The organism is Shewanella sp. ISTPL2, from assembly GCF_013283205.1.
Taxonomy (GTDB): domain Bacteria; phylum Pseudomonadota; class Gammaproteobacteria; order Enterobacterales; family Shewanellaceae; genus Shewanella; species Shewanella oncorhynchi.
On the sequence record NZ_JAAPAV010000001.1, the window covers coordinates 980417 to 1441789 of the forward strand.

The following is a 461373-nucleotide window of genomic DNA, read 5'->3' on the forward strand; positions in this document are numbered from 1 at the left end:
TATTCGTCGGTCTTTTTCATCATCTTGATGGTGATGATTTGCGCAGTATGGCCCACAGAGGCAAACACCTTTTTTAGATCAATGCAGTCATGGATAGAAATGAAAGCCGGTTGGCTTTACATTCTAAGTGTGGCGTTTTTCCTGATTTTTATCATATTTGTCATGGTCAGTCGCTTCGGCGATATCAAACTAGGACCAGATCATTCAGTGCCTGACTACAGCTATAAAAGCTGGATCGCCATGTTGTTTTCGGCGGGTATGGGCATAGGTTTGATGTTTTTTGGGGTAGCCGAACCTGTGATGCACTATCTGGCGCCGCCGGATGCAACTCCAGAGAGTCTTATTGCCGCAAAAGAGGCAATGAAGATCACTTTCTTCCATTGGGGACTGCATGCTTGGGCGATTTACGCTGTGGTGGCATTGAGTCTGGCCTATTTCTCTTATCGACATAAGTTACCGTTATTGCCGCGAAGTGCGCTTTATCCCTTAATTGGTGAACGCATCTATGGTCCTATTGGCCATACAGTGGATACCTTTGCTGTGCTTGGCACTATGTTTGGGGTGGCGACATCACTGGGCTTTGGGGTGTTGCAGGTTAACTCGGGTCTGAGTTATCTATTTGAAGATTTACCCAATAATGCTGTGGTGCAGGTGTGTTTGATTATCGGCATTACTTTATTGGCGACATTATCGGTATTTTCTGGTCTCGATAAAGGCGTGAAACGCTTAAGCGAACTCAATCTGGGTCTCGCGATTATTTTATTGCTTATCGTCTTGATCCTTGGCCCTACGGTTATGCTGTTGCAGGCTTTTGTGCAGAATACCGGTAGTTACTTAAGTGATTTAGTGGGCAAAACCTTTAACTTGTACGCTTATGAACATAAGGAAGATTGGCTCGGAGGCTGGACCTTGCTCTATTGGGGCTGGTGGATTTCCTGGTCTCCTTTTGTCGGTACTTTTATTGCGCGTGTGAGTCGCGGCCGTACCATCCGTGAGTTTTTGATTGGTGTGTTATTTGTGCCATCGGCGCTGACCTTTCTGTGGATGACGGTATTTGGTAATACGGCGATTGATTCGATTATGAATCACGGCGCGACCTATCTTGCCGAGGCGGTGAATACCGATGTGTCAGTGGCCTTGTTTGTGTTTTTCGAGCACATGCCGTTTCCTACGTTACTTTCTGGGATTGCGATTTGTTTAGTCGTCACTTTCTTTGTGACCTCGTCGGATTCGGGATCCTTAGTGATTGATAATCTAACCTCGGGCGGCGATAACAATGCCCCCGTATGGCAGAGGATCTTTTGGGCACTGTTGCAAGGGGTCGTTGCTTCGGTATTGTTGTTAGCGGGTGGGTTACAGGCGCTGCAAACGGCGGCAATCGCCAGTGCTATGCCGTTCTTAGTGGTGATGCTATTCATGTGTCTGGGCCTATTTAAAGCCCTGAAAAATGATTGGCTGAAGATTAATAGCGTGCAGTTACACAATACTAGTGTGCAATACGCCAAAACTAATATGAGCTGGGAAGAGCGTATTGGGGTTTTAGTCTCGCATCCTACCCATGAAGAAGCGCAAGTGTTCTTGAATAATGTGGCTACGCCCGCTTTGTCTAAAGTGTGCCAACACTTTATGGCTAAAGGCATAGTGGCCGATCTTGAATACTTAGATGGCCGCGTGCGACTAGTGATCAGCAATGAGGTGAATTTGCCCTTTGTTTACGGTGTACGAACGCGTTGTTTTGATATCACTAACCCAATAGGGACTGAAATCGAGCAGGGCAATACCTTGTATTACCGCGCCGAAGTGTACCTTGAACAAGGTGGTCAGCATTACGATGTGATGGGTTATACCGAAGAGCAAATTCTCGCGGATGTGGTGACTCAGTATGAAAAATACTTACACTATTTGCATCTGTCGAATGCCGATCATGCCCACGTAAGTTAAGTAACGTAAGCCCGTAACGTAAGTTAAGTAAGCTAAGCCAGTAACGTAAGTCAGCTTAGCCATTTACGTCTACAAATCGCGCACGATTAACCCGCAAAGTGCGGGAGATATTGCCCCAAGTGATAACTCGGATTATCCTTGGGGCAATTTTTTTAGGGTTTGTTTTAGGGATTACACTATGTCATCAGTGCCAGGCCAGAGTAAGTTAGATAAAGTATTAGCCGATGCGCGGGAGTACAAAGCTAAGCGTGAGAGCGGTTACCGTGAGCAAGCGTTAAAACTCTATCCTTGGGTGTGTGGCCGCTGTACCCGCGAATTTACCCCAAAAAACTTAAGTGAACTGACTGTGCATCATAGGGATCATAACCACGATAACAACCCGTCAGACGGTTCAAACTGGGAATTATTATGTCTTTATTGCCATGACAACGAACATTCTCGCTTTGAAGAATTGATCCGCTACGGTAGCACCACAGAAACCAAGCAAGCGGCGGCGACCTACAATCCCTTTGCTGACTTGAAATCAATGCTGAAAAAATAGTCTTGTAGGCTGTTAGCAGGATGAGCTTGCGCAGAGAGTGGCGTTAGCAGGCGGCGTTTAGTCTTTGTCGGTTAAACGCGCTTCGGCAGCTAACCATTTATCACGACTTAAAATATGCTGGTTTTCACTGCCTTCAAATAAAGCTTTACGGGCGGGAAGTTGCTGACAAATGGCTGCTTGTTGTGCTTCGCTGCTCGTACGCCAACTGACGATTTCATCGATATGTCGAAAGCAGCCCATGCAGTAGTCTTCGTCATTTAAACCGCAGCGTGCGACGCAAGGTGAAAGCATAGGTGTCCTTTGGAGCCTTATGGCTAGTTAACCGAGTCTTCTCAGTTAACGATATGGATGAGTGTTTAAAGGCCGCGATACTAACATTTTTTCGCATAAAGTCATCTTTAGGGCGCATTCCCTTGGCCTAAGGTGAGACAAGTATTTTTTACACTGGGCATGACGTGAACCAAGATAACCTGCAGCAACAATTCACTTACTCACAGCGATTTAGCGAACTTAATCAACTGCTTGAGCAGAGTACTGCCCTGTGGCAAGTGCGTGCATTCGAAGTGAACGCTTTACCTTGGGCACAGGATTTTCCGCGGTTGGCCGAAGCTGCGTGGGCGCTAGGTGATGATGAGCTGGATGGACTCGATGCCGAGCAATCTTTGCTGGTCAAGGCACTGTCACCGGCATTAAGCCAAGATCTTAGGGCATTAGGCCAAGATTGGGACTTGTCATTGCTCACCACTGCTATTGCTGATATTGCGATTACCGATGCCACAAAGGTAGATACAGCGCAGGACCGCGGTTTGTCTTTTGATGATGAGGCGCACTTTAGTGCTCACATTAAAGGCCGAAAATGGCAGCAAATTACCGCCTTTGTACAGCATTTACCCCAGCTTAATTTACCCGTATTGGAATGGTGTGCTGGTAAAGGGCATTTGGGCCGCTTGATTGCTAAAGCTCGCGGCGCTTATGTGGTGAGCTTAGAGTGGCAGGCGCCGCTGTGTGAAGCAGGGCAGGCCTTTGCCGATAAGTGGCAGTTATCGCAGACTTTTATTTGCGCCGATGCCTTTGCTATTGGTGCAGAACATGCTGTGACAAACACACCTATAACCACATCTACAACTACAGTTGAAGCACAAGCTGAACATGCCTCAAATGCCAATCCCTTAACTGCTCAGCAGCAAGCGGTTGCTTTGCATGCCTGCGGAGATTTGCATGTTCGGCTGTTAACGCTGGCGGCCGAGGCGGGCACGCAGGCATTGGCGATTTCTCCCTGTTGCTATCATTTAATTCAAGCGAGCCATTATCAGCCGTTATCGACTCTTGCTCAGCAGGGCAGCCTAAAGCTCAGTCGCCATGATTTACAGTTACCGTTGCAGCAGAGTGTGATCGCTAATCCCAAACAGCAGGCGCTACGCCATCAAGAAATCGCGTGGCGCTTAGGCTTTGATGCACTGCAACGTGAATGTCGACAAATCGACGAATATTTGCCTTTACCCTCGTTAAAACAGAGCCAGTTGAGCGGCAGTTTTACGGATTTTTGCCTGTGGGCGGCCGAGACGAAGGCAGTTAATTTAGCGAAAAACAGGGATTTTGAAGCTTGGCTTGACGTTGGGCGACAAAGACAACAATTAACTCGCCGTATTGATTTAGTCGCGCATTTATTCCGCAGCGCACTGGAGCAGTGGTTAATCTTAGATCGCGCTTGTTTTTTGCAGGAACAAGGATATGGTGTTTGCGTGGGTGAATTTTGTGCAAACAGCGTCACACCAAGAAATACGCTGATTTTAGCGCAAAAAATGGCGGTATAATTTTGCGCGTCTAAAAACATACTGTACTGTGATGTTTTTTATGAATTATTTCTATATTAGCGCATTTAAGTTTAGTGATAGTGAATTCAGGGCCGTCGTGTTTGGAACCTGCGCTGTGAGACAAGTCTTACACTCAAGATGGTTTTTTATTGAATCATCGGGCTTTTCTTGTTCAAATGTCGCATTAATGACGAATAACAACTGAAAGCTGACCTGCTGGTCAGTCATTCTAGTGAGCGAATAAAACAGTTTCATGAAATATTCCCGCGTATTTATTAATAGCCTGGCCTATGAACTGGCGCCTGTTGTGGTTTCCAGTAGTGAGCTAGAGTCTCGTCTTGCTCCTTTGTATCAAAAGTTCCGTATTCCTATGGGACAGCTTGCCGCATTGACTGGGATTACCGAACGCCGCTGGTGGCCCAAAGGACATCAATTGTCCGACGGTGCGATTAAAGCTGCCCGTAAAGCCATGGTTGAAACTGGGATTGATGTCGCCGATTTAGGTGCTGTTGTCTATACCGGCGTGTGCCGCGATCAACATGAGCCCGCGACCGCGTGTCGTATTGCTGCCGAATTGGGGGTGTCAAAAGACACTGCGATTTACGATATCAGCAACGCTTGCCTTGGGGTGTTATCGGGTATTTTAGATATCGCGAACCGTATTGAGTTGGGTCAAATCAAGGCGGGTATGGTGGTGTCCTGTGAGTCGGCGCGGGATATTGTCGATGTCACTATCGATAACATGTTGGCCGATCCGACCATGCAGAATTTTGCCCAGTCACTGGCGACCTTAACCGGTGGTTCTGGTGCCGTGGCGGTGATTCTTACCGACGGCAGCTTGCCGCTGACAAATGTGCGTCAGCATCAATTGCTGGGTGCATCGCACTTATCGGCGCCTGAGCATCATCAGTTGTGTCAATGGGGTCTGCAGGAAGTGGGGCATAACCTGTATCGCGAGTTTATGCGTACCGATGCCGTTACCTTGCTTAAAGAAGGCGTTGAATTGGCGAAGCACACTTGGGAGCATTTCCTTGAGCAGCGTAATTGGCTGGTTGAGCAAGTGGACAAAGTGATTTGCCATCAAGTAGGCGCTTCAAATCGTAAGCAAGTACTGAGTGCGCTCAATATCCCCCCCGAAAAAGAATTTCCAACGTATCAGCTACTGGGCAATATGGGCACAGTGTCGTTACCTGTGACCGCTGCGATGGCGCACGATCAAGGCTTTTTACAAGCGGGCGATCAAGTGAGCTTTTTAGGCATAGGCAGTGGATTGAATTGCATGATGTTAGGCATTAAGTGGTAGGGTGCATTGCACCTTTTCACGCCTTTGCTTGATGGCTGGCATACATTCGAGTCAACCCAGTAAGTCCATGATTCAGTTGATAGCTTAGTCTTTAGCTCAGTCGATAAGCTAAGCCAGCTGTACATAACCCGTTATTCGCTCTCATAAAGAATCAAGATAGGAAGCGTCATGTTAGACACTCTGTTGCCTTTTAAACGTCATTTTCTTAGCCGTAATGGCAACAAGCTACATTATATCAACGAGGGCCAAGGCGAGCCTGTGGTGATGGTTCACGGTAATCCTAGCTGGTCGTTTTACTACCGCAATCTTGTTAGCGCCTTAAAAGACACTTATCAATGCATAGTGCCGGATCATATCGGCTGTGGCCTGTCGGATAAGCCCGATGATAGCGGCTATGACTATACCCTTAAGAATCGTATCGACGATCTCGAAGCCCTGCTCGATAGCCTGAATGTGAAAGAAAACATTACCTTAGTCGTACACGACTGGGGCGGCATGATAGGTATGGGTTATGCGGCGCGTTATCCTGAGCGCATTAAACGCCTAGTTATATTGAACACGGGCGCTTTCCATTTGCCCGAGACTAAACCATTCCCTTGGCCGCTGTGGATTTGTCGTAATACCCTGTTAGGCACAGTGTTGGTACGCGGTTTCAATGCCTTTTCGTCTATTGCTTCCTATGTGGGTGTTAAGCGCCAGCCGATGTCGAAATACATTCGCGAGGCGTATGTCGCGCCGTTTAACTCTTGGGCCAATCGCATTTCGACGCTGCGTTTTGTGCAGGATATTCCGCTGCGTGAAGGCGATAGAAATTATCAATTAGTCTCTGATATTGCTGTTAGTTTACCTAAATTCGCTAAAGTGCCGACCCTGATTTGCTGGGGTCTCAAGGACTTTGTATTCGATAAGCACTTTTTAGCAAAATGGCGTCAGCACATGCCCCATGCGACAGTGCATGAATTTGCCGATTGTGGTCACTACATTTTGGAAGATGCCAGCGATGAAGTGATTGCTCATATCAAAGAATTTATGGCCGACAACCAAGCAGCGGCGCCGTCCGAACAGGTCGCAGGTTAATGTCGACCTTGCTTGAGACTGAAGTTGCTCCTTTAGTGACGCCGTTGGAAAAGTCACTTTTAAGTGGCACTTCTGCGTCAGCAACGGTCAATGATGCCAATATTTGTCGTCATCTCAAGCAAGCCGCCCATGCCATTCCCCATCATCTTGCGGTAGCAGTACAAAGCGCTCAGGGCGCTTCTGTGGGGAGTTTGCGTTACAGCGAGCTGGACTTTCTTAATCTAGACAGACAAAGCGATGCAATCGCCTTTGCGCTGAACGCCCATGGTATTGAGCGCGGCATGAAGGCTGTGCTTATGGTCACGCCGAGTCTGGATTTTTTTGCACTCACCTTTGCGCTGTTTAAAGCGGGGGTTATTCCTATCCTAGTTGATCCCGGCATGGGGATCCGCAATCTTAAACAGTGTTTTGCTGAAGCTGCGCCCGATGCCTTTATCGGTATTCCCAAGGCTCATATTGCTAGACGTCTATTTGGTTGGGGAAAGGGCAGTATTAAGTCATTACTCAATGTTGATGACGGCAAAACAGGCTTAGCGGCAAAGTTAATCCGTATCGGTACTGGTGCGATAAGTTTATCGACTCTGCTGCAAAGCACCTCAGTGCAATCTTCTGCTTCAAAGTCTGAATATCCCATGGTGATGCTTAAATCTGATGAGATAGCGGCGATTTTATTTACCAGTGGCAGCACTGGCACGCCTAAGGGGGTGGTGTATAGCCATGGTATGTTTGAGGCACAAATCCAAGCATTAAAAAACGATTATGGCATTTGCCATGGCGAGCGCGATTTAGCCACTTTTCCGCTGTTTTCACTCTTTGGTCCCGCACTTGGCATGGCGTCTATCGTTCCAGAAATGGATGCCAGCAAACCTATTACTGCTAATCCTGAATTCCTGTTTGCCGCGATTGAGAAATATCAATGCAGTAATATTTTTGTTAATCCCGCCTTACTTGAACGTTTAGGCCGCGCAGGGGAACAAAAACAGCATAAACTGCCCTGCGTACAGCGGGTGATTTCCGCGGGTGCGCCAGCCACCATTGCTTCCATCGCCCGTTTTAGTAAGATGCTGAGCCAAGGTGTGCCGATTTTAAATTCCTACGGTGCGACCGAATCTTTGCCTATTAGTATGATTGCCAGCGATGCGTTATTTGCCACGACTGACATCACAGATAACGGCGGTGGTATCTGTGTCGGTCGCGCTATCGATGGCGTGACGATTCGCATTATTGCTATCAGCGAAGAGGTTATTCCCGAGTGGGATGATGCCTTACAGCTGAATAACGGTGAAATCGGCGAGATAGTCGTGCAGGGGCCTATGGTGAGTCAGTCCTATTATCTAAACAATAGTCAGCACGCTAGCCAAAACGAAAGCCAAGGCAAACGCGCGACTGCGGCGGCCAAGATTTGGGACTCGGCAACCAATACCGTTAGACACCGCATGGGCGATTTGGGGTATCTTGATGATCAAGGTCTTCTGTGGATGTGTGGTCGTAAGGCCCACAGAGTCGACGCTACTCTTAACGGATTGTTTGTTAAACGTTATTATTCCATTCCCTGCGAGCGCATTTTTAATACGCATCCCAATGTGAAGCGCTCCGCTTTAGTGGGAGTGAAAGTGGCGAACGAGATAGAGCCGTTAATTTGTATCGAACTCGACCAGTCATTGGTGTGCAATAAGAGTCAGCAGTTGTACCAAGATTTGATCGCCATTGCCGAGCAATTTACGCAGACTCAGGGCATAAGGCGGTTTCTTATCCATCCTGATTTCCCTGTGGATGTGCGGCATAATGCCAAGATTTTTAGAGAAAAATTAGCCGTTTGGGCACAATCACAAACGAAAGGTTGATTTAAAACTCCACGGCTTTTTCCTGCATTTTTTACGTTATATTCTGTGTTCATTTGAACAAACTCGCTTATTTTTAAGCCCTTGTGCTTATTTTAAACTTATTACACCGACTTTAAGTTCATGTAAATGTGCTGAAATGGATACCCTTAATGACGAAAGACCCAATCAAGAGCACGACGCTTGCCCAATTTGATGCGGCTGAACAAATGGCACTCGCGCAGCTCGCGCTTAAGGTGCGACACGCCTTTGTCACGGGGGCGGGGGGATTTTTAGGTAAAGCGATTTGCCTGAGATTGTTAGCTGCGGGCATTAAAGTCACAGGTTTTGCGCGTGGGCATTATCCCGAACTTGAAGCACTGGGCGTAGTCATGCTGCAAGGGGATTTAGTCAATAAAGATCTGCTGCAACAGGCGATGCAAGGCTGCGATATTGTATTTCATGTGGCGTCTAAAGCGGGTGTTTGGGGGGACAGAGACAGCTATTTTTGTCCGAATGTGAAAGGCGCTGCCAATGTGATTGCCGCTTGTAAGGCATTAAAAATAGATAAGTTAGTTTACACCAGTACCCCGAGTGTGACCTTTGCAGGGCAGGATGAATCGGGTATTGATGAGTCAACTCCTTATGCCACCAGATTCTTGAATCATTATGCCCACTCTAAAGCCATCGCTGAAAAGATGATGCTCGACGCCAATCAAGTAGGTGACATGCCACTTGAAAATCCTGATGTGACTCAAGTATTTAGCCAAGTGACGACTCAAGCCAGTGCACCCTATGCGTTAAAAACCGTCGCACTCAGGCCGCATTTGATATGGGGGCCTGGCGATCCCCATCTAGTGCCTCGGGTATTGTCGCGCGGGCGTTTAGGTAAGCTTAAACTGGTTGGCCGCGAAGATAAGCTAGTCGATACCATCTACATAGACAATGCTGCCTATGCCCATGTGCTGGCGGCACTGGAACTTTGCCAAGCAAAGCCTAAGTGTCAAGGGAAAGCTTATTTTCTGAGTAATGATGAACCCATCACTATGGCCGAGATGATCAATTTGATTTTGGCCTGCGATGCTTTACCGCCAGTGACTAAGCGTGTGCCTCAATCTGTGGCCTATGTAGTAGGCGCAGTATTGGAGAGTGTACATTACCTCCTAAAGAAGCAAGAAGAGCCCATGATGACGCGTTTTGTCGCACGGCAGTTATCCTGCAGCCATTATTTTGATATCAGCGCAGCTAAACGAGATTTAGGTTATCGTGCGCTCGTCTCTATTAATCAAGGGATGGCAAGGCTTAAAGTGTCGCTTTAGTTTTAGATATACTGCCATCATGCTATTGGGGATTTATGAGTTGCGGTGATTGTAAAACGTCAATTTTCAGGCAAAAGATTGGTCGCTGCAAACGCTGTATGTGGCAGCTTACGGCTTTATCGGCCATTGGCTGGCCGCTGTGGTGGTGGCTTTATCGTGATGCGCCTAGGGATGTAAACTCGATTGCATTACTGTTTTTCTGCGCGGCTTTTACGGGGTTACTTGCTTTGCACCTCATCGTCTTGGCTTACCGTCGCCTCAGAGGGCGAAAGTAAGCCAACTGACTTTTTGTTTGTATGCTTAAACTGAGTTAGTTGCCATTTTCTCGTGCATCATTTTTTTCATTAATGGCGCAAGGGCAAAGAAGACTAATGCCATCACCACGCCAATTTGCGCCGAGAAGATAAACAGTTGCTCGTATAGCGCCATTGCACTCGGCACGTCACTTATCACGCCGCCTTGGGTATCAATCGCGGCGAGCTTGTTTAATTCGGCGGCTAAGATTTCAGAGTATGAAGTACCGAGGAACCAAGCACCCATCATCAGGCTGACTACGCGTTTTACCGAAAGCTGAGTCACGGCTGATAAGCCTATGGGCGACAGCAATAACTCCCCGATTTCTAATACAAAATAAGCCGCGACTAAGAACCAAATACTCACTAAGCCACTGCTTAGCGGCATCTGGATCCCGAGCACAAGCACCATAAAGGATAAACCCGCGAACAAAATACCGAGTGCGGTTTTAACCGGTTTACTCGGGTCACAATTTTTACGGGCGAGGGCAGGCCACAGCCAAGCGAAGATAGGCGACAAACTGATCACAAAGAAAGCGCCGAGGAAGGTCAATTGTCCGGCACTCCATTCGAGACCGAGCATGTTACGGTCCATCACACGGTCCGAAAATGCTACCCAAGAGCCATAGGTCTGCTCATATAAACCAAAGAAGACCAAACCCGCAACGATGAAAAGCAGCAAAGCCGACATCTGTTGACGTTCAATCGGATTACAATGTTTCACCATGAACCAGCCAATACCAAGGGCAAGCACTAGTGATACTGAGTGCAAGAACCAAATCACTGGGCTCACAGCGGGTAATAAACTGCTAATCGAAAGTACGAGGGAGTGGGTTTGAATCAACCCCCAGACTATGATTACGCTGCCAATTGCGCTTAAGTAAATCCATTGTTCTGTCGTTATGCCAGCGGTTTTCTTTAAAATCCGCGCAGGATCTCTGGGTTCGGCGAAGCCTTGCAGATGTTTTTTGCCACGAATAAACACCAACAAACCTGCTAACATCCCTAAACCTGCCAAACCAAAACCGTACTTCCAGCCATAGGTTTCACCTAAATAAGCGCAAATTAGCGGGGCTAAGGTGGCGCCTAAGTTGATGCCCGCGTAGAAAATGGTAAAACCAGAATCTCGCTTAGCGGATGATTTAGGATAAAGCTGACCGACTATGGTGGAAATATTGGGTTTTAAAAAGCCCACACCGACAATGATTAAGGCGAGGGATAAATAGAATACTTGCAGCGCTTGTTCATCCCGTTGAACTTCACCCGCAACGATAACCGCTTGATGGCCTTCAAAGGCCATACCTAAGTGGCCGAGCACCAATAATACACCGCCAAAGATCACCGCTTTGCGCATGCCGATATAGCGGTCGGCCAATAAGCCACCCACTACGGGCATGGCATACACTAAGGCACCGTAAGCACCAATCACGTTGTAACCAAATTCATCAGTAAATAGATGATATTTAATCAGGTAAAGAAACAGTAATGCTTTCATACCGTAGAAAGAGAAGCGTTCCCACATTTCGGTAAAAAAGCAGACAAATAAGCCCTTAGGATGCCCAAATAGCATTTCAGCTGGGGGCGAGCCTTGTTGGCCCTGCATTGCGTGCGGCGGGTTTTGTTCTATTGACACTTAAGACTCCCAATGCTGGCACTTTATGCGCCGAGCAGCTAATGATTCATTTTATCGTAATGAATTTTATTAATTATTTTTCATTATTTGTGATTATCGCGGCGCTTTTGATCGCTAAAAGACAGCGCTGTTGCAGCAGTTAATCACACTCGGATGATATGGAACAGCCAAGGGTCTTGAAAGTGATGAATATTTTGTATAACTAACATTTTTAGCCGTTCTTTAAGGCTCGCTATAGCAATACTAAGCGGTTAAATTAATTCATTTTCAGTTAAGAAATGAGTGCTAAATAGTGGCCATAATTCAACTGTGGCTGTTTTATCTTAGCGGCTTTAGCCTTGATTTAGCTGTATTTCGTCGTTTAATGGATAGTGTAAGTTTTATGATTGATAGCAATTTTGCATTATTGGTAGAGCATCTACGCGCTTGTTCGAGGCTGCTATCTAAATGAATGTCACAAATGGGTGGGTTAGATGATTTTCTTAGGGAAGCGCTGTGACTGGGAAGTACACTTATTCGAAGTGTAAGTATAAATAAGCACCATAATCATATTGATTATAAAAGAATTTTAATCTTGATAGTTGCATTTTTCATATAAGATTTCACAGTTTATATTTCTACAATGAGTTAATGTCTATCTGCTCAACTTTACTGATTTAGATCAGTCGTTATGTGTTACTAAGGAGACTTATGGAGTTTTTTACCACCCTATTTGTGGGTTACCCGCTTTGGGTTTGGTTAATGTTTTTCGGTTTTGTGCTGGCGTTATTAGCTTTTGACCTTGGCGTATTGCACAAGGAGCAGCATGAAATTACCGTGGCTGAAAGTTTAAAGCTTTCAGCCTTTTATATCTGTATGGGCTTATTGTTTGGGGCCTGGCTCTGGTGGTACAAGGGTTCAACCGCCGGTATGGAATACCTAACGGGCTATCTGATTGAAAAATCACTGTCTATGGATAACGTATTTGTTATCGCGTTAATCTTCAGTAGCTTAGGTATCCCACGTTTATACCAACATAGAGTGCTCTTCTGGGGCATTATGGGCGTAATAGTGTTGCGCGCCATTATGATCGGTCTTGGTGCTGTGCTTGTTGCCCAGTATCAAGGTGTACTTGTGTTATTTGGACTCTTCTTGATTTTCACTGGCGTGAAAATGCTCTTCTCAAACGATGAGCACGGTGATATCCAAGATAATAAGTTTTATAAATGGTTACGCACTAAGATGCGTTTTACGCCAACGCTGCATAAAGAAAAATTCTGGGTTCGTGGCGAAGATCATCAGTTAACAAAAGGATGGTGGGCGACGCCGTTATTTTTAGCGTTGATCTTAGTGGAAACTGCAGATTTAGTATTTGCAGTCGACAGTATTCCAGCTATTTTTGCAATTACCCAAGATCCTTTCATCGTCTATACCTCGAATATCTTCGCGATTCTGGGGCTACGTGCTTTGTATTTTGCGTTGGCTGCTATGGTGCATCGTTTTGAATACCTTAAATATGCGCTGTCAGTGGTATTAGTATTTATTGGGGTGAAAGTGGGTTTAGTGTATTTCAACCACGAGGGAATAGTGGACTTTACTATCCCAACTGCCGTGTCCCTTGGTGTGACTTTTGGTCTGTTAGTCTTAGGTGTCTTGTATTCGCTGTGGAAGACGCGCGGGCAAGAAGTTGAGAAATAGCTTGGACGGCTAGTCCAATAAGCAATATGTTTCGGCCGTTTAGTCATGCTGAACGGCCTTTTTTATATCCTTAATATGTGAATCGTTAAGCTTTACAGAAGATGTTAAAAATTAGTCTATGCTTAATTCGAGCCGTTGTTAGTTTTGGGCTCACAAAGGGAGTTTTTAGGACTAATACTCTTCAAGGACGATATTATGAAACTCAACATTACCGCCATACTTCTGCTCACCGTTTGTTCATTGACCACCGTCAACGCAAAAGCTGCAGATAAGCAATCGCCCAACACTAGATCTAACGCAAATTCAACCTGTACTGGAGCCTATCCAAGTTACTTCCAAGATCCTGCTTTTGCAAAAACAGGCATGTGGGACAATCAAGTCATTATCAACCAAGCTTATTCTGGCTGGAAGGGGCCTATTTTTAGCCTCAGTGATGCTTATTCGAGTGCTAAACCAGATAGCGCTGCACCTTGGCTTAAATTCAATCCCTTCGATAAAAATCTGAGTGAAAGTGATAAAAATACCCAAGCTGAGCAATACCTCTGGGCTGTGATGAAGTACATCCAAGAGGGAAACATCGACAAAGGCGATGTCAGTAAAGACTGGGATCTGTGTAACAACAAGGTGCGCTCTTGGTACCATATTCCCTATCAGACCTATGATCCCATGAGTGGGCGGGAATTTATCCATGGCTTGACCCGAGAAGCCCCCGTCACTATGGAGATAAAAGGCCAAGGCTCCCTTAAAACCACTATGTGGGCGGTGGGTTTTTATAATCCTCAGGCGGCAAACAGCATTGGCAAGGTATGGACGGGGGCACCATCACCTGTGATGCCCCAGCAAAATTTTGCATTTAATGAAGGCAGTGTGATTGGCAAGTTATTGTTTACTACTGCAACGCCTAATAACTATCCTTTCCTTGAAAATGTACCTGTTTGGCAAGCCAATATCAGTGCCAGTGATTTCTGTGTATGTAAAAACGCCGATGGCAGTGCCTGTAGTTTCCAACAGGAAACAGAGCAATGCCCGCGCTCTGTCGCCGATGTGTACTTATTGCAGTTTGATATTGCAGTGCGCGACAGCCGTTCACCCGTGGGCTGGGCCTATGGCACTTTTGTCGCCGATGGTCAGTTTAAAGCGAAAGAGAAAAATCCTTGGGATCGTATTTCACCTCTGGGATTAATGTGGGGGAATGACACGCCGCCAGCAACAGTGGGAGCGGCAGCATTCCCGCAAAACCCAATCACAGGGCTTAAGGATAGCGCCGTATTTCAAGAGGTCGTTGGCCGTTTGAATGAGCACACCAATGCGGGACACTTAGGGTGTAATGGGCGCCTAAATGGCCCTGCGGATAATGCATTAAGTAGCTGTTTATCTTGCCATCAAACTGCTTCAGTTCCTGATAGTACCAATAATACACCGGCAATCCTGTACCAATTTGCCTCGTATCAAGAGCCGGGCAGTGGCCAATGTTTAACATCGCCCAGCGCCCTCGATTTATCGATTGACCAAGTGTATTTCAAAACCTTTATGTGTTCTGCATCCTTCGTTGGACCCAGTAACATAGTCCCTGCACCTAAATATACTCAAGGGCAAAAACAGTGGATTTCTACTGATTTTTCATTGCAGCTTAGTATTAGTCTGACCCAGTGGCAAGAATGGCAACAAGACCAAGATAACCTGAAAAAGAATATCAAAGTACGTGTATTTGATGGCACTTTACCCTCGCGCTAATATTGGCGTTTATGTAACTAATTGTATTTAGTACACCATATTTTAATTCGTGGCATATTTTTACTTTTATATTGTATTTCAATAGCAAGGGACTCAAATAGAGTCCCTTGCTATTTTAGGGATTAAGAATATGTAGTTTTTTTGCTGGCTAGCATTCTGTAAGTACATGAATATCTTGATAACTACTGTAAAGGTTAATTTTATGTGATAGTTTGTCGGTATTTTGAACTCACAGACGCAAGAGGGAAGCATGCTGACTATTTCTAATCTCACTAAAACCTATGATAACGGTGTTAAAGCACTCGATGGTGTTGATTTAACGATTTCCAAAGGGATGTTTGGTTTACTCGGACCCAATGGCGCGGGCAAGTCATCACTCATGCGTACCATTGCCGCCCTGCAAAGCGCCGATAGTGGCAGCATAGTGTTTGACGGTATTGATGTATTAGCCGATCCTCAAGCGCTGCGTAAAACCTTGGGATATTTGCCCCAGGACTTTAATGTTTATCCGCGTATTAGTGCCTATGACCTGTTAGATCATTTAGCCATTCTTAAGGGTATTAATCAGAGCAAGCTGCGTAAAGAAGCAGTTGAAGGATTATTGGCGCACACCAATCTTTATCAGCATAAAAATAAAGCCGTGAGTGGTTTCTCTGGCGGTATGCGTCAGCGCTTTGGTATTGCTCAGGCCTTACTTGGGGATCCTAAGTTATTGATTGTGGATGAGCCTACCGCGGGTCTCGATCCTGAAGAACGTAACCGTTTCCATAACTTGCTGGTGAGTTTAGGCGAGGAAAAAGTGGTAATCCTCTCGACTCACATTGTCGAAGATGTGTCTGAGCTCTGCGCTAATATGGCGGTTTTGGCATCGGGTAAAATTCTGCTTCAAGGCAATCCACATCAATTGGTGGGTGAATTAACGGAAAAAATTTGGACTAAGACTGTGAGTCAAGCACAGGCACAGGAGCTTGAAGCGCAATTACCTGTGATTTCTAAGCGTTTATTAGCGGGACGCACAGTCCTTAATGTGATGGCTGAAACTTGTCCTGAAGGATTTACCCCTGCGATTGCAGGGCTTGAAGATCTGTATTTTTCTACTTTACTCAGTCACCGCCGTCAGGCTGCCTAAGGAGATATCAATATGTTGTTATCAATGCTTAGGTTTGAGTGGCGTTATTATTTGCGTCAGCCATCCTTTTATGTTGTTTCTTTTCTATTGTTTTTAATGAGTTTTCTATCAGTCGTCTCTAACAATATTCAAATTGGTAGCGGCGGTGAGGTGATGAAAAACAGCCCATTTGGGATTACTCAAACCATGTTGATCATGGGACTCATTTCCATGTTTGCCGTGGTGAATTTTGTGGGTAGCACGGCTATCCGCAATCATCAGCATTTAATGGAAGAGCTGATTTATAGCAAACCCCTATCACCATTTGCATACCAATTTGGTCGATTTCTCGGCAGTTTTTTTGTGGTGATGATGGTATTTGCTTTTATCCCCATAGGGTTAATGCTCGGCTCTTTTATGCCATGGGTCGATGCTAGCCGTTTTGGGCCTTTTGCGTTATCGAATTATCTTGTGCCGTATTTTTTACTCGCCATGCCGACTTTGCTGCTGATCTCGACGCTATTCTATGCGATGGCAAGTCATTTTCGTTCCTTAATGGCGCTCTATCTGACCGCTGTAGCCATGTTGGTGCTTTATACCTTGACGGGCGAAATGGCGAGTCAGCCACAATATCGTACTATTGCTGCTTTGCTTGATCCCTTTGCGCTGCGCACCTTTGCCGAAGTGACCCGTTACTGGACCATTAGCGAGAAGAATAGCCAGTTAATTGAATTCTCAGGACTCGTGCTGCAAAACCGGGCGATATGGTTTGGAATTGCCTGCGTGTTACTGGCCGTTTCAGGGATTTTCCGTCAGCCGAGTTTGACTAAGAAACGTGAGAAAAAATCCGATAAAGCAGGAAAAGTTCCCAGCTTAGTGCCTTTGGCACAATTGGCTATGGCAACTGAGCCTAATGGTCGCCAGCAATTTTGGACGCGGGTTAAATTTGAAGTACGGCAAGTACTATTTACCGCACCATTTGTGGTGTTAGGCGTGCTGACTATTTTCAATTTAGTCGGCCCCATGTTCGATGATTTTGGTTGGTATGGCACATCTAATTGGCCATTAACCCAAGATATGGTGAATAACATTGCCGGCGCGACGGGGTTATTGATGGTGATAGTGCTGATTTATTACAGCGCAGAAATCGTCTGGCGTGAACGCAGTTCAGGAATGGGAGATATCGTCGATAGCGTTCCTGTATCAAACTTAAGCTTTTGGGGCTCAAAGTTAGTGTCTGTGGTCATAGTGATGACCTTGCTCTATGTGCTCGCAATGTGTACCACAATTGTATTTCAATTGATAAAAGGTCAAGCCAATCTTGAGATTGCTCAGTACCTTATTCGACTGGGATTTTATTACCTCCTGCCGCTGTTGATGACCGCTGTGCTGGCGTTTTTCCTGCAAGTGCTTAGCCCAAATAAGTACGCAGGTATGGGACTATTTGTTGCTTATTATCTAACGACATTTGTTATGGCAAGCTGGGGATTTGGCCATAGCTTATATAACTTTGGTCAATCACCGACCTTAATTTACTCGGATATGAACGGTTACGGTTGGGGCTTATTAAGTCATGCACTCTATATGATTTACTGGGGGGCTTTTAGCCTTATCCTGTTTGTTTTAGGTTATGGCTTGTACCATCGCGGGCCGCAGCAAAGCCTTAAAACCCGTATGGGATTACTGAGTTATCAGCTTGGTTTTAGCGGCAAAGTCATTGTAAGCGTTGCTTTGGTGGTGTTTTTGGGTATGGGCAGTTATTTGTTCTACCAAACAAAAGTGTTGAATCATTATTTAACCCAAGATGAAACCACAGATCTGCAAGCCGATTATGAGAAAGCCTTCAAACAATACCAAAACATGCCGATTTTAGTGGCCACTAAGGTCAATGCGAATATTGATATTTTCCCTGAAGAGCGAAAAATTGTTGCTAAGGTGATATTCGAATGGCAAAACAAGTCAGATAAACCAATCGAAAGGATGTTAGTGCAGTGGCCTGAGCATACTAAGGCAGAAACGGTAAAAATCAATATCCCGAATACAAACTTAGGTGAGTTAGATAGCCGCTATCGCAATGCTTGGTTGACCTTTTCGACACCTGTGCAGCCTGGGCAGGTGGTGCAAGGGGACATTCAATTAGTACGTCAGTCTGTAGGTATTGCCGAAGCTGGCTTTGATATGTCTGTGGTTGAAAATGGCACCTTCATCAACAACTTCGAACTATTGCCCCTCTTTGGTTATCAAGACGGCTATGAGCTGATGGATCGCCACGAGCGCGAAAAGCGCGATTTAGCCGAAAAAGCTCGAGCGAACAAGCTTGAAGACAGCCGTTACTACACGCAAAACTTCTTTGGTGTCGATGGTGATTTCATTCAGTTTGAAGCTACTATTTCGACAAGTGCAGATCAAATTGCATTAGCGCCAGGGTATTTGCAAAAACAGTGGCAGCAGGATGGGCGTGAGTATTTCCATTATTCAATGGATAGCCCTATGGTGAATTTCTACGCGATTATTTCGGGCCGTTATCAGGTGGAAAAAACTGAGCACAATGGTGTTGCGGTTGAGGTTTACTACCATGCGGAGCATCCTTGGAACGTTGCGCGCATGATAGAGTCGGTTAAAGATTCTATCGATTACTACACACAAGCATTTGGGCCTTATCAACATAAGCAAATGCGAATTATGGAGTTTCCGGGTTACCGTAGTTTTGCACAAAGTTTTGCTAATACAGTGCCTTACTCAGAGCGTATTGGTTTTATTACTGATTTACGCAATGAGGATAATATCGATCCTGTGTATTACGTCACAGCCCATGAAGTGGCGCATCAATGGTGGGGACATCAAGTGGGCGCTGCGGATGTGCAGGGCAGTGCTGTGATATCCGAAAGCTTGTCACAGTATTCGGCGCTGATGGTGCTGGAGAAAAAGTACGGCGATAAAATGATCCGTAAATTCTTGAAATACGAATTAGATAGATATTTACGTGGCCGTTCATCCGAATCCATCAAAGAAATGCCTTTGCTGCGTAGTGAAAATCAGCAGTACATTCATTATCAGAAAGGCTCAGTGGTGATGATGGCCATTAAAGATGTGTTGGGTGAAGCGAAACTTAACGCTAATTTGAAGGCATTCTTAGCACGTTATCAGTATCGTAACGATCCTTTCCCAACCACATTGGATTTAGTGAGTTACCTTGAGCAAGGCACAGATGAAGCGCAAGCTCGCTTTATCGATGAGTCTTTTAATGACATCACACTCTACGATCTTAGGTTAACCAATGCGGTCATGACCACTCTGCCTGATGGTAAGACGCAAGTTGACTTGAGCATTTATGCCAGTCGCAAAGTCGCGAGTGGTAAAGGTGAAGAAACTGAACAACCTTTAGATGCCATCATCGATATAGGTGCCTTTAGTGCCGATCCCGATAAGCTAAAGAATGACAAACAGGTGTTATTGATTGAGAAGCACAGGCTGGTCAGTGGTGAAAACAAGCTGACGATCACTTTGGCTGAAAAACCCAGTTATGTGGGGGTCGATCCCTTTGTGAAGCTCATCGACAGAGATACGAAGGATAATATCTTTAAACTCTAAATCCGTTTTGAAACCAGTTTGTTAAAACCAACGCACTATCTGGCATGACCTGTTAGATAGTGCGTTTTTATGGCAATACCCTTGGCTCATTTTGAAATTAATGCAAATTAGCTTGTTCTTCTACGTGCTTTTTCCTAAGGTGATTGCAAATGATTTTCAATGAGGCGTGATATGAATACCCATCTGCAGTTACAGGTAAACCATTGGCTTGAAAATGATCCAGACCCTCGCACTCAAGCCCAGTTACAAACCCTAATTGATAGCGGCAATGATGCCGAACTCGCGGCGCGGTTTGCGGGTCGCTTGGAGTTTGGCACCGCAGGATTACGTGGTGTCGTCGGCGCTGGACCTATGGGGATGAACCGTTTGGTGATCCGCCAAACCTCTGCTGGTCTTGGTGCTTATCTACTTGATCAGATTAAAGATGCAGCCGAGCGTGGCGTGGTGATTGGTTATGATGGCCGCCACGATTCATTTAATTTTGCCCATGATGCGGCGAGTGTGCTCACCGCTATGGGGATTAAGGTGCGCTTAACGTCCAAAGTAGCGCCAACGCCGTTGGTGGCCTTTGGGGTAAAACATTTTAATGCGGCAGCAGGCATTGTGGTGACCGCGAGTCATAACCCGCCGCAATACAATGGCTATAAAGTCTATTGGGAGAATGGCGCGCAGATTATTCCGCCCCACGACTCTGGCATTGCCGCGCAAATTGAGCGCGCCGCGAATCAAGCGATTCCGTTTTTAGAGCATGATGGCGCGGTAAACCAAGGTAAGTTAATTATCCTGCAGGACGATTTTTACCAAAGTTATCGTCATGGCGTGCAGCAAGCTGAGGTGCTGCAAAACCATACCGCTCCTGAAAAGGTCAGTTTAGCCTATACCGCCATGCACGGCGTGGGTGCCGAAATGGCCGAAACGGTATTGAAAGATGCAGGTTTCACCCAAGTGTATTCGGTTGCCTCCCAGCGTGAACCCGATGGCGATTTCCCGACGGTTAACTTCCCAAACCCTGAAGAAAAAGGGGCGATGGATTTAGTGATTGCCGAGGCGAAAAAACACGGCGCTATGCTCGCCTGTGCTAACGATCCCGATGCCGACCGTTTTGCGGTCGCAGTGCGTAAAGAGGATGGCGAGTATCAGATGTTGACGGGCGATCAAGTCGGTGTGCTCTTTGGGCATTACTTGTTATCTCACGCCAAAGATAATCAACGACTTACGGGCACAACGATAGTGTCATCGAGCCTGTTATCTAAGATTGCTCAAGGGTTTGGCACGCAAAGCTTTACCACGCTCACTGGCTTTAAGTGGCTGATGAATGTAGGGATTGCGAAAACTTCGCCTGAGGATCAATTCCTGTTTGCCTATGAAGAAGCCCTTGGCTATACGGTGGGCAGTATGGTGTGGGATAAAGATGGCTTGTCGGCGCTGGTGGCATTTGCCCAATTAACTGCCGAGCTGGTGGCGAAGGGGCAAACGATTTGGGACAGGCTCGAGCAAATTTACCGTGAGCATGGCTTCCATCTCAATGCGCAGGTGAGCATTGCGCTAAAACCTGACACGCCCAATATTGGCGCCTATTTGCGCGAGCATCCACCGGTGAAGATTGGTGAGTTAGATGTGCTCTCAACCGATGATTTAAAGGCACTTGAGCGTCGTTTTGCCGATGGTCGGGTTGAGAAAATCGACTTGCCACCGAGCGATGTATTAACCTACTGCTTAGCGGGTGGCGCTCGGGTGATCGTTAGGCCTTCTGGCACTGAACCCAAAATCAAGTGCTACTACGAAGTGGTCGAAACTATGGTTGATACAGATACCTTAGCCAGCGCTCAGGCGAGGGCGAGCAAAGCCATGGATGATTTTATTCAGGCCCATCAAGCCAGTTTGCCAAAGTAACGTTTTAACTAGGCCAAAACCCTCAACATTCACTTTTATTAAAAGGCTACTGACATCATGCTGTCAGTAGCCTTGTTTTATTCTTGTTGTCGCCCGTTAATGATTCAGTCCTGAATTTTATAAATAAGGTTTTGAATCATTGATATTTTTCAACAAGGAGAAAGTGAAAATGTTATCTATTGCACCGTTAGTTTGGGGTGAAATTCCTGTCAGTGACATGAACCGTGCCGTTGCTTTTTATCAGCAGCATTTTGGGGTTGAGTTTAAACGTGACGATATGGAAGACATGGAATATGCGACCATAGTCACTGAGGATGCGAGTGCGGCGAGCATAGGGCTAGTCAAATGCAGCATGAGCCAGCCATCGGTGCATGGCAGCACAGTGTATTTGCATTTCAGCACCCACTTACAACCGCTAGTGGATAAACTCGCTGCCGCCAATGTGAATATTTTGCTGCCAGTGACGCCGATTAATGGTGGAGAGTGTGGTTACATCGCGTTATTTGCCGATAGTGAAGGCAATAAAGTCGGTCTGTGGTCTAAGGATAAGTAGTCTCGAGTGTTAAATTTTTAGCGTCGTGCCCTTAAGGCACGACGCTAACATTAACCTATTGGTTTAGATATCTATGGAAGAAACAAAGATGGATGTGGTTTATATTGATGCTCGACCGTTACTTGGACTAAGCACCCGCACGAATAATCGGGCAGAAATGTCTATCGATAGCGCTAAAATTGGCAGTTTATGGCAAGCCTTTTTTGAATCATCCCAGCTGACCGCTATGCTCAATTCGCCCATGTATGGCGTGTATTATGACTATGAGTCAGACATGAATGGCGAGTTTTCTGTGCTGGTGGGTAAGGCAATTGATGCCCCTGTTGATGCAAGTCATTTTACGCCATTGGAGCTTAACGCGGGCAAGTACCTAAAATTCACCGCTCAGGGTGATATGCCCCAGTGTGTTATCGATCTTTGGGGACAAGTTTGGGGCTATTTTAGCGCGGCTGATTGCTCTCATCAGCGACGTTATCAAACTGATTTTGAAGTCTATCTCAGCGCCACAGAGGTTGAGATCTATATCGGGATTTTATGATTTAAATCGTACTATCACTCAAGTGAGTATCAGGACATGTCAGTGATTTATGTAAACTCACAATGCTTAATCAACTGATAGGCAACTAAAGGATTGAATCAGAGTCAATGCGCCGCGCCGACCGCCTATTTCAAATAGTGCAAATTCTTAAACATAAACGCCTGACCACAGCCCAAGAGTTGGCTGAACGGTTAGAGGTTTCTACACGCACGATTTACCGTGATGTGCAGGATTTGTGTTTAAGTGGCATTCCCATTGAAGGGGAGGCGGGTGTCGGCTATTTGTTGCGCCACGAGGTCAATGTTCCGCCCTTGATGTTTAACGAAGCCGAACTGGAAGCGATTCAAGTTGGCATGCGTATGGTGCAAACTTGGGGTGGTAAGGAGCTTGGTAGCGCAGCGAGGCAGGCGATGATCAAAGTCGAAGCCGTACTACCAAAACGACTACAAGCCTATCAATCCTTGATGTTTTCACCGGACTTTTACCTCGACTCCAATGAGTTTCAATTCCTCGATCCCCTCCGTAATGCGGCTCAGCGCCGCGAATACGTCAAACTCTTCTATCAAGACGTCAAACTGGATGTCACCGAGCGGGAAGTTAGGCCGCTCGCCATCTATTTTTGGCGTGGTACTTGGACCTTACTGACATGGTGTGAGCTACGTGCTGATTTTCGTAATTTCAGGGTCGATCGCATCACAGGTCTTGTGCGGTTAAACCGTCATTTTGATCTCACTCTCGGGCAAGAGCTTGAAGATTATATTTGCCTGATGGATGAGCAATCGAAGGCGCGAGCAGAAGCGAAAGAAAAGCCACTCGAATGAGTGGCTTTGTATTACATTTCTAATTTTCTAGTAATTCGCTAGTTGTATCGAGATCTCTCTGATACTGGTGTCATAGTAGTTATTGAGAGCCTAAGCTCACCGTTTTTAATTGTTTAACATGACTTCACTTGATTGCGAAATATTCAGTTTTTTGATTAAACCATCTTCATCATTGTTTTGGAGCTCGCCGACGGCAACCTGAATATTGCGACTCAGTCCTAATTTTTGAGCGCTTTTAGGACGATTAGCAATGTCTTCATCCGTTAGTGGATAGGATTCACTGGCATCGATATTAAATTGACTCGAATCTATTGCTGTAAATTTACCGTTGATAGGTGCGCCATGTTGTCTAACAATATTCGCCAATTGCCACTCAAACCCACTTTTTGACTGTGCCGAATTAATCGCTGCAGGCCAATCCCATACACCATAACCGTTTATATCTTGATGAAGATATTGATCGACTAAGGCTTCTGGTCCATTCAGATTATTCGCATTCGCTCCGCCAAAGGTGTAAGGGAAGTTAGGTCTATTTGTCGGATGATTAATATGCGCATTACCTCCCCATTTTAAGAAGTTCTCATATTTTATATCGTACATCATATATAAACTTGAGGTGTATGGGACATCCGCCTTTTGTTTAAATAGGGTGATTGAGATATAACGTTTGCTGCGAGGCGGCATAATTGCGCGGTACTGCGCCTGACTCGAAATCGTTGTACTTTTGCCGTCGGTTTCACTCCAACCTTGGCTGGCAGAAAATTCGGCGCTGATTTCAGAACTTGCTCCACCTATTCCTGGAATACCCACTTCATATTTATTGGTTACGCCAATTTTCTCGGAGAAGGAGAAATTATCGGTTTTGGCCCAGCTAGTGGTGTAATCATAGTTTAGGGTGGCCACACCGGTATCTTCGGTATCGCCCCAGTTATAGATAACCACAGGAGCAGTATAAATAGCCTCACGATCATAAACTTGAGGTGAACCTAACTTTAGACTTTGAGGATTAGTGACGAAATGAATATTTTGTAAATTTACCTTCAAACGTTCATTCGCTCTGTAGCCGCTTGCATAAGGATCATTGCCGTTATAGCGGGCTTTAAGACTGTATTCGTTGCTCGATTCCCTTCTGACTTCGATGTCTTCACCAACATACTGGGATGCCGTACCGCCAGCCCATGCATATCCAAGATGGTGTCCTAAGGAGAATAACGAGCTGATAAACGAGGGATCGTTAATCGCATCATTTTTAAGCGAATCAAGATCAGGGGCAGCGTGTTCTACCATTGACAGTTTTGGAATAGTATTCGGAATAGCAGCTTCGGCCAACAAAGAAACAGTTCCAAGTGCGGTTAAACAGGATAAAGTTAATATACTCAGGCTAGATTTTGTTCTCATGATTGTTCCTTTATTTTAATAAAATACGTCCTTTCATTGAGAGCGCCGATGGCAATTATATGTAGTCCTGAATCATATAAATAATCATTACTGCTAGGCACATCTAAAAACTAGCACTTTTATTTTTATTAAACAAAATAAAAATTAATTAATTTAAGGCGTGTTTGAATTTGGTTAAAAGTGTTAATTAATTTATTTTTAAACGGTATTTAGAACTTTATAATATAGTGTATTTACTTTAAATTTTAGTGGGTTGGTTTTTGAATGTGGATTAATATTTATGCGGCATTTTATTATGTAAAACTTTTTAAATGGACTCTTCATTCCGAGAACTATACCGAGAAAAATACTAAGATGAGTGCCGTAATAGATATAGTAAATAACATTTTTGAATGGACGTTTTTAGAGACTAAATAGTTTGAATATGGTTAGGTTAAGTATTTTGTTTGAGTCTTTGTTATTGCTGATAAATATCATCACTCTTCCATTATCGTCGATGTGTGAAATGCTGTTAAAGCCGATACTGTTAGTTGCACAGACATAAGAGCCTAAATACATGAAGATTGTGGAAGATCAAGATAACGTGGAAGTGATTTTCTAGGGGGCGATGTCTCAGAGGGGGGTAGGCTGTGTAAAAGAGTGGTAGGAACGGTGTCAGTGATTGATGCAAGAGTCAGTGCCGTTGCTGAGCACTGACTCTTTGTTGACTTAGTGGATAAAGAAAAACAGTCCCATACTCAGTACTGTGGTCAGCAAGGTATTACGGGTGATGAGCGCCAACACAGTAGCGACTACGGCGCAGATGAGATAGCTGTTGTCTAGGCTCAGATCGAGCAGACCTTCTTGCACAAACACTATAGGCGCAAAGATCGCAGTGAGTACCGCAGGGGCTGAGTAACTTAAAAAGGTTTGGGTGCCCTTACTTAATCGCAGCGGTAGTTTAGGCTCAAGTAGTAAATGACGACTGATAAACACAACCGCCGCCATTGAAAAGATCATTAACCAAATCATGCTTTTTCTCCTGACAATGTTTTTGTCTTAATGTCAGTCCCAACTCCTGTACCCACTTCTGTTTTGGTCTGTGCGCTTGCTAACTGACTGGCGGATTGTTCCGCGCGTTCAGCTTCCTTGGTCACTTTGGCGTAAAGTACACCTGCCGTCATTCCCGCAATGGCGGCAATGAGCAGTCCCGCTTGAATTTTAAAAACGGCGCATATCACTGCTAGGATGAGCGAGACTAATACACAGACGAGAATCGATGGCTTTTTTATGGTAGGAACGACCAGAGCGATAAAGGTGGCTGCGATGGCAAAATCTAATCCCATCTCATCTAAATTCTCGATCGCATTGCCCGCCACTATGCCAAGTAGTGTGGCTATGTTCCAACCGATATAGAAACTCAAACCGCCGCCAAGGGCGTACCAAGGGTCGAACTTATGCAACTTGCCTTGATTGGCTATAGCAAACAGTTCATCTGTGAGCAAAAAGCCCAATGTTAGGCGCCACTTTAACGGCAAAGGACTGATTTGACTGCGCATCGCCATTGCATATAACAGATGGCGTGAGGTGATGAGTAACGTCGTAATTAAGATACTCCACAGACCAATACCGGCTTTCACCATGCCGAGTGCCACTAATTGAGCCGCGCCCGCAAAGATAATCGCCGACATGGCTTGGCTCTCAATGGGCGTTAGCCCAACCTCAATGGCGAAGGAGCCCGCTAAAACTCCCCAAGGTACAACAGCTATCGTCAACGGCATCATGGCTAATGTACCTTTTAAAAATGCCTTGGATTTCGATGGATGCACAGGATAAACATCAGGTTCTATAAGCTTGTCGGTGGTCACTTTGGCTCCTAAAAATAGCGGCGACGGGGTTGCTGTTAAACAATAAATGCTTGGATAAGCTTGCTTGCTTAGTCAATAGAGGAGAAAGCAAGAATGAGCATGGCAGATTAACTTAAAGTAGTTGTTTAGGCTTGGATAATATTGCGGCCTATTTCTTTGGCAAATTGCCCCGGCGTAACACCGACTGTCTTCTTAAAATGTCGATTCAAGTGACTTTGATCGTGAAAACCACAATCGAGGGCGACATCGAGCAGCCGTGTGCCTTGTTTGATTTTTCCTTTGGCGAGTCTTACTCTGGCCTGAATTTGGTAAGCATGGGGTGGTAAGCCGTAATAACGCTGAAATTGCTTCAGCAAATAATAGGGGCTTAATCCCGCGAGTGTTGCCAGATCTTCAAGGGAGATGTCAGCAGCAGGATGATCGTCGATAAAGGATTTCACCAGTGCTAACGCAGGCTTCGCGATTACAGCGAGGTCATTGCTTGGGCGATTCTTGCCGTGGCGTGTTATCAACTGCGTCAAGCTGGAATAGACCAAGCTTTCGCGCAGTAATCGATTGTCCGATGAATCTAAAGTCGTAAAGGTGAAACGCAGTAATTCGGCTAATTCAGGATCGTACACCACGGGCTCTGGGAAATAGGGCGCACCGCGGTTTGATGCTAGCTCACTGTTAATATTGGCAAACTGTGCGGGTACTGGATACATGGCACGATAGGACCAACCGCCCTCTGTGGCGCTACAGCCATTATGGACTTCGTCAGCGTTAACGAGAATGATGCTGTGCTTTGGCGCCACATGGTTGCCACCTGTGCGATAAAAACGCTGCGCCCCCGTTTCAATCACGCCGACTGTATAACCTTCATGGGTGTGCCGACTAAAGTTTTGTTTATGGTAGTGGGCATTGAGTAACTCGAGGCCACCTAATTCATCGGCAATCTGGTAGGCCGCATGTTCTGTGTTCACACTAGGCCTCCGTGTTTAGTGTATGAATGGGCGGGTTGTGCCTGATAGTAACCCAGAAACCCTCAGTGCTTTTGTACAAAATTGCGCATATTGGATTTTGTTTGCGTTTAATGACTGTTTATTAATCACTATTGCTAATATTGGTCAGTTGATATTAGCCAGTTGATATATTTGTCTCTTGATATATTAGCCGCTCGAGATATTAGTCACTTGAGATATTAGTTACATGATATTTGAGGGCTCAGTCTTGCTTTCGACTGCTTTGCTTAGGCCGCCTGCTGTAATTGAGTCAGATCCGCGCCCGCTATGGCGTGTAGATGCTGAGTGATTTTCTCTATCGGCCAATCCCACCAAGCGATGGTCACGAGCTCATCTATCACATTTTGCTCGAATCTGAGCTTGATGACAGTGGCAGGATTACCGCCAACCACAGCGTAGGGCGGCACATCTTTCGTCACCACGGATTGACTGGCAACAATTGCGCCGTGGCCAATCTTCACCCCAGGCATGATAGTGGCGTTATAACCAATCCACACATCGTTACCGATACAGGTGTCGCCTTTATGGGGTAAATCGGTGGGATCTGGCATTACCTTTTCCCAGCCATTGCCAAAGATATAAAAGGGATAAGTCGAAAAGACAGACACTTGATGATTGGCGCCATTCATAATGAATTTCACGTCTTTCGCAATAGCGCAGAATTTACCAATAATCAGTTTATCGCCAATAAAGTCAAAGTGATAAAGCACATTCGACTCAAATCTTTCAGGCCCTGCAGGATCGTCATAGTAGGTATAATCGCCGACGATAATGTTCTCGCGAGTAATAAAGTTTTTAAGAAAACCAACCTGAGGGAAGCCTTTCATTGGTTCTCTATCGTTAGGGTTTGGGCCTAATTGGGAATGGGTTGTTGTGTCAGGCATAACTGTCTCCATCGTTAAAGTACGTCTTAACACGTGCATTCTTTTATGCGAACTGATGTGCGAATTTGTGGTGCCTATTGCGGTGTTGATTGTGGTGCCTATTGCAGTGGTGCCTGTGGTGGTGTTGATAGCGGGATGAGCCGGACTAGTACTCGCCCGTCACCACAAGTGTATTTTCAATAGGTTCAACCACTAAGGCAAGCGTAGTTTTGTCTCGCATAAAGCCGACAGAGCAAATTGCCATCGCGCCACTACCACAGGTTATTTCAGGGTAATCTTCTGTCATTGGCGTTTCATCTTCTGCTACGGGCGCTAATACCCAGCCAGCAGCCAATAAACTTGATTTCACCTCAGCATACTTTTTACCCCATAACGCGCTGGTGTCTTGTGCTGGAGCATATAGAGGCAATGCGCCAAGACTTAGCATGAGCAGTGGTAGAATGATTTTTTGCATATAAAGCTTTCTGTTCCTATGTGGTTTCGGTTGGTCGCTTAGCGCTTGTGAGCGTGTTAACAGCATATATTATTCATAGTCCCTCTGCGCATTATCCCTATGTGCATTAGTTGGGGGAATTATGGCTGTTCTTGTTTATTCGTTTTTCCCAATATTTTTCATACAGTATCTGTGTTGATATAAAAATAACAACGAACACCCCCGTATCAATAATAAATTTCAATGGATCCAAAGGGTCGCTAAAAATATCGTAGTGAAAATCGAAGTATTTGAATAATAATTTTGAGCCAATAAAAGCAAAGATAAAAGAGATAAAGAACTTCAATGGTTTTTCCCTAAAACATGTTGATAAATTAACCATTCTCTTTGGCGCATTTGTACTCTTGTTGGGATTGATAAATTCCCAGAATGATCAGGCCAAATACGAAATAGAACATTTTTTGCGCTGAAAACTCGATTGTCAGCGTAGGATATTCTAGGTGGCGGTATAGAATACTGTGAGAAATTACCTCTGTTATCGTCAGAATAAATGGATAGCTAATTAATGCGATAGACGATATTTTTGCGAATTTGTACGTTTGAGGTTGTTTAATGAATTTTGCAATAAATAGTAACCCAAATGATAGCGTCAGATTGCTTATCCATAAAATAGCCGCCGTAATTCGTACTTGAGTATGACTGGCTTGTTCCGCATCGGGATAAACCTCTAATATCTCCTGCAAGTAGCTTGCTGGGCTCACTAATCCCCAAACAGGGTAAAGGCATAGCAGCACGGCAGTGAGCATTAAAATATATCTGATAAACATCCTTTTTCTCCTGCAGATTTTGCTTAGAAAGCTATACTTGTTATACGAATCATTACCTTAGCATTGTTTTTTACAAGTGGCGATGCTTTAGCTAAAACTAAATTATTGTGACAAAATCCTTGTTGTTGGATTGCATACTATTTTTTAGGCGCCAACAGCAGAATAGATAAGTAACAAAGATAACGGGATGGAAAATAGACCAATTAAACGGAATTTATTGTTGAAGTATTGAGCAGACAATAGCGCAAACTTCCTATGTAACCTTGGAGGCGTTAACGCCAAGCCCATTCCAACACTGAACAATACAATACCTATCGCAAAAATGGTCTGTGGAAACTGAGTATCGGTTGAGTAATGGGTAAAAATGAGACCCGCAATAACTCGGCTAAACACTTCAGCAATATGGAAGTAGGGCTGCTCGCTAAATGAAATAATACCCTTCGAGAAAGACGCAGGTTTTACAACCATCACTAGGCTTAATAACAACATCAATAGACCAAAAGCTGCAATAAAGTACATAGTCGTTCCTTGATATAGTGATGTGTTGATGTTGAAACTATAAATTCAGCGACACAATTAAGCACTCTCATTCCAGTGACACGCTCTGCTTAAATAATAAAAGTCATCCCAGAGGGGTCGACGGCGGCATCTACTGCATATGGATGCGCGAATGCCACGGTCACATGGTCAATTATGTTCCCGACATAATAGTGATATTCCCCCTACTCCTATGGGTCAGATATGAATGAGCGGCCATGCCGCCAACGGCCACTTCCATAAGAGTGCTTAATTTCGTTAATTCCTGGGTACCTTTTTAGCCAGTTCCCGCACTATCAGTTTCCCTTTTCAAGTCGGTACATCAGGGCATATATTCATTTTTAATCTTAAAAACATGTGGGTGTCCTCACTCTTTTCTGTCGTGGCATAAAAAACAAAACAAGGTCGTGGGGCTTCACCCCACACCTGACCAAGGAGGACTGCTCGTCCTATCCTCCTTGGATGCTCCAAGACGCCCCAACGGAGTTGAAAGCCCCTTGTGCTCATTGCCAAATTTGCTATCGCTTCCGAAGGATGCATTCCTGCACCTGCGAAAGCTAGCTTGCCATCCATGGCAAGACTCACGCAATTTGTCTATTCGCCCTGCGGCAACTCCGAGGGGAAGGTGAACTCCTTCTGCTATTGTGTTGTTTGCAAGTCATGCAAAGTAAACCGAGTAATGCTTACAACCACTTTTAGACATTTAACAATGGGTGTCTCTTTAAATTATCGCCAAATCCGCATTAGGTAATGCGACCATTATTCGCTGTGGTCGCCAAAGCCGCGCCGCCGACCGCCGTATGATGGCCGCAGAAATGGATATCAGCCCCAATGTGCTGGCGAAGCTGGTTCCATTGGATAATGTGATGAAGGATATGAATACCAATCAGGTAGTAAAGGAAATATTCAAGGAGGCAAAATAGAAATAGTTAAATTGTGCACATAAACTAAGAAAAATAGTTCATTGATTAAGTTTGTTCATATGATTAACATTAGTAAAACCAACCTACTATTATACATTTATGAGCACAGTAAAACTAAAAGACTACAGGCCTTTTCAAATTATTTTTATTATTGGTTTGATTATATTTACCATGTCATCAATCTCGATAATAATTAATGATGTTTTGGAATATGACTCTAAGCTGTGTGCCTCAAACATCTGCTTTTCTACCAGTCTATTCAGTTTTCCAATTGATGTGGCGAAGGCTACAGTTGCATTACTTGCACTAGCAGCTCTCTTGCATAAAAGTGAGGAAACTCAGTATCAAATTAAAATATCAATATCACAAAATACTTATAGCAATTATTTTCATCATCGAAAAATAATTAATGAAGAGTTGGATAGTAAACTATTGGATAGTGATGTAAAGATTGTTAGCTTTAACTCTTTTTACAATCTTTTATTCCCAAAAAACAAACCAAATAAATTTGAATTTACATCAGACATAAATGATGTTGAAGTTCTATATAGGGATTTTTTTGACAATTTATTTAGTCAAAGTTCCTTTGCCAGAATTTATGGTCGTGGAGGTAGCTTAGGAACTGGTGTTGTTCGGCTTGGAAGTGTAAGCATTAAAGATAAATTTGATATTATTCGCGAGTTTGATGATGCGATTTTTGAACTGCTTGAGTCTCTTGGTTTAAGGGGTGCTACTGAACATTACACATTGAATAAAAGCTATGCAGTTTATAAAAGTAGAGCCCTTTCATTAGAGGAGTTTAGTACCGTAGAATATGAAAGTATATCAAGTTATGATATATCAAAAATGTTAATTCTTATACGGAACATTGGAGAGGTAATCAATAAATTATCTTACTCTAATAGAGAGTTAAGTTTTTTAACTGTCGGGGATGACATATTTAGACAAAATTTTAGCACTAAAGACACATTTTTTATGGTTGTGGGTAATATAGACGCTCAAAAGAAAAAAATAATTAAAGATATAATTCAACCATAATCACTCACGTACCCGTTAACGGGTACGCTTTTCTCCTGCCTAAAATCTTCGTGTACCTATAAGCGTATTTAGCCAACGCTGTGAAGCGTTGGCACGTTAGCCCGCCGTGAGGCAGCGTATCCCAAGGGGAAAACCATGCTTAACTTTTGTGGCGATTGCTGTCGGCGTGTTTGTGGCGTTAATCGCGTCCCGTCTGTTCGTCGTTTAATTGATTAAGGGGTAGAACAAGCGCAATAGCTAAACTTCCATCTTTTTAAAACGTTGCCGCAAATTACACCGAGATTTGCTAAGCCGAATTCGATTGCGGACGTGACCTTCGATGATATGGATATCATCGCAGAGCCGCCATGGATGGCTTTACGGCGTGTCACGGAAGCAATGGAATTCGGCGTATCTACGACTGTACATAAACCTTTAATCTTTGTTATTTCATCAAGCTTTCCGCAAATTTAGCTCAACAAACAAAAACAGCCGCAAATATTTGCGGCTGTTTTTGATTAACACTCTGGATTTAAATAAGATTTAAAGCTTATGCCAACTCGCTCGCTATTCATTGACCATAGCTAATAGCGCAGGTAAGAACTCTTTATCTAATGTGGCAATTTCACCTTGCTCGATAAGCACTTGATTAAGGATCTCATGGCTAGTCAAAGGATTAGCTAATACCACTCGAAAAACCACTGTGGGTTGTCTAAAGTAGCGCGCGGGTTGAATGCGGGTGCGGGAGACGAAGGATTTACCCTGTTCGCGTTGGTGCTTTTGAATAAACTGAGTGAGGCCATCGAGCAGCTCGTTAAAGTGCGCAAGTTTTACTGTGTCAGCTTGCTCAATAGCAAACTGCATGGCGGCTTGGACGCTGGCAGGGACATAACGATAAGTCAGCAGACACAGTTCTGGTTCAGTAACCAGTTCAAAATCCTTATGGGCTTTGATTTGCTCTGCAAAATAACGCGCTTTTTCAAGGCTGTTGTTGATTAAGATTTCATACCCATCGCGGCCGATGATTTGCAAGCAAGCGTGCACTAACATCGCCATGCCGGGGCGTGAGCCTTCCAGCGTTTGGCTGCCGAGATCCTTTGAACCACGGCGCAGAATATATTCGGCGTGATGGGCGATGGCGTGGGCGAACTCTGGGTCTTTAAATAACACCATGCCCGCGCCCATGGGCACGTACATTTGTTTGTGGGCATCAATGGTCACTGAATCGGCAAGTTCGATACCTGCGAGTAAGTGGCGGTATTTATTGGATAATAAACTTGCTCCGCCCCACGCCGCATCTACATGGAAATGACAATTTAACTCTTTTGCCAGCGCCGCTAACTCTGTCAGTGGGTCAACATTACCGGTTTCAGTGGTGCCAGCCACACCAACAATCGCCAACACTTTGATGTTTTTACTGGCAAGTTCAAGGGCGGCTTGGCGCATTTTCGCGACATCGACCTTGTTATCGATGCCCGTGGGAATGCTGATGATATTGTCACGACCGATACCAAGCAGATCGACGGCTTTGCCTAGCGAATAGTGACCGCGCTCCGAGACTAAAATCGCTAAATCGTCATAGCCATAGTGGCGCAGTGCCTTGAGTAAACCTTCGCGGCTGACGCCTTTAAACTCGCCATCGGCCTTCAATAATTGGTTACGGGCAATCCACAGGGCCGTGATGTTGGCAACCGTGCCGCCGGAGCAAAATGCGCCGAGGGAATGATTGGCGCTGTGCATCCAGCTTTGATAAAAATCCGTATCTTGGTCGTAAATCAAATGGTGCATCATGCCGAGCACTTGACGCTCAAGCGGCGTAAATGCCTTTGAGGTTTCAATTTTGACCAGATTTTGATTCAGTCCCACCATCATTTTCGACAGCGGCAACACAAAGTAGGGCAGTGCCGACGTCATGTGGCCGATAAAACTCGGTGCTGCTGTGTGTACAGAATGCGCCACCAGATTCTGCATAATTTCGTCGGTGTAATCGGAGACAAAACGCGGCTGAGTTGGGATCTCAAAGGCTTGAAAATCGGTTTCAATTTCCGACAAGGGTTTTTCGAGCGCGGCGATACTGTCACCCAAAAAGCCTGCTAAGTCCTCGGAGAGCTTCTGCTCGATAATACTCAGCGTTGATCCTGCATCTTCCGGTGCAGTAAAAATGCGGAGCAGACTTTCTTCGGATGCTGTGGCTTGGCGAGGGAGTTTCTGGGTCATGGGGCTTGCCGTCTATTAATTTTTATAGTGAAACCGCAAATTTGCTCGAAGAGTATAACGGACCAGTGACTTTCGACCAGTGATGCGCGATCAGTGACTCTCAAATTTTCAATCAGCGGAATACTAAAAAGGGAGCTCACTTTACTGCAAGGCCTTTTAGGCATCAAGCACTAAAATTTGGTATTACCAAAGCGTTGCGGCCTAAATAAGCAAAGGCGCCGTTATGGCGCCTTTCTTCAAATCATTAAACAGAGGGAATTACTTAAGTATTAGTTCCAGTATTAGCGTTGGCCTAACATGAGTACCGCGCCGATATTTCGGGCGGTATTGCAAAGGTTTAGCTTGGCATTGGCCAGTACATCATCAAGTGGACTTAAGTGCGGGATGATAGGGAAGATAGCCGCCATACCGTGATCCAATATGGCATTGGCGTTTTCACCGAGGCAGCCCGCGATACCGATAGTGGGAATGCCCTGCAGTTTGGCTTGCTTTAACACGCCCATTGGGGTTTTACCAAACACGGTTTGACCATCGATGCGGCCTTCACCTGTGATCACTAAATCGGCACCACGGATTTTGTCCGCAAGGCCAACGGTTTGCATTACAATCTCAACCCCAGGTTTAAGCTCGGCATTTAAAAAAGCCATCACGCCAAGACCCATACCGCCAGCAGCACCAGCTCCGGCATGATCGCGGTGATCGCTAATGCCATTGCGAGCAATCACATTGGCATAATGGGCAAGCGCGGCATCTAGCTGCTTAACCATCTCGGGCGTCGCACCTTTTTGCGGACCAAAAATTGCCGATGCGCCGCGTTCGCCACACAGTGGATTGTCAACATCGCAGGCAACTTCGAAGCTGCACTCACGTAAGAGTGGATGAGCGTTTGATATATCGATTTGGGTGAGTTTCGCCAGCGCTGCGCCGCCAGAAGGTAGCGTTTTACCTTGGCCATCAAGCAATAAAATATCCAGCGCTTGGGCCATACCCGCGCCGCCATCGTTGGTGGCACTGCCGCCTAGCCCCAAAATGATGTGCTTTATCCCCCGATTAAGCGCATCACAAATTAGCTCGCCCGTGCCATAACTTGTGGTAAGCAGCGGGTTACGTTGCTCCCTCGGCACATGGTGTAGCCCAGACGCTGAGGCCATTTCAATCACGGCAATCGCGCCTCGATGTGGCGATTTGTTCGTTGGATCTGCACGTGAAACTGAAGCAGAACTTGTATTGATCGCAGCGCTGAGAATACCTTCACCAAGAATGCCATAGTGTGCTTGCACTCTATGTCCCAGTGGCCCCATGACTTCTAAGCTGACAATACTGCCGCCCGTGGCGTCCACCATAGATTGCACTGTGCCTTCGCCACCATCGGCAACGGGTATTTTGACTATGTCGCAGTCGGGGATCACTTGTTTTAAGCCTTGTTCTATGGCGTTGGCCACTTCGAGCGCGCTTAAGCTTTCTTTAAATGAGTCGGGGGCGATAACTATTTTCATTAAAAATCCTACAGCTAAATGGGATAAAACAGGGCTAAATGTTGAACACTAAACCCAAGGCCACTTACGTTGGGCGCAGCAACATCCCTGTGCTAAAACTGAGGTGATATAAAGGAATTTATATCCATCACTGGCACATTAATCTGTTGCAATTATTAGGGCGTATAACAGAACTATATCTTGGGCACAGTATGTGCCCAAGGGACAATATTGAATCAAGAACTCATTAATATTAGAGCAACACTAGGCTTAGCACATACACAGTTACCATGGACGTTACACCTTGGATTAGGGTCGCCATAGTTTGGGCTTTATAGGCTTGTTTGACGCTCATGCGGCTAAATTGGGTGACGACCCAAAAGAAGCTGTCATTGGCGTGGGAAACGGTCATCGCACCTGCGCCAATCGCCATTACTGTTAACACTCGGCCCATATCGCTACCAAGACCAATATCGCCAAGCATAGGCGCAACCAGTGCAGAGGTTGCGACTAACGCTACCGTCGATGAACCCTGCGCTGACTTAAGCGCGGCAGCGACGATAAATGGCATGAAGATACCGATACCCAGTGCCGACAGTGATGTGCCCAAAAAGTCACCGATAGGCGTGGCTTTTAATACCGCACCAAAGGCACCGCCTGCACCTGTGATTAAAATAATCGGCGCGGCAGTGACGAGCCCTTGGCTGATGCGTTCGCTAAATTCGCTGATCTTATTCTCACCCTTTAACAGCAGCAGGGATAAAAACAGGCCAATCATCAGGGCATTAACAGGCTGACCAAGGAACACGAGCGCATCAAACACAGCTTCTTTACCCAAAGGCGCTGAAGGGAAGTTAGCGATAGAACCTAAACAAATTAATACGATAGGCACAAAAATCGGTGCGAAAGCTTTTAATGGACTTGGTAACGTGCCATAGCTTTTTTTCAGCGTTTCATAGTCACTGGCCTGCGCTTTAAGTTCTTCTGCGCCTTCACCATCGGGCTCAACATCGGCAAAGCGGTTTGCCCATAACATACCCGCGAGTGCCGCAACGGCGGCCACAAAGAGACCCACACCGATCACTAAGCCTAAGTTGGACTCTAAACCTAAGTTGCCTGCGGCGGCGATAGGGCCTGGCGTTGGCGGTACAAAGGTGTGAGTGGCGTACAGACCTGTGGCTAAGGCAACGCTCATGGAGACACTAGAGACCTTCATGCGGTTCGCCATCGATTGTTTCAGTGAGTTTAAGATCACAAAACCCGAGTCACAAAAGACTGGAATAGACACGAGATAACCGATAATTGACATAGTGAGTGTCGGGAAGCGTTTACCTAATATCTTGATCACCACATCGGCCATGGTGATGGCGGCGCCGCTTTTTTCCAGAATAATCCCTATGATAGTGCCTAAGACGATTACTAAGCCGATATAGCCTAAAATATTGCCAAACCCTGTGGTAATGGTTTTAGCGATTTCCCCGCTCGGCAAGCCATAGGCGAAGGCCGCGATAAAGGCGGCCAGAATTAAGGTTAAAAAGGGGTGGAGTTTAAATTTGGAGGTCGCGATAACAATAAATGCAATCACGCCGATGAGAATAAGCACTAAGTTCATAGTTTGTCCCGTTCAGTTCTTGGCTGAAGTTTTTGAGTAAGTTTTTTGACTTATATTGTAGGGCGCAGTGCTTATTTGGGCCTGAGTCCAAATGAGGGCTGCTTTAAGGTCATCCTATTATTGTGCAGGTATGTTTGAATAGCTTTGGCTAAATCCACGGAATTACCGCGTTATGTTTCGCCATTTTTGTGCTCATGCACAAAAATGCTTAGGTGAATTCGAATGCAGGAGGAGGCGTTTTGTCGGTAAGGGAGGCGCTTGTCGATAAGGATTGGCAAATAGGGCTATTTGCCAATCCTAAACAGGAGGGACTTAACTCGACTCTTTATTGACGACGAATAAAGGATTCTACATAGGCTGCGGTGCGGGCATTGAGTATCGGATCAGCAGATGCAGTAATGCCCTTAGGCAATAACAGTGGGTTAAATATGCCTTTATCACACTGTTGCACTTGGGGATCGCTATCTCGCTCACCGTTAATCATCACTTGGCCTACCAGTAAACGCTGGCGAGTTTCAGGCCAGATCACAGTTGGGTCATTAATCTCATCCCCCATTTCGGCGAGTTGAATATAAAGGTTCCATTGTGCTGGCTGGGTTTTAATGCGCTCGAGTAATTCCGCCTTTAAAAAATCATCACTGAGATTGGCAAGTTCACTGGCTGACAGCGCGGCAGTACCTGCGACAGGTTCAAAAATCCATTTACCCGCGACCGTTTCACCTTGAAGAACACTGTTTTTTGGCGTGCTGAACAGGAAACTATTTACACCAAAGTAGCGGCTGTTGGCAAAACTTGGGCTGGGAGGCAACTGTTTAACGTAGTCGAAAAAAGCTTTGGCGCTGGGTTGATTATCAATAAGCCACTGTTTACCTTCAGGACCTTGTTTCACTTTGGTCTGAAAGTTAAAAAACTCTTCGAGATTTTTGGCAAAGAAAACGGGAACGTTAGTGGTGACAAAGTTAAGATTTTCTTTATCGCCGTCAATTTTGAGTGACATAAAGCGCCCAGCGGTTTTATCTGAGATCTGCGGATTTGTACCGCCGAGGGAAAAGCGGGCTGTGACCTTGATACTATCTTGATTAAAAAATGGAATTGCCAACGTTTGTTGTAATTGTGGATTCGGTTTAAAACTGCCTGAGGTACAAAATCCCTTAGTGTGATTACGCAGTTTGACATTTTTACCCGCCTCGCGACTTGCCGCATCGGGTGTGCCGTTGACGGCATCGACCAGTTCGGGAATGGTTTTCTCGGCCGCGATTAACGAAGGTGAAGTCAGCGCAATGCCGCTAATGAGACAAGCTTTGGCGAGTAAAGTCAGTTTGATTGAGGTCATTATCATTCCTTTCAATGGACTAAGTCGAGAGCGCTAGCATATCGACGCGATACTATATGAAAGGATAGGAAAGGGGATACGGTATAAATCTTTCAATTAATTTTTTAGTACAGGCCAAGTTTTACTCAATTGATCTGGCCATCAGGCTTGCGCCGTCATCTGCGGGCTTTTTTCTGGCTAATCTGTTGAGTTGCTAAGTCATTTGAGCATTAAGTTAAGCGAGTCGAAGTATCAATTAATTGCCCAAGATACAGGCTCAATAATCCATGCAGGGATTGAATGTCGGCTTGGGTGATTTGCTGAATTTTATCAAGGCGATATCTCAGTGTATTGCGATGAATAAACAGGGCATTAGCGCATTGCTGTGCATCGCCAAAGTGGGTGATGTAAGCCGCTAAGGTTTTTCGTAATTGGCCGTTTTTATCCGCCTTGGCGAGTTGCTGATAGGGCGTTGCCAGCGCCTGACCGCGCCAGTCATGTTTTAGCCCTGCAAGTAACACTTGTAGGGAATAATCTTCAAATAGGTATTTATTCCCTTCTGCATTGAGCTGCTTACCGAGTGCTAAAGTTTCTTGAGCTGTGTGATAGGAGCGCGCTATCCCACCTTTTTCGGGGAAGAAATGGCCGAGGGCAATCTTAAAGTTTAAATCCATCTGGGCGGGTAAGCGCTGCAACAGCTTATCAATGCGCTGATTTTCAAGCTCAGGATCCCATTGTTTTCCATCTAAAAAAGCAGGCTTTAGGATCACCAACTGCGACATTGAGGTCATGGCAATCAAGTTACCACGGTCAGGATATTGCAATAGATGCAGCACTTGCTTGAGGGTTTCACTGACTCTGGGGCTGCGTTCATCGGCGGGCTGAGTGGATGCCTCAGCTAAGAACAAGGCCGATGGGGTTGTGTCGGTTTTTAAATGGTGTTTCTGGATGTTTTTCTCGCTGATCTCAATAATGGCCGCGACTCTTGGCAGGCTGATATCAATGTCGAGCTGTTTTGCCCAGCGGTGCAACTGTGCATCATCGGTTTCAGCTTTGATCAATTGCAGAATAAACTCTTCACGCTGGCGATTCTCCCATTGCAATTTATCCTGCAGGTTGGCTTGTTCAACAATCATTTCGGCGGTCATTTTAAGTAACTCACCATAATGGGTGAGCTCACACGGATCACCGGTAATGCCGACGACGCCGATAATTTGTCCTTGATAATGTAAGGGTAAATTGATGCCTGGCTTAACGCCATGCAGCCCTGAGGCGACTTCTTGACTGATCTCCACATTGCGATTTTGGGTAATCGCCAGCAGCGCGCCTTCGTGGGTTGACCCTATACGCTTAGGGTCGCCTGAGCCTAAAATCACCCCTTGGCCGTTCATCACATTGATATTGTGGCCAATGATTTTCATTGTGCGACTCACAATTTGCTTAGCGATGGCAGAATCAAGTAGATACATACAGGCGCCTAGTGGGGTTGAAGGTTTAATAGGGATGCAATACGCATTCTTAATCTGGGTAGCATATCGCGTTCAAACTCAGGATGCTGCTTAAGCCAAAGATTATTACGCGGGCTTGGGTGCGGCAAGACAAGATACTTAGGCCAATATTGCTGCCATTGCGCGCATGCTTGGGTCACTGTTATTGGTTTCAGTTTGGGGATGACAGTTACGTTAGTGCCGGTTGTTTGATGCTTAGTGATCGGCGAAGTGGGGTTTACGGCCTCGGACGATTCGCGCGGTAGATGATAGTCGATGGCATATTGGCCGAGGATCACAATTAGCTCTATTTGTGGCATTAGGGCGAGCAAGGCCTGATGCCAAGTGGCAGCGCATTCGGGGCGCGGTGGTTTATCACCCTGCTTTTTACCGTTTTTTTCGATACTGCCCGGAAAACAAAATCCCATAGGGATAATGGCAAAAAGATTGGGGTCGTAGAATTGCTCCCGCGTGACATTCAACCAAGTGCGCAGCCGTTCACCGCTGGCATCGTCAAAAGGTATGCCTTTATGGTGGGTTTTTACGCCCGGAGCTTGGCCTGCAATCAAAATCCGCGCTTGGGTACTGGCCTGCAATATCGGCTTGGGCGCTAAGGGTAAATGGGCCTGACATAAAGTACAGGCGTTGATTTTTGCCAGCTGTTTGGCCATTGATGTCGAGCATGATGGCGATACAGTTACGCAAAGTGGCGATGGTGTTTTAGTGAGATTCGTCTTAGTCAATTTAATCGCTAATTTTATCGTTGCTCATTCATTTTCAATCAGGATTGGAGCATCATCACTGTTTGATATACCCAGTAGCCAAAAAGAGAATAGCCAAGGATTAAACTGATATAACTTAATATCTTAGGAATTTTATTTGTGCTTGAAGCTAAACAGATGTGGGCCAGTACAATCGTAAAGAAGGCTAAGGGGGCAATCACATAGCTCAAAGTTAAGATAAATAATGCCCCTAGGCTGATGATCCAATCAGCATTGCGATTGGTGGGCTTATCGATTTGGCAAAGCTGTAGTGGCAATAAAATCAGTCCAATACCGACACAGATAATACCTAAGTTAAGGGCGAAATCACTCCAACCTCTATGATCATAAATGGCTAACGCAATGGCAATTAATGGCACTATTAGTGCGCTTAATACATGGCGTTTAGCAAAAGTGGCGCTGCGATACTGACCCGCAAAAAAGAATAAGCCCTGTAGAAACAGATTGATTAAGGTAAAACCACCGAGGCCTAAAATGATAAATAGGCTCGCTGCGCCACCCGATGGGTCGAACGCCATGGCGGGTAAGGGTAATAGGCTTAGCCCCACTAGTGCAGAAAGTGATAACAGCCACTGAGATTGGGAGATTGAAGAATAAATACGCATGGGCTCAGAGGATTAACTAAAAGATTGAATTAAGATCCGCTAAAGTGAGCCAAAACTCAAGGATTAAGGTTTTTATGGGCGGACTTTCGCGCCAGAGTCTGATCTTATTCAAGATTTTTACGTTTATCTGCCATGACGTTATCGCTTTAAAAGATCCTGCTGCACTTAAACAAAAGCCCGCAAAATGCGGGCTTTTCGTGTTATGAACAGTATCGATTAGAGTTTGTAACTCATGCTCAGCATGATCATTTGCGCTGTGTAGTCATGGCTATTGCTGCCAAAGCCTACGACGTTCCAGATCCCATCGACGGCGATATCATTGGCGGCATCATTGTCTTTATAATTCTCAATTTTATAATCCAAGCGCAGCGCCATTTTCTCGGTGGCTTGATATTGAGCATATAAGTTAATGTTGTGCACTTTGGCAAAATAATCGCCATAGTCGCCTGTGATACCTTGTCTGACTTGAGTGTTACTGTCGGAGTTTGAATAAGTGTAATCCAATCCCATGCGTAACTTGTTCTCAAGCAAGTTGTTGTAGCTCAGGCCTGCCCCGATCACATCTACATTGTCTTCAATGAATCCTGTCCACGTTGGGGTGCTGTAATTACTGCTTCCCGCTTGTTCAGACTCAATGATTTGGTAGTTGTAGAAGGCTGTCGCTAGTAAATCATCGGTGATCATGTAGCTGATGTTGGCATCATAACTGGTGTCTTTTGACTCAATTAAGCCAATAACTGTGTCAGAGTAGTCATCTAATGCGTAACGGGCACCGAAATCTATGGTCAAGCTGTCGATTGGCGAGTGGGTGACTCGAGCTTCAATCTGGGTTCTGTCGCGGTTAGCCAGATTGTACTTACGTAACAGGCTGTTGGTTTCAGAAGATGTCCATTCAGAAGCTTGATATTGCGAGCCATCACGCTGACTGTAACTGCCCTTAACCCACATATCCCAAGTTTCAAAGCTGTTAACGCGCAAACGTGCCCAAACAGTATTTTCATCCGTGGTTTCACGGTCTTGATAATTACGGTCGTCACGTTTGAAGTCATAGCCGCCATCAAGCTTCAGTCCATGGGTAATACGATAATCCGCCGCCACTTTGAAGCGTTGGCTAGTGTTATCGTAAGGGGTGTTATAGGCCACCTTACCATTGACATTGTTGATGCTGACTTGGGTCCACTCTTCAATTTGAGTATTGTTATCACGGTCGCTATAGTCGTAGCTACCACTTAAGCGCAGTGAGTTAGTCACTTTACTGACGACTTTTAAGTTCAACCCTGTGAGGTCAACTTTGGCATCAACGGCCTCTGTCGGCACTTGATAGCCATAGCCTGAAGTGACTAATGCTTGGTCTTGACTCATTTGTCCCGCAAGCACACGACCTGTTAACACATTGGTATTGTCGTTGTATTGGCCCATGAGCGACACTGTGTGTGACTGGTTGTCAGGGTCAAGGGCGAGAGTGCCAGAGGTTTGAGCACCAAAGGTCGGATTGAAGGCACTGTCGAAGTTTAACTGGTTGTACTCGTTCTTAAAAATTGAGCCATTGTAGTTAAGTGCAGTGAACCAACGATCGCCTTTGAGTTTAATGCCGGCTTCAATGGAGTCAGTGGTGTAATCAACTGGCTCAGCTAACATCATGGATTGGTTAAAGAATCCACCTGATGTTTTTTTCAAGCCGGTTTTTTCTTCACGCATGTAGCTCACATGCGTACTCCACAGCGATTCACCTTGATAGTCAAAACCTAACCCTGTGCGCTCACGTTTGAGCGACAGTTCTAAGGCATTTAGGTTGTCCATCAGTAACGGCATCTGGCTGCTTGAACCCGCAGTTACCCAGTTGTCTGGCAAGGTTAAATTATCGCTGCCGACACCAGAGTAGGGCGTTAAGGCGCTATTACTGTTGTAAGTGGCGATTTGGCGATAGTTTACATTAACATTATACTGGCCTTGTTTGCCCGCATTGACATCTAAACGGCCACCATCCATGCCCAGTTGATAAGCTTCAACGCTGGCTTGATAGCCTTTCTCACCACGGAAGGTGACATCGGCATCAAATTTACCCGCAACTTCGTTTGAAGTCCCAAAGGCATTCGCCGAGCGAATATCCTCTTCGCTGTTGTAACCGACGCCAACACCCACAGTGCCAGACGTACCCGTTTCAACAACGCAGCCTTTACAGCTCCAAGCGGACATTTTGACTTTTTCTGTATTGGCATTGGCTAAGCCATACCCGTCGGCCGCTATTGCAAAACCTGTGTTTGCTAGTAACGCCAGAGTGATCAAATTGAGTTTAAATTTCATTTTCTCGTCTCCTTAGCGCTGTAATAGCTTGCCAGATGGATGGTTTGAACCATGGACCTGACTGTGGCAATTTAAACAGCTTCTTCCACCCGTAAAGGCATTGTCGCCGACGTTTGAACCTAAACCAGTGTTACCTAAGTAAGCATTGCTGGCGTGGCCATCGCTGGCGTGACATTGCTGACACAGCTGCGGTGCGCGGGTTTTCAACATGGCATCATTCACACTGCCGTGAGGATTGTGGCAAGTCACACAGTTCTCAGTGACGGGTGCATGTTCCCACAGTTTTGGGCCGCGTTTCTCGGCGTGGCAGGAGTAACAGGTTTCGTTAATGCTAGGCTTGTTTAGATCGGAATCTGTCATGCTCCCATGGGGATTATGACAATCGCTACAGGTCATTTGAGCCCATTTTAGTGGGTGACTCGAGCGTTTATTCATATCTGCTTTTTGCTTAGTGTGACAGCTAGTACAGACTTCCATTTCGGTGTTTTTTGATAACACAGGATCTTTTGCGACATGCACTTGGTGGCATGAGGCACAAGCAACATCGGCATTGTCATGGTGACTACCGTTCCAAGATACGCGTTTATCATCTTGGTGACAGCTCATACAGACACTGTTTTGTTTTTCTGCACTTAAGGTCGATTGCTTACCAAAAGTGATCATCGGCTCGTTGCCGCCTTTATTGTGTTGACCCATAGGACCATGACAGGCTTCACATTGCAGGCCAGCCATTGGGCTCTTTGATGAATCAATGGCGCCATGAACACCTTTGAAGAGGTCCATCACTTTTTCAGATTTCTTATGGCACATGATGCAAGAATCGGCCCCTTTAGGGGAGTAGCTGCCTTCGGCAAACTTCTTATCTAAGGTGGCTTCGACTTGTTCTGGAGTCATTTTGTCATCCCACTTTGAGGCGTGTGCACTCGGTGTGATGCATAAAGACATCACTGCAGACATTGCCATGGAGATGACAAGTGCCGGCAGTAGGTTTTTCATTTTTAGGCTGTTCTTCATAATAGGCTTCCCAATTTGTCCCAACAAAATTCAAGAAAGGGGGAGCGAACTCCCCCTGCTTGGGCAAATTACATCTTCACCTGAGTGTGATCTGTTGGTGTGGGTTTGTGACAGTAGAAACAGGTTTCTGACTGCGCCGCTTGATTGGCTTGAACATAATCACCGTTCACAATCGCGCCCATATTTTCTAAGCCGTGGCCAATAGATTCTGGCGCGTGGCATGAAGTACAAGTGGCAGTGATTGGCGTGGTGTATTTACCCGCAGTTGTTGCCAGAGCGCCTTTGACCTTGAATGCATCTAGGTTGAAGTCGTTATGACATTGGGTACATTCTTTAATGACACCTTGTTTACCATGAACAACGTGTAATTTCATCTCCAACGCACCTTTGTTAGCACCATTTGCATAGGTACCATCTGGGGTATGACAAGCGACACACGCATCCACACCTACGATTGGCTTACCGCTGGCATCTTTTGCATGTGATAGCTGTTCTGTCATCACAAAACCCGCATGGTGGCCTTTGTGAATTTCGAAGCTATCACCGTGACAACCTTGACAGGTACCAAACTCAACTGAGTTAACATGACGCATGCTCGGTGCTTTACCAGACTTAGTGCCAAAAGCTAGTTCGGCTTTCATGCTCGTTGTTGCGCTGTCTGCGGTACATGCGGTTAAGCTTGTACCAGTGCTACACACTTCTAAACCGATAATGGTAAAGGCGGTATCAGTATCGCCTGCACCGAAAGGTAGAGCGGGTGTTGTAAAGATCAATTTACCGTCAACTAAGGTTACACCTTCTTGCAGTGCACCATCTTTGACTAAGTCTTTCGCTATTTTCGCTTTACCGCTACCTGGACTTGGGTTGTAGCCCATGATCGGGAAGTTAGGGCCAACGTTGGTAACGGACTCTAAACGTTTAATCTTATCTTGAACGGTTGCCGCATCAATTGCGTTACCATCTTTGTCTAAGATAGACACGGTTAATACTGCAGTATCATCAGCTTGACCAGCAAGTGCTGCTGACATACCTAACTGAGCGATAACGGCTTTTTTGTCTGCAGTCTTACCTGTGTGCAGTTCTGCAGTCCAATCGCTGTTATGACAGGCGATACAGTTAGAGTTATCTAGCTGTTGTGAGTGACCTTTACCGGCAGCAAAGTCCACTGCGCTATGGCAGCTTCCACATGAGGCGGCAGTTGGGATACGTGACCAATTACTCCAATCAGGCGTAGCCTCATTTGCTGCGTGACAGCTTTGACAGCTTTCTAATGAGCCTAAGGTGAGGTCTTTGTGTTTAGCGTGAACGAGAACATTAAACTCTTTACCTACGCCAACTTTTCCGGCTGTGTGGCAAGTTGCACAGTAATTAACGTCAGAATACGCGCCGCCATGTTTAACATTGGCTAAATCTTGGTGACAAGTATTACAGCTTTCTGTGGCGACAATTTTGCGACTATATGTTGGCAGTGCGCCAGTATCGGCAGTGAAGTCGACAAAGGCGTTACTGTTTGGTACTTGAGTACCATCGGGAAGCGGAGTGTTATAAGCGCGGATTAATACTCGTTGAGCTAACTGTTCGTTATAGGTGACTTTAGTGTTAGCGGTCAGGTTCATGCTAAAAGTATAACTGTAGTGACCGTTTTTCTTGTCAACGAAAGTCCCTGGGCATGTTGCAGCGACATCACAGGTTTCATCACCAAAGTATTGCCATTGTGACGCATTACCTGCACCAGTTGCACCTTGTGGGATTAATTGTGCTGCGGCAAAACGCATTTTTTGTAGGCCAACAACGGGTAAATCATTTTCGTTAGTGACGGTAAACTCAACACTCGGAATACCGTTAGTGACGACAGATTTGTCAAAGGCGAAATTAAGGGTTTGAATCGCTGGAGCAGGTTCGCCACCAGGTTCACCGGGATTACCATCATTACCATCACTGCCACCACAGCCCGCTAAGGCCATAGTGACTGCACTTGCTGCTAACAGCAGTGCGATTTTAGTTGTTTGTGCGTTCATCATTTTTTTCCCTGCATAGGTTTGGCATTGCTTAAACGCTATGTTCTAGAGCCAACAGATTCTATGTCTGTGTTTTTGGTCATTAGAAGCGACTTAAGTGGATGCTGGAAATAGAATTCCCCAAGGAAAGGCTAACCTAACATGACCTTAAAATCTCCAAGGCCTTTGCTAATGTGTGACTTGGATCTTTCTATTTCTAAAGAGGTATTTAAAGCGAGAGGTAAAAATGATTTTAGAACAAAAAAACAGCGGATTTTATCTGGGTAATGTGCGTTGACTTTATACTATAAAAGCAAGGTTTGAATGGGGTTGCTGTTATGTAAATAAAATCCCCCGCACTGCGGGGGATTTTGCTGAATTTAATGTGAGTAACGACTGATTTGCGATTCGTTACTCGGTTCCATATTAGTATTTCACTGGGTGAACTTTATCCACACCAAATGATTTACCTTCACCATGGCAGGTCGCACAGGTTTCGCTACCAGGAGTGTAAGTGCCAGCAGCAGCGTTATATACACCACCATTGGTTTCGAAGTGGCCTATCACTGCGCTGTCAGTTGCGGTCGTTGCATGGCAAGATGCACAAGCTGCAACGGTTGGTGAGTATTCACCAGTACTTGCTAAGAACGCAGGTTTATTGCCTAGTGTAGCTAAGCTAAGTTGACCTTTATCATGACAAGCCGCGCAGTTCGCTGGGTTTTCAGGGAAGGTTGCTGCATCTGTTGTTAAACGGCGAACACTGCGAGTATCAGCGTGAATTTGGTGGATCATGACTTTAAAGTCAAAACCACGTTCAAATGGCTTTTTACTGTGAGCAGGAGCGCCATTGTGACAAGCCACACAACTACCATCGGCTAAAGCTACCGCGGTATTAGGTACAGCAGAGTGACAAGTACCACAGCTGTTATCAGGCTTGTCTGCAGCATGGGTCAGCGCATGAGAGGCTGAAAAGTCAGCTTTCTCACCATGACAGTTAGCACATTTTGCTTCAGAGATGACTATGCTACGTGCGGTAACATTACTTGCATCGGCAGAGAATGAAGCTTTATTACTGCCAACAATCACTTCGTAGATTGGTGCTTCAGTGTTACTACAATCAATCGCAGCATCCATCGTTGGATCGAGTTCTGCAGAGTTTGCACAGATCAGCAATTTGCCGTCCATGAAGCCTTTACCAATACTAACAATTTGTTTGTATGGAACAGAACTTGTGCCAATAACAGCTTTAATGCCTGTTAATGTGTATGTTACTTTTGAGCCATTTGGTACCGCTGTTAAGTTAGCGTTAGTCTCAACTTTGGCCAAATTTACAGAAATACGGTTTTCGCTACGACCTAAAGTACCATTAGATGGACGTGGGCCCATGGTGTATTCAGTGCCATTGAATGCCGTTAAGCTGACCCAAAACTCTTTCACTTTAGGATCTTGATGTGGAGCAACATCACTGTGCCAATTGACTGTGAATGTTAACTCTCCTTTAGCCACATCAAATGTGCCATTTTCTAATTTATAGGCATATTCAGTTCGCAGTAACTTAGTGGCATTAGCTTTTGCTAAGTGATATTTAGCGCTGCCTTCTTCACCTTGTTCGGCGTGACAAGAAGCGCAACCTCCATTTTGGAATACATTGACTAGGTTTGCACCTGGAATACCGTCAATTTCAGGTGTTGCATAGTAATGGAAATAGTTACCAACGAAACCACGGTCTTTTTGACCTTCAGGTGGTGTTAACCATTCACTGTTATCTACTGGATTAAAACCTGACATGTGACAAGATGCGCAGGCTAAACCTTTGTGATGTTTAAAGCTTGCGGCATCAACGGGTCCTTTGTCATCTGTGCTATGGCAAGACTGGCAGTTCCCGATAGAGACTGGCAGAGTGACTCGTTCAGAAACGTCTTTACCTTCACGGTATTGTGGGTAGCCACTTTCAGCCGCAGCTTTAGCCATAGTACCGCTAAAGTCATAAGCCGTTCCGCTGTAACCCACCATAGCGTAAGTACCTTTGTGAATGGCATGAACCATGGCGCCCATATCCAAAGGTGATCCTGTTTCTGGATCTTTACTGTAGCTGGTATGACAAACTTGACAGTTTGCTATTCCGATCCGTCTTCCGCCATGTAGTGCTAATGGCTTAGCAGTAGAAGATGTATCGCTATAATTTGTGCTGTGACACTTGATACAGTTCGCTTCTAAATCGACAACCGTACGCGTTTCCGTCTCTTTAGCTACTCTAAAGTTATCGCTTGGTAAGAAGTCGATATGGCTGTTGACTAACTTGGCATCTTTACTGCCATCGGTTTGAAGTTCTAAAGTAATGCGATGTATTAATGTTGGGTCGTAGGTTAAATCGAGACCTTCAATAGCGGGCAAAGTACTTAAATTGGTTTGGAAGGTATAGCGGTAAACGCCACTATCAACCACTGTTAAACAAGTGGTTTTACAACTAGATTCGATGTTCGCTTGAATAGCATCACCAGGTGTAAATTTCACTTCTTTAGTAATAGGATTGCCAGCGCTATCTTTACCATCGGTATAGCTGTAATTTGCAAGACTGCGTGCAGGATCAGCTGCTTTCACTGAGTTGATATAGCTGACCCATTGAGGTGTTTTGTAACCTTTGCCACTTTCAGGGGTAAGTTTTGCAATACCCAATCCGATAGCATTGATTTGAGCGTATTGCTCTAGACCCGTCACAGGAACGCCATTCGCATTCGTTAGTACTATGTCTACGCTGACAGTGCCGTTGTCAATTTTTACATCTTCAAGTGTGGCTTTGAGTGTGGTGGCTTGACTTATGTCTAAGCCTACCGGACCCGGTTTTCCGTCTTCACCATCTTTACCGTCACTACCACCGCAACCGGCGAGTAGTAGAGAGAGTAAACCGGCACCCAACATCGCTTTTGTTGCGGTATTGAAATTGAACCGTTTCATCATGATATTTCCCTGCAATAGTTGTAATCATCATCAAGCGCTTGGCAAATAAGAATAAATCTCATTACCCGCATAAGATGTGTGGAATTAGTTTTCCATCTGTAAGGCTAACTAAGTCACTGGTATTTATCAGTCACTTTAGGCGGGTAATGTGACTGAGATCTGACTATTTCTTTAGGAGTAGATGACTGCATCGTATGAGTTCCTTTTATATCTGCAGTTGCTGGCCTTTTTAGGCCAGCATCATAGGGTTAGTTTATTGGATGCACTTTCAACACGTCCGCGACTCCACCCTGTCCATGACAGAAAGCACAGGTTTCAGTTCCTGCGGTTGCATCGGATTTTGTACCTGCAAAAACAGCACCTTGCTGCGCCATGTGGTTATGAGTGCTGGTATCTGAATGGCAGTTGCTACACACAGCGGCAATTGGGCTGGTAAAAGTGCCGTTATTGAGGGCAAGGGGTTGCACCGCTGAATTTAAGGGGAGGGCGACGGTAGAAATTCCCGCAGTATCGTTAACATGGCATTGGGCACAGTTACCGATTTTTCCTGGGTAGTTTAGGTTTTCAAACCCCGTGAATTGACTGGTATGAATACCGTGGATCAGCTGCTTAAAGTCAAATGACGTGATTGAAGGATTGGCTGCCGTCGCATCGGCCAGCATATTGGCGTTATGGCATAGCTGGCATTGACCATCGAGATCGTTACGTGAGCCGTGAATATTCAGTTTTTGATCACCATGGCAATTACCGCAGCTTGCATTACTCGCAACGCTACGGCGACCTTCATTGCTCAATGCTGCCATATCAAAATAACTGTGGCTGGATTTAATCACTAACACTTCCGCCAGTTCAGTCGTGCAATCAACCAGTACTTTATCTTTGGCACAGATTCTGCCTTGAATCGCAAGTCCACCATGATCCGTTTCAGTGCCTGCTGGCACGGTAAGGCCCGCTATCGTATAGGTATAAATGCCATTAGAGCCTGATATGGGTGTGGATTCCGGCAGTTTAATCGAGCGAGCTGAACGGGTCGCATAATCAAAACTGGTTCCCCAGTTGACATATACCCTTAAATCATTGATAAATTTTAGCTTATCGGCACTTTCGCTATACACAGTTCCTGTGGCTGGATTCATCAGCTTAACCGCAACAGTGACCGTACCATTGGCATCCATACTGGCGCTGGTGATACTTGGGCTAAATTGCATCAATGCCGCAGTTTTAGCTTCATCACTGTGTACGCTTGCGGTCCAGTCGGCATTATGACACGCCACGCAGTTACTGTTATCTGTTTGCACTGGGTGTCCTTCGCCTGCGGGGAAATTGATCTGTGTATGACAGGCACCACAGGCTTGCATGGTCGGGACTCTGCGCCAGTTTTGCTGTTCGGTTAACTCAGCCTTATCGACGTGACAGGTTTGGCAGTCACTGATGGGTTGCGGGAAGCTGGTTAAATGTTTGCTGTGGATCATTTGTGGGAAAATATCAGGGTTACTGACTTTTTTGCTGTTATGGCAGGTGACGCAGGTTTCGATTTGATTATATCTACTGCCATGGAAAGCAAGATTACTGTGGCAACTATTACAGGTCTCTATTGTGACTAAGTTGCGGGTGTAAGCGACATTACTACCTGAAGATTGCCAGTCATAATGCTGATTGGTTATAGGTAAGGGCGTGTTATCGGCAAGTTTATCGCCGCCAATTTTGACCACCATTCTTTGGGTCGCTTCGGGCATAAACGTCACTCCATTCATGCCATTAAATGCGGCGCTGAAGGTATAACTGTAGTGACCGTTTTTATGATCTGTGAGACTGCCAGGGCAAGTTGCCGCGCAGGTTTCAGCGGTAAAGTGCTGCCATTCACTGCTATTCCCCGCGCCTGTATAACCTTGGGGGAGAAGCTGCGCAGCAATAAATGTCGCCGATGGGATACCAATCACGGCTTCATCATCTTGATTGCTTACTTGAAAATCCACTTGAGCAATGCCATCTGTCATCGCGACTTTATCGACTATGATGTTAAGGCTAGTTATCGTTAATGCAGGCGGTTTCGCAGGCTCACCGGGATTACCATCTTGGCCGTTATCACCGCCACAGGCGCTTAATAGCGAGACTAAGGCCAGCATAAGACTGAATTGAGTGCGAATTTTTGCAAACTTGTTCATATTTCTATCCTTGGAATGCGCTGTCAGTGCCTAAGTTACATTTGGTAGCTTAAGGTCAAGCCTAAATAGTGAGCGTTGTAGTCGTGGCCCATATCACCAAAACTGAGTACGTTGGGAATCGTGTCCCAGCTTGTGCCTTGGTTTTGCCAGTTAGCATCTTGATATTTTTCGAATAACCAATCGACGCGCAGCGACATACTGTCGGCAAACTTATATTTGGCGTAGGCATTAATATTGTGTTTGCGGGCGTAAAAATCGCCATAGGGACTGGTGATGCCGTAGGTCACTTCTGTATCACTCTGTCCGTCGGAATAGCTGTAATCCAAACCAATATCGAGGTGATGATCGAACAGGTTTTGATAACTAAGCCCTGCACCAATCAAGGTCGATTTTTCCTCGGCAGTGCTGTACCAATCGGGTGTCGAGAAGGAATTACTGCCCGCTTGGTCTGAATCGCGCCAATCTTGGTTAACAAAGGCGGTTAAATTGAGGTCACTGTTCAGCACATATTGGGCTGACAAGTCGTAACCGAGATAGGACACCTTTGTTAGACCTACTAGGGTATGATGATAGTCGTCATTAATGCTGTGTAAGCTGGCACCAAGAGATAGACCAATGTCGCTCTGATGATCCGTGTGTAAGGTGACTTTCTGTCTTTTTCTATCGGCAAGGTAGGATTTACGTAGCCAAGGATTACTTGAACTTTGAGTGGTTGCGACGGGATGATATTCACTGCCATCTCGCTCTAGTGCTTCTCCTTTCAACCAAGCTGACCATGCGGGTGAATAGCGATAACTTAGTTTAGCAAACACGCCAGACTCATCGATGGATTGGCGGTCGAGTTCGGTATAATCGTTTTCATTATGGCTGTAACCCGCTTCGGCATAAGCCGCTGAGGTAAAAAGGTATTTGCTTTTGAGTTCGAGTTTTTTGGTGCGCTTATCATAAAGGCTATTTTGGGCTGTGCCTTGATTAATACTGTCGGTGACGATCTGCGGAAAGTCTAATTGAGCCGTTTTGTTATCTCTGTCTTGATAGTTGTAACTTGCCTGCATGCTTAAATCTTGGCTGATCCGTCCTGAATATTTAAGGTCCATCTCTACAATATCGACTTGGCCATTTAAGGTATCCGCAGGCAGGACGGGCGATGGGCCATTGATGGTGGCAGGAATAAAGGTGTCATCTTGGGTCATGCGGCTAAAGCCTGCGTGCATCAATACATTTTGACCATTTGCCCCCCCTGAGGCTTCTGCGGCAACTCTGTAGGCTTTATTGTCGGGGTCGACCGCATTCTGACCTAGGTATGCTGCACCAAAGGTGGGCGTGTAGGCTGATTGCCACAGCATGGCTTGGTGATCATTTTTATATTGGCTGATTTGGCTATTGATGCCTGCTTGCCAGCCTGAACCGTTAAAATAAATTCTCGCATCGACTTCATCAGTACTGTCATCAATTGGTTGGGCTAGCATAACGCTATTGGTGAGTATATTGGCACTGGTCTTTTTTGCGCCACTGCGGTCTTCATGCTGATAGTTTAGCGAGGCTTTGTAGTGACTGTTATTGTCACCTTCAGGTGATATTTTGCCCGCGTAGTAACCACCGATACTAAAGCGATCACGTTGAATACTTAAATCTTGGCTAACAAGGCTGCTCTGTAACATAGGCATAGATTGCGTTGTGCCGCCTGTTATCCAGTTATCGGGCAATAACATTTTATCTTGCACTGAGGTATAGGGGCTTTTGAGTTGATTATGGTTATAGTTTGCTAAGCCTCTATAACCTAAATTGATTTGATAGTTTCCCGGCCTTCCTGTTGTGAGCTTGGCTGAGCCCGCATCAAAACCTAACTTATCCGCGACCAGCTCGGTTTGATAACCCGTCTGCGTTTTGTACATCATATCCGCACCGACGGCGCCAACGAGACCCTCGTTATCTGTCCCACTACTGTTACCGAAACGGCTGTCCTCACTATCGTTGTAAGCGAGGCTGGCACTGACATTGCCAATATGCCCTGTCTTAGGTTGGCATTGCTTACAGCTCCATGCCTCTGTCTTTATGCTACTTCGATTCGCTTCTTGCAGCTCATAACCTTCGGCGTGTGCTTGAGTCAAAACACCGCTTATCGCCCAAGCCAGCAAAGTGAGGGAGAAATAAGCGCTAGGGTGAGACATTTTAGCTGTTCGCATGATCATTCCCTTGTTATCTCTGCAGTAATTTGCCAGAAGGATGGTTAGAGCCATGCACTTGTCCATGACAATTCATACAGGAATTACCAGAAGTGAAGGCATTGGTTTGATTGCCAAAATAGGCATTACTGCTATGGCCATCCGAAGCGTGGCACTGCTGACACAGTTGTGGCGGTTTGCTGATCAGCATGGCTTCGTTCACGCTGCCGTGGGGATTATGGCAATTAGCGCAGTTGTCGGTGACGGGGGCATGTTCCCACAGTTTAGGGCCGCGTTTTTCGGCATGACAGCTATAGCAATTTTCATTAACACTCATTTGCTTCAAGCTTGAATCGTTTAAACTGCCGTGGGGATTATGGCAGTCACTGCACACCATTTGTTGCCACTGTAATGGATGCGCCGAGCGCTTGTGCATATCGGCTTTTTGTTGGGTATGGCACTGGGTACAAATGGTGACTTCATTGGCTTTATCGCTGATAGGATCTTTTGCGGTATGCACTTGATGGCAGCTGCTACAGGCGACATCGGCGTTATCGTGGTGATTGCCTTTCCATGCGGTACGGTGACTGTCATTGTGGCAACTCATACAGACACTGTTTTGCTTTTGCGCGAGAACAGGGGAGTTTGCGCCAAAGGTGATCATCGGCTCTTTGCCACCTTTATTATGATTCCCTAACGGGCCGTGGCAGGCTTCGCACTGCAAATCGGCCATAGGCGAATCTTTCACATTGGGGTTGCCATGAACCCCCTCAAATATTGCCACCACCACGGCACTTTTTTTGTGGCACATCAGGCAAGTATCAGCGCCTTTAGCGGAATACTTACCTTCGGCGAATTTTTTGTCTAATGTCGCAACAACTTCTTCTGGTTTTTTGTTATCCCAAGGGGTCGCTGAGGCCGAAACGCTCGCGATTGATAACAAAATACATAGCATAGCCTTAGCTATGCTTCTGAACTTTAGCCCTATTTCCATGGTTATGTTTTCCCGAGTGCATTTATATTTGTTATTTTTACGCTTTCGACATTGCTAATTTAGCTTATTGAGCTTGGTTAATATTAGAACAAGTGTGTGACACGTGCTTAACATTGCGTGGTCTTTTCACTGTAAAGAAGGATGATTTTACAGGCGATATAGATTAAGTGTGATTTTGATCACGCTTGCTTCGGGTGGGATTTGTTTACAGCGTTTTGACTTCTGTGCATCGCTTGATAGTCACTAATGCTAAGGTGCGGATTTTTATTTTCGGTTGGTCGTTTATTCATTGGAATTTTTATCACATAATACCCAACACAATTGAAAACTATTATCGTTACCAATCAAAAATCTTGATCTAGGTAAAGTTATTAGTGTCATCGCTCGGTTACAATGGGCGCAGTTTTTCGAGCTGAACCTGTTGCAAGGTGGAATACGTAATGAAGTTAAGCGAACTCAGTCCCGGCGATCGCGGTCTTATTTCTGAAGTGGGGCGTTTGGCGCTGCCACAAACCGTGAAGCGCAAGTTGTTGTCCATGGGGATCACGCCAAATACGCGTTTTTTATTGATCCGATACGCACCTATGGGTTCTGGTCTCGAACTGGATATTCGTGGTAGTAAACTTTGTATGCGCAGAGATTTGGCAGACATCATTGAGGTGGAAAAGACGAATGGCTAAGCAGTTTCATTGCGTCACAGTAGGAAACCCTAACGCGGGTAAATCTACACTCTTTAACGCGCTAACAGGCGCAAATCAGCAAGTGGGTAACTGGTCTGGTGTTACGGTCGAAAAAAAGACTGGTCATTTCACCTTAAACGGTGCTGACGTCTATCTGACAGACTTACCGGGTATTTACGACCTTCTTCCTGCGGGTAATAGTTGCGATTGTTCACTTGATGAGCAAATTGCGCAGCAATACCTTGCCGAGCAACGTGTCGATGGCATTATCAATTTAGTCGATGCCACTAATATCGAACGTCACTTATATCTCACAGCCCAATTACGTGAACTCGCTATCCCTATGGTGGTGGTGCTGAATAAAATTGATTCGGCTGTCAAACGTGGGATTAAAGTCGATTTAAAGAAAATGAGCCAAGAGCTGGGTTGCCCTGTGATTGGCGTGTGTTCGCGAGATCCTGCCGATGTCGCTAAAGTGCAGGCACAGGTACTCGATTTACTTCAAGGCCGAGTCTCAGAAGCCCCATTAGTGCTTCACTATGATGAACAAATTGAAGCGGGCGTGCAGTTACTCTGCAGCAAAGATGCCCAATTAAGTCGCGGCCGCGCTTTGGCTATGCTAGGTAATGGTTCGGGTTGTGGTAGCTGTAAAAATGCTGAACTGCAGGATGAAGTGAATTCCTGTACTCAGATTATCGCTCAGCAAGGCCATGATATTGAAGTGATGGTGGCGACCACGCGCTTTAATTTCGTTGAACAAGTTTTTCAAGGTTCAGTGAAAGAGTCAGGGTTCCTCACCCTCAGTGACAAATTAGATAAACTCGTTTTACATCCTGTGCTTGGCATTCCTGTGTTTTTGTTTGTGATGTATTTGATGTTTATGTTCAGCATTAATATTGGCAGTGCTTTTATTGATTTCTTTGATGTTTTTGCTGGCGCACTGTTTGTCGATCACTTTGGTTCATTCTTGACGAGCATGGGCTCTCCGGCTTGGTTGGTCACTATCTTAGCGGGAGGTGTCGGCCAAGGCATTCAAACCGTATCAACCTTTATTCCTGTTATTGCGGCGCTTTTCCTCGGTTTGTCGATCCTCGAAAGTTCTGGCTACATGGCGCGCGCTGCATTTGTGGTTGACGGTTTAATGCGTCGTATTGGCCTGCCTGGTAAAGCATTCGTTCCTATGATTGTCGGTTTTGGTTGTTCAGTGCCTGCAATTATGGCGACGCGAACCTTAGGCAGTGAGCGTGAGCGTATTGTGACAGGGATGATGGCACCATTTATGTCCTGTGGTGCACGTCTTCCTGTTTATGCACTATTTGCGGCTGCTTTCTTCCCTGATTCAGGTCAGAATTTAGTCTTCTTGCTGTATATTATTGGTATCTTTGCCGCTATCGGTACGGGTTTATTACTCAGAAGCACTTTATTACCCGGCAGCAGTAGCGCTGTGGTGATGGAGCTGCCAAGTTATGAACTACCTAAGCTGAAAGCTGTTATGGTTCGTACAGGTAAACGCACTAAGAGTTTTATTTTAGGCGCAGGTAAAACGATTGTTCTGGTCGTGACCTTATTGAACTTTATCAATGCTATTGGTGTTGATGGCACATTTGGCCATGAAGATAGCCAAGCATCTTTGCTGAGTGTCGCGAGTCAAAAAATCACGCCTATCTTCTCGCCTATGGGCATAGAGCAGGATAACTGGCCTGCAACCGTCGGTATTATCACGGGTATTTTCGCCAAAGAAGCGGTTGTTGGTACCTTAAACAGTCTATACAGCAGCGCGGCGCCGACAGATGAAGAACTTGCACCATTGAGTGAAAGCTTTAATGCGGCTCTGGCAACGATTCCAACTAACTTGTTTGGTTTAGATCTTGAAGATCCGCTTAAACTGTCGGTCGGTGATTTAACCAATAAAGAAACCGTTGCTGAAGAACAAGGTGTTGCGACATCGACTTTCGGTGCTTTACAAGCAGGTTTTAGTGGTAAAGTTGCGGCTTTCTCCTACTTGCTGTTTATCTTACTTTATACTCCTTGTGTTGCGGCAATGGGCGCCTTAGTGCATGAGTTTGGTTCTCGGTGGGCGACGTTTGCTGCAACGTGGACTTTCTCACTGGCTTATGGTTCTGCAACGGTAGTTTATCAAGCTGCTACCTTTACGCAGCACCCAGTTCAATCAAGTCTGTGGATTGGTTTCTTCTTGTTTGCATTAGCCGCTTTTTATCTGTGGTTGAAACGTAAAGGTAAAAGAAGCCAGCAGATTATTCCTGGGATCCGCATTATCACCGAGTAAGATTTACTGAGTCGGCGTGACTGAATAATAAATGTCAGCTTAGTTAGGTCAAAGATAAAAGCAGCTTTCATGGCTGCTTTTATTGTTTTACTATCGCGGTTATAACCCCAGACAGTCAAAAACCAGAGTTTTTAACCCTAGGCATTGTAACTAGTGGTGATCTGTAGGATCATGCTGGTTTTCTTAAAATTGCCATTGTTCGCAAAGAGGAATTCCATGAGTCATGTGGACACTGAAGTACGTCCGAGTAACTTTATTCGTAATATCATAGATGAAGATTTACAAAGCGGTAAGCACACGAGTGTACAGACTCGTTTCCCGCCGGAACCGAATGGCTATCTTCATATTGGTCATGCTAAATCTATCTGCTTAAATTTTGGGATAGCGCGAGACTATAACGGTCTGTGTAATTTACGTTTTGACGATACTAATCCTGAAAAAGAAGACATTGATTATGTAAATTCTATTCAGGCGGATGTGCGTTGGCTTGGATTCCAGTGGGATGGGGATGTTCGCTATTCATCAAACTATTTTGATCAGTTACATCAATATGCGGTTGAACTGATCAATAAAGGTTTGGCTTATGTGTGTTTCTTAAATGCTGATGAAACCCGCGAATACCGTGGTACGTTAAAAGAGCCAGGTAAAAACAGTCCTTTCCGCGACACATCTGTCGAAGAAAACCTCGCCTTATTCGCTAAGATGCGCGACGGTGGTTTTAAAGAAGGCGAGTGCGCATTGCGTGCCAAAATTGATATGGCATCGCCATTCATGTGTATGCGCGATCCTATCATCTACCGTATTCGTTTTGCCCATCATCATCAAACAGGTGACAAGTGGTGCATTTACCCAATGTACGACTTCACGCACTGTATTTCTGATGCGTTAGAACATATTACCCACTCTTTATGTACATTAGAGTTCCAAGACAACCGTCGTTTATATGATTGGGTGTTGGATAATTTGAACGATTTTCAAGCGCCGAATCGTACTCGTCAATACGAGTTTTCCCGCTTAAATCTCGAATATACCTTGATGTCTAAACGTAAGCTGAACGACCTTGTGACCCGTAAACTCGTGTCAGGTTGGGATGACCCACGTATGCCAACGATTGCAGGCTTACGTCGCCGTGGTTACACACCGGCTTCAATTCGTGAGTTCTGCCAACGTATCGGCGTGACTAAGCAAGAGAATATGATTGAAGTCGGCATGTTAGATGCGTGTATTCGTGAAGAATTGAACGAACATGCACCGCGTGCGATGGCCGTATTACGTCCATTGAAAGTCATCATTGAAAACTATGCTGAAGGTGAACTTGAGTACATTCAAGCGGCCGCTCATCCAAATGATGAGAGCATGGGGACGCGTGAATTAGCCTTTGGCCGAGAAATATTGATCGATGTGGCTGACTTTAAAGAAGAAGCCAACAAACAATACAAACGCTTAGTTACAGGCAAAGAAGTGCGTTTACGTAATGCCTATGTGATTAAAGCTGAACGTTGTGACAAAGACAGCGAAGGCAATATCACGACGGTTTACTGTACTTATGATCCTGAAACTTTAGGTAAAAACCCTGCTGATGGCCGTAAAGTTAAAGGCGTGATCCATTGGGTTGAGGCATCTACAGCTAAGCCTGCTGAATTCCGTCTCTATCAGCGTTTATTTACCGATCCTAATCCTGCTGCGGCAGAGACTGTGGATGAAGTGTTAAACCCTGAATCATTGATCGTTGTACAAGGTTTTGCAGAAGCAAGCCTAGTGAATGCACCTGCGGAACAAGCCTATCAGTTTGAGCGTGAAGGCTATTTCTGCGCTGACAGCAAAGATTCATCGCCGGATAATTTAGTGTTTAACTTAACCGTAGCGCTGCGTGATTCTTTCGAGTGATTTTGCTTAAGTGGAGCTGTTTGACTGAATGAGTCAAACTGATCTGCTAACTCGCTCAAAGCGTTAATTCAACTCAAAAAAGAAGGCCTTTGCGGCCTTCTTTTTTATTTTCTGCTACAAATCAATTGCGACGTAGAGCTTGAGTTGCTGTTGATTAAATTTGTGATGAATTAAAATGGTTATTGGTACATAGGACCAAAGCCTAAGCTCCATAAAATGACACTAGTTGCCATTAGCCCCACCAAGAGTACTAAGCCTGCTGTCACCATAGAGCTAGCGTAGATAAAACCTTTCTCTTCAGGGATATTCATAATGATAGGCACCCCCGCGTACAGTAAATAGACTGAGTAGGCTAAACCAATCAACCCCACTATCATGATAAACCATAGCACTGGATATAATGCGGCTAAACCGACCATAAACAACGGGGTTGCAGTGTAGGAGGCGAGCTCTAATGCTTGGGTGTAAGTTGGGTTAGCATCGAAGGTTTTTGCCATCCAATAGGCTAAATAGGCAAGGGCGAATACGCCTGCAATTAGGCCTAAATACATGCCTGCGGACATAAACAGGGCACTTTGTGGTGTAAGGTAAATAGGATCACCAGCGCCAGGATTCCAGCCAATGTAAGCCGTAGCAATATAGCTGCACACCGCCGGAATTAAGGCGATAAGAACTACATGGCTTAAGCTACTTTTCAGTGCCTCATGGTTTTTTTCAATTGTTTGCCACTCTTGTTTTGGATGAGTGTATAGCCCCATTAAGTGATTCAGTATCATTATAATTATCCTTGTTCAGCATTGATGAATGGCTCGCCAAACGTCAGACGAGCTGATAACAGCTCTACAATCGAGGTTAAAATGGTGTCCTGTCTCTTTATCCATCGATTGGTTACACATAGAGAAGTGAGAGGCTGTGTGATCAGGATCTCAGTTCTTTAGAGTGTAGATTATTTATTGAACAAAAAGTTCAGCGCGTCAAGTTTACTTAAGCCTAATGCTATAGCTTATGAGTAAATATGCGTAAAATAGTGCGATATTCAGAATGATATTGAGTGAGTCCATGCTGCAACTTCTTGCCCCCATCCACGCATTTCTTCACTGTGAAACACCGCAAACTTGGATTGATGTTGCGATAAAATCAGATTCCTTGGATGAGTTGCTGATCGACCATTGTAACTGTGAGTTAAAAGCCGCTCAGACAGCGATTTTTTTGCTACGAAAATATGCGTTAGATAAAGACAGTGGTCGAGCTCTGTTGGCGTGGGCTAAACCCTATGAAGAGTTTATTTATTCGCAAGAACATGATGTGGAAAGTTTTTTAGCCCGTGATGTGAAAAAGAATGAGTTGGTAACTGACCTTATACCTAAGCCCAACTTTAAGTTTGCTGCGAATTTAGTTTCACCTTTAATCCGCTTGATTAAAGAAGAGTTTCATCATTTTGAACAAGTATTGGATTTAATGCACAAGCGCAGTATTGATTACCGCAATATTCGCGCGGGTCGTTATGCCAAGGGGATGATGAGTCATGTGACAACCCATGAGAAAGATATTTTGCGGGATAAGTTGATTGTAGGGGCATATATTGAGGCTCGCTCGTGCGAGCGCTTCGCTAAACTCGCGCCTTATTTAGACGGTGAGCTGAGTAAGTTTTATGTGTCACTGCTGCGCTCTGAAGCGCGACATTATCAAGATTATCTTGCGTTAGCTCAGTTGGTTTCACCTGAGGATATTAGTGAGCGAGTGAAGTACTTTGGCGAGTTAGAAGCGGAGTTGATTTTGGCGCAGGATGATGAGTTTCGTTTCCACAGTGGGTCGCCTCTATTAAATTAATTTGAACGGTTTTGCTTCCCCAAACGAGTAGAGTTAAGTCCATATAGCTGAAACGATTAACGGTTCTAAAAAACCGTTAATCACAGTATTTTCAAGCTATTAAAGCTAAAAATTTAAGCTATTTAAGCTTAAGTAACACTAAATGAGGCCTACTTAAGCCAATGCCTTTAGGTCATCATAGGGTCGAAGGGTAAGGACTGTAAATTAATCCCTTCAGCGCTCACACTGAGCACACTGCCTTGTTCATACCAATCGCCAACCACTATACGCTTACAGCCATTAGCAAGTTGATGAATGGCTGGTCTGTGGGTATGACCGTGGATCATATGCTTAGTGTGTGTCTTGGCAAATAACACATCGACCGCATTGGGCTCTACATCCATGATAGTGTAGCTTTTTTGCTTATTGCTGTTCTTGCTCTTGCTGCGAATTTTATCAGCAATGCCCTGACGGGTTTTCTTGGATAAACAACCATACAGCCAACGAGACAGCGATAAACTGCGCAGTTTTCGAAAGCGTTGGTAGGCCTTATCTAAAGTACATAAGCTGTCGCCGTGCAAAATTACAGTGTCGACACCGTATAAATTGAGGCGAGTGACTTCGGGTAAAATTTGCATGCCTGCGGCGCGCGCAAATTGTTTGCCTAGCATGAAGTCACGGTTGCCATGGATAAAATACACGGGTAACTTTTGTGATACTTGCTTGAGTTTTTCGGCGATGTCTAGGGCAAAAGGCAAGGCAATATCATCACCAACCCAGACTTCAAACAAATCGCCTAGGATATAAAGGGCGTCAGCATCATCGAGTTCAGTGTCGAGAAAGCGAGTGAACGCTTGGGTGATATCAAGGCGATCTGCACTCAGGTGTAGATCACCTATAAATAGAGTTCGCATTCGCCGTATTATGCCGCGACGCTGACTTTTTCAATCACAATGGCTTCTAATGGCACATCTTGATGCATACCACGGTTACCAGTGCTAACGGCTTTGATTTTTTCGATAACATCCATGCCTTCAACGATTTCGCCGAATACGCAGTAGCCCCAGCCCTGTGAGGTTTCTGATTTAAAATCGAGGAAAGTGTTATCGTTCACGTTAATGAAGAACTGTGCAGTGGCTGAATGTGGATCAGAAGTACGGGCCATAGCAACAGTACCAGTGCGGTTTGATAAACCGTTATTGGCTTCATTTTTCACGGGCTCGTTACAACGCTTTTGGCTCATGTCTTCGTTGAAGCCACCACCTTGGATCATAAAACCGTCAATCACACGGTGGAAGATAGTGCCGTCGAAGAAACCTTCGTCAACATATTTCATGAAGTTTGCTACTGTTAACGGTGCTTTTTCAGCGTTCAGTTGCAGTTTAATGTCGCCAAAATTAGTGTGTAATGTGATCATGTTTTCATACTCTGTGTAAATAGTGGCGCGATTCTAACTTATCTCGGATTGCGCGCAAAGTGCAGTATTCAAAACCTGTCAGGCCGTGATAGACTGACTCCTTGATTTTACACCTGAATGTATCATTGAAGAGAATATCGATGTTGAAGATTTACAACAGTATTACCCGCCAAAAACAGGAATTTAAGCCAATTAATCCCGGGAAAATTGGGATGTACGTGTGTGGTGTGACCATATACGATCTCTGTCATATTGGTCATGGCCGTACTTTTGTTTCTTTCGACATGATAGTGCGCTACCTGCGTTACGCGGGTTATGAAGTGAATTTTCAGCGCAATATTACTGATGTTGATGACAAAATCATCAAGCGCGCTAACGAGAATAACGAAAGCTGTGAAGCCTTAACCGAGCGTCTTATTGGTGAAATGCACCAAGACTTCGATGCCCTAAATATGTTGCGCCCCGATTTTGAACCGCGCGCGACCCTTCATATTGCCGAAATCATCGACATGGTTGAGTTATTACTCGCCCGTGGCCATGCCTATGTGGCGAGCGATGGTGATGTGCTTTTCAGCGTGGCCTCATATCCTGATTATGGCCGTTTATCGGGCCAGAATTTAGATCAACTGCAAGCCGGTGCTCGGGTTGAAGTGGACGAAACCAAGCAAAATCCAATGGATTTTGTGTTGTGGAAAATGTCGAAACCTGGCGAACCAACGTGGGAATCCCCATGGGGACCGGGTCGTCCTGGCTGGCATATCGAATGTTCGGCCATGAACAGCAAACATTTAGGTCTGCATTTTGATATTCATGGCGGCGGCTCTGACTTACAGTTCCCACATCATGAGAATGAAATCGCCCAGTCTTGCTGTGCCCATGACACGCCATACGTCAACTATTGGATGCACACTGGCATGGTGATGGTTGACCGTGAAAAGATGTCTAAGTCCTTAGGCAACTTCTTCACCATTCGCGATGTACTTGGTCACTATGATGCTGAAACTGTGCGTTATTTCTTATTATCTGGTCATTATCGTAGCCAACTGAACTATTCAGAAGATAACTTGAAACAAGCGCGTTCAGCCTTAGAGCGTTTGTATACGGCGATTAAAGATGTCGACTTAACTGTCGTTGCGGCGCCTGCAGAAGAGTTTATTGCTAAGTTTAAAGCGGCGATGGATGATGACTTTAATACACCTGAAGCCTACTCAGTGCTATTTGATATGGTGCGTGAGATCAATCGTTTAAAACTGACCGATATGGCACAGGCATCTGCGTTAGCAGTCACCTTGAAGCAATTAGCGGATGTGTTAGGTCTATTAAGCCAAGAGCCAGAGGCCTTCTTTCAAGGTGGCGGTAGTGACGATGAAGTGGCTGAAATCGAAGCCTTAATCGTTGAGCGTAACCGTGCTCGTACCGAAAAGGATTGGGCTGCTGCGGATGTGGCGCGTAATCGTTTAGATATTTTGGGCGTTGTGCTTGAAGATGGTCCAAGTGGCACCACTTGGCGTAAGAAATAAGCTTATTCGCTATATTTTTAATTCAAGAAAATCTTCAGTAAATAAAAAAACCTGCATTATGCAGGTTTTTTTATGCTTGCTAGAACCTAGAACCTAGAACCTAGAACCTAGAACCTAGAACCTAGAACCTAGAACCTAGAACCTAGAACCTAGAACCTAGAACTTAGAACCTAGTCATGATACTGCTCGGCGGCATATAAGGTGTTTTCTAATAGGCTTGCAATCGTCATCGGGCCAACACCGCCGGGGACTGGAGTGATAAAGCTGGCATTTTGCGCAGCAATGTCATATTGCACATCGCCGACTAAGGTGCCGTTATCTAAACGGTTAATACCCACATCTATTACAATCGCGCCAGACTTGATCCACTCGCCAGGAATAAAGCCGGGTTTACCCACTGCAACGACCACGAGATCTGCCTGACGGATTTTTTGTTCGAGATTCTTAGTGAAGCGGTGGCAAGTAGTGGTGGTGCAGCCAGCGAGCAGCAACTCTAAGGTCATTGGGCGGCCGACAATATTGGATGCGCCAACCACAACAGCATCTAAACCATAGGTATCAACGCCGGTGGATTTGATGAGTGTCATTATGCCCATTGGGGTGCAAGAGCGCAGCACCGGAATACGCTGGGCTAAACGGCCGACGTTGTACGGGTGAAATCCATCGACGTCTTTATCTGGGCGGATACGCTCGATGACTTTTGAGTCTTCGATATGTGCGGGTAATGGCAGTTGCACTAAGATGCCATCAATTGTCGGATCATCATTAAGACTATCAATCAGGTTGAGTAATTCATCTTCAGTGCAGTTTGTTTCTAAATCGTATGAACGAGAAATAAATCCAACTTCTTCACAAGCCTTACGTTTACTGCCAACATAAACTTGTGATGCCGGATCGGCTCCCACTAATATTACGGCTAAACCCGGTACGCGTTGTCCAGCCTCTTTGCGGGCGGTGACTTTTTCGCTGAGCTTAGTGCGGATGGATTGAGCAATCGCCTTGCCGTCGATTATTTGGGCTGTCATGGGTGTAGGATATCCTTTATATGGGCGATGGTGAAAACAGTAGTTAACACAGAGATTGGCAATCGTGGCTATTTTAACAGGGCACAGCTACTGTGTCATGGTTAAAGCCGTTGCCAAGTGGATAAAAAAAAACAGATTAGCCTGATAATTCAGCACCTAGAGTCGAACGATAAAAAAATCGTTGACGGGTGTAAAGTGAGGGGATAAGATGCGCTCCGTTCTCAGGCAGATGTGTTAATCTTGCGCTGGGAATGTAATGTAAGACCTTCGGTGATTAGCGCAGTCCGGTAGCGCATCTGGTTTGGGACCAGAGGGTCAGAGGTTCGAATCCTCTATCACCGACCACTTTGTTATCGTTTGCTTCAATGAATTCAAAGATAATTTGGACTCAAATAGGCGAGTGATAGGGTTAGCATAAATGCTTTCCAAATCGGTTAGGATACAGAAAATTCTGTAAACCATGCGCCCGTAGCTCAGTTGGATAGAGCACCCGCCTTCTAAGCGGGTGGTCGCAGGTTCGAATCCTGCCGGGCGTACCAGTTTCAGTGGTGATTGTAGCTCAGTTGGTAGAGTCCCGGATTGTGATTCCGGTTGTCGTGGGTTCGAGCCCCATCAGTCACCCCATTTTTAGTACTTTGAGTACAAATTAAAAAAAGCGACCTTGTGTCGCTTTTTTTATACCCCAGATTCGGCTGTTGAGGCTCGACTCTGCAGAAAACGGTGGCTATAATGTCGCGTCTTGATAGATATCAACTATGAGCGACCTGTGCCTAAAGCCAGTTGTGGTGGGCATTGTAGTCAAATTTAATGATCAAGAAACGAATACCTGAATAGTTGATGAATCGGCTATTACAAAGGACGTTAGACAAATTTCGAGGTAAAACAATGCAAGTTTCTGTTGAAGCAACCCAAGGCCTAGAGCGTCGCCTGACCATTTCTGTTCCTGCTGAACAAATTGAAAAGCTGGTTAAAGACAGTTTACAACGTGAAGCTAAGCGTGCTCGTATCCCAGGTTTCCGTCCTGGTAAAGTGCCTGTTACTGTTATAAACAAACGTTACGGCGCAGCGATTCGTCAAGACATCATGGGTGAAGTGATGCAACGTAACTTCATCGAAGCAATTATTGCTGAGAAGTTAAACCCAGCGGGTGCACCGACTTTTGTTCCTGGTTCTACTGATGGCGAAAAATTCGAATTTATCGCTACCTTTGAAATCTATCCAGAAGTTGAGCTGAAAGGCTTAGATGCAATCGAAGTAGAACAACCAAAAGCTGAAGTGACTGACGCTGATGTTGACACTATGATTGAAACCTTACGTAAACAACACGCGACTTTCGCTGCTGTTGAGCGTGAAGCTGCTGATGGCGACAAAGTGAAAATGAACTTTGTTGGCTCAGTTGACGGTGAAGAATTTGAAGGCGGCAAAGCTGATGATTTCGAACTGCAATTAGGTAGCGGCCGTATGATCCCTGGTTTTGAAGCAGGTATCTTAGGTCACAAAGCGGGCGAAGAATTTGTTATCGACGTGAACTTCCCTGAAGAATATCACGCTGAAAACCTGAAAGGTAAAGCGGCTAAGTTTGCGATTACGCTGACAGAAGTGCAAGCGGCTAACCTGCCAGAAGTAAACGATGAGTTTGCTGCTCTGTTTGGTATCAGCGAAGGTGGCTTAGAAGCCCTTAAAACTGAAATCCGTAAAAACATGAACCGTGAACTTGAGCAAGCGTTAAAAGCTAACGTGAAAGAGCAAGTGATCAATGGTCTGTTAGCTAACAACGATATCACTTTGCCAAAAGCATTGATCGATGGCGAAGTTAACGTTTTGCGTCAACAAGCCATGCAACGTTTTGGCGGCCAATCGGCTAACATGCCAGAACTGCCAGCTGAATTGTTCACTGAACAAGCTGCACGTCGTGTTAAAATCGGTCTGCTATTAGGCGAAGTCATCAAGACTAACGAACTGAAAGCGGAAGATGAACGCGTACAAGGCTTGATCGCTTCTATGGCTTCAGCCTACGAAGATCCAAGTGAAGTAGTTGCTTATTACAACAGCAACAAAGAGCTGATGCAAAACATGCGCAACGTTGCTTTAGAAGAGCAAGCGGTTGAAGCACTGTTGAAATCTGCCAAAGTGACCGAAAAACAAGTCGCTTTTGAAGAATTTATGAACAAGGCTACCGGTCGCGCATAAGCTAAGCTTGACTTGATTAGCTGTTCGCCATTTATAATGGCTCGTATGAGGCTCCTCATGCGAGCCATTTTTATTTAGGGAAGTGAATAATGCATAATGCGTCAGACATACAAAGTGCTTTAGTGCCTATGGTGATCGAACAGACTGCTAAGGGTGAACGCTCATACGATATTTATTCTCGTTTGTTGAAAGAGCGGATTATCTTTTTGGTAGGTCAAGTTGAAGAACACATGGCAAACCTTATCGTGGCGCAATTATTATTCTTAGAATCAGAAAGCCCAGATAAAGATATCTTTTTATACATTAACTCCCCAGGTGGCTCTGTCACCGCAGGCATGGCGATTTATGATACCATGCAGTTTATCAAACCGAATGTTAGCACTGTCTGTATCGGCCAAGCCGCTAGTATGGGCGCTTTCTTGTTAGCCGGTGGTGAGAAGGGTAAGCGTCACTGTTTACCAAACTCTCGCGTGATGATCCATCAACCGCTGGGTGGTTTTCAAGGTCAAGCATCAGATATTGCTATTCATGCCAAAGAAATCTTAGGCATTAAAAATAAGCTTAACCTAATGCTCGCTGAACACACAGGTCAACCGCTCGAAGTGATTGAACGCGATACCGATCGTGACAACTTCATGAGTGCAACTCAAGCCGTCGAATATGGTTTAGTTGACTCTGTGATGACGAAACGCGGCTGATTTTTGCTTTTGACTGAGCTATGCTTTGTAAAAGTTAAGCAAATTTAAGACAGGCAGTAGAGCAGACTGCAAATGAGGTAATTAATGGGCGACAACAAAAATAATGGTGACAGCGGTAAATTGCTGTACTGCTCTTTTTGCGGAAAGAGCCAGCATGAAGTCAGAAAACTCATTGCTGGCCCATCAGTGTATGTATGCGACGAATGTGTTGAGTTATGTAACGACATCATTCGTGAAGAGATTAAAGAAATCTCTCCAAAGCGTGATAGCGATAAATTACCGACACCACATGAGTTGCGTGCACATTTAGACGATTATGTTATTGGCCAAGACAGAGCAAAAAAAGTGCTTTCTGTGGCAGTGTATAACCACTATAAGCGTTTAAAAAATGCATCGCCTAAAGATGGTATAGAGCTGGGCAAGAGTAATATTTTGCTTATCGGTCCAACGGGTAGCGGTAAAACCCTACTGGCTGAAACCCTTGCGCGCTCACTCAATGTGCCTTTCACTATGGCAGATGCTACTACGCTGACTGAAGCGGGTTATGTGGGTGAAGACGTTGAAAACATCATTCAAAAGTTGCTGCAAAAGTGCGACTACGATGTTGAGAAGGCGCAGCGTGGTATCGTTTATATCGATGAAATCGATAAAATTAGCCGTAAGTCAGACAATCCATCAATCACCCGTGACGTATCGGGTGAGGGTGTACAGCAAGCGCTGCTTAAGTTGATTGAAGGCACTGTTGCCGCGGTTCCACCACAAGGTGGCCGTAAGCATCCACAGCAAGAATTCTTACAAGTCGATACTTCTAAGATCCTGTTTATCTGTGGTGGTGCGTTTGCAGGGCTTGAGAAAGTGATTGAGCAACGTGCGCACGTTGGCTCGGGTATTGGTTTTGGTGCACAGGTAAAAGGCGAGAAAGAGAAGGCGACGATCTCTGAAACCTTATCGCAAGTAGAACCTGGCGATTTAGTCAAATACGGTTTAATCCCTGAGTTTATTGGTCGTCTGCCAGTGGTTGCGACTCTGACTGAGCTGGATGAAGAAGCTTTAGTACAAATTCTATCTCAACCTAAAAATGCCCTAACTAAGCAATACAGTGCGTTATTTGAGATGGAAGGGGTTGAGCTTGAGTTCCGCGAAGATGCGCTTAAAGCGATTGCTCACAAAGCCATGTCTCGCAAGACTGGTGCCCGTGGCCTACGCTCCATCGTTGAAAGTATTCTGCTGGATACTATGTACGATATCCCATCCGTTGACGGTGTGGTGAAGGCCGTTGTGGATGAATCAGTAGTGAAAGGGGAATCTGCCCCAATCTTGATTTACGAGCACAATGAGGCCCAAGTGGCATCAGGCGAACAATAATTGTACTGATCGCTAATAAACTGAAAAACAAGGAGTCCAATGGACTCCTTTTTTCGTATTAGCCATTGAAACTCCATAAAGCGTCCCAATATACTCCAGTATTAATCCATTTCACCAAAACGGAATCGAACTATGACCCAAGAGCGTGAAGCGCATATCGAACTCCCCGTGCTGCCACTGCGAGATGTGGTGGTCTATCCCCATATGGTAATTCCGTTATTTGTCGGACGAGAAAAATCTATTCGATGTCTCGAAACGGCAATGGCGCAGGATAAGCAAATTATTTTAGTGGCGCAGCGTGATGCCGAACTCGATGAACCATCAAAAGATGACATCTTCGAAGTGGGTACGGTTGCCTCTATTTTACAGTTACTTAAGCTGCCAGACGGTACAGTCAAAGTGCTGGTTGAAGGCGGTCGTCGCGCCCGTATTACCCGTTATACCCAAGAAACAGAATTTTTTGTGGCTAAGGCTGAGTATCTGGAATCAGAACCGCTGGAAGACAAAGAAGAAGAAGTGTTAGTGCGCAGTGCTATTGGTCAGTTTGAAGGTTATATCAAGCTGAACAAAAAGATCCCGCCAGAAGTCTTGACCTCTTTATCGGGTATCGATGAAGCGGCGCGTCTGGCCGATACTATGGCCGCACACATGCCACTTAAGCTTGAAGATAAGCAATCTGTGCTTGAGATGGTCAACGTCGGCGAACGTCTGGAATATCTAATGGCGATGATGGAATCGGAGATCGACCTATTACAGGTTGAGAAACGTATCCGGACTCGCGTTAAAAAACAGATGGAAAAGAGTCAGCGTGAGTACTATCTGAACGAACAGATGAAAGCCATCCAGAAAGAACTGGGTGACCTAGATGAAGGCCATGACGAATTTGAAGCCTTAAATCGTAAGATTGAAGAGGCTAACATGCCCGCTGAGGCGAAAGAGAAAGCCCTCGCCGAGCTTAACAAGTTACGCATGATGTCACCAATGTCGGCTGAAGCGACGGTTGTTCGCAGTTATGTCGATTGGATGACAGCGGTGCCTTGGAGCCAGCGCTCTAAAATCAAACGTGATTTAGCCAAAGCCCAAGAAGTACTCGACACCGATCATTTTGGTCTTGAAAAAGTCAAAGAACGTATCTTGGAATATTTGGCAGTCCAAAGCCGAGTGCGTCAGCTTAAAGGGCCAATCCTGTGTTTAGTGGGGCCACCAGGTGTGGGTAAAACCTCGCTAGGTCAATCGATCGCTAAGGCGACCGGTCGTAAGTATGTGCGTGTAGCCCTCGGTGGCGTGCGTGATGAAGCGGAAATCCGTGGTCATCGCCGTACTTACATTGGGTCTATGCCAGGTAAAGTCATTCAAAAGATGGCTAAAGTCGGCGTGAAAAACCCGTTATTCTTGCTCGATGAAATCGACAAGATGAGTTCTGATATGCGCGGAGATCCGGCTTCTGCTTTATTAGAAGTGTTAGATCCTGAGCAAAATGCGACCTTTAACGATCATTACCTCGAAGTCGATTACGACCTATCCGATGTGATGTTTGTTGCAACGTCAAACTCTATGGATATTCCTGGGCCACTACTGGACCGTATGGAAGTCATTCGTTTATCGGGTTACACCGAAGACGAGAAACTGAATATTGCTAAGCAACATTTGCTGAATAAGCAAATCGAGCGCAATGGTTTAAAAGCCACTGAAATTAAAGTAGATGATAGTGCTATCGTTGGCATTATCCGTTATTACACCCGTGAAGCGGGTGTGCGTTCACTCGAGCGTGAATTGTCTAAGATTTGCCGTAAAGTCGTGAAAATGATTTTGCTCGATAAGTCAGTCAAGTCTGTGACTGTCAACCAAGAGAATCTTAAGTCTTTCCTTGGCGTGCAGCGCTTTGATTACGGCAAAGCCGAGTCTAAGAACCAAATCGGTCAAGTGACTGGCTTAGCTTGGACTCAAGTGGGCGGTGACTTACTGACGATTGAAGCAACTTCAGTGCCTGGTAAAGGGAAGTTAACCTATACCGGTTCCCTTGGCGACGTGATGCAAGAGTCGATTCAAGCAGCGATGACAGTTGTTCGCGCCCGTGCGGAACAATTAGGTATCAATGCTGATTTCTACGAGAAGCGTGATATCCACGTGCATGTGCCAGAAGGTGCGACACCCAAAGATGGTCCATCTGCAGGTGCGGCAATGTGTACCGCGTTAGTATCAAGCTTAACGGGTAACCCCGTGCGTGCTGATGTGGCCATGACAGGTGAAATAACCTTACGTGGTGAAGTGTTACCTATCGGTGGTTTGAAAGAAAAACTGCTAGCAGCTCACCGCGGCGGCATAAAATTGGTGCTTATTCCAAAAGAAAATGAGCGCGATTTGGAAGAAATTCCTGCCAATGTGATTGCCGATTTAGAAATTCGTCCCGTGCGTTGGGTCGATGAAGTGTTAAAACTGGCACTAGAAAGGCCGGTGGAAGGCTTCGAAGTGGTTAAAAACTTGGCATAACGCAAGAAATTGCGCTATCACGTTAAAAAAAATGAAAAAAGGGGCTTAACAAAGCGCAGACCTGTGGTAGCCTAGGTCTGTGGAGAGCCAGCTGCTCCAAGCCCTTGGCGCAACTGGCTTTGAGCTGTATCCAGTTTTAATTCTTTGGTTTTCGAACTCAGCTTGAACTTTGAATTCAAGCTTGTTATAAAAGCCTCCGCAGACCGCTCTAGAGACGGATTTGGTTGCGGCGCAAAAAAATTACATTCAAGGGGATGACATGAACAAATCTGAACTAATCGAGAAAATCGCATCTGGTGCTGACATTTCTAAAGCCGCTGCTGGCCGAGCACTGGATTCTTTTATCGCTGCTGTGACCGAAGGTCTGAAAGAAGGTGATAAAATTTCTCTTGTTGGTTTTGGTACTTTTGAAGTGCGTGAACGCGCTGAGCGTACTGGTCGCAACCCACAAACGGGTGAAGAAATCAAAATCGCAGCAGCTAAAATTCCTGCATTCAAAGCTGGTAAAGCACTGAAAGACGCTGTTAATTAATCATTAATATCGTAGCCTTTGTAAGGCGTTCGTAATGACAAGCACTGTTTATCAGTGCTTTTTACGAATTGAAAGTAATGGAATATGAAGCTTAATTTCTACCATTACTCGGGGTTTTAGAATTTACCAGTGGTAGCGTCTGAATATTCCCCATAAATTACAGAAAGGCGCATCTCAACCTGATGCGCCTTTTTATTTTGTTAATCGCAACAAGCGAGAAATCTGATGTTAGAAAAGATCCGCGATGGTTCGCAAGGCGTGATTGCTAAAGGCATTCTCGTACTTGTGATTTTATCTTTTGCATTTGCAGGAGTCAGTAGTTACTTAGGTTCAACAACTGATGTGCCTGCGGCAGAAGTGAACGGTGACAAGATCACTAAAGCCGAGCTAGAGCAGGCGTACCAGAGCGAGCGCTCTCGCATGGAGCAACAGCTAGGTGAAATGTTTGCTGCGTTATCCGCTGACGAAAAATACTTACAAAGCATTAAGCAGAGCGTATTAGAACGCTTAGTGGCTGACAAGTTGATAGATCAAGCTGCTAAGGCTATGGGTCTACGTGTATCTGACGAGCAAATTATTGCTGCAATGAGAGCTGAACCGGCATTTCAAACTGATGGCAAATTTGATAACGATCGTTATCAGGCGATTCTGCGTCAGTTAGGTTATCAGCCACAGACTTTCAGAGACATGATGCGTGTCGATATGACCCGTCGTCAGTTAACTGCGGCCCTTGTGGGTACTGAATTCGTGTTACCTGGTGAAGCTAAGCAATTGGCTGAGTTACAAGGCCAAACCCGTGATGTGCGCTATGTTATTGTCGATTCTGCACCATTCTTAGCGACAGCGGTTGTGACTGACGAGCAAGTGAAAAACTATTACGACGCAAACCAAGGGCAGTTTATGAGCCCTGAGATGGTGAGCTTAGAATATGTTGAACTGAATGCTGCTGATTTTGCTAAAAATAATCCAGTTTCTGATGATGAAGCACAAACGTATTACGAAGAACATAAAGCACAATATGTTTCTAACGAGAAGCGTCTTGCCGCGCATATTTTGGTTATGCCAGGTAACGATGAAGCGGCAGCAAAAGCCAAGGCTGAAGATCTCGCTAAGCAATTAGATAGCGGTGCCGATTTTGCTGATCTGGCTAAAGCTAACTCTGATGATACTTTGAGTGCAGAGCAGGGCGGTAAACTGGATTGGTTTGAACCTGGTGTAATGGACCCCGCATTTGATGCCGCTTTATTTGCATTAAATAAAGGCCAACATTCTGCGGTGGTTAAAACAGACTTTGGTTTCCACATTATCAAGCTATTAGATGTGCAATCTGGCGCGACTGTACCGTTTGCTGATGTGAAAGCTAAGATAGTGGCTCAATTGCAAGATAAGAAAGCGGTTGACCAGTTCTATAGCTTACAAAGTAAATTAGCGGATACCAGCTATGAAGTGCCAGATACACTATCTGAAACCGCAAAAGCTGTTGGCGTTGATGTTAAGACTACAGCACTGTTTTCTCGCGATAACGCACCTGCTGAGCTAAACAAGCCTGACTTAGTTAAAGCTGCCTTCTCTGAAACTGTGATGCTGAAAGGTTTAAACAGTGAAGTGATTGAGCTTGAACCTAACCATGTGGTTGTTATCCGAGTGAAAGAACATCATGATGCGGGTACTTTGGCCTTAGCTGAAGTGAAAGCCAACATCACTGAGCGCTTGAAGCAAGACCAAGCAAACGAAGCCGCCCGTGCAAAAGCACAGGAACTGATGGCACAAGTTAAAGCGGGTGCAACTGATCTTGGTTTAGTGTCTAAAGCGAAACTAGGCCGTGGCGCGCAAGATGTTGATGCTGCGATTGTAGGCAAAGCGTTTCAAATGCCAACACCAAGTACAACTCCTGTTGTCGATACCGTTGGTTTAGCAAACGGTTATGCTGTGGTTGCACTGGATAAAGTCAACGCTGCAGAAGGTGTGAGTGATGAGCTAGTTAATGCACTTAAACAACGTCTGAACGCACAATACAGTGAAGCAGACTACCGTGGCTTGATCGATTCGCTTAAAGCCAATGCCAAGGTGCTTTACCCTGTAGAAGAATAATTTCAGTGATGATAGCGAGTTATTAAATTTACTATCCGACTGATTAAATAGAAAAGGCCAAGTGAGTTCACTTGGCCTTTTTGTTTTTTTAATTCGATAAAGTTTACCTATGAAGTTCGAAGGATATCTGCTATAGCAACACTGTCAGACTCCATATTCCATTACTTCAATCGCCACGTTACTGAATTGAATGGTTAATCATCAACGCCAATCATTACGCTGCTGGCTTTGATGAGGGCATAAGCCGAATCACCCACTTTGAGCCCTAGGCGCTCACAGGAAGCTTTAGTCACCACAGAGGTCAGTACGACACCGGGTGCAAGTTCGATTGTCACTTCATTGTTTACAGCGCCCATTTCTATGGATTTGATTGTACCGCTGAGGGTGTTTCTTGCGCTAATTTTCATTGATTTTCCTTATTGAGGGATTATTAGGGGTCAACTGCAGCTAGTGTAGCGCATCTTAATTTGGGAGTTATAAATAAAAACGCCACTAAAAAGTGGCGTTTAACGTTTGTGATAAGCAGTGATTCGCTATCGAGTTGATTAGAGTTCGATAACGTCAAATTCAACGTATGGGTTAACGTCGGCATCGTAATCAATGCCTTCGATACCAAAACCAAATAACTTAATAAATTCAGCTTTGTATTCACGGTAATCAGTCAATTCTGATAAGTTTTCTGTGGTCACTTGTGGCCACAAATTACGACAGTGTTGCTGAATATCTTCACGCAGTTCCCAGTCATCTAAACGTAAGCGATTATCACTGTCGGTCTCAGGTTTTGCACCATCGGCACGGAATAGACGCTCACTGAATAAGCGATAGATTTGCTCCATACAACCTTCATGGAGACCTTCCTGACGCATTTTCTTAAATACCATAGCGATATATAAAGGCATGACAGGAATGGCCGAACTCGCTTGAGTCACAACGCTCTTTAGCACTGCAACATTTGCGCTGCCGCCAGTGGCTGACAGTTGTTCATTTAACGCTTTTGCTGCGCGGTCCAGATCCATCTTGGCCTTGCCAAGGGCGCCGTGCCAGTAAATTGGCCACGTCAGTTCTGTACCTATATAGCTATAGGCTACGGTTTTGCAGTTATCGGCTAATACACCGGCTTCAGATAAGGCTTTGATCCACAGTTCCCAATCTTCGCCGCCCATAACAGTGACAGTATCGGCAATTTCTTGCTCAGTTGCTGGCTCAACGGTGGCTTCAATGATGCAGTCTTTATTGGTATCAACGGCAGTTGCTGTGTAAGTTTCGCCAATGGGTTTTAAAGCTGATCGGATAAGCTCACCTGAATCAGGGAGTTTGCGCACTGGTGATGCCAGTGAGTAAACAACCATGTCAATTTCACCAAGATCTTGCTTGATAAGCTCGATGACTTTTTGTTTAGCTTCATGGCTAAAGGCATCGCCGTTAATGCTTTTAGAATATAAACCTTCCGCTTTAGCAAATTTGTCGAAAGCGGCAGAGTTGTACCAACCTGCAGTACCCGGTTTCGCTTCAGTACCTGGCTTTTCGAAGAACACGCCAATCGTTGCGGCATCGCTACCAAAAGCGGCTGCGATACGTGAAGACAGACCATAGCCACTTGATGAACCGACTACTAATACCTTTTTCGGGCCGTTAGCGATCTTGCCTTTTGCTTTAGTTAAGGTGATTTGTTCTTGAACGTTTACTTCACAACCGACAGGGTGTGTAGTGGTACAAATGAATCCACGAATTTTTGGTTTGATAATCATATTTAAGCTTCTTCTATCAAAATGACCAATAGGATAAATATTTCGGCGGGTAAATGGCACCTATTTTTAGCCAATTCACCTGATTATTTAAGTGGTTGGAGCAGTTTAGCGTTTGTGAACAAACAGACTCTGCTCTTGGACCAACCTCTGGGTGTATTCATGTTTTGGTGAATTAAATATTTGTTCTGTATCAGCTTTTTCAACCATTACACCTTTGTGCAGTACCATAATTTTATCGCTGACATGGCGAATAATATTGAGATTATGGGACACGAAGATATAAGACAAGCCGAGATCTTTTTGCAGTTTTAACAGCAAATTAAGAATTTGCGAACGCACCGAAAGGTCCAGAGCGGTTAAGGCTTCATCGGCAATGATAATTTTAGGATTGAGCATTAAGGCTCGTGCTACTGCGACTCGTTGTTTTTGCCCTTCGGAAATCATGTGCGGATAAAACTCCGCATGCTCAGGTAATAAACCTACTTTTCGTAAGGTATCGACCACTTGGGTGTGCCGCGATTGCGCTGACATTTGGGTGTTGAAACGCAGCGGCTCATCGAGTAATTGACCAATCGTTAGGCGCGGGTTCAGTGAAGTATTCGGATCTTGGAAAATCATCCGAATTAAGCGGCATCTTTGCTTCACATTGCGGCTGTCTAAGGCTTCACCTTCGAAAAATATCTCACCACCGCTGCGGGGCTCTGCACCGACTAAAATGCGGGCGAGGGTACTTTTACCTGAACCCGCCTCACCTACGATCGCTAAGGTTTCACCGCGTTCGAGTTCAAAGGATACGGGCGCTAATGCATCGTTATATTGGCGGGAAAAGCCCTTATAACCAGTATCATATCTTTTATAAAGGTCATTAACTTTAAGCAGTGGGGTCGTCATTATGGGTTTCGCCGTGATAAGGGAAATGACAGGCAAAATAGCGGTCTTTGATATGACTCAAATTTGGCTGATTAACGCATTTTTTTTGTGCTTCAGGGCAGCGTGGCCCTAAACGACAACCAATAGGCAAATGCTGTAAGGCGGGCGCAGAACCCGGTAGGGTAGGCATAATCGCCTTGTGACCACCTGAGCCTGAATAGTCGGGCATATTTTCGAGTAACGCCTTAGTGTAAGGATGATAAGGCTGCTTAATCACTTCGTCCGTCGGCCCAGATTCCATGACTTGACCGCAATAGAGCACGGATAAGTGATCGCACCATTGGGCTAAGGTTTCCAGCTCGTGGCTGATCAATAGAATCGATACGTTTTGTAATTGATTTAATTGGGATAATAATCTGAAAATTTGCGCCTGAGTGCTGAGCTCCATCGAGCTTGTGGGTTCGTCTGCAATCAAGAGGCGAGGCTGGTTAGCAACCGCCATCGCAATCATCACCTTTTGGCATTCGCCTTCGGATAATTCCCATGCGTAGCTAGACATCACCTGCCGCGGATTCTTGATCCCGACTTTATGCAGCCATTTCTGTGCTGTAAGTCTTGCATGCCTGCGCCGTTGCCAAAAATAGGCGTTGGGATTTTTAGGCATAGCTTGCATTAACTGACTGCCAACGGTTTGTGCTGGATCTAAGCTGCCAGACGGATCTTGGAAGATCATTGCCATGTCTGAACCCATCAGATTACGGCGCTCTTTTGAGCTCATGGCCATCAAGTTATTGCCATCCCACATCATGCGGTCTGCTGTGATAGTCCAGTTAGGGCCGGGGATGCCTAAAATCGCTCTGGCTAACAAACTTCGCCCAGAGCCTGATTCACCCACTAGCCCATGAATTTCGCCGGCATTGAGCGTTAAGCTGACTTTTTCTAGCGCCCGCACTCTACCGTGGGGCGTATCGAGTTCAATCGTTAGATTTCGTACGTCGAGTAAGGGCATAAGTTAGTTTCTGATGGGCGCAAGCGCCGACCGTAGGCCATCGCCAACCAAGTTAATGGAAAGCACACTGAAAAGAATCGCTAAGCCTGGGATAGTTACGGCCCAAGGTGCAGTTAGTAAATTATCCATCCCTTGGGCGACCATAGCGCCCCATTCTGGACTCGGCGCCTGTGCGCCCAAGCTTAAAAAACCCAGTGCAGCGATATCTAAAATAGCAGCTGAAATGGCAAGTGTGGTTTGAATAATCACCACTTCCCACACGTTTGGCATAATGACATACCAAAAAATTTGCATCGAGTTAGCGCCGTCTAAACGCGCGGCTGTGACATATTCTTTTTGTAATTCTTCATGCACTGACTGGTGTATGGAGCGCACAAATTGTGGGGTTAAGGCAATCCCGACCGCCCAGAACACGTTTTCAAGCCCTGGTCCCATTACAGCGACCACTAAAATGGCCATTAATAATGAAGGAATCGATAACAGCGCATCGAGCAAATGACCGAGAATACTGGATTTTAAGCCCCGCATCATGCCCGACAACGACCCTATGATAAAGCCTGTGAATAATGCGGTAACGACGATCAGCAGCGCCATGCCAAAGGTCAAGTGCGCGCCGTGTAATAATCGGCTGAAAATATCGCGGCCGAGATCGTCAGTCCCTAAAAAGTGCGCCACTGTGCCTGAAGGGTCCCAAGAGGGTGGCAATAGCAAGGCTCTTGGATCTTGTGCCTCTGGTGGGAAGGGCGCAATCATAGGGCCAAACAGGGTTAGCAAGAGCAGAAATGCAATCGTCCATAGACCCGCTAAGGCGAAAGGATTAGCCGAAAAGTTAATCCAAACCCGCATAGTCGGAGAGGCTATTTGATCTTCTTGATAAATTTTAACTGGTGGCATAAAGGTCTTTTCTGCTCAGTGGATTAAAGGCTGTGTGCAGCACTTCAATCAAGATACTTAGGAAGATAATCAATAGGGCCACGGCCAAAATCCCACCTTGGATAACAGTATAGTCCCGTTGGTAAATCCCTGAAACTAGCCAAGATCCTACACCAGGCCAAGAGAAAATCATTTCAACCACTATGGCATAACTGGCAAATGAGCCAAGCATTAGCCCTAAATGTTTAAGTACGGGGATCAGCGCATTGGGCAGGGCGTGGCGCAGTATAATCGTGCCAGTATGCATGCCTCTGGCTTCGGCGGCGCGAATGAAGGTTTGATTCATCACATTCACCATTGCCGAACGGGTGCTACGAACCACTACAGTAAAAGGTAACACGGCCAGTGTTGTGGCAGGCAAAATGATATGCAGCAGGGCATCTTTAAATGCCGACATGCCGTATTCAGACTCTGACAACAAGGTATCCACTAGCATAAAGCCAGTGACGGGCTTGATTTCATAGAGCAAATTGATTTGTCCCGAAATTGGTAACCAACCAAGATCGACGCCAAACCAAAGCGAAAGATAAAGGCCTAACCAGAATACGGGTACAGAGTAGCCCGTTAGGGTAATCGCCATAATGGTATTTTGGGTGAGCTTATGTTGACTCTGGGAGGCGAGCACGCCCAAGGGCACGCCCAAGCAAATTGCGATAATGCCCGCCATCACAGCAAGTTCGAAGGAGGCGGGTAGGACGGCACTGAGTTCTTCGGCGACTTCTTGATGTGACGTGACTGAAATCCCTAAATTACCGCTAAGCCTTTGTTGTAGGTAAGCGATAAATTGCCACGCTTGGTTTTTATCTAATTTGTAGTCCTGTTCTATTTGAACCAGTTGGCTTGCCGTCGGTGTATGTATGCCAGTGAGTGCATAGGTGCGCTCAACCGGAAACAAGCCTGTAGCGTAAAATAATACACCAATCATCACTAAAGAGGTGGCGAGGAACAGATTGAGGCGACGCAGTAGGTATGTAAACATTAATTCGCCTCCTTTGGTGCTTGGCTAGTATGGGTGAAGGAAATCCCACCAAAAGGCGTAAGCTGCATATCCTTGATATCACTGCGAGTTAACGCTACACGTTTGGCATGGGCCAGACTCAGCATAGGTACTTGTTCAGCTAAAAAGGCTTCTGCTTGTTGATAAATCACTTTACGTTCAGCTTGATCTGATACTTCCCTTGCGCTGTTTAAGATGGCATCAAACTCAGGGTTACACCAGCGAGAACGATTGTTGTTTGATTGCATTGCTGCGCAGCTCAGCAGCGGATTAAAAAAGTTATCGGGATCGCTGTTATCAGCATTCCAGCCAATCAGCACAGAATCATAGTCGTCGCGGCTCAGTCTCTGATTAAATACGCTCCAATCGTAACTGACGATATTCACTTTTACGCCGATGTTTGCTAGATCGGATTGAATTAATTCGGCCGTTTTCAACGAATTGGGGTTATAAGCGCGGGCAACCGGTATGGCCCAAATATTGATGCTGAGATTTTTTATACCAGCTTCTTTTAATAAGTCGCGTGCTTTTTGCGGATTGTAATCGACAAGTCCTTTGTTATTTTCGTAGGCCCATGATGCCGGAGGTAGAACGCCGGTGGCTTCAATGGCAGTATTTTGATAAACCGCTCGCAGGATATTTTGTTTATCAACAGCATAGGCAAGTGCGCGACGTACGCGAACATCATCTAACGGTGGCTTTTGCGTATTAAAGGCCCAAAATGCTACGTTAAGCCCTGGTTGTGATTCGATGTTTAATTCTTGATGCTGTTTGATAACAGGCAGTTCACCTGCTTTGGGCAGCGCAGAAACGCTGCAATCCCCTGCGATAAGCTTAGCGAGCCTAACTGTACTTTTGGGCGTGATATCAAATACCAACATATCAATTTTTGCTGGCTCTCCCCAAAAATCGGGATTACGGCGATAGCGGATATATTCGTTTTTAGCGTATTGCACTAAGGTGAACGGTCCTGTACCAATGGCAAAGTGGTCGACGTTTTCAGGATGACCTAAAGCTAACTGCTGCTGCGCGTATTCATTGGATAAGATCACCGCAAAGTCGGTGGCTAAATTTGACAAAAAAGAAGCGTCTTTGCGGGTTAAGTAAAAGACCACTTCATGATCGTTTATCTTCTCTATCCCTTTAACTTGCTGAGAAAAGCCAATACTTTGGAAGAAGGGATAACCCGTGCGGGAGACAAAATGATAAGGATGCTGGGTATCGATAATACGATTAAAGGAGAACAACACATCGTCGGCATTAAAGGGGCGAGTTGGGTAAAAACGCTTTGAATGCTGGAACTGCACGTTTTCCCTGAGAGTGAAGCGATAGCTTAAGCCATCATCGGACATGGCCCAACTCGTCGCCAAGGCAGGGACAAGCTTGCCTGACTGGGTGTCATAATCCACTAGGCGACTATAAATTTGATGCGAGGTGGCATCGATTGTCGTGCCAGATGTCACCAATTGTGGATTGAAAGACTCAGGGTTCCCTTCGGAGCAATACACCAAACCAGAAGGGAGTCGTTGGGGGCCACACGCGACCAACAACCAACTCATGCAAGAAACTGCAGTTGTTAGGCACAGGCGTCTAATTAGCACACTCATTTATAAATCATTATTTTATCGACTATGAACGGCTATTTTAGCAGTGCATCTCCCCCGTGAGCAATCTGCTTATGCTTTATCAAGTAAATTGTACTTTTTAAGGATGCCACGCAGTTGGTGGTAGCTTAATCCGAGCATGTCGGCGGTTTTCTTTTGGTTATATTGGCTGTTTGAGAGTGCCTGCTGGATCAGATCCATTTCGTACTTCTCAGTTTGCTCTTTAAAATCCAGCGGAAAATTAAAGCAATTCGTTGAACACTCAGTATTGACTTGCACTTCAGCCTCAAATGTCGGCGCAGATTGTGGCGTACTGGCAACAGTTGTTGGCGCGACTGAGGTGATTTGACGTTCGCGGGTCTTGATCCGAGTTTTAGGCCGATACGGTGAAGCAAAGGGATCGAGGGTAATATGATCGATGGGTCTATTTTCACCACCATTACGGTAAACGCTGCGCTCGACCACGTTTTTAAGTTCACGGATATTACCCGGCCAGTCATGGGTCATTAATTGCTCGACCGCATGGGCGCTGAAACCGCTGAACAGCTGCAGCTTTAATTGGCGCGCCATGCCAACGGCGAAATATTCCGCCAGCGTCATGATGTCTTCTGGGCGGCAACGCAGTGGTGGCAGAGTAATTACATCGAAGGCGAGTCTATCGAGCAAGTCGGCACGAAATTCGCCTGCGTCAGCAAGTGATGGTAAATCTTCGTTGGCGGCGCAGATTAAACGAACATCAGCCTGCACGGTTTTACTGCCGCCGACCCGCTCAAATTCGCCATATTCAATGACGCGCAGGAGCTTTTCTTGGATAAGTCCTGAGGTGTTGGCTAATTCGTCGAGGAATAAGGTGCCGCCGTCGGCGCGCTCAAAGCGGCCTTCGTGTTTGCCTTTGGCGCCAGTAAAGGCTCCTGACTCATGGCCAAATAATTCACTCTCGAGTAAATTTTCACTCAAAGATGAACAGTTTAGCTTAATAAAACTTTGATCCCAGCGCTTAGACAGATAATGTAAGCGTTCGGCAATAAGCTCTTTACCTGTACCACGTTCACCAATAATCAGTACGGGTTTAGACAGAGGCGCTATTTGCGACACATGTTCTAACACTTCGAGTAGGGCGTTGGATTGACCGATGAGGTTGTCTTGCTGAAATTTATTATCCACGATATTTTTTAGTCTTTCGCGCTAAAATTTGGTGAAAATGATAATAAGTGGCTTGAAGCGTAAAAGGAAGTAAAAGTTAATATTTTGTTTAAGTTGCTGTATTTAAATAAGAAGTAAAAGTTGGCACGGTTAGTGTATTACCTTGTACGAGACCAACATCAATTTGAGGATAGGATTATGGGAATTTTCTCTCGTTTCGCCGATATCATTAACTCTAATATCAGCGCATTGCTGGATAAAGCCGAAGACCCAGAAAAAATGGTTCGACTGATTATCCAAGAAATGGAAGACACACTCGTTGAAGTGCGTTCTACCTCAGCTAAAGTGTTAGCTGAAAAGAAAGAGCTGCAACGTCGTATCAACCGCGTGTTAGAGCAAGTGCAAGATTGGCAAGATAAGGCTGAACTGGCACTGTCCAAAGACCGTGAAGACTTAGCGAAAGCCGCTTTAGTTGAAAAACAAAAAGCGACCGGTTTAGCAGATACGCTGAATCAAGAGTTAGCCGTCATCGATGAACATATCGCACGCTTGAAAGATGAAGTGGGCATGTTGCAAGAAAAGCTGCTCGATGCAAAAGCGCGTCAAAAGACCATTATTTTGCGCACTCAAACAGCGTCATCACGCTTAGAAGTGAAAAAGCAGCTAGATTCAAGCAAGATCGACAATGCTATGCTCAAGTTTGAGCAATATGAGCGCCGTGTCGAAGGCTTAGAAGCCCAAGTTGAATCTTACGATCTTGGCAGCAAGAAGACCTTAGCCGATGAGTTTGCGGCGCTAGAAGCGGAAGATTCTGTGAATGCAGAACTGGCAGCGCTCAAAGCCAAGGTAAAAGGTAAAGCGCCAATTAAGTCAAAAGAATAACAATTCAGAGGTGAGTTATGGATATGGACGTGCTAATGGCGCCGATTATTATTTTCATGGTGATAGTCGCGCCAATATGGTTAGTTCTTCATTATCGCAGTAAGCGACAAGTGAGCCAGGGACTCACTGAGGAAGAGTTTTCACAACTCAATGATTTGATATCCAAGGCCGATAAAATGGCGGCGCGTATCGAGACCTTAGAGGCCATTCTGGATACAGAATCGCCCGAATGGAGGGGGAAACATGAGAGGATCTAATGGCCGTACTTTGTACCGCATTCCCCAGTCAGGCAAAATAGCGGGTGTATGTGCAGGGATTGCCGAGTACTTTGCGATTGAAACTTGGTTAGTGCGAGTGCTGACTGTGTCTATCTTCTTACTCGGCGGCTCAGGTGTGGTATTTATCATCTATGTCGCTTTGTGGGTGATTTTAGACATCAAGCCGCAAAAGCATTACGATAGAGACGATATCGAGGTGAAGAAGAAGCCGTGGCAGTCGGGAGAACCCGCAAAGCAAGCGCTAAGCGACGTGAGTCGTCAATTTCGAAGTCTGGAAGTCAGGCTACAAAATTTAGAACGCCATGTCACCTCTGACAACTTTGATTTAAAAAGACAAATCAATAGTTTGTAACCCTTCTAAAGGGCGGCCATGTCCGCCCTTGTTGCTTAATCTCTGCTCCATTCCAGTGTATAGTCAACATCACTTGACATAAGTTAACATCATTCGACATAAGGGAAGTCTCTATGGGAATGCTTGATGCCTCGCTCCATAAATTAACCCAAAAGGGCCAATCCCTGTTACATCGCACCGCGGACCGGCATTTACGTTTGGCCGTGACGGGGCTTTCTGGTGCGGGAAAAACGGCGTTTATCACGGGGTTAGTCAATCAGTTACTCAATTCTGGACCTGTCTCAACCTTACCCCACGCCCGCAACAACAGTGCTTTGCCACTGTGGCAGGTGAGCCGCGATCAGCGTTTACTCGGTGTTAAGCGTGCCATGCAGCCGGATCTTGAAATCGCCAGTTTTGATTATCAAGGCGCCATGTTAGCGCTCACTTCCGAACCTGCGACCTGGCCAGCCTCTACCCGTACTATTTCTGAGTTACGATTGGCGATTAAATACCAACCTAAGAAGGGCTTACTGGCCAAGTTTTCTGATACCGCCACCTTGTATTTGGACATAGTCGATTATCCTGGCGAATGGTTACTCGATTTACCTATGTTGCGCCAAGACTTTGTTACTTGGTGCCGTGCTCAACAAGTTCGCATCGAGAATCTTAAAAGCTCTCCATTGTATGCCGAGTTTGAGCAATCTTTGACATCATTGGATTTAGCCGCGAGCGCCGATGAACAGCAATTAAAGCAAATTGCCGATCAATATCAGCTATTACTCAATGATTTAGTGCACGTGCAAGGTTATTACCAAGCGCAACCTGGGCGCATGTTATTGCCGGGTGAATGGCAGGGTGCTCCCTTATTGGCTTTTTTCCCCCTGTTATTGGTTAATGATGAAAAGTTTGCTGAGCTTTCGCAAAGCGATAAACACAGTGGATTCCATGTACTGGAAAAACGCTATCAAGAATACGTGGCTAAAGTGGTTAAGCCTTTCTATAAAAACCACTTTGCCGGTTTTGATCGGCAGTTAGTGCTCGTCGATTGTTTCAGTGCGTTGAATCGCGGTAAAAAGCAATTTGAGGATATGGGCGCGGCGCTCAATGCCATTATGGAAAGCTTTCAGTTTGGCCAATCGAGTTATTTACGACGTTTATTTGCCCCCCGCATCGACCGTTTGTTGTTTGCCGCGAGCAAGGTTGACCATGTGACTCGCGATCAGCAGAGCCATGTTTTGTCCCTGCTGACCGATATGTTGAAACACAGCCAGCATTTTGCCAGTTTCGATGGTTGTAAAGTGGAGACGATGGCGATTAGCGCCATCAAGGCGACTCGCCATGGCATGGTGACAACTCAAGAGGGTGAGGTCGAAGTCGTGCAGGGGATGGGACTCAACGGTAAAGCCCTGACCTTGTTTCCCGGCGAAGTGCCCACTCGCTTACCTGAAGCGCATTTTTGGCGTGAACAAGGGTTTAATTTTGTTGGGTTCGCGCCGCCGAGCAATGCCAATGTTGACCCTTCTCAAGTGCATTTTGACCATATTCGTCTCGATCATTTGCTGCAGTACTTACTGGGAGATAAGTTGGAATGACGCTAAAGCTATCGGATAACGCTAACAAGCAGGCTTCTAATTCTTCTGCGAACTCATTTGCACACTCAGTTGAACATAAGCCGCTGAAAAAGCAGCAGCTGTTTGACCCAGAAGTCGTGGAGCTCAAACCCAGCAAAGAGGAGCTCAAAGGGGCGAAAGCCTTTGATCCGCATACGCCAGTGCAAGAAGTGGCTGCTGATATTGAGGAATTGATGGATGAAACGCTGTCATCCCATCCAAAAATGATCGATGCTAAATCGGTATCGCCTCAACTTGTAAAATCACGCCGTTGGTCTTGGCTCGCTCGTCTGGCAGTAGCGAGTTTATTGCTGCTCGTAGTCGTTCAAACAGGATTAGGACTGAGGGATGCTTGGCTTGAGAGCCCTTGGTTGTTCAGTTTTTATGGTGTGGTGCTTGGGGTTGTCAGTGCGTGGGCATTGGCGGGCGCAGTCAGTGAATACCGTAAGCTCAAGCGACTCAAACAGGTCGCCGATACTCAAGAAACAGGTGCAAGGCTAGCGCAGAGCATGCAAATGGGTGAAGCAGACAGCTTTATCGATAATATCGTTTGCCACTATGGCGACAGCAAAGGGTTGCAGCAACTTCGCCGTTCATTAAAAGATGAGCATAATGATGCCGAGAAAGTATTGTTATTCGAGGACTTAGTGCTGACTGAGCGGGATGAACTGGCCAAAAAAGTCGTGCGAAGATATGCTGCCGAGTCGGCAGTGCTACTGGCGGCCAGTCCGTTAGCAGTGCTCGATATGGCGATTATCCTCTGGCGTAATCAACGTATGCTGCGCGATGTGGCCCGTTGTTATGGCATTGAGTTAGGTTATTGGAGCCGGATTAAACTTATCCGCAGTATCATCATTAATATTATTTATGCGGGCACTAGTGAGTTAGTCACTGATTTAGGGACACAGCTGTTATCGGTTGAAATGACAGGTAAATTATCTGCTCGCTTGGCCCAAGGTTTAGGGGGCGGCATGTTAACGGCGCGCCTTGGATATCAAGCCATGGCGCTGTGTCGGCCGATTGTGTTTAGGGAGGAGCAAAGGCCTAAATTGTCTAAAGTGCATCAGGAATTGTTGATCGAACTTAAGCAGTTTTCAGGCAAGCTGTTTACCAAGGAAGGCCGCGACGCATTAAAAGGCCAGTTCGCCGATGTTGATGATAGGGTATCGCGGTCATCTAAAGATAAGTCTAAAGAGTAGATGCTATTGAATATCATATGATTAAACGATTCAAATAGCCGAAAGTAGATGCGCTAATGGACTTGTTCCTTGGCGCATTTTTTATGATTCTTGCAGATAAAGAGAATGACGAAGTGCGACGTAAAAGTGCTATGTAACAAGTTAATTACACCTTTGATCGCTGCTATTTTTGTCATGCTACTGGCTTAAGTGCTTGGCCGCGTTATGGTAGGGCTTATTCGATAGGGCTAATGTTTCATTAACTTATCTATTAGATTATCCATAATGCGGGCATTGAGCGCTCCACACCAACAATCAATCAAGAACGGGAACTGCTCAATGCCAATGACAAGGAGCTAGGTATGCAAGATGAGTCAGGCAAGATGTGGAAGGCGGCAACACAGGTTATTCATGGCGGCCATGAGCGAGAGGCCTTTGGTGCCTTAGTGACGCCGCTTTACCAAAGTGCGACTTTTGTGTTTGAGTCTGCACAGCAAGGTGGTGAGCGATTTGCGGGTAATGAGTCGGGGTATATTTACACGCGTTTAGGTAATCCGACAACTGCCGAGCTTGAACGTAAAATGGCGATTTTAGAAGGGGCAGAGGCCGCAGCCGCAACTGCTTCTGGTATGGGCGCAGTATCCGCCGCATTGCTGGCTAATTTGCAGATGGGCGATCACTTAGTGGCGTCGAATGCCGTATACGGTTGTACTTATGCGCTAATGACGACTCAGTTTGCTCGCTTTGGTATTGAAGTGTCCCTAGTGGACTTTTCATCGGTAACAGAAATAGAAGCGGCGATCAAATCCAATACTAAGGTCATTTTCTGTGAAACCCCTGTCAATCCGCATTTGCAGGTATTTGATTTAGCTGCAATTGCGAATATTGCCAAACGTCATCAGTTGGTCAGTATTGTCGACAATACCTTCATGACGCCATTACTGCAGAGACCGCTGGATTTTGGCATTGATTTGGTGGTCCACAGTGCGACTAAATATCTGAATGGCCATGGCGATGTGATTGCGGGGATAGTGTGTGGCAGTGAAGAACAGCTCCATAAAGTGAAGTATGAAATTTTAAAGGATATTGGCGCTGTGATATCGCCACATGATGCTTGGCTGATCTTACGCGGCCTTAAAACCTTAGATGTGCGTTTGCAGCGCCATTGCGATAGTGCCCAGCGCGTGGCAGAGTTTTTGGCGGAACATCCAAGCATTACACGTGTGTATTACCCCGGGCTTAAATCTCATCAAGGGCATAAATTCATTGGCCAGCAGATGAAACGTGCTGGTGGTGTTATCGCGTTTGAACTGGCGGCAAATTTAGAAGAAGCCATGGCCTTTGTCGGATATCTAAAGTTGTTCTCAATTGCGGTGAGTCTAGGTGATGCTGAATCCCTGATTCAACATCCTGCATCGATGACGCATTCACCTTATACGCCAGAGGCAAGGGCTGCCGCTGGGATTGGTGATAATTTGCTGCGGATCTCTATTGGTTTAGAAGATTGTGACGACATCATCGCCGACTTGAACCAAGCGCTAGCTCGATTAGCTTAATGAATGTTGTTATTTTAAAGACCGTTAGCTATTTGAATGATAAAAGGATGCTTTTTGCATCTTTTTATCATAGTCAAGCACTGGCTCATTGAGCTGAAGACAGAAGTTTAGCGATAGTGAATATTTATGACGCCGATTTGGTATTTCGGGACAGCTTAGACTATTTTTGATTTGAGGCCACGGAAGTAGGACGAAAGGCCGCAAATCATGGAATAGAGGAATTGTTATGAAAACCACAAATCGTATACCTGCTTTTATGAGTGCCATAGCATTAACGGCTTTTTTGGCAAGCCCAGCAATCGCAACAGAAACCCCAACCAAGGCCGCCGTGAAAGTACAGGCTAAAACTGAAGCGGGTGAAATGGCATCGGATGTGAAGAAAGCTATGCCAGATGCCGCTCAAGTCAACATCAATACCGCTTCAGCCGAGCAGTTACTCGTACTCAAAGGGATTGGTGCCGCAAAGGCTCAAGCGATTGTCGACTATCGCACTAAAAATGGTAAGTTCAATGCTATAGATGACTTAGCGAATGTCTCTGGTGTTGGGGCTAAGATAATTGAGCAAAATCGCCATTTGATCAAGTTGTAACCACCTTTGGCGATGATTGCGCTGTAGCCTGCTGATTTTTATGATAAGAGATTCAGTAAAACATATATAAAAGTCTGCATTTGCAGGCTTTTATCATTTCAATCACTCCATTTGCTTATAGATTGTGCAGTTAGGTGGGATATTAAGAGATCTTATCGATTAGCGCTTGATCCCTTAGGGTCCATGGGGGATAATCCTTCGCGTTCAAGCAATGCTTTGGTTTATGTCATTCAAAGTAATGTTCGAAGTTATGGTGACCCTAGGGTCCCCCCGCAATGATAACTTGTGAACTCGGCCAGGCCCGGAAGGGAGCAACCGCAGCAAGCGACTCGTGTGCCGGGGTGTCGGCTCTAGGGGAACCTCCAATTCAACAGTCCCTCTGTTTATTTCCGTTGTACTTCTCTATATCTACTCAATTTATATTATTTAATATTTTAGCTTACAGGCTATTTCCGTTTTCTGCCGTTAATCATTTATAGCATTAATATTTCTGCACAATGAGATAATCTATTACCTGCCTCTGTTCTTGCCACTGCAACGGCTAAAAATGCTCTCAATAGTAACTCTTAGCAAGATTAGCGATTTGCTTCGGCTTCTTCCTGTAATCTTTTTTGCAGATTTTGTTTAAGAAAGGCGCGGGACTTTTCGAGTGCGGTTTGGATCTCACGCTTTAATTCCTGCAGCTCGTTATAGTCTTCAAAGAAGTAAGTATCGACGAGGTGGCGTATGTAGCGCACAGGCAGTTGATTTAAGGTCACGCAACATAAGTCGGCGAGATAGTCCTCAGGAAGTTCGTCCATAAGTCCTTCATCTGACAATATTTCCATTAAAAGAACTTCGTAGTAATTACGGATTTCGAGTTGCATTGTTATGCTCCATGACGGTTTTCATTGAGTTTGCTACCACAAATGATTTGCCGCAATAAAAAGTTGGCTGTGTCTTTGGCTTAATTGTAGTGCGTCTCTGCTGTAGCCGCCGCCTATCACGGCTGCAATTGGAATATTTTCCGATTTTGCCATTGATAACACAGTTAAATCCCGTCTGAACAGTCCTTCTTGGCTGATATTGAGCAAGCCAAGATCATCATTTTGATGAATATCGACCCCAGCATCATAAAGAATCAGATCTGGTTGATGGATTCGGATAAGGAGGGCGAGTGTCTGCTCCACAGTTTCGAGATACAGATTGTCGTCGCTGCCTTTGGTTAGCTCAATATCATGGTGGGAATGCTGCTTACGACTCGGGAAATTCTCTTTGCAGTGAATCGAGCAACTGATGATCCCTTGATATTGGTGGCTAAGGGTTGCACTGCCGTCACCTTGATGCACATCGCAATCAAAAATCAGTACCTTGTGTACTTGATGGCTTGCGATGGCATTTCTGGCCGCGAGGATAAGGTCGTTGAAAATACAATAGCCGCTGCCAAAATTGTAATGGGCGTGATGGTAGCCCCCCGTGAGGTGCAGGGCAATACCCTGATTTATGGCTAATGAAGCTGTGAGTGTGGTGCCTGCTACTGAATGCAAGGTACGCTCAACTAAGGCTTCACTCCACGGGAAACCAATCCGTCTTAGCGCCGCTGTTGGCAAGGTACCCGCGATAAATTGCTCTACATATTCGCGTTGATGCACTTGTATTACATCTTCTGCATTCATGGCCGTTGGTGCGTGGAACTGTGCAGTCGTGGCAATGTGGTTATCGAGTAAGTACTGCCGTAAATGTGCGTATTTAGTGGTGGGAAATCTGTGATGGGGAGGAAGCGCCAGCTTGGAATAGCTGGCGTGATAAACCAGTGGGATCAGAGTCAATATTGACTAAACCTCGTTATCGCAAGTTGTTATAGCTGTGAAATTGCCCAGCTCATAAATTCTTTACGGGTTTTTTCATCCGCTTGTAGCCACCAGTATTGCAACATTTGTTGTGGGTTGGCTCCTGCTGCTTTAGAGGTGTCTACGGGGGCGGTGAGTGATGTTGCGTTAACGGTCGCCGATGTTGTCACGGGGGCAGGTGCAACAGCTACTACTGCTCCAGCGGCACCGGTTGCTGCTGCGGCAGTACCGGATACGTCAACGGCTTGATTACCACTGAAAAGGCGAGAGACGAAGCTTTCTTCTTCTAAATTGGTATTCACCACTTGGTAATTGACGCTGCCTTTGTCACTACGGGTTAATTTGACTTGTGGGTTTTGCGCGTAAACTTTAGGCTTTTTAACGACTTCACCTTCGGCCGCTTGCAGGTAATATTGATGGTCGCCATCAACATCTAAAGTAACGATGAAAGGTGCTGACTTAACAAAGGTTTGGCTGTCACTAAAATCATCCTCTACCATTTCATGATAACGAATGGCGATTTTGTGAGTGCCGGGGGCCAATTCTAAGCTGCTTTTATGGTTAAATACGCTCGACTCGACTTTTTTACCATCAAGAGCAAGGTACTCAAATGACATAGGAATGTTCAGATCTGCAGCGAAGGCTGAGGCAGATCCGAGTAATACTAGCAGGCTGCTAATTGGCAAAAGTGATTTCATTGTTACTCCTTAACGGTTATTACTCTGATACGGGCGTTCGAATATTTGAATGCGATCTTCTATATAACTAATAGCTTGCCTGCATTTTCCTAGACGACGATGCATCAAAAGGATGTCATTTTGCAATTTTATTTTGTCAGCACTATGACAGTTTTCAAGTTTTGATTCCATTTCTTCAATTTTTTGTTCAAATTTTTTCGCCCAATTAAGATGTTTGTTCAATTCTTCGTAGATCTCATGACTATTTTGCATCACGTTATTGGCGATCCAATCGAAACCACTGGCTTGGTGAGACTGATTCTGGCGCTGTGTAAAACGGGCACGGCTACTGGCACGCTGCTGAGTTTTAGACTTAATGTCGATAGAAGTGGTCAGCAAGGCTCGTTTGACTGCGGTGAATCTATCTTGGATCCGCTCACAGCTCAGGGCAATAGTCTGGGGGGCGAGTTTAAGCTTAATTTGTTTTTCGAGCTGCATAATACTGCTACGAATTTGTTCAATACAGGGGCCGAGTTGGGCGCCGTGTTGGACAAACAGCGAGTGATTAAAACGCTCTGTTTCTTGCAGGAGTTTGCGCTGTGGCGGCGCGAGTCGATTATCGTGTTGCAGTACTTCTTGTTCTAAGGCTTTAAGCTGATTCTTCAGCATCACCATTAATTGTTGGGTGTTCACAACCATGCGCTCCATGCCAAATTCGCTGCAATCATTAGCACGATCAAAATAAACAGTGGGCGGATAAAGGGCATGCCAAATTTAATCGCACAGCGGGCACCGATAAATGAGCCTAACATCATGCACAATCCCATCCACAGACCTATTTGCCACTGTACCTGTCCAAGCCAACCAAAGATAGTCAGTGCGGTCAAGTTGCTGGTAAAAGTCATTGCACGGGCAAGGCCACAACTGTGCAGTAAAGGCAGTTTATACAAAGAGCCAGATGTGACGGTCCAAAATGCGCCAATGCCTGGGCCTGCAAAACCATCATAAGTGCCTAAAGCCAGTCCCTGTAGCCATTGTTGCTTGGCTGGCGGCTTGCTGGTTGGTACTTGGCAGTTAACGTCTGACATCGCATTGGGGCTGACTAAACTGTAAATGGCGATGCCAATGATCAGCAGCGGCAGGACTTTTTCGAGCCATTGAGTATCGACTAAATAGACTAAGAAACTGCCCAATACTGCGCCGATAAAGGTGGCGATAAAAGCCATGTACCAAAACGAGGGTTTAAAGAGGTGCTTGCGATAATAGGTCCAAGCCGCCATAAAAGAGCCAAAGCTTGCGGCTAACTTATTGGTGCCTAATACGGTATGCGGCGCAATGCCTAAGGTTAACAGTGCGGGGATCGACAATAGGCCACCGCCACCCACGACGGCATCAATGAATCCAGCGATAAGACCTATAACTGCCAACAGGGCCCAATGACTGGGCTCGAGTAACAACTCCAAATTTTAATCCTACTCTATAACACGTCTAAAGGGCGGTAAGGCGTCCAGTAAGGACTTGCCATAGCGTTTAGTAACTAACCGCCTATCTAAAATGGTCACTCGGCCATAATCTTGCTCTTTACGCAGTAATCTACCACAACTTTGAATAAGCTTACGTGAAGCATCTGGGATTGTCAGTTGTAAGAAGGGATTACCGCCTTTGACTTTGACATATTCTGCATGCGCTTGCTCAACGGGCGAAGTTGGCACGGCAAAGGGCAGTTTAGTGACGATCAAGTTAGTCAGATAATCGCCGGGTAAGTCGAGACCTTCAGAGAAACTGCCTGTGCCGAACAAGATACTTGGTTCGCCCTTATCGCATTTAGCTTTATGATTCTCTAACAATTGTTGCCGTGGCGCATTGCCTTGGATAAGTAGCTCAGTGGTGAGTTTACCTTCAAGTAATTCAACCACTTTTTCCATCTGCCAGTAGGAGGCGAATAGCACTAAGGTTGCCATTTCGCCTTCAATAAGGGTGATGATTTGTTCGGCAAGTTCAGCCGTATAGGCATCATCCGTCGGCTCAGTGCGCATTTTGGGTAAATAAAGTGTCGCATTATTGGGGTAATCGAAGGGCGATTGTAAGGCTAAATAACGACTGCCATCGTTGAGTGACAAACCTACTTGATGCACGAAATGGTCAAAGTTATTGAGTGCGCGCAGCGTGGCGCTACATAAGACTACGCCTGCGGCCTTTTGCCACAGCATGGATTCCAGCATAAAGCCGACTTCGATAGGTGAGGCGCTAAACAGATAATCCACTTGTTTACCTGTGATGAGCTCAACCCAGCGCGCCATAGGTGCACCTTTATGTTTATCTTCCTTGGCCATCATCTTCCACAATTTTTGTAGATTCTCGAGCCTTTGCAGCATAAATCCAGTTTCGGCCAATAGCGCTTCGGATTGATGTTTAGGAATGTCGCCATCTTTAATCGCTTCGGCCAGCAGTGACAGCATTTTATTAAACTGTTTGAGGGCTAGATTAGAGGTAACAGCGAGGTTTTCGGCGAGAATGAGTAATGAGTCCGGCAGTTTGCCGTGCTCAAAACGCAGACGGTTTTCAGGATTGGCAAAGTGCTTTGTCTGGGTATCGCAGTAGTGGGCCACTTGATTGAGCTGGGCGATAAGATCGCCTAAATGATCTTGCATCGCCTGCGCGGGGGCAATGATATTGTTGCTCTTTATTTGGTTTTGTAACTTTGCGCAGGTTTTACCAATTTTTTCGAGCCAGTCGCAGGCACCCCTCAGCGTGGCCTGCGCACTGGAGAAATCCCTCGCCACAATCGGTAAGTGATGTGCCTCGTCGATAACATAAAACACGTCTTCGGGATCGGGCAAAATCACGCCGCCACCTAATTCTAAATCGGCAAATAACAAGCTGTGGTTGGCGATGAGCACGTCCCAGGTATCAACATCTTCGCGGGCTTTATGGAACGGGCAATTTCTGTGGCTGGCGACTTGACGATGACAGCTGTGTTTGTCGCAGGCGATTTGTTGCCACAGGTGATCGGGCAGCGGCACGGCTAAGGTATCGATTTCGCCGTTCCAGCGACCTTCGTTATAGTCTTTTAACAGGCCATGCATCATAGCCACTTGGCTATTGTCAGGTTTAGTTTGCCACATGGCCATTTGTGTACTGTTGTCGTCACCGATGAGCATCGCCAGTTTCGATAGACATACATAACGTTGTCGACCTTTAACTAAGCCAAAACGGAAATTTAAGCCGGATTGCTCAAGAAAAAAGGGTAAATCTTTATGCAGTAATTGTTCTTGCAAGGCGACGGTTGCGGTAGCGATGCAGACCTTTTTCTTGCTCGCTAATGCCAGTGGAATGGTACCGAGGATGTAAGACAATGATTTACCGATCCCAGTGCCTGCTTCGACCACAATGATGCGCCTATCTTTATCATAGTCGCCGGCGAGGGTCTTAGAGATTTCCGCCACCATATAGTTTTGTTCGCGGCGCGGCCTAAAATTAGGCAAGGCGGTAGCGATATCCTTATAGATGGCGCGGATCTGGGTTTTTACATTGTCAGGTAACATGCGTCACTACTTTATCGAATTAATGCTGTACATAATAACAGTGATTGCATAGCCTAAGAAACTTTTCTGCCATTTGGCGGCATTTAAATTGAGGAACCATCTAAATTGACTAGCTATGCGATTTGGGAACCCATGTGATGAAGTCAGAGGCTACCGCGGCCGTTAGTGTACAAGGTCGAGTCTTAACACGCCATGCGATTCATCGTCATGGGAGTTTAGTGTTGCAGTATTATCTGGCTACCGCCCAAGGCCCTGTGCTGGTGGAAGTGCAAGGCACTGAACACATTTGTTTTTGTCATCAAACTGATGTCACGGCTTTGCAGTTGCAAACGCCGGGTCAAGCATTGCGGTTTGTACCGTTAGCACTCAAAAGCTTTAAAGGCGGCGCGGTTAGTGGTGTTTATGCTAAATCTAGCAATAGTTTACGTACCTTACAGCGCATCGCTAAAGATGCCGACATCCCTTTATTTGAAGCCGACATTCGCCCTGAACAGCGTTATTTAATCGAGCGGTTTGTGGCACTTGATGTGGCGTTTTTAGGGCATTTCTCTGCGCCGACTAGCGACAGTCTTGAGGCTAACTCGCTGCCCGTGTTTATCGCCGAGCGGGCTAAGAGTATTGCCCCTTTAACGGCTGTACATTTGCGCTGTATTTCACTGGATTTTGAATGTAGTTTTGAAGGTTTACTCTATTCAGTTGCACTATATGGTCAATACAGTGGCCGAGACGAAGAGCAAGACAGTCTCAAGCAGACTTATGAAAAAGTGATTATGGTGGGTGAGGCTGAATCAAACTCTCCCGAATATATTGAATGGGTGGCCGATGAGGCTGCACTCATTCATCGATTAATCGCGTGGTTCCATGAGTTTGATCCTGACTTTATTATCGGTTGGTCAGTGGTGAGTTTCGATCTCGCGCTATTGTCACGCCGTGCATTATTACATCGTATTCCGCTCACCATTGGCCGCGGCGGGGCAAAGCTTGAGTGGAAAGTCGATAATAAATTTCGGCCAGAAACCTTAGTTTTACCGGGCCGTGTGGTACTCGATGGTATCGATTGGCTTAAAGCCGCTTTCTATCATTTTGAGCGGTTTTCGTTGGAATTTGTTTCGCGGAAATTATTAGGTGAAGGCAAGGCCATTCATAACGTGGATAATCGCGTTGAAGAAATTGATCAGCTGTTTAAGGCCCACAAACAAGCATTAGCGCATTACAATCTTACTGACAGCCGTCTGGTGTGGGATATTTTTAGTCATACTCAATTATGGGAGTTCGCCCTCGCGCGAGCTGAACTAACAGGTTTAGAGTTGGGGCGGGTTGGGGCTTCGGTGGCGGCATTTAATCATTTGTATTTACCGCATCTACATCGAGCAGGTTACGTCGCTCCCGATGCTCCTGCGAGTGATGGGATCGAAAGCCCCGGTGGCTATGTGATGGATTCTGTACCGGGACTTTATAAGCATATTTTAGTGTTCGATTTTAAAAGTCTATATCCCTCCATTATTCGTACTTTTTTGATTGACCCTAAGGGATTAATTGAAGGTTTGCAATTGCCCGAGTCTGACTGTGTTGCGGGGTTTCTCGGTGGCCGTTTCAGTCGGCAACAGCCCATTTTACCTAAGCTTATCCAAACATTATCTGAGCAGCGCGAAAAGGCCAAAAGTGAGCACAATGCGCCTTTATCCCAAGCGATAAAAATTATCATGAACTCGTTGTATGGGGTTTTAGGTTCTCAAGGTTGTGTTTTCCACGATGCAAAGTTAGCAAGTTCGATCACTATGCGTGGCCATCAAATCATGAAACAAACCCGCGCATGGATAGAAGAGATGGGCTATCAAGTGATTTACGGCGATACGGATTCGACCTTTGTCTGGCTTGGCAGCGAGCCTGATCTCTCAGACATTAACGCCTTAGGTAACACTCTGGCGCGGGAAATTAATGCTAAGTGGCAGGCTAAGATCGCTGAAGATCATCAAGTTGAGAGTTTTCTCGAGTTACAGTTTGAACGCCACTATGAGCAGTTTTTTATGCCGACCTTAAGAAGGTCGTTAGAAGGCAGTAAAAAACGTTATGTTGGCGCGTGGCGTAATGCGAGCGATGAACTTGAGCTTACTTTTAAAGGTATGGAGCAAGTGCGCAGTGATTGGAGCCCTTTAGCGCGCAAAGTTCAAGAGTCACTCTATGAACGGATGTTTAACCAAAGGGATATCAGTGTTTATTTGGCCAGTGTGTTTGAAAAGCTGCTTGATGGTGAGTTGGATGATGATTTGGTATTTCGCAAACGTATGCGACGCAATATTGAAGATTACACGGCTAAATCTTCTCCCCATGTTAAAGTCGCTCAACAATTATGCGACTTAACAGGAGATGCCTCTTTTGGCAAGCGTGGGGCGCAGATTGATTATCTGATTACTGTAAATGGACCGGAATCCTTACTGTACAGAACGTCACCAATTGATTACCAATACTACATTGATAAGCAAATTGGCCCTATTGCCGAGCCTGTTTTTTCGATAATGAAACTAAACTACATGGATATTGCGTCAAAGCAGTTGCTGTTAATATAGTGTTTTTAATGTTCTTTATGTGTTGCGCAGGGTGGCGAATGTAGCGTTTTAACCTGTTTTGTAGAGGTTAACTGGTTTGTTTTTGTGATGTTAATCGACATATTCTTTAGGTTTAGCTTTGAGGGAATATTGAAAGTTTGCTACCCTTTAAGAGGAAATTGTAAGGAAATATAACAACGGAATGACGTTGACAGAACATAAACAAAAAAGGTTAAGCACCAAATGAACAAGACGTTAGTAGCAACTGCGCTTGCAGCAATTTTTTTAGTTCCATCAGTCTCAGCTATCGAGATCTATAAAGATAATAAAAATGCCGTAGAAATCGGTGGTTTTATTGATGCACGCGTGATCAACACTCAAGGGGAAACAGAGGTTGTTAACGGCGCATCTCGCATTAATTTTGGTTTTAATCGTGAGTTGACTGACGGTTGGAAAGCATTTGCTAAATTGGAATGGGGTGTGAACCCTGTTGGTAGTAGCGACATCGTCTATAACAATCGCTTCGAATCTGTTCAAGAAGAGTTCTTTTATAACCGTTTAGGTTACGCTGGTCTGTCCCATGACACTTATGGAACACTGACTATTGGTAAGCAGTGGGGCGCTTGGTACGATGTCGTTTACAACACTAACTACGGTTTTGTGTGGGACGGTAACACTGCAGGTGTTTACACTTATAATAAAGATGATGGCGCGGTAAACGGTGTTGGTCGTGGTGATAAAACAGTTCAATATCGCAATGCATTTGGCGATGTAAGCTTTGCAGTTCAAGCACAATTGAAAAACAGCAGCTTCTATACCTGTGATACAACGGATGATATTTCACAAGCTCAGTGTCAAGCGAACTGGGAAAGCGGTGATAAAGCGGCTCAACAAGTAGAATACAATTATACTTATGGTGGCGCGCTGACTTATAAAGCCACTGATATGCTGACCTTAACTGCGGGTGTTAACCGCGGTGAGTTTGATGTGAGTTTTGGTAACGGCGAACAAACCACAGCGGTTGATCTTATCTACGGTGCAGGTATCACTTGGGGTAACTTCGATAGCAATGGCTTATACGCTGCTGCAAACGTTAACAGACAAGAAAATCATGACACAGACAATATTGGTCGTTTGATTAAAGACGCCTATGGTATTGAAAGTTTAGTTTCATACAAGTTTGACAATGGGTTACGTCCATTCATTTCTTACAACGTGCTTGATGCCGGTAAAGACTACGTCATTCAACCTAACTTTAATGCCGATCCTAACGATGAGTTCAAACGTCAGTTTGTCGTGGTTGGTTTGCATTTTGTATGGGACCCAAACACAGTGCTTTACGTAGAAGCACGTAAAGATTACAGCGATTTTACCAGTGCAGATAAAGAACAAGAAGCTAGAATGGCGCTTTCAGAATCTGACGGTGTTGCCATTGGTATCCGTTACACACTTTAAGTTTCCAGTTTCTATATAGTAGAAACCACTGTTTTAACAAAAAGCCAGTCAGTAATGACTGGCTTTTTTTGTTTTTAACGGTAAGTTAATTTGTAATAAAAAGACATTGTGTATTATTTGTTTGTATTTGGTTGTCTTTTTGTTGATTAAATGTCTCTCATATGATTTTATGCTCCCGCAGCACTTCGGAATGTTTAAGGTGCCCTTGTTTAAAACTGCTTATTAAATAAGCAAATTATAATAAAAACATGATTTTCCCGGGAGATTGACAATGCATAAAAAAAACTTGATAGCAAAATCTGTGCGCTTTGCACTGATTAGCGGTGTGACTGCTACGGTATTAAATGTACCTTTTACATTTGCAGATGATAAAGATGGAGCAAAAGTTGAGCGTATAGCTGTAACTGGTTCGCGAATTAAACGCGCAGATATGGAAACGGCTAGCCCTGTTAGCGTGATTGATGCTTCAGCCATTATTTCCTCTGGTGCAATATCGATTGATGATGTTTTGCAGAAAATGACTTCGGCTGGCGGTGCAATGACTAACGCTGGCATAAATAATGGTTCTGGTGGTAATTCTCGCATAAACCTCAGAGGATTAGGCACTAACCGTACTCTAGTTTTGGTTAATGGTCGTCGAATGATTGCTTCTGGTACAGGAGCTGCTTCTACTGTTGACCTTAATACGATTCCAGTTTCTATGATCCAAAGAGTTGAAGTACTTAAAGATGGTGCTTCTGCGGTTTATGGTACAGATGCTATTGCTGGTGTGGTTAACGTAATTTTGAAAAGAGACTTTGAAGGTTTTGAAGTCAACGCCCAAACCGGCATTTCTGGAGAAGGTGATGCTGACGAGTCTACGATTGATATGACTTTGGGTAACACCTTTGATAAAGGCAATGTCGTTATAGGCGCACAGTATACAAAGCGTGGCGAGGCAAGCCAAGCTGATCGTGATTTTTCTGATTGCCCTGTAACAGAAACTAAGCCTGATGCAAGTGGTAAAATTAGCTTGTTTTGCGGTGGTAGTGGTTATTCTCAAGGTGGTCATATTTGGGGCGATACTGCAGATCTAAGTGGTAGAGGTGGTACTTACCATGATTATGTTACTGCAAATGATGCATATAACTATGCGAAAGATAGTTATCTATCGACGCCAATGGAACGCTTGAATCTCACGGCTGCTGGAACCTATGAGCTGACAGATACAACTCGTTTCTTTACTGAGGCTATGTATTCAAAGCGTTGGTCAAATCAACAAATGGCTCCTCAACCAATTTGGAACAGCGATGCATGGGTTTATAATCCTATTTCAGCTGGTGGTTGGATGACCGATGACCTGCTGCCATGGGTTAAGCCTGGAGAGGAACTCTCTTATGGTCGTCGCATGGTTGAGTCCGGTACCCGTGACTTTAGTCAAGTTGTAGACACTATTCGTATTGTTTTAGGCGTAGAAGGTGAATTTGATAATGGCTGGAGTTGGGATGCCTCTTATAATAAAGGTCGCAACGACTCTGTCGATACTCTGGCAAATCTACATAATTTAGGTTCAATTAATGCAGCAGTTTTAAAGGGGGAGTTTGATCCTTTTTTACAGTCTTCATGGGAAGGTGAGAGCATCACTCCATTCATTTATACCGAAGTAAATAGTGGTGGAAGTGAGTTAGATATTATTGCTGCAACCTTATCGGGTGATATTGTTGAGTTACCAGCGGGTATGATGGGCTTTGCTGCTGGATACGAGAATCGTAAAGAAGCTGCAAAGTTTACACCAGATTCATTAACAGCACAGGGGTTAGCTAATGATCCTAGGGTAGAACCTACCGGTGGTGATTTTAGCGTTAATGAAATTTATGCTGAATTGGCTATCCCATTGTTAAGTGGGTTACCACTAGTGGAACAACTCGATCTAAGTGCTGCAATGCGTTATTTTGATTACAGCACGTTTGGTGATGACACTACATGGAAACTAGGCTTAACTTGGCGAGTATATGATGACCTTATGTTCCGTGGGGGGTTGTCTACTGCATTCCGTGCTCCAACTGTTGATGAGTTATATGGTGGTAAGTCACCATCCTTCGAACAAATTGTTCATCCTGCAACAGAACAAGACCAAGCTGAAGTCACTGTTGGCGGTAATGGGTTATTAACCCCAGAAGAAGCCGACATTACGACGATAGGTTTAGTTTATTCACCAAGCTTCGTAGATGGTCTGTCTATGACTGTTGATTACTACGATATTGAATTAACAAACACTATAACTTCTGTTGACAACAATTATATTGCTAACCAATGTTTAGATGCTGCAGGTAATAAGATCAATACTGATACTGTATTGTGTCAATCTTCTAATATTCAGATTGATAACAGTGGTCGTATTAAGTTTGACAATGGTCTACAAAATATCGGTGCGACGAACACTGCGGGTTATGACATTAATGTTGCTTATGCATTTTCAGCTCTGGGATTGGATTGGAAAGCAGGTTGGGATACATCAATTCTGACCGAATATGAAGAATTCGATCCTGATGGTGTTGCTGTGGATTATCGTGGTTACATTACCGGCGGTACGGGAGCATATGCTAAATTCAAGAGTAATATGAACATCACTGCTAGTGCAGATGACTGGAGCTTTACTTATGAAGCTCGTTATATTGATGGGATGGACTCATTTGCTTGTAAAGGCAAAGAATCTAGTTGTTATGCGCCAACGGTAGGGAGTGTTATATACCATGATCTATCAGGATCTTATGATTTAACTCAAAATATTCGCCTATCAGGTGGTATCAATAACCTGTTCGATAAAGAGCCTCCCTATTACACAGGTAATAATGACTCAAACACAGATCCATATACTTATGAAATGTTAGGTCGTTATTTCTTTGTTCGTGCGAGTATGAAGTTCTAAATCCTCGTTAGCGGGAGTCATTATTCTGTTCCAGCTTTAATAATAAAAACCCTGAGGCAACTTGGGGTTTTTTATCATCAGAATGAAAAAATGGAAAACTAACTGGTAATAGCGTAATGGTCATTTAGATTAAGTCATTTATTTCAATGATTTGGTCACCTTAAATAACGAGTTCTTCTCAAATGGAAGGTAATTAAATTTTTTATTGTTATCTGTTCGACACATTTTCAGAACTCGTCAGTTCTGCCCGTGCACGTTAAATATTACAGACGTCTTTGGTCATTGTTCTTATTGGCAATCAAGGACAAGTCAAATCCAGTCAAATATCGGTATTAAAATCACTTTGGTTAAAAGTGCATGTTTAAGCAGAATTGAGGTTGTTTGTTGAAAATTATTCCCATGTTGTAATGATCTCCCCATTTTTTTCTGAACAAAATTTAGCCATAAAATGTCAGGTTTTTTGAGCACTTATACTTAAAAGTGGTTTTAAGTGTTAATTTTTTGCAAGTATTTGTGTTTGAGTTGTTTTTCAATTTGATAATGGGTAACTCTCCATCACTATAAAATAAATGCTTAAATTTCAATCCATTATGATTTTTATTCAATTTGACACTAGACAAAGCTTATGGCTAATCATCAGCTTTAAACTATTCACAAACGCCGATTACTGTGTTATTTCCGTTTCAATTGTTGATTAAGTGTTTTAAATGTGATTTTATTGGTCTGATTTAGATTGTTGTGTTGCGTTTTCGTGTGGCCCGTCGTGTGATGACGATGGGAATATTATAATAAAGACATACTTATATAGGGAGATTGACAATGTATAAGAACAGCTTTTTAAGCCATTCAATAAAGTACGCATTAGTTGGTAGTGCAGCTGTTGCTGCTCTAAGCACATTTTCTGTTGCTGCAGCAGAAGGTGATGCAGTTGTTGCGGAAAAAACAATTGAGAAAATTGAAGTAACAGGATCTCGCATTCGTTCAACAGACTTGCAAGGTTTCTCACCTGTGCAGGTTATTGGCGCAGATGAGATTGACACTTCGAGTGTTGCTAACGTTCAAGAATTGCTGCTTAAAAATCCAGCATTTGGTGCCCCCGCGCTTAGCCGTACTAACTCTAACTTTTTAACCTCAGGTTCTGGTGTTTCCACTGTTGATTTACGTAATCTTGGGAGTGAGCGAACTTTAGTTCTAGTTAATGGACGTCGTTTTGTTTCAGGTGTACCAGGTGATACTGCTGTTGACTTAAATACAATTCCAACTCAATTTATTGAGCGTGTTGAGATTATGACGGGCGGCGCTTCAGCCGTTTATGGTTCAGACGCTGTGGCTGGCGTAGTTAACATCATCTATAAAAAAGAATTTGAAGGTATTGAATTTGATGTTCAAAAAGGTCAAAGCGCCGAAGGTGATAGCGAAGATGATCAAATTCAATTTACTATGGGTACATCATCTGCTAACGGTAAAGGTAACATCATGGTGCATGGTGCTTACACTAACCAAGGTGCCGTCTACTCACGCGATCGTGATCGCTCGGCAATCGATCAAATATCTTTAGGTGCTGCAGTAACGGGTCTGCCTGAAGATATGTTTACGCCGATGCAACCATTTTACTCAAGTTTTGCACCACAAGGCCGTTTTGTTGCAGGTGGTAAGCCATATACTTATGATAAGAACGGTAACTTTATCTCTGGTTTCTCAACCAATGGAACAGATACCCGTGAAGCTGATGGCTATAACCGCAACGCTATCCGTACAATTGCGGTACCGACGGAGCGCTACCTTTTTGCAGCGACAGGTAAGTATGAGTTTGCAGATGGATGGAACGCTACACTTGAAGGAACCTATGCATCAACTCAAACACAGAGCCAGTTAGAACCCTTTGCACTGTCTTCGGTTGATGTTTTTAAAGGCTCTGGTGGACAGCTTCCTGTTGAGTTTGAACAATTTATTGAAAGTGCGACTAATCCCGGTGAATATGAACGTACTTTAGTACGTAACTCTGTGATACCTGATGAGCTTTATAACTTAGCTACAGATACAAATGGTGATGGTTTAAAGGATATCTCTTTTACTCGCCGTATGTCTGATATAGCTAACCGTGGTAGCAGAGCTGACCGTGATACTTTCCGTATTATGACAGGTATTGATGGCGAATTAACTGACGGATGGTTTTTAGATACTTATTTCTCATACGGTCAAAGTAAAGAAGGACAAACTGGTACAGGCCAAGTTAACGTTCTGAATTTTAAATCAGCGCTAGAAGCTGTTACTGATGAGTTTGGTAATAAAGTATGCCGTGATGCTACAGCTCGCGCTCAAGGTTGTGTGCCGATTAATATATTTGGTGCTGGTACTGTGTCACCAGAAGCGGCTAATTATGTGAATGCACCTAGCTCATTAAACACACTTGCAACACAAACTGTTGCAGGTATGAGTGTTTCTGGTGATGTCTTTGAATTACCAGCTGGTTTCGTCGGTGTTGCGGTGGGTGCCGAGTATCGTGAGGAATATGCTCGTAGTGAATTTGATGCGTTACAACAAGCTGGCTTAAATGCGGGTAATGCTATACCAAGCACTGAGGGCGAGTTTGATGTGATGGAATATTTCACTGAGGTGAATGTGCCATTGATTGCTGATGCATTTATGGCTAAGCAGTTAAATTTACGTGGTGCAGTACGTTTCTCAGATTATTCTACCGTTGGTAATACTGAAAGCTGGAACGTTGCTCTTGACTGGGCACCTATTGATGAACTTCGTTTTAGGGCTATTCGTGCTTTATCAACGAGGGCTCCAAATATTGGTGAGTTGTATTCACCACCAAGCCAAACTTTTCCAACTGGCTTGACAGATCCATGTCAGGGTGTTACTGCAACGACAACAGGTGCGCAAGCTGAAGCATGTCGCACTGATGCTGGTGTGATGGCGAATATCGCAGCAAATGGAGCATTTACTTTAAATCAGTCAGATATTCAAGGTGTGAGTGGTTATAATCGTGGTAATCCAGATTTAGACGCTGAAAAAGGTAAGTCATGGACCTTTGGTGTAACCTATTCACCAGATGGTATTGCAGTGTTAGAGGACTTTGATTTTAATATCGATTATTTCGACATTGAAATCGAAGACGCTATAGTTAGTACTGGCCGCCAGTATATTTTGGACCAATGTTACGGAGGTAATGCTGCATTATGTAGTTTTATTACCCGTCGACAAGCACCTGAAGGCCCAAACAGTGCTGGTTCTTTAGAGTATATTGACTCTGCTGTAACCAACAGTGGTGGTTACGTTACATCTGGTATTGACTATGTCATAACTTACGCAAAAGATTTAGAAGATTATGGTTTAGTCGGCCAAACAAATGCGCGTTTAGCATATACCCATGTGATTAAAGGTTATGAAATACCGTTGCCAGGTGCTGAGCCTGATAACTTTAATGGGGAAATTGATGCCCCTCAAGATAAGTTCTACTTATCATTGGGCTATGAAATTGGTGATTTCAACATCGCTTGGAATACAACTTATATCGGTGAGTCATTCTTAGATGATGGTTTCTTATCTGGCTATGACTTAGCTCCTGAGTCTGTTGGTGTTGGTTCTGTTACTTACCATGACTTAAATGTAGCATATCGCCCATTTGATATGGCCGAGTTTTATGTTGGTATTAATAACTTATTCGACCAAGATCCCCCACCAATTATCAGTGGATTGCCAGGTAGTAGCACTGGTGTAGAAACTGCAGCGAGTACTTATGATCCAATTGGTCGTCGTTACTATGCGGGTGTAAGATTTAAGTTTTAAGTTTTAAGTTTTAAGTTTTAAGTTTTAGTTGGTATAAAGCCCTCTGGATTTTTAGAGGGCTTTTTTCATATTTACGGTATCTAATTTGGTTTTGTCTGCTAGCGGGTTAGTTAACATCAGTTATAAATGAGTATTGTCTTTTCTAGTTGATTGATTTTTATGCTCATCTTTTTAGCCTGGAAGGCATAAGCAACTGGACCTTTGATGAAACTCACTAAAACTCAGGCAACTACGTCGCCTTAGATATACTATCTGAGAAATATTTTTCTGTTAATCAAAAATTTTATTGATCATAAATCGATTACGCAGCATCAAGTCCAAGCATTCTGAGTTTAAGTTAGTTAAGTTATTAAAAACGATGCCAGTTGGTTTGAATTAGCGGTTAAACAGAGACTCATGGCGCTAAGGTTGTTCATAACAGTTTAAGAATGCCGGTATCGCTGGTGAATTAAGGAAGTGCTTTGGGCAGATAAATTCAGTTAAATAGGTTTTGAAATTGCTATATTCAGACTGATGTAAGGCCACAGCTAGGGAGTGATGACTTTATTGTAATTGGATTTTGTTCGCTTTTATCCGCAGTTCGGATGAGTCAAATTAATGAAAGCTTCCTCTAAATTATCCATTCTAAATTCTTCTACTATTAACATTCCCCGAAAAAACGGGGTCTTCGATTTCTTTAATATTGTTTCATTCCTAATCCTTAAGTAAATTTTTATTGAGAGGAGTAGGATATGAGTAAAGAACATCTACTTGAGTCGCCATTATGTTAAAAAATGTTAATTTTAATAAAGAGGGTACGCAAAGTTGGTTGTTGGCTATCTTTATGATTTTATGGGTTTTAAATTGATTTTATATTTTGTAACACAAATAATAATAACCCTAAAGATTCATTTCCGCCTAAAAAAACACCTTTCGTAAAAAATTTCATTATTAACGCTTCTTTACACTAGTTTTTAGTCGTCTGAAATGTTGACACAGGTCAACATTTTGTGAAATGATGCCAGCGGGTCTATGCCTGTAAGGGCGTAGGAAAGGGAAGAAAAAACTAAGAATCACAAGAGAAAGACGAACTTACAGAAATTTTTTCGGCAAGTATTTATTCCTTGTCGTTATGTTGCTGGTAAGTTAAACCTTTTTATTCACTTCAAATTGGTTGGGAACTATGTCCAAGGTAAGCAATAGAACAAAAATCGCTACTGCACTTGTTGGCGTGCTGGCATTAGCGAGCAGCAACTTAGTAGTTGCAGATCCTCTTACCGACGTGCAGAAAGCGGATAGTATGATCCATGCTGATGCTGCTGCGTCGCAAAAGAACGTTGATAAGTATTTCGATCAAGCACAAGACATGCTTTTTGAGTATGGTTCTGTCGCAGATGAGCGCGAATCACTGAAATCATATAACGATTACGTTGCAAGCTTAGTCGCTGATCAACAAAAGACAATGGATTCAGTGCAGGGTGACATCAATGGTGTTGATAAACTTCGCCAAGGTGTTGTGCCATTAATGTTTAAAATGGTTGAGTCATTAGAACAGTTTGTTCAATTAGATTTACCTTTTAATTCTGAAATACGCACTAATCGTGTTAATGAACTGAAAAAACTTCTTAATACTGCCGAAGTCACACTAGCAGAAAAATACCGTCTAATTCTTGATGCTTATAGTATTGAGCGTGAATACGGTAGTGCTGTTGCCGTTAACCAAGGTAAGTTAAACCTAGATGGTAAAGAAGTGTTGGTTGACTTCTTTAACTTAGGTCGTGTTGCTCTTTATGCACAGAGTTTAGATCAAAAGACTGGCTGGATGTACAACCCAGAATCTAAGGGTTGGGATAAGTTAGATGACAGCTATTTGCGTGAACTGACCAAAGGTATCCGCATTGCCCGTAAACAAGGCGCTCTAGATCTATTCGCGTTACCAATTCCTGCTGCGGAGACTGCACAATAATGAAGAAGTTAATTACTACAGCTGTGTTGGCTGCAAGTTTCTCTTTAACTGCTGGTATGGCGAGCGCTGCTGATGCGCCTAAGTCAATTGACCAATTATTGCAACAAGTTAAAGTTGAACGCGCTGCAGAAGGTAAAGTCAACAGTAAGCGTGAGCAAGAATTCCAAGCAGAACGTGGCGACAAAGCTGCATTATTAAAGCGTGAAAAAGATGCTTTAGCTGCTGAAAAGCAACGTGGTAAAGATTTAAACCAAGCGTTCTTAGATAACGAGCGTAAAATTGCTCAGTTAGAAGAGGATCTAAAAACGGCTCAAGGTGACTTGGGTGAAATGTTTGGTGTAGTTAAAGGTGAAGCCGGTGATTTCGCTGGTAAACTGGCAAGCTCAAACATCAGTGCTCAATTCCCAAATCGCGATAAATTCATCGCTGATTTAGGTGCCCGTAAGCAATTGCCAAAAATTGAAGAGTTAGAACAATTTTGGCAAGAGCAGCTATTTGAAATGGCGCAATCTGGCAAAGTGGTTAAGTTTGAAGGTTCTGTTACCGAAATTGATGGTAACGTGAAAACGACGACTATTCATCGTATTGGTGCTTATAACTTAACGGCTGACGGTAAATACGTTGTATATAACCCTGAATTAGGTTTAATTCAGCAGTTATCTCAACAACCTGAAGGCTATCAAGTTAGCGCTGTTGCAAAATGGGAAGAAACGGCTTCTGGTACAGCACCTTTCTATATCGACCCTGCACGTGGCGTACTGTTAAACATCTTTACGAACAAAGCTAGCATGGAAGATCGTATCGAGTCAGGCGGTACCATTGGTTATATTATTCTGATATTACTTGCTATTGGTTTATTAATTGCGGTTGAGCGTTTCATTGTGCTGGCAGCTATCGGTGCAAAAGTTAAACGCCAAGCTAAGAATGTTGATAACCCAGGTAACAATGCCCTTGGTCGTATCTTGAAGGTTTACCATGAAAACAAAGATGTTGATGTTGAAACATTAGAGTTGAAGCTGGATGAAGCTATTCTGAAAGAAACGCCTGCATTAGAAGCTCGAATTTCAATTTTGAAAGTCATTGCAGCTATCGGCCCAATGTTAGGTCTGCTAGGTACAGTAACTGGTATGATTGCGACCTTCCAAAGTATCCAACTGTTCGGTACTGGCGATCCTAAACTGATGGCGGGTGGTATCTCTATGGCTCTGGTTACTACAGTACAAGGTCTGGTTGCGGCTCTGCCACTGATGTTACTACATGCAATACTCGTTGCGCGTAGCAAATCAATCACCCAAATTTTGGAAGAGCAAAGTGCGGGCATTATTGCAGCACATGCTGAGAAGAGGGCTAACTAATGATGCTATACCTGATGGACATATGGGATTCCGTCAGGGGCTTCATGGCCGCTGGAGGAAACGTCCTTTGGTTGGTTGCGTTTGTATTGTTCTTCATGTGGGTATTGATGCTTGAGCGTTATTGGTATCTTAATTGGATATCACCAAAGCAACATAAAGCTATCATATCTGCGTGGGATGCTAGAGAGGAAACAACCTCTTGGTACGCACACCGTATCCGTGAAGCTTGGCTGTCCCAAGCGAAGCAAGATTTGAATGCACGTATGCTGATGATTAAAACCTTAGTAGCTATTTGTCCTATGATAGGTTTGTTAGGTACCGTAACCGGTATGATTTCAGTGTTTGATGTGATGGCAGTTCAGGGGACGAGTAATGCTCGTTTAATGGCGGCTGGTATTTCAATGGCGACTATGCCCACGATGGCGGGGATGGTTGCAGCATTATCGGGAGTATTCTTTAGTACTCGTCTGGATGTAAAAATGAAAATCAGTTTAGAAAAGCTAAAAGACAGCATGCCGCACCACTAGAGAGAGATTGAACATGGCACGTAAAAAGCATTCCAGCGTAGACGAGGAAGCGCAAATTGATATGACACCGATGCTCGACATCGTGTTTATCATGTTGATCTTCTTCATTGTAACAACGTCATTTGTGAAACCTTCTGGTTTGGATTATAACAAACCAAAAGCTTCGCAAGCGACTTCAAAGCCTTCGGCTAACATCTTTATCGGCGTCAGTAAAACAGGCGTGATCATGATGGAAAACCGTCAGGTTGATATCGAACGTGTAACGGCAAACGTTGAGCGCATGCTGGCTGAAGCTCCTGAAGCTGCGGTATTGATTCAGGCTGATAAAGACGCAATGCACGGCTTAGTTGTTAAAGTTCTAGACCAAGTCAAAGCGGCTGGTATAGATAAAATTTCGGTATCTGCGGGGAACGATTAATATGCTAAGAGCACTAGTATCGATCATTATTGGTGCTGCTGTGACTTTTGGTCTGTTCGCTTTTATGGCGTTCTTGGTCGGTGGCGGCGCACAGCGCGGCGAAACATCGGCCGAGACCCCTGTAATTGAAATCACTATGGATAGACAGGATTCAAAAGCACAGAATAAGCCAAGGGTAGTGCCTAAGCCGCCGCCACCGCCAGAACAGCCACAGAAGCCTGAGGCAACGCCGCCAGAATCTTCGAGCAATATTGACACAGCAATGTCGTTCAATATGGGTGGTGTAGAAGCTGGAGGTCCAAGTACCGGTTTTAAATTAGGCAATATGATGACTCGCGATGGTGATGCTACACCTATCGTTCGTATCGAACCTCAGTATCCAATTGCTGCGGCGCGTGATGGTAAAGAAGGTTGGGTACAACTTCGTTTTACCATTAACGAACTCGGTGGTATCGACGACGTTGAAGTTATTCAAGCAGAACCAAAACGCTTATTTGATAAAGAAGCTATTCGTGCACTGAAGAAGTGGAAGTACAAGCCAAAGATTGTTGATGGCAAGCCATTGAAACAACCTGGTATGACAGTACAACTAGACTTCACCTTAGATAAAGGAGGCAACCAATAATGCGTAATGTTAATAAAATCGCAGTTCTATTATTGCTTTCTGTTTGTGGAGGTTCATTAACTCTTTCATCTGCAGTCGCAGAAGAAAAGTGTGCTATCGACAAACGTCAATCTAAAGCCGTGGGCGAAGGTGCGGCGAAGAAAGTTCAGAAGTCATTTGAAGCTTATACCAATGGTCAGGTCGATGAAGCTATTGCTATTTTGCTAGAGGCAAATGCCAAGAACGACTTCGATAAAGCCTATGTTGCACGTATGTTGGGTAACTTTTATGCCGAGAAAGGCAAAATGGATACCGCGATCAAGTACCTAAAACAAGCTGTTGAAGCTGATATTTTAGGTGGTACAGATCATGCTGCAACTATGCGTCTTTATGCTGATTTGCTATTACAAGAGAAAAAGTTTAAGGAAGCGATTCCTTATTATTACAAGTGGATGGAATTTACTTGTAAATCCGATTCTCAAATGTATCGCCGTATTGGTATTGCGCATTCAGAACTTAAACAGTGGGATAAAGTGATTGAAGTGGCCGACAAAGGTCTTTCATTAGCTGAAGCTCCTGACAAAGGTCTGTATCAAATGAAACTGACAGCTTACTTCAATCAGAAGAAGTACAAGAAAGCTGTTGGCGTGTTAGAAGTCATGGTGCCTTTATTCCCGGATGATGGCAGATTGTGGGTTCAATTAGCACAGTTTTATTTGATGGTTGAAGACTATGACAAGTCTCTTGCAACTTACGATTTGGCTTATAGAAATGGTTTCTTAGATAGCGCGGGCAACATTACGCGTTTAGCGCAGTTAATGGCACAAAAAGGTGCTCCTTATCAAGCCGCTAAAATTTATCAGAAACATATGAAATCAGGCATGATCGCTGAGGACGCTAAGTCTTTAGAGATTTTGGCGGGTTTCTATCAAAATGCGAAAGAGTTTAAGCAAGCTGCTGAGTATTACGGTAAAGCTGCAGCCATCACCAACGATGGCAAGACTTACTTGAAACAAGGTCGCTTATTAAACTTGAATGAACAATATACAGCTGCGATCCCTGTGCTTGAAAAAGCCATATCAATGGGTATTGATCATCCTGGTGAAGCAAACTTCGAATTAGCTTTGGCTCATTTAAGTTTGAAACAGTATAAGTCGGCTTATAACCGTGCAGTGTTAGCTGCTAATGATAAGAAGACACAGAAGAGTGCAAATAGCTATATCTCTTATATTAAAGAGAAAGCACGTATGCATAATGTCACACTGTAATTACTTCGCAGTTTAGTGTTTAAATCGAAAAGCCCCGCAAGGGGCTTTTTCTTTGGTATCAATAAGCCTATTTACTGTAAGCGGATTAAGGCTTGGGATTGATCATGATTTTTTTCAAGTTGTTGTGAAAGTTGGCTGACATTACTGAAGAGTGACTCTATTTTACTTTCCTGTGTAGGTAGGCAAATACAGGCAGCCAGTTTATAGTCGATTGTCAGTTTATGATGTTTACCAAAATCTTGATTAAAGTCAGATATTTGTTGTTCTATTCGTTTTAACACTACTTCCGTCCCCACCTCATCTATATTGAACAAACCCAACGCAAAGTGATTGTGATCTAGCCTAGCAATCATATCTGTTGCTCTTAATAGCGCTTCTTGCACTTGTTTAGTAAAGAATTCGAGTAAATGGGGTTGTTTGACGGTTTCATGAATGTGAGGGCACAGATACAATAGTGCCAAGCTTTGGTGGTCTCTCATGTGACGATGCCATTCTCGGTTGAATACTTCCATGAAATAGGTTTGGTTATAGACTCCAGTTTCTGGATCCCTGAAACCTGAGTTGCGGAACGAGTAGATCATAGATTAACTCCGATAGCAGACCTTGAACTAAGTATAGAAACAGTTCTGCAATAGCGGGCCAAAAAGGAGAAATATTAAAATGAAATTGGGTTTATTGGCAGGTTCGATAGCGTTAATCTTCACCCTTCAAGGTTGTTCTAAACCTGAAGTCACTGCAGTTCAAGAAAATAGCTCGGCTAATATGACAGCAGTGCAGGGCGAAACACAAACGGCCGAGCAGCGTTATTTAGCGCTTGTGGATGCTTATTTTAAAGATTACCTAAAGCTTGAGCCCATCTACGCCACTTTTGTCGGCGTTAATGACTATAACGCCGATTTCGGCGGAGATTTAACTGAGGATTACCTTAAGGCTCGTCATGATCTTAACACTCACTATTTAGCTCAGGTGCGTGCGATAGATCCAAAGCAACTGCCTGCGGATTTACAGTTGAGTTATGACCTGTTCGTCTATGACCGTGATATGGCGTTAGTGGACGAAACTTTCCCTTCACGCTTTATGCCGATAAGCCAGTTCTATAGCACTGTCATTACTATGGTGCAGCTGGGAAGTGGCGAAAGTGCACAACCTTTTAAGACTGTCCAAGATTACCGTAATTGGGAACAGAGAGTCGATGGTTTCATCAAGTGGGTCGCACTTGCTGAAAATCGTATGAATCAAGGCATTGAAAGTAAAGTGGTACTACCTCGAGTGTTGGTAGAGCGCATTATTCCTCAGTTAGATGCTATGTTAACGACAGATGCGACTCAGAGCATTTTTTACTCGCCAATCCAGCATTTTCCCGAAAGTTTTTCAGAGCAAGATAAAGCGGAATTGACCACCCGTTATCAAGCTATGATAGCCGAGCGTATCGTGCCAGCGTTAACGAACTTACGCGATTACTTTAAGCAAACCTATTTACCTAAATCGCGGGCGACTGATGGTTGGTCAGGTTTGCCTAACGGTAAAGCTTGGTATCAGCATCTGGCGAACTCACATACGACCACCACTATGTCTGTGGATGAAATTCATCAAATTGGTTTAAGTGAAGTGGCGCGAATTTTATCTGAGATGGATAAGGTGCGTGAGCAGGTCGGTTTTAAGGGCGATTTGAAGGCGTTTTTTGCGTCTTTATCTTCAGAGCCGCAGTATTTCTATAGCGATCGCCAAGGTTTGATTGATGGTTATATGGTGTTGAAAGATAAAATCAATCATGTCTTACCTAACTACTTTAATGTGATGCCAAAGGCTGATTACGTGGTTAAGCCGGTTGAAAGTTTTAGAGAACAATCAGCAGCGGGAGCCTCTTATGAAGCGCCAGCGGTGGATGGCAGCCGTCCAGGGGTGTTTTATATCAACACTTATAACCTCAAAGCACAGCCTAAGTGGGGGATGACGACTTTATCTTTGCACGAGGCCGCTCCTGGGCATCACTTCCAAATCGCGATCAAACAAGAGCTGACCGGTGTGCCTGAGTTTCAGCGTTTTAGCGGTTATACCGCTTTCGAGGAAGGTTGGGCACTTTATGCTGAATACTTAGGTATTGAGATGGGGCTATTTACCGATCCTTACCAGTATTTTGGTAAGCTTTCCGATGAAATGCTGCGTGCAATGCGCTTAGTGGTTGATACTGGCCTTCATTCTAAAGGTTGGAGTCGTGAACAGGCGATTCAGTACATGAAAGACAACTCGCCTATGGCTGAGAGTGACATAGTCGCTGAAGTGGAGCGCTATATGGCGATCCCTGGTCAAGCTTTGTCTTACAAGGTCGGTCAGTTGAAGATTTTGGCACTGCGTGCCCGCGCAGAAAAAGCCTTGGGTGATAAATTTGATTTAAAAGCATTCCACGATCAAATCCTCACCTCAGGTTCATTACCCATGGCGGTCATGGAAAACAAGATCGATCGTTGGATTGCGTCGAAACAAGCTTAGCCGTGTAAGGTGCCGTTACTTGACTTTGTTGTCAGTGACGGCATTTTAAGACTTTTTTATTCAACAGAAAGTTTTTATACTGTTGATTCAAAACCTGTTAAAACGAATGTTTTAGTGGGAACTCAATGATATTTGGGGCAAATGTCTCATGATCCTTACAGGAGTTTTACTATGGTCCAGGCAACAGCAAGACATTTGTTAGTCAGCAGTGAAGAGCAGTGTCAAGCGCTGAAACAGCAAATAATGGAAGGCGCAGATTTTGCTCAAATTGCTCGCGCGCACTCTTCTTGCCCATCAGGTGCCCAAGGCGGCGAATTGGGGTCATTTGGTCCTGGCATGATGGTCAGAGAGTTTGATGAAGTGGTTTTTAGTGCACCATTAAATGAAGTACAAGGACCCGTGAAAACGCAATTTGGCTTTCATTTACTTGAAGTGACCAGCCGCGCGTAAGTTTTGCCGCTTATCTAATACAGCTTGTTTGATACGGCAGCGTTTGCTGCCGTTTTGTTTTATATGCTCATCACGGAGTCACTATGCTGGAACTCTACACTGATAGATTGAAACTCAGGAGCTTACAAGATAGTGATTGGGAACATTTTTATGCACTGCATAATGATCCTGAGATTAATCGTTTTGTACGCGTTCCAGAGTCGCAAGAGGTGATCCGCAGTAAGTTTCAGCAGCGTTCTGATACTTGGTTCTACGGTTCTGGCGATTGGCTGACCTTAGTGATTGAGACAGTTGATACTGGGCAGTTTATCGGTTTAACGGGCCTCTATTGTCAAAGTTTCGAGGAACAGCGTGCCGAAGTGGGTTATTTACTGGCGGTAGAGGGCCATGGTAAAGGTTATGCGACTGAGAGCTTAATGGCGGTCATTGATTGGGCTTGTTTAAGTTTTAATGTACATAAATTTGTCGGTCATTGTGCTAAAGATAATCACGCATCGGCACGAGTTCTCGAAAAGTGTGGTTTTCGGCTTGAAGGTTTACTCAGGCAGCAATTCAAAATAGGTGAAAACTGGCTCGATGAATCAGCCTTTGGCCTACTCGCCGATGAAAGACGTCTCTAGCCAAATTATCTTCAGCGAATTTTGTACTGTGCTGGTATAATGTCGCAGGTTTATTTTTAGAAGGCGTGTATTAAGTGGCGCAAATTAATCAATTGGCTTTGCATTCTGGCGAAGATTTCATTGAATTGTACAAAGTATTAAAAGTGCAAGGCATGAGCAATGCAGGTGGTGAAGCCAAACATTTTATCGACGAAGGTCAAGTCACTGTGAACGGTGAAGTTGAAACTCGTAAACGTAAAAAAATTATCGCGGGCGACATCGTCAGCTTTAATGGTGAATCAGTTCAAATCATTGCGGCAGAATAAGCCTGAAACAGTGGAGCAAGAAATGCAATTTCCAGATGATGACAATGGTAAAATGCTGGCCGCAATGGCTGAAGCGGGAATCGATTTAACTAAAGAGTTAGATGTTGATTTCTTTTTGGTTTTTGATGACCAACGTGATGCTGAAACTGCGTTAGAAGAATTAACAAATTCTGACTTGGAAGGTGAGCTTGAGCTGAATCTGAATGATGAGCTTGGTAAGTGGGAAATCATTGTTTGTCTCAATATGGTGCCTGAGTACGATACATTGGTTGAACAAGAAGTCATGCTAAATGATTTTGCTGCCGAATTCGGCGGCATGACCGACGGTTGGGGCGTAATGCAACATCAAGACGGTGACGATGAGTTTATGGACGATGATGACCATGTTCACGGTGAGCATTGCAATCACTAATTCTGATGCGCTTTAAGCCTTGAATCTAATAAACCACCTTTTGGGTGGTTTTTTATTAGTGTTTTTCTGCGCTCAGTTAGTGATCTCAATAGCCTCGTTTGGCACTTATAGCGTTATTGTGCCTCGCTTGAACTGAGATAGGTTTAATGCAGATTAATGACGATAGGGCGCAAAAATCTCTAATAACCAGTCGATAAAAGCTTGAGCTTTTAACGGCAGGCTTGGGGATTTTGGGGTGAGTAAATAATATCGATAGGGACTGGTGAAGGGGGCGTCGAAGGGGATGACTAAGCTGCCGTTTGCCAGTTGTTCTTCGATGAAGAATCGCGGAATAAGTGCTGCGCCCATGCCACTCGCAGCCGCTTGACTCAACATATAAAAATGCTCGACACCAAAGGTTTGTGCTTGGGTGAGTGTTAATCCCACCTTTTCCGCCCAATACTCCCAAAGTTCGGGTCTTGTGGTGTGTTTCAGTAACGTGACGTGATTAATGTCCTCGATATTTTGCAGTTTAGGCGCTAGTGAAGGCGCGCAAACTAAGCATAAATCCTCATCCATCAGCTTGATATAATTCGCGCCCTTAGGGATAACAGTGCTACTACGGATCGCAATATCATAACGACCTTGGCTAAAATCCACTGCAAAGTCGCCAATGGATAAGTCGACATACAAGTGTGGATGGCGGGATTTAAACTGCTCCATTCTTGGAATGAGCCAATTGATGGTTAAGCTTGGCAGCACATTGATGGCTAAGGTTTGCGGCTTAGTGGGCTGACGGCGCAAGTCACTGGTAGCACTAGATAGTGTTTGCAGAGCGGCTTGAACATGGGGTAAATAGCGTTTGGCTTCATCGGTTAAACCAACTTTTTTATGTAAGCGTACAAAGAGTGCAAAACCTAAATAATCCTCCAATACTCTGATTTGTTTACTGACTGCGCCATGGGTGACATGCAACTCCTTGCTGGCTAATGTCATGCTCTGTAAACGTGCTGCGGCTTCGAAGGCACGGAGAGAATTGAGGGGCGGTAGTTCGGCAAACATTTTATTTCCTACTGCTGGAAAATCAGAACAGGACTCGGGATTTTGTGTGAGTTTATCTCACGCTGTGGCGACAATAACTCCTTTGCGTTTATTTGGCAAACGCAGTCTAATGTTCGGCAATCACTCTCTTTTTTATCAGAAGAATAATAAATCATCATGGAATTTGAACTGACTCTACAAATCGCAGCGATACTTTTTGCCGTCGCTATGGTGGCTGGTTTTATTGACTCAATCGCCGGTGGCGGAGGCTTGCTGACCATTCCTGCACTTATGTGGGCAGGCTTGCCGCCTGCGGTTGCCTTAGGGACAAATAAGCTGCAGGCCTGTGGCGGCAGTTTTTTTGCGAGTTTGTACTTTGTCCGTAAAGGGCTGGTTGATCTTAAATCCGTTAAGTTAGCCTTGATTTGTGCATTTATCGGTGCGGCATTGGGTACGATTCTAGTTCAACTCGTCGATACTAAAGTGCTGGAGTTGATGTTACCTTTTTTGATTTTGGCTATTGGTTGTTACTTTTTATTTTCGAAAAAGATTTCAGAAGATGATAAACATCAAGTGCTGACTCCTACCGCATTTGCCTTTACTGCGGCATTGGGCGTGGGATTGTACGATGGCTTTTTTGGCCCTGGTACTGGGAGCTTTTTTGCGCTGGCCTTTGTATCGCTAGCGGGGTTTGGTTTGGCGAAAGCAACTGCCCACGCAAAACTACTTAATTTCTCCACTAACATTGCTTCGCTGATCTTCTTTGCCTTGGGCGGAAAAGTGATTTGGTTATTAGGATTAGTCATGCTGGCAGGGCAAGCGATTGGTGCAACCTTGGGTTCTCGTCTCGTGGTCACTAAAGGTACAAAGATTATTAAGCCGTTGGTGGTGACTATGTCCCTTGCTATGAGTTTTAAACTTTTGGCGAGCCAATATAATTTATTTTCGTAAACTATTTGATATTAAGCATTTTATAAAACTCACTCATCAATAGACGCTCTTTAAGCTGCGCATGAGTGTATCTTGGTGGCGTCCATCTTGGCTCAAAAGTTAAGCTGAGGTGGATATCACCCAAAAGATCCGCCAAATGACGACTTAAAACGTCTCATCCTACTTTGAGTTAGGTGTACTCTTTCAAGTTTTTTGAATAGTATTACCTGTCATTTTTAATACACTTTTTAGGCTTCTTATTGTTTTGGTGTGTATTTTAAATATTGTGTACATATTTAATCCGATTGATTTAAGTGCAGTGTCTATCTTGCCAGTCTTATTTTGCATCGACGGGCGGCATGTGCGCTCGGGTTTAGCGCCACCACTTCTTTAAAAGAGCGATTATGAAATTTATCCACACCTCGGACTGGCACATAGGTCGTCAATTACACAATCAATCACTACTGGATGATCAAGCCTTTGTGCTCGAGCAAATTATTGCTCTAGCGGATGAACACAAGGTGGATGCCGTGATTGTGGCGGGGGATATTTATGACAGATCGATTCCGCCTGCGAATGCGGTTGCGCTGTTAGATGATGTGCTTAACCGCTTAGTGCATGATTTAGGCCTGCAAGTCATTATAATTGCAGGTAACCACGATGGTCACGAGCGCTTAGGTTTTGCAGCAAAACAAATGGCGGCAAGTGGGTTACATATTATTGGCCCTTTGAGTGCTGATATTTATCCCATTACTTTGTCGAGTTCAAGCGGTGATGCGGTGTTTTATGCCTTGCCCTATGCCGAACCTGCCACAGTGCGCCAAGTTTTTGAGTGTGAGGCGGCAAGCCATGAGGCCGCAATGACGCTATTGCTTGAACAAGTACGCCAGCACGATAGCCAAGGTTTGCCGAAAGTGGTGATAAGCCATTGTTTTTTGGATGGTGGTAGCGAGTCAGAATCTGAGCGACCACTGAGCATTGGTGGCGCTGATAAAATATCGCCAACGCTATTTACTGAGTTTGATTATGTCGCCCTTGGGCATTTGCACGGACCGCAATACAAAGGTGCAGAGCATGTGCGCTACTCAGGATCGATTTTGAAGTATTCCTTTAGCGAACAACATCAACATAAGTCGGTGACCTTAGTCGAACTTAGCGCGCAAACGCCGATTAAAATTAGTTTATTGCCATTAACGTCAATACGCGATGTCCGCATCTTAGAAGGGGAGTTAGCCACATTACTCGCCCAAGGTAAAACGGATATCAAGCGTGAGGACTACCTTATGGTCAGACTTCTTGATAAACATGCCATTTTAGATGCTATGGGAAAATTGAGAGCCGTTTACCCTAATGTGCTGCATTTAGAGCGGACTGGTCTGATGGCGGGGCAGCAACAAGTCACCTTGAGCCGAGATCATATCAAAAAAGGCGAGATGGACATGTTCCGTGACTTTTTCTCTCAAGTGTCCGGCGAGTCATTAACACAAGCACAGCAAGCCGTGATGGATGAACTCCTGACTAAGCTACACAATGAGGAGCGCCAAGCATGAGACCACTTAGCCTTTCCATGTCAGCCTTTGGCCCCTTTGCATCGACTCAAGAACTTGATTTTACGGCCTTAGGGACTAATCCGTTGTTTTTGATTAATGGACCCACTGGTGCGGGTAAGACGACCTTGCTCGATGGTATTTGCTTTGCCCTCTATGGCAAAACCACTGGTAATGAGCGTGAAGGCAGCCAGATGCGCTGCGATATGGCCGATGATAGTCTGCTAACAGAAGTCACTTTTAGTTTTCAGTTGGGTAATAGCAGTTATCGTATTCGCCGTGTGCCAGAACAAGACAGGGTTAAAAAAAGCGGTGACGGCTCAACGGTGCAGAAGCCCGAAGCACAGTTATATAAGATAGACGCCGCGGGTAATGAAAGTTTGCTTGTAGCGAGCAAAGTCTCTGAGGCAACCGCTGAGATTGAAGCCTTAACTGGCCTCGATGTGGAGCAGTTTCGCCAAGTGATGGTGTTGCCGCAGGGGAAATTTCGCGAATTGTTAATGGCAGACTCCAAAGCAAGAGAACTGATATTTAGTCAGCTATTTCAAACGCATATATACCGACGTATTGAAGATTCCTTAAAAAGTAAGGCTGCAGATATCCGCGCCTTAGTGAAAGATCAACGCAGCCGCCGTGATGGCATTTTACAAAGTGCGGGTTTAGCATCCGATGACGAGCTTAGCTGTGAATTAGCCAAGCTTACGCCAGAACTTGAAACAGCCCAAAGTGCGAAAGAACAGGCATTACAGCAGCAACAATGGGTGATAAAAACCAGCGATGCCGCCCAGCATTTATTGGCCGAATTTGTGCAGTTTGATGCCTTAACTCAAACGGTTGCTGCGCTTGATGCACAGCAAGAAAACATGGCTGCGCAAACCTACAAACTGAATTTGGCTAAACAGGCGCAGCACTTGGCACCCATGCTTGAGGTGTTTGTGGCCCGTGAGCAGGAAGCCAAGGCGGCAAGTCTTTCCCTTGAACATGCGAAAACAGCATTAATCAATGCTAAACAAGCCTTCGATAACGCAGAGCTTAAGGTCGCTGATTTGCCCGTGTTGGAAGCGTCGTTACTCGAACAGGAACAGGTCAAACAGCAACTGAATGCCTTAGGGCCGCAGCTCAGGGAATTGGATAGGCTTAATAAAACCCTTGAACAAGAGCAAGCGCAGCTCATTAGCGCGAAAATACAACTTCAGAACAGCAAAAATGAGTTAACCACCGCAGTCCAAAAACGCCGTGAATTGGAATCCGCTCTGCCGCAACTACAGGCCAACAGCGAAACTCGCCTCTCATTGCAACAAGCGCATCAGCAGCAACAGCAGTTATTGTCTACCTATCAGCAATGGCAACAAGTGGCGGCAAGGGTATCGTCGACACAGGCAAAACTTGTTGAGGCTAAAGTCAAAGGGCGACAACTCAGTGCTCAGCATCAGCAAGCACAGGTTACATATAAAGCCTTATTGTTGACTTGGCATCAAGGACAGGCCGCTATTTTAGCGCGGCAATTACAGCAAGATGAACCTTGCCCTGTTTGTGGCAGCCAAACACATCCACAGCCAGCACAAAGCCAAGATCCACTCCCAAGTGATGAAGCGCTGCAATTAGCACTTGAGGCTGAAACGAATGCTCAAGAAATCCTGAGCAAAGCCAGAGCGGAATATCGTGGGCTACAAACGCAGTTAGAAACCTTGCAACAGCAAGCACAAGATCTCGCGGTCCAATTGGGCACTGCGGTTGATATTCCTTTAGACGAACATACACATACCTTGTCGCAATACGCTTTCTCACTCACTCAAGCGGAGCAAGCCCATCAGCAGTTACAGCTGTTACAGCAAGAGATTGCATTGTTGCACGCACAGGAAACGCATCTACAACAAAAGCTAGAGCAAGGACAAACACACGACAGTGCACTGCAATCTAAAGTGGATCTATTGCAGGGGCAGTTAGCGCACATGCAGCAAAGTGTTCCATCTGCGCTTGCAACGCTTGAGGCCTTAACTGCAGCAATCGCGCAAAATCAGCAAAGTATCAGCCAAATTAAGCAACAGATCACTAGTGTTAGGGATCTCCAACAACAGACTGGCCAATCTTTTGTTGCGGCTAAAGCGGCACTTAATGGTGCTGAAAATGCTGCTGAGGCGGCATTAGCCCAGCAAACGCGTGCACAGCAGCAACTCAATCAGCAATTAGTCGCAGCAGGTTTTGCCGATCAACAGGCCTTATTTGAGGCCATGCTGGATGAAGAACAACAGCGTGCATTAGCCAGCGAGATTGAGGCTTACCAACAGCGCAGTGCTTTGACCAAGGCACAGTGCGAGCAGTTAGCGCTTAAGCTTAAAGATAAAGTGCCACCTGATAGCATTAAGCTGGCTGCTGAGCTTGAGTTCGCGCAGCAAGCATTACACGCAGCAGAGCAGGCATGGCAGTTGCTTCACACGCGCACAGTATTACTGATGCAAACCCAAACCCAGCTGAGTATTGCCGATGCAAAAGCTAAGGTTTTGGAAGATGAATATGCGGTTATCGGCACCCTTGCAGATGTCGCTAATGGAAATACAGGTAATAAGATCAGTCTGCAACGTTTTGTGTTAAGCGTACTGCTTGACGATGTGTTGTTAGAGGCAAGCCACAGGCTACACCTAATGAGCAAAGGGCGTTATCGTTTACTACGTAAGGAAGATAGGGCCAAGGGCAACAAAGCTTCTGGGCTCGAATTAGAAGTAGAAGATGCTTATACCTCCAAAGTGCGTCCTGTGGCCACCTTAAGCGGTGGTGAAAGTTTTATGGCAGCATTATCTATGGCGTTAGGCCTATCTGATGTCGTGCAAGCCTATGCAGGTGGTATTAAACTCGATACTTTATTTATCGATGAAGGCTTTGGCAGTTTAGATCAAGATTCTTTAGAACTGGCCATTCGGACCCTGATGGATTTGCAATCCTCTGGCCGCATGATAGGGGTGATCTCGCACGTGTCGGAAATGAAAGAGCAGATAAATACCCGCATCGACATCAATAAAACCTCACATGGGAGCGAAATGACGATAGTTTTGCCTTAGTTGCTCATTCTCACAGAGTGCGATAAATAACAAATTGTTTTATAAGTGTTATTTATTGTATCTCCTGTGTGTTTAACATTCGGATAATACACACAAAGTGAGTTGGAAATGCCAACTAGCGCATGTTTTTCATTAATGGTACAACAAAAGAGTGAAATAGCGTTTGTCATAATCGGTTTTTTGATATAAGTTGGAAAAAATTCGGGCTTCCCTCAAAGGGACTGGTCAAAAATAGAACGCAAAGTTAACGAAAGGTGAAAAGCGTTGCAAACAGGCAAACCCAACTTTATCAACTTATCGCAAACCCGTTTGCAGAACTTATCATCGACCCAAAAGAACATTCTATTAATGGGTAGTTTGTTGATGGGTGCTGCGATGTTGATGCCGAATAATAACCATGTTACGCCAACTGCTCAGCGTATCCCTGTTGTTCTCGATATTGAAAATATTCTCCCTCAAGTTTCTGAACCTGAAGTCCTAGATCAAGCTGCACTCATTAATAATGCTCCCCAGTTTGAGCGAATTATCGTTTCCGGTGATACCTTAAGTGGGTTATTTTCCAAGGCGGGTGTTGATCAGCAGACTATGTATAAGGTTTTAGAAGCTGATTTAAACATTTTGGCACTTGATACCTTGTTACCTGGTAACAGAATGCAATTTTGGCTTGATAGTGAAGGTCAGTTACAAAAATTAGAACTTTATTTTAACGCTGCCCGCCAAGTGGTTTTTACGCGTTATGAAGACGGTAGTTTTAATGTTGAAGAAGTGAACGTTGAAGGTGTTTGGCAAAATCGAATTTTGACTGGCGATATTAAAGGTTCTTTCTACGTTTCAGCCCAAAAAATGGGCTTAGCCGCTGCAGATATTCAGCGAATTGAAGATTTACTCAAAGAAAAATTGAATTTTGCCCGTGATTTACGAGCTGGCGACAAATTCTCAGTTTTGGTAAATGATCAATATGTTGAAGGTGAACCGACGGGAAGTAGCCAAATTTTAGGCGTCAGTATTAAAAGTGGCCGTTCTGAAATTAGTGCATATCAATATTCTGATGGTAGTTATTATGATGCTAAAGGTCAGAGTTTAGTTCGGGCATTCCAACGTTATCCGTTAGCTAAACAACCGCGTATGAGTTCACGTTTTAACAGCCATCGCAAACACCCAATCACAGGGCGTATTTCTCCCCATAATGGAACAGACTTTTCTGTGCCGATCGGGACTAAAGTTGTTGCACCTGGTGATGGAATTGTCAGTTTAGTGACGGACCATCAGTTTGCTGGTAAGTATATTGTGATTGAACATGGTGGTAAGTACCGTACCCGTTACCTACATTTGTCTAAGGCGTTAGTGCGTAAAGGTCAACGTGTAACTCGCGGTCAAGTGATTGCTTTATCTGGTAATACAGGTCGTTCGACTGGCCCGCATTTGCATTATGAATTCCATATCAATGGTAAACCTGTTGATCCGTTGAAAGCCGATATTCCTATGTCGAGCAAGTTAGCGAATCAAGATTTACGCACATTCACTAATATGGTGAAGAGTCGTGAAGCTATAATGAACTTAGGTTAGCCAAACCTAAGCTAATAGAATTTATAGTATCAAAGTTTGAATAAACAATAGCACTGACTTTCTAGAAGAGTTTATCAATGCCGATGAAATGAAAATTTCATCGGCATTTTTGTTTCCACAATACTTATTATGGTAGACATTTTCCTGCTATCACGAGTACTGTTCGAGTTGTATAAAAGCTTAAAATTTGTTCGACTCGAAGTCGTGGCGATAAAACATAAGGGGATAAAATAGATAGGATCTTCAGTTAGAAGTGTTATAGCGAGTCATTCAAAAGGTTGTGAAGAGGAAAATTGTGCGGCTGAAGAGCTTATAACGTTTTTTATTAAGGACTGAACAGAGAACCCAAATGCAGTGCTAAATCGTGCCTATCAGCTTGCGTGGCGCCTTTGCATTACTTTTAATGCGCACTTGCACAATTTACCTTTTAATGCGGGACAGCCACCACAGGGTGATTTTTTAAAGGGACGTAATGCAAAGCTGTGTTCCGTGGGTAAAGGAGAAAGTCGAGTAATAATAGTCGATGAAAATGTCGCATCATTTGCGGCAATAAAATTAGCTTTCGCGAGTTTTAATTGTTTTTTGAGTGTTGACTTATTGCTATGGGCAAATTCTTGCTGAGCAATATGCTTAGAGAGTAATTGGGTGAGGTGCTTTCGTTGAGCCTTTTTATTCGTCAAAGATTTATCAGTCAGGGTGTTCAGACGAGATAAGGATGGAATCACTTTTCCTGAACTTGAAACAGATTTCGCCTGTGTTTTGAGTAACTTTTTAGCTTGTTTTTTACACCATTTGCTCAAAAGTTTATCGATATTCTGTTTCGTCATTGTCATTACTGAGTTCTCCTGCGTGAGATACTTCAGCATTCTAAATGAAAACTATTATCAGTCAAGTTTTGGGCGAAAAATATACGAAGGTTAGGTATCGACTTTATCTGTAGAATAAGGGGATATGTTAGCGTCGATGCAAGTCAATAATAAGCGCAAATCAAATTCAAACTGGTGATAATCCGGCTCCATGTGGGTACACAAATTATAGAAAGCTTTGTTGTGATCTTTTTCTTTTAAATGGGCTAATTCATGTACTACGACCATACGCAACAAAGGTTCTGGCACACGCTTTAAACGCGAAGAAATGCGAATTTCGTTCTTCGCTTTGATTTTATTGCCTTGAACTCGTGCTACGTAAGAATGCAAGCCAAGTGCATGATGGCTAATATTAATTTTGTCATCAAATATCACTTTTGAGAGCGGGGAGGACTGGCGTAAAAATTGATTTTTAATCGTCTGAGTATAGTCGTACAGCGCTTTATCGCTACGAACGCTATGTATGACAGGATGACGTTTCAGCAATAGCTTGGGTAATGTGCCAGCATCGAGATGTTGCTGTACCTGCTGTTGAATATCAAGGCTGTAACCGTTTAAGTACTTTAATGGATTCATAGAGGATTTAGCTCCGAATGACTTCGGAGCCTGAGTTCATCACATTACTTATACTTTGCCAAAAATTCGGCGATTTTGATGGGCATAAGCGGCTTCGAAAGCTAACTGCTGTACTTTTTTAAGATCTAAACTATCGAAATCAACTTGGGGTGGATTGCGCTTGTTTTGCTCTTTGATAGTGACAGGAGACAATAGACTGACAGGTAATTCCCCTAATTGAATGGCTGCTTCAAGTTTAAAGCTTGTCGCTGAACCCGCGAGTTTACCTTTTTGCTCACGTTCTATGATGACAACTTCATCAACGCGATAATCTTGCATAAGCTTATGAAAAGCGAAGTGAAACTCACGAATAGCTTCTGTGGTAGCAGATTGGGAAACGGTGAAAGACACCTTACGGCATTCTGGCACATTGAAGGTTTCACCTTCATAGCTCAATAAACTGATAATGGCTTCGCCACCTTTTAATTCAACACCACAAACTCTCATGTTACACCTTCAAAATATCGATAATAGCGCTATTGTAGCTGGAAATGACATGAGGATCAGTGTTTACCATGCGCTTTTGATTCGCTTGGCGACAGACTGATAATTTTAGTATGTCAATTTCCAGTATTAGATCATGCCTATGTGATTTGTATCAGAGATAATATCTGATGTTAAATCCACCGGCCTTTATGCATAAATTAGTTTTAAACTTCTTCAGTATCATTATCTTGCAGTAATTGTGCCGCAGCAGGTTTTCTACGCATAGGAGCATCGCCGACATCCACGCCCGTGATGAAACGCTTATCCCGCGACGGTGCTGGTGTGGTTGCTTTGGTTCTTTTGCTCTTACCTTTAGCAAGCTCCGCTTTAGCAACACGTTTTACTGGCGTTTGTTTAGCTTTGCTTTTTAGACCACTAAATTTAGCTTCTAGGCCTGGAATTGTGCTGATCTCAAAGGTTTTTCTGAGGAAGACTTGGACTTTCTTAAAGTTGTCCCAATCTTTTGGCCCGACGAGCGATATCGCATCACCTTTTGCGCCTGCACGACCAGTACGGCCGATACGATGCACGTATTCTTCGGCAAATTTAGGCATGTCGAAGTTAACGACCAAGGACACATTGAGCAAATCCAGGCCGCGAGAGGCGACATCGGTTGTCACTAGTACTTGTTGTTGGCCACGGGCAAATTGGTCCATGATTTGGTTTCGTGCGGCCTGCTTTAAATCACCGCTGAGTGCGGCGGTTGCAAAACCTTGCGTGGTTAATTTAGCGGCTAAGCGCTCAGTATCTGGACGCGTCGCGGTAAAAATAATCACTTGTTTATGGGTTTCATCTTTGAGCAAACGGGCTAATAACGCTTCTTTATGGTCTAAGTGGTCACATAAAAAGATACGTTGATGAATATCGTTATGCTCAGAGTGAGCCGCGCCAATCGCCACGTGCGCTGGATTTTTTAGTAATGTTGCTGCGATATCATTGATTTCGTCGTGATCTAACGTGGCAGAAAACATCAGAGTTTGACGGCGTTTATGATCGGCTGCATCGTTGATGGCTTTTAACTGCGGGGCAAAGCCTAAATCTAACATGCGGTCGGCTTCATCGAGGACTAATAACTCTAAGCCATTGAGAAAAAGATGCTTCTGTTCTAAATGATCGGCGATACGGCCTGGAGTCGCGACAATAAAATGCGGTTCTTTCGCTAAGGCTTTGGCTTGGTCATTAAAGTTTTCACCGCCCAGTACGCTGATGGCCTTGTATTGGGTGTTGGCGACAAGGAGGCGAAGCTGACTATAAACCTGATGTGCTAGTTCGCGAGTCGGTAATAAAATCAAGACTCTAGGATCACGTTTCGACAGTGAGCGGGTAGAAATGACTCTTTGCAATGCGGGTAACAAAAACGCTAAGGTTTTACCTGAGCCCGTTTTTGATGACGCCATTAAATCTTTACCTGCCAATGCGATAGGCAGTGCTTGTTCCTGGATGGCGGTGGGTTCTGTGATCCCCATATGTTTTATGCTTTGAAGCAGACGCTGGTCCAGAGAAAAATCGGTAAATTGCAAAGGTATATCCCCTAAATCTTAGTAAGGGCAGATTATAGCCTTAATCGCCCTTGCTCAGCTATCCACATCGGTGATTATCTCTGCTTCATGCACGGATTGATGTAGAAAGTGTGCCATTTATGCTCTGTTGATTGTATTTATTTACATTGGTATTACAACCTCTTAATTGTGTCGTTTTTACCGATTGACAGTGGATATGGCAGGATTTTACGTTATCGTGTACTGCATTGAGTTACAGGAGAAATGATTTATGGCTAACGGAACAACCCCTTCGGTAGGTATTGCCTTGGGCAGTGGGGCGGCGAAAGGTTGGGCACATATAGGTGTATTGAATGGTTTAGCTGCCATGGGTATTAAGCCCGATAAAGTGGCTGGATGTTCGGTGGGGGCTTTAGTGGGTGCCGCTTACGCCCATGATCATTTACCCGAGTTAGAAAAATGGGTGCGCGGTTTTTCTAGTTGGGACGTGCTTGGCTTGATGGATATTCGATGGCGTAAGGGCGGGCTTATCGGCGGAGACAAGGTGTTCGATGTGCTGCATGCACGTATAGGAGATGTGAATATTGAGAATCTCAATCGTCCCTTTGCAGCCGTCGCGACTGACTTATACTCTGGTCAGGAAATTTGGTTTACTGAAGGGGATTTACGGCAAGCGGTACGGGCCTCTTGCTCCATGCCGGGGATTTTAGCCCCTGTCAGACAAGGAGAACGCTGGTTAGTCGATGGCGCTGTGGTGAATCCTGTTCCTGTTTCGGTTAGCCGTGCCATGGGCGTTGATGTAGTGATTGCAGTGGATTTATATGGTTATCATTCTGGGCGTATCCAAGTGTTACCCGTGAATATGACCAGCCAAAGGACTGTCCAAGCTGAAATGGATATGCCAGCGCGACAAGAAACGGGCTTTATGGATTTATTTGCCCGTGGCCGAGATTATGTCAGTAACCTAACCGATAAGTTTTCGCTCGGCACTAAATCGAATCCGGGGATGATTGCTGTGATGTCGCAATCTATGGGTATTTTAGAGCAAAGACATAAGCGGGCGCGGTTGATGGGCGATCCACCAGATATTTGTATTGTGCCAGAGGTGGGAAATATCGGCACTATGGAGTTTCACCGTGCTGATGAGGCGATTGCCGCCGGCGAAGCTGCGGTGGAGAAAGTCGCCCACTTGATTGAAGCTGCGCTCTGGAAAGGCTGATGATGCAAAATGTAGAGTCAAAAGCTTTCATATAGATAGTGTTTGATTGCAAGATAAACAAAAGTCGGTATCACTTTCGCGATACCGACTATTTGCTATCTCATATTGAGATGTTTATACCGCTTTGTTGGTGACTTAGGCTAGTTTTACCAACATTTTACCGCGATTCTTACCTTCAAATAGACCGATAAAAGCATCAGGTGCTTGTTCAAGCCCTTGATAAATTGTTTGTTCTGCTTTGACTTTGTCTTCCGCTAACCATTGAGCCATTTTTGCGGTGAACTCAGGATAATGCGCCCAATGTTCGGATACGATAAAACCTTCTAACTTGAGTTTTCGCATTACAATTAGGGCTAAGTTGTCAGGGCCAGGTGTTGGAGTTGTGTTGTTATATTGCGAAATCATACCGCAAACAGCGATACGTCCATGATCTTTCATATTGCTCAGCGCTGCGGCTAAATGCTCGCCACCGACGTTCTCAAAATACACGTCAATTCCTTCTGGGGCGGCTTTTGTCAACGCTTGGGTGAGATTGCCACAAGTTTTGTAATTGATGACCGCATCAACACCATAACTTTTTAATAATTCAGCTTTTTCATCTGAACCGACAGAGGCTATTACACGAGCACCTATTAGTTTACCAATTTGGCAGGCTACGCTACCTACTGCGCCAGAGGCGGCGGAAACGAACAGTGTCTCACCCGCTTTTAAATCTGTAATGCGAGTCAGTCCTGTCCAAGCTGTCATGCCTGGCATTCCGAGTACGCCGAGGAAATGTGAATTATCAAGCGTAGTTAGTGGTAAAGCTGTCAGTCCTGCGGTATCTGTGACTGCGTGTTCACGCCAACCTAGCATGCTGCTGACTTTAGTACCAACCGGGAACTCGGTGTTTTTTGACGCGATAACTTCACCAATCGCACCGCCTTCTAAGACTTGATTTAAGGCGAAGGGCGGAACATAACTCTTGCGATCAACCATGCGCCCGCGCATGTAAGGGTCAACCGACATCCATAGATTTTTAATCAGCACTTGTCCATCAGCGAGCGGTGCTAACGCTTTATTTACTAAAGTAAAGTTCTGTGCTGTAGGCATGCCTTCTGGGCGACTAGCTAGATGGATTTCACGGGTTTCAGTCATACTCTTCATAAAAACTCACCTTTTGTTTGTGCGCAAACTAATGATGTTAACTCTACGTGGCTTTAAGATTGAATGCAAATAGTTTGCGCGCAAACTAGATGGGGTGGCGCAGATCGGATAAGATAGCGTTATGTTTAAATGACAGGCGCTTAAACGTGCAGAATTGCTTACCTCAACATGAGCTAGACGCTACAAAACAGACTCATAGCCAAGCTTCTAGCGATCCACTCTGTTTATCCGATAATGTTTGTTTCGCGTTATATTCTGCGAGCAATGCATTAGTGCGTGCTTATCGGCCTCTACTCGAGGCATACGAGTTAACTTTCCCTCAATATTTAGTGATGCAAACCCTGTGGCGTCAAAACAGCTGCAGCCAAACCCAACTATCAATGGCGACTAAACTCGATATGGGAACCCTAACGCCAATCGTCAAGCGGTTAGAGTTGAAGGGGTTGATTACGCGATTAGCCTGCGTTGAAGATGAGCGGAAAAAGCTGATCACTCTGACAAGTCAAGGAGAGGGTATCAGGCACGAAGCTCTTGCCTTGAAGCAAACCTTGCTTGATAAAGTGCAGATGGACGCTGAGGCACTCGATTTACTAAGGCGGCAATGTCTTGCCTTGATCGAAGACATACAGTCCTAGATATAAGTTAGTTTATGCATAGTGATGCTATTAACTCAGGGGTTGCACTGATTAATACTTGATTGGCTTAGTTTTTGCTTTAAAACCGTCATTGAGTCTTAGACGCCGAATTTTTGACGATGAATTCTATTTTAAATGCCTTTAATCTTAATCGCAGCAGTGCCAGTATCGCCGATGCCTATGGTGCCAATAGCCAAAAGACGAGCACGGCTAAAACCGATACTACGACAGAAACAAATAAAACGCAGACGGATGCTACCAAACCCGATAACGGTAAAACCGATGAGATAGCGCTGTCGCCAAGGGCGCAACGCGCACAGAAAATTCAATCGATGGCGAAGGATTTTTTTGCCGATGGTCAATTTGGCGTCGCCGATATTCCCGCATTGGTGTCGCGCTTACAAAAAGATGGCATTTTATCGGATGTGCAACTCGAGCGTTTATCGAAAAACGGTATTACAGTGCCGAGCACAACAACGCCGACTAAACAATCGTTGCAAGATTTTTTAGATGATGAAATAAAATCATTAGCTAAAAAATCACCTAATAATCCTCTTATCAATACCTTAGTTGATGCTAAGAACGTCTTAACCAATATGGATGATGCTCAGTCGCCGGTGCTAGCCCAGAAGGCCACGAAAGTCCTTAGCCAATTGACGGATTATTTGAATTCTGAACCTCCGCTTACGGATGCTCAAAAGCAGCAGTGGCAGGGGCTAAAATCTATGATGCAACTCGCTTCATCTATGGGGGCGCATCAATCTGCATCGGGCCAACTCAGTAGTTATCTTGCGCTTGCTAAACGTTAATTCACATCCATAGTGCGTGATAAACACAAATTGTCACGCATTCAACTAGCTGGGTTTAATCAGCAGGTCAAGGCGCAATTTTCAGATAATTGGGCCTAGCTGCAGTTCTTGTTTGTTCTTTTATTTCATCCTAAAAACTATGATCTGGATCATGGACTCCTTACCGTCATTGTAGCCTAATGCTCTACATATTGTGTTTTGTGCTTTTAAAATCACTAGATGTAGTGTTAATTTTTAGGCGAGATGGAGAGGAACTGAACAATGCCAGTCGTAATTAAGCGTGATGGTTGCCGCACACCTTTTGATGAAACAAGGATAAGGGATGCAGTGAATGCCGCTGCAAACTCAGTTGGAATAGAGGATGGCGACTATGCAGCGACAGTGGCAGCGTGTATCAGTCAGAGCGTCGCGCCATTAGCTGAAGTCGATATCCACCATCTACAAGATGCGGTTGAGAATTTACTGATGGAAGGGCCGTACAAGTCCCTTGCGCGGGTGTATATCGAATACCGTCACGACAGAGATGTGTGCCGTGAAGCGACCAGTAAACTCAACCTCGAAATCCGTGGTTTAGTTGAGCAAAGCAATGCGGCTTTACTCAATGAAAATGCTAATAAAGATTCAAAAGTCATTCCTACTCAGCGGGATTTACTCGCGGGCATAGTCGCGAAACATTACGCCAAGAGTCATATTTTGCCAAAGGATGTGGTCGCTGCCCATGAAGCGGGCGAGATCCATTACCACGACCTAGATTACTCGCCGTTTTTCCCGATGTTTAACTGCATGTTGATTGATTTAGCTGGCATGTTGACCCACGGCTTTAAAATGGGTAATGCCGAAATTGAAACCCCTAAGTCTATTTCAACAGCGACAGCTGTGACCGCGCAGATCATTGCCCAAGTGGCGAGTCATATCTATGGCGGCACAACTATCAACCGTATCGATGAAGTGTTAGCGCCATTTGTCGCTAAGAGCTACGACAAGCATTACCAAATTGCCCTGAATTGGAAGATCACCGATGCCAAAGCCTTTGCTACGGCACAAACTGAAAAAGAATGTCACGATGCATTCCAGTCTTTGGAATATGAGGTCAATACTTTACACACTGCCAATGGCCAAACACCGTTCGTGACCTTTGGGTTTGGTTTAGGCACGTCATGGGAATCACGCTTAATTCAGCAATCAATGCTCAAAGTGCGGATGGCGGGATTGGGTAAAAATCGCAAGACTGCAGTATTCCCTAAGCTAGTGTTTGCGATTCGCGATGGTATTAATCATAAAGCGGGCGATTGCAATTACGATGTAAAACAGATGGCGCTCAAATGCGCGACAATGCGCATGTATCCCGACATTCTCAACTACGAGCAAGTCGAGAAAGTGACCGGTTCATTTAAAACCCCAATGGGCTGCCGTAGCTTTTTAGGCACCTATGAAGAAAATGGCGAGCTTGTGCATGAAGGGCGCAATAATTTGGGAGTGGTCAGTTTAAACCTGCCGCGGATTGCCTTAGAAGCCAATGGCGATGAGACTGAATTTTATCGTATTTTAGATGACAGATTAGTATTAGCCCGTAAAGCGTTGGATACCCGTATTGAGCGACTGAATGGTGTTAAAGCCCGCGTGGCACCTATCCTTTATATGGAAGGCGCCTGTGGTGTACGCTTGCGCGCTGATGATGATGTGGCGCAAATCTTTAAAAATGGCCGCGCTTCGATTTCACTCGGTTACATTGGCCTGCATGAAACCATGAATGCACTCTATGGCACCCAAACCCATGTATTTGACGATGCACAATTAAGGGACAAAGCCGTCGCTATTGTAGCTTATCTTAAAGCGGCTACCGATGCGTGGAAGGCCGAAACAGGTTATGGCTTTAGTCTGTATAGCACGCCAAGTGAGAGTCTCTGCAGCCGTTTTTGTAAACTGGATGCGAAGCAATTTGGGCTAGTCACAGGGGTGACAGATAAGGGCTATTACACCAATAGTTTTCACCTCGATGTGGAAAAAAGTGTTAACCCTTACGATAAAATTGATTTTGAACAGCCATATCCCGCTATCGCGAACGGTGGTTTTATTTGTTACGGTGAATATCCCAATATGCAGCATAACCTCGAAGCGCTGGAAAACGTCTGGGATTATAGCTACAGCCGCGTGCCTTACTATGGCACTAACACGCCAATTGATGAATGCTACGACTGTGGCTTTACCGGCGAATTTAGTTGTACCAGTAAAGGGTTCACTTGCCCTAAGTGTGGCAATCATGAACCTAGTCGGGTTTCTGTGACGCGCCGTGTGTGCGGTTACTTAGGCAGTCCTGATGCGCGGCCTTTTAATTATGGCAAGCAAGAAGAAGTAAAACGCAGGATCAAACACTTGTAACACTATTACCTTATTCTGCCTGTTAGACTTATTCCGTGGCATCAATGGTGCTATGGGATAAGTACCAATGTTAAAAGATGAAATGCACTGTGAGTAACCATCAATGAATTACCATCAGTATTTCCCTATCGATGTGGTCAATGGCCCAGGTACGCGTGCGACCTTGTTTGTCTCTGGCTGTGAGCACCAGTGCCGCGGTTGTTACAACCAAAGCACGTGGGATCCCCGTTCTGGGCATGTGTTTGATAGGACGATGGAAGATAGGATTATTGCCGATCTCAATGATCAGCGGATTGTGCGCCGTGGTTTATCGCTTTCGGGCGGCGATCCTTTATTGCCTGTCAATCTCAGTGCCATTTTGACGCTCGTCAAACGAGTCAAGGCTGAGTGTAAGGGGAAGGATATTTGGCTGTGGACAGGTTATGTGCTCGATGAGTTGAGTGATGAACAGCGCGCCGTGTTGGCCTATATTGATGTGCTGGTGGACGGAAAATTTGAACAAAGTCTTGCCGATCCGAGTCTTGTCTTTCGCGGTAGCAGCAATCAGATCATTCGTTTGTTATAAAAGCGGTAACGAGGATCTGTAACTTGCTGCTATAATCTCAGGCCTTGACACAGACGCTAGCATAATCAGGCTAAGATTTTACTGTGGCTAACTTAGGTAATTTAAGGTAACAGAATGAATTTAAAGCAAGAACTGCAGCAGCTTAACGATAAATTAGATAAATTTCGTCGTAAACTTGCTGCGGCTGAACAAAGAGGCGATGACGTCATTATTGCCCAGTTCAAACGCGAAATCGCTGCGGTCACTAAGCAAATCGGCAGTGTGAAAGGGCAACAAACCCGCTTATTGAATAAGCAAGGGTCAGATATCAAAGGTTTGCCTTTCCATCGTGCTTTGACAAAAGCGGAACAAGCGGACATGGGCAAACTGAAAAAGTCTGTCAAAGGGCTTGTGGTAATCCACCCTATGACGGCTATCGGCCGTGAAATGGGGCTAACGGAAGTTACTGGATACGCTCCCGCAAAATTTTAATGTGGGATTGGATGTCACTGGCACGGGATCGAGTGTCGATCACGTGTTTGTGCTCCTGTATTTAATGCACTGCTTCGTTTTAATCCATTCCTTCGTGCTGCCCATCGAAAAGACATTCATGTTTGGTTTAGTTGATTAAAACACTAAAGTATTTCTGGATTGTTCGAAAACACTTTAGAATAGTGCGCTTAGTTGGCTAAGTGCCTAATCCTCGTTTTGTTTCTAGGGATCTTATTCGTCTCATGGAATGAGAGTTGTCGTTAAGGTTAAGTATGTCGATAAAATATGTCGCGACGTCAAAGTTACCCACTCCTTGGGGCGTGTTTGCCATGCATGGTTTTGAAGATACCGAATCAGGTAAAGAGCATGTTGCGCTCACATTCGGTACACTCAGTGCGGATGAACCTGTGTTGGGCCGTATTCATTCCGAGTGTTTAACCGGCGATGCTTTATTTAGCTTGCGTTGTGACTGTGGTTTTCAGTTACAAGCTGCCATGCAAAATATTGCGGAAACGGGCAGTGGCTTTATCCTCTATTTACGCCAAGAAGGCCGTGGCATTGGTTTGCTGAATAAAATTCGCGCCTATGAGCTGCAAGATAAAGGCGCCAACACGGTTGAAGCCAACGAGCAACTCGGTTTCGAAGCGGATATGCGTAAATACGACATGATCAAGCCTATGCTGGAACAGATAGGGGTGAAGCATGTGCGTTTGATGACCAATAATCCGCGTAAAGTGAAAGCGATGAAGGAGTTTGGCATCGAAGTGGTTGAGCGCGTACCGCTGCAAGTTGGTAAAAATCGTTATAACGAAGCGTACTTAAAAACTAAATCCACTGAGCTTGGACACATGATGTCTGAATATCATTTTATGGATGAAAATAAGTAATTTTGTCATCATGATGAGTCGACCGATTGAGTTAAAAATGAGGAAGGTTTAAGTCAATTGAGCCATTGTTTCAGTCGGTTGCTATTAAGCTTGTCGCTAATGTGCTTGGCATTACTGAGCGTTATTTCTACCACCTTTGCCGATAGTATTTCCGCTACAAATACATTCATATCTGCATCTCAAGCGGATGATTCCGGCTTTTCTATCAATCATGCATCTAATAGTAATGCTAATGGTAGTAATCTGATAGAAACTAGTGCTAATCCAAATTCTGTTTACGCCTTTGGTAGTTATCTTGGCACTGGCGTTTACCGCGCTGCAAACCAAAATGCGACCGTCGTTAGTATTCCGTTAACTTTTGATTTGAAGAAAGATAGCGGTAGCCAAACTTGGTTACGTTTACCTATCTCCTTTGGCTTTTTTGATTATTTAGCCAAAGATATCACTGAAGGCGAGTTACCGTCGTCGATAGGTACTATGACGGTTACCCCAGGTTTTGAGCATCATTGGCAGGCGAGCGAAAATACTCGAATGGAAGGGTATTTAGATATCGGTTTTGGCACTAACTTCGATAAAAACGATAACGTTGCTATTATCGCCTCAGGGATCAGTAGCTTGTATGACTTTACCTTAGCAGGGCAGGATGCTGTGTGGGTATCGAGATTACGCTTTGCTGGGTACAGCGAGCACTATGGTAGGTTTTCGGATCAATTTGCAGTACTACAAACAGGTGTTGATTTAGGGTTAGCACCACGCTGGCAATGGTGGGATCTGCAGGTGCAACCAAGGATCTTTGCTGTAGGCTATTGGTATTTCAATGAACTTAGATTTATTAGCGAGATAGAGCAAGATACTATTGTTTCTGGCAGCTATGAGGCAGGCTTCTCCCTTGCCTTTTCTAAGCCGTTAGGCGGTGAATTATTGAGTGTTGATCGCATCGGATTCAGTTATCGTCGTGGCGATGGGCTCAATGTTTGGCGTTTAATGTTTAGCTTTCCTATCTAGGTTATCATCCATTACGGGCTGTATTACAAAGACTATTGGTAAGTTATCTTGTCTAAGCTGACTTTTGCGCGTCGCGCATCTTCTTATCAGTTAAGGTCGCTATTTGACTACTTAGCTGCATTATTTGTTCTTGGATTAACTTACGCTGTTGCTCCGCAACCTCAGAGTCATCTCCTTTAAGTTTGGCCAGCATTTTTTGTAGTGCTTTGATCTGCTCTTTTATTTTCTGGATTTGTTGGTCGATTAACGTCATGGGCTCTTCTGACGCATCATTTTCTGTTCCATCTTTTTTGGCTGCAGCATTGTCTCTTAAAGGGGCACCTACATCTGCGGACAATGCGGCGCGGCCGGCTGAAGAAATGGAGACTGTGTCTTGAGTATCCTGCGCATCTGCTGTCGATTCATTAGTCGCCGTTTTTGTTGTGGCAGGAGTTGCTGCGATATATGCGCCCGATACCGGAGTGAAAGTTGAGCCGATTGTGGCACTGTTTATTCCATTAATGCTCATTCCATACTCCATTAGATGCAAACTGTGTTGATACTCAAATCGCTATCGGCCATTAATTGGAAAACTGAAGCTAATTTTTGGCTTATTTGGCAAAAAGCGCGATATTGCTGATGACAATACAGCCCTCAAGTGAGGACTGTTCACGTTTTATGGCTGCAGAGGGCGAAGATTAACTGTTACCCCAAATATGGCTATTTACTTTGTCATCTGTGTTAGGTTTATCGCTTTTAGCTGACTTGTCAGGGGGAGTTTGATTGGTTTTCTTCGTCGCAATTTTTGCCGCAGGCTTCTTAGCGGTTTGACTCGCTTCCGCTTTAGGTGGAGGCAAGGGTAATTTGTTGGCTCTTAAATAAAGATATTCGACTTTATCCCGCGCCCACTCTGTTTTTCTCAAAAAACGTAAACAGGATTTGATGCTGGGATCGTGGGTAAAACAGCGGATATTAATTCTTTCCCCTAATTCTTCCCAGCCGTATTTCTCGACTAAATAAGTGATGATCGTTTCCAGTTTAATGCCGTGGAGCGGGTTATTCGATTGATTCATATTATGCATGTTGCAATGTGCTATGGCGGGAGTATAGCAGTTTTGTATGCCTGATACAGTGTGGAATGGTATCGAGTCAAGCTTGAATACCTTGCTAGCTTAAACCTGTGATAGCTGTTATTGGTGGAGCAGTATGATCAAAACAGGCGCAATAAAGCGCCTGTTTTAGGTTGGTCATTTGGACTGTTTGACTAGTCTTTGACTGGCTCTTTAAGCTCAGTTTCAACCGGTAAATCAATTTCGCCTTTACCTTTGGTTTTCACAATCAAGAGTGCTGTAATCACTAAGGTTGTGACTATGCCCGCTATGGTTGATACCGTCATAGGTAAACCTGCGCCTAAGGTTGACGAGTTCAGTAGGAAGGTGATTACCACAGTGGTCATAAACATCGCTGGAATTGTCGCAATCCAATGTAGTTTGTTATGTCGTAGCAGGTAAGCCGAAGCCGTCCACAGCATTAATACTGCAGTGGCTTGGTTTGCTACACCGAAGTAGCGCCAAATCACACCAAAGTCCACTTGGGTCAATATGCCGCCGATAACAAACAGTGGGAGAGCTAACACTAAGCGCTTTGGTAGTGAGATTTGTGGCATCTTGAAAAATTCAGCCAGAATCAAACGTGCAGAGCGGAAAGCCGTATCGCCTGAGGTAATCGGCAGAATAATCACCCCTAGGATAGCCATAAAGCCACCGATAGCGCCTAACAGACCGGTAGAGGCCTCATAGACGACGTTGGCAGGGTTACCTGACATACCCGCACTCAACCCTTCTACTCCGCCAAAGTAAGACAACGCGATGGCACACCAAAGCAATGCGATTATGCCTTCGCCTATCATGGCGCCAAAGAAGACGAAGCGACCATTCGTCTCGTTTTCAACGCAGCGGGCCATTAACGGTGATTGAGTAGCATGGAAACCCGATACCGCGCCACAGGCAATAGTGATGAATAGGGCAGGCCAAAGTGGCATGTCGTTCGGATTTAAGTTTTGGAAGAAATCGCCCGCTTGTACGTTAGGCAGTAAGGTATGCTCGCTTGATAGCATAATTGCGAAAGCTAAACCAAACGACATGAAGAACAATAAAGCGCCAAAGAAGGGGTACAGACGACCGATAATTTTATCGACAGGTACCACAGTTGCAATCAGGTAATAGACGAAGATTATACCAACGAAGATACTGACATCCCAACCGGTAAGCTTGCCAAGTAAGCCAGCAGGCGCAGAGATAAAGACCACACCGACTAGCAGTAACAGCACAATAGCAAACACGTTCATGAAGTGTTTGGCGCTCTTACCTAAATACTTACCCGCAAGGTTTGGCACGGATTGACCGCCATTGCGCACTGACAACATACCGGAGAAGTAGTCATGTACTGCACCTGCAAAGATACAGCCAACCACAATCCACAACATGGCTGCAGGACCATAGAGTGCACCTAAGATAGGACCAAAGATTGGGCCTACGCCTGCAATGTTTAATAATTGAATTAGATAGACTTTGCCTTTAGACATAGGCACAAAGTCGACGCCATCAGTTTGACTGAAAGCGGGTGTTTGACGATTAGCGTTAATGCCGAAGACTTTCTCGACAAAGGCGCCGTAGATAAAGTAGCCGCCGATCAGTAGACCGACACAGAGTAGGAACCACATCATTTTTGTTATCTCCCCATTTGAGTTCTGGCGAGTGTAAACAAGTTGTTGATATAAAACTTTGTAATCTCAATGAGTGGTCGAAAATGCAGTGTGAGCGGCAATAGGCGAGCTTAAGTGGTTACCATTTTATGTTAACGGTGAGTGTTGTTGGCTATCTTATGGCTAAAAATACATCGCTAAGATGACTTTTGGATTGTGTTTATTGAAAGCCAAATAGCTGTTTAAGGCTTTTAAGATAGCGGCGTGATACGGGGACTTTATCGCCTAAATGAGTGGTGACTTCAGCCCCAGTATCTAACAGCTCAATTTCAGCAATCGCCTTAGGTGAAATTAAATACTGCCGATGGCAGCGCACCAGTGGGGTTTTTTCTTCGAACACTTTCAAGGTCAACTGGGTATGGACTTTGCCTTTCGTGCTGGCCACATGGATGCCGCTTAAGTCACTGAACACATATTCCACATCTTGGATTGCAATGACTTTGAGTTTATTGCCGCTGTAGCAGGGAATATGTTCAAGACTCTTTGGGGTAATGGAGTCCATAGCCTGAGGCGTTAGATTTTTACGCACACGAGTGAGGGTTTTACTGAGTCTGTCGGCATCTATGGGTTTGAGTAAATAATCGAAGGCATGATTGTCGAAGGCTTTGACGGCAAACTCGTCGTATGCGGTGACAAACACGATTTTCGGCATGTCATCGGGGTCGAGCATTGCAATAAGTTCCATGCCCGAAATGCGTGGCATTTGGATATCAAGAAAGATTAACTGAGGTTTTTCTTTGGTTATGCTCTGTAATGCCTCAATAGCATTGGCGCATTGACCGACGATTTGGATGTCGTGTTCTTGCCCTAAAAGGTCAGCTAATTCTTCACGAGCAAACAGCTCATCATCGACAATTAAACAAGTGATCACGTGCGGTTATCCATATTTGATGTTTCAGGGCTTTCTATGGGCAATCTTATGGTGACACGAGTCAATTGATCGGGCTCGCACTCCACTGTCACGCCGTATTGTTCGCCAAAAATATTTTGAATTCGCTTATGCACTAAGTTCATCCCTAGACCTTCTGAGCCCTCAATGGGCTGATACAACCCGGCATTGTCTGTGACTTCTAGCTCCAGCACATCATTTTCGAGCTTGCCAGTCACTTTAATCTGCCCTTGCTCAATCATGTGCGAAGTGCCGTGCTTTACGGCATTCTCAATAATTGGCTGCAGGGTAAAGGCGGGGACTTTACAGTGGTAGAGTGATTCAGGTATCGCGATACTGACTTGTAATTTATCAATAAAACGCGCTTTTTCAATGGTGAGATAGGACGCTATGTGATCTAGCTCATCCCCAAGCGTCACTAAGCCTGTCGTTCGCTTTAAATTGATCCGTAAAAATTGTGATAACTGCTGCAGTAGCTGCTTAGACATATCAGGATCACGTTTGATAATCGCGCTAATGGTATTCAGTGCATTAAATAAAAAGTGCGGATTGACCTGAGCCTGCAGCAATTTAAGTTCGGCTTGAGTTAGTAGATTTTGCTGTTGCTCAAAACGCCCATAAAGAATTTGGTTTGATAATAGGCGGGCAATACCTTCACCTAAAGTACGGTTGATATTCAAAAAAAGTTTATTCTTAGGCTCATAGAGTTTAATCGTGCCAATGACTTCAGTATCACTGCGCAGCGGGATCACTAGACTTGACCCTAGACGGCAATGAGAAGAAATAGAGCATGCATAGGGCGTTTCAACGCCATCGGCGAACATGACCTTATTTTGATTGATGGCTTCTAAGGTGATTTTGGACGAAATCGGTGTACCTGGGAGATGGTGATCGGCGCCTATGCCAATAAAGGCTAACAGTTTTTCCCTGTCCGTGATGGCCACTGCACCCACATTGGTTTCTTCGATGACGATTTGGGCGACGTGACTACTACTTTCTTCGTTAAATCCTTTGGATAGTAATCCGACACTGCGTTCGGCAATTTTTAATGCCTTAGTCGAAAAGCTCGATGAGAGTTTATCAAACATGGTTTTTTGGTCACGGATCATGCTCATAAAGAGTGCCGCTCCCACGGAATTGACTAATAACATGGGCGGCGCGATTTGACGTACTAATTCCCATGCATCATCGAAGGGGCGTGCGACCAAAAGTATGATGCTCATTTGCATCATTTCAGCATAAAAAGTCACTAGGCAAACGAGTAATGGATTGTAGATGAGCTCACTTTTATCTGCGCGTCTTAAGTAGAAGCTTATCATCCCTGCGGATAAGCCTTCTAAGGTGGTAGAGATGGCGCAGGCTATATCAGTAAAGCCGCCCATACTGTAGCGGTGTAGCCCACCAGTCAGCCCCACCAGAAAACCAGTAACCGGTCCTCCTAATAATCCGCCTAAAACTGCGCCCATAGCACGAGTGTTGGCAATCGCTCCCGAGGTTTGCTCACCAAAATAAGTGGCCATGATGCAGAAACTCGAAAAAATCAGATACATAAAAATCTTATGTGGCAGACGAGGAGACGTTTCGGCAAACAGTTTAAACAGCGGTGTTTTACTGACTAAGTAAACGATCACTAAGTACAGCGACATCTGTTGGGTCAGTAATAGGATCAAAGACATAATGGCTCACATTATCGTCACAGATGTCGGCGCAGTCGTCCCCATTTGAAAGTTTGTGCGCGAGATCAGGGTTCGAATTTAACCGTTAGGATATAAAGAACAATAATATTGCATCTTTAGGAGGACATATGTCCAATTCTGTTCACGGTCATGATGTTATGGCGCTGATGGTAGCTCAAGGGGCCGCTATTATAAAGCCTGAATTAATTTCCATGATGGAGCAAAAGTTTGGCTCGGCGGCTCGATACCATACTTGTAGTGCAACTGATTTGAGTGCCGAAGCGTTAATTGAGTTACTTATAGGTAAAGGTAAGTTTTACGAAACGTCCCAAGGTATTCAACTTGTGGCTGGGCGAAAGTGTGAACATTAATACCCATCGTATTAAATATCTGTTCATTCAGCGGGAGCTCAAGGCGCTTTAGACAAGGCGAAGGCTTGAAGGCATAGTGGTGCTCTCTGTCGAAAGTCTTAAACGCAGTATAAAGCGCGATGCCATTAACATCAGCCGCCCTTCGGGAGCCACAGGCATTCCACTCCGGTGTTGCATGACTTAAAAGGGAATGACCATTTCTGCGTCAATGCGTCTTGGATTGATATGCCAGTGAGGCTCTGAACTGACTAACTATTTAATATGATTGGTATAATACACAGTGCCATAGCGTACTCATTTTATTTTGTTGTATTTTATTGATTATTTTTCAGTCACTTAGACGTGTAATCGTTTTGTTGAAGCTCAGGTTTCATCGTGGCGCTTATTTGCAATTTGCTCCTGCTGTGCGGGAGTGAGTAGGGTAAACTCATTGATCAAAATACGCAGTAATCGAGATTTTGCAATATGGGTGGATTTCGATAGGGCGTCAAGCTGAGAAATACTGTTTTCAGTGAGGGTAAAGGTCGCGTGGCGATAAATCTTAGTCGATTTTTTATCTAAGCCCTTAACTATGGTGTGTGTGGTGGGCGCAGCTAATAAACTCGCCTTACCTAAGGCGTAGTTATTGGCATCTTCAATGAAATCATCGACAGAAACCGGCTTGATGATTTGCTTAGGTTTCTTACGTTTAAGATCAGTTAAGCTCATAGCTATTTTCTGGTGGCATTGCGAATAACTCATCTGCTATGGCGCGGATCTCATCAGCTGCTTTTCCATCGGGTTCTATTTCGACGACTGAAGAGCCTCTTTCTTCACTGTCATCATAAATATTTCGGCAAAATGTAACTGAATTTAGCACTCTTAGTCCAAAGGATTGCACCACATCTTTGGCTTCTAAAATGCGTTTAAACTGTGTGGGAAGCGCTGGGCATTGGGTGAGCACTATAGTCGCGATCATTTTAGGATTCACCATCTTACAAGTACTTAGCATGTCTTCCATGTGGGGTAATGTTTTGAGATCGCGTCTTTTGGGTCTGAGGGGGATCACAACATAAGTCGCTACCGACATAGCTGCGCGCATGGCTAAGTTATCTTGGCCACCACAATCTACAATTACGTAGTCAAAACGCTCATTGAGGCTGAGTAAATCATTACGAATTTTGCCGTAAAGTTGGATGCAATTAATACTTGGGAGGCTTGGATCATTATTTCTTGCTTGGATCCAATCTGAAGTCGTGCGCTGGGGATCACAATCGACCATGAGGACGTTTGCCTGAAATTTTTGCTTAATATAAACGGCAAGATTTTGAGCGAGACAACTTTTTCCGCTACCACCTTTTTCACCACCTACCAGCAAGATCATACAGACGCCCCTTAATGAATTGTTCAATTCATTAAGTGTAGAACAGAGCCATTAAAGCTGCGAAATTTAAGTTAAATTAAAGCAGTTGCATAGCAATATGGTAGCTTTGGTCATGGCATCTCGCGCAACGGCAGACTTGTCCTTTAACAGTATTTTGTTGGGTTGAATTGGGATTAAAGGTCACTTCGATGAGTTCGCCCAGTGCAAACGGATTTTTATAATCGAATAAAATGCCGCGTCTTGCTAAGTCGATACATACACCTTCATCAGTTTGCCTCATGCCTTGAGTGTCGATCCAATTCAAGACCACGCGCTCTGCTTCCATGTCGACTCGCAGTGATGTGCGTTTTTCTTCAAAACCAGTAGTATGGTCACCCATAACTCAATTGCCCCGTAAATTATTGATCTCAGTAAAACTAGCATAATTGCTTTTTGGCAGAATACCAATGTGAAAGCTAGGTCTTTGATAATAGTTTTAAAACGAGAACAGCAGGTGCCATTGATTTAGGTTTCAATAGCACCAACTCAGGTATTTGATTAATTGTCGTATTCTTGATTTTTTGGATAAGGCATTTTTAATTGGCCCCAACGAATCACAATCACGGTTGCCGCTAAAATTAGCGTCGATAATGATATTGCTGCGATACGCCAGTCTTCCATGCTCTTCATATCTAAGATTAGGTAACGGGCCAAGGCGACAATCGCAATATAAAGCGGCATACGTACTGGTAACTTACCGGATTCATAGTAGTTAGCCACCATGGCTAATACTTCTAAGAAAATAAATAACAAGAGTAAATCAGCCAGTGCGACCATACGTACAGAGATGATATGCACAATTTCTTGGCCTATTGCGACAACGGTGGCAATGGCAATAATAAATAGGACTAAGTGTTCAACGGCTTTAAGGCTTTTAGAACCATATTGATGATAAAAAGGCATGGATATTCCCTACTTGATGTTTTTATAAATAGTAACAGCAAAAATCTATTTTTAGGGAAAAGCTAGGCGCCGCTGTGTGATTTAATTCACAGATATGTACGATCTTAAATTCGGCGCAAAGTGGAGTTAACGTGCTTGTATGTAGAAGGTGATTCACATGATGAACAAAAGGGAAGCGAGAGCGAATGTGTTAATCCGCTTATGCTGTTATCTCGACTCAATCGTTGTACCAACATAAGCGGTTTGAATATAAGAGATTATTTATTCTTGCGTTTCTGCCACTTAAACATAATTGAATATTTCCACAGATTATTAATCAGCAAATAACCAACAGCGGAAAAAACCACTCCTAGCACGAGACACCCGAGTAAGAATGCCGGACCTATGGTCGCAAGCGATGCTTCAATCCATTGCCAACTTGCTTCGAAGGCAAAATCTTGCGGAGCATGGCCGAGTATTTTAGCACCGAGTAAATACGCACCATAAAACATCACTGGCATAGTTAAGGGATTGGTTATCCATACTAATGCAACTGAAACAGGAATATTAACGTTAAATAGAATGGCAAAAGCCGCTGCAACAACCATCTGAAATGGCATGGGGATCCAAGCGACAAATAACCCTACGGCAAATGCGCCTGGGGCGGATTTTCGATTAAGTGCCCATAGATTGGGATTATGTAACAAGCGTCCGAACATGCGTAAGTGTTTATGCTCACGCAAGGTTTCAGGCTTAGGCATAAATCTTTTAATTAATTTTTTTGGCATATGCTGAAATTGCTGTCTTAACTTAATTCACTATGAATCGATTCATGTTTGGCTTTAGTGCCATCTTATTATCAGCGATGTTATGGCCTTCGCTGCCGCCAGTCAGTTACATACCCTACCTTGTTGTTGGGGCGTTAATCTTACACCGAAAAATCCCTGTCTGTGCAGGAGGGCTCTTTGCGGTAGCATGGCTAACTGGTTTTTGCTTAGGATTATCTAGGCAGGATTTGCCAGTGTTACAACAACCTATACAGGTAAGGGGCGAAATCATATCACTAGTTAGTCGAAACAGCGACTGGCTAAGTTTGGATATATCGCTCATTAAACCAAATTTAATCTTAGGGCCAAACGCAAAATTGCGACTCACGTGGAAAGATCCGCCAGAAGTCGATGTGGGTCAGGTTTGGCTGTTTACCTTGACACCTAAGAGCATTGCTAGCGTGCTAAATCAAGGCGGCTACAACGAACAAAAACAATTAATCAGTCAACATGTGGTCGGTAAAGGGCGAGTGATTGAGGCGCAGTTACTTGCGGTTTCGCCTTCATTGCGTAATGACCTCATAAGCGCATTGACACCTGAATTAGCCTCTTTACCTCAAGGTGACATTTTACTCGCCTTGCTTTTGGGGGATAAGCATTTGATCTCACAAGCTCGTTGGCAAGCACTAAGGCAGACTGGCACTGGCCATTTAGTGGCGATTTCCGGTTTGCACCTCTCCGTTGTCGCGGCATGGGTATACGCTTGCCTTTTGTTTGGATTGAGTCGTTTGGTGTCACATCAGAGTCGACGTAATATGACTTTTGCGTTAGTCGCGGCAGGTATAGGCGCAGCATTTTATGCCTATCTTGCAGGTTTTGGTGTATCGACTCAGCGTGCACTCGTGATGATTTTACTGTTAATGCTACTGAGTTTATTAAAGCGATTTTCTACTGCGTGGGAGCGCTTGCTGTTTGCATTGTTTGTCGTATTGTTACTCGACCCGCTTGCTTGTTTAAGTGCGGGATTTTGGCTGTCGTTTTGTGCTTTAGGGGTGATTTTATATACCTTAGTCATCCAGCCCAAAGAGTTTACGGCTGTGTCGACTCGAAGGACGCGTGTAGGCGCGGGGCTTTTACAATTTTGGGCCATCCAGTGGCGCTTGAGCCTTGGGCTTGGATTACTGCAAGGAGCACTCTTTGGTGGTGTGAGTTTACACAGCTTGTGGATGAATATCCTAGCTGTGCCATGGTTTAGTTTTGTTGTTATCCCATTAGCTATGGCGGGATTTATATGCTGGTGGGTTGGTACTGCGTTTGGGTTCTCTTGGTTAGGACTGCTTCGCCTAAGTGATTGGAGTTTATCACCCTATGCACAGTTGCTAGACATAAGCCAGCAATTGCCAGCCCATTGGTTAGCGCTTTCAGATACGATATTAGCCTTGGGGTTATCTGCGTTCATCGGTGGTGTGTTATGGCGCTATGTGCCTAAAAATAAAAATTATACTGCTTGGTTAAGCCTGCTGAGTTTACTGTTTATTCCCGCTTTGCTTTTCTGTATTACGCTGTGGTCACCCGTTCAAAATAATCGATGGGCTATGCATTTACTGGATGTGGGCCAAGGTTTAGCTGTGGTTATTGAAAAGAATGGTAGAGGGCTGGTCTACGACACAGGTGCCGCCTTTGGTGATGACTTCAGTTATGCGGAGCGGGTGATATTACCTTTCCTAAAAGCCAAAGGCATTCAAGATATTGATTATATTGTTATCAGCCATAGCGATAACGATCATGCAGGTGGTGCCCCTGTTTTGATTGAGGCTTACCCTAAGGCTTTAGTGATCACAGACATGGCTGGCTTTAGTGGCCAAGATTGCCGCCCAAGGCAGATTCAATGGCAAGGGCTGAGCTTGAATTTGCTTTCTCCGCCTCAAGCGTTAGTGGGTAATAATGGTTCCTGTGTTATACGCATTGATGATGACAGGCAGAGTCTACTGCTTACGGGGGATATCGAAAAGCAAATCGAAACTTCGCTATTAAGTCGTGCCTTAAGTGGTGAGTATGAGTTACAAAGTGAAGTGCTCGTTGCGCCCCACCACGGCAGTAAAACCTCGTCAACTGAAGCCTTTATTGATGCTGTGGCCCCCAAGTTAGTCTTGTTTCCTGCTGGTTTTGCTAATCGCTGGGGGTTTCCAAAATCCACAGTGGTTGAACGGTATCAGCAACGGGAGATTATGGGCCTAACTACAGGTATAGAAGGGCAGATTAGTGTGATTTTTCAGCAGTCTGAGCGAGAGGTTAAGACCTATCGTGGTGATTTAGCGCCATTTTGGTACAACTCTCTGTTTAGATTTGGTGACTTGATTAATCCAGAGTAGAATGCCTACTTTGCCATAATTTAGTGTTATCAATGACAACATCTCCTAAAGACGAAATGTGGACAGTTTTCAAACGATTACTGGGCTATATAAAACAGATGAAAGGCATGTTTATGCTTTCAGTTGCGGGATTAATTATTTATGGTCTCGTCGATGCCGCCTTTATCGCTTTCATCGGCCCCTTTATTGATAAGGGTTTCTCCGGCGGCGCACCTGCTGCGGTGACCAACGGCATCGCATTGCCAACCAGTGAAGGTTTCCACGCGAACAACGACGTGCTAATGATGGCGCCGCTTGTGGTTATCGTCATGTTTTCCCTGCGCGGTTTTGCCAACTTTGTCTCGACCTACGGCATTTCATACATGAGTGCGCGTTTGATCATGGACATGCGTCAGCAAGTGTTTGAGCATTATCTGAGCCTGCCTGTCAGTTATATGGATAAGGAAAATACCGGTAACTTGATCTCAAAAGTGACTTTTGATACTGAGCAAATCGCTCGAGCATCGGGAAGTGCTTTGATTTCAATCGTCCGCGATAGTGTGACTGTGTTTGGTATGCTGGTGCTGATGTTCTATAACTCTTGGAAGCTATCCCTCTGTATTCTTGTGATTGGTCCTATCATGGGCATGGTCATTGCGGTGGTTAGTCGTCGTTTCCGTAAGGTCTCTAAGCAAATTCAAACAGCCATGGGCGGGGTGAGTGCGACTACGGAGCAAATGATTAAAGGCCATAAAAACGTATTGGCCTTTGGTGGACAGGAAACAGAAGCAACCCGTTTTGCTAAAGTAAACGATCAAAACCGCCATCAAAATATGAAGTTAGCTGTGGCACAAGCCATTAGTCAGCCTCTGATCATGATTATTGGTTCATTCGCCTTAGCCTTTGTACTTTATGCGGCAAGCTTAGACAGCATGAAAGCCGATCTTACCGCGGGTACCTTCGCGACGATTCTTGGCGCTATGATGGCCATGTTACAGCCAATCAAAAACTTAACCCGAGTGAATGCCGAATTTCAACGGGGTATTGCGGCTTGTACCACAGTGTTTGAATTACTGGATACGCTGCCAGAGTCCGATACGGGAACTTATACTGTCGAGCGTGCTAAGGGTCATCTACGTTTTGATAATGTGTGTTTTACCTATGACAGCCAAGATCGTCGTGCACTTGAGAATGTCGATTTTGAAGTCAAACCCGGGCAAACCTTAGCCTTAGTTGGACGTTCTGGCTCAGGTAAGTCGACTATTGCGAGTTTAGTGACCCGTTTTTATACGGGCCTTGAATCCGGCGATATTCTGCTTGATGACGTCAGCATCTACGATTACTCGCTAAAATCGCTGCGTAATCAAGTGGCACTGGTATCGCAACAGGTGACCTTGTTCAATGACACGATAGCCAATAACATCGCTTACGCCTATCCCGGTGAGGCGACTCGTGAGCAGATCATTGAAGCTGCGACCTTGGCCTATGCGATGGAGTTTATTGATCAGCTGCCCCAAGGCCTTGATACCCAAGTGGGTGAGAATGGCGTGTTATTGTCCGGTGGTCAAAGACAGCGGATTGCGATTGCACGCGCTATGTTGCGTGATGCGCCTGTGTTGATCCTCGATGAAGCGACCTCAGCACTGGATACTGAGTCAGAAAAAGCCATTCAAAAAGGGTTAGATAACCTCAGACAAAACCGCACATCTGTAGTGATCGCCCACAGGTTGTCGACCATCGAGAGTGCCGATCAGATTTTAGTAGTCGATCAGGGGCGTATCGTCGAGCGCGGGACGCACCAATCACTATTGGAATTAGATGGCATGTACGCCAAATTATACCAAATGCAATTTGGTAGTTAGATGCAGGCCTTAGTGAATAAAATCTGGTATCAGGGCCATCCACTGCGATGGCTCTTGTTACCTTTATCGGGCTTATTCGCGGTTATCACTTATGTGCGCCGCGCTTTGTTTCACCTCGGGATGAAATTACAAACTGCAATGCCTGTACCTATCATCGTCGTCGGTAATATTACCGTCGGTGGCAGCGGTAAGACGCCAACTGTGATTTATCTGATTGAATTACTGCGCCAACATGGATTTCACCCCGGTGTGATCAGTCGTGGTTACGGTGTTGATATTCAAGGCGTTAAATCGGTTTGCTTAGGTGCAAGTGCGGCAGAGGTGGGTGATGAACCTGCCATGATAGTGGCGCGTACTCAAGTGCCCATGGTGGTTGGCGCTAAACGGGTCGATGCGGCTAATGCGCTTATTGCTGAGTTTGGTGTCGATGTCATCATCTGTGACGATGGCCTACAGCATTATGCTCTGGCACGCGATATTGAGCTGGTGGTGATTGATGGTCAGCGCGGTTTAGGCAATGGCTTGCTATTGCCAGCAGGTCCATTGCGTGAAGGCGCGTGGCGTCTCGATACCGTGGATTTTATCGTCAGTAATGGCGGCCCAGCGGCAAAAGGGCAGTTCGAAATGCAACTGACACCTACGGCAGTGAAGCCTGTTAAATGTGATGCGACGTCTGGTGAATATACTTTCGATAAGTCTCAGCCGCTCGTTGCGATGGCGGGCATAGGTAATCCAGCGCGTTTCTTTGAATCGTTGCGCGCACAAGGCTATCAACTGGCCTTCTGCCATGGTTTTGATGACCATCAGGCCTACGATAAAACCCAGTTAGGTGATTTAGCCCAAGGCTTGCCACTGTTGATGACAGAAAAAGATGCGGTTAAATGTCGCGATTTTGCACAAGAAAACTGGTGGTATTTGGCGGTCGATGCCAAGCTATCCCCACAATTTGATGAACAGCTGCTCGCACGTCTTCGTGAAGTGGCTGCAGCTAAATAAGGAAACTTCCATGGCATTCGATAAAAAATTGTTAGATATAGTGGCTTGCCCTGTGTGTAAGGGAAAACTTGAGTACGATAAAACGACGCAGCAGTTGATTTGTAAGGCAGATAAACTTGCTTATCCGATCACTGAAGGTATCCCTGTGTTATTGGAAAATCGTGCTGTGCCACTGACCGAATCAGTTTAGTGTGACGTGAATGCGCGTATTGTCTCATACGCGCATGCTTGTTTTTTATTCTGCTTATTATCGTTTTAGCTATTTTTAGCCGATTTAAGTTTTTTGTATTGGTAACTGTGCACGTTTCTTCATTACTTTGAGTTTAGTTAATAGCTCATAAATTTTTGTTTATCAGCATTGGTTGCACCCTCTTGGCACTCACCGCGGATTTCTCCTCGACCAGGCTCGATAATTCGGCTTAATTCAATATAACCTTCGCGGCAATAACCCGTCATTTCAAGGGTTTTGATTAAACCCAAATCAACCTGTCTCCCCCAAATTTCTAATGAGTCCTGTAGATCTTGCATCGCGCGACGTTGCTCACGGGGATCTTGCATATTACGTATGCGTGCCTCGTGTGGAAAAGGGCGCTCTGTATCATTCATTGTCGACTTTTCATCGACCAGCCGCGCTTTGTAGCTGAAGAGTTTAAGGCCATCGCTTTTAATATCCGTCGTTAACTTATCCCGTAATTTTCCGGCGAGTTCACTCGGGTCAATTGGCGCACTGCTGCAGGCGATGAGCGAGAAACAACTTAAGATGGCAAGGCTGAGATATCGAAACGGCATAATCAAATTTAACTCTTAGTTATTAACTGACAGAAGAATACCTTAATATGGCCCTAAAGTTCATGGATTTATGGCATTCTCATTGGCTGAGTACGCGCCGATAGGTGTAATGGATTAAGGATGGGCGAGTAATGTGGGCGTTTTGGTCAAATAAATGGGCGCAAATCGAATGGGATATGAGCCTGACTCAAGGTATATGCCTTATGTTCTTGGCGTTATGGCTCTACGCCATATGGCCAAAAGAAGAGTTAGTGCAGCTCCGGCGGGATAAACATCTCCAATTACGTTTGTTGCTGACGTTGGTGGGGATCAATGCGCTGTGGTCGTTAAATGCCAGTGTTCAAACTGGGTTACATCTGCATTTTCTGGGAATTGTCACTTGTATGCTGATGTTCGGCTGGCGTCTTGCGACTCTAGTGTTGCTGTTGCCGAGCGCTTTTTTTAGTCTTTTTATATTAAAGCAGCCCGCTGATTTTGGTGCTTTTAGTTTGTTCGCTATGGCTGTGCCGCTGTTTCTGTGTTTTATCCTATACAGTCGCAGTTACCATTTATTTCCTAAACATATTTTTGTATTCATCTTCGTCGGTGGTTTTATCAATGCGGGCCTCTCAACTGTGTTTCATCAATTGAGTTGGGCGATGTGGTTGTGGTCTGCGGCGGATTACGATTGGAATGTGTTAGTGGACGACTACCTGATGCTAATCCCTTTGCTGGCATTCCCAGAGGCATTGCTTAATGGCATGGCGGTAACGCTATTGGTGGTGTATCAGCCCCAGTGGTTATTTGATTATTCTGACCGTGAATATTTGTGGCGTAAGTAAATGCGATAAAACAACGCAATAAAAGAACTGCGCCCAAAACCTTGTCATTCCAACGTAAAGCCCTTTGTAAGTGCCCATTGAACAGACGATTGAAAAGGTGACTGGGCGCACTTATTTGTATATTTACGTAGACCGTTGCGCCGTGATTTAGGCGAAGCGTTGGTCTAAGTAGTTAATGATTTCTTTTGATTCATATAACCACTGTACTTGACCGTTTTCTTCAATCCGCAGACAAGGCACTTGCTGTTTGCCGCCTTGAGCGATGAGTTCATCTTTATGCGGTGCTTTTTTAGCGTCGTGGGTCACTATGTTGAGTCCTTGGCGACGCATTGCACGGCGGACTTTTACACAAAATGGGCATGCAGGATATTGATACAGGGCTAATGCTTGAGTTTGAGCATCAATTTTTTGTTGCTCAGCCAGTGGACGTTGGCGCTTCTTAGGGCTAAATACGAAATTTAAAAACAGAATAATCCTGCCTAAAATCCAGCGAATGATAAACATGTTATTGACCTTAATGATAATTTTTGTGGAAGAACATTTGTGCGTCATGGCGCCACAGAAAGCGTGCGGCGAGTCTGAGACCCAGTCGTTTAAAAACTGTGATCTCAGTTGTATAAAGGCCGCAGAGTGTAACCTATGGCACCAAGCACGGCCAACATTTTAGAGTGAATTAACAGATAGATGATTTGATTGTAGAAGAATGGTTTTTTGATTGGTTATGACGCTTAGCCATAAGGTAAAAGCCCGCTAAAGTCGAACTTTAGCGGGCTTAGTTTTATATAAGAAGCAGTTAATTGGCTGAGTTATTGAGCATCAATAGTGAGACTCACTTGGGCTGCATTCTGGGTTAAACTCACTCGGCTTTCGAGCAAGAAGATCCGCTCTGGAGCAATTTCTTTCACGTCCACAAGGTAAGCTTTAACGGCTTTTGCTCTTTCTTGGGCCAAATTACCCAACATGCCATCGTTAACATTCTGCGCTTTTACCGACAGATTATATAAAGCGATATGCCAGCGGGTGGTGATTTCGTCATCTGAAAGCTGCGCGTCTTTGGCCTCTGCGATAACAGTGTCTTTGATTTGGGCAGGATCGGCTTTAACTTCTTGTTCATAAAGCTTTACTAGCGCATCGGCAAGCGGCCCTTGGGTCGGGAATTGACTCGGACTTAAATCATCAGGTAACGCACTAAATTCAATATTGGCTAATTTAGCCAATTTACGCTTCATGATGCGCTCAGCAATGGCTTGGCTGTCATTGATGGCATCGACTTCCCCCTCAACGCTGAGCTTGAGCATAGGTCTGTCGAGTAAGGCGCTAGCGAGTTTGTCTAAACTTTTTTGCTCATCTTCACTTAGGCTGAATTTGCCTGCGGCAAAGCTGATCTTATCTAAGGTTTCGTCAGAACCTATGAGTCCTGCTAAGAAAGTGAAGGGCGCTGTGACGGCTTTAGTGATCACATTGGTAATCGCCGTCATTATGATGCTGCCGACACTAAAGCTAGGTGAGTCTAAATCGCCAGAGACTTCCATGCCTAAATCAATCACACCGTTACGGTCCTGCAGCAGGGCAATTGCGAGCGTGATGGGTAAGCTAGTGGCAAGGTCACTGTCACTGGGTTTACCAAGTTTCAGTTGGTCTATGATCAGATGGTTACTGCCCTTGAGCTTGTTCTTATCGAGTTGATAGTTCAGCGATAGTGATAGCTGTCCTTTATCTATGTAGTAACCCGCATAGGTGCCAGAGTAAGGATTGACTGAGGTTAACTCAACGCTCTTAAAGACTAAGTCGAGATCTAAATATGGCATATCTAGCAAAGGGTTAATATCGCCTTTTAGAGTTACAGGCGCATACTTGTCTATCTTACCTTTGATATCAACCGAGGCCTTAGTCCCTGGCGTGGATGACAGGTGAGTGATATTGCCTTCAAGTAACTCAATCCCTGAGGCAAAGTTTGGTGTCAGTGAGTTATCGGCAAAGTAAGCTGAGCCTTGGCTAAAGCTAATTTTTTGAATATCGAGGCTTAACTCAGGCGTTGTCTTGCTTGCCGTTTGCAGCTCGGTTTGCTTAGCACTGGCTGTGGTTGTGTTTTTAGTTGTCTTGCTATTTTCAGCCGGAGCCTCAACGATAAGATCGCTGATATTAGTGGTTCTATCTTTGGCTATCACCACTTTGGCGTAGGGTTGATTAAAGGCTAAGTGATCAATTTTGATTTGATTTTTCTGTTGGTCAAAATCCAGTTGATTGATATTCATCTTTTGCCATTTGACCAGTGGAGCATTACGCAATTTGTCATGAATAGCTAAATCATCGAGCTCAACACTGCCACCGTAAATGGCTTTGCCTTTAGCATCGGCGGTCAGCTTGCCTGCTGAGCTTAATAGACCGCTCTTGAGCTGGATATTCACGTAGGGCGCTAAATAGGGCTGAAATTGGATTAATGCCAGCTTATCGAGTTGGATATTGGCATCTATGGTTTCGCCCGTCACATCGACTTGGCCTTGAGAGCTCAAAGTACCTTGATCATTGAGGCTGAGTTGTAGCTCATATTCAATCGGAGCGGTTAAGGTACTCGTTATGACCTTAGTTGAAAAATTAAGCGGATACACTCGCCATTGCTGCGGTGTGGCCGTTAGCTTTTGTTCCGATAGATTAAGGTCATAGTTTTCAATATTGAGCGCATCGAGTTGCACTAACCAAGTGTCAGTTGACGTCGTTACTGGTGTTTGCTTGATTGGCAGCAGAGGATCTGCCTCAGAAGCGACTTCTGCAGCGGTTTCTTTAGTGGCATCAGTGGTGACATTTGCGGTCGCTTCTGTCTTTTGTTCTGTTTTATCACTCTCGTTAGTTGCGGTTAATTCGCTTTCTGTTGCTTTGTTTGCGCTATCGCTTGCATCATTGGCAGTCTCTGCTATTTGACGTTTTTCTTCCACTTGCGCAACTTGTACGCGTTCTAGCGATTTAGCATCGGTTGGTTTAGCAACCGGCTGCGTAGTCGTTGTGGAGGCGCTTAACGATTTAGGCATGAATAAGCCAACAAGATCGAGCCCGTCTTGGTTCAAAATGGCACTCATTGTTAGGCCATCGCTGTGGAGTTTGTTGATATGCACTTTCTGCTGCTTCAAGTTGGCTGAAATGCCGTCGAGGGCAAACATGGGGAGCTTGACCACTGAGCGATCTTTGTCGTTAACGTTAAGTTTTTCAACAATAAACTGGCCATTGTTGCTGATGACTTGTAACTCGCCATTCTCGGCAAGATCCACTTGATACTGAGTTTTAATACTGAGCTCGCCATCCGTGAGGACGGGATTAAATTGATCGTCGATAAATCGCCATAGTGGTGTCAGTTTCAGTTTGGCGACTTGGATGTCACCCGCAACTTTTAGCGGGAACAATTGGAATTGCCCCTGCAAACTGATTTCACCAGCATGATCATCACTGAGTTGTATCGCATAGTGATTGTGCTTGATAGGCACAATGGGTGAGTCAGACGTTGATTGGGCGTTTGGTGTCGTATTATCAACTTTGTTTACTTTTATGGCTGGTGTTATCGATGCCGATGATGCCGCCATCAAATATTCAGTATCAAGGGAACTGAGTTTTAGATTGATATTGGGGTAGTTCACTTGAGCATGGGTAATTTTGTCATCGAAGTTAAATTGTCCCGCATCCAACACAAATTGGCTGAGCAGGACACGAATGGGTGAGCTGGCTTCTGTGGGGGCTGTTTCTGTGCTCGTGGATGAATGCCCGTTCAGGGTCTGCAGAATATCGTCGAAGTTGAATCCAGCTTTCCCTTTTTTCTCCACGCGAATGATATGTGCGTAGGGCGCTTGTATGTGTATGTTTTCGATAACGGCGGCGCGATTAAAAACAGATCGCCAAAAGTGTATTTCGAATTGGACTTGTGCAATACCAGCAAAAGGTTTGTCGTCTTTTTCTTTAATGGCCAGTTGGTCGATTTCGACTCTGAAATTAAAGGGGTTAATGCGTATATCACCGAGGGTGACGGGACGACCGAGCAGAGTTGAGAGTTTTTCTGGTGCCAGCGTGGTTATCGCATAGGGGAGGATTAAACCTAATGTGCAGACATAGCTAAGGTAGACTGCTGTTAGGTAAATAATCACTCGCAGGTATCTTGGGAGGGCAAAAAAAGAGTGTCTGAATTGCGATAACTGGGTCAGCATTAATATCAAGGCTCCAATGCATAAGACAGGGAAAAACTTCCATAAGTACGGACATTCTAGCGAATAATGCTAATGTTTCCAGAAATTATTTATATTTTTACCAATGAAATCTTGGTATTACACAGACAATAACGTCTTCTGATCTAAGACATTCCTGAGTGGTAACCTATCATCTACATTGATAACTACATGTGTTTCAGCCTATGGCTAATGTTTTGAGTCGTCAATACTCGCTATGTTGGACGCTATTTTTGATCAGCGATTTAAATAACTAATCGCTGCAATAATGGCGCCTTGTGGATCTTTTATCCAACAAAAACGGCCTACTTCGGGTATATCTTCAGGACCAAACAGAATATCCCCGCCAAGTTTTTTTGCGCTGATAGCGACTTGATCGACATCGTTAACGGTAATGTAGCCAGTCCAATGTGAGGGAAGCATTGGGAGCAAACTATCGGTGATCCCCCCAATGCTGACGCCCTGATTTTCAATAATATGATAATTGCCGTGGGGCATTTTGACGGTTTTAAAGTGCCAGCCAAAAATCTCAGCATAGAAGTGCATAGCTTCTTCGGTATTATTGGTTGTCAATTCATGCCAACTTAACGCCCCTGCAGTGTTAAAAGCCGATTCCATAAGCGCATCCTTTATTCTATTTTGGGTAAATTTTGTGTATTGAGCCGAGGTTAACTGTCAGTGTTCAGTACCGTCTGTATTTTGAGCCATATTTTTTGTACGTTATCTTGATTGAGTGTAGTTGAGGCAAGTTGATAATTCACAGACGGTAAATTAAAATTTTTGCGTTTTTTAGGTCGGCAAACATTAAATTAACTTAATGTTCTACAAGGAGATTCACTTTATTTGGTGCTGGCTAATCAGCTTCTTGTGGCTCAGTGGCGCTGCGGCTTAGTTGATGGGCTTCATCTTGCCCCTCGCGCCAAGACTTAGCACTGAAAACAGATTTTAAAACGGGTTTGTTTACTGTGGTTTGAGTGTTAGACCTGACTCCCGTTAACTTGTTAATATAGGCGAGTTTTGCATCTTATCGATGCCACCTTAGGGGATATGAGATTGAATAAGAGTTTAGTGACGAATTTATTGGCGGCTGCTTTGGTCGTTGTGGGTTACCTGATGAATTCGGCAATTGTCCTGAATGTCGGATTATTTGCTTTATCGGGTGCAATTACCAACTGGGTTGCAGTTTATATGTTGTTTGAGAAAGTCCCCGGACTCTATGGTTCGGGAGTTGTGCCTTCTCGTTTTGAAGAGTTTAAGGCGGGTATTGCTCATTTGATGATGAAACAGTTTTTTACCACTGAAAATATCGACCGATTCCTATCTGAAAAAGAAGGGCTGAGTAAAATAGACTTGGCGCCAGTGATTGAAAAGGTTGATTTAGCGCCTTCTTTTGATGCGTTAATTAGCACAGTCGCCCAATCTTCCTTTGGCGGCATGTTGTCTATGTTTGGTGGCACAGATGCCTTATTGCCGTTAAAAGAGCCGTTTATTGTGAAGATGAAAGCTTCTTTAGTTGAAATGGCACAAAGCGATGCATTTCACGAGTTGCTGAAACAAGAAATTGAACAGCCAAATGTGATGGCCGATCTGCAAACTAAAATTGCTAACATAGTGGAGCAAAGATTAAACGAGTTAACACCGCAAATGGTGAAACAAATCGTTCAGGACATGATCCAAACGCACTTAGGTTGGTTAGTGATTTGGGGCGGCGTGTTTGGCGGTCTGATTGGACTTGCCGCAGCCTTAATCCAAGGTTAACCTGAGTTAAAGCCGCGAATAGAATGGGAGCTTTGGCTCCCATTTTTAATGACGCATTTTATGTCCATCATTTTGTGTCCTGATTAAATAGCAAGGAAGTCTATGAACCGTCACCACAGTATCAATTATTTGGAAATCCCAAGTCGCGACATTGCGAGTTCTAAGGCTTTTTTTAGCCAAGTTTTTGGATGGACCTATGTCGATTATGGCCCTGAATACAGTTGCTTTATGGATGTCGGCATTACTGGGGGATTCTATCAAGCCGATGTGAATTTCACCCTCGCAAAAGGTTGCCCGCTGATTGTGATCTACAGCCAGAACTTAGAATTGACTCTGACGGCTGTCGTAACAGCTGGTGGCATTATCACAGCTGACATCTTTAGTTTTCCGGGAGGCCGTCGATTCCATTTTGTTGAACCTTGTGGCAATGAATATGCCGTCTGGTCAGAATGATCCTAATGTCACTCCTTGTATTCGAAATTGTTGTTTAGATCAGCAAGATATTTGTTTAGGTTGTTTCAGGCATCTTGATGAAATTTTAGCGTGGCGCGTTATGTCGGAAGTGGAGCGGCAAGCTTGTTTTATCAGGATGGAGGAGCGTAAGGGGGAGTATCTGGCTAAGTTCAATGACGCGGTTAGTAGAAGACCGGATGGAGTATGATTAGCCGTCAGAATTGCTTACGATAATTGATTTTTAAGCTTTAAGTGGATAATCGAACGGCGAAATACGCATTAACGTATTTCGCCGTTGGCATTTTGAAGCACCTTGGCATCTTGAAGCAGACGTTACACTGGATCTACCACTATGTGCTCAAGTTCGATGGCGGCAACGGTATGGAGCGCATCCATAGTCGCGCCAACTAAGCTGATTTTTCCTTGAGATGACTCAATTAAAACCGCACGGCTGATATCGCTAAATTCACGATTGTGGCGCGCCAGATTTGATAAGGCCATCTGCATAGGCAGCATAGAAGGATTGAATGCCGCATTTTCTGCGTAGCGACCACAATAGGTTGCGCCATCATGGGTTTCTAATACCACAGCGGCAAAACTTTGGGTGTAAGGTGCATAGCTTAAACCTGCATGATCTAAGCCTTCTATGATCATAGGATCGGCACTGTCTAGTGCAAATTCAGTTTGTTGCTTGGCCATTAAGGGCGAAGTGACATTTAAGTCTTTTGGCCCAAAAGCATAGGGTAAATAATAGGCCAGAGGATGGCTTTCCTGTGCGGGTAGATGAATGCAGATCTTGCTCCCTTCAACCAGTTCATTCATAAACTGACGACAATGACCGCAAGGACTGGCATTAACTATGATATCAACAATTTGGCTTTCACCACTGAGCCATGCGTGGCTGATAGCGCTTTGTTCTGCATGGACAGAATGAAATAACGCTTCACCGGGTAATTCTAAGTTGGCCCCCATGTAGATATCGCCACTTTTACCTTTGGCTATCGCGCCGACATAAAACTCACTGATAGGCGGTTTGGCCAATGCTGCTGCTATCGGCAGTAATGCTAATAACACTTCTGCTTCGGTCATTTTGCTTGCACTTGTTAGCGTAGCAAGTTGCTGCGCATCAATGTGTCCAGCAAAATTCTGGTGCAACATTGGGATAAGTGCATCGGCTAACGGCGTTGGCAGTTGGGTTATGCTACGAATGAATCTATCTTGCATTTCCCTATTCCTTATTTGTTAAGTTCATGGAAGAACATTCTAGTAATTTTGTTACAGCATAAATGCGAGTTAGCTCGCGTTTATACGCTGTCAATGTCAGTGCTATCGAGAGTGATAAACTTATGTTACTCACGTATAGAGTGAGTCTATTGGTGCACACAAATAAGCTTAAGACTATAAAAAAAAGACTTAAGCTTGAATTTACACAATTTAAAGTTCACGCAAATAATGACAAAGGGCAGCAAGTAGCTTTTGCTTAGTCTCATCCGCTTGTGTTTCTTGTAGCAAATTTTCTAATTTAAGTACGTAGTCTTGATCGGCTAAGCGACTTTGACAGAATTCACGCCAGCGCTGCGACTCTGCATCATCGAGTAGTTCAGGGTAATTACGGGCGCGGTAACGAAACAGCATTTCAGGAATACGTGGATCGTCAAACTGCAAATCTAACGCCGCTAGATTTTGCGGTAGGGTATGACGGATGATTTCCATTTTTGCTTTATCAGCTTGGCTAAAGAACCCACCAGAATACAGCATCAAATCGGGATCTGTGGTTACTCTGCTGTCATCATGCTCAAATAATAGCGCCAGTTTTTCGCGTAATTCTGGGTGACGTTTTAGGCGTTTATACTGCTCTCTGGCAAATTCTTTATCTATGCCTAAACGAGTGGCATGCTCATCACTGAGGATTTTTGCCGAGGTGATAAAAGGGCACTTATTAAGATGAATTTGTTTTACTGCGATAGGTAATTCATCTTCGGCAAGATCAGCCCTTGACGTATACATGCGCGTTTTAATTTGCTCGACATCTAGCTCGAATAGCGGCGTTAAATCCATGGCTAAATTAACGCAAATAACGGCATTTTTGTTAGTAGGATGGTGCGCTACGGGTGAGATCAACGTTGCACAACCATTGCGCGCACTAATTTTAGAGCTCACGTGAACCAAAGGCTGCATATTGAGCACATCGATTTGATCGCTAACCGCTTGCTTACGGCGCAGGTCAAAATAGTACTGATATAACTTAGGCTGTTTCTCGCGAATGAGTTTTGCCATAGCGATGGTCGCATACACATCAGACATAGCATCATGGGCTTTCTCATGGCTTAAACCATTCGCTTGGGTCAGATGTTCTAGCTTAAAACTCGGAGAGCCATCTTCCTTTGTCGGCCAGTTAATACCTTCGGGCCTAAATGCATAACAAGCGCGCACTAAATCAATGATATCCCAACGAGAGTTGCCATTTTGCCATTCACGGGCATAGGGATCGATAAAGTTCCGATAAAAGCCATAACGGGTCACTTCATCGTCAAAACGCAGTGAGTTATAACCTGCAACACAAGTGTTTGGTTGGCTAAATAGCGCTTGAATTCGTCCCATAAACTCAGTTTCAGGGATGCCTTTTAAATTAGCTAACTGTGGAGTGATCCCTGTGATTAGTATTGCTTCCGGAGACGGCAAATAATCAGTGGCTTGCTTACAATAGAATGTCTCAGGCTCGCCGATGATATTGAGATCTAAATCCGTGCGAATGCCTGCAAATTGCGAGGGTCTGTCTTTCGCTGGGTTCGCTCCAAATGTTTCGTAGTCGTGCCAAAAAATCGACCCTGCTTTATCGTCTTTCATCTTCATTTATTTTCGTTCTCTAAAGCATGTAACTTCATGTTATCAGTAGTTAAATTGCTTTAATTGGATTCGTTGTCATTCACATCAATTTAGTATGCAGCTCTTCGATGTGAGTACATAATCTGTATATATTGGGTTCTGCGTCAGATTAGCTAAAATCACATGTACACAGGGTAATTAAAATGTCTTTATCTGACAATTGGTTACGTGCAATAAACGGCAATCCATATTTAGAGAAACCAGAGCTTGCAGACCGCGACGGCTTAAGCGTTCGTATTACCCCTGCAGGGACTATAACATGGCAGTATCGATTTAGGATTGATAATCAACATGGACGCTTAACCCTTGGTCGTTATCCTGATTTGAAACTAGCTGACGCAAGGAAACTGATCTCTGAGTTACGGAACTCAGTGGCAAATAATATAGATCCACGTGTGTTTTGGAAACAGTGCAACACATTTGTGGGCCAGACAACACTGAGGGATTGCTGTGAACAGTTTTTATCGGCGCGAAGTGCAGCACTTAAGCCGGGCACTGTTGCTACGTACCAATCCTGCTTTAGAGCACATCTCTATGATGCCTTTGCTGATCGTAAAGTCGAAAGTATCACACTCGGCGAGTGGATAGATTTTTTCGATAAAAAGGCAATTCATAGTCGAGTCACCGCAGGCGCGATACTCAAACAGTTAAAGACGGTACTTAGCTGGTCCGTTCGCCGGCAAATGATATCGCTTGTTGATGTCCTTCAATTACGAGTCAGTGATGTGGGTTCTGCGCCCGAAGTCGGTTCGCGAGTACTCACCATTCTAGAGTGTGGCAAAATCATCCGTGAGCTTGATAAATGCCGCGCGACCAAAGCCGTAACCAATGCCATCAAGGCATGTTTACTAACAGGGGTGCGGATATCAGAAATATTAAAATCCAAACGGGCTGATTTTGATCTTGAGTCGATGGTCTGGACCTTCCCGATAAATAATAGCAAAACTAATTTGCCAATCCGAAGGCCAATCAGTCCCGCCTTACTCGAACATATTGCAAGAACAGTGGAACCTCTATAACTCACTATGGAGTTTTCCCGCAGCAAACGATCTTAAGCGCCCAGGCAACATCGCTTCAGAAAATAAGCTGATCCGCGAGATCAAACTAAGACTAGAAATCCCTGACTGACGTATTCAGGATTTTAGACGCACATTATCGACCAGAATGTTAGAAGCTGGGGTGTTGCCCCAGGTGACAGAGAAGATGTTAGGCTATCTATTAGGCGGGGTGATGGCGGTGTACAACAAACATGATTGGTTAGATGATCAAGCTGAGGCCTATGAAAAATGGACAAATAAGCTGAGATTGGAAGCTCTGGGTGATAGCAAAATAGTCGTGTTAGAAAGAAGGGGTTAGGCATGTTTGTCGCTGACAGCAGAAAATGGTGAGCTTATTCAGTATGTAAATCAGTTGCGTTGCAGTGCAGCAGAAACACCTCTTTGTAATTAGGTGCATTGGAGCTCAATTCGGCACAAGGTAAACTGTTATCTATTCAATATCAGCTTTATTTATGGTTTAGTCATTTCAACTCAATTAATCATACACTTGGCACAGTGTTCGGATTAACGTTAAGCAAGGACGTCATGGAACTAAAATTTTTAATCACGCGGGAACAATTAATCACAATCGCGGAAAGAATAGATTCAGCACGCATTGCAAACCATGCGCGATTAGCTAAGCGGATGCATGCCTTTATCGTGCGTGCATTACTCCTATGGATCCCGTTATTATCCCCGTTGCTATTGTTTTATTTTTTCGCAGAAAGTCACACCCCAGAGACATATATCGCAATCGCAATATGTGCAATTGCTTACCTTATTGTGTGGCAATTAGTATTAAAAAACATCGCCGAAAATCAAGCTAACAAATTTGCAGGCAAGATAACCACTCTGGATCGAACGATTGAAAACACAACCTTACAGAGCCTTGCGAGCCTAGAAGGGTGCCATACAGTGACCGCCACAGCCTCGACGCTAACGTTTGTGCCCCCTAGCGGTAAATCCATCACCATACCGTGGAAAAAGTTTTGTGCTTTCAAGCAAGACGATGATTTTTATTATCTAACCGTCTGTAAGCTGATGATGTTTAAAGCCACTTATTTAGTCGCCAAAAACGGTGACACAACAGAAACCGCAGGCTATCAAGCAGGTTTAGAGTACATAACGTCTCGGCTGCAGCCCGATAGAATGGGACGGTAAAACATCAAAATATCGCATGAATGATTCAATCAGTTCACTATTGCCACTAACGCGATTGTTGTTGAACATCCAGCGAAGTGAGCCTTTGTTAAAAGTCACATTTGAACTAACCTTAAAAATGATGAACTGATCGCTACAGCCTTCTTTTAGGGGCTGCTAGATGCAGTTTTTCAGCTCATTAAAACGCTATGTTATCAATGACGATGTATAGCTTTGTTAGAAACGTCAGTGGCCTAAGCTGGTTTGGAGCCATAGTCGCGGTGGTATCATTCATCGCGACAGTCGTCGCATGGATATCAACCGATGGTGTCTTGTTAATTGCCCAAATAGTACTGGTCGGCACAGGACTCGCCGCTATCATCGCTGATGCTGTAGCAGTAGGCACTAACTGCGGTAGTAAAGGCTGTAATGTCGAAGGCGATGAGTTTATGGCCTAATAGTCAATCGATAAAGGTCTAAAAATAAAGCCCCAAAAATGGGGCTTTATCTTAAGGCTTAAAAATTAATTCAAGCAGCTACTTGCTGTTTTTCATCCCACTTATCGAGCGACGCTTTTAAGTAATGGCGGCCATTATGGATAGGAGCAGGGAAACCGTCGTTTCTTCGCCACTTCCAAAGCGTTGCTGATGAGCTAATCCGGTAGCGTGTCATGACTTCCTTAGTGGTAAGAAAGAGCGGCACTTGCATTTGCTGATCCACGGTCGGTTGGGTCGAAATCATCATTTACCTTCCTTTGCCAATTCCTCGGCGAGTCGTTTTAAAAATTGTTGGCAGCTGCCGACTTGTTTGCGGGCAGGGTATAACACTGGCGTAAAGCGTCTTTGATGACTGCAGATTGCTTCATGCCGATTTCTCCTTGGTGCTGTTAAACGCCGTGAAGGTGAGAGCAGGGCGCAGTGATAACAGTCGCTGTTTAAAGGCTTCGGCCTTAGCATTGTGCTGCGCAATGTCAGCTTGCTTTTGTGAATAGCCCGCCGCGTTGCAATAAAACGCCTCGCCGATGCAGATCACCGCTTCAATGTCCGTCGTATGAGCGTTTTATTCCCTTACGATGTAGGGCCGGTGAGCATTCGCACTGCGCAATATTGGAGTGAAACGATTCGGTTTAAGGCATTTACCTCCCACACACACTTAATTACACTGGGGTTTGATGATGTGGCGCCCGAGATTATGCGCCAATCGACCACTGAGACGGACGAGCCAATGTTAGTGGGATGGTTATGACAATGACAATAACAAATAGCACAACTGGGTTATGGACTTCACGCAGGAGGATTTATGGCTAGTCGCGCCGCGGATTTACTGAAAGTAGGGCGCCGTTTACGGGGCATGACCCAAGACGAAGTGGCTGAGATTTACGGCATCAGTCGCAGCACTTATCAACGTTGGGAAAATGGCCGCACTAATGCGCCCTATGACGATGTGACATCGATATGCATTGATGTGTTTAAGCTTTCGGTTAAGAAGATAAATGAGGTGGCTAATGGCCTTTAGCGATGAACCCGAGCAGAGGATGAACATTAAGGCGTTACGGTTAGGGTTATATCGCTGGGGCTGTTATTGGGTGTACCAAGAATTGGGCAAGGGTTTTTCAAACCGCTACGCCTGCGACCGTTTAGGCGAAGCCTTGGGCGGTGGCAACTTAAAGCATGAACTCAACGTGCCTGCCCATGTCGCACACTATGACCACCTCGTTGAGCAGTTATCCATTAACTGCAAACGTGCCATCCGCGCCCATTACTTGTGTAAAGAGCAGTGGGCCTTAATGGGATTTGACAGTAAAAAGTCCTACATCTTCTGGCTAAGAAAAGCCGAAATGGCACTGCTAGATAGGATTAATTAGAAGTAGCGCCCTCTTAAGAGGGCTGGCGGGTTAGCCGGTTGTCCACCAAGACTGCTCACCCGTTGACAGGATTTTATCAAAGGTTCGGACAGATACCTATGCGAAATCATTAGCCATCAAATGATGCGCTGAGCTTAGGTGTGATCTCTATATTGACCACAATGAAACTATGCTTTTACAAATTATTGTTTTGGTATCAGTTTTCATTGGCTGAGTTCGGTACGATACCCACTGTCGCAATCCTCGAACCCACCATCTCACGAACATGCAATATTACTTCACCAAAATCTTTACTTGCACCCAAGGTCGGCTCGTCAGTCAAGCTCTGACGTAGCACTTCATCTAATGACAAATTATCATTAGCAGAGAGTTCAATACCGTAGGAGTGCTTTAAATCTGCTACTTTGGTGTAGCCTTTCAACTTCAATTCACCCGTAGGTAATTCATAATGATTGGCTTCTGCAACACCAGAGCAAACCAGATCAACAAACTCACGCACATCGGGTTTCATCACAATAAATAAATGATCGCCAGCATACAGGAAGGTTGATCCCCTAGGTGGAATTACATTGTTTCCTCTGGTTATCATCGCTACTACTGTACCGTCAGGTAAAGCCATTTGGGATAAACGGCGACCAGAAGCGCGTGAGGTATCGCCCAATTGATACTCGACAATGTCAGCATCCACATCGCCTAAAGCAGTAATTTCCAGTGTCGCTGCAGGTGTCGCAGGAGGCGGTTCCGTGAGTCCTAAAGCGCGTGCAACCCAGGGTAATGTTGACCCCTGTATTGTCGCTGAAATTAACACGACGAAAAACACCACGCTAAAAATAAGACTGGCACCAGGCAGACCATAAATCAGCGGATATATAGCCAGAATAATAGGCACCGAACCACGTAACCCAACCCAGGATACTAGGGTAATTTCACGCGCATTAAAGCCAAAAATCTTCAGTACAGGGATTACCGACAAGGGGCGTGCGATTAAGGTCAGGACGATTGCAATCATCAGTCCTTCCTGCCAGACATCCAGCAAAGACGAAGGATTAATCAGCAAGCCTAAAAACACAAACATAACAATCTGGCCTAACCATGCCAAACCATCGTGAAATAAAAAGGTACTGCGCTGAAAAACAAAACGACTATTCCCTATCACCACACCAGCGATAAAAATAGCTAAAAAGCCGCTGCCGCCAAGATTAGCTGCTACGCCAAAGGACAGTAAACCAAATGCCGCGACCATCACAGGATATAATCCAGAGGTCGTCAGATGGATACGATTAATAATACGTACTGATAACCAGCCTGCCGCTAAACCCACTGCGGAGCCGATACCCATTTGCTGGATAAACAGCATCAATAATCCAGTCCCTGGTTCAAGCCCTTTGACCATGACCTCCAATAAGCCAACTGTTAAAAAAATTGCCATAGGATCGTTAGTCGCACTTTCAATTTCTAATGTGGCTTTAAGGCGTGGGTTGATATGAATACCTGCATTACGCAGTAATGAGAAAACGGCGGCGGCATCGGTTGAACCAACAATGGCACCAATCAGTAAACCGTAAAGTAAGGAAACATCTAGAATATAAGCAGCTGCAGCACCAGTGATCATGGCAGTCACCAATACGCCTAAAGTCGCCAACACAGAAGCAGGCTTCCACACTTGCTTAATCGACGCGATGGGTGTTTGCAAACCACCATCAAACAAAATAATGGCTAAAGCTAAAGACCCAAGCGCGTGAGCAATTTGTGCATTATCAAAAACAATACCTCCAGGGCCATCCTCACCAGCTAACATGCCCACCATGAGAAAGAGCACCAGTACGGGTAAACCCAATCTCGCAGACAATTTACTGGATAAAATACCAAGAATAATCAAAATCGCGGCGAGGAGAATAATTTGATCGATCACAAACATAAATAGTTTCTCTTTAATTAATGTAGGGAAATTAAACCATTACAGAGCTTTCAATGACTGCGCCAGCTCTAAAAAGATACTTCACTAAGCCTAATTGTCAGTTAGAAATCGTCAAATGCGTGATGCATTTTGGTCTTGTAGTCAATGATTCCATTTATCCAAATGCTACGCGACCCACTTCACATTTCAATTTTGATAATTTCAAAAAATCAAAATTTACGATTGGCACTCAATAATGGTGTTTACCGTAGCAAGCTGGCCCTGCTGACTTGATTACGTCCATGCTTTTTAGCTAAGTATGATTGCTTATCTGCGGATTCAATAAGCGTTTGCCATTTCAAATGCCGATGAGGTTGAATACTCGCAACGCCAGTTAATGGTGACCGCTTGGAAACTAGAGTAAATGTAAAGCGAGCACTGCGTTGACGATGAGGTATGTTCATCGCGCCTAAATGCTGAGTATCCGGTAATAGACAAATAAATTTCTCACCACCATAGTGCGCAACCAAATCGTTCGGGCGGTGTATCGCTGTGCGTAGTGCTTTTGTGACGAGACATATACATTGATCATCACTACTGATGGTCACAAGGATCGCTGAAAAGTTTAATTCATTTAAATCAATTTTTTGCAACATTTACAAAATTTAACATTACACTCTTGGCGCGTTGGGCAAATTTAGCCAAATAGGAACGCCGTACCACACGGCGTTCTCTGACACTTTGCTCCTTAGAGAGGGAAGTAGAACGCAATCAGCAAGGCAAATACGCCGTACAATGAGCTTACTGCGACCAATGCACGCGCATCGACAACGCCTCGTCGAAATAGCTGCCACAGAAAAATAATAGCCAAAGCAGTAATGACTCCTGCCGCCATCAGTGGGCCATCAAAAAGCCATGGCGTAAAGAAGATACCCAACGCACTGGGAATCGTTGCCTGAATCATCATGGCACCAGAAATATTGGCCAATGCCAAGCGTTCCTTTCCTTGCCGTATCCATATAAGTGTGTTCATCATCTCGGGCAGCTCCGTCGCCACCGGACTCAGCAGCAATGCTACCAAGTGTGGTGACCATTGTAGCGCTGTACCAATGGCCTCAAGTTGACCTACGAATATATGGGATGCAATGCCTATGACTATCAGGGACAACACGGCTTGCAGCGCCGCCCATTTTAACGATGGCTCCGTCACGGAAGGCTGAATTTTGAGAGGTTCAATCTCTTCTTCAGGCGCTGTGTCGCTCTCCTGAATTTCGCGCCAGACATAGATTGCGTAGGCTACGAGAAACAAGACACCCAGCCACGGCTTGATGGCAAAGGCGATTAGGCCAAGTGCCACTTTCACTACAAACACTGCGAGAAAGGCGAGCTGGTCGTGACTCATACGGGCGTGATCGGCACGTACATGATACGTTTCCCGTTGAAGGCGGCGATGGTGGTAAATCAGTGCCAAGCCGACCACTGCATAGGCTAAGGTAGCGAGAACGAGCGGACCGCCCATGGCTGCGCCGACGCCAATGTCCTTTTGCTCTGGTGTTTTGCCGAAGACAACGGCAATGAAGGTCACCGCCGTTTCAGGTAGTGCTGTACCGAAGGCTGCAAGTACTGAACCCACTGCAGTCGCGCCAAGATTCAAACGGCGGCCGAACCATTCGATGCCGTTGACGAAGTATTCGCAGGCCAAATAAATGGTACCTGCCGAGAGGAAAAACAGAGTAAGAGTAAGGATCATGTGAGCAATCCGGCCGGGCGAGCAATAATCCAATGGCACGACAACACTGCTCGCCCGGCTGGGAAAGCGTATTGCGGCCAAAGGTCTCGCCTGGCTCTCCGCATTCGCAGAGGCTGACCACGCCATGAGGTGTTAGACCTCAATTTTGTTGACGTGGACTCCTTAGTGGGAGGCTAAGGATGACTACTCCCCAATGACAATGGGGCATTTTACCGTTCTTGCAGGTAAATGTCGCCATTAGGTTTTAGTGTGCTCATAATTTCAAGCTCTGTGTATTATATTGATTTTGCGTTGTTATTTTGTTTTTCTGCTCAGAAGTTGAAAATAGTAGGTATGCGGGAAACAACAACTTTGACAGATCTATTTTGTGATCCTTTGATCTTTGCTTTATGAGCCCTTTCTCTTAGCTTTGTTAGACTTATGGTAGTTGAGCTGCGAAATTATAGGCAGCATATGAAGAAATTTTCGATAATCGTATTCATACAAATTTTGGAATATTTCGTTTATCAGGAATGTTACAGGCATCAGTGGAAGAACCTAGGTGTGGCGGCTCGCAATCGAAATCCCTCGGGCTAGCTATCCATTGCTTCTGGCTCACAATAACTGCAAATGAAAAACGCCATACCTGTAACCCTGCCGCCCGTATTTAATCTCGTTGACTGGGTCTCCACTATCATTAGGTTGAAGCTGTGATTTGTTTAACAGTACTATCGCAACAACCTTTGTTAACTCAACAAACTGGACTGCAGAACATTATGAAAAATAACCAACCGGCTCAACCCTCACGCCGGACAATCCTGAAACAAACACTTGCTGTTTCGGCCCTTTCGGTAACTGGGCTGGCGGCTTTATCGGTGCCCTCTATTTCTTTTGCGGCATCCCTCAGTAAAGATGAACGTGATGGCATGACACCTGATGCTGTGATTGAACATTTTAAGCAGGGTAATCTGCGCTTCCGGGAGAATCGCACGGCGAAACATGATTATTTAGCGCAGAAACGCAACAGTATCACGGGTCAGTATCCTGCTGCAGTGATCCTTAGCTGCATTGACTCACGTGCGCCAGCGGAAATTGTGCTGGATGCGGGGATCGGCGAAACGTTCAATTCCCGTGTTGCGGGTAATATCAGTAATCGCGATATATTGGGCAGTATGGAATTCGCCTGTGCTCTTGCTGGTGCGAAATTGGTGCTGGTTATGGGGCATACCCGCTGTGGTGCGATACGTGGCGCTATTGATAATGCAGAACTAGGCAACCTGACGGGCCTGCTGAATGAAATTAAACCTGCTATTGAAAAAACAGAGTACACCGGAGAGCGTAAAGGGAGTAATTACGATTTTGTCGATGCTGTGGCAAGGAAAAATGTTGAACTGACTATCGAGAATATCCGCAAAAACAGCCCGGTACTGAAACAGCTGGAAGACCAGAATAAAATTAAAATCGTTGGTAGTATGTATCACCTTACTGGCGGTAAGATTGAGTTTTTCGAGGTATAACTGCAACAGAAGTCCGTAGCCCAAAAAGTCAGCCTCGCACTCTACTAAGAGATTATTAAATTTTATCTCTGATGCTAATGTATGTTTTGAGTATACCTAAAGCATACATCCAAATGAGACGGTTTTTCTGTCTCATTTGGATGTTATGTTTTCCTCATCTAAAGCCTAACGAGACATTTTTAATAACAATGGCCTTTTACGGTTATGCTCGGGTTTGAAGCAAAGATCAGGAGCTCGCCTTGCTGACGCAAACTCTGCGCGACAGAACACTATTGTAAACTGAACACTGCATTGAAATTAAGCACTACCAATAAAGCTGACCGTCATCTGTCTATCACTTAATGTGAGCTCAGTAAGATTTTATTGTCACTTAATCTGAGCCGAAGATTGCGCTAATTGCGAGCACAAGGAATTTCGATTGTGAGCCGTTACACCTAGGATTTGTTATCTACTGGCAGAGTTTATGAGCACTGATGGTTGGTCTGAGCTTAATTTAGAATTAGAACACTCTGCTAAAGTAATCAGAAGTATTGAGCCGGAAGTTCTTAAGCACTTGTCATACACACCACTTTTTAATAGATAAACATAATTAGACAACATTTTTTTGCAATTAAAAAATAGTATCGAATTTAGAAGTGATTTTGTTGTTTAGCAGCTGTGATATTGGAAGGTTCTTAAACGAAGTTTGTACATATATTTATTATAAATCAATGGTTAATATTACATGTTTCCGTAGTCGTGCTAAAATATTGACCCTGCTTTATCGTCTTTCATCTTTATTTATTTTCGTTCTCTAAAGCATGTAACTTCATGTTATCAATAGTTAAATTGCTTTAATTGGATTCGTTGTCATTCACATCAATTTAGTATGCAGCTCTTCGATGTGAGTACATAATCTGTATATATTGGGTTCTGCGTCAGATTAGCTAAAATCACATGTACACAGGGTAATTAAAATGTCTTTATCTGACAATTGGTTACGTGCAATAAACGGCAAACCATATTTAGAGAAACCAGAGCTTGCTGACCGCAACGGCTTAAGCGTTCGTATTACCCCTGCAGGGACTATAACATGGCAGTATCGATTTAGGATTGATAATCCATCAGGGTGTTTAACCTTTGGTCTCTACCCGGATTTAGGACTTGCTGACGCACGTAAGCTGGTCCCTGTGTGACTAAATTCATGGGTAAATATTATAGAACCCTATGCGTTTTGGAAACCGCTTAACACATTCGAAGGCCGATCAGTTCCGCTTTACTCGAGATATTATAAGAACAGTGGAACTTATATCACTCGCCATGGCGCTTTCCCACGGCAAGCGACCGGGTAATGTTGCTTTCATTAATGAGCTGGTCCGCGATATTAAACCAAGACTGGCATATCCACGATTTTAGACGGACATTATCGACCAGAATGTCGGAGGCTGGGGGATTTATAGCGTTACTGTGAGTATGGGATAAGTTCAGCAACCATGATAAATAGCGTTCCAAATTAGTTAATGTACATAACTTAACTATTATGTTGCTGCTGACATTCATGACACCATCCCGCTAATTCAAGCTGTGGGCTCGATAAGGTAAATTCTGCTTGGCTAACATTCAACTGTAACTGTTCAACAAGAGCAGTGGGCAATGCTATCTCCGTGACTTTTTGACAAGTATTACAAATTAAAAATTGATTGTGAATGTGATGATCGCATACATGATGGCAGGCAATATACTTATTCACCGTTAATAACTTATGCACTAATTGTTCCTGTACTAAGAAATCCAACATGCGATAGATAGACATTATGGGTAAACTCTCGCCCAAACTTTGTTTTAACACATCGGCAATTTCATAGGCAGACAAAGGAACATCATGTTCCTGTAATACGATAAGTACTTTTTTGCGCTTACTGGTAAGATTGATGCCTTTTTCTTCACACTTTTTCACTACTTCACGCAGTAAATCAAGATTTTTTCCCGTCATAGAACTGCCAATTTTTTTGAAATGATCATACTTGCACAGTTTACCTGATCCACCCCTTCTAATGACAATCTTTGTTAGCAATCATCAGTCACCATACCGAGTGCTGTTCTGATTGCCATTTACAATCAGTAACTTAATTTGCTTTCATTCATATTGAACTCGACTGATACATAATGATACGTTATAACGTATCATTTTTTTAGCAGTAATCATATGGAGACGACCCACAAAATGAATTCCCACAAATACCTTCTGTTATTAGGTGTTGGCACTTTAGCTGTTTCAGCAGAACCTATTGAACGTATCAATGTCACTGGGCATGCTTTAGAAAAACCATTAAGCCAAAGAATACAAGCCAGTAAAATCGAACTCAGCGGCGATGAACTAAATAATCGTAAAGCCGATACCTTAGGAGAAACTTTAAGCAAATTACCGGGAGTAGACAGTGGTTTTTTTGGTAGCTCATCGGGTAGGCCACAAATCCGTGGATTTGGTGGAAACAGGGTTAAAATGTTGCTCAATGGAACTCAAGTTGAGGATATGTCGTCGGTGAGTGAGGATCAATACATCCCCATCGAGCCCTTTCTTGCTGACAGTATCTTGGTCATTAAAGGTCCTACAGCTGTTATTGCCTATGGTGGGCAAGCGATGGCAGGTATTGTTGATCTCCAAGATGGTCGTATTCCATTGAGCCCAATCAATGGGTTTAACAGTCGCGCTGAAGTGAAAGCTGGCTTCAATAGTACAAGTACCGCACTGGCAAAACTTACCGCAGGGAATGAATCTTTTAACTTTGCGCTGAATATGATCAACAAAGACCGTGGTGACTATGATATCCCTGGATATTCTAAAGACAGCGATTGTAAAACGTGGTCAAAAGTCGTAGGTGCCGCACAGTTTGCCGATCTATGCCAAATCAAATATGCGCAACCTGTGTGGCAGATGAACAATCAATTAAAACGCTATGAAGATGCTACACCTTTAGAACAACAAATTATCACCGACTACTCAATAGACAGTAATGGCACTGTACTTAACAGCAGCCACCACACATCATCATTCTCGGCAGGCGGAAGCTACACTGGCCAACAACGTCTTTTGGGTTTGGCTTATGGTTATACGGACACTCATCGCGGTATTCCGGGATTTATGCGTCGTGGCAGCAGCGCACCAGTGGATTTTGATCAACGGGGTAATATTCGAATTTTCTCCCGTGGTGATCGCGTAGATATGAAGTATGTCGAAAACTGGGATGACAATTGGATAAACTCATTTAGCCTCGATGGCGCCTATTCGAATCAAGTCGATGATGAGCATATGGCAGAGGTATCCGTCAACCAATTCGAACTTACCTCTTGGGTCATTAGCCCTAAGCTCTATCATAGTTGGACATCAAACTTCGATGGTGTCTTAGGATTACAGTACGACACTAAAGCCTATAAAGGGGAGGGCTATGACAATTACATGCCTGATGTCGATAGTCAAAACTATGCAGCCTATACGCTACAAACCCTGCACTTTGGTCCGGTTACTTTTGAGTTTGGAGGTCGTTATGATGTGATTAAGCACCAAGTAAACGCAGAGGGTTACAAGGTAGGTCGAGGCTCAGGAGCGAATGTTAAAGATAGAAATTTTTATCTCCAAAGCTACTCAGGATCACTGCAATGGGACATATTGCAAAATTGGTCAACACGAGTCAATTACGTTCATGCCGAGCGTGCTCCTGAAATGAATGAGCTTTACGCCAGTAACCCACACTATGCTCTGTTAATTGAAGAACAGGGCAGCTCAAATCTTAAAAAGGAAATTAATCACTCCTTTGAAATAAATACCACCGCTAAAATCGCCGATTTACAGCTAATGGCAAGTTGGTATCAAAATCAATTCAATGATTTTATTTATCTTGGTAGTACAGGCCTTGAGCGTAATGGTACTTATGTTCGTGAATGGCGCCAAGCAGATACAAACAATCAAGGGTTAGAGGTACAAGCTATCTATACCTTCCCGTGGCAAAGGTGGGGAGTTTTTGAGCTCAGCGCATTTACTGACAGAGTGAGAAATACTCCTCGATATCAATACGATGGTAGTTACGATATCTTTAGTATTCGCCCACCTCTCGCTGGTGAGCGGGACGAATACTTTCGCCGCAGGTTAGAAGGCACTTCAATGCCTCGAACACCACAATCCAAAACAGGCACTGCACTAAATTGGCAGTATGATGCGCTTACAGTGTCCATCGATTATGTTCGCTATCATTCACAAGGTGACGTTAGCAGATTTGAGAGGCCCTCTGAATCTTATGCTTTGCTCGGAGCCAATATCACTTTAGATCAAGTCATTTCGAAAGTGCCGACTCAATTCTACCTAAGCTTAGATAATCTTACCGATGTAGATGCGCGCCCACATAACAGTTTCCTAAGGCATTTATCCCCTATGCCAGGTCGCTCAGCGGCTATTGGTGTCAGAGTGCAATTCTAAAAAGTTTCCTTCAAGGCTAATGGCCTTGAAGGTTTTCATTTGATTTCTTGATACCCAAGGCCAAAAATCTAACCTCCTTCAATTCAAGCCGCGACTTGCTGTTTTTTATCCCATTTTCCGAGAGATGTTTTTAAGTCATGACGGACCCAAAGCGTTTATCTGATGAAGCCTATTCAATGATATTTCTTACATAATATGGAAAAGTCATCCATTGGATTGAGTAAGAAATCTTTACCGACAATGGAAGTCATTTCTGATTCAGATATAAAAGGATTGTCAATTTTAAAAACTAATCGTTGATTCAATTTACTTTTTATCAAAAAATCGCAATGGCGTTGATAAAATAACTGGTCAAATTGACCATTATCGATAATTCTCTGGAGGCCAATTTGTATTCGCTGAGCTAAGCGAGGTTTGTTAGGCGAAACATAATAATATGTCGCTAGTGGAATATGTAGCATGATGCTTTCATCAACAACGAGATCTGGATATTGTTGATTAAACTGCTCAACCTCTTGAAATACTTCATTCACTCCGCGGCCAAATGTTATAAACCGTCCTTTTGATAGCATATTAAATAAACTGTCATATTGATTGCTTTCTATAATCTTAAATCCTGCTTGTTGCATGGCAACTTTAGTCGACCATTGGCTACCTGAACCAGTATCAAGAGCAGTTAACTGCGCTAGCGAGGTAATTTGGGCTAACCTAGGTACATTTTCCTTTTTAATAATAAAAATTCTAAATCCCTGAATGCCTTTTCTAATAGGAATTTTTATTGGAATAAGCTGTTTATTCCACTGTAGGTTAGAGGCTTCTGCAATAACATTGATGGTTTCACCCTCTTGTAATGCTCTGAAGATACGATTTCGACTCATTATTAGATCTGAGACTTGCAGTGATGCTTCACCAAAATCGGCTTTGGTTGCATCAATAACTAATTGTAAAAGGTCATAAGTATACTGATATCTGTGATCAAGCTTGGATTCAGACTGATTGATAATGAATTGATCATTAGCATAAGTGACGGGTATGTTTGCCAAGACCCACAGGGAAAGAATACAAAAAATAATGCCCAGTCGCTGTAAATTATCCATCAATAAACTCATTGCTAGAGGTTGAAATTGATTCGGTGTGCTTATTTTAGCAGTAGCCTAGATGGCTTGCGGGATAAAGAAACAGATGATAAGCGTAAATGATACATTTTTTTAGTTTGGGTTTATGTGAGTTGTAAATCAATTTAGACAGCCCAACGGTGTTGGCACTGGGTGCGAGTGGCTCGCTGAATATTTTAAAGTCCTTATGTAGTTTGGCCATAGTGTTTTTAATATGGCTTTACGTTATATATGCATAAACGTGTTTGTAGTCTGGCAACGATTTTGGGGAAGTTTGAAGGTCGTGTTTATTGCGTTAATCATTTATGAGTACGTGCTTTGAGCGTTTAACCCGCGCTGGCACATGCTCCACGTTTTTACAGTGCTATCACTTTGGCTCTACTGCTGATGTTAAACATATAAATTGACCACTCAAGACCCAGAGAGGACATCAATGAACTCGGATAAAATTTTAGAATCTGCACAAGCAACCTTGTCTGGATTAATACCATTTCCTCAAATTGTCGGCAATCTTATTGCTGAAGGTGTCGAGTATTACTATGTAGACTATGCCTTGAAGTTATTTACTTTCTATAGCGCAGCAGGTTCTACAGTGCAATCACCTTTATCATTTGAGGGACTTCCATTAATTGCTGACAATTTTAATGTGATTGAACTCAGAGCTGCCATCTTGGATAGTCAGCAGCATGGGCAAAAATTTCGGCTTTTCTGCCAGCGCGCTATGAATGCAGGAGTTCAAGGTTATTTCGTGTTTTTGCGAGGTAAACGTGTAACCTATTTTGGCCGTCAAGGTGACCAGCATACCGAATGGTTTTCTGGCGCTAAGCCGAGCGTTGTCTAACAATGCTGACTAGGCTCGCCACTTTCTGGGCAGGGTGCATCGTGAGTTTTACATTGGGTGAATGGTTACGTGAAGTTCATTGTATACGTCACTTACATCTTCCTGTGTGCTTAACGTTATAGATCACTGGAGGCATAAATATGCTACCACGCAATAGTCACTACTATTTCTCGAATGCCGATTTACGGCATCATGAAGATTAAGTCATATCTTGCGATGGTAATGGTTTACGGGGTGATTTTAATTGGTATTGGACGGTACAATTGCGGTTAAATAGGAGAATAATGTCTTATGTACCATCAATTTCTAAATGAACCTATGGTGCTTGGTGTTGCAAAGGCATCAATACTCACATTACGGCTACCCGACGATGTGAGTGATTTTATTGTGTCGCAGGCGATCAATGCCCCTTTACTAGAGATTATCGTCATCGCTGAAGCCGGAAGTCAGCAAAATATAGTCATCCGCTTCCAGCCGTTTATGGGTCTTAAGGTCGAATCGTTACCGCAAAGCCCTCAGGCTTTCAATACACCAATAACCCGCAGCCTTGGGCAAGGTTTTAGGCTTTATACACGGATGGGAACTGCTGCGAAATTTTGTGCGGCTGAATTGAGGCGAGGTGTATCTTTTACCTTAGATACGACTCGTCATTTAGGTGCAGATAATGACTTAATAGGTGCAGATAGTTACTTAACTTTTGCCTTACAAGCCAATTCAAAGTTTGAGTTAGTACCCTTAGAAGCGGATTTGCGGGTTTTGCATGAGCCCAAAGCGTTAATGGTTGCTAAAGCACTGTTAGCAAGGCACTACGACTATGCCGCATCATCTGAATCTCTTGCAATTTACATGACTGAAATCGAGCAGGTTAGATTAGAATTGCAGGCGTTTATGCGTGGGGAGCTTGGTCAATGTCATGCCAGCCTTGCTGATGAAGTATTAAGGATCGATCCCTTGCTACTGCAAAAACAACAATGGTTATTTAGAACCTATACCCATATGTTTGAGCGACCAAACTACAGCCGCGCTGCTAATGATGTCGATAACACTGATAAGCTATTAAGAAAATTAGAGTGTTATGAATTACTCGCTTCACCGGAATTGATCCTGATGGTAGACCGATTGATGGAAGACGAAACATAAACTTTTTTACCCAAATTTAGCTAAATGATAAGAGTCCATTATGCATTATTTATGTCCCCTGTGTGCCGCCCCACTGACGTTAACGGAGCGAACTTGGGGTTGTTCACAGCAACATAAGTTTGATATGGCCAAAGAAGGCTATGTCAACTTATTACCTGTACAGAAGAAAAACTCAAAAGATCCTGGTGATAATAAACAGATGATGTTTGCTCGGCGTGAATTTTTAAACGCGGGTTACTATCAAGGTTTGAGTGATAGAGTGAATGAGCTCGCGCTTGAGTTTAGTGCCGAAGCAAAACAAATCCTCGATATAGGCTGTGGGGAAGGGTACTACAGTCAACGTTTATTCCATGTGTTGAGCCAGCACCATGATTGCAATTTACAAGGTATAGATATTTCTAAGTCTGCAATTAAATATGCAGCTAAACGTTACCCTAATTTGCAATTTTGTGTCGCAAGTGCCTATGAAATGCCAATCGCATCCCAAAGTGTCGATCTTGCCATTCGTATTTATGCCCCTTCAAAAGTAGAAGAGTTACAACGAATTATGGCTGATGGAGGCTTACTGATAACGGTTTCTCCGGGACCTTTACACCATTTTGCGTTGAAACAACAAATTTATGCTGAGCCAAGATTACATCCCGTTTCCACAGCGCATATTGCTGGATTTGAGTGTCTTCATCAGGAGCGCTTAATCTCCCAGTTAGAACTGGCAAACAGTGAACATATCGCTCATTTTTTAGAAATGACGCCCTATGCTTGGAAGTTTACTCATGCCCAAAAGCAAGCATTTGCGTTGCAAGGACTGAACTGTGAATTGGATTTTCAAATTGAAGTGCATCGGATTTCAAAGTAAGTGATAAGATTAAGCTATTGAAATAAGTTATTTAAAATGCTTAACTGTACTTGCTAAACAGCATGAACCTAGTGTTCTGCTAGCCGGTTGCAAAACCGTAAAGTAGATTTAGGCAAAATAAATAATCCAAAGTGTCGCAGTGTGTTGACTTATCTTTAGAATGGTTTATAGTCTTATCAGCTTGAAGGTTGGGCTTATATTTATGTGTTCAATACGACCAGTTCGTCCTGTAAACATAAGTAATACCGGCATTTTCCAGCTCCACCCGCCGTTAAGGCTTTAATTTTTTATTTACAGGATTTATATTATGTCTCAAGTTACTGGTGTTGTTAAGTGGTTCAACTCTGACAAAGGTTTCGGATTCATTGAGCAAGAATCTGGTCCAGATGTATTCGTACACTTCCGTGCGATCAACTCTGACGGTTTCAAAACTCTTGATGAAGGCCAAAAAGTGTCTTTCACTGTGACTCAAGGTCAAAAAGGTCCACAAGCTGAAAACGTAACTATCATTGGTTAATTTTCAGTGCTGTTAGCCTGGAGCTGATAGCAATGGATTAAAGGGCTGTGGTTAATTCCGTGGCTCTTTTTATTTGTGCGAAAATAAAATTTCATTTAGTTTAGATTGTTGAATCCAGTATAAGCGACGAGATCCACTTAACATGTCGCATTAATTTAATGCTTAAATCTGAAGTTAATCCTCTAATATTTCTCTGTTAGAATCCAATTCTGATATCTCCAAGATTTTCAATAAAACCATTTGATACACTCTCCTTATTTTTACTCCTGTAACATTCAATTCCATTATATGTTAACTCTTAACTCTTAACTCTTAACTCTTAACTCTTAACTCTTAACTCTTAACGCTTACTCTTATCGAGTTTATTTTTTGCGTAATCTTATATTCAATGTCGAACGCGAATGTGTCTAATCATTCATTTGTTGTAAATCAGTGACTTCAGATATTGCCGAATATGATTGGTGCACTTGCATTTCTTGCACTTAGTTATCCTACATATACTAAGCTGCACCTAAGGCTGAAAGCCTTGTAGTAAAGAGTTAAGGCTGGCAAAGCATTTAGTGCTTGATATTAAAGAACACTAGCTTATTTATGATGTAGTTTGGAGCCGACCAAAAAACGAATATGGCTATTGAGATGCCTTGCATTTCGTACATTTAAGTATTTCCGACAGAAGCTTTAGGCTGCTAATCCAACTTAATTATCGGCTACTTTATAGCGGAATAATGCTTTCCCTCGACTAGTTTTCCTAACTTATAAAGGAGGGGTCTACAGTTAGCACTAAATGGATTAAGAGCCCTTTCTACTGGCGGGTATTGGCCTGATATTTTGTTAGCATGTTTATTGCTTCTAATGTGACGTTAGTGACAACGCAAGAATACTTAAAGTTGAGAACTATATACCGAGGATCTTTTGATGGGTTATGTTATTCAAGGGACTACGATTAAGCCGAAAAATGGATAGAGCTAAATTTAAATATTGTGGAGTATTACAGTATAAATAAAAAAGCCATGCAATTGCATGGCTTTTCTGGTTTAGCTTAAGTGATTATGGACGCGCCATATCCGACTCTGCACCATTAGCGAGTTTGATTTTGGCTGTAGACTCTTCGTTCGCAGTATTCTCATACTCTCGTCCTTTAGGGACTGCCACTTGTTCTCTCACTTCAACGACAGGCTTGGTCATATCCGAAGACACCATAGAGCCAAAGCGGCTGGCGGCTTTCGGCTTGCTGACAACAACTGCATTGATTTGCGGTGTTGTTGGAACTGTTTGTACTGTGGCTTGAGGCTTAGCGATAGTAGCCGGTCTGGCCATTGGCGCAGAGGCTGTTGCTTTCACGGCTTCTTTTACTTCAGCGCTCGGTGCAACACTTGGCTCGACAAGTGTTTCGGTTTTAGCTGCTTCAGCTTTGGGTACTGCTACTGATTTAGTCACTGAGCTTTCAACTGATGGGACTGCAACGACTACGGCTTCAGCAGTAACGCTGGTCACCTGAGTTTCAACGATTGACGCAAGGTCAACTTTTGCGTCAGCAGCCTTTGGCTCTTCCACTTTCGTTTCAGTGGTTTTAGTCACAACAGGTTTAGTTTCAACTTGCTGAGTTTCAACTGCTGCAACGTCATTTGCTTGAGGCTGAGGCTCAACTTTTGCTTCTACTTTAACAACAGCAGGAGCTTCAACAGTTGGAGTTGAAATTGTTTCAGCTATTTCGACGTCATCAGTTTTAACGGCCGGTTCAGTTACCGCTGTTGTTTGAGTTGCAACAACAGGAGTTTCCACTCGAACACTGACGATTTCGCTTGGGTACTCTTGGTCAGCACCTAATTCGTCATTAGGAACGAATTGCGCTGGCGTTGATGTACCTTGGTCATCTTCGTCGCGACGACGACGTTGACCCGCTGCACGAAGGTGGCGAGGGCTACGACGGCTACGACGTTGACCATCTCTTTGCTCGCGTTTTGATTGATCATCAGCATTAGCATTTTCGTTGTCTGCATCAACTTCGCTATCTTGCGATACAGCATCCGCTGCTACAGTATGAGCTGCTGTGTCAACCAAGGTGTTTTCAGCTACGTTAACAGCATCAACAGCAGGTGTTTCTACTACAGTAGAAATTACAGTTGTCTCTTCTAGCACAATATTTTCTTGCGCTTCTTGAGCAGGTGCAGCTTCCTTACGAGGCTGGCGACGTGTTCTTGGCGCTTTAGTTTCTACTGGCGTTTGGGCAATGACTTCAGCTTTGGCATTAACACTGATAGTACTTGCCGCTGCGGCGTTAAGGGCTGCAATTTCCGCTAACACTTCTGCTGCATCTTCAGGTGCAATTGGGATCGCATTATCTGGCGTATTATGGCCATTATCGATACGCACCTTACGACGCATGTTACGGCGCTGACGACGCTCGCGGGCGACTTCTTGCTTAGGGGCATCATCTGCTTCAATGTCGGCAACAACATCTTTTGGCGCTTGTACGCGTGGCTTCGGTTCAGCTTTAGCTGGACGTTTAGCCGCTTCTTCTTTTTCGCGTACTGGACGTTCTTGTGTGCTGACTACTGCATCAGTCGGCTTTTTTGGATTGCGGCTACGCGGCTCACGAGTGCCTTCTTTTGCTTTGTCGGCATCTTGGGCATTGCGTGGGCGGCGAGTGTCATTACGACGGTTACGGCGATTGGCGTTAGCCGCACTGGTATCAGTTGCTTTAGTTTCAACAACTTTTACGGGTTCAGCTTTTTCACTTGGCGCAAACATGGCACTGATTGCACTCACAAGCTTGCTGAAGAAGCCTGGTTGTGGCGCTTCAACTTTCACCGTTGGTGATGGGGCTTGTTCTACTTTCTGTGGCGCTGCAAAACCTTTTAATGCCGGAATAGGCGCAGCAGTACGTTCCAGTTTGCGTGGCTCATACAATTTGGCTTCAGGATGCTCTATACGCTTATAGCTTGATTCACTGATTTCATCATCACTACGGTGACGGATCACGCGGTAATCAGGCGTCATCATGTGTGCGTCAGGTATCACATACACTTCGACATCGTGACGCTGTTCTGTGATGCGAATGGCTTTGCGTTTCTCGTTTAACAAGAAAGCTGCAACATCCACAGGCACAATCGCTTCGATTTGTGAGGTGTTTTCTTTGATGGCTTCTTCTTCCATCAAACGTAAAATTGACAGTGCTAAAGACTCGGTACTGCGAATCGTGCCTTGGCCATGACAGCGAGGGCAGATATGCGCTGCAGATTCTTCTAAAGAGGGACGCAGACGTTGACGCGACATTTCCATCAAACCGAAACGAGAAATGCGACCTAACTGCACGCGAGCACGATCGTGGTGCACAGCATCACGTAAACGGTTTTCAACTTCACGCTGATGACGCACTGGCGTCATATCGATAAAGTCGATAACCACTAAGCCACCTAAGTCGCGGAGACGCAATTGACGGGCAATTTCATCGGCGGCTTCGAGGTTAGTGTTAAGTGCTGTTTCTTCAATATCGCCGCCTTTAGTGGCACGGGCAGAGTTGATATCGATTGAGGTTAAGGCTTCAGTTGGGTCGATAACAATCGAACCGCCAGATGGCAGACGTACTTCGCGTTGGAAGGCGGATTCAATTTGTGATTCGATTTGGAAGTGAGTGAATAATGGCACTTCAGCTTCGTACAGTTTTACGCGCTCAACGAAATCAGGGCGAACTAAGGCGATATGTTGCTTCGCTTCTTCAAAAATACGTGGATGATCGATGAGGATTTCGCCCACGTCACGGCGTAAATAGTCACGAATAGCGCGAACTATCACATTGCTTTCTTGGTGAATTAAGAAAGGTGCGCCTTTAACTTGTGAGGCTTCGGTGATCGCCGCCCAGTGGTGTTGTAGAACTTTTAAGTCCCACTTTAACTCGGCAGATTCTTTGCCTACACCCGCAGTACGCACGATAAGACCCATGCCAGCAGGCACTTCTAAGTCAGCCATCGCTTCTTTTAGCTCAGTGCGTTCATCACCTTCGATACGACGAGAAATCCCGCCAGCACGTGGATTGTTTGGCATTAATACTAAGTAAGAGCCTGCAAGGCTGATGAAGGTCGTTAAGGCTGCACCTTTATTGCCGCGTTCTTCTTTGTCAATTTGGACAATAACTTCCTGTCCTTCACTGACCACTTCTTTGATATTTGGGCGACCTTGGAACGAATATCCCTTCGGGAAATATTCTCTAGCGATTTCTTTCAGTGGCAAAAAGCCGTGACGATCGGCACCGTAGTCGACGAAAGCGGCTTCTAAAGACGGTTCTACTCGGGTAATTTTACCTTTGTAAATGTTTGATTTTTTTTGCTCATGACCTGGGCTTTCAATGTCTAGATCATACAGTTGTTGCCCATCAACAAGGGCAACACGCAACTCTTCTGATTGAGTTGCATTGATTAACATACGTTTCATGATGACGTCATTCTTCTTTAAATAGAGGTCATCAAACATCGCGCTTCGCTGCATTACGGGCCTAGCAGTAGGTCAACTGAGCCTCACGGCTGGTGGCTAGGCATAGAGGTGCGCATTACTGTTAGACGCAGTCGCTGCGTGTCGCATCCTATTTATGGCTTATTTTTTAATGATTACAAAAACAAGGAATTCGTTGTAAAACATCAACCAACCCCATAAATTCTTTAGTTTCGTTCCGGTAATGCCCAAGTCGAATCGGTTTGTCTGACGACAAGTTAAAATATCCTTCGAAATCGGGGAGGAAAACCTAGGGTAAACCTTATTAAAGTAAGGTGACTTTCTCGATTTAATCGTAAAAAACGCATTTGTGGTATTTTTACTCTGTATACGATTTGCAAATCAATGATTTGCTATCAAGAAAATCTTTTTTTATCCGTTAAATTTTCCGCTTGGGATCAGGGCGTTGTGAACACTTTATTCACGGCTTATCCCTAATCGCTGGTGAAATATAGCAATAATCAAAAAATTCAGCAATGGAAAGGCACAATTCTTCTCAGTTGTTGTACAATGGCGACCGTTATAATTAGATGGCGCATCATGAATATAGAATCCACCCCACAACAGGTTCAGTTGATCACGATTGATGAAGATCACTTCGAACAGCGTATTGATAATTACTTAATGACCAAGCTGAAGGGCGTGCCGAAAAGCATGATCTATCGCATTGTCCGCAAGGGCGAGGTTCGAGTGAATAAGAAACGCATCAAACCCGAGTACAAGTTGCAGATTGGCGACATAGTACGTATTCCGCCAGTCCGCGTGGCAGAGCCGGATAACCGTACCGCACCATCGGCGAACTTAAGTAAAGTCTCGCAACTCGAAGATCGTATTTTGCATGAAGACAATCATTTGATCGTGCTGAATAAACCTGCTGGCATTGCCGTACATGGTGGTAGTGGAGTCGATTACGGTGTGATTGAAGCATTGCGTTCACTGCGTCCTCAACAAAAGTTTTTAGAGCTAGTACATCGTCTCGATAAAGATACTTCGGGTGTGTTGTTGGTGGCGAAAAAGCGTAGCGCGCTTAAACATCTGCATGATCAGCTTCGGTATAAAAAGATGCAGAAAGACTATTTGGCCTTAGTTAAAGGTGAATGGTCTGCTCAAGATAAAGCCGTTAAACAGCCTTTATTGAAAATCACCCTTAAATCGGGTGAGCGCATAGTGCGCGTTAATGCGGAAGGTAAACCTTCAGAAACGCGCTTTAAAATTATGCAGCGTTACCAAGGTTGTACTTTAGTGAAGGCAAGCCCTGTCACTGGACGTACTCATCAAATTCGGGTGCATTGCCAATTTGCTGGCCATCCTATCGCCTGTGATGATAAGTACAGCGAGCAAGGGTTTGACGATAGTATGCGTTCATTAGGCTTAACTCGACTCTTTTTACATGCCGCTGAATTGATGTTCATTCATCCAGAAAATGATGAAGTGATGCGGGTTTCAGCGCCTTTAGATGAAAATTTGTCGCAATTACTCGATAAGTTAAAGCGTGCGTAATCGACGGGGATAGGTTTCAAGGATGAAGATAAAGCAATACGATTTAGTGATTTTCGATTGGGATGGCACTCTGATGGATTCCATCGGTAAAATTATCACTTGTATTGAAAATATGGCTAAGGCATTGCAGTTACCTATCCCAACTGAAAGTGACATTCGCGATATTATTGGTCTTTCTATGACAGAAGCGCTGCGAGTCCTGTTCCCACAGGGGCTTAATTGTAGTGCTTCTTCCGTATATTCTCAGCTTCTACATTCTAATAATGCATTCAGCCAAGGCGAAAATGATCAATATCAGCAGATGCGCGCTGAGTTTAAAGTACAATATTTGCATTTAGACACCACGCCAACGCCGCTCTTTGCACAAGCACCTATTTTAATCGATGAGTTACATACTCAAGGTTATCAATTAGCCGTCGCAACCGGTAAAGCCCGTGCAGGGCTTGATCGCGTCTTTGAGCAAACAGGCTTAGGTCGATACTTTGTTGCATCACGCTGCGCCGATGAAGTGCACAGTAAACCCCATCCTGAAATGATCTCAAGTTTGCTGAAAGAATTGAATATTGCCCAGAACCGAGCCTTAATGGTGGGTGATTCTCTGCTGGATTTGACCATGGCGGCCAATGCAGGGATTGATAGCGTTGGCGTGACCTATGGCGCCCACAGTGCCGACAAGTTGCTGCTGGCAAAACCCATCGCCTTGATAGATTCACCAAAGCAATTACTGCAATACCTCTAACACTGCTATTTAATGCTGGAGCGGCAATACATGCCGCTCCAGCATGAGACTTCCTTATCACTTTTATTTACGTCTCGTCTTCTTGTCGATGAAACGACTCTGTAGCCCGGTATTTTTGATGCGCGTCATCGATTCAATAAACAGAGCAAAGCCTTGGCAAACGTTTAAGCGAGAACGTCTACACCTTGGGCTAACAGCATTTCCGTCAGTAATATCAGTGGTAAGCCAACTAAGGTATTGGGATCGCGACCTTCGAGCGCTGTAAATAACGCGATACCTAAACCTTCGCTCTTAAAACTCCCCGCGCAATAATAGGGCTCTTCTTTTTCAATGTAAGCCACAATCTGCGCATGGCTAAGGTGCCTAAAATGAACCGTAAAGGGTTCAACCTCAGCGGCCATAGCGCCAGTTTTGGCATTATAGAGTGCAAGACCAGTATAAAAGGTGATGGCCTTGCCTGAGGCTTGAGTGAGCTGCGCGACGGCATTATTAAAATGATGGGGTTTACCGATAATCTTGTCATCAATGACGGCAACTTGATCGGAACCAATAATCAGACCATCGGGGAATTGTTCTGCTCCCGCGACGGCTTTTGCTTTGGCTAATCGCAGCACTAAAGCATGGGCCGATTCTTCGAGATACGCCGTTTCGTCAATATTAGGATTGCAGCATTCGAAGGGTAATCCGAGTTTTCGCAGTAAAGATTGTCGATATACAGACGTCGAAGCTAAGATTAATGGGGTTGGCATAATGAGATATCCGCAAAAGAGTGACTCATATTGTGACCAATCAATGCGGGAGAGTGCAAGAGTTTCGTCTTTTATGGTTTCTTTTCAATGAATGCGACTATTTTAGGCGGCTTGCGCTTGTATGCGGCCCCATGCTTGGGTACTATTTCGCTTCCGTCAATTTCAATGTTGGGGCAGGGGAAAGGCTTAAGTCGCAAACTGGGACTTAAGTTAGTATTTTTTCTTTGACTCTAGCGTTTTCAAACTATAATATGCGCGCCTTATGCAAACAGTAAAGATACCGGTTTCAATTGATCCATTTCGCGCCGCCTCGAGTCGCCTAGTTTATCAGGGCGTTGTTCCTGGTGTGCAACTGAAAAGATTAACTGAGTTATGTGCCGGCGACTGTTCCGATGTGGCAGTGTCGCTTGAATGTGGCGTAGATTTACAGGGGATAGTCTACCTGAAAGGGAAGGCTGTGACGGAGCTCACTCTGATATGTCAACGTTGCATGACACTATTTACCACTGAGGTTACGGTCGAGTTTTGTTTTGGTCCATGTAGGACTAAGGCAGAAATCGATGAGCTCCCGGATGCGTATGACCCAATTGAGTGCAATGAAATTGGCGAAGTGCGTCTACATCAATTGATCGAAGATGAATTGATAGTCGCTATGCCGATAATCCCAATGCATCAAGAAATTGATTGCAGTGCAGGATCTAAAGACATGGTTGTAGGCGAGATAGAACCCGCTCAAGAGGAGCGTCCAAATCCGTTTGCAGTGTTAGAAAAACTGAAGAGCAAGTAATCGAGGAGACAGGCCAATGGCTGTACAACAGAACAAAAAATCACGTTCAAAGCGCGGAATGCGCCGTTCACATGACGCACTGAGCACTGCTCAGCTGTCTGTAGACGCTACCAGCGGTGAAATCCATATGCGTCATAATGTGACTGCAGATGGCTTCTATCGCGGTAAAAAGGTAATCAACAAGTAATTTGTTGGTTTCCTAATGACGAATCTGACGCTTGCGTTAGATGCAATGGGTGGTGATCATGGCCCCCACGTCACGGTGCCTGCAGCCTTGCGGGCACTACAATTACATTCTTTTCTTAAAATCATTTTAGTCGGTGACAAGACTGAAATTGATGTCTATCTACGTCAAGCCGAAGCGAGTTTACTTTCGCGCATAGAAATCATTCATACCGATGAAGTCGTTAGTATGTCTGATAGGCCTGTGCATGCCTTGCGTACACGTAAAAACAGTTCCATGCGATTGGCTATTGAGTTAGTGCGTGACGACCGCGCACAAGCGTGTGTGAGTGCCGGTAACACAGGGGCGCTGATGGCAATGGCGAAAGTATTGCTGAAGACCTTGCCTGGTGTTGATCGACCTGCATTAGTCAGTTGTTTACCTGCGGTGACTCAAAAACCGGTTTATTTGTTGGATTTGGGCGCGAATATTTCCTGTGACTCTGAAACCTTATTTCAATTTGCCGTGATGGGCTCAGTCCTGTGCGAAGCGGTAGATAAGAAATCTCGGCCAAAAGTCGCCTTGCTCAATGTGGGCGTTGAAGAAATTAAAGGTAATGACCAAGTTCAGCAAGCCGCGCAGTTGCTGCAACACACAGAACAAATCAATTACACAGGTTTTATCGAAGGGGATGAAATCTATTCCGGTAATGTGGATGTGATTGTTTGTGATGGGTTTGTGGGTAACATCACGCTCAAGACCTCTGAAGGTATTGCCAAGTTATTAGTACATCAGTTAAAACGGGGACTAACCCAAGGTTTATTCGTTCGTTTTCTGGCTAAACTTATCGCCCCTCGTATCCAGGCGGTCCTTAGTCAGATGAACCCCGACCACTATAACGGTGCAAGTCTGATAGGATTGCGCGGAATAGTTGTAAAAAGCCATGGAAACGCGGATGAAACTGCCTATTTACAAGCAATTAGTTTGGCAGTAACGGAAGCTCAACGTCGACTCCCTGAAATGATAAAAGATCGTTTGGAGTCGATTCTTTTAGATATAAATAACTGATCCCTCCTTATGCATACAAAAATTCTCGGAACTGGTAGTTATCTACCGGTGCAGGTGCGTAGCAATCAAGATTTGGAAAAAATGGTGGAAACCACTGACCAATGGATTGTTGAACGTACAGGTATATCAGAACGTCGCATTGCGGCTTTCGATGAAACCGTTTCAACTATGGGCTACCAAGCGGCATTAAAAGCGCTAGAAATGGCTGGCATAGAAGCATCAGATTTAGACATGATCGTTTGCGGCACCACCAGTGCTCCCAATGCTTTTCCTGCTGCGGCCTGTGAAATTCAAGCCATGCTTGGCGTGCATACCATTCCAGCTTTTGATATCGCAGCGGCGTGTTCAGGCTTTGTTTATGCTTTATCTGTTGCCGATCAATTTGTAAAAACGGGCGCGGCTAAAAAAGTATTAGTGATTGGTGCCGATGTACTGTCTCGCTTATGTGAGCCAGAAGATCGTTCAACGATTATTTTATTTGGTGATGGTGCGGGCGCGGTTGTGATAGGCGCATCCGAAACGCCAGGGATCATTTCGACCCACATTTATGCCGACGGTCGCCAAGGTGACTTATTGAAATGCGCTTTCCCACCACGTAAAGGCGAAACCTCTGAAGCGGTCGGTTTTATGACCATGAAAGGCAACGATGTCTTTAAAGTGGCTGTGACTCAATTGTCCCATGTGGTGACTGAGACGTTACGCATTAACAATATCGATAAGTCAGAAATTGACTGGTTAGTGCCACATCAAGCTAACTTCCGAATTATCAATGCTACCGCTAAAAAGCTCGATATGAGTCTTGATAAAGTCGTATTGACCTTAGCTAAACACGGTAATACTTCTGCCGCGTCAGTGCCCATTGCATTGGATGAAGCCGTACGTGATGGCCGTATTCAGCGCGGACAACTACTGCTGCTTGAGGCCTTTGGTGCTGGGTTTGCGTGGGGCAGTGCGCTCATTCGTTTCTAAGTTCTACATGTGTGTTCCACATGATTTTTCAATAAATTAAGTTAGCCATAGGTAATTTGAATATGGAAAATGTTGCTTTTGTATTTCCGGGTCAAGGTTCACAAGCCCTAGGCATGTTAGCCGAGCTTGCCGAATCTCATGCTGTTGTTGGACAAACCTTTGCTGAGGCGAGTGACGTCTTAGGTTATGATCTGTGGGCATTGGTTCAGCAAGGTCCTGTTGAAAGCTTAAATGAAACCGATAAAACTCAACCAGCCCTATTAGCGGCGAGCGTGGCGATTTGGCGTACCTATGTGGCTTCAGGCAAACCTATGCCTGCTATACTCGCGGGTCACAGCTTAGGCGAGTATTCTGCTTTAGTTTGCGCTGGTGTGATGGATTTTAAAGACGCGATTAAGTTGGTGGAATTACGTGGTCAACTGATGCAGCAAGCGGTTCCAGCTGGCACGGGTGCTATGTATGCGATTATCGGTTTGGACAACGAGAGTATCGCTAATGCCTGCGCCGAAGTGGCTCAAGGTGACGTGGTGAGTCCAGTTAACTTTAACAGTCCTGGTCAAGTGGTCATTGCAGGTCAAAAAGACGCAGTTGAGCGCGCTGCAGTAGCTTGTAAAGCTGCGGGCGCTAAAATGGCGGTGGCTCTACCTGTCAGCGTGCCATCACACTGTGCATTAATGAAACCTGCGGCGGATAAACTGGCCGTGGCATTAAACGATGTACAGTTTAATACCCCAACAATTACAGTGATTAATAACGTTGATGTGGCATCACCCACCTCTGCTGATGACATTAAAGATGCGTTAGTGCGTCAGTTATATTGTCCTGTCCGCTGGAGCGAAACTGTTGAGCTAATGGCCCAAAAAGGCATTACCCAACTGGTGGAATGTGGTCCTGGTAAAGTATTGACAGGATTAGCAAAACGAATTAATAAATCACTATCAGCCCAAGCGGTTAATGATGTTGCTTCATTAGCAGCATTAACTGAGTAAGGAGTTTATATGAGTTTCAACCTGAATTTAACAGGCAAAGTGGCTTTGGTGACAGGTGCGAGCCGCGGTATTGGCCGTGCGATCGCTGAGACACTGGTCGAAGCAGGTGCAGTGGTTATTGGAACCGCAACCAGTGAGAAGGGCGCTGCGGCAATCCAAGAATATCTGGGTGACAAAGGTTTTGGTTTAGTGCTTAATGTCACAGATAGTGAATCTGTTACACATTTATTCGCCTCGATCAAAGAAAAAGCGGGTGATGTTGATATTCTAGTCAACAACGCGGGTATAACCCGTGATAATCTGCTGATGCGGATGAAAGATGATGAATGGCAGGATATTATCGACACTAACCTGACATCGTTATTTAGACTGTCAAAACCTGTGATGCGTACCATGATGAAAAAGCGCTTTGGCCGAATCATCAATATCGGTTCAGTGGTAGGCACCATGGGCAATGCAGGTCAAGTTAACTACTCGGCAGCAAAGGCGGGTTTGATTGGATTTACAAAATCTCTTGCAAGAGAGGTTGCATCTCGTCAAATTACAGTTAATGCTATCGCTCCTGGATTTATCCAGACCGATATGACAGATGAGCTGACCGAAGAGCAGCAAAAAGCTATCATGTCACAGGTTCCGATGGAACGATTAGGGCAAGCGCAAGAAATTGCCAATGCAGTGCTCTTTTTGGCCTCGGACTCAGCCGCTTACATCACAGGCGAAACTTTGCATGTGAATGGCGGCATGTACATGGTTTAAGGGCGAATGGCAGGGATTTCTGTCGCAACTGAGTAGTGATCTGTATCAATTGATAGTGAAATTTCGTGGTTAGACCACGAAAACTAAGCTTGCATTGTCAGCCAAATCTAATAAACTACTCGCAATCTTACGCAAGTGCGTAATTTGAATAGGAAAGAAAACTAATGAGCAACATCGAAGAACGTGTAAAGAAAATCATTGTAGAGCAACTGGGCGTTAAAGAAGAAGACGTTAAGCCAGCGGCATCTTTCGTTGACGATCTGGGTGCAGATTCTCTGGACACTGTTGAGTTGGTTATGGCTCTGGAAGAAGAGTTTGATACCGAGATCCCTGATGAAGAAGCTGAAAAGATCACTACTGTTCAAGCAGCGATCGACTACGTTTCTAAGAATCAGTAATTCTGAATTCTTGAAGACAGGCGGCATTTTTGCCGCCTGTTTTTGTTTTACCCCCGTCAAATTCTGCCTCCGTGCCATTCAATCGTCTCTGGATCGTGTTTTAATTGTTATCCACGAGATGCTCGCCGCAGATTGGCGAATTTTTCTAAATAAAAATTATTTAAGAAATTGTCTAATGATAGAAAACCCTGTGTCCTCTATCTGAATTAACAAATTAGCATTTAAAGGTGACTGCCGTGTCTAAACGTCGTGTAGTGGTAACCGGTTTGGGGTTAGTAACTCCAGTGGGCAATACTGTCGATACTACTTGGAAGGCTTTGCTTTCGGGTAAGAGTGGTATTGCACCGATAACCAAATTTGATGCCAGTGAATTTACCACTCGTTTCAGTGGTTCAGTAAAAGATTTCGATGTTGAGCAATACGTAACGAAAAAAGACGCCCGTAAGATGGACCTCTTTATTCAATACGGTATGGCGGCTGGCATCCAAGCTATCCAAGACTCAGGTCTGGACATGAGTAAAGAAAACCCTGGTCGTGTCGGTACTGCTATTGGTGCGGGTATGGGCGGTATGTGGTTGATTGAACAAGGTCACAGCGCATTGATGAATGGTGGCCCGCGTAAGGTTTCTCCTTTTTTCGTACCTAGTACCATCATCAATATGATTTCGGGCCACTTGTCGATCATGTTTGGCATGAAAGGGCCAAATTTCGCCGTGACGACCGCTTGTACTACGGGCGTGCATAATATCGGTTTCGCGGCGCGTACCATTGCCTATGGTGATGCAGACGTGATGGTTGCGGGCGGTGCTGAGGATGTCACTTCTCCTTTAGGCGTGGCAGGTTTTGGTGCAGCGAAAGCATTATCGACACGCAATGACGATCCGACTGCGGCGAGCCGTCCATGGGATAAAGACCGTGATGGTTTTGTGATCGGTGATGGCGCTGGTGTGATGGTGATGGAAGAGTACGAACACGCAAAAGCGCGCGGTGCGACCATTTACGGCGAATTAGTCGGTTTTGGTATGAGCGGTGATGCGTTCCACATGACATCGCCTCCAAGCGACGGAGCAGGCGCTGCGGCGGCTATGGTCAATGCTATTAATGACGCTAAGTTATCACTGGAGCAAATTGGTTATATCAATGCCCACGGTACGTCGACGCCAGCAGGTGATAAAGCGGAAGCGGCAGCGGTTAAGTCAGTATTTGGCGACCACGCTTATAAAGTACTGGTTAGCTCGACTAAATCGATGACGGGTCACCTATTAGGTGCTGCGGGTGCGGTTGAAGCGATTTTCACTTTGCTAGCACTGCGTGACCAAGCCGTACCGCCAACCATCAACTTGGATAATCCAGACGAAGGTTGTGACTTAGATTTTGTTGCCCATACAGCCCGTGACGTGAAGATGGATTACGCTCTGTGTAACTCCTTCGGTTTTGGTGGGACTAACGGTTCATTACTGTTCAAGAAAGTGTAAAACACGCATTTATGGTGTAAAACACAGTGAAAAAATGCGCCTGAGGGCGCATTTTTTATGGGTCAAATTCATTGCTCATGTGAGTTGAACTCCGTTATCTTATGGCTTTATTGTGATAGATGTCACTTTCTAACTGTATGATATCCATAGTGTTAACATTTGTTCATCAAGCTTGTTTAATTCTAGTGACCACAGATAATGACAGACATATTCAATCTTAATGGAGTGTGTCATGTTAAATCCCGCGGTGATCCCGCTTGTTCCCCTCATTGGCGCATTAACTGCCAATCTGACCGAATTGATCCGCGGTGAGTTTAAAGTGTGGCATCCAAACATGGACATTGGGATCAAGACTTTTACCTTAGCAATCGCTGCTTACGTGGTGGTTTGGTTTGCCTTATTGGTGACGGCGATTAACGTCGGTGGCGATAGCAATATGTCTTCGGGCCTCGAAGTGCTTGGTTTCTTTATGTTTGGCTTAGGCGTTTACACTTTTGCTAAGGGTACACGTTTCGTCAGTAGTGAATTTCAGCTATGGATTTATCGTTTAGCGTTGCCGAGTTTATTGCTTTGCTGCGTGCTTATTAGCCACTTTGGTTAAATCGAATTTTTTGACGAGGCCAATCGTAATTATTTTTACGCTAATGGCGCTTTCTATCGTAAACTCAGCCTATTGCACGAAACATTGAGCCACAGTGGCTGAATAAGTTGAGGTTATATGGCTGGTATAGATAGACAAAGTACCCTGAGATTTTTGTCAGAGCCTGCGGATGTGAATTTTGGTGGTAAAGTTCACGGCGGCGCTGTGATGAAGTGGATCGATCTCGCGGCTTATGCCTGTGCAGCGGGCTGGAGCGGTAAATATTGTATTACTGCTTATGCGGGCGGTATTCGTTTTGTGCAACCCATTTTGGTGGGCAATATCGTTGAAGTCAGCGCAAAAGTGATTTATACGGGTAAAACTTCTATGCATATCGGTATCGATGTGCGAGCGGGCGATCCTAAAGTTTCTGAGCGTCATCTCACCACCCATTGTATTGTGATCATGGTCGCAGTTGATGAAGATGGCCTACCTACGCCAGTGCCTGAGTGGATACCACAGACGGAACATGATATTCATTTGCGGGATTCTGCACTGCGCTTGATGGAAATGCGTAAAAAGATTGGCGCCGAAATGGAAGCCCATGTGGTGAAATAGCCCCATAAATTAAATCAACAAAGGCGCTTAAGGCGCCTTTGTTGTTTTTAGCGAAAAGTGCATTTATCACTCGCTCCGATTTCATTCTGACGTTACCGTTGATGAATGTTAAACTGCGGCCACTATTTTGAATCGATTCATTTTGTTTGTCTATTTAAGGATCAGCTCATGGCAAAAGTCGCATTTATTGGTTTAGGCGTAATGGGATATCCCATGGCGAGGCATTTACTGAACAAAGGCCATGAGGTCACTGTTTATAATCGTACTTTTACCAAGGCGCAAACTTGGGTCGACACCTATGGTGGTCGCTGCTGTCCAACACCTAAGGAAGCGGCAGAGGGTCAAGATATTGTGTTTACTTGCGTGGGCAATGACAACGACCTGCGTGAAGTGGTATTAGGCAGTGATGGCGTTATTCATGGGATGGAAAAGGGCACTGTGCTGGTTGACCATACTACGGCTTCGGCCGATGTCGCTCGTGAGCTTCATCAAGTGTTATCGGAAAAGGGCATTGATTTCCTCGATGCGCCCGTGTCTGGCGGCCAAGCGGGCGCTGAAAATGGCGCCTTGACTGTGATGGTCGGCGGCGATGAAGCGGTATTTGAGCGTGTTAAACCCGTGATTGAAGCCTTTGCCCGCTGCGCCGAGCGTTTAGGTGAGGTTGGTGCAGGTCAGTTAACTAAGATGGTGAACCAAATTTGTATCGCGGGTGTGGTGCAAGGTTTGGCGGAAGCGCTGCAATTTGCCCGTAAAGCGGGACTCGATGGCGAGAAAGTCATTGAAGTGATCAGCAAAGGCGCGGCGCAAAGCTGGCAGATGGAAAATCGCTACAAGACGATGTGGGGCCAGAGCTATGATTTTGGTTTTGCCGTCGATTGGATGCGTAAAGACTTAGGCATCGCCTTAGAAGAAGCCCGCCGCAATGGTTCACATTTGCCATTGACCGCTTTGGTGGATCAATTCTATTCAGAAGTTCAGGGCATGGGCGGTAACCGTTGGGATACGTCTAGCTTGCTGGCGCGCTTAGAGAAATCGGCGAAATAAGTTTTACCTTAAGTTTCATCGTTATAACAACTTAGGTTTTGTAGTGATAAAACTCTGGTTTCGCAGTGATAGGTTTTGCAATGATAAAAATGCCCAGTCCCGATTGCGTTGGCAAATAGGACTGGGCATTTTTGTGTGTATCGTTTTTGACTAGGACATTAAGAGCTAGGATATTTAATCGTTAGTCTTTCCAGCGAATATGGGTCACTAAACTGTGAGTTTCACCTGGGGCGAGCACTACTTTATCTTCTAATACATTGGCCGCTTCTAGGCAGACCATGGTCAGATAATCCTCTGGATTAAATCGGCCCAGGCGTTGTGACTTTTCAATCCATGGGTTCCATAATACCGCTGATTGGCTGTTTTCACGGCTGACTTCGATTGTCCCCTGCGGTGTATGCAATAACTGCACTGGGCCCAGATCGGTATAGACACGGTCTGTCTCACGATCAAACAGCACTTCATCCGTGGTTTGCGGGTAAGGCCCCTCGGCAAATTCGATGTATTTTGACCCACTAAAACCGCTGGCTTTGAGTTGGTGGATATCCTCAATCGGGAAATAGCTGTGCAGCGCTTGGGTAAGCGTGACGGTTTCATCGCTTGAATTGGTATTCACAAGGCTAATGCTTAGGGTGTCGCCTAGGGTGAATAACACGCAGACCTCAGTGTTATGCGGCCAATAGATTTTATCTTGCTCACTGATTTTTAAGCTAAAACGTAAATCCACTAACTGATTACGCATTTCTACCGATTCCAGCGCCCAAATACGGGTACGGGCGAAACCGTGTTGGGGAAAGTTCGCTTCACTACTCATGCCAAACCAAGGCCAGCATACGGGTACACCGCCACGGATCCCATTACCGGGTTGATAATCGTCAGCCGATGAAACCCACAGCAAAGGTGGTTTGCCTACGGGTTGAAAATAGTCTATTTGCGCGCCCTGCAAAAAAATTCTTGCCTGACATAACGCCGTATTCACTTCGACATAATCGAGCCCGTTGGCGTGCTTTTTAGTAGTGACAGAACCCATAGTAACAATATCCTTAACTCTGCTGACATATCAGAAAAACAGGCAGTTAGCTTACAAAGTTTTCCGCGATAACATAAGGCTTTGTTGCGATCAATTTACGGTTTCGCTGTTCGTTTGTGTAAACAAAAGTCTGTGGCGGATACTGAGGTGCTTTCTTTTTCGGCAGATTTAGCTAAAGTGGTCAGAGCACCAAAGTGGTCAGATCACTTAGTTGAGTTGCAGTCTAACAAGAAAAGGGAAGCGATTATGCCAGTCTATCAAGCGCCGCTGCGCGACTATCAATTTATCCTCGATGAAATGTTACATATTTATCAGCAAGATGCACTCAAGGGGTTCGATGAAATCGATCCAGATCTTGTCGATGCGATCCTGCAAGGTATGGCCGACTTTAGTACTGAAGTTATGTTACCGCTCAATAGTGTCGGCGATTTGCAAGGCTGTAAGTTGGTCGATGGTAAGGTGATTACACCGGAAGGATTTGATGATGCCTATCGGCAGTTTGTTGATAATGGCTGGCCGACGCTGACTTGCTCCCCTGAATATGGCGGCCAAGGTTTACCCGAAGTGGTGGGGATTTTTGCCACTGAGATACAAACGGCAACTAACATGGCTTTTGCCATGTATCCCGGTTTGACCCATGGCGCTTATGCCGCCATCTATGCCCACGGCAGTGATGCTCTCAAGCAAAAATATTTGAGTAAACTGGTTAGCGGTGAATGGACTGGGACCATGAACTTGACCGAGTCCCACGCGGGTACTGATTTAGCCTTATTACGCACCAAAGCCGTGCCAGTATCTGAAGGCGTTTTTGCTATTACCGGCGAAAAAATTTTTATCTCCTCAGGTGATCATCAACTCACCGACAACATAGTGCACCTCGTATTAGCTCGTTTGCCCGATGCACCTGAAGGTGTGAAGGGCATATCTTTGTTCGCCGTGCCTAAAGTATTAGTGAATAACGATGGTAGTTTAGGCGCGCCGAACACTTTATATGCCAGTGGCCTTGAACATAAGATGGGCATTCACGGTAACTCAACTTGTGTGATGGTATTTGAAGGTGCATTGGGTGAGCTTGTCGGCGAGCCGCACCAAGGACTGCGCGCCATGTTTACTATGATGAACCAAGCGCGTTTAGGCGTTGGCGTGCAAGGTCTGGGTGTCTCTGAGATTGCCTATCAAAATGCGCTAGCCTATGCCAAAGACAGATTACAGAGCCGTGCTTTAAGCGGTGCCAAAGCACCCGAAAAAGCCGCCGATCCGATTTTGGTTCACGGCGATGTGCGCCGCATGTTGCTGTCGCAAAAAGCCTTCAATGAAGGCGCAAGAGCCTTAGTTGGACAACAAGCTTTGTGGCTCGATGAAGCTGAGCGTCATAGTGATCCCGCCAAAGCCAAAGTTGCCTCCCAATTAGCGGCACTGTTCACGCCAGTGGTGAAAGGTTTTATCACTAACCGTGGTTTTAATGCCTGTGTCGATGCACAGCAAGTGTTTGGTGGACATGGTTATATTCATGAGTGGGGTATGGAGCAATTTGTGCGTGATAGCCGTATTGCACTGATTTATGAAGGCACTAACGGTATTCAGGCATTGGATTTAGTGGGGCGTAAGCTGCTTAGCGACCGCGGTGCGGCGATGCAGCAATGGTCAGCGTTAGTGACTGAGTATATTAAATCACATAGCACGAATGCGGCGATGCAACCTTACGTGAGTGGTTTAATGGATTGTGCTGGTGATTTGCAAAAGGCCAGTGGTTATTTAGCTTCGCAGGCAGCGACCAATCCTGACATTATCGGCGCAGCCTCTATGGCTTATCTGGAGTTATTTGGGGTGACTGCACTGGCATGGATGTGGGCCAGAAGTGCCGCGGTGGCATTAGCGGCGTTGGAGCAGGGCACCGAAGAAACCGCATTTTACCAAGCTAAATTGAAAACTGCCGATTTCTACATGGCTTACTGGGCGGTGCAAGGTCGCAGTCTGCGTAAGCAAATCGAGCAGGCGAGTGAAATGCTCACGCAATTGGATGAAGCTATCTTTTAAGCATTCACCTTATAGGCTGAGTTAAGCCCTTGCTTAAGCACCGCTCAACAATAGCCAAAAACCAGCGCACTGTCGCTGGTTTTTATTTTTGTATGGTTTAAATATTTAACTTTTTGTTTTTATTAAGCTGCACGCAAGTATTCAGCTTGATGCTGTGCGTCTCTTTCTTATTCCACATTAAAACTTTCATCGAAGGTCTGTGTTATTGGCGCTCCTTTGTTTGAGTCATAACCACACATAACAAGGACTATGTGGGTTGATGTCGATGATTTATTAAACGCCTTTCACAATTGTGTAAATTCAAATGATAATTATTGTCATTAGTAAATCATTCTTTATAATGACGGCCAATTCGTTTGAATACATTTGTAAACTCTTTGGTTTATGCCATTTTTATGCGCTCGCGCTGGGGACATTCTGTGAAGACTCGTTTCGCTTACTCATTAATCGCACTTGCACTCGCTCAACATCAGTCGGCATTTGCCGCTGAAACCGTACTCGATAAAGAGGCTCCACAGCAGACCTTGTCTACGAGCTCACCAGTTCCCAGTCCTGCATCGACTCAATCCGCAGCCGATGGGGAGGTAACACTCGCAGCACCTGAGCGTATTACAGTCCATGGCCGCGCAATGCAAATGTACGTCGATAAAGAAACGACGGTTGGCACTAAGACGGCGATTAATGTGATGGAATTGCCGCAGTCGGTGCAAGTGCTGACCGAGCAGTTAATCGTTGACCAAGCGGCGCGTAATATTACCGATTTATATCGTTCAATCGCGGGTGTGAGTGAGTTTAGTTATTCCGGCGTGACCTTTCGTGGTTTCCGCGACGATGCCAACGTTTTTTATGATGGGGTAAGGGGCGATCCCTATTCGGGATTTTCTGTGCCGCAACTCTTCAATGTGCAGCGGGTTGAAGTGTTAAAAGGTCCTGCATCGGCACTCTATGGCGGCGGTGAACCTGGCGGCATGATCAACTATGTCACTAAAAAACCAACCTTTGTCGAGAGCAAAGAGCTGACCTTAAGCACAGGCAGCGAGGATATGATGGGCGGCTCGCTGGATTTCACCGGTGGCTTAACCCAAAATCTTGCCTATCGCTTTGGCGCCTATTATCAGCAGGAAGATAGCTTTCGAAATAATGCCGATAGTCAAAATGCCGAAGTGGCGGGTGGGTTACTCTACGAAATCAGTGATGATACTAAGCTTACTACCACTTTCGATATTATTAAGCAGGATTTAGGTGGCAATCGACTGCGCGGCGTTCCTGTCGATAATGACGGTAACTTCCTTGTTGCGCCATCCTATAATGCCAATGAGAAGAGTGACTTCCAGAAGATGGATGCACTGGTGCTGCAATCGATTCTCGATCATCAATTTACCGATAATTTCTCGGTCAAGACTCAGATCCGTTATCTGAATAATGATTCGACGCAGCAATATCATGAATCGAGAGGTTGGGCGACCTTAGATGCCAATAAAAAGCCCATTATGGGTGATGGCACCATTAAGCGTGAATACCGAGTTCAAGCACGGGCTAATGATGAAATCAGTTTAACCAATGATTTTGTCTATGCATTCGATGCTTTAGGTTTTGAACATGAATTCCTGTTCGGCGGCGACTATCACTATGTCGAAACCGAATATCAGTACAAATTGGCGACTGATAAGGATGGTGTTGGTAACTTGAATATTTTTGACCTTAACTATGGTGAAACCGACCCTAATAGTTACAACTTGAAGGATAAAAATACCGATGGTACCCGCGCTAACCGTTACGGCATTTATGTACAGGAACATCTGCACTTTAATGAACAGTGGTCATTGATTGCCGGTCTGCGTTTTAGCCAGTTTGATGATTATGATAAAAATACCGGTTTCTCCTTCAGCGATAACGCGATAACGCCAAGAGCAGGGCTTAATTATCGCCCAATCGATTCCATGTCCTTTTATTTGAATTACTCAGAGAGCTTCAATCCAGCATCTTTAACCAATCAAGCGGAAGATATTGGTGACGGTTTCCTCGATCCAGAAACGGGCAATCAAATTGAACTTGGGATGAAAAATGAATGGCTTGATGGCCAGTTTATGACCACGCTTGCTGTGTATCGCATTGAAAAACAAAATGTCGCCCAAGCTAACCCTTTAGATACTGGTGATGACGATGGTATTCCCGCTTTACTTAATTTGGGTGAAGTACACAGTCAAGGCCTTGAATGGACGCTGGTGGGGGATTTAACCGATAACCTGACCGTCACGGCAAACTATGCCTATAACGAGACCGAAGTGGTTAAAGGGGTAACGAACGACAGTTTAACTAATACGTTTGATAGTAAGCACTTTGCCAATGCGCCGCGCCATCAAGCAGGGATATGGACCCGTTACGATATCAATGTACTCGATTCGGCGATTGCTTTTGGCATGGATTACGTGGGTGAACAGTTTAGCCTCGATGGCCAAACGGTGAAGCCCCATACCATTTTTGATATGAGCTGGACGACCCAGTGGGATCAAACTCAAGTTCGCTTAAATCTTAAAAATATCTTCGATAAAGAATATGCCGTCAGTGGTTTTAGCGAGCGTAATGGCCATTTCCCCGGTGAGCCGCGTAATATTACGCTTGAACTGAGTCATAAGTTTTAATGCATTGATGTAAAAATAGCTTGTTCGTTAAGGATGATGAGCAAGCTGGAGCGAATGGGTTAATCTTGCGCGAATAACCGCCGTAGCTCTCTGTCTGTATTCGTGCCTTTAGCATGGATTAACCTTGTGTAACTATCATCTTAATAGTGTTTACCTATTAAGATGATAGTTTCTATCCGTTATATTTTCTCATTCAGCTTGTTTAGACTCGCCTTATATGAATTATTCGATAAGGTTTTCCTATGCACGCCGTCAGCCACTTAGCCTCCAAAGACGCTCAATCTAACGCTAGCCCACAGGTGGCCCTGATTGCAGAAGGTGGTGGTCAGCGCGGTATATTCACCGCAGGCGTGCTTGATGCTTGGCTTGATGGCGGATTTGATCCCTTTGATTTGTTTATCGGTACCTCAGCAGGTTCACAGAATCTCAGCAGTTTTTTGGCCCGCCAAAAGGGTTATGCCAAACGCTTAATCCGCGGTTTATCGCGTCATAAACGCTTCTATCGACTCGGTCGCGGGTTAGTCGGCGGCAATGTAGTCGATTTAGATTGGTATTTTGAGCAGACTCGACAAGGGATGTTTAAATTAGATCTTAACGCAGCGACAGCCTCACTCGGTCATAGGCAGTTACTGATCACCACCACCAATGCCAGCGATCGCAAGGGATATTTTTTTAGTCCAAGCAGTAAAAGCCAGTGGCGCGAATTGCTTAAAGCCTCCAGCGCATTGCCATTTTTGTATAAACAAGGGGTGAAACTCACGCCTTGGCTGAGTGACCGCGCCTGTAATAGTGACAATGCCTGTAATAGCGACAAGGCTTCTAATAACGGTGCGGCTAATCATAACGCTTCTGATAACAGCGCCTCTGATCACGGCGCAGCATTAAGCGAAGGTATTGATAGTGATTTTTATCTCGACGGCGGTTTAGCAGCGCCTTTACCTGTGCGTGAGGCCTATCGTCGTGGTGCCCGCAAAATTGTGGTGATCCGTACTGTGAGCGAGGATTTTCAGGCGCAATCGGCTTGGGTTCACAAATTAAAATCTTGGATTTGTGTTTCTGGCTTTTGTCCGAAAACCATAGATTACTTAGTGCAGCACGAACAAGCCTATCAGGATGAATTGGATTTCATCGCTAATCCGCCAGAGGATGTGGAGATAGTGCAGATTTTTGCTGCTGAAAATTTGCAAAGTAAATTGCTGGGCAGTACCGATGCGGATTTACGCCATGATTATCATGTGGGGCTGAGTGCTGGAAAGCAGTTTTTAAGCTTAGATCCGATGGCGTTGACGCAGAGTAATGCTTATTTTCAAACTCAAGTGCAAACCAACGACAAGACTCAAATTCATACTAACGCTCAAATCCAGCCATTCAGTGCGCTGTCGGCCTAGTTTGGTATTTTAGCTAAGTCACCATTTTGTACGTGAGTAAGCAATAAAAGTAAAAAGCATTAAAATACAAGCGCCACCCTAGGGTGGCGCTTGTGGTTGGCTGTATTAACCAGTTCATCAATCTAGCTCATCAACCTAATTTATGAACCTAGTCCTTCAACGTTAGTCTATTAATAACTTGAGGTATGCACAGAGCGTACAGCTCGGCCCGATGGGTCGATAATGCCGCGTAAGCTTTCGTCCCAAGCCAATGCTTCTGGCGTTGAACAGGCGACGGATTTACCACCTGGAACCGTTTCTGCAGCGCCGCTCAGTGGATAATGTTCCTCAAAGAAGCAGCGATAGAAATAGGCTTCTTTGGTTTCTGGAGTGTTGTATGGGAAACGGAATTTCGCGTTCGCCAATTGTAAATCATCCACCCGCGCCGCAGCTTGTTCTTTCAAACCGTCAATCCATGAGTAGCCCACGCCGTCACTGAATTGTTCCTTCTGACGCCATGCCACTTCTTTTGGCAATTTGTGCTCAAAGGCTTTACGCAGAATGTGTTTCTCAATACGTCCATCCTTAGACATTTTCGCTTCAGGGTTGATGCGCATTGCCACATCCATAAACTCTTTATCGAGGAAGGGCACGCGAGCTTCTAATCCCCAAGCGGCCATGGCTTTGTTGGCTCGCAGACAATCGAACAGATGCAGTTTATCGAGTTTGCGGACTAACTCCTCGTGGAACGCCTGTGCGTTTGGCGCTTTATGGAAGTATAAATAGCCGCCAAATAGCTCGTCAGCACCTTCGCCCGATAACACCATTTTAATGCCCATCGCTTTGATTTTACGCGCCATTAAATACATTGGCGTGGCAGCACGTATGGTGGTGACATCATAGGTTTCTAAGTGATAGATCACTTCTTTAATCGCATCTAAGCCTTCTTGGAAGGTGAAATGGATCTCATGGTGAATCGTACCAATCGCTTCGGCGACCTTTTTGGCGGCGATTAAATCTGGCGCACCTTCAAGGCCGACGGCAAAGGAATGTAACTGTGGCCACCAAGCGTTGGTTTCGCCATCGTCTTCAATGCGGCGTTTAGCAAAGGTTTGTGTCACGGCGGAAATGATAGATGAATCTAAGCCGCCCGACAGCAACACACCATAGGGCACGTCTGACATTAATTGACGTTTGACCGCCGCTTCTAATGCGTCACGCAATTCTTCTTGGCTGGCTGGATTATCTTTAACCGCATCATAGCTTTGCCAATCGCGAGTGTAGTATTTCACCGCAGCGGCATCGCTTGAGTACAAATATTGGCCCGGTAAGAATTCTTCTACCGTTTTACACACTGGCATCAAGGCTTTCATTTCGGAGGCAACATAGAAGTTACCCGCAGCGTCCCGACCTGTGTATAGCGGGATGATACCCATGTGATCGCGGCCGATAAGGTATCTGTCTTGGGCTTTGTCATATAACACAAAGGCGAAGATACCGTTTAATTTATCAAGAAATTCAGTGCCGTATTCTTGATACAGCGCCAAGATTACTTCGCAGTCAGAGTTGGTTTGATAGCTGTACTTATCGCCTAGCTGGGCTTTCAATTCTTTGTGGTTATAGATTTCGCCGTTGACCGCGAGGATCAAACTGCCATCTTCGGTCAGCAGTGGCTGAGCACCGTGTTCAATGTCAACAATCGCTAAACGTTCGTGGGCAAGAATTGCCTTATCACTGGCATAAATACCTGACCAGTCAGGGCCACGGTGGCGCATGAGCTTAGACATTTCTAGCGCGACTTGGCGCAGTTCTTTGGCATCAGATTGGATATCTAAAATCGAAAAGATTGAACACATAGTACAACTCCCACACTGTCTGTCATTTGAGGATGTCTCAATTGAGGTTTAATGTGCCAGCAATTTAGGTATTTGCCAAATACTATTTTTGATGTTTTATCTGTTTATTGGTGTTTTTATTGATTTAGATGTTTGTGTTTAATGCTTTTATTTGAGAATAATTCATTTAATTTGCGTTATTTTTGATGATTTGTTTTTATTATCTGATTTGGCATGAGGGGTTTTGGGGAATTCACAATGTGTTTTAAAAAAGTATCGATGATAGAAAAACCGCTAAAAAAGACCTTAAACAATGAGTTGCCCCGTTTAAGTGTTTTATTTTTAATCAATTAATGCGCCGAGTTTGACATCAACCAATGGCATAAGACTATTCAGAATTGTGTGGCAGGATGGATATTTCGCGATAACGGCATTTTTTGTGGGCTGAAAACAAAAAAGCACGTGAATGGTTCACGTGCTTATAGGTCTTGTTTGGCGCTTTGGCTGGCGGAGGAGGCGCTTTATTTCAAGCAGACGTCAATAAGAGATGACTAACCCAACGGTCTCTCGCAAGAAGCTAAAGACTTAGCTTGTTATTTTGCGTCCGTTACCAGCGTTATTTTGGCTGGGCGCAGGCTATTGAATTCTGTGCCTTGATAATATCCCGGCCAATCTTGGCTGTTGCCCAATGTGCGTGTGACTTGGTAGTAGATTTGCAAGTCTTGCAGTGCGCCGCTTAAATCCCAATCTTCACGATATTCATCGCAGACATTGTGATAACAGCCCTTCATTGTGGCTTGCATCTGGGTTTTATAAGCAGCCGTGGCTTCGTCAACGGGGTTGCTACCGCCGCCGGCAAAGACGGCGGGCACGCCAAGTTTGGCAAAGCTGAAATGATCTGAACGGAAGAAACCGCCCGAAGCGGGATTTTTCTCACCCATGGCGATGCGGTTTTGTTGTTTAGCCGCATCGATAAGATAAGTTTCTAACTCAGATTTACCTTTGCCGACGATGGTGAAGTCTTTGGTTTTGCCATAGATATTAGTGCTGTCGAGGTTTAACACTGCCACGGTTTTGTCGATAGGATAAAGTGGATTGGCGGCGTAATAGCGTGAACCGAGTAAGCCCTGTTCTTCACCTGTGGTAGCGATAAAGGTGACCGAGCGCGCTAAACCATGGCCTTGTTTGGCATTGTCGGCTAATTGTCTGGCGATTTCGAGAATGCCGGCAGTGCCCGAGGCATTATCCATGGCGCCGTTATAAATTTGATCGCCTGCTTTCGTCTCGTCTTTACCTATGTGATCCCAATGGGCGGTGTAGAGGATTTGCTCGTTGGCTTGTGTGCTGCCGGGGAGTGTGGCGACCACATTGTAGCTATTTGCGTATTCGGCTTTATTTTTAAAGGCGATGTTGGCCGTTTGCTCAAGGGGTAAATTGATTGAGCTGTCGGCGGCGCGTGCCATTAAATTAGGCAGTGATAAACCGGCTTTATCGAACAGTTGTGTAGCTGCGTCCAGTGTAAGCCAGCCTTCGACTTGGATACGGCTATCTTGTTCTGCTTTACTGAGGACCAGATCTTGCTGTGGTCCAGTCCAACTATTTTCTATCACGGACCAAGGGTAAGAGGCGGGCTCGGTATCATGGATAATCAGTGCGCCGAGTGCACCTTGACGACTGGCCTCTTCAAATTTGTAGCTCCAACGGCCGTAATAGGTCATGGCTTTGCCGTTGAATTTACCCGAGTCAGGGCGAGCAAAGCCGGGATCGTTCACTAAGATCACCGCGATTTTGCCTTTCATGTCGAGATCTTGGTAATCATTCCAACCATATTCAGGGGCATTCACCCCATAGCCGACGAAGACTAATGGTGCGTTCTCAATACTAATACCACCGTTATCGTGGCGACTGCTGAGCACTAGATCTTTTCGGTATTTAAAGGGTAATCCTGCCAGCGTAACTTGCTGCGCTTCATCTGCTGTATAGCTCACCATAGGCACTGGTTGTAAAAAGCTGCCTTGGTACGCGCCCTTGAGTCCCATCTCTGTAAAGGCTTTGGTCAAATAGTCCAAGGTGAGTTTTTCACCGTGAGTTGTCGGCGCACGGCCTTCAAATTCATCGGATGACAGGGCTTTAATATCATTTCTAAAGCGCGCTTCATTAAACTTCACTGGTTTGAGTTCAGCCAAAGTGCTGTTGCCATCAGGCTCTGATACATTCGGACTACAGGCACTGAGCATGGCCAGCGCACAGAGGGGATACAGACGTCGCATAGGTTAATCCTACTGTTGTTTTAATTAAGGTATTTTAGATTTATGTTAATCAATCAGAAGCGAGACTTATCATGAAGCAAGCCGCTGTGAGCCACAAGGCTGAGAAGAAGGCGAATATGTTACTTAATGTTGCTTTACCCTATGCAATACGCCTTTGGGCGAGGCGTGTTGCATAGGTAATGTTTAAGCGACTGGCAAGGATGAATTGCTAGACGTAGGATTAGACAAAGGTTTAGATAATTGTTTAAACAACATCTATATCGCCCGCGCAGGCAAACACATGGTTCGGGCGGAAGGGTTCTTTGTCGATATCTTCAAGCTTACTCACGCCACTGGTGACCAGAATGGTTTCAAGCCCTGCTTGGAAGCCCGCCAAAATATCGGTACGCATATTGTCGCCTATGATGACAGTGTCTTCCGAGTGCCCATCAATATGATTAAGCGCCGAGCGAATAATCCAAGCACTCGGTTTGCCCACGTAGAAAGGTTTCTTACCGGTAATACGTTCGATGGGTGAGCAGAGTGCACCACAAGCAGGGCTGTAGGCTGGACCGTGAGTATCGGGGTTAGTGGCAATAAAGCGCGCGCCGCGTGCGATGAAGCCTGCGGCTTTATGGATCATCTCCCAGTTGTAGGAGCGGGTTTCACCGACAATCACAAAATCGGGATTAATATCGGTAATGGTAAAGCCTGCTTTGTAGAGTTCGTGGGTGAGGGCGCCTTCGCCAATGACATAGGCCTTGCTGCCTTCTTGGTGTTTTAAAAAGTCGGCGGTTGCCATGGCAGAGGTGTAAAAGCATTCTTCAGGAATATCAATACCGGCGGCACTTAAACGGTTTTGCAGATCCTTACCCGTTTGTACGGGATAGTTAGTCAATATTACTAACGGATTGCCTTGCTCTAAAATGCGCTGGATAAATTTGTCGCTGCCGGGGATCAGTTTATTGTCGTGCAGTAGTACACCATCGATATCGCAGATAATATTTTTCATCTAATAGTCTCTTGTCATGCCGATCAAAAATCACTTTTTCGTTAAGTTATCTAATGCCACATTGCCTAAGAAAACAATGCTTTTGTTGAAAATAGTTAAAAAAATAGAGACCCGAAGGTCTCTATTTTTTTGATTGGTACAACTTACGGTCAAGTGGAACTAATCGGGCGCGTAACCGCTTGGGCCGATAAGGTTGCCATCTAGATAGGCTTGGCCATTTTGCATGTTAAGACGTTGCTGACTAAACCATTTCACCACGAGTGGATAAATAGCATGTTCTTGCTCATGCACGCGGGCGGCGAGCATATCCGCCGTATCGTCTTCATAAACAGGCACTTTGGCCTGTAATATCACTGGGCCTGCATCCAGCTCAGGCGTGACAAAATGCACGCTAGCACCATGTTCGCTATCGTTCGCGTCTATGGCACGTTGATGGGTGTTTAAGCCAGTGTATTTCGGTAGCAGCGAAGGATGAATATTGATCATGCGACCTAGGTAATGATTCACGAAATCATCAGTTAAGATCCGCATAAATCCCGCCAACACTATTAAATCGGGCTGATACTTTTCAATCACTGTCATTAAACGTGCATCGTATTCAGAGCGAGATTCACCTTGGTGAGTTATCACGCAGCTGGTATCAATTTCGCCATGATGGGCGCGCACTAGGCCATAGGCATCGGGTTTATTACTGATGACTCCGACAACTTCGGCCTGCAGATTATCATCGCAACCGTCGATAACCGCTTGCAGGTTACTGCCATTTCCGGAAATTAATACAACTACACGACAGCTCTGGGGCATTACAGGATCTCCACTTGCTCTTCATTGCCTTCACGATGTGCGATAGCACCGATAAGCCATGCTTGTTCGCCTTCTGCAGCCAGTAATGCAAGTGCTGCATCCACTTTATCGGCTGGCAGCGCGACTAACATGCCGACGCCACAGTTGAAGGTGCGATACATTTCGTATTCTGCAATGTTGCCATTTTCCATTAACCAACTGAAAACAGAGGGCCATTGCCATGAATCGCCTTGGATAACCGCTTTTAAATTATCTGGCAGTACGCGCGGGATGTTTTCCCAGAAGCCGCCGCCAGTAATGTGCGCCATCGCATGGACATCAGATGCTTCAATCAGTTTGAGCAATGATTTTACGTAAATTTTGGTTGGCTCAAGTAGATGTTCAATCAGCGGTTTGCCGTTGAGATCTTGTTGAGGGTCTGCTTGGCTCACTTCTAATACTTTACGTACTAAAGAGTAACCATTTGAATGAGGGCCGCTTGAGGCTAATGCAATAAGCGCATCACCCGCTGCCACTTTGCTACCGTCAATAATGTCGGCTTTTTCAACTACACCCACGCAGAAACCCGCTAGGTCGTAATCTTCACCTTCATACATGCCTGGCATTTCAGCGGTTTCACCGCCAATTAACGCACAACCAGATTGGAAACAACCTTCGCCGATGCCGTTGACAACGGACGTTGCCGTTTCTACATCGAGCTTGCCTGTTGCGTAGTAATCGAGGAAAAACAGTGGCTCAGCGCCTTGAACGATCAGATCGTTCACACACATGGCGACTAAGTCTATGCCGACAGTGTCATGTTTTTTATAGTCGATAGCTAAACGTAATTTAGTCCCAACACCATCGGTGCCAGACACTAAAACCGGTTGTTTGTATTTAGTGGGGATTTCACACAGGGCGCCAAAACCACCTAAGTTGCCCATAACTTCTGGACGACGGGTACGTTTAACGGCTGCTTTAATGTTACTTACCAGTGCATTACCTGCATCAATATCAACGCCGGCATCTTTATAGCTCAGTGGGGTAGGTGTGCTCACGGAGGGATCCTCTCGGGTACATCGTTATTGGATTTTATGCGGCGGTATTCTACCAGCTTGTGCTAGGGGTCGAAAGTCATGATTTGGATTTATGCCCCTCGGCGGAGTTTTTTTGGTCTGAATACGAAATATTCTATTTTTAGAGGTCTTGAGTTTGGTCACAAAATAGTAAATCACAGTAGGTATCTTAGACGATTGGGGATTATTCTTGGGAGATAGCTCACGATTAGACCGAATGGCAAAACTTTCTGTTTTACCTAGTAAACAAATCAACTAGAATCTGAAAAATTTGCCTAAAATAATACGCCGAAAAATAAGCAGGAGAGAAAAATGAAAGTTGTCGAGGTTAAACATCCTTTAGTGCGTCACAAAATCGGTTTAATGCGCGAAGGTGACATTAGCACTAAACGTTTCCGTGAACTAGCCGCCGAAGTGGGTAGTTTATTAACCTATGAAGCTACCGCAGATTTCGAAACTGAAACGGTGACGATTGAAGGCTGGAATGGTCCGGTTGAAGTCGATCAAATCAAAGGTAAAAAAGTCACTGTCGTGCCAATTTTGCGTGCGGGTTTGGGCATGATGGACGGCGTACTCGAGCACATTCCAAGTGCGCGTATCTCAGTTGTCGGTATTTACCGTGATGAAGAGACCCTTGAGCCAGTGCCTTATTTTGAGAAGCTGGCCAGCGACATGAACGAGCGTATCGCTTTAGTTGTCGACCCTATGTTGGCGACAGGTGGTTCTATGATTGCGACCGTCGATTTATTGAAAAAGCGCGGTTGTACTTCAATTAAGGCCTTAGTGCTAGTGGCTGCGCCTGAAGGCATTAAAGCCTTAGAAGCGGCGCATCCGGATATCGAATTATATACTGCCGCTATCGATAGATGCTTAAATGAGAAAGGTTATATCCTGCCTGGTCTTGGTGATGCGGGCGATAAAATCTTTGGTACTAAATAGCCAAAGTTGCTAAATAATCTGAGTTGCTGATGCTCAATTGAGCGGATGTGGTCAGTAAGGGAGCCTAGGCTCCCTTTTTGTTTTTGTTCAATACAGAAATAACAACTTTATCTTAAGCTGCTAAAGTTTAGAATAAGCTAAATAATAATTATCTATTGAAGTTGTTTTTATTGGCTTATTTTGCAATGTTATTGATCGCAGTTTACGTTTTGTGCAAGGTACATTGTCGGTAGAACAGGGATTAAGAGGAATTATGGGAAATTCGGCTCTCAACTGGTTATTATTGCGTCGATCATTTGAATTTGCGACCCTCTTGTTTGTCGTACTCCTACTTATTCTATTACCGATTAAAATCGATAGAGAGCATAAATCCTTTGTGTCTTTTGTAAAAAATGAGCAACTTACACCGAGTTATATTGAACTGCTCGGTAAAAGCTTATCTCTGCACGATATTATTGATTTCAATAAATCCTCTTTAGCGCTTTTTCAACTTGACCCTTCCAGATTAATGCTGCCGCAAGGGGGAGTGCTTTCCGCAGAAGAAGAACAAGTCTTACGCTACTTTGATTATCTCTATTCCAGTAAAAAGACCAATGCCGAAGATATATTCCTGTATGTGGGACTTTATCGCAGTGATGCCATGTATTTTGCCACCCCAATTCCTGAGGACGTAAAAGCGCGGCTGATTAAAGACCGTACTTCAACGAATGAGTTTTGTCAGAGTCTGCACTATTGCGCGAAAGACGCGACCCCAGAGTCCTTAGCCGATGGAATCGTATTATCCATTCCTTATCAAGATGAAGTTAGTGGGAAAGTCATTTTATCGATGGCATCACCGATTTCATCATCTAATGATCCTAATCATTTCATCGGTGATGTTATTGCTGACACGGCCCTAATGACGTCGGTTTTTATGCGTAATAAACATGTTGAATTGCAGAAAACGGATTATGGTACTGAGTTGGTGATCACGACAGATAGCCTTTGGGCTGAACTGACGCCGGAGTTCTTGTTTTATTCGATGACAAATCATTTAGATAACATGACTTCACTGACATATAAAATCAGTATATTTCGTTTCATTGTGTGGAATTTACCCCTGTGGTTTTTGTTATCTATCGTGATCTTCTTTGTTCAAATTAATATCAATCGTTTTAGGAAACTTCATACTGAGCGCCAACGGTTTAGTGAAGCGATGTTATTGGATGCTTTTACTCGAACCTATAATAAGAAAGTCTATGAGACCACACTGTTTGATGTCGCGACTAAGGGGCATTATGCGGTGATCTGCGTGGATGGCGACAAAATCAAAACCATTAATGATACCTATGGGCATAAACTCGGGGATATGGCGATCATGCAAATTGTTGATGCGATGCGCAGTGTATTTCGAGAAAATGATTTGTTAATCAGAACCGGCGGTGATGAGTTTGTCGTCATCTTGGCTAATTGTACTTTTGAACGGGCCTTATTGTTGGCTGAACATTTACGTCAGGCGGTCGCAGAGCGGCAGTTTTTAAATGTGCTGACAGTCTCCTGCGGTGTGGCTGATTCGCAAGATTATGCTTCCTTTGAGGCAGTGCTACAAGCGGCGGATAAAGCGTTATATGAGGATAAAAAGAATAAGCAAGGAAGTCGCAAACTTGACCCGACACCTTAATTATCACGTTCATTATTACGTGAGTTATTACGTGAGTTATCGAGTGAATCAGTGAGTTAACCAGCTGCCCGCAATAAAGTGAATACCCGAGATAAAAAACAGCGCGGAGAATGCCGCGCTGTTGTTACTTTCTAATACGGTAATGTAAACATCTGCGATAACACTTACAACACCATGGCTGCAATCCAACCAAACACTAATAGTGGAATATTGTAGTGGATAAATGTTGGTATCACGCTGTCACGAATGTGATCGTGTTGACCATCGGCATTCAAACCTGCAGTGGGACCTAAGGTGGAATCTGATGCTGGCGAGCCCGCATCACCCAGCGCGGCGGCAGTGCCAACTAACGCGATTGTGGCCGCTACTGAAAAACCAAAACTTAATGCCAATGGTACATATATCGTCGCGATAATTGGAATGGTGGAGAAAGACGACCCAATTCCCATAGTGATCAGTAGACCAACCAGTAACATCAAGAAGGCTGCGAGGGCTTTATTATCCCCAATGATGTCGCTAAGCGAGGCCACAAGCGTACCCACTTCACCGGTTTCTTTCACTACAGCGGCAAAGCCAGCTGCTGAAATCATGATAAAGCCGATATTGGCCATCATTCGCACACCTTGGTTGAAGATATCTTGGTCGGCGACATGCTTCAAGGCACCCGAAAAACTGAAAATCATGAAGCCGACTAAGGCACCAAAAATCATAGAGTCAGTTTCAAGTTGTACGACGAGAGTGGCTAATATCGCCAGTGCAGCAATGATGATATTGCGTTTGTTGAGATTTTCTTCAGGTTCAGCGACTAACACTTTTGCCTCGTCGTAAGTCCGAGGTTTACGGTAACTGATGAATACTGCTGTGAGTAACCCTACGACCATACCCGCCGCTGGAATTAACATGGCTGGCGGAATTTGCTCGCGAGCAGCGGCTAAGCCATTGCTGGTTAAGTTGGAAAGCAGAATATCATTTAAGAAAATGCCACCAAAACCAATCGGTAAAATCATATAGGTGGTGACTAGGCCGAAGGTTAGAACACAAGCCACAAGGCGGCGGTCGATGTTCAGTTTGGTCATCACATGTAAGAGTGGTGGCACTAAAATCGGAATGAAGGCGATATGGATCGGTAAAATATTCTGTGAAGCCATCGACATAACGAGTAGCGATAACAGCAGTAACCAGCGTACCCAGTTAGTGTTTGTGGGATTAGGATCTTGTCCAAGGCTACTAATGATGCTTCTAGAAATCAGCGTCGTTAAGCCTGAATGCGATAGTGCGACAGCGAAAGCACCTAATAATGCATAACTGAGCGCAATTTGTGCGCCGCCACCTAAGCCTGTATTAAAGGCATCTATAGTTTGGTGCAGATCCATTCCGCCTACCAATCCCGCCACGAGGGCGCTCACGGTCAGGGCAATAACCACATTCACCCTAGCTAAACTGAGTGCTAACATTAAGCACACTGCAATTACGACTGCATTCATTATCAATTTTCTTAATTCTTTAAGCCAAAGGAGCTATTTTCGACTGCAAAGGCAGTGGATGTCCAGTTTGCCGAGGGCTTATCTGAAAAATATCTGAAAATGTGATCATGCTGGGTTTTGTCTGTTAGCTGAATGTGGATTGCTCCGCACACTGGATACGCAGATTGCTCTATCCTTAGTCAGGCAAAACGGAAATACCCTTGAAAAATGTGATATTGGTCTTAAATAGGTTGTAAGGCACAGCACACGACTTATAATGCCTAAGGATTTGATTGGTAAGAACACCTTTTAATCAGTAAGGATTTAACTTGACCTAGGTTGAGAACATACTGGCTAGAAGGCATCTTGCCTTACACTTAGTTCAACTCATAGATGGAGATATAAAATGAGCGTATTAGTAGGCCGTCAGGCTCCTGATTTTACTGCTGCAGCTGTATTAGGTTCTGGCGAAATCGTTGATAGCTTTAACTTGACTGCAGCCATCAAAGGCAAACCAGCCGTCGTATTCTTCTATCCACTTGACTTCACTTTCGTTTGCCCATCAGAGTTGATCGCTTTTGATCACCGTATGGAAGAGTTCACTAAGCGTGGCGTAGAAGTGATTGGTGTGTCTATCGATTCTCAGTTTACCCACAATGCATGGCGTAACACCCCAGTTGAAAAAGGCGGTATTGGCCAAGTTAAATACACGCTAGTGGCTGACGTTAAACATGAAATCTGTAAAGCATACGATGTTGAGCATCCAGAAGCGGGTGTGGCTTTCCGTGGTTCATTCTTGATCGACAAAGAAGGCATGGTTCGTCACCAAGTCGTTAACGATCTGCCATTAGGCCGTAACGTTGATGAAATGCTACGTATGATCGATGCACTGCAATTCCATGAAGAGCACGGTGATGTTTGTCCTGCTGGCTGGGAAAAAGGCGATAAAGGTATGAATGCAAGCACTGAAGGTGTTGCTGCTTACCTGTCTGAAAACGCAAGCTCACTGTAATTAGTACTTTTCTAATCACAGTCGCCTGTTAAATGAAAAAAGCTGCCAATGGCAGCTTTTTTGTTTTTTCATTGCTTAAGATCTATTGTTAACTGTTAAATTTATTCCACAGTACCGCTTTCTGCATCCTGTGCATCCACAGCCAGTAATGGCCAGCCACCTAATGATTTCCAACGATTCACGATATGACAAAAAAGCTCCGCGGTACGTTCGGTATCATATAGCGCCGAATGGGCTTCTTTATTATCGAAGGGAATACCCGCCATAATGCATGCCTTGGCAAGTACGGTATGACCAATGGCGAGTCCGGCGAGCGTTGCTGTGTCAAAGGTGGCAAAAGGATGAAACGGCGAGCGTTTTAAGTCGCAACGTTCTATCGCCTTACTCACAAAACCATGATCGAATGCCGCATTGTGCGCCACTATGATACTACGATGGCAGTCGGAGGCTTTTTGGGCTTTCTTCACGGCTTTAAAGATTTCCAAAAAGGCTTCTTTCTCGCTCACCGCTCCCCGTAACGGATTAGTGGGATCAATACCGTTGAATGCTAACGCTTCGGGTTCTAAATTTGCGCCTTCAAAGGGCTCAATGTGGAAGTGTAGGGTTTTATCGATTCCTATCACACCTTCATTGTCCATTTTTAGTAGGGTGACGGCAATTTCTAGCAACGCATCGGTTTGAGAGTTGAAGCCCGCAGTTTCGACATCAATGACTACGGGAAAGTAGCCTCGAAATCGGTATTTCAATTTGTTCGCGTCGCAAATGTCACTCATAAAGTACTCAAGAAAATTCACAGGGCGCTATTATGCTAAATGTGTTGGGGTGTGTCATGCTTGATTGGTGGTTTTATGAGCTAAAGGAACTAAATAGTTTGCCGATAAAGCCATGTAACCGATTAAACATGAGTAAAGGCTATGTGGCGAAAACTGATATTAGTATCAATTTTATGCGTTCCAGCAACTGCAATGGCAGAGTTGCGCCATTATGTCGCCTCTTTAAGTGATTCCCAGTGGCGAGTGAGTGAAAATACTCCCATCGTCTGTCGCCTTGAGCATGATATTCCTTCTTACGGTAAAGCGATTTTTACCAGTGAAGCGGGTAAACAGCAGAATATGACTTTTACCTTAGATATGTGGGTAAAACCTGATCAAGTGACGCAGGCGAAATTAATTAGCCGCGCGCCGCAGTGGCGTCCTGGTGTGGTATCGAAAGAGATCACGTCATTACATTATCAAAAGTACTTTAACGGGGAAGTGCCTAAGCGCGCAGCTTGGTCTATGTTGGCAGAGTTGAGTCGCGGTATGGAACCAACGTTTTACTATGCTGATTGGTATAATGAGTCGAATAAGATAGCTGTGGGTTTGTCTTCAGCTAATTTTGGCCGTAAATATACTGAGTTTAAAGCTTGTCTAGCGCATTTATTGCCCTATAGCTTTGAAGATATTGCTTTTACTGTATTAAATTACGATGAAGGCGGTACCGATTTAACTCGTTTCTCCCAGCAACAACTGTCTCGGGTGCAAGAATATTTAGCCTATGATCCCTTGGTAGAGTTAGTGCTGGTGGATGCGTATACCGACAGTTATGGTGGCCGTTCAGTAAACCAGAAAGTGTCGGATACACGAGCTGCGTCGGTAAAAGAGTTCTTTGTTGCCAGTGGTATTCCTCAAGATCGTATTGTCACATTCGGGCATGGTGAGCGTCGTCACGTGGCTTCCAATGATGATATGGATGAAAGGGCGCGTAACCGTCGTGTTGTTATACGGATCAGTAAACCTTTGTAGTGTTTGTTTTACCTAGGTTTTAAGTATTTTTCAATGCCAAGTTTATGACTTGGCATTGTCGTTTTTAAAAGAAGGAGAGTTCAGGCAGTATGCCACTTTAATCGAATGATTCGCTCAATTTGCGAGTATGGGTAAAAATAATGAGATTTTTTAATTTGTAGTGATGACATATCCACCTCAACAAGTACTGCAGAAAGCGAGAGTGGGATAAGTACGAGTAATATCGATGATGTATAAAACTTGGCCGTTGCAATAATCAGGATTGTGTTTGAAATGCTAAAAAAAAGCCCGCTTAAACTAAGCGGGCCGCAAAAATAATGCATTTGCAATCAACAAATTGAAGGAAGGAAGTCAAGCATAAGAACCAGAAAAGAAACTGAAGTGTTGGGAACACACCAGTTTAAAAGTTCTTTGTTTTCGATATCTGCAAGCAGTTATCTCCTGAAAACAAGCACATTCTATTGGGAAACCTGTTGTAAAACAAACGAGAAAAATTGCCCATAAACATTAGTAATTCTAATGGCTACAAAGGTGATTTATATCACTTAAGTCACTATTTACCTTGATTAATAACTTATAACTCACTATTAATGCATAATAATACACTTCAATAAGCTTATCCTTGCTGCTATTTTGTTAAATTCACGATACAGCTTAAAAAACTTCATATTAAGTTACGCCATTGCCATGATTTTTTTTGCTTGTATAGTACTTGCTGAAAAGGCCTTAAGCCCGAAACCATAAGAAGGACGACAACACGATGGCATTAAGATTTCGCCTTGCAAAGCAAGGTTTGTTAGTGGCCACATTGGGGATGGCACTCGGTGCCTGCCAAAGTGGCAATGCACCTGAGCAAAATTCGACTGAGCAGGCAAGCGCAACTAAACTCGTTTACCCTGTTACTGAAAAAGATGACCTCGTCGAAACCATTCATGGTGTCGCAGTGGCCGACCCTTATCGTCATCTGGAGGCCAATACGCCTGAAACTGAAGAGTGGGTAAAAGAACAACAAGACTTTGGTCAAGCCTACCTCGCTAAGATCCCCAATAAACAAGCTGTGGTCGAACGTATTACAGAACTTTGGAATTACGAAAAAGTCTCTGCTCCGTTTGAAAACGGCGACAATCAATTTTACTACCGCAATGATGGCCTACAGGCACAATCGGTTTTGTATGTTAAAGGTTTAGATGGTGTTGAAAAGCCTGTTCTTGACCCAAATAAACTGTCTGCGGATGGCACTGTTGCCTTATCCGGCGTGGCAGTGAGTAATGACGGTAAAATTTTAGCCTATGGCGTTTCAAATTCTGGCTCAGATTGGCAACAATGGCAGTTCGTTGATATTGCAACCGGTAAGAAACTGGCCGATGAACTGAAATGGATTAAATTTTCTAGCGCAGTGTGGGATAAAGAAAACCAAGGTGTGTTCTACGCCCGTTATGATGCCCCTGCAGGGGGGGATGTCTTAGCTGACGTTAATTTTAACCAAAAAGTGTATTACCACAAATTAGGCACAGACCAACATCAAGATCTATTGATTTATGAGCGTCCACAGAATAAAGATTGGGGCTTTGGTATTGATGTCTCTGAGAAAGGTGAATACTTATTACTGTCGATTTCTCAAGGTACGGATAAGCGTAATCGTTTCTTCTATAAATCGTTATTTGAGCCTAAATCCCAAGTGGTGGAATTGATCCTCAAATTAGAAGCTGAATATGAGTTTCTCGGTAATGATGGTTCAGTGTTTTATTTCAAAACCGATTTAGAGGCGCCTAATGGTAAAGTGATTGCGATTGACACCCGCAATAGTGATAAATCGCAATGGCAAACGATTATTCCTGAGTCTAAAGATCCGATTAATAATGTCGCCATTATTAATGACCATTTAGTGGTGAGTTATTTACATGATGTGTTAGGTCAATTATCGATTTACAGTATGGGTGGTCAGAAGCGTCAAGATGTGACATTGCCTGGTCTTGGCAATGTGGCAGGGCCTTTTGGTAAAGCCAGCAAAGATTATTTCTATTATGTGTTCAATAGTTATATTCAGCCTGAAACCACCTATAAGTTTGATTTTAAAACTGGCGGTTCAACCGTCATTGCTAAACCCAAAGTCTCGTTTAATCCCGATGACTATGTTTCTGAACAGGTTTTCTATAGCAGCAAAGACGGTACACGTGTGCCTATGATGCTCTCCTATAAAAAGGGCTTAGTGAAAAACGGTCAAAATCCGACATTACTTTATGCCTATGGTGGTTTTGCCATTTCGATGACACCACGTTTTAGCCCTGCCAATATCGCTTGGTTAGACATGGGTGGCATTTATGCCGTACCGAGTTTACGTGGCGGTGCTGAGTATGGGGAAAGCTGGCATCAAGCGGGGATGTTCGACAAAAAGCAAAATGTGTTTGATGACTATTTTGCTGCTGCTGAATATCTGGTAAGCGAAAAATACACCAACAGCTCTAAACTCGGTGCCTATGGCCGCAGTAATGGTGGTCTGTTGATGGGCGCTGCTGTGACTCAACGTCCTGAACTTTTTGCTGCCGTATTACCTGCGGTGGGCGTGTTGGATATGCTGCGTTTTCACAAGTTCACTATTGGTTGGGCTTGGACGAGTGAATACGGTAGTGCCGATAAAGCAGAGCAATTCCCTGCGCTATTGGCTTATTCGCCCTATCACAATGTAAAAGCGCAAGCTTATCCTGCTACTATGGTAATGACAGCGGATCATGATGATCGTGTTGTGCCATTACACAGTTTCAAGTTTGCGGCCATGCTGCAGGAGAAACAGCAGGGCAATAAACCAGTCATTATGCGTATTGAGTCAAATGCTGGTCATGGAGCGGGTAAGCCCACGGCGATGAAGATCGACGAATTTGCCGACATCTATAGTTTCTTGTGGCAGAGTTTTGGCTTAACCTTGCCACAAGCTATCGCAAAATAACTAACTATGTTAATAAAATGGGGTCGTTTGACCCCATTCTCTTTTACAATTGCCCCTATTCATCTGAAACCCGCGCTATTCCTATCTATATCTTCATCGGGTCATTCACAAGTCTTGTTTCCCTAGGTATAGTAAGCGTCAATTTTTCAACCAAAATTTGCTTATTTTCAAATGATGTTTCATTGGCCAATTTCAGTCTATTACGAAGACACCGACGCTGGTGGCGTTGTCTATCATTCGAACTACCTCAACTTTTTTGAGCGCGCGCGAACCGAGTGGTTAAAAGCCCTTGGCGTTAGTCAGACTGCGTTATTAGCCGACGACACCGCTTTTGTCGTAAAGCGTGCGGAACTCGATTTTCGCAAAGCAGCACGTTTTGAACAGAACCTTATTGTTGAAACTAAGGTCATAGAGTTGAAAAAGGCCTCGTTGATCTTTCATCAACGCTTGGTCGATAAACAGGGAGACTGTTATTGTGAAGGCACAGTGCTGGTTGTTTGTGTTGCGCTATCACGTATGCGTCCCCGAGCTATTCCCTTAAATATTGTGCAGGAGTTTGACAGTGCAAGCTGATATGTCGATTGTTGGGTTATTTTTACAAGCCAGTTTATTAGTGAAATTTGTTATGTTCACTTTACTTTGCTTGTCGGTGATGTCCTGGACGGTGATTTTACAACGCCGTAGCTTACTGACATCCGCAAAAAGTAAATCGGCGAAGTTTGAAGATAAATTTTGGTCAGGTGTTGATTTAAACCGTTTATATAAAGAATTATCATCTCGTCCAGATAATAGCGGTTTAGAGTCATTATTTGTGACTGGCTTTAAGGAATATTCACGCCTGAATAAATTAAATAGCAAAGTGCCCGATGCCGTCATGGATGGTACATCGCGTGCTATGCGTGTGACCTTGTCTCGCGAAATGGAAAAGTTAGAAGCTAACTTACCGTTATTAGCTACGATTGGTTCGACTAGCCCTTATATCGGTTTATTTGGTACTGTATGGGGGATCATGAATTCTTTTATCGCTATTGGTTCGATGGAAAACGCCACCTTAGCTATGGTTGCCCCCGGTATTGCTGAAGCTTTGATTGCAACGGCTATGGGTTTATTTGCTGCAATTCCAGCGGTAATCGCCTACAACCGTTTCTCGACTCAAGTCGATAAATTAGAAATGGCTTACGCAAACTTTATGGAAGAGTTCTCCAGCATTTTGCATCGCCAAGCATACAGTGAGAAGGAAGGGGCATAATGCAACCAGCTTATCAGCGCAAACGTCGTCGCCCCGTTGCTGAAATCAACGTGGTGCCTTATATCGACGTCATGCTCGTGTTGTTAATTATTTTTATGGTAACAGCACCCATAGTGACCCAAGGGGTCAAAGTGGAGCTGCCTCAAGGGGCGGCAGAAGTGTTACCCAATGACAGTAAGCCGCCCATTGTTGCTTCAATCGATGGTGATGGTGATTACTTCCTCAATAAAGGCGGTTCAACGAATGTGCCTATGGATTTGGAAGAATTAGCAACGGAAGTGGCTGCACTTATCGTGACTGAACCTGAGCGTCCTGTTGTGGTTAAAGCCGATAGAAATATTCCTTACGATAAAGTGATTCAGTTGATGGTGACACTGCAGCAAGCTGGCGTGCCATCAGTCGGTTTGATGACGGATTCACCCAAGGAGAAATAGGTGGCAGATAAGTCAGATGTAACATTACCTCTGTCAATTTCAGCGGGTATTCATATTGGCGTGATAATTATTCTGGCGTTAGGAATAGATTTTTCTCACAAACCTGAGCCTATGCAACAAGTTAGCGCACCAGCAATCAAAGCGGTTATGGTTGATCAGCAAAAAGTGGCTAATCAAGTTGAGAAACTTAAGCAAGAAAAGCGTGATGCCGAACGCCGTGAGCAAGAACGTCAAGCCGAGCTTGAACGCAAAGCTCAAGAAGCGAAACAGGCACGCGAGCGCGAACAAGCTCAGATTAAACAGCTAGAGCAAGAACGTAAGCAGCAGGAAATTGAGATTCAAAAAGCCAATGAAGCGACCAAATTAGCCCAGGTGAAACAGCAGCAGGAAAAGGAAAAGGCGGTCAAAGCCGAAGCCGACCGTAAGCTGAAAGAGCAGGAGCGTAAGGTTGCTGAAGACGCCGCACAAAAAGCCGCTGAAAAACGCAAGGTTGAAGAAGCTGCTGCAGTGAAAGCTGAAACTGACCGTAAGCAAAAAGCAGATGCGGAAGCTAAAGCGGAGGCAGATGCTAAAGCTAAAGCAGATGCCAAAGCTAAAGCGGATGCCAAAGCTAAAGCGGATGCTAAAGCTAAAGCGGATGCTAAAGCTAAAGCAGATGCTAAAGCCCTTGCCGATCAAGAGCAGGAAATGGCTGATGCATTAGCGGCTGAGCAAGCGGCGCTGTCGCAAACCATGAATAAGCAGATGCAGAGTGAAGTCGGTAAGTATCAGGCAATGATAAAATCAACTATTCAACGTAATTTGGTAGTGGATGAATCTATGCGTGGAAAGACTTGTACTGTCTCTGTGCGTTTAGCGAATGATGGGTTTGTGATCAGCAGCCAAACTAAAGGTGGTGATCCCAACGTTTGTCGTGCAGCAAAAGCGGCGATTTTGAAAGCGGGCAAACTGCCTGTGTCTCCGGATCCTGCGGTTTATAACTTGATGAAAGAAATTAACTTAATCGTTGAACCAACGTTTAATTAAAGGAGCACCATGAAAATATTGGCAAAATGGTTAGCACTGGCAGTTCTGCTGTGCGCCACCCCCGCGAAAGCGGCATTGGATATTGTGATCACAGAAGGTGTTGACGCAGCGCGTCCCATCGCTGTGATGCCTTTTGTATGGCAAGGTCCTGGCGCACCGCCACAAGCGATTGCTGATGTGGTGATGTCTGACTTAGCTCGTAGCGGTACCTTTAAACCTTTAGACGAGCTCGGACTACCTCAGCGCAATATTGGTGCTTTGGCTCAGTTTCAACCTAGTTCATGGTCTAGCGTTGGCGCAGAAGCTGTGGTGTTAGGTACTGTGAAACCTTACGGAACCGATCAGTATTTGGTGAGCTTTGATTTAATCGATTTAGTTAAAGCACAAAACCAAGCATTGAAAGGCTCAGTCAGCGCTACAGAATTTTTGATGGACAGTCGCCAAACTGTGATTTCAGCAGCGCAATTTCGTCAATATGGTCATAGAATTAGCGATATCGTCTATGAAAAGTTAACCGGTATTCGCGGTGCATTCTTAACGCGGATCTCCTACGTCGTGGTTAATCATACTCAAAAAGCACCTTATCAGTTGATGGTTGCTGACTATGATGGTTTTAACGAGCAAATGTTACTGCGCTCACCTGAGCCATTAATGTCACCCACTTGGTCGCCTGATGGACGTCGTTTGGCGTATGTTAGCTTTGAAAATAAAAAAGCAGAGATTTTCGTACAAGACCTTTATACCCAAGTGCGCACTAAAGTGAGCTCTTTCCCTGGTATTAACGGTGCGCCGGCTTTCTCTCCTGATGGCAAATCTTTGGCTGTGACGCTGTCTAAGGATGGTCAGCCTGAGATCTATGTTATCGATATTGCGACAAAAGCGATTAAGCGTATTACCAATCACTATGCTATCGATACTGAACCATCATGGTATCCTGATGGGAAGTCGTTGATTTTCACCTCTGAACGTGGTGGTAGGCCGCAAATTTATCGCGTAGAGTTAAGTTCAGGTAAAGTGAGTCGTGAAACATTTGAAGGTGAATGGAACCTTGGTGGTTCAATTACGCCAGATGGACGTAGTATGATTTTTGTTAACCGTACTAACGGTAAGTTTAATATTGCGCGTATGGATTTAAATACGCGTTTTATGCAGGTGCTAACCTCTACACGCTTGGATGAATCCCCAAGTGTGGCGCCTAATGGTACTATGGTCATATATGGCACTACACACCAAGGTAAGCAAGTATTAGCAGCTGTTTCTACGGATGGACGCTTTAAAGCGAGATTACCCGTGGGTCAAGGCGAGGTGAAATCACCTTCTTGGTCTCCGTTTCTCTAATGTTATACCTTGATTTAATCACATTTAATTTTATAAGGAACACGTAATGGATCTGAATAAGTTGTTAAAAGCTATGTTGGTAGCACTTCCAATTATGGCTATTAGTGCATGTAGCTCAACTTCAGAATCAGAAACTGATGCAATGGGCTCAACAAACGGTTCAGGTAGCGAACTGAATGGTGGCATTCAAACTGGTGGTGTGGGTGCTATGTTGTCATCTGAAGAGCAGCAACGTCAGCAGTTAGAAGAGTTGAGAAAAGAACACATCATTTACTTCGATTTCGACCGCAGTGAAGTTCAAACTGAATTCGCCGCTGTATTAGAAGCTCATGGTACTTACTTAGTTGAGCACCCAAGTGTGCGCGTACTGATTGAAGGTCATGCGGACGAGCGTGGCACTCCTGAGTACAACATTGCTCTGGGCGAACGTCGTGCTAAAGCCGTTGCTAAATACCTACAAGGTATGGGCGTACAGCCAAGCCAAATGAGCGTAGTCAGCTATGGCGAAGAAAAACCACTTGATTTTTCTCGCACTGATGAAGGTTTTGGCAAAAACCGTCGTGCAGTTTTAGTTTACTAAGATTGAATCTCGGAGAGTAACACAATGAAACGTGCCGTCTTAATTACGGCAATGTTCCTTGGTGCGGGCGCTGCAGTTGCAGCGCCTGCTCCTGTGGAGGATATTGCTGGTGGTTCGGGTGATGACAGACTTGCTCGTATCGAACGTATTGTAAAATCGAGACAACAAAGTGAGCTCGAGATGCAACGTCGTCTTGATACACTGCAGCAGGAAGTTCTCGATTTACGCGGTTTAACCGAACAACAGAATTATCAGATTGAGCAGATGCAAGAGCGTCAGCGTCAGTTATATGATGAGCTTGCTAATTTATCCTCAAAGGCATCTGCCGCACCTGCAGCTGCAGCGACATCAATCCCCTCTGTGGTATCGACCAATGCTGCCGCAAGTAGTTTAAGTGAAACTGCAAGTTATGAAAATGCCGTTAACTTAGTCTTAAAAGAGCGTAAGTATGACGATGCCATTCCTGCCTTCCGTGCTTTTATCAAACAATACCCAGACTCTGTGTATGCCGCGAATGCGAACTATTGGTTAGGACAGCTATTATTTAATAAGAGCGAATTTGCAGAAGCCAAACAAGCCTTCAAAACTGTGGTTGATCGTTTTAGCGATTCTAATAAACGTGGCGATAGTTTAGTGAAGCTTGGCATGATCGCCGAGAAAACCGGTGATAAAGCTGGTGCGATGCAATACTACCAACAAGTTGTCAAAGATTACGCAAACAGCGCCGCAGCACGCATTGCACAGCAGCAACTGGCTGCAATTAAAGCGTAATTAACTAAAAAACATACTCTTAGTCTGTTTTTCATGCAAACGACAAAAAATTGGGAATTTGCGCTTGCATGAGAAGATGAAAAAGGTATTATAGGCGCCCTCAGAGCGGCGAGGTCGTTCGGGGCGTGAAATACCAGTAAATGGGTCGTTAGCTCAGTCGGTAGAGCAGTTGGCTTTTAACCAATTGGTCGAAGGTTCGAATCCTTCACGACCCACCACTTACTCTAATGAATAGAATAAGTTAGTGGTATTTAGTGAGATAGTCAGTAATACAATGGGTCGTTAGCTCAGTCGCTTTTTTATAAAGCTAGGGCAGTTGGCTTTTAACCAATCAGTCTAATGGTTCTAATTCTTAATGACACACCACTTTACTGAAAGTGCATAAATCAGCGCAACACCAGATGGGTCGTTAGCTCAGTCGGTAGAGCAGTTGGCTTTTAACCAATTGGTCGAAGGTTCGAATCCTTCACGACCCACCACTTATTATTCGCATTGTTGATGCCAAAATAAGTGAACATTTTTATCGTAATGCCTAGATGGGTCGTTAGCTCAGTCGGTAGAGCAGTTGGCTTTTAACCAATTGGTCGAAGGTTCGAATCCTTCACGACCCACCACTTTACTGAAAGTGCATAAATCAGCGCAACACCAGATGGGTCGTTAGCTCAGTCGCTTTTTTATAAAGCCAGGGCAGTTGGCTTTTAACCAATCAGTCGAATGGTTCTAATCCTTAATGACACACCACTTTACTGAAAGTGCATAAATCAGCACAACACCAGATGGGTCGTTAGCTCAGTCGGTAGAGCAGTTGGCTTTTAACCAATTGGTCGAAGGTTCGAATCCTTCACGACCCACCACTTATTATCAGCATTATGAATGCCACAATAAGTGAATCGTTTTATAGCAATACTTAGATGGGTCGTTAGCTCAGTCGGTAGAGCAGTTGGCTTTTAACCAATTGGTCGAAGGTTCGAATCCTTCACGACCCACCACTTATTATCAGCATTATGAATACCACAATAAGTGAATCGTTTTATAGCAATACTTAGATGGGTCGTTAGCTCAGTCGGTAGAGCAGTTGGCTTTTAACCAATTGGTCGAAGGTTCGAATCCTTCACGACCCACCACTTATTATTCGCATTGTCGATGCCAAAATAGGTGAATATTTTTATCGTAATACCCAGATGGGTCGTTAGCTCAGTCGGTAGAGCAGTTGGCTTTTAACCAATTGGTCGAAGGTTCGAATCCTTCACGACCCACCACTTATCTCTTCAGCTGTATCTCTTTCGAATTTCCCCCTGAATGTCCCACGTTAAACTCCAATACTGAGTACCGAATTTAATACCTTCGTTTTACTTATTCCACTGCACATATTTTCTAACACAATTATTGGCATTAGCAAGTTCGACTAATGCGGCATCTTTAAAAAGAAATGTATCTTGAGTTTGGCGATTATATTAAAGCTGACATTATGTGCAGTGATGATGACAATGGTGTGCTGGATTCAAGGGGGGGGCTTTTTAGGCAGTTTTGTACCGAGCACTATTTATGGAAAGCTCTAATCCCACAGGGTTGTGATAAAGACTAAAAAGGAGACCTTCGGTCTCCTTTTGCATTAAGCGGATCACATATCTATAGCGCTTAATCTAACAGATTGTTTTCGCGAACATATTGTTCGAAATCTGTGCAGCCACCGACGTGTTTCTCATCGACAAAAATCTGTGGTACTGTTTCAACTGGCTTACCAACAGTTTTCTCTAAATCTGCTTTAGAGATACCTTCTGCGTGGATATCGACATATCTGAACTTAAAGTCATCACGTTTTTCAACGAGTTGCTCAGATAATTGCACAGCACGAACGCAATAAGGACAGCCTGGACGGCCAAAAATAACAACGAACATAATAGCTCCTTAGGATTACTTTAGTCGTTTTATACCATAGGCCTAAGTGAATTGATAATGTCAGCCGAGTTTATTTTCAGTTTGATAGCGACCTTGATAATCAAAATAGCTTTCGAGCAGATCCCAGCCTTTTTTATGTTTCTTTAGCAGCAAGAGATCGGGCATGCAGAATTTATCCGCATCGCTGATTAACTCTGTCACCTTAGTGTACTTTTTCGGTTTTAATCCCGGTGTACGGCTATGGGGAAAGATGAATAAGGCATATAGGGCTCGCCACTGGGCCGACGTTTGTAATTTAAAGCGGCGATTGAATTCATTACCGTCGATATCGAGGTACTGCACTTTCAGATTGCCGTCATCGTCGATGAGGCTCATATGCTGGCAGCGGAATAAATGATGGTGCTGCTGGCTGAGCACTTGGCGTAGGCGTTTATCGGGATCGATGAGGGTCGATTGGCAGTGCTGGCAAATGCGTGCGGCAATATCATTCTCTTCACCGCAATCAGGGCAAGATTTAGATCTAAATCGAAAGTCGCACTGCAGCTTTTTACCTTGCTGTTCGACTATGCCCTGACAGCGGCGACCAAAGTGTTCGATAATGTCGCCATCGTCGTCCGTGAGTCCCCAGAATATATTGGCAAAATCGCATACTGGGCAATGCACTTGCACGGGGACCGATTTACTGTTGGGTTTCGCTTGGCCGACCTCAGGGAAATACAAGTCATAACCATTGGCAGCATAGTCGATGATAAGACAATCTTTTTTGCCTTCAGCGATTCGCAATCCACGGCCGATCATTTGTTGAAACAGACTGACTGAAGCGGTAGGGCGCAAAATAGCAATCAAATCCACATGGGGCGCGTCGAAGCCTGTCGTCAACACAGCCACGTTGACTAAAAACTTAAGCTCTTGGGCTTTAAAGCGTTCAATCGTCGCGTCACGTTCATTGTCGTGCGTTTGTGCCGTGATAATGGCGCTCTGCGCAGCGTGAGCTTGGTTGAGTATGTTAAAAATCTCATTGGCGTGACGTACCGTTGCCGCAAAAATGATAATACCTTTTCTATGTTGGCTCAGTTCAATGAGTTGTTTCACAATCGCAGTGGTCGCGCGGCCGTAATGTCCCAGTAAATCGTTAACCTCGGCTTCGGCATATTCGCCATTCTCGTTTGCTTTAAGTTGGCTGAAGTCGTACTGGGCACTTAGGCCATCAAACAGGGTTGGCGCTGTGAGGTAACCTTGCTTAATGAGCGGCCTTATGGGCAGCTCGAACACACAATGTTCGAACACGGCATGTTCGGGAGACCCTACTTTGCCGTGATAGTGTTGCTGATAAATCCAGCCAGTGCCAAGGCGATAGGGCGTGGCGGTGAGACCGAGCAATCTTAATTGGGGATTTTTCGTGCGTAAATGGTTGAGTACTTGCTGATATTGGCTGGTTTTTTCTAGGCTGACTCTGTGGCATTCATCAATAATGACTAACGAGAACGGCTGATCGAACTGCGTTAATCCCCGCGCTGCCGATTGAATACTGGCAACGACGGTTTTTCCGTCGGTGGCTTTTTGATTGAGTCCCGCCGCATAGATACTGGCTTGTGCTGTGAGGAGGCCGACTTTCTCGGCATTTTGCGCAACTAATTCTTTCACATGGGTGAGCACTAAGACTCTGCCTTTGGCGATGCGCGCCAGTTCGGCGATCACTATGCTTTTGCCGGCGCCTGTGGGCAATACAAGTACGGCGGAAGCTTGGCTTTGCCTAAAATGGGCGATGGCGGCATTAACCGCTTGCTGTTGATAGTCTCTGAGTTTGACTGACACGCTGATAAAAAATCTATGCTGAATAAAAGTGAGGTTGCAAGCTTAACATAACAGGCAAAAAAAATGCCCCTGGTTGGAGGGGCAAGCTAGAGAAAGAAGCAATCACACACACTCTCTCAACAGGGTTCACTTTTAACCTTAGGTTTAAAAAGGGAGGTTCAGGTTACGCTTAGCCTATTGGGCATAGACTAAGCGTTGTGGACGTTATTCTTAACTCGGATATTACTCAGTACGATTCAAGCGTGATTCAATCAAGGTCTCGATCACCGCTGGATCGGCCAAGGTTGATGCATCCCCTAAGTTGGTCACTTCGTTAGCGGCAATCTTACGCAGGAAGCGGCGCATGATCTTGCCCGAACGTGTCTTAGGTAAGCCCGTCGCCCATTGGATGAGATCTGGCGTTGCCAGCGCACCAATTTCTTTACGAACCCATTGACGCAGCTCTTGACGTAGCTCTTCGGTTTCTTCAGTGCCGCGGGTTAGCGTGACATACGCATAAATACCTTGGCCTTTAATATCATGTGGGTAGCCAACTACTGCAGCCTCGGCAACCAGTTCGTGTGATACCAGCGCACTTTCAACCTCTGCTGTACCTAATCTGTGGCCGGATACGTTGATCACGTCATCAACGCGGCCAGTGATCCAGTAGTAGCCATCTTCATCACGGCGTGCGCCGTCACCGGTAAAATACATGCCACGGAAGGTTTTAAAGTAGGTCAGTACAAATCGTTCATGGTCGCCATACACAGTACGCATTTGGCCCGGCCAAGAATCGAGTAACACTAAGTTACCTTCGTTCTCACCTTCTAAAATATTCCCCATGTTATCCACTAAGGCGGGTTGAACGCCAAAGAACGGGCGGGTAGCTGAGCCGGGTTTAGTATCGGTCGCGCCTGGCAGTGGCGTGATCAAAATGCCGCCCGTTTCAGTTTGCCACCAAGTATCGACGATAGGGCAATGTTCATGACCTATGACCTCATGGTACCAACGCCACGCTTCTGGGTTGATAGGTTCACCTACCGAGCCCATGATCCTCAAGCTGCTACCATCGAACTTATCGAAGTGTTGTTTACCTTCGGCCATCAGCGCGCGAATTAAGGTTGGCGCTGTATATAGAATGTTCACTTTATGGCGGTCTATCATTTCGCCTAAACGGGCAGGGCTTGGATGATTCGGCACACCTTCATGGATAAGCACAGTCGCACCATTAGCGAGCGGGCCGTAAACCATGTAAGAGTGGCCAGTGATCCAACCCACATCCGCGGTACACCAGTACACTTCACCCGCTTTGTAGTCGAACACATATTCATGGGTCATAGATGCATAAACCATGTAGCCGCCAGTGGTGTGCAATACGCCCTTGGGATTACCGGTTGAACCTGAGGTATACAGCAGGAATAATGGCGCTTCGGCGTCCATTTCCTCTGGTTGACAGTACTCAGATGCGGTTTCAATCAGTGAGTGCCACCACACATCTCGGCCTTCTACCCAATCCACTTTGCCGCCCGTGCGTTTAAGTACGATGACTTTCTCAACGGTAGTGACATCAGGGTTTTTTAAAGCATCATCGATGTTGCGTTTCAATGGGATAGCACGGCCACCGCGCATACCTTCATCGGAGGTAATAATGACTTTTGATTTGCCATCAATCACCCGAGAGGCGATTGAATCCGGTGAGAAACCACCGAAGACCACAGAGTGCACAGCGCCGATACGGGCACAGGCAAGCATAGCGACTGCAGCTTCTGGCACCATAGGCATGTAAATTGTGACTATATCCCCGCGGCGCACGCCTTGGCTGCGCAGTGCGTTGGCAAACTTACACACATCTGCATGTAATTCACCGTAGGTGATTTTGCGTTGTTCGCTGGCGTTATCGCCTTCCCAAATAATCGCCACGCGATCACTGTGCTCGGCTAAATGACGGTCTAAACAGTTGGCTGAAGCATTCAGGGTGCCATCGTAAAACCAATTGATCGATAAATTATGGTCATCAAAAGAGGTTTTTTTAATTTTGGTATAGGGTTTTATCCAATCAATACGCTTGCCGTGTTCTCTCCAGAAACCTTCAGGATTGACAATCGACTCTTGGTACATTGTTTTATATTTATCGTTGTTTACAAGTGCATTGGCAGCGATATTGCCGGAGACTTTGTAGAGAGACTGCGAGCTCATAGGGCTTCCCTTTTGAAAAATTGCGTGGACTGAGTATGGTATGCAAGGGGGCGGCAACTCCATTAGACCTTGGTCTAGTGTTAAATTTTCCTTTATATTTAGTCTGTTGCATTAAAAATCCGGCTAGATTTTAGACAGGTTTTATCGCACAATAATCAGAAAAAAGAGCAAAGTATGAATTTAACCTTAGTCGTTGCTGTTATTGCCGTCTGTTATGTCTCGCTTTTATTCCTATTGGCTTGGGGGGCGGAGCGTTGGTTTACTCAGATCACTAAAAAGCTTCAGGTCGTTATCTATGGTCTGAGCTTAGCGGTTTATTGCTCCTCGTGGAGTTTTTTAGGCACAGTTGGGCAATCGGCTAAGGATTTTTGGTCTTTCTTACCGATTTTTATCGGCCCTATTCTGATTTTTACTTTAGGTTTTGGCATGTTACGCAAGATGGTATTAGTGTCTAAGGCGCAAAATATCACTTCCGTGGCCGACTTTATTGCCGCCCGTTATGGCAAATCTCAAACCTTAGCCGCCTTAGTCACCTTAATTGCCTTGTTTGGCATCATGCCCTATATCGCCCTGCAGCTTAAGGCGATGGTGGTCAGTCTTAATTTGTTTCAACCCGCTGACGATCCCCTCGATGGCGTGACGATTCCGTTACTGATCACTTCGCTGTTAGCCATATTTGCCATTTTATTTGGTACTCGCAAACTCGATGCGACCGAGCATAATCCCGGCATGATGCTCGCGATTGCCTTTGAGTCTCTGGTGAAACTTGCCGCATTTTTGTTGGTTGGCATCGTCATCAGTTTCGGAGTGTTCGATGGTTTTGGGGATATTTGGCAGCAGGCCAATGCGCAGTCACTAATTAATTATCCCAATCCACGTATTGAAGCTTTAATGCCTGAGTTACTCGTCGGAATGGCGGCCTTTTTATGTATGCCAAGGCAGTTCCATGTAATGGTGGTGGAATGCGCCGATGAGTCCGTGTTGTCAAAAGGGCGTTGGCTGTTTCCCATTTATTTAGCACTTTTCGGTTTATTCGTTGGACCGCTCGCCTTGGCTGGGAAGCTCATCCTCGGAGACTCCGTGTCGGCCGATACCTATGTGATTAATTTACCGCTGGCGTTAGATCAACCCTTGTTGGCTGTTATTGCTTTGCTGGGCACCTTATCTGCGGCAACGGGTATGGTCATTGTTGCTGTAGTGACTATCAGTGTGATGGTAAGTAATGAATGGCTGGTGCCAGTGATGTTACGTACAGGCCATATCCGCGAGAAAAACTTCAGTCAGTTCTCGCACCTGTTACTTAATGCCCGCCGCTTAGCCATCGTGATTATTCTGGGCTTAGGCTATGGCAGCTATTTGGCATTATCAGACAGTGATTCCTTGTCCCATTTAGGCATGTTGTCTTTTGGGGCTTTTGCCCAACTTGCGCCAGCTTTAGTCGGTGGACTCTATTGGAAACACGGCAATCGTGCTGGGGTATTTTTAGGGCTCGGCGTGGGCTTTTCGCTGTGGTTCTACATCATGTTGCAGGGCATGACCAATGTGCAAAGTTCATCGGCGTTCTTGTCTAGTGTCGCGAGCGAGAAAGGCCTGCTAGATGCGATAACGCCCAATGTGCGTGATGCGCTGACGGCTCTTTTTGCCAATATTGCCTGTTATATTTTGGGTTCTATTTGGTTTAGAGCAGGTGTGGCTGAGCGTATTCAGGCCAGTGCTTTTGTGAGTCCGGGTAAATTAAAAAACAGCGCCAATAAGAAAAATGGTCCGATTTCACAGCAAGATTTACTGATACTGGCGAGTCGCTTCGTTAGCCCAACACGCGCCTACGAGAGCTTTAGCCGTTTCTCGATTGATGCGGTAAAAAGTGATAGTTGGCATAAAGCGGCGCCGCCGGAGTTGATTTCCCACACTGAACGTTTATTGGCGGGGGTGCTTGGCGCTTCAAGCGCAGCGCTAGTGATGGATTCCGTGCTGCAAGGGCGCGACTTAGCGCTGGATGAAGTCTTTAGTCTGGTCGATGAAGCCTCATCGAAGATTATGCTCAGTCAAGACATGCTGCGCGGCGCGATTGAGCACGCCTATGAAGGCATGAGTGTTATCGATAACGATCTCAATCTCGTGGCATGGAATTACAAATATGTGGAGCTGTATCAATATCCCGATGGATTTTTGCAGCAGGGCATGCCCATCAGTGAAGTGATCCGCTTTAATGCGGCGCGGGGTTATTGTGGTGAAGGGGAAATAGAACAGCAGGTTGAGCAGCGGGTGCAGCATATGCGTAATGGCACACCGCACACTTCTGAGCGCCATCGCAGAGACGGCAAAGTGATTAAAATTCAAGGCAATCCTATGCCAGATGGCGGCTTTGTGATGACCTTTACCGACATTACTCAGTATCGCGAACAGGAGCGCGCGCTGCTCGAAGCCAATGAAACCTTAGAAAGCCGCGTTAATGAGCGAACCTATGAATTAGCCATGTTGAACAGTGAGTTACTCGAGGCTAAAGCGCAGGAAGAAATCGCCAACGCCTCTAAGAGTCGCTTCTTGGCTGCTGTTGGCCATGATTTAATGCAACCACTTAATGCTGCGCGATTGTTCACTGCGTCGTTATCTCAGTATCCCAATCTAGATCGTGAGGCCAGAACCACCTTATCCCATGTGAATAGCTCGCTAAAAATTGCCGGCGAATTGCTCACCGACCTATTGGATATTTCTAAACTCGACTCAGGTATGGTGGATGTTAATCGCCGTGACTTTGCGATTTCAGAACTGATCAATGGGTTATCGGTGGAATTTGAAGCGATGGCAGCGGACAACCAAATTCGTTTTAAGATGGTCCCATGCAGCGCAACCGTTAATTCTGATCCTTCGCTGTTACGGCGTGTCCTGCAAAACTTTTTAACCAATGCCTACCGTTATGCTCGCGGTGGCAGAGTGTTATTTGGTTGCCGTCATCGAGGTCATTACCTTGAAATCCAAGTGTTAGACACGGGTTGTGGTATTGATGAAAAAGAAACCCAAGAAATTTTCAAAGAATTTAAGCGGTTGAATAATCCTAAGAGCAACAATGTTAGCGGCTTGGGCTTAGGTCTGGCGATTGCTGATCGCATCAGTAAAGTGTTAGAACACGGTATTCAGGTTTCGTCCCATTTAGGGCGCGGCTCGGTCTTCTCCATTTGTGTTCCGCTTGGAGAAACTGTGCGTCAACCACAAGTGAAAGCGTTGCCGTCGCTGCTGCAGCCGTTATCGGGTATCAAAGTGTTGTGTATCGACAACGAAGAGGCCATTTTAGCTGGATTAGAAAGCTTATTAAGCCGCTGGCAGTGTGAGGTTATCTGTGCAAAAGATTTATCTGATGCACGCATTAAACTAGGACTGAAAGGCGTCGCGCCTGATATTGTGCTCGCGGATTACCATTTAGATGATGGCCAAAATGGCGTCGATGCGATGGATGGTATTCGTGCCCTATATGGCAAAGACTTACCCGGCATTTTGATTACCGCCAATACTCGCAAAGAACTGGTGGAAGATGTGCAACGCCGCGGCTATCACTATATGGCGAAAATGATAAAACCTGCCGCGCTACGTGCCTTGATTTCTAGCTTGGTAAAATAAGCTTGGTATACGTGTTCGGTAACATGAGTTTAGTGACGTCGGCACGTTTAACGAAATGCCAAGATAATCGCGCAGTTTTTTATGCGGCTTATCTTGGCTAAACGGTTTGGCACAGGTTTGTGGGTGTAACTAAATACATGACTAGAGTTTGAATACGGCCAGTTTATTGTTTAAATTCAGTGATAATTCGGCCAAACTTTCACTTTCTTGAGCCAAATAAGTTGCCGATTCAGAGACTTCGAGCGCTGAGTTATTAATCCCGCACACGTTTCTGTTCATGTCTTCTGCGACCACACTTTGTTCTTCTGCGGCGGTGGCGATATGGGTTGCCATGTCACTCACATGTTTTATATGAGCAACGATAAGCGATAAATCCTTACCCGCTTTTGCTGATTGACTCACACTGTTTTCTGCCAGTGCACGGCTTGCATCCATTGCCTTAGCGGCGCTCACGGCCCGTTGTTGCAATAATGAAATCGTGTTTTGAATTTCTTCGGTCGATTGCCTAGTGCGACTGGCGAGTTGCCTCACTTCATCGGCGACTACAGCGAACCCTCGCCCTTGCTCGCCTGCGCGGGCGGCTTCAATGGCGGCATTCAGTGCCAGCAAGTTGGTTTGGTCTGAAATCGCGCTGATAACAGAGGTGACCTCGCTGATCTGCATGACTTCCTCTTTAAGCATATTCACTTGATCCGTCGCTTGCTCCACTTCTTTGGCAAGAGCATGAATACCATCTACGCTGGCGTGAACATCTTGGTCGCCCAGGCCAGCTTCCCAAGTGGCTTCTTTGGTATCTTTGGCTGTGCTCTCCGCATTATTCGCGACATCGGCGATAGTGGCGCTCATTTCATTCATGGCGGTGGCAAGTTGGGCGAGTTGATCCCGCTGATTATTTACCGCTTGATTAGTTTCCTCTGCAGTTGAGGCGATACGAGCCGAGGCCTGTGCAACATTGTCAGCGCTATGACTCGCTTGAAGTAAAGTGCTACGAATGGAGTCTATGCTTTGGTTTATATTGTGGGCTAAGATGCCAAGTTCATCTTTACCATAGATTTTTAGCTGAGTCGTTAAATCACCTTTTGTGATGGCGAGCATAGCCAGATTCACATCATCCAATGGCTGCGTAATAGAGCGGCTAATGGCATATCCTAGCCAAGCCATAAGCACAATAATGACAAATGTAATGCCTCCCATGGTGAGGTATTCATTCCAAATGGTGGCTTCGATATCTTGGAGTAACATACCTGAGCCTAAGATCCAGCCCCAAGGTTTAAATCCCATGACAAGTGAGATTTTCTGCGCTGATTTGCCATTCGCCGTCGTCCAGCGGTATTCGACTAATCCTTGTTTGCCATCACGGCCGAGTTCGACCATTTCAAACCAATAATTCTCTTCGCCTCGATTACCCATTTGTTGGCCAACCAGTTCTTTTTTGATGGGATGAACGATAACGTGCCTCGATTCATCAATCACAAACAAGTAGTTATCACCATCAAAACGCATGTCGTTCAACATGTCTTTAGCGGCTTGCTGTGCTTGCTCTAGGGGGAGCGATTGCGACAACGCTTGGATACGGCTGCTGGCGAGGGACAATACGGCATTAAGTCGTGCTTCACGCTCTGCCATCAGGTTGTGCTTTAGGGCTGTGACGGAAATAGTGAGTAAAATTAAGGCACCTGCGAGGGCGATAATGAGCTGTAGTGCGAGTTTTCGATTAACGGGGATGTCAGCGAGTTTGAACATATGATCTCCTTTTCTTTGTGTAGCGATTTAAGCCATTCCCTCTGCTCAAGTTGTTGTCAGCTTTTGGCGAAAGATATGTTGTGTAAAGTGAGTGATATAAGCATCGTTGGCTTTGATAAAATTTCCAGTTGGCGGATTAAATAAATGCGCTAAATTACAGAGTTTTAATGGAAATTGTGAGCAATATTGCAATTGCAACCTTAGCGCGTTTATCTATCGAGAGGATGCGAGATTCGAACAAGGGAAGGGCTGCTGAGTCTGATATAAGCCAAGCCGTTCGAACCCTTAGCGCACAGTGCGCAGGGGTTCGTTTATTCGACGTTAAAGGCTTATTGAGTTGAAAGAGCGTTAAGCTAAAAGATGGTCAAGTGTTAAAGCATCAACCGTGGCTGATAAGTTGCGGCTCGAGATTTTTTGATACCGCGCTAATACCTGCTGCGACTTGCTTCATCGCACTGGTGAGTTGGCTTAATTGTGCTGAGCTAATGATATAGGGCGGCATGATATAGATAAGGTTGGCGAAGGGACGCACCCAGACGCCTAAATCGACAAATTGCTGCTGTAAATCAGCGGTATTGACGGGTTCGTGCATCTCTAACACGCCCACTGCGCCGAGCACTCGCACGTCTTTAACACTGGGTAAGTCAATCGCATCCTTAAGTTCAACGCGCATTTGCTGTTCGATAGCAGCCACTTGCGCTTGCCATTCATTACGGTTAATTATGTCTAAGCTTGCACACGCCGCGGCGCAGGCTAGCGGGTTACCCATAAAAGTAGGGCCATGCATAAACACGCCCGCGGGAGATTGGCTTATGCCTTGGGCAACTTTATCGGTACATAGCGTTGCCGCTAGGCTGATATAACCGCCAGTCAGCGCTTTGCCTAAACATAAGATATCAGGGGTAATATGGGCGTGTTCATAGGCAAAAAGCTTGCCTGTTCGACCAAAGCCAGTGGCTATTTCATCTAAGATCAGCAGGACATCAAATTCATCACATAGGGCACGAAGACCCGTTAAATAATCTGCGCTGTAGAAACGCATACCGCCAGCGCCTTGCATTATCGGCTCTATAATCACTGCGGCAATATCATGGTGATTAATGCTTAATATGTCACGCATTGCGGTTAAATCATCGGCTTGTAAGGCTTCGCAAAAGGCGGTTTGTGGCGCGGGCACAAATGATTGCTTGGTTACTGCATCGCCAAACATAGTGTGCATGCCGCCTTCTGGATCGCATACGCTCATCGCGGCAAAGGTATCGCCGTGGTAACCCTTCTTAACGGTAAGAATGCGTTGTTTTAGCGGTCGCTCTTCTCCATGTACACTTCGCCCTTGCCAACTCTGACCTTGCCAATATTGCAGCGCCATTTTAATTGCCACTTCGACTGAGATAGATCCAGAGTCGCACAAAAAGACCTTTGTTAGCGGTTTGCAGGTCATAGCGATAAGTTTTTTACACAGTTCAATGGCGGGTTCATGGGTGATACCGCCAAACATCACATGGCTCAGTTGATGCAACTGTTTTTCCATCGCGGTTAATATCTTGGGATGTGCATAGCCGTGCACACAGGCCCACCACGAGCTAGTCCCATCGACCAGCTTGCGGCCATCGACGAGTTCAAGCTCGCAGCCTTTGGCACTGTGTACACCAAAAACAGGAAGAGATCGGGTCATTGAGGTGTAAGGATGCCAAATATGGGCGCTATCAAAGTCAAAATCGAGTAAATTGCGCATAAATGCTCACTTTTTTGGTGATAAAGTAGCCATTAGTAAACTGGGTTCACTGGTTGGCGTTGACAGTTTAAGGGCTGAGGTTATCCTAGCCAAGATAAAAAACAGAATAAAAAGGGTGTTCAATGTCGCAGTTGCAAGTTCGTCATGATTGGAAGCGGGAAGAAATCGAAGCCTTATTTGCGCTGCCGATGAATGACTTATTATTTAAAGCACACAGTATTCACCGTGAGGTATACGATCCTAATGAAGTGCAAATTAGCCGTTTATTATCGATTAAAACCGGTGCTTGCCCTGAGGATTGTAAATATTGCCCGCAGAGTGCTCGCTATGACACAGGTCTAGAGAAAGAGCGTTTGCTGGCAATGGAAACTGTGCTGACCGAGGCGCGCAGTGCTAAAGCCGCGGGTGCTTCTCGTTTCTGCATGGGCGCTGCTTGGCGTAATCCAAAAGAAAAAGACATGCCGTACCTTAAACAAATGGTGCAAGAAGTTAAAGCCTTAGGTATGGAAACCTGTATGACGCTTGGCATGCTTTCTGAAGATCAAGCGAACGATTTAGCCAGTGCTGGCTTAGATTATTACAACCATAATTTAGATACTTCGCCTGAATATTACGGCGATGTGATCACGACACGTACCTATCAAAATCGTTTAGATACACTGACACATGTGCGTGCTTCTGGCATGAAAGTGTGCTCGGGCGGGATTGTCGGCATGGGTGAAAAGGCGACGGATCGCGCAGGCTTACTACAACAGCTGGCTAATTTACCGCAGCATCCTGATTCAGTACCAATCAATATGTTAGTCAAAGTGGCCGGTACGCCGTTTGAGAAGCTTGACGACCTCGACCCACTCGAATTTGTGCGTACTATCGCCGTGGCGCGTATCTTAATGCCGCTTTCCCGCGTGCGGTTATCAGCAGGCCGCGAAAATATGAGTGATGAGCTGCAGGCCATGTGTTTCTTTGCTGGCGCTAACTCGATTTTCTATGGTTGTAAATTGCTGACCACACCAAACCCAGAAGAAAGCGATGATATGGGGCTATTTCGACGTTTAGGCTTACGTCCCGAGCAGGGCGCAGCGGCAAAACTGGAAGAAGAAAGTGCTGTTTTAGCCAAAGCGGCGGCCTATCAAGATAAGTCATCGGCACAATTCTATGACGCGGGTGCTTTGTAATACTGCTGAGCGCATGTTGTCCGACAAACAGGTCGAATAGCCTGTAAACCTTGTTGGCTGCAGCCTATTTTGATTGCGGCCGATAGCTTTATTGGCCGCACTCCATTTTTTAAGCAAGCATTTTTAAGACAATCATTCTTGAGGCTAAATCGATGAGTTCTCTGCTCGAGATGAAAATTGCCGCCCGTCAGCAAGCCTTACGTGAGCAAGGTTTATTACGGCAACGTAAAATGCTGAGTGTTGATCACAGCTTTGATGTTAATGCACCCACTTCGAGCCCGCGCTTTGTGTTCGAAGGGCGATCCTATGTTAATTTTAGCAGTAATGATTATTTAGGCTTATCCCGCGTTCCTGAGTTGGTTGAAGCGCTGCACCTTGGCGCGCAGACCTACGGTGTGGGTAGTGGCGCATCGCCCTTAGTGACAGGGTACAGTGATGCGCATGTTACACTTGAACGTGAACTCTGCGCCTTAACGGGGCATGAAGCGGGATTATTATTCTGCTCGGGCTTTAGTGCCAATACGGCGTTAATGAAAACCTTGTTTGATCAGCAAGATACTGTGATTGCCGATAAACTTGTGCATGCCTCAATTATCGATGGTTTACAAGATAGTGGCACGCAGCTTAAACGTTTTTTACACAATTCGCTTGAGAGTGCTGAGCGGCTTCTAACTCGAAATCACGCATCGGCGTTAATCACAGAAAGCGTGTTTAGCATGGACGGGGATTGTGCGCCGATCACGCAGTTATCGGCGCTTTGTCGTAAACAGAATACTTGGTTGATTGTTGATGATGCCCATGGTTTTGCGGTGCTCGATGGCTATCAAAATAGTGATGTAAGAGATAAAGCCGCCAAGCTTATCGATGTGCAAGTGGTGACCTTTGGTAAGGCATTAGGTTGCCAAGGCGCAGCGGTTTTGGGGAGTCAGGCGCTGATCGACTTTTTGGTCAGTAATGCCCGCGAATATATTTATTCGACCGCCTTATCGCCCGCTAATGCCGCATTAGCGTTAGCCGCGACTCGGTACTGCACTGCACATCCTGAGTTACAGCTGAAACTGCTTGAGAATATTTCGCTATTCAAACAGTTATGCCTCGATGCTGCCGTGCCCCTTTTAGGTTCGGATACCGCAATTCAGCCGTTGATCATTGGCGATGCGCAGCAAACCCTGCAAGTCGCCGAAGCGTTAAGAGCCGCGGGCATTTGGGTTGGGGCGATTCGCCCGCCGACGGTGCCTGTAGGGTCGGCGCGATTACGCATTACCTTAACGGCGACCCATACCGCTGAAGATATTGCTGCTTGTGTTGAGCAATTAGCCCAAGTGCTCAGTCGTGTTGGTATCCCGCTTGTCAGTGAACGAGAATCTGCCGATGAGTACAGATAAATGTACCCTATAGATCGCGTTATTTTATTGAATGTTAAGTTTTTATGGTTGAGTTTTAGTTAAAATGCCAAGCCTGATAAAGTCTAGTGATCCAAGCTGTAGTGAGTTTGCTCATGAGTCAAACAAGTTTATAGCTTGCGATCTTAAGCTGAGTGAGCTTAATGCGGGCGTTTCTTATGAGGGCGTTCTCGCGGGGACTGTGCCCAATGTGCACGGGACTCAAATTGCTGAACGTTTTTCCGCAGCGGCCCATAGTTACCAAGATCATAATCAATTACAACGCCTGAGCGCTGCCAGTTTACTTAGTGAGTTTTCGGCAGCAGGTTATCTGTTAGACATAGGGGCAGGCCCTGGCACGGATTTTTCTGGGTACCACAGTGTCTCTCAACCAGCGGATCTCTCTACGCAAAATCCATCCACAACTGTATTTGCCGTGGATATTGCCCTTGGCATGCTACAAAAGCTAAAACAGTCTTATCCCGATTATCTCGGCGTATGTGCCGATGCGCAGTGTTTACCTTTTACCAATGGCTGCATGGATGTTATTTACTCTAATCTAGCCCTGCAATGGTGTGCTGATTTTCCTGCTGCGGTAGCCGAAATGGCGCGGGTACTTAAGCCGAACGGTGAGTGTCATTTGAGCCTCGTAGCGCAGGGGAGTTTGAATCAATTAGCTGAATTAGGGTTAAGAGTGAATGACTTTTCGACGATGCAAGCACTCAAGGCTGCATTTAAACTCGATACATGGCAATTACTTGAAGTGCACCTCGTCCCTATGACAGTGTATTTTGACACTCTTAAGGCACTACTCTATTCAATTAAAGGTGTGGGGGCTTCTGTACATGTCGCCAGTTCAACAACTCGGGTTTCAGGTTCAACAGTGAGTGCTTCAGAATTCACTCCACGGCTGCGTGGTCGTCAAGATTGGCAGGACATGCAGGCCAAAGCCGAATCGCTACGTTTACCCCAAGGTTTGCCTTTAACCTACCAGATAGTTCAAATACGTGCTCGGCGTAGGTTTTAAAGTTCACATATTATGCCTTTAGTCATGGCATTATCAATTAGCACTAATATCTAGAAAACGTTGGATTTTTAACATTACGTATAGAGATCGTTAGCTATATGGACATTTAGCTTATGGAGAGTGTGCTTAACAAAGCACAACTCATAGCAACAGATAAGGATCTAATATGTATTTTGTAACAGGTACAGATACCGATAGCGGTAAGACTTTGGTTTCGGCGGCATTATTAACCGCTGTGAATCGTTTAGGGCTCATAGCCAATGCTGACTCTGCTGTGAGTATTCTTGCAGCCAACACTATGTTGACTTTAGGTGTTAAGCCCATCGCCTCGGGCTGCGCGCAAACCTCTGAAGGATTGCGCAATGCCGATGCGTTACAGCTGATGACGTCATCATCATTAAAACTGGCTTATCCACTCATCAATCCTTTTTCCTTCGAACCTGCGATTGCACCGCACATTGCCGCCGCCCAAGTGGGCGTGAGTTTAGCGCCTGAAGCTATCATTGAAAGTTTAGATTTAGTGGCATTTGCTCAAGCGGATTTTTGCTTGATTGAAGGCGCGGGAGGCTGGCGTTTACCCTTAGGTGATGGCAGGTATCTTTCGGAAGTCGTACAGAGATTAGAACTGCCAGTGATACTCGTGGTTGGCATGAAACTCGGCTGCTTAAATCATGCATTGCTGACTCAAGAGGCTATATTGGCCGATGGGCTTAAGATTGCAGGCTGGGTTGCTAATCGTGTCGACCCGAATATGAGTATGTTTGAGGAGAATCTGACGAGCCTTAAAGAGATGATGACGGCACCTTTCCTCGGTTGTGTGCCATTTCTCGAGGATCCAAGTGCTGAAAACGCTGCTGACTATGTTGATATTGCGCCACTTTATCAAGGTGAGGAGAGCAATACTTAGCGACTACTTAATTGTTTAAGACTTTCCCCTAAGCGGAACTGTTATTTTTCTTTTGATAAAAAATGAGCCTCAAATTATGTTGAGGCTCATTTCTATCAAGGCTGCTGACTAATGTTCGCAAAATCTCGCAAAATAGTGCCTGCACATTGAAGCTAAGCGCCGTGATTGATTTGCTGCTTCAATGCGGTTGAGGCTTTAAAGCTGGGCTGATTGTAACCGTCTATTTCTATGGCTTCGCCCGTTTGTGGATTACGCCCTGTTTTAGCGACATGGTATCTGAGTTCAAAGGTGCCAAATTGTGGCAGGAAAATTTTCTCGCCTTCGCTCAAGGCGACGTGGATCTGTTGCAGTATCTGCTCAACCACAGGTTTAGTGCTCGCTTGCGATGCATTGAGCTCGGCGGCAATACGTTGGATAAGTTGTGCTTTGTTCATAGAAACCTCTGAAGTCAGCTTAGGTTCAATCGAAGGGGAGTTATAACAAGCTCGTCCCGAGATTGAAAGCCATAGCAAGCTCAGCGCGGTTGATTGGTGTTTTATTGACAGGCTTGTGAAGCTTTTGGTGATTGTGTGTTGCTAAAGTAAGTACAAGTTTGTCGGATTGAGTGGTGGGCTGATTTTACTGGGCGAAGTGACTGACTTAATTTAAAGGCTTATTGAAAGCCTTAGTTTAAAACCTTAGTTAAAAGGCCTAAGCGCAAGGCGTATTGCGCTTAGGCTATGGATTGAACACTAATCAACCGTTGGGTGATGAGAAACCCTTTTAACGCTTGCCTATGAAAAGAGTGTTTCTTCCAGAGTGCGACCTTTCAGCAGCATCTTGTATTGCCATTGATGCTGATTGAAGAGGGCGAATAGGCGCATCTCAATATCACTGTTGTGCGCTTTTTCTGTATTTGTGTCTAGCTGGATAATAAACACATTGCTTTGTTTTGAGCTAATATTCACCACTCCCGCCAGTTTTGCCACTTCCGCTTGCAGTGCATCTCTCTCACAATTTTGCATGGTTAACGTCAGGTAATCGCTGTCGGTCGACGCATGCATTGACACAGCTTGGCTCAGTTGGCCTTTATCTAAATACAACACTTGATCGCACAGCTTTTCGAGCTCATCGAGATTATGCGAGCTGATCATAAAAGTTGTGGTGGGCGATAAGGCTTTGACCAGTTCACGGACTTTTTTTGCATTGGCAGGGTCGAGTCCCGCCGTTGGTTCATCTAATAATACTAATTCTGGCGAGCCAATCAGCGCCTGCGCAATCGATACACGTTTACTCATACCGTGGCTAAGGCTAGGCGGTTTTTGCTCGGCAACATCAATTAGATCGACCAAGGCCAACACGCGCAGTGCCTCTTGCTTTGCTTGCTCCACGTTCATTCCCTGCAGGCGAGCGAAAAATATTAACTGACTGACAATCGTCAAGTTGGGATCGAGCACTGCATCTTGGGGTAAAGCGGCAATCTTGCCTAAGAGTTTAGGGCTATTGGGGGCTTCACCGAGTAGGGTTATGGTTCCAGAGCTGGGTGATAAATAGCCGCATAACAGGCTAAAAAGCGTGGTTTTACCCGCACCATTGGGACCGACAAGGGCAATGGGGGCCCCCGCTTCAAGACTGAAACTCACATCATTCAGCGCCTTTTTGCTGCCGTAAAGCTTCGACAGCCCTTGGCATTGGATCAGACTCATAGCGAGCTCCTTTGCATATAAATTCTGCCGAGCAAGAGGGCCACAGCGGTTTGTAACAGTGGAATCGGGGAATAGACTAAGCTATTGAGTCCATTGGTATTGAGCATGTCCGACAGTTGAGCACCGGGTAATACCCACTGGAGTTGTGCTAGTAGGCTAGATTGGTTAGCTAACACCATGATAGTGATGGAAATCACTGTCCATAAAATGGTGGCAAACACCATAGCTTGGCGTGCCGTGCGTGCATACAGGGACAATAAAGTCATCACAGCCGTGTAGGGCAAGATCACTATGATGAGGTTAAGACCCACCAAGGCGCCAGATGTTAACGCAGATAAAAACAGTTGGCTGTCGCGGCTGAGCGCGAGGGCGACAGTGGCGATAATCGTTAATAGGATCAGTAAACCTTGGATCAGGATTTGGCCGAGAAAACGCCCGAACAATAAGCTGTCACGGCTAGTGCGTATGGTTAAGAAGCGCAGCGTGCCGCGGGTTTTATCCGATGAGAACTGATCGGCGGCGATAAGAATGCTGAACAGTGGAAACAAATACAGCGCAAAGCACCAAAACACCGCCATTTCGGCCACGGGCCACTCAAAGAGCACATTGAGGGTATTGGCACCAAATAAGCTGTCGATGATATCTTTTACATTGGGCTGCAATAACATGGCCGATGCACTTTGAATGGGGTAAAGCAGAAGTACACCCCAAACTAAACCAAAGGCGACCAAGGCGATGATCCCGCGGGTATTAAATAAAAATTTGCGCAGTTCAAACATGGCGATAATAAACATGTTGTTGAAACTGCTGGGTGGATTATTGGTCATGTGCTGTCTCTATTCTTTTTGCGCTAGGTTCAGGGGCTATGGTGCTTGGCGCGACTATGTTGGTGCGGTTCAGTTTCTCACCCTTGGGTAGACAGTGGATTGGTCCATAAGTGCCATGTTGCTCACATAGCACTTATTATCCATCGGTATTTATCAGTCATTATCTATCGCTAATTAGCTCAATGAGGCGATTAATTCATCGAGCTTTTGCGTCAGTTCGGCGACTTGTTGTTCAAGCTCTGTCACTCTGTTCACTAATTCAAGCGGCTCTGCGTCTACAGACACAGCGACATGGGCTAAGGTATGACTTGTGCTATGGGATTGGCTAGCACTTTCGTGCGATGACGCTGCAGAGAATAATTCCACATAACGGGATTCACGGCGACCGGCTTCTCTGGGTAATTGTTTTAAGAAGGGCTTTTCACGGCTCATTAATTGACGGATGCAATCTTCCACGTCGATCACGTCTTTAAATTCGTGTAGGCGATTGCTGCGGGTCCGTAGTTCTCCCGGTGTTTGTGGACCACGTAATAGCAACAAACAGACGATGGCGAGTGCGGCGGGGGACAGTTGAAGTTCGCTGAATTCGGTATTGCAGAACCTGTGTTTGTATTTAACGACGCGGCTGCCGAATCCCGACTGTTCGCTGATCAAACGTTTCCGATTTAGGGAATCAACGGCGATTTGCACTTGGGTTTCACTGAGTTCGAGTACGGGCTCGCGGCTGGTTTTTTGATTGCAGGCTAAGGTCAATGAGTTTAGCGAGAGTGGATATTGCTCGGGGGTGGTGATTTCTTTCTCAAGCAGGCATCCGATGACTCTGGCTTCGTGTAACGTGAGTTCCATATAAGCTCCAAAGAAAAAAGCATGGCTTTGTTTATAACAGAGCCATGCTTAATATCCTAGGAGTTGTCAGTCAAACTCTGCCTTAGTGGCGGTAAACTGTACAATTTTAACGCTAAGTCCTGAATAGAGTTGATTATTCTGCTGTTTCAGTTAAACGCAGACCATCATTATCTATGCTCAGTTGGCCATTCTTAAACAAGCCACCTATGGCTTTTTTGAAGGCTTTTTTACTCATGCCAAGCTGATCGTAAATGATTTCAGCATCGGTTTTATCGGTCAGGGCTAAGAAGCCGCCAGCCTGTTTGAGTTTTATCAGGATAATGTGGGCATGCTTATCTAACTCTTGTTTACTGCCTTGTTGCAGCACAAGATCGATTTTGCCATCGCGGCGCACTTGTTTGATGAAACCTTTGAGTCTTTGGCCGAAACGCAGTTTTTGGAACACTTCGTTTTCGTAAATCACGCCCCAATGGGCATGATTAATAATGGCTTTGTAGCCTAAATCTGTGGTGCCGCCGATGTATAAATCGACCTGTTCACCGACTGTGTAGTCCGGCTCTGTCTTATCGAGGAACTTATCGATTTTTGATGAGGCCATGATGCGTTCATCGACGCGGTTAGCGTGTACATAGACCAGATATGAACGGCCTTCTTCGATAGGCTTATGTTGCTCACCGAAGGGCAGTAATAAATCTTTATCTAAACCCCAGTCTAAAAAGGCGCCATAAGGACCGGTTGCAACGGCTTTTAAATAGGCAAATTCGCCTACCTGTGCCAATGGACGGCGCGTGGTAGCAATCACGATATCTTCAGAATCTAGATACAGAAACACGTCAAGCAGATCACCGACTTGGCAGTCTTTTGGGGTGACTTTGTTTGGCAGCAGTACTTGCCCTAATTCGTGGGCGTTTAAATACACGCCAAAGCTGACTTGTTTTACAACCTCAAGTTTGCAGGTTTTACCTATCTGTACCATGGATCTCTCTGTGCATAATGGAATGTGATTCGGTTGCGATTATACACTTCGGTGCTGAAACTGCAGCATTATTGTCTTTGAGCTTTATTTTAGCGTGTGTGGGCCGTCACTCAGCGAAGGCTTGATCACGCATTGTGTCTCGGAGGAACCACTGATTTGTGGCGGGGTTTGGCGCCGTGATATTGGTTGTTTGGCTTTGCTTAATGTTGGCAAATGTGCATCACTTGAGTGACACACAAAAATCAGGGATATTTGCAGGGGTAAATGTCAATAAAAGTGACAAAGGTGATATAAAAAATATTGAACAGACTCGTACGACGTTTATGGGTTAACTAACTAATATTACTCTATTTAAAACCAATGGGTGGCGGGTGATTGTTAAGCAGGTGTTTATTATATTTTAATGTAAAGGATTAAATGAGATTCTTGCTTGCATTCTGTGACATTGCGCGGTTTAATTGCGCCGTTCAACGATTCCGCTCGTTGCAGACATTACAAATATTACGTGAGTAATAAAGGTTTTATGGTTCACCAGTCATTAACCGTGTAATTAACAGTAGATGTAGTTACATGGGGTTAAGAGGGTTTTTATTAGCTAATGCACAAGCATCCATTTTTTGCACTTTGCCTAAAAGTGTCACAATGCCAACGCTCGATTGTCGTACCATACGATGATACTGGCCTTAAGCATCTCACGTTGATCCGCATCAATTCTGGCCGCGAAGAAGCCAATAGTCCCCTGTTAAAATAATCTTGCCTAGCGATAAGCTGGTTTGGCGTTTTCGCTAGTTCAGTGTTATCGGTTTTCGTTTTCTACTTGTGTTATCGGTTTCTGAAGGTCTTAACCTCTTTTGAACGTCTTTAAGCTACTTATTAGCTTGATGTTTTAAGGATGCGACTCAGGATCTTATTTGGCTTTTTGGTGGTATTTGCGCCCTTTAGCCTGAGGATAAATGCAAGCGAGGCAAGTAAAGATAGCTTTACTGAGGTAAGGGAATAAGCTTTCCCTTCAATATGATACGATGTATTGCGCTAAGATGCGTTGTCTCTTGCGCTATTAATGAAAATCGCAGCAATGTCACTTACACTAGCGTGACGTTGCGGCATTAAGGAGAAGGTAAAATCTACCTTCGTGTATGTCAGGTAAGGTGTCCCTTTGCCTGGGTTTGTCGAACGGGCGGTTGTGCTATTAAGCCATAACCGTTTAACCCATTTTTTAATAGACGGGCTAAATAATAATGAATGATTGGTCTATTGATGATGCTCGTGCTGGGTACAATGTTACTCACTGGAGCCAAGGTTTTTATGGGATTAGCGATCAAGGTGAGGTGACTGTGTCACCGGACCCCAAAAATCCTGATTACAAGATTGGCTTAAATGAGCTAGCCAAAGACATGGTTAAGGCGGGAGTCGCTTTACCTGTACTAGTTCGTTTTCCGCAGATCCTGCACCACAGAGTGAACAGTTTGTGCCAAGCATTCGACCAAGCGATACAGAAGTACGAGTATCAGGCGGACTATTTGCTGGTTTACCCGATTAAAGTAAACCAACAGCAAACTGTGGTGGAAGAGATCCTGGCGAGTCAGGCATCAAAAGAAGTACCACAACTGGGTTTAGAAGCGGGCAGTAAGCCTGAGCTGATGGCTGTGTTAGCCATGGCGCAAAAAGCCAGTTCAGTCATTGTATGTAATGGTTATAAAGATAATGAATATATCCGTTTAGCACTGATTGGTGAAAAGTTAGGCCATAAGGTTTACATCGTTTTAGAAAAACTGTCTGAACTGAAAATGGTGTTAGCTGAATCTAAACGTCTGGGTGTGACACCGCGTTTAGGTCTACGTGCACGTTTAGCGTTCCAAGGCAAAGGCAAGTGGCAGGCGAGCGGCGGTGAGAAATCTAAGTTCGGTTTATCTGCTGCGCAAATTTTGCTGGTTGTAGAGCAACTTAAGCAACACGATATGCTGGATTCGCTGCAATTGCTGCATTTCCACTTAGGTTCGCAAATCGCTAATATCCGTGATATTCGCCAAGGTGTGAGTGAAGCGGGTCGTTTCTACTGTGAATTACGTGAATTAGGCGCAAGCGTTAACTGCTTCGACGTCGGTGGTGGTTTAGCGGTGGATTACGATGGCACTCGTAGCCAAAGTAATAACTCGATGAACTATGGCCTGACCGAATACGCCAACAACATAGTTAACGTATTGACTGACATCTGTAATGAATACGAGCAACCTATGCCACGTATTATTTCAGAATCGGGTCGTTACTTAACGGCGCACCATGCAGTGCTTATCACCGATGTTATCGGTACTGAAGCTTATCAGCCTGAAGATATTCAACCGCCTGCGGAAGATTCACCACAGTTATTGCATAACATGTGGCATTCATGGTCTGAGATCAGCGGCCGCGCCGATCAACGTGCTTTGATTGAGATTTACCACGATAGCCAAAGTGACTTACAAGAAGCGCATTCGCTATTTGCTTTAGGTCAATTGACCTTAGCGGAGCGTGCGTGGGCTGAGCAAGCTAACCTGCGCGTGTGTCATGAAGTGCAAGGGCTATTGAGTGCGAAAAACCGTTATCACAGACCTATCATTGATGAACTCAATGAAAAGTTAGCCGATAAGTTCTTTGTTAACTTCTCATTATTCCAGTCATTACCGGATGCTTGGGGTATTGACCAAGTGTTCCCAGTATTGCCGTTATCGGGCCTAGATAAAGCCCCTGAGCGCCGTGCTGTCATGCTCGATATCACCTGTGACTCTGACGGTATTGTCGATCAATACGTTGATGGTCAAGGGATTGAAACCACGCTGCCAGTGCCAGCATGGAGTGCGGATAGCCCATACCTGATTGGTTTCTTCCTTGTGGGTGCATACCAAGAAATCTTGGGTGATATGCATAACCTGTTTGGTGATACAAACTCAGCAGTGGTTCGCATCGAAGATAATGGTGTGACTAACATCGAATCGGTATTGGCGGGTGACACGGTTGCTGACGTATTGCGTTACGTTAACTTAGATGCGGTGGCCTTTATGCGCACTTATGAAGAGTTAGTGAATCTGCATATCGCCGAAGGTGAACGCGCACAAATTTTAGAAGAATTGCAACTAGGGCTGAAAGGCTATACCTATTTAGAAGATTTTTCTTAATTTCTAGCGTGTTAAAATAAATCAGCCTTGGGTAACCTCGGCTGATTTTTGTTTTTATAAGGACAGATTTTTCGCTTTTATTGCCGTTTTAGTCGTGTAAAATCGCGTTGTTCTAGGATCAAGTAAAGGATGAGTGACGATCATGAGGTCAAAGGGTTGATGTTTTTTGAAGGTTCAGAAAAAAAACTCGAGATTATCGTGACGGCGTCTGCGCCGAATTTACGCGAACTCGATGTGAGTTTTTGGTCTGCCTTAGTCAACTGTGCCCACGCCGAGATACTGTCGCAGTTAAGTAATGCGGACTGTGATGCCTATCTGTTGAGTGAATCCAGCTTGTTTGTATGGCACGACAGATTTGTCATGCTCACCTGTGGTAACAGTACCTTAGTGGACGCCGCCTGTTACTTTATCGGCGCGCTTGGCGCACCTGCGATGGCCTTGGTGAGTTATCAGCGTAAAAACGAATACCAAGCTCATCTGCAAACCACGAGTTTTGCCGAAGATATTGGCAAACTGCGCCAACGTATTGCCGGTAAAGCCTTTCGAGTGGGCCATCTCGACAGCCATCATCACTATTTTTTCTGCTCTGACAGTGATTATCGAGCACCAAAGGATGATCAAACCAGTGAGCTGTTGATGTACCACATTCGTGGCGAATTTGTCGACTATCTTAATGGCGGCTCGCAGAGTAAAGATGAGATTTGCGCCGCACTCGAGCTTAACGATTTACTCCCTGAATTTGAGATTGACGCCCATTTATTTGATCCGTCAGGCTTTTCGATGAACGGTATTTGGGGCAAATATTATGTTACTTTGCATATTACGCCTCAAAGCGAGAATGCGTGCGCTAGCTCCTATGTGAGCTTTGAAACGAATCTGGATTTAGCGCAGTATCCGCAAGATCTATTAGCGCGTCTATTAACCTTGTTTGCTCCTGTCAGTTGGGACACAATCCGCTTTAATACCGACGACTCAACGCAGGGATTTCCTGCCCATTTATGCTTAGGGCGGTGTTCATTAACGACCGAGCAAGGTTATAACATTGGTTTTAGCCACTATCAGCAGCTTCAGGCTGAAGTGCTGATCCCTGAACTCATGTGAATTTTTGGCGTTTGCTTAAGGAAACCCTATGACAGATCTCAGTGATATCCGCCGCGAGTATGCCAAAGGCGGCTTAAGACGTGCCGACTTACCGCAAAACCCGATGGACTTGTTTGAATTGTGGATGACGCAGGCGAGGGATGCAGAGCTTAGCGATCCCACCGCCATGTGTGTGGCGACTGTGGATGAGCACGGCCAACCTTTTCAACGAATAGTATTACTTAAGCGTTTTGATGACACAGGTTTCGTATTTTTTACTAACCTTGGCAGCCGCAAAGCACAGCAAATTGCTGCTAATAATAAAGTCAGTTTGCATTTCCCTTGGCATCCTCTAGAGCGTCAAGTATCTGTGCTTGGTGAAGCGCAGGCACTGTCCACCGCTGAAGTGCTTAAATACTTTATGACCCGTCCTAAGGACAGCCAAATTGCGGCTTGGGTATCGCAGCAGTCGAGTAAACTCAGCGCTAGACAAGTACTTGAAGGCAAATTCTTCGAAATGAAAGCTAAGTTCGCCAAGGGCGATGTGCCTTTACCCAGTTTTTGGGGCGGTTACTTAGTGAGACCTTCGAGTATTGAATTTTGGCAGGGTGGAGAACACAGGCTACATGATCGTTTTATTTATTCTCGCCATGATGCAGAGTGGGAAATCGATCGTTTAGCGCCTTAGTACGGTGCATAGTTCGATAGCTCGGCATAAAACTGAGCTCGTGAACCTAACAACAGAGTTAAAAGACATTGAGTGATTATAAAATTTGGGTTGATGCGGATGCATGCCCTAATCCTATCAAAGAAATCCTGTTCCGGGCGGCGGAGCGCAAAGCCCTGCCGCTGGTGCTGGTGGCTAATCAAATGATCCGCGTACCGCCATCTCCCTATATCAGCCAAATTCGAGTCGGTGCGGGATTTGATGTGGCAGATCAATATATTGTCGATCATGTTGAACCGACGCATTTAGTGATCACTGCGGATATCCCCTTAGCGGCTTTAATCATTGAAAAGGGCGCCTTGGCGCTCAATCCCCGTGGCGAGCTTTATACCGTCGATAACATAAAACAAAAGCTGACGATGCGCGATTTTATGGAGGATTTGCGCGGTTCTGGCGTGCACACCGGCGGGCCTGATTCGTTTTCTCAAGCTGATAAACAGGCTTTTGCCAATAGCTTAGATAAATGGTTAGTGCGCGTATGAATCATAGTTTACTGGTCGCTAATGGATAAACAGAGTATCTTTAGCTTAAGTTAGGTGATGTTGATCACGTTTAACTGGGCAGGATTTTAGCCTGTTGCGGATGTCGATTTTCTTTACGGCATGGCTTTTAAACTCACTCTTTAAGGACGGATACGATGAAAAAATGGATGGGAATTGTCGCCTTATCTGCTATGGCCAGTTTTAGCTGTGCCGCGCAATGGCAAGTGATGGAACAAGATTCGCGAGTCAGTTTTATTTCGGTAAAGAAAGGTGATATAGGTGAAGTCCATCACTTTAAACAACTCAAAGGTACGCTAAAAGATAACGGTCAATTTGAATTAACAATTCCACTAATCGGTGTGGCAACGGGTATTGATGTCCGCGATGAGCGGATGCAAAATTTGTTGTTTGAAGTGTCTTTGTATCCAGAGCTTAAACTGTCATCACAAGTAGACCCTAAGATACTAAAAAATCTTGGCGTCGGTGAGAGTAAAGTTTTTGATATTGATGGAAAAATTGCGTTACACGGCAAATCGCAAACTAAGGCTTTTTCGGTGATTATCACTAAAGTTTCTGATAACAAACTTTTAGTGAACAGTTTTCAACCGGTAATTGTTAATGCCAATGAGTTTGATCTTGTGGCTGGGATTGATAAATTACGTGAAATTGCGGGTTTATCGAGCATTAGTCAAGCTGTTCCTGTGTCATTTGTACTAACCTTAACTCAGTAACTTCAATAAGATTGGTATAGATCAATACGTCTGTTATCGAAGATAGGCTAGAGTTAAATAAGTGGCGTATGCTAGATCTTGATAAGAAGCCGAGCTTTTGGCTTCTTTGATATTTTCTGATGTGCTATTAATAGCATCACAATAGATATTAAGTTAATGAGTTTAAAGGGTAAAAAATGGTCACAGATAAAGATGGTTACATGCATTTGGTCCAGTATTTAACTGAACATCTTGGCTTATTTGAAACACCAGGTTCAGAGGTAGTTTCAGACGATACTGTGATGGAATTATTTGAAGAGCAATTGTCGGCACAGATCATTATGGTGTGTGGCCAAAATCCATCGTTGTCTTTTACGCAACGTAATGTGATTATCCGTGAAGTGGATGCAATTGTGTATGATTTAGAAGAGATTTTAGCTTCAGTTGCCAACCATAAAGCGACTCCCGCACAGACTTTATTTATTACTGAGTTTTCTAGTTTGATTAAGAATTTGTTCGATCAAGAAATCGCTAAACTTCAAGTGAGTGCTTAGTCAGAATAGCAATTAGATTATCTATTAATGCGTGATTTCAGGTAAGTCAGGACTAATACTAATTTTTAGCAGCGTAAATCATCATCGTTTGAGTACCATGTGTTTCCTCACTCTTATTGTTAAGCTCGAGCTGCAGCAGCTTTGAGTGTGAGGTAAATATCTGCTCTTTGCTTCACCTCATGTTATTTCGTATGGCCACCATTTTTCATCGAGTTCTGCGACTAAGTTTTGTTGCTGTGTTATGCGAGTCATCGCTGTGGATTAGCTCCTTTTAGTGTTATTTGCATTGCTGATGTGTATGTATTAAATGGTGTTAGCTTAAAATAAAAAGCCCATCTTTCCCGCATTTATGTCATTGTCTGTGTATCTTTAGTGTATGAGCTTTAACTATTTTTCCCTTCATGTATTGATAAGGAGTGTTCAATGCTAACGATTTCTTCGGGTCATGCTGATGATATATTGGCTGTGGTCGCATCTGGCCGTGTTAACCATGGGGATGTTGAAGGCTATTTGGTTCCCGCCATAGAAGCCAAGCTGCAAGACCACGCCAGTATTCGCCTTTGGTACGAGTTTTCCCCTGAATTTGAAGGTATATCCGTTGGGGCCCTGTGGGATGATGCGGTATTAGGTTTATTTCATTTAAGTGATTTTTCAAGGGTCGTGATGATTGCCAATGCCACTCAAACAAATGCTATGGTTAATGCGCTAGCCTGCATGCTGCCATGTCCGGTAAAGGTATTTACCGCCGATGAACATAGCCAAGCCAAGGCATGGTTAGATCAATAACGCACCTTCATTTATTGCGGTTCTAAACCTGTACTCAGTGGCCAACGACATTGAATGTGTGTGCCTTGGTTCAAGTGGCTACTGATGCTAAGGCTGCCATTGAGATCATTTTTAAGCCACAGATTTATACAGGTCAGCGTTCCAATGCAGAGTTCTTGTGTTAGTTCTTGTCGTAACTGTGCGAGTTGCGGTTCTGTCATACCTATCCCATTATCGATAATACTGATGTGTAACTCTTCGCTCGACTTGTCGATATTAATGGTTATTTCACGCTGTTCATTGTGAGCTTTAAATGCATGATTCAACGTGTTGGTGATTAGACGATAAAACAGCTGCAAATATTGCCAAGAAGGGCCATCAATGATGACATTTTCTTCGCAATTTAACGCTATTTCCACATTTGTTTTAGCTAGTTGTACCTTTAGTAACCCTAAGAGATGGCGCATAAATTGTGCGAGATGCAGTGGCCGAATGTCATTTTGATGATTCGTTAATAACTGGGCAATATGTCGCAGTTTATTTGCCTGAGTCACCATGATTTCGGTGATCTGATTTTGGTCGTTAGCATTATCTATTGGCTGAAGTTGGCACACTTTGGCGAGTAGCTGATCTTGCTCATGCATAATTTGCGTCATCATTTCAGCTAGAAAATTTTGCATTAGCTGTTGGCTTTGTTCACGACTGAGATTGAGTTGGTGATGCTTCTCAAGTAATTGGGTTGATTTGTCTTGGAGCAGATGGAGTTCATGGTTATGTTGATTACTGAGGCGAACTTGTTCTTGTAGGTGATTAAGCGCCTCGACTTGCCCTAAAAGTAACTTTTCTTGTTCTTGCTCTTTAATTTTTTGTAAGGTGATATCAAAGGCGATAGCACCGACTGCAATAACGGTATCGTCATCATCTTTGATCTTAAATTTAGTCACGATATAAATAAGATTGCCTAGGGGCGATGGAATAGCTTCTTCGAAGTTTATGGCTTCATGATTATGCAGAACGCGTCGATCATTTTGTTGATACTCGTGGGCAAATTGGCTGGGAAATATCTCAAAATCAGAGGTGCCAATAATGCGTCTGCGTTCTATACCTAAGATTTCACAATATTTGTCATTGACGAGAATATATTTACCGTGAAGATCTTTGATATAGATGAGATTTTGAGAAAATTTAAGTAAAGCCCTCAATTGTTCTTTATGGCGCTTTAACTCCAGTTGAAACAGGTTTTGGCTCTGCAATTGCTGTTCTAGTGCCAGGTTACTCGCATCTAAGCTCGCCATTGCCACTTCAAGCTGTCGAGTACGCGACAGGAATGTTTTTGCCAATAAGCCAATTTCGTCATGGCTGTTATTGGCTTTGAGTTCGATAGAGGCGGAATCATTACGTTTTAAGGCTTGGACGATTTCAATAATGGGGGTGATAAATAGTCGGTGCTGGAGTAAGAATAATAGAATTAAGCCTAATAGTTGAATACAGACTAAATAAACGCCGACCTTTTCGATTAAATGTTTAGCGGTATCCTGCAGCGGTGAAATTGGGGTGACGACAAGTATCTTCCAATAGGTATTTGGCATGAGAAATACCGAAACGAGAGATGCCGTTTTAAGGATTGGATCATGGGTCAAAGTTACCGACGTCAGTAATTTCGGGGCAGTAAAATGATTTAAGGCATTGTTATTTACGATGGCCGCTAACATGTCACGCTCATTTTGATGACTTAGTCTCGTTAGATGCTGCATCTGTTCTTGGGTAAAAACGCGCTCGGCAATCGCCGCTTCTATAAAGGCTTTATCTGCACTCTGTAATGCGACTTCGACGGGGCTGAAATCTGGCTGTTGGCTGGCGAGATGATTGAAGGTGACGAAAGAATGATTGGTATTGGTTTGATGCTTAAGATCGTTATTGGCATCTGGATAGGCGAGTACTTGGTTTTGATGATCTAAGGCTATGACATAGCCTCTGACATTAATCATAGCATTGCGTAACAGCACATTGAGCTTTTCTAAACTGATATCCACAGTGGCGGCACCAATAAACTGATGGTCCATCCACATAGCGCCTGAGGCTGTGATCATTGACTCATGGGTTGTCGGATCGAAATAAGATTTTGACCAGAAAATTTTACCTGCAGGAAAATAGCGCGTCGGGCGATACCATTCTTCGGTGTGGTAGCTTGGGAACGTGTCTTTGTTATAGGAATCAATGGCGACTAATTCATCGTTAACATTGTGTGCCCAAAACAGGCTATCTCGAAATTTTTGCTGATTAAACGCGCCGGGTTCCGGCCAGACGCCGCCGCCAGAGATGATGCGTTGTTGACTATCGAGTTTCAGCAACGTGGGAATGGTTTTCACCAGTTGCTCATGATCATAGCGGTAAAGTTTGGCAATACTGGAAATAGAGTCGACTACGGTTTCAACCTGTGAAGTCATTTCTTGCAGTTTGGCGATAATCAACTGGCCATAGTTTTGGTTTAACACGGCTTGCTGATCAAGAACTTGTTGGCGTTGAATGCTTAGCATCACCCAAGCTGTACTACAAATCAAAATAGCGGCAATGACGAGCTGAATAAGGCTAAATTTGAATGGCAAACTGTTCTGCCATTGGGTCAATGGCGTGTGTGGCTCAGATGTCGAACTTTTTCCCATAATCCCCAGTTTCCAAATCACCACTTTTCATTGAGCCAGTGTAGCGCTTTCTCACTGTTTTGCTATTGGCATATGTTTAAGTTGCGAGGATTGAATGGGATAAGTGGAATACAATCGTCAATAAAAAGGCAGGTTTTATGCCTGCCTTATCTCAAACTTGTTATTTATAAAGAGACGGTTTATTTGAACCACTTAGGACAGGCACAATAAAGAGTAACCAAGCGACTAAGAAGCCACTGAAAGCCACTACCATCCATTCGGGCATCGTTACACCCATAAAGACCCAAGGTACATCAGTACACATGCCAGTAGGCATCATAACGGCAGGGAACCATTCGTGTAATGGCATCCAAGCTGGAAATTCAGGTAAGAATGAACAGGTTGAAAAAGGGGATGGGTTGGCTTGCATATCTACGAGCGATAAGGCCAGTTTTAATCCCCAAGTTGCACTGATGGCCCAGAGCAAGGCAGCTAAGATCCTGACGATTCGATATTTGGGGGCTGTCATGCCAATGAGGCCTGCTGCCAATAAACCAAAAATAGCGAGTCTTTGGTAAATACACATGACACAGGGTTCCAGTTTCATGACATATTGAAAATACAGGGCGGCTGCTTCTAACCCAAGGGCTGTGCCTGCGAGAATAAACCAAGATGAACGGGAATGGGCAAAGCGAGTCATTACAGTCAAAGTGAGCTCCATATCAACAAAAAACGCCCTCAGACATGGGGCGTTTTTTGGACTCTACTTATTAAATAAAGTTCAGTCAATAAAGAAGATTAATGTCCAGTCATCGGCTCTAAAACTTCACTAGCGCTGTGATGGATGATTATCTGGGAATCATAGAAATATTGGGTGGCTTGTTCTAAGAAACCCGTTTGAATCGCCATGACACCTACGATAGACAGCACGATAGTGTAAGGCAATGCCATCCATACCATTCTGCCATAGGATAAGCGGATAAGTGGTGCTAGGGCTGAGGTTAGTAGGAACAAGAACGCCGCTTGACCATTGGGCGTGGCAACCGAAGGTAAGTTAGTTCCAGTATTAATCGCAACGGCCAGCAAGTCGAATTGATCACGGCTGATTTGACCGTTAATCAATGCCGCTTTCACTTCGTTAATATACACAGTGCCGACGAACACGTTATCACTCACCATAGACAGTAATCCGTTGGCGATATAGAAAATCACCAACTGAGTATTGCCTTGATAACTCAGTGCCCATTGGATCACTGGTGCGAATAAGTGCTGGTCGATAATCACGCCAACAACCGCAAAGAAGACAGCTAATAACGCGGTAAAAGGCAGTGCTTCTTCGAAAGCTTTACCTAGGGCATGCTCATCGGTAACGCCGTTAAAGGCTGTGGTTAAAATAATCACAGAAAGACCAATTAGGCCCACTGAGGCCAAGTGCAATGCAAGTCCAGCGATCAACCAGACACCCACTAAGGCTTGGACGATTAACTTCATGTTGTCTTTATTGGTACGGCGCGCATCTTCATGGGCGGCATATTCACATAAGATCCGATGAACGGCCGTTGGCAACTTAGCGCCATAACCAAAAATGCCAAATTTTTCAACTAAGTAACAAGTTAAGATACCCGAGATTAATACAGGAACAGTAACGGGTGACATACGCACGGCGAATTCACCAAATTGCCAATTTGCTTGCGCGGCGATAATAAGGTTTTGTGGTTCACCCACCATAGTACACACGCCGCCCAGCGCAGTACCCACACCCGCATGCATTAACAGATTACGTAGGAAACCACGGAATGCACTGAGTTCTTCTTCGTTTAACTGATCTTCACCATCATCATTTTTACCTTCAGAGGTATGATCGTGATCAGCGCCGAAATCTTTTCCAGAAGCGACCTTGTGGTAAATAGAATAGAAACCCACAGCGACCGCGATAATGACGGCAATAACTGTTAACGCATCTAAGAAGGCTGATAAAAAGGCTGAAGCCAAACAAAACATTAATGACACTAAAATTTTAGAGCGCACTTTAGTAATGATTTTCGTGAAGCCAAATAGCAGCAATTGCTTCATGAAATATATACCAGCGACCATAAACACCAAGAGTAATAATACTTCGAGGTTGGCTTCTATTTCATGTAAGACTTGGCTTGCCGATGTCATTCCGATCGCGACGGCTTCAATTGCCAATAATCCGCCAGGCTGTAATGGATAGCATTTTAATGCCATTGCTAAGGTAAAAATAAATTCTAGAACCAATACCCAACCAGCCACAAAGGGGTCGACATAGAAAAAGAGTATTGGATTGATAATTAAAAATGACAGTATTGCGGTTTTGTACCACTTAGGAGAATTTCCTAAGAAGTTCCCAATAAACGCCTGACTCATTGTCGCCGGCATGGCAGCCTCTCTTCTAATTATGTTAAAAATTGCACGTGATTATTATCAATACCTGCGTTAGTTAAATGAGTCTAGCCTAAAGAGAAAGCTAATGTAATGAGTTACTGATACCGACATTTCAAAAAGCGGAGCTAAGCGGCAAAATTGGCCCATCCTGTATTGACCTTGGTCGTTTTTTTGAACGATTCTGTGACATTTACACGGCGATAACACAGTGATTTTAAGTGAATGGTTTCCATTTTTTACCGCTCTGGTATGATCAGTGACCATTACGACGCACAACAACTGGATAAGTGGGCTGATGATTATCAATGCCAAAGGACCTGCAAGTTTTGCAGAGAAGTATATTGTGAGATCAATTTGGGAAAACAAATTTCCTCCAGGGTCCATTTTACCGGCTGAACGTGAGCTTTCAGAATTGATTGGTGTGACTCGCACCACTTTGCGTGAGGTGCTACAGCGCTTGGCGCGTGACGGTTGGTTGAAAATTCAGCATGGCAAACCAACACGGGTTAACAACTTTTGGGAAACCTCAGGCTTAAACATTCTTGAGACTATTGCTGATTTGAATCCCGAGGGTTTTCCGGTATTGGTTGACCAACTCTTGTCAGCTAGAACGAACGTCAGTGCTATCTATTTTCGCGGTGCTTTGCGTTATAACCCGGATACCGCTGTGGAGGTACTTGCAAAGATACACCAGCTTGAAGATACGGCTGAATCCTATGCTAAATTTGACTACTTACTGCATCACACCTTAGCGTTTTCGTCAGGAAATCCACTTTACGTTTTGATATTAAACGGATTTAAAGGTTTGTATAGTCGAGTTGGTCGTTATTACTTTACCAGCTCAGATGCGCGTTTATTAGCATTGAACTTTTACAAAGAATTAGAACTGTTGGCTCAGGCGAAAAATTACCTCGATGTCTCTGCGCTAATGCGTACCTATGGCATGAATAGCGGTAAGATGTGGTTACAATTACGCGAAGATATGCCGGCTTCTATTGCTCAAGATCATTAAACTCTGTGAGTGATATCGCGTTAAGATAGCGCTAAATAAACAAAAAGGCCGTTTCAATTGGAAACGGCCTTTTTATTGTGCTTATTATTCTGGTTTATTGGCTTCAGGGCAGGATGCTAAGACGCTAATACTCGCATCTGCATTTTTTTGCTCTAAGGTGACAGTGAAACCCCATAATCGATGTAAATGCTTTAATACTTCTTTATGGCTGTTGGCTAAGGGAATATCGTTATTTGGCACATAATGTAAGGTTAAGGATCGATCACCGTTGATTTCTACATTATGTACTTGGATATTCGGCTCAATATTAGACAGGTTATATTGTTGTGATAGTAACTGGCGAATATCTTGATAGCCCCGTTCATCGTGGATTGCAGATACCGAAAGATAATTGCGTTTCTCATCATCATGGATACCGAACAATTTAAATTGGCGGATAACTTTAGGTGAGAGATATTGGCTTATAAAACTTTCATCTTTAAAGTTTTGCATCGCAAAATGCAATGTTTCTATCCAATTACTGCCGGCAATGTCGGGAAACCAAGCTTTATCTTCATCGGTTGGATTTTCACAAATACGCCGAATATCGGTGAACATGGCAAAACCTAAGGCGTATGGGTTGATGCCGCTGTAATAACGACTGTTGTAATCGGGTTGGGCCACAACGCCTGTATGGCTTTGCAAAAACTCGATCATGAAGCGGTCAGTAACCACGCCATCGTCGTACAAGTGATTCAAGATAGTGTAATGCCAGAAGGTTGCCCAGCCTTCATTCATGACTTGAGTTTGTTTTTGCGGATAAAAATATTGCGCCATTTTACGCACAATACGGATTATTTCCCTTTGCCATGGTTCAAGCAAAGGAGCGTTTTTTTCGATAAAATATAAAATATTTTCCTGCGGTTCGGCGGGGAAACGACGTTTTTTAGATTGAGACTGCTCATGTTGATGGGTCGGAATGGTGCGCCATAAATCATTTACTTGGCTTTGAAGGTAAGCCTCGCGATCCTTTTGTCTTGCTTGTTCTTCCCTGAATGAGATTTCAGAGGGACGTTTATAACGATCGACACCATAGTTCATTAGCGCATGACAGGAGTCTATGACGCTTTCGACTTGTTCTACACCGTATTTTTGCTCGCAGTCACTGATGTAGTTTTTAGCAAAGACAAGGTAGTCAATAATCGAGCTCGCATCTGTCCATGTCTTAAATAAGTAATTGTTTTTAAAAAAGCTGTTATGTCCGAAACAGGCGTGAGCTATCACCAGCGCCTGCATTGTGATGGTGTTTTCTTCCATTAAGTAAGCGATACAGGGGTTAGAGTTAATTACAATTTCATAGGCGAGCCCCATTTGGCCACGTTTGTAACCTTGCTCGGTTTCGATAAAACGTTTGCCGAAAGACCAATGGGTGTAACCTATGGGCATGCCTATGCCAGCATAAGCATCCATCATCTGTTCAGCAGTGATGACTTCAATTTGATTTGGGTAAGTGCTGAGTTTATAGAGCGCTGCCACCCGCTCAATTTCCTTGAGGTAGTCTTGCAGTAGCTCGAAGCTCCAGTCGGGACCATCGCTCAGTGGTGTCCAAGATGTTGATTTAGTTATCCCCATAGTGCCCCCTTAAACCGCTTGTTTCTTGAATAGCTCCCTAAAGACAGGGTAAATATCTTCGGCTTGACGTATATGCTGCACGGCGATGTTGTCGTAATGCTGTTGCAGGGATTCATATTCGCGCCACAGGGTTTGATGGGCGCGATTGGTGATTTCGATATAGCTGTAGTAGCGCACGAGTGGCAATATTTTTTGTTCTAACAATTGCCTACAGGTAGGTGAATCGTCAGCCCAGTTATCACCGTCGGATGCTTGGGCTGCGTAAATATTCCACTCATCGGCGGGGTAGCGGGCTTGTTGAATTTCATGCATTAATTTCAATGCACTGGACACTATGGTGCCGCCCGTTTCTTGGGAGTAAAAGAACTCGTGTTCATCGACTTCTTTGGCTTGGGTATGGTGACGAATGTAAACCACTTCTAAATTTTTATAGGTACGAGTGAGGAACAAATACAGCAAGATATAGAAGCGTTTTGCCATATCTTTAGTTGCCTGATCCATAGAACCAGACACATCCATTAAACAGAACATCACAGCTTGACTAGAAGGGATTTCCCTTTTGGAATAGTTATTAAAGCGTAGATCGAAGGTATCGATAAACGGCACTCTGGCAATCTTTTGTTTTAACTCCTCAATTTGGGCTTTTAAATCCAAAATCAACTCGGCCTTAGTGCCTGGAATATTTTCCAGTTCAGCAAGTTCTTGTTCTAACTCTTTTAATAGTTTCTTTTTACTGGCCGACATAGCAATGCGACGTGCAAGGGATGAACGTAATGAACGGACAATATTGATGTTAGCGGGGACGCCATCATTGGTGAACCCAGCACGGTAGATTTGGTATTCCACCAGTTTATTGAGGCGATTTTTTTGTAGATTAGGGAGTTCTAAGTCCTCAAACAATAACTCTAGATACTCATCTTTAGAGATTTCGAACACAAAGTCATCGTCGCCTTCACCCGAGTTTGAGGCCTCACCTTTGCCCGAACCGCCGCCTGAACCACCAGGTGGTCGGTCAATTTTATCGCCACGGGTAAATTGGTCATTACCGGGATGCACTCTATCCCTGACACCGCCTTTGCCTTGGTGAAACATAGGTTCACTGATATCCCGTGTTGGGATACTGATTTTTTCGCCTTTATCTACATCCGTTACGCTGCGACGAGTCACTGCATCGCTGACGGCTTTTTTAATTTGTTGCTTATATCTATTGATAAAGCGTTGGCGGTTGACTGTGCTTTTTCCTTTCGCATTCAACCGTCTATCGATAAAGTTCGCCATACGCACCTCCCAAAACCCAGCGAAGGCTTTGGCAACACCAAAGCCCTGTACTTAGTTAGCGCAAGTTTAAGAAGATTTACGAACTCGTAAATACCACTCAGACAAGAGTCGGACTTGTTTTTTGGTATAGCCTTTCTCCATCATGCGATTGACGAAATCATCGTGTTTGCGTTGATCGTCGTTCGACGTTTTGGCGTTAAAGGAAATAACAGGTAGTAAATCTTCTGTGTTGGAGAACATTTTCTTCTCGATCACAGTGCGAAGTTTCTCGTAGCTGGTCCATAGCGGATTGTTACCCTCATGGTTCGCGCGGGCGCGCAGCACAAAGTTAACGATTTCATTACGGAAATCTTTAGGATTGCTGATCCCCGCGGGCTTCTCAATCTTCTCAAGTTCAGCATTAAGGGCAGCGCGGTCGAATAGCTGACCCGTTTCTGGGTCGCGGTATTCTTGATCTTGGATCCAAAAATCGGCGTAAGTGACATAGCGGTCGAAGATATTTTGGCCATATTCAGAGTAAGACTCTAAGTAAGCGGTTTGAATCTCTTTACCGATAAACTCCACATATTTAGGGATCAAATAACCTTTTAGGAATTCAAGATAACGTTCGGCGGTATCGCCGGGGAACTGTTCTTGTTCAATTTGTCGTTCGAGGACATAGAATAAATGTACTGGGTTGGCGGCGATCTCTGAATGGTCGAAGTTAAATACCCGCGACAAAATCTTAAAGGCGAAACGGGTGGATAGTCCATTCATGCCTTCATCGACACCTGCGTAATCACGGTATTCTTGGTAAGACTTAGCCTTAGGATCGGTATCTTTCAGGCTTTCACCGTCATATACCCGCATCTTAGAGTAGATGGAGGAGTTTTCAGGCGGCTTGATGCGTGACAACACACTAAATTGCGCTAAGGTTTCTAAGGTGCCGGGAGCGCAGGGCGCTTTCGATAACTCAGAGTTGATTAGCAGTTTTTGATAGATTTGCAGCTCTTCTGAGACCCGTAAACAGTAGGGCACTTTGACTATGTAAACACGGTCGAGGAAGGCTTCGTTGTTTTTGTTGTTTTTGAAGGTTGACCACTCGGACTCGTTTGAGTGAGCCAGAATAATCCCGCTATAGGGCAAGGCCGATAAGCCTTCTGTGCCGTTATAGTTACCTTCTTGCGTCGCAGTCAGTAGTGGATGCAGCACTTTAATTGGTGCCTTAAACATCTCGACGAATTCCATCACCCCTTGGTTTGCACGGCACAATGCGCCTGAATAGGCGTAAGCATCGGGATCATCTTGGGAGAAATGTTCGAGTTGCCGAATATCGACTTTACCGACAAGGGACGAAATATCTTGGTTGTTTTCATCACCAGGTTCAGTTTTCGCTATTGCCACTTGGTCCAGAATGGATGGAAAGACTTTTACCACGCGAAATTTGGAGATATCGCCACCAAACTCATGCAGACGTTTTACCGCCCAAGGCGACATGATAGTTTTCAGATAACGGTTGGGAATGTTGAATTCATCTTTTAACAGCTGTCCATCTTCTTCCACATCAAACAGGCAGAAGGGGTGATCGTTGACTGGGCTGCGGACTCCATTCGCGCTCAGAATGTAAATGGGCACTTTTTGCATTAGGGCTTTGAGTTTTTCGGCGAGTGATGACTTACCGCCGCCCACTGGGCCCAGTAGGTATAGAATTTGTTTGGATTCTTCTAATCCTTGAGCCGAGTGCTTTAGGTAAGCCACAATTTGCTCTATGGCGTCTTCCATGCCGAAGAAATCTTTAAATGCGGGATAGCGTGAAATAAGTCGATTCGAAAAAATACGGCTAAGTGTTGGATTTTTTGCGGTATCAATGACTTCTGCTTCACCAATTGCAAGCAGTAGTCGCTCTGATGCTGACATGTAAGCGCTGCGATCTCCCTTGCAGATGTCCAGAAACTCCTGCAAAGAATATTCTTCATCGAGTTTTTGTTCGTAGCGCTTTTGGTAATGCTCGAAAATGCCCATATAAACCCCCTGAAACGCCAGTGATGTCATGGAACGGATAACTGGCTAGCCAGCCTCCTACTCTAATCTTAGACACAAACTCACTATCTGTGTCAAAAAAATATCAAATAAAAACAATAACAAATAGTTGCAAACGCAATTATTGCACTTGTAGTTAGCGGAGGATAAATCGGTAGGATAAGGGATGGGCGGCAAACGAGGGGCATAAAAAAAGAGCCACTAGGGCTCTTTTTACTGGGATTAACCCACTGCTCATTCGGCAGTAAACAACGTTAGGTTAAATGAATTAACCTGCGAAGTTTTGGTTAACGAAGTCCCAGTTAACTAATTGCCAGAAGTGGGCAAGATAGTCAGGACGCACGTTACGGTAATCGATGTAGTAAGCGTGTTCCCACACGTCAACTGTCATGATTGGCGTTACTGTGCTGTCAGTCAGTGGCGTCGCTGCATTGCTAGTGTTAACGATAGCAAGAGTGCCATCGGCTTTTTTCACTAACCATGTCCAAGCGCTACCGAAGTTGTTTACTGCTGAATCAGTAAATTGCGCTTTGAATGCGTCGAATGAACCGAAAGCGGCATTGATTGCATCAGCAACTGGGCCTGTTGGTTCGCCGCCAGCATTAGGGGCTAAGCAGTTCCAGTAGAAAGTGTGGTTCCACACTTGAGCTGCGTTGTTAAACACGCCACCCGTAGAAGTTTTGATGATATCTTCTAAAGATTTGCCAGCGAAATCAGTTCCTTCGATTAAGCCGTTTAGCTTCACAACATAAGTGTTGTGGTGCTTGCCGTAGTGGTATTCTATGGTTTCTTGAGAAATGTGTGGTTCTAGTGCGTTCTTTGCATATGGTAATGCGGGTAATTCGAAAGCCATTAGTATCTCTCCATGGTCTTAGGTTATCGTTTCTTAAACGTGCTCACTTAGGACTATTGTACCGATAAAATTTGTGATGTGAATCATTGTTTAGCTAATTGACTAGATAGACGCCATCGAAAAATCAAATGTCGACATAACCTTACAAACTGTGGGATTTTGTTCTGCGTCTAGCTGACGTACAATAGTCGCATTGAGTCAACGTCATCCTACTTAGGAATCAAAATGGAAACAGTAGAGAAAATTAAGCAGCAGATCACGGAAAACCCTATCATTGTTTATATGAAAGGCTCTCCTAAGTTACCAAGCTGTGGCTTCTCGTCACAGGTAGCTCAGATCATGATTAACTGCGGCGAGCAGTTTGCATTCGTGGATATTCTTCAGCATCCAGACATTCGCGCAGAATTACCTAAGTTTGCTAACTGGCCGACTTTTCCACAATTGTGGATTGAAGGCGAGTTGATCGGTGGGTGTGATATCGTAGTGGACATGTTCCAAAAAGGCGAATTACAACCTTTGATCAAAGCGGCTGCCGCTAAGATCAAGACTGAAGAGTAAGAGTTAATTCTTACTTCATAAAAATATTGCTTCATAAAAAAGTCGCCGTGATTGATATCACGGCGGCTTTTTTATGGTGGTTTCTTAAGGAACGATCAATTTTATAAAGTGGTCATTTTTCAACGACCTACTTCGAAATTGATCGAGTCTTCAAGCCGTGATTAATGAGGCGTCACATCAGACTCGTGGTGTTTATTGTGTGGCTTAGTCGCGGGTAATAGTAAGTTCATGGTAATAGCGACAATACCGCACAAGCTAATACCAGTCAGACTGAATGAACCTATGCCAAATGCCATGCCGCCGATACCAAAGACTAAGGTAACACCGACAATACTTAAATTACGTGGCTCTGATAAATCCACATGATTACGAATAAGGGTGTTGAGGCCAACTGCGGCAATGGAACCAAATAGCAAACACATGATACCGCCCATCACGGGGACGGGGATAGTTTGCATCAGCGCACCTAGTTTGCCAACGAAGGCTAAAGTGATAGCGGTAATGGCAGTCCAAGTCATGATCTTAGGATCAAAATTTCGGGTTAAGGTTACTGCACCTGTCACTTCTGAGTAAGTCGTGTTCGGTGGACCACCAAAGGCTGCGGCTGCAATTGTGGCAATCCCGTCACCCGTTAGCGTGCGATGCAGGCCGGGTTTTTTCATAAAATCTTTACCCGTGACGTTGGATATCGCCAGAATATCACCTATGTGTTCTACCGCAGGGGCGATTGCCACTGGGATCATAAATGCGATGGCATACCAGTTTAATTCTGGCGCGACAAATTTAGGAATAGCAATCCAGCTTGCAGCGGTCACGACGGCAAAATCAACAATACCAAAGGCTAGGCTTAAGCTGTAACCTACTATAATACCTGCTAAAATCGGCATCACTTTGAGTAGGCCCTTTGCGAAAATCGCCACCGCGATAGTGGTGCAAAGCGATGCGAGCGAAATAAATAACGCCGTATTTGTAGCGACTAAAGTCAAGCTACCATCACCACTCTTGCCTAATGCCATATTCACCGCCACGGGGGCTAAGCCAAGGCCGATAATAATGATCACGGGTCCCACTACTACTGGGGGCAATAGTTTGTGGATAAAGTCAGTGCCGCGCACTTTAACTAAGGCGCCGAGCATGACGTAGACCACGCCCGCGGCCATAATGCCGCCCATTGTGGATGGAATTCCCCAAGTCTGCACGCCATAAAGTATGGGGGCAATAAAGGCGAAGGAAGATGCGAGGAAGATAGGCACTTGGCGTTTAGTAATCAATTGGAAGAGTAGGGTACCGATACCTGCGGTAAACAATGCCACACTGGTGTCGAGCCCTGTAAGTAGCGGCATTAGTACTAGGGCACCGAAGGCCACAAATAGCATTTGCGCGCCCTGTAGGGGGATAGCGAGTCGTCTCATTTATTATTCTCGTTAATTTAGGGTAAACCGCCAAATGATAACAGTTTGTTGGATTTTGAGCAGAAGAAAATCGCCTGTTTTACCGACGTTGATCACTGTTTGGGTTTTCTGTGCTATGGCAGGCATGGAAATGGGGCTAAATTTTGGCAAGACTCGCTTAAGGCGCTAACTATGGTACAATTTGCCTCATCTGACGCTACTTCAACTACTCAAAGATGCTGAAATTCCTATTGAAGCCGAGCTTAATTGCATTTCTATATTGTCTGTTCACGATTAATAGCGTCAATGCTGTTGAGGTGAGTAAATTAGATGAGGCCAATGTGCCTGTGTCTTCGCGCGCAGTTGCTGAACGCGACAAAGCCTTAAAAAGTGCACTTGAGCAAGTCATTATCAAGAACACTGGGACGGCGCGATCCCTCGATAACAGCCTAATCCAATCTCAGCTCAGTAATCCTGATACCTTGCTGAGCCAGTATGGTTATATCGAGCAAAATGGCCAATTGCTGTTGACCGCGAGTTTTGAGCACCGCCGCATAGTGGCGTTACTGCGTCAGGCACAATTGCCTGTTTGGGGAACTCAACGCCCGCTGACCTTATTTTGGGTCGCTATGCCTGGTGATGGCGACACTATGATATTGGGCGACTCATCTGCGTTAGCCGAACGTAAGATTTTTAGCGATTTTTCCTATGCCCGCGGTATACCTGTACTCCTGCCTATCTTAGATCTTGATGAGTTGATGGGTATTAATCCTAACGATATTAAAGGGATGTTTGCCGACATCGTGGCGAGTGTATCTGGCCGCTATCAAGCTGACTTTTTGGCGCTAGTGGCAATTGATGCCGCCGGGAATCAGGTTCGTTATCGTTTAAATCTTTATACTAAGGCTACCATTGACTCTTTGACGCCACCGTTATTAAGTTACAACGGCAGTGCTGAAAATTCGGCCCAAGCGATTACCGCTATGATGGCGGCGTTAGGTGAATATTATTTTACTAAGTATGCGATTGCCGATACTGGTACTCAGCTTGGTGCGAGTGTTACCTTCGTTAATATCCAAAAAATGGCGCAATTAGTTGAAGTTGAAAAATATTTGAAGCAACTCAGCGCGATTAAAAATGCCACGTTAACGCATATTCAAGGTAATACTGTGACTTTCTCGTTAGATTTATTTGGCTCAGAGACGGATTTACAACGCTTATTAAGCTTAGAGCCGCGTATTTCTGTGGTCGCACCTGTGAGTGCAGGTGAATTTAGCCCTGTCTCTAATCAAACTGGCAAACCTGTGTATGAATGGCGTTTACATTAAGATGTTATCGGCCGTACTTAGTTAAGCACGGCATTGTTTTTATTTAATATTGAGAAGACCGAGTGCCCTTAAACTCACCTCTGCAACTCTCGTTACCTGTGCATTTGCCAGACGACGAAACCTTTAATAGTTATTACCCCGCCGCGGGTAATGATGAACTTATTCAAAAATTGAGAGCGAATGCCGAAGGGCATGGTGAAGCCGCCATCTATTTGTGGGGCCCAGTTAAATCGGGTCGAACCCATTTAATGCACGCTGCTTGCGCCCACGCTAATGAAGTGGAACGTCGCAGCTTTTATATTCCCTTAGGTATACATGCGAGTATTTCGACCGCATTGCTTGAAGGCCTAGAACAGTTGGATTTGGTTTGTATCGATGATGTCGATGCCATCGCCGGCCACCCCGTTTGGGAAGAGGCGATTTTTGATCTCTACAATCGCGTCGCAGAAAATAAGAATTGCGCCTTAGTGGTCAGCGGCAGCTCGTCTCCTGCGGATGCTGGGTTCCTCTTGCCAGATCTTGTTTCACGTATGCAATGGGGGTTGAATTACCAACTGCAACCCATGGCAGATGATGAAAAACTTGCCGCACTGCAACGCCGCGCTGCTATGCGTGGCCTGCAATTACCGGAAGATGTCGGGCGTTTTTTACTGAACCGTATGGCGCGGGATTTGCGGACCTTGTTTGATGTATTGGATAAGTTAGATAAAGCCTCATTAGTGCATCAGCGTAAACTCACGATTCCGTTTGCCAAAGAGATGCTGCACCTTTAGATACAGCATGGTTTGTGTTCGTTCTGAAGATACAAAACCTACTGGCATTAAAGCCAAAAAGAGTAAAGCCCGTCATGTTGAATACATACGGGCTTTTGTTTATCTAAAATTTAAAACGCTATTGTTGTGGATGTTGGTGACGGTCACCACTTAAGCGAAGTTCGGCTTCAAAACGAGACTCGGCATTAATTGCAGCTGCATTGCTTTCGCCTTTGAGCTGCGTATTCGCAGGCGATATTGCCAATGTTTGACGCCAGCTTTGACCTTGCACCATATTAATTGGTTCGGGTAGGCTTTCGACCAGACTGATCCCATTAAGCTCCGGCAGCATTTCATCAATCACCAACGCAGCGCGATTTTCTAGACTGTCTTTTGCAATTCGTCCCCTTTGTCCCCAGTCAATAATCAGCGAATCCGCAGTTAAAATCGCAGGTTTATTGGTGACGGCGACATCACGCAATATTTGATAGCGATAACTCATCATGGCTTCTTCAAATAACATGGCCGTGTCTTCACGGGTACTGGAATAGGCATAGAAGTCGCTGGCGATATCGGTAGAAAAGAAAGTACTGACATCCGATGCTTGATAGGCCTTTTGCACATTACTCGCCGCTGCGCCGAGGAAACTAACATTGGCAAGTCCCATCATTTCAGTGCTCGTTAATGGGTAGGTTTTGCTGACTTGATCTGAAATTAGACTCTTGCTGGCATTGCGGCGGCTGTAGTCATCTAACAGTCTTGGCCCTGTGAGTGTGGCATGCACGCTGCGTGGAAAAAAGTCATTGGCATGGGCGAGCTCGTGATACAACAAGGAGGCCAGATCGGGATTGATTTGCGCTAATGTGCGGTTTGCTCTGACGGTGATAGGCACGCCAAGGGAGGCATATTGGTTATCTTTTACATAACGCCAAGGCATCACAAAGTTAAGATCATTTCCGAAATTACTGCGGTAATCCGGCGCCTCATTAATAGTGTCGCGCTGGCTTGGCGTAAGCCATAAATCATTGGGATCGAGATAAATCGCCCCTGTGACTACCCAATAAAAAGAAGGGCGTACATCATAGCTAATCACCACGGCCGTGACGGATTGTAACAGGCGGGCAAAATCGCTATTAGGGTCCATCTGGGCTAAGAAGGCGGCAAAGTTATCGCCCATCCAGTCGTGGGAAACCAGTACTCGATTTAGAATCGTCTCGTGATTGAGATCGCTTGAGGTTTGACCTATCAAAGGTAAGGTATTGATAGTGCAACTATCATTAAGCTGATTGGAGTAAACACAGTTTGCTAGCACATTGGCGTAAGGTGAAGCCGGACGATAGGCATGGGTGCGCGCAACTGGGGTATCGAAGTATGGCGAGCGGATCGCTGGCGCCGAGGTTGTTAGCACAAAGACATCATCGCTAAGCTGATTGCCATTGACGTTGGCATTCACTTTGAGCCGAGTGATTGTATCCTGGGTGACCGTTGGCGCGGTAAACAAGGGTCTAAACGGATCGCTCACATCGACCATTAAATCTGGGCCAGATGCTACACACCAAGAGATATTTGCTGCGCTTAATTCCGATTGTTGCCCGAGTCTTAAGCTCACATTATTGCCTTCAACCACTTGGTGATCTTGACGGACGTTTAGTACACCCGTCGATGCGGGATCGACATTAATGCCAATTTCTTCGGTGACATCTAAATTACTGCCCGTCACATGCAAGCTAAAACGGTAGCCGCCTGCGGTGGGAGTATCAAAGGCTAATACTGGGCTGTTTTGACTGACTAGTGCTATGTTAGGGCCATCGATTTGCTGCCAACGGAAGGTTAAGTCTTGGCTGTCACGATTTAGGATATTGGCAATGATAATACTAGATTGACCCGCCACATAATTTTGCTCGGTTTGAAAGCGAATTGAGGATGACGTGGTGGTAATGAGTGGCGAAATGCTATCTGTGCAGCGTGCTAGTGAAGTGGAGGGGGGCGTGACTACACTATCATCTGGTTGACTATCACCATCGCCTCCGCATGCCGCAAGTAGGCCCGAGCAGGCCATAAATCCGAAAAATTTCAGTGGTATCGACATTCCCATTACACCATTCTCCCTTGTTAACTCTGCTGTGCTATTTAGACTTTTGTGGCGTCATGGGACGCTTATACTGTGAGAAACTGACTATAACACGGGCACTTAGTTGCAAAAAGTCAGTGTAAGTATAATAAGTGTTAATTTTGTCGTGATGGGAATTGACGTCGGAACAGAGGTTGAAACTAAGGTTGAAACTAAGGTTGAAACTAAGGTTGAAACTAAGGTTGAAACTAAGGTTGAAACTAAGGTTGAAACTAAGGTTGAAACTAAGGTTAAAACTAAGGTTAGAACTAAGGTTAAAATGGGTATTCAGACTGAGATCATAAGGGATATTTGAGCCAAGGTTTGGCCTTCTAATATAAAAAATGCCGCCATACCTAGCAAGGTGAGACGGCACTGAAAATACATTGAACGGACTATTCTTTAGATTTTTTCTTCAGGCCTAATCCCAGTTCACGACCACGTATGCGGGCATAAAATGGGAAAGCGATTAGCAGTACGCCAATCAATAATACTTCGATTAAGGCAAAAGCGAAGGCATCATTGGTGACATAAAGCAGGGTGAGCCCATGTAACATATATAAGCACAGAATAAAACTTGCCCAAGCGTAAGTGTATGGATTACCTTGGAAAACTCCCTTTGCGGGTAGTAATAACGGCACTATCCATAAGAGACTAAATAGCAGGGTGTATTCACCGCTAATCCCTTGGCCAACAAACCAACCGCCTAACAGCAGCACTAGCGCAAAGTAGCCTAAACGGCTAAGGATAAATAAGGTGTTGGACGTCATAAGTCTACCTAAGGGTTGAAAATAAAAGCCATTTTTGTTTAAAAATTATGGGTTAAAGAATAGTAAGTACATTCTCAGGAGGACGGCCGATGGCTGCGCTTTGATTGGCGAGCACAATTGGCCGTTCGATGAGTTTAGGTGTGTTGACCATAGCCTCAATCAACTGCAATTCTGTTAGTGATGAGTCTGCAAGTCCCAAGGCTTGATATTCTGCTTCCTTGGTGCGCATTAATTCGCGAGCACTGATGCCTAATTTAACCAGAATGTCGCCGATATCTTTAGCCGTAGGGGGATTTTTTAAGTATTCCACTAAGGTAATGTCGCAGCCTTGTTGCTCGAGTAAAGCTAAGGTTTCACGGCTTTTTGAACAACGTGGGTTATGGTAAATCGTCGCTTGGGTCATAGTACTAGAGGCTCAATACGGGCTGAAATAACAATGGCGCGGATAATAACAGAAAAAACCGCGCCCCGTCAGTGTGTTCGAGGCGCATAAATGGGTAATTGTCTTTAATCTATTTGTAAAACAACTTATTACTTAAGCGCATCCATCTCTTTATCAGCCATTTTAAACTGGCGAATACGTGCTTCAATACGTGCAAGCTGTAATGGATTATTTTCGGATGCACGGTAGGCGAAGTTAAGTTGATCGATTGCGCCCTTATAATTAGCACCTAAGGCCATCAGCTCTGCGGTGGAAAAATATTCCAATGCTTGATTGCCGGTTTTTTTATACACCATAGTCAACAATTGATAGGGCAGTTCATTTTGTTTATCGAGGAAAATCATATCTTCCAGCAAAGGGATTGCTTTGGGGGCTTGATCGGCTTCGATATATATATTGGCTAAGTTGGCATTGATCACTTGAGACGTTGGTTTCATTTTACGCTGGGCTTCGAGCATAGTAATCGCTTTTGCATAGTCCTTACGTTCGATCAGTAAATCAGATTTAGTGTCTATATAAAACAGGTTGTTATTATCGATTTTTAACAGTTCATCGACGATTTTTTCTGATTCATTAAACTTCTTCAATCTATATAAAGCCAGCGCTTTGCCATAAAGTGCTGCCTCTTTGAAGGTATAGGTCTGTTTGTTGAGCTGCCGATCAAACATGCTTAATACTGCTTCGTCGCTATAGCTGGAAAAACGGACTTGAATACGGGCTTTTGCTAGCTGAAAATTAAGATTATCAGGGATATAACGTTTAGGGTATTGCTCGGCACGGTTACGGGCTTCAGTGATCCGCGATTCAGGCAATGGGTGAGTTAATAACATTTGTGGTGGTGTTGTGGTAAAGCGATAACGACTGGCTAATTTACCAAAGAAATCCGCTGCAGCATTAGGATTAAAGCCTGCATCCACTAGAATTTGCATTCCGATGCGATCGGCTTCCTTTTCATGCAAACGGGTGTAGTTGATTTTCGATTGTGTCGCCATGGCTTGGGTTGTCGCAAGCGCCGCCATACCTGCTTGTGGTACTGCAATCGTTAACAAAATGGCGCCGAGTAAACCGGCAATTGTTGCAGGATTACTTTTTTGCTGTGCTTCAAGGGATCGGGCAAGGTGACGTTGAGTAACGTGAGTCACTTCGTGACCTAATACTGAAGCGAGTTCGCTTTCATTGTCGGCATTGAGAAATAAGCCTGTGTGCACGGCAACATGGCCACCAAAGAAGGCGAAGGCGTTGATTTCATCATTTTGTAATAGGAAAAAATAAAACGGCGTTTTTACGCCTGTGGCATGGGCGACCAGTTTATTGCCAAGCTCGGTAAGATATTGACTCAACACGGGGTCATTTAGCATAGGTGCCGATGAGCGAATGATGCGCATATAAGCATCACCGTAAACCATTTCTTTTTCAAGGCTGAAGGTGTTAACTGCGGCGGTACCTAAATCCGGTAAGTCATTGTTGGCAAAGCTTTTGGCGGCGAAGGTTAGCAGCATCAAGGAGAGTGCGCCTGCAACAAAAGGTTTGAATCGAGTCAAAAAAGTCAAGTTACGCAAGCGGATCCTTTTATTTCTAATTATCTCAACTAAAGGCAGATACTGCACTTAGCTTGTAGTTTGAGGTGCAACTTAGGATAATGGCCCAAGTTCGTCTATAGCAAGTTCATTATGATTTTTATTGATTTAACGCTCTTTCGTTGTCCAGTACCCTTAGTGAAAGTGAAGCTTGCATTGAAGCCAATGCGAGAGGGTGAGCAGTTGCATATCTTACTCTTAGACTCTGGTTCGCGGCGAGATGTTCCCCAATATTTAAAAAAACAAGGGCATGTCGTGCAAGAGTTGCGTAATGATGCAGGTCTGTTAGCCTTGATGGTCACCAAAGTTGATCTATCTCAGGGATAAATTGAGGATTTTTATGTTTAAATCCTCTTAGACTAACATTAGTCGCTTAATTCTGAGCCAGAGTGCCGCTCAGGCTCGGTTGTTTACTCCTATCAGTTTATTTTTTGATTAGCTGACGTGTAGGAGCGAAAGTCTAACTGAGTAAAGTCTCGAATAACATCATGATAAATAAACTTTCCTGAGCGTTTGGGAAGCCTTGCCAACCATCACTATTGGAATGATCCATGTTTACTGTTTTTTCTCGTTGGTATCAAGAGCGCTTTAGTGATCCACAAGCTGTGACCTTAATGGCTATTCTTGTCGGGCTCGCGCTAGTGATTTATTTTGCGGCAGGTTTACTTGCTCCGCTGTTGGTCGCTCTTGTGTTGGCATTTCTATTGGAATGGCCTGTGGCGCAAATGCTTAAATTGGGGATTAATCGCACCGCTGGTGCGTCCTTGGTTATTGTGTTGTTTTTGGGAATCGTGGTTTTACTGACATTTGGCTTAATTCCGAGTGTGTGGCGTCAAGGTGTTAGCTTAATTGCCGACTTGCCTAGCATGATTGATAAAGGCTTGCTGACAATACAAACGCTGATCAATCAATATCCACGATTTATCAATCCAGAGCAGTTAGATCTGATGGTTGGTGAGCTTAAAAAACTGCTCGATACTCAACATGTGTTGGATATTGCTAAGCAATTAATCGGTTATTCAGCTTCTTTACTCGTCTTGATGGTGTACGCGATTTTAGTCCCCTTACTGGTGTTTTTCTTTTTAAAAGATAAAGACCAACTGATTAGCGGCAGTAAGCGATTTTTTCCCGTAAATCGCCAGTTAGCCCGTAAAGTTTGGTTTGAAATGCACCAACAGATTTTTAATTACATTCGTGGCAAAGTGATCGAAATCGTGGTTGTTGGTGTCGCAACTTATATTTTGTTTGCCTTGATGGGACTGCGATATTCGGCGTTGCTTGGTGTGTTAACAGGGTTATCGGTATTGATCCCTTATGTCGGTGCAACCTTAGTTACATTACCTATCGCCCTAGTGGCATTTTTTCAGTGGGGTTTTAGTTCTGAATTTGGCTATTTAATGTTGGGTTACGGTATTATTCAGGCGCTCGACGGTAATTTACTCGTGCCTATTTTGTTCTCCGATGCGGTGGATTTACATCCGGTGATCATCATAGCGGCCGTTTTAGTCTTTGGCGGTTTATGGGGTGTATGGGGAGTATTCTTTGCCATTCCATTGGCATCGTTGGTCAAAGCCGTGATTAACGCTTGGCCTAAAACAGAGCTTGAGGCTGACAATAAACTTGATGCGAGTTGATGCCTACCTGTCTAATAGCTATTTGTATCATTGGTTATAGTGGGCGAGTTAACCGTTATCGCAATTCCTTCTGGCATTTGAATTAAGTGCCAGAGGCGTTTTGGTTGAATGTTGTGCCTTCACTATTTAAAGCATCATCGTCTAGTACTCTGTACCCATTTACTTATTGTCATTCCTTTTTATTATCACTTTGTCTTAAGTATCATCATGAATTGAGCTTTTAGTTTTAGATTAAGGGGGATTTATTCTGTCGCTTGCCAGTTTAGGGATTTACATTATGTAGCCTCTAGGTTAGGTAGATGTAAAACTCTTATATAAGCATGTGGTTACATGATGCAGCGCACATTTTACCCTTGAGTATGTTGATAAAGTTGTGTCGCTTAGTTTGGGTTTGCTTATTCGTTCATCCTTAGCTAAGTTATATCGAGTCGTGCTATTTATTTTGGTTGAGAGATGGAAGTCACCCTGACAAGAATTTCCACTGACAATCGCCATTGGAGGATACTATTGTGAGCAAAAAACTATTAAGTGCGCTTTTCGGGGCAAGTCTTGCAGCGTTAGCGCTGTCGCCAACCGCATTTGCTGCAGATCAAAAATTGTCTGATTTCCATGCTGAGTCGGGTGGATGCGAAAGCTGTCATAAAGATGGTACACCTTCTGCGGATGGTGCCTTTGAATTTGCACAGTGCCAAAGTTGTCATGGTACCTATGCTGAAATGGACGCTGTGCATAAGCCACATGACGGTAATTTAGTCTGTGCAGATTGTCATGCGGTACATGATATGAATGTCGGTCAAAAACCTACCTGTGAAAGTTGCCATGATGATGGTCGTACCCCAGCAACTGTTCTGAAAAAATAATCTCAAAAATACGTTTAGAAAAGTTGGTATATACCTTCATGTCTAAATAAATAACGCCAGCGAATAGCTGGCGTTATTTTTATGACTAAAGTCACTCATTACTCATCTTTGGGTTGGCCTTGGATGATTTTTTTACCCGAAAACATGGCTGAAATAATCCCTGGTTGACGTTTTACTTCAGTATAAATCACCGCGAATACATGTAGTAAAATCAGTAGTAAGAGTAGATAAACTGCATAGACGTGCACTTGACCTGCCAATCCTTTCATTGGTTTAAGTGCATCCGCTTTTTCTGCGTTCACACCCGTTGCATCATAGGGTTTTAAGCTTGTTGGTTCGACATTGGTATCGGCAAGATAGCTTTGTACAGCACTACCTAGCGGCGGATAATAAATATCTGTACCTGCACGTAAAAGTCCAGTGATCATTATGGTCACTAATAGCAACATGATGGTCAGCACGGCAAATTTACCTTTAGGGTTATGACCTAAATACTGCGGATTTTTCCCCGCGGCTAATTCAGTCTTATAAGCTATTAATTCGCTTTTGCTATTAGCATTGGGAAACATGTGGCTGAAACGCGCATATTTGTTACCGATAAAACCCCACACAAGGCGGACTATGAGGTTTATTGCGAACGCATATCCTATGCACACATGTAAAGTTTTCAAGCCAATTTTACCTGTTAACTCAGATATGCCTAGCTCAGTGCGATACATCATGATGCCACCGACTAAGATGAGTGCGAGCACAAGAATGACATTAATCCAATGAAATAATCGCGTCGGTTTGTCCCACACAGGATAGGATTTTATTTCAAAAGCGGTGGGGTTACTGCTGGACATGGAATTTCCTTATTTTTTGTGTTGGTATGATCTTACGCTTTTATCCTAAAGTTTCAGTAACTTTTTTCAGTTTCAATTAAGACTTCTGATTGATAGTGTAGTCAACGAAAGTGTTAGAAGTTTTTGATTTGCGTACGGTAAATATTTTTTACGTAAGTCTTTTTAATCTGTTTTATCTAATGCTAATATCGTGACCACGGTAGACTTGGAAGTCTATTGAACGGATGTTGAAGTCGTATTTGGAGGATCTTAGATCCTTAAAGTGAATAATCGTTAACCAGACAGGGAGTGAGCAGGATGTTCAAAATATTACATTGGATTGTAGTGTCACGATCGCAAGTATTGATGGAATTGCTCGCAGGACGTTGGCCGCAGGAGTTTCTCGTTAAGTTGACCCAAGTCAGCCCTGATGAGATGTGTGAGAAAATCAAAGATAATAATGCCTCCATGGTCGTGATCGATTTAGCGACTGTTGATCTTCAAAAAGCCCATCAATTTCAGCGTTTACTTGCCCGTGAGCAACCGAGTGTGCGGGTTGTCTATTTGCAGTTCCCTAAACAAGTGGATGCACGTTTTTTAATGCAAGCTGCCACAACTGCAGGGGTGTTTTATCTCGATGCAGGTTTAACTGAGATAAGCCTAGGACTCTCGAATATTTTACGAGGTCATAGGGTCATCCCAATTCAGCTCATTAATGGGGTAAATGATGATTTTGGGTTGTTCGAAGACACTGAACCGTTAACTATCCGTGAGCGTGAAGTATTACAAGCATTGTTGACGGGAAGTACTAATTTAGATATCGCCAATCAGTTGTTTGTCAGTGAAAGCACGATAAAAACCCATTTGTACCGAGTATTCCGTAAAATTGGAGTGTCTAGCCGTGGTCAAGCGATTGCGTGGGCACAAACCTATTTGCACGATGTGGTGGTTTAAGTCGATATCAGTATTGATATACACACGGATATACGTTTAAGTTAAGTCTTATGTCAGATAAAAGGGGCTAAAGCCCCTTTTATTATTTCTCAAAAGTAGTCTTAAGCCGAAAGCCTATTAACGTCCAAGCCAAGCCGCTATTTTGCTTTTGTCACGAATGGATAGGGCGACAGTATCCTTAGGCGCGGCAGTTATCATCAATTCACCCGTCATCAATTCATCCCGTCTAAACCAATGTAAATTCAACGATTCACGCAGCGGATACTGCTGTAGCTGCGCCTCAAATTGTCCTGTGACTTGTAGGTTATCCGCGGCAATTAACACATCACCTGCACTTAACCCTGCAAGGTGTGCAGGGCTGCCTTGGGTGACAGTCACGATTTTTAATCCTACAGGTGCTGCTTGGGTTTTCGCGCCGAATGCAATCTCATAACCTTTCGCTTGCCCGCCGCCCACATCTTGCGCACCTTGACTGGCTCGAAGACTCAAGTCGACCCCAAATTCGGCGAGTAAAGCCGCTAACGGAATATCGTCAGTGCTATCTAAGTAGGCAAACAGATCTTGGCAATCACGACCAAGGAGTCGTTCCACGATGGCTTGATGGCAAGTATCTGTGGTGCCTTTATCTTGCAGAGCATATTCCTGCCATAAAATCTGCATAACATGGTCGAGATTGTATTTGCCCTGGGTTTCGCTGCGCAGGGTTAAATCTAAATACAGCGCAAACAGAGCCCCTTTAGTGTAATAACTGATGATGGCATTTTGTGCGTTTTCATCTTGCTTGTAGAACTTAGTCCAAGCATTAAAGCTTGAGTCCTTAACACTTTGTTTAAAGCGCCCCTGGCTGCGATAGACACGGGTGAAGGTCTCACTCAGCATATCTAAATAGCTTTGTTCATCTACCAGACCTGCACGATAGGTAAGAAAGTCATCGTAATAGGAGGTGATGCCTTCATAGGCCCATAATTGTGGCGTATAGGTTTCTGCCTCAAGTTTATAGGGTAAAAAGCATTCAGGCTTAATGCGCTTAACGTTCCAGCTGTGGAAATACTCGTGGCTGCACAGGGATAAATAAGTGCGATAGTCATTATTGATTGGCATATCGAGCGACAGCGGTAAGTCTTTGCGTGAACACATTAATGCAGTAGAAGCTCTGTGCTCTAAACCGCCAAAGCCATTGTCTAATACTGTGGTCATAAACAAATAACGTTTAAACGGTGCAGGCGTACCAAAGAAGTTAATCTGATACTCACAAATGGTCTTTAAATCTTGGCAGAGCCTTGGCATGCAAGCACGGTGGCGACCATTGAGTACGATATCATGCCGCACGCCACAGGCATCAAAACTCCCTAAGGTGAATAAGCCCATTTCCACCGGATGATCGATGAGCTCGTCATAGCTTTTAGCTGAAAATTGGCCGAAGGCAAAATCGTCACCACTGGTGCGGGTTATGCTGGTCGCAAGGCGCCAGTCACTTAATGTTGGCTCTGTTGGTGGATCTATAGAGACGGTGTGTAAAGTGTCTTCAAAACCATGGGCAGATAAAAACACGCTACTGCCGTTAAAGAAGCCGTGGGTCATGTCCAAATGCGCGGTGCGCACCGACAGATCCCAAGCATACACTTGATAAGTCAGAATAATTTCGCTGCTATTATTGTCAACCGACCAAGTTTGCTTATCTAGTTGGGTGAGCTTAAGTGTCTGGCCTTGTGCATCTTGTGCCTTGAGTTCAATGATGTTTTTGGCAAAGTCGCGCACCATATAACTGCCGGGCAGCCAAGCGGGTAGGCTAAAGACTTGCACTGGCTTGGGTTGTGATAATGTCATAGTGACAGCGAATAAATGGGCTTTCGGATCGACGGGGATTATCTGGTAATGGATCATATTTATCCTGCAAAACCTGAGTATTTTAATGGTGGCCATGCTGCCAAAAATGCCTGCAACTGGCAAATGAAAAGCAAAATATCTGCAGACACAAAGTATTGAATTGCTAGTATACTATGCCAACTAACCCAAGGAGGACGCCCCATGGCCGAAGAAACGATTTTCAGCAAAATTATTCGTCGCGAAATTCCCGCGGATATTCTGTATCAAGATGAACTTGTGACTGCCTTTAGAGACATTTCCCCTAAGGCGCCAACGCATATTTTGATTGTGCCGAATCACTTGATCCCAACGGCTAATGAGATGAAAGCCTCTGATGAGCCGGTACTTGGCCGTATGATGACGGTTGCGGCTAAATTGGCGGCGGAAGCGGGTATCGCTAAAGATGGCTACCGACTGATCATGAACTGCAATCAACATGGTGGACAAGAAGTCTATCATATTCATTTCCACCTTGTGGGCGGGGAGCCTCTGGGGCCCATGTTGAGCCAAGGCAAATGAAGGTCAATTCGGATTTTTTCCCGCTGACCCAAATGGCGCAGCGGTTTGTGGATCAACTCGCTCAGTGTCGCCGTCTCGGTTTAACCGTATTGGAGGCGAGTGAGCACCATGTGTTGATTGAGTTGCCCTACAGCACTGAATTAATTGGTTATCCCGATACGGGCGTTATCCATGGTGGAGTGATCACTACCTTAATGGATACTGCCTGTGGCAGTGCCGTCGTGAGCGCAATTTTCCATAAATTCAAATTGTTAGAAATCTCACCCACGCTCGATTTACGGGTGGACTACATGAAGCCCGCTCAGCCCCATAAGCCTGTATTTGGTTTCGCAGAATGCTACAAGTTGTCTTCTAATATTGCCTTTACCCGTGCAATTGCTTACCAAGACAGTATTGACGATCCCATCGCCCATGCCGTCGGCTCTTTTATGCGGATCAGCCCTGAAATGGTCGGTGATGCCTTTAGGCAAGCGTTAATGGGTGAAGCCGTGCCTGCGATAGGAGAGAGTGATGAGCGCAAATAATTCGATACTAGATGCAGCCAGTACAACTCAAAACGCACAGGTTAAAGCGCCTATTGATGTGCAAGGGATAGTTAAACGCGCCACTGAACTTAATGATTTTGGCCATTTACTTGAGCACGTTCCCTATGCCAAATTTATTGGTATGAAGGTGGAGCGTTTTGGTGATGAACTGATTTTTAAATTGCCCGCTAAAGACGACAATATCGGTAATCCTGTGTTGCCCGCCATTCATGGCGGCGTGATTGCGGGCTTTATGGAAATGTCAGCGATAGTGCAGTTAATGGTATTTATGCAAACAGCAAAGGTGCCTAAAGTCGTTGATTTTTCAATCGACTATTTACGTGCAGGTCTGCACAAGGATAGTTTTGCTGAGTGTCGTATTACCCGTCAGGGTCGACGAGTCGCCAACGTGAATATTGATTGTTGGCAAACCAATCGTAAGCAGCTTATTGCTACGGCACGGGCACATTTTTTGATTGATTAATCTGATTAAGTTTAGATTGATGAAGCATGACTGATTCACTATTTTAGATTGAGAATGCTTTATTTAACCTATGTTATTAAGCATGAGTTCAGCACTGTTCGATTAGTTTGTCGTTTAATGGGAAATGATGCGCTAGCTGCGTATTTTGTGGCGTGACTAGGAGAAATATATGAAACAAGTTTATACAGGGTTATTACTGGCCGCAGCGCTTACCTTAGGTGCTTGTGCCTCACATACCGCAGGGATTTCAGTGAGCTCACTGGGTGAAACCCGCGTCGATAATTCCAGCTTTGCCCGAGATATTGCGGTAGAGAGTGTGGATGCACGCCGAGTCGGTGATTTAGTGCAGGGCTCAGCGTTGATTGTTAGCAAATCCTCGTCCGATATGCGTGTGCAATATAAATTCACTTGGTACGATGCCAGCGGCTTTACTATCGAAGATGAAGCGACCAGCTGGAAATCGGTGAAATTACACGGTAAACAGCAATTGCAAGTCGGCGCTGTTGCACCTAATGCCCAAGTGGTTAAATTTGATGTATACGTGCGTGAAACCTTTTCAAACTAAGCTTGAGTTTGCTTCTGTTTAGTTTATTCCGTGTTTAATTGATTTTTTGATATTAAACCCGTTCTAAAATGGCTTACTTCTTTTAAGGAGTAAGCCTTTTTATTCGTTTTACATCAACTTTCAATGACCTTAAGGTCACTCAAATGTTATTAGCTTTCGTCTTTTTGACATTGAAAGTTGCGATAAATTACCCATTTTTAAGCAAAAAGGTTTACGGCAAGGTGAAATCCGGACTTTAGTCCTAAATACATTCAGTGATTGAGCACTACTATCAGCATATTACCACATGAGGATAGAAAGATGACTGCTCATATTAATGCTCAACCTACTGATTTTGCTGAAACTGTTATTATGCCGGGTGATCCACTACGTGCTAAATATATCGCTGAAACCTATCTCACCGATGCCGTAGAAGTCACGAATGTTCGCAATATGCTTGGTTACACGGGCTTTTACCAAGGACAGCGCATTTCCGTTATGGGTCATGGTATGGGGATTTCATCTATGGTGCTCTATGGCCATGAGCTGATTAATTATTTTGGCGTGAAACGCATTATTCGTATTGGCAGTTTAGGTGCAACACAAAAACATGTACAAATGCGAGATGTCATTTTAGCCCAAGCCGCAGGCACGGATTCACCTACTAACGCTAAGCGTAGTAGTGGCTACCAAATGGCAACTTCTGCGACCTTTTCTTTATTGCATAAAGCCTATACAACAGCGAATGAGAAAGGCATTAGTGTAAAAGTTGGCAATATCTTTAGTGGTGATCTTTATTACGATCCCGATGAAGATATGATCCCCGCTCTTGAACGTTTTGGGGTATTAGGTATTGATATGGAAGTGGCGGGGCTTTATGGATTGTCACACCAACAAGGTATCGAATCATTAGCCATTTTAACGGTATCGGATCATTGTTTAACCGGTGAAGAAACTACGGCCGAAGAACGCCAACTCTCTTTTAATAATATGATCGAGCTCGCGTTAGAAACCGCCCTCAATTAGGTTTAAAGCCATCCTTTGAACCCTTAGCATTTCACTTATGGAATGACATAATGAATAATAAAATTACTTTAACAGCCATCAGTTTTCTCGCCAATTTTATTATGGCGGGCTTTGCGACCCAATTTGGGATGTTGATTGAACCCATAGCTGAGAAATTTGCCGCTAATGTTAACGAAGTTGCATCAATTTTTTCATTGCTTAATGGCGGTGCACTCGCGGGAACGATTGCAGCATTTTTCTTTATTGAAAAAATGGGTATCAAAAGAATGACCTTGATAAGTTACAGTCTGGTTGCTCTTTCTGCTCTGGCTTTACATCTAACCAGTTCCCTACAAGTTGTGATGGTAGCAATGACCTTAATTGGTTTTTGTGGCGGTATCGGTCTATGTATTGCTGGTACGATTGTGGTGTCTGTGTGGCAAGAGAAATTACAAAGCACAATGTTAGTGGTGCAAGATGCGACGTTTAATATTGCAGGCGTTATTTTTCCATTAATAACGACTTATGCATTAACAAGTTCACTATCATGGAGTTATAGCTATTTAGCCGTAGGTTTAGTGGCGTTCGGTACAGTCATTATTACCTTGTTCACTCATTTCTCTATTTGCGAGCAATCGTCTACAACACAAGAGAAACAACAGTCTGAATGGAATATCGGTATTATTAGTGGAGGTATTGGTTTATTTTTAGGAATGCTGGCTTTATATACTTTTTTAACTTGGGCACCTTTATTTGTAAAACAAAAATTTGATATTCCGTTTGAAGATGCCGGTAATATTATTACCCAGTATTGGTCCGCTGCGCTAATTGGGGCGTTAATTTCGACTGTGATTGTGACTCGTGTAAAAATTCACCATTTCTTAGTCGGTATTATTGCTTTAGCTATGGTGATCACCGCTGCCATTGTCAGTACCAATAATCTTAATTGGATAGCTTATTTAACCTATGGTTATGGTTTTGTATGTGCCGCGCTTTATAATGCATTTATTGCTTATGGCGTGTCTTTTGTAAAAAAAGCCAGCAGCAAAAATGTGTCATATATACTTATTAGCGGAAGTGCAGGGGCGATGTTTAGCCCAGCCATCAGTTCTTTCTTTGAACGTATTATCGGATTACAAACTGTGATGTATGTGATTCCTTTGCTTTACGCAGCGATATTTATGCTACTGATCGTTTCAAGTCGGATGAAATCGGCTATGGAACAACACTCGCCATCGGTAAGTTAATTTACCTGTGCATCCATCCCACACTCGGTTGTTAAATTAAGTCGAGTGTGGGTTATGTTGAAAGCGGTTATATGCCTGCTTCAACAAATTTCTTGAGTGCGTTGAGATCACAAATCCGAATGCCATCTTTTTTCCGCTCAATTAAGCCTCGTTCCTCAAGATTTTGTAGCGCCCGACGGTAGACTCGGTCGGTAGTGCCAAATCGTTCAGCCTCTAAATAGCGTTTACTAAAGCCATCTACGGGCAAGTCATTTAAGTATTCATGGTAAATATCAAATGCCACGTTATAACTGATGGGATAGAGCAGTCGCCGAGTAAAAATATCCACTGTGTCTTGGTAGTCAATCGCAATTGCACTAGCGAAAAATAGCGCGAGTTGAGGATGTTGACCGAGGCAATGTTGCAGTTTTTCAGCACTAATCAACATGATTTCTAAGGGTTCACTGGCAATAATGTCTAGTTGACAGTGGTACTGGGTGAAGAACTCCATTTCGCCAAACAGTTGTGAATCACAATCAATAGTACCTAATTGAAAACACCGACCATTTCTCGCGGTATGGCCGAGCGATACTCGGCCTTGCTTCACCAATACAAGTGATGCCATCGTTTCCCCCTGCGTCATGAGGTGAGCGCCTTTTTTGAGCATTTTTATTTCGCTGATACAGCTAAGTACAACCGCTTCAATAAGTGGATAGTCTTGCTCCCATCGCTGGCTATAACGTCCTTTCGATAAAGGTTTTAGCTGCATCGACTATCGTCCTCTTACAGTGTTCGAAATTGCGACCTTCTATAGCATTATCATGATAGGTGGTCAAATGGACGAAAGGATTTAGGCTGCTACTAAAGATATTTTCATCATACGAACTGAAGGGCAGTGGTTTTCGCGACATTTAATTGAATCGCAGAGATAAGAGTGCCCACTTTTTATTTCCGTCATGTATACTAGGCGTCGCCAAGGGGTGTTTGTTGTGCATTAATGTTACTCTGATTTTAACGTTAACGGCTGCAAACTGAGATGTCATCTGACGAACCCTTAGAACCTGATCCGGCTAATACCGGCGTAGGAATGGGCCAATCAACAGCACACTTCTGAATCGCTTATTCGTTGCCGGATCTCAAACATTATATTTGAGGTCCTATGTCAAACCGTAAAACGTCAAACCATCAATCTCCATTTTCAACCGTATCGCCAAGCTTATTTTTAGCCCGAGCGCCGCTGGCATTAGCCATCGCCGCAGCGCTGAGCACCCCTGTTTTTGCACAAACCGACGCTATCGATAAACCCGATCCCAGCACTGAGATGGAAGTCATGGTGGTGACGGCGGATTTTCGCAGTTCAAGCTTAGAAAAAATGCCCTCCAGCATTACCGTTATCGACAGTCAAAAAATTCAAGATGAAAGTGCGCAACACTTTGAAGATCTGCTTAATTCTATCGCCAATTTTAACTGGTCAGGTGGAAGCTCGCGGCCGAAATATTTTCAAATTCGCGGTGTAGGGGAGCAGGAACAATACCAAGGCGCACCTAATTCTTCCGTGGGTTACATCATAGATGATATCGATTTATCCGGTATTGGTATGGTGTCGAGCATGTACGATTTACAGCAGGTCGAAGTGCTTCGTGGACCGCAGGGGACGCGTTACGGCGCGAATGCCTTAGCGGGATTAATTTATCTGAAGAGTAACGATCCAACTGATATGTTTGAGCATGGCGGCGAAGTGTCGTTAGGCGAGGATGATTTGCGCACTTTTAGTGGTTTCAGTTCTGGCCCATTAACGGATTCTGGCAAGCTGCTTTATCGTGTGTCAATGCAGCAACATCAGCAAAATGGTTACCACGATAACCTGTATTTAGGCCGTGATGATACCAATGGTCGCGATGAATTCAGCGGCCGTGCTAAGCTGCGCTGGTATGCGACAGATGATTTGCAGTTTGATTTAACTGTGCTGCATGCCGATTTTGATAATGGCTATGATGTGTGGAGTTTAACCAATTCACCAACCCAGACAACATCGGATCAACCGGGTGTCGATAGCCAACGCACCACAGGTGCGGGTTTTAAAGCGACCTATTCCGGCGCAGAAAACTTCGAATTAACTTCGTTAACCTCTTTTGCGAATACCGATCACCATTACAGTTACGATGGCGATTGGGCTAACTCAGAATATTGGGCCTCTAAGCAATGCAATGATGACAATGGCAATCTGGCGCCGTGTCAATACGATTATTTTTGGGATAAAACGGGTCAGCGTAAAACCGTGTCGCAAGAGTTTCGCCTAAGTTCTACCGAGCAGGGCCGTATTTTTGCAGAGAGTACTGATTGGTTGCTTGGTGTGTATGCCATGAATCTGAAAGAAGATAACCAATTGTATTCTGAATACAATGCTTCGCCGGATGAAGTCTTAGACTCAGAGTATGAAGCGACAAACTATGCACTGTTTGGCCAGCTTGATACGGATTTGGGCTCAAATTATGCTTTATCTGTGGGGCTACGTTTAGAGCGCCGCAACAGCCATTACTCTGATACGAATAACGATAATTTCGACCCGAGCGAAACCATGTGGGGCGGTCATATTGCTGTGAGTAAAGTGCTGAACGACTCACACAATGCTTATATCCGAGTCGCACGCGGTTACAAGGCGGGCGGTTTCAACATGACTTTGCCCGTCGAATTGAACGATAAAAAAGAGTTTAGTACTGAGACGCTCTATAACTATGAAATCGGCCTTAAATCCCATTGGTTAGCTGGACTTATCGATACTAATTTGGCGCTGTTCTATATGGACAGACAAGATCAACAGGTGGCTGCATCACAGCAAGATCCCGATAAACCACAGCGTTTTATCTTGTTCACTGAAAATGCAGGCAGTTCGAATAACTATGGCGCTGAGTTAGATGCAACCTGGTATGCCACGGATAATCTGCAAGTTTACTCAAGCTTAGGTTGGTTAGAAACGGCCTACGGTGACTACCAGTATCAGGACAAATATGGCACTGAGGTGGATTTAACTGGCCGCGATCTAGCCCATTCTCCACATCTTACCTACAGCCTTGGTGGGACTTATCGTGCCAATTCGGGTTGGTTTGCTAACCTGAATCTTAGCGGTAAGAGTGAATTCTATTATTCAGACAGCAATGAATCCCGCTCTGAACCCTACACTATCGTCAATGCCCGTATAGGTTATGAGGCGAGCGCCTGGTCGGCATATTTATGGGGACGCAATCTGTTTAATGAAGAATACGGTGTGCGTGGCTTCTATTTTGGCAATGAGCCAGATAACGGTTGGGCGGAAAAGCAATATATTCGTTACGGCGATCCGCGTCAGATTGGCGTAACCTTTAACGTTAAGTTTATGTAATAGCTCATTTTAAAGTGAGCATAATCATTTAAGTGTTAACTGAACTGTAGCCCAGTATTTGGGCTACAGCCTTACTTCAGAATATCAAGGAATTAAAATGAAACTGACCGCAGAAATTAGCATGTATCCCTTTAATGAAAATTACCTCGATCCTATCAAGTGGTTTATTGGCCGCGTGGATAGCTATCCCAATATCGAGCGCGTGACTAATGCGATGGCAACTCAAGTGTGCGGCGATTATTTAGATGTGATGACTATGCTGGCGACCGAGATGCAAGCGGCCCATGAGAAGTGGGGCAAGGCGGTATTTGTGTGTAAGTTTATCGGTGGTGAGCTGAATTTAGCTCACAGCGAATAATGATTGACCGCCATGTAAGCGACAAATAGGCAATGAGAACAACACTATGACAGATTTATGGTTAACCTTGGTCGAGAGCGTTAATACGGCCTTTGGTGAAGTCCATGTGATGACCGTATGGGAAGTCCTCGCGGTATTGTTGGCGATGGCATATTTACTGCTGGCGATGAAGGCCAGTGTGTGGTGCTGGGCGGCGGCCTTTGCCAGTACCGCCATTTACACTGTGTTGTTTTGGAAGGTGTCGCTACTGATGGAGTCTGTGCTTAACGTCTATTACATGGCGATGGCGCTCTATGGATATTGGCTCTGGACCCAAGGTGGTGATAAGCATCAAGGAGTAAAAGTGACCACTTGGCCATTGAAAACCCATTTAAAGTTGATCGCAGCGACGGGTGTGATTTCGCTTTTGGTTGGTCACGGTATGGCGACGTATACCCAAGCCGCATTCCCGTATCTTGATGCGGCGACAACCTGTTTCGCCGTGATGACGACTTATTTAGTGGCAAAAAAGGTACTTGAGAATTGGCTTTATTGGGTGGTTATCGACATAGTGTCGATTTACCTTTATCTCAGCAAAGGCTTGATGCTGACATCCTTGTTATTCGTGCTTTATGTGGGTCTGGCGGTCGTGGGGTATTTCCTGTGGCGAACCGCGTTAGCCGACGCCCGTGAAGCTAATACCTTGAAGTTACTCAGTTAATGCTCGATATAAACGCCTCGATGGAACGCTCAGCAGGCGAGCCATTCAAAGCACTTTACCCCATACTCAAAAGTGCAGGGCTAGTTAACGTGTTAAGTATTCATGAGCTTGCGGGCGGCTTAAGTAATCACAACTATAAAATCACTACGCCCACAGGCAGTTATGTGCTGCGGGTGAATGCGGATGCGGCGGACAGTTTTTGCAACCGCCAGCAGGAGCGTTTTTACTGGCAGCAATTGGCTCAAGCTAAACTTGCTCCTGAACTGTTGTGGGTGAGTGAAGATGAGCGTTATTACCTCAGTGATTTTATTGAAAGTGATTATATTGAAAGTGACGATATTGAAAACGAGGTCTTAATCCACTGGCCAGCGTTAGAGCGCCAAACGAGTGCTGCTGATTTTGTGCTGGGGCAATCGACGTTTAACTATTCACAGTTTCCGGCAGCAGAACAAGAAACGCATCCTAACCAAGCCCATTGTTTGCTATTGGCGTTATTGCTGCAATTACGCGATCTGCCTACAGGGCCTTATGCTATTAGTATCACTGAGCAGTGGCAGGAATATCACCAGCAAATGCTTGCCTATCAGGCTTCTGCAACATTTAGTGAGCCAGTATTAAGGCGTGCTGTGCCATTGAAGCAGGGTAGTGATATTGGTGATAGCAATACTCGTGATTGGAATGAGCGGGTGGCTAAGCTGCTTGCAATTCAAATTGAAATCAAACATTGGTGTGATGAGTTAGCAGCTTGCATAATCAAGCCGCAGTTTTGCCATCGTGATCTTAATCCCCATAATTTGTTACTCAAAAATAACCGCTTGTGTTGTATCGATTTTGAGTATGCGACGGCGTCGCATCCACTGTGTGAGTTAGCTGTAGTGTTAGCGACCCATGGGTTAACGGCCTATCAGCAAAGTCTGTTGGTGAAACAGTATCTGAGTGGACATCCTTATGTTACTGCACAAGCCGTAACGGCAGTACCTGCCGCTATTGACATGTATTGGGTATTTGCTTGCTACTGGGCATTATTGATGGCAGCGCAAACAGAACCCAGTCGTAGCGCCGACTACCTTGCTTGGTTTGATTGCTTCTGGCCGCTGATCACCCCCAAATAGCCATTATTGCGTGTGCTTAGTTTCCATCTGATGATAATGGCTCATTCCCTTATGGCATTGACCGCGCTATGGTGGGACATGCGGGTAGAACATACTGAAAACCTTTATTAGACAAACTTGTTTGATATAAAAAGCAACTTTATATAGTCTCAAGCGTCTTATTAGCAACAATTCTAGGATGGATTATTCAGTATGAAAAAAGGCGTGATGCTACTTGTGTGTCTCTTAGGCTTAAGCGCCTGCTCCACTAAATTCAGTTACCATTTCCTCGACTGGGCCATCGGCTGGGAGCAAGAGGATTATGTTACCTTAGATAAATCTCAGCAAAAGGCATTCGATTCCCTCATTGAAAAATTTGTCATTTGGCATCAATCCAAAGAGTTAGCTCATTATGTGGTGCAATTGACCGAAGTCGAAGGCCTTATAAAAACCAATACGTTAACGCCAGTGCTATGGGCAGATCATGTGAATATTGCTAAGCGGCATTGGTTTCGATTGTTTGAGTTCGCCTTGCCCGAGCTTCTACCTATCATAATGTCTTTGTCCGATGAACAGGTGAAGCAGATCCTCACAAAATTACGGGAGGAAGAGCAGGAGCTCGTTAAAGAATTTGCGGGTAAAACCCCTGAACAGTTACAAAAAGATGCCGATGAAAACCTTCAAACCCAATTTGATGATTGGCTTGGAAGTGTAACTGCGGAGCAAAAAGTGCTTATTCACCAATATAATCAACAGCGTTTATCTACCTTAGATATGTGGCTTGAGTACAGACACGAATGGTTACGCCAGTTTGAGGTTGCACTGGGTCAGCGCGCCGATAAAGCATTATTAACCGAGCGTTTGACCTTGCTGATGACGCAGCCCGATGAGCTTAAGTCAGAGCAACATAAAGTGTTTTTACGTAAAAATACTGAGGCATTTGGGACTTTGTTGTTGGCGCTGAATGCGAGCTTATCGGAGCAGCAGTCTAAGCATTTTTATAAAAAGTTAGGTGGGCTCATTCAAGATCTCAAGGAACTGAATCAGGAAGCGATTGAAAAAGAAGCCTAGGCCATGAAAGATTTATTGCCTTACTAGGGTCTATTCCTGCAAGCCAATAAATCAGCCTACTAACTACTAAATAGAGACCTTATGCCACTCGTATCCCTTTACCAGAAACTGCTCAATATGAGCCGCTATTTCGAAGGCTTAGCACCATTAGCCCTTAGGATTTACCTTGCACCTGTGTTAATGCAAGCAGGCTATAACAAGCTCGCTCACTTTGAAGATACGGTTGCTTGGTTTGCCAATCCCGATTGGGGCTTAGGTCTGCCAATGCCGGCGTTAATGGCAGGACTGGCGGCGGGAACTGAGTTCTTTGGCGCTATCTTGTTACTGCTTGGGCTCGCGACGCGACTGATTTCAATCCCTTTAATGGTCACTATGTTGGTCGCCGCATTGACTGTGCATTGGCCAAATGGTTGGTTAGCGATTGCCGATGGTAGTTCTTGGCTTGCCAATGACAGAGTGATTGAGGCAGGGGATAAACTGATAAAAGCCAAAGAGTTATTGCAGGAGCACGGTAACTATGACTGGCTGACTAGTTCAGGTAATTTTGCTGTGCTTAATAATGGTATTGAGTTTGCGATCACCTATTTTATTATGTTGTTGGCGCTTTTTACCTTAGGTGGTGGTCGTTACACTAGCCTAGATTATTTCATCGCTAAGCGCTGTGGGATTAAGTAAGTCTTTCTCAAGCGGGCCCAATTGTTAACTGCATCGGATTTTCAAGCGCATTTAATTTTTAAGTCCACTCAATTGTTAAGTGCACTCAACAAGTTAAATCCCACTCAAGCGGTGGGATTTTTTTATGCCTCTTTGTCAGCAATTTGCTATGCTTGAGCGCAATTTATATCGAACTAGGATAAGAACTTGGACGCTATTGAACTTTTACTCACTCGCCAATCAACCCCACGATTAACTGCTCCTGCTCCAGATGCGAGTCAATTAAAAATCATCTTAGATGCTGCCATTCGTGTGCCAGATCATGGCGCTTTAGCGCCATGGGAATTTATTATTGCCGTAGGAAAAGGGTTAGATACCTTGGCAGATATCTTTGTTGAGGCAGCGAAAGCGAGCGGCGCCGATGAGGATTTTGTCAATAAAGCTAAGGGCATGCCAATGCGCGCGCCTATGGTGATTACTGTCGTGGCGAAAACGCAGCAACATTCTAAGGTCCCCGTACTTGAACAGCTCATTGCAGCGGGTTGTGCGACCATGGCGATGCAGCAGGCTGCCTTTGCCTTAGGTTTAGGTGCAGTGTGGCGTACAGGGGATTTTGCCTTTGATGCGAATGTGAATATTGCTTTAGGTCTTGAGCCACACGATCAAATTGTCGGCTTTTTGTATGTGGGGACGCCAGCCGTTACCGCTCCCAAGAAACCGCAAAAGGACGGCAGTCAGTACGTCCGTTATTTATAAATCCGCCTCTTTTTTTAGTGGAGAAATTCTATGCAAGTTGCGCGAACTCCTAGACTCATCCTGCGGCAGTTAACCCCAGCCGACGCTTCTTTTATGTTAGTCTTGCTCAATAGCCAAGGTTTTATAGAGAATATCGGGGATAGAGGAGTACGCACACTTGTGCAGGCTAAGGATTATATCGTCAATGGACCGATGAAAAGTTATGCCGAGTGCGGTTTTGGTTTTTATGCTGTAGTGCTCGCCGAGAATGGATTCACTATTGGCATCTGCGGTTTAATCAAACGGCCGACACTGGACAATGTCGATATAGGCTATGCTTTTTTGCCGCAATATTGGGGCAAGGGCTATGCATTCGAAGCGGCTAAAGCCGCTTTTGACTTAGGTAAAAGTTTAGGTATTGAGCGTATTGTCGCGATTGTTAGCAGCCATAATAGTGCTTCAAAAGCTTTGCTGAACAAACTTGGATTACACTTTGAGCGTTGTTTGCAGCTCAGCCCAGATGATGCGCCTGTTGAACTGTTTGGTTAACGTTAACGTGTTGTTTATATAGGTTTTTATTTTATTGTAATTCCGTCTTCTTTATTCTAGAATTTCGCAAAATTTATCGTTGAGATATGGCAATCATATCTCTTATCGACGCCCCTCGAAAATCAGGCTCACTTAATCCCTCCTTGAGCCCTTGAGTACAGCAAAAGCGTAGCCCTTTTTTGGATGTAGCATAATGGTTTCGCAATTAAGTGAAGCAATGCTGGACGTGATCGCTGATGCCTTGGTAGACAAAGGCTATATCTTTTTATCTGACTTAGTTCCTCTCTGTATTAGCCAAGTACTATTGGAAAAAATTCAATCAACTGAAATATATGAATTAAAAGCTGCCTCTATTGGTCGAGGTTCTGAACAGCACTTAAATCCAGACATTCGTCGTGACAGAATACAGTGGCTAGAAGAGCAAAATGAGCCCGATGCCCAGTATCTTGAGTTGATGACACAACTCAAAAATGGCTTGAATCGTCGCTTGTTTATGGGCTTATTCGATTATGAAAGCCACTATGCGGTATATCAGCCTGGGGCCTTTTATAAAAAACATGTTGATGCACTTAAGGGCAGCCAAAATCGTATTTTAACCACAGTGTTTTTCTTAAATCCTGATTGGAAAGCGGCAGATTGTGGAGAGTTGATTATCTATGATGAAGCCGATATTGAGATTGAGCGCATCGCGCCTAAAATGGGCCATTTTGTGATTTTCCTCAGTGAGCGTTTTCCCCATGAAGTGACCAAAACCTTGGCACAGCGCAATAGCATTGCGGGCTGGTTTAGGGTCAGTAACAGTGTTCATGGCTTTTAACTTTAGCTTTTAACTTCACCTGATAACAAACGCCTAAATACTGCCCACAGGTTTAGGTGTTTTTGCTCTCGATTGTCGCTTTTGGTCATAGTCATCACCAATCACCAATCACCAATCACTTATCGCGACTGCGCAATGTCATTGGCTATTTCTCGGATATTGATTGGCCATCACGGCGTGTTCTTCCGCAGCAGTATTTATTCCAACCTGTTTTAACTACCTTCTACTCATTTTTTCAATTTTTTTTACACTCTTAAGCTTTAGGTAATCTAAGCCGCCGAAAATGGAATGAATTTGTCCAATCATGCTGAAAATAGGGTGTTTTTTTATTCTCGTTTAATGTTAGGCTAGATAAAAACGTGCGCTACAACACACTTTTCTATCATCTAACGGAGGCGATACTGTGGGCTGTGAAGATAACTTAGGTTGTTTAAGTGGTGAGCATATTGTACTTGAGCCCTTATCTTTGTCCCATGTGGCGGCATTGAGTCTCGCCGTCACAGATGGTCAACTTTGGCGTTTATGGTTTACCAGTGTCCCTGAGCCAACTGAGATGAAGCTCTATGTGGCTAAAGCACTCGAAGAAAAAGCGCGGGGCCTGAGTTTTCCCTTTGCGGTGCGGGATAGAGTGTCAGGGGAAATCGTCGGATGCACGCGAATTTGCAACTGGGAGTCTGATAATCGCCGTCTTGAGATTGGATACACTTAGTATGCTAAACGTGCCCAGCGCACTGGGATTAATACTGAAGCTAAACTGCTGTTATTGACCTTTGCTTTTGAAACCTTAGACACCATTGCCGTTGAGTTTCGTACTCATTGGCATAACCAAGCTTCGAGACAAGCTATTGCAAGACTGGGCGCTAAGCAAGATGGTGTATTGCGAAATCATAAGATTCTTAAGGACGGCACTATCCGCGATACCGTGGTGTATTCCATTATTGATACCGAGTGGCCAACGGTGAAAAACAGTCTGCAATTTCGATTGCGACAACGACCGCCAACACTCTAATGATAAATAGGAAAGGCCCATGGCAAGCATTATAACTCGAGTAGATGTGACTCATGTCCATGAGGTTGCAGTGTTATTCAATGAGTACCGACAGTTTTATGGGCGTAGGGATGATCTCGCGGCTGCGGAGCAGTTTATTCATTCAAGAGTGTCAGATGGCTCATCGGTGATATTTATAGCCAAAGATAATCAAGGGCTTGGATTAGGTTTTATTCAAATGTATCCCAGTTTTTCATCGTTACGCTTGGCCCCTATGTTGATCCTCAATGATGTGTATGTGACTCAACATGCCCGATGTGTCGGTATTGGGCGGGCGTTAGTGCTACAGGCCGCCAGTTATGCCAAAGCGCATAATATGAGTTATTTGATGTTAGAAACACAGCAAAAAAACCAGCGCGCGCAGGGCTTGTATGAAGGTTTAGGGTTTGTGCGTAACCAAGATTTTTATATCTACGAACTTGAGCTCCACCGAGGGCTTGAGTAGGTTTATTTATGGCGATTAAAAGGAAAAGTAACATGTTAACTCAGGTAAAAACGTTAGTATTAGGTGGTTTAGTCTTAAGTGCCAGTACTGCAGTTTGGGCTGATGAAGCAGAAAAAGCGTTTAGTAAAGAAGCCATTGAATGTGCCGCTTACTATCAAATTAGCTCAGAAGCCATTGGCGCGATGAATGCACCGCAAATGCAGGCCGTGGGTGAGCGTTTAAAAAGTTCTAAAATTGAGTCTGAGAATTTAGCTAAGAAATACAGCTCTGAAGCAGAGGTCACTCAAGCGGTTGCCGATGCTAAAGCCCGTCAAATCGAAAGCTTAGGTGGGTCAAGCAACTTAGGTGCGTTAATGGGTAAATATAAAGAAGAATGTAAAAACCTGTTAGCCGATCCACAAAAGCGTTTAAATTATTGGACTATGGCAACTATGTAATCGTAGGTTTTAGTCAGGGTAATCGTTTACGGATTGTGAAGAGAAGGAGCCTGATGGCTCCTTTTTTGCGTTAAAGTTCAATCACTAAGGAGCTGATGGGTCATTCATATTGAGTCGGTTTCCCCATAGATTTTAGCCCCGTTTGGTTTAGGGGCTGAGAACCAAGTTGCTTATTTTCGCTCGGCTGAAACTCAACCGCAGTTTTTAGGGTCTTAGTTACATGGTCAAGTATTTAAGCCTTGGGTTTAAATTTTCCTCAGTTTTAAATTCTTAGTTCAGTTTACGATATTCAAAGATAATCAAATATGAGTACTAAATAGGAGCACTATGGTATTAACAATAATGGCAGCGACTGTTTTGAGTGCTGGAGTCTGTGGCTACCATTTAATCTATGGTAAGCGGGTTTTATTGGCGCCGCTCTTGAAGGCGAATGTGTCACAGCAAAGCAAGCAAATGCTACTGTGCTTATTTCACTGCCAATCGGTATTTTTTGTGGTTTCAACGGCTGCACTTTTAGCCTGTGCACTTAAGGTGATCCCTGGGATGTATGCCTTTAGCCTGTTGTTATTCCTCGGGATGAACTACGGGATCTTTGCGATTTGGCAGTTTTATATTGCCACTCTGAGTCCACCAAATAGTGGCCAGATGATCATAGTGCAAGCGCTGATTTTCTTGCTCATTGGTATTTTGGCTATGCTAGGGCCACTCTTGTCTGCCGCGTAAATTGCTCATGATAGTTTGTAAATCATCGCGATTGAAGCGTAAGAGTTTGAAAAACAAACAGCGAATTATGGGGTTAATTGAATACCGTATTGGGCGGCGAGTTCAGCGAGCTTACCATTATTGATGAGCAGTTCAATCCAGTGTGAGAGCCTTTTGCTATCGAGCTGTGAACTGGGGTTGAGTAAAATGCCATTAGCGTATTTTTGATCCCATTCATCTGATATTAAAAGTAATTTTCTCTCTTCTGGATGAACCTTTAAATAATACTGTAGGTAAGAGTTAGTCACGGGTGCTATGTCGGCGCGTTCACGCAGAATACTTTCGATAGAGGCGTTATTGTGACTGACGAACAAGGGGCGAAATTGTTTTGCCAGCGTGTTCGCATCGGTTTCAAAGTGGGCAAACTGGTAGTGATATCCTTTGATAAACGCAATTGACTTGTTGGTTAAGTTTTTGAAATAGCTTTGGTTATGAGCTTTAGTTTTAAGTGCAATAAAGACTTCACCATCTATCATATGTAGCGGAATAAACTGAGTCGCTATTTTTTGCCATCCCCAAGCGGGATTCTCAAAGAGCATCATGTCGAAGCGACCTAAGGAATAGGCTTTATATCTGTGCTCAATACTGGTGACGGCAAATTTAAAGACCACTTCTTGTTGTACTTGATTTAATGCATTAATGATATCGAGTGTGAGACCTGTGTAACGGCCGTCTTGTTGTTGATGGACATAGGGAGCAAATTGATAACCACCGACATGAATTGTCGGAATTGACTTGGGAATCGCTGGCGACTGAACTTTATCTTGGGCGATAGCCGTGATAAATGCGCTAATGCTTAAGGCTAAACAAAAGAGTAGACGACACAACTGGCTCAATATCATAGTCACCCCTTGTTATTTTTAGCATGAATGATTTTTTACAAGTATACACAATTTAATTTGTTCAATGCTGTCGATAAAGTGCGAATTTTAAATCTGTCATAGTAAGCTAGCGCAAACAGGATGAGGGAGATTTCACATTGAGCAAGATAAAATCTCAAGTGTGTGGTTGGGTTGAACAGGGACATATCACGCAAGAGCAGGCGAATAAGCTTTATCGACAGGTGACAGTCTTGCCGGATGGGTCTAGTTGGCGTCGCTTAATCACTCATTTATTATTCTGGTTCGGTGCGTTAAGTTTTGCATGTGGGGTGATTTTTTTCTTTGCTTATAATTGGCAATCTTTGGGGCGATTTGCCAAATTTGGACTGATTGAAGTGGCGATAATACTCGCTATCACCGCATTTGCTTGGCTCTATTATCGTGCCAACATTTATTCCCCTGTTAGTTCTTATCGTAAAGACTGCACTTTTGGTGCGACGACCACCAATGGCGTGCTACTGGCCGCAAGTGTGTTAGTTGGTGGCTTATTGGCGTTAGTTGGGCAAACCTATCAAACGGGCGCCGATCCTTGGCAGTTATTCGCGCTATGGGCATTCGTTATCTTACCCTTTGCTTGGGTGGCGGGATTTGATGGTTTGTGGCTGTTGCTGGTGGGACTGCTAAACCTCAGCATAGGGATATTTCTGGATTCCTTTTCCCATTTCTGGGGATTATTTTGGGGCGCTCAAGGACAATTGCTGATCTTTATCTGTTTGAATTTAGTTATCTATTATGCTTTTGTACTTTTAGACCACAAAGTCGCGGGGCGCTGGCATGCGCCAATCCTTGAATATGCCTGTTCATTGTTTGCTATGGGCTGTTTTACTTGGTTAATCACTTGGCTTATTTTCGACGATTTCCTTGAAAGTGATAGCTTCAGCACTGGGATCTTCTGTGGTTATTTTGCCCATCTGATATTCGGATTCGTTATTTTTCGTTATAGATTACCACGCATATATCCCTTGGCCTTGGGCGGTTTTAGCCTGATTGCCGTAGGCGCCGCGTTACTGATAAAGCTGATGTTTGAGGATAATGACCCCATAGGTGGATTTTTGTTTATTGGGCTTTATATCATTTTGGCAAGCACAGGTTTGAGTATTTGGTTGAGGGAGCTAAGCCGGAAACTTAAACCTCAGTTTGTAGGAATCGCCACCCAAGGGAGCGTGGGCGTGGGAGATGTTCATGAGCAACAATAATGGTTTACAGGATAGCGAAATGATCACTCGACCCTGCACTGATAGTGTTACGTCAATCGACGCTTCGAGTGAATTAAGTCTAATCAAACACTGGCAAGCTTTGTATGCCGAAGGCAATGTTAGTGCAGCTCAAATGCCAGAAGACCATGATATCCCTTGGTATATTGCCACTATGCAGGCGTTTGCTGCTTGGATAGCGGCGTTGTTTTTATTGAGCTTCATGATGGCAGTGTTTGGTGCCATTTTTGAGCATGTTGAAGAAGATGTCATTTTATTTATCGGCTTAACCTATTTAGCCTTGGGGGTTGGGCTGTATTTTTTACCGCGGCAACAGATTTTTATTGAACAATTTGCTTTTGCCGCCTGTTTGAGTGGTTTGATCAGTGTGGCATGGGGATTATTTGATTTAATTAACAATGATTTTAGCCTCACATGGTATCTCTGTATGGTGGGTATTACATTGTTACTGTGGGGCTTGATTGCCCACGGGCTAGCCCAGTTTGTATTCGCTTTTTGCTTAAGTTGGTGCGTGATTGGCCTGATGGCAAAATTTGAACTGCTCAATTTTAGCCCGAGCCTTTTTGCCGTAGTCATTAGTCTAGTGTTATTAAATATCAATCAGTTCGGGCGTCATTATCGCAGGGCTCGGATGCTCATCTATGGTTTCGCACTCGCGTTGCTTTCGTTGCAGTTGATGCACGCTTTTAGTATGGACAGTATTTTTGAAGCCTTATTTAGCCCTTGGCAGCAAAGCCTGTGGCTGACACTGACTCATCTGTTGATTATTTTCGCTATTTGCGGATTTTTATTGGTGACAATCTTGCGCGAGCGCCAGCAATCACTAAGCTCACCAGCGGCGCTGGGGTGTGTTATCGGTTTAGTCATCGTTAGCGGTTTATCCTTACCTATGCAGGGTTTATCAACGGCTATTCTATTGATCTTGCTTGGTCATTATTGCAACGAGTCTTGGTTGAAAGGTATGGGAATGGTGTCGGCGCTGTTATTTGTCAGCGGGTATTATTATTCCCTAGAGACGACTCTGTTACTTAAATCTGGTTATTTGATGGGCTTAGGCGCCTTGCTGTTGGTGGCAAGGTTAGTGATGTGGCGGTTATTTCCTGCCAATGAAAATGCCAAGGAGACTATGTGATGGGCAATGTGAAGGGAAAACTGTCGGCCCCACATAAATGGGCGCTGGGCATAGTACTGTTCACGACTGTTGCGATTCTCGCTGGCGTGAATTGGCGCATTTTCAAATTCGAACAACTGCTTAATCACGGCCAAGTGGTGCGTTTTGCATTAGCACCGGTCGATCCGCGCTCATTAATGCAGGGTGATTACATGGCGCTTGAATATGCCATTGCGCGCGATGTGCGTAGCGCCTTAGCGCCGCAACAAATGCAGGGGCAGTTATTACTGGCTGTTGATGGGCAAAAAGTGGCGCGTTTTGTGGACTTTTATACCGACCAAGCACTCGGTAAAGATCAACTACGAGTGCAGTTTCGTGTCCGTGGTAATCAAATTAAGCTCGCATCGAACAGCTTTTTCTTTGAAGAAGGACAAGCCGATCATTTTAGTGCAGCAAAATACGGTGAGTTTAGAGTGAATTTACAAGGTGAGTTACTGCTCGTCAGTTTACTCGATGAAAAGCTTCAGCCCTTATAACCCTGTGTCAGGATTGTCATCCATTGGTTCTGCTTACTTGATTAACCTCGATTTATCTCTGGCCGCACTGTGTAGTGCGGCCAGCATCTCCCGTACTGCTTTCTTCCTAGTTCTGATCGCTAAATCGCACGAATAACATCCACCTTAAGTTGCAACTTTGATGCAACCAATTTGTAACCTTGACCGCCTATAGTATTGTCAGTCTTCGAGGTGACATCACCTTGAAGCATCTAAGCGCATCAATTAAATACCAAATATTAAAACAATACATTTAGGGGTCTCAATGTTTAACACTAAAACTGTGCTGGCGTTAGCCATCAGCAGCGTTTGTGGGCTTGCCCATGGCGCGGATAATTTGATCATTTCTGAATATGTCGAAGGCAGCAGCAATAATAAAGCTATCGAACTGTATAACCCAACCGCGGGCGCTATTGATTTAAGCCAATACCAATTGCGCTTCTATTTTAATGGCAGCACAAACGTCGGCACGACCATTGCGCTCACTGGCTCATTAGCGGCGGGGGCGACTTATGTGGTTGCCGATAATGACTCTTCTGCCGATATTCTTGCGGTTACCAATCAACAAAGTACCGCCAGCTTCTTTAACGGCGACGATGCGATTGAACTGACCTATCAAAATCAAGTCATTGATAGTTTAGGCCAAGTCGGTGTTGATCCCGGTGCCGAGTGGGGCAGTGGTGATCTCTCCACTCAAGATAATACCCTGCGCCGTAATCCTGATCTGCTGATTGCCGATCCTATCAGTACTGATGCAGTAAGCTTTAGCACTTGGCTAGGTTTTGCTAAGGACGATGTTTCTGATCTTGGTAAGTTCAGTGCGGGTACGCCAACCGATCCCGTCGACCCTCCACCAAGCTCTTTAGTGTGCGGCGAAGAAGCCACAGCAATTCATGCGCTTCAAGGCGCGGGCGCTGCTAGCCCTCTCAATGGTCAAACTTTAGTGGTTGAGGCGGTTGTCGTCAGTAATCAAGAAGCAGGTCTTAAGGGCATTTTTGTACAAATGGCCGATAACGAAGCCGATAGCGATCCCCAAACCTCGGAAGGTGTGTTTGTGTATACCGGCACTGCACCCACAGCTTATGTGGCAGGCGATCGTATTCGTTTAAAAGCCAAAGTCACTGAATATCAAGGCTTAACTGAACTAACGACTTTATCTGATCACAAGTTGTGTGCCACAGGACAAACGTTACCGACGGCCGCGCTAGTGACCTTACCTGTTAACAGCAGTGATGATTTTGAGCCCTTTGAGGGCATGCGTGTTCGTTTTAGCCAAGATTTAGTGGTGAATGAAGTCTACAATCTAGGCCGTTATGGCGAGATTTCATTAGGTAGTCAGCGCCACTTTATCGGTACGCAAGTGGCTGCACCGGGCGCGGATGCGCTGGCAGTGAGTGCGGCTAACCAACGTGACAGTATTTTATTGGATGATGGTTTAACGGCGCAGAATCCTGATCCTGTGCAATTCCCCGCACCAGGTCTGAGCGCATCAAACACAGTGCGTGTAGGCGATAAAGCCACATCGCTTACGGGTGTAATGCACTATGGCTTTAATTTGTATCGCATTATGCCAATCGAAACGGTGAACTTTGTGGCGGAAAACCCACGCCCAATCGTACCCACATTGGTTGAGGGCGGTAATCTAAAAGTCGCTAGCTTTAACGTACTTAACTACTTCAATGGTGATGGCCAAGGTGCAGGATTCCCAACTGCTCGTGGTGCCAATACGTTAAGCGAATTTGAGCGTCAAAAGGCGAAGATTGTCAGCGCCATGGTGGGCATTAGTGCCGACGTATTTGGTTTGATGGAAATCGAGAACGATGGCTTTGGCGCTAATTCGGCCATTGCTGATTTAGTCGCAGGTTTGAATGCTGCTGTGGGTGAAGCGCGTTACGCTTATATCGCGCCAACAGGCATGAATGCGATTGGCACCGATGCCATCACAGTTGGCTTGATTTATCGTAGCGATAAAGTCACGCCGCAGGGCACTGCACGCATTCTATCCAGTGCAAATTCGCCATTGGATGATGACCAAAAGCCTTTGTTTGACGATAGCAAAAACCGTCCAATGCTGACCCAAGCCTTTAGCGTGAACGGCAGTGAAGAAGGCGTGGTGGTTGCAGTTAATCACCTTAAATCTAAGGGCAGTGAATGTGCGGGCGATCCTGATCTCAATGATGGTCAAGGCAACTGTAATATCACTCGTACCCGTGCGGCGACGGCTGCCGGTCAATGGATCAGCGAGCAATATCCAGATCAAGGCGTATTGTTGATTGGTGATTTGAACGCCTACGCGAAGGAAGATCCATTAACGGCGTTAGGTAACGCGGGCTTTAGTGAGCTGTTTGCCAAACTTGAAAAGCCGAACCCTTATTCCTATGTATTCTCGGCAGAATCGGGTCAGTTGGATCATGCTTTAGCGAATGCTGCCTTATTAGATAAAGTGGTGGATGTAACTGAGTGGCATATCAATACCGACGAACCGCGCGTATTAGATTATAACGAAGAGTTTAAGACGCCTGCTCAAATCCAAGACTTATTCGCTACTGATGCGTATCGCTCATCGGATCACGATCCTGTGGTGATTTCACTCTTGCTCGACGCGGAAAAAGTCGCGCCAGTGGCCAGTTTCACTCAAGTGGTGAATGGCACTGCGGTGCAACTGACATCCACTTCAACCGACAGCGACGGACAAATCGTGTCTGCCGAGTGGCGCTTTGGTGATAACACAGTGGCAGTGGGTGAGGTAGTGACTCACAGTTACAGCCAAAGCGGTGAGTATCTTGTCACGCTAACAGTGACGGATAACGACGGCCTAACCCATAGCACGTCGCAAACGGTGTCTGTGGTTGTTGGAGAGGTGAAACAACCACCCGTTGCGCAAATTCAACGTATCAATTTATTGTTCGTCGATATGTTTATCTCGACTAGCTATGATACCGATGGCGTAATCAAGCAACATAAATGGACGTTCGACAATGGCACCCGCGCTAACGGTCAAGTGGTACTCCGCCTTGCCCGTCGTGGACAACACACTGTTGAACTGACCGTTAAAGATAACGACAAGTTAACGGATACCACGACGCTGACGTATCGTTAAGCCCATCTATTATTCCGTTAATTTTTAAGTGACGCCAAGCCCGCAGCCGCGGGCTTTTCTTTTTGCCCAAAAGCAAAATAAAGTTGTTGTCAGTTGTGACGCATCAATTTTCATTGTTTCCCCAGTGACTCATCACCTCTTTATTTAACAAGAAGCCTCCCTGAGGGCTCTAATAAAATATCCCTGTTTTAGAAGGTTACAGGTGCAACAATGCCAATTTTAACTAACCCTTCTGCTGTTCGTTTAGCTAAAAAGCTATTGCCACAAAGTTTACCACAGCTTGAAGTTCAGCCATTTGTTGTCTGATAATTTGAGATACATAAAGTAATGACTACCAAAAAGTAATGACTACCAAAAAGTAATGCCTGACCATCAGGGATTTCATAAATCGTTACAGTTGATCAGACTTTGAAGTGATTCTCGGGAGCAAAATCTAGTATTTGGCGTTAGCTTTGGGTTAAAGCACTTCTGCTCCATTCTTAATTGAAACCAGTAGACTCGTCGTATCAAGCTTGGATAATTGACCGGCCTTTGTTAATGAGTATTGTTGTGCTTACAGCTATTTTGGAAAAATAAGGCAACAAATCAACAAATAATAATGTGTGATTTTTCTTTTTTTCTATATGTATAGAACGTTAATTGGGATCTGAGGTGACGGTAAAACAAGAAAGTAATCTGTTGATTTATTGAGCAGTGATAATGCAACAATTCAGCGCAAAATGTTTAGCCATGATTCAACCATGTATGGTTGGGGAGTAGAGCCCCAATGCATTAATCTTTCGTTAATAACAACCGCTGGTGAGCTCACCACTCTATAGTCCATCATCACTTCTGGATTTGACTCCATAATCAAGTTAATACTGATGCCACGATTAGTCGCGATAGTAGTGATTAACGCTGCTGTACTTGTGCATTTTGTGCATCCATTGCCCAAAACTTTTATGTATAGCATTTTTTACACTCTCACAAAATGGATCATTCACTCAGTGCCACAGTTATTGGAGATAGGATAAGGACACTTTGCAAAAATTCACTTCAATGTGATAACGGTTAAAATCTATGTGCGCACTATGCCTTTTGGTTTTATTCTAATCAACTAGAGCTTCATTAAAATTTAGGTGTTTTTCTTAAATTTTTGTTAACCTTAGTGTGCTTAAGTAAGGTAAAAACGTAAGTGCTCCATACAACTGATGACCTAAGTAGTCTTCACTACTCATACACTTAAGCTATAATTTTTTAATATCAGAGCTTAAGTATTCGTACTAATTATGTTAATTACTAATACTTTACAACTCTCTCTTTTCGTTTAATATGCGAATTACAATCACTTTTTTATGTAGGATTATGGACCCTCACCGACGATACGCTGTAACTTCATTTGTTGCAGCCATTATCAATAAGCATTGTCTTTCCATTTATTTCAATGAGTTAAGACAAGTATCTACACAATCAAATACACGGCTAATCAAAAAGTTGATAGCAGGTAGTAGATGGTTTGTTCTGAGAATTTCAAATCATACCCCAAGCCCGTTCTGGGAAAGGTCCTTTCGTTATATTCTTTTGTTTTTTAAGAAGATTATTTCATGAGTTGTATCTAAGCTATCTTTCGATATTTAGCTGAGCTCATTGAGTTTCAGTATCAATTGTCTATTCATTTTTTCTTGTTCAACTTAAAGCGGAACCCAGAGCCACGACTATGGAAATTTTTATTCTTATTGGTTTGATTGTGTTAAATGGCTTATTTGCTATGTCGGAAATCGCCATTGTGACTGCTCGCAAGTCACGGCTAACTGCCCTTGCTCATGGCGGTAGCAGCACTGCTAAAGCAGCACTCAAACTGGCAGAAGATCCAACGCAATTCTTGTCAACTGTGCAGATAGGCATAACATCAATAGGGATCTTAAACGGAATATTTGGTGAATCCATCCTCGCCGAACCTTTGTCACTTTGGCTTCAGACTTTTGGTCTAAGTCCAGATTTAACCAACATCTTTTCAACCGTTCTAGTGGTTATCATTGTCACTTATGTGTCAATTGTCATTGGTGAGTTAGTTCCCAAGCGAATTGGTCAAGTCAGTGCGGAAAGTATTGCCTGTCTAATGGCTAAACCAATGGTATTTCTAGCAATAGCAACCAAACCATTTGTATGGATGTTATCCGGTTCAACTCATGCTCTTATGCGTCTAATGGGATTTTCGCATAGACTTGACGACAATGTGACTCAGGAAGATATTCAGGCAATGTTGCAGGAAGGTTCATCTGCAGGGGTGATTGAGCACAATGAACATGCGATGGTCAAAAATGTTTTTCGATTAGATGAACGTACTATTTCTTCTTTGATGGTGCCACGGTCTGATATTGTATTTCTCGACTTAAACCTGCCTCTTGATGCAAATCTGCGAACTGTTATGCAGTCTCCTCACTCACGATTTCCTGTTTGTCGTAACAATGTTGATGATATGGTGGGTATTATTTCAGCTAAACAACTCCTTTCACAGTCTATCGCGGGTGAACGTTTAGAACTGGTGGATCTCGTTAAGAATTGTAACTTTGTACCCAACAGCTTATCTGGAATGGAGCTACTTGAGCATTTTCGTACTACAGGCTCGCAGATGGTGTTTGTTGTTGATGAATATGGTGATTTGAAAGGGCTGGTAACGCTTCAAGATATGATGGATGCACTGACTGGTGAGTTTTTTCAGGAAGATGTGAATGATCAGATGGTGATAAAAAGGGAAGATGGCTCATTATTACTAGATGGTCTAATCCCTATTTTTGACCTAAAAGACGCTTTAGGTATAAAGCAATTGCCAAATGAAGAGGATGGGCGTTATCAAACGCTAAATGGATTTTTAATGTATGAATTAGGGAAAATACCTCAAACCACAGATATTGTTGAAGTTGCTGGTTGGCGACTCGAAATTATGGATATGGACGGTAAAAGGGTTGATAAAGTCCTTGCTCAAATGTTACCTGATGTTGATTCTTCAGAAGAATCTATATTTGTTGATTGATAAATTCAAAAGCATAGTAGTTGTCAGCTTTAGTGCAAAAAACACGTCTAAAGAGCGACCAACTAAATCTGTTCGGTGAGTCGAGCATTAGCCATAGATTTCCTCATGGTTGTTTAACTAAAAATCGTGCCCGTGAATCACTCTACATCAGACTGATTCACGCTATCCCCAATGCCCCGTTTGCAGCTATTCTGGGGCGCTTTTTTCCCTTGAGATAAATCAAATCTTTATAGAATTGATTCATCTTCCTTTTATGCCTATTCCGAATAGTAATATCGAGAGTTGATTAGTTTACAGTCAACAGAGACGTTACTAATAGCTAATCCGAATCTGACTAAGCAGAGTGAATTATCTAACAAGGTTTTGTCCGTGCGACCTGAGGTCGTATGAAGCGCTGTTCACAGCGATAAGAGTGAACCATCTGTATCACCAGATGACCCTAAGACTCTGAATAAAGCAGCGAGTCTGACAATGTAACGATATTTGGCTTTATGCCGAATGGGAACAGAATCGTGAGAGGACGTTCTTCCTGATAACCACAATCGGGTAAGTGCTAGGGTGTCAGTATGATGAACGTAAGTGAATCCATATAAGGTGCGTTATACGTGAAACAGCGGAAGTGGTTAATACGCTGTGGCCAAAAGGCACGAGAGTTGGAAAGAGATTGGACAGTGCTCTTTCGTGATCAAATAACTCTCCGCACTATAGTGGGCATCTAACCTGACGTTGCGCGACATACGGAACAGGGTAAGCCTGTATTGCTCCCCTTGGGAAAGCGGTCTGCGAAGACTGCCGATAGTCATGCAGGTAAAGGAGGCTAGAAAAAGCGAATGCCGCATTGTAATGATGCGGATACAGACTTCTATCTGGCGCGAAAGCGAGCTGACTTCTAGCTGGTCTCCCGTTGCAAGATGATTTGAAGAACTTTATTCAAGGAGAAACGCAAATGATGGCTTCAAACGAAGTTAGTGCACCTCCTGACAATGCTCAATGGCAATCCATTAACTGGAAGGCGGTTAAGCAACATGTATTAAAGCTTCAAATGCGCATTGCAAAAGCAACCCGAGAAGGTAAACACAGCAAGGCGAAAGCATTGCAGTGGATATTAACCCACTCTACATCAGCAAAATTGCTTGCTGTTAAAAGAGTTTCTCAAAATAAAGGCAGCAAAACACCAGGGATCGACGGCATTATTTGGAATAGTGATGCTCGTTGTATGACTGCGGTGAATCAACTGAGCCGGAAAGGCTATCATGCCAAACCGCTCAGGCGTATCTACATCCCCAAGAAAAACGGCAAACTCAGACCTTTAGGCATACCCTGCATGATAGATAGAGCGCAGCAAGCGCTTCATCTTCTCACCTTGGAGCCTATTTCGGAAACGGTGGCCGACCTCAATAGCTATGGCTTTCGACCTAACCGAAGCGCAGCAGATGCAATTGCACAGTGCTTCAAATGTTTATGTATGAAGCGCTCTAGCCAATGGGTTCTTGAGGGTGACATCAAAGCTTGTTTCGATAAGATAGGTCATCAATGGCTCATCGACAACATTCAATTAGATAAGCGAATGCTGAAACAATGGCTTGGATGTGGTTATGTTGATAAAGGATTGTTCTACAAAACAGCAGAAGGAACACCGCAAGGCGGGATAATCTCCCCAACGCTGATGTTGCTCACGCTGGCTGGGTTAGAACAATTGGTTAAGTCTATTGCCTGTAAAACAGGTAATAGGGTCAACTTTATCGGATATGCAGACGATTTTGTTATCACAGGTTCTTCGAAGGAAGTGCTCGTTAATGAAATCAAGCCGCAACTAATTGGTTTTCTACAGGAAAGAGGCTTAACACTCTCTGATGAGAAAACGCACATAACTCATATCGATGATGGGTTTGACTTTCTGGGATTCAATATCAGGAAGTACAACGGCAAACTGCTCATTAAGCCGAGCAAGAGCAACGTTCTATCATTTTTGAGTAATCTACGTGAATTCATCAGAAAACATCCAACAATCCCCGTTAACGATTTAATCAAAATATTGAATCCGAAACTGAGAGGATGGGCGAACTATTATCGCCACAGTGTTGCAAAGCAAGTTTTCGGTTATGTAGGGCATCAACTTTTCTGGTTGTTATGGCGTTGGGCCGTTAGGCGTCATCCAACTAAAAGTAAGGACTGGGTGAGGCGTAAATACTATATGAATCGCATAGGAGGATGGCAATTTCACGGTTGGCAGAAAATCGCCAACATGGACTGCCATTTTAATCTGGTTCAGATAGCTCAAACGTTGATAAAGAGACATGTGAAAATCAGGAGCGCAGCCATACCTTACGACCCCGAATACGAAGCTTACTTAAGTAAGCGGAAACAGGCAAAGGAAGGTCGAAACTCTTGGTTCGATCCTGTCTTAGCTGCTATGTAGGGTGCTGGGTAACAGAACACGCCTTAGTGGAGGCTTGAGCCGTATGCAGTGAAAGTTGCACGTACGGTTCTTAGGAGGGCGGCACTTGGTAACAGATGCCGTCTATCCGACAAAAGTATGTTGCGTATGCCTTTTAAACCTACAGGTTACGCGAATGCTCGAAAGGTGAGCCGTGGTGATTTGCGATACGACCGTTCGCCCTCCATGGCTCTCGTTCATAAACTTAGAATCCCTAGGCTTCTATTCACCCTGTCGACGAGCAAATACGATGGCAAGCTTATATGAGTAGGTCAAACCAATAAGCGCTCCACGGTTTAAAATGGATGGCCTAATTTATTGCCCATCATTTTATCTGTCATTTTAATTAGTTTTTATTGGTAAAATATATCTATTAAAGCTATATCATTTAGTTTTTCACTTAGTCGCTTGAGACACTAAAAAATGAATTCTGAAGTTTTAAAGTATGTAAACGAGCGTCAGCTTTCGTCTGTAATGAATAAAACAAAGTGGTGCGAGCTTGAAAAGGCATTAAATGGATCTGAAGACTTTATTCCCTATGTGCGCTACAAATTGATTTATGATGAAAACCCTAATGCAGATTTTACTGCCGTGTGGTGGCACGAGTTACTTGAAATAGCAGAAACCATTGAGTGGTTAGAAATTGACCCATTCAAAAGAGAATGGCTAGGCCGATTAGTGGCGGATCGAGTGACGGACTTTTCTGATGTTGTAAGCGCACAATTAACCCAATATTCAATTCCTTATTCAATAGAAAATGGTATGTTTCGGATTTGGGGTTATCTGAGGAGGGATGAATCTCCAGAATTTATTTAACTGAAGAGTTATATCTCTGTAAGTCACTTATTTTTTTTCAAGCTAAACCACTCAAAACTGAGACGTCAATACTGATTGTTGGGATTGAGCATAGAGACAAAAGACATTAAAAAAGTGCTTTATTTTTCAATAAAGCACTCATTTTAAAGCGACTCAAGCACTCGTTAACCTACTGAGCACAGTACTGATTAAAGGACCGATCAAAGTACTATGTAGAGTGGCCAGCCGAGGAGGCCGACGAGACCTTCCTTGTGTTCGAATCTTTCTAAGCGTTCGGGTGAAGCATCGCTGAGTAATAGTTCGCGGTAGCTTTTCGCAAAGTGCAGGGTACGCAGTAGGGCGGGGGCAAAGTTTTTACCGAGATCTTTACTGATGGTTTCAGCGAGTTCTGCGGGTAATTCTGCTAACGCTTTCTGGGTTTCCAATTCGATATGCTCACGGGTAAACCATTCCTCTTTTAAGGTGATTTTGCCGATACGCTTTTTCAAATCCTGTCTGACTTTGGCGCCATCAAACAACAATCGATACAGTACCGCTTCGGCTAATACACTCTCTAGATTGAGAAAATCTAGCGGATCATAGCTCGATTGCGCGTAAAACTGTGCCAATAGGGCCGCAATTGACTGTTGGCGTTGATGCTCAAGCAGGGCATCTTGATAGGCTTCATAGCCTAACCATTCTTCTGCATCTGGCGGGCTAGACACTTGTTCAAGCAAGAACTTGTCGACATCGCCGTACAGTGACTTGCCGTTGACGAGTTTGTGCTTGCTGACAGTGCTGAGCATGCTCCAGCCTTTTTGAAAGCATTTGACTACGCCATCGGCGGTGATCAACAGGCGTATTGCCTGCTGCGGATTCTGGTTTGATAACTCCATCAAACCAAGACTCACCACACCAATGACATCGTGCGCTGCTTGTTCGAGCAGGTGCATTTTGTACTTGTTGTAAAACTTATCGGCCAGTTTGAGGCTCATCAAAATGGCTTTGGATTTGATTTGTGACAGCTGTTCACCGCTCAGCGTTTCGTCTGCTTGGCCTTGGATCAATACCTTGCTCAGGTAGGGTCCTTGATCTACATCACGCAGTACCAGTTGCATCAAATAATTCCTTAATCCAAAAAGCTAAACATATCATCGACTTCAGCGTATTCATCCGTCACTTGGTTTTTCTCTTTGGCTTGAATAACCAGCTCGTTGACAAACTTGCTGATGATCATTTCCCAACCTGAGCTTTCGTTACGCAGCAGACTCTTAATGGCTTTTTCAACATCGGGCGCGAGCTCGTGGATCAAGGCCATTAGGCTGCGTGGGTCGTCTATGCTGAGGCTGTGTGCATCTTCACTGGCGACGCGGCTGTCGTAGCCGATGGTTTCAGTGTCTTCTTCGTCATCATAGAGATCTGTGTAGCCGTCTTCATCTTCATGCTTTTCGCCTAACATCATTTCGATGAAAGGGATCGACAGGTAGAAGAGGCCCGCAGGATCTTCGGCGATACATTCTAGAATCGCAGTTTGCTTTTCTTCGCTATCTTGAATGCGAATTAAATAGGTCAAAAAATCAAAGGTATGCTGAATAAGTTCTTCGGCATTGTTTTTGATTTTTTCTTCCCAGTACAAAGGTTGCTGACAGACGATGTCGCGAATTTGTTCCGGGGTCATGAGTTCAGACATGATCGAAGGACAAGAGATATCATGGTGACTGTTGATTTGCGTCAGCGTGACGATATCCATGTGTTCGATAACTTCGACTAATTGCTCGTCGCTCATGGTATTTGCAATGATTTCAAAGCGTTTGCTCGCTTGCTTTGGCTCTACGTCCGCCAACTCTTTAATTTCGGCGACGGTAATCTCAATGAGACTAGTGTTCATTAGCGGTCCTCATCATCGTAGTGATCGTAGTAGCCATCTTCCTCTTCGCCTTCATCATCGTCGTCGTTATCTGAGGTGCCAACATAATCGTTGTCATCATCTTCATCGTCGTGATGTTTTGCTGCTGGCGTTGCTTTACCTTGAGTTTCAAGTAAATACAGCACGGCGCAGCTTTCAATTAGTAAGGTTTCCGAGTAACCACGCACGGCTAACACTAAAGGTAAATCAGCATTGTTAAAGCCAATCGTGACTTTAAACTCATCCCACTCGGGTTGAGTTGCCGTGTTTATCCAATGTGCCCACTTGAGTTTGGCTTCGGCGGGAAACTTAATTCGACCGTAAAGCGCGACAGGCAGGTACTCAGGCACAGTCTCGAGCATCTTAGGATCGGCTTCTAACACCTTTTTGATTTGGCTAGTAAATTGCTCTAGCGCTTTAGGTGTATCGGGATCGTCGTAGGACTCGATATTGTCGTAGGCATTATTTTTTAGCTCATTAATGCGTGAGATATTCAGTTTTTTGACCATTTGACACTACTCTAGAAAACGCTCAAGGATAAAATTGATCCCACAGCTCGCGCATAGCGCTCGCGGGATCGGTCACTATGACGTTATTGAAATCTTTGATAAACGCGTTACGTCGCTTAGGATCGGACAACACATCATAAGCATTTTTAACGCGTTCAAGTTGTACGGCGGCTTGCTGCTTTTCCTCTTCCGAGGCGCCTAACAACTTGTCGGGATGATATTTGTTTGACAGCCGTCGATAGGCTTTTTTAATGTCGTCTTCTTTGGCACTGGGTTTTATACCAAGCACACTAAAGTGGTTAATCATACTTGTACCTGCAGGCGATGGGGCTGATATCGCGAGATAAAAAGGGTTTGACTCTGATTATCTTTAAATTCGTGGAATTATGATTAGTCAGCCGTGGATGATAGCAGAAATTCCCACTCAGCGGCAAACGCGCGAGCAGGAATTTGTGCTTTAGTGAAGGGTTAAAAATCCTTTAAACTTTAATCTGTTGTGGCGCATGGATTAAGTCTACCGCTATGCTGTTGAAATCCGGTTACCTAGCCAGATTGACAGCTAACTTAACCTTGTTTTAGGCGAGATAATGGCCCTCGATTAAGGGCAATATTTTAGCGCCGAACAGTGCCGAATCCTTCGCTAAATACACTCACACAGAGCTAACCCACACTCGCCTCGGCCACGTTAGGCTGAGCTAACGCCGTAACCGCTAAGTCAGACTAGACACTAAACGCAGGTTCATTCCAAGTGTGAGCATTTGTTTTTGTTCTCGCTGTAAATCTTTCATAAACAAGCTGATTTTCCGCTTATGGCTTGGTAGTACTAGCATGAGTCCATCGGGGATCACTTTAATATGATCTAAGGTCAGCGTCTTAGCGATACGGCCAAGATTGAGCAAGACAGCGAGCCTAAGCAGGCTGAGTAGGCGATTGAGCGTGAGCTTATGGTTGGGATCGAGTTCAGCGAGCATTAATTCGTTAGGCTTTTTTCTGTGGTTGGTGATAAGTCGCGCTAAATCCAGCTGTAATGCTTCGCTAAACCCAGGTAAGTCACTGTTACTGATAATGTAACCGCCGTGTTTGTGCAGGGATTTTGAATTAATGTGTAATCCGATTTCATGTAAAGTCGCGCTATAGGCAAGCAAGCGCGCATGGGGCCTTAATTGCCATTCATCGGCGACCTGTTCAAACAAGGCCATAGCAGTGTCGCGTACCTTAGCCGCGTGGGCCATATCGATATGATAAAGCTGGGCAATACTGTCGACGGTGCGGTGGCGAATATCCTGATATTGACCAATCTTTGCCAGTTCATAGAGTACGCCTTCACGCAGTGCTCCTGGGCTAAACTCAAGTTTTTGAATCGGTAAGCGCCTAAAAAAGCTGATCAAAATGGCAAGTCCGGCGGGCACTAAGGGAATGCGTTTATCATCGACGTTGGCAAATTGGATTTGGCTAATATGGCCACATTTGATTAACTTGATTTTGAGCTGTTTGAGTCGTGGCAGCGTGATGGTTTCATCGCCGTGCTCTTCTTGAATTGCTTCGCAGATGGCTTTTACTGTGCCTGAGCTACCCAAGGTGAGTTCCCAGCCACCCGCGAAATATTCCTTTGAGAGCGACGCGAACTGCTTATCGGCCGCACTTTGGGCATCGCGAAATGAGGCTGGGGTGATGAGCCCATCAATAAAGAAACGCTCATTAAAACTCACACAACCGCAGCGCAGGCTAGATAACTGAGTTGGGGTATTTTTCTGGCCGATCACCACTTCGGTAGATCCGCCACCGATGTCGATGACTAAATTACTTTTCCCTAGCACTTGGCTTTGGGCAATACCGTTATAAATCAAACGCGCTTCTTCATGGCCCGAAATGACCTCCACCGGATAGGGCATGATGGCGAGTGCAGCCTCGATAAACTGATCGCGGTTTTTGGCGATTCTCAGAGTGTGGGTGGCGACTAATCTTACTTGCGCTTGGTCGAGATTGGAAAATCGTTGGTTAAAATCCCGTAGGCAATTGAGTCCACGTTCTATGGCATCATTGTCGAGAATATTTTGCGCATTGAGCCCAGTGGCGAGCTGAACCTGTTGTTTTTCTTTATGTAAAATCTGCAAACTGCCATCTTGCTCGCGGGCAATGACCAGATGAAAACTGTTCGACCCCATATCGATGGCGACAAAGTGGCGCGATTTAGAGTTTGCGAGTACATTGCTGGGCGTAGCGTGTGACTGTGTGTGCGAATATGTGGTTACCAATCGGATTATCCCTAGGCAATCAAAGCGATATAAAGCCAGCGATTAGCTGGCTTTGGCCCGTAACTCAGGTGTTATGTCAGGCTGAGTTTTCACTTCTCGCTCAGCGTCACCCTCATGGGTGGACATACGTAAGGCATTAAATTCTTGCAGTTGGCGCTTCTCATAATTAATCAGATATTGATAAATGGCAATTTGAGAACGCACTTTTCGTTTGTTACCGCGATTCCGATAAGGATTACTTTGTTCCTTGTTGATGACACGTGCTTTAGTGTTGTCATTGAACTGTAAGGATAAAATATCCATTATCATCTGTTTTAGGCGCAGATCATAAATCGGCACACTCACTTCGACGCGATTATCTATGTTGCGGCTCATCCAGTCGGCGGAGCAGATAAAGAGTTTGTTCTCTCCACCCGCGTGGAACAGCATCACCCGCGAGTGTTCGAGGAATCGGTCGACGATACTATAGACTTCGATGTTGTCGCTGATCCCCGGAATTTGCGGGATAAGCGAACACATGCCGCGAATAAGTAACTTGATTTTGACCCCAGCCGCCGAGGCTTCATAGAGCTTTTGTACTAAGGATTCATCGAGTAAGTTATTTAGTTTTAAGGTAATCGCCGCCTTCATATGGCTTTGGGCATTGACGATTTCATTATCAATCAAGTGACTCAGTTTTTGTCTGGCATCGTAGGGCGACACGATTAAATGCTGGAAGTTATCGCGGCGATACGGATGCTCAATTAAGTCAAACACTTGCTCCACTTCACGGGCAATTTCTTGATTGGCGGTGAACAGCGACAAGTCAGTGTAGACCCGCGCCGTGCCTTCGTTAAAGTTGCCTGAGCCGACGTGACAATAAAGTTTGATTTCCCCTTGTTCTTCGCGGCCAATTAAACACAACTTGGAATGCACTTTTAAGCTGGTGATACCGTGGTGAACTTTGACGCCCGCTTCGGCCAAGATGCGGGTCCATTCGATGTTGGATTGCTCATCGAATCTGGCCCTGAGTTCAATTACGGCGGTGACTTGTTTGCCGTTTTTCACTGCATCGATAAGCGATTGCATCACATGGGATTTTTTCGCCACTCGATATAAATTAATTCGAATAAAGCGCACCGCCGGATCGTATGCCGCTTGGCGTACCATTTCGGTAAAGTGGGAAAACTTATGGTACGGATAATTGAGCATGATATCGCCCATCCGAATTGCATCGAAACTGTTGGCACTGCGGCCAAAACCTGCACTATTGAGCGCCGGTAGTTTTTCGTTTTCGAGGTAGTCGCGGCTCGGGTTGGGGAAGGCGATAAAGTCTTTAAAGCTGTGGTAACGCCCGCCTGGGATCAAACATTCGGTCGAGCTGATGTTCAGGTTTTCTTTGAGCATCACCAACATGTGTTCAGGCATTTCTTTGTCGTACACTAAGCGTACAGGCTCGGCGGTAAGACGTTTTTTCAATCCCTTGGTCATTTTCTCAAGCTGGGTTTGTTCAAGCTCGTCAGTGATATCAAAATCGGCATCGCGGGTTAACTTCATCGAATACACTTCGATAGCATCGTACTCGAAGAAGGGGCCAAAGAGTTCATCGACGCAGTGGCGAATAATGTTATCTAATAAAATCAGATATTTTTTCGCTTTACTCTTTTCGGCTGGGAGTTCGATAAACCGCGGTACATTTTTAGTCGGCACTTCGACTAAGGCGTATTGGCGGCGAGCTTTAGTGAACAAACACACACACAAATAGGTGGCGTCGTCGTTGATTTGCTTGATCAGATCGCGATTATTATTGACCATAAGCGGCGCGATATGGCGTTTGAAATGGTCTCTAAAATGCTTTTTCAGCCAGTCGCTGTGGAACTCGCTTAATTGTTTCTCATTGATTAACAAAATATTACGACGTACAAGTTCGCGCATTAAATCCGTGTATATGCCATCGAACCTTTCTTGCAATGCCATCACTTTCGATTGGATCTTGGCCATTAAATGGCGGCTATTACTGCGACCTTCCTGCAGGGATGACAGCAAAATGGAGCGTCTGACCGCAGCCACACGCACCCTAAAAAACTCATCCATGTTATTGGAAAATATCCCTAAAAAGCGCACTCGCTCCACTAAGGGAACATTGTGATCGCAGGCTTCTTGCAATACCCGCTCATTAAAAGACAACCAAGAGAGTTCTTTATCAATCGAAAGTTTATCGGTATTCGGGGACACTGCACAGCTCCTTTAAGCAAGCGTCATGGCGCAATATACAATAGCATTCATCCGCCGTTGTGCAATCAGATTTACTGCCGACAAGTGAAGGAATTTCAATGATAAATATTGCGTACACGCCAAAATCAGTCTGGGATTTATCTGGGATAAAGATACGAGGGAAATATGTCAACTTGATGACGAGTGTGACAGAAATATGACCTTATGATGATCATCTTGGATTGAGCTTAAACTCTGTTCGCGTCACTGCGATTTAAGCCTTGAGAAACTGTGCAAGCGTGGCTTACTGGAGAATAAATCCGTCAGTGTTAACTCCTTGGGCATTATCGCAAACTATGTTATCTTGCTCGGCTTTTTTATCGCGGGAGTATAAAGGTATGTTTGTTGGATTTGATTATGGTAGTGCTAACTGCGCAGTAGGGATCATGCTGGATGATGGTGTGCAGTTATTGGCGTTATCAGAGCAATCAGCTTATTTGCCTTCGACCTTATACGCGATGGACAGGGAACTGATCGCCGAGGCGGTTTATCGTGGTCTTCCCACTGAATTGAAAGCCGATTACGCCAAAAAGCGCGCCGCGCAATTGAGTCGTGCCCGTATGGTGCGTCATGAGTTAGATCTCGATGCCGATGTTCAGGCTGTATTTGTTGGCGAGCAGGCGGTAAGCGCGTATTTAGAGATGCCGGAGGAGGGATTCTATGTCCGTTCGCCAAAATCCTTTTTAGGCGCGACAGGACTTAGACCCGAACAAGTGGCCCTGTTTGAAGATATTGTTACCTTGATGATGCAGCACATTAAAGTGCGCGCCGAATCTGTGTTAGTTGAAAAGGACCTTATTAAACAGGGTAGCACTGCGATGATCACCCATGCGATTATTGGTCGTCCGGTGAACTTTCAAGGCATAGGCGGAGAAGAGAGTAACCGTCAGGCCGAAGCCATTTTGACCTTAGCGGCAAAACGCGCGGGTTTCATCGACGTTGATTTTCTGTTCGAGCCGTTAGCGGCGGGGATGGATTATGAAGCGACCTTGACCGACAACAAAACGGTATTGGTCGTCGACGTCGGCGGCGGTACAACGGACTGCTCTGTGGTCAAAATGGGACCCGCCCATAAACAAAAAGCGGATCGCAGTGAAGATTTCCTCGGTCACAGCGGCCAGCGGATCGGCGGTAACGATCTCGATATCGCCCTTGCAATGAATGCCTTTATGCCGCACTTTGGTTTAGGTTCCTTGATGATCAATGGTAAACCTATGCCCAGTAAAACATTTTGGAATGCGGTCGCAGTGAATGATATTAGCGCCCAGCGAGAATTCAGTACCTTAAGTAGCCGTAAATTGATTGATGAATTGGTTAAAGAAGCCGAGCAGCCACAGTTACTGAAGCGATTGTTAAAGGTGCAACAGCAGCAGTTAAGCTATCAACTGGTTCGCCAAGCCGAGCGTGCGAAAATTGCACTGTCAGATACCGATAATACTGATGTTAATCTGGATTTTATCGAAGTGGCGCTGTACGCGGGTGTGAGTCGTGAATTGTTTGAAAATGCCATTGAGCCGTCACTGACGAAAGTGGAAGCCCTGATGCACCAAGCGCTCACGCAAGCTGCAAAAACTTTGGCTGCAACAAATGTCGCGGTAAACCGCTCAGCAACAGAGGATTTATCCGCTGAAGCAGAGTGCAAACCCGATGTGATTTACGTGACGGGGGGTACGGCACGAAGCCCTGCGATTTATGCGAAAATCGCTGGTATTTATCCCGATATTCCGGTCGTGGTCGGCGATCACTTTGGTTCTGTGACAGCAGGATTAACCCGCTGGGCACAAAAGCTATTCGCTACGCATTAATATATAAGCGCTAGCATATCAGCACTAATGTAAAAGGATGTATGAATGAAAACTCTGTTGAAGTGTGCGTTTGCGGCCTCTGTAGGTTTATTGCTTGCGGGTTGTGGTGACGATGTGGGTAAGGTGAGCTTAGGGCTTTTTACCACTAAAGATGTGATTATTGATGCTAAAAACGATCCTAAAATACCTGGGGTGACTTGCCATATCAGTCGTATCGAAGCCAATTTAGATTTTGCTGATCCGTCCGATATGGGGATCAGTTGCCGTCAAACTGGGCCAATTACTGCGGCCGATCTGGCGAAGATAGACATGGGAAAACACGGCGAAGTGATTTTCACCGAATCCCTGAGTATTTTATTTAAGTCATTAAAAGTGCGCCGAATTTATGATGCGCAAAATCAGACTCTGTTGTATTTGTCCTATTCGACGAAAGAGACCAATGGTAGCCATAAACATGCGCTCTCAACAGTGCCGCTTTATGGCTCTGCGGCTTGGGTCGATCCTGCATTAAGTATTGGAGCGAAAGCGAATTAATCGCTGTAGAGTTTATGGTTTAGCGATTTATTTGCGATAAGCATAATGATATTGCAATAAAAATTCGTATTTGTATCAGTATCGATAAGAGAAGGGGCAGAATATTTATTCCGCCCCTTTTTTATATATTCTGCTAGCACTTAGCACATTAAATATCGTTACTTAGCTTTGGCCGCCAATACAGCGTTAAAACGTTCAAACCCAGCACTGAGATCGGCGATTAAATCAGCGGGATCTTCTAAACCAATATGTAAACGGATCAAAGGTTTGCTCGCATCCCATTGAGTTGCTGAGCGGATTTTTTCAATACCGAAAATGCCGAGGATTAAACTCTCGTAGCCGCCCCAAGAAAAGCCCATCTTAAAGTGACTCATATTTTCAACCAGTGCGGTGACCGCATCGCCATCGCCCTGTTTTAAGATAAAGGAGAACAAGCCGTTGGAGGCACTAAAGTCGCGTTTAAAGAATTCGTGCCCAGGGCATGTCTCGAACGCGGGGTGACGCAGATGATCGACTTCTGGCCGGGTTTTCAACCAGTTGGCCACTTGCAGGGCATTTTTTTCATGTTGCGCCATACGCACGCCTAAGGTACGTAGGCCGCGGGCAGCAAGGTACACATCGTCTGGCGATGTGGTTTGTCCCATCAAATAGCTGTGTTCACGTAATTGTGGCCAGTATTTTTCGTTGGCCGTGGCCGTGCCTATCATCACATCCGAGTGACCGACGATATATTTGGTCGCCGCTTGAATTGAGATATCTACACCCATTTCAAAGGGTTTGCTATTGATGGGCGAGGCCCAAGTGTTGTCCAGCATAGTGATCAACCCATGTTCGTGGGCGATGCGGCACAAGGTCGGTACATCTTGCACTTCCATGGTGATGGAGCCCGGAGACTCTAAAAACAGAACCTTAGTATTGGGGCGAATGAGGTCGCGAATGCCTGCGCCAATCAGCGGATCGTAATAAGTGGTTTCGATACCAAAACCGCCGAGAATATGGGTGCACAGATCCCGCGTTGGCTCATACACGCTATCAACCATTAACAGGTGATCGCCCGTTTTTAAAAATGACAGTAGCGCCGCACTGATCGCCGCAGCGCCAGAAGGATACAGCGCCGTACCGACGCCACCTTCTAGTTCGGCAATCGCGGCCTGAAAGGCAAAATGGGTTGGGGTGCCACGGCGGCCATAAAACATCTCGCCATTGGTTTTATTTTTCGCGGCGTGGCGCATTTCATCCATGGTTTCGAAGACGATAGTCGAAGCGCGAAAGACGGGCGGATTGATCACGCCTTTGGTCCATTTTTTGTCTCGACCTAAGCTGACGATTTGGGTGGCTTGATGATGTTTATCTGTCATTGGATCATTACCTTGGCATTTAGGTTGAACGAAGAGGTTGAACAATTTGGGAGAATAATTGGCGTTTCTTATCGATTGTTATGGCGGTCATCTTAGCATCTACCCGCATAAATGACAGGAGGCGCGTGATGAGTTTGGCTCATGTTATTGGCCTCCTGTATTTTAGCTGTTGAGATTATGACGCAGGGCTTAAAAGCTGTAACACGCTTAACTTAAAGCCCGTATGTTCTTAATTTAAAGGTAAGGTAACAAGGATATCTACACCATTATGTTCGCTGCGATTACGGGCAAGGATTTGTCCTTGGTGGAACTCGGCGACCAATCGCGCGATATACAGACCTAAGCCTAGGTGGGGTTTATCTTGGGCTTGATTAATCCGTACCGACACCATGGAATCGAAAATCTGCTCCGACATATCAATGGGCAGTTCAGGCCCTAAGTTACTGATAAGCAGAGTTGCTTGCTTACCCACTTGGGTGAGTGTGACTTCGATAGCACTGTCTTTATGGCAAAACTCAATGGCGTTGGCGATAAGTTTGTCCATTAACTGGGCGATATATTCTGGCACACCTTGCATCATCAGTGGTTGCTCGGGCACTTTCACACTAAAACCTTGTTCTGGATAGGTCATTTGATAACCTTGCATACAACCGCTGACCACTTGTGAGAGTGGGAACTTAGTGATATCGGCCTGCGTTAAACTCTGCTCTAAGCGTGTTGCCTCGCTCATGTTGTTTAAAATCATGCTTAAGCGGCTGACACCTTCTTGGGCGCGGTCGACATATTTTTGCGTGTCTTTATCTAAGGTCTGCAGGTTTAAATGCTCAAGGGATGAACGCACCACAGCCACGGGCGTACGTAACTCATGGGACAGGCGCGACGACATGTTTTCTAGATAGTGAGTGTACTGACCCAGTCGCCCCACAATGCTAGAGAAGCTACGGGACAGATCGCCAATTTCATCCCGAGCCTTCGACGGTTTGAGGTGATTACGCACACGGCCTTGGCTGTCGATGGCATTTTCGGCTTCATCTCGCAATTTACGAATGCGGTTAGAAATACTCGAGGCGAAGAAGAACAGCGCCAAGGTGCCCATACTCATTATGGTCAAAATCACGTTAAAGAGTTTTTCCAGCGCTCGGTTGCGTAGGGTTCGAATTCCGTGGGTGGTTTCTTCGGCGACGACGGCACCCATCACATTGTTATCAATCCAAATGGGGCTCGCGGCGGCGAGTACCACAGCTTTGTTGTCTGGGGTTAACCGCCAAGTCGAACTTTGCTGACCCGCGAGGGCTTTTTGGATATGACTGCCGTCAAGCTCAGTGGAATCTTGTAAGGAATCAATAAAGTCTTTGGGCGGTTTAGTGAGAATTTTATAGTACAGCGGATGCAGATAATCACGCTTGAAGGTATCCCACAGCGCGGTGCTCTTTTCATCTTCTAAGGTGCGGGTCCATACACTGTCATTCGCGCGAATGTCGCCGGATTTTGCCAGTACGCGACCGTGTTTATCGACCACCCAAATACGTGAGCTATAGTGGCTCATGCCTTTGATAATACTTTCAATTTCCGGTGATGGTACCAGCACAGTGCCGAGATTGTCGACCGTATCTAAGGCCGAGGTGCCGACAACTGCAGCGACATCACGGTATTTGCTGTCGTTGACATCGGCAATGGCAAATCCGAGTTTGCTGCCGACCATGTCTAAGGGAATACGCAGCTCGACATTGTAGCCCACATCTGTCGTTGCCCATTGTCCTTGGATACGTACCTCAGGTGTAACAGGCACAGTTTGCTTAGGATTAGCGGGTAATTCGAAGGCGCTGATCCAGCCGGGTTGAGTCGTGGCAACGATATAGCGTTTGAATTTATTGTCGGGCGCGAGTGTTGCAATCGAGAGATGGTCGTTTCTATCGACACTTAGGGCATTTTTACCCCGCAGTACCACTGTTGGATCAATGACTTGAAAAAAAGCATACAGATAACCATCGTATTGGCCGACCATGTGGGTAAAGCTTAAGGTCAGGGGAGCGTTCGGATCGGCACGCATAATTTGGTGCGCCTCACCGTATTGGATAAATCTGTGCTGATATTCCTGCCATTCGTTGAGTTTGCCGTCGAGTAGAATCGCCCCCGCCAGTGGATAGGCGTATAGATCGCGGCTTTTTTCTACTTGCTTTAAAAAACTCGCTTGCCCATCGAACAATTTCGGCCGCTCGTGCAGCGCGGTGGCCAGTGCTTGAGTAGTGCCTTCTAAGGTGCGTTCTTGGCCGTGGCGAAGATACTTTTCCATTTCCCACACATATTGGTACCCCAGCCAAGGTAGGCAGAGCAAGAACAGGCTAAGGCCGATGACTTTAGTGCGTAGACCAAAGGGGAAACGTGTCATAAGTTAGGGATCAGCATTAATGGGTTTAAAAGTTCATTCATCCAAGGTTATCTGGTTCAACGCCGCGCGCTTAAAGGTTGGTTAAGCCATAGATCAGGCCAAGCTGTCCCAGCGATAACCCATACCATAGACAGTATCAATACAATCAAACTCTGGCGCGGTAGCGATAAACTTTTTGCGAATACGTTTCACATGGGAGGTGATAGTGCTGTCATCGACAAAGATTTTAGCCTCTTGCATTAATTCATGGCGACTGCGTACATGGCCTGGATGTTTGGCTAACGCATGCACCATCCAAAATTCGGTCACAGTAAGTTCGATTGGTAACTGGTTCCAATAGACTTGCATGCGGTTGGCATCAATGGTCAGCGGGCCACGTTCGAGCAGGTTTTCCTGCGCCGTTTGGCTGGCCGCAAGTTCAGATCGTCGAAATAATGCGGCTAAGCGTGCGGTTAAATGGGGAAAACTCACTTCTTTACTCAAGTAATCATCGGCGCCTAAACGCAGGCCACACACAGTATCAAAGTCACTGTCACGGGCGGTTAAAAAGATGATCGGCAGCGTGCTCGACATGGCGCGCAATGACTGACATAGCATAAAGCCGCCGTCAATTTCATTACCTAAGCCGATGTCGATAATGGCTAAATCCGGTAAACGGGTATTAAAGGCTAGCATGGCCGATGGTCTGTCGGCGTAGGTTTGCACGCTGTAACCGTGTTGTTGCAGCACGTCCTTGTAATTCTCGCGAATGGCCGCTTCATCTTCCACTATGGCGATACGCTTCATAGAGCCGTATTCCTATTGACTTGGGGGAGTAAGTTTTCGTGACTATACAGGATTTTACCCGAGAAAAAAGGCCACAAATGCAATTGCCATTTTGTTGCCACAATTGATAGTTGTATTGCCATTTTCCATCCCTGCTCATGCCATTCCACTTGTGTTTAATAGCCCCATTCAGTTTTGTACCCGTTTGACCTGATGTGGTGTTGAGTGGATTGCTTCAGGTACGAGTCCAAGCTCAGCTAATAATCAAAAAGGAATGAGATGATGAAAAAGACACTAATTAATCTATTGGTTTTGAGTTTATTAAGCACACCTGTAGCCAGTGTGTCAGCGCGGGTTTCACTTCAAAACCAAGTGATAGGACAAGACCTCACCCTAGAAAATGATGCCTATGTTAGCGGTATCGCGATGGATGACGAATACGCAAGCGAGGACGAACAACCAGAAGCCTTAATTGGCCTCGGTGGTGGAGCCTTAGTAGGGGCGTTAGTCGGTGGTCCAGTGGGGGCGATTATTGGTGCGTTCACAGGCACCTTAATTGGCAAATCGGTCAGCGATACAGACACTCTGCACGTTCAGCAAAGACAGATCCATTTGCAAGAGTCCCAGTTATCCGAGTGGAGTGTAAAACAGCAAGCCGCTGAAAAACGGGCGAGCGAATATACCAAGGCGCAGCAAGAGCTGGATGAGTTGCTGTCAGCGCAACGTCAATTGCTCAGTGAACTCGCCTTGGGGCTTAGCGTACAGTTTCGTACCGGTTCCTCTGAGGTTGAATCGCATTTTTTGCCCCAATTAGATGATGTGGCTGAGGTGATGAATTTGTCACCAGAACTCAATCTTGAGCTGAAGGGTTATGCCGACCGCCGTGGTGATGAGAGTTACAACCAAGCCCTTTCTGAGCAGCGTCTACTGGAGGTGCGTGGCTACCTGATTAAGCAAGGCGTCACTGCCGAGCGTATGACCACTCAAGCCTTTGGCGCTTTATCGCCTTTGCAAGCCGACCAAGACAGAGAATCGGATGTGTTCGACCGCCGCGTGACATTAACACTACAGCCTCATTTGGCCTTGACTGCAAGTCATGCTGCTGACTAGCGGTCAATTTAAGCAGTCCATTTTATGTCGTTCATATTAACGACAACCAACATCAGTTCATATTTGTTAATAGAGGAAGCCTTTGTGATGATCACAGGGAAAAGGGTAAAAGAAGTGAGTGAAGCGGTAGCTGTATTGCTGATCAGTGCCGCCGTGTGTTGGGGTTTGCCCTTTGTGGCATTAGCTTCGCCGAATAGTACCGGCACATTGTCTGCGCCACAGAATATGGCTTCGGCATTGGTCGGGCAACATAACACAGAGTCACACATCATTAATTACGACGATATTACGCAGGGGCTGTTGCTTTATCGTCAGCCGAGCGGTGCTTGGGTGCCATCTTTGCCGCTCGATACACAAGTGTCGATGCAAGTCTCTGGCTTAAGTAATCGCGTGAGCGTGAAACAGGTTTTTCGCAACAACACTGAATTTGTGTTGAATGGGCAATATTTGTTCCCGCTGCCCAATGAGGCTGCGGTGGATTCGTTGCAATTACATATAGGCCAGAGAGTGATCGAAGGGCAAATTCATCCTAAGGCCGATGCCAAGCAGATTTTTGAGCAAGCGAAAGCTGAAGGTAAACGTGCCAGCTTAGTGAGCCAAGAGCGGCCTAATATGTTTACGACCGAAGTCGCAAACCTAGCACCTCAAGAGGAGCTGATTGTAGAAATCAGCTATCAGGAGACCATTAAATATGAAGATGGTTTGTTTAGTTTACGTTTTCCGCTGGTGGTCGCGCCCCGTTATATTCCGGGATTAACATCGGATTCAAGTGCTAGCGACTCACATGATCCTATGGCACAGGTGCGACAATCAAGCCGAGTGACAAGTTCGCAGGTGTTTGATGCTGACCGGATTGTGGCACCAGTGCGGGACGGTGCCAGTGGACGCGATCCTGTGCTGAAGGCAGACATTCAAGTTTTACTCTCAAAGGGGGTTGATAAAGAGTCCATTGAGAGTCCTTACCATGACATCAAACTCAAGCAAGACAACAGCGGCGCGGTCGATGTATCGCTGGCGCAACGTGTGCCCGCTAATCGTGATTTTGTGCTGCAATGGCGAGTACAGCAGGGCACGAGCCCAATGGCTTGGGTGTTTAATCAGCAAGGTAAAACCCATAAGCTCGATGGCGAAAATCTGTCTCAGGATACACTTGAGACAAGTAAAACCAGCGGCGTAAATGATGATAATTACAGTCTCGTCATGGTGTTGCCTCCTAAGGTTGAAAAGAGTACTCAGCCGAGTTTGCCCCGTGAATTAATTTTAGTGATTGATACTTCGGGCTCTATGGCGGGGGATTCTATCGTTCAAGCTAAAAATGCACTGTTATACGCGTTAAAAGGACTGAAGCCGGAGGACAGTTTTAACATTATCGAATTTAACTCCAGTTTGTCTCAGTTCTCTGCAGTGCCATTGCCGGCGACTTCGTCGAATTTGTCACGGGCCCGTCAGTTTGTGAGCCGTTTACAGGCCGATGGTGGCACTGAAATGGCGTTAGCACTGGATGCTGCCTTGCCAAAATCCTTGGGCAGTGTATCGCTTGATGCAACGCAGCCTTTGCGCCAAGTGATCTTTATGACCGACGGCTCTGTGGGCAATGAACAAGCATTATTTGACTTGATCCGCTATCAAATAGGTGAAAGCCGACTATTTACTGTCGGTATAGGTTCGGCGCCTAATTCTCACTTTATGCAAAGGGCGGCTGAACTCGGTCGTGGCACTTTTACCTATATTGGCAAAGTGGATGAAGTCGATGAGAAGATCAGCGCCTTACTCAGCAAAATTCAATATCCAGTGTTAACCGATATTCAAGTGCGTTTTGATGATGGCAGTGTGCCCGATTACTGGCCATCACCGATTGCTGATCTGTACCGCGGTGAGCCTGTGCTCGTGAGTTTAAAGCGCAGCGCCCGTGAGCCACAGGAGTTAGTGATTTCAGGACGCCAAGGGCATCAAAACTGGCAACAGTCGCTCTCGCTGCAGGACAACTCCGCAGGATTGATGACCCATCAAGGTGCGGGTTTAGATTTGCTGTGGGCGCGTAAACAGATTGGTGCATTGGAGTTGAGTAAAAATGGCGCGAATGATGACAAGGTCAAACAGCAAGTGACAGCCTTATCAATGAATTATCACTTAGTCAGCGCCTATACCAGCTTAGTGGCGGTGGACTTAACCCCAATTGATTCAACTGCAATGAGCCGTGATGCCGTGGTTCGTCAGCACTTGCCCTTAGGTTGGCAACCTTTTGGCGCCTTGCCGCAAACCGCGACGTCAAGCCGTTTGGATATGTTATTAGGTGCGCTGACCTTGCTACTCGCTTTGATTCTTACGGGATCGATTCTTCGACAAAGACGGGAAGAGAAGGCGGCCTTGGTGGCACTTACCAGTGAACGATGAGTTAAGCGCGATGAGCAAAAGCAGAACACAGCGATTTTTAGTGGTGGGATTATTTTTAATTGGCGCAACATTGTTAGGAAAGGGACTCTATATGCAAGCTAAAGCACACTTTGCCCAGTATTTGATTGAACAGGCGTGGACTAAAACCTTGGCTGATGGTCAATCCCATAAGCCTTGGTCATGGGCGGATACTTATCCCGTGGCAAAGCTGTCTATTCATCGTGAACAAGTGGCGGCGAGCAACAATATTGAAGCAGAGCTTAATGACAGTTTATATGTTCTTGCGGGGGCTTCTGGGCGAAATTTGGCCTTTGGTCCGAGTCTGGTGTTGTCCAGTGCGCCAGCGGGGCAAAAAGGCAATACTGTGATTGCCGGCCACAGGGACACGCATTTTGCGATACTTAATGGCATGGCGGTGGGGCGTCGATTATCGTTACAAACGCTTAAAGGCAATCACATTATTTATGAAGTGGTGGCGACTCAGGTCGTACATGAAACAGAAACTCAATTTATGGCGCCATCCGATGATAATCGCTTAACGTTAATTACGTGTTATCCCTTCGATTCACTTCAAGGTGGTGCTGAACTGCGGTTTGTGGTGCAGGCGATACCCGTCGAAAATGAGTCGATGGAAACACTCGGTACGAATGTATCCGTTTCAATAGGGAGTGGCGTGCAAGGGAATATTGGAACTGTTTCTCGCAGTTTCAAACATTAATCTGAAATCGAATTTAAATCCTTCATATAGCTTTCAAAAAAATACTCCTTTGTTAATCATCTTAGCCTGAAGCTGAATTATCGGCTTCAGGCTAAGTTATAACCATCAGTTACTGATAGGCAGCACACGATTTCGTCCTAAGCGTTTGGCTTCATAAAGTAATTTGTCTGCCGCTTCAATCAATTGCATACCCGTTTGTTTTTCTTGCCATTGGGCGACGCCAAAGGAAGCACTGATATTATTGATGCGTTCATCTTTGCGTCTGTCTTTTAAACTGAGTTTTTCGAGTCCACGGCGCATAGCTTCGGCCAGTTGCCTTGCGATACGTAGCTGACTTTTAGGGACAATAATCGCAAATTCTTCACCGCCAAACCGATACAGTTTCGTGCCATCGCGGCAGGATTCCTGTAGTCGTTTCGCCACGGCGCGTAACACTTGGTCGCCGAGCTGGTGGCCATAGGTGTCGTTAAACACTTTAAAATGGTCGATATCGGCTAAGATCACACAAGTGCCTAAGGGGGCTTGGGCTATCATTCCTGCAAAATCAGTGTCAAAGGCGCGGCGATTAAAGCAGCCCGTCAGTGCATCGTAGAGAACGTCTTTTTCTGTTTGTTCAAGTTTTTTCTTTAGTGCGTCTATTTCGGTTTGAGCCTTCTGCAGCTGACCGGTAAAGAACTCTGTGCTCGAGCGAATATTGTCCGACTCTTTCACTAAGCTGCGGACCAGATCGAGTACTTGTTCGACGCTAAAGCCTTCGTCTTCGATGCGGTTGAGCTTTTCAAAATTACTTTCGATACGGGACTGGAAGTCATTGGCATCTAGATTGGTATCTTTGAGTGATTGGGAAAGCTCAGTCACCATAGCATCCAGATTTTGGCGCATTTCTCTGACATCGAGTTCAACTGGGTCGGCAACATATTGGCGATACAAGATTTCGCTACTGACAGGAGGGCAAGTATTGTATTGGGCAATAACAGTATCGAGTTGTTGATTTAACTCCGGATTTTGTTCACCAACATAAGTGTACCAAAGCGCATAGTTAACGGGGGTGGTCGGAATTTTATGTTTGAGCATCAGAGGCACTGCTTTTTTGAGGTTCAGTGCAGCGGCTTGTAATAACTCTAGCGACATATTGTTACCTTACTCAATGAAAATACACGGATATTTTAAAATTTCGCTATTTTTTATTCTGTTGCAGTCAGGTTTAGGTCAACGACAAAAATATCGGTCAGATGGAGACATGATTACCGTTTACTCTTGGATGTAGCGACTCCGTTTGCGCTAAGACTTCCATCATAAATTAAAGATGATATGGTAAAGTCTATCCTTAAAACCAAATAATGATAATAACTTGGGAGAAAGTTGTGAAAAATTTAATCATAACCACAAGTCTGTTGGCCACTATCTCATTACCTGTCTTTGCTGAAACGGCATTTGTGAAAAGTCTCGATCTCGTGCAATACCGAACCGATGTGAAAACCTTAGCGAGCGATGCTTTTGGGGGACGCGCGCCCTTGTCTGAAGGTGAGACGTTAACTTTAGACTATTTAGTGACAGCATTTAAAGATATGGGTCTCAAACCCGGATTTGGCGATAGCTATTTACAGGCGGTTCCTTTGGCGCAAATTAGTGCCGATCAAAACATGCAGCTTGATATCGGCGGACTTAAATTTGCCAATGGCAGTGAATTTACCGCGAGAACCCAAAGAATCGCTGACACCGTGAGCCTGAATAAAAGCGATGTGGTATTTGTTGGCTATGGTATCAATGCACCCGAATATGGCTGGAATGATTATCAAGGGTTAGATGTAAAAGGCAAAACGGTCATCGTTCTCGTGAATGACCCCGGCTTTGCGACCCAAGATCCAACAATATTTAAAGGCAATGCTATGACCTATTATGGTCGCTGGACTTATAAATATGAGGAAGCGGCGCGTCAAGGCGCTGAGGCCGTGTTTATTGTTCACGAAACAGCGCCTGCCGCCTATGGCTGGGGAGTGGTGCAAAATTCCAACACAGGGACTAAGTTTACTCTGGTCGATGCCAATAATAACCAAGGTCAAGTGGGCGTGATGGGCTGGGTTCAGCACGAGGCCGCACAAAAAATCTTTGCCAAAGCGGGATTGGATTTTGATACCTTAAAACGGCAAGCAGCTAAGCCAAACTTTAAGGCTATCCCACTTAAGCTGAGCGCGCAGCTCACGTTAAACAATAAAATTGAACGCGCCGAGTCCCATAACGTCGCGGCTTTACTGCCCGGTAAAATGCGCCCCGACGAAGTGGTGATGATGCATGCCCATTGGGATCACCTTGGCACTGTGATTGAAGACGGTAAGTCAGAGATTTTAAACGGTGCGGTCGATAATGCCAGCGGTGTGGCGGGGGTTTTAGCGTTAGCGCGTTACTTCAAACAGCAAGCTAGCACGGCACCACTGGATCGCTCGGTGCTCTTCAGTGCCTTTACTGCAGAAGAAACGGGTCTGATTGGTGCACAGCATTTTGCTCAGCATCCCAGTGTGCCAACTAAAAATATCGTCGCCTTTTTAAATATCGATGGCATGAATGTAAATAAAGGCGTGGATTACATTTTGCGCTATGGGGAAGGGGTATCTGAGTTGGAGCAATACTTAGATAAAGCCGCCAAAGTCCAAGACCGTTCGGTAAAAGCGGATCCAAGACCACAGAATGGATTGATGTTTAGATCAGACCATTTTGCGCTGGCCCAGCAAGGTGTACCAGGATTGTTATTTATGAGTCTTGGGGATACAGATCCTGACTATATTGCGCATAAATATCACCAAGGAGCCGATGATTATGATCCAAATTGGACGTTGGAGGGCGTGAGTCAAGACCTAGACTTGATCGCCAGTATGATAACCACCTTAGCGAATGGTTCAGATTGGCCCCATTGGCTTGAATCATCAGACTTTAAAGCCAAACGTGAGCAGGATGGCCGTAAATAGGTTTAATGGGTTGGATCATGAGGGCGTCCAGTAGGCGCCCTTATTTTTTAGCACTAATTTGGGGCCAGGGGTCGGGCAACTGTTTGAGCTAGAAGGGGTGTTTAATACAATATGGGAAGAGATTTTTATTGAATTAAAAGGAATAGCTGATAGAAAGCATAGGGCCAATAAAATTGTAATAGATGTTGTAATCGGCGATTTGAGTATCTTTATTCGGCGAATTTTGGGCGATATCAACGTCAACTTTATAGTAGTTATAGGCCACGCTCATACGCCAGTTTGGGGTGATTTGTGCATTAACCCCCACTTTAATATCAACCAGTTCGCCTTTGACATCATTGAGTTTGATGTAAAAATACTGTGCATGGCTGGTGATTTGCCAACCAGGAACAAATTCATACTGACCATATATGCCAATGTCGGGCAGTGGCGCAGTGACATTTTCGTCAACAATGCGCGGAATTGCTTGGCTACCGCAGACATTATTGAGTAATTCCGATGAAGCGCAAACACCAATCACCCCTTCAAAACCTGTCTTGATAAACATAGTATGTAAACCAAGTGATAGACCTACATCATAGTTACTGCCTTGAAATACATCATAGCCATAGCCGAAGCGCAGTACATCAATGTTTAAGGTTGAATTTAGATTACCGCCTGCTTTTATATCGTAAATGGTGTCGTTAATCTCGAGCTGGAAGGGTTTGGTTAAGGCTTGGGTTTCGGCGTTACGATGAAGCTGTTTCCAGTCTAGGTAGATATTGTGCCGTTCGTTAAAGTGATAATTTAACTCGATAAAGGGTAAAAATTCGTTTTCTGCAAGTTGTAGATCGGACTCATAATCTAAGGTGAAATTATTACCCGAAATAGGGTTAGTGACTTCCATATTGGTGTCTGATTGCGAATAAAAGCCGCCTAACTGAATAGTAAAATCATCGGCTTGCACTTGAGTGCTGAGCAGTGACGCTATGATTAGGGGTAATAGGCGGATCGACATGTTAAGGAGTGACTCCTGCATTATTCTTATTATGTTTAGCGATAAGGTCAGAATTTAGTGCCATAAAAAAACAACATTTGGAGTTTAACAGCAAATTTTTTAATGTGAACAAAATGTTTTAAAAAATGCAAAAAATTGTGATTCAAAACAAAAGTAGGGCTGGTTCTCGTGAGGTTGAATGAAATTTGAGTGAGCGATCACATCAATTGTGGATTGAAAGACTCAGGGCAAGTGTTTCCTGCCTGAATGGCTTTAGGATTGTTGCGTTATTGATGGGGCGAGATACAAATGGATATAGACACAAACATGGAGGAGAATCATCGATATTGAGAATATCTAGCGGTACGATCCCGCTAGATATTGATATGTCCTAGTGCTTCTATTTCGTCTCGATAGAGGACGCAGACGATAGAAGTGACGGGGTAGAAGTCTCAGCCTCTACGCTATCAGCTACGATTTTTGGGCTACTTGGTTCATCTTTATTAAACATGCCTAAACGGATGCGAATAAAATGCAAAATTTGCGCGGCAATATCCACATTCAAACAGGACTCTAAGCCCTCAAACCCTGGAGATGAGTTAGCCTCACAAATTTTGTAATGGCCGTTATCAAACAATAAATCGATACCTGCAACATCAAGATCGAGAATATTGGCTGTTTGGGTAGCAAGCCATTCAATTTCAGGAGTGATCTGAAATGGACGCGCTGAACCACCGGCACTGACATTGGCTTTGAAGCTGTCTTCTTGGCCACGCCTTTCATAGCAACCTGCCACACGACCACCAATAGTGAATACGCGTAGATCACGCCCATGACTGTTAGCGATAAACTCTTGCAGAATGATGTTAGCGTTTTTATTGGTCGCTTCAATTAACTGCATTAAATCGTCAAATTCACGCGCCTTATGGGATAAAAACACACCACTGCCCTGTGAGCCTGAAAGTGTTTTTATCACCACAGGAAAACCGAGATGGCGTTCTACGAGGGCGATATCGACGGGGAACTTAACCAACATGGTTTTAGGCGTAGGCAGATTTTTCTCGGCCAACAATTGTTGGGAGAATAACTTGTCTTTAACGATTTCAATGGCTTTAGATGGATTGAGGCAATATACCCCTAATCTTTCTAAGTGACGAATAATGGCTAAAGCAAAGTAGGTCGTGCCTGAGCCCATTCGCGGAATGATAAAATCGGGCAGCTCGACAGCTTGCCCATTCAATAAAATACTCTTGTTATCTTCTCTGGTGACAGTCAGATCAAATTCATCAGGTGCATAAACTTCCAACTCTATGTTATCGGCTTTTGCTGCCGCCAGTAGACGCTCAATTTCATACCATTCAGGTTTTAGCTGAGTCGCGGTTTCTTTATATAAAATCCAACCACGCATTTAGTAGCAAACCTTAATCTTCATTCTTTATCCTCGGGTTCAGGTTCATCCTGAACATCATCTTCAATATCAAATACAGCCTCAGCCTCTATTTCTATCTCGGGCTTGGTTTCAGGCAAATGCACTGTACCAACCACGGCATAAAAGGGTTTCCCCATGGCGAGCCTGCGATACTTTACCCAGATCTGCTCTAACAAGCTACTGGGGGCGATATTTCCTTTGGCGACTTCCACAAATTGGGCTTCATCAGAGGTGCAAGGCAGCGTTTTTCCTTCCGCTAAATTCTTCATCGCATGACCATGCAATTCAAGGAGTTCAGCTTCTTTATTGGTAAAATCGCCGCTTCGTTTAAAGCCTTTGGGGAAATTAGCATCGTCGTAGAAACGTTTTTGAGAGACAAAACTGGCAGCAACTGAGCCGTTAAACGTCTCAGAACCCTTGTTAGCGTTAAAAAAAGACTGTTCAGACATGGCAGATACCCTCTAGTTTTTGATATACAAAGATTTGCAACTGGAGTATTGGCTAGTATTATTGATTTATAAATCAAAAAAATTTGCCTATGTTGGTCAAGAATTTTTATGGATACCGATTTACTAAAAACCTTTCTCGAAGTCTCCCGTACTCGCCATTTTGGTAAAGCGGCAGAGAATCTTTATCTCACCCGAAGCGCTGTGAGCTTTAGGGTGAAACAGCTTGAGAGCATTTTGGGTGTCGCCTTATTTGAACGGCAACGTAATAATATTCAGCCCACGCCAGCAGGCGAACGTATGCTTGGTCATGCCGAGGCGGTGTTAACCGCATGGGAGCGGGCTAAGCAAGATGTTTCCCTCAGTCAGTTACAGTCGACTCAGCTTGCCATTGGTGCAGGGCCGAATATTTGGGACGCTTACTTGCAAGGTTATTTACAGGGACTGCATGTCGGTTTACCTGGCGTGGCGTTGCGCACCGAAGTGCTACCCGCGAATGCAATGACGCGTCAGCTAATGGACCGTACCCTAGATATTGCGATTTCATTCGATCCGCCAAAGCTTGATCAATTTGAGATAGTACAACTGGGGCAAATTAATTTGTTGTTGGTGTCGAGCTTAAAAGGTCAAACGGTAAAAGCGGTTGTGCCGGGGCAATATGTAAAAGTCGATTGGGGTACGGCGTTCAATATTGTTCACGCACAGGAATATGCCTCGCTGCCAGTGCCAACGCTGCACACGAGTTCAGCACGTATTGCGTTAGATTTCATTTTGAATAATGGCGGCTGCGCATTTTTACCTGAGCATCTAGTGCAACATGCATTGCGCGGCGGCGAATTGTATCTCGTCAGCGGCGCGAATGCCATTTCACGAAATGTGTATCTTGCGTATTGGGCTGAGAATGACCGCTTAGCCCAGATCAAACAAGCCATCGACTTTTTAAGGGACGATGGCTCAATGGTTGCTCATGCGACGGTTTAGAGACTAAGAATTAAAGCACTAGCGGTATTAATACAACCAGCCAAGTTAATCCACAAAGCGCAAGACTCATAAAGACGGCAGCCGAGGCAATGTCCTTGGCTTGGCCACTTAACGGGTGTATTTCACTGCCGACACGGTCAACCACAGCTTCAATCGCCGAGTTTAATAGCTCAACAATCAACACGATAAACAACGTGAAAATCAGCATAAGGCGTTCAATAGTGCTGATATCAACCCATAAGGCTACGGGTAACATGACTATCGTCAAGATTAATTCCTGTCTGAAGGCGGCTTCGTGGATCCAAGCGGCCTTTAGGCCCTTCATCGAAAATCCCGTCGCTCTGAATATGCGCTTAATACCGTGATTATTGGCTGGTTTCATAGTGTTTCCAATTGACGTTAGCGACAAAGCGCTGAGGTTCTGCTCATTCAAAACAGGGTGAATAAACCCTACTGTTGTCTTTGTTAACATTTGACTGAGTCATAAATTTGGCCGCAGTATAGCCTGAGATGAAAAGTGCATAAACAATTAACTGAGCAAATTTGATCATCAACATTCGTTGTTAACTTAGGGAGTTAGTGACTTTTGCGGTTATTTTAGTGCAACTTTAGCCGTGCGACCTAAGCTTGATGAAGGATATATTGCAGCGTGGGCAAGGGAATGACTCATACAAACCCGTTACGAAATTTAACATTTAATCAGTTCATCCGTTTTAGTGTTTTTAAGCTCAGCTTGCTCATACTTTGCGGTTTAACTCTTTCGGTTAACGCACAAACCTCACCACCTGCCATACAACTTGCTACCGAGTTTGATGCGACTCGATCTTCGCAAGATATTAATATTCAAAATTTTTTGATTAGTGAGAAACTCGACGGGGTTCGAGGTTACTGGAATGGCAAGGAATTATTCACTCGGCAGGGAAATGCCATCGCTACACCCATTTGGTTTACTGTAAATTTTCCGAATTATCCTCTCGATGGTGAATTATGGCTTGGGCGAGGCCAGTTTGAAGCGATGTCCAGTCTTGTTCGACAAACCTCAGCGAAGGATGATGATTGGCGCAAAGTGCGATTTATGGTGTTCGATGTCCCCAAGGCGAGTGGCGACTTTCAGCATCGCTATCAATTTGCGCTGACTGAACTGAGTGGCAAATCGAATTATCTTGAAGTCATAGTGCAGTTCCAAGTAGAAAGCCTTGAAGCCCTGTATCAAAAACTCGATGCCTTAGTTGCAAAAGGCGCCGAAGGCTTGATGCTGCATCGCAGTTCCGCGACTTATATCAGTGGCCGCAATCCTCATTTGATGAAGTTAAAACCTTATTATGATGCTGAAGCTACTGTTATCGCTTATATCCCTGGTAAAGGTCAATTTGCAGGGCAGATGGGCGCATTAAAAGTGCAAACCCCAGACGGCCGAATTTTTAGTATTGGCACAGGTTTTAGTCTCTCTGAGCGCCAACATCCCCCCGCAGTGGGCACTATCATTACCTATAAATATCTTGGTCTTACTGTCAATGGCTTACCCAGATTTGCCAGTTTCCTGCGGATACGCAGTGATGTTGAGCCAAGTAATAAAGCCACCGCAAAGTAAACATCATCATAATGTTATTCATAGATATAACTTTGCTTGCTGTCTATTAAGCCTGCCGCGAGCTGATACTGTGGACAACAGCGATGGCCGAGTCGTGTTTGCACCGAGCGCTAATCCAACTCTTGTTCGAGCAGATGGATTGCATAACTTTGGGTTAGGCTGTGGTGCTGATGACAATCGCGATTTTGTAAGGGGTAAGGATAACAAACTGATGTTTCACCTGTGGCGGTTTGACAATATGAAGTCACTGCCAAGATTAATTGAGGATGTGAACGTCGAAAAACGGTAACCCGTTACGGTCGAGTTTGACTGTGCTCCATCAATGGGGGGCGATTAAATTAGCAATATAGTATTTTAGGTCTGGCGTGGTGAGATTATCGGGACATCAACCAAAGTTAGTGGAAATCCCAGTATAGTTTGACTACAAACATCAATGGTTGTGGGCTGCTTGCCTTGCAAGGTTAAGTTGGTAAGATGTTGTTCATAAAGAAAATCAAATCGTTGTACATCTAAGGACATATATGGAAATTTCATTACTTGCCGATAATCCCTCTGCGATAGACACGGTAGCTAGTTGGTATTTCAACGAATGGTGCCAAGAGAATGGTAGTTATACCAAGGAGGAAGTCGTTGAAAAAGTCTCTGCTTCAATAAATCGAGATACCGCGCCTATTTTGATCATCGGAAAAGTAAATGGTGTTCTTGCTGGTTCAGCAGAGCTAAAAATTCGAGAAATGGACATATACCCAGAATTTGAATTTTGGCTTGGTGGTGTTTACGTCACTCAGCAGGCTAGGGGACAGGGTGTCGCCTCAAAACTTGTGAAAGAGATAATATCGCTAGCACATAAAATAGGCGTGAAAAAATTATATCTTCAAACAGAAGATTTAACTGGAGGTTTGTACTTACATCATGGGTTTAAGCCTATAGAACAAGTGAATTATAAAGGTATAAATGTATTGGTTATGGGCACAAACATCGGTGAATAACAAGTTTGTGAAGGTACACTGCGGCTCAATTGTGGGAAGCAAGTGGAACGATATGGTCATATTTCACAGGGCTACCTAAGTAGGTCAAAGCATCCCCAAATGGCATCATTTTTAATCTTAGAGTTTTCGTCAGTACAAGAAAATAGATTTCCTGTTTCAACAGTAAGAACCGGTTGTGTTCTGTTTCAGTCAAAGTGTTTATAAAGTCATTAGCAGGGCCATATAATCAGATGCTGAGTGACTCTTTACAGAATCTAATGATGAAAATGAGTCGAAATCTTCCAAACGTTAACAGATATTGTTGAATCAATGGCAACCAAATAAGAATAGGTCGCGCGTAGTTGCGACCGATTCTACGATCGCTTAGTCAGTGTTGGAGCACTGCCCACGCTTGGCTCTCGCAGACTTCAGATCAATGTTGAACTCTTGATATCACATTATGCTTTTACCGCTGTTATCGTCGTCTCGTGCGGCGGGCTTTTTTGCAAATAAAATAAACCTCCTGCCTCACGCTTGACAATAAGTGAAACGTAAACAATCTTTTAACATGGAATATTTTCAGAAGGTTACTTTTATTTCTGCATAATAGAATTATTTTCACTACGGGAACACAGGAGTGTTTAACCCTTCTACTGAGATAACTAGGTTTCATTTGAGGTGATCCTCAATGGATTATCTAGGCTCAAGGTATCGTGATAAAACGCAATCATGAAAAGGAATTTCAATGAAAGACGTTAATATTTATCCGTATCAATCAATCTGTTCAGACCTGCTCAGTAAGCCAGAGACTGCGATCAAAACAGCAAACTTCAATTTTAATATCCAAACCCATTTATTTGGATTTGGTTGAGGTGAAGTCTTGTTCGCTATTTGTATCGTGACATCACGCCTGCAGTGGCGGGTGTTGTGAAAACCTTGATTTTAAGTCGTTAAAGAAAGTGGAGTCGTAAACGATTTAAGCATTGAATAAGTCCCAATAACAAGGAGAGTTAATTTCATGTCTATCAAATCTTTTAGCTATAGTACGCTTTTTTTGTGTATGAGTGCTGCTGTACATGCAGAAGCACCAGTAGTGACAAAAGCAGCTATAACACTACCAACGTTAAGCCCTGTTATGCCGCTGGAAATCACAGCAAAATCCCCGGTCTCACTCGAAAGCCTGCAACATGATTTTGATGATTTTTCTTGGCAATCGTTTATTGCACTTAACTGGCCAGCAAATGCCGATGGCACACCCAATACTATGTCTACCATTGGGCAAAAAACTAACCAGCCAGTCGTGTGGCTGCATTGGAAGGAAAGCCGGGAGATTTTTTTACCCGATGGCGTAAAACCACCTGGGTGGGATCAGTCCAATAATGTGCCGGATGTTTGCAAAAGTATTGATCCCAAGTCCATTCCTCAAGGGACTATTTATTTAACGCAAGTAGGGAAGACCCCGAATGTGTTGGATGAAAGTGGTGAGCCTTTTACAACGGGTCCATTGATTGATCAAAACGGGCTTTATACCCGTTATGAAATATTAACCAATGAAACCATGTTCAATTTTATTTTGGACAATAACCTCTACAGTAAAAAAGGACAGAAACAGTTTAATGCCGATGTCGATTTTACCGCGAGCGACAGTAAAACTGGGCAGGTAGGTTCTATCATGCTTAAGGCCTCATGGATAAAAATGGGCGGCAAGTTTGATGCGACGAATTACTATACGACTTATGCGCTAGTTTATAACAATCCCGAAGAGCAACACTGGGTCAAGCCCGCGTGTGCGCTTGAGCAAGTCGGTCTAGTGGGGTTTCACATTGCTCACAAAACCACGGGTGAACCACAATGGATTTGGTCTACCTTTGAGCATGTCGCTAATGCGCCAACCCAAGGTGAGTCAGCATCATTGTCGGCATATAATTTTTACGATCCTAAATGTATTGACTGCAAAGTGAATGAACCCCCAGCACGCCCGTGGGATCCGGCAAACCCGCACACTAAACCAACTCAAGTTGAACGCGTTATTCCTATCACTGCCGATGCTAAAGCCTTAAATGCCAGTTATCACGCTGCACTCGACGCTGTCGTGCCGGGATCGGTATGGAAGAACTACGAATTGATCAGCACGCAATGGCCTACCGATGCCAAAAATCCCACCGATCCAACGGGCGTGCCTGCTCCCTCATTTTTAGCGAACACCACGCTCGAAACTTATATCCAAGGTTCGGTAAAGCAAACATCAAGTAGCTGTATGGCTTGTCACAATAATGCGGCAACCACTAACGGTAATTTTGCTGATTTCACTTACTTGCTGCAACGCGCGCAATAATTTACGAAAGGAACTCATCATGACTGATATTACAGGCGCGACTGCCGATACTATGAATAATTTTATTGGTTTGAGCGCGGTATTAACCGGCTTTGCTACCAGTATTATTGCCCCGACATTGGATCCCGTGGATATTAAATCTGAATACTTACCTGTATTTACGCAAAAAATAACCGAAGAATCGAAGGACCCAACTTTAGTGACTACTATTCTGCAAAAATTTGCGGCGTTAAAAGCGCAGCAATTATCAGATCAACAAATTGGTACGCAAATGCTGGCGCCAGACAACGGAGCTAATTTTGTGTTGGCCTGTCGTAAATTGATTTTTATGTGGTACTCAGGTGCATGGCCAACCATTATTCCCGTGACGGATACAGAGCCGGAAACCACGGTTAGCGATATGATTTCGGCAAAAAGTTATACCACAGGTTTAGTTTGGCAAGTTATGCAGGCGCATCCGATGGGGGATTCAAATTATCGCTATGGCTATTGGGCGAAACCACCCGCTGCACTGTCGGCATATACGGGTCATCAAGGAGGTGCAGTATGAGTACTCAAACCAATTACGATGTCATTATTGTGGGATCAGGTATTGCCGGCTCTATCATGGCTTATCAATTGGGGATGGCGGGGAAAAAAGTATTAATCCTCGAAGCAGGGCAGGAAGTGCCTGTTGACCGCAGTGGTTACATGGAAACCTTCTTTAAAGCCAATGCCAAAACACCTGAGTCACCTTATCCTCCAACCACACAAAATCCAGCTGCATCGACGGCGGATAATCCACTCGGATTGCCTGATCCTGCGAAGGAAAATGTGCCGCGTTATACCGTGTTGCAAATTGGCGCATGGCGCAATCCAAAGCAATGTTATTTCGATTACACGCCGCAACCAGAGCATTTGAAACCTGACAGCCCTGAAGCAAAGTTTGCTTTTGCGAGTTCCTATGAGCGTATTGGCGGCGGCACAACTTGGCATTGGCTAGGAACCAGTTTGCATTTATTGCCCAATGATTTTGAGTTGCAAACCCAGTATAAGCAGGGTGTGGATTGGCCTGGTGGAAAACAATTTTATCAGGCGCTGGTTCCTTACTATGAACAGGCGACCAATGAGATAGGTGTGGCCGGTGACAAAGAGGCAATGGATCAGCTTTATCGCGGATTTAATGTTTCACCGGATGGCGTTTATGGCGCGAATTACGATTATCCCATGCCTGGCATTGTTTCATCTTTAGTCGATCTACAATATGAACAAGCGGTGAGCGATATGGTGTATGACAATATTCAATTGTCGGTTACACCAACCCCTCAGGGGCGCAATTCATTACCGGGTGAACGCCGTCAATGTGCGGGGAATACAAATTGTATTCCCATTTGCCCAATCCAAGCCAAATACGATGCTACTGTGACGCTCGGGCGAGCATTGCAAACCGGTAATGTTGATGTGTTTTATCGTCACGTCGCGACAAATGTTCAAGTGGATGAAAACACAAAGGATGTTGTTGGTATTGATTATGTGACCTATCAAACTCACGGGGGGATCGCGACGGGCGGCGGTACCGTTACGGGTAAAAAATATGTGATTGCAGCTCACGCGATTGAGACGCCAAAATTATTGCTCATGTCTAAACGTAATAAAGCCTGTCCAAACGGCGTCGCCAACCATAGCGATCAAGTGGGGCGTAATTTGATGGATCACATTATGTATTTGGCCTGGGGTCTGGCGAAAGATCCTGTCTATGGTTTTCGAGGGCCTTTATCTACTGCGGGTATCGAAAGTTTACGCGATGGCGCCTTTCGTAAAGACCGTGCCGCCTATCGTATTGAAATCGGTAATGAAGGTTGGCAGTGGGCTGCGAACGATCCATTCACGACCTTAGCTGATTTTGTATTTGGGCAAAATAATTCGCAATTAAATGGGGATTCTGTCAATCAGCAGGGGATTCCATTACGGTTTGATCCCGCCATGTCTGCTAATAGCGCTTTATTTGGTGCCTCACTGGTGAATACCTTGAATGGTATTTACACACGGCAAATTCGTATGGGCTATTTAATTGAACAATTACCTGATCCGGAAAACCGTGTCGAGTTGTCGGAGACGCTGAAAGATAACTTAGGTTTGCCGCGCCCCAAATTAACCTATCGTGTACGCGAGGATTATGTGCGCAATGCGTTCGTGTCGGCTAAAGATATTTCGACCAAACTCTTTGACGCCCTTGATGCGCGGGAATATACCAAGGCTCCGCCTGCGCCGGTATTTTATGGTGATAAGAGTCAAGTAACATCGAATAATTTTGAATATCAGGGCCATAATTTTACGTTTTACGGTGCTGGACACATTGTGGGGACGTATCGAATGGGGGACTGCAGAGATACGTCGGTGGTGAATCCTCGTCAGCAATCTTGGGATCATAGCAATCTGTTTTTAGTCGGTAGCGGAGTGTTTCCAACGGTTGCAACGGGTAATCCAACCCTCACTTTGGCAGCGTTGGCATTCCAGGCAGCAGATCATGTTTTGGAAGACCTTAAAATAAGTTAAAAAGTTGTAATTGTTCATTAGCTTGCTGTTAATTCCCATTGAAAACCGCGTGCAAATTGGCGCGGTTTTTGGCTAACTGAATATACCTTCATATTACGCTAACTGGCATTTTCCTACTCATAATGCAGTTTATTGTCATCGTATTTAAAATCAAAATATTACAGTTTTTTTATGCTGATAATTAGTTTGAAAACTGTGCATGCGTGTGTTGTCGGATAGTATGTCTGATAGAAAACTGATAAGTTTCACTCAAACCGAGCGTTAATTGGGCGTGCTTTAATAAGCGAATAAAGTTAATTTTTACGGATATTTATCAAAAGGTTAGCTGAATACATGACTACTAAGAAATATATCGTTGTCAATCCACATGAAAGTGAGTTTCCTAACCCCATTACGTTCAAAAAAGGTGATTCTCTTACCGTTGGAGAAAAATATGCAGGTCCTGAAGGCTGGGATCTCTGGTTCCTTTGCACTACGCCAGGGCAAGATGCTGGTTGGGTTCCTGGTCAAGTGATTCAGCGCCTAAAAAATTCCAACGGGCTGGCGCTTGAGGACTATACGGCAAGAGAACTTAATGTGCATGAAGGGGAACAACTCATTGGCACACGAATGTTGAATGGTTGGGTATGGTGTATAAAAGCTGTCAGTGAAGAATCAGGGTGGGTACCATTAGAAAACTTGAAAGAAGTGGTAGATCCATCCCGCGACTAAAGCACCTTTGCCGTGCAGTCAAACCCAAGATGGTTCCTTGGTGTATTGTGCTAAGAGGATGATGACTGGCGGATATTGAGATCTTATATCAGGCACGCAGAAGTCACTGGCGAAAAAGTGTTTTTTAGCGCAAGCTTTCCGTTTCTATTAGTAAAAAAGCCAGTATATTCAATATACTGGCTTTAACTTTAAACTTGATGAATGAGCGTTATAAGCTGGAATATAAAAGTCATCAGCGTCTTGTCTTTAACGTCTTTAACAAACTCTGCGCCTTATATTCTAAATGCAGAGTGGCGGGCTGACTAGTCGTTATGACGTTTGCCTGAACGTTTAAGTCTCTCTGCTGCCAATTTGGCTTCTTTCTCTGCTTCTTTTTCGGCCATGATACGGGCGACTTCAATCTTTTCAAGCTCTGCCATCGCAGGCGTTTCTAGCGAGAGTAAGCCTATTTTCCCCGAGCGATATTCATGCAGTAATAACTCTGATGCCTTGTGCATATCGATGCGACCACCGGGACGCAGCGCACCACGTTTGCGGCCGATTTCCTCGAGAAGTGCAACATCATCTTTTGGTAATTCACTTAAGTTATAGCGCTCACAAATCTCTTTTGGATAAGCGGTTAAGAAATACTTGGCGGCGAACAGGGCCACATCTTCATATTCCATCGCCGTATCTTTAATGGCGCCAGTGACGGCAAGGCGATAGCTGCTCGCTTCGTTATCCACTTTGGGCCATAAAATACCTGGGGTATCCGACAGCACGATACCGTTACGTAAATTGATCCGTTGCTGGGTTTTGGTTACCGCAGGTTCGTTACCAGTTTTGGCGATAACACGGCCAGCTAAGGTATTGATAATGGTAGATTTCCCAACGTTGGGTATCCCCATGATCATAGTGCGAATGTCTTTTTCGGTTTTATCGCGACTTGGCACTAGCTTACGGCAGAGATCAGGGATTTTTTTCACCATTGCCGCTTGCAGCGTTGTGATCGCCGTGGCTTTGACGCCTTGCTCACGCTCTAAGTATTCAATCCATTGTGCGGTGATCTCTGGATCGGCCAGATCAGATTTATTGAGCAGTTTGATACAAGGTTTGTCGCCTCGAAGCTGAGCCACCATGGGGTTTTCGCTACTGTAGGGAATACGCGCGTCCAGCACTTCGATAACAAGATCGACCTGAGGCATTGCCTCTTCAATCTCCTTGCGTGCCTTGTGCATATGCCCCGGATACCACTGAATTGCCATGATAACGCCTTGTCCTAAATAACTTAAAGAACGGCTATTCTACCTTGAAGGTGGCGAATGTCATAAAAAAAGCGCCCTAAGGCGCTTTAATCGCTTAATCCTTGACTGTCTCTTGCGATTGTTACTTGGATTAATAGGCTGAATTAAGGCTTAGATTACCCCGAGTTCGCGCAATCTTTCCATCAGATAACTGTCAGCGGTATAACGTTCTGACAGCACTACAGCAGGGTTTGGATGTAAAAATAACGGCAAAGAGATCCGTGACTTGGTTTTATCCGTACCTTCAGGATTGATGACGCGGTGTGACGTCGATGGGAAATAGCCGCCAGAGGCTTCCTGTAACATGTCACCGATATTGATAATAATGTTGCCAAAATCGCTTGGAACATCTAACCAAGTGCCATCTTTGGCTTTCACTTGCAATCCAGGCTCATTGGCAGCAGGTAACACTGTGATAAGGTTGATATCTTCATGTGCTGCGGCGCGAATGGCGCCCATTTCTTCACTGCCCGTCATCGGTGGGTAATGCAGAATACGCAGTAAGGTTTTTTGGCTATTGGCGATCATTTCTGGCAATGGTATCGAAAACTTGGCTTTTACGTCTTCTGGTGAGTAGGTTTCGATCCACTCTAATAGTTCTGCAGCCAGTGCGTTGGCTTTATCGTAATAGGCGAGAATATTGGTACGTAGTGAATCGGGGATACGGCCCCAAGGGTACACGTGGTAGTACTCTTTAATGTCTTTGACTGTGTTGCCTTTGGCGGTTTCAGAAATCGACGCAGGGAAGAAACCGTCGTGGGTTTCTTTTTTAAACATATAGTCGTTTTTGGCTTCTGAATTAAAAAAGGCTTGCCACTCGGTGTAGATGTCTTCAACTAAGCGCTTATCAATCGGATGATTAGATAAAACACCAAAGCCAGTTTCCCGAAGTGATTCAACGAATTGCTGGGCACTGTTTTCAGCGCGATAATCAATGGTTTCTAATTTCATTTTGGTTTCTACTTGTTATATTTAGTTGTAATTTGACCCGCCGCAAGTGTAGCCGTGCGCTGATGTGGGTGCAAATACTCAGCGACTGTGATCTGGATCAACTGCCGTATTTTCCGTCATTTATGCAGTTGCTTATATGAGTACTTAATATGAACACTTATATTAGTACTTACTTGAGTGGTAAGATTTTAGTCACCAAATCCGTTAGTATGGGTATTAGATTTGTTGTGATTGGATTGATGTCAGCTGCATTTTGAAGCCGAGTGCAAGAAATCTTGCTTGGAGTGGGTCTTATGTTGGCTTCCTTATAAATCAGCTTCTTAATCAAAGAATATCGAAATACACAACGACGTGAGTCGAAAGGGCATTAATATGAATAAACTGACCGATAATATGAATAAACTGACCGATTTTGAACGCTATGTTATCGAAGAGAAAGGCACTGAACGCCCCTTTAGTGGTGAGTATTATGAGCACGATGCTAAGGGTTTGTATTTATGCAAAAAATGCCATGCCCCCTTGTATCGCTCTGAGCATAAATTTAATGCCCATTGTGGCTGGCCTGCCTTCGATGATGAAATTGCCGGCGCTGTAACCCGCCACATAGACGCCGACGGCCGCAGAACCGAGATTGTTTGTAGCCAGTGCGGCGGTCACTTGGGGCATGTCTTTGAAGGTGAAATGTTAACACCTAACAATATCCGTCACTGTGTTAACTCCGTATCTATGGTGTTCAAAGGGATGGATGATGCTGTTGAACCAGCACCTAATCACTTTGCGACTTTTGGTGCTGGGTGTTTTTGGTGCGTCGAAGCGATTTTTAAAAGCCTAAAGGGCGTGGTGAATGTCACTTCTGGCTATGCTGGCGGTGATGCCCATGATGCCGATTATAAATCTGTTTGCTCGGGCCAAACCGGCCATGCAGAGGTTGTGCATATCGAGTTCAACCCTGAGGAGATTGATTTTACGACGTTATTACAGGTCTTTTTTGAGAGCCATGATCCGACCACGCTTAATCGCCAAGGTAATGATAAGGGGCCACAATATCGCTCAGTGGTGTTTACCCATAATGCTGAGCAGATAGAGCAAACTACCGCTATGCTGACTCAGTTAGCAGCAGCCAAGGTTTTTGATGCGCCGATAGTGACCCAAGTTTCAGCATTTGATACTTTTTATCCCGCTGAAAATTATCACAATGACTACTTCGCTTTACACGGTGAGCAGCCCTATTGTCAGATGGTCGTGCGTCCTAAAGTGGAAAAAGTGAAAGCCTTGTTTGCAAGATTGCAGAAGGCTTAAGCGATTTAGCACAAGGTGTTAAATACAAAAATGCCACCGATAAAGGTGGCGTTTTTATGGGGTTTCTAAAGTGCAAAACCTAGTTGTTCTCTTAACAAGCCGCTTAGCTATCGATTTAACGATTAGCGTAACTTTTGATTCGCTACCGACGCAACTATCGGCTTTCAGTTAACCATTGGGCGTATTGTTTAGTGTAATAGCTGACAATCAAATCTGCACCCGCCCGCTTTAAGCCGATAAACGTTTCAGTCACCACCGCACGCTCATCCAACGCGCCCGCAAGGGCGGCAAATTTAATGCCCGCATATTCACCGCCGACTTGATAGGCGGCGAGTGGCAAGTGGGTTTCTTGTCTTAAACGGCTGAGCACATCTAAGTAGGGGGTGCCAGGTTTAACCATCAGGATATCGGCGCCTTCGGCTTCATCTAATGAGGCTTCTAACAGGGCTTGACGACCATTAGCATAATCCAGTTGATATCCCTTGCGATTTCCGCTGAGTTCACAATCAACCGCTGCTCTAAAAGGACCGTAAAAAGAAGAGGCGAATTTTGCCGAGTGGGCCAGAATCGCCACATGTTCAAAACCTGCGGCATCGAGCCCTTGGCGAATGGCTTTCACTTGACCGTCCATCATGGCCGATGGTGCTAACATATCAGCGCCCGCTTTGGCGGCTGTTATCGATTGCTTAACTAAATTTTCGACTGTGAGATCGTTGCAGACTTCATTATTGTGCACCACGCCGCAATGGCCGTGGTCTGTGTATTCACAAAAACAAATGTCGGGGATTACCATCATCTCAGGCACGGTAGCTTTAATGGTGCGCACCATACGGGCGAGTAAACCATTGTCGTCCCACGTATCGCTGCCCTTATCATCCTTAGTGTGGGAAATCCCAAAGGGCATCACATAGCGGATCCCGAGGGCGTAAAGCTCGCGAACTTCATCCGCCAGTGCGCTCTCAGGTAAACGGCTGATGCCAGGTAGCGTGGAGATAGGCACAGCATGGGTGATGTGCTCTTCAATGAACAGGGGATGGATAAGATCGCTTAGCGAAATATGGGTTTCGCGCAGCAGATCGCGCATTGCTTCTGAATTACGTAAGCGTCTTAAGCGACGCAATGGAGGCGTGTTTAACATGAAATGTCCTTATCGAAGGCGGGTTAAAGCAATCGTACAATACTAAGGGAAAGGCAAGGGATAAATTCGCCCCTTACTTTTCTGCTCTGACAATCAAAGTTGAAAAAGTTTCCCCAAGCGAGCTATATTCATTAATGAGTTTATTGATCATTGACTTAGATCACATAAATCCATCTCGTCCAGATTTGCGACTGAATATCATGTGAGCGCTATTTTAGCTGAGTTGCTTGCTTAGCCCTTTGTTTTCGGGCATTTGATGTTATTATTTGCGCCAGTTTTCTCATGGCATATTCGCGCAATACAGATTATGTAAATTTGATGCGAAATATTGCCCGCTAATCCGGTTTTGAAATGACAATAACACATGAACACTCTGCTTGTATTCTTGCCTTAGACACTTGTACCGAATCCTGCTCAGCTGCGCTGCAATACCAAGGTCAGATTTATGCTGAACTTGCCGATGCACCGCGTGAACACAGTCAACGTCTGCTGCCTATGGTCGATTCAGTGCTCAAGCAAGCGGGCATTCGCTTAGATAAAGTGACTGCGATTGCTTACGGACGAGGCCCTGGCAGTTTTACGGGGATCCGCATCTGCACTAGCATGACGCAAGGTCTGGCACTGGGGTTAGATTTGCCTGTGATTGGTATTTCAACCTTAGCGGCAATGGCACAAATGGCGATTAGCGAGCATCAAGCCGAGCAAGTTTTGTGCACCATTGATGCGCGCATGGGCGAAGTGTATTGGGGCCAGTTTGTGGCCGTTGACGGTATTGCAACGCTTGTCGGTAAAGAAGTGGTCAGTGCGCCTGCGGACGTACTGCTTCAGCTCGATACTCAAGCGCCAATTGTGGGCTGCGGCACAGGTTTTGATGCTTATCCCGATTTGCTGGCACTCGGCAAGGGGATTTTAGCTCTCGAGGCCGTGAAATATCCCGATGCAAAGGCTATGCTGATATTGGCTGAAGCAGGCATAAAAGCTGGACTGACAACCTCGGTCGATGAGCTTGAACCTGTGTACTTACGTGATACAGTCACATGGAAAAAGTTACCCGGTCGTGAATAAGCTGTTCTTTGCCTGAGTATCTGCGATAGAATCTCAGGCAATTAATGCTAAGCATTCTTTACGATGAATGGCTTAACGATGAATAGTGCAAACTTAAGGCTTCTTGATGCAAGTTAATGTGAATCAAATGAGTTTGACTAATGCTGTAGCGAGTAATAGACCCGCTATCGCTCAGGGGCTGACTGCGCCTGAATCGTCACGCCCAGTGATTGAGCAAGATGCCGTCGAAGCCCTTAGTTTAGAAACCCAGCCTAAAAGTAAAAGCGCAGCAGGAAATTTACAGTCAAGGCTCGGCGCGCACCTCGAGTATGAGCAAGATACGCGTGGCCATCAGGGGGCGATAGCCCAATATTTACAAACTCAACATGCCGCCAAACGCGATGAAATTCAGCAAATGGTTGGCGTGGACTTGTATGCTTGAACATCAACAAAAGCCTCCCCGTTCTACCTCGCGATTTTCCTCTTCTAAATTAACGGGTTTAGCCGCCAGCGGTGTGCCAAGCCGTGGCTTGTTTATTATCGAGCTGGTGGTGGCGTTACTCATCACTCGCATTCCCTATTTAAGCGTGCCGTTTAAATGGCTTGAAAGCTATTTTCATGAACTGTCCCATGGTATTGCAACGATTTTAAGCTCGGGCGTGGTCAGCCATATTCAGTTGTTTCCGAATGGAGCAGGATTTTGTTTTAGCCAAGGCGGCTCGCCGATGTTTATTGGCTTTGCTGGGTATTTTGGTGCAGCCTGTTGGGGATATTTAATCTATTTATTAGCGACTTGGCCAAAGGGGATCCGCGTGAGTTTTGCCTTGCTAGGTGCCTTAGTGGTGCTAAGCGGCTTGCTTTGGGGCAGGGATATTCTCACGTTAGCGATTTTAGCTGTGCTGACTATTATTTTGTTGTTACCGCTTAAACTCAGTCAAAACAAAATGTTGACTCAGTTTTTGCGTATTATTGGCTTGATGATCATGCTTAATGCACTTGCGAGTCCGACTGTGTTGCTCGGGCTTGATGGTCAAGGTGATGCAGTGATGTTGGCCGAGCGTTCTTGGATCCCCGCGTGGATTTGGGTGGGATTATGGTTATTAACCAGTGCCTGCGCTTTGTATTTTGCGTGGCGCCGCGTAGATAATGCCGCAAGTCGTTAGTTCTCAAGCTTGTTTAATGCCTCAGTCGTCTAGTGTTTTCCCCATCGTTTTTCTGCTTTGAACTTTGTTGATTTAGGTAAAGGTGATTTTGCTCATCACTTTGAGCTATAACCACTTATGTCGCTTAAAGCTTAGTTTTCCGACTTCTATTCCTTGGATTTTTGGCCATTGGCTGCTAGGTTAAGCCTTCGGTATCCATGGAGAATTACAATGAAAAAAGTCACCTTAGTTGCCAGTCTGCTGCTTGCTGGTTTATGTTCGAGTGTTACCTATGCCGATGAAAGCTTAGATAAAGTCTTAAAAAGCGATTTTCGTCAGGCTAAAAATGCCAGTCGTGACGTTTATCGTCATCCCGCTGAAACCTTAACTTTTTTTGGCATTACCCCAAAACAGACTGTGATTGAACTCTGGCCGGGTAATGGCTGGTACAGTGAAATATTAGGGCCTTATCTTGCTAAAGAGGGCCAATATATCGCAGCCAGTTTCGAAACGGCTCCTGCGACAGATACTCCCGGAAATCGTTATCGCGCTAACGCGGGTACTAAGTATGCTGCGTGGATGACGGCCAATAAAGACGTCATGGGCAATGCTAAGATTGTTACCTTCGATCCTCCACATAAGATGGATTTAGGTGCTGACGGTAGTGCTGATCTGGTATTAACCTTCCGAAATCTACATAACTGGGCATCGACAGATCAGCTGGAAAACGTGTTTGCCGCGTCTTATAAAGTGTTGAAGGACGGCGGTATCTTTGGCGTGGTAGAGCATAGAGCTAACGAAGGAATGAACTTCAGCACTGGCTATATGGATCAAGCGGCTATGGTTGCTTTAGCCAAAAAAGCAGGTTTTACCTTAGTTGAAAGTGCAGAAATCAATGCGAACCCCAAAGATACTAAGGATTACGCCAAAGGTGTTTGGACGCTACCGCCCTCTTTTGCCTTGGGTGATACCGATAAAGAAAAATACCAAGCGATCGGTGAAAGTGACCGTATGACACTTAAATTTGTCAAAAAATCATCTTAATTACCTGACATCAGAGGCATTATGTGGCAATCTTTCGCCCCCAAAAATCAAATTGAATTTGTATTACCTCATATTACGGTCGCGGGCCGATTATGGGGGGCGAAGGATAAACCTTTATTGCTTGCCTTACATGGTTGGTTAGATAACGCCAACAGTTTTGAACCTTTAACAGCGCATTTACTCGATTATCAAGTGCTCGCCATTGATTGGCCAGGACACGGCTTTTCTGCACATAGGCCGGGACACTATCCGCTGCATTGGATTGATTATTTGTATGATTTAGACGCGTTGTTAACGGCATTACCGCAAAAGCCAGCGGCAATGATTGGGCATTCGCTTGGCGGTATAATCGCCTCAGCTTACACGGCGACATTTCCCGAAAAGGTTAACAAGCTGGTATTGATTGAAGCGTTAAGCCCCTTGTCTGAGTTGCCAACGCAAGCTAAGGCGCGATTGAAAAAAAGCTTCTATCAGCATGAGAAGTATTTAACTCAGAAGCATGGGCAGGCAAAGATTTACGACAGTATAGATACTGCGGTGCGGGCGAGGGCACATTTAACAGGACTTGCTGAACCTTGGTGTCGTTTGTTGCTCGATCGTAATATGCAGCCCGAAGGTGATGGCATAGGTTGGCGTAGTGATCCTCGATTAAGATTAGATTCACCCCAACGATTAACCTTCGCCCAAGTTGATGCCTTGATGCAGGACATCAATGTCGAAACCTTATTAATTTGTGGCAAACAGGGATTTAGCCAGTTGCAGAGCGCGATACCTAAGGCCAGAACGTGGTTCAAGCATTTGTCTGAGCACATAATTGAGGGCGATCATCATGTGCATATGGACAATGCCGAAGGCGTTGCACGTTTGATCCGCAAATTCGTTTAATAGGTTGCTTATATGGGTATAAAAAAGACGCTAGGTTTTTTGTTTTTTTTATGTGATGATGATCAAAATTAAAACGCTCGTATGATTTATGACGAGTAAATTAATAACTATAAAATGTAAGCCGGTATTTTAACTCGGTATTTATCGAGTCTTGACGCTTGTATGGATATTGTTTCCGCAGTTGTGGGGATTTAGGAGAGAGTAGTGGATCAGCCTTGGATTAATCATTTGCCAGAAGATGTGCCTGCTGAAATTAATGTGGAACAATACTCATCGCTTGTCGATATGTTCGAGACAGCGGTGGCTAAGTATGAAGATCAACCTGCATTTATCAACATGGGTGCCACGCTAACCTATCGTAAATTGGAAGAACGCAGCCGAGCATTCGCTGCGTATTTACAAAATGAATTAAAGCTTGAAAAGGGCGACCGTGTCGCTTTGATGATGCCAAACCTGTTGCAGTATCCCATTGCACTGTTTGGTGTTTTGCGTGCAGGTATGGTGGTTGTTAACGTTAACCCACTTTATACACCGCGCGAACTTAAACATCAGTTGATTGACTCTGGCGCCAAAGCCATAGTTGTAGTGTCAAACTTCGCCCGTACCTTAGAAGAAGTTGTCGAACAAACGCCCGTTGAAAGCGTCATTATCACCAGTTTAGGTGACCAATTAAGTGCGCCAAAACGCACCTTAGTGAACTTTGTGGTGAAGTACATTAAGAAGTTAGTGCCAAAATACGATTTACCCCATGCTTTATCGATGCGCGACACCTTATCAACCGGTCGTCGCATGCAATACATCAAGCCTGAAGTCACTAACGACGATTTAGCGTTTTTGCAATATACAGGTGGCACAACTGGGGTGTCTAAAGGCGCGATGTTGACCCATGGCAATATTGTCGCCAACGTTTTGCAGGCCGATGGCGCTTATTCGCCCGCCTTAAACGATGGCAGCGAGTTTGTGGTAACGGCCTTGCCGCTGTATCACATCTTCGCGTTGACAGTGAATTGCCTGCTGTTTTTGCACAAAGGCAGCCAGAACTTACTCATCACCAATCCTCGTGATATCCCAGGATTTGTGGCCGAGTTGAAAAAGTATCCTTTCACTGCATTGACCGGGGTAAACACCTTGTTTAACGCGTTAGTGAACAGTGATGATTTTTCCCAGTTGGATTTCTCACGCTTAAAACTCTCTATCGGTGGCGGCATGGCGGTACAAAAAGCTGTGGCGGATAAATGGCAAACCATTACTAAAACCCGTTTACTTGAAGGTTATGGTCTGACGGAAGCCTCACCCTTATTAACCTGTTGTCCATATAACTTAGACGGTTATAACGGTTCAATTGGTTTTCCTGCCCCTTCGACACTGATCCAAATCCGTAATGATGACGGCAAGGTATTAGCCCAAGGCGAAACCGGCGAGCTTTTTGGTAAAGGTCCTCAGGTGATGAAAGGCTATTGGCAACGTCCTGAAGAAACCGCCAAAGTGATCGACACTGACGGCTGGTTAGCCACGGGCGATATTGGTTACATGGATGAGAAAGGTTTTTTCTATATTGTCGATCGTAAGAAAGACATGATCTTAGTCTCAGGATTTAATGTATTCCCTAACGAAGTCGAAGAAGTGGTCGCACTTCATCCCAAAGTGATTGAAGTGGCTGCCGTTGGTGTCCCAAACGACGCCAGTGGTGAGTTAGTGAAGGTATTTGTGGTGGCAAAAGATAAATCTTTAACCGCTGAAGACATCATTAAGCACTGCCGTATTCATTTAACGGGATATAAAGTGCCGAAGCTGGTAGAATTTAGGGACGAGTTACCTAAAACCAACGTGGGTAAAATCTTGCGACGAGAGCTTAGAGACGAAGCTAAGCGCGCGTAAGATTGAAGCCGGCATTTGCCGGCTTTTGTTTTTATGGACTGTGATTGACCCACAGGATCTGGAGAAGAATTTGTCAGCGTTTCAATATGTGAGTGATGAAGCAAGCCTTAATGCCCTCGTTGCCCAATATAAACAGAGTAAGATACTCGTGTTAGATACCGAGTTTGTTCGTACTCGTACTTATTATGCCAAGTTAGGTTTGATCCAAGCCTATGATGGTAAAACCTTAGCTTTGATTGATCCGGTGGCTTTACCTGATTTAGCCCAGTTTTGGGCGCTGTTATCGGACCCGAATATCGTTAAGCTAGTGCATTCCTGCAGTGAAGACTTAGAAGTTTTTGCCCACTATGGCAAATGTCAGCCTACGCCTTTGTTTGATAGCCAAATTGCCGCCTCTTTGTGTGGTATGGGCCACGGTGTGGGTTATGCCAAGTTAGTTGAAACTTGCCTTGGTGAAGTGATCGATAAAGGTGAGTCGCGTACAGATTGGATCCGTCGTCCTTTAACGGAAGCCCAGTTAAGCTACGCCGCCAATGACGTCCTGTATTTGTATCAGCTCTATCCTCAACTGGAAGCGAAACTCAGCGCCCAAGGGCGTTTAGCTTGGTTATACGAGGAAGGGGAAAGGATGACTCAGGGCAGGCTTGCCGATCCTGATCTTGATACAGCCTATTTGAAAGTGAAAAATGCTTTTCAACTCACTGAAATTCAATTGGCTTACCTTAAAGTGCTCGCCAAATGGCGCCTTGAAAAAGCTTTAGTCCGTGATTTAGCCTTAGGTTTTGTGATCAAAGATCATGGTCTTATTGCATTAGCGAAGAAGCAACCTAAAACTTCGGCTGATTTGTTTAAGCTCAATGACTTGACCGAACAGGAAAAACGCATCCACGGCAAAGATTTATTACGTGTGCTACAAACTGCGGATTTGGTTAATTTACCCGAGTTAGTGGATGTATTGGCGTTAAAATCAGGCTACAAATCGGCCTTTAAAGCGATTAAAAGCTGTTTGGTCGAATTATGCGAAAAGCATGATGTGCCGCAGGAAATGCTCGGTTCTAAACGTCATATCCATGAGTTTTTGCAATGGCGTTGGGATAAGCAACAAGGGGATTTACCGGCAGTGTTATGCGGTTGGCGAGGGGAATTGGCAACTGAGGCTTTAGCAAAGCTTGAGGTCTAGTGCTTAATATTTCGTACTTGAATCCATTGCTGAAAAACATCCACACCAAAATGTCATCTTCAATTGAAGATGACATTTTTTGTGTCATCGACTTATCTGTCAGGCAAAGTGACGTTAAGCTCGAGTACCGACAGGTTGGCGTCGTTTTGATCTAACTGCACAGAAACTTGATCATCAGAAATCGGCACATATTTGCGAATAACGGCAATGATCTCTTGTTTCATCTGTGGGAAATAATCGGGAGTGTCCCTTTGTCCACGTTGATGAGCCACGATGATCTGTAGGCGCTCTTTTGCCATTACCGCAGTGCTAGGCTTTTTCTTGCTTTTGAAATAGTCGAGTAAAGACATAATTAGCTACCAAATATCCGTTGTAAGAAACCTTTCTTTTCTTCCGTAATAAAGCGTACTGGTACATCTTCACCCAGTAAGCGTGCGACTGTATCACTGTAGGCTAAACCTGCATCACTTTCTTGGTCGATAATCACAGGTACGCCTGAGTTAGAGGCTTTCAGTACAGATTGTGACTCAGGAATAACGCCGAGTAACTCAATGGCCAGAATTTCTTGAACATCGTCGACACTTAACATTTCGCCCGATTTTACACGGCTCGGTGAATAGCGAGTCAGCAGTAAGTATTCTTTGATTGGCTCAAGGTTTAGCTCGGCGCGGCGTGATTTGCTTTGCAACATACCTAAAATACGATCTGAGTCGCGCACTGAGCTGACTTCTGGGTTCGTGGTCACAATGGCGATATCGGCAAAATACAATGCCATCATAGCGCCTTGCTCAATCCCTGCGGGAGAGTCACACAGAATAAACTCAAAGTCTTTGGCCAAATCGTCTAGAACACGGCCGACGCCTTCTTTGGTCAGTGCATCTTTATCACGGGTCTGTGAAGCGGGTAAAACGAATAACTTATCGCAGCGTTTATCTTTGATCAGCGCTTGATTTAAATTGGCTTCACCATTGATCACATTAACGAAGTCATAAACAACACGACGCTCGCAACCCATGATCAAGTCTAAGTTTCGTAAACCTATATCGAAATCAATAACGACTGTCTTGTGTCCTTGCATGGCAAGACCGGTCGCAATTGCAGCACTCGATGTGGTTTTACCTACGCCGCCTTTACCTGAAGTGACAACAATAATTTGTGCCATGTTTCTCTCTATCCTTTGTTCTGCCATTTAGAGGGGCAATGATTCAACCATAAGCGACTCACCGTTTAGGCGAATGCAGCCGCTTTTATCTGAGCTATGTTGTTGTAGATTTTCAGCGAGCCAATATTGCCCTGCTATTGAAACGAGTTCGGCCTCCAGAGAGTGGGCAATGATAACGGCGCTGGTATCGCCCGCGGCGCCTGCCATGGCTTTCCCTCGTAATGCGCCATAGATATGAATGCTACCATCTGCGATGACTTCTGCGCCATTGCCTACCGCACCAAATATGATTAAATCACCATTTTTTGCGTAGACTTGTTGGCCTGAACGAATATTTTGCTTCACTATCTTAGTTTGGCGCGGGGCTGGCGGCGGGGTACTACTCTGTTTTCCCGCTTTGACTATGGCAAGGCCTAAGTCTTTTGCCTGTTTACTGAGTACGGTTGTCGCGCCCGTTATGCCAACAATCACTAATTGACGTGAGATCAGCAGATCCTTTAACGCACTTAAATTCAAGCTGTCGTGCTGAATGGCACTCAGATTGACGACTAAAGGAGCACCCAGAAAAAACTGAGGAGCCTGTGCCAATTTATGGTCTAATTCAGTCATGACAGCTTGTAAATCGCTGCTATTAATATGAAGCACTGAAAGAGTAAAAGAAGCGCCTTTTAACTCTAAGCTAGGTTTTGACATCCCGGCACTATTCTCCAGAAATCATCAGTCGGTTCGCTGATTTTACAATTAAATTACTAGGCGACCATGTTATAGTGTGCCCCATTGACTGGCAAGTTTGAACTATTGGATATTTGATTCTTATGCTATGTGCCGTTTATAAAAGTAGCCGAAAGGCTGATACTTATTTATTTGTGAAGAAAAGAGATTGTTTTGACGATGTTCCAGTGCCTTTGATGGAAATGTTTGGCGTGCCAAAGTTGGTGATGGTGTTTCCTATCGCTAAACGCGACGCGTTAGGAATGGCAGATATACATAAAGTCAGAGCAGCAATGGCAGAAAATGGCTTTTATTTACAAATTCCACCACCTCAGGTGAATTTATTGGCTGAGCATAAGCTGAGCCTTGGGATCAAAGATTAACCAGGTAGCATCAAGACGCTGCTAATGAGCTCAGGCGCGTCAAACCACACTCGTTAATCTCAGTGGCATTGCGTATCTGACGACAAATTAGTGTAAAATAGCCCGCATTGAGCGGGTTTTTTATTAAGAAGATATAGTTAATCATGGCATTTTGGCAGAGTAAAACATTAGCGCAGATGAGCACAACCGAGTGGGAATCCCTGTGTGACGGTTGTGGTAAATGTTGTTTAAACAAGTTGATAGATGATGAAACCGAAGACTTGTATTACACCAATGCAGCTTGCCTTTTGCTCGATCATCAAACGGCAGGCTGTCAGCATTACAGTGATCGTTTCACCCATGTCCCCCAATGTACAGTGATCACGATTGATAATATCCATGAGTTAACTTGGTTGCCCGACAGTTGTGCCTATCGCCGCCTAGCGGCAGGGCGTGAGCTACCGAGTTGGCATCCGCTGCTCACAGGCTCCAAAGAAGCGATGCATTTAGCGGGTATGTCGATCCAAGGCAAGGTGGTGGATGAAAGACGCGTGAAGGATATTGAAGATCATATCGTGCTATGGCCACTTAAAGACGTGGATTAACAGACGTGAATTCATTTTGCTGTAGCGTTATCGATTGAAAATTAACTTATTAATTGAAACGACACTTGTTGATTGGAACGTGACCGTCAGAATGAAAACAAAAAGGGAGCGATTCGCTCCCTTGTGCATTTTGGGTGTTAAGTGAATTTAAATTCCATCAAATAATGCTCGACTAGATTTTTAATCCCACCATCAACTGATCCAGTTGACCAGCTGTTGCTTGCAGCTCATCGCAACCTGAAACTGACTGGTTGGCCGATTGCTCCACATCGTGTGATTGGTTGCGAATTTCCATTAAGTTAGTCGCAATCTCGTTGGCCACTGCCGACTGCTCTTCGGCCGAGGTCGCAATTAGCACACTCATTTCAAACACTTTGTTGCTGTGGTGGGCGATAAACTCTAAGTCTTTACCCGTTTGCAGTACGTGTTGTTTACCTTCATTGGCTTGATTCACAGTACGCGACATCACTTGTGTCAGATTGCGAGTACCCGATTGAAGTGATTCGATCATGGTTTTGATTTCAACCGTTGCGGCCTGAGTTCTCCCCGCTAAAGTACGTACTTCATCGGCCACCACGGCAAAGCCACGACCTTGTTCACCGGCGCGCGCCGCTTCAATCGCCGCGTTGAGGGCCAGTAGGTTGGTTTGCTGGGAAATCGCATTAATGGTTGACACCACTTCATCAATTTTACTGGCGTTGTCATTGAGTACACCCACCGCATTTGAGGCCGCGGAGATCTCATCCGATAACACGTCAATAGCTTTGACTGTGGTTTCAATATCTTTCCCGCCCGCGCTAACCTGTTGATTGGCTTCTTGGGTTTCGGCTGAGGATTGTTCGGCATTGCGGGCAACTTCTTTCACTGCGGCAGTCATTTCTTCCATTGCCGTCGCTAAGGAGTCCAGATGTTGTCTCTGGTTTACCGCCAAGGATTGACCTTGCTGCGCTGTGCTACGAAACGATGATACAACTTCGCGTATTTTAGCGGTCGATTCTGCGATTTGCTTGACTAAGGTATGTTGACGTTCTACCAAGGTATCTATGCTGATGGCTAAGATACTGAACTCGTCTTTTACTTCGAAGAAGTTTAAACGCCCCGTTAAATCACCCGATGCGGCCCGTTTTAATGCCATCACTGTCGTATAAAGTGCGCCGCCTACGAAGGTTGAAATGTAATAGCTGAACAAAAATAGCACAAACAAGAGTGCCGCCATTAGGCCATAAACCAGCAGGTTATCGTTGGCGAGCAAGGCATCAATTTCTTTGCTGTCTAGGGGAATAATCGTGATCAGATTTTGATCGTTAACCCGACTCACAGCTCTAGGTTGCTTACCGCTATCATCAATACCACCGCCACTGCGAGCGATGGATTGCGCTTTGCTATCGGCTTCATTTACCGAAACAATGCTGACATTACCTTCAATTTCGCGACTAAGTTGATTAAGGATAGTTTGGCGTTCTTGCTCTGGTAGTTTGTTATATAAGCTGCCAGTGACTTGGTTAATTTGTTGTGAAGCATTTTGCAGACTGTTGAGCTGTCCTTGAATTAAGGTTTGCTGGGATTGGTTATCTAGGAAAAGCGCCAGTCCAACAATCATCAACATAGGAACGATAGAGAGAATAGCGAATTTAGTTTTTAAGGTCATATGGATAAGATATTGATCTATCCAGCGAAATTTTACTTCTTTCATGAGTGCCTCGATAAAATGGGCTATAAACCGAATTTATATCGGTCAGTTTGCCATAGACTTTATAGTTTTCTGTTTTGTAATGATTTATATGGTTAATGTAGTCTAATTGCAGTCGTTATTGTGTTGTTTGCTGCAATTTTGGCAAGGTACAGATGTGAGTTTACAGTTTAGTTACAAATGCTGCTAGTGGCTGAAAGCGGAAGTTGTTTACGTCAGAATTGAGGTTTGGGTTTCCCCTTGAGCAAAACTCAGGCTCTGAACTGGGGTAACACATGAATTTGCATGATAAAAACCCCCAATAAGCCCTAGTAATATGCCGCTCGCTCGCGTAAAATTTCTATCCTTTTATTTCGTTATAGCTAGCAAAGCGTCTGGCATTAACGCCCGATAACCTGAGCACCCAAATAGCCTGAAAGTTTGGCGCCCATAGCACTTGTTTATCAAGCGCGACTATGCAGTGGAAGAGAAAATGCAGCAGTTAACTGAGATCGTAGAACAAGCCTTAGTCATTATTGACGAGGCCAGTGATCTAAAAGCACTGGATGATATCCGTGTCGATTACCTTGGTAAGAAAGGTAAGATCACCGACATGATGAAAATGATGGGTAGCTTAAGCCCTGAAGAAAAGCCAGCCTTTGGCCAAGCGGTCAATGATGCTAAACAGGCGATTCAACAAAAATTAACTGAGCGCATCGATGGTCTGAAAAGTTCGGAATTGGAAGCCAAATTAATCGCTGAAAAGATTGATGTGACTTTGCCAGGCCGCACCCAAGAGATCGGTGGCTTACATCCTGTGACTCGAACCATTGAGCGTATCGAAACCTTTTTCGGGGAATTAGGGTTCTCGGTAAAGCAGGGGCCTGAAATTGAAGATGATTTCCACAATTTCGATGCACTGAATATCTCTGAGCACCACCCAGCGCGTGCTGATCATGATACCTTTTATTTCAATCCTAAACTGATGCTGCGTACCCAAACTTCGGGCGTGCAAATCCGTACTATGGAAACTGAAAAGCCACCATTACGGATTATTTCTCCGGGCCGTGTGTATCGTAACGACTACGACCAAACTCACACACCTATGTTCCACCAAGTGGAAGGGTTGTTGGTTGATGAGCATGTTAACTTTGCTGAATTGAAAGGCATTTTGCATGACTTCCTGCGTAATTTCTTCGAAGAAGATCTGCAAGTGCGTTTCCGTCCATCTTACTTCCCATTCACTGAGCCTTCAGCGGAAGTGGACGTGATGGGCAAAAATGGTAAATGGCTAGAAGTGCTTGGCTGCGGTATGGTACATCCGAATGTACTGCGCAGCGTTGGCATAGATCCAGAAAAATACTCTGGTTTTGCTTTTGGTATGGGTGTCGAGCGCTTAACTATGTTGCGTTACGGCGTAAACGATTTACGTGCGTTTTTCGAAAACGACCTACGTTTCCTGAAGCAATTTAAATAACGGAGCTGTAATAGCATGAAATTTAGCGAATCTTGGCTTCGTGAATGGGTCAACCCTTCAGTCAGCCGTGAAGCATTATCCCACCAGATCACTATGGCCGGTCTCGAAGTCGATGACGTTGAAGCCGTAGCAGCCGATTTTAGCGGTGTCGTGATTGGTGAAGTGGTGGAGTGTGGTCAGCATCCCGATGCCGATAAACTGCGCGTGACCAAAATCAACGTTGGTGGTAGCGAACTTATCGATATCGTCTGCGGAGCACCAAACTGTCGTCAAGGTCTTAAAGTGGCCGTGGCTATGGTTGGCGCCGTATTACCTGGCGATTTCAAAATCAAGAAAGCCAAGCTGCGTGGCATGTCATCAGAAGGTATGTTGTGTTCATACAGCGAGCTTGGCATCAACGTCGAAAGCGATGGCATCATCGAATTGCCATTGGACGCGCCGCTTGGCACTGATATCCGTGATTATCTGCAACTTAACGATGCCGTTATCGATGTGGATTTAACGGCTAACCGTGCCGATTGCTTAGGCATGGTAGGTCTTGCCCGTGAAGTGGGCGTGTTAAACCGCCAAACAGTGGTTGAGCCACAGTGGCAAGCCGTCACGGCAACGACAGATGCAAAGGTCACGATTAACGTTAACGCGCCTGCAGCGTGTCCACGTTACTTAGGCCGTGTGGTTAAAAACGTCAATGTGAAAGCGCCTACGCCATTATGGATGCAGGAAAAACTGCGCCGTAGCGGTATTCGCTCTATCGATCCTATCGTAGACATCACTAACTTTGTGTTGATTGAATTCGGTCAACCTATGCACGCTTTCGATCTGGCCAAATTAACAGGCGATATCCAAGTGCGTTTAGGCACTGGCGAAGAGAAAATCACTCTGCTTGATGGCAGCGAAGTCACGATTCCATGCGATACCTTAGTGATCGCCGATGATGCGCGTCCATTAGCCCTTGCTGGTGTGTTTGGCGGCGAATATTCAGGCGTGAGCGACACGACCCAAGACATACTGCTTGAATGTGCGTTCTTCGCGCCGCTTGCCATTATGGGTAAGTCACGTCGTTTAGGTTTGCATACAGATTCATCACACCGCTTTGAGCGTGGTGTTGACCCTGAGATGCAACACAAGGTTATCGACCGTGCGACCCGGTTAGTGCTGGATATCTGTGGCGGTGAAGCTGGCCCTGTAGTTGAGGCTAAATCAGAGGCTGATTTACCCAAACCTGCACAAATCGTTTTACGTCGCAGCAAGTTAGATCGAATTTTAGGTCACCATGTACCTGATAGCGATGTCGTTGAAATCCTGCAACGTTTAGGTTTTAGCGTCGTTGTTAGCCAAGATAGTTGGCAGGTCACTACCGCGACTTATCGTTTCGATATGGCGATTGAAGAAGATTTGATCGAAGAAGTGGCCCGTATTTACGGTTATAACAATATCCCGAATACGGCGCCTGTTGCCGCGCTGCGTATGTCAGATCATAAAGAATCTGACTTAAGCCTAAAACGCGTGCGTGCCTTATTGGTCGCTCGTGGTTTCCAAGAAGCGGTAACCTACAGCTTTGTCGATCCAAAACTGCAAAATCTGGTTCACCCTGGTTTAGACGCTATGGTGTTACCAAACCCAATTTCCAGTGAAATGTCGGCCATGCGCCTGTCAATGTTCACCGGTTTATTGGCCGCCGTTGGCTACAACCAAAGTCGTCAACAGAGTCGCGTGAGACTTTTTGAAACTGGCCTGCGCTTTGTTCCTGATATCAATGCAGAATCCGGTGTAAGACAGCAAGCAATGCTCGCTTGTGTCATTACTGGGTTCCAAAATGATGAACATTGGGCTATGGAATCGAAAACTGTTGATTTTTTCGACCTTAAAGGTGATTTAGAAGCAATTATCGGCTTGACAGTTTCCGCATCAGAATTTAGCTTTAGAGGAGCGACGCATTCTGCTTTCCATCCGGGGCAATGTGCTGAAATATTGAGAAATGATCGAGTGATCGGTCATATAGGTGCAATCCATCCTAGTTTGGAGAAGCCTTTTGGACTCAATGGTAAAACCATCGTTTTTGAGTTGGAATTGGATGCTTTATTGCATACCAGTTTGCCGCTAGCCCAAGCTGTATCTAAGTTTCCAGCTAATCGTCGTGACATCGCAGTCGTAGTAGATGAGAGTGTATCTGCAGGTGATGTAATGAAATTGATAAGAAAAGTTGGCGAAAATCAGTTGGTTGGCATAAACTTGTTCGATGTATACTTAGGTAAAGGTGTTGAACCTGGCAAGAAGAGCCTGGCGATAGCACTTACATTACAAGACACTACTCGTACGCTTGAGGAAAAAGAGATTGCTGAGACCGTTGGTTCAGTCGTTTCTGCCCTTAAGTCCGAGTTCAACGCATCGTTGAGGGATTAAAGTATGGCACTTACCAAAGCCGAAATGGCAGAACATCTTTTTGAAACACTCGGAATGAACAAACGTGTCGCCAAAGAGATGGTTGAGTCGTTCTTTGAAGAGATTCGGGGCGCACTTGAAAGTGGTGAGCAGGTCAAGTTATCTGGCTTTGGCAACTTTGACCTTAGGGACAAGAATCAAAGACCGGGAAGGAACCCAAAAACAGGCGAAGATATCCCAATTTCTGCTCGTCGTGTCGTGACTTTCCGTCCCGGCCAAAAGCTGAAAACTCGTGTAGAAGCAGCAAACACGGGTAAGTAATTTCGTTTGTTTGATGGGAAAGCCACTCCTTAGAGAGTGGCTTTCCTGTTTATTTTTTCATGCAATATCTCCATTGTTTTTATCCACTGTCTGAGGTGAATTCTTTGTCAAGACAGCCCAAACATTTTGACCGTCGTTTTAAACTCGCCTTGTTACACCCTAGATACTGGGCCACTTGGTTAGTGATTGGTCTATTAGTGATTTTCGGACTCATGCCCGCATGGCTGCGTGATCCCATAGCAAGATTATTGGCAAAAATAGTGATGCCAATTGCCAAAAAGCCCATTAGCGTTGCCAGAGCCAACTTAAGGGCGTGCTTTCCTGAGCAATCCACCGCCGAGATTGAAGTGTTAATCCGTGAGAACGTGCAAAACTTCGTTTTGGTGTTGTTAGCACAGGGCGAATTGCTGGTGCGCTCAAAAGCGCATTTACGTCGTCGAGTCAATTTAATCGGCTTTGAGCATGTGACTAAAGCGCAGGCTGCTGGGCAACCGATCATTTTTATCATGCCCCATGTGTGGCCAATCGATTATGCTGGTTTACGCCTTAACCTTGAGTTGCCTATGGTGACTATGGCCAAAGCCCATAAAAACGGCTTATTCAATTGGTTTAGTAATCGTGTACGCAGCAGTTGTGGTGGCCATGTGTATATGCGCGAGGCGGGCATTCGGGCGTTATTGGCTGAGCTTAAGCGCGGTAACAGTTTCTTTTATCTTCCCGATGAAGACTTAGGTCCTGAACAAAGCGTGTTTGCGCCTTTTTTAGGTACAGTAAAGGCAACGCTACCTGTTGTTGGGCGTTTAGCGCAGGCGGGGAATGCCCAAGTGTTGCCAGTAAAGATTGGCTACAATCAAACCTCACGCCAATTTGATCTCACTGTGATGACGGCCGTTGCGCCCGAAGACATGGTCGGCAAAGAAAACGAAGCGTTGGCACTGAACAAAGTGGTCGAGCAAGTTATCTTAGCTTATCCAGAGCAGTATATGTGGTTCCTGCGGTTGCTCAAGACGCGCCTAGAGGGTGAAGCTTCTATCTACAGCTGATGTAGCGTGACTGAAATAGTGTGGTTTAAAATGGCTTTGAGCGCTGATTGCTCAAAGCCATTTTTTGAGGAATATTCTTGCTGATAGGACTCTTTATTGATTGAGATCTTTATCGACTGTGCTGTTAACAATGCAGATTACAAATGAAGGATTTAATCTTCATCTTGTTCCATCTCAAGTTGCATCAGTAACATATCTTCGCCATCGAGTACACGAGTACGAAAGCTTTGACATGCAGGGCAGACGACCGTGCGCTCACTCAGTACGGATTCAGTCTGGCAGTCTTGGCAAAGTATCACTAGCGGCTGAATTTGCATATTGAGTAGGGCTTCTTTGCAAATCCCATCGAGCTTAAACGTATCGAAGGCCGTTTGTAGCAGGCTAGGTTCAACCCCGCTCATGACTCCCAGTTTGATATCCACTCGGGTGATTTTATCGGCATGATTGGCCTGCGCGTGCTGTTCGCATTGCTCAATCAGGGCACTCACTATCGAATATTCGTGCATCAGCAAATCCTTGGCAGCAGTTCACCTTGGGGAAGATCGAGATAACGTTTAGTATTCCAAGGCGTTCTTAGCACGACTTTCCCCACTAAATCATCACTCACAGTGCCGATTATCGCTGCATGCTCACAGTGCCCAAAGCGTTGCATGATCTCGAGCGCACCTAAGGCGATGTCGTTGGGAACGGCGAGGATGAAAGTGCCTTCGTTGGCAAGATCCATGGCTTCGAAACCATAGAGTTCGCACAGACCTTTGACTTCATCGCTGACGGGAATACTGGCTTCATTCACTGTGATGCCAACATTGGAGGCGACAGCCCATTCGTTCAGCACTGCCGATAAGCCGCCGCGAGTCGCATCGCGCATCGCATGAATGGGAATATTGGCGGCAATCAATTGCTCGACTATGGGCCAGAGCGTCGCGCAGTCACTTTGCAATGCCGATTCGAGGGTGAGTCCTTCACGCGCCATTAAAATCGCTGCACCGTGGCAGCCAATATCACGGGAGACAATAATGGCATCGCCCACGGTGACATTCGCCGCGGAAATATTGGGACGCAAGATGCGACCAATGCCTGAGGTATTAATAAATAAACCATCGGCGCACCCCTTGGGTACGACTTTAGTGTCGCCGCAGACTATCCGTGCACCACTGTGTTTTAATTCTTTCGCCATACTGCGGACAATCGTCGTTAAATCCTTGATAGAAAAGCCTTCTTCTATGATCACACTGCAACTCAAATACTGAGGTTCTGCGCCCATCATAGCGAGATCGTTGACTGTGCCTGCGATGGCGAGTTTGCCGATATCGCCGCCGGCAAAAAATAAAGGGGATACGGTGAAAGAGTCTGTGGTAAAGGCGTTGGCACCGTGCAAATCGAGTTTAGCAGCGTCTTCTTCGCTGCGAAGGATTGGGTTATCAAACTCGGCAAAAAACAGATCACGGATCAGTTTATTCATTTCTTTGCCGCCACCGCCGTGGCTGAGTTGAATGGATTTATCTTTAAGCGTATCAGCCATGATGTGGTTCCTTGATATCGATACCTTGATAGCGGTAATAGGCATTGCAGGCACCTTCGGAGCTGACCATGCAACTACCTAAGGGCGTTTCGGGATTGCAGCCGCGGCCAAAAACTTTACAGTCCTTTGGTTTAGCAAGCCCACGAAGAATATCGCCACACTGACAGGCCTTGTGATCGTCAATTTCCTTCACGGGTAGGCGGTCTTTAAAGCGCAGTTCGGCGTCCCTGTGGGCATATTCGGGTTTGAGCTGCAGCGCTGAATTGGGGATTGGGCCTAGGCCACGCCAGCGAAATTGCGGTCTGACATTGAAGAATTGATTCACTTTGGCCTGCGCCGTGAGGTTGCCGTTTTCCGATACCGCGCGGCTGTATTGGATATCGAGCTCCGCTTTGCCCGCGGCTTTTTGGCGCACTATCCGTAAAATTGACTCCATCACATCAACGGGTTCAAATCCTGCGACAACCACGGGCGTGCCATAGTTTTCGACTGTGCTGCGATAGATTTTTGCACCGCTGATCACGCTTACATGGGCGGGGCCGATAAAGGCATTCACTCTGGCTTTTGGGTCGTGCATCACGGCACCAATTGCGGGGGGCACTAATACATGATTGATATGAAACAGTAGATTTTCGAGTTTTTCTTGTTCGGCCAGTTGCAACAAAATCGCTGTCATTGGGGTTGAGGTTTCAAAGCCAATGGCGAAGAAGACTACGGTTTTATCGGAATTGTCGCGGGCAATTTTGAGCGTATCTAAGGGATCGTAAATTGGGCGAATATCGCAGCCCTTGGCCCTAAAACTGGCTAAAGAGCCTTGAGAACCGGGCACGCGGATCATATCGCCCAGCGTCACAAGAATAACATTTTCTTGGGAGGCAAGCGCCGCGGCTTGGTCGATGCGCTCTTTAGGCATAATGCACACTGGGCAGCCAGGACCATGGATAAATTCAATATTATCCGGCAGTAAATCTAGCAAGCCGTATTTCATAATCGTATGAGTATGGCCACCACAGACTTCCATGATATTGATTTGTTGCTTAACCAATTTAGCGGTTAACTGAATATCCCGTGCTAAATTGGCAATCGTTTGGGGATCGCGAAAGCCTTGATAGAGGTGTTTTAGTTCAAGCATGCTTTTTCCTCGGTGCACTCGATAGGGGTGCGCCTTGCGACTTAATCCTGCACTACTGATGGTCAGTGTATGGCTTCATTTTCAAGCTTAGTGACGATTTCTTTGTATAGTTCAATGCTTTGCTGCGCATCTTCCTTATCAATTTTGTTCATCACAAAACCAATATGGATCAACACATAGTCGCCAATTTCCAGTGGCTCATTCATTAAATGACTGCTGACATCGCGGCGCACGCCTAAGGTATCGACTGTGACGCTCTGGCGCTCAATATCGACCGCCACCACTTGGGAAGGTATGGACAAGCACATTATTGTGCACCTCGAATATTGTCTTTAAGCCAAGCGGCTACTGCCTGCATGGAGTCGCCATCTTTAATTGAGATTTCAATAATTTGAGTTGCTGGATTGAGTTTTTTAAGCTGCGCTCTGGCTTCGTCCATCTTGAAATCAAAATAGGGCAGTAGATCGCACTTAGTGATAAAAACTACATCGGCGCGGCGGAACATCACAGGATATTTCTCAATCTTATCATCGCCTTCTGGCACTGATAGCAGCACGATATTTTTGTGAGTGCCCACATCATAACTGGCTGGGCAGACGAGATTACCGACGTTTTCGACAAAGCAAATATCGAGTCCTTCAAGCGGCAGATGATGTAGGGCACCGTGCACCATAAAGGCGTCGAGGTGACAGGCGCTGCCCGTTTGAATTTGATAGGCCTTAATGCCTTTAGCGATTAAGCGGTCGGCATCGCGTGAGGTTTCTAAGTCGCCCTCGATCACCGCATAGTTGAGCTGCGTGTATTCTTTGAGATTTTCTAATAGGGTGGTTTTACCACTGCCCGGGCTACTCATGATGTTGAAGGCAGTAATGTTATGTGCCTCAAAGTGGGCGCGGTTATGACCTGCTTCGACATCATTTTTATCTAAAATTTTGTGGATGACTGACAAGGTTTTTTTATCGTTTAACTGAGGATTTGTGTGTAACTCTTGATGGCTATGCTCATGAGTATGTGAATGGTCATGATTATGCTCATGGCTATGGGCATGCGCGCCTAGATGATCATGGTCGTGGCGGGTAAGGGAGCAGCCGCAGTCTTTACACATTTTACCTCTCCTTGTATCGGCAGAGTACGAGGACTTTGCCTGACAAATAATGATTGATGTACGAATCGTTAATTTGGTTACGCTAATGTTGAGTGTGATACAAATTGCGCTACGGATCTTTGATGTTCGTCAGGTTTATGGGGATAAAAATGGCGAGCGAACATCAGGGCTTATCAAATAAGTAAGGTTATTGACTCTGATGAATGCCATACCAAAGTTGGCCTAGGGCGATACCGCCATCATTGATGGGTATCTGTTTACTGGATAACACTTTATTTCCTTGGACGCTGAGCTTGCTCAGGCAGTATTCCAATAGATATTTATTTTGAAATACGCCACCGCAGAGCACGGTTGGGAGGTGTTGATACTGGGCAGTATAATCACAAATAGCATCACCTAAGGTGTGTAAAAAGGCGCGGGCGATGGCATAGCATCTATTGTCTGTTAGCGGTTGTGCTGTAATCAATTCAACAATTTGCTTGAACATCTCACTGCTTCGCCACTGGTCGATGTCAAGAGGTAAGTTAAGCGAAATGACTTCAAGGGCTAATGCATCGGCGCGATTGGCCGCGGCTTCTATCGCCATGCCCGCTTGACCTTCAAACAGTGTGGTTTCGATTAAGCCTAAGGCGCAGGCGAGGGCATCGAACAGTCGTCCGACAGAGGAGGTTTTTATCGCACTGCCGTTCTGCCAGATCTTATGTAAGTTAGTCAGAGTGTTTGGGTGCATGTTGTTTAATATAGGTAATTGCAATGCGAGTACAGCATTGAGGCTCATTTGCTCGAATAATAATGCCAGTAACAACCTCACGGGTTGCTTAATGGCTTGCTCGCCACCTAGCAGAGCTATGGGCTCAAAATGGGCCAGTCGCTGCGCTTTATCGAGCGTAGTTAATAGCACTTCACCGCCCCATAAACTGCCATCGTCGCCAAGCCCAGTACCGTCAAAACTAAAGCCCAATACGGGATCTCGATATTGATTAACCGCCATTACGCTGAGCACATGGGCATGGTGGTGTTGCACCGATAAACATTTATTTTGACGGGTATCGCTGAGTTTTACACTCGAGTTTGAGTGCATTTCAGCCCAGCGCGAAGGGGCATAATCTGGGTGTTTATCGCAAATAATAAGATTTGGCGTAAAGTGATACAACCGAGCAAAAGTGGCTAAGGTGCGCTCAAAATACTGCTCGGCGCTGACACTGAATAAATCGCCAATATGGGGACTTAAAAACACATTGTTGCCAAAGCCTAAGGCGATGGCATTTTTTTGCTGTGCACCTACGGCTAAAATTGATTGGGTTAGCGGTGTATCAAGTGGAAAACTTAAGGGCGCATAGCCGCGGGCGAGACGCAGCACTTGTACCTCTGCGGAGTAGTCCAGTTGCGGCTGAATCACTTGCACCACACTGTCATCGCAGCCATTAATAATCGGCCGATTATGATCGACTATCGCATCCACCACATGGCTTAAGTGACTAATAAGCTCATCACCATCAGTGATGATAGGCTCACCTGAAACATTGGCGCTGGTTGCAACTAATGGCCCTTTGAAGAGACCTAATAGCAAATGATGTAGCGGTGTGTAAGGTAAAAATATCCCGAGTTTATTCAGATTGGGGGCGACAGCTAAGCTGAGATCATGTTCGGCTCGGCTGCTCATAAGCACTATGGGCCTTTCCTGCGAACTCAGCACTCGCCACTCGGCATCCGTCCCTGTGACATAGTGCTGCGCCATGGTGATATCCGCCATCATCACCGCTAGCGGCTTGGCCTGGCGCTGTTTTCGCAGCCTGAGTGCGTTGACGGCATTGTCACTTCGGGCATCACAGATTAAGTGAAATCCACCCAATCCTTTAATTGCCAGAATCTGCCCTTGGCGTAATCTGTCAGCCGCTGCTGTCAGTACCGCAAGGTCCGTACTCAATTCAGGTGCGCTGACATTTGAGGCACTGGGAAGGATGTATTCCCCTTGCGGTGTTTTTAAACTGAGTCTGGGGCCACAGGCGGGGCAACTTATGGGCTGGGCATGGTAGCGGCGGTCGAGTGGGTTTTGATATTCTTTGGCGCACTCGGGACACATGTCAAAATCGGCCATAGCGGTGTTGTGTCTATCATAGGGTAAAGCATTGATAATCGTGTATCGAGGGCCACAGTTAGTGCAGTTGGTAAAGGCATAGCCAAAGTGGCGGTCATCAGGATTATGTATATCGTTCATGCAGTCTTGGCAGGTACTTTTATCTGCCGATACAGCCACTTGCGCACCTATCGGTGAACTGGGGTCATCGTCCTCATGGCTGTCGCTTTTTATTATCTCAAACGTGGTTTCGCTTAATAAAATCGGCAGTAGTATTTGGCTGATATTGTCGATACGGGCGAGTGGCGGCGGGGTGGTATTGAGTACTGCGATAAAGCGAGTGAGGTTTTCATCATTACCTTGCAGCTCAATGGTCACGCCCTTGGCATTGTTGAGCACAGTGCCCGTCAGTTGAAACTCAAGGGCATAACGATAGACAAAGGGGCGAAATCCCACCCCTTGTACTATGCCAGTGACGTGCAACTGACAACGCTTTAACGTGGCTCCCTTGTGGACAAGGTATTCCAACGCGAGCCTTCGTTTTATCTGCAGGTCACTGTGCTTTTTGTGGCGACTATTGTGTCTATGTGGCTTCATACGTTGTGACTTAACTTTTGGCCTCCTAATCATGGGCATTTAGTTGTCGCTGCTTAACGTAAAGTGCACCAACGGCTAAGTTATCGCCGTCTAAATCTAGGCTGCGATTGATCACCAATGGAAAGTTTTTGCCTAAGCGTAAGCTGATGCGTTTGCACAGGGTTTCATTGATTAATTCATTGCCCGCTAAGGCTATATTGTGCACGCCGATATTTAAATCGATATGCTCGATCCAATTAGATAAATAGTCCGCCAGCGAGTCTTGCATCGCAAAGGCGAGCTGACTCGGATCGTCATTACCCGCAATACGAAAACTTAAGACAGTGCCTAAGGTTTTACACCAATTTAGGCTGCGGTGGGCTTCACCTTTGGTTAGCGGATAATCGATACGCGGTGCATTGGCACCGTGGTAGCGCATGGCGGCGGCCATGAGTGCATCGCTGAGCCTTGCTTGGCTTTGAGTCTCTTCTTGTGTATTAAGGCCAATTAATATGGCAGCAATCGCCCACAGGCTTTGTAAGTTGTCCCGTCTGCCGTGAAGCTTTAGGCTTAAAAGTTTTAGGTAATCTTCGGGGAACAGGCTCTTAAATTTTTGCGCTACGGCTTTTTGCGGACTGCTGTCCAGTTGATGGAAGATTTCGTAACCGTTATCGGGCAGCTCGGGCAGGGCAAAGAAGAGTTCAGTGTCGCCCTTATTATCGCAGGTGACAATTTGACTGGCGTGGGTATGGCTTAAGTAAATGACCGCGGCATTTTTTGCCTGTTTATGACTGGTAAACTTACCGTTGAGCAGCGCACTGAATAGCGCTGCGTCTGCAAGGGTGTGATTTTCTGTGTTGACTGTATTTTGATTATTATCGCTTAGCATACTAGTGCAATGAATATCACTGTCTTCACTTGACGGTACTTGAGTCAATACTGCCACACTCAGTTCGCCTTGGTGCGATCGTGAACGTTTCGCCGCCTGCCATTGGGCTTGATAACCGTGAAGACTGACTTTTTCCCTTAAGGGTTCTGGAGCGATAAAGTGCTTGGTTTGAACCTGTGTTGAGCTTAAATCGTGACTGGCGATTTGTGCCCAAGCACCATCGACCCAAGCTAGCTTCGGCCTATTATGCGGCCCTTTAATGTAAACCCAATCGACCCCTTTTTGTCGTAATACTTCCCCGAGCACTAAGATCACTCGGCTGTAGGCAAAGCAAATGTCGTACAGCGGCGCACTGAGTTTGTCGTGTTCTTGCGTGGGTCTCGCGCAGATAAGTGGCTTTTCAATACTCGAAAGCGCGAGCACCTGCGCATCGTTCAGACAAAAATGGGCGTTCAGCGTATTGGGATTACAAATTAACAGTTGTGGCCGCTCGCTTAAGGGCTGCTCAAACGGTGTCAGGCTGATTTGCAGATTATCGGCGGCCGCTAATGTCAGTGGACCTTGTGTCAGCAGTCCCTGTGCCATGGCTTTAATATCTGACAAGGTTAACGCTTTTTGTGCGGACGTTAATTGTGTTTCGCCCTTGCAGCAAGGGCAAATTAAATCGAGTGTGCCAAACTTAGCCGACTGATTATCGCCAATCAACGGATAACAATGCTGGCAAAAAGGCACTATGGCAGGGCTTGATCCAGACTGTGGAAAGGGCAGTAAGGTTTTACTGCCCTGGGGCTCGTCGATGACTTTAATACTAGAGTCAATCAACCAAGCGGAAATCAAAAAGTCCGCGGCAATGGCATCGGCCAATTGTTCTAGTTGGTTTTGCTCGCCCTGAGCTTCAATAAAATAGCTTTGAGGGCCAAAGTCATGTTGGCCAGCACTATATTGACCTGAGCTATGTTGACCATTACAGCCTATGCTGATATTTAGCTCATCGTAATTTAGATATTGATTACATAAATACGCATACAAAGGCACCTGACGTGAGCAGGTAAAATCAAATCTGATGTTTTTCATCTTCTATATACTTTCACCAGTAGTAACGCCACGTTTATAAGAGTCAGGGATCAGCGAGTCAATACTATGCTCGGCAACACGCGTCGCAGTGAACCCAAGGGAGGCTAAGTGGGATAACAAGCTTGATTCCATTAAAGGTACCGCGGCGGCGACTTTAGGGGTCAAGCCTAGCACCATAGGTTCGAGCACGGTTGGGGTGACGCCAAGCACGAAGGTTTTAGGCCTGTCGCCAACCATTTCCATCATATTGAGGGTTTGCAGCATTTCGACTTCATGGGCGCTGCCTTGCCAGTCGATTTCCTTCGGCGCTTTATCAAAATCGAAGAAATAGACTTCGCCCGCTTCTACGCCATTGGCATTAACTGTATCGACCACGATTAAATAATCGTATTGGCAAATAATAGGGATAAGTCCCTGAGCCAAGGTGCCGCCATCGAGCAGCGTTAGCTGGTGGGACTCATGGGTAAACTGATAATTATCAGCTATATAATTGACAAAATGTACGCCGATGCCTTCATCGGCGTACAGGACATTGCCAATACCGAGTAGCAATATCTTCATTGGACTCCTAGTGGTGTGAGTCTGGCTTTGGGTAGTCATAGCCAGAGACAATCGAGTCAACTGAGTTATGTTTGAAGCGTATCCCTGACCAAACCGCCATATAGACGTGGATAACCACAAAGATAACAAATGCCCAAGTGAGGTAGTGATGCCAAATCCTAACTTGTGCTAGCCCACCCATTTGTGCCGTGATCCAAGCGGCGCTGCCCCAAAGCATGCCACCTAAACCTTGGTGATACACATTGGCATACAACACCAGACCCGTTATACATATCACAAGAGCGACCAGTGAGATTGCTACATAAGTCACAAATTGCAGCGGTCCATAGACACCGGCTTTATGTAAGTGCCCCATCCATAAGTAAGATTTCAGCTGAGTGATCCAGCTTTTTACGCTCATGACATCGCGAAATGAGCGCCGCTCAATGTCGCTTCGGCTGAAAAAATACAGGTAGAAGCGCACTAAAGTGATTGCGGTTAGTACAAAACCGCAAATCAGATGAGCGAAGCGGATCCAGCCTTGTACGAGTACGTCCGTACTTTCAGGCGCCACAAGAAACGGCCAAGCAATATAGAATCCGGTGATCACTAGCACCAGAATTGATAGTGCCCTGAGCCAGTGAAAAATCCGTATTGCCGGACTAAAAATCAGTGTCCGAATGCGGGTTGCAGAATGGTTCATTTTGCGTTCCCTCCCTCGATTATTGACCATTGGGACTGACACTGAACTCGCTCAATGCTTGGCCTTTGAAATCCATTACGTGTACAGAACACGCCATGCAAGGGTCAAATGAGTGAATAATACGTATCACCTCAAGGGGCTTAGTAGGATCTTCCAGTTTCAAGCCAATTAAAGAGGCTTCATAGGGACCCATTTTACCGTTGGCATCCACAGGACCTGCGTTCCAGGTCGTCGGTACCACGGCTTGATAGTTCTCAATCACTCCATTTTTAATGCGGATCCAGTGGCTTAACATGCCGCGTGGCGCCTCGATCATGGCGTGACCTACATACTCTTTATTTGGATCAATATTGGGTTTTACATAGGTAGATTCATCGGACTGGATATTCGTCAGCAGCGCATCAAAGGTTTTTAACCCTTCTTGGGCGACGATGACTGTCTGCAACATACGGGTTGCAGTGCGACCTAAAGTGGTAAATAGAGCCGCTACGGGTAGACCTGTGCGAGCGAGCAGGCCATTAACCGAATCCACGACCACCTTGTTACCGCGGGCATAACTCACCAATAGGCAGGCGAGTGGACCCACTTCGACGGGCTCACCTTGATAACGGGGAGATTTCACCCATGAGTATTTGCCATCACCATCCAGTGTTGGCAATTTGCCGTAGACAGTGTCGCGTTCAACAAAACCAGTGTAATTAGGAATCGTTGTACCGTCATAGGGATGCTGCGGCGCATCGGCGCTATACCAAGCGTGGCTGACGTCTTCGGCAATCAGATCTGGATTCACATCACTGACACCAGCAAGGTCGCCATTCATGATCACGCCTTGATTAAACATGTATTCGCCATTGGCTAACACAAAGTCATCGGTCGCCATGAAGTTTTTCACGTTTACGCCGCCCAACACGCTAGGTTCAGTACCAAAGGCTTCGGCCGCCATCACGATATCTGCTTGATAGGCACGCAGAATAAAGTCAGTTACTGTCGCATGTTTTTGCTTCCATTCCTGCAGGCGAGCAGGGCTGAGCATGTCGCGCACCGAAGTCACACCACCGACAACAACGGATTGTGGATGTGGTGATTTGCCACCAAAAATGGCTAGCATTTCTGCCGCAACACGTTGTACTTCAAGCGCTTTAAGGTAATGAGATAGCGCGATAAGGTTTTGCTCTGGGGTAAATTTATAGGTGCCGTTGCCCCAATAAGCGTTGGCAAATGGACCTAATTTTCCCGTTTCGACAAAGCCTTTAACTCTTTCTTGTACCGCTTTTAAATCACCTTCACCCGCCGCTATGGGATGGTCTGTGTATTTCAGGGCAACTTGTGCCGCTTTAGCAGGATCGGCGCTCAGTGCAGAAACCACATCAACCCAATCTAAGCCGTGTAGATGGTAGAAATGCACAATATGGTCATGCATGTATAAAGAGGTTTGCATTAATGAACGTAAGTATCTCGCGTTCAATGGAATTTGAATTCCTAGCGCATTTTCAACCGCTTCAGTACCGCAGCGGTAGTGGGAATAGGTACATACGCCACAGATACGTTGCACAATAAGGCCAACATCCATAGGCGTGCGGCCTTTGAGAATGACTTCAATACCGCGCCAAAGTGTGGAGGATGACCAAGCCTTGTTGATGACGTTATTTTCATCAACTTCGACTTCGATACGTAAGTGACCCTCGATACGTGTGATAGGGTCGATAACAACGCGCTTGCTCATGGGTTATTCCTCCAGCGGTTTGGCAAAAATACTGGCAACGGCATGGGCTCCAATGCCCACCACAGTCGCGCCTAAAATCACCGCACCAATAGTATCTGCGGTCGCATCCAATCCATGGAGGAGTTGACGGCCAAGGGGTTTTTCAAAGTCAGCCATATCGTCCCAGAAGTTAGGTTCTGAGCAACCCATACAACCGTGTCCAGCGAGTACTGGCCAGCTAGTGTGATGGTTAAAGCGCTCGGTTGGGCAGTTGTTGTAGGTGTAAGGACCTTTACAACCGACTTTATAAAGGCAGTAGCCTTCTTTCGCACCGTGATCGCCAAATTCTTCAACGAATTCACCAGCATCGAAGCGGCCGCGGCGTTCACAGTTATCGTGTACCCGTGCGCCGTAAGCCCATTTAGGTCTATTAAACATATCCAGCGCAGGTAATTTTCCGAACATGATGAAGTACATCAAAGTGCCGACTATGTTCTTTTCACTCGGTGGGCAACCGCCTAAGTTAATCACGGGTTTACTGACCACTTCATGCACGCCTTTCGCCCCCGTTGGGTTTGGATAAGCGGCTTGCACCCCACCAAACGCCGCACAAGTGCCGACAGAGATAATCGCGGCGGCGCCTTCAGCAGCATGCTTGATGATTTCTAAACCCGTGTGGCCTTTACAACCCACAGTTAAGAAACTGCCGTTATTTGCAGTCGGAATCGCCCCTTCAACGGCCAGTAAATAGCGGCCCTTGTAAGTTTCGAGTGCATGTTCGAGGTTCTCTTCAGCTTGCCAACCCGCTGCAGCCATTAAGGTTTCGTGATATTCCAAGGAAATATGATCGAAAATCAGTGAGTCTAGATTGGGGGTATCGGTACGAATTAAAGATTCGGAGCAGCCAGTACATTCGGCCATATGTAACCAGATTAAGGGTACACGATCGGCTAATTCGGCAGCTTCGGCCACTAAGTTACTAAAGGGGAGGGGTAATGCGAGCATGCTCGTCACCATGGCACTCCACTTCATAAAATCACGGCGACTAATGCCGTGCTGTTGCATTTTCTCAATCAGCGATTGTTGTTGACGGGGAGCGAATTGGCGTAACGCATCTAAGCGCGCCTTTCCCTGTTCATATAGGGCTGCATGTGTGTCCATGGGTCAACCTTTTTTGTTATTTAAATGTAAATTGGTAAGGGTTTACATAATTGACAGTGTCAGTTTAGGCCGTTGGAGTGTAAAGATTATTGATGTATATCAAGAATTTTTAAGAGATGTGACCGAACTGATTTTGACATTTAATTAACATGACACAGATCTAATTTCACTTTTTCTAATGGGACAAAATGTCTCACATTTGCCATTTTGGATGAAATCGGTCACTTAATCAGCACTCATGTGATTAAGGCCATGCAGATGACTATGGTTCATTCGCGTGGTGAGTCTGGGCGAGCAGGTTAATTAAACTTATATAAGCTTGTTTAAGAAAACCTTAAGATTCAGTTAATAGATTCGAACGTAATCGTTAACGCGGAATATGCTATGAAGAAAATATTATTGTTACTCAGTTTATTGGCCGCAGGCGTACAAGCCGCGCCATCGCTGGACTATCAAGTGTTTAATGCGCAAAACCAAGCTGTTTCCCTGAGTGAGTTTAAAGGCAAAGTCGTCTATGTCGATTTTTGGGCATCCTGGTGTGGCCCTTGCCGTAAATCGTTTCCTTGGATGAATGAGATCCAAAAAAAGTATCAAGATCAAGGTTTGGCCGTCGTGGCAATCAATCTAGATACAGATAACGAGTTAGCTCAAGAATTCTTAAAACAAGTCCCTGCCAATTTTTCAGTGCGTTTTAACCCCGAAGGTGATGTCGCTCGCAGTTTCGATTTGCTGGGCATGCCGAGCAGTTTTATGTTCAATCGTCAAGGTCAGTTAGTACAGCATCATGTTGGCTTTTATGCCGATAAAACCGCTGAATACGAGCAAGAGCTCGTCAATTTACTGAAGGAGTAATTTATGCTTAAACCCGCATTAGTCGCAGTAACGCTCATCATAGGTTTGAGTGGCTGTTCAAGTTTAGGAGTGCAGCCGTGGGAGAAAGGCCAGTTGGCCCGCAGCGATATGGCGCTCGACAGTGAAAAGCTCGATCTTGCACTCGATGATCATATTTATTTTAGTAAAGAAGGTAGTAGCGGCGGTCGTGCATTTGCCGGTGGCGGATGTGGCTGTAACTAAACTCTCCGTTGGTGTTATTTGCCTTTAGATGTTACGAAGAAATGTAACGCACAGATGTAATGAACAGACGTACTAAAACAAATGTGACGAGCAGATGTTCTAAAATCTGGGGCGAAATCCCGCGGTATTGAATAGATTGAAGTGACCTACAGGTGTTGTCAGCTATGACCCAAAAAAAGAACCCAATAAATACAAGACAATCGAAGCAGATAGCGGGTGCTCTCGCATTAGCCAGTTGTGGACTGTTTGCAACAAGTGGCCATGCGACTGAATTATCTAAAAAAGCTGACGACTGGAAGATCGATGCTGCGTTAATGTATTACGGTGAGCAAGATAGAGTACAAGCCATCGAAGCCATAGGCACAGCGCAAAAAGCCTTTGGCGATGACAGTGTGCTGGATCTCAAACTCGTGGTTGACAGTCTAACGGGGCCTTCAGCATCGGGCGCCGTGGCCCAAAGTACCAGCCAAACGTTTACTCGACCATCTGGTAATGGTCAATATCATGTTTCAGCGGGAGAAACGCCGTTAGATGACACCTTTCACGATACTCGCGTACAAGCCAATGTCGGTTGGAGTGAAGTGCTAACACCAGATTGGAAACTCAATGTTGGCGCATATGGCTCGAAAGAGTTTGATTATATGTCAATGGGCATCAATGCCGGAATTGAGCGAGGGTTTAATAAAGACAACACCACTTTATTTTTAGGTACGGCTTATAGTTTCGATGTGGTTGACCCCGTTGGCGGTCGTCCGGTGGATTTATCTTCGATGGTCATTCGCGATAACTTCACCAGTGAGGAAGCTTATCGCAGCGCATTCGATGCGACCCGTCAAGGTGGCAGTGATAATAAGCAGACCGCGGATGTGATGTTAGGTATCACCCAAGTGCTTAGTCAGCGCTGGTTGTTGCAAGCCAATTACGGCTTGTCGAGTGTCAATGGCTATTTAACGGATCCCTACAAGGTGCTCAGTGTGGTGGATAACAACGGCATTACTCAGGATTTATTGTATGAGAGCCGCCCCGATTCGCGCTTGAAGCACAGTTTTTACGTGATGACCAAAGGCGCATTAGATGCGGGCGTGGTGGATTTTTCCTACCGTTATAATACTGATGATTGGGATCTCACATCGCATACCTTAGAAACCCATTATCGGTATTACTTTACGGGCAATTTTTACGGTCAATTGCATCTACGTTATTACCAACAAACGGCGGCTAACTTCTATCAACCTTTCTTGATGGCTGATACGCCACTGCCAGAGTTTGCCAGTGCCGATTATCGTATCGGTGATATGTCGGCTTATACGATTGGGGTTAAATTTGGCCATAGATTATCGGGCGGTCATGAAATGTCGTATCGCTTAGAGTATTACCAACAGGATCCGAAAAATAACGGCGCTACGATTCCTGGAGAGCTGCAAAACTTCGATCTGTTTCCGACTCAGAAGGCAATTACAGCACAGTTTAGTTATTCTTTTTAATACGAAATAATGCTACTGGCTCAGATAGCAAGGCGTTAAACTGTATGGGTAGCTTAGCTACCCATACTCAATTTGTGCCTGAACTTATTCAATCGCAATCCCAGTGGGATGCCATGTGAAGAGGTGATTTATGATGTCGACATCGTCCCTAAAGACCGCACCTTATTCGTTGCAGCGCCGTGATTGGGGTTATGTGGGTGAATTTAGGGCCATGGCGAGTCCCTGTGAAATACTCATTGGGTGCGATCAATTTGATATTGCAGACGATATGTTGGATATGGCTGTCACTGAGGCGCTGCGTATCGAACATAAGTACAGTCGCTTTATCGCGCAGAATTGTCTGTGGCAATTAAACCATGCCAATGGTCATAAGCAGCTTATCGATGAAGAAACCTGGCAGTTATTGGCTTTTGCTAAACAATGTTTTCAGCTCAGTGATGGACTCTTTGATATTTCTGCTGGGCCGTTAATGGAACTGTGGCGCTTTGATCCCAAAGCCCAATTGCCCGAACATGGCCGCATACTTGCCGCGAAAGCTTTAGTGGGATTTGAACGCATCGAGTTTGATTCGCGCCATATTGAGATGCCAACAGGAATGAAATTGGATTTTGGTGGTATCGCAAAAGAATATGCGGTCGACAGAGTCGCCTATGAGTTAGCCGAATGTTATCCAGACATTCCAGTGTTAGTGAATTTTGGCGGTGATATCGCTTGTCCCGTGTCCAAAGTGACGCCATGGCAAGTGGGAATTGAAGACCCACGACACCTTGACCACGCTGCGAGTGTACTGTCGATTAGTCAGGGTGCATTAGCGACCAGTGGCGATACGCGGCGCTTTTTTGAAGTCGATGGAAAGCGTTACGGCCATATTGTTGACCCACGCACTGGCTATCCCGTTATCCATGCGCCGCGCTCTGTGACTGTGTTAGGGCCAAACTGCGTGACTGCAGGTATGCTCGCCACTATGGCTATGCTGCAGGGGCGAGACGCGGAAGATTTTTTACAGCAACAAGGTGTTAAGTTCAGTATTTTCCGTTAGGGCTCAGTTAAGGACATTGAATGCGTATTATGTTGGTTGAAGACAATGAGTTATTAGCCCAAGGGATTTGCTTGAGTTTGGCAAAGCTGGGCATGCAAGTTGATCACCTTAATAGTTATCAGCAAGCCTTGCTGGGGGTTAAAAATGAAAGCTTCAGTGCCATAGTACTCGATCTGGGATTGCCTGACGGTAATGGTAAAGAGTTGCTTAAAGCTTGGCGTCAGCAGGGCGTGTCAATTCCCACAATAGTCCTGACCGCTAATACGGATTTTGACACTAAGCTCGAATGTTTAGACATGGGCGCCGATGATTATCTCGGTAAACCTTTTGATGTGCGTGAATTAGCCGCGCGTATTCGTGCTATCGTCAGACGTCAGTATGGGCTCGATCACAACATTTTGATTATTGGTGCTTTGTGTATCGATTTAAATACCCGTGAAGTGACCTTTCGCGATCAAAATGTGCTGCTTTCACGGCGTGAATTTCAATTACTGCTCGAACTCGCTCAGTCGGCAGGGCGTGTATTGACCCGCAGTCAGTTAGAACAGTTAACCTATGGCTGGGATGAAGTCGGCAGTAATTCAATAGAAGTGCATATCCACCATCTGCGCAAAAAACTTGCCAATGAATTAATCAAAACCGTGCGTGGAATAGGCTATACCTTGATTGAAATAAATTAATTTGAAGAGTTAAATGACAAGCTCCACGTTTGTGGGTACTGATAACGCAGTGATGACTTGAAGCATAGTCGTTAGGAAAAAGAAGTGATTCGATTAAAGGGGCTAGATGTGTATTCACTGCGTTTGGTACTGACATTATTAATTTTGTCAGGTATTTCAGTATCCGTCGCTGTGTCTAGTTGGTTGAGTACTCGGGATTCTAAGCATCAAATAGAAGAACTCTTCGATGCGCAAATGCTCCAAACCGCTAAAATGTTGGAGTTGTTCTATCATACTGAGCCCAATGCAACAGCTCAGGATCTCGTCATACCCCAAGTGCTCCACGTTCCCGATAGCCAGATCAGTTCCTTTGCCGAAAAGGCCGATGCGCTGAAACTGGCCTATGAGCATAAATTGGCGTTTCAAATCTGGAGTGAGGCGGGTGAAGCCTTAGTTTTATCGGATAATATTGGTCATCAACCTATCAGTCGATTCGTACAGGGTTATCATAAGAAAGTGTTCGAAGGAGAACTCTGGCATGTGTTCAGTTTTTTTTCGGTTAAAAATCATGTTTGGATTGTCACTGCTCAACAGGATGAAGTACGCCAAGAGCTTGTATCGCAAATCATGCATAATGCCGTTATCGTGCCCTTGATGGTAGTGCCTTTAACATTAATTATTGTTAGCTTCTTGTTTTATCTCTTGTTTCGGCCATTAAAAACCTTTGAAAGAGAATTAATTGGACGGGCGCCCAACGATTTGACCCCGTTGACTATGTCATTGCCTAAAGAATTAGTTCCTGTTCGGCGCGCATTGAACTTATATATCAATAGTATCGCGCGATTTATCGCCCGTGAGCGTCGTTTTAGCGCCGATGCGGCCCATGAGCTTAAAACGCCATTATCTGTGATTAAATTACATCAACATGGCTTAGAGAGTCTGATTGATGATGATCCGCAGCAGAAATTCCATTTAGCTGCGATAGATGCTGGCGTCGTGCACATGAGTCATACCGTTGAACAATTACTCGTATTAGCAAGGGTGGACTCGATTAATGAGCTTAATGTGTCATCCCACGCCATTTTGCCTATGGTCGAAGATGCGCTTAATCAATTAATGCCACAAATCACCGATTATGAATGGAATATCGATATCGCATCCAATCTAACGGTGACCTGTGATCGTTTTTATTTGCTACTTGTACTGAAGAATATTATCGAAAATGCCTGTAAATACAGCCCACAGGAATCGGAAATTTCAGTGTCGGCCCATGCTTTGGATGATGAAATCTGTATTTGTGTCGCTGATCGAGGCCAAGGCATGACAGAGCCGCAGATTGCCAATGCGACAGAACGTTTTTATCGTGTGAATGAAAATGAAGGCATAGGCGCGGGATTAGGTTTGTCTATCTGCTATCACATCATAGAATTGCACCAAGGTCGTTTAGTGATTGCGCCTAGGGATCAAGGTGGATTATCTGTGACACTTTTTTTGCCAAAATAGTTCAGGCAATGAAATGTTAAAATAGATCCGCAGTTTCAGTGACATCAGCTCAGTTGTTTTGATACATTTAAGCGGGTAAAATTTTGAATTTTCCTGCTGTCTTAGTGTTAATCCTTAGGCTTACCAACGGATTGATTCGCTTATTGTGATATTTCATCTAAGATCATCAACACTTAGTTGAGGCGTAAAAAGGCTCATTTTACTTTCAATAATGTAGCATTTGGATCACTTAATTTGTTTTTGTAACTTTGAAAACAGAAATAAGCATGATAATGTTATTTTAATATTCATTTTTGGTATAAGCTTATTCTCAAATAGTATTGTGTAGAAGGGGTTAACTGCATCTTTATTTATGAGTTTTTTTCTCCTTCTGATATCTTTCGCGATATGTAAGCAACTGTTTTTTTTCATCCCTAAATCAGAGTGAAAAAAATTCACTGTATACATAAAAAACATTGATTTCTTAGTTTATTTTTTAGGTTACCTATCTATGGTTAGCTTGTTGCGTTGCCCATCGTCCAAACCTTATTCGTCACTCATATGTTCACTGACGCTAGGCGCTGTAGTCGCCCTGTCTGGTGTCGCGTACGCTGAAGAGACAAAACCCGCCGAGGCAGTTCCTGTGGTTACTCCACCGAAAGTGATTTCTCAGCCCAGTACAAAAAATCAAATCAGATTCACTAAGACAGGCGCTTTTGATAGCGAAACTGTCGTGAAGATTGCAAAACGTTTGGCAGCGAAACCTTATGTGACCCTCAAAGATCCTTTGCCAGCTGGCCTTGCTAAACTGTCATACGATGAGTACAGAGATATTCGTTTTAACCCGACTGCGTCTATTTGGCGTGATCAGGGCGTGCCATTTCAAATGCAAATGTTCCACCGTGGTTTCTATTTTCAAGATCTGATCGAGATTGCGATTGTAGAAGGTCAGAATGCAACGCATTTAGCCTATGAGCCTAAATATTTCACCGCAGGTGAAGTGATTACTCAAGCGCTGCCGAATGACGACATTGGCTACTCAGGATTTCGTATTCATAACCAATTGAATACGAATGGTGTATTTGACGAGCTTATGGTATTCCAAGGTGCGAGTTATTTCCGCGCTTTAGGTAAAGGTAACGCCTATGGCTTATCTTCCCGCGGTTTGGCGTTAAAAACGGCTGACGCTGAAGGGGAAGAATTCCCGATATTTCGCGCCTTCTGGGTTGAGCGTCCACACAATGACAGCAACTTGATTGTTGTGCATGCCTTGTTAGATAGCCCAAGCGTAGCAGGTGCCTATACTTTCTCTGTCCGTCCCGGTGATAACACCTTGATTGATGTAGAAGCGACACTGTTTCCTCGAGTTGAGCTGAGCAAAGTCGGTTTAGCACCAAGCACTAGCATGTTCTTACATTCACTCAATGGTCGTCACGACACCGATGATTTTAGACCTGAAGTACATGATTCTGATGGTTTATTGATGTTAAATGGTCGTGGTGAGCATTTATGGCGCCCATTGGCTAATCCACGTCAGTTACAAGTCAGTGCGTTTTCTGACAACTCGCCTCAGGGATTTGGTCTGATCCAACGTGAGCGTGACTATGCGTCATATCAAGATTTAGAAGCCCATTACGAACGTCGCCCAAGCCTATGGATTGAGCCTGTGGGTAATTGGGGGCAAGGTTCAGTGGTGTTGACTGAAATTCCGACAGAGTCTGAAATTCATGACAACATTGTTAGTTATTGGAAACCACGTCAGCCTATTCCTGCTGGCGGTGAATTTCATTTTGCCTATCGCATGAGTTGGGGTGAAGAACCTGCTGCGAAAGTCGGTGCCGTACATATTTCTCGCTCTGCCAGTGGTCGTGCCGATATTGCTAAGGCGACTCCAAGACGTTTATTTGTGGTCGACTATCAAGTTGAAGGTCCGATGACAGATGAAATGCCAGTCGCTAAAGTTGAAGCTTCTGGTGGTGTGGTCACGAATGTGGTGATTGCCCGTAATGCCGCTAAAAATGGCTATCGCTTAGCTTTTGAATTAGAGCCAGAAGATAAAGATCTTATCGAACTGCGCGCTGAACTTAAGTTCCCAACTCCTCGTCAGGTTGAAACCTGGCTCTATCGCTGGACGCTGTAAGGTTCATGACGGAGCAACATGATATGACTGTATCCGATAACTCGGTACTCGAGACGGAAGTCCTCGTGGGTGGTAGTGCTATGCCAAATGAACGGCCTGGCGCTATGGAACCCCAAAATTTAAGTAAGATGCCAGTGGGATTCCCTCGCCGTAGCACTGTGGCTGATGGGGTACGCTCGCGTACCTACCGTCGTGTGTTTGTGGTGGGTGGGGCTTTATTATTATCTTTGTTTGCTATCTATGAAATGGGGGCGGTATTTAGCATTGGCGGAATTACTCCTCTGGAATATTTAGTGCTAGTGCTGTTTGCGGTTAACTTCTGCTGGATTGCTTTGGCGTTTTGTAGCGGTATTGCAGGTTTTTTAATTTTACTGCGAAAACCGCGGGCAAAAGATTTGCAAGTGACTGAACTGCATACGCGAACCGCGATTTTGATGCCGACCTATAACGAATCTCCTGATAGGGTATTCTCGGCGGTTTCAGTGATGGCTGAAACCTTGTCGCAAACGGGTCACGGTCATGCTTTTGATTGGTTTATCTTAAGTGATACTACTGATCCCGATATTGCTTTACTCGAAGAGCAGGCGTTTCTGGTGTTACGTCAAGAAACCCATAAGCATTCGCGGGTGTATTACCGTCGCCGTCGTAAAAACGTCGCCCGTAAAGCGGGTAACGTAGCCGATTTTTGCCGTCGTTGGGGGTCGCGTTATGATCACTTGTTAGTGCTTGATGCCGACAGTTTGATGGAGTCTTCAACCATCACTGGCTTAGCTCAGCGCATGCAGGCCGATCCTGATGCGGGTTTGATCCAAACGATTCCGTCGTTGATCAATGGCACCACTTTAATGGCCCGTTTACAGCAATTTGCGGCGCGTATTTATGGTCCGGTAATTGGTACCGGGTTAGGCTGGTGGGTACAAAAAGAAGGTAACTTCTGGGGCCACAACGCCATTATCCGCACCGAAGCCTTTATGACCGCAGCGGGATTACCCAACCTTAAGGGTAAGCCACCTTTTGGTGGTCATATCATGAGCCATGACTTTGTTGAAGCTGCGCTGATCCGCCGTGCGGGCTGGAGTGTGGTTATTGCTTATGATTTACCGGGTTCATACGAAGAATGTCCACCGTCGATTATCGACTTAGCCGTGCGTGATCGCCGCTGGTGCCAAGGTAACTTGCAGCATTCGCGTATTTTGCCGACTAAAGGTTTGCACTGGGTAAGCCGTTTACATTTACTGACGGGTATCATGGCTTATTTGTCATCTCCTTTCTGGTTGATGTTGATTTTGACCGGTTTGATGTTGGCTTTGCAGGCACACTTTATTCGACCTGAATATTTCACCGATCAATTTTCACTGTTCCCGACTTGGCCCATCATGGACTCGGATAGGGCATTAAGATTGTTCTACATTACTATGGGGGTTTTGTTTGGCCCTAAAGTATTTGGTGTCTTGTTGCTGCTTAAAGACGGTGAGTTTGCTCGCAGTGTTGGTGGTCGAATTAAAGCGATATTCAGTGTGATCTTTGAGGTCATACTTTCAGCGCTGATTGCACCTATCATGATGTTTATCCATTGTGGTGCTGTGATGTCAATTCTGATGGGGCGGGACAGTGGTTGGTCGCCGCAACGTCGTGATGACGGCAGTATGCCTTGGATGACGTTAATCTATCGTCACCGCTGGCATATGCTGGCAGGTGTGATGTTAGGTTATGCGGCAATTTTGGATTCTTTGACTTTGTTAGCTTGGATGAGTCCGGCGTTGATCGGTCTGTGGATTGCTGTGCCAATTTCGGCATGGACAGGTTCAGTCAAAATTGGCGAAGTGTTCAAGCGTGCCGGTATTCTTGCAACACCAGAAGAACGTAACCCTGCGCAAATTTGTCTGCAAGCGCAAGAAGCGCGCGCCGCTTACCAAAGACACATTGCTGAGCCTTGGACCTTAGCACAGGTACTTAAAGACCCTGCGTTGATGGAATTGCATTTAGCCATGGTGGATAAACAGCCTTTGCGTGCTGCGGGTACACCAATTGAAGCGATGGAAGCCATAGTGCATGTGAAGGTGCATGAAGCTCGTTGTCAACAGAGCGCATTAGCTTTACTCAATCGTCAAGAAATGGCGATGGTGTTGGCAAATCCTTTGATGTTACGTAGCCTACAGAAATTACCAGAGCAATTTGTCGAAGAAGATCTGGTGTCTTTTTGCTAACGAACACTTGATCAGCATATTTATGCGAGTTTGTTTGATATCAATGCCACTGACGATCTCAGTGGCATTTTTCTTTTCATTATCTGGAGTTAACCCCTAGTAATTAATTGATCTCCATGGAATAGTCATATCATAGTGTTGTTGATTGATATACCCGCTGGCTCTCAGGTGACCTTAAAAATAGCTAAGGGAGTATTTATGATATTGAAAAAGATCATTCGCTATTTGCCCCCATCCATGCGTGTAACGCTAAACGTGAGAGAACTCAAATTGATAGAGCAGGAGTTCCACATCGCGAACTTGAAAGCATTGCAGATTAACCCTATGCCGACGAGGCGTAATCTCGCGCAACTATTACTCAGCCTTTATTTCTGTATTCCAATAATTTTAGTGCCAAAGGTAAGTGCAACTGATGGCGCTCAATCCTTAACATCAAATTCGAGTATTGCTGCACAGCCAAATCTTGAGGGTAAAGCTGAAGATCTTACTGCTGTGCTGCCGCTTGCGGCCTTAGTGCCACAGGTGATGCTATTGGATCTCGCGGGCGTTAATCCGGTATTTGGCCAGCATTATCGTGACTTAACGCTTTCTCCTAATACCTTATCTACTGCTGATTTAGTACGAATCCAAGCTGATGTTACCGGTTACTGGCATTATGTGATGACATCCGTTGAATGTAACAACGCTGGTGCCCCAGAGACGGTTTCATCCGTTATTCCAGAGGATCCCCAATATCAAAGGGTGCTTAAGCAAATCGCTCATTTAGTGCAATTGGACACAATTGAACCATGGGAAACTTTAGTGCTAGATGAAAAGTTAACCTTAGGAATGAGTCATCAAATCGTTGATACCATAGCAAAGCGTGTGTGGATATTGGGAGACTTAGCCACTGAGTTTAGAGTGAATCAAGTTTATACCGAAGAACTTATGATTGGCATTAAGCGCTTTCAGCAAAGGCATGGGCTAAAACAGGACGGGGTGATAGGTAAGCAGACCTTATTTTGGGTGAACCAATCGCCAAGGGCGAGGGCGGTATTATTAGCTAAAAACACTATTCGACAAAGAGTGTTTGAACGTAAATTAGAGCCGAGTTATTTGCTGATTAATGTGCCCGCTTTTGAGATGACGTTGGTCGATAATGGTACGCCAGTGTTAAGTTCCAAGGTCATTGTGGGTAAATCTTCTCGGCAAACCCCGATTTTGGACAGTCAGATTTCTAGCGTGGTGCTTAACCCTAGTTGGCGAGTGCCTAGCAGCATTTTACGGCGGGACATTCTGCCGCAAATTCAGCGAAATGGTCATTATCTTAATGAACGTCAATTTGATGTATACGATTATAACGGTCAACGGGTGCAACGCATGCCAGAGGAATGGCAGGCCTTAGCCAGCGCTTCGTTTCCCTATCAGCTTGTACAACGCCCTGGGGCGAAGAATGCATTAGGTAAATATAAGTTTCACTTTGATAACAGTTTCAGTGTCTATTTACATGGAACTTCTGAGCCAAGTCTCTTTAAAAAGGACGATAGGGCACTATCATCTGGGTGTATTCGTATTGAAAAAGCCACTGAATTAGCCCAGTGGTTTAAAGAGCATTTAGTAAAAGACAAACGTTTATGGGACAAGTTAGCCCCTGGTATTACTGAACCTCAGTGGTTTTCACTTTCCGAAAAGTTGCCCGTGCATCTGGTTTACTGGACTGCATGGTTAGACGATAGTGGGCAGGAGCAATACCGTCGCGATATTTATCATTTGGAACCTGAGCTGACGAATGCTGTGCCTGCCACGGTTTTGGAACAACATTAACGTTTTTGTGCTGTAAAGCTGAGCAAGATAACCATCTGAACTCGCTTGGCATTTTGAAATCCTACTCAGAATGGGGTTGGCAAAACTTGATCTTAGGGCTTATTCAGTATAATTTGCCTTACTAGTGACCAAAAAGCATACAAAAGGTGATCATGTGACTTTAATATGTCCTGCCCGTAGGCAGTTATTGTTAGGCCTTAGTGGTGTGGCATTATGTTCCTTTATTCCCTCAAAAGCGGTTGCCAGCCGTTCAACCAAAGGGATCCGTGAGTTAAGTTTGTTTAATCGTCATACTGGCGAGCGCGATGACGGTAGTTATTGGGTAGATGGTCATTATCAGAGCAAGGTGTTAGACAATTTTAATCATTTGCTGCGGGATCATCGTCAGAATGTGGCAGCGCCTATGGATAAGCGCTTATTTGATTTACTCCACTCGCTCAAAACAACCTTGAATACCAACGATGAAATCCATGTGATTTCCGGTTACCGTTCACCAAAAACCAATGCCATGCTCGTGAGCCACAGTGGCGGAGTTGCTAAGAAGAGTTATCACATGCGCGGCATGGCGATGGACATAGCGATCCCTAGCGTTAAACTAAAAACCCTCAGAGAAGCGGCTTTATCCCTGAAACTCGGTGGTGTGGGTTATTATCCTAATTCTGGCTTTGTGCACGTCGATTGTGGTCCGGTAAGGCACTGGTAGCAATGATCTGTTGTTGGATCTGCTGATAAAAATCTTGTTCCAAGGCTTGCGATTCGATCAAGTAATGTCTGAGCAGCGGGATAAATTGTTGATTGAGTTTGTTCATTTCTCTATGTTGTTGCCAATCACAGATCAATAGGCTGAGACGTTGTGAAAATTGATATTGTCTTTGCCTCTGCGACTCAATATCGACAGACTCAATAATTTGCATAAGTAAGATCAAGCTGCGGTTTTTTTGTTGGGTGCAGGCAAGCAATTCTAAGAATTTTAATTCGAGGGTATTTTGCTGATAAGGAACGGTTTCGATAAGAGAGACGAGTTCACGGGCCAGTTGGCATGAAAGTCTATTTTCTTGTTGTAACTGGTATAGCGCATGACGCATTTTTTGACACAGCAGTTATCGAAATTTGCCCGAGCTTAACAGGCTTCTCAATTTCCCAGTGTGATCTAGATCTCGTGTTTTTTGTTTGAGATCAAAGCCTTTTCTCTGCCGTAACAGCCAAGATACAAGTTCCTCAATTTGATAAATAGCGGTCTGTTTTGCTAACGCTGACGCCGATAAATAGAGGGCTTGCGGTATTCTTGTGCGCCTTGGGTATCTATGTTAGTATTCGCGCGCTTTATATGAGCCGTCATTGGTCGAAAATGCCGGCAACTTTTTACTCTAAATTTAAGTGAGAAACACATGTCTTACACTATCCAAGCACAAACCCGCACTGAAATAGGGAAAGGTTCGAGCCGCCGCCTACGCCATGCTGGTAAAGTACCTGCTGTTATTTATGGCCAAGGCAAAGAGCCAGTTTCTATTGTTTTTGATCACAAAGATATCATTAACATTCAAGCTAATGCTGACTTCTACACTTCTACTCTGACTATCGTTGTTGATGGTAAAGAAGTGGGTGTTCGTGCACAAGCTATGCAACGCCACGTGTTCAAGCCAATCATTGAACATGTTGACTTCGTTTACGCTTAATTGTCGTAACTGAAGCAAAAAGCGCCTAAGGGCGCTTTTTTTGTGACTAATTTTTAGTTGTTTGTATTTATGGGTAGACACTTAGGCTTTACCCAAACAACCTCAACATACTGTAACCCGTATTTTGAGATTGTTTGGTTAGAGTGATTGGATGCTAATTTTGTAGTGTCAATATCTTGGTATTCATATGGTTACTTGATATTGAAGTTGTAATAGATATCAAGTGATTGGCCTAAAGTGCCTGACACGGTTTCTAGATAGAGTTGTGAGAGCAAGTAATACCTGACTGTCATTTCGTAACCAGGGTTAAATACACCTACTCCGTATTTCACCATTAAGTTATCGCCGATAAAGCCACTGATCGCCACACGCCCTTCATCATTAGTGTCGAGTTGCACGTTAGAGAAACCAAACTCTTCAATGAGTCCTGTCGCGGTATTCCCTAGGTTGTTAATTGCGCCGCCGCCCACTTGTGAACCTAAACCGAGTGCCGCGCCCATCATCAGCGAGTTATTTTGCTCATTGTTGGCGCTGTTAAAGCCACTGCCTTTGATAATGTAAGACAAGATTTCGGCCTGCTCTTTGGCGGGATTGGAGAACAAGGTCACTACTGGGCGTGATGGCGTGCCTGTGACGCGTACACCTGCCACTAAGTCTTCAGTCTTAATTTCCCGTATTGCTTCAATATTCAGGTTTGGTAATGACGTTGGCCCCACAAATTGCACTTCACCAGTGCGGATTTTTAGGGTTTGGCCCATAAACTTGTAGCTACCTTGATTGACTTTGATATTACCGAAGAGCAAAGGAGGACGGAAAGCTTGCTGCTGTAGCTTTAAGGTCCCTTGGAGTTTACCTTTGAGGCCCATACCATCAATTCTGAGTTCGTTCCCCACACTGATATTCAGATCTGCAACGATGGCGTAGGGGCTAGTTTTAGGCTGAGTGGCGGCAATGGAGTCGTCAAATACCACGTCTTCGGAGGCTGCGACACCGCCTTCCGCTAATGGCACAATTTTAATGTTGCCCGAAGGCACAGCTATTTTTCCTTTTACTGCCAGTTGCTTACTGTTGAAGGTTAAGTTGATATTGGGGGAGACATCGAGAATAGCCAGTGGCGGTTGGATCACGGCGAGCTTATCGCCTTCGAGGGCTAACTCGCCACTAAATTGACCTTGGGGCCATTGCAGTTGACCATTCACTCTGCCTAAACCATTGCCCATCATCCAGCGTCCCTTAAGCTGCGCTTGTTGACCCGCAAATGACATCGACATGTCAATTTTGTCGATTAATGTTGGGTTTGCTGTTAGGGCTAAGGCGCCCTCAGTTAAGGCCATGCTCCCCGATACTTCAGGCGCATCTAGGCTACCCGCAAAGTTAAGTTGACTCGTCAGCAAACCTTGCACTGTATTTAATTGAGGGAAAAACTCTCCAAGTGGCTGCAAGTTGATTTGCTTGATATTGGCATAACCTGACAGGGTGCGATCGGGTGTGACATTGACGTTAATCTCACTCTGCCAACTGGCCACGCCTTCTGATTCAAAATCTAAAACCGTCGCCAGCCGTTTTGCATCTAAGGTCGCTTTTAATGACAGGTTTTGGTAATTAATGGTGACTTCACGATTTTTATCCCGTTTTAGCATAATGCTGCCGGGAGCAAAATCAAAGTTCACATCGGCAGTAGGCTTACGGCCAGCAGCCCATGCAACATTGGCTAATAGCGATGCAGGGCCATTCCAACGCATATTTGTTGGTAATATTGGGACAAGTAATTGCCCTGGATTACCTGAGTAGCTCACCTGTGCGCTGCCTTTTTTACCTATTGGTGTATCACTGTTTAGGCAGATACGGCTATTGGGATTCATGAGGCAAAAGGGCGTAATGCTGCCTTGATTCTTGATTTGGTCCCAAGCCAGATTAATGGTGTTATCGAGCTGCCATAGGCCTACGGGCGTGTTGAGATTTAAACGATCAACATCGAGCTGTAGTCGTGACTTCTTCACATCGTATTGGCTGCTCATCGTTGCATCGAGCCCAAGATCGCCCGTGGCGTTGAGAGTGAGTTTTTGAGCGTTAATGGTACCTTTCGCCCCGAGTGTCACTGTATCTAAATTTTGTTCTGCAATCTGCAAGGTTTTTGATTTTAGCGAGATAGCAAACTCATGTTGATCTAGCGGCTTGTAATAGGCCTTTAAATTAGATTCCTGCAGTTTAATGTTTTGATAGTAAAGTTCTGCCAGCTGCGCTGTAAGCTCGACCTGGGGGTGTTTCTCGCCACCAGTGACATTGATCTGCGCTTGTAGTTGGCCGCTGGCCTTAGGTAACCATAGGCCAAAGTCGGGCACTTGTAATTCACCTTGGAGATCCCAATTGGCATTGGCTTCGCCTTTGAGTGCCAGAGTTGAACCTAGTACTTTGGCGTTCAGCCCCTTAGCACTGACATACAGGGAGTCATTCACACTGATATCCCCTGTAATGTCGAAGGGATAACCTTGTAAAGTGCCAGTGAGCTCAGTATCGCTCAGGGATACTTGCCAACGGGGGTCTGCAAATGAGCCTTTAGTGCGTAATTTTCCTGAAATCAAACTGTCCGGTAAACCCGTTGTACTTTGCGCTGTATCCGTTTGTGGCAGCTGTATTTCTTGTAATTTGACGTCATTGATCCAGAGATTGGCGTTCCAGCTAATGGCTTTTTGATAATCGAGTTCGCCTGTGAGTTTGACCTTACCAATCGCGCCCATTACATCAAGATTATTGATGGTTAACTTAGCATCTTGATGATGGATGTCAGTGTCTATGTCGAGCACTTTGTGAAAGGGTGTGATCAGTTGGCCAGTAAGACTCGCCTCTTGCCGATTAAGGTCGCCTTGGCTATCGAGTGTGGCATCGCTTACCGAGTATTCAGGGGTCTTCAGTGGCCACTGAAGCCGTGTCTGTTCAAGTTTCACCTTGTAGGGCAGGTTAGGGTCTTGCAGTGTTATTTGGCCATCTAGCGTAAAGTCGGCATCGCCCTTGGCGACGGCATCCACCTGAAGCTGCCCTAAACTTTGGCTCAGCTTTAACGTTAATACTTGATGAGTGAGATCTGGCAATTCGACTAGTTGGTTAAGGGTGAGATTTGCCTCTAAATCGAGTGGATAATCTTTATCAAGTGTTAGGCTGCCTGTGATATCGACGCTGCCATCGGTGTGGCTGATGGCGAGATGGTCTAAGGTCAATTGGTATTCACGGAAACTGCCTTGTAGTTCTGCATGGCCAAAAACATCTTTACGATCGCCGATTTGCAGTGTGGTGTTGTCTAACGTTAGGGCATTGACTGTCACAGGGAAAGGCATAAATACTTGTGGCAATTGTGCTAAAGCCCATTCAGCCTCTTTTGTTAGCGACGGACTGGCCGATGGTGTCGGTGTAGTATTCTTAGCAGTGCTGGGATTTGCTGCATTCGTTACCGCTGCCGTGCTAGTTTGTGTTGCTACATCGGTTGATGCAGGGATCAGTATGAATAATCCTTCGCTGGATAGCTGTTTAACCGACAAACCTTCGGTAAACCATTGTGCTTCTGCGTTAAGACGATTAGCGGTAAATTGCATATCATCCACTTGGATATTAACGCCATTGAGTTCAGCAGAATCTAAAACAATATCAAAGGGTAATAGGAGCTCGCTGGATTCTTCATCAAGTGGCGCGACTGGTGCTTCGTTTGAGTCTGCAGAAAGCGCTAGGGTATCAATAGTGACATCGACTTTAGCCGCAGATAAGCTATTCACACATAAGCGTTTTTGCAGTAAACAGGCGGGCTGCCACAGTAAATGCAGATCCTCAAGTTGCACGTTTATTCCGGCCATAGACCAAGCCGCGTGTGATAGGGCTAAGTCTTTGTTAATGGAACCAGAGGTATAAGTCAGTTCAAGATCGGGTACAAATTGATCGGCTAAACCCACGGTAATGCGCGAGCCAAATTCAGTGCCGAGTAATAGGGCGATTAACACTAAAAGCCCTAATGGCACATAGATAATAATCCGAGTCCAGAGTTTGAACTGCCGCCACAGTCTTTGAATGAATGACACCGATGGGGTGACAGAGGTCACTATGGTTTCAGTGGCTTCGGGTTCATTGGCTTCAATGATGGGATTATCAACGATATCTTGTTCGCTTGGCTTATTATGCTCTGGGGGCTGACTCATAGATCTGTCCCCATGGTTAGGTGAATTCGCCATGATCTTTCAATGGTCTCAGTTTCTTTCAATCCGACCCCTAAATCTAATTTGATTGGACCAATCGGGGAGATCCAATGGATACCGCCACCGACAGAGACGACAGGTTCAAATTGATTATTATCGAAGGCGTTACCCGCATCGATAAATGTGCCGACCCGCCAAGTGGGGGTCACATAATATTGATATTCCAAACTACCAACCATTAAATAGCGGCCACCGATAACCTCGCGATTGGTTTTTCCATCGTCAGCAACATAGTCTAAATAGGGGCCGAGTTCTTGATAACCATAGCCGCGCACACTCTGATCGCCACCGGCAAAATAGCGTAGTGATGGTGGGATAGAGGCAAGATCATTCTCGTTAGCTAAGTTGGCAGCTAAATCAATACGAGCAACGATTCTGTGGTTATCGAAGAAGGTATCAATCCATTTAAATTTAGCTTGCAAGCGGGCTAGGCGGGTTTCTGATCCTAAATAGGGATCGGCATAGTCTAGGCTGTAAATTTGTCTAAACCCGGATTTAGGATCCAGTGAGTTATCACCCCGGCTAGTCCGAGAAAAGTTAATTCCTGCCAGATAAAACGACGGCATATAATCGACGTCAGACTGAGTATATTCTTCGCGTATGGCCTCCAACGAATAACTCATTAGCCATTGATTTTCTAGTCTTTGTTGACGTAATAGTCCCAGAAGGTACTTAGTCGACTCGAGCTGGCCTGTGTTACTAAAATCACGATTCTCTGCATCATATACTTGAGTCACACCGTATTTGTCCCGCAGCAAACCGAGGCGGATCTTCAATTGATCGTCTAAGGGATGTGTGAGCGGAATCGTATAAGTGGTTAATAACTTTGGTCTATCGGGCGACCATTCGAGACTGGTTTCTTGGGAATGCCCGTATTTATTGATTTGTGGTGTACGCCAAGTCACGCGCACCCTCGGATCAAAGGCTTGATCTGTTTTGCCAATATCACCACCAAACCCGAGTTCAATTGCGTGACTTGCCTTAGGCGTTAATTCGACTCGCATTGGAATATGGTTATCTTCGACGTTATCGATTTGGGGGATCACTTTGATATTGGCGAAATAACCAGTATCTAATAACTGACGATTCAAGGCGCTTACACGGCGAGTTGAGTATGAAGCACCTTCTTTAAAGGGGATAAGATCCTCTAATATATCGGGTTCTAAGTTATGGCCATCGAAACTGACTTGGCCAAATCGGTAACGTTTGCCTGAATCAAAATGCAAACTTACCTGTGCGGTATTAATATCGCGGTTAACTTTAATTTGTGATTCAGTAAATTCGCCATCGAAGTAACCTCGTGCCAAGGCTAAGGTGACCAGTTGCGATTTTACGTCGCTGTAAACACCGTGATTTAACACATCGCCGGGTTTAATGTTGACCTTTGCGAGCCATTGATCGAAGGCTCGGTCATCAAGCATTTCACCACTAAAATTAATATCGACCCACTGAACAATGGTTGGCTCGCCGGGGCTGATTTCAAGTTTTAATTCCCACGGTCCCTTGTCATGCTCAATCAGCTTTTCTTCTACTTCACCGTGATAGTAGCCCATGGATTCTAAGGCGGTGCTGATATTGTCATCGACATTAAACAAAAAGGCACGGCGCTGCACCTCAGATTCAGGTAAAGCGCCTAAGTGAGCAACTATGTTGCTTCGAAGCGCTTCATTTACGCCTGTAACAGATAATTTGATAAAATCATCTGCTGCCGCGACTGATGTGACTGAAATCAGACTCAGAAACAAGCAAAGACGAATGTAATGTGAGGTGATTTGCAAAAATGGCTGCACTTTATAGTCCCTGTGATTTGGCATCATTGTCGCCAGAATAAAACCAACAGGCAAGGAGATGATTGAAATTACACGATGAAATGGTTACAAAGGACGCTACTTTTTAAGGGGATGTAAAGAATGAAAACAAAATTAGCCACCTTTAGTTTAATTATTTCGGGTCTACTTTTTATGTCGCATAACACCTTTGCCAATGATAAACCGTTCGCCATTGGGATCCACGGCGGCGCGGGGACGATTTCTAAAGCTAATCTCACCCCTGAACAACGCCAAGCCTACAAAGATAAGTTAAAGGAAGCGGTCGATAAAGGCTCAAAAGTCTTAGAGGAGGGCGGTGACAGCTTAGTGGCAGTACAAACCGCAATTAATGTCCTTGAAAATAGTGCTCTGTTTAATGCTGGTATAGGCGCGGTTTACACCTATGACGGCGGACATGAATTAGATGCCGCCATTATGGATGGCAAAACCATGAATGCCGGTGCTGTCGCTGGAGTGCGTCATATTGCCAATCCAATTGACTTAGCCTTGGCCGTGATGAATAAATCTGAGCACGTGATGCTCTCGGGCGCAGGAGCGGAAGAATTTGCACTGACTCAAGGTTTTACTTTAGTGCCAAACCGTCATTTTGATACTGACGAGCGTTATCAGCAATTACTCGATGCACGGCAAAAACTGCAAGCTGCGGCTAAATCTGAACAAGTTGCTAATGTTGAGATGAAGGACCTCGATTACAAATTTGGTACCGTTGGTGCTGTCGCCTTAGATAAAAAGGGTAACTTAGCTGCAGGTACATCGACCGGTGGTATGACGGCAAAACGCTTTGGTCGTATTGGTGACTCTCCTGTCATCGGTGCTGGCACTTATGCTGAAAACGGTGTTTGTGCCGTATCGGCAACGGGTCATGGTGAATTCTTTATCCGTTACCTCGTCGCGGGGGATATTTGTGCCAAGGTGAAATATCAGCAAAAATCCATCATTCAGGCTGCAGATGAAGTTATTAATCAACGTCTTATCACTGCTGGCGGTTCGGGTGGTGTGATTGCAGTCGATCAGCGTGGCAATATTGCTACGCCATTTAATACCGAAGGTATGTACCGCGCCACCCGTAGTAATGGTGAGCCAGCCCAAGTGCTGATTTGGCATGATCAATAATGTCATTGGTAGAAGCATCTAGGTTTATAACTGACATGACTTAGAAACGTTAAAACTTAAAAACCTTAAAAAGCGAGTGCCGCAAAAGTGGGCTCGCTTTTATTTTTATATCTTAATTTTACTAATATCTTGAAAAGTAACCAGATAAATATCATTAAGCAGTATGGCTTATGATGTTTATCTGAGTGGTGCGGTTTGAGTTGGCCTAATAATTAGCGCTGTTTTACCCTTTGAAATTCAAATCTAGCAGTATAGAAGCCTAGATGTCTATATATCTAAATGATCTATTATTACTGTTTAATATATCAAATAGTTATTAATTCATTATCCATCGACCCATAAAGGCATAGAATCCGGCTCAGACAATGCATTAAATGGGAGTCATTGATGGAACAATTACCGATATTGAATTTAAGTGATTGGCATGCCGGCGGACAACGTCGTAACGCTTTTATTACTAAGCTTGCCGATGCTGCCAGAAGAATAGGTTTTTTCTATCTCACAGGCCACGGCATTGAGCTTGCTAGACAGCAGCAAGTACTTCAGTTAGCGGCAGATTTCTTTGCGCTGCCCGTCGTAGATAAACTTGCGGTGAAAATGGCTAATACACCGCATTTTCGCGGTTATACCCGTTTGCAAGGTGAATTGACCTTAGGGAAACCGGACTTGCGGGAACAGTTTGATATCATGCAAGAAGAAGTGGCTAACCCTCAGCAGTCTGATGTGCCTATATGGTGGCAGCTACAGGGGCCTAATCAATGGCCGTCACAATTACCACAGATGAAATCGACTTTATTGGCATGGCAACAGGATTTAGCCGATACCAGTGTCACACTATTGAGGGCTTTAGCTGTTGCGCTGGAGCAGCCAGAAAGCGCCTTTGATGCCACGATTGAAGCGGGTCCATATCAGCATATGAAGCTTATTCGCTATCCCAGCGCGGATGGACAGACTTCTGGCCAAGGCGTAGGGGCACACAAAGATCCTGGCTATTTGACCTTAGTGCTGCAAGATAAGCAATCCGGTTTAGAGGTTCAGACTGACAAAGGTTGGTTAAGCATACCGCCATTAGAAGACGCCTTTGTGGTGAATATAGGTGAATTACTTGAGTTGGCTTCTAATGGGTATTTAAAGGCAACCAACCATAGGGTTACTAGCCCGCCTGCTGGGGTCGAGCGCTACTCGTGTGCCTTTTTTATGGCGGCGCAGTTGAATGCGACAGTTCCTTTGTTACCTTTGCCAAAGCATCTGGCGAACCAAGCTCAAGGACCGGCAAGCGATCCATTAAATCCTCTTTTCCACCAAGTGGGCCAGAACGTATTAAAAGGGCGTTTGCGCTCTCATCCCGACGTTGCTCAAGCACATTACGCCTCATTCGCTCATGCCATTTAATGGTTATTAGGATCTATTATGCAATTTAAAACTAAATTACTTCACACCCATTATGCCGCTGATAACTCGACGGGCGCTCTTACAACTCCTATCTATCAAAGTAGCACCTTCGCCTACGGTAGTGCCGAGGATGGTCGAGCCCGTTTTGCAGGTGAGCAACCGGGCTTTATCTACAGTCGCATGGCGAATCCGACAGTGCAGGCGCTTGAATATCAATTAGCACAACTGGAAGGGGCTGATGAATCACTCGTTGTTGCGAGTGGGATGGCGGCAATCAGCAGTATTTTCTATGCCTTAGCGAGTCAAGGTGATGAAATCGCATTTATCGACCCCGTATACGGTGGCACTGCGGCATTTTTAATCCAAACGTTAACCCGCGCGGGTATTACTGTGCGCCGTTATCAAGATGATGATCATTTATTGGCAGAGATTACCGCCGAAACAAAAATTATTTTATTTGAGCCCATCACCAATCCGACCTTAAAAGTCAGTGACTACCGTAAGGTTAAGCTTGCCGCCGAAAAAGTGGGCGCTATAACCATTTGTGATAATACGTTTTTAACCCCGTATTTATTCAAACCGCTGGAACATGGCATTGATATCGTGATGCACAGTGCCACTAAGTATTTAAGTGGCCATGGCGATTTAATCGCAGGTGTTGTCGCTGGACCTAAGGCATTAATGCAACCTATTCGCACTATAGCGCTTAAACATATCGGCGCCGCGATTGGGCCACAGGAAGCCTATTTATTACAGCGAGGCTTACGTACCTTAGCACTTCGAATGGATGCTCATCTTGCGGGCGCGGCTAAGGTCGCCGCTTTTCTTGCAACCCATCCGAGCGTTGCAAAAGTTTATTACCCAGGGCTAGCAGAGGATCAAGGTCATCAAGTTCTGAGTGAAACCATCAACGCCTTTGGCGGTATGGTGAGTATTGAGCTCGAAGGGGGCTTTAATCGAGCGGCGCAGTTTTTAGATCATTTGAACTTGTTTACTCAAGCGGTCAGTTTAGGCGACTTAGAGAGCCTTGCCTGCCACCCCGCTAGCACTACCCATGCCGCTATGGATGCTGCGAGTCGGCTAGCTTCAGGGGTGAATGACAACCTGATTAGATTGAGCATTGGCGTCGAAGATCCTCAAGATTTGATTGCCGATCTTGAGCAAGCCTTAGCCATTTAAGCATATTGATACTAGCCATCCCCAGTTAAATTGATTGGGGATTTCAAACGTATAATGTTATTAATTTCGTCTATATAAAGTTAATTTCCGTAATTTTTTACGTTTTTTTTACGCGTCAGAATTGTTTTCGTCTGTTAAAGTGAAAATCTGTATGACATAACGACTTACATTTTTATGGACAAACTAAGTGTTTTTAAACTCTCTGTTAGGTTGAGCTTTATTTCTGAGTGCTTACTCGCTATTTGCTTGTATTTACACTCTTGGAGGGTGTCATCTAAAGCATTATTATTGTACTCCAACTCGTTGTCGTTATGATTACACTTCAATGTTGTTTTCAATATGCGTATATGGCTGCATTTTTTGAAGCTATTCGTGTTCATTTTTTATTTAACGCTCCTTATTATTCCCTCCCAATGATAGATGTGGCTGTTTTTATCAATCTAATCACTTTTATTGTCATAGCCATTGTCGCGACGATAAGTCAACTTGCAATCCACCTTAGACGACAACAAAAAGTATTAGGGGACGATCTATTTCGTAACCTAACTCCGTTATCGATTGCACATGATTTTAGAACAGGACATGAGCGCTCGTATTTTATGATACCTAATAAATTATTCATTAAGTCTTTCACGATAAATATCTAAAGGTGAGTTGGAATGATTGCAGTCAGTGGAATACAGAAATCTAGCTCTCGATTTCATACCATAATTCATCTATGTAGCTTTTTGATTGTCATATATAGCTTCACCATGTTGATGCCTATCGCTGTTGCATTATTTTATAAAGATGGATATATCACTCCATTTTTAATCACATTCCTCCTCTCCCTTTTTATTGGTGTGGTCGGTTGGAAGATGACAAGTGAGGAAAATAAAAATCTGCAAAAACGTGATGGCTTCATGGTCGCTTGTTTATTTTGGTTGATATTTTCCTTAATGAGTGCATTACCTTTTCTTCTTGATAGACGATTGGACTTGAGTTTAACCGATGCCATGTTTGAAGGTGTGTCTGGCATTACGACGACTGGAGCCTCGATTTTTTCAGATATTGATGAACTACCCAAATCGATTTTATTTTATCGAGCACAGCTTAATTTCCTTGGTGGGTTAGGGATAATTGTTTTGGCCGTTGCAATTATGCCATTTCTTGGTATCGGTGGCGCAAAATTATATCAATCTGAGATGCCAGGTCCCATGAAAGAGGAAAAGATGACGCCTCGCCTTGCGGATACGGCTCGAAATTTATGGGGGCTTTATAGCGTACTTGCCTTAGGTTGTGCAGTTGCTTATAAACTTGCAGGAATGAATTGGTTTAATGCCATATGTCATAGTCTATCTACCGTTTCATTGGGTGGATTTTCCACACATAGTGACAGCTTAGGATATTATAACAGTGCTGCAATTGAGCTTGTGGGTGGTGTGTTTTCAATACTTGCAGCAATCAATTTCGCCTTATACTACATAGTGTTAGTTCGGCGAAGCTTCAAGCCTATTTGGTATAATGCGGAGGTTCGATTTTTTATTCTCATATTATCTATCGTTGTTGGGATCGCTTGTTTAGAGCTTAATCGTACTCAAACTTTTGATATTAAAGATTCATTAGTACATGGATTTTTTCAAACGGTTTCAGTTATGACTGACAATGGATTAGCCTCTGCAGGTTATCCTAATTGGCCCAGTCATATTGTGCTTTTATTATTAGGCGCGAGCTTTTTTGGTGGATGCTTTGGTTCTACTTGTGGCGGTATTAAAGCTGTCAGATTTTTACTTTTGTACCGTCAAGGGATACGAGAAATTCATCAATTGGTTCATCCTAATGCTATTTTAACGACAAAGATTAGTGGCCAAGTCGTTTCAGACAGAGTCATTCGCTCAGTATGGGGATTATTTTTCCTGTACATATTTTTTACTTGCGTTTTTGTATGGGGATTGGTCGCCATTGGACATGATTTTTCCACCGCCTTTGGAACAGTCGCCGCGTGCATTAATAATATGGGGATTGGTTATGGTGACACTGCATCTGGATTTGGCACGTTAAAAGATGCGGCTAAATGGCTGATGTGTGTCGCTATGCTTTTTGGGCGATTAGAAATATTTCCTGTACTCATTATTTTCTCACGGGCATTCTGGCGATTTTAATTTTAAGTGTATTTTATGGTTGATTTGTCGAATTGACTCGGAGGGTCATTAAATGAAATGGTTATTGAGATGTATATTACTCATTATGCTAGTAGGGTGTCAGAAATCGCCAGTTTATACCAAGTTAGAAGGCCTTGCGCAGGGAACGAGTTGGCATGTGACATTTTGGAGTAAAGACAAGTTAAATAGTACAGAGATAAATCGCGAGATTGAGCGGCAATTGGCAGAAATAGATCTTCATATGTCTACTTACCGTTCAGATTCAGTGATTTCTCGTTTTAACAGTATGCACTCCGCTATGGCGGTCGGGGATGATATTTTAGGGCTTTTAGGGATAGCCAAGGAGGTCACTTCAAAAACGGAGGGTTGTTATGATTTGACCATTAAACCATTATTCGATTTGTGGGGATTTACCCATAACCAATTAACCATTCCTACAGAAAGTGCACTCCAACAGACATTAACCTATGTAGGCTTACATCATTTAAGTATTGATAATCAAATGCTAACTAAAGATTTGCCAGAGGTACATCTTGATTTATCTTCGGTTGGACAGGGATATAGCGTAGGCAAAGTTGCAGATGTGCTAAAGCGATACAATATCAATAATTATTTGGTAGAGATTGGCGGCGAAATGGTCGTCCACGGCAGTAAGCTCGATGGTTCTGCTTGGAAAATCGCGATTGAAAAACCGCTGCCCGAACAGCGAATAATGCAAAAGGTTCTGCTTATTGATTTCCCTCAAGCGATCATGACATCGGGTACATATCGTCATTATTTTGATCATTTAGGGCAGCGTTATTCACATATTATTGATGCGCGAACCGGTAAACCCGTAACCCATAACACAGTATCTGTAACTGTATTGGCAACGGATCCGGCTAGAGCAGATGCTTGGTCTACAGCGCTATTATGTTTAGGAAGTCAAGAAGGATTAGTCGTCGCTAATCAGAATGATATAAAAGCATTATTTATTGATGACAATAAAGGTGTACTTAAAGAAATTAAGACTGATAGCTATAATAAAATGAAAAATATAGAGCTTAATTAATCTACAATATCATCGCTAGGTCATGTGTTAATGCCAGTTAGTATTTCTAGCTGGCATTTTTATTTTACTTTTATAGCTAATGCCATGGTTTATTGTGGCCTTATTTACTACTGATTATGATGACTTTTACGTATTCTTTACGGGATTAGTCATTTGAACTCTAGAGACTTTACGCGGTTAATTCATATATTTGTCCTGTTACTCACTTTCTTAAGGACAAATTATATGGACTGGATATTTCTAATACTTTCCATAGCACTTTTCATCTACTTAGCAGTGGCAATGTTTGCCCCTAATAAGTTTTAGGAGTCGTTATGTTTGAAATTACCCTTATTTTTACTACTGCGCTTGGGCTCGCATGGCTGTTGGGATCCTATATGACAGGGGTTTTCTCTGGTCAGTCCCATTTTTCAGATCGTTTATTTAATCCCATTGAAAAGTGGATTTATCGGGCTATAGGCGTAAATGCCCATTCGGGGATGACATGGAAATCCTATGGTGCGGCGTTTCTTATCAGCAACTTGGTACTTGGCATTTTGGCGTTTCTTATCCTTAAATTCCAACATGTGTTACCACTTAACCCCGATGGTATAGGGCCATTATCTTGGGATCTGGCGTTGCACACTGCGGTGTCATTCCTCACCAATACCAATCAACAGCACTATTCCGGGCAGGCTCAGCTCAGTTATTTATCCCAAGGATTTGTCATTGTCACGCTGCAATTTGTTACTCCAGCCATGGCGCTGGCGGTTTGTGTGGCGATTTTGCGGGGAATGTTAGGCGGGTTGAATAATGACAGCGCCAAAGAGGGCGAGGCTCGAAATCTGGGTAACTATTATGTTGACTTAGTGCGCGGTGTGCTCAGACTTATGCTGCCATTAGCGGCTATTGTGGCGCTGTTACTGACTTGGCAAGGCGTACCGAGTAGTTTTGACGGTGCGCAAAAAGTAAACACCTTAGATTCTGCATCACCTATCACTGAGCAGGTCGTTCCGATCGGCCCCGTTGCTTCTATGGTGGCCATCAAGCAGTTAGGCACTAATGGCGGGGGCTGGTATGGCCCCAACAGTAGTAACCCGCTTGAAAACCCAACGCCAGTCAGTAATGCAATCGAGACCATTGCCTTAGTGCTGATCCCTATGGCCGTCGTCTTTATGGCTGGCGGAATGCTAAGACGCAAAAAATTTACCTTGATGGCTCTGGTTGCTATGGGTTTATTGAGCGTCAGTTTTCTTGGGGCAACTGTGTACAGCGAGTTGCAACCCAACGCCGCCTTTGCGGGATTAAGCGCCCAAGGGCCTAATATGGAGGGTAAAGAAGTTCGCTTTGGACCTGAGCTTTCGGCGCTATGGGCTTCTTTTACCACACAAACCTCTAACGGTTCGGTCAATGCCATGCACGATTCCTTCAATCCAATCGGGGGATTGATGACGCGATCAGGCATGTTACTTAATGCGATATGGGGCGGTATTGGCTGCGGTTTTGTTAACTTTATCGTTTATGTGTGGATTGCTGTTTTCTTATCGGGATTGATGATTGGCCGTACGCCAGAGATATTTGGTCGTAAGCTCGAAACCCGTGAAATCACCCTTTTGGGAAGTCTATTAGTTTTACCTACCTTGTGCGTCTTAGGTTTGACGGCGATCACAGTGGCTATCCCGAGTATTACGGGCAACAGCAACCCCGGCTTTCATGGAATTTCGCAAGTCTTTTACGAATATACCTCCGCTTTTGCTAATAACGGTTCGGGTTTTGAAGGTTTAGGTGATAACACGCCTTGGTGGAATATCAGCTGCGTTATCGCCTTACTGCTTGGTCGATACTTGCCACTGTTTTTACCGCTGGCGATTGCGGGGATGATGTCGAGTAAAAGAGTGAGCCCTGACAGTAACGCGAGCTTGAAGCTCGAGAGTCCCACCTTTTGTTTCACCCTTATTGCTGTGATTTTAATCATTAACTTCTTGTCTTTCTTACCTGCGGCGGTATTAGGGCCTATTGGCGAAGCTTTAGAACTTGCCACTATGAGTCTGGAGAAATAGTCATGCATAAACCTGCTCAAATATTAGATAGCGCCGGCGTGAAGCAAGCTGCCTTTGGTGCTGTAAAGAAAATGTCCTTAGTGAGTATGGCTGGCAACCCAGTGATGTTCGTAGTGATGGTCGGCGCTTTACTCGCCGCTTTGATCACTGGACAAAAGTTCTTCAATGGCGAGACTGTTGGTTTTGAGTTAGCCACGACCCTTATTCTTTTGCTTACCGTGTGGTTTTCTAACTTTGCGGAATCCGTGGCAGAGGCAAGGGGACGTGGACAAGCGGCCAGCTTAAAGTCGGCGAAAGAGGCCTTGCAGGCGAGGCGCATACGCCACGGTGAGTTGGAATCAGTATCCGCAACTTTGCTTGTCAAAGGCGATAAGGTGAAGGTTTTACAGGGTGATTATATTCCTGCCGATGGTGAAATCATCGAAGGGATAGCCACTATCAATGAATCGGCGATTACCGGTGAATCTGCGGCAGTGCTGCGTGAAGCAGGCACAGATCATTCCGGTGTGATTGGCGGCACTAAGGTACTTACGGGTGAAATTACCGTGCTGGTTGCCAACGATCCTGGGAATAGCTTCTTAGATCGCATGATAGGGCTGGTCGAAGGGGCGAAGCGTCAGAAAACACCGAACGAAACGGCGTTGACTGTGCTACTTGCATCATTGACTGCGGTTTTCCTGATCGTGGTGGTGACTTTGCCACCCATGGCGGGTTTCGTCGGTGCAAGCCTTGATTACACTATGTTAATTGCGCTGTTAGTGTGTTTGATCCCAACGACGATTGGTGGCTTGTTACCCGCTATTGGTATTGCAGGTATGAACCGCGCCTTAGCCGCCAATGTGGTCGCTAAATCGGGTAAAGCCGTGGAAGTTGCGGGGGATATTGATACGTTACTGCTAGATAAAACTGGCACTATCACTTTCGGTGATCGTCAAGCGACCGCATTTTTACCCGTGAAAGGCATTGCAGCTGAGATGTTGCGTGATGCGGCGGTGCTGTCTTCCCTCGATGACCCCACCCCTGAAGGGAAATCTGTACTCAAATTGGCCATAGATTTGGGCGCGGTGTTACCCGTCAAACCTACGGATGCGACTTTTATCCCTTTTACGCCGGAGACTCGGGTTTCTGGGGTGATTTTAACCGATGGTATTCAAGGCATTAAAGGCGCTGGCGATGCGATGCAGTTTTGGGCGCAGCAGCATCAAATTCACTGGCCTGAATCTGTTAACGCGCTTATCCGCAAAGTGGCTTTGCAGGGGGGAACTCCCTTAGTCGTCGCCAGTGGCACGCACATTTTAGGGGTTATAGCCTTAAGTGACGTGATTAAGCCAGGCGTTGCGGAGCGGTTTGCCCGTTTAAGAGCGCTCGGTGTGCGGACCATCATGGTGACTGGGGATAATCCGCTAACGGCTGGCGTGATTGCCGCCGAAGCTGGGGTCGATGATTTTGTCGCTGAAGCTAAACCTGAGGATAAACTTGCCCTTATTCGCGCAGAGCAGGCCAAAGGTCGATTAGTGGCTATGGTGGGCGATGGTACTAACGATGCGCCGGCATTAGCGCAGGCCGATGTAGGTCTTGCGATGAACTCGGGTACGCAAGCCGCTAAAGAAGCTGGCAATATGGTGGACTTGGATTCTGATCCCACTAAATTACTGGCTATCGTTGAAGTCGGGAAACAATTGCTGATCACCCGCGGCGCCTTGACTACATTTTCCCTCTCCAATGATGTGGCTAAGTATTTTGCCATTATTCCAGCAGTATTTGCGGGGGCTTTGCCTGCGATTGGTGCACTGGATCTGATGCAGCTTCACAGCCCAACCTCAGCCGTACTCGCAGCGCTCGTATTTAACGCTCTTATCATTCCGGCCTTAATTCCATTGGCATTAAAAGGCATCAAGCTCAGACCTATAAGTGCCGAAAAATTACTGCGAAATAACATGCTGATTTATGGCTTAGGTGGGGTGATTTTACCCTTTGTCGGCATTAAAGCACTCGACTCAATCATTGCCCTTATGCTCTAGGAGACAGTAATGAATTCAATCGTATATACCACTAAAACTCAGCATGCCGTTATGGGATTGAGAGCCAGTCTCGCCCTGTTATTTGTGTGTGGCGTTGTCTATACCGGCACTGTGACTCAGCTCGGTGGCGCTTTATTTCCCGTACAAGCTAAGGGCAGTGTGATCCACAGGGATAATGTCGCGATGGGTTCTGAGTTCATCGCTCAGCCCTTTGTTAATCCAGCCTATTTTTATAGTCGGCCAAGCGCTGTCGGTTACGATCCTATGGCGACAGGTGGTAGTAACCTTGCGCCGAGTAACCCAGCGCTACGTGAACGTGTGATGGCAACAAGCCAAGAAATCCAAGCCAGGGAATCCGTTCAGGCCGCAGATATCCCTGTGGATTTACTCGCTACATCGGGCGCGGGACTGGATCCTCATATTTCACCCGCAGCGGCCAAACTGCAAGTTGCGCGCGTGGCTCAGGCTCGACAGTTAGCCGAACCACAAGTGTTGACCTTAGTGGCGCAATTTATCGAACCACCGCAGTGGGGCATTTTTGGGCAAGCGCGCGTCAATGTGCTCAAGCTCAACCTCGCTCTCGACCAGATTGCTAAACACGCTCAATAAAACAATATTCTACTGAATTTAAGGATAAATTTTTATGTTACCGATTAAGTCTGCTCCTTGTTCGCGCCTCTGTACGGGTGTGATGATGGCGTTATCTTCACTCTCTATGGGCGCGCTTGCCAGCACTGAGACTCATGGGGGCAATGCCTCTTGGCAGAGTCAAGGGAGTGTGATGCTCATCAGTGATTATGCGTTTCGCGGTATTTCTCAAACTGATGAAGGACCTGCAGTTCAAGCAGGGTATACCTTAAGTCATGATTCTGGCTGGTATGGCTCGCTTTGGGGCAGTAACATCGAATTTGGGGATGGAAGTTTAGAACTCGACTTGTCCGCTGGCTGGGCAAAGGATTGGGATAATGGCTTAACAACGGACCTAGGCGTGATACGTTACCAATACTCGCAGGACGATACCGACCTGAGTTATAACGAAATTTATGCTGTGGTAAGCTACGCCGATGCTAAGTTAGGGCTGGTTTATTCTCCTGATTATTTTGGCGAGAATGTGGACGATTTTCAGTATGTTTATGCCAGTTATGAACCGCAGCTGTTCTCTAATGTAAGTCTAGTACTGCATCTTGGGAGCAATTTTTTTGCTTCTCAGCAAGATATGGCATTGTTTTTAGGTTCTATGGCCGCAAGCAATAGCCACTATTTAGATTGGCGAGTTGGGCTGAACCTCAATATGACTGAGCAGGATGTGTTGAGTGTCGGTTATGTCGATACGGATTTATCGCAGAGTCAGTGCCAGTCCCTGTGTGATGCGCGCTGGATAGTGAGTCTTTCAAGGAGTTTCTAATCGTGGTACCAATCAGTCAAACACAGCAAGCCAATGCGCTCTTAAGTCAGATTCAGCAAAATGATAAAGGTAAACTGACGGTTTTTCTTGGGGCGGCACCTGGCGTGGGCAAGACCTATGCAATGCTCAGTGCTGCAAGGGAAATGGCCCAGCAAGGTGTCGATTTGCTGGTTGGACTGGTGGAAACCCATGGGCGTGCCGATACCGAGGTCATGGTAGCGGGTTTTGAGGTATTGGCACGTAAACCCATTGATTATCATCATAATCGTTTAACGGAATTCGATTTGGATGCGGCGCTGCTTCGTCGGCCTAAGCTTATCTTAGTCGATGAGTTGGCCCACACGAATGTCCCCGGTAGTCGCCATAAACGGCGCTATCAAGACGTCGCAGAATTATTGGCTGCGGGCATTGATGTCTATACTACAGTCAATATCCAACATTTGGTCAGTTTGAATGATCTGGTTTTGCAAATTACTCAAGTGCGGGTACGGGAAACAGTCCCCGATCGCTTCCTTGATGAAGCCCATGAAATTATATTTGTCGATTTACCGCCATCAACACTCATCGAACGCTTACAGCAAGGCAAAGTTTATCTGCCAGAGTATGCTCGCTCGGCTTTAGATGCTTTTTTTTCGGTCTCGAATTTGACTGCACTGCGCGAATTAGCAATGAAAAAAGTCATAGAGCGAGTCGATGCCAAGCTGATTTGCGAGCTAGATGCTAAGGCTCTCGGCACAGAGTTTGTACTCAAAGACAGATTGTTGGTTTTAGTGAGCAACAGCAGTGATCATCAATACTTGATCCGCATAGGCCGACAGATTGCCGAGCGGCGGCAAATTCCTTGGTTAGTGCTTTGGGTCGATACCGGCAAAGCGCTGGGCCTTTATCAGCGGAAAAGGCTAAATGAGGCCTTTGCCTTAGCGAAGGAACTTGGCGCGCAGACCGAAGTATTACGCGACACGAGCAGTTATCAGGCCATTTTACCTTACATAGCCCTGCATCGAATTAACACAGTATTAGTCGGCGCGGGTGTGAAACGCACCTATCCTTGGTGGCGTAAAAGGCTGTATCAACGCTTGATTGAGTCTGGTTTACCTGTTGAGGTGAGTGTCTATCACGCACCCGAAAACCAAATGCAAGTACGAGATCCCATTACGCCTAAAGCCAGTTTTGGTGATCTTCGAGGCCATATTCTTGGGCTGATTGGCGTGGTGGTTATTTTTCCGCTGGTGGCATTTTTAGATACTTGGCTCAGTAATGGCAATCTGGTGTTGTTATATGTTTTCTTGATTGTCAGCATTGGCTTAACCTATGGCGCTAGGCCTGCCATGGCAACTGCGGTGTGGTCTTTTTTCAGCTTTAATTTCTTTCTTACTGATCCCAAATTTACTATGAATGTAAATAGTCAGGATGATATTGCCACTTTAATCTTTTTGATGTGTATAGGGCTTATCAGTGGACCGGCGGCATCTCGGATCCGAAATCAGTTTATTTTACTGCGCGAGTCAAATCGTTATGCTGAAACCTTAAAAGATGTTGCCCAAGAATTATCGGTCGCCGATGATGAAAAAGCCCTTTGGCAAACAATAGGGCGCAAGATTGCTGGTTCAGTGAATGCCGATTGTTATATTGTTTTGCAGCGTAAAGATGGTCAGCGATCCTATTTACCGCTGCTGAATACGCCATTTAACGACCTTGATTTAGCCGCAATCGATTGGACCTTGCGCCATGGGCAAGCTGCGGGGCGTTTGAGCGATACCTTGAGCGCATCGGGTGTGAGTGTGTTCCCCATTGAACTTGAAGGTACGACAATTGGCGCGGCGATTTTAGATTGGCAACCCACGGTCAACGAACTCAGTCCGTTTGATAGAGAGCTTATTCTGGCCATGTTACAGCAAGGCGCTAATACATGGCGTCGTATTCAGTTAGTGTCAGATCTTGAATCGGCACGGGTGAAAACAGAAATTGAGCAGTTACGTTCAGCGTTATTATCGTCAGTGTCTCACGATCTAAAATCACCACTCTCAGCCATGATGGGGGCGGCGGAGAGCTTAAAACTATTGAACAAACAATTGCTAGAGGCCGACCGTAACGAGCTACTTGATACTATTTTGCAAGAAAGCCGTCGCTTGGACAGCTATATCCAAAATCTACTCGATATGACACGCCTGGGTCATGGCACTTTGAGCATAGAGCGTGATTGGGTTTCGGCAGATGACATTATTGGCAGCGTACTTGGCAGGCTTAAACGTTATTTCCCTAACGCAATCGTTGAATATCACAGAGAAAAAGAGCCCCCACTCCTATTTGTGCATGCGGCGCTGATTGAACAAGGATTATTTAACATTCTAGAGAATGCCGTTCGATTTTCACCACCAGAAGAGCCTATTTGTATTGAATTGACCATTTCTAATCACCGTTGCTGTATTGCCATTGAAGACAGAGGGCCGGGGATTCCCGCCAGTCATAGGGATCAAATTTTCGATATGTTTTATGTGGTTGCCGATGGCGATAAGAAAAAACAGAATACAGGTATGGGGCTGGCTATTTGTAAAGGCATGATAGCTGCACACGGCGGTAGTGTTCGCGTTACCGATTGCCTACAGGGGCAAGGCACTCGTTTTGAAGTTGAATTGCCGTTAGACTATCCCGTTCCTGGCTAATCATTTTTAGCCAAAATATTCTTAATAAACCACAGAATGGACTAGAGACGTGGCAATAAAAATCGTGGTTATCGATGATGAGACCCAAATACGCCGCATGCTGCGGATTGCACTCACCAGTGAGGGCTATGACGTTACCGAAGCTGAAAATGGTCAGCAAGGACTCGCGGCTGTCGCACGCCAGCAACCTGAATTAGTTATTTTGGATTTAGGCTTGCCGGATATGGAAGGCCATCAAGTGCTACAGGAGTTACGGGGATGGTCCGATGTTGCTGTGATTGTATTGTCGGTTCGCAATCAAGATAAAGAAAAAGTCGCAGCATTAGATGCAGGCGCGCAGGATTATGTGACCAAACCCTTTAGTGTGGAAGAGTTACTGGCAAGGGTGCGAGCGATTTTAAGGGACCATATCAAACCTGAAAAATTACCCATATTAGATGACGGCAAGTTGCAGATTGATTTAAGTCGCAGGCTGGTTAAAGTTGATCATCAAATTGTTGAACTCACACCCAAAGAATACGCAGTATTGTCTAAATTGGCGTCGTCACCTAACTGCGTTGTCACTCAGACTCAGTTGCTCAAAGAAATTTGGGGGCCCGCTCATACAGAAGACACACATTATCTACGAATTGTGGTCAGTCACTTAAGGCAAAAATTAGGTGATTCCCCGAGTGAACCTCAGTATGTGCGGACTGAGCCCGGTGTAGGCTATCGCTTTTATATCGACTTATAGCGTGTATCAATAGCGAATTAAAACGCGTTGGAATGACAAGTAAAATGATCACCGAAGACGGATGGCATTACCTGCCATCATTGAAGCTCAATCGGATACTTGCCTGATTTCAGTTTCTAGCGTTCGCTTCAGTTAACTCTAAGTCGCTATTTCTGGCTGCCTTTGTTGACGCTATTTTTGTCCTGTTAGCTCTTGTTGACATTGGATTTATGCACTAGATAAGCCCAATCGATATAAATCGCACATTCTTGTCGATATTTTGACTAGACTACAAACGTAGGGTTAATTCGAGGGAAAGACTATGGACTTAATTAAAATCCGCGACCATATGGATCGTCAGCCCGTGTTGCTGCGCGCTAATATGTCGCTCGCGACTGCGGTCGAAAAGTTGTTAGATAATAATAAAATGGGCGCAGCAGTGGTTGATGATACGGGCGATTTGGTGGGCTTTTTATCCCAGCAGGATTGTTTGGCTGTGATGATTAAAAGTAGCTATCACTGTGATATGACCTCAGTGGTGAAGGATTGCATGCGCACTGAAGTGCTGTTCGTTGGGCCAGATGACAGTATTTTGCAGCTCGCCGAACAAATGCTAGGGCCTAAACCTAAAGTGTATCCAGTGGTTGAACATGGCAAAGTAATTGGCACGATTAATCGCACCAATGTGCTCAAAGCCATGAATATCTATATGCAACAATGTTATCTGTCACCGGTTTAATCTAAGTCGAGCCAGTGCGAAACTGACACGCCATATACTGAGTGCAGAGTAAATTAGCAATACCATTACGCCACTTTCCTTGCTAGGATCGCCGTTTTTGATGCTAGCAATGGAATTTGGATTTGAACTCAGACAAACATCCGCTATCGAACGCCTTTCTTAATCTTTGTTATCAGAGCGACGCGTCGCGGATCCGTCGTCGTTTATTTAAGCTCAATAAAGAAGCCGACTCAGATAAAAAGACCCAAGTCTTAGCTCAGCTGAGCGAGCAAGCGCAGGCGGCGTTTGAGAAGGTTGAGCAGCGCCGTAACGCTCGCCCTAAAATCCACTATCCTGAAAACCTGCCTGTTTCCTTGATGCGCGATGATATTGCACGCGCGATTGCGGGCAATCAAGTGGTGATCATCGCCGGTGAAACGGGCTCGGGCAAAACGACCCAGTTACCTAAAATCTGTTTGGAATTAGGCCTAGGTTGCCGTGGCATGATAGGCCACACCCAGCCACGACGTTTAGCAGCCCGCAGTGTGGCGAGCCGAGTCGCAGAAGAATTACAAAGTCCGCTCGGTGAAGTGGTTGGCTTTAAAGTGCGTTTTGCCGATGCGCTTAAGAGTGACTCTTATATCAAGTTAATGACCGACGGTATTTTACTGGCGGAATTAACCTCCGATCGCAATCTTGATCAATACGATACCATCATCATAGATGAGGCCCACGAGCGCAGCCTCAACATCGATTTTATTCTGGGTTACCTCAAACAAATTCTCAAAAGACGCCCCGATCTCAAAGTTATTATCACGTCGGCGACCATAGATGTTGAGCGTTTTTCTAAGCATTTCAACAATGCACCTATTATCGAAGTGTCGGGCCGTACCTTTCCGGTCGAAACCCGTTACCGACCCTTAGTACAAGATAGCGATGCCGATTTAGATCAAATCGAAGGTATTTTTGCCGCCGTCGATGAACTGGTGGCCGAAGGGCTGGGCGATATTCTGATCTTTATGAACGGCGAGCGGGAAATTCGCGATACGGCCGAGCAATTGAGTCGGCGTAATTACCGCGATACCGAAATTTTGCCGCTGTACGCGCGTTTATCTTACGGTGAGCAGTCTAAAGTCTTCAGTAGTCACAGAGGTCGGCGGATTGTACTCGCGACCAACGTGGCGGAAACCTCGTTGACAGTCCCCGGCATTCGCTACGTTATCGACCCAGGTACGGCGCGTATCAGCCGTTATAGCTATCGCACTAAGGTGCAACGTTTACCGATTGAACCTATCTCGCAGGCGAGCGCCAATCAACGTCAAGGCCGTTGTGGACGTGTAGGGCCGGGTATTTGTATTCGTTTGTACGATGAGGCGGATTTTAATAATCGTCCGGCGTTTACCGATCCTGAAATCTTGCGCACTAACTTGGCTTCGGTCATTTTGCAGATGCTCGCCATCGGTTTGGGTGATATCGCCGGTTTCCCCTTTATCGAGCCACCCGATCCACGCCATATCCGCGATGGTTTCTTGCTGCTCGAAGAATTACAAGCGGTTGAGAGTAAACACGGCAAGCTAGTGTTGACGCCACTTGGGCGCAACTTGGCGCAAATTCCTGTGGATCCGCGTTTGGCGCGTATGGTGGTTGAGAGTCAGCAGTTAGGTTGTTTGAACGAAGTGCTGGTGATTGCTGCGGGCTTATCGATTCAAGATCCCCGCGAACGTCCGATGGAGAAGAAGCAAGCCAGTGATGAAGCCCATCGCCGTTTTGCCGATCCCAGTTCCGATTTCGTCAGCTGGATAAACCTGTGGCAGCATTTAAAAGATCAACAAAAAGAGTTATCTGCTAGTCAGTTCAGTAAAAAGTGCCGCGATGAATATTTAGCCTATTTGCGTGTTCGCGAGTGGCAGGATTTATACGCCCAGCTTAAGCAAGCCGTACACGATTTAAAGTGGCGCCTAAACGATACACCAGCCAATTACGACAGCTTGCACCGTGCGCTCTTATCGGGCTTATTGAGCCATGTGGGTTTTAAAGATAACAATAACGAGTACTTAGGTGCGCGTAATCGTAAATTCTTTGTATTCCCAGGTTCGCCACTGGCCAAAAAAGGCCCTAAGTGGATCATGGCAGCTGAGCTTACCGAAACCTCACGCTTATTTGCTCGCTGCTGCGCCAAAATCGAACCCGAATGGCTAGAGCCCTTAGCGGCGCATTTGATCAAGAAAAGCTATGTGGAGCCCCATTTTGAGGCAAAACCTGGCAGTGTTATCGCCTTTGAGAATCAAGTGCTCTACGGTTTGACGGTTGTGCACCGCCGCAAAGTGCAATACGGCCCCATCGATCCCGTTGAAGCGCGTGAGATTTTTATCCGCAGCGCTTTGGCTGAAGGGCAGTTACAGACCCAAGAAGCGTTTTTTGTCGCTAACCAAAAGCTGCTCGAAGACATTGAATCCCTCGAACATAAATCCCGTCGCCGCGATATTTTGGTGGACGAGCAAGTGTTGGTGGACTTTTACGAGCCGCGGATCCCGGAAGGGATTTACAACGCCCAGCTGTTTTTTGGCTGGTGGAAGAAGGCAAAGCGCGAGCAACCGGATTTACTCGATTTCAGCAAAGCACTGTTAATGCAGCGCAATGCCGACCATATTTCGACCTTGGATTTCCCCGATACGTGGCACAAGGGCAATTTGCGCCTGCAGCTGAGTTATCACTTTGAACCTGCGGCGGCGGATGATGGTGTGTCGGTTCACATACCGGTGGCGCTGCTTAATCAAATCGACGATAGCGATTTTGATTGGCTAGTGGCAGGGCTAAGGGAAGAAAAGTGCATCGCACTGATCAAATCTCTGCCTAAGAGTTTACGACGCAACTTTGTGCCCGCGCCTGACTATGCCCGCGCTTGTGTGCAGGCCATGGTACCTTTTAGGGCCAGTTTGCTTGAGGCCATGTGCAAGCAATTATTGCGCATGAGTGGCACGCGTATATCGCCGGAAGATTTTGATTTAACGCAACTGCCTGCGCATTTGCAGATGAACTTTAAAATCGAAGACGATAAAAACAACTTAGTGGCTGAAGGTCGGGTGCTCGATACCTTAAAAGCCGAGTTGCAGGGCGTGGTGGCGAAGGCCATTCGTCAGGTGGCGGATAAAGGTATAGAGCAAGAAGCGTTAACTGAGTGGTCCTTTGGCGATTTGCCGCAGCAATATCAGCAGCAAAAAGGCAATTACCAAGTGCGGGCGTTTCCGGCGCTGATCGATAAAAAAGACAGTGTTGCGATCAAATTATTTGATGATGAATTTGAGGCCTTAGATGCCCATCGCCAAGGTCTGCGACGGTTATTGCTGCTAAACATTCCATCACCGGTGAAACACTTACAGCAAGCTTTGCCGAATAAGGCGAAATTGGCGATGTATTTCAATCCCTTCGGTCAAGTGCAAATCTTGATTGATGACATTATTGCCGCCGCTGTGCAGCAATTGTTGGATGAAAAAGCCCTCGATGTGCGTAATCAAGCCCAATTTGAGCAGGCAAAGGATTGGGTTCGCCAAGAACTCAACCCGACCGCCGAGCAAATCGCCTTGAAGGTCGAGCAGATTTTGACCTTATACCAGAGCATTAAAAAGCGTCTCAAGGGCAAAATTAGCTTAGATATTGCCTTTGCTATGAGTGATATTCAAAGCCAATTGGACAAATTAGTGTTTAAAGGGTTTGTCGAATCCTGTGGTTGGAATCGTTTAGCTGATGTGGCGCGTTACTTAAAAGCGATTGAAATCCGTGTCGAGAAGTTGCCCGTTGATCCGACCCGTGACCGTTTGCATATGCAGAGCATCAACAAGGTTCAAGAAGCTTTAATCGCACAACTGGCGAAAGTGCCACGTGCTATGCCGACACCACCTGCGTTAATCGAGGCGCGCTGGATGATTGAAGAGTACCGTGTCTCTTGTTTTGCACAGGTGTTAGGCACGGCTTATCCGATATCTGAAAAGCGCATTTTGAATCATATTCAACAGGTTTAATAGACTGATTTAAAGGTCGAGCTGAGCGTCTTTGTCCGATTGATGTAACAATAACGCGATCAAAAAATGACTAAATAAACCGAGAAAACTAACTATTTTCTCGGTTTTTTATTTTCCCTATGCTTACTCTGCTCACGCGATATACCTCCAGTGATGCGCCATAAAATGAGCGCTTTTTTGGGTTGCAGCGATGCTTTTATGCCGAATATCTTTCTTTTGGGATCAAGTCGTTATCTCGCATGTTTTAACACCTTTCTATTGCCTACTCCTTTATGAATACTCAGGTTTTTTTGGCGGGTTTTCTGTTGTTTTCTTGCAGTGATTTATCCATTTCAGTCGCTTATTAATCATAAAATAAATTCAATAATCTAATTTGTAATAGCAAAAAACGTTTAAAAACTGAGATCTGACGAATACTCACATCAAATTGATGATCTGGATCAAGCATCATCCGCTTTACCAATTTGGAGGTATACATTTTGTTAACAACTAAAAGGTATGATCGCTTCGTGATCCAAAGATGCAATAGATATACATAAAACCTGCCGCTGGCGATTTTTTGCAGCGCATTCAAAGTGGCAGGAACACACCTCTTGGAGGATGCATGAGTGCTAGCACCGCAGAAGAAAAATCCTTAGAACTGAAAATCTTTATCTTTTTAACCGTGTTTCTCGCACCGTTATTGTCCGTACTACTGGTCAGTGGTCTGGGCTTTGCTATTTGGTTCAGCCAAATTTTGACGGGTCCACCGGGCGCTGGTTAAACGTAACATCATCAAATATTTAAAAATAAGAGTGGAATGTCGGATGAGCAAAGAACTCCATATCACCAGTTTAGTGGTGCAGGTCTTACCGCAGAAAATGGCAGATGTTAGACAACAGATAATGACCATTGAAAATGCCGAACTTTCCGTCAACAACGAAGTGAAATTGGTCGTCGTGATCGAAGGCGAGACGCAACGCGCCTTGATGGACAGTATCGAAGCGATCAATGCCATTCCGGGCGTGTTATCAGCCACTATGGTTTACCACCAGAGTGAAGTGCTCGAAGAGGGTGAAGAATGAATATGAACAGACGTGACTTTATCAAGGCCAATGCGGTGATTGCCGCTGCAGGCGCCGCTGGTTTAGCCTTGCCCGCAGGCGCAAGCAACTTAATTACCAGCTCAGAAAAAACCAAATTAGAGTGGAATAAAGCCCCATGCCGTTTTTGCGGCACGGGCTGCTCTGTGATTGTCGCAACTCGCGACGGCAAAGTGGTTGCCACCCATGGCGATGCCAACAGTGAAGTGAACCGTGGACTCAACTGTATCAAGGGCTATTTCCTGTCGAAAATCATGTATGGCAGCGATCGCTTAACCACGCCTATGCTGCGGATGACAGATGGCAAATACGACAAGCACGGTGAGTTTTCGCCCATCAGTTGGGACAGTGCCTTCGACATCATGGCGCAAAAATGGAAAGAAACCATCAAAGCTAAAGGGCCAACCGCTGTGGGCATGTTTGGCTCGGGCCAATGGACTGTGTGGGAAGGTTATGCTGCCGTTAAGTTGATGAAAGCGGGGTTTGGATCGAATAATATCGATCCAAATGCGCGTCACTGCATGGCGTCAGCCGTGGTCGGTTTTATGCGTACCTTCGGTATCGACGAACCTATGGGTTGCTATGACGATATGGAAGCCGCCGATGCCTTTGTCCTTTGGGGCTCGAATATGGCGGAGATGCACCCGATCCTCTGGAGTCGAGTGACTGACAGGCGTCTCAGTGCCAGCCATGTAAAAGTGGCCGTGTTGTCGACTTTTGAACACAGATCCTTCGATTTGGCAGACTTGCCGATCGTGTTCACCCCGCAAACCGATTTAGCCATTTTGAACTACATAGCTAACTACATCATTCAGAATGATAAAGTGAACTGGGACTTCGTGAAGAAACACGTTAACTTCCGTCAGGGCACAACAGATATTGGTTATGGTTTACGTCCGACACATCCCCTTGAGAAAAAAGCGAAAAATGTTAAAACGGCGGGGGATTCAACCCCAATTGATTTTGAGACATTTAAAGCCTTCGTGGCGGATTATAGCGTCGAAAAAGTCAGTAAGTTGTCGGGCGTACCCGAGGATAAACTGATTGCGCTGGCCAAGCTGTATGCCGATCCCGACATCAAAGTGACCTCATTTTGGACCATGGGTTTTAACCAACATACCCGAGGTGTGTGGTGTAACAACCTGATTTATAACATTCATCTCTTGATGGGTAAAATTTCAACCCCAGGTAACAGTCCATTCTCTTTGACGGGTCAACCATCAGCCTGTGGCACGGCCCGTGAAGTGGGGACGTTTTCCCACCGTTTACCCGCCGATATGGTCGTGACCAATCCTGAACACAGAAAGCATGCCGAAGACATTTGGAAGATCCCAAGCGGCATTATTCCACCTAAGCCCGGTTATCACGCCGTCGAGCAAAACCGTCGTCTAAAAGATGGCGACTTAAATTGTTACTGGGTGCAAGTGAACAACAATATGCAGGCGGGCCCAAACATCAATGAAGAAGGTTTACCGGGTTACCGTAACCCTGCCAACTTTATCGTGGTGTCCGATGCCTATCCGACGGTGACGACTCAAGCTGCCGATTTGATTTTGCCCACCGCTATGTGGGTGGAAAAAGAGGGCGCCTACGGTAACGCCGAGCGCCGCACTCAGTTTTGGCATCAAATGGTGCAGGCACCGGGTGAGTCTCATTCGGATCTGTGGCAATTGATGGAGTTTGCGAAGCGTTTCACCACAGATGAAGTCTGGCCTAAGGATGTATTAGCGGCGAACCCTGAGTTTAAAGGCAAAACCCTATTCGAAGTCCTGTATCAGAACGGTAATGTTGATAAGTTCCCACTTGCGGATGCCGATCCTAAGTATTTGAACGATGAGGCTAAACACTTTGGCTTCTATGTCCAAAAAGGCTTATTTGAGGAATATGCGACCTTTGGCCGCGGCCATGGCCACGATCTCGCCCCATTTGATGTTTACCATGAGGCTCATGGTCTGCGTTGGCCTGTGGTCGATGGTAAAGAAACCAAGTGGCGCTTCCGTGAAGGCACAGATCCTTATGTTAAAGCAGGTAAGGGCTTTGAGTTCTACGGTCATCCCGATGGTCGTGCGGTGATTTTCGCGCTGCCCTATGAACCTGCCGCAGAAGCGCCCGATGAAGAATATGATATCTGGTTGTCGACGGGGCGAGTGCTGGAACACTGGCATTCGGGTTCTATGACCCAACGTGTGCCTGAGTTATATCGTGCCTTCCCCGATGCCGTATGTTTTATGCACCCTGAAGATGCGAAAAAACGCGGTCTGCGCCGTGGCGATGAAATTCGCGTTGTGTCCCGTCGCGGTGAAATTAAGACCCGAGTTGAAACCCGTGGCCGCAATAAACCGCCCGTGGGTTTAGTGTTCGTGCCTTGGTTTGATGCTAGCCAGCTCATTAATAAAGTCACTTTAGATGCGACAGATCCCTTGTCAAAACAAACTGACTTTAAAAAGTGTGCGGTGAAGATCGTCAAGGTTTAAGGAGAACACGATGAAAACCCTAAAATTAGTCTCAGCGATCGGTTTATTGGTATTTGGCTCATTCATCATGACAAGTGTGTCTGCCGCCAGTATTCCCGAAGATAAAATTGATACCCTGCGCCAAGCGCCTATCAATGTCGAGCCTACGCCACCTGCGATGCAAAGTGTGCGTAATACCGATGTGAAGGAAGTGCGCAGCTATCCCATGCAACCACCAGTGATCCCACACAAGATCGACGGCTATCAGCTTGATCTTAAAGTGAACAAGTGTATGGCTTGCCATGCTCGTAGCCGCATTGGGGATTCGCAAGCACCTATGGTCAGCGTCACGCATTTTATGGACAGGGACAATAACTTTTTAGCCGAGTTATCGCCGCGCCGCTATTTCTGCACTCAGTGTCATGTGCCGCAGTTAGATGCCAAGTTACTGGTCGAAAACGACTTTGTGGATATGGAACATCTGATCAAAGCCAACACTGAGCAGAAAAAACACTAGGAGTTAGCATGTTAGATAAACTGAAAAAAATCTGGCAGGTACTCAATCGTCCGAGTGTGCATTACAGTTTAGGTTTTTTGACCTTAGGTGGTTTTGTGGCTGGCGTGATTTTCTGGGGCGGATTTAACACTGCCCTAGAAGTGACCAACCAAGAAGCTTTCTGTATTGGTTGCCATGAGATGGAAAATAACGTCTATCAAGAGCTACAGACGACGATTCATTTCACTAACCGCAGTGGCGTGCGGGCGACGTGTCCCGATTGCCACGTACCGCATAACTGGACCGATAAAATTGCCCGTAAGATGCAGGCATCTAAGGAAGTGTGGGGTAAGGTTTTTGGGACGATTAATACCCGTGAGAAGTTTGAAGATAAGCGTCGTGAACTGGCAGAACATGAGTGGGCAAGGTTAAAGGCCAATGATTCGCTCGAGTGTCGTAACTGCCATAACTTCACTTACATGGACTTTACTCGCCAATCACCCAGAGCGGCGCAGATGCACTCAACATCACTGGCAAGCGGTGAAAAGACCTGTATCGACTGCCACAAGGGGATTGCTCATCATCTCCCTGACATGGCCGGTGTGAAGGGGTTTTAATCTAGGGCGCAGTGTTTATCCGTGTGACTTAGCCTTGCTAAGTTGGACAACTCCAGCAAAAGGCCAAGCGTACTCCACGCTTGGCCTTTTTATTTGCACGTCACTATTCTTGGGGATGCTTCAATAGGGTGTTATTCAGTCCGATTAGCGCGCTACAATCGGGCTGAGATAGTCTTGCTTGTATGAGAGGTGAAGAGATCATGATGGAAGATCAACCGCAACTTGAAAAACTGTTAGAAGATATTTTATGTATCAGCCCGAGTCTGTTTGAAATAGTGCAGGGGGTGCGACAGGAGGTCAAAACTGCCGCCACCACATCGTCGCGGGCCATTACTGAAGCCGTTAAGTACGGCGGCATACTCTTTAGCACCAAAGCCAGTTTTGGTGGTGTGTTTGCCTATAAACAGCATGTTTCATTGGAGTTTAGCTTAGGCGCGAATCTTAGCGATCCACATAAGGTTCTCGAAGGCAGTGGCAAATTTCGTCGCCATATTAAGTTGGTGTCAATCGATGATATTGCTGCCAAGCGAGTCGCGGAATATATTGCGCAGGCGTTGAGTCTGGCGGATTAATGGTTGTTTAGCCGCATGATGTGACTAAAAACGGACGAACAAAAAAGGAGCTGAATATTCAGCTCCTTTCGTTTTGCTAAGGCATAATAGAGATGTCTTAGCTATGCAGTCCCAAGTTAAGGGAGATTAGAAGTTCGCAGTGCGCGGTGCACGTGGGAAAGGGATAACATCACGAATGTTGTTCACGCCCGTCACGTAAGATACTAAACGCTCAAACCCTAGACCAAAACCTGCATGTGGCACTGTGCCATAACGGCGCATATCACGGTACCACCAGTAATCTTCTTGGTTCAGATCCATTTCGGCTAGACGCATATCTAGCACGTCTAAACGCTCTTCACGTTGAGAGCCACCGATGATCTCACCAATACCTGGGGCTAACACGTCCATCGCGGCAACAGTTTTACCGTCATCGTTTAAGCGCATGTAGAAGGCTTTGATATCTTTTGGATAGTTCTTCACTACCACAGGGGCTTTGAAGTGTTCTTCGGCTAAGTAACGCTCATGCTCAGAAGATAAATCGATACCCCAAGACACAGGGAACTCGAAGGTTCTGCCACAGTTTTGCAGAATTTCAACCGCATCCGTGTAATCCACTTGAGCAAAATCGCTTGAAACGAAAGATTGCAGACGGTCGATCACAGTCTTATCAACGTGTTGGGCGAAGAAGGTTAAATCGTCCATACGCTCAGTCAATACGGCATTGAACGCGTATTTCAACATAGCTTCGGCAAGGCCTGCGATGTCGTTTAAGTTGGCAAAGGCGACTTCAGGCTCAACCATCCAGAATTCCGCTAAGTGGCGGCTAGTGTTTGAGTTTTCAGCACGGAAAGTCGGGCCAAAGGTATACACTTTTGACAGTGCACAGGCGTAGGTTTCAGCGTTCAACTGGCCAGATACGGTCAGGAAAGCTTCTTTACCGAAGAAATCTTTATCGTAATCGACTTTACCCGCTTCAGTACGCGGCAGGTTTTCCATATCTAAGGTCGATACGCGGAACATCTCACCAGCGCCTTCGCAATCTGATGCTGTGATAAGTGGGGTCGATACCCAAATAAAGCCTTCTTCGTGGTAGAAGCGGTGAATCGCTTGAGATAGACAGTTACGTACGCGAGCAACGGCACCAATAATGTTAGTACGTGGGCGTAAGTGGGCTAATTCGCGTAAATGTTCAATTGAGTGACGCTTAGCGGCCATTGGGTAAGTGTCTGGATCATCAACCCAGCCAGCGACTTCAAGTTCAGTCACTTGCAGCTCAAATGCTTGGCCTGCACCAGGAGATTCCACCACGTCGCCTGTCATCACAACAGAACAACCCGCAGTCAGCTTTAACACTTCGTTGTCGTAATTATCTAAACTATTGGGCACGACACCTTGGATAGGATTAAAGCAAGAGCCGTCGTAAACAGCTAAAAAAGAGATGCCGGCTTTAGAGTCACGACGGGTTCTGACCCAGCCACGCACTGTGACTTTAGAACCGACGGCGTGCTCACCTTTAAATACAGATGCGACAGATGCAATGCTCATTGTTGCTTAATTCTCCAACGAAACGTTTTATATGAAAATTTTGGAGGTTTATATTACCTTGCTGGTGGCTTTTCTCAAGCTGAAAAAGGTATCCTGAGGTTAATAATATCGATATTGAGCGATATAGTGAGTTAAACGGCGGGAGGCGGTATGAGCAAGACTAGAATATTTCAAATTATCCTTGCGACCTTATCCATTTTAGGCTGGGCAATAGCCGTCTATGCGCTATTAGTGTTTAGTGATGCAAGGCCAGACCGTGAAGTTGGGGCCTATTTGACCCGTGGCGCGACATTTAGAGTCCATTGGGATCCACATGAAACCCAATTATTGCAGTATTTGATTTGGGTTTGTGGCGGTATTAGTTTGGTCAGTTTAGCGTTTAACTATTATGTCGCCCACCACAGTCGTATGGGTTATTGGTTTAATATTCCCATGTTGCTGTTAACGTCGATTGTCGCCGGTTTGTATATCCATTTGGTGGTTTAAGCTAGCCATTGTTTGGCTAATTTAACAGTTTGGCTTTTTAACGGTTTAGCAATGGCAAGTGAAGTCAGAGGATATTGGCAGGAATGCTTAACTGGCGGCACAGATGGTCGATAATGGCCGCAGTCGCACCCCAGATAAACCGTTGTTGATAGGGAATAAAATGCACGCTGTAATAGCGCCCTTGGCGTAAAAAGCGTTTTTGGTGGCGATTATTCGGTTCAATAAAAAAGCTTAATGGCACGGTAAAGCAATCGGCGACCTCACCGGGATCGAGTTTTAAATCAAATGCCTGCTTGATAATGCCTATCACAGGAGTGATTTCAAACCCTGTGAAGGTATTATGGGCTGGAAACGTGCCCACCACCTCGACGTTATGCCTTGAGAGTCCAATTTCCTCTTCTGCTTCCCTTAACGCGGCCGCAATCGCATCAATATCATAGGGCTCAATTTTACCGCCAGGGAAACTGATCTGCCCCGGATGGGCGCGCAGATGCATAGGTCTTTGGGTCAAAATTAGATTCAGCTCACCGTTAATCTCCAGCAGTGGGATCAAAACCGCAGCTTTGCGCAGTCCAAGGTGAGGGAATGCCGCCGGATCTTGCCGCGCTAACGGGTGCAGATTAAATCTGAGTCTAAATTCCGCTTGATCCATCGACGTTCTCGTTACTGTTTAGTATTAAAGCTTACGGCTTTTGTGACGCAGCGCCAAGCAAAGGTAAAATACGGCTGATCTTATCAAAGGTTTCTTGGTATTCAGCATTCACTTCTGAATCCGCCACTATGCCGCCGCCCGCCCAGCAATAGAGTTTCCCCTGCTCAGCCACAATAGTGCGAATGGTAATACTGGTATCCATTTGACCATCTTGGCTGATATAACCCATAGATCCACAATAAAGGCTGCGCCGTGAAGGTTCGAGCTCTTCGATAATTTCCATGGCACGAATTTTCGGTGCGCCGGTAATTGAGCCGCCGGGAAACGCCGCGCGCAGTAAATCACTCGCCGTGAATCGGCTATCAAGCTTGGCAGTCACCGTACTGACTAAGTGATGCACGGCAGGAAAACTTTCAATCTCAAATAGATGCGGTACACGTACTGAGCCTGCTGCCGCCACTTTGCCGATATCATTACGCAGTAAATCGACAATCATGACATTTTCGGCACGATCCTTTGGTGAGTTTGCCAGTGTATTGGCGGCTTTAACATCTAATGCGGGATCGGTATGACGCGGCAGTGTGCCTTTGATGGGTTTGGTTTGAATATCGTCACCGCGAAGCTGAATAAAGCGCTCGGGTGAAATCGACAAAATCGTGTTTTGCGGCAGACGCATAAAGGCCGAGAAGGGCGCTTTATTGGCATTGCGCAGTTGGCTATAGGCCGACCACTCATCGCCTTGATAATGGGCTTCGAATCTTTGGGTTAAATTTATTTGATAGCAATCACCGCTGTGTAAATAGGCTTGAACTGCTGCAAATTTTGCCGTGTATTGGGCTTTGTCTATCTGTGCTGTCCATGGGCTAGTAAGCACAAATGTGGCAGAATTTGGCTTTTTGGTGATTTTATCTTGAATTCTATTCAACTCAATGTCGAGTGCTGCTTCACCTAAATAATGCAGTAAATGCCAACACTGTGCTTGGTAATCAAAAACTAACGCCCAGTCGTAAAAGCCGATGTTCATCTCTGGCAGTTGAATATCTTGCTTGGCCGTTATCGGCAGGGATTCAATTCTGCGGCCTAAATCGTAGCTAAAGCTGCCCATTGCGCCACCACTAAAGGGCAGAACGCAATCAAAAGATTTTGAATACCAATGGGTTAATAAAGTGTTGAGTAACTCGAAGGGATCACGGTTTGGGTCTATTGCCTCGGGTAAGCTCAAGCTCGTATCGATGAGCTTTATATCGCTACGCTCGCCCTGAGTCACTAACGTTGCGATAGGATTGGCGCAAATGATGTCGAATCTGGCGTCTTGATGCGGCGCGTTCGCCGAATCTAACAGAATTGCCCAAGTGTCATTTGCAAAGTGTTCGAACAGTGCTGCGGTACTTAATGTCCAGTCAAGTTGGCGTGATGCAAGCTGTTTTGACGCCCTAATTGCCATCGATTAACCCTATTCAAAATGTGATGTAGCCCAAAAAGATGTGAAAGAGTATCATATTGGCCCAGAAAGAATTAAACAAAAACAAGTTAGGCCGCAAAGGCTGCTGGAGCGCTCCTACTATGTCATCTCACCATAAAATGTCTGAAACTTCTGTGATTAAACAAGCCGACTTTATTGAAAGTGTGGCGGATGCTTTGCAATACATTTCTTATTACCACCCGAAGGATTTTGTTGATGCCATGAGCCAAGCTTATGAGCGTGAACAAAGTGCGGCGGCGAAGGATGCGATTGCCCAGATCTTAATTAACTCGCGTATGTCGGCCGAAGGTAAACGTCCTCTGTGTCAAGACACTGGGATTGTGACCACTTTCGTGAAAGTGGGTATGGGTGTCCAATGGGACAAAACCGATATGACGATCCAGGAAATGGTCGACGAAGGTGTTCGTCGTGCCTATACCAATCCTGATAACCCACTGCGCGCATCAATAGTGTCAGATCCTGCGGGCAGCCGTAAAAATACCAAAGATAACACCCCATCTGTAGTGCATATCGACATGGTGCCAGGCAACCACATCGAAGTGGCGATTGCGGCTAAAGGCGGCGGCAGTGAAAACAAAGCGAAGATGGTAATGTTAAACCCATCTGATGATATCGCCGCTTGGGTAGAAAAAACGCTACCGACCATGGGCGCGGGCTGGTGTCCACCGGGTATGCTGGGTATAGGCATCGGCGGCACAGCAGAAAAAGCCGCCGTATTAGCCAAAGAAGCGCTGATGGAAAGCGTGGATATCCATGAGTTGATGGCCCGTGGCGCGCAAACGACCGAAGAAAAGCTGCGTTTAGACATTTTTGAGCGCGCGAATAGCTTAGGCATAGGTGCACAAGGTCTTGGCGGTTTAACCACAGTGTTAGACGTTAAAATTAAATCGGCGCCCACCCATGCGGCGTCAAAGCCAGTGGTGATGATCCCAAATTGCGCTGCTACACGCCACGTACATTTCCATTTAGATGGCTCAGGTCCAGCTGAATTGACGCCACCATCATTGGCCGATTGGCCAGAAATCACCCGTGAAGTGGGTGATGATGTGCGCCGCGTTAACTTAGATACTGTCACTCAAGCGGATATCGAACAGTGGAAAAGCGGTGAAACCATTCTGCTGAGCGGTAAAATGCTCACCGGTCGCGATGCTGCCCATAAGCGCATTCAAAGCCTGATTGAAAGCGGTGAAGGTCTGCCAGAAGGCGTGGACTTTACCGGTAAGTTTATTTACTACGTTGGCCCAGTTGATCCTGTAGGTGCTGAAGTTGTCGGTCCTGCGGGCCCAACCACAGCAACCCGTATGGATAAATTCACTGACTTAATGTTAGAGAAAACTGGCTTGATGGGCATGATAGGTAAAGCTGAGCGCGGCCCTGCGACAGTTGAATCAATCAAAAAACACAAAGCGGTATATCTGATGGCCGTTGGCGGCGCTGCGTATTTAGTGTCTAAAGCGATTAAACATTCTCGCGTCGTGGCCTTTGCTGATTTGGGCATGGAAGCGATTTACGAGTTTGATGTGCAAGATATGCCAGTGACTGTGGCTGTGGATTCGCATGGTGTGAACGCCCATGAAACTGGCCCAGCAATTTGGAAAGTGAATATTGCCAACGCGAAAGCGTAAAGGTGAGGATGCAGCGGATTGAACTTGATGGCTTTTTAAGCAAAACAGATTAAGTTTGAGCTCTGATATCTGTTCTTGAGGTAAAACGCTGCGCCACTGACATTTTGTCACAAAAAAATACGCTCAGGTTCGCCATTTGGCTTGCCTGAGCGTTTTTGTTTCGATAGTGTGGCAAGCTTATCTTCGAAAGATACGATCTCAGATCGTTTTTTAACATTCGTGCGGTTGCAACTCAGTAGAACTATTGCAATTTCAATAGAACCCTTGCAATGATTGGCGCAACTATCGAACCAGTTTAACCAAAGACGGACATAACAATGAAAATAGCTCCTCTCCTATTGGCGCTCGGCGCTGCGGGACTGGCGTTATCAGCCCAAGCGGCCGATCCAACGCCTTTTACTGTGCAACAACTCATTAAACTCAATAAGATGCACTCTGCGACTGTGTCCCATGATGGCACTAAATTAGTTTATGGTCTTAAAACGGTAAACGATAAGGGAGAGGCCAGCTCGGATCTGTATCTATTAGATTTGATAGACACGAAGGCGAAACCACTTCAATTGACCTCTGCCACGGGCACTGAGCACGATGTGAGCTTCGCCAATGACGACAAGTCGATTTATTTCCTTGCTAGTCGCAGTGGTTCAAGCCAGTTATTTCAACTGCCATTAACGGGTGGTGAAGCGGTACAAGTTTCTGATTTACCTTTGGATATTGATGGCTACAAATTATCAAACGACGGTAAACAAGTTGTACTTAGCATGCGGGTATTCCCAGAGTGTAAGGACTTAGCTTGCTCAAAGGATAAATTTACCGCCGAAGCTGAGCGTAAATCGACTGGCCGTGAATACAAGCAGTTAATGGTTCGCCATTGGGATACGTGGGAAGACCACGCCCGTAACCACTTATTTGTTGGCGCTGTAAACGGTGAAAAACTGACTAAAGTAGTGGATGTGACTCAAGGTTTAGATACTGAAACGCCGCCAAAACCTTTCTCGGGTATGGAAGAAGTAACTTTTACCCCAGACGGTAAGTTTGTGGTTTATAGCGCGAAAGCCCCTAGCAAAGATCAAGCTTGGACCACTAACTATGATTTGTGGCAAGTGCCAGTGACAGGCGGCACCGCAACCAACTTAACCAAAGACAATCTTGCATGGGATGCGCAGCCAACATTTTCGAGCGATGGTCGTTACATGGCCTATTTAGCAATGAAAAAACCGGGTTTTGAAGCAGATCGTTACGGCATTATGCTGCGCGATACTAGCACAGGCCAAACCAAAGAAGTGGCGCCATTATGGGATCGCAGCCCAAGCTCACTGATGTTTGCTCCTGATAATCGTACCTTGTATGTGACGGCACAAGACCTAGGTCAAGTCTCTATTTTCCAAGTGAATACCCAATTTGGCGATGTGCGTTCTGTCTACAGTGATGGCACGAACAGTTTAATTGCAGTCACTAACGAACAACTGATTTTCGATAGCAAAACCTTAGTTGAACCGGGCGATCTCTATAGCATTACAACTGAAGGTGAAGGGCTTAAACGTCTGACCGAAGTGAATAAAGACAAATTGGCCGAGATCAAGTTTGGTAAGTTTGAACAGTTCAGCTTTAAAGGTTGGAATAACGAGGACGTTTACGGTTACTGGATCAAACCAGCTAACTTCCAAGAAGGGAAAAAATACCCAATTGCCTATCTCGTTCACGGTGGGCCGCAAGGTTCATTTGGTAATGCCTTCAGTGGTCGTTGGAATGCCCAATTATGGGCGGGTGCGGGTTATGGCGTCGTTATGGTGGATTTCCACGGCTCTACTGGTTACGGCCAAGCCTTTACGGATTCAATCAGCCAAGATTGGGGTGGTAAGCCATTAGAAGATCTGCAAAAAGGCCTAGCGGCGGTGAGCCAGCAACAAAAATGGCTCGATCCGCAAAACACCTGTGCGCTCGGTGGTTCTTACGGCGGCTACATGATGAACTGGATCCAAGGTAACTGGAACGACGGTTTCAAGTGCTTAGTTAACCACGCGGGTCTGTTCGATATGCGTTCTATGTATTACGTGACCGAAGAAGTGTGGTTCGCAGAGCATGAGTTTGGTGGCACTTATTCAGATAACAAAGTGTTATATGAGAAGTTTAACCCAGTGAATTATGTTGAAAACTGGAAAACACCCATGCTGGTGATCCACGGTGAGAAGGACTTCCGCGTCCCTTATGGTCAAGGTTTAGCGGCATTCAGTTTTATGCAGCGCAAAGGGATCCCATCAGAGTTATTGATTTTCCCTGATGAAAACCATTGGATCTTAAAACCTGAAAACTTAGAGCAATGGTATGCTAATGTCTTCGGTTGGATGGATCGCTGGACTAAGCAATAACGACCAGTGCGTTTATGGGCTTTGCAGCGACGAAAGCCCATAGAAGCAAGGCTCGCCCTGATAGGATTATCATCGGCGAGTTGACTATTAGAGTGTTTTAAGCGGAGCGCTTTAAATAAGCTAAGCGTTTTCAATTAAGTGCACTTTGTTCAGCGTTTTAACAAAGCCAGAACTCTGTTCTGGCTTTTTATTGTGTCATGAAATGTTTTTAATCAAGGAGTTAAGATGAAAATTCGAGCCGCAACCTTAACTGACATCCCTGAAATAAGCGTATTACTCACTCAATTAACCCAAGAATTTATCGCCCCAACTTGCACTGCTGAGGGCGCTGCAATCTTAGTCAATGCCATGTCGATAGAGGCGATTGGTAGCTACTTTGCTATGGGTTATCAGTACCATGTCGCCATAACGGACTCAGGCCAACTCGCAGGCGTAGTGGGGATGAAGGCGAATAGTCACTTATACCATCTCTTTGTCGCCTCCCATGCGCAGGGGCAAGGCGTGGCGCGAATGTTGTGGGAACATGCCAAAGCTCAATGTTTAGCCCAAGGCAATTCGGGCATATTTACCGTGAACTCGGCGCTGAATGCGCAGGCTGTGTACTTAGGCTTTGGCTTTGTGCCCCTTGGACCCGAGCGAGAACGCGGCGGGATCCGCGATATTCCCATGCAGCTAGTGCTTTAGGTTGACTGTACTTATTTATCATCCGAACACGAGCACTATCATTCGACTGAATAGTAATTCAACGAAAAAGCTTGAGCGAAAAGAGCTTGAATTAAAGCACTAGAGTGCAAAGAACTTGAATAAAAAGAACTTTACCGAATAGAACTAAAAATAGAGGAATTATGGCAAATTTAACATTTTATCCCATCGGCACCGTAGGCGAAAAATGGGGCGAGGCTGAAAAAGCCGCATGGCTGGCGAGTACCCAAATCAAGCGTTCGTATCAGGACGATGTCGTGACGCCACTCAAGGCGATGGAAGCAGCACTCTTGGCACTTGGGCTTACCGTTGTGCAATATGGCGCCTTGTCGATAAATGCGGAGCGTTATCCCTTGCTTGCGGTTAAGTCAGCGTCCTTCGATCCTCAAAAACTGACAGTATTAGTCACGGGTGGCGTGCACGGTTACGAGACCAGCGGTGTTCATGGTGCCTTGGCATTTTTAGCAGATAAGGTGGCGCATTATGTTGATCGCGTCAATCTTGTGATCGCCGTGTGCGTGAGTCCTTGGGGTTACGAAACCATCAACCGTTGGAACCCTAAGGCTATCGATCCTAATCGCTCATTTTATGCCAATAGCCCAGCGGAAGAATCGGCGGCCTTGATGGCCTTAGTCGCATCCGTAGAGCAAGATTTTGATGTGCATGTGGACTTACATGAAACCACTGATTCAGATGAATTAGAATTTCGTCCAGCGCTTTGCGCCCGTGATGGAAAAGAGTACGTCAAAGGTACTATCCCAGATGGTTTTTATGCTGTGGGTGATACCGAAAACTCAATGGATGCCTTTCAGAAAGCTATTATTGATGGTGTGAGTAAAGTGACGCACATTGCTCCTGCCGATGAGAAAGGCGAGATCATTGGCTCGACTGTGGTGCAGCACGGGGTGATTAACTATCCGCTTAAGTCATTAGGGCTTTGCAGCAGTGTCACTGGCTGTATCTATAACACAACGACAGAAGTGTACCCAGATAGCCCAACGGCCACGCCTGCCGAATGTAATCTGGCGCAGGTTGCAGCCATCACCAGCGCCATTGATTATGTACTGGCACAGCGTTAGTCACAGTTTGTTGTGATGTTCAGCTTAGTGATCGTAAGTGAGTGATGCCCAGTTGAGTTAGCTGCTAGTGAAGTCATTTTGCGTGCGATCGATTAACGCATCGACTCCTTAATTAGGTCATTCACGGAACATCACGCAATAAAAAGCCCTCATTCGAGGGCTTCTTCATTTATGTCGCGCGGCTTTTATTAAGCACGAGCCTAGCATTGGCAGGCGATAACCTAGTTGTTGTCGCTATAGTCACGGCCATAATAGCTATCGAGGAACAGTTGTTTCAGCTCGTTAATCAATGGGTAACGTGGGTTGGCACCGGTACATTGATCATCGAACGCATCTTCGGCTAATTCATCTAACTTGGCGAGGAAGTCGGCTTCGTTGACACCGGCTTCTTGGATAGAAGCAGGAATGCCAATCGTCTTCTTGAGGTGTGTGATTTTCTCAAGCAATTTTTCGACTTTTTCTTCATCCGTCTTTCCGCCTAGTTTCAAGTGATCTGCGATGGCAGCATAACGGCACAGGGCTTTTGGCCTGTCGTATTGGCTAAAGGCCGCTTGCTTAGTGGGCAGATCCGTTGCGTTAAAGCGTATTACGTTGTTGATCAGCAGCGCATTGGCTAGGCCATGGGCGAGATGGAACTCGGCGCCCAGTTTGTGTGCCATTGAGTGGCAAATCCCAAGGAAAGCGTTAGCAAAGGCGATACCCGCAATAGTGGCGCCATTGTGGACCTTTTCACGGGCGACAGGTGATTGTGAACCCAAGTTGTAGGCATCGGGTAAATATTTGCACAGTAAGTCGAGGGCTTGTAGCGCTTGGCCATCGCTGTACTCATTCGCCATCACGCTGACATAGGCTTCTAATGCATGGGTCACCGCATCTATGCCACCAAAGGCGGTGAGGGATTTAGGCATGTCCATCACAAGATTTGGATCAACAATCGCCATATTGGGCGTGAGTTGATAGTCGGCAATCGGGTATTTTTTACCGGTAATTTCGTCTGTCACTACCGCAAAAGGTGTGACTTCTGAGCCAGTGCCTGAAGTCGTCGGAATTGCCACCATCATGGCTTTGGTGCCCATTTTGGGGAATTTGTAGATACGTTTACGAATGTCCATAAAGCGCAATGCTAGATCGGCAAAATCCACATCTGGATGCTCGTACATTACCCAAATAATCTTAGCCGCATCCATTGGTGAGCCGCCGCCGAGCGCAATTATCACATCGGGTTTAAAGCTTTGAGCGACCTTAGCGCCTTGACGGACTATGGCTAATGTGGGGTCGGCTTCAACATCGTAAAAAATTTCGGTTTCAAGGCCTTGTGCCTTTAAAATCCGCATGGTTTCATCGCAATAACCGTGATTGAACAAAAATCTGTCTGTGATGATTAAGGCGCGTTTTTTATCGCTCAGTTCTTCGAGCGCGATGGGCAAACTACCGCGGCGGAAATAGATAGATGCAGGAAGCTTATGCCACAACATGTTTTCGGCCCTCTTAGCGACGGTTTTTTTATTGATTAGATGACTCGGGCCAACGTTTTCTGAAATCGAGTTGCCGCCCCAAGAACCACAGCCTAAAGTGAGCGAAGGTGCCAGTTTGAAGTTGTACAGATCGCCAATACCGCCCTGTGAAGCTGGGGTGTTGATCAAGATACGCGCCGTTTTCATTCTAAAACCAAAGGCATGTACACGTTCGGTTTGGGTATCTTGGTCGGTATAAAGCCCTGATGTGTGGCCAATGCCGCCGAGTGCGACTAAAGCTTCAGCTTTATCCATGGCATCGTTAAAGTCGATGGCGCGGTACATACCAAGTAATGGCGATAATTTTTCATGGGCGAAGGCTTCGCTGTCGCAAATGTCGGTGACTTCACCGATCAACACTTTGGTCCAGTGCGGCACTTCAAAGCCCGCCATTTGCGCGATACTGGCGGCGCTTTGGCCAACGATATCGGCATTTAAGCCACCATTTTTTAAAATGACCTGCTGCATCGCCGCGGCTTCATCCTTCGATAGCATATAGCCACCGTGGGTTGCGAAACGCTCTTTAACCTGTTCATAAATACTGTCGACCACAATTACCGCTTGTTCTGACGCACAAACGACGCCGTTATCGAAGGTTTTCGACATGAGAATCGAACTGACCGCGCGTTTGATGTCGGCGGTTTCATCGATAACAATAGGTGTGTTACCCGCACCTACGCCAATAGCCGGTTTACCGGAAGAGTAGGCGGCTTTCACCATGCCAGGGCCTCCCGTTGCGAGGATTAAATTCACCTTAGGGTGAGTCATTAATTGATTTGATAGTGCAACGCTGGGTTCATCAATCCAAGCAATAATGTCTTTGGGTGCGCCCGCGGCTATAGCAGCATCAAGCACTAATTTTGCTGCAGTTGTGGTAGATATTTTGGCCCTAGGATGGGGCGAGAAGATGATTGCGTTACGGGTTTTAAGGCTGATTAAGGCTTTAAAAATGGCAGTCGATGTGGGGTTCGTGGTGGGGACTATGCCACAGATGATGCCTACGGGTTCAGCAATGGTAATAGTACCGAAGGTGACATCTTCAGATAAAATTCCGCAGGTTTTTTCATCTTTATATTTGTTATAAATGTATTCGGAGGCAAAGTGGTTTTTAATTACTTTGTCTTCAACCACACCCATGCGGGTTTCTGCGGCGGCCATTTTCGCCAGCGAGATACGCGCATCGGCAGCTGCAAGGGCGGCTGCACGGAAAATTTTATCGACTTGCGCTTGGCTGAATGTCGCATACTCGGCTTGTGCTTTCGCCACTCGCTCGACCATGAGATCCAGTTCTTGTGCATTGGTCACTGTCATGATTAATACTCCTAAAAAGATTTAGTGAATCAAGGCATTCACTAAATCCTCTTTATGGTAGAAAATTACACCTAAAGCCGCGTTGAAAGTGTGATATCAACGACAATATCGTGCTTTTATGTAATAAAACTACACTTAGGGTAACTTGTTTGTTTAAAGTTGCGCTGAAAATGCATCGGCTTCGATAACTAAATATTATTCGAAGTTGTGATTTAACCTCAAAAATCTCATTTTTCAGTCAATAGCGCTTGAGATACTATACTTGCCCTCAAGCTTATTTTGATGAAGACGGCGTGACACGCACATAAGGATAGTCCCTTGGAGTTAACTCTTTACGTTAAATTTTTTCTTGGCCTCGTTGCCATCATTAATCCGGTTGGCTTGTTGCCTGTGTTTGTGAGCTTAACCAGCCATCAAACGGAGGCTGAGCGGAATCACACGGGTAAAGTAGCGAACTTTGCGGTTGTGGTGATTCTCTTAGTCACGATTGTGGCGGGGCAGCACATTCTGAATATGTTCAGCATTTCGTTATCTGCCTTTAGAATTGCTGGTGGCAGCCTGATTGCCATTATTGCGATGTCAATGTTGCAAGGTAAGTTAGGTGAAGTGAAGCGTAACCAAGAGGAAGACCGCGAATCCTCGGCGATGGAATCTGTGGCGGTTGTGCCTTTGGCTTTGCCACTGATGGCGGGACCTGGCGCTATTAGTTCGGTGATTGTCTTTGCCGCTGAGCATAATTCATTGTCGAACATTATTGCGATGTTCATTACTGTGATAGTGTTTGGTTTAGTAAGTTTTGGCCTGTTTAGAATGGCATCTATCATTTATAAGATCCTCGGCAAAACGGGTATTAACGTGATTACCCGTCTCATGGGACTCTTGATGTTATCTATTGGTATCGAAGTCATTGCGGCTGGTGTGAAGGGGTTATTCCCACAGCTTTTCAGCTAGAGTCATCTTCAGTCACAGATTAAGTGTTCCTTTCTCTAGAAAAACGCATTGGAATTTTCAATGCGTTTTTTATTTCTATCTGATCCTTGTTTGACGTTTCTTAAGTTTGCTCTGCGATTAGCAAAATCTAAACAATTGATGGAATATGGGGGAAATCCTCGTTTATCAGGATATTAGCTCGCGCAATTTCCATAAACCTTAGTCGTCCTACGGTTGATATTATGCTATACCTAGTGTTCGGTATTTGGATCTAAAACTAAGTTTAAAAGGATATTTCTATGAAATGGCAATGGATTGGTAATCTCAGTCTAAAACAAAAATTATTAATGGTTGTCTTGCCTCCACTATTAGCCTGTTTTTTATGTGGCACGCTTTACCTCATTGAAAAATATGAATATAGAAAAGATTTAACCTTAGTAGTGCAATTAAGCGAGCTAGCCGTCACCAACAGTAATTTAGTGCATGAGTTACAAAAAGAGCGCGGCATGAGTGCTGGATTTATTGGCTCAGCAGGAAAAGCGTTTGCGGGTAAAATACCTAGTCAAAGACAATTAACGGATACGCAGCTCGGCCTCTATCAGCGTTTTATCACTGAGAATCATCTTCCGGAGATATTTGCCCCAAAACTTAGAGAGCTAAATGCTCAACTCGGGCGTTTAAATGCAATCCGCTCACAGGTGGATAGTTTAAGTATCAATGTCGCCGATGAAGTCGCCTATTACACTGAGTTAAATAAGTTATTACTGACGATAGTCGATGAAACCGCAAAAACGGGTGCTAATCAAGAAATCGCCATTAAAGCGACGGCTTTTAGTGCTTTTTTGCAATTAAAGGAAAGGGCGGGGATTGAAAGGGCGGTACTCAGCTCAACCTTTGGCCAAGCTGGATTTAAGCCTAGGGTTTATGCCAAATTTATCACTTTGGTTTCGGAGCAAAATACCTATCAAGAGCGTTTTTTAGCGCTAGCAAATTCTGATTTATTATCCTCGTTTAACCGTTTACAGAGTTCAGCTGCAATGCATGACGTTGAGCTGTTACGTCAAATCGCATTCGAGCAAGATAATCAAAAAATCCTGCAACAAAGTCCTGAAGAGTGGTTCAGTAAATCGACCGCGCGGATTGAGCTATTACGTGAGTTTGAACAGCAAGTCTCGGCAGATTTACTTAATACCACCCATGAAAGATTAACATTAGCGAATGAGAAAATGTTCTTAGTGCTCGCGACCTTAATCTCAGTATTGGCGATAGTCTTGATATTGAGTCTATCTGTTATCCGTTATTTGCATGACAGTGTGCATCACTTATATTCGACCATCACGCAAGCCCGTAAACATTACGACTTAAGTGTGCGTCTGACTCACTCTAGCTCCGATGAATTCGGTGAACTCGCCATCGCCTTTAACGATATGATGAGTGATTTTGAAAAGGTGATCTTACATGTACGTTCCAGTGGCGCTAAATTGCAACAAGCTGTGGCGCAAATGGATCTCTGTACCCATGCCATGGAGCAAGATGTGATGGCGGGCCACAGTGAGGCAGAACAAGTGGCCTCCGCTATGACAGAAATGAGTGCAACAGTGGCCGAGATTGCCAGCAATGCAGTGCAGGCATCCGAAGCGTCTTCCGCCGCCAATATAGAGGCTAAAGAAGGCAACCTCGAAGTCGGCCGAACCAGCAAAGCGATCAAAGCGTTAGCCGACGATATTAGTGGAGCTTCTAAAGCCATTAACGATTTAGACCGTGAAATTCACGGCATAGTGGTAGTGCTTGAAGTGATCAGTAGTATTGCTGAGCAAACTAATTTACTCGCGCTTAATGCCGCCATTGAAGCTGCCCGCGCAGGGGAAATGGGCCGCGGTTTTGCTGTAGTTGCAGACGAAGTCCGAAGTTTAGCGCAGCGCTCACAAACCTCGACCTCTGACATTAAAAATATGACAGATAGATTGAAGGCGGGAGCGAGCATTGCAGTAAAAGCCATGGACAGAGGATTAGCTCAGGCTAATAGCAGTGTCCATGAAGCTGAACAGGCAGGTATCGAATTGAAACGTATTGTGGAGCAAGTAGACATTATTGACCGCATGAACGAGCAAATTGCTACAGCAACTCATGAGCAATCGGCGGTATCCGAAGACGTAAATCGTAATGCACTGAAGATCAGTGAGATTTACCTTAATACTCAAAGGATCTCCGATGAGCTTAGGGAGCTGACCAAAGCTCTGACGTTTGACGCGAATTCAATGTCAAAAGAAGTGCACAAATTTACCGTCAATTAACGGTATAAAACGGTGAAAAGATTCAAGAAATCACGGCGGTTTGTTTAGCAATTGTGCAACCGCCTGAAACTGAGTCTTTTTTACTTGACCCCCTTTAGGCTTTTGCGTACAGTACCGCTCCGTTAACGATGAAAGCCTCTCGGCAAGGCTATACAAAATCGTTAGTGATTCTTAAACGTGAAAGATTAACCACGCTAACATAAATCGACATATGGTGAGGTGTCCGAGTGGCCGAAGGAGCACGCCTGGAAAGTGTGTATACGGTAACGTATCGAGGGTTCGACTCCCTCTCTCACCGCCAAATTCAAGTTTGAAGACGTCCTAGGGCGTCTTTTTTCTTATCTGTATTTTATAAAAATCAATAACTTACCATCCTATATTGTTTAATACCATCCTACAGCATCCGAAATCTTTAGTAATGCCAAAAGTAATGCCAAGGAAATTTGGCAAATTTATGCATTACTTTTCACTTCAAAAAATACCCATTTTTTATGTCGTTTTTTTACTTGATTTTCTCGATTTTATAGCCCAGATTTAACTTGGCAATATCCTGATTTATCTTAATTTATTCAGTAATAAGTAATGCTTGATTTTAGAGTTAGAAATAATGCCAAAATCAAGCATTACTTTGGGGCTTAATTTGAGGGGGTAGAACGGTATGGGAAGGACTACAAATAAGCTGACTGTAAAAGCGGTGCTCAATGCTAAAGCGGAAGCAAAGCCCTATAGATTGTCAGATGGTGGCAATCTATATCTCTATGTGCGTACAGCAGGGAAAACATGGGAATTTCGATACATACGCCCCTCCACCAGCAAACCCACCTATTTTGGTTTAGGCTCATACCCTGACGTATCCTTAGCTGAGGCACGGGATAAAGCACTAGAAGCGCGAAAACATTTGGCCGAAGGCATCGACCCTCAATTACTTAAAGTTGAAAACAAATTAAAAGCGGCAACAGAGAACGCTCAAACTCTCAAGCATATTGCGCAAATGTGGATGGACTCAAAGCAGGGCAGTATTAAGGTTAAAACCATTGAAGGTAATTGGCGCAAGCTTGAGCTGTATGCCTTCCCTAAGCTGGGGAGTATTGCGATTAGCAGACTCACGGCTCCTATAGCCATTGCCGCGCTCAAGCCCCTTGAACAGAAGGGACATCTTGAAACGGTTAAACGTACCGCTCAGTTGCTGAATGAAATCATGAACTATTCGGTTAACTCTGGTTACATTCATGCCAATCCGTTATCAGGTATTCGAGAAGTTTTTAGAAAAAGCAAAGTGGAGCATCTGAAGGCATTAAAACCAGCAGAGCTAGCTGAATTACTGCAGACCGTCGCAAACGCCAATTTATTGTTAACGACCCGGTGTTTGATTGAATGGCAATTGCACACAATGACCAGGCCAAATGAAGCGGCCGGAGCCCGTTGGGAAGAAATCGATTTTGATGCCAAACTTTGGACTATTCCTGAATCACGCATGAAAATGAATCGTGAGCATATTATCCCGCTTACAGAGCATACCCTCGCGATACTCGAAACTGTTAAGCCTATTAGTGAACAGAGCCAATTCGTTTTCCCGTCATCTAAAGATCCTAAAAAGCACACAGATCCTGAAACCATCAACAAAGCATTAGGGCGCATGGGATTAAAGGGAAGAACAACGGGTCATGGTTTACGCTCGCTGGCGAGTACTACCTTAAACGAACAAGGCTTTGATGGTGATGTCATTGAGGCCGCGTTAGCCCACGTAGATAAAAACCAAATCCGCAGCGCCTATAATCGCACTACCTATCTAGAGCGACGGACCAAGTTAATGGAGTGGTGGAGCAATCATATTGCCACTGCAGCTGTTGGCTCTTTGTCAGTAACAGCGGGTTCAAGAAAATTAGGGGCATGACCTGTTAAGGCCGAATAGATATTATCTCCTGAGTTAAAAGGTTAGGGGACGTGACACACGGACCCTTCCTGAAGTCCGACTCAGGATTGGTATACTTACATCATGACCAACTTAAAGCCAAACCTATGACTATCGAGCAGAGCCAGTATTTGCACCGACTAAGCACTTTAGCTGCAAGCCATCCTGAGGTGGCAGTATTATGGCTTTATGGTTCGCAGGCGAATGGAAATGCTAGCAAGCATAGCGATTGGGATTTAGCCGTCGCATTCGACCCGGTAAAGGCGGACAGTGTGCTTGATACTCGTATTAGAGCCGAACTGCTCGCTATGGATTGGCAAAGGGCATTGGGGCTAGCCGAAGGGAAGCTTTCCGTTGTTGATATCAACCTTGCACCTATCCCTCTGGCTTTCGGAATCATTAATGCCAACAAACTTATCTTTAGTCGAGATGAAGGTCGAAGAATGCAAGAAAAGTCTCGCATTATGTCGCAAATGGAACTCGATTATTCAGCCCCAAGTCACTTTATTATTTTGGATAATGCCTATATCACGTCATTGCGTTTAAGCCTTAGCCGGTATAAAGCTGAGTTTGGAGAGTTACGTCAATTACTTAGTCAGCGTTCCTTATCTAATCTCGAATATCGAGCAGCAGAGCGAATACTACAGGTCTCTATTGAAGCTTGCATTTGCATTGCAAAACATTGGGCTAAAGCACTGGCTGGATATAGTCCGCAGGATGCTTACCAAGCATTTGAGATCCTGTGTCAACGAGGTGCACAACCAGCCGATGAGTTAAATGACTGGCGTAAAGTGATATGCCTGCGTAATGCACTGGTACATGATCATTTGAATATTGACCCTGAGATCATCCGCAGTGTGATCTCTCAAGGTTATAGCGATAGATTATTTGTCTTTGCAGAGCAGGGGTTGGAATGGTTATCGCTTAAGAAGGGCTAAATGGGGCCCTCTTGGCTTTTATATAAGTTAAAAATGAAAATCACTAAAGTGAACTTGTTTGCTTAAAACCTAAGACTGGGGTGTTTGTGTTTATTACACTTTTGAATTTAAGCTCTCGTCTGTGTTGCCATCAAGTTTAGCATTGTTAACTCTTTGCCTAGTCAAAACATCCATTCAACAAGTTAGCCTTACTGCATTCAGTGATTTCTTCATGTTTACTCTAGTCCCCACTTTTCCAGCTTGAGTATTGGCTCAACCTTGGGATCGGCTGCGGTGGCTGAGTTTGGTATTTTCGTTATCCTGAGTACCCTGATTTATATGTTATCTCAAAATCAATTGGCTCAGGCTTAGGTTGACACACAGGGACCTTGTTTGCTATTTCTGCTATTAGTAGCAGAAATAGCAAACAGTTAAGGATATAAGTCTATGGAAAGAGTGGTTCAGCTATCGTCAGTCAATTTGAATAAAAGTACCGCCTCTGTCATAAAATTTTTGATGGATAAGGGTAGGCCGATATTTTTCAGGGTGCCTGATAATAAGAATGCGTGGGTTATCAAACGTGGACAGGATGAGTATCATTTAAAGGACTTAATGAAGGAAATCCTATCTAATGCAAATAAAGTAACTCATTGCAGGGATATGACACAACAGATTAAAAATAAAAGTAATTTAATCAATGAGGTAAAGCAAATAAATAGGGTCTGCTACGGTTGTCTTGAAGCAGTAGATCTTCCAGTGCTTATTGCACAAAAAAGACTAATAATCAACTTGTTAAGCGTGATAATGACTTTTGACACGAGTGGTGAGTTGATTTTAGCTCCAGAAATTAACCTAAAGCCTAATATGAATTCGATTGAAGATTATTCAATGCTGAGTCCTTCAGCCTTGATTTCAGTCTCTTGTAGCGAAATTGTATTTACCCATAAAACTGTTGAACATTGGGCTGAAGATAATAGTACATTAAATCAAATAGTTGGATTTGATGTCACCTTCGATTCATTAGCTGTCTATGAGGCAGATATTCTCAAATTTATACACAATGATCTAGATTCTATCCCTGATGATAGTCCTTATTATATTCCCACTGAATTACGTGGTCGTTCCAAGCTTGATCAATTGGCTGTGATTGGTTTTTTACTGTTTGAAGCTCTAAACAACAAGTGGATAAACTCAAATAAATTGGCAATAATACTGCAAAATAAGCTTGGTTATAAACAGACTATGGCAGAGTCAGCCGCATTTTTTATTAATGCAGAACCTGGTGGTATAAAAGGTTCTCATGCGTCAGTTGCATCTAATGATAAATACCCTAATTGCCAGTTTCCATTCTTAGTTGAAGCACTTAGAATTAGCAAATTTTTTAAAAGTGATTGTGATAATAAAGTTAGTTCTGAAGTGGTCGAGTTTTTGGGTACATGCGGATTTCGTCACGAAAACTGCAAGTATGGAGAGTTATTGGTTCGTTATCTAAAAGTAAAATAAATGATTTGGGGAGGTTGTAAATCTAATATTTTCAGTGTGTTACTTATTGCTTGGTGAGTCGACCTTCCTTTACCCTCCTATTTTATCCTTGTTTTTCGTATAAAGTTGCCTGAAATCAACCAACTCAACAACCGATGAGGGCAACTATGAATGACAATCAGCCTAGCTATTCAATTATTAGACTTGTTAACGTTATTCAGTTAACTGGATTATCACGCTCTACTATCTATGACAAACAAAACCCGCGTTCTCCGCGATACGATCCGACTTTCCCTAAAAAGGTGACACTTGGTGCCAGAGCGGTAGGCTGGTATTTCGGTGAGGTTGAAGCATGGCTTAAATCAATAAGAGTTCAGTAATGGATTAAAGATTTTTTGTTCACTAATCCCATTACTTATTATCAAAGGAAAACTGATATGTCTGAACGTTTTGAAAATAAAAACTTACCTCCGCGGCGGTATAATAAAAATATATATATTACATTTCCAGTATCTAATGGAGTTTTTCCTCGAATAGGAGAAGGTACTCTGTTAGGTAATACGATACTTGAAACTCATTTAATTACTAAAGCAGCATATCCCTTAATTGCCAGTACAGCACTTGCTGCTATTTCTACCGCCTTACAGGTGCATATAGATGTTGAACTACCAACAGGGAAGATTTGTCCAATCTCGCTTAACTTATTAACTTGTGCTGATTCAGGTGAGCGAAAATCTACGGTTGAAAATTTATTAATGGCAGGGATTAAAAATTACCAAAAAAAGCGTGAATTATCTTGTAAAGAACAGTTAATTAAGTATGAGATTTTGAGAGAGGTACATGATGCTAAATCCAAGTCGCTTAAAAAAAGATTGCTCAGAAATGCAGGAATCTAGAAACACAGAAAATGAAGTAAGTGAAGTAAATGAAATAAATGATCCTTTACAAGAGTTGATCGAGCATGAAGCAAAACAACCACAACGGCCAAAGGCTTTCAGAATTATGTATGAGGATAGTACGATAGCGGCGCTTACGTTTGGACTCAAGAATGACTCACCACATGCGTATCTTGGGTCAAGTGAGGGCGGTGTGCTAATGAATAGTGCCTTAATGTCAAACACACCTGTGCTTAATGCCATTTGGAGTGGAGATGATGTCACTGTTGCAAGAAAAACAACAGATTCTTATACGCTTTCAGGTGTTAGGTTAACTACACATATCATGATCCAGCCTCAAGCATTGAAACGATTTATGGATAAATCACAGGATGTTGTAAGAGGCAATGGTTATCTTTCTCGCTTTTTAGTGTGCTTCCCAATGCCTCTTAGCGGTGGTCGGAAAACCAATGGGATCAGGTATGAGAAAGAATTTATCAATCAATTCAATCAAAGAATAGAACAATTACTAGAGGGTAAATAAATGGAACGTAGAATAGTAAAATTTTCAGATGAAGCGATAGATTTATTGCTAAATATATCTAACGATATTGAATTTAAAATGGCTCCTGGGGGAATTTACGAAAATGCCAGAGATCATGGTTCAAAACTAGCAGAAATGATTGCTAGAGCTGCAGCAAATATTCACTATTTTGAACATAATTTTGACTCTAAAATATCAGTTGAGTCATTAAGAACAGCAATTGACTTGGTGAGCTATTACTCTTTTCACTTTTTAAATAATTTTTGCCCACCACCTATGGAGGTCATTCTGGGGCAAAAGCTAGCTCTATGGTTAAATTCATATCGTGATCGAGGGTATCGGTATATTAAAAAGAATAAGGTCTTACAACTTGGCCCTCCTATGTTAAGGAAAAGCAAGAATTTAAATGATGCGTTGAACGAACTTTTATCGAATAGACTTATTGATGTTTTTGATTATAATACCACGGTTGTTATTGATTTGTATCCTGGAGCTCCTTATGACAGAATTATCTTTGAACGTGATATGAACCTGTTTAATATCAATCAAAATGGTCCTGTGTAGCTTGATTGTTTTCTGCATATAAAATCAGAGTTGGTTTTTATATTGTATAGTTTTGACATCTGCTTCTTGACGAGCATATTTTATTTCAGACTGTTTGTTCTGTGAGGGGCTCGTTTGTTTTCAATTGCTGCGACTCCTAGGTTGTTAATATTATATTGATAATCTAGGGTTGTTATTTTTATAACTTTAAGGTTGGTATGATGTGTCTCAGTATAACAATAGAAACTTAACCGTATTAAATGCCAAAGAGTTTAGTGGACTGCCAATTCTTCAATTTAAAAATGGAGTCTATGGGGAGTATTTGCACAATAACTTTAACGTTATTTATCACGCATTAAAAAGGTACTCAAAGGTTTTCGCTGTGAGAGTTGACTTGAGATTTCCTGAATATTATGACGCCGATGATAACCGTTATGTTACGCGGTTTATTGAATCTCTAAAAGCGAAAATTACCGCAGACTATATTGCAAAGTGTAAGAACACTGAAGGATTTGTGCATCAAAGTGAAGTACTGTATATCTGGGTGCAGGAAACCGGTGAACTTAACCGACCACACTACCATCTTTGTTTGTTTTTTAATGGTAACGCTTATAGAAGTTTAGGTGTATTTGAACTTGGTAGACCTAATTTGTATAACCGAATCGTTAAAGCTTGGGCGAGTGCGCTAGCGTTGGATGTTGTTGCAGCACAAGGCTTAGTTCACTTTCCCAAAGCGCCTTGCTATCTATTAGAGCGTGGTCGGATTCACCAGACTAATACTTTACGTGAGTTGTTTCTGCGGTTAAGTTACTTTGCCAAAGTTGACAGTAAGACCTATGGTGATGGACGTCGTCATTATGGCTGTAGTCGATTATTGGGTAGGCTACAAGTTGGTGATTAGTTTTCTTAGTACGGTTGCTGCAGCGAGTACAAATACGGAAGTTGAGGGCAAGGGCTCAAATCCCTTGCTTTTGTCTTTATAGAGAGCAGCAGTATATTCATAATTACATCATCCATAAGAAGACATCTTTGCTGATGCATCTCTATCAATATCCGGCTTCTTTTTGGTGGCGGATACACAATACGGTCAATCGTTCACCGCCATCATACTGGTACATTGCCAGATATCCTGTATCACCAAAGTCAATCAGCAGTTCCCTAAAGCTAAAGTCATTGTCATCGATAGGCCGACCAATGTCTGGATAGCTTTCCAGTTTTCTAATGGTATTGATTATGGCGCTGGCAGCCCGTTGTGCGGCAGGGGGATTTTTACTGCGAAGAAACTCACGTAAGCGTTCTAAATCACGTAATGCAGTGGCAGTGAAGACTATTTGTGGCATGTAGGGGCTGCCTGTTCATTTTCACTTCCCCAGGACTCCAGCCAATTCACCACTTCGTCACCGGTGACATGCAAGCCTGATGTCTGGTGTTCTTCCCATGCGCGTAACGCTTCTTGCTGCAACGCCTCGCGTTTCTCTTCTCTCTCAACGTATTCACGGATCGCTTCACGCATCATCCAGTGTGATGAACGTTTACGAGTTTCTGCTAAATGCTCGACTCTGGCTTTAATATCGGCATCTAATTTAACCGACACGGGTTTGATTGTGCTCATCTGTGACTCCAAAAGTAATGCTTAGTACTACTAGGTAATACCTTAGCATAACGTGGTACAAAAAAATAATGATTACACGTTTACTTGCCCGCATGAACAACGCCATCAGCACAAGGATGATAGAAATAGTTTGTATCACTTAACAGGGCAAACATGTTACGCCGTCATCACGCTAATCTTTAACGTAATCGCAATAGGGATAAAAACGATAGCGGCGAGTGATGCCGCTTCGTTTAGAGGGGGTGGCTAATGGGTGACTGAGTACTCAATACCGTCGCAGAAGCATCATGACCTTAACCAATGCCATACATCGGCTATCAGCCCAGCGCCAGCTTTTACGCCATTGATGCCCACTTCTGCTGTCGTCAGCACGGTGTTTAAGCCAGTTTCTACACTGCCGGTGACGAGCTTGATCCCAGCATCAGTTATTTCTCCTTGGCTTAAGCAAGCATAACTCTCACCCAGGGTTTGTGTGGTGCCTTTTAGTAGGCATTCGGCAGGTTTAGCGACAAGATCTCCAGGTGTCCCTAGGAGTGTGTTGACTTTATCGGGTAGCCCTAGGTATTCACCGGTCATCTTAGCGGCGGTAGACGCTAACACGACGTTTGCGACAGTCCCCGTGGCAAGCTTTGACGCGGAACTCCCCAGTAAGCCTGCTCTGGCGGAACTTTGCAGCGCAATGTGGGTGAGATTACTGACTTGATTAGAGGTGCTGCTTCCCGCTAAGCATTCGTTGACGAAGTGCTCGCAATTATTGGTGGCAACGCCGTATGGGCTGTGACCCAGTTGACTGCGTGCAAGCTCAATGGCCTGATGGAGAAACAGGCTGGACTTTTTCACTCTGATACTGTGGCCACCAGCAAATTGCTGCAGATCGATTTCTTCGATGATGCCCTGCTTAGATAAGTGAATGACATTGCCATGACCCACATAGAGGCCGTGGTGTTCGGTTAAGCCAAGCGGATCGATATTGGTGACCAGATGATCACCTGGTTGAAATGTATACATGGTATGTACTCCAAGAAAAATAACGCAGATACCCCTAGGTCGCATCTGCTAATGGGTGGAATAGGATGAAATGGGCGTGCTGATTGACCTCAGATTTCCAGCTCGACAAAGTCTTTATCGATTTGCTGTTGAGTAATGCCGATATAACGCAGGGTGACCGCTTCCGATTGATGCCGCAGCATGCGCATCACCCGGCCAATGTCTTTGCAAGCTTGGTACAGGAGATAGCCGCGGGTTTTACGCATCGAGTGTGTGCCCAGGGCTAACTTGATATCATTACCGACAAAGGCAAACGCTTTGGCGACGGCGCGCCGTGTCAGCGGTTTGGCGGGGGCCTGCCGGTCTTTTGCTTGGCTCGACCGGTATGATTGGAACAGGTAGATATGCTCGGGGTGACGCTGGTGGATCGCCTCAATCAACGCCAGCGTCTTCGGATTGAGTTTGATGCTGGCGCGTTTACCGGTCTTCTGCTCGATGATATTTAAGCGATCGCCGTCGATATCGCTGAACTTGATGGCCAGTAAGTCAGAGATCCTAAGGGCCAGGTTAAGGCCGATATTCCAGACATCGGCCATCTGCTCACCAAAGTGACGTTCGAGCAGGTAACTGATAAGCTTGATGGTGTCGCGGTTCTTGACCGCTTCGACTTCGTTCATGCTTGGTTCCCTCAATTGGCTATGTGATGATTGTGGGCACCAGCACATTGCAAACCCGCATCGGGCCTGCGTTGCTTGGTTCCCAAAATACCTTTGTGGGCACCAAGTTCAGTCGGCGCTGACTTGAACTTGGTAGATTTCCATCTCGACGTAGTTACAGAAGTTCTCCAGCAGCAACTTCACTAAGCTGTCGGCTTGCTCGAGGTAACAGCGACCAAAGAAGCTGTTGTAGACCTGCTTCTGTTGAAACAATACTTCCATTTCTTTCTCAAGCTCAGTGAAGGGCCCGCCGCAGTAAGCAAAGTCGGTGAAGTAATTGAGATACCAGCAATCCCCCTGGCGGTAGAGGTTGATCTCCACTGGGTGATAACCACCTCTCTGTGCACTGTAGTCGGGATCGCGGTATTTAAAGGTGACGATGTTGAGGTTGGGCTTATTGAGTGCGGCCAGTTGCCGTTCTAACAATTCATAAAATTGCTCTGGCAGTGGCAGGATGGTTTCGCGGTAGATGTTCATGGTGGACTCCAAAACAAAAAGCCCACTAACGACGGGCGTTGCGGGCGAGGTTGGTTGTTGTTAACGACAGAGGCTTTACGTAATCACCTAGCGTAACAAGGGCGCGGGTGTGATGTGCTTGGCCCGTTGATTGCGATAGGGCAGAAACAGGTAGATAGGCTTAGGATGCTCGCGTGAAATGACGGCGAGGCGGGTTAATCCAAGCTCACTTCTACTTGATAGACTTCCATCTGGTAGTAACTGACAAAGTTATCGCTGAACAACTTAATCAGCCCCTGTGATTCCCGCTCAGTAATCCAGCCGCTAAACAGGCTATAGACTTGTTTGCTGTTAAAGCAGATATCGATGTCTTTAACCAGTTCAGGGAAGGGATGACCGCGAAAAGCAAAGTCGGTGACGTAGACTAAACGCCAGTGATCTTGCTGTTTCTCAAGCCGGACTTCGACGGGATGAAAGCCACCATCTTCGGCGTTGTAATCTGGATCGCGAAAATTAAGGGTGATGGCGTTGGCGTCTTTTGGTGTGACTTCAGCCAGTTCCTTTTCAATCACTTGATAAAAACGATCTGGCATCGCTGGCAGTTGATTACGTTTGATAGTTAATGTCATGAAATATTCCTTATTTAAAAACGGGCATAAGCAAGAGCCAAGGCGTTACTGCGCCTTGGCTCTTGCTGTCTATGCGGCTGGGTTAATAAAACGGGGGGTGGCTAAGCGGTTTAATGTGAGTCGCTAAGGGCTACTTGCTAAGGCTTTTGAGCTGGGAGATTAAAGTTTGGTGGTTATGTTTAACGGATTAGTACTGGCTTACCATAATGAACGGGTTATCGAGTGAGGGCGAGGTTGCTGGTGGTCAGTGGCTTAGCTTTGGTTTAGTTTCGGTTTGATAAATCGCAATATACAAATAGCCGTGACTGCCTAAGGTATCTGCTTCACAGATAAAGCCAGCGTGCTCAATGGTGACGCAGTGCTGCTCAGTGGCATCAATCTCGCCGGTGGCCACCAGCCGTTCAAGCTGTTTAACCATGGTCGGAAAGGCATCGACAAATTGTTGTTTAATTGCTGGTGGAAATTCACCGACAAAGCTTGAACGGTCATGGAGATAATCCAAGTGCAGACCACGTAAAATCAGCCTTGCACCAAAGCGGGGAGACACTTTACGGGGTAAGCCCCAAGCGTGCTCGATATCGAAAAGTTTAAGCGTTGTCATAGTGACCTCAATGGTTGAAAAGAACTTTAGGGAGTAGGGTGCTCGTTAGTGGACTAGCAAGAGCAGTGATAAATACCTGTGCTAGTTAGAGCGGTTAATACAGCCGACTAGTGGAGTGGGTGATGACAGGTAACGTTCTTTAGGTGTGTACGCTCCAATTCGGTTGCTCGTTGCTGCCATGGTTGAAGTACACACCGTTGATCACACGCTGCCATTCACCTGTTGGCACACCATAACTGTCACAGGGGCAAACATAGCGGCAAAAGCTGATCTCCTTGGGCAAGTGCTCAACCACATCACGGTGAAAAACAAATAATACGGTTTTATGTAGCTCGCGGTGTGGTGCAACGACTGGCTTGCCAATCACTTGGCCCATGGCATTGAGCGGCCGCACAAACATCGGCAAAATCAGCTCAACTGTTAAGCGGTTACGCAGTTCTGGAAACGCGGCGCAGGCTTCGGCGACACAGGCCTGAGAAAAGCTGTCGGTAAATTCAATCATGATGGACTCCTTGATTTGGCGTAGCAGGTTTAAACGTTGGCTAGAGTAAGCCTCGTTCAGCAAAGGATACTGGCGTGCGGCCAACCACAATATGGTCAAGCACGCGCACATCGATAAGCGCTAGTGCATCGGTTAATCGTTTGGTGATGTGCTTATCTGCAGTTGAAGGTTCAGATTCACCGGACGGGTGGTTATGGGCAAAGATCACCGCCGCCGCATTGATCGCTAACACCGCCTTAACCACTTCTCGGGGATAAACACTGGCGGCATCTAAAGTGCCAAAGAACAACTCTTTAAACTCGAGTAATTGATGTTGATTATCGAGCAGCATTACCGCAAACACTTCTCGCTCATAACCGCCGAGTTTGTAAGTTAAAAAATCCTTAGTGGCCTGTGGATTGGTATAGGCGTCCTTCTTCACATAGCGTTCGGCAATGATATTGGCGGCAGAGGCTAGGACTTCTTCGGCAGTCTGCGGCCACTGCTTAATCGGCTGGTTTATCAAGTTGTCTGGTTTAGTTTTGGCGTGCGTCGCTTTTGTTGACATATCAGGCTCCTTTAAAGCGCTAATGGGCTTATGCACAGGAGTGATATATATCTGAAAATATTTGGAAAAAGTGTAATAGATAAGCATTAATGAAGTGGTCAATGTCATGATGCTATATCAAAAAAGCTTTAAATAAGGTGGGTTTAGATATTACATAGAAAAATTTTAATACCAGAAAGAACATAGGTCACCGTAGAGTTTGAAGCTAACCAACCAACCTATCCTAATTGGTAATTTTTTCTCTATTGATTCAAACGTCATAAAAAATATTATTCATTACACTTGATCTGTACATTATTGGTGTATACATTTATATGAAGTTTAAATGGAGGTACAGGATGCAAGAAAAATATGGCATCAGCGATCTGGCGAGATTGCTCGACTTTCCAGTTAGAACGATCAGGTTTTATCTGCAAAAGGGGCTGATTAAAGGGCCTCATGGCGCTGGTCGTGGAGCCTGGTACGACACAGAACATGTTGAGCAATTGCTAAAAATTAAACGTTGGCAAAGTGCGGGGCTGTCTTTAGAGCGAATTCAAGAATTACTGAATTATGCAAATGAACCTGAGTTGCCTGATATGCAACCAAAAGCAGGGGACATGCGTGTAATTAGTCATTTGTATCTGGGCCAAGGGCTGACACTAATGATTGACCCAGTTGCGGCAGGTGTGAGTAGTGAGCAGTTAAGGATGTTAGTTCCTGCAATGATAAGTAGCTATCAGCAGGTTATGCAGTGCTCTTTGCCTAAAAATAAAGGTGGGGTGGAAAATGAACAACAATGTGATGAATAACATAGTGCTAGGTAATTCTGAAGGATTTGGGTTTGATCATGACATTGTTTTAAAGCACAGTTTAGTTAATGCGCAACTGAATGGTTCTATCAGTGAAGTCGAATTGGTTCACGAATTTGTAAATCGTGAAACTTGCCCTATTGAAGCCATATTCTCATTTACGTTACCACTAGATGCGGTCATTTTAGGGTTATCTATGGCGATTGGTGAGCGTCAGTTCACAGGTGAAGTGACGCCAAAAGCTATCGGAACTGATAAATACGAAGGTGCCATAGCAGAAGGTGACAGTGCAGTATTACTGGAGCGGTTGAATGATGGGTTATATTGTCTCAATGTTGGTAATTTGCTACCTAATGATGACGTTACCATTTCTATTCAATATGCCCAAGTCCTGAACTGGCAAGACCGTAAACTGCGGTTTTATTTTCCGTGTACAATTGGTGACCGCTACGGACATCAGCGAACAGCAAATTTACAATATTATCAACAGATTGAGCATACACTAGATAATGGCGCACGCTTAACATTTAATCTGGCGATTAACGGTGAATTATCTTCCTCATTAGTTACCAGTCCAAGTCATTCATTAACGGTAAAACGAGAAGAGAGTTCTTTAATCTTATCAGGGGATAGGGTTATTCCTGATAGGGACATCATAATTACACTAGAAGCATTACCTTCATTTACTGGCGAAATTCTAGTTGAAAAGAGTGCTTTTGGGTTGCAGTACTGTGCCAACCTGTTACTACCATCCTCAGATAACCACAATGAGTCAGCTCAGTGCTTCCAGTTTATTGTTGACCGTTCAGGTTCAATGTGCGGAGATGCCATTGAGCAGGTGCGTAAGGCCTTCGTCGCAATTAAAACACTTCTCAAGCCATCAGACTGGTTCAACATCATCTCCTTTGGGTCTCAAGCACAAAGTTTGTTTCCATCCCCTGTTCCTGCCGATAGTGAGCATCTTGCAAAACTTCATGCATACATCAACCAGCTAGAGGCCAACATGGGGGGAACTGAAATTGCAGCAGCATTAAACTTGGCTCGCAAAACTGGACGGCATGCAGAATTTGCGACGCAAATGTTGCTGATCACTGATGGTGAAGTGTGGGATACCGCGGCAATAATCGCGGATGCAACAAAAGCAAATATGCGATTATTCAGTGTGGGCGTGGGTTCTGCAGTAAACGAAGCTTTTCTGAATAAATTGTCGCGCAGTACTGGCGCTTCAGCCATCTATGTATCCCCAAACGAGTCGATGGCAGATGCGATTGTGGGACAATTTAAACGATGCCGTCAGCCAGAGATAACAGATCTTAAAATACATTGGCCGATACCAATTAATGAGCAAGTTGATAAACAGTTACTGTTTACGGGTGATGGATATCAATGCTATGCCACATCTGAGACCGAAATATCACCAAAAACCTACGTGAATATAGAAATTATGCAGCAAAATCAGTCAATCCCGGTAAGAAAGTTTCGAGGGATTGGTACTGGAACTTTGTCACGTCTGGCTGCTTACCAAAGATTGTCGAGCAGCAAGAAACCTGAGGAAATTGCCGTTAAGTATAGTTTGCTTTGTGAGCAAACCTGCTGTGTATTGGTCGCCGTGCGGGACCAAAAAGCTGACGGTTTACCAGAGTTGCGAACTATAAGGCACACTCGTGCAGCGGGTGAAGCGGGGTTTGGCTCAGTGGCAGGGGTTGTATCTCCTTGTTTTGCAGCGCCAGTGTATAGCAGTTCAGTGCTTGATTGCCTTGATATCCCAGCATTTCTACGCAAACAGGACGTAACGTTTGTAGATGATATTGCTGAACCAGTTGATAGTGATATGACTGCAATCGCCAATTGGCTAAAGATTTTCAACAAAGCTGCGTCCAATGGTTCGTTGGAATTGAGTTTTACTTGTATTAAATCATTAGGCATTGATTTGCAGAAAATCTTGATGATTGATATGAATTTTTATCCTGACATACCGGAAAAACTTCTAGTGTTTGAAATCCTACTAGCATTCCTTGAAGTATCTAATGCTGGAAGAACTGGTCGAAAGTTAAGGCATTGGTTACAGCAACAACATGTTATTGATCAAGTTGATCCCGACATTGCGATAGATATTCGCGCTAATCTAGCCTTGCATCTCACTGGTAGTTGAACGGTAAAAAGCCTTTTCGCCCGGCATATACTAAATAGTCATTATAATCATTCTGTTACGAAGGATTCATTTCTATGGATTTGTTTGTGGGAATGCTTGTTCGATGCATGCCTTTGATTCTCATCATTGCTGTTTTGCTTGTAATTAGGTTCGTTATTCTTAAGCCTGATTATGATGCTTTTAAGGCATATACGGAGAAGAGGAAAAATGAAAAACCTTGGTGGGATTTTACTGATGAATAGAAGAGGTATTAAATTGATTTATATCACGTTTTTTGATGATGAAAACCTGTATTTTGATTGACATACAACCCACCTCAAAAATTCACATTACAAAGTCAAAGAGATACCATGCCACCGATGGATTTTTAAGCTTAATTTAGTATTCCGTGCCAACGCTAGCCTCGCGCAGGTTTGTGTGAATAACCTTACTCAATCGATTTGATTGAGGTGTGTTATCGCGAACTGACAGCCGATTAGTACGTAACCAACTTTTAGCTTATTAGCGTCGAGGTGTTGTTTGTGAAAATTATAGTAGAGCGTTTAGCGATTTGCTCGCTAGAAAAATTAGGTTGTGAAGCAGGCATTAATATGCAAGCTGTTTTATGAAAGGGAACTAATATGGATTTTGTTAAGCGGAACTACTCGTACCGGGAAGATGGCGATCTGCAGTTTCTTTCTCTTTGTACTCATAAGCAACTGACACCACTTGTTAAATATTTGACCAAAGACAAAACTGGTAAACTTAGAACCACAGAGACACTAACTACTAATCCTAGGTTTAAAGATAATAAGCATGACTTGGCGCTAGTATGGCAAGATATCTGCGCTGAATTGCAAACCTTTGGTAATTCAACTGTGTTGAATCTTATTACCGGAAAGGGGGGAACCTATCGCAATTTACTGCAATATACTGCCCGTTCAATTGGCTGCTCGGTCGCTGATAAGGATAGTACACTTGCAATTGAAAAAGCTATTGTCGCTAAGGTCATGGAATTGCAATTGGACAAGATGACGCAAGCTGATCGTTCGGCATTTGTCGAGAGAATGAATAAAGATTATCAATGCAAGATTGATAATGCGCTTGACTGGAGCAGCAAGGATTTCGCCATTGTATCTAGGGTCCTCGCATCGGCATTTGGTGGTGCAGCGGTTGGTGCGGCACTATTGCCAAGAGTGCTGATGATATCCAGTCCAGTGGGAGTATTGAGTGGGATTTTTGGTGCATTTGTCGATGCGCCCAATGTCAACGTTACTTTACCCTGTGTGATACATATTGCAATGCTCCGAGAACTGCGACGTAACGATAATCCATTCAAATAAGATCTGCTAAACAAGGGGTTGTAATGATTAGTAATACAATTAAAACAATAATGGTGCCAGATTGGGACAAGGTTGATCCGGAGATCATTGAGCTAATTAAGTCAGGTCACATGCGATTACGAGAGGGTATTGTTTACTGGTCAAAAGGTAAGAAATTAGTAGATGGTGCAGGGAGTATTGTTAAGCATTTACCATTCAAGGAAATGACCGTAGATCTTAGTGAAGGGGTTAATGTTGTCGAGCTTGCAAAAGCAGGCGCTGCAGTTAAGCAAAGTATCTTTCTTGCCGCAGGCTTATCTACAGGAATTATCCTCGGTGCGATAGTGATCCAAACAGTATATTTATCGAAGAAGCTGGAAAAAATCCAAGCATCCATCGACAAGATAGCCGTCGAAATCCAAACGCAAAATCAATTGTTTTATCTTGAAAAACTTTCGTCTTATATTGGTAGTGTAATGGCAGCACATGAGTTGCTAGGTATTTATCAAGAACATGAACCTGTACCTGAGATTATAGCTCCTTTGTTGGTCACTTTGGCGCAGCAACGGAATGAGCTTTGTACCTTTTTGATGAAATTGATCGGATGGATTGAGCAAGGGAATAATCGTGATGGTAAAAATACCATTACCCAAGAGCATGCTGCTTTAATAATTGATTTTATCACTCATGTTTTGGATATGATGCCCAAAGCTATTTATGTTGAGTCAACTTTGTACGCTAGGTTGGGTCATTATCATCATGCGGATACCTTAGAAGAAACTGCCGGAGCTAAATATACCGCGGTGCTCCAAGCTTATCGTGGATGGGCTAGAGATTCTTACGACAATTTATTGACTGGTTCATCATCTAGTCACAATAATCGTTTGTTAACCAATAAGTTTAATGACATAAAAAGCTTACTTAACTCATTGGAAAACAAGATTTTGCTTGGTAAAAATGAGCAATTCAATCAGCAAGATGAGAAGCTGATTATTGCTTTACCAGTGTAAGTGACTCGTAAAGTGTCATAATTTTGAAGATATAGTACAAGACATTTCTATTGCTCATACTGAGTTTAAGATGCTATTCCAAGTACCATATTCACTGATTCAAGGAGGAAAAACTAGCTATAACCCAGTAACAAAACGAATCTTAGTATAGCTAGGCGGCGTTGTTGAACAAATCAGTGAACTAATCGGTGTTGCCATGATCAGATCTCCTGACTCACCTTCAGGACGGCAACATGGGCAAATCAATACGTAAAATCGTTAATTGGAAGCAATACAACCAAGCGTTAGTGAGCCGTGGCTCGCTCACCTTTTGGGTGGATGAAGCTGCAGTAAACACGTGGTACTGTCATGGGCATCATGGCGGGCGTGGACGCGGGTTTAGCTATAGTGATGTGGCGATTGAAACCGCGTTGATGGTCAACGGCATCTTTAATTTATCGTTGCGTGCGCTAGAAGGCTTTCTCAACTCTTTGTTTACGTTGATGAGTGTGCCACTTAAATCCCCCGATTACACTTCTATCAGTAAACGCGCTAAGACAGTCAATATCAAGTACCGCAACCCCAGTCGCGGACCGATAACGCATGTTGTTGTCGATGCCACGGGCCTGAAAGTGTTTGGTGAAGGGGAATGGAAAACCCGCAAGCATGGCAGCGAAAAACGCCGCACATGGCGCAAGTTGCACTTAGCCATAGATGCAAGCACTCACGAAGTCGTTGCCGCTGAAGTCAGTCTTGTGTCAGTAGGCGATAATGAAGTACTGCCGACTTTGCTCAATCCTTTACGGCGAAAGATAATGCAGATATCGGCAGATGGGGCTTATGATACAAAGGGTTGTTATCAATTACTGCGACGTAAAGGCTGCAAAGCTACCATCCCACCACGCTCAAATGCGGGGTTATGGGAAAAGGGGCATCCACGCAATGAAGCCGTAGAAGCACTGAAAACGGGTCAGCTGAAACAATGGAAAATCGATAACGGCTATCACCAGCGCTCTCTAGCAGAGACCGCCATGGGCCGATATAAACAGTTGAATAGTCCAATGCTAAGTTTGCGTGACTACAATGGGCAAGTCGCAGAGGCCTTGGCTGGTGTGAAGGCGATGAACAAAGTCATTAGATTGGGTATGCCCGTTCGCCAGCAAGTTGCTTAATCGGCCAGAAGTCTTGGAACGATTACGTTCTATGAAATGATTTAATCAACAACGCCTAGCTAGGCCATACGCGAAGGGCGCAATCGTTCTCAAGCATTTCAGATAATTGTTGAAAATGGCTTTAGTTATAATTCCGTACCTAAGTATTTGAACGCGTGAAAAGTTAAATGGAATTGACCGGTATCCTGGCTGAATTCCAATACCGTGCCGAAGTCTATTATCGGCAAACCTTTAACAGTAGTTAGGCTCTTACGGAGCTTTCTTCGGATTGTGTGTTTACTAACCAAGAAAAATTGGCCTAAGACAGGGATATATTAACGGTGCATGTGGGCCATATAGCCTCTTAATGGGGTTAATTTACCATGGCGTCATCACGCGTGCAGAAGTTACTAACCTTGATAGAGTGGATGCTATTGCAGTTAAGGATTATTAGACTGATCTCAGGTTGATTAATGTCTGATGAATTGAGTTAAGACTATGAATACTTGATTGAAATTCCAACACGTCAAAGAAAACTTAATTTTTGCTTCAAATCACAATCTAACACACGATAGAAGTAGCCGCGGGATAAACTAGTTGGTAATATTGGCCTACTTAAATTCGGTAGGTTGTATAACAATTTTCTGTTTGTTGTACTACCATGCGAGCGTGCTAAGGATAGACCTTGACTCAATTAACATTGGAAAGTTTAACGCTTGCGCAGCGCGAGCGACTTGCTCACATTGATTTTGTGTTGATGTTTAAAGGTGAGGCTCGTCGAACTGATCTCGTTGAACGATTCAATATTGCCCCTTCTGTAGCGACCCAAGACTTTGCCCGTTATAAAGAGATAGCGCCGCAAAATGTGGTTTATGATGAAAAGCGTAAACAACATCTCAAGGCTGCGTCTTTTGTATCCCTGTTCGATTTCGATGTAATCAGAACCCTAGCCACCTTAAGCCAAGGTTTTGGTGATGGATTTTCTGGTCAGCTAAAACCCCCGTTGGCCTGTGAAGCGCCTTATCACCTAAACAAGCCGAATTTGTCGATAGTGGCGAAAGTCACCGAGGCCATGCACAAAGGCAAAGCCTTGAGTATCACCTATGTGTCACTATCGAGCGGTGAAACAACGCGTGAAATTGTGCCACATACGCTGGTGGACAATGGCTTACGCTGGCATGTTCGTGGTTTTGATCGTAAGCGCGATGAATTCCGTGACTTTGTACTAACCAGAATTAAAGGCGCAGAGGTGCTTGAGAGTTCAACCTTGCCGCCCTCTGCTGTCAAAGAAAGTGAACTCGAAACTCAGGACCGACAGTGGAACCGATTCGTGGAGTTAGAATTAGTACCGCATCCGCGAATTTTGCATCGTGAAGCGATTGAGCTGGATTACGGCATGATAAATGGCGCAGTGAAGGTAGAGATTAGAGCGGCTAACGCAGGATATCTGCTCAGATTATGGAACGTTGATTGTTCACCTGATGCAGTGCTAACAGAAACACAGCTGTTTTTAAAAAATAGAGCAGCTTTATACGGTGTTAAGAATTTAGACATTGCTCCTGGGAGCGAAAATGTGGTGGATTACTAAATGAACAAAAAGCTAATAGAACTTATTGCAGAACTAAAACTGATAATCGGATTCCTTGGTGAAAAGAGCCAATATAACTGGTGGGAAAGCAATTTTTTAGGCGCTTCCAGTGGCGCATTTTTAACACACACTTTTCCTAGAACAAAGTTACTTTCTCAATACAATGGTGTGAGTCAAGCGGCGCTTATTGTGCATGACGACCGAATTGGTATTGGTCAAAATTATCATATTTTTCGACTACCAGTTTCGGTCGAACGAAGTGTTGCTAGGGCAATAAATGAATTTGAGTCCGAAGATAAGATAGTTAGAAGTCTCAGCACTAAAGAAGCAGCGGAAAAACGTTTGTCTGAACTTGCATACAACGCTATTGCAGAAGATGGCCCAATGAATATAGGTATATTTGACGAGCATAATTTAGAGAATCTTATCAAAACATGTGCTGGGTGCTATGTGAGCGCATTTGAGCAAGATAAAAAATGCTTCCCATTTATGAAGGGGGCTAAT

At 44.9% G+C, this 461373-nt stretch carries 397 protein-coding genes, 13 tRNA genes, 1 other RNA gene, 3 pseudogenes and 2 riboswitches (3 of these 416 cut by a window edge); of the genes and pseudogenes, 257 read left to right on the forward strand and 157 right to left on the reverse strand.

Annotated features, from left to right (window positions below; translation table 11 throughout):
* Together HUB64_RS04430 and HUB64_RS04435 are read left to right on the forward strand one after the other, a co-directional pair.
* On the forward strand, nt 1-1941 hold the 3' portion of the coding sequence (locus HUB64_RS04430) for a BCCT family transporter (protein ID WP_168823597.1). Its footprint begins 36 nt before the window's first position; only the last 1941 of its 1977 coding nucleotides appear in the window; its start codon lies beyond the left edge, outside the window; the stop codon is at nt 1939-1941.
* A gap of 178 nt (nt 1942-2119) precedes the next feature.
* Nucleotides 2120-2482 (forward strand): YajD family HNH nuclease, encoded by a 363-nt coding sequence (locus HUB64_RS04435; protein ID WP_028760525.1) that lies wholly within the window; start codon nt 2120-2122, stop codon nt 2480-2482.
* Between the two features lie 57 nt (nt 2483-2539).
* On the opposite strand, the gene HUB64_RS04440 is transcribed toward HUB64_RS04435, so the two are convergent.
* Entirely contained in the window at nt 2540-2773 is a 234-nt protein-coding gene (locus HUB64_RS04440; RefSeq protein ID WP_006085323.1) for a DUF1289 domain-containing protein, read from the reverse strand.
* A gap of 164 nt (nt 2774-2937) precedes the next feature.
* On the opposite strand from HUB64_RS04440, the gene HUB64_RS04445 reads away from it, so the two are divergent.
* The 6 genes from HUB64_RS04445 (at nt 2938) to HUB64_RS04470 (ending at nt 10090) form a co-directional block, all read left to right on the forward strand.
* A complete protein-coding gene (locus HUB64_RS04445) occupies nt 2938-4296 on the forward strand; it encodes a methyltransferase (protein ID WP_173245715.1) in 1359 nt (452 codons plus the stop codon).
* A 253-nt stretch (nt 4297-4549) separates the two neighbouring features.
* Nucleotides 4550-5599, forward strand: a complete 1050-nt coding sequence (locus tag HUB64_RS04450) for a 3-oxoacyl-ACP synthase III (RefSeq protein WP_028760522.1) — start codon at nt 4550-4552, stop codon at nt 5597-5599.
* Between the two features lie 168 nt (nt 5600-5767).
* Nucleotides 5768-6676 (forward strand): alpha/beta fold hydrolase, encoded by a 909-nt coding sequence (locus HUB64_RS04455; RefSeq protein WP_173496477.1) that lies wholly within the window; start codon nt 5768-5770, stop codon nt 6674-6676.
* Nucleotides 6676-8520, forward strand: a complete 1845-nt coding sequence (gene oleC / locus HUB64_RS04460; RefSeq protein ID WP_173496478.1) for an olefin beta-lactone synthetase — start codon at nt 6676-6678, stop codon at nt 8518-8520. Before HUB64_RS04455 ends, oleC begins: the two co-directional genes overlap by 1 nt.
* A 149-nt stretch (nt 8521-8669) precedes the next feature.
* Nucleotides 8670-9815, forward strand: a complete 1146-nt coding sequence (gene oleD / locus HUB64_RS04465) for a 2-alkyl-3-oxoalkanoate reductase (RefSeq protein WP_173496479.1) — start codon at nt 8670-8672, stop codon at nt 9813-9815.
* A 35-nt stretch (nt 9816-9850) separates the two neighbouring features.
* Nucleotides 9851-10090 carry a DUF3624 domain-containing protein gene (locus tag HUB64_RS04470; protein WP_105249662.1) on the forward strand — a complete coding sequence of 80 codons (240 nt, stop codon included), beginning with the start codon at nt 9851-9853 and terminating at the stop codon, nt 10088-10090.
* A gap of 25 nt (nt 10091-10115) precedes the next feature.
* Here HUB64_RS04470 and HUB64_RS04475 read toward each other — a convergent pair whose 3' ends face one another.
* Nucleotides 10116-11741, reverse strand: a complete 1626-nt coding sequence (locus HUB64_RS04475; RefSeq protein ID WP_173496480.1) for a peptide MFS transporter — start codon at nt 11739-11741, stop codon at nt 10116-10118.
* Between the two features lie 690 nt (nt 11742-12431).
* On the opposite strand from HUB64_RS04475, the gene HUB64_RS04480 reads away from it, so the two are divergent.
* The 8 genes from HUB64_RS04480 (at nt 12432) to HUB64_RS04515 (ending at nt 23656) form a co-directional block, all read left to right on the forward strand.
* Nucleotides 12432-13418: a TerC family protein gene (locus tag HUB64_RS04480; protein WP_131525740.1), complete on the forward strand. Its 987-nt coding sequence runs from the start codon at nt 12432-12434 to the stop codon at nt 13416-13418.
* A gap of 195 nt (nt 13419-13613) precedes the next feature.
* On the forward strand, nt 13614-15152 hold the full coding sequence (locus HUB64_RS04485; protein WP_173496481.1) for a hypothetical protein: 1539 nt from the start codon (nt 13614-13616) through the stop codon (nt 15150-15152).
* 250 nt (nt 15153-15402) lie between these two features.
* Nucleotides 15403-16281, forward strand: coding sequence for an ABC transporter ATP-binding protein (locus HUB64_RS04490; RefSeq protein WP_173496482.1), 879 nt, complete (start codon nt 15403-15405; stop codon nt 16279-16281).
* A 12-nt stretch (nt 16282-16293) separates the two neighbouring features.
* Complete coding sequence (locus HUB64_RS04495; RefSeq protein ID WP_173496483.1) at nt 16294-19851, forward strand: M1 family aminopeptidase; 3558 nt, start codon at nt 16294-16296, stop codon at nt 19849-19851.
* 171 nt (nt 19852-20022) lie between these two features.
* On the forward strand, nt 20023-21744 hold the full coding sequence (locus HUB64_RS04500; RefSeq protein WP_173496484.1) for a phospho-sugar mutase: 1722 nt from the start codon (nt 20023-20025) through the stop codon (nt 21742-21744).
* 169 nt (nt 21745-21913) lie between these two features.
* Entirely contained in the window at nt 21914-22297 is a 384-nt protein-coding gene (locus tag HUB64_RS04505) for a VOC family protein (protein WP_173496485.1), read from the forward strand.
* A gap of 88 nt (nt 22298-22385) precedes the next feature.
* Nucleotides 22386-22835 (forward strand): GyrI-like domain-containing protein, encoded by a 450-nt coding sequence (locus HUB64_RS04510; RefSeq protein ID WP_173497884.1) that lies wholly within the window; start codon nt 22386-22388, stop codon nt 22833-22835.
* A gap of 107 nt (nt 22836-22942) precedes the next feature.
* A complete protein-coding gene (locus HUB64_RS04515; protein ID WP_028760503.1) occupies nt 22943-23656 on the forward strand; it encodes a YafY family protein in 714 nt (237 codons plus the stop codon).
* Between the two features lie 105 nt (nt 23657-23761).
* Here HUB64_RS04515 and HUB64_RS04520 read toward each other — a convergent pair whose 3' ends face one another.
* The 8 genes from HUB64_RS04520 to HUB64_RS04555 all read right to left on the reverse strand — a co-directional run bounded on the left by HUB64_RS04520 (nt 23762) and on the right by HUB64_RS04555 (nt 30565).
* Nucleotides 23762-25054: an aerolysin family beta-barrel pore-forming toxin gene (locus HUB64_RS04520; protein ID WP_173496486.1), complete on the reverse strand. Its 1293-nt coding sequence runs from the start codon at nt 25052-25054 to the stop codon at nt 23762-23764.
* Nucleotides 25055-25762: 708 nt separating this feature from the next.
* Nucleotides 25763-26065 carry an AzlD domain-containing protein gene (locus HUB64_RS04525; protein ID WP_028760501.1) on the reverse strand — a complete coding sequence of 101 codons (303 nt, stop codon included), beginning with the start codon at nt 26063-26065 and terminating at the stop codon, nt 25763-25765.
* Nucleotides 26062-26901: an AzlC family ABC transporter permease gene (locus HUB64_RS04530; protein ID WP_173496487.1), complete on the reverse strand. Its 840-nt coding sequence runs from the start codon at nt 26899-26901 to the stop codon at nt 26062-26064. The genes HUB64_RS04525 and HUB64_RS04530 overlap by 4 nt, the downstream gene beginning before the upstream one ends.
* 125 nt (nt 26902-27026) lie before the next feature.
* Nucleotides 27027-27863 (reverse strand): AraC family transcriptional regulator, encoded by an 837-nt coding sequence (locus HUB64_RS04535; RefSeq protein ID WP_173496488.1) that lies wholly within the window; start codon nt 27861-27863, stop codon nt 27027-27029.
* 266 nt (nt 27864-28129) lie between these two features.
* On the reverse strand, nt 28130-28786 hold the full coding sequence (locus tag HUB64_RS04540; RefSeq protein WP_173496489.1) for a Vat family streptogramin A O-acetyltransferase: 657 nt from the start codon (nt 28784-28786) through the stop codon (nt 28130-28132).
* 145 nt (nt 28787-28931) lie between these two features.
* The gene (locus tag HUB64_RS04545; RefSeq protein ID WP_173496490.1) at nt 28932-29240 is read right to left on the reverse strand and encodes a hypothetical protein; all 309 of its coding nucleotides are present in this window, start codon (nt 29238-29240) and stop codon (nt 28932-28934) included.
* Between the two features lie 353 nt (nt 29241-29593).
* Complete coding sequence (locus HUB64_RS04550; protein ID WP_173496491.1) at nt 29594-30046, reverse strand: hypothetical protein; 453 nt, start codon at nt 30044-30046, stop codon at nt 29594-29596.
* Between the two features lie 144 nt (nt 30047-30190).
* Complete coding sequence (locus tag HUB64_RS04555) at nt 30191-30565, reverse strand: hypothetical protein (RefSeq protein WP_173245680.1); 375 nt, start codon at nt 30563-30565, stop codon at nt 30191-30193.
* A gap of 1040 nt (nt 30566-31605) precedes the next feature.
* Between HUB64_RS04555 and HUB64_RS04560 the strand changes: the two genes are divergently transcribed.
* On the forward strand, nt 31606-32544 hold the full coding sequence (locus tag HUB64_RS04560) for a hypothetical protein (RefSeq protein ID WP_173496492.1): 939 nt from the start codon (nt 31606-31608) through the stop codon (nt 32542-32544).
* Between the two features lie 546 nt (nt 32545-33090).
* Here the strand turns inward: HUB64_RS04560 and panP are convergent.
* The 14 genes from panP to HUB64_RS04630 all read right to left on the reverse strand — a co-directional run bounded on the left by panP (nt 33091) and on the right by HUB64_RS04630 (nt 55610).
* Nucleotides 33091-34740, reverse strand: coding sequence for a pyridoxal-dependent aspartate 1-decarboxylase PanP (panP, locus tag HUB64_RS04565; protein ID WP_173245675.1), 1650 nt, complete (start codon nt 34738-34740; stop codon nt 33091-33093).
* A gap of 281 nt (nt 34741-35021) precedes the next feature.
* Nucleotides 35022-36236, reverse strand: a complete 1215-nt coding sequence (locus HUB64_RS04570; protein ID WP_105252951.1) for a glycerate kinase — start codon at nt 36234-36236, stop codon at nt 35022-35024.
* Between the two features lie 232 nt (nt 36237-36468).
* Entirely contained in the window at nt 36469-37827 is a 1359-nt protein-coding gene (locus HUB64_RS04575; RefSeq protein WP_173245672.1) for a GntP family permease, read from the reverse strand.
* Nucleotides 37828-38152: 325 nt separating this feature from the next.
* Nucleotides 38153-39160: a catalase family peroxidase gene (locus tag HUB64_RS04580; protein ID WP_173496493.1), complete on the reverse strand. Its 1008-nt coding sequence runs from the start codon at nt 39158-39160 to the stop codon at nt 38153-38155.
* A 209-nt stretch (nt 39161-39369) separates the two neighbouring features.
* On the reverse strand, nt 39370-40608 hold the full coding sequence (locus HUB64_RS04585) for a sugar diacid recognition domain-containing protein (protein WP_173496494.1): 1239 nt from the start codon (nt 40606-40608) through the stop codon (nt 39370-39372).
* An 8-nt stretch (nt 40609-40616) separates the two neighbouring features.
* Entirely contained in the window at nt 40617-41297 is a 681-nt protein-coding gene (locus HUB64_RS04590) for a uracil-DNA glycosylase family protein (RefSeq protein WP_173496495.1), read from the reverse strand.
* A gap of 110 nt (nt 41298-41407) precedes the next feature.
* A complete protein-coding gene (locus HUB64_RS04595; RefSeq protein ID WP_173496496.1) occupies nt 41408-42013 on the reverse strand; it encodes a hypothetical protein in 606 nt (201 codons plus the stop codon).
* Between the two features lie 216 nt (nt 42014-42229).
* A complete protein-coding gene (locus HUB64_RS04600) occupies nt 42230-44317 on the reverse strand; it encodes an MtrB/PioB family decaheme-associated outer membrane protein (protein WP_173496497.1) in 2088 nt (695 codons plus the stop codon).
* A gap of 12 nt (nt 44318-44329) precedes the next feature.
* A complete protein-coding gene (gene mtrA / locus HUB64_RS04605) occupies nt 44330-45331 on the reverse strand; it encodes a decaheme c-type cytochrome MtrA (RefSeq protein WP_173496498.1) in 1002 nt (333 codons plus the stop codon).
* Nucleotides 45332-45399: 68 nt separating this feature from the next.
* A complete protein-coding gene (locus HUB64_RS04610; RefSeq protein WP_173496499.1) occupies nt 45400-47352 on the reverse strand; it encodes an OmcA/MtrC family decaheme c-type cytochrome in 1953 nt (650 codons plus the stop codon).
* 402 nt (nt 47353-47754) lie between these two features.
* The gene (locus tag HUB64_RS04615) at nt 47755-50283 is read right to left on the reverse strand and encodes an OmcA/MtrC family decaheme c-type cytochrome (RefSeq protein WP_249195590.1); all 2529 of its coding nucleotides are present in this window, start codon (nt 50281-50283) and stop codon (nt 47755-47757) included.
* Nucleotides 50284-50534: 251 nt separating this feature from the next.
* Nucleotides 50535-52451, reverse strand: a complete 1917-nt coding sequence (locus tag HUB64_RS04620; RefSeq protein ID WP_173496501.1) for an OmcA/MtrC family decaheme c-type cytochrome — start codon at nt 52449-52451, stop codon at nt 50535-50537.
* 35 nt (nt 52452-52486) lie between these two features.
* Complete coding sequence (locus tag HUB64_RS04625) at nt 52487-54637, reverse strand: MtrB/PioB family decaheme-associated outer membrane protein (protein ID WP_173496502.1); 2151 nt, start codon at nt 54635-54637, stop codon at nt 52487-52489.
* Nucleotides 54638-54650: 13 nt separating this feature from the next.
* The gene (locus HUB64_RS04630) at nt 54651-55610 is read right to left on the reverse strand and encodes a DmsE family decaheme c-type cytochrome (RefSeq protein ID WP_028760478.1); all 960 of its coding nucleotides are present in this window, start codon (nt 55608-55610) and stop codon (nt 54651-54653) included.
* 440 nt (nt 55611-56050) lie between these two features.
* Here HUB64_RS04630 and HUB64_RS04635 point away from each other — a divergent pair, with 440 nt between their 5' ends.
* From HUB64_RS04635 to glnS, 3 genes are all read left to right on the forward strand, one after another.
* Entirely contained in the window at nt 56051-56290 is a 240-nt protein-coding gene (locus HUB64_RS04635; protein ID WP_028760477.1) for a FeoA family protein, read from the forward strand.
* Nucleotides 56283-58577 carry a Fe(2+) transporter permease subunit FeoB gene (gene feoB / locus HUB64_RS04640; protein WP_028760476.1) on the forward strand — a complete coding sequence of 765 codons (2295 nt, stop codon included), beginning with the start codon at nt 56283-56285 and terminating at the stop codon, nt 58575-58577. Before HUB64_RS04635 ends, feoB begins: the two co-directional genes overlap by 8 nt.
* Nucleotides 58578-58793: 216 nt before the next feature.
* Nucleotides 58794-60464, forward strand: coding sequence for a glutamine--tRNA ligase (glnS, locus tag HUB64_RS04645; protein WP_173245638.1), 1671 nt, complete (start codon nt 58794-58796; stop codon nt 60462-60464).
* A gap of 179 nt (nt 60465-60643) precedes the next feature.
* On the opposite strand, the gene HUB64_RS04650 is transcribed toward glnS, so the two are convergent.
* The gene (locus HUB64_RS04650; RefSeq protein WP_105252940.1) at nt 60644-61240 is read right to left on the reverse strand and encodes a Yip1 family protein; all 597 of its coding nucleotides are present in this window, start codon (nt 61238-61240) and stop codon (nt 60644-60646) included.
* Nucleotides 61241-61523: 283 nt separating this feature from the next.
* Between HUB64_RS04650 and miaE the strand changes: the two genes are divergently transcribed.
* A complete protein-coding gene (miaE, locus tag HUB64_RS04655; RefSeq protein WP_028760473.1) occupies nt 61524-62294 on the forward strand; it encodes a tRNA isopentenyl-2-thiomethyl-A-37 hydroxylase MiaE in 771 nt (256 codons plus the stop codon).
* 167 nt (nt 62295-62461) lie between these two features.
* On the opposite strand, the gene HUB64_RS04660 is transcribed toward miaE, so the two are convergent.
* Complete coding sequence (locus tag HUB64_RS04660; RefSeq protein ID WP_105252938.1) at nt 62462-63187, reverse strand: UDP-2,3-diacylglucosamine diphosphatase; 726 nt, start codon at nt 63185-63187, stop codon at nt 62462-62464.
* An 8-nt stretch (nt 63188-63195) separates the two neighbouring features.
* Entirely contained in the window at nt 63196-63690 is a 495-nt protein-coding gene (locus HUB64_RS04665; RefSeq protein WP_173245635.1) for a peptidylprolyl isomerase, read from the reverse strand.
* Nucleotides 63691-63830: 140 nt separating this feature from the next.
* On the opposite strand from HUB64_RS04665, the gene cysS reads away from it, so the two are divergent.
* Entirely contained in the window at nt 63831-65210 is a 1380-nt protein-coding gene (gene cysS, locus HUB64_RS04670; RefSeq protein ID WP_105252936.1) for a cysteine--tRNA ligase, read from the forward strand.
* A gap of 170 nt (nt 65211-65380) precedes the next feature.
* On the opposite strand, the gene folD is transcribed toward cysS, so the two are convergent.
* Nucleotides 65381-66235 (reverse strand): bifunctional methylenetetrahydrofolate dehydrogenase/methenyltetrahydrofolate cyclohydrolase FolD, encoded by an 855-nt coding sequence (gene folD / locus HUB64_RS04675; RefSeq protein WP_173245632.1) that lies wholly within the window; start codon nt 66233-66235, stop codon nt 65381-65383.
* Between the two features lie 268 nt (nt 66236-66503).
* Here folD and HUB64_RS04680 point away from each other — a divergent pair.
* From HUB64_RS04680 to HUB64_RS04720, 9 genes are all read left to right on the forward strand, one after another.
* Nucleotides 66504-66580: transfer RNA gene (locus HUB64_RS04680), tRNA-Pro, on the forward strand.
* A gap of 117 nt (nt 66581-66697) precedes the next feature.
* Nucleotides 66698-66774 (forward strand) — tRNA-Arg (locus tag HUB64_RS04685).
* 9 nt (nt 66775-66783) lie between these two features.
* Nucleotides 66784-66859: transfer RNA gene (locus HUB64_RS04690), tRNA-His, on the forward strand.
* Nucleotides 66860-67120: 261 nt separating this feature from the next.
* Nucleotides 67121-68425, forward strand: coding sequence for a trigger factor (gene tig, locus HUB64_RS04695; RefSeq protein WP_028760469.1), 1305 nt, complete (start codon nt 67121-67123; stop codon nt 68423-68425).
* An 89-nt stretch (nt 68426-68514) separates the two neighbouring features.
* Complete coding sequence (gene clpP / locus HUB64_RS04700) at nt 68515-69123, forward strand: ATP-dependent Clp endopeptidase proteolytic subunit ClpP (RefSeq protein WP_063883148.1); 609 nt, start codon at nt 68515-68517, stop codon at nt 69121-69123.
* Nucleotides 69124-69207: 84 nt separating this feature from the next.
* Nucleotides 69208-70488 (forward strand): ATP-dependent protease ATP-binding subunit ClpX, encoded by a 1281-nt coding sequence (gene clpX, locus HUB64_RS04705; RefSeq protein WP_028760467.1) that lies wholly within the window; start codon nt 69208-69210, stop codon nt 70486-70488.
* A gap of 132 nt (nt 70489-70620) precedes the next feature.
* A complete protein-coding gene (gene lon / locus HUB64_RS04710) occupies nt 70621-72978 on the forward strand; it encodes an endopeptidase La (protein WP_105252934.1) in 2358 nt (785 codons plus the stop codon).
* Nucleotides 72979-73237: 259 nt separating this feature from the next.
* Complete coding sequence (gene hupB, locus HUB64_RS04715; protein ID WP_006081127.1) at nt 73238-73510, forward strand: nucleoid-associated protein HU-beta; 273 nt, start codon at nt 73238-73240, stop codon at nt 73508-73510.
* Between the two features lie 225 nt (nt 73511-73735).
* A complete protein-coding gene (locus tag HUB64_RS04720) occupies nt 73736-75601 on the forward strand; it encodes a SurA N-terminal domain-containing protein (protein ID WP_173496503.1) in 1866 nt (621 codons plus the stop codon).
* Nucleotides 75602-75795: 194 nt separating this feature from the next.
* Here the strand turns inward: HUB64_RS04720 and HUB64_RS04725 are convergent, their stop codons facing one another.
* The 8 genes from HUB64_RS04725 to pspF all read right to left on the reverse strand — a co-directional run bounded on the left by HUB64_RS04725 (nt 75796) and on the right by pspF (nt 83926).
* A complete protein-coding gene (locus tag HUB64_RS04725; protein ID WP_006085368.1) occupies nt 75796-76008 on the reverse strand; it encodes a molybdopterin-binding protein in 213 nt (70 codons plus the stop codon).
* A 138-nt stretch (nt 76009-76146) separates the two neighbouring features.
* The gene (fabV, locus tag HUB64_RS04730; protein ID WP_105252933.1) at nt 76147-77349 is read right to left on the reverse strand and encodes an enoyl-ACP reductase FabV; all 1203 of its coding nucleotides are present in this window, start codon (nt 77347-77349) and stop codon (nt 76147-76149) included.
* A 105-nt stretch (nt 77350-77454) separates the two neighbouring features.
* Nucleotides 77455-78240 carry an ATP-binding cassette domain-containing protein gene (locus HUB64_RS04735; RefSeq protein ID WP_105252932.1) on the reverse strand — a complete coding sequence of 262 codons (786 nt, stop codon included), beginning with the start codon at nt 78238-78240 and terminating at the stop codon, nt 77455-77457.
* Nucleotides 78221-79228 carry an oligopeptide/dipeptide ABC transporter ATP-binding protein gene (locus tag HUB64_RS04740; protein WP_113938851.1) on the reverse strand — a complete coding sequence of 336 codons (1008 nt, stop codon included), beginning with the start codon at nt 79226-79228 and terminating at the stop codon, nt 78221-78223. Before HUB64_RS04740 ends, HUB64_RS04735 begins: the two co-directional genes overlap by 20 nt.
* A 3-nt stretch (nt 79229-79231) precedes the next feature.
* Nucleotides 79232-80122, reverse strand: a complete 891-nt coding sequence (locus tag HUB64_RS04745) for an ABC transporter permease subunit (RefSeq protein WP_105252931.1) — start codon at nt 80120-80122, stop codon at nt 79232-79234.
* Nucleotides 80109-81140 carry an ABC transporter permease subunit gene (locus HUB64_RS04750; RefSeq protein ID WP_113938850.1) on the reverse strand — a complete coding sequence of 344 codons (1032 nt, stop codon included), beginning with the start codon at nt 81138-81140 and terminating at the stop codon, nt 80109-80111. Before HUB64_RS04750 ends, HUB64_RS04745 begins: the two co-directional genes overlap by 14 nt.
* Entirely contained in the window at nt 81140-82765 is a 1626-nt protein-coding gene (locus tag HUB64_RS04755) for an ABC transporter substrate-binding protein (RefSeq protein WP_173496504.1), read from the reverse strand. The genes HUB64_RS04750 and HUB64_RS04755 overlap by 1 nt, the downstream gene beginning before the upstream one ends.
* Before the next feature lie 69 nt (nt 82766-82834).
* On the reverse strand, nt 82835-83926 hold the full coding sequence (pspF, locus tag HUB64_RS04760; protein ID WP_173496505.1) for a phage shock protein operon transcriptional activator: 1092 nt from the start codon (nt 83924-83926) through the stop codon (nt 82835-82837).
* Between the two features lie 177 nt (nt 83927-84103).
* Here pspF and pspA point away from each other — a divergent pair, with 177 nt between their 5' ends.
* The 8 genes from pspA to ffs all read left to right on the forward strand — a co-directional run bounded on the left by pspA (nt 84104) and on the right by ffs (nt 90689).
* Nucleotides 84104-84787, forward strand: a complete 684-nt coding sequence (gene pspA, locus HUB64_RS04765; protein WP_028760458.1) for a phage shock protein PspA — start codon at nt 84104-84106, stop codon at nt 84785-84787.
* Nucleotides 84788-84804: 17 nt separating this feature from the next.
* Entirely contained in the window at nt 84805-85044 is a 240-nt protein-coding gene (gene pspB / locus HUB64_RS04770; protein ID WP_006081138.1) for an envelope stress response membrane protein PspB, read from the forward strand.
* On the forward strand, nt 85031-85417 hold the full coding sequence (gene pspC / locus HUB64_RS04775) for an envelope stress response membrane protein PspC (protein ID WP_028760457.1): 387 nt from the start codon (nt 85031-85033) through the stop codon (nt 85415-85417). The genes pspB and pspC overlap by 14 nt, the downstream gene beginning before the upstream one ends.
* A gap of 113 nt (nt 85418-85530) precedes the next feature.
* Nucleotides 85531-86991 (forward strand): YcjX family protein, encoded by a 1461-nt coding sequence (locus tag HUB64_RS04780; protein ID WP_173496506.1) that lies wholly within the window; start codon nt 85531-85533, stop codon nt 86989-86991.
* Nucleotides 86988-88208, forward strand: a complete 1221-nt coding sequence (locus HUB64_RS04785) for a TIGR01620 family protein (RefSeq protein WP_173496507.1) — start codon at nt 86988-86990, stop codon at nt 88206-88208. Before HUB64_RS04780 ends, HUB64_RS04785 begins: the two co-directional genes overlap by 4 nt.
* A 341-nt stretch (nt 88209-88549) precedes the next feature.
* Nucleotides 88550-89743: a methionine gamma-lyase gene (gene megL, locus HUB64_RS04790; protein WP_173496508.1), complete on the forward strand. Its 1194-nt coding sequence runs from the start codon at nt 88550-88552 to the stop codon at nt 89741-89743.
* 226 nt (nt 89744-89969) lie between these two features.
* Nucleotides 89970-90332, forward strand: coding sequence for a ComEA family DNA-binding protein (locus tag HUB64_RS04795; protein ID WP_173496509.1), 363 nt, complete (start codon nt 89970-89972; stop codon nt 90330-90332).
* A gap of 259 nt (nt 90333-90591) precedes the next feature.
* Nucleotides 90592-90689, forward strand: an RNA gene (ffs, locus tag HUB64_RS04800) — signal recognition particle sRNA small type.
* 218 nt (nt 90690-90907) lie between these two features.
* Here the strand turns inward: ffs and HUB64_RS04805 are convergent.
* From HUB64_RS04805 to dinG, 6 genes are read right to left on the reverse strand one after another with little or no spacing between them, the layout of a single operon-like run.
* Nucleotides 90908-91198, reverse strand: a complete 291-nt coding sequence (locus HUB64_RS04805) for a late competence development ComFB family protein (protein ID WP_028760452.1) — start codon at nt 91196-91198, stop codon at nt 90908-90910.
* Between the two features lie 33 nt (nt 91199-91231).
* Nucleotides 91232-92140 (reverse strand): histone deacetylase, encoded by a 909-nt coding sequence (locus HUB64_RS04810; RefSeq protein WP_173496510.1) that lies wholly within the window; start codon nt 92138-92140, stop codon nt 91232-91234.
* A gap of 29 nt (nt 92141-92169) precedes the next feature.
* Nucleotides 92170-92859, reverse strand: a complete 690-nt coding sequence (locus tag HUB64_RS04815; protein ID WP_028760450.1) for a DUF2057 domain-containing protein — start codon at nt 92857-92859, stop codon at nt 92170-92172.
* Between the two features lie 9 nt (nt 92860-92868).
* On the reverse strand, nt 92869-93531 hold the full coding sequence (locus HUB64_RS04820; RefSeq protein ID WP_173496511.1) for a primosomal replication protein: 663 nt from the start codon (nt 93529-93531) through the stop codon (nt 92869-92871).
* Nucleotides 93528-94301 (reverse strand): TSUP family transporter, encoded by a 774-nt coding sequence (locus tag HUB64_RS04825; protein WP_131524310.1) that lies wholly within the window; start codon nt 94299-94301, stop codon nt 93528-93530. The genes HUB64_RS04820 and HUB64_RS04825 overlap by 4 nt, the downstream gene beginning before the upstream one ends.
* Before the next feature lie 9 nt (nt 94302-94310).
* Complete coding sequence (gene dinG / locus HUB64_RS04830) at nt 94311-96383, reverse strand: ATP-dependent DNA helicase DinG (RefSeq protein WP_173496512.1); 2073 nt, start codon at nt 96381-96383, stop codon at nt 94311-94313.
* Nucleotides 96384-96520: 137 nt separating this feature from the next.
* Here dinG and HUB64_RS04835 point away from each other — a divergent pair, with 137 nt between their 5' ends.
* The 10 genes from HUB64_RS04835 to HUB64_RS04880 all read left to right on the forward strand — a co-directional run bounded on the left by HUB64_RS04835 (nt 96521) and on the right by HUB64_RS04880 (nt 113207).
* Nucleotides 96521-98950 (forward strand): DNA polymerase II, encoded by a 2430-nt coding sequence (locus HUB64_RS04835; RefSeq protein WP_173496513.1) that lies wholly within the window; start codon nt 96521-96523, stop codon nt 98948-98950.
* Between the two features lie 222 nt (nt 98951-99172).
* Complete coding sequence (locus tag HUB64_RS04840; RefSeq protein ID WP_028760445.1) at nt 99173-100384, forward strand: porin; 1212 nt, start codon at nt 99173-99175, stop codon at nt 100382-100384.
* A 271-nt stretch (nt 100385-100655) separates the two neighbouring features.
* The gene (locus HUB64_RS04845; RefSeq protein ID WP_028760444.1) at nt 100656-103292 is read left to right on the forward strand and encodes a TonB-dependent receptor; all 2637 of its coding nucleotides are present in this window, start codon (nt 100656-100658) and stop codon (nt 103290-103292) included.
* A gap of 819 nt (nt 103293-104111) precedes the next feature.
* The gene (locus HUB64_RS04850; protein WP_173245588.1) at nt 104112-107090 is read left to right on the forward strand and encodes a TonB-dependent receptor; all 2979 of its coding nucleotides are present in this window, start codon (nt 104112-104114) and stop codon (nt 107088-107090) included.
* 1162 nt (nt 107091-108252) lie between these two features.
* Nucleotides 108253-109035: a DUF3450 domain-containing protein gene (locus tag HUB64_RS04855; RefSeq protein WP_113938838.1), complete on the forward strand. Its 783-nt coding sequence runs from the start codon at nt 108253-108255 to the stop codon at nt 109033-109035.
* Nucleotides 109035-110390, forward strand: coding sequence for a MotA/TolQ/ExbB proton channel family protein (locus HUB64_RS04860; RefSeq protein ID WP_173496514.1), 1356 nt, complete (start codon nt 109035-109037; stop codon nt 110388-110390). Before HUB64_RS04855 ends, HUB64_RS04860 begins: the two co-directional genes overlap by 1 nt.
* Complete coding sequence (locus HUB64_RS04865) at nt 110390-110917, forward strand: MotA/TolQ/ExbB proton channel family protein (RefSeq protein ID WP_113938836.1); 528 nt, start codon at nt 110390-110392, stop codon at nt 110915-110917. The genes HUB64_RS04860 and HUB64_RS04865 overlap by 1 nt, the downstream gene beginning before the upstream one ends.
* Nucleotides 110918-110930: 13 nt before the next feature.
* Entirely contained in the window at nt 110931-111335 is a 405-nt protein-coding gene (locus tag HUB64_RS04870) for a biopolymer transporter ExbD (RefSeq protein WP_037428129.1), read from the forward strand.
* A gap of 1 nt (nt 111336) precedes the next feature.
* Nucleotides 111337-111960: an energy transducer TonB gene (locus HUB64_RS04875; protein WP_131524316.1), complete on the forward strand. Its 624-nt coding sequence runs from the start codon at nt 111337-111339 to the stop codon at nt 111958-111960.
* Nucleotides 111960-113207 carry a tetratricopeptide repeat protein gene (locus tag HUB64_RS04880; protein ID WP_131524317.1) on the forward strand — a complete coding sequence of 416 codons (1248 nt, stop codon included), beginning with the start codon at nt 111960-111962 and terminating at the stop codon, nt 113205-113207. Before HUB64_RS04875 ends, HUB64_RS04880 begins: the two co-directional genes overlap by 1 nt.
* A 71-nt stretch (nt 113208-113278) precedes the next feature.
* Here HUB64_RS04880 and HUB64_RS04885 read toward each other — a convergent pair whose 3' ends face one another.
* A complete protein-coding gene (locus HUB64_RS04885) occupies nt 113279-113788 on the reverse strand; it encodes a diguanylate cyclase (RefSeq protein WP_028760435.1) in 510 nt (169 codons plus the stop codon).
* A gap of 79 nt (nt 113789-113867) precedes the next feature.
* Between HUB64_RS04885 and HUB64_RS04890 the strand changes: the two genes are divergently transcribed.
* From HUB64_RS04890 to HUB64_RS04910, 5 genes are all read left to right on the forward strand, one after another.
* On the forward strand, nt 113868-115697 hold the full coding sequence (locus tag HUB64_RS04890) for a DUF885 family protein (RefSeq protein WP_173496515.1): 1830 nt from the start codon (nt 113868-113870) through the stop codon (nt 115695-115697).
* 171 nt (nt 115698-115868) lie between these two features.
* On the forward strand, nt 115869-116147 hold the full coding sequence (locus HUB64_RS04895) for a peptidylprolyl isomerase (protein WP_028760433.1): 279 nt from the start codon (nt 115869-115871) through the stop codon (nt 116145-116147).
* Nucleotides 116148-116230: 83 nt separating this feature from the next.
* Nucleotides 116231-116767: a GNAT family N-acetyltransferase gene (locus HUB64_RS04900; RefSeq protein WP_173496516.1), complete on the forward strand. Its 537-nt coding sequence runs from the start codon at nt 116231-116233 to the stop codon at nt 116765-116767.
* A gap of 74 nt (nt 116768-116841) precedes the next feature.
* Nucleotides 116842-117072 carry an RNA-binding S4 domain-containing protein gene (locus HUB64_RS04905; RefSeq protein ID WP_028760431.1) on the forward strand — a complete coding sequence of 77 codons (231 nt, stop codon included), beginning with the start codon at nt 116842-116844 and terminating at the stop codon, nt 117070-117072.
* 22 nt (nt 117073-117094) lie between these two features.
* Entirely contained in the window at nt 117095-117484 is a 390-nt protein-coding gene (locus HUB64_RS04910) for a ribonuclease E inhibitor RraB (RefSeq protein WP_113938831.1), read from the forward strand.
* 153 nt (nt 117485-117637) lie between these two features.
* Here HUB64_RS04910 and HUB64_RS04915 read toward each other — a convergent pair whose 3' ends face one another.
* On the reverse strand, nt 117638-118525 hold the full coding sequence (locus HUB64_RS04915) for a LysR family transcriptional regulator (protein WP_168823676.1): 888 nt from the start codon (nt 118523-118525) through the stop codon (nt 117638-117640).
* Nucleotides 118526-118681: 156 nt separating this feature from the next.
* Between HUB64_RS04915 and HUB64_RS04920 the strand changes: the two genes are divergently transcribed.
* From HUB64_RS04920 to HUB64_RS04935, 4 genes are all read left to right on the forward strand, one after another.
* A complete protein-coding gene (locus tag HUB64_RS04920; protein WP_173245583.1) occupies nt 118682-119455 on the forward strand; it encodes a TSUP family transporter in 774 nt (257 codons plus the stop codon).
* A gap of 383 nt (nt 119456-119838) precedes the next feature.
* Nucleotides 119839-120984 carry an exonuclease SbcCD subunit D gene (locus tag HUB64_RS04925; protein WP_173245580.1) on the forward strand — a complete coding sequence of 382 codons (1146 nt, stop codon included), beginning with the start codon at nt 119839-119841 and terminating at the stop codon, nt 120982-120984.
* Nucleotides 120981-124037 (forward strand): SbcC/MukB-like Walker B domain-containing protein, encoded by a 3057-nt coding sequence (locus HUB64_RS04930; protein WP_173496517.1) that lies wholly within the window; start codon nt 120981-120983, stop codon nt 124035-124037. The genes HUB64_RS04925 and HUB64_RS04930 overlap by 4 nt, the downstream gene beginning before the upstream one ends.
* Nucleotides 124038-124301: 264 nt before the next feature.
* Entirely contained in the window at nt 124302-125603 is a 1302-nt protein-coding gene (locus HUB64_RS04935; protein ID WP_028760425.1) for a peptidoglycan DD-metalloendopeptidase family protein, read from the forward strand.
* Nucleotides 125604-125974: 371 nt separating this feature from the next.
* Here the strand turns inward: HUB64_RS04935 and HUB64_RS04940 are convergent, their stop codons facing one another.
* The 4 genes from HUB64_RS04940 to HUB64_RS04955 form a co-directional block, all read right to left on the reverse strand.
* Nucleotides 125975-126430 carry a hypothetical protein gene (locus tag HUB64_RS04940; protein WP_173497885.1) on the reverse strand — a complete coding sequence of 152 codons (456 nt, stop codon included), beginning with the start codon at nt 126428-126430 and terminating at the stop codon, nt 125975-125977.
* Nucleotides 126431-126520: 90 nt separating this feature from the next.
* Nucleotides 126521-127045, reverse strand: coding sequence for a M48 family metallopeptidase (locus tag HUB64_RS04945; RefSeq protein ID WP_105252910.1), 525 nt, complete (start codon nt 127043-127045; stop codon nt 126521-126523).
* 48 nt (nt 127046-127093) lie between these two features.
* Nucleotides 127094-127531 (reverse strand): DUF3010 family protein, encoded by a 438-nt coding sequence (locus HUB64_RS04950; RefSeq protein ID WP_028760422.1) that lies wholly within the window; start codon nt 127529-127531, stop codon nt 127094-127096.
* Nucleotides 127532-127734: 203 nt separating this feature from the next.
* Nucleotides 127735-129090, reverse strand: a complete 1356-nt coding sequence (locus HUB64_RS04955; RefSeq protein ID WP_173496518.1) for a DEAD/DEAH box helicase — start codon at nt 129088-129090, stop codon at nt 127735-127737.
* Nucleotides 129091-129340: 250 nt separating this feature from the next.
* On the opposite strand from HUB64_RS04955, the gene rssA reads away from it, so the two are divergent.
* Entirely contained in the window at nt 129341-130288 is a 948-nt protein-coding gene (rssA, locus tag HUB64_RS04960; protein WP_105252908.1) for a patatin-like phospholipase RssA, read from the forward strand.
* Between the two features lie 135 nt (nt 130289-130423).
* Here the strand turns inward: rssA and HUB64_RS04965 are convergent, their stop codons facing one another.
* Nucleotides 130424-131434 (reverse strand): NADP-dependent oxidoreductase, encoded by a 1011-nt coding sequence (locus tag HUB64_RS04965; protein ID WP_173496519.1) that lies wholly within the window; start codon nt 131432-131434, stop codon nt 130424-130426.
* Nucleotides 131435-131580: 146 nt separating this feature from the next.
* Here HUB64_RS04965 and HUB64_RS04970 point away from each other — a divergent pair, with 146 nt between their 5' ends.
* From HUB64_RS04970 to HUB64_RS05000, 7 genes are all read left to right on the forward strand, one after another.
* Nucleotides 131581-132069, forward strand: coding sequence for a MarR family transcriptional regulator (locus HUB64_RS04970; protein WP_173496520.1), 489 nt, complete (start codon nt 131581-131583; stop codon nt 132067-132069).
* 119 nt (nt 132070-132188) lie between these two features.
* Nucleotides 132189-132878, forward strand: a complete 690-nt coding sequence (locus HUB64_RS04975) for a hypothetical protein (protein ID WP_173496521.1) — start codon at nt 132189-132191, stop codon at nt 132876-132878.
* A 261-nt stretch (nt 132879-133139) separates the two neighbouring features.
* A complete protein-coding gene (gene nrdD, locus HUB64_RS04980) occupies nt 133140-135257 on the forward strand; it encodes an anaerobic ribonucleoside-triphosphate reductase (RefSeq protein ID WP_173496522.1) in 2118 nt (705 codons plus the stop codon).
* Nucleotides 135258-135360: 103 nt separating this feature from the next.
* Entirely contained in the window at nt 135361-135822 is a 462-nt protein-coding gene (gene nrdG, locus HUB64_RS04985) for an anaerobic ribonucleoside-triphosphate reductase-activating protein (RefSeq protein WP_105252903.1), read from the forward strand.
* A gap of 114 nt (nt 135823-135936) precedes the next feature.
* Nucleotides 135937-136293: a YibL family ribosome-associated protein gene (locus tag HUB64_RS04990; RefSeq protein WP_028760414.1), complete on the forward strand. Its 357-nt coding sequence runs from the start codon at nt 135937-135939 to the stop codon at nt 136291-136293.
* Between the two features lie 272 nt (nt 136294-136565).
* Nucleotides 136566-137180 carry a GTP cyclohydrolase II gene (ribA, locus tag HUB64_RS04995; protein ID WP_006087423.1) on the forward strand — a complete coding sequence of 205 codons (615 nt, stop codon included), beginning with the start codon at nt 136566-136568 and terminating at the stop codon, nt 137178-137180.
* A 57-nt stretch (nt 137181-137237) separates the two neighbouring features.
* Nucleotides 137238-138185, forward strand: a complete 948-nt coding sequence (locus HUB64_RS05000; RefSeq protein ID WP_173245553.1) for a hypothetical protein — start codon at nt 137238-137240, stop codon at nt 138183-138185.
* Between the two features lie 52 nt (nt 138186-138237).
* Here HUB64_RS05000 and HUB64_RS05005 read toward each other — a convergent pair whose 3' ends face one another.
* The 5 genes from HUB64_RS05005 to HUB64_RS05025 form a co-directional block, all read right to left on the reverse strand.
* Nucleotides 138238-138693: a FlxA-like family protein gene (locus HUB64_RS05005; protein WP_173245551.1), complete on the reverse strand. Its 456-nt coding sequence runs from the start codon at nt 138691-138693 to the stop codon at nt 138238-138240.
* Between the two features lie 169 nt (nt 138694-138862).
* Entirely contained in the window at nt 138863-139246 is a 384-nt protein-coding gene (locus HUB64_RS05010; protein ID WP_173245547.1) for a VF530 family DNA-binding protein, read from the reverse strand.
* A 182-nt stretch (nt 139247-139428) separates the two neighbouring features.
* Nucleotides 139429-140889, reverse strand: a complete 1461-nt coding sequence (locus tag HUB64_RS05015; RefSeq protein WP_173245544.1) for a carbon starvation protein A — start codon at nt 140887-140889, stop codon at nt 139429-139431.
* Nucleotides 140890-141088: 199 nt separating this feature from the next.
* Complete coding sequence (gene btsR, locus HUB64_RS05020) at nt 141089-141799, reverse strand: two-component system response regulator BtsR (RefSeq protein ID WP_028760409.1); 711 nt, start codon at nt 141797-141799, stop codon at nt 141089-141091.
* The gene (locus HUB64_RS05025; RefSeq protein ID WP_028760408.1) at nt 141796-143493 is read right to left on the reverse strand and encodes a sensor histidine kinase; all 1698 of its coding nucleotides are present in this window, start codon (nt 143491-143493) and stop codon (nt 141796-141798) included. Before HUB64_RS05025 ends, btsR begins: the two co-directional genes overlap by 4 nt.
* 128 nt (nt 143494-143621) lie before the next feature.
* Here HUB64_RS05025 and HUB64_RS05030 point away from each other — a divergent pair, with 128 nt between their 5' ends.
* Complete coding sequence (locus tag HUB64_RS05030; protein ID WP_028760407.1) at nt 143622-143864, forward strand: YecH family metal-binding protein; 243 nt, start codon at nt 143622-143624, stop codon at nt 143862-143864.
* Here the strand turns inward: HUB64_RS05030 and HUB64_RS23135 are convergent.
* From HUB64_RS23135 to HUB64_RS05055, 6 genes and pseudogenes are all read right to left on the reverse strand, one after another.
* Nucleotides 143791-143990: pseudogene (locus tag HUB64_RS23135) on the reverse strand (hypothetical protein). The gene HUB64_RS05030 and the pseudogene HUB64_RS23135 sit on opposite strands and share 74 nt — an antisense overlap.
* A gap of 237 nt (nt 143991-144227) precedes the next feature.
* On the reverse strand, nt 144228-144572 hold the full coding sequence (locus HUB64_RS05035) for a replication protein RepA (protein WP_173245541.1): 345 nt from the start codon (nt 144570-144572) through the stop codon (nt 144228-144230).
* The gene (locus tag HUB64_RS05040; RefSeq protein ID WP_028760405.1) at nt 144559-145227 is read right to left on the reverse strand and encodes an AAA family ATPase; all 669 of its coding nucleotides are present in this window, start codon (nt 145225-145227) and stop codon (nt 144559-144561) included. The genes HUB64_RS05035 and HUB64_RS05040 overlap by 14 nt, the downstream gene beginning before the upstream one ends.
* 76 nt (nt 145228-145303) lie before the next feature.
* Complete coding sequence (locus HUB64_RS05045; protein ID WP_173245538.1) at nt 145304-145606, reverse strand: PilZ domain-containing protein; 303 nt, start codon at nt 145604-145606, stop codon at nt 145304-145306.
* Nucleotides 145607-145764: 158 nt separating this feature from the next.
* The gene (locus HUB64_RS05050) at nt 145765-146169 is read right to left on the reverse strand and encodes a phosphate-starvation-inducible protein PsiE (RefSeq protein ID WP_028760403.1); all 405 of its coding nucleotides are present in this window, start codon (nt 146167-146169) and stop codon (nt 145765-145767) included.
* A gap of 257 nt (nt 146170-146426) precedes the next feature.
* Nucleotides 146427-146936 (reverse strand): DUF2062 domain-containing protein, encoded by a 510-nt coding sequence (locus HUB64_RS05055; RefSeq protein WP_028760402.1) that lies wholly within the window; start codon nt 146934-146936, stop codon nt 146427-146429.
* 32 nt (nt 146937-146968) lie between these two features.
* On the opposite strand from HUB64_RS05055, the gene HUB64_RS05060 reads away from it, so the two are divergent.
* From HUB64_RS05060 to HUB64_RS05075, 4 genes are read left to right on the forward strand one after another with little or no spacing between them, the layout of a single operon-like run.
* Nucleotides 146969-149287, forward strand: coding sequence for a DNA internalization-related competence protein ComEC/Rec2 (locus HUB64_RS05060; RefSeq protein ID WP_173245535.1), 2319 nt, complete (start codon nt 146969-146971; stop codon nt 149285-149287).
* Nucleotides 149288-149319: 32 nt separating this feature from the next.
* Nucleotides 149320-151128, forward strand: coding sequence for a lipid A export permease/ATP-binding protein MsbA (gene msbA, locus HUB64_RS05065; RefSeq protein WP_105252892.1), 1809 nt, complete (start codon nt 149320-149322; stop codon nt 151126-151128).
* Complete coding sequence (lpxK, locus tag HUB64_RS05070; RefSeq protein WP_173496523.1) at nt 151129-152124, forward strand: tetraacyldisaccharide 4'-kinase; 996 nt, start codon at nt 151129-151131, stop codon at nt 152122-152124.
* A gap of 10 nt (nt 152125-152134) precedes the next feature.
* Entirely contained in the window at nt 152135-152314 is a 180-nt protein-coding gene (locus HUB64_RS05075) for a Trm112 family protein (RefSeq protein ID WP_006081200.1), read from the forward strand.
* A 137-nt stretch (nt 152315-152451) separates the two neighbouring features.
* Here HUB64_RS05075 and HUB64_RS05080 read toward each other — a convergent pair whose 3' ends face one another.
* Entirely contained in the window at nt 152452-152913 is a 462-nt protein-coding gene (locus tag HUB64_RS05080; RefSeq protein ID WP_028760398.1) for a hypothetical protein, read from the reverse strand.
* Nucleotides 152914-153044: 131 nt separating this feature from the next.
* Here HUB64_RS05080 and HUB64_RS05085 point away from each other — a divergent pair, with 131 nt between their 5' ends.
* Entirely contained in the window at nt 153045-153734 is a 690-nt protein-coding gene (locus tag HUB64_RS05085) for an energy-coupling factor ABC transporter permease (RefSeq protein ID WP_173245529.1), read from the forward strand.
* A gap of 147 nt (nt 153735-153881) precedes the next feature.
* Here the strand turns inward: HUB64_RS05085 and HUB64_RS05090 are convergent, their stop codons facing one another.
* The 3 genes from HUB64_RS05090 to HUB64_RS05100 all read right to left on the reverse strand — a co-directional run bounded on the left by HUB64_RS05090 (nt 153882) and on the right by HUB64_RS05100 (nt 158557).
* Nucleotides 153882-154238 (reverse strand): glutathione S-transferase N-terminal domain-containing protein, encoded by a 357-nt coding sequence (locus HUB64_RS05090; RefSeq protein ID WP_028760396.1) that lies wholly within the window; start codon nt 154236-154238, stop codon nt 153882-153884.
* 302 nt (nt 154239-154540) lie between these two features.
* Nucleotides 154541-157921, reverse strand: coding sequence for a DUF748 domain-containing protein (locus tag HUB64_RS05095; RefSeq protein WP_173496524.1), 3381 nt, complete (start codon nt 157919-157921; stop codon nt 154541-154543).
* 255 nt (nt 157922-158176) lie between these two features.
* A complete protein-coding gene (locus HUB64_RS05100; protein ID WP_028760394.1) occupies nt 158177-158557 on the reverse strand; it encodes a VOC family protein in 381 nt (126 codons plus the stop codon).
* A gap of 435 nt (nt 158558-158992) precedes the next feature.
* On the opposite strand from HUB64_RS05100, the gene HUB64_RS05105 reads away from it, so the two are divergent.
* The 3 genes from HUB64_RS05105 (at nt 158993) to HUB64_RS05115 (ending at nt 160358) form a co-directional block, all read left to right on the forward strand.
* Complete coding sequence (locus HUB64_RS05105; protein ID WP_105253144.1) at nt 158993-159697, forward strand: DUF445 domain-containing protein; 705 nt, start codon at nt 158993-158995, stop codon at nt 159695-159697.
* Between the two features lie 102 nt (nt 159698-159799).
* The gene (locus HUB64_RS05110) at nt 159800-160150 is read left to right on the forward strand and encodes a VOC family protein (RefSeq protein WP_105252887.1); all 351 of its coding nucleotides are present in this window, start codon (nt 159800-159802) and stop codon (nt 160148-160150) included.
* Complete coding sequence (locus tag HUB64_RS05115; RefSeq protein WP_173497886.1) at nt 160125-160358, forward strand: DUF1289 domain-containing protein; 234 nt, start codon at nt 160125-160127, stop codon at nt 160356-160358. Before HUB64_RS05110 ends, HUB64_RS05115 begins: the two co-directional genes overlap by 26 nt.
* A gap of 125 nt (nt 160359-160483) precedes the next feature.
* On the opposite strand, the gene cdd is transcribed toward HUB64_RS05115, so the two are convergent.
* The gene (gene cdd, locus HUB64_RS05120; protein WP_105252885.1) at nt 160484-161374 is read right to left on the reverse strand and encodes a cytidine deaminase; all 891 of its coding nucleotides are present in this window, start codon (nt 161372-161374) and stop codon (nt 160484-160486) included.
* Between the two features lie 210 nt (nt 161375-161584).
* The gene (gene sbcB / locus HUB64_RS05125) at nt 161585-163003 is read right to left on the reverse strand and encodes an exodeoxyribonuclease I (protein WP_173496525.1); all 1419 of its coding nucleotides are present in this window, start codon (nt 163001-163003) and stop codon (nt 161585-161587) included.
* A 176-nt stretch (nt 163004-163179) separates the two neighbouring features.
* On the opposite strand from sbcB, the gene HUB64_RS05130 reads away from it, so the two are divergent.
* The 3 genes from HUB64_RS05130 to HUB64_RS05140 all read left to right on the forward strand — a co-directional run bounded on the left by HUB64_RS05130 (nt 163180) and on the right by HUB64_RS05140 (nt 165671).
* Complete coding sequence (locus tag HUB64_RS05130) at nt 163180-164055, forward strand: integrase family protein (RefSeq protein WP_254451395.1); 876 nt, start codon at nt 163180-163182, stop codon at nt 164053-164055.
* 564 nt (nt 164056-164619) lie between these two features.
* Entirely contained in the window at nt 164620-165234 is a 615-nt protein-coding gene (locus HUB64_RS05135) for a hypothetical protein (protein ID WP_173245509.1), read from the forward strand.
* A gap of 260 nt (nt 165235-165494) precedes the next feature.
* Nucleotides 165495-165671: a hypothetical protein gene (locus tag HUB64_RS05140; RefSeq protein WP_173496526.1), complete on the forward strand. Its 177-nt coding sequence runs from the start codon at nt 165495-165497 to the stop codon at nt 165669-165671.
* Between the two features lie 70 nt (nt 165672-165741).
* On the opposite strand, the gene HUB64_RS05145 is transcribed toward HUB64_RS05140, so the two are convergent.
* A complete protein-coding gene (locus HUB64_RS05145) occupies nt 165742-165957 on the reverse strand; it encodes an AlpA family transcriptional regulator (RefSeq protein WP_173245503.1) in 216 nt (71 codons plus the stop codon).
* A gap of 306 nt (nt 165958-166263) precedes the next feature.
* Here HUB64_RS05145 and HUB64_RS05150 point away from each other — a divergent pair, with 306 nt between their 5' ends.
* The 3 genes from HUB64_RS05150 to HUB64_RS05160 are packed head-to-tail and all read left to right on the forward strand — an operon-like array spanning nt 166264 to nt 167077.
* Nucleotides 166264-166458 carry a hypothetical protein gene (locus HUB64_RS05150; protein WP_242068345.1) on the forward strand — a complete coding sequence of 65 codons (195 nt, stop codon included), beginning with the start codon at nt 166264-166266 and terminating at the stop codon, nt 166456-166458.
* Between the two features lie 54 nt (nt 166459-166512).
* Nucleotides 166513-166728, forward strand: a complete 216-nt coding sequence (locus HUB64_RS05155) for a helix-turn-helix transcriptional regulator (protein ID WP_168823718.1) — start codon at nt 166513-166515, stop codon at nt 166726-166728.
* Nucleotides 166718-167077 carry a hypothetical protein gene (locus tag HUB64_RS05160; protein ID WP_173245500.1) on the forward strand — a complete coding sequence of 120 codons (360 nt, stop codon included), beginning with the start codon at nt 166718-166720 and terminating at the stop codon, nt 167075-167077. The genes HUB64_RS05155 and HUB64_RS05160 overlap by 11 nt, the downstream gene beginning before the upstream one ends.
* A 196-nt stretch (nt 167078-167273) precedes the next feature.
* Here the strand turns inward: HUB64_RS05160 and HUB64_RS05165 are convergent, their stop codons facing one another.
* From HUB64_RS05165 to HUB64_RS05175, 3 genes are all read right to left on the reverse strand, one after another.
* The gene (locus tag HUB64_RS05165; RefSeq protein WP_131524348.1) at nt 167274-168995 is read right to left on the reverse strand and encodes a potassium/proton antiporter; all 1722 of its coding nucleotides are present in this window, start codon (nt 168993-168995) and stop codon (nt 167274-167276) included.
* Between the two features lie 242 nt (nt 168996-169237).
* Nucleotides 169238-169630, reverse strand: a complete 393-nt coding sequence (locus tag HUB64_RS05170) for a diguanylate cyclase (protein WP_173245497.1) — start codon at nt 169628-169630, stop codon at nt 169238-169240.
* Between the two features lie 92 nt (nt 169631-169722).
* A complete protein-coding gene (locus tag HUB64_RS05175) occupies nt 169723-170724 on the reverse strand; it encodes a sodium:calcium antiporter (RefSeq protein WP_173496527.1) in 1002 nt (333 codons plus the stop codon).
* A 92-nt stretch (nt 170725-170816) separates the two neighbouring features.
* A riboswitch (yybP-ykoY riboswitch) is annotated at nt 170817-170928 on the reverse strand.
* Between the two features lie 551 nt (nt 170929-171479).
* Between HUB64_RS05175 and HUB64_RS05180 the strand changes: the two genes are divergently transcribed.
* Nucleotides 171480-172220, forward strand: a complete 741-nt coding sequence (locus tag HUB64_RS05180; protein ID WP_131524350.1) for a carbonic anhydrase — start codon at nt 171480-171482, stop codon at nt 172218-172220.
* Between the two features lie 956 nt (nt 172221-173176).
* Nucleotides 173177-173395, forward strand: coding sequence for an Arm DNA-binding domain-containing protein (locus HUB64_RS23370; protein WP_173245488.1), 219 nt, complete (start codon nt 173177-173179; stop codon nt 173393-173395).
* Nucleotides 173396-173730: 335 nt separating this feature from the next.
* On the opposite strand, the gene HUB64_RS05190 is transcribed toward HUB64_RS23370, so the two are convergent.
* A complete protein-coding gene (locus HUB64_RS05190) occupies nt 173731-174192 on the reverse strand; it encodes a Fur family transcriptional regulator (RefSeq protein WP_049821724.1) in 462 nt (153 codons plus the stop codon).
* A gap of 231 nt (nt 174193-174423) precedes the next feature.
* On the opposite strand from HUB64_RS05190, the gene HUB64_RS05195 reads away from it, so the two are divergent.
* A complete protein-coding gene (locus tag HUB64_RS05195; RefSeq protein ID WP_173245485.1) occupies nt 174424-176670 on the forward strand; it encodes a TonB-dependent receptor in 2247 nt (748 codons plus the stop codon).
* Between the two features lie 173 nt (nt 176671-176843).
* Here HUB64_RS05195 and HUB64_RS05200 read toward each other — a convergent pair whose 3' ends face one another.
* Nucleotides 176844-177767, reverse strand: coding sequence for a hypothetical protein (locus HUB64_RS05200; protein ID WP_028760379.1), 924 nt, complete (start codon nt 177765-177767; stop codon nt 176844-176846).
* Nucleotides 177768-178218: 451 nt separating this feature from the next.
* Here HUB64_RS05200 and HUB64_RS05205 point away from each other — a divergent pair, with 451 nt between their 5' ends.
* From HUB64_RS05205 to HUB64_RS05220, 4 genes are all read left to right on the forward strand, one after another.
* The gene (locus HUB64_RS05205; protein WP_173245479.1) at nt 178219-178626 is read left to right on the forward strand and encodes a DUF1398 family protein; all 408 of its coding nucleotides are present in this window, start codon (nt 178219-178221) and stop codon (nt 178624-178626) included.
* Nucleotides 178627-178917: 291 nt separating this feature from the next.
* Nucleotides 178918-179766: a hypothetical protein gene (locus HUB64_RS05210; RefSeq protein ID WP_173245476.1), complete on the forward strand. Its 849-nt coding sequence runs from the start codon at nt 178918-178920 to the stop codon at nt 179764-179766.
* 40 nt (nt 179767-179806) lie between these two features.
* Nucleotides 179807-180622, forward strand: coding sequence for a 23S rRNA (guanine(745)-N(1))-methyltransferase (gene rlmA, locus HUB64_RS05215; RefSeq protein WP_173245473.1), 816 nt, complete (start codon nt 179807-179809; stop codon nt 180620-180622).
* Nucleotides 180623-180929: 307 nt separating this feature from the next.
* Nucleotides 180930-181139 carry a cold-shock protein gene (locus HUB64_RS05220; RefSeq protein WP_011789734.1) on the forward strand — a complete coding sequence of 70 codons (210 nt, stop codon included), beginning with the start codon at nt 180930-180932 and terminating at the stop codon, nt 181137-181139.
* A gap of 1047 nt (nt 181140-182186) precedes the next feature.
* Here HUB64_RS05220 and rne read toward each other — a convergent pair.
* Nucleotides 182187-185624 (reverse strand): ribonuclease E, encoded by a 3438-nt coding sequence (gene rne / locus HUB64_RS05225; RefSeq protein ID WP_173496528.1) that lies wholly within the window; start codon nt 185622-185624, stop codon nt 182187-182189.
* A 543-nt stretch (nt 185625-186167) separates the two neighbouring features.
* Between rne and rluC the strand changes: the two genes are divergently transcribed.
* Nucleotides 186168-187127, forward strand: coding sequence for a 23S rRNA pseudouridine(955/2504/2580) synthase RluC (gene rluC, locus HUB64_RS05230; protein ID WP_049821723.1), 960 nt, complete (start codon nt 186168-186170; stop codon nt 187125-187127).
* A gap of 22 nt (nt 187128-187149) precedes the next feature.
* Entirely contained in the window at nt 187150-187866 is a 717-nt protein-coding gene (locus HUB64_RS05235; RefSeq protein WP_173245467.1) for an HAD-IA family hydrolase, read from the forward strand.
* 164 nt (nt 187867-188030) lie between these two features.
* Here HUB64_RS05235 and HUB64_RS05240 read toward each other — a convergent pair whose 3' ends face one another.
* Nucleotides 188031-188615: a nucleoside triphosphate pyrophosphatase gene (locus HUB64_RS05240; RefSeq protein WP_173245463.1), complete on the reverse strand. Its 585-nt coding sequence runs from the start codon at nt 188613-188615 to the stop codon at nt 188031-188033.
* A 262-nt stretch (nt 188616-188877) separates the two neighbouring features.
* Between HUB64_RS05240 and yceD the strand changes: the two genes are divergently transcribed.
* From yceD to HUB64_RS05295, 11 genes are all read left to right on the forward strand, one after another.
* Nucleotides 188878-189402 carry a 23S rRNA accumulation protein YceD gene (yceD, locus tag HUB64_RS05245; RefSeq protein ID WP_028760371.1) on the forward strand — a complete coding sequence of 175 codons (525 nt, stop codon included), beginning with the start codon at nt 188878-188880 and terminating at the stop codon, nt 189400-189402.
* A gap of 16 nt (nt 189403-189418) precedes the next feature.
* A complete protein-coding gene (gene rpmF / locus HUB64_RS05250; RefSeq protein WP_006081226.1) occupies nt 189419-189589 on the forward strand; it encodes a 50S ribosomal protein L32 in 171 nt (56 codons plus the stop codon).
* Nucleotides 189590-189604: 15 nt separating this feature from the next.
* Nucleotides 189605-190633 carry a phosphate acyltransferase PlsX gene (plsX, locus tag HUB64_RS05255; RefSeq protein WP_028760370.1) on the forward strand — a complete coding sequence of 343 codons (1029 nt, stop codon included), beginning with the start codon at nt 189605-189607 and terminating at the stop codon, nt 190631-190633.
* A gap of 9 nt (nt 190634-190642) precedes the next feature.
* Complete coding sequence (locus HUB64_RS05260; protein ID WP_028760369.1) at nt 190643-191602, forward strand: beta-ketoacyl-ACP synthase III; 960 nt, start codon at nt 190643-190645, stop codon at nt 191600-191602.
* Nucleotides 191603-191664: 62 nt separating this feature from the next.
* On the forward strand, nt 191665-192591 hold the full coding sequence (fabD, locus tag HUB64_RS05265; protein WP_173245461.1) for an ACP S-malonyltransferase: 927 nt from the start codon (nt 191665-191667) through the stop codon (nt 192589-192591).
* Between the two features lie 9 nt (nt 192592-192600).
* The gene (fabG, locus tag HUB64_RS05270) at nt 192601-193347 is read left to right on the forward strand and encodes a 3-oxoacyl-ACP reductase FabG (RefSeq protein WP_006081230.1); all 747 of its coding nucleotides are present in this window, start codon (nt 192601-192603) and stop codon (nt 193345-193347) included.
* A 164-nt stretch (nt 193348-193511) separates the two neighbouring features.
* Complete coding sequence (acpP, locus tag HUB64_RS05275; protein ID WP_006081231.1) at nt 193512-193745, forward strand: acyl carrier protein; 234 nt, start codon at nt 193512-193514, stop codon at nt 193743-193745.
* A 236-nt stretch (nt 193746-193981) separates the two neighbouring features.
* Nucleotides 193982-195220 (forward strand): beta-ketoacyl-ACP synthase II, encoded by a 1239-nt coding sequence (gene fabF / locus HUB64_RS05280; RefSeq protein WP_006087466.1) that lies wholly within the window; start codon nt 193982-193984, stop codon nt 195218-195220.
* A gap of 232 nt (nt 195221-195452) precedes the next feature.
* Nucleotides 195453-195821, forward strand: a complete 369-nt coding sequence (locus HUB64_RS05285; RefSeq protein ID WP_028760367.1) for a hypothetical protein — start codon at nt 195453-195455, stop codon at nt 195819-195821.
* 117 nt (nt 195822-195938) lie between these two features.
* Complete coding sequence (locus tag HUB64_RS05290; RefSeq protein WP_105252855.1) at nt 195939-196418, forward strand: acyl-CoA thioesterase; 480 nt, start codon at nt 195939-195941, stop codon at nt 196416-196418.
* 168 nt (nt 196419-196586) lie between these two features.
* Nucleotides 196587-197462, forward strand: coding sequence for an NAD(P)-dependent oxidoreductase (locus HUB64_RS05295; protein ID WP_173496529.1), 876 nt, complete (start codon nt 196587-196589; stop codon nt 197460-197462).
* A gap of 181 nt (nt 197463-197643) precedes the next feature.
* Here the strand turns inward: HUB64_RS05295 and HUB64_RS05300 are convergent, their stop codons facing one another.
* Complete coding sequence (locus HUB64_RS05300) at nt 197644-198492, reverse strand: D-hexose-6-phosphate mutarotase (RefSeq protein WP_173496530.1); 849 nt, start codon at nt 198490-198492, stop codon at nt 197644-197646.
* Nucleotides 198493-198738: 246 nt separating this feature from the next.
* Between HUB64_RS05300 and HUB64_RS05305 the strand changes: the two genes are divergently transcribed.
* The 3 genes from HUB64_RS05305 (at nt 198739) to HUB64_RS05315 (ending at nt 204559) form a co-directional block, all read left to right on the forward strand.
* On the forward strand, nt 198739-200529 hold the full coding sequence (locus tag HUB64_RS05305; protein ID WP_173496531.1) for an acyl-CoA dehydrogenase C-terminal domain-containing protein: 1791 nt from the start codon (nt 198739-198741) through the stop codon (nt 200527-200529).
* Nucleotides 200530-200924: 395 nt separating this feature from the next.
* On the forward strand, nt 200925-203171 hold the full coding sequence (locus HUB64_RS05310; RefSeq protein ID WP_173497887.1) for a TonB-dependent siderophore receptor: 2247 nt from the start codon (nt 200925-200927) through the stop codon (nt 203169-203171).
* Nucleotides 203172-203413: 242 nt separating this feature from the next.
* The gene (locus HUB64_RS05315) at nt 203414-204559 is read left to right on the forward strand and encodes a patatin family protein (protein WP_173496532.1); all 1146 of its coding nucleotides are present in this window, start codon (nt 203414-203416) and stop codon (nt 204557-204559) included.
* 170 nt (nt 204560-204729) lie between these two features.
* Here the strand turns inward: HUB64_RS05315 and asnB are convergent, their stop codons facing one another.
* From asnB to purM, 5 genes are all read right to left on the reverse strand, one after another.
* Nucleotides 204730-206394 (reverse strand): asparagine synthase B, encoded by a 1665-nt coding sequence (gene asnB, locus HUB64_RS05320; protein WP_105252850.1) that lies wholly within the window; start codon nt 206392-206394, stop codon nt 204730-204732.
* Between the two features lie 572 nt (nt 206395-206966).
* Nucleotides 206967-208643 carry a M28 family metallopeptidase gene (locus HUB64_RS05325; RefSeq protein ID WP_173496533.1) on the reverse strand — a complete coding sequence of 559 codons (1677 nt, stop codon included), beginning with the start codon at nt 208641-208643 and terminating at the stop codon, nt 206967-206969.
* A 244-nt stretch (nt 208644-208887) separates the two neighbouring features.
* Nucleotides 208888-209634, reverse strand: coding sequence for an HAD-IIA family hydrolase (locus HUB64_RS05330; protein ID WP_028760358.1), 747 nt, complete (start codon nt 209632-209634; stop codon nt 208888-208890).
* 159 nt (nt 209635-209793) lie between these two features.
* Nucleotides 209794-210438, reverse strand: a complete 645-nt coding sequence (gene purN / locus HUB64_RS05335; RefSeq protein ID WP_173496534.1) for a phosphoribosylglycinamide formyltransferase — start codon at nt 210436-210438, stop codon at nt 209794-209796.
* Nucleotides 210438-211475, reverse strand: coding sequence for a phosphoribosylformylglycinamidine cyclo-ligase (purM, locus tag HUB64_RS05340; RefSeq protein WP_173496535.1), 1038 nt, complete (start codon nt 211473-211475; stop codon nt 210438-210440). Before purM ends, purN begins: the two co-directional genes overlap by 1 nt.
* A 330-nt stretch (nt 211476-211805) precedes the next feature.
* Here purM and upp point away from each other — a divergent pair, with 330 nt between their 5' ends.
* Nucleotides 211806-212432, forward strand: a complete 627-nt coding sequence (upp, locus tag HUB64_RS05345; RefSeq protein WP_011789711.1) for a uracil phosphoribosyltransferase — start codon at nt 211806-211808, stop codon at nt 212430-212432.
* A gap of 253 nt (nt 212433-212685) precedes the next feature.
* Nucleotides 212686-214092 carry a GGDEF domain-containing protein gene (locus HUB64_RS05350; RefSeq protein ID WP_173496536.1) on the forward strand — a complete coding sequence of 469 codons (1407 nt, stop codon included), beginning with the start codon at nt 212686-212688 and terminating at the stop codon, nt 214090-214092.
* Between the two features lie 164 nt (nt 214093-214256).
* On the opposite strand, the gene HUB64_RS05355 is transcribed toward HUB64_RS05350, so the two are convergent.
* Entirely contained in the window at nt 214257-215576 is a 1320-nt protein-coding gene (locus tag HUB64_RS05355) for a Na+/H+ antiporter family protein (protein ID WP_173496537.1), read from the reverse strand.
* A 385-nt stretch (nt 215577-215961) separates the two neighbouring features.
* On the opposite strand from HUB64_RS05355, the gene HUB64_RS05360 reads away from it, so the two are divergent.
* A complete protein-coding gene (locus HUB64_RS05360) occupies nt 215962-216567 on the forward strand; it encodes a peroxiredoxin C (protein WP_006081247.1) in 606 nt (201 codons plus the stop codon).
* Between the two features lie 101 nt (nt 216568-216668).
* On the opposite strand, the gene rnt is transcribed toward HUB64_RS05360, so the two are convergent.
* Nucleotides 216669-217340 carry a ribonuclease T gene (rnt, locus tag HUB64_RS05365; RefSeq protein ID WP_105252848.1) on the reverse strand — a complete coding sequence of 224 codons (672 nt, stop codon included), beginning with the start codon at nt 217338-217340 and terminating at the stop codon, nt 216669-216671.
* Nucleotides 217341-217481: 141 nt separating this feature from the next.
* Here rnt and motY point away from each other — a divergent pair, with 141 nt between their 5' ends.
* The 18 genes from motY (at nt 217482) to HUB64_RS05455 (ending at nt 227952) form a co-directional block, all read left to right on the forward strand.
* Complete coding sequence (gene motY, locus HUB64_RS05370; protein ID WP_113938782.1) at nt 217482-218351, forward strand: flagellar protein MotY; 870 nt, start codon at nt 217482-217484, stop codon at nt 218349-218351.
* Nucleotides 218352-219111: 760 nt separating this feature from the next.
* A complete protein-coding gene (locus tag HUB64_RS05375) occupies nt 219112-221295 on the forward strand; it encodes a prolyl oligopeptidase family protein (RefSeq protein ID WP_173496538.1) in 2184 nt (727 codons plus the stop codon).
* Nucleotides 221296-221466: 171 nt separating this feature from the next.
* Nucleotides 221467-221868, forward strand: a complete 402-nt coding sequence (gene ybgC / locus HUB64_RS05380; RefSeq protein ID WP_006081251.1) for a tol-pal system-associated acyl-CoA thioesterase — start codon at nt 221467-221469, stop codon at nt 221866-221868.
* Complete coding sequence (gene tolQ / locus HUB64_RS05385; RefSeq protein ID WP_028760350.1) at nt 221858-222544, forward strand: protein TolQ; 687 nt, start codon at nt 221858-221860, stop codon at nt 222542-222544. The genes ybgC and tolQ overlap by 11 nt, the downstream gene beginning before the upstream one ends.
* Nucleotides 222544-222978, forward strand: a complete 435-nt coding sequence (tolR, locus tag HUB64_RS05390; RefSeq protein WP_113938780.1) for a protein TolR — start codon at nt 222544-222546, stop codon at nt 222976-222978. The genes tolQ and tolR overlap by 1 nt, the downstream gene beginning before the upstream one ends.
* Nucleotides 222979-224004 (forward strand): cell envelope integrity protein TolA, encoded by a 1026-nt coding sequence (gene tolA / locus HUB64_RS05395; protein WP_028760348.1) that lies wholly within the window; start codon nt 222979-222981, stop codon nt 224002-224004.
* A 9-nt stretch (nt 224005-224013) separates the two neighbouring features.
* Nucleotides 224014-225342 carry a Tol-Pal system beta propeller repeat protein TolB gene (gene tolB, locus HUB64_RS05400; RefSeq protein WP_173496539.1) on the forward strand — a complete coding sequence of 443 codons (1329 nt, stop codon included), beginning with the start codon at nt 224014-224016 and terminating at the stop codon, nt 225340-225342.
* Nucleotides 225343-225388: 46 nt separating this feature from the next.
* Nucleotides 225389-225922: a peptidoglycan-associated lipoprotein Pal gene (gene pal / locus HUB64_RS05405; protein WP_028760346.1), complete on the forward strand. Its 534-nt coding sequence runs from the start codon at nt 225389-225391 to the stop codon at nt 225920-225922.
* A gap of 24 nt (nt 225923-225946) precedes the next feature.
* Nucleotides 225947-226693, forward strand: a complete 747-nt coding sequence (ybgF, locus tag HUB64_RS05410) for a tol-pal system protein YbgF (protein ID WP_028760345.1) — start codon at nt 225947-225949, stop codon at nt 226691-226693.
* A gap of 142 nt (nt 226694-226835) precedes the next feature.
* Nucleotides 226836-226911 (forward strand) — tRNA-Lys (locus HUB64_RS05415).
* Nucleotides 226912-226969: 58 nt separating this feature from the next.
* A tRNA-Lys gene (locus HUB64_RS05420) sits at nt 226970-227059 on the forward strand.
* 37 nt (nt 227060-227096) lie between these two features.
* Nucleotides 227097-227172, forward strand: a tRNA-Lys gene (locus HUB64_RS05425).
* Between the two features lie 59 nt (nt 227173-227231).
* Nucleotides 227232-227307: transfer RNA gene (locus HUB64_RS05430), tRNA-Lys, on the forward strand.
* A 37-nt stretch (nt 227308-227344) separates the two neighbouring features.
* Nucleotides 227345-227434: transfer RNA gene (locus HUB64_RS05435), tRNA-Lys, on the forward strand.
* Nucleotides 227435-227471: 37 nt separating this feature from the next.
* Nucleotides 227472-227547: transfer RNA gene (locus HUB64_RS05440), tRNA-Lys, on the forward strand.
* A gap of 59 nt (nt 227548-227606) precedes the next feature.
* Nucleotides 227607-227682: transfer RNA gene (locus HUB64_RS05445), tRNA-Lys, on the forward strand.
* A 59-nt stretch (nt 227683-227741) separates the two neighbouring features.
* Nucleotides 227742-227817 (forward strand) — tRNA-Lys (locus HUB64_RS05450).
* Nucleotides 227818-227876: 59 nt separating this feature from the next.
* Nucleotides 227877-227952: transfer RNA gene (locus HUB64_RS05455), tRNA-Lys, on the forward strand.
* Between the two features lie 379 nt (nt 227953-228331).
* Here HUB64_RS05455 and HUB64_RS05460 read toward each other — a convergent pair.
* From HUB64_RS05460 to acs, 3 genes are all read right to left on the reverse strand, one after another.
* The gene (locus HUB64_RS05460; protein WP_006081259.1) at nt 228332-228592 is read right to left on the reverse strand and encodes a GrxA family glutaredoxin; all 261 of its coding nucleotides are present in this window, start codon (nt 228590-228592) and stop codon (nt 228332-228334) included.
* A 60-nt stretch (nt 228593-228652) separates the two neighbouring features.
* A complete protein-coding gene (locus HUB64_RS05465; protein ID WP_173496540.1) occupies nt 228653-230407 on the reverse strand; it encodes a DEAD/DEAH box helicase in 1755 nt (584 codons plus the stop codon).
* A 222-nt stretch (nt 230408-230629) separates the two neighbouring features.
* On the reverse strand, nt 230630-232582 hold the full coding sequence (gene acs, locus HUB64_RS05470) for an acetate--CoA ligase (protein ID WP_028760342.1): 1953 nt from the start codon (nt 232580-232582) through the stop codon (nt 230630-230632).
* 174 nt (nt 232583-232756) lie between these two features.
* Here acs and HUB64_RS05475 point away from each other — a divergent pair, with 174 nt between their 5' ends.
* Complete coding sequence (locus HUB64_RS05475; protein ID WP_173496541.1) at nt 232757-236197, forward strand: PAS domain-containing hybrid sensor histidine kinase/response regulator; 3441 nt, start codon at nt 232757-232759, stop codon at nt 236195-236197.
* A gap of 141 nt (nt 236198-236338) precedes the next feature.
* Here HUB64_RS05475 and HUB64_RS05480 read toward each other — a convergent pair whose 3' ends face one another.
* Nucleotides 236339-237940 carry a methyl-accepting chemotaxis protein gene (locus HUB64_RS05480; RefSeq protein WP_173496542.1) on the reverse strand — a complete coding sequence of 534 codons (1602 nt, stop codon included), beginning with the start codon at nt 237938-237940 and terminating at the stop codon, nt 236339-236341.
* 379 nt (nt 237941-238319) lie between these two features.
* Nucleotides 238320-239675, reverse strand: a complete 1356-nt coding sequence (gene bioA, locus HUB64_RS05485; RefSeq protein ID WP_173496543.1) for an adenosylmethionine--8-amino-7-oxononanoate transaminase — start codon at nt 239673-239675, stop codon at nt 238320-238322.
* Nucleotides 239676-239797: 122 nt separating this feature from the next.
* Between bioA and bioB the strand changes: the two genes are divergently transcribed.
* From bioB to bioD, 4 genes are all read left to right on the forward strand, one after another.
* Nucleotides 239798-240850 (forward strand): biotin synthase BioB, encoded by a 1053-nt coding sequence (gene bioB / locus HUB64_RS05490; RefSeq protein WP_028760338.1) that lies wholly within the window; start codon nt 239798-239800, stop codon nt 240848-240850.
* Between the two features lie 152 nt (nt 240851-241002).
* Complete coding sequence (locus HUB64_RS05495; RefSeq protein WP_173496544.1) at nt 241003-242235, forward strand: 8-amino-7-oxononanoate synthase; 1233 nt, start codon at nt 241003-241005, stop codon at nt 242233-242235.
* A gap of 64 nt (nt 242236-242299) precedes the next feature.
* Nucleotides 242300-243259, forward strand: a complete 960-nt coding sequence (locus tag HUB64_RS05500; RefSeq protein WP_173496545.1) for a methyltransferase domain-containing protein — start codon at nt 242300-242302, stop codon at nt 243257-243259.
* 166 nt (nt 243260-243425) lie between these two features.
* Complete coding sequence (gene bioD, locus HUB64_RS05505; protein WP_105252838.1) at nt 243426-244166, forward strand: dethiobiotin synthase; 741 nt, start codon at nt 243426-243428, stop codon at nt 244164-244166.
* A gap of 152 nt (nt 244167-244318) precedes the next feature.
* Here the strand turns inward: bioD and HUB64_RS05510 are convergent, their stop codons facing one another.
* The 5 genes from HUB64_RS05510 to HUB64_RS05530 form a co-directional block, all read right to left on the reverse strand.
* Complete coding sequence (locus HUB64_RS05510) at nt 244319-244600, reverse strand: HU family DNA-binding protein (RefSeq protein WP_105252837.1); 282 nt, start codon at nt 244598-244600, stop codon at nt 244319-244321.
* Between the two features lie 339 nt (nt 244601-244939).
* Entirely contained in the window at nt 244940-245851 is a 912-nt protein-coding gene (locus HUB64_RS05515) for an ABC transporter ATP-binding protein (RefSeq protein ID WP_173496546.1), read from the reverse strand.
* Nucleotides 245848-246678: an ABC transporter permease subunit gene (locus tag HUB64_RS05520; RefSeq protein WP_028760332.1), complete on the reverse strand. Its 831-nt coding sequence runs from the start codon at nt 246676-246678 to the stop codon at nt 245848-245850. Before HUB64_RS05520 ends, HUB64_RS05515 begins: the two co-directional genes overlap by 4 nt.
* A 174-nt stretch (nt 246679-246852) precedes the next feature.
* The gene (locus HUB64_RS05525) at nt 246853-247524 is read right to left on the reverse strand and encodes a YceH family protein (protein WP_113938766.1); all 672 of its coding nucleotides are present in this window, start codon (nt 247522-247524) and stop codon (nt 246853-246855) included.
* 133 nt (nt 247525-247657) lie between these two features.
* Entirely contained in the window at nt 247658-248500 is an 843-nt protein-coding gene (locus HUB64_RS05530) for a S1 RNA-binding domain-containing protein (protein ID WP_173496547.1), read from the reverse strand.
* Nucleotides 248501-249098: 598 nt separating this feature from the next.
* Here HUB64_RS05530 and HUB64_RS05535 point away from each other — a divergent pair.
* The 8 genes from HUB64_RS05535 (at nt 249099) to HUB64_RS05570 (ending at nt 255991) form a co-directional block, all read left to right on the forward strand.
* Complete coding sequence (locus HUB64_RS05535; RefSeq protein ID WP_011846564.1) at nt 249099-249251, forward strand: hypothetical protein; 153 nt, start codon at nt 249099-249101, stop codon at nt 249249-249251.
* 487 nt (nt 249252-249738) lie between these two features.
* Nucleotides 249739-251652, forward strand: a complete 1914-nt coding sequence (gene speA, locus HUB64_RS05540; protein WP_028760330.1) for a biosynthetic arginine decarboxylase — start codon at nt 249739-249741, stop codon at nt 251650-251652.
* 159 nt (nt 251653-251811) lie between these two features.
* Nucleotides 251812-252753, forward strand: a complete 942-nt coding sequence (locus HUB64_RS05545; protein WP_173497888.1) for an adenosylmethionine decarboxylase — start codon at nt 251812-251814, stop codon at nt 252751-252753.
* Nucleotides 252754-252781: 28 nt separating this feature from the next.
* A complete protein-coding gene (gene pdxH / locus HUB64_RS05550) occupies nt 252782-253420 on the forward strand; it encodes a pyridoxamine 5'-phosphate oxidase (protein WP_131523902.1) in 639 nt (212 codons plus the stop codon).
* A 68-nt stretch (nt 253421-253488) separates the two neighbouring features.
* The gene (locus tag HUB64_RS05555) at nt 253489-253941 is read left to right on the forward strand and encodes a YaiI/YqxD family protein (protein WP_006081277.1); all 453 of its coding nucleotides are present in this window, start codon (nt 253489-253491) and stop codon (nt 253939-253941) included.
* Between the two features lie 155 nt (nt 253942-254096).
* Nucleotides 254097-254672, forward strand: a complete 576-nt coding sequence (locus HUB64_RS05560; protein ID WP_028760327.1) for a YceI family protein — start codon at nt 254097-254099, stop codon at nt 254670-254672.
* Nucleotides 254673-254848: 176 nt separating this feature from the next.
* The gene (locus HUB64_RS05565) at nt 254849-255205 is read left to right on the forward strand and encodes a DUF3802 family protein (protein WP_028760326.1); all 357 of its coding nucleotides are present in this window, start codon (nt 254849-254851) and stop codon (nt 255203-255205) included.
* Between the two features lie 423 nt (nt 255206-255628).
* Nucleotides 255629-255991, forward strand: a complete 363-nt coding sequence (locus HUB64_RS05570) for an STAS/SEC14 domain-containing protein (RefSeq protein ID WP_028760325.1) — start codon at nt 255629-255631, stop codon at nt 255989-255991.
* An 11-nt stretch (nt 255992-256002) separates the two neighbouring features.
* Here the strand turns inward: HUB64_RS05570 and HUB64_RS05575 are convergent, their stop codons facing one another.
* The 3 genes from HUB64_RS05575 to nhaB form a co-directional block, all read right to left on the reverse strand.
* Entirely contained in the window at nt 256003-258633 is a 2631-nt protein-coding gene (locus HUB64_RS05575; RefSeq protein WP_173496548.1) for a PAS domain-containing protein, read from the reverse strand.
* A gap of 160 nt (nt 258634-258793) precedes the next feature.
* Entirely contained in the window at nt 258794-259321 is a 528-nt protein-coding gene (gene dsbB / locus HUB64_RS05580) for a disulfide bond formation protein DsbB (RefSeq protein WP_173245395.1), read from the reverse strand.
* A gap of 89 nt (nt 259322-259410) precedes the next feature.
* On the reverse strand, nt 259411-261012 hold the full coding sequence (gene nhaB, locus HUB64_RS05585; protein WP_028760322.1) for a sodium/proton antiporter NhaB: 1602 nt from the start codon (nt 261010-261012) through the stop codon (nt 259411-259413).
* A gap of 301 nt (nt 261013-261313) precedes the next feature.
* Between nhaB and fadR the strand changes: the two genes are divergently transcribed.
* On the forward strand, nt 261314-262030 hold the full coding sequence (gene fadR / locus HUB64_RS05590) for a fatty acid metabolism transcriptional regulator FadR (RefSeq protein WP_173496549.1): 717 nt from the start codon (nt 261314-261316) through the stop codon (nt 262028-262030).
* 84 nt (nt 262031-262114) lie between these two features.
* On the opposite strand, the gene HUB64_RS05595 is transcribed toward fadR, so the two are convergent.
* The 4 genes from HUB64_RS05595 to sodB form a co-directional block, all read right to left on the reverse strand.
* The gene (locus tag HUB64_RS05595) at nt 262115-263641 is read right to left on the reverse strand and encodes a SpoVR family protein (RefSeq protein WP_173496550.1); all 1527 of its coding nucleotides are present in this window, start codon (nt 263639-263641) and stop codon (nt 262115-262117) included.
* 9 nt (nt 263642-263650) lie between these two features.
* Nucleotides 263651-264919, reverse strand: a complete 1269-nt coding sequence (locus HUB64_RS05600) for a YeaH/YhbH family protein (RefSeq protein WP_006081286.1) — start codon at nt 264917-264919, stop codon at nt 263651-263653.
* A 66-nt stretch (nt 264920-264985) separates the two neighbouring features.
* Complete coding sequence (locus HUB64_RS05605; protein WP_131523897.1) at nt 264986-266920, reverse strand: PrkA family serine protein kinase; 1935 nt, start codon at nt 266918-266920, stop codon at nt 264986-264988.
* Between the two features lie 286 nt (nt 266921-267206).
* Entirely contained in the window at nt 267207-267791 is a 585-nt protein-coding gene (gene sodB, locus HUB64_RS05610) for a superoxide dismutase [Fe] (protein ID WP_028760317.1), read from the reverse strand.
* 225 nt (nt 267792-268016) lie between these two features.
* On the opposite strand from sodB, the gene grxD reads away from it, so the two are divergent.
* Complete coding sequence (gene grxD, locus HUB64_RS05615; protein WP_011846572.1) at nt 268017-268349, forward strand: Grx4 family monothiol glutaredoxin; 333 nt, start codon at nt 268017-268019, stop codon at nt 268347-268349.
* Nucleotides 268350-268510: 161 nt separating this feature from the next.
* Here the strand turns inward: grxD and HUB64_RS05620 are convergent, their stop codons facing one another.
* Nucleotides 268511-269761, reverse strand: a complete 1251-nt coding sequence (locus tag HUB64_RS05620) for a uracil-xanthine permease family protein (RefSeq protein ID WP_173496551.1) — start codon at nt 269759-269761, stop codon at nt 268511-268513.
* 215 nt (nt 269762-269976) lie between these two features.
* Here HUB64_RS05620 and HUB64_RS05625 point away from each other — a divergent pair, with 215 nt between their 5' ends.
* Together HUB64_RS05625 and hda are read left to right on the forward strand one after the other, a co-directional pair.
* Nucleotides 269977-271068 (forward strand): DUF2066 domain-containing protein, encoded by a 1092-nt coding sequence (locus HUB64_RS05625; RefSeq protein WP_173496552.1) that lies wholly within the window; start codon nt 269977-269979, stop codon nt 271066-271068.
* Between the two features lie 62 nt (nt 271069-271130).
* The gene (gene hda / locus HUB64_RS05630; RefSeq protein WP_168823935.1) at nt 271131-271841 is read left to right on the forward strand and encodes a DnaA inactivator Hda; all 711 of its coding nucleotides are present in this window, start codon (nt 271131-271133) and stop codon (nt 271839-271841) included.
* A gap of 118 nt (nt 271842-271959) precedes the next feature.
* Here the strand turns inward: hda and HUB64_RS05635 are convergent, their stop codons facing one another.
* Complete coding sequence (locus HUB64_RS05635) at nt 271960-273915, reverse strand: hypothetical protein (protein ID WP_173496553.1); 1956 nt, start codon at nt 273913-273915, stop codon at nt 271960-271962.
* Nucleotides 273916-274057: 142 nt separating this feature from the next.
* On the opposite strand from HUB64_RS05635, the gene HUB64_RS05640 reads away from it, so the two are divergent.
* Nucleotides 274058-274246, forward strand: coding sequence for a hypothetical protein (locus HUB64_RS05640; protein WP_173496554.1), 189 nt, complete (start codon nt 274058-274060; stop codon nt 274244-274246).
* 79 nt (nt 274247-274325) lie between these two features.
* Here the strand turns inward: HUB64_RS05640 and HUB64_RS05645 are convergent, their stop codons facing one another.
* The 3 genes from HUB64_RS05645 to HUB64_RS05655 form a co-directional block, all read right to left on the reverse strand.
* Complete coding sequence (locus tag HUB64_RS05645; RefSeq protein ID WP_028760312.1) at nt 274326-274700, reverse strand: DUF2069 domain-containing protein; 375 nt, start codon at nt 274698-274700, stop codon at nt 274326-274328.
* A 52-nt stretch (nt 274701-274752) separates the two neighbouring features.
* Nucleotides 274753-275103 (reverse strand): arsenate reductase (glutaredoxin), encoded by a 351-nt coding sequence (arsC, locus tag HUB64_RS05650; protein ID WP_168823940.1) that lies wholly within the window; start codon nt 275101-275103, stop codon nt 274753-274755.
* A 128-nt stretch (nt 275104-275231) separates the two neighbouring features.
* Nucleotides 275232-276701, reverse strand: coding sequence for a M48 family metalloprotease (locus tag HUB64_RS05655; RefSeq protein ID WP_173496555.1), 1470 nt, complete (start codon nt 276699-276701; stop codon nt 275232-275234).
* Nucleotides 276702-276812: 111 nt separating this feature from the next.
* On the opposite strand from HUB64_RS05655, the gene HUB64_RS05660 reads away from it, so the two are divergent.
* The 3 genes from HUB64_RS05660 to HUB64_RS05670 all read left to right on the forward strand — a co-directional run bounded on the left by HUB64_RS05660 (nt 276813) and on the right by HUB64_RS05670 (nt 279213).
* A complete protein-coding gene (locus HUB64_RS05660) occupies nt 276813-277046 on the forward strand; it encodes a sulfurtransferase TusA family protein (RefSeq protein WP_113938755.1) in 234 nt (77 codons plus the stop codon).
* 224 nt (nt 277047-277270) lie between these two features.
* Nucleotides 277271-278353 carry an AI-2E family transporter gene (locus HUB64_RS05665; protein ID WP_028760308.1) on the forward strand — a complete coding sequence of 361 codons (1083 nt, stop codon included), beginning with the start codon at nt 277271-277273 and terminating at the stop codon, nt 278351-278353.
* A 509-nt stretch (nt 278354-278862) separates the two neighbouring features.
* Nucleotides 278863-279213, forward strand: a complete 351-nt coding sequence (locus HUB64_RS05670; protein WP_105252823.1) for a cytochrome c3 family protein — start codon at nt 278863-278865, stop codon at nt 279211-279213.
* 98 nt (nt 279214-279311) lie between these two features.
* On the opposite strand, the gene HUB64_RS05675 is transcribed toward HUB64_RS05670, so the two are convergent.
* Nucleotides 279312-280058 carry a cytochrome b/b6 domain-containing protein gene (locus tag HUB64_RS05675; protein ID WP_113938754.1) on the reverse strand — a complete coding sequence of 249 codons (747 nt, stop codon included), beginning with the start codon at nt 280056-280058 and terminating at the stop codon, nt 279312-279314.
* A gap of 297 nt (nt 280059-280355) precedes the next feature.
* On the opposite strand from HUB64_RS05675, the gene HUB64_RS05680 reads away from it, so the two are divergent.
* Entirely contained in the window at nt 280356-280991 is a 636-nt protein-coding gene (locus tag HUB64_RS05680) for a LuxR C-terminal-related transcriptional regulator (RefSeq protein ID WP_028760305.1), read from the forward strand.
* A 117-nt stretch (nt 280992-281108) separates the two neighbouring features.
* On the opposite strand, the gene HUB64_RS05685 is transcribed toward HUB64_RS05680, so the two are convergent.
* Nucleotides 281109-282875, reverse strand: coding sequence for a M61 family metallopeptidase (locus HUB64_RS05685; RefSeq protein ID WP_113938753.1), 1767 nt, complete (start codon nt 282873-282875; stop codon nt 281109-281111).
* A 144-nt stretch (nt 282876-283019) separates the two neighbouring features.
* Here HUB64_RS05685 and hinT point away from each other — a divergent pair, with 144 nt between their 5' ends.
* The 6 genes from hinT to tsgA all read left to right on the forward strand — a co-directional run bounded on the left by hinT (nt 283020) and on the right by tsgA (nt 287180).
* Nucleotides 283020-283376: a purine nucleoside phosphoramidase gene (hinT, locus tag HUB64_RS05690; RefSeq protein WP_113938752.1), complete on the forward strand. Its 357-nt coding sequence runs from the start codon at nt 283020-283022 to the stop codon at nt 283374-283376.
* Nucleotides 283373-283900 (forward strand): PaaI family thioesterase, encoded by a 528-nt coding sequence (locus HUB64_RS05695; RefSeq protein WP_028760303.1) that lies wholly within the window; start codon nt 283373-283375, stop codon nt 283898-283900. Before hinT ends, HUB64_RS05695 begins: the two co-directional genes overlap by 4 nt.
* Entirely contained in the window at nt 283887-284384 is a 498-nt protein-coding gene (locus HUB64_RS05700) for a PaaI family thioesterase (RefSeq protein WP_168823948.1), read from the forward strand. The genes HUB64_RS05695 and HUB64_RS05700 overlap by 14 nt, the downstream gene beginning before the upstream one ends.
* Before the next feature lie 169 nt (nt 284385-284553).
* Entirely contained in the window at nt 284554-284949 is a 396-nt protein-coding gene (locus HUB64_RS05705; protein WP_173496556.1) for a YcfL family protein, read from the forward strand.
* Between the two features lie 300 nt (nt 284950-285249).
* A complete protein-coding gene (gene deoD, locus HUB64_RS05710; RefSeq protein ID WP_012196924.1) occupies nt 285250-285954 on the forward strand; it encodes a purine-nucleoside phosphorylase in 705 nt (234 codons plus the stop codon).
* Between the two features lie 50 nt (nt 285955-286004).
* The gene (gene tsgA / locus HUB64_RS05715; protein ID WP_173496557.1) at nt 286005-287180 is read left to right on the forward strand and encodes an MFS transporter TsgA; all 1176 of its coding nucleotides are present in this window, start codon (nt 286005-286007) and stop codon (nt 287178-287180) included.
* A 67-nt stretch (nt 287181-287247) separates the two neighbouring features.
* Here the strand turns inward: tsgA and HUB64_RS05720 are convergent, their stop codons facing one another.
* Nucleotides 287248-287928, reverse strand: coding sequence for a Crp/Fnr family transcriptional regulator (locus tag HUB64_RS05720; RefSeq protein WP_173496558.1), 681 nt, complete (start codon nt 287926-287928; stop codon nt 287248-287250).
* 197 nt (nt 287929-288125) lie between these two features.
* Nucleotides 288126-288264: riboswitch (TPP riboswitch) on the forward strand.
* Between the two features lie 54 nt (nt 288265-288318).
* Here HUB64_RS05720 and HUB64_RS05725 point away from each other — a divergent pair.
* The 13 genes and pseudogenes from HUB64_RS05725 (at nt 288319) to HUB64_RS05785 (ending at nt 299166) form a co-directional block, all read left to right on the forward strand.
* Entirely contained in the window at nt 288319-290538 is a 2220-nt protein-coding gene (locus tag HUB64_RS05725; RefSeq protein ID WP_173496559.1) for a TonB-dependent receptor, read from the forward strand.
* Between the two features lie 97 nt (nt 290539-290635).
* Entirely contained in the window at nt 290636-290896 is a 261-nt protein-coding gene (locus HUB64_RS05730; protein ID WP_028760297.1) for a hypothetical protein, read from the forward strand.
* Between the two features lie 46 nt (nt 290897-290942).
* Nucleotides 290943-291596 (forward strand): nicotinamide riboside transporter PnuC, encoded by a 654-nt coding sequence (gene pnuC / locus HUB64_RS05735; RefSeq protein WP_168823956.1) that lies wholly within the window; start codon nt 290943-290945, stop codon nt 291594-291596.
* Complete coding sequence (locus tag HUB64_RS05740) at nt 291596-292708, forward strand: phosphotransferase (protein ID WP_173496560.1); 1113 nt, start codon at nt 291596-291598, stop codon at nt 292706-292708. The genes pnuC and HUB64_RS05740 overlap by 1 nt, the downstream gene beginning before the upstream one ends.
* A gap of 192 nt (nt 292709-292900) precedes the next feature.
* Nucleotides 292901-293758: a DUF6279 family lipoprotein gene (locus HUB64_RS05745; RefSeq protein ID WP_173496561.1), complete on the forward strand. Its 858-nt coding sequence runs from the start codon at nt 292901-292903 to the stop codon at nt 293756-293758.
* Nucleotides 293759-293839: 81 nt separating this feature from the next.
* Nucleotides 293840-294433, forward strand: a complete 594-nt coding sequence (locus HUB64_RS05750) for a DoxX family protein (RefSeq protein WP_173496562.1) — start codon at nt 293840-293842, stop codon at nt 294431-294433.
* 186 nt (nt 294434-294619) lie between these two features.
* Nucleotides 294620-295168, forward strand: a complete 549-nt coding sequence (locus HUB64_RS05755) for an NAD(P)H nitroreductase (RefSeq protein WP_173496563.1) — start codon at nt 294620-294622, stop codon at nt 295166-295168.
* A 30-nt stretch (nt 295169-295198) separates the two neighbouring features.
* A complete protein-coding gene (locus HUB64_RS05760; protein WP_173496564.1) occupies nt 295199-295696 on the forward strand; it encodes a GNAT family N-acetyltransferase in 498 nt (165 codons plus the stop codon).
* A gap of 193 nt (nt 295697-295889) precedes the next feature.
* On the forward strand, nt 295890-296513 hold the full coding sequence (locus HUB64_RS05765) for a 2OG-Fe(II) oxygenase (RefSeq protein ID WP_173496565.1): 624 nt from the start codon (nt 295890-295892) through the stop codon (nt 296511-296513).
* Nucleotides 296514-296916: 403 nt separating this feature from the next.
* Nucleotides 296917-297522 (forward strand): annotated as a pseudogene (locus HUB64_RS05770) (GNAT family N-acetyltransferase).
* A gap of 19 nt (nt 297523-297541) precedes the next feature.
* Nucleotides 297542-298006, forward strand: coding sequence for an N-acetyltransferase (locus tag HUB64_RS05775; RefSeq protein ID WP_173496566.1), 465 nt, complete (start codon nt 297542-297544; stop codon nt 298004-298006).
* Nucleotides 298007-298038: 32 nt separating this feature from the next.
* Nucleotides 298039-298443 carry a hypothetical protein gene (locus HUB64_RS05780; RefSeq protein ID WP_105252762.1) on the forward strand — a complete coding sequence of 135 codons (405 nt, stop codon included), beginning with the start codon at nt 298039-298041 and terminating at the stop codon, nt 298441-298443.
* A gap of 327 nt (nt 298444-298770) precedes the next feature.
* Entirely contained in the window at nt 298771-299166 is a 396-nt protein-coding gene (locus tag HUB64_RS05785) for a hypothetical protein (protein ID WP_105252761.1), read from the forward strand.
* A 65-nt stretch (nt 299167-299231) separates the two neighbouring features.
* Here the strand turns inward: HUB64_RS05785 and HUB64_RS05790 are convergent, their stop codons facing one another.
* Nucleotides 299232-300047 (reverse strand): ABC transporter substrate-binding protein, encoded by an 816-nt coding sequence (locus HUB64_RS05790; RefSeq protein WP_173496567.1) that lies wholly within the window; start codon nt 300045-300047, stop codon nt 299232-299234.
* Between the two features lie 137 nt (nt 300048-300184).
* On the opposite strand from HUB64_RS05790, the gene HUB64_RS05795 reads away from it, so the two are divergent.
* From HUB64_RS05795 to HUB64_RS05810, 4 genes are all read left to right on the forward strand, one after another.
* Complete coding sequence (locus HUB64_RS05795; protein WP_173496568.1) at nt 300185-301282, forward strand: DUF2157 domain-containing protein; 1098 nt, start codon at nt 300185-300187, stop codon at nt 301280-301282.
* Nucleotides 301269-302432 carry a DUF4401 domain-containing protein gene (locus HUB64_RS05800; protein WP_173496569.1) on the forward strand — a complete coding sequence of 388 codons (1164 nt, stop codon included), beginning with the start codon at nt 301269-301271 and terminating at the stop codon, nt 302430-302432. The genes HUB64_RS05795 and HUB64_RS05800 overlap by 14 nt, the downstream gene beginning before the upstream one ends.
* Nucleotides 302432-302947 (forward strand): GDYXXLXY domain-containing protein, encoded by a 516-nt coding sequence (locus HUB64_RS05805; RefSeq protein WP_173496570.1) that lies wholly within the window; start codon nt 302432-302434, stop codon nt 302945-302947. The genes HUB64_RS05800 and HUB64_RS05805 overlap by 1 nt, the downstream gene beginning before the upstream one ends.
* Nucleotides 302948-303230: 283 nt before the next feature.
* Nucleotides 303231-306065 carry an ExeM/NucH family extracellular endonuclease gene (locus tag HUB64_RS05810; protein ID WP_173496571.1) on the forward strand — a complete coding sequence of 945 codons (2835 nt, stop codon included), beginning with the start codon at nt 303231-303233 and terminating at the stop codon, nt 306063-306065.
* A gap of 709 nt (nt 306066-306774) precedes the next feature.
* Here HUB64_RS05810 and HUB64_RS05815 read toward each other — a convergent pair.
* Nucleotides 306775-307017, reverse strand: coding sequence for a thioredoxin family protein (locus HUB64_RS05815; RefSeq protein ID WP_168823976.1), 243 nt, complete (start codon nt 307015-307017; stop codon nt 306775-306777).
* A gap of 744 nt (nt 307018-307761) precedes the next feature.
* Here HUB64_RS05815 and HUB64_RS05820 point away from each other — a divergent pair.
* The 3 genes from HUB64_RS05820 (at nt 307762) to HUB64_RS05830 (ending at nt 312331) form a co-directional block, all read left to right on the forward strand.
* Nucleotides 307762-309078, forward strand: a complete 1317-nt coding sequence (locus HUB64_RS05820; RefSeq protein WP_028760279.1) for a hemolysin family protein — start codon at nt 307762-307764, stop codon at nt 309076-309078.
* A 946-nt stretch (nt 309079-310024) separates the two neighbouring features.
* Nucleotides 310025-311497: a group II intron reverse transcriptase/maturase gene (ltrA, locus tag HUB64_RS05825; RefSeq protein ID WP_173496572.1), complete on the forward strand. Its 1473-nt coding sequence runs from the start codon at nt 310025-310027 to the stop codon at nt 311495-311497.
* 441 nt (nt 311498-311938) lie between these two features.
* Nucleotides 311939-312331, forward strand: a complete 393-nt coding sequence (locus HUB64_RS05830) for a DUF6678 family protein (protein ID WP_173496573.1) — start codon at nt 311939-311941, stop codon at nt 312329-312331.
* A gap of 200 nt (nt 312332-312531) precedes the next feature.
* Here the strand turns inward: HUB64_RS05830 and HUB64_RS05835 are convergent, their stop codons facing one another.
* From HUB64_RS05835 to ppk1, 6 genes are all read right to left on the reverse strand, one after another.
* Entirely contained in the window at nt 312532-313428 is an 897-nt protein-coding gene (locus HUB64_RS05835) for a hypothetical protein (RefSeq protein ID WP_106650299.1), read from the reverse strand.
* Nucleotides 313429-313439: 11 nt separating this feature from the next.
* On the reverse strand, nt 313440-314198 hold the full coding sequence (locus HUB64_RS05840) for a hypothetical protein (RefSeq protein WP_006086363.1): 759 nt from the start codon (nt 314196-314198) through the stop codon (nt 313440-313442).
* Entirely contained in the window at nt 314198-314725 is a 528-nt protein-coding gene (locus tag HUB64_RS05845) for a hypothetical protein (protein WP_173496574.1), read from the reverse strand. Before HUB64_RS05845 ends, HUB64_RS05840 begins: the two co-directional genes overlap by 1 nt.
* A 22-nt stretch (nt 314726-314747) precedes the next feature.
* Nucleotides 314748-315032, reverse strand: coding sequence for a J domain-containing protein (locus HUB64_RS05850; RefSeq protein WP_006081330.1), 285 nt, complete (start codon nt 315030-315032; stop codon nt 314748-314750).
* A 403-nt stretch (nt 315033-315435) separates the two neighbouring features.
* Nucleotides 315436-316980, reverse strand: a complete 1545-nt coding sequence (gene ppx / locus HUB64_RS05855) for an exopolyphosphatase (RefSeq protein ID WP_173496575.1) — start codon at nt 316978-316980, stop codon at nt 315436-315438.
* Nucleotides 316981-317022: 42 nt separating this feature from the next.
* Nucleotides 317023-319194: a polyphosphate kinase 1 gene (ppk1, locus tag HUB64_RS05860; protein WP_028760273.1), complete on the reverse strand. Its 2172-nt coding sequence runs from the start codon at nt 319192-319194 to the stop codon at nt 317023-317025.
* A 377-nt stretch (nt 319195-319571) separates the two neighbouring features.
* Here ppk1 and yegD point away from each other — a divergent pair, with 377 nt between their 5' ends.
* Both yegD and HUB64_RS05870 read left to right on the forward strand, forming a co-directional pair.
* Complete coding sequence (gene yegD, locus HUB64_RS05865) at nt 319572-321038, forward strand: molecular chaperone (RefSeq protein ID WP_173496576.1); 1467 nt, start codon at nt 319572-319574, stop codon at nt 321036-321038.
* A gap of 45 nt (nt 321039-321083) precedes the next feature.
* Nucleotides 321084-321572: a CreA family protein gene (locus HUB64_RS05870; protein ID WP_173496577.1), complete on the forward strand. Its 489-nt coding sequence runs from the start codon at nt 321084-321086 to the stop codon at nt 321570-321572.
* Between the two features lie 158 nt (nt 321573-321730).
* On the opposite strand, the gene HUB64_RS05875 is transcribed toward HUB64_RS05870, so the two are convergent.
* From HUB64_RS05875 to pdsR, 3 genes are all read right to left on the reverse strand, one after another.
* Nucleotides 321731-322930, reverse strand: a complete 1200-nt coding sequence (locus HUB64_RS05875; RefSeq protein WP_173496578.1) for a cystathionine beta-lyase — start codon at nt 322928-322930, stop codon at nt 321731-321733.
* 229 nt (nt 322931-323159) lie between these two features.
* The gene (gene pdsS / locus HUB64_RS05880; RefSeq protein WP_028760269.1) at nt 323160-325319 is read right to left on the reverse strand and encodes a proteobacterial dedicated sortase system histidine kinase; all 2160 of its coding nucleotides are present in this window, start codon (nt 325317-325319) and stop codon (nt 323160-323162) included.
* 93 nt (nt 325320-325412) lie between these two features.
* The gene (pdsR, locus tag HUB64_RS05885; RefSeq protein WP_006081337.1) at nt 325413-326105 is read right to left on the reverse strand and encodes a proteobacterial dedicated sortase system response regulator; all 693 of its coding nucleotides are present in this window, start codon (nt 326103-326105) and stop codon (nt 325413-325415) included.
* A gap of 258 nt (nt 326106-326363) precedes the next feature.
* Here pdsR and pdsO point away from each other — a divergent pair, with 258 nt between their 5' ends.
* The 3 genes from pdsO (at nt 326364) to HUB64_RS05900 (ending at nt 330306) form a co-directional block, all read left to right on the forward strand.
* Nucleotides 326364-327194: a sortase-associated OmpA-like protein PdsO gene (pdsO, locus tag HUB64_RS05890; RefSeq protein ID WP_173496579.1), complete on the forward strand. Its 831-nt coding sequence runs from the start codon at nt 326364-326366 to the stop codon at nt 327192-327194.
* Between the two features lie 87 nt (nt 327195-327281).
* The gene (locus tag HUB64_RS05895; protein ID WP_173497889.1) at nt 327282-329588 is read left to right on the forward strand and encodes a marine proteobacterial sortase target protein; all 2307 of its coding nucleotides are present in this window, start codon (nt 327282-327284) and stop codon (nt 329586-329588) included.
* 10 nt (nt 329589-329598) lie between these two features.
* Nucleotides 329599-330306 (forward strand): class GN sortase, encoded by a 708-nt coding sequence (locus tag HUB64_RS05900; RefSeq protein WP_168823997.1) that lies wholly within the window; start codon nt 329599-329601, stop codon nt 330304-330306.
* Nucleotides 330307-330411: 105 nt separating this feature from the next.
* On the opposite strand, the gene HUB64_RS05905 is transcribed toward HUB64_RS05900, so the two are convergent.
* Complete coding sequence (locus tag HUB64_RS05905) at nt 330412-331437, reverse strand: GGDEF domain-containing protein (RefSeq protein ID WP_028760265.1); 1026 nt, start codon at nt 331435-331437, stop codon at nt 330412-330414.
* Nucleotides 331438-331646: 209 nt separating this feature from the next.
* Between HUB64_RS05905 and HUB64_RS05910 the strand changes: the two genes are divergently transcribed.
* Complete coding sequence (locus HUB64_RS05910) at nt 331647-333269, forward strand: M28 family metallopeptidase (protein ID WP_173496580.1); 1623 nt, start codon at nt 331647-331649, stop codon at nt 333267-333269.
* Between the two features lie 133 nt (nt 333270-333402).
* Here HUB64_RS05910 and HUB64_RS05915 read toward each other — a convergent pair whose 3' ends face one another.
* From HUB64_RS05915 to HUB64_RS05925, 3 genes are all read right to left on the reverse strand, one after another.
* The gene (locus HUB64_RS05915; protein WP_028760263.1) at nt 333403-334266 is read right to left on the reverse strand and encodes a hypothetical protein; all 864 of its coding nucleotides are present in this window, start codon (nt 334264-334266) and stop codon (nt 333403-333405) included.
* Between the two features lie 379 nt (nt 334267-334645).
* A complete protein-coding gene (locus HUB64_RS05920; protein WP_105252744.1) occupies nt 334646-335653 on the reverse strand; it encodes a RimK family alpha-L-glutamate ligase in 1008 nt (335 codons plus the stop codon).
* 20 nt (nt 335654-335673) lie between these two features.
* Nucleotides 335674-336123 (reverse strand): DUF413 domain-containing protein, encoded by a 450-nt coding sequence (locus tag HUB64_RS05925; protein ID WP_173496581.1) that lies wholly within the window; start codon nt 336121-336123, stop codon nt 335674-335676.
* Between the two features lie 108 nt (nt 336124-336231).
* Here HUB64_RS05925 and hdfR point away from each other — a divergent pair, with 108 nt between their 5' ends.
* A complete protein-coding gene (gene hdfR, locus HUB64_RS05930) occupies nt 336232-337101 on the forward strand; it encodes an HTH-type transcriptional regulator HdfR (RefSeq protein ID WP_173496582.1) in 870 nt (289 codons plus the stop codon).
* Nucleotides 337102-337111: 10 nt separating this feature from the next.
* On the opposite strand, the gene HUB64_RS05935 is transcribed toward hdfR, so the two are convergent.
* Entirely contained in the window at nt 337112-337483 is a 372-nt protein-coding gene (locus tag HUB64_RS05935) for a diacylglycerol kinase (RefSeq protein ID WP_173496583.1), read from the reverse strand.
* Between the two features lie 279 nt (nt 337484-337762).
* On the opposite strand from HUB64_RS05935, the gene HUB64_RS05940 reads away from it, so the two are divergent.
* The 7 genes from HUB64_RS05940 to HUB64_RS05970 all read left to right on the forward strand — a co-directional run bounded on the left by HUB64_RS05940 (nt 337763) and on the right by HUB64_RS05970 (nt 345241).
* Nucleotides 337763-338692 (forward strand): DNA ligase, encoded by a 930-nt coding sequence (locus HUB64_RS05940; protein WP_173245298.1) that lies wholly within the window; start codon nt 337763-337765, stop codon nt 338690-338692.
* 70 nt (nt 338693-338762) lie between these two features.
* The gene (locus tag HUB64_RS05945; RefSeq protein ID WP_173245296.1) at nt 338763-338981 is read left to right on the forward strand and encodes a hypothetical protein; all 219 of its coding nucleotides are present in this window, start codon (nt 338763-338765) and stop codon (nt 338979-338981) included.
* Between the two features lie 232 nt (nt 338982-339213).
* The gene (locus HUB64_RS05950; RefSeq protein WP_173245294.1) at nt 339214-339681 is read left to right on the forward strand and encodes a GNAT family N-acetyltransferase; all 468 of its coding nucleotides are present in this window, start codon (nt 339214-339216) and stop codon (nt 339679-339681) included.
* Nucleotides 339682-340678: 997 nt separating this feature from the next.
* The gene (locus HUB64_RS05955; RefSeq protein ID WP_173496584.1) at nt 340679-341995 is read left to right on the forward strand and encodes a hypothetical protein; all 1317 of its coding nucleotides are present in this window, start codon (nt 340679-340681) and stop codon (nt 341993-341995) included.
* Nucleotides 341996-342014: 19 nt separating this feature from the next.
* Nucleotides 342015-342545 (forward strand): hypothetical protein, encoded by a 531-nt coding sequence (locus HUB64_RS05960; protein WP_173496585.1) that lies wholly within the window; start codon nt 342015-342017, stop codon nt 342543-342545.
* Nucleotides 342542-344530: a GMC family oxidoreductase gene (locus HUB64_RS05965; protein WP_173245285.1), complete on the forward strand. Its 1989-nt coding sequence runs from the start codon at nt 342542-342544 to the stop codon at nt 344528-344530. Before HUB64_RS05960 ends, HUB64_RS05965 begins: the two co-directional genes overlap by 4 nt.
* A 333-nt stretch (nt 344531-344863) precedes the next feature.
* Nucleotides 344864-345241, forward strand: coding sequence for an SH3 domain-containing protein (locus HUB64_RS05970; RefSeq protein ID WP_173496586.1), 378 nt, complete (start codon nt 344864-344866; stop codon nt 345239-345241).
* A gap of 302 nt (nt 345242-345543) precedes the next feature.
* Here HUB64_RS05970 and ylqF read toward each other — a convergent pair whose 3' ends face one another.
* Together ylqF and HUB64_RS05980 are read right to left on the reverse strand one after the other, a co-directional pair.
* On the reverse strand, nt 345544-346485 hold the full coding sequence (ylqF, locus tag HUB64_RS05975) for a ribosome biogenesis GTPase YlqF (protein WP_011919190.1): 942 nt from the start codon (nt 346483-346485) through the stop codon (nt 345544-345546).
* 150 nt (nt 346486-346635) lie between these two features.
* Complete coding sequence (locus HUB64_RS05980) at nt 346636-347475, reverse strand: isopenicillin N synthase family oxygenase (protein WP_173245279.1); 840 nt, start codon at nt 347473-347475, stop codon at nt 346636-346638.
* 393 nt (nt 347476-347868) lie between these two features.
* On the opposite strand from HUB64_RS05980, the gene HUB64_RS05985 reads away from it, so the two are divergent.
* Nucleotides 347869-348774: a bifunctional methionine sulfoxide reductase B/A protein gene (locus HUB64_RS05985; protein ID WP_173248648.1), complete on the forward strand. Its 906-nt coding sequence runs from the start codon at nt 347869-347871 to the stop codon at nt 348772-348774.
* A gap of 154 nt (nt 348775-348928) precedes the next feature.
* On the opposite strand, the gene hemB is transcribed toward HUB64_RS05985, so the two are convergent.
* Nucleotides 348929-349912, reverse strand: coding sequence for a porphobilinogen synthase (gene hemB, locus HUB64_RS05990; RefSeq protein ID WP_028760201.1), 984 nt, complete (start codon nt 349910-349912; stop codon nt 348929-348931).
* 351 nt (nt 349913-350263) lie between these two features.
* On the opposite strand from hemB, the gene tsaB reads away from it, so the two are divergent.
* The 7 genes from tsaB (at nt 350264) to rnd (ending at nt 357085) form a co-directional block, all read left to right on the forward strand.
* Entirely contained in the window at nt 350264-350977 is a 714-nt protein-coding gene (tsaB, locus tag HUB64_RS05995; protein WP_173496587.1) for a tRNA (adenosine(37)-N6)-threonylcarbamoyltransferase complex dimerization subunit type 1 TsaB, read from the forward strand.
* 106 nt (nt 350978-351083) lie between these two features.
* A complete protein-coding gene (locus tag HUB64_RS06000; protein WP_006081355.1) occupies nt 351084-351398 on the forward strand; it encodes a hypothetical protein in 315 nt (104 codons plus the stop codon).
* The gene (locus tag HUB64_RS06005) at nt 351391-352119 is read left to right on the forward strand and encodes a M50 family metallopeptidase (protein ID WP_173245273.1); all 729 of its coding nucleotides are present in this window, start codon (nt 351391-351393) and stop codon (nt 352117-352119) included. The genes HUB64_RS06000 and HUB64_RS06005 overlap by 8 nt, the downstream gene beginning before the upstream one ends.
* Nucleotides 352120-352329: 210 nt before the next feature.
* The gene (locus HUB64_RS06010; RefSeq protein WP_028760197.1) at nt 352330-353142 is read left to right on the forward strand and encodes a class I SAM-dependent methyltransferase; all 813 of its coding nucleotides are present in this window, start codon (nt 352330-352332) and stop codon (nt 353140-353142) included.
* Nucleotides 353143-353163: 21 nt separating this feature from the next.
* Nucleotides 353164-354027: an alpha/beta fold hydrolase gene (locus HUB64_RS06015; protein ID WP_168824028.1), complete on the forward strand. Its 864-nt coding sequence runs from the start codon at nt 353164-353166 to the stop codon at nt 354025-354027.
* 204 nt (nt 354028-354231) lie between these two features.
* On the forward strand, nt 354232-355905 hold the full coding sequence (gene fadD / locus HUB64_RS06020; protein WP_105252274.1) for a long-chain-fatty-acid--CoA ligase FadD: 1674 nt from the start codon (nt 354232-354234) through the stop codon (nt 355903-355905).
* A 70-nt stretch (nt 355906-355975) separates the two neighbouring features.
* Nucleotides 355976-357085 carry a ribonuclease D gene (gene rnd, locus HUB64_RS06025; protein ID WP_028760194.1) on the forward strand — a complete coding sequence of 370 codons (1110 nt, stop codon included), beginning with the start codon at nt 355976-355978 and terminating at the stop codon, nt 357083-357085.
* 92 nt (nt 357086-357177) lie between these two features.
* On the opposite strand, the gene minE is transcribed toward rnd, so the two are convergent.
* The 3 genes from minE to minC are packed head-to-tail and all read right to left on the reverse strand — an operon-like array spanning nt 357178 to nt 358940.
* Entirely contained in the window at nt 357178-357435 is a 258-nt protein-coding gene (minE, locus tag HUB64_RS06030) for a cell division topological specificity factor MinE (RefSeq protein ID WP_028760193.1), read from the reverse strand.
* A gap of 2 nt (nt 357436-357437) precedes the next feature.
* Complete coding sequence (minD, locus tag HUB64_RS06035) at nt 357438-358247, reverse strand: septum site-determining protein MinD (RefSeq protein WP_006086391.1); 810 nt, start codon at nt 358245-358247, stop codon at nt 357438-357440.
* 27 nt (nt 358248-358274) lie between these two features.
* Nucleotides 358275-358940, reverse strand: coding sequence for a septum site-determining protein MinC (minC, locus tag HUB64_RS06040; RefSeq protein ID WP_006086392.1), 666 nt, complete (start codon nt 358938-358940; stop codon nt 358275-358277).
* Between the two features lie 122 nt (nt 358941-359062).
* Between minC and HUB64_RS06045 the strand changes: the two genes are divergently transcribed.
* Nucleotides 359063-359341 carry a YcgL domain-containing protein gene (locus HUB64_RS06045; protein ID WP_028760191.1) on the forward strand — a complete coding sequence of 93 codons (279 nt, stop codon included), beginning with the start codon at nt 359063-359065 and terminating at the stop codon, nt 359339-359341.
* A gap of 143 nt (nt 359342-359484) precedes the next feature.
* The gene (locus HUB64_RS06050; RefSeq protein WP_131525467.1) at nt 359485-359925 is read left to right on the forward strand and encodes a YcgN family cysteine cluster protein; all 441 of its coding nucleotides are present in this window, start codon (nt 359485-359487) and stop codon (nt 359923-359925) included.
* Nucleotides 359926-360097: 172 nt separating this feature from the next.
* Here HUB64_RS06050 and HUB64_RS06055 read toward each other — a convergent pair whose 3' ends face one another.
* Nucleotides 360098-361618: a methyl-accepting chemotaxis protein gene (locus HUB64_RS06055; RefSeq protein ID WP_105253108.1), complete on the reverse strand. Its 1521-nt coding sequence runs from the start codon at nt 361616-361618 to the stop codon at nt 360098-360100.
* A 469-nt stretch (nt 361619-362087) separates the two neighbouring features.
* Between HUB64_RS06055 and pheS the strand changes: the two genes are divergently transcribed.
* The 4 genes from pheS to lpxM all read left to right on the forward strand — a co-directional run bounded on the left by pheS (nt 362088) and on the right by lpxM (nt 366817).
* Nucleotides 362088-363071 carry a phenylalanine--tRNA ligase subunit alpha gene (gene pheS / locus HUB64_RS06060; RefSeq protein WP_173245261.1) on the forward strand — a complete coding sequence of 328 codons (984 nt, stop codon included), beginning with the start codon at nt 362088-362090 and terminating at the stop codon, nt 363069-363071.
* Nucleotides 363072-363086: 15 nt separating this feature from the next.
* The gene (pheT, locus tag HUB64_RS06065; protein WP_173496588.1) at nt 363087-365474 is read left to right on the forward strand and encodes a phenylalanine--tRNA ligase subunit beta; all 2388 of its coding nucleotides are present in this window, start codon (nt 363087-363089) and stop codon (nt 365472-365474) included.
* 3 nt (nt 365475-365477) lie between these two features.
* Nucleotides 365478-365774 carry an integration host factor subunit alpha gene (gene ihfA, locus HUB64_RS06070; RefSeq protein ID WP_006081370.1) on the forward strand — a complete coding sequence of 99 codons (297 nt, stop codon included), beginning with the start codon at nt 365478-365480 and terminating at the stop codon, nt 365772-365774.
* Between the two features lie 104 nt (nt 365775-365878).
* Nucleotides 365879-366817: a lauroyl-Kdo(2)-lipid IV(A) myristoyltransferase gene (lpxM, locus tag HUB64_RS06075; RefSeq protein WP_173496589.1), complete on the forward strand. Its 939-nt coding sequence runs from the start codon at nt 365879-365881 to the stop codon at nt 366815-366817.
* Nucleotides 366818-366969: 152 nt separating this feature from the next.
* Here lpxM and hypA read toward each other — a convergent pair whose 3' ends face one another.
* From hypA to hyaA, 11 genes are all read right to left on the reverse strand, one after another.
* Nucleotides 366970-367323 (reverse strand): hydrogenase maturation nickel metallochaperone HypA, encoded by a 354-nt coding sequence (gene hypA / locus HUB64_RS06080; RefSeq protein WP_173496590.1) that lies wholly within the window; start codon nt 367321-367323, stop codon nt 366970-366972.
* Nucleotides 367323-368339, reverse strand: coding sequence for a hydrogenase expression/formation protein HypE (gene hypE / locus HUB64_RS06085; protein WP_173496591.1), 1017 nt, complete (start codon nt 368337-368339; stop codon nt 367323-367325). Before hypE ends, hypA begins: the two co-directional genes overlap by 1 nt.
* Nucleotides 368332-369471 (reverse strand): hydrogenase formation protein HypD, encoded by a 1140-nt coding sequence (gene hypD, locus HUB64_RS06090; RefSeq protein WP_173496592.1) that lies wholly within the window; start codon nt 369469-369471, stop codon nt 368332-368334. Before hypD ends, hypE begins: the two co-directional genes overlap by 8 nt.
* Nucleotides 369472-369533: 62 nt before the next feature.
* A complete protein-coding gene (locus HUB64_RS06095; RefSeq protein ID WP_113939526.1) occupies nt 369534-369779 on the reverse strand; it encodes a HypC/HybG/HupF family hydrogenase formation chaperone in 246 nt (81 codons plus the stop codon).
* Entirely contained in the window at nt 369779-370576 is a 798-nt protein-coding gene (gene hypB / locus HUB64_RS06100) for a hydrogenase nickel incorporation protein HypB (RefSeq protein ID WP_173496593.1), read from the reverse strand. The genes HUB64_RS06095 and hypB overlap by 1 nt, the downstream gene beginning before the upstream one ends.
* 187 nt (nt 370577-370763) lie before the next feature.
* Entirely contained in the window at nt 370764-373181 is a 2418-nt protein-coding gene (gene hypF / locus HUB64_RS06105) for a carbamoyltransferase HypF (RefSeq protein WP_173496594.1), read from the reverse strand.
* A gap of 94 nt (nt 373182-373275) precedes the next feature.
* Nucleotides 373276-375192: a NiFe hydrogenase gene (locus HUB64_RS06110; protein WP_173496595.1), complete on the reverse strand. Its 1917-nt coding sequence runs from the start codon at nt 375190-375192 to the stop codon at nt 373276-373278.
* 3 nt (nt 375193-375195) lie between these two features.
* The gene (locus HUB64_RS06115) at nt 375196-375753 is read right to left on the reverse strand and encodes a HyaD/HybD family hydrogenase maturation endopeptidase (protein WP_105252281.1); all 558 of its coding nucleotides are present in this window, start codon (nt 375751-375753) and stop codon (nt 375196-375198) included.
* A gap of 7 nt (nt 375754-375760) precedes the next feature.
* Nucleotides 375761-376435: a Ni/Fe-hydrogenase, b-type cytochrome subunit gene (gene cybH / locus HUB64_RS06120; protein ID WP_028760178.1), complete on the reverse strand. Its 675-nt coding sequence runs from the start codon at nt 376433-376435 to the stop codon at nt 375761-375763.
* 19 nt (nt 376436-376454) lie between these two features.
* Nucleotides 376455-378158: a nickel-dependent hydrogenase large subunit gene (gene hyaB, locus HUB64_RS06125; protein WP_173496596.1), complete on the reverse strand. Its 1704-nt coding sequence runs from the start codon at nt 378156-378158 to the stop codon at nt 376455-376457.
* A gap of 3 nt (nt 378159-378161) precedes the next feature.
* Nucleotides 378162-379298: a nickel-dependent hydrogenase small subunit gene (gene hyaA, locus HUB64_RS06130; RefSeq protein ID WP_028760176.1), complete on the reverse strand. Its 1137-nt coding sequence runs from the start codon at nt 379296-379298 to the stop codon at nt 378162-378164.
* Nucleotides 379299-379682: 384 nt separating this feature from the next.
* Here hyaA and HUB64_RS06135 point away from each other — a divergent pair, with 384 nt between their 5' ends.
* From HUB64_RS06135 to HUB64_RS06180, 10 genes are all read left to right on the forward strand, one after another.
* Entirely contained in the window at nt 379683-380150 is a 468-nt protein-coding gene (locus tag HUB64_RS06135; protein WP_028760175.1) for a TlpA disulfide reductase family protein, read from the forward strand.
* Nucleotides 380151-380153: 3 nt separating this feature from the next.
* Entirely contained in the window at nt 380154-380372 is a 219-nt protein-coding gene (locus HUB64_RS06140; protein ID WP_028760174.1) for a DUF4266 domain-containing protein, read from the forward strand.
* 164 nt (nt 380373-380536) lie between these two features.
* Complete coding sequence (locus HUB64_RS06145; RefSeq protein ID WP_173496597.1) at nt 380537-381856, forward strand: DUF3570 domain-containing protein; 1320 nt, start codon at nt 380537-380539, stop codon at nt 381854-381856.
* Nucleotides 381857-381986: 130 nt separating this feature from the next.
* Nucleotides 381987-382895 (forward strand): FAD:protein FMN transferase, encoded by a 909-nt coding sequence (locus HUB64_RS06150; RefSeq protein ID WP_173496598.1) that lies wholly within the window; start codon nt 381987-381989, stop codon nt 382893-382895.
* A 20-nt stretch (nt 382896-382915) separates the two neighbouring features.
* Nucleotides 382916-383575, forward strand: coding sequence for a response regulator transcription factor (locus tag HUB64_RS06155; RefSeq protein ID WP_173245236.1), 660 nt, complete (start codon nt 382916-382918; stop codon nt 383573-383575).
* 84 nt (nt 383576-383659) lie between these two features.
* Entirely contained in the window at nt 383660-385057 is a 1398-nt protein-coding gene (locus HUB64_RS06160; RefSeq protein ID WP_173245233.1) for an ATP-binding protein, read from the forward strand.
* A gap of 490 nt (nt 385058-385547) precedes the next feature.
* On the forward strand, nt 385548-387176 hold the full coding sequence (locus tag HUB64_RS06165) for a glucan biosynthesis protein G (protein WP_049821716.1): 1629 nt from the start codon (nt 385548-385550) through the stop codon (nt 387174-387176).
* A 23-nt stretch (nt 387177-387199) separates the two neighbouring features.
* Nucleotides 387200-389383: a glucans biosynthesis glucosyltransferase MdoH gene (gene mdoH / locus HUB64_RS06170; RefSeq protein ID WP_173245230.1), complete on the forward strand. Its 2184-nt coding sequence runs from the start codon at nt 387200-387202 to the stop codon at nt 389381-389383.
* A gap of 198 nt (nt 389384-389581) precedes the next feature.
* A complete protein-coding gene (locus tag HUB64_RS06175) occupies nt 389582-391186 on the forward strand; it encodes a murein L,D-transpeptidase (RefSeq protein ID WP_249195588.1) in 1605 nt (534 codons plus the stop codon).
* Nucleotides 391187-391340: 154 nt separating this feature from the next.
* Entirely contained in the window at nt 391341-391889 is a 549-nt protein-coding gene (locus tag HUB64_RS06180; protein ID WP_028760165.1) for a DUF882 domain-containing protein, read from the forward strand.
* Here HUB64_RS06180 and HUB64_RS06185 read toward each other — a convergent pair.
* Entirely contained in the window at nt 391840-392271 is a 432-nt protein-coding gene (locus HUB64_RS06185) for a hypothetical protein (protein WP_106650352.1), read from the reverse strand. The genes HUB64_RS06180 and HUB64_RS06185 overlap by 50 nt on opposite strands.
* A 303-nt stretch (nt 392272-392574) precedes the next feature.
* Here HUB64_RS06185 and rplY point away from each other — a divergent pair, with 303 nt between their 5' ends.
* Nucleotides 392575-392862 carry a 50S ribosomal protein L25 gene (gene rplY / locus HUB64_RS06190; protein ID WP_028760163.1) on the forward strand — a complete coding sequence of 96 codons (288 nt, stop codon included), beginning with the start codon at nt 392575-392577 and terminating at the stop codon, nt 392860-392862.
* Nucleotides 392863-393053: 191 nt separating this feature from the next.
* Here rplY and HUB64_RS06195 read toward each other — a convergent pair whose 3' ends face one another.
* Entirely contained in the window at nt 393054-397043 is a 3990-nt protein-coding gene (locus HUB64_RS06195; RefSeq protein ID WP_173496599.1) for a translocation/assembly module TamB domain-containing protein, read from the reverse strand.
* Complete coding sequence (locus HUB64_RS06200; protein WP_028760161.1) at nt 397040-398890, reverse strand: autotransporter assembly complex family protein; 1851 nt, start codon at nt 398888-398890, stop codon at nt 397040-397042. Before HUB64_RS06200 ends, HUB64_RS06195 begins: the two co-directional genes overlap by 4 nt.
* Nucleotides 398891-399010: 120 nt before the next feature.
* On the opposite strand from HUB64_RS06200, the gene HUB64_RS06205 reads away from it, so the two are divergent.
* The 21 genes from HUB64_RS06205 (at nt 399011) to HUB64_RS06305 (ending at nt 424602) form a co-directional block, all read left to right on the forward strand.
* Nucleotides 399011-400042 (forward strand): isoaspartyl peptidase/L-asparaginase family protein, encoded by a 1032-nt coding sequence (locus HUB64_RS06205; RefSeq protein WP_173496600.1) that lies wholly within the window; start codon nt 399011-399013, stop codon nt 400040-400042.
* A gap of 387 nt (nt 400043-400429) precedes the next feature.
* Entirely contained in the window at nt 400430-401434 is a 1005-nt protein-coding gene (locus HUB64_RS06210) for an isopenicillin N synthase family oxygenase (RefSeq protein ID WP_173496601.1), read from the forward strand.
* Nucleotides 401435-401452: 18 nt separating this feature from the next.
* Entirely contained in the window at nt 401453-402613 is a 1161-nt protein-coding gene (locus HUB64_RS06215; RefSeq protein WP_173496602.1) for a PLP-dependent aspartate aminotransferase family protein, read from the forward strand.
* Between the two features lie 287 nt (nt 402614-402900).
* Complete coding sequence (locus HUB64_RS23375; protein ID WP_368039651.1) at nt 402901-403260, forward strand: DUF4118 domain-containing protein; 360 nt, start codon at nt 402901-402903, stop codon at nt 403258-403260.
* A gap of 12 nt (nt 403261-403272) precedes the next feature.
* A complete protein-coding gene (locus HUB64_RS06225) occupies nt 403273-404754 on the forward strand; it encodes a TrkH family potassium uptake protein (protein WP_173496604.1) in 1482 nt (493 codons plus the stop codon).
* Between the two features lie 52 nt (nt 404755-404806).
* A complete protein-coding gene (locus tag HUB64_RS06230; RefSeq protein WP_173496605.1) occupies nt 404807-405805 on the forward strand; it encodes an FAD:protein FMN transferase in 999 nt (332 codons plus the stop codon).
* Nucleotides 405806-406030: 225 nt separating this feature from the next.
* A complete protein-coding gene (locus tag HUB64_RS23380; RefSeq protein WP_105252297.1) occupies nt 406031-406111 on the forward strand; it encodes a potassium-transporting ATPase subunit F in 81 nt (26 codons plus the stop codon).
* Nucleotides 406112-406119: 8 nt separating this feature from the next.
* Nucleotides 406120-407844 (forward strand): potassium-transporting ATPase subunit KdpA, encoded by a 1725-nt coding sequence (gene kdpA / locus HUB64_RS06240; protein ID WP_131525162.1) that lies wholly within the window; start codon nt 406120-406122, stop codon nt 407842-407844.
* Between the two features lie 2 nt (nt 407845-407846).
* The gene (gene kdpB / locus HUB64_RS06245; protein WP_131525163.1) at nt 407847-409865 is read left to right on the forward strand and encodes a potassium-transporting ATPase subunit KdpB; all 2019 of its coding nucleotides are present in this window, start codon (nt 407847-407849) and stop codon (nt 409863-409865) included.
* Between the two features lie 9 nt (nt 409866-409874).
* Complete coding sequence (gene kdpC, locus HUB64_RS06250; protein WP_173496606.1) at nt 409875-410474, forward strand: potassium-transporting ATPase subunit KdpC; 600 nt, start codon at nt 409875-409877, stop codon at nt 410472-410474.
* Between the two features lie 34 nt (nt 410475-410508).
* Nucleotides 410509-411270, forward strand: coding sequence for a TorF family putative porin (locus HUB64_RS06255; RefSeq protein ID WP_173496607.1), 762 nt, complete (start codon nt 410509-410511; stop codon nt 411268-411270).
* Nucleotides 411271-411272: 2 nt separating this feature from the next.
* The gene (locus HUB64_RS06260; RefSeq protein ID WP_173496608.1) at nt 411273-413933 is read left to right on the forward strand and encodes a sensor histidine kinase KdpD; all 2661 of its coding nucleotides are present in this window, start codon (nt 411273-411275) and stop codon (nt 413931-413933) included.
* Nucleotides 413934-413982: 49 nt separating this feature from the next.
* Nucleotides 413983-414666 (forward strand): response regulator, encoded by a 684-nt coding sequence (locus tag HUB64_RS06265; protein ID WP_028760150.1) that lies wholly within the window; start codon nt 413983-413985, stop codon nt 414664-414666.
* A 301-nt stretch (nt 414667-414967) separates the two neighbouring features.
* Nucleotides 414968-415384, forward strand: coding sequence for a CBS domain-containing protein (locus HUB64_RS06270; RefSeq protein WP_028760149.1), 417 nt, complete (start codon nt 414968-414970; stop codon nt 415382-415384).
* A 116-nt stretch (nt 415385-415500) separates the two neighbouring features.
* On the forward strand, nt 415501-419382 hold the full coding sequence (hrpA, locus tag HUB64_RS06275) for an ATP-dependent RNA helicase HrpA (RefSeq protein ID WP_173496609.1): 3882 nt from the start codon (nt 415501-415503) through the stop codon (nt 419380-419382).
* Nucleotides 419383-419986: 604 nt separating this feature from the next.
* On the forward strand, nt 419987-420145 hold the full coding sequence (locus HUB64_RS06280; RefSeq protein WP_028760147.1) for a nitrate reductase: 159 nt from the start codon (nt 419987-419989) through the stop codon (nt 420143-420145).
* Nucleotides 420146-420188: 43 nt separating this feature from the next.
* A complete protein-coding gene (locus HUB64_RS06285; RefSeq protein WP_028760146.1) occupies nt 420189-420446 on the forward strand; it encodes a chaperone NapD in 258 nt (85 codons plus the stop codon).
* A 2-nt stretch (nt 420447-420448) separates the two neighbouring features.
* On the forward strand, nt 420449-422938 hold the full coding sequence (gene napA / locus HUB64_RS06290; protein WP_131525176.1) for a nitrate reductase catalytic subunit NapA: 2490 nt from the start codon (nt 420449-420451) through the stop codon (nt 422936-422938).
* Nucleotides 422939-422948: 10 nt separating this feature from the next.
* Nucleotides 422949-423434 (forward strand): nitrate reductase cytochrome c-type subunit, encoded by a 486-nt coding sequence (locus HUB64_RS06295; RefSeq protein ID WP_028760144.1) that lies wholly within the window; start codon nt 422949-422951, stop codon nt 423432-423434.
* 8 nt (nt 423435-423442) lie between these two features.
* Nucleotides 423443-424030: a cytochrome c3 family protein gene (locus tag HUB64_RS06300; protein WP_028760143.1), complete on the forward strand. Its 588-nt coding sequence runs from the start codon at nt 423443-423445 to the stop codon at nt 424028-424030.
* A gap of 200 nt (nt 424031-424230) precedes the next feature.
* Nucleotides 424231-424602, forward strand: a complete 372-nt coding sequence (locus HUB64_RS06305; protein WP_254451396.1) for a DUF1801 domain-containing protein — start codon at nt 424231-424233, stop codon at nt 424600-424602.
* A 126-nt stretch (nt 424603-424728) separates the two neighbouring features.
* On the opposite strand, the gene asnS is transcribed toward HUB64_RS06305, so the two are convergent.
* Nucleotides 424729-426129: an asparagine--tRNA ligase gene (asnS, locus tag HUB64_RS06310; protein ID WP_105252305.1), complete on the reverse strand. Its 1401-nt coding sequence runs from the start codon at nt 426127-426129 to the stop codon at nt 424729-424731.
* A 150-nt stretch (nt 426130-426279) separates the two neighbouring features.
* Between asnS and HUB64_RS06315 the strand changes: the two genes are divergently transcribed.
* Nucleotides 426280-426615: a hypothetical protein gene (locus HUB64_RS06315; RefSeq protein WP_113939548.1), complete on the forward strand. Its 336-nt coding sequence runs from the start codon at nt 426280-426282 to the stop codon at nt 426613-426615.
* A gap of 64 nt (nt 426616-426679) precedes the next feature.
* On the opposite strand, the gene HUB64_RS06320 is transcribed toward HUB64_RS06315, so the two are convergent.
* Nucleotides 426680-427267: a CoA pyrophosphatase gene (locus tag HUB64_RS06320; RefSeq protein WP_173496611.1), complete on the reverse strand. Its 588-nt coding sequence runs from the start codon at nt 427265-427267 to the stop codon at nt 426680-426682.
* Between the two features lie 31 nt (nt 427268-427298).
* Nucleotides 427299-428711 carry an aminodeoxychorismate synthase component I gene (gene pabB / locus HUB64_RS06325; RefSeq protein WP_173496612.1) on the reverse strand — a complete coding sequence of 471 codons (1413 nt, stop codon included), beginning with the start codon at nt 428709-428711 and terminating at the stop codon, nt 427299-427301.
* Between the two features lie 119 nt (nt 428712-428830).
* Here pabB and HUB64_RS06330 point away from each other — a divergent pair, with 119 nt between their 5' ends.
* From HUB64_RS06330 to HUB64_RS06345, 4 genes are all read left to right on the forward strand, one after another.
* A complete protein-coding gene (locus tag HUB64_RS06330; protein ID WP_173497890.1) occupies nt 428831-430375 on the forward strand; it encodes a fumarate hydratase in 1545 nt (514 codons plus the stop codon).
* A gap of 317 nt (nt 430376-430692) precedes the next feature.
* Entirely contained in the window at nt 430693-432744 is a 2052-nt protein-coding gene (locus tag HUB64_RS06335; RefSeq protein WP_173496613.1) for a S9 family peptidase, read from the forward strand.
* Nucleotides 432745-432969: 225 nt separating this feature from the next.
* Complete coding sequence (locus HUB64_RS06340) at nt 432970-433428, forward strand: GNAT family N-acetyltransferase (RefSeq protein WP_105252309.1); 459 nt, start codon at nt 432970-432972, stop codon at nt 433426-433428.
* A gap of 161 nt (nt 433429-433589) precedes the next feature.
* The gene (locus HUB64_RS06345) at nt 433590-434525 is read left to right on the forward strand and encodes a M14 family metallocarboxypeptidase (RefSeq protein ID WP_028760134.1); all 936 of its coding nucleotides are present in this window, start codon (nt 433590-433592) and stop codon (nt 434523-434525) included.
* A 221-nt stretch (nt 434526-434746) separates the two neighbouring features.
* Here HUB64_RS06345 and adhE read toward each other — a convergent pair whose 3' ends face one another.
* Nucleotides 434747-437350, reverse strand: coding sequence for a bifunctional acetaldehyde-CoA/alcohol dehydrogenase (adhE, locus tag HUB64_RS06350; RefSeq protein WP_173496614.1), 2604 nt, complete (start codon nt 437348-437350; stop codon nt 434747-434749).
* 318 nt (nt 437351-437668) lie between these two features.
* Between adhE and HUB64_RS06355 the strand changes: the two genes are divergently transcribed.
* The 10 genes and pseudogenes from HUB64_RS06355 (at nt 437669) to HUB64_RS06405 (ending at nt 447748) form a co-directional block, all read left to right on the forward strand.
* Nucleotides 437669-438301 (forward strand): YchE family NAAT transporter, encoded by a 633-nt coding sequence (locus tag HUB64_RS06355; protein WP_006081420.1) that lies wholly within the window; start codon nt 437669-437671, stop codon nt 438299-438301.
* Between the two features lie 278 nt (nt 438302-438579).
* Nucleotides 438580-440574 carry a methyl-accepting chemotaxis protein gene (locus tag HUB64_RS06360; RefSeq protein ID WP_173496615.1) on the forward strand — a complete coding sequence of 665 codons (1995 nt, stop codon included), beginning with the start codon at nt 438580-438582 and terminating at the stop codon, nt 440572-440574.
* Between the two features lie 213 nt (nt 440575-440787).
* A tRNA-Ser gene (locus tag HUB64_RS06365) sits at nt 440788-440875 on the forward strand.
* Between the two features lie 357 nt (nt 440876-441232).
* Entirely contained in the window at nt 441233-442468 is a 1236-nt protein-coding gene (locus HUB64_RS06370) for a tyrosine-type recombinase/integrase (RefSeq protein WP_113939556.1), read from the forward strand.
* Nucleotides 442469-442518: 50 nt separating this feature from the next.
* Nucleotides 442519-443424: a HepT-like ribonuclease domain-containing protein gene (locus HUB64_RS06375; RefSeq protein WP_258547606.1), complete on the forward strand. Its 906-nt coding sequence runs from the start codon at nt 442519-442521 to the stop codon at nt 443422-443424.
* A 426-nt stretch (nt 443425-443850) separates the two neighbouring features.
* Nucleotides 443851-444906, forward strand: a complete 1056-nt coding sequence (locus HUB64_RS06380; RefSeq protein ID WP_173496616.1) for a hypothetical protein — start codon at nt 443851-443853, stop codon at nt 444904-444906.
* A gap of 146 nt (nt 444907-445052) precedes the next feature.
* A complete protein-coding gene (locus HUB64_RS06385; protein ID WP_113939558.1) occupies nt 445053-445265 on the forward strand; it encodes an AlpA family phage regulatory protein in 213 nt (70 codons plus the stop codon).
* A 57-nt stretch (nt 445266-445322) separates the two neighbouring features.
* A complete protein-coding gene (locus HUB64_RS06390) occupies nt 445323-445781 on the forward strand; it encodes a DUF3987 domain-containing protein (protein WP_115014957.1) in 459 nt (152 codons plus the stop codon).
* A pseudogene (locus HUB64_RS23140) lies at nt 445768-446868 on the forward strand (DUF3987 domain-containing protein). Before HUB64_RS06390 ends, HUB64_RS23140 begins: the two are co-directional and overlap by 14 nt.
* 202 nt (nt 446869-447070) lie before the next feature.
* Nucleotides 447071-447748: an inovirus Gp2 family protein gene (locus HUB64_RS06405; RefSeq protein ID WP_173496618.1), complete on the forward strand. Its 678-nt coding sequence runs from the start codon at nt 447071-447073 to the stop codon at nt 447746-447748.
* Nucleotides 447749-447893: 145 nt separating this feature from the next.
* On the opposite strand, the gene HUB64_RS06410 is transcribed toward HUB64_RS06405, so the two are convergent.
* From HUB64_RS06410 to radC, 9 genes are all read right to left on the reverse strand, one after another.
* Nucleotides 447894-448187, reverse strand: coding sequence for a type II toxin-antitoxin system RelE/ParE family toxin (locus HUB64_RS06410; protein ID WP_011071641.1), 294 nt, complete (start codon nt 448185-448187; stop codon nt 447894-447896).
* On the reverse strand, nt 448175-448459 hold the full coding sequence (locus HUB64_RS06415) for a CopG family ribbon-helix-helix protein (RefSeq protein WP_173496619.1): 285 nt from the start codon (nt 448457-448459) through the stop codon (nt 448175-448177). The genes HUB64_RS06410 and HUB64_RS06415 overlap by 13 nt, the downstream gene beginning before the upstream one ends.
* A gap of 285 nt (nt 448460-448744) precedes the next feature.
* Nucleotides 448745-449467: a lecithin retinol acyltransferase family protein gene (locus tag HUB64_RS06420; protein ID WP_173496620.1), complete on the reverse strand. Its 723-nt coding sequence runs from the start codon at nt 449465-449467 to the stop codon at nt 448745-448747.
* Between the two features lie 89 nt (nt 449468-449556).
* Nucleotides 449557-450123 (reverse strand): site-specific integrase, encoded by a 567-nt coding sequence (locus HUB64_RS06425; RefSeq protein WP_173496621.1) that lies wholly within the window; start codon nt 450121-450123, stop codon nt 449557-449559.
* A gap of 108 nt (nt 450124-450231) precedes the next feature.
* Nucleotides 450232-450639 (reverse strand): DUF2787 domain-containing protein, encoded by a 408-nt coding sequence (locus tag HUB64_RS06430; RefSeq protein ID WP_173496622.1) that lies wholly within the window; start codon nt 450637-450639, stop codon nt 450232-450234.
* Nucleotides 450640-450833: 194 nt separating this feature from the next.
* Nucleotides 450834-451247: a DUF2787 domain-containing protein gene (locus HUB64_RS06435; protein WP_173496623.1), complete on the reverse strand. Its 414-nt coding sequence runs from the start codon at nt 451245-451247 to the stop codon at nt 450834-450836.
* A gap of 244 nt (nt 451248-451491) precedes the next feature.
* The gene (locus HUB64_RS06440) at nt 451492-451848 is read right to left on the reverse strand and encodes a type IV toxin-antitoxin system YeeU family antitoxin (protein ID WP_173496624.1); all 357 of its coding nucleotides are present in this window, start codon (nt 451846-451848) and stop codon (nt 451492-451494) included.
* Between the two features lie 139 nt (nt 451849-451987).
* Nucleotides 451988-452350, reverse strand: a complete 363-nt coding sequence (locus HUB64_RS06445; RefSeq protein ID WP_028760119.1) for a hypothetical protein — start codon at nt 452348-452350, stop codon at nt 451988-451990.
* A gap of 40 nt (nt 452351-452390) precedes the next feature.
* Complete coding sequence (radC, locus tag HUB64_RS06450; protein ID WP_173496625.1) at nt 452391-452897, reverse strand: DNA repair protein RadC; 507 nt, start codon at nt 452895-452897, stop codon at nt 452391-452393.
* A gap of 338 nt (nt 452898-453235) precedes the next feature.
* Here radC and HUB64_RS06455 point away from each other — a divergent pair, with 338 nt between their 5' ends.
* Nucleotides 453236-453688, forward strand: coding sequence for a MerR family transcriptional regulator (locus HUB64_RS06455; RefSeq protein ID WP_173496626.1), 453 nt, complete (start codon nt 453236-453238; stop codon nt 453686-453688).
* The gene (locus tag HUB64_RS06460; RefSeq protein ID WP_173496627.1) at nt 453666-455840 is read left to right on the forward strand and encodes a VIT domain-containing protein; all 2175 of its coding nucleotides are present in this window, start codon (nt 453666-453668) and stop codon (nt 455838-455840) included. Before HUB64_RS06455 ends, HUB64_RS06460 begins: the two co-directional genes overlap by 23 nt.
* Nucleotides 455841-455914: 74 nt before the next feature.
* Complete coding sequence (locus HUB64_RS06465; RefSeq protein WP_173496628.1) at nt 455915-456082, forward strand: hypothetical protein; 168 nt, start codon at nt 455915-455917, stop codon at nt 456080-456082.
* A 378-nt stretch (nt 456083-456460) separates the two neighbouring features.
* Complete coding sequence (locus tag HUB64_RS06470) at nt 456461-457162, forward strand: DUF3944 domain-containing protein (protein WP_173496629.1); 702 nt, start codon at nt 456461-456463, stop codon at nt 457160-457162.
* Between the two features lie 23 nt (nt 457163-457185).
* Nucleotides 457186-458151, forward strand: coding sequence for a hypothetical protein (locus HUB64_RS06475; protein WP_173496630.1), 966 nt, complete (start codon nt 457186-457188; stop codon nt 458149-458151).
* A 233-nt stretch (nt 458152-458384) separates the two neighbouring features.
* Nucleotides 458385-459302: an IS5 family transposase gene (locus HUB64_RS06480; protein WP_173496631.1), complete on the forward strand. Its 918-nt coding sequence runs from the start codon at nt 458385-458387 to the stop codon at nt 459300-459302.
* Between the two features lie 664 nt (nt 459303-459966).
* Nucleotides 459967-460869, forward strand: a complete 903-nt coding sequence (locus HUB64_RS06485; protein WP_254451398.1) for a WYL domain-containing protein — start codon at nt 459967-459969, stop codon at nt 460867-460869.
* On the forward strand, nt 460870-461373 hold the 5' portion of the coding sequence (locus tag HUB64_RS06490; protein WP_173496632.1) for a BrxE family protein. It continues 12 nt past the right edge of the window; the window shows 504 of its 516 coding nt (coding positions 1-504); the start codon lies at nt 460870-460872; its stop codon lies beyond the right edge, outside the window.
* Nucleotides 461372-461373, forward strand: partial view of a DUF1819 family protein gene (locus HUB64_RS06495; protein WP_173496633.1) — a 2-nt sliver only. It continues 790 nt past the right edge of the window; just 2 of its 792 coding nucleotides fall inside the window; the start codon is cut by the window's right edge — 2 of its three bases fall inside, at nt 461372-461373; the stop codon falls past the right edge of the window. The genes HUB64_RS06490 and HUB64_RS06495 overlap by 14 nt, the downstream gene beginning before the upstream one ends.

Bases quoted from the DNA above. Each gene is read 5' to 3' on its own strand.
- HUB64_RS05605 (WP_131523897.1), bottom strand. From the start codon at position 266,920: ATGGGCATTTTCGAGCATTACCAAAAGCGCTACGAACAAAAACTCGAT.
- HUB64_RS06230 (WP_173496605.1), top strand. From the start codon at position 404,807: ATGAAATGGTTATTGAGATGTATATTACTCATTATGCTAGTAGGGTGT.
- tolB (WP_173496539.1), top strand. From the start codon at position 224,014: ATGAAAATATTGGCAAAATGGTTAGCACTGGCAGTTCTGCTGTGCGCC.
- HUB64_RS04840 (WP_028760445.1), top strand. From the start codon at position 99,173: ATGAACAAGACGTTAGTAGCAACTGCGCTTGCAGCAATTTTTTTAGTT.
- HUB64_RS04495 (WP_173496483.1), top strand. From the start codon at position 16,294: ATGTTGTTATCAATGCTTAGGTTTGAGTGGCGTTATTATTTGCGTCAG.
- clpP (WP_063883148.1), top strand. From the start codon at position 68,515: ATGCATAATGCGTCAGACATACAAAGTGCTTTAGTGCCTATGGTGATC.
- HUB64_RS04755 (WP_173496504.1), bottom strand. From the start codon at position 82,765: ATGAGTGTGCTAATTAGACGCCTGTGCCTAACAACTGCAGTTTCTTGC.
- rlmA (WP_173245473.1), top strand. From the start codon at position 179,807: ATGCATTATTTATGTCCCCTGTGTGCCGCCCCACTGACGTTAACGGAG.
- HUB64_RS04845 (WP_028760444.1), top strand. From the start codon at position 100,656: ATGCATAAAAAAAACTTGATAGCAAAATCTGTGCGCTTTGCACTGATT.
- HUB64_RS06055 (WP_105253108.1), bottom strand. From the start codon at position 361,618: ATGAAAGAAGTAAAATTTCGCTGGATAGATCAATATCTTATCCATATG.
- msbA (WP_105252892.1), top strand. From the start codon at position 149,320: ATGACAACATCTCCTAAAGACGAAATGTGGACAGTTTTCAAACGATTA.
- HUB64_RS05920 (WP_105252744.1), bottom strand. From the start codon at position 335,653: ATGCGTGGTTGGATTTTATATAAAGAAACCGCGACTCAGCTAAAACCT.
- ybgC (WP_006081251.1), top strand. From the start codon at position 221,467: ATGATGTTTCATTGGCCAATTTCAGTCTATTACGAAGACACCGACGCT.
- HUB64_RS05835 (WP_106650299.1), bottom strand. From the start codon at position 313,428: ATGCAACTGGTACTGCGTGATGTAGATCAAGGACCCTACCTGAGCAAG.
- HUB64_RS06045 (WP_028760191.1), top strand. From the start codon at position 359,063: ATGCTATGTGCCGTTTATAAAAGTAGCCGAAAGGCTGATACTTATTTA.
- HUB64_RS06175 (WP_249195588.1), top strand. From the start codon at position 389,582: ATGATATTGAAAAAGATCATTCGCTATTTGCCCCCATCCATGCGTGTA.
- plsX (WP_028760370.1), top strand. From the start codon at position 189,605: ATGACGAATCTGACGCTTGCGTTAGATGCAATGGGTGGTGATCATGGC.
- HUB64_RS05500 (WP_173496545.1), top strand. From the start codon at position 242,300: ATGCCAAGCCTGATAAAGTCTAGTGATCCAAGCTGTAGTGAGTTTGCT.
- HUB64_RS06345 (WP_028760134.1), top strand. From the start codon at position 433,590: ATGGCAAATTTAACATTTTATCCCATCGGCACCGTAGGCGAAAAATGG.
- motY (WP_113938782.1), top strand. From the start codon at position 217,482: ATGTGGCGAAAACTGATATTAGTATCAATTTTATGCGTTCCAGCAACT.
- HUB64_RS05145 (WP_173245503.1), bottom strand. From the start codon at position 165,957: ATGATGATTTCGACCCAACCGACCGTGGATCAGCAAATGCAAGTGCCG.
- HUB64_RS05660 (WP_113938755.1), top strand. From the start codon at position 276,813: ATGATTTTTATTGATTTAACGCTCTTTCGTTGTCCAGTACCCTTAGTG.
- HUB64_RS06385 (WP_113939558.1), top strand. From the start codon at position 445,053: ATGAATGACAATCAGCCTAGCTATTCAATTATTAGACTTGTTAACGTT.
- HUB64_RS06455 (WP_173496626.1), top strand. From the start codon at position 453,236: ATGCAAGAAAAATATGGCATCAGCGATCTGGCGAGATTGCTCGACTTT.
- HUB64_RS23370 (WP_173245488.1), top strand. From the start codon at position 173,177: ATGTCTTTATCTGACAATTGGTTACGTGCAATAAACGGCAAACCATAT.
- HUB64_RS05195 (WP_173245485.1), top strand. From the start codon at position 174,424: ATGAATTCCCACAAATACCTTCTGTTATTAGGTGTTGGCACTTTAGCT.
- arsC (WP_168823940.1), bottom strand. From the start codon at position 275,103: ATGACCCAAGCGACGATTTACCATAACCCACGTTGTTCAAAAAGCCGT.
- HUB64_RS04880 (WP_131524317.1), top strand. From the start codon at position 111,960: ATGCGTAATGTTAATAAAATCGCAGTTCTATTATTGCTTTCTGTTTGT.
- HUB64_RS05290 (WP_105252855.1), top strand. From the start codon at position 195,939: ATGGCTGGTATAGATAGACAAAGTACCCTGAGATTTTTGTCAGAGCCT.
- HUB64_RS04740 (WP_113938851.1), bottom strand. From the start codon at position 79,228: ATGCCCTTACTCGACGTACGAAATCTAACGATTGAACTCGATACGCCC.
- grxD (WP_011846572.1), top strand. From the start codon at position 268,017: ATGGAAACAGTAGAGAAAATTAAGCAGCAGATCACGGAAAACCCTATC.
- HUB64_RS04915 (WP_168823676.1), bottom strand. From the start codon at position 118,525: ATGTTTGCCGAACTACCGCCCCTCAATTCTCTCCGTGCCTTCGAAGCC.
- purN (WP_173496534.1), bottom strand. From the start codon at position 210,438: ATGCCCCAGAGCTGTCGTGTAGTTGTATTAATTTCCGGAAATGGCAGT.
- HUB64_RS05315 (WP_173496532.1), top strand. From the start codon at position 203,414: ATGCACGCCGTCAGCCACTTAGCCTCCAAAGACGCTCAATCTAACGCT.
- HUB64_RS05805 (WP_173496570.1), top strand. From the start codon at position 302,432: ATGGGCAATGTGAAGGGAAAACTGTCGGCCCCACATAAATGGGCGCTG.
- HUB64_RS06280 (WP_028760147.1), top strand. From the start codon at position 419,987: ATGAGTGCTAGCACCGCAGAAGAAAAATCCTTAGAACTGAAAATCTTT.
- ylqF (WP_011919190.1), bottom strand. From the start codon at position 346,485: ATGGCAATTCAGTGGTATCCGGGGCATATGCACAAGGCACGCAAGGAG.
- HUB64_RS05305 (WP_173496531.1), top strand. From the start codon at position 198,739: ATGCCAGTCTATCAAGCGCCGCTGCGCGACTATCAATTTATCCTCGAT.
- HUB64_RS04525 (WP_028760501.1), bottom strand. From the start codon at position 26,065: ATGATTTGGTTAATGATCTTTTCAATGGCGGCGGTTGTGTTTATCAGT.
- HUB64_RS05045 (WP_173245538.1), bottom strand. From the start codon at position 145,606: ATGGGTGACCATACTACTGGTTTTGAAGAAAAACGCACATCACTGCGA.
- HUB64_RS04510 (WP_173497884.1), top strand. From the start codon at position 22,386: ATGGATGTGGTTTATATTGATGCTCGACCGTTACTTGGACTAAGCACC.
- HUB64_RS05210 (WP_173245476.1), top strand. From the start codon at position 178,918: ATGTACCATCAATTTCTAAATGAACCTATGGTGCTTGGTGTTGCAAAG.
- HUB64_RS05905 (WP_028760265.1), bottom strand. From the start codon at position 331,437: ATGTCGCTAGAGTTATTACAAGCCGCTGCACTGAACCTCAAAAAAGCA.
- HUB64_RS05525 (WP_113938766.1), bottom strand. From the start codon at position 247,524: ATGGAACTCACGTTACACGAAGCCAGAGTCATCGGATGCCTGCTTGAG.
- HUB64_RS04490 (WP_173496482.1), top strand. From the start codon at position 15,403: ATGCTGACTATTTCTAATCTCACTAAAACCTATGATAACGGTGTTAAA.
- HUB64_RS05830 (WP_173496573.1), top strand. From the start codon at position 311,939: ATGAATTCTGAAGTTTTAAAGTATGTAAACGAGCGTCAGCTTTCGTCT.
- HUB64_RS04440 (WP_006085323.1), bottom strand. From the start codon at position 2,773: ATGCTTTCACCTTGCGTCGCACGCTGCGGTTTAAATGACGAAGACTAC.
- HUB64_RS06425 (WP_173496621.1), bottom strand. From the start codon at position 450,123: ATGAACGAAGTCGAAGCGGTCAAGAACCGCGACACCATCAAGCTTATC.
- HUB64_RS04580 (WP_173496493.1), bottom strand. From the start codon at position 39,160: ATGACCTCAATCAAACTGACTTTACTCGCCAAAGCTTGTCTCATTAGC.
- HUB64_RS05190 (WP_049821724.1), bottom strand. From the start codon at position 174,192: ATGACGGGAAAAAATCTTGATTTACTGCGTGAAGTAGTGAAAAAGTGT.
- tsgA (WP_173496557.1), top strand. From the start codon at position 286,005: ATGAATAATAAAATTACTTTAACAGCCATCAGTTTTCTCGCCAATTTT.
- cysS (WP_105252936.1), top strand. From the start codon at position 63,831: ATGTTGAAGATTTACAACAGTATTACCCGCCAAAAACAGGAATTTAAG.
- HUB64_RS05780 (WP_105252762.1), top strand. From the start codon at position 298,039: ATGTTAACTCAGGTAAAAACGTTAGTATTAGGTGGTTTAGTCTTAAGT.
- tsaB (WP_173496587.1), top strand. From the start codon at position 350,264: ATGACAATAACACATGAACACTCTGCTTGTATTCTTGCCTTAGACACT.
- mtrA (WP_173496498.1), bottom strand. From the start codon at position 45,331: ATGAAGAACAGCCTAAAAATGAAAAACCTACTGCCGGCACTTGTCATC.
- HUB64_RS05900 (WP_168823997.1), top strand. From the start codon at position 329,599: ATGAGCAAAAGCAGAACACAGCGATTTTTAGTGGTGGGATTATTTTTA.
- HUB64_RS04735 (WP_105252932.1), bottom strand. From the start codon at position 78,240: ATGACGACCCCACTGCTTAAAGTTAATGACCTTTATAAAAGATATGAT.
- mdoH (WP_173245230.1), top strand. From the start codon at position 387,200: ATGACTGTATCCGATAACTCGGTACTCGAGACGGAAGTCCTCGTGGGT.
- speA (WP_028760330.1), top strand. From the start codon at position 249,739: ATGAATGATTGGTCTATTGATGATGCTCGTGCTGGGTACAATGTTACT.
- HUB64_RS05790 (WP_173496567.1), bottom strand. From the start codon at position 300,047: ATGATATTGAGCCAGTTGTGTCGTCTACTCTTTTGTTTAGCCTTAAGC.
- HUB64_RS05095 (WP_173496524.1), bottom strand. From the start codon at position 157,921: ATGCTGACCCAGTTATCGCAATTCAGACACTCTTTTTTTGCCCTCCCA.
- HUB64_RS05765 (WP_173496565.1), top strand. From the start codon at position 295,890: ATGGTTTCGCAATTAAGTGAAGCAATGCTGGACGTGATCGCTGATGCC.
- pal (WP_028760346.1), top strand. From the start codon at position 225,389: ATGGATCTGAATAAGTTGTTAAAAGCTATGTTGGTAGCACTTCCAATT.
- HUB64_RS06215 (WP_173496602.1), top strand. From the start codon at position 401,453: ATGCAATTTAAAACTAAATTACTTCACACCCATTATGCCGCTGATAAC.
- HUB64_RS04570 (WP_105252951.1), bottom strand. From the start codon at position 36,236: ATGAAAATAGTTATCGCCCCCGACTCATTTAAAGAAAGCTTAAGCGCG.
- HUB64_RS04965 (WP_173496519.1), bottom strand. From the start codon at position 131,434: ATGAAGAGTATGACTGAAACCCGTGAAATCCATCTAGCTAGTCGCCCA.
- hdfR (WP_173496582.1), top strand. From the start codon at position 336,232: ATGGATACCGATTTACTAAAAACCTTTCTCGAAGTCTCCCGTACTCGC.
- HUB64_RS05595 (WP_173496550.1), bottom strand. From the start codon at position 263,641: ATGGGGATAACTAAATCAACATCTTGGACACCACTGAGCGATGGTCCC.
- HUB64_RS05725 (WP_173496559.1), top strand. From the start codon at position 288,319: ATGTCAAACCGTAAAACGTCAAACCATCAATCTCCATTTTCAACCGTA.
- cybH (WP_028760178.1), bottom strand. From the start codon at position 376,435: ATGAACCATTCTGCAACCCGCATTCGGACACTGATTTTTAGTCCGGCA.
- panP (WP_173245675.1), bottom strand. From the start codon at position 34,740: ATGACCCAGAAACTCCCTCGCCAAGCCACAGCATCCGAAGAAAGTCTG.
- HUB64_RS04930 (WP_173496517.1), top strand. From the start codon at position 120,981: ATGAGACCACTTAGCCTTTCCATGTCAGCCTTTGGCCCCTTTGCATCG.
- HUB64_RS06330 (WP_173497890.1), top strand. From the start codon at position 428,831: ATGTCATCTCACCATAAAATGTCTGAAACTTCTGTGATTAAACAAGCC.
- minC (WP_006086392.1), bottom strand. From the start codon at position 358,940: ATGTCAAAACCTAGCTTAGAGTTAAAAGGCGCTTCTTTTACTCTTTCA.
- HUB64_RS04750 (WP_113938850.1), bottom strand. From the start codon at position 81,140: ATGTTTACATACCTACTGCGTCGCCTCAATCTGTTCCTCGCCACCTCT.
- HUB64_RS04585 (WP_173496494.1), bottom strand. From the start codon at position 40,608: ATGTATCTACTTGATTCTGCCATCGCTAAGCAAATTGTGAGTCGCACA.
- minE (WP_028760193.1), bottom strand. From the start codon at position 357,435: ATGTCTTTACTCGACTATTTCAAAAGCAAGAAAAAGCCTAGCACTGCG.
- HUB64_RS06475 (WP_173496630.1), top strand. From the start codon at position 457,186: ATGATTAGTAATACAATTAAAACAATAATGGTGCCAGATTGGGACAAG.
- napA (WP_131525176.1), top strand. From the start codon at position 420,449: ATGAACAGACGTGACTTTATCAAGGCCAATGCGGTGATTGCCGCTGCA.
- HUB64_RS06115 (WP_105252281.1), bottom strand. From the start codon at position 375,753: ATGAAGATATTGCTACTCGGTATTGGCAATGTCCTGTACGCCGATGAA.
- HUB64_RS05940 (WP_173245298.1), top strand. From the start codon at position 337,763: ATGACTCATACAAACCCGTTACGAAATTTAACATTTAATCAGTTCATC.
- HUB64_RS04545 (WP_173496490.1), bottom strand. From the start codon at position 29,240: ATGCAAAAAATCATTCTACCACTGCTCATGCTAAGTCTTGGCGCATTG.
- HUB64_RS05235 (WP_173245467.1), top strand. From the start codon at position 187,150: ATGAAGATAAAGCAATACGATTTAGTGATTTTCGATTGGGATGGCACT.
- HUB64_RS05745 (WP_173496561.1), top strand. From the start codon at position 292,901: ATGAAAAAAGGCGTGATGCTACTTGTGTGTCTCTTAGGCTTAAGCGCC.
- hinT (WP_113938752.1), top strand. From the start codon at position 283,020: ATGGCCGAAGAAACGATTTTCAGCAAAATTATTCGTCGCGAAATTCCC.
- HUB64_RS06205 (WP_173496600.1), top strand. From the start codon at position 399,011: ATGAAAACAAAATTAGCCACCTTTAGTTTAATTATTTCGGGTCTACTT.
- HUB64_RS04610 (WP_173496499.1), bottom strand. From the start codon at position 47,352: ATGATGAACGCACAAACAACTAAAATCGCACTGCTGTTAGCAGCAAGT.
- HUB64_RS05935 (WP_173496583.1), bottom strand. From the start codon at position 337,483: ATGAAACCAGCCAATAATCACGGTATTAAGCGCATATTCAGAGCGACG.
- HUB64_RS04660 (WP_105252938.1), bottom strand. From the start codon at position 63,187: ATGCGAACTCTATTTATAGGTGATCTACACCTGAGTGCAGATCGCCTT.
- HUB64_RS05075 (WP_006081200.1), top strand. From the start codon at position 152,135: ATGGCATTCGATAAAAAATTGTTAGATATAGTGGCTTGCCCTGTGTGT.
- HUB64_RS05285 (WP_028760367.1), top strand. From the start codon at position 195,453: ATGTTAAATCCCGCGGTGATCCCGCTTGTTCCCCTCATTGGCGCATTA.
- HUB64_RS05840 (WP_006086363.1), bottom strand. From the start codon at position 314,198: ATGAACACTAGTCTCATTGAGATTACCGTCGCCGAAATTAAAGAGTTG.
- HUB64_RS06150 (WP_173496598.1), top strand. From the start codon at position 381,987: ATGATGTCGACATCGTCCCTAAAGACCGCACCTTATTCGTTGCAGCGC.
- HUB64_RS04515 (WP_028760503.1), top strand. From the start codon at position 22,943: ATGCGCCGCGCCGACCGCCTATTTCAAATAGTGCAAATTCTTAAACAT.
- HUB64_RS05300 (WP_173496530.1), bottom strand. From the start codon at position 198,492: ATGGGTTCTGTCACTACTAAAAAGCACGCCAACGGGCTCGATTATGTC.
- HUB64_RS06305 (WP_254451396.1), top strand. From the start codon at position 424,231: ATGATGGAAGATCAACCGCAACTTGAAAAACTGTTAGAAGATATTTTA.
- lpxK (WP_173496523.1), top strand. From the start codon at position 151,129: ATGCAGGCCTTAGTGAATAAAATCTGGTATCAGGGCCATCCACTGCGA.
- HUB64_RS05560 (WP_028760327.1), top strand. From the start codon at position 254,097: ATGAAAAAATGGATGGGAATTGTCGCCTTATCTGCTATGGCCAGTTTT.
- HUB64_RS05240 (WP_173245463.1), bottom strand. From the start codon at position 188,615: ATGCCAACCCCATTAATCTTAGCTTCGACGTCTGTATATCGACAATCT.
- HUB64_RS05760 (WP_173496564.1), top strand. From the start codon at position 295,199: ATGCAAGTTGCGCGAACTCCTAGACTCATCCTGCGGCAGTTAACCCCA.
- HUB64_RS05205 (WP_173245479.1), top strand. From the start codon at position 178,219: ATGAACTCGGATAAAATTTTAGAATCTGCACAAGCAACCTTGTCTGGA.
- HUB64_RS04480 (WP_131525740.1), top strand. From the start codon at position 12,432: ATGGAGTTTTTTACCACCCTATTTGTGGGTTACCCGCTTTGGGTTTGG.
- HUB64_RS04665 (WP_173245635.1), bottom strand. From the start codon at position 63,690: ATGATCACATTACACACTAATTTTGGCGACATTAAACTGCAACTGAAC.
- HUB64_RS04940 (WP_173497885.1), bottom strand. From the start codon at position 126,430: ATGACGAAACAGAATATCGATAAACTTTTGAGCAAATGGTGTAAAAAA.
- HUB64_RS05160 (WP_173245500.1), top strand. From the start codon at position 166,718: ATGGCCTTTAGCGATGAACCCGAGCAGAGGATGAACATTAAGGCGTTA.
- HUB64_RS05170 (WP_173245497.1), bottom strand. From the start codon at position 169,630: ATGTTGCAAAAAATTGATTTAAATGAATTAAACTTTTCAGCGATCCTT.
- HUB64_RS04975 (WP_173496521.1), top strand. From the start codon at position 132,189: ATGAATTCTATTTTAAATGCCTTTAATCTTAATCGCAGCAGTGCCAGT.
- megL (WP_173496508.1), top strand. From the start codon at position 88,550: ATGCAAGATGAGTCAGGCAAGATGTGGAAGGCGGCAACACAGGTTATT.
- kdpC (WP_173496606.1), top strand. From the start codon at position 409,875: ATGAATTCAATCGTATATACCACTAAAACTCAGCATGCCGTTATGGGA.
- HUB64_RS06440 (WP_173496624.1), bottom strand. From the start codon at position 451,848: ATGACAACGCTTAAACTTTTCGATATCGAGCACGCTTGGGGCTTACCC.
- HUB64_RS04785 (WP_173496507.1), top strand. From the start codon at position 86,988: ATGACGCTAAAGCTATCGGATAACGCTAACAAGCAGGCTTCTAATTCT.
- lon (WP_105252934.1), top strand. From the start codon at position 70,621: ATGACCCAAGAGCGTGAAGCGCATATCGAACTCCCCGTGCTGCCACTG.
- HUB64_RS04815 (WP_028760450.1), bottom strand. From the start codon at position 92,859: ATGAAATCACTTTTGCCAATTAGCAGCCTGCTAGTATTACTCGGATCT.
- HUB64_RS05695 (WP_028760303.1), top strand. From the start codon at position 283,373: ATGAAGGTCAATTCGGATTTTTTCCCGCTGACCCAAATGGCGCAGCGG.
- HUB64_RS06050 (WP_131525467.1), top strand. From the start codon at position 359,485: ATGGCATTTTGGCAGAGTAAAACATTAGCGCAGATGAGCACAACCGAG.
- HUB64_RS05495 (WP_173496544.1), top strand. From the start codon at position 241,003: ATGAGTTCTCTGCTCGAGATGAAAATTGCCGCCCGTCAGCAAGCCTTA.
- nhaB (WP_028760322.1), bottom strand. From the start codon at position 261,012: ATGCCGGCGACAATGAGTCAGGCGTTTATTGGGAACTTCTTAGGAAAT.
- yceD (WP_028760371.1), top strand. From the start codon at position 188,878: ATGCAAACAGTAAAGATACCGGTTTCAATTGATCCATTTCGCGCCGCC.
- HUB64_RS05115 (WP_173497886.1), top strand. From the start codon at position 160,125: ATGAATATGCCGTCTGGTCAGAATGATCCTAATGTCACTCCTTGTATT.
- HUB64_RS06095 (WP_113939526.1), bottom strand. From the start codon at position 369,779: ATGTGCTTGTCCATACCTTCCCAAGTGGTGGCGGTCGATATTGAGCGC.
- pspB (WP_006081138.1), top strand. From the start codon at position 84,805: ATGGATATGGACGTGCTAATGGCGCCGATTATTATTTTCATGGTGATA.
- HUB64_RS05350 (WP_173496536.1), top strand. From the start codon at position 212,686: ATGGGAAATTCGGCTCTCAACTGGTTATTATTGCGTCGATCATTTGAA.
- pspC (WP_028760457.1), top strand. From the start codon at position 85,031: ATGAGAGGATCTAATGGCCGTACTTTGTACCGCATTCCCCAGTCAGGC.
- HUB64_RS06110 (WP_173496595.1), bottom strand. From the start codon at position 375,192: ATGAAAAACATCAGATTTGATTTTACCTGCTCACGTCAGGTGCCTTTG.
- HUB64_RS05150 (WP_242068345.1), top strand. From the start codon at position 166,264: ATGAGCGTTTTATTCCCTTACGATGTAGGGCCGGTGAGCATTCGCACT.
- HUB64_RS05055 (WP_028760402.1), bottom strand. From the start codon at position 146,936: ATGCCAAAAAAATTAATTAAAAGATTTATGCCTAAGCCTGAAACCTTG.
- HUB64_RS05565 (WP_028760326.1), top strand. From the start codon at position 254,849: ATGGTCACAGATAAAGATGGTTACATGCATTTGGTCCAGTATTTAACT.
- HUB64_RS04575 (WP_173245672.1), bottom strand. From the start codon at position 37,827: ATGAACTTAGTGCTTATTCTCATCGGCGTGATTGCATTTATTGTTATC.
- HUB64_RS06000 (WP_006081355.1), top strand. From the start codon at position 351,084: ATGCAAGTTAATGTGAATCAAATGAGTTTGACTAATGCTGTAGCGAGT.
- hyaB (WP_173496596.1), bottom strand. From the start codon at position 378,158: ATGAGCAAGCGCGTTGTTATCGACCCTATCACACGTATCGAGGGTCAC.
- HUB64_RS04635 (WP_028760477.1), top strand. From the start codon at position 56,051: ATGAAGTTAAGCGAACTCAGTCCCGGCGATCGCGGTCTTATTTCTGAA.
- HUB64_RS04620 (WP_173496501.1), bottom strand. From the start codon at position 52,451: ATGAACAAGTTTGCAAAAATTCGCACTCAATTCAGTCTTATGCTGGCC.
- HUB64_RS05025 (WP_028760408.1), bottom strand. From the start codon at position 143,493: ATGTCTTTGATCCTATTACTGACCCAACAGATGTCGCTGTACTTAGTG.
- HUB64_RS05600 (WP_006081286.1), bottom strand. From the start codon at position 264,919: ATGGCGAACTTTATCGATAGACGGTTGAATGCGAAAGGAAAAAGCACA.
- HUB64_RS04895 (WP_028760433.1), top strand. From the start codon at position 115,869: ATGGTCCAGGCAACAGCAAGACATTTGTTAGTCAGCAGTGAAGAGCAG.
- HUB64_RS05545 (WP_173497888.1), top strand. From the start codon at position 251,812: ATGTTTTTTGAAGGTTCAGAAAAAAAACTCGAGATTATCGTGACGGCG.
- HUB64_RS04860 (WP_173496514.1), top strand. From the start codon at position 109,035: ATGAAGAAGTTAATTACTACAGCTGTGTTGGCTGCAAGTTTCTCTTTA.
- HUB64_RS06140 (WP_028760174.1), top strand. From the start codon at position 380,154: ATGCTTAAACCCGCATTAGTCGCAGTAACGCTCATCATAGGTTTGAGT.
- HUB64_RS05130 (WP_254451395.1), top strand. From the start codon at position 163,180: ATGTCTTTATCTGACAATTGGTTACGTGCAATAAACGGCAATCCATAT.
- HUB64_RS04650 (WP_105252940.1), bottom strand. From the start codon at position 61,240: ATGATACTGAATCACTTAATGGGGCTATACACTCATCCAAAACAAGAG.
- HUB64_RS05520 (WP_028760332.1), bottom strand. From the start codon at position 246,678: ATGACCAATAATCCACCCAGCAGTTTCAACAACATGTTTATTATCGCC.
- HUB64_RS06015 (WP_168824028.1), top strand. From the start codon at position 353,164: ATGTGGCAATCTTTCGCCCCCAAAAATCAAATTGAATTTGTATTACCT.
- HUB64_RS05535 (WP_011846564.1), top strand. From the start codon at position 249,099: ATGCACAAGCATCCATTTTTTGCACTTTGCCTAAAAGTGTCACAATGC.
- HUB64_RS04590 (WP_173496495.1), bottom strand. From the start codon at position 41,297: ATGGCCAAACAGCTGGCAAAAATCAACGCCTGTACTTTATGTCAGGCC.
- HUB64_RS05915 (WP_028760263.1), bottom strand. From the start codon at position 334,266: ATGTCGATCCGCCTATTACCCCTAATCATAGCGTCACTGCTCAGCACT.
- pdsS (WP_028760269.1), bottom strand. From the start codon at position 325,319: ATGACACGTTTCCCCTTTGGTCTACGCACTAAAGTCATCGGCCTTAGC.
- HUB64_RS06315 (WP_113939548.1), top strand. From the start codon at position 426,280: ATGAGCAAGACTAGAATATTTCAAATTATCCTTGCGACCTTATCCATT.
- HUB64_RS05100 (WP_028760394.1), bottom strand. From the start codon at position 158,557: ATGGAATCGGCTTTTAACACTGCAGGGGCGTTAAGTTGGCATGAATTG.
- HUB64_RS05800 (WP_173496569.1), top strand. From the start codon at position 301,269: ATGAGCAACAATAATGGTTTACAGGATAGCGAAATGATCACTCGACCC.
- HUB64_RS05200 (WP_028760379.1), bottom strand. From the start codon at position 177,767: ATGGATAATTTACAGCGACTGGGCATTATTTTTTGTATTCTTTCCCTG.
- HUB64_RS05110 (WP_105252887.1), top strand. From the start codon at position 159,800: ATGAACCGTCACCACAGTATCAATTATTTGGAAATCCCAAGTCGCGAC.
- pdsR (WP_006081337.1), bottom strand. From the start codon at position 326,105: ATGAAGCGTATCGCCATAGTGGAAGATGAAGCGGCCATTCGCGAGAAT.
- HUB64_RS05620 (WP_173496551.1), bottom strand. From the start codon at position 269,761: ATGAGACGACTCGCTATCCCCCTACAGGGCGCGCAAATGCTATTTGTG.
- HUB64_RS06460 (WP_173496627.1), top strand. From the start codon at position 453,666: ATGAACAACAATGTGATGAATAACATAGTGCTAGGTAATTCTGAAGGA.
- HUB64_RS04805 (WP_028760452.1), bottom strand. From the start codon at position 91,198: ATGCAACTCGAAATCCGTAATTACTACGAAGTTCTTTTAATGGAAATA.
- HUB64_RS06480 (WP_173496631.1), top strand. From the start codon at position 458,385: ATGGGCAAATCAATACGTAAAATCGTTAATTGGAAGCAATACAACCAA.
- HUB64_RS06295 (WP_028760144.1), top strand. From the start codon at position 422,949: ATGAAAACCCTAAAATTAGTCTCAGCGATCGGTTTATTGGTATTTGGC.
- HUB64_RS04485 (WP_173496481.1), top strand. From the start codon at position 13,614: ATGAAACTCAACATTACCGCCATACTTCTGCTCACCGTTTGTTCATTG.
- fabD (WP_173245461.1), top strand. From the start codon at position 191,665: ATGGAAAATGTTGCTTTTGTATTTCCGGGTCAAGGTTCACAAGCCCTA.
- yegD (WP_173496576.1), top strand. From the start codon at position 319,572: ATGTTTGTTGGATTTGATTATGGTAGTGCTAACTGCGCAGTAGGGATC.
- HUB64_RS05260 (WP_028760369.1), top strand. From the start codon at position 190,643: ATGCATACAAAAATTCTCGGAACTGGTAGTTATCTACCGGTGCAGGTG.
- nrdG (WP_105252903.1), top strand. From the start codon at position 135,361: ATGAATTACCATCAGTATTTCCCTATCGATGTGGTCAATGGCCCAGGT.
- HUB64_RS04795 (WP_173496509.1), top strand. From the start codon at position 89,970: ATGAAAACCACAAATCGTATACCTGCTTTTATGAGTGCCATAGCATTA.
- HUB64_RS04520 (WP_173496486.1), bottom strand. From the start codon at position 25,054: ATGAGAACAAAATCTAGCCTGAGTATATTAACTTTATCCTGTTTAACC.
- HUB64_RS05175 (WP_173496527.1), bottom strand. From the start codon at position 170,724: ATGATCCTTACTCTTACTCTGTTTTTCCTCTCGGCAGGTACCATTTAT.
- HUB64_RS05515 (WP_173496546.1), bottom strand. From the start codon at position 245,851: ATGAGTCTGATCCAATGCCAAGGGCTGTCGAAGCTTTACGGCAGCAAA.
- HUB64_RS05180 (WP_131524350.1), top strand. From the start codon at position 171,480: ATGAAAAATAACCAACCGGCTCAACCCTCACGCCGGACAATCCTGAAA.
- rne (WP_173496528.1), bottom strand. From the start codon at position 185,624: ATGCAGCGAAGCGCGATGTTTGATGACCTCTATTTAAAGAAGAATGAC.
- HUB64_RS05980 (WP_173245279.1), bottom strand. From the start codon at position 347,475: ATGAAATTAGAAACCATTGATTATCGCGCTGAAAACAGTGCCCAGCAA.
- HUB64_RS04920 (WP_173245583.1), top strand. From the start codon at position 118,682: ATGGAATTTGAACTGACTCTACAAATCGCAGCGATACTTTTTGCCGTC.
- ybgF (WP_028760345.1), top strand. From the start codon at position 225,947: ATGAAACGTGCCGTCTTAATTACGGCAATGTTCCTTGGTGCGGGCGCT.
- HUB64_RS04780 (WP_173496506.1), top strand. From the start codon at position 85,531: ATGGGAATGCTTGATGCCTCGCTCCATAAATTAACCCAAAAGGGCCAA.
- HUB64_RS04615 (WP_249195590.1), bottom strand. From the start codon at position 50,283: ATGAAACGGTTCAATTTCAATACCGCAACAAAAGCGATGTTGGGTGCC.
- HUB64_RS05135 (WP_173245509.1), top strand. From the start codon at position 164,620: ATGGAACTAAAATTTTTAATCACGCGGGAACAATTAATCACAATCGCG.
- HUB64_RS05750 (WP_173496562.1), top strand. From the start codon at position 293,840: ATGCCACTCGTATCCCTTTACCAGAAACTGCTCAATATGAGCCGCTAT.
- HUB64_RS06255 (WP_173496607.1), top strand. From the start codon at position 410,509: ATGTTACCGATTAAGTCTGCTCCTTGTTCGCGCCTCTGTACGGGTGTG.
- HUB64_RS06210 (WP_173496601.1), top strand. From the start codon at position 400,430: ATGGAACAATTACCGATATTGAATTTAAGTGATTGGCATGCCGGCGGA.
- HUB64_RS04745 (WP_105252931.1), bottom strand. From the start codon at position 80,122: ATGCCACCAGTTAAAATTTATCAAGAAGATCAAATAGCCTCTCCGACT.
- HUB64_RS04625 (WP_173496502.1), bottom strand. From the start codon at position 54,637: ATGCGAACAGCTAAAATGTCTCACCCTAGCGCTTATTTCTCCCTCACT.
- HUB64_RS04450 (WP_028760522.1), top strand. From the start codon at position 4,550: ATGAAATATTCCCGCGTATTTATTAATAGCCTGGCCTATGAACTGGCG.
- HUB64_RS06465 (WP_173496628.1), top strand. From the start codon at position 455,915: ATGGATTTGTTTGTGGGAATGCTTGTTCGATGCATGCCTTTGATTCTC.
- HUB64_RS05570 (WP_028760325.1), top strand. From the start codon at position 255,629: ATGCTAACGATTTCTTCGGGTCATGCTGATGATATATTGGCTGTGGTC.
- clpX (WP_028760467.1), top strand. From the start codon at position 69,208: ATGGGCGACAACAAAAATAATGGTGACAGCGGTAAATTGCTGTACTGC.
- HUB64_RS04855 (WP_113938838.1), top strand. From the start codon at position 108,253: ATGTCCAAGGTAAGCAATAGAACAAAAATCGCTACTGCACTTGTTGGC.
- HUB64_RS06195 (WP_173496599.1), bottom strand. From the start codon at position 397,043: ATGAGTCAGCCCCCAGAGCATAATAAGCCAAGCGAACAAGATATCGTT.
- HUB64_RS06335 (WP_173496613.1), top strand. From the start codon at position 430,693: ATGAAAATAGCTCCTCTCCTATTGGCGCTCGGCGCTGCGGGACTGGCG.
- hypE (WP_173496591.1), bottom strand. From the start codon at position 368,339: ATGGCTGATACGCTTAAAGATAAATCCATTCAACTCAGCCACGGCGGT.
- HUB64_RS05010 (WP_173245547.1), bottom strand. From the start codon at position 139,246: ATGCATAATATGAATCAATCGAATAACCCGCTCCACGGCATTAAACTG.
- HUB64_RS05810 (WP_173496571.1), top strand. From the start codon at position 303,231: ATGTTTAACACTAAAACTGTGCTGGCGTTAGCCATCAGCAGCGTTTGT.
- fadR (WP_173496549.1), top strand. From the start codon at position 261,314: ATGATTATCAATGCCAAAGGACCTGCAAGTTTTGCAGAGAAGTATATT.
- HUB64_RS05625 (WP_173496552.1), top strand. From the start codon at position 269,977: ATGCTGAAATTCCTATTGAAGCCGAGCTTAATTGCATTTCTATATTGT.
- HUB64_RS05870 (WP_173496577.1), top strand. From the start codon at position 321,084: ATGAAAACTCTGTTGAAGTGTGCGTTTGCGGCCTCTGTAGGTTTATTG.
- cdd (WP_105252885.1), bottom strand. From the start codon at position 161,374: ATGCAAGATAGATTCATTCGTAGCATAACCCAACTGCCAACGCCGTTA.
- adhE (WP_173496614.1), bottom strand. From the start codon at position 437,350: ATGACAGTGACCAATGCACAAGAACTGGATCTCATGGTCGAGCGAGTG.
- HUB64_RS05680 (WP_028760305.1), top strand. From the start codon at position 280,356: ATGTTCAAAATATTACATTGGATTGTAGTGTCACGATCGCAAGTATTG.
- HUB64_RS04600 (WP_173496497.1), bottom strand. From the start codon at position 44,317: ATGAAATTTAAACTCAATTTGATCACTCTGGCGTTACTAGCAAACACA.
- HUB64_RS04720 (WP_173496503.1), top strand. From the start codon at position 73,736: ATGTTAGAAAAGATCCGCGATGGTTCGCAAGGCGTGATTGCTAAAGGC.
- HUB64_RS04835 (WP_173496513.1), top strand. From the start codon at position 96,521: ATGAAGTCAGAGGCTACCGCGGCCGTTAGTGTACAAGGTCGAGTCTTA.
- HUB64_RS05665 (WP_028760308.1), top strand. From the start codon at position 277,271: ATGTTTACTGTTTTTTCTCGTTGGTATCAAGAGCGCTTTAGTGATCCA.
- pheT (WP_173496588.1), top strand. From the start codon at position 363,087: ATGAAATTTAGCGAATCTTGGCTTCGTGAATGGGTCAACCCTTCAGTC.
- rssA (WP_105252908.1), top strand. From the start codon at position 129,341: ATGGCTAACGGAACAACCCCTTCGGTAGGTATTGCCTTGGGCAGTGGG.
- HUB64_RS06165 (WP_049821716.1), top strand. From the start codon at position 385,548: ATGGTTAGCTTGTTGCGTTGCCCATCGTCCAAACCTTATTCGTCACTC.
- pheS (WP_173245261.1), top strand. From the start codon at position 362,088: ATGCAGCAGTTAACTGAGATCGTAGAACAAGCCTTAGTCATTATTGAC.
- HUB64_RS04870 (WP_037428129.1), top strand. From the start codon at position 110,931: ATGGCACGTAAAAAGCATTCCAGCGTAGACGAGGAAGCGCAAATTGAT.
- HUB64_RS05005 (WP_173245551.1), bottom strand. From the start codon at position 138,693: ATGAGCATTAATGGAATAAACAGTGCCACAATCGGCTCAACTTTCACT.
- acpP (WP_006081231.1), top strand. From the start codon at position 193,512: ATGAGCAACATCGAAGAACGTGTAAAGAAAATCATTGTAGAGCAACTG.
- HUB64_RS05155 (WP_168823718.1), top strand. From the start codon at position 166,513: ATGGCTAGTCGCGCCGCGGATTTACTGAAAGTAGGGCGCCGTTTACGG.
- HUB64_RS04725 (WP_006085368.1), bottom strand. From the start codon at position 76,008: ATGAAAATTAGCGCAAGAAACACCCTCAGCGGTACAATCAAATCCATA.
- HUB64_RS05850 (WP_006081330.1), bottom strand. From the start codon at position 315,032: ATGATTAACCACTTTAGTGTGCTTGGTATAAAACCCAGTGCCAAAGAA.
- HUB64_RS06420 (WP_173496620.1), bottom strand. From the start codon at position 449,467: ATGTATACATTTCAACCAGGTGATCATCTGGTCACCAATATCGATCCG.
- HUB64_RS05740 (WP_173496560.1), top strand. From the start codon at position 291,596: ATGCTCGATATAAACGCCTCGATGGAACGCTCAGCAGGCGAGCCATTC.
- HUB64_RS06410 (WP_011071641.1), bottom strand. From the start codon at position 448,187: ATGCCACAAATAGTCTTCACTGCCACTGCATTACGTGATTTAGAACGC.
- HUB64_RS05950 (WP_173245294.1), top strand. From the start codon at position 339,214: ATGGAAATTTCATTACTTGCCGATAATCCCTCTGCGATAGACACGGTA.
- bioA (WP_173496543.1), bottom strand. From the start codon at position 239,675: ATGCGCAATTTACTCGATTTTGACTTTGATAGCGCCCATATTTGGCAT.
- HUB64_RS06370 (WP_113939556.1), top strand. From the start codon at position 441,233: ATGGGAAGGACTACAAATAAGCTGACTGTAAAAGCGGTGCTCAATGCT.
- HUB64_RS05925 (WP_173496581.1), bottom strand. From the start codon at position 336,123: ATGTCTGAACAGTCTTTTTTTAACGCTAACAAGGGTTCTGAGACGTTT.
- ltrA (WP_173496572.1), top strand. From the start codon at position 310,025: ATGATGGCTTCAAACGAAGTTAGTGCACCTCCTGACAATGCTCAATGG.
- hyaA (WP_028760176.1), bottom strand. From the start codon at position 379,298: ATGGACACACATGCAGCCCTATATGAACAGGGAAAGGCGCGCTTAGAT.
- HUB64_RS05355 (WP_173496537.1), bottom strand. From the start codon at position 215,576: ATGAATGCAGTCGTAATTGCAGTGTGCTTAATGTTAGCACTCAGTTTA.
- HUB64_RS06285 (WP_028760146.1), top strand. From the start codon at position 420,189: ATGAGCAAAGAACTCCATATCACCAGTTTAGTGGTGCAGGTCTTACCG.
- HUB64_RS04900 (WP_173496516.1), top strand. From the start codon at position 116,231: ATGCTGGAACTCTACACTGATAGATTGAAACTCAGGAGCTTACAAGAT.
- dinG (WP_173496512.1), bottom strand. From the start codon at position 96,383: ATGTTACCTGACAATGTAAAAACCCAGATCCGCGCCATCTATAAGGAT.
- ribA (WP_006087423.1), top strand. From the start codon at position 136,566: ATGTCGATAAAATATGTCGCGACGTCAAAGTTACCCACTCCTTGGGGC.
- pabB (WP_173496612.1), bottom strand. From the start codon at position 428,711: ATGGCAATTAGGGCGTCAAAACAGCTTGCATCACGCCAACTTGACTGG.
- HUB64_RS06430 (WP_173496622.1), bottom strand. From the start codon at position 450,639: ATGAACATCTACCGCGAAACCATCCTGCCACTGCCAGAGCAATTTTAT.
- HUB64_RS04435 (WP_028760525.1), top strand. From the start codon at position 2,120: ATGTCATCAGTGCCAGGCCAGAGTAAGTTAGATAAAGTATTAGCCGAT.
- glnS (WP_173245638.1), top strand. From the start codon at position 58,794: ATGAGTCATGTGGACACTGAAGTACGTCCGAGTAACTTTATTCGTAAT.
- HUB64_RS06155 (WP_173245236.1), top strand. From the start codon at position 382,916: ATGCGTATTATGTTGGTTGAAGACAATGAGTTATTAGCCCAAGGGATT.
- HUB64_RS05730 (WP_028760297.1), top strand. From the start codon at position 290,636: ATGAAACTGACCGCAGAAATTAGCATGTATCCCTTTAATGAAAATTAC.
- rplY (WP_028760163.1), top strand. From the start codon at position 392,575: ATGTCTTACACTATCCAAGCACAAACCCGCACTGAAATAGGGAAAGGT.
- deoD (WP_012196924.1), top strand. From the start codon at position 285,250: ATGACTGCTCATATTAATGCTCAACCTACTGATTTTGCTGAAACTGTT.
- pdxH (WP_131523902.1), top strand. From the start codon at position 252,782: ATGACAGATCTCAGTGATATCCGCCGCGAGTATGCCAAAGGCGGCTTA.
- HUB64_RS04505 (WP_173496485.1), top strand. From the start codon at position 21,914: ATGTTATCTATTGCACCGTTAGTTTGGGGTGAAATTCCTGTCAGTGAC.
- fabV (WP_105252933.1), bottom strand. From the start codon at position 77,349: ATGATTATCAAACCAAAAATTCGTGGATTCATTTGTACCACTACACAC.
- HUB64_RS05330 (WP_028760358.1), bottom strand. From the start codon at position 209,634: ATGAAAAATATTATCTGCGATATCGATGGTGTACTACTGCACGACAAT.
- HUB64_RS04910 (WP_113938831.1), top strand. From the start codon at position 117,095: ATGCAATTTCCAGATGATGACAATGGTAAAATGCTGGCCGCAATGGCT.
- radC (WP_173496625.1), bottom strand. From the start codon at position 452,897: ATGTCAACAAAAGCGACGCACGCCAAAACTAAACCAGACAACTTGATA.
- HUB64_RS05820 (WP_028760279.1), top strand. From the start codon at position 307,762: ATGGAAATTTTTATTCTTATTGGTTTGATTGTGTTAAATGGCTTATTT.
- sodB (WP_028760317.1), bottom strand. From the start codon at position 267,791: ATGGCTTTCGAATTACCCGCATTACCATATGCAAAGAACGCACTAGAA.
- HUB64_RS05325 (WP_173496533.1), bottom strand. From the start codon at position 208,643: ATGCGACGTCTGTATCCCCTCTGTGCGCTGGCCATGCTCAGTGCCTGT.
- HUB64_RS06445 (WP_028760119.1), bottom strand. From the start codon at position 452,350: ATGATTGAATTTACCGACAGCTTTTCTCAGGCCTGTGTCGCCGAAGCC.
- HUB64_RS05085 (WP_173245529.1), top strand. From the start codon at position 153,045: ATGTGGGCGTTTTGGTCAAATAAATGGGCGCAAATCGAATGGGATATG.
- HUB64_RS06145 (WP_173496597.1), top strand. From the start codon at position 380,537: ATGACCCAAAAAAAGAACCCAATAAATACAAGACAATCGAAGCAGATA.
- HUB64_RS05040 (WP_028760405.1), bottom strand. From the start codon at position 145,227: ATGATCTTGCTGGTAGGTGGTGAAAAAGGTGGTAGCGGAAAAAGTTGT.
- kdpA (WP_131525162.1), top strand. From the start codon at position 406,120: ATGTTTGAAATTACCCTTATTTTTACTACTGCGCTTGGGCTCGCATGG.
- HUB64_RS06135 (WP_028760175.1), top strand. From the start codon at position 379,683: ATGAAGAAAATATTATTGTTACTCAGTTTATTGGCCGCAGGCGTACAA.
- rluC (WP_049821723.1), top strand. From the start codon at position 186,168: ATGAATATAGAATCCACCCCACAACAGGTTCAGTTGATCACGATTGAT.
- rnt (WP_105252848.1), bottom strand. From the start codon at position 217,340: ATGAGTGACATTTGCGACGCGAACAAATTGAAATACCGATTTCGAGGC.
- nrdD (WP_173496522.1), top strand. From the start codon at position 133,140: ATGCCAGTCGTAATTAAGCGTGATGGTTGCCGCACACCTTTTGATGAA.
- asnS (WP_105252305.1), bottom strand. From the start codon at position 426,129: ATGAGCATTGCATCTGTCGCATCTGTATTTAAAGGTGAGCACGCCGTC.
- sbcB (WP_173496525.1), bottom strand. From the start codon at position 163,003: ATGAAGATGAAAGACGATAAAGCAGGGTCGATTTTTTGGCACGACTAC.
- HUB64_RS05475 (WP_173496541.1), top strand. From the start codon at position 232,757: ATGAATTTAACCTTAGTCGTTGCTGTTATTGCCGTCTGTTATGTCTCG.
- HUB64_RS05080 (WP_028760398.1), bottom strand. From the start codon at position 152,913: ATGCCGTTTCGATATCTCAGCCTTGCCATCTTAAGTTGTTTCTCGCTC.
- HUB64_RS04925 (WP_173245580.1), top strand. From the start codon at position 119,839: ATGAAATTTATCCACACCTCGGACTGGCACATAGGTCGTCAATTACAC.
- oleD (WP_173496479.1), top strand. From the start codon at position 8,670: ATGACGAAAGACCCAATCAAGAGCACGACGCTTGCCCAATTTGATGCG.
- oleC (WP_173496478.1), top strand. From the start codon at position 6,676: ATGTCGACCTTGCTTGAGACTGAAGTTGCTCCTTTAGTGACGCCGTTG.
- HUB64_RS05705 (WP_173496556.1), top strand. From the start codon at position 284,554: ATGAAACAAGTTTATACAGGGTTATTACTGGCCGCAGCGCTTACCTTA.
- HUB64_RS05960 (WP_173496585.1), top strand. From the start codon at position 342,015: ATGACTGATATTACAGGCGCGACTGCCGATACTATGAATAATTTTATT.
- HUB64_RS05895 (WP_173497889.1), top strand. From the start codon at position 327,282: ATGATCACAGGGAAAAGGGTAAAAGAAGTGAGTGAAGCGGTAGCTGTA.
- HUB64_RS05700 (WP_168823948.1), top strand. From the start codon at position 283,887: ATGAGCGCAAATAATTCGATACTAGATGCAGCCAGTACAACTCAAAAC.
- HUB64_RS04890 (WP_173496515.1), top strand. From the start codon at position 113,868: ATGAAATTGGGTTTATTGGCAGGTTCGATAGCGTTAATCTTCACCCTT.
- HUB64_RS05985 (WP_173248648.1), top strand. From the start codon at position 347,869: ATGAATAAACTGACCGATTTTGAACGCTATGTTATCGAAGAGAAAGGC.
- HUB64_RS06010 (WP_028760197.1), top strand. From the start codon at position 352,330: ATGAAAAAAGTCACCTTAGTTGCCAGTCTGCTGCTTGCTGGTTTATGT.
- HUB64_RS05775 (WP_173496566.1), top strand. From the start codon at position 297,542: ATGGCAAGCATTATAACTCGAGTAGATGTGACTCATGTCCATGAGGTT.
- HUB64_RS06320 (WP_173496611.1), bottom strand. From the start codon at position 427,267: ATGGATCAAGCGGAATTTAGACTCAGATTTAATCTGCACCCGTTAGCG.
- bioB (WP_028760338.1), top strand. From the start codon at position 239,798: ATGTCGCAGTTGCAAGTTCGTCATGATTGGAAGCGGGAAGAAATCGAA.
- HUB64_RS05220 (WP_011789734.1), top strand. From the start codon at position 180,930: ATGTCTCAAGTTACTGGTGTTGTTAAGTGGTTCAACTCTGACAAAGGT.
- HUB64_RS06185 (WP_106650352.1), bottom strand. From the start codon at position 392,271: ATGCGTCATGCGCTATACCAGTTACAACAAGAAAATAGACTTTCATGC.
- HUB64_RS05575 (WP_173496548.1), bottom strand. From the start codon at position 258,633: ATGGGAAAAAGTTCGACATCTGAGCCACACACGCCATTGACCCAATGG.
- HUB64_RS05645 (WP_028760312.1), bottom strand. From the start codon at position 274,700: ATGACGTCCAACACCTTATTTATCCTTAGCCGTTTAGGCTACTTTGCG.
- HUB64_RS04470 (WP_105249662.1), top strand. From the start codon at position 9,851: ATGAGTTGCGGTGATTGTAAAACGTCAATTTTCAGGCAAAAGATTGGT.
- HUB64_RS05310 (WP_173497887.1), top strand. From the start codon at position 200,925: ATGCGCTCGCGCTGGGGACATTCTGTGAAGACTCGTTTCGCTTACTCA.
- HUB64_RS05090 (WP_028760396.1), bottom strand. From the start codon at position 154,238: ATGTTTATCATTCGCTGGATTTTAGGCAGGATTATTCTGTTTTTAAAT.
- HUB64_RS05295 (WP_173496529.1), top strand. From the start codon at position 196,587: ATGGCAAAAGTCGCATTTATTGGTTTAGGCGTAATGGGATATCCCATG.
- HUB64_RS05480 (WP_173496542.1), bottom strand. From the start codon at position 237,940: ATGTTCAAACTCGCTGACATCCCCGTTAATCGAAAACTCGCACTACAG.
- HUB64_RS05510 (WP_105252837.1), bottom strand. From the start codon at position 244,600: ATGAACAAAGCACAACTTATCCAACGTATTGCCGCCGAGCTCAATGCA.
- hupB (WP_006081127.1), top strand. From the start codon at position 73,238: ATGAACAAATCTGAACTAATCGAGAAAATCGCATCTGGTGCTGACATT.
- HUB64_RS04500 (WP_173496484.1), top strand. From the start codon at position 20,023: ATGAATACCCATCTGCAGTTACAGGTAAACCATTGGCTTGAAAATGAT.
- HUB64_RS05030 (WP_028760407.1), top strand. From the start codon at position 143,622: ATGTCCAATTCTGTTCACGGTCATGATGTTATGGCGCTGATGGTAGCT.
- HUB64_RS04455 (WP_173496477.1), top strand. From the start codon at position 5,768: ATGTTAGACACTCTGTTGCCTTTTAAACGTCATTTTCTTAGCCGTAAT.
- HUB64_RS05720 (WP_173496558.1), bottom strand. From the start codon at position 287,928: ATGCAGCTAAAACCTTTATCGAAAGGACGTTATAGCCAGCGATGGGAG.
- asnB (WP_105252850.1), bottom strand. From the start codon at position 206,394: ATGTGTTCAATCTTTTCGATTTTAGATATCCAATCTGATGCCAAAGAA.
- HUB64_RS04555 (WP_173245680.1), bottom strand. From the start codon at position 30,565: ATGTACTTTATTGCAGCTTTTGGTCTATTGATGTTGTTATTAAGCCTA.
- HUB64_RS05685 (WP_113938753.1), bottom strand. From the start codon at position 282,875: ATGATCCATTACCAGATAATCCCCGTCGATCCGAAAGCCCATTTATTC.
- HUB64_RS05635 (WP_173496553.1), bottom strand. From the start codon at position 273,915: ATGGGAATGTCGATACCACTGAAATTTTTCGGATTTATGGCCTGCTCG.
- HUB64_RS04875 (WP_131524316.1), top strand. From the start codon at position 111,337: ATGCTAAGAGCACTAGTATCGATCATTATTGGTGCTGCTGTGACTTTT.
- fabG (WP_006081230.1), top strand. From the start codon at position 192,601: ATGAGTTTCAACCTGAATTTAACAGGCAAAGTGGCTTTGGTGACAGGT.
- feoB (WP_028760476.1), top strand. From the start codon at position 56,283: ATGGCTAAGCAGTTTCATTGCGTCACAGTAGGAAACCCTAACGCGGGT.
- hemB (WP_028760201.1), bottom strand. From the start codon at position 349,912: ATGTTAAACACGCCTCCATTGCGTCGCTTAAGACGCTTACGTAATTCA.
- HUB64_RS05675 (WP_113938754.1), bottom strand. From the start codon at position 280,058: ATGTCCAGCAGTAACCCCACCGCTTTTGAAATAAAATCCTATCCTGTG.
- HUB64_RS05035 (WP_173245541.1), bottom strand. From the start codon at position 144,572: ATGAGCTTAACTGATCTTAAACGTAAGAAACCTAAGCAAATCATCAAG.
- HUB64_RS06225 (WP_173496604.1), top strand. From the start codon at position 403,273: ATGATTGCAGTCAGTGGAATACAGAAATCTAGCTCTCGATTTCATACC.
- pdsO (WP_173496579.1), top strand. From the start codon at position 326,364: ATGATGAAAAAGACACTAATTAATCTATTGGTTTTGAGTTTATTAAGC.
- HUB64_RS04540 (WP_173496489.1), bottom strand. From the start codon at position 28,786: ATGCCTGACACAACAACCCATTCCCAATTAGGCCCAAACCCTAACGAT.
- HUB64_RS23380 (WP_105252297.1), top strand. From the start codon at position 406,031: ATGGACTGGATATTTCTAATACTTTCCATAGCACTTTTCATCTACTTA.
- HUB64_RS05165 (WP_131524348.1), bottom strand. From the start codon at position 168,995: ATGTTTGTGATCGATCAAATTATTCTCCTCGCCGCGATTTTGATTATT.
- pspA (WP_028760458.1), top strand. From the start codon at position 84,104: ATGGGAATTTTCTCTCGTTTCGCCGATATCATTAACTCTAATATCAGC.
- hypD (WP_173496592.1), bottom strand. From the start codon at position 369,471: ATGCTTGAACTAAAACACCTCTATCAAGGCTTTCGCGATCCCCAAACG.
- HUB64_RS04885 (WP_028760435.1), bottom strand. From the start codon at position 113,788: ATGATCTACTCGTTCCGCAACTCAGGTTTCAGGGATCCAGAAACTGGA.
- HUB64_RS06360 (WP_173496615.1), top strand. From the start codon at position 438,580: ATGAAATGGCAATGGATTGGTAATCTCAGTCTAAAACAAAAATTATTA.
- HUB64_RS04630 (WP_028760478.1), bottom strand. From the start codon at position 55,610: ATGGAAATAGGGCTAAAGTTCAGAAGCATAGCTAAGGCTATGCTATGT.
- HUB64_RS05375 (WP_173496538.1), top strand. From the start codon at position 219,112: ATGGCATTAAGATTTCGCCTTGCAAAGCAAGGTTTGTTAGTGGCCACA.
- HUB64_RS05015 (WP_173245544.1), bottom strand. From the start codon at position 140,889: ATGATGTGGTTCCTACTCTGTGTCGGTCTACTGATCGGCGGCTACTTT.
- HUB64_RS05785 (WP_105252761.1), top strand. From the start codon at position 298,771: ATGGTATTAACAATAATGGCAGCGACTGTTTTGAGTGCTGGAGTCTGT.
- HUB64_RS05970 (WP_173496586.1), top strand. From the start codon at position 344,864: ATGACTACTAAGAAATATATCGTTGTCAATCCACATGAAAGTGAGTTT.
- HUB64_RS04945 (WP_105252910.1), bottom strand. From the start codon at position 127,045: ATGAATCCATTAAAGTACTTAAACGGTTACAGCCTTGATATTCAACAG.
- HUB64_RS06270 (WP_028760149.1), top strand. From the start codon at position 414,968: ATGGACTTAATTAAAATCCGCGACCATATGGATCGTCAGCCCGTGTTG.
- HUB64_RS06380 (WP_173496616.1), top strand. From the start codon at position 443,851: ATGGAAAGAGTGGTTCAGCTATCGTCAGTCAATTTGAATAAAAGTACC.
- rpmF (WP_006081226.1), top strand. From the start codon at position 189,419: ATGGCTGTACAACAGAACAAAAAATCACGTTCAAAGCGCGGAATGCGC.
- HUB64_RS04850 (WP_173245588.1), top strand. From the start codon at position 104,112: ATGTATAAGAACAGCTTTTTAAGCCATTCAATAAAGTACGCATTAGTT.
- tolR (WP_113938780.1), top strand. From the start codon at position 222,544: ATGCAACCAGCTTATCAGCGCAAACGTCGTCGCCCCGTTGCTGAAATC.
- HUB64_RS04865 (WP_113938836.1), top strand. From the start codon at position 110,390: ATGATGCTATACCTGATGGACATATGGGATTCCGTCAGGGGCTTCATG.
- kdpB (WP_131525163.1), top strand. From the start codon at position 407,847: ATGCATAAACCTGCTCAAATATTAGATAGCGCCGGCGTGAAGCAAGCT.
- tig (WP_028760469.1), top strand. From the start codon at position 67,121: ATGCAAGTTTCTGTTGAAGCAACCCAAGGCCTAGAGCGTCGCCTGACC.
- HUB64_RS05875 (WP_173496578.1), bottom strand. From the start codon at position 322,930: ATGACAGATAAACATCATCAAGCCACCCAAATCGTCAGCTTAGGTCGA.
- HUB64_RS05815 (WP_168823976.1), bottom strand. From the start codon at position 307,017: ATGCTATACATAAAAGTTTTGGGCAATGGATGCACAAAATGCACAAGT.
- HUB64_RS04550 (WP_173496491.1), bottom strand. From the start codon at position 30,046: ATGTTTATCAGATATATTTTAATGCTCACTGCCGTGCTGCTATGCCTT.
- HUB64_RS04950 (WP_028760422.1), bottom strand. From the start codon at position 127,531: ATGAGAGTTTGTGGTGTTGAATTAAAAGGTGGCGAAGCCATTATCAGT.
- HUB64_RS05845 (WP_173496574.1), bottom strand. From the start codon at position 314,725: ATGGTCAAAAAACTGAATATCTCACGCATTAATGAGCTAAAAAATAAT.
- upp (WP_011789711.1), top strand. From the start codon at position 211,806: ATGAAAGTTGTCGAGGTTAAACATCCTTTAGTGCGTCACAAAATCGGT.
- ihfA (WP_006081370.1), top strand. From the start codon at position 365,478: ATGGCACTTACCAAAGCCGAAATGGCAGAACATCTTTTTGAAACACTC.
- HUB64_RS04595 (WP_173496496.1), bottom strand. From the start codon at position 42,013: ATGCGTATTTATTCTTCAATCTCCCAATCTCAGTGGCTGTTATCACTT.
- hypB (WP_173496593.1), bottom strand. From the start codon at position 370,576: ATGTGTAAAGACTGCGGCTGCTCCCTTACCCGCCACGACCATGATCAT.
- HUB64_RS06435 (WP_173496623.1), bottom strand. From the start codon at position 451,247: ATGACATTAACTATCAAACGTAATCAACTGCCAGCGATGCCAGATCGT.
- HUB64_RS05060 (WP_173245535.1), top strand. From the start codon at position 146,969: ATGAATCGATTCATGTTTGGCTTTAGTGCCATCTTATTATCAGCGATG.
- folD (WP_173245632.1), bottom strand. From the start codon at position 66,235: ATGACAGCCCAAATAATCGACGGCAAGGCGATTGCTCAATCCATCCGC.
- HUB64_RS05360 (WP_006081247.1), top strand. From the start codon at position 215,962: ATGAGCGTATTAGTAGGCCGTCAGGCTCCTGATTTTACTGCTGCAGCT.
- HUB64_RS05955 (WP_173496584.1), top strand. From the start codon at position 340,679: ATGTCTATCAAATCTTTTAGCTATAGTACGCTTTTTTTGTGTATGAGT.
- pnuC (WP_168823956.1), top strand. From the start codon at position 290,943: ATGACAGATTTATGGTTAACCTTGGTCGAGAGCGTTAATACGGCCTTT.
- HUB64_RS06005 (WP_173245273.1), top strand. From the start codon at position 351,391: ATGCTTGAACATCAACAAAAGCCTCCCCGTTCTACCTCGCGATTTTCC.
- HUB64_RS05050 (WP_028760403.1), bottom strand. From the start codon at position 146,169: ATGCCTTTTTATCATCAATATGGTTCTAAAAGCCTTAAAGCCGTTGAA.
- acs (WP_028760342.1), bottom strand. From the start codon at position 232,582: ATGAGCTCGCAGTCTCTCTACAAAGTCTCCGGCAATATCGCTGCCAAT.
- HUB64_RS04990 (WP_028760414.1), top strand. From the start codon at position 135,937: ATGAATTTAAAGCAAGAACTGCAGCAGCTTAACGATAAATTAGATAAA.
- HUB64_RS06340 (WP_105252309.1), top strand. From the start codon at position 432,970: ATGAAAATTCGAGCCGCAACCTTAACTGACATCCCTGAAATAAGCGTA.
- minD (WP_006086391.1), bottom strand. From the start codon at position 358,247: ATGGCACAAATTATTGTTGTCACTTCAGGTAAAGGCGGCGTAGGTAAA.
- HUB64_RS04560 (WP_173496492.1), top strand. From the start codon at position 31,606: ATGAGCACAGTAAAACTAAAAGACTACAGGCCTTTTCAAATTATTTTT.
- HUB64_RS05910 (WP_173496580.1), top strand. From the start codon at position 331,647: ATGATAATAACTTGGGAGAAAGTTGTGAAAAATTTAATCATAACCACA.
- hypA (WP_173496590.1), bottom strand. From the start codon at position 367,323: ATGCACGAATATTCGATAGTGAGTGCCCTGATTGAGCAATGCGAACAG.
- miaE (WP_028760473.1), top strand. From the start codon at position 61,524: ATGCTGCAACTTCTTGCCCCCATCCACGCATTTCTTCACTGTGAAACA.
- HUB64_RS05530 (WP_173496547.1), bottom strand. From the start codon at position 248,500: ATGGTACAGATAGGTAAAACCTGCAAACTTGAGGTTGTAAAACAAGTC.
- bioD (WP_105252838.1), top strand. From the start codon at position 243,426: ATGTATTTTGTAACAGGTACAGATACCGATAGCGGTAAGACTTTGGTT.
- HUB64_RS06470 (WP_173496629.1), top strand. From the start codon at position 456,461: ATGGATTTTGTTAAGCGGAACTACTCGTACCGGGAAGATGGCGATCTG.
- HUB64_RS06415 (WP_173496619.1), bottom strand. From the start codon at position 448,459: ATGAGCACAATCAAACCCGTGTCGGTTAAATTAGATGCCGATATTAAA.
- HUB64_RS06300 (WP_028760143.1), top strand. From the start codon at position 423,443: ATGTTAGATAAACTGAAAAAAATCTGGCAGGTACTCAATCGTCCGAGT.
- HUB64_RS05460 (WP_006081259.1), bottom strand. From the start codon at position 228,592: ATGTTCGTTGTTATTTTTGGCCGTCCAGGCTGTCCTTATTGCGTTCGT.
- HUB64_RS05965 (WP_173245285.1), top strand. From the start codon at position 342,542: ATGAGTACTCAAACCAATTACGATGTCATTATTGTGGGATCAGGTATT.
- HUB64_RS06390 (WP_115014957.1), top strand. From the start codon at position 445,323: ATGTCTGAACGTTTTGAAAATAAAAACTTACCTCCGCGGCGGTATAAT.